Source organism: Shewanella sp. QJM3NY_23 (assembly GCF_056173105.1).
The window spans coordinates 1,095,760-1,557,132 of sequence record NZ_CM149657.1; the positions used below are offsets into that span (position 1 = coordinate 1,095,760).

Genomic DNA, 461,373 nt, shown 5'->3' on the forward strand with positions numbered 1-461,373 from the left:
TCATCAGGTAAAACCACATTGACCCTTGAAGTGATTGCGGCAGCGCAGCGTGATGGCAAAGTGTGTGCCTTTATCGATGCCGAGCACGCACTTGACCCGATTTATGCGCAAAAGCTAGGTGTCGATATTGATAACCTATTATGTTCTCAGCCTGATACGGGTGAGCAAGCGTTAGAGATTTGTGACGCCTTGACTCGCAGCGGCGCGGTTGATGTGATCATTGTCGACTCGGTGGCAGCGTTAACCCCTAAGGCTGAAATTGAAGGTGAGATCGGTGACTCACACATGGGCTTAGCGGCGCGTATGATGAGCCAAGCAATGCGTAAGCTTGCCGGTAACCTTAAGCAATCTAACACGCTACTTATCTTCATTAACCAAATCCGTATGAAAATTGGTGTGATGTTTGGTAACCCAGAAACCACAACAGGTGGTAACGCACTGAAGTTTTATGCCTCGGTTCGTCTTGATATTCGCCGTACTGGTGCGATTAAAGATCGTGATGAAGTTATAGGTAACGAAACTCGCGTTAAAGTGGTTAAAAACAAAATTGCTGCGCCGTTTAAGCAAGCTGAATTCCAAATCCTTTATGGCGAAGGCATTAACCGTACAGGTGAGTTAGTAGACCTAGGTGTGGCGCATAAACTGATTGAGAAAGCCGGTGCTTGGTACAGCTATAAAGGTGACAAGATTGGTCAAGGCCGTGCAAACGCAGGTAAATACCTAACAGAAAACCCAGAAATAGCCAAAGAGATTGATACCGCACTGCGTGCCATGCTGCTTGGTGGCTCAAAAGTGGCTGCTGAGCCTGCCGTTAGCGATGAAAATATCGACTTAGAAACAGGTGAAGTGTTTTAAGTATTAACTTGTTATGACAGCTTCTGCTATGCATATCGCGGTTGGGCTCCTTGCCCGCCGCGACTATTCACGCCATCAAATCAAAACTAAACTGCTACAAAAAGGCTTTGAGTTAGGCGAAATTGAGCCTGTGCTCGATCGTTGCATCGACAATGGTTTTTTAGATGATGACCGCTTTGCTGCCTTATTACTGCGTTCTCATATTAGCAAGGGCCATGGCCAAAATCGCATTCGTCAATCGATGGCACAAAAAGGGTTATCGAAAGAGGTGATTGAAAGGGCACTAAACAATAGTGATTGTGACTGGTTTGAGCTAGCAAAATCAAAAGCCAATAAAAAGTTTTCTAATAGCGGACCCATTAGCGATCAAAAAGATCGTGCTAAACGTGTACGTTATTTAATGGGGCAGGGTTATAGCTTCGACCAAATAGCCTATGCGCTAGAGGTTGACCCCGATACCTGATCACCTATTGAGATAACGAATGCTTTTAAGGTATTCATTCTCTAAGGTATCTATTGCCATAACGTATCTGAATCTTGTAAGTCGCTTAAACCCGTCGCCTCCTTTAGCCCGAAGACGCAGCATCGTTATAATTAAATTACGCCATGACATTCGGCGTCCCGACAGCAGGTTAAATGGCTTACATTCTCCTAATGTTAAGCGACTCACCCCTGCTTGCTTTAATAATCATGCTTGCTTGTTATTACCGTTTTGTGCCTTTCTTTTTGTTCGTTTATATCACTTCCTCCGTTAAACCACTGGTTGTTCACTAATAGACTGCTTATAATGCAGGGCTAACTCGAGTGTCGGTGAAGTTTCGATTTTCACCGCGAATGTAACCTAATTCAGGATGATTTCATGTATCAAACCACTGCAGCGCTGAGAAGTGCTTTCTTGGAGTTCTTCCGCAGAAATAGTCACCAGGTAGTGGACAGCAGTTCACTGGTACCTGGCAATGATCCGACCTTGTTGTTCACCAACGCAGGTATGAACCAGTTTAAAGATGTCTTTCTTGGTGAAGACAAGCGCGATTACACCAGGGCGACAACCTCACAACGCTGTGTACGTGCCGGTGGCAAGCACAACGATTTGGATAACGTAGGTTATACCGCGCGTCACCATACCTTCTTTGAAATGCTTGGTAACTTCAGCTTCGGCGATTACTTTAAGCAAGAAGCAATCACTTTCGCTTGGACCTTTCTAACGGAAGAGTTAAAGCTGCCCAAAGAACGTCTGTGCGTCACGATTTATGAAACCGATGATGAAGCCTTCGAGATCTGGAACAAAAAGATTGGTGTTGCGGCTGAAAACATTATTCGTATCGGTGATAACAAAGGCGCTGCTTACGCTTCAGATAACTTCTGGCAAATGGGCGATACCGGTCCTTGTGGTCCTTGTTCTGAAATTTTCTATGATCATGGCGAGCATATCTGGGGTGGCCGTCCTGGCACGCCAGAAGAAGACGGTGACCGCTTCATTGAAATTTGGAACATCGTATTTATGCAGTACAACCGTCAAGCTGACGGTACCATGGAGCCACTGCCTAAGCCTTCGGTAGATACTGGTATGGGCATTGAGCGTATTGCTGCCATTATGCAAGGCGTACATTCCAACTATGAAATCGATATTTTCCAAACCCTGATTAAAAAGGCCGCTGAAATTCTGAATGTTAGCGACCTTAACAATAACTCGCTAAAGGTTATTGCCGATCATATTCGCTCTTGTGCTTTCCTGATTGCCGATGGTGTGATGCCATCGAACGAAGGTCGTGGTTATGTATTGCGCCGCATTATTCGCCGTGCCGTGCGCCACGGCAATAAGCTAGGTGCTACCGAATCATTTTTCTACAAGCTAGTACCGACGCTGATTGATGTGATGGGCGATGCAGCGAAAGGCCTTAAAGAGACACAAGCCATTGTAGAAAAGTCGCTTCAAGCGGAAGAAGAGCAGTTTGCGCGTACCCTTGAGCGTGGTTTAGGCATTTTAGATAATGCCCTTAATGGGCTCGACGGCAAGGTGCTTGACGGCGAAACGGCTTTTAAACTCTATGATACTTATGGCTTCCCTGTCGATTTGACGGCTGATGTGTGCCGCGAACGTGATATTACCGTAGATGAAGCCGGTTTCGAGGCCGCGATGGCTGAGCAGCGTCGCCGCGCCCAAGCGGCAGGGCAGTTCGATGCCAATTACAACGAAGGGCTTAAAATTGATCAACATACCCACTTCTGTGGTTATAGTGATCTTAATGGCGAAGCCAAAGTGGTTGCCCTGTATCGTGATGGTCAAGCCGTGACTGAACTGTCAGTAGGTGAGGATGCGGTGATTGTGCTGGAAAGTACTCCGTTTTATGGGGAATCTGGTGGACAATGCGGTGACAAAGGCTTACTGAGTGGCGATGGCGCTGAGTTTGTTGTGAGCGACACGCAAAAGTATGGCCAAGCGGTTGGGCATGTCGGTAAACTGCAAGCCGGTACTATCCGTGTTGGCCAAGTGTTGTTGGCAGAGGTCGATAAAACATTAAGACATCGCACCGAGCTAAACCACTCTGTCACGCATCTGTTACATGCTGCGCTGCGCCAAGTGCTAGGCAGTCATGTGAGCCAAAAGGGATCGTTGGTTGATCCTGAGCGCCTGCGTTTTGACTTTTCTCATTTCGAAGCGGTAAAGCCGGCAGAACTGCAAGCGGTAGAAGATTTAGTGAATACCCAAATCCGTCGTAACCACGAGCTTAAGGCTGAGGTGATGGATATTGAACAAGCTAAAGCACAAGGTGCGATGGCCTTGTTTGGTGAAAAATATGACTCTCAGGTACGTGTTGTGACCATGGGCGATTTTTCTATCGAACTTTGTGGTGGTACTCACGTTGGACGTACGGGCGATATTGGCCTGTTTAAGATCACCTCTGAAAGTGGTATTGCAGCTGGTATTCGCCGTATTGAGGCGGTAACGGGTGCAGCTGCAATGGCATATGTGCGTGAGCAACAGTCTCAGCTTGAACTGGCTGCTAGCTTGCTTAAAAGCGACAGTGCTTCCGTGGTGGCCAAGCTTAAGGCGCAACTTGATAAAACCAAGCAGCTTGAAAAAGAGTTGTCACAACTTAAAGACAAGTTAGCGGCAGCAACCAGTGCCGATCTCGCTGGAGAAGCCATCGACCTTGGCGGTATCAAGGTATTGGTTAAAAAGCTTGAAGGTGTTGATGCTGGCGCACTACGTGGCTTGCAAGATGAACTTAAGCAGAAATTACAATCGGGCATCGTAGTGCTTGGTATTGCTGGTGACGAGAAAGTTAATCTGATCGTGGGCGTGACTAAAGACTTAACCGCCAAAGTGAAGGCTGGCGAACTGGTCGGTATGATAGCTCCTCAGGTTGGCGGTAAGGGCGGTGGTCGCCCTGATATGGCTCAAGCCGGTGGCAGCGAACCTGCTAAGCTCGACAGCGCCTTGGCGTCTGTACTGCCTTGGTTAACTGAACGTCTAGGGTAAGTTTCATTATTGAATAACCCCTATTGAATAAAAAAGCGCTCATTGAGCGCTTTTTTTATCTCTTCGGCGCCTACATGGAGGTGGCTTACCTCCAATGCGTGGCTAATGAGGTGTGCTTAAGTTGGTTTTGTCATTGTTGATTATGTTTAGGGTTGAAAAATTGAACACTTGACCTGATATTAATGATTGTTGGACTCTGACAAGTGCTTGGGCAAGTGTTTGGCGTTGATGAGCATCGGCCAGCAATTGCAGGAGAAAAACGACAGAGGGCTGCCTATTGCACCATGACAAGATAGCAAGGGTATGAGGCCGTGATGACGGGGTAAGTTGCAAGAGGGTTGCACTGCGAGTTGATCTTGTCTTTGAGCTTTTAGATATGCGGCGTTGTCTATGCCGATATTTTTCTACAAAACGGTAGTAAAAAAAGCAATCCTACGCTAGGGAAAGCATACAAATAACCTAGTCAGGAAAATTTAAATCAATAAAGGTGCAATTAGCAGGGGTTTTTTGACAGAACACTATTAATTTGTACTAAGCTGACCGTATAATAAAGGTTATAACGGATTAGTGCCGTATAAGCAGAATTAGAACCAAAGGAGCAAAAACATGCTGATATTGACTCGTCGTGTTGGTGAAACACTGATGATTGGTGATGAAGTTACTGTCACCGTTTTGGGCGTAAAGGGTAATCAAGTTCGTATCGGTGTTAATGCACCGAAAGAAGTATCTGTTCACCGTGAAGAGATCTATCAGCGTATTCAGTCTGAAAAATCAGGTAACTCTTCAGACGGCGGTAACTTTTAAGCAAAACGCTTAATAAAGTCGACAACGATAAGAGTCAGCATATTGCTGACTTTTTTGTTTTAAGTCGCTAGCTTTTTAAGCGTAATGGCGATATTGCAGACACCTATTACCCATTAAAGCAATGAACTGCTTAAAAACAGTCCAAACAAATTTAGTTTCATAGAAATGGTTTGACTTATTTTCGGCAAACAGTAATATGTGCGCCAAGAAAACGGAGAGGTGGCCGAGTGGCCGAAGGCGCTCCCCTGCTAAGGGAGTATGGGCTTTAAATCCCATCGAGGGTTCGAATCCCTCCTTCTCCGCCATTTCTTAACTGTAAAAAAACGATGCGCGTGTAGCTCAGCTGGATAGAGTACCTGGCTACGAACCAGGCGGTCGGAGGTTCGAATCCTCCCACGCGCACCATTTACAGTAAAATAAGTTATAGAGATAAGATGCGCGTGTAGCTCAGCTGGATAGAGTACCTGGCTACGAACCAGGCGGTCGGAGGTTCGAATCCTCCCACGCGCACCATCTATAATTTATCGGGATATAAAATTTTATTTTTGCGCGTGTAGCTCAGCTGGATAGAGTACCTGGCTACGAACCAGGCGGTCGGAGGTTCGAATCCTCCCACGCGCACCATATTCAAAATAAATTTGACGGTCAATTCCGTCTTTTTTATGTTTTACGTAAAGTTTTGCGCGTGTAGCTCAGCTGGATAGAGTACCTGGCTACGAACCAGGCGGTCGGAGGTTCGAATCCTCCCACGCGCACCATTTTATGCGGAGAGGTGGCCGAGTGGCCGAAGGCGCTCCCCTGCTAAGGGAGTATGGGCTTTAAATCCCATCGAGGGTTCGAATCCCTCCTTCTCCGCCATTATTAAAACCCGTACTCGTTGCGGGTTTTTTTATGCCTGTTTTTCACCGTATACTTTTCTTACCCAAGTTACTTACCTAATGTTATTTGCTCAAGTGACTTACCTAAGTTATTTACTCAAGTTGTCCTCAGGCCTGATAGCTCCGCCTTTATAGCATTACACCTCCTTACACTGCATGATGACTGCACAATCGTCACCACTCAATCGTTTTATCTCAGTGAGTCTGCATAGTCGGTTTAACTCGATAGCCTACTCGATAATTTAGCCGAATCCATAGCTTAGTCGTAGCGATAGTTAAACGGCGTTAGTTAATGCCATCTGCCGATGTTGCTTGTCACCTTGAACTAACGCTCTTTAACATGCCGTGCAGACATGAGCCTCTATGCCTTGCCACTATTGATTGAATACTTTTGCATAATCGGTTAATTGACTTGTGTTAATGACGTCTATTTTTATCGAAATGACCCGGCTTTTTTAATTTATAGCTGTTTCAGCTAACTTTTTTGTCATATCTGCATATTTATCGATTTTAAATTATCGAATTATCAGCTTGAGTCAGATAGTTTTAATAACTTTGGTATGACCAATTTACATGTCGCTCGCATTTTTGTTATAGATTGGTTATGGTTCTTCTGTATTTGAAACATTTTTGGTGATGCTAAATAACCACCTCGCGCTTTGAGGTGATTTTTTTTGCTTAAAAAATGAATAAGTAATATGTCGCTAGTGTTTTTCTGCATCTACAGAGATTAAGGTTATTCGAAGAGGACAATATGGATTCTATTGCTCAACAAATGAATGATGCATTGATGATTATGGTGTTGGGAATGGGGCTGGTGTTTGTGTTCCTGTCGATGCTTATCTTAGCGATAAGCCTAGTGGCATGGAAATTTGGACCAGAGCAATCAACTACCGCCTGTACTGATTGGGATAGCGATATTCCTGAATCTTCGCAGTCTATCGAGCCTAAATTGGTTGCAGCAATCACTGCGGCGATTCATCAATATCGCGCCAACGCATAATAAAAGTAGGGAGTTTTTATGAGCAAGCCACTTGCATTAACCGATGTTGCCTTACGTGATGCACATCAATCTATTCTTGCCACTCGTCTTCGACTCGAAGATATGCTTCCTATTGCGCCACTGCTAGATAAAATTGGCTTTTGGTCGCTGGAATCTTGGGGCGGTGCCACATTTGATGCCTGTATTCGTTACTTAGGGGAAGATCCTTGGGAGCGCATTAGAGCATTAAAAAAAGCGATGCCAAATACGCCGCAGCAGATGTTACTGCGCGGACAAAACTTGTTGGGCTATCGTCATTATGCCGACGATCTGGTTCAGCGCTTTGTCGAACGTGCCCATGACAATGGTGTCGATGTGTTTCGGGTGTTTGATGCCATGAACGATGTGCGTAATCTTGAAACGGCAATCAAGTCTGTGGTCGAGGTGGGCGGCCATGCCCAAGGCACTATCTCTTACACCACAAGCCCAGTACATACCTTGTCGACCTGGGTCGATATGGCTAAACGCCTTGAGGATATGGGTTGTCACTCGCTGTGCATTAAAGATATGGCTGGTTTACTTAAGCCATATGAAGCTTATGATCTCATCAGTCAGCTTAAAGCCCAAACCAACTTAATTGTGTCACTGCATTGTCACGCCACCACAGGCCTCAGCACCGCCACCTACCAAAAGGCGATTGAAGCAGGTATCGATGTGCTCGATACCGCTATCTCATCGATGAGCCAAACCTATGGTCACAGTGCGACAGAAACCTTAGTCGCTATGGTTGAAGGCACCGATAGGGCAACGGGATATGATATGGCGTTGCTCGAAGAGATTGCCGCCTATTTCCGCGAGGTAAGAAAAAAATACGCCGCATTTGAAGGTGAACTCAAGGGGATTGACTCACGCATTCTACGTGCCCAGGTACCAGGTGGCATGTTAACCAATATGGAAAACCAATTGCGCGAACAAGGCGCCGCCGACAAATTAGACTTAGTGCTTGAGGAAATCCCGAAAGTTCGCCAAGATCTCGGCTATTTACCCTTGGTCACGCCCACATCACAAATTGTGGGTAGCCAAGCGGTGATCAATGTATTGACTGGGCAGCGCTATAAGTCGTTGACCAAAGAAACTGAAGGGGTGCTTAAGGGCGAATACGGTGCAACTCCTGCGCCTGTTAACCAAGCGCTTCAACAACGTGTACTTGCTGGCGCAGAGGCTATCACATGTCGCCCTGCCGACTTACTGGCGCCAGAGCTAGACAAGCTGCGCAGCGAGTTATCGACTAAGGCTGAGGCTGAAGGGACATTATTAGCTGCAGAGCTCGACGATGATGTACTCACTTACGCCTTGTTTCCACAAATTGGCCTTAAGTTCCTTAATAATCGCAATAACCCTGACGCATTTGAGCCAACGCCTCAAGCACCTAAGGTGCAAGTGGCAAGTGAAGCGGCTATGACATCGCCAGAGGTGAGTGATAAGCGTGGACCAGAGACCTATACGGTAAATGTTCAAGGTCAAAGTTTTGTAGTTGAAGTGGCCCCAGGTGGTGATATTAGCCAAATAGTGCCTAATGAGAATGTGGTGCCCTTTACGGCACCAACAACCAGCCCAAGCGTTGATGCCGATGCAGCGAAAGCAGCGATGAGTGCACCGCTGTCGGGGAATATCTTTAAGGTTAATGTGGCCTTGGGGGATGCCGTCAAAGCGGGCGATGTGGTGATAATTCTTGAAGCCATGAAGATGGAAACGGAGATCCGCGCAGAATCCGACGGCGTGATCTGTCAGGTTTGGGTAAAAGAAGGTGACTCTGTTGCCGTTGGCAATCAATTGCTTGCCATAGCTTAGGAGTTAGCATGGAAGGATTACTGGCCTTTTGGGCCGAATCAGGTATCGCCAATGTTACTGCCGGGCAATTACTGATGATGGCCGTGGGTGGGTTATTGCTGTATTTAGCCATTGCTCGCGGCTTTGAGCCGTTGTTGTTATTACCTATTGGTTTTGGTGCCGTATTGGCTAATATTCCTAATGGTGGGTTTACCGACGAGGGCGGCTTACTTTATTTTGCCTACCATGTGGGTATTGAAACTGGGGTATTTCCCTTACTTATCTTTATGGGGGTAGGGGCGCTGACCGATTTTGGTGCCTTGATTGCTAACCCTAAGATGCTACTGCTTGGTGCTGCGGCGCAGTTTGGTATTTTTGCCACCTTAATTGGTGCCATCGGCCTTAACTTAGTGCCCGGTTTTGAGTTTAGCATGCAAGATGCGGCCGCGATTGCCATTATTGGCGGGGCCGATGGCCCTACGGCAATCTTCTTAGCGTCTAAGTTAGCGCCAGATTTGCTTGGGGCTATTGCGGTTGCGGCCTACTCTTATATGGCATTGGTACCCATTATTCAGCCGCCGATCATGAAGTTACTCACAACCGAGTCTGAACGTCAAATCAAGATGGAGCAACTGCGTGAGGTCAGCAAGAAAGAGAAGATCTTTTTTCCGCTGATGGTGCTGGGGTTAACTATCTTGTTTTTACCTGCGGCAACGCCACTCGTGGGCATGTTTTGCTTAGGTAACTTGATGCGCGAATCTGGTGTGGTCGATAGGCTATCTAATACAGCTCAAAATGAGCTCATCAATATTGTCACCATCTTTTTAGGGCTAGCCGTTGGCTCTAAGCTCTCTGCCGATAAATTTTTGCAGCTAGAAACTTTGGGCATATTGGTACTCGGCGCCGTCGCATTTGCCATTGGTACCGCGACAGGGGTATTGATGGCAAAGTTAATGAGTAAGTTATCGGGCGGGAAGATTAACCCTCTGATTGGTGCGGCTGGTGTCTCGGCGGTACCTATGGCAGCGCGAGTGGTCAATAAAGTTGGCCTCGAAGCGAACCAACAAAACTTCTTATTGATGCATGCGATGGGGCCAAATGTGGCGGGGGTGCTTGGCTCGGCGGTCGCGGCAGGTGTGTTACTGGCCGTGCTTGGCTGATAGTGTAAGCGCAGGCAGTGATAAAGATAATGCGGTCTACTGAGTTCAGTAGGCCGTTTTTTTATATCTGCCAAATGATTGTTTTGTCATTGATATAGCCAATGTTAGCGATTGCTTAGTCAAGCTAATGCTTAATCAGTTGATGCAGATCAACAAGTCTCTATCTGAACTGTAGTCTGATAACGTTGATATGCATCACAAGTATTGTGATTGTTTGAACTGAGTGAGGATGACTATGATGGAATTACAAGCTAACTGCAATACGGATCTGTGTGTGAATGGCAAATGGTTTCACTATGATCATGGCGAGCGTTCAGTTTTCATGTTAAACGGTGGCTGCCCCTTAACGTTCGAACTTGATTCGTTACCGACAACCGAAGAAGAACTTGAGGCTCACCTTAACATTATCTCTGATCAATTTTGATGATATAGCAGTGATAGCAAAAGGTTATCACTGCTAAACCACTTACTGCTTACCACAACATTTTTTGTATTTTTGACCGCTGCCGCAAAGACAGGGATCGTTGCGCTGTGGTTTTTTCTCCACAGTGGCGGTTTGGGGTTTATTTAAAATCCCCATCAAGGCGCTAATATCTTCAGCCACTTCAGGCTTGATTTCGATGTTGGCGACCAGTTGATGTTCATCGGCTAACGCCTTCACTTCTGCATACCTTGCTTCGCTATTGACGATAAGTGCTAGCGGAAACGCTTCACTGCCAGGTTTCGCGACTCGCTTAGTGTTATAGCCATAACTTTCATGTTTTGGCTTAGGCGTTTTACGGCCTTTAAAGAAAAACTTATCAGACATAGAATTTCCAGAGTATTGCCTTCACGGCGTCAAAAGGGCCGCTATCTTACCAGAACTTGCGATGAGCACTAGCGCCTTTGGCAAATTAATATCTCAGATTTTGATCGGCGGTTAACCAGAGTATAAAGCCCAAAGATAAGATCACCGTCATACTGATCGCGATGATATAGATAAAGCCTTTTTTGCCCTGTTTTAACGGCACGCCAGTTAAATGCAGAAACAGGGTCCAAAATAGGCATAACACAATAGGAAGTAAAAACAGACGAGCCATAAATATCCTAAAAGTAAGCGCAAATATTGCCCAAGTATAATACGCTTTGCGTGCTATCCACATCATTATGTGAATATTTTCCATCGGTGCATGCAAGGGACTTAGGTTTTATAAATATCAGCAGCGCGGCAAGATAGCCATCATTAAGCGTTAACATAGCTAGGGGGAGAGGATTTTCTCGCGTGTAATTATTGCGCATTATAGCCTTAGTCACATAGCTGCGAGCCCCTTGAGATATTGGTTTAAGTTAGCCATCGGAAGAGTATTTACCTCGTTAAGGCTAGGCTCATTAAGGCTAAAATCAGTTTAGGTATAGCTAATGCCAAGGCATAAAAAAACCGCATCAGCGGTTTTTTATGGGGTAGCTTGAGGTTAACGGGCGATTGCCCTTAACTCGCCGTGCTAACAGTGGGCTCTTCGTTGCTATAAAACTGCGCTTCGTCGAGCTGACCTTCCGATTTACCCACCACGACAGCCGTCATCATGTCACCTGTGACATTGGTTGCGGTGCGGATCATATCGATAACGCGGTCAATGGCGGCAATAAAGGCGATACCTTCAAGTGGCAGCCCCACAACCCCAAGAGTGACCGACAGCATCACCATGGCGCTACCCGGTACGCCAGCGGTGCCAACAGAGGCAACAGTGGCCGTAACGGCAATCAACATGTAATCGGTCATATCCAGCGGAATACCGTAGATCTGCGCGATAAATATGGCAGCAATAGCAGGATAGATACCACCACAGCCATCCATATTCATGGTCGCGCCAAGCGGTAGCACAAAGGCGCCATATTTTTTTGATACGCCCATGGACTCTGTCGCGCGGGTACTGGCGGGTAATGTGCCAAAGCTTGATGCAGTAGTAAAGGCTACTAGCTGGGCAGGCATCGCTTTACGGAAAAATTGCACAGGGCTTAACTTAGCGGCAAATTTAACTAATCCGCCGTAAATAAATAGAATGTGAATGGCGGCAGCAATGTAGATAGCAGCAATAAACTTACCTAACGGCAGTAGCATCGATAGCCCATACTCGCCCACAACCCAAGCCATTAGGCCAAATACACCAATAGGAGTTAGCTGCAGTACCATACGGGTGAGTTGAAACATCACCTCGGCGCCAGCTTCAATAGTGCGCTTTAATGGCTCTGCCTTTTCACCCACCTTATTGATAGCGATACCAATCAAGGCTGCAAAAACAATAATTTGTAGCACCTTACCTTCGGCAAGAGAGGCGAACGGATTGACGGGCACCATATCGAGCAGTACTTGAGCAAAACCAGGTACATTACGCTCACGCACCTCTGTTGTCGCTAGCTCGAGCGTGCCACCCATATCAATTAAACTGCCTATGGTTAAACCAATAAGCGAGGCGATCGTGCCGGTAAACATAAACATCAAAAGGGTTTTAAAGCTCAGACGTTTAAGGCTGACACCGCTCCCTAACGACGTGATACTGACCACAATGGCGCAGAACACCAGTGGCGCGACCAACATTTTAATGGCAGCAATGAACAAGTCACCTAAAGGCTTTAATTGCGTCGCTTGCTCGCCTAATACTAAGCCAAAGGTGATCCCTAAAATAAAACCAGCCAGCACCTTTTGCCAAAAGGGGATCTGTTTAATCGTTTGCCACATGGGATAATTTCCAATTTAATGTTGTGTTGAGGATGGAGCCGTAGAGTCGGGAAGAGCGCTTGTTTTAGCGCAAGTCATCGAGGCTGCTCAACATATTATTTTATTAGGCGTCATTCTATAGACCCTTGGCCTTGCTTACAAAATTGATTTTGTTATAACTTATTGTCATTAAAAAGAATGTTTTAATATTTTTAAGTTTTAACCTTGACGTAACATGGCCAGACACAGGATGTTGTACATAAAAAATTACTTTTTTTCATTAGGTAAGCCAATATGACCGAGTTATGGTTGATGTTTAGTGCGGCATTTATTGCTGCAACCTTGTTACCAGGCGGATCGGAAGTTTTATTGGTGGCGCTAATCGATAACACGCCTGAGAAGTGGTTACCTTTGGTCGGCGTGGCGACATTAGGTAATGGATTAGGCTCCATCACGAGTTATTACTTGGGCACATTGGGTCGCTTTGCCACGACGCCCGAAGCGATGGCGCAAGGACGATACCGACACAGTATCGGCTTACTTAAGCGTTATGGCTATTGGAGTCTATTACTGGCTTGGATGCCACTCATTGGCGATCTACTATGCCTATTGGCAGGCTGGTTGAAGCTGCCAGTAGTGAAGTCGAGTATCATGATTTTTATTGGAAAAGGGATACGTTATCTGCTGGTTGCAGCGTTAACGCTACATTGGTTGTAAGGCGCAGGCCTACGAGCTAACACAGGAGTAAAAATTAATGAAGAAATGGATATTAGCTGCCGCGATTTCGGCAGCGTTGACCGCTTGCTCTGCGTCGAATGTATCGACCAGTTTGCCGCAAGGGGTTTCGTTAGTGGAAACGGTCACCACCACAGAGTCAGGTGTGGGTATTCCCTACAAAAAATATCAGCTGGCCAATGGCTTGACCGTCATATTACATCAAGATAAATCAGATCCTTTGGTGCATGTCGATGTGACGTACCATGTAGGCTCATCTCGCGAGCTTCCTGGACGCTCAGGTTTTGCCCATCTATTTGAACATATGATGTTTCAAGGATCAGAGAACGTTGCCGACGAGCAACATTTTAAAGCGGTTACCGAAGCGGGCGGTACGTTAAATGGCACTACCAATACCGATCGTACTAACTATTTTGAGACTGTGCCCAGCAATCAATTAGAAAAAATGTTGTGGCTTGAGTCCGATCGCATGGGATACTTTTTGCCCGCCTTAACCGAAGAGAAATTTGAAGTACAACGCGAGACGGTCAAAAATGAGCGTGCGCAGCGTATTGATAACCAACCTTATGGCCGTATGGGCGAGCGTTTTAACCAAGCGCTGTATCCTGCAGGGCACCCTTATTCATGGCCCGTTATCGGTTGGCCTGAAGATTTAAACCGCGCCGATGTGACCGATGTTAAACATTTCTTCCAGCGCTGGTACGGCCCCAATAATGCCACCTTGACCATAGGTGGTGATTTCGACGAAGCGCAAACATTGGCGTGGGTGAATAAATATTTTGGCGAGATCCCGCGTGGCCCAGAAGTGACCGCTGCACCTAAGCCGTTGGTGACACTCGATAAGACGCGTTATATCTCGATGGAAGATAGGGTGCATTTACCCCTATTAAGAATTGCGTTTCCAACGGTTTACGCCAGCCATCAAGACGAGGCAGCGCTCGATCTGCTGTCCAATATTATTGGTGGTGGCCCAACCTCGTTAGTCTATAAAAACCTCGTTAAAGACGGCTATGCAGTGCAAGCTGGTGTCAGTCATCCTTGTCAGGAACTGGCATGTCAGTTTTCTATTTACGCCTTAGCCAACCCTGCTCGTGGTGGTGAACTGAGCGATATTGAAGCGCGGGTACTTGAGTCGATTGCCGAATTTGAGCAACGTGGCGTGACCGATGACGATCTACAAAAAGCTAAAGTGCAATTTGAAGCCAACACCATCTTTGGTTTACAGAGTGTTAAAGGCAAAGTATCGACTCTGGCGTTAAATCAAACCTTTTTCGGTAATCCCGATATGATAGCGTACGATTTAACCCGCTACGCCAACGTCACTAAAGAGGATGTGATGCGGGTGTTTAACACCTACATTAAAAACAAGCCTATGGTAGTGATGAGTGTCGTGCCTGAAGGGCAAACCCAGCTAATTGCCCATGAAGATAACTATGTTGCGCCAGCGCCACAGGTTGCCGAGGAAGCGGTAACCGGTCTTGAGATTGTTGAAGCCGTTGCGCCATCGTTTGATCGCAGCATCATGCCAACGCCTCAGGCCGCGCCGATGATCACTGTGCCCGTGTTATGGACCGATACACTCAGTAACGGCATTGACGTGATGGCCACCACCAGTACCGAAACCCCCACCGTTGAATTGATGATCTACTTAAATGGCGGGCACCGTTTGGTGGATGTTAAGCAAGCCGGATTAGCCAGCTTAACCGCATCAGTGCTTAATGAGTCGAGCCAATTGCGCAGCACAGAAGAGCTGGCGCAGGCGTTAGAAATGCTAGGCAGCACGGTTAGTTTTGGTGCTAGCACCTATCAAAGCTACGTTAAGGTATCGGCGCTGACGTCACATATCGACGAAACCTTGGCCATAGTTCAAGAAAAGCTCTTTAAACCGGGCTTTAACAGTGCCGATTTCGAGCGTGTTAAGCAGCAACATTTGCAAAGTCTGCAACATATGCAGTCGGATCCTAACTATATCGCTAACAGTGGTTTTGATGCTTTGCTCTTTGGCGATAACACCCCCCTTGGGATCAGCACCGAAGGCACCATTGCCAGTGTCTCAGCGCTCACCCTTGATGATGTAAAAGGATTTTACCAGCAGCAGTACCGTGCCGGTAACGCGCAAATCGTGGCCGTGAGCAATTTAAAGCAGCCACAACTGCTCAGCAAATTACAAGGGTTATCGAGCTGGCAAGGTGAGTCGAGTAGATTACCTGCCTTAGCGGCAATGCCGACACTTGAGGCGGGGACTGTCTATATTGTCGACAAACCGGGAGCGGCGCAGTCGGTGATTAAGATAGGGCAGCGGGCGATGCCGTTTGACGCCACAGGCGAGTATTTCAAATCTTACTTGATGAACTACCCCTTAGGCGGCGCCTTTAACAGTCGTATAAACCTTAACTTACGCGAAGATAAAGGCTACACCTATGGTGCAAGAAGTTACTTTTCTGGTGGCAGTGAGCAAGGGCTATTCCAAGCTACGGCCAGCGTTCGTAGCGATGTAACCGCTCAGGCTCTAGTTGAGTTTGCCAAGGAGATTAACCGCTATCAAGCCAGTGGCATGACAGATCAAGAGTTAGCCTTTATGCGTAACTCAGTCTCGCAAAGTCAGGCGCTCGATTATGAGACGCCTTACCAGAAAGCGGGCTTTATGCGCCGGATCCAGCGCTTTAACCTCGACCCTAATTTTACTCAGACTCAGGCTGATATTATTAGAAATATTCCTAAAGAGGAGCTAAATAACTTGGCGAGCGCTAAACTTCAGCTGGCTGAAATGATAGTATTGATTGTGGGTGATAAAGCCAATATTGAAGCCGACATTAAAGCCTTGGGTTATCCAGTGCGTGCTTTAGCGTTGTAATTTGATATTTTTACCCCAATATTAACGATGCGGTGATGCTTGATTTAGCTCACCGCTTTATTTTTTTTACTTGCCACTAAGCTCGTTCGAGTACTGTTTTTTTTTGGCGAGTGAAATTTATCACGCGTTTTGTAGGTCTAGCCTGCAAATGATCATGTTGAAGCAATAAGAGACACAGATATTGAACTCTTTCACTGAAGTTATTGGCCTGCTTAACGATGAGCAGGGACGAGATGCGCTAACAGGTATGGTACGTGGCATTGAGCGAGAAGCACTGCGCATCGAGCCTTCGGGACATCTAGCAACGGACAAGCATCCAGATAGTTTAGGTGCCGCGCTAACAAACTCTCGTATCACCACTGATTACAGTGAGTCATTGTTAGAATTTATTACTCCAGTGCATCAAAATATCGACGACCTACTGACCGACTTAACGCAGACGCATGCCTTTACTGTACGCAATATTGGTCAGCAACAGCTGTGGCCTGTGAGCATGCCTTGTTATGTGGGTGATGTTGCCGATATTCCCATTGCCGATTACGGCAGTTCAAATGTGGGTCAACTCAAGCGTTTGTATCGTAAAGGGTTAACCTATCGATATGGCGCCCTAATGCAAATTATTTCTGGGGTGCACTTTAACTTTTCGGTGTCGCAAGCCTTGTGGGACCGCCTTTATGAGGCGTCAGATAAACAGCTTAGCCGCGATGAGTTTATCTCAGAGTCCTATTTTGGCCTGATCCGTAATTACCGCCGTCAAGTGTGGGTGTTACCTTATCTGTTTGGCGCATCCCCCGCCTTATGTAGCTCTTTTATTAAAGATCAGCCAACGGCTCACCCGTTTGAAAAGCTGGGTAAGGGCACCTTGTATTTACCTTATGCGACATCATTGCGCATGAGTGATTTGGGCTACACCAATAAAGAACAAGAGCGTTTAAATATTAGCTATAACTCACTGGCTGAATATTTAACCGGCATACAAGCGGCGATTAAGATGCCCTCGGCGAAGTTTGAGGCAATAGGCGTTAAGGTTGATGGTGAATATCGCCAGCTTAATGCCAATGTGCTGCAAATTGAAAATGAGTTTTACTCACCCATACGGGCTAAACGAGTGACTCAAGAGGGTGAGAAACCGTCAGAAGCCTTAGCGCGCGCTGGCGTCGAGTATATTGAAGTCAGAGCTCTTGATGTTAACCCGTTCTCATCTGTGGGGATTGATGCACAGCAGATCCGTTTCTTAGATCTATTTTTATTGCATTGTTTACTCAGTCCCTCGCCGAAATCGACGCCAGCAGAAGAGGCGGAGATCAGTCAAAATCTGAATGCAGTGATCCTTGAAGGGCGTAAACCCGGCTTAATGTTAAGCCGTCATGGTCAGCCGATTGCGATGCAAGGCTGGTTACACCAACTGTTTGATGAGTTAAGCAGTGTAGCCAAATTGCTTGATGGGGGAGAGCAAGGCGATTATCAAACCACATTAGCCCATTGGCTTGCGGCTGTTGATGATCCATCAAAAACCTTGTCTGGCCAAATTTTAACTGAGTTGGTATCGACGCAGCGAGATCACAGTTATTGGGTGAAAGATTTGGCGCAAACCTATTATCAAGAGTTAATGGACTACCCATTGGCTGCCGATGTTGAGCAAGCTTATCGACAAGCGGCGAGCGATTCACTGCAGGCTCAAGCGCAATTAGAGGCGCAATCTACTGTGAGTTTCGAGCAGTATTTAAGTGACTATTTTGCTGAGCCCAAGGTAGAGACTGTCTAATGAGAATAGGCGCACTATTATTTCCCCTAGTACTGCTATTATCAGCCTGTGCCTCTGGGCCAGATAATAGCGCGCAGTGCGGCACGGTTTCCGGTTACCTAGTGCCCGATAGAGAAGATGAACTCTATCGGGTTGTGGTGACTCACCTTAACGGCAAGGCTGTCATTTCAAAACCCAATTATCAGCTAGCACCGGGCGTTAATGAGTTCACTGTGGCGGAGCTTATCGATTCGCCGCAGTTAAAAGTGAAGTTGGCTGCGAGAGGAACTAAGACATTGACCATAGATGTTAAACCGAATCGTCGTTATCATTTAGCTGCGCGCTTTAATCAAGACAAAGTCTATCGCGGCTTAGACAGCGACTATTGGCAGCCGATAGTATGGTCAGAAGATGCCCATCAATGTGCATTTTTATCAACCAAGTAAGTTGGGTTAATTCACTCTACCTTATTCCAAGTTCAGCTTATTTACATTGATTCAATTTAACAACAATGTGAAACTATAACGCTGATTAAATGATAGTTTTGGTACTCCCAATGATGAAGTTTCTTGCCCCTGTACTCAGCGGCCTACTGGTATTATTGCTCAGTGGATGTGCGACCTCTCCGCCAAGAGATCCCGAAAATTTGTGTGCGATTTATCAAGAGCATCGAGATTGGTATAAAGCGGCAGTTAACACCCGTGAAAAGTGGGGCGTCCCCGTGCATGTGCCGCTGGCAATGATGTACCAAGAGAGTTCGTTTAGACACAATGCCGCGCCGCCAATGGAGTACTTTTTAGGCTTTATTCCTATCGGCCGAGCCAGTGATGCTTACGGTTATGCACAAGCTAAAACCATGACTTGGGACGACTATGTCAGAGAAACAGGCAATAGTTGGTCTAGTCGTAGTGATTTTGATGATGCGATGGATTTTATGGGGTGGTTTATCTACAAAACCCATAAAATTAATGGCGTGTCTAAATGGGATGCGCGTAATCAATACCTCAATTACCATGAGGGGTGGGGCGGTTATAAACGTAAAACCTATCGGCATAAAGCTTGGTTAGTCAAGGTGGCCGATAAGGTTGATGCCAGGGCTAAACGTTATGCAGCCCAATACCGTAGTTGCCAAGAAGATCTTGACTCCTCTTGGCTGTGGCGCCTGTTCTTTGGTTAGCCTTGATACAGTTAAATCCGCTACCAGCCTCGAGAATATCGGGGCTTTTTCTTATCTATCAAAAAGCGAGTACAGCGGCGATGTTTCAATATAGAAGCCGCTTATCATTGGCTTGCAATCAAAGTCATGTTGAAGATGGTGCAATTAATCCCTTTGTTAACCTTGCATCTAGTTAAACAATATTTGGCTAACTTATCGTTATGCAGCCCCTGTTATCAGAGGGTAAAAATGACTATAATGCGCCCAAAATAATAGCTCTACCCTACAAAAAGGATAAAACATGACTAAGCCATTTGTTGCTGTATTAATGGGGTCTGATTCAGATTTGCCCACCATGCAAGCCACCTTGGATGTCCTCAAGACTTTCGGTATTCGCTTTGAAGCTAAAGTAACCTCTGCGCATCGCACGCCAGCAGCGACTCACGCCTATGTGACCGACGCCGAAGCCCGTGGTTGTAAAGTCTTTATCTGCGCCGCAGGCCTTGCTGCCCATCTTGCCGGCGCAGTGGCTGGAATCACCACTCGCCCAGTGATTGGCGTACCCGTTGACTGTGGCCCGCTTCAAGGCCATGACGCCCTATTATCAACCGTGATGATGCCAGGCGGCGTGCCTGTTGCAACTGTCGCGATTGGCAGCGCAGGCGCGAAAAACGCCGGTTATTTAGCGGCGCAAATGTTGGCAGTGGGTGATGACGAATTGGCGTTGGCGGTAAAACAAGAACGTGCTAAGTCGGCAGAAGCTGTGCAAGCTAAAGACGCCAAACTACAGGAAAAATTGGCGAATCTATAATTACGCTTGTCGCTATCAAGGTGCCGTTTACCTATTACCTTGATGGCGAATAAGAGTGACTAACTTATCGATTAATTAATGCCGCCAAGGTTAACCTTGGCGGCATTTTTTATACTGTTTTTTTACAATGAGTTTTTACACTGCTTTTTACATTAGTTATAGATGATTTATTGCAAAGCTTTTATGACTCACTAACCCTTTTGGTGTCCGGCTACGTGAATATCAATAGGCGCTTGTAATCTGAGTCTCTTAATCTAGACAAAAAGGTGCACTCAGTGCAGACTTTAAAACAATATTTAGCCAGATAAACGATTAGGGAGCAGATATTGGACAAGGTGTCTGAAGCTGCCAAGGCCGCTGAAACGGATCACAGATTAATGCAAGAGTTTGCTAATGGGGATCCGCGCGCATTTGAACTCCTCTATCAAAAATATAAAGGCGGGTTATATCGCTATTTTATAAGACAAATTGGTGACAAGCAGCTGGCTGAAGATCTGTATCAAGAAACATGGGCGCGGGTGATTAAAGCCGCTGCGGGTTATGAGCTCCGCGCCAAATTTACCACTTGGCTGTACCGTATTGCCCATAATTTGTTAATTGATCATGTGCGGGCGCTTAAACCAGTTGAGCTTTTTAGTGATGCGGCTGTTGAGGGGGAACCGATAGACGATGCGCTGCCTTGTATGCAGTACGCTCCCGAGCAACTGACGGTGCAGGGGCAAAAAGCCACTATCTTAAAAGAGTGTATTGCATTGCTGCCTCACGTTCAAAAAGAGGCGTTTTTGCTCAGTATGGAGATGGGGTTCACCGCCGCTGTGATTGCCGAGGTTGCGGGCGCAGGGCTAGAGGCGATAAAAAGCCGGCTGCGCTATGCGACTCAGTCGTTAAAACAGTGCGTCGAAGGTAAATGGCAGGAACAACACCATGACACAAAATAGCCAAGATGACAGCGTCGATCAGGCATTGCAACAGCTGTATCGCTCACAGGCAACCGAGCAACCTAGCGAGGCGTTAGACAGCCACATTTTAGCCATGGCGCAAGCATCCCAAATCCATGCGCCTAAGCAGGTGAGTTTCTGGCGCCAATATCGCTGGTCCCTCTCCTCGGCGGCGTCTGTGTTATTAGTCGCGAGTATATTGCTGCTCAATCCGACCAGCCAAGATCCATTGATAATGGAGCCATTTACTATTGCGCCACAAGCGCTAGACAGCCAAGCAGTGCACGCACCTCGGATGATGAACGCGCCAATGGCTGCCCCTGAAAATGGTGAGCCTGATATTGCAGATCCTACTGCTGGTGATTCAAATGTTGGCGAGTCTACAGTTAGCGACGCTAGCGTGAAGCCAGCTTCTACTGTGAATGACTCAAGCGAAACGCCCGCCCGACCCCATAAAGCCGAGGTGAGCATTGAAAGTACACCGATATTGCAAGGCAAGAGTGTTGCTTCTTCCCCTGCGAGTCTCGATAGCAAGGCTGACGCTAGCAACGTAAAGGATAGCGAGCCTAGCGCTGTAGCAGCCAGTGCTGCGGAGACCCTCGAGGCACAACCGCCTGTCACATTAAAGGGGCAAGCCAAAGCCGTGATATCCGATAAACAAGCGCTTAATCACTTACAACAGCTTGTGAGTACTGAGCAATGGTCTGAAGCGGTGATCTTGTTGCAGCGCATTAACCAGCAACGCCCACAATTAGCCGATAAGACGCACCCGTTACATCAAAGGTGGCGTGACTTAACCCAACAGATCGATACTCATAGCCAACCTTAGGCTGAATGCTGGTGGGTTATCGGCAGGAATAATGCTCACAGTCCGCAGGGGCTGTAGTTAACTCCATTGGACACATTTGCTAATAATTCTTTGATGATAAATTACTGCCTGGATCGATAAAGTTTGTTACCTTGTTAGCCTCATAAAAACGAGATAAAACAAATAAATGAGCCGAATATGAAATTGAGTCATCTCTTTGCCTCTTGCGTGCTTGCATTAGGCACCTTACACACGACCCCGCTTATCGCTGCCTCCGATGCAGCCTCGAACTTGGTTAATCAGGGCTACTATCGCGCCCCAGCCTTAAAAGATAATACCTTGGTATTTACCGCCGAAGGCGATTTGTGGACTCAGCACTTAAACGATCCTCAAGCTCGCCGTCTCACCAGCTTGCCAGCAGAAGAACTGGGCGCCGCTATCTCTAAAGATGGTCAATGGGTTGCTTATGTTGCCAATTATGATGGTGCCAGTGAGGTGTACATTATTCCTATTCAGGGCGGTGTAGCCAAGCGGGTCAGTTTTGAGAATAGCCGAGTGCGAGTGCAAGGCTGGACCGCCGATGGCCAGGTGCTTTACGCCACCGACAATGCGTTTGGTCCGGCTAATTACTGGGTCCTTAAAAGTGTCGATCCTGTCAGCTTAACCACTAAAGATCTGCCGTTAGCCGATGCGATTGAAGGGGTTATCGATGATGCGGGAACGACCTTGTATTTCACCCGTTTTGGTCTGCAAACTACAGGCGATAATGCCAAGGTGTATCGTGGCGGCGCCAAAGGTGAGCTGTGGCGCTATACCTTAGGCAGTCAAGATGAAGCAGTCAAGCTAACAGGGACTCATAAAGGCTCGGTGCGTCAACCTATGTTGTGGCAAGAGCGGCTGTATTTTGTCAGTGATGCCAGTGGTAACGATAATATCTGGTCGATGGCCCTAAACGGCAATGACGAACGTCAGCACACACAGTTTAGTGACTGGCAAGTGCGCGGTGCCCGTATGGATAATGGCCGTATTGTGTTCCAACAAGGGGCGGACATTCAGTTGTATGATATTGCCGCTAACCAGGTGCAATCCCTCGATATACGGCTGACATCTGATTTTCCACAGCGACGTGAACATTGGGTTACGCAGCCGATGAAGTTTGCCACCGATACCCAGTTATCGCCTGCAGGCGACAAAGTGGTGGTCACTGCGCGAAGCCATGTGGCAATAGCTGGCACGGATGGTTCGCGCTTAGTCGAGTTGGCGTTACCGGGTGATCATCGCGTGCGTCACGGGATCATGAGCCCTGATGGCCAATGGGTGTACGGTATTAGCGATGCCTCTGGAGAGCAGGAAATTTGGCGCTTTGCCGCCGATGGCAGTCGTCAAGCGAAGCAATTGACTACCAACGGCCATACTTTACGCATGGGGTTGCATTTATCACCCGATGGGCGCTATATCGCCCATGACGACTACGATGGCAATCTGTGGCTGCTCGACATAGAAACGGGCAGCAACAATAAGATCATTACTCAAGGCCAGGGATTGGGGCCATATCGTGATGTTGTGTGGTCAAATGACAGTCGCTTTATGGCCATCACCAAAGAGGAACAAGGTCAATTACGACCGCAAATCGTGCTGTATTCATTGAAAAAAAAGAAAGCACAGGCTCTGACTAGCGATAAATATGAATCCTTCTCCCCAGCCTTTAGTGACGACGGACAGTGGTTATATTTCATCTCTAATCGTGCATTTAAAGCGACTCCTACCTCGCCGTGGGGCGATCGTAACATGGGCCCTATGTTCGATAACCGCAGCCAGTTGTTTGCCGTGGCGTTAAGCGAAGATGCACAGTTCCCCTTTAGTAAACCCACAGAGCTAACATCTCAGCCTGATGACGAACAAGACGATGACATAAAAACGCGTGTCGACTGGCAGGGATTGGCGCAACGTTTATGGCAAGTCCCGGTTGAATCTGGCAACTACAGTCAGTTGCAGGTCACTGAAAAGGGCTTATATGTGCTGTCTCACTCGGCGATACCCGACTCAGCCCCTTCGCTTAAGTGGATTAAATTTGACCCCATTAAGCCTAAAATCGACACCTTTGACGATGATGTCGCCAGCTATAGCTTATCAGCCGATGACAGTAAGCTGTTTATCCGTCGGCACAGTAACGCTGGGCAAGAGATGCTGATCCTCGATACCGCCGAGAAGCTACCAACAGATATTAGCCGCGCTAAAGTACGTACCGATCAGTGGCAACTGGCGATTTCACCGCCGCAAGAATGGCAGCAGATGTTTGAAGATGCATGGTTAATGCACCGCGATTCCTTTTTTGACAAAAACATGCGCGGTCTCGATTGGCAAGCAACGAAAACCAAATATCAACCATTGTTGTCAAGACTCACCGACCGCCATGAACTTAACGATCTCTTTAAGCAGATGATGGGCGAACTAGACTCGTTACATTCGCAAGTTTATGGTGGCGATCTGCCCGTTGACGCTAAGCAGCCCAAGGCGGCCAATTTGGGGGCACGTTTGGAGCAAACTGAGCATGGAGTTCGTATTAGTCATATTTATCAAAATGATGCCGAGTTACCTAGCCATGCTTCGCCTTTAGGCCGTATAGAGGTTGACGCCGCAGTTGGTGATATCATCAGCGCCATTAATGGTAGACCCGTCAACACGGTGGCCGATGTCGCCAAGGCTTTACGCAATCAAGTCAATAAGCAGGTTTTACTCACGCTAAAGCGTAATAAAAACAGCATTAAAACCGTGGTTGAGCCCATTGATAATCGTACTAATGCCAAATTACGCTATTTAGATTGGGTGAATCATAATAGCCAGAAGGTGAAAGATAACAGCCAAGGTGATATCGGCTACCTGCACCTTTATGCCATGGGCTCTGGAGATATCGCCAGTTTTGCACGCGAATTTTATGCCAACATCGACAAACAGGGATTAATTATCGATGTGCGTCGTAATCGTGGCGGTAACATTGACAGCTGGATCATCGAAAAACTGCTGCGCCGCGCTTGGATGTTCTGGCAGCCTACCCAAGGCACTCCCAATAGCAATATGCAACAAGCCTTCCGAGGTCACATTGTGGTATTGACTGATCAACTGACCTATTCAGACGGTGAAACCTTCTCTGCGGGTATCAAGGCGTTGGGCATTGCGCCATTGATCGGCAAGCAAACTGCTGGTGCTGGGGTGTGGTTATCGGGGCGTAATTCGTTGACCGATAAGGGCATGGCACGTGTTGCTGAGTATCCGCAATATGCCATGGATGGTCGCTGGATTGTGGAAGGCCGGGGTATTAGTCCAGATATAGAGGTCGATAACTTACCGCTTGCGACATTTAATGGCCATGATGCCCAGCTTGAAAAAGCCATTAGCTATTTAAAGGCGCAATTAGTGGATCAAGCCGTTTCTCCTTTAAAAGCACAACCTATGCCGGCTAGCGGTTTTGCTGATGATGTGAGTTTGCTGCAATAGATGAGCTCGCGTTAGCGCGTTGATAAATCACATCAGTGTGATGATATTTTAGGGGGGGATTCGCCAAGTTGTTCCCAGGTGGATTGCCCCCGTTTTTATGGCCTTGATAAATGTAGCTATAGTGATAGCTCAGTGCTGAGACTTTAACCTAACAGGCTAAAGATTTATTTATGGCCACTAGGTTTGGAACCTGATATTTGCAACGTGAATATGGTTGAGCATAAAGGGTTAGATTAATTTTTGTTTAGTTTTATCCGTTTATGAGTGATATAGCTGCTTTATCATCAATATCTAAACAAACAGGCTTGCTTTTAAATGGTAACGGCGTTACATATGAAGTAGGGCAATGAATGGATATCTACTGGTTTTTGACCCATGATTAATTGAGGTCAAATTGAAAAAAAACGCATCAGCGACTTGTTTTTCAGCTAGCTGCCCCAAGTTCATTATTGAAGTCATTTTTAAAAGGAAAACCTATGAAAATAAATCTTTCAGGTCACCACGTTGATATTACCGATTCGATCAAAGAACATGTGAATCAAAAGTTTTCCAAAATCGCGACACATTTTCCGACGCTAATTTCACTCGATGTCATTATTTCCAAAGAACATGGCGAGTATCAAGCCGAACTTAGAACAAATTACGAAGGTAGCCGAATCTCAGCTTCAGGTAGTGGTGAAGTGATGTATCCGGCTATAGCGACTGCGGCCAAGAAACTTGATGCAGCGCTCAAGCATAGAAAAGGGCTACTCAAGGCCGATCTGCATGAAAAACCAGTCAGCACCACGCCAGAAATCGCCCATGAAATCATCCAAGAGATGAAACTGGTATAAGCTTTATTGATAACGAAAACCACCTTAACGGGTGGTTTTTTGTTGCTAGCCCACACTAAATATCCCCAGTTACATTCATTAACCGATTAGATTTTCCATGCTCGAAAGCAAAGTGAAACCACTATGCTTTTCTGCATAGTATGGACTCCGAGCACGTCATAACTTATCTATGATATCGTCAACGCGCTAAGATAGTGGCCTATTTTAGTGGTTCACGGCAAACTCTATTGCACAAGTTTGGTAATGGCTTAGGCAGAGATGCTTAGCTAATAAAATATTCTCAGACTTAATGACATCGTTGAGTAAGTACCCTCTCGCGTGAAGCACTTTTATTTTAAATTGAAATAGGGTCAAAAGCGTATGTTGGAGAGACTGAATAAAGTGGGTTCTTAGCTAATACAACGGGGTTAAAACGTCTTTCAAAGCACTAGAGAGTGGGTATATCAAATTGTAGCAACGAGATGAGCTAAATGATTAATAAATGGAGGTGGGTGTGCTCAGTGCTGGGGCTTACACTGAGCACGTGAGTGTTATTTGGCTAGCCACTCAGTAATGGCTTGGTTAAACTTTTCTGGGGCTTCAGTCATGATCCAATGGCGCGTATCGAAGGCGATAACTTCGTTACCTTCAGTGGCAGCCATTTTTTTCGCCCAAGGTTCAGAGTGGAACATACCTGGTTTGTTTTTACCGTATAAAAACAGCAGCGGGCATTTAATCTCTAAGGGTAAATGGCCTAAAGGTTTACCCGTTAAGGTGCGGCTCCACTTCCAGTAATATGAGTAGGTCATCGAAGCGCTGATCAGTTGTTGATCGCCCGGTGCATGGAGCCATGTGGCCATTTTACGCGTCATGGAATCACCCAAGCCGCCACCGATTTTCCAAGCGGTCGCTAACCACATCTGGTAAGCAAACATAAAGGCTTTCACCTTAGCGCTCAGTTGGTGATCTGCAGAACCTGCATCGCCAATGTCTACGCCAATGATCTTTTCTACTTTTTCTTGATGGCGCATATAAAACTGGTAGCCAAAAAAGCATCCCCAATCATGGAGCATGAGCACCACTTTTTGATTGGGACTGACGGCTGTGATAACCGCATCAATAAGGTCAACAATCTGCTCTAAAGTATATAAGGTGCGTGATTGGCTGTTTTCATAGCCAGGTAGACTGAATCTAACACAGCGATAGTTCGATTGCAGCACTTCTACTTGGGGATCCCAGAGCCGATAGGTGTCAGGCCAACCGTGAAGCATGACGATGGTCTGTTCTCCTTGGCCTTGTACATGAACTTGGGTCCCGTTTACATCAATTATTTCAACCATTGCGACTCCAGGTATATCGTGAAATGATTAGAGTATATACTCTATTTTTACAATAAGACCTATTCAATAAACTGTCTAGCAAATGTTAATGCGTGAGATCAAAGTTTTTGATTTTTTGTTGTTCAATCGTAAGGGAGCGTATTGGTAAGCAGTTGGATATGTAGTGGTATAAAAGTGCAGCTAAAACGCTTGATAACGTCTAGATTAGCGGTAAACGACCATAGCGGTGATAGGCAGTATTGTCAGCCCTAAACTCTTTGCTGTAACCATTAAACAGCAAAAGATCCTAGTGATTAGCATACCTACTGAACTAAATGTCGCACCTATGCGTATTCTCACCATGAATAAAGTTAATCCAAAAAAATTACTGCATAGTAAATGGACTAAAGTGGCCCCCATTAACCGTGAAAAGCACTTTACCATTGCGGAAGTCGAGTTTGATGAACAGCGCAATATCACCCTGTGCATTATCGAGGCGGTGATAAGTCATAAGCAATACCCCATAAATTGGCGTGAATTAAAAGACAAAGCGGTGTGGCGACTCGGTTGGTGTTGACTAGGCGTGCCAGTTAACCGCTTTTTTCGATAAGGATAATCTCTATTTTGGCACAAGAATTGTGCGCAATTAATTTGTGTGCTTTTTATTTTGCTGTTATAAATAGCTTAATCAATTGCGCACAACTTAGTTGTCGTAGATGTTGAAGCGGCAGTTATTTGGCCGTAAGCCAATGGGTTGTGCATTGATAATAATTTTATTCAAGGAGAACACGATGAAAACCTTATATCAAACCAGTGCCACAGCGAGTGCAGGACGAAATGGCCATGTCGCCACCGATGATGGAAAACTAGCACTCATGCTTAGCTATCCAAAAGAGATGGGCGGCAGTGGCGAAGCCACAAACCCAGAGCAACTGTTTGCCGCAGGTTATAGTGCCTGTTTCTCAAATGCCATATTACACGTTGCCCGCGAAGCTAAAATCGATTTAACGCAAGCGCCGGTGACGGCTAATGTTGGGATTGGTGCGCGTGCAGAGGGCGGATTTGCCTTAAGCGTAGCGTTGAGCGTAATGCTAGATTTACCACAAGAACAAGCGGTTAAATTAGTCGCCACGGCTCATCAGGTTTGCCCATACTCGAATGCGATACGTAACAATATCGATGTGAGTTTGCAAGTTAATGGTCAGCAGTTGTAATGCCTTGGCTATTTCTATTATTGATGGAGAATCATGTTGAATAATATGGCCCCTATATTTGTCACCATCGGCAGGGTACTACTTGCACTCTATTTCTTGTTACCTGGGGTGATGAAATTCATCAGCTGGGATATGCATGTAGCGCTGATGCAAAAGCACAATATGGTGATGATACCTGTGTTATTAGCCGCGGCGGGGGTGTTCCAAATTACTGCGGCATTAGCGTTAATCTTAAATCGTTACACCGGATTGGTTTCACTGTTATTGGCTGGTTTGGTTATCGTGATTAACTTTAGTTTGCATGACTTTTGGAATTTCAGCGGGGTAGAAGGTGCGCACGAGATGCAAAACTTCGTTAAAAACCTTGGGATCTTGGCTGGCTTGTTGGTGTTAGCAGGGGGTTCAAATCAAACTGCCGACTCACAAAGAGTAAACGCTTAAGCTTGCGAATATGGTGCGCGATAATATCGCCAAAGCGTAGCGTATCAGCCATTGCGTTTGGGTTGACATGATGAAGCCTGAATAAGGTTAATCGTGTCGCCCCTTGTTTTATATATTGCTTATTTTGTTGGCTTTATTGTAAAAGTAACACCTTAATTAGGCTTATTGGCTAAGCTGCCATTATCGGTCACTTTTTATCTCATCGCCCTTTCATCATCTGCACAGCATTAGTGAATGTAAAACCTAGATTGTATTTAGCTTAAAGTGAAGTAGTTTTTATTAATATTCAAAGATTTATTTACTTTTCTATTGATTGTTTTGTGTGTCACCTCTCATTTGTAGATTTCCTTTTTATCAATAAATACTTTTAAAACAAAAGGTTAGTCATACTGCGGCAATGTGTCGCATTATCTGGCGAAAAGTTGCTGTTTACACTAACGTCATCGATAACCTACTGAGATATCAACGTGACGAATTCGGCTTTATTTGGGGCGCCATTCGCTCTTTTCCTTTGTTCTACTTCTGTTGTCATGGCGGCTAACGTCGATGAAACTATTGTCATTGTAGGCAGTCGTAGCGCTGCGGCGATTTCAGAGATAGGTGGTAGCGTGACACGTATCGATGAACAGACGATGAAAAAGCATATGGCGAACAATCTACAAGATGCGATACAGGCCGAACCCGGCGTTTATATGGCTGGGATAGGTAAATTTGGCCTGGGTAGCTTTAATATCCGAGGCATGCAAGATGATCGCGTTAAAATCATGATAGACGGAGTCGAGCAGCCGCTTTTTTTTAAAGCGGGTAGTGGTTCGCCGCACACCAGTGTGATTAATCAGTATGCCAATAATATTGAACTCGATACCTTAACTGCCATCGAGATCAATAAAAATGCCGCATCCAGTTTATACGGCAGTGACGCTATTGGTGGGGCGGTGATGCTACGCACTAAAAACCCTGATGATCTGCTACAGGGAAATGAGCGGCGGATACAGTGGCGGATACAGTGGCGAAAACCACGGCATAAAAACCACATGGGAGTCTGCTTACGATGCAAGCGGCTGGCAAGGGATGGCAATTTATACGCTACGTGATAGCCAAGAAACCCTCACCCATAAGGATGGGATCGATGTCGTGGGTGTAACAAGAGGGCGGGCCGATCCTGCCGATTACTTAAGCCACAATCTATTGTTAAAAGGCATTGCACAGCTAGATGAGCAGCAACTAAGTTTAACCGTTGAAATGTTCAAGCTTGATGGCGAGAGCGAACTACTGTCGATGGAAGGTTATCGAGTCGAAGGTCGCCGCGGTGCGCCAGATACCGTATACAGTCAAAATAGCCTAGACAGCCAGCAACAACGATTACGGTTAACCGCCAGTCATGAGTGGCAAGCCGATATGGCTTGGTTTGATAGCAGTCAGTTGCAGCTTAGCTGGCAGCAAGCGCACACGGATAACGATAACTACCGCACTAAAAATACCGATTGCTTGCAAGGGTGCGTACTGGTGCGTAACCGAAAAGACAATAATCTGCAATTGCACAGTCAGTTTGATAAGTTCTTGAGCTATTCGACAATGACTCAGCAATTGAGCTATGGATTATCGGTTGTGCGCAGTGAGTTTAATACCTTCTATGAAGATATTGAGCTGCAAAGTGGGTTACACAGTGACAGCACCACGCTAATGCCCAATGCGACATCTTTACGTACAGGCCTCTTTTTTAAACAGCGCCTGAATATCGACAGCCTGCCTTTGCACTGGGATTTCGGCGTACGGTTTGATGATCACCAAGCTGAGCCCGATGGCGATTTAGCGTCCCATCATAGTAATGCCGTGACCTTCAATACTGGTGTGGTATATCGGGTTAATTATGCTTTGTCGACCTATGCCACAGTAAATAGTGGTTATCGAGCCCCATCTTTATACGATCTCTATTATCAGCTCGAACTTCCTCACGTTATTTTAGACGCCAATCCCAATTTAGATGCGGAATACAGTGTGAATTATGAACTCGGATTGCGTTACTTCTCGTCAAGGCTCAGTGCCGAGTTAGCCTTATTTAACAATGATTTTCGTGACTTTATCGATACAGTTGTCGATGACAGTGCGTACCCTTCCCATCAGCAATATCAAAATGTTGGCCGCGCTAAAATACAAGGCATTGAACTGAAAGCCGAGTTAGCCTTAGAGCCACTTTTACCGGGCAGCTATCTGAGTATGGGGCTGGCCTGGGCCGATGGCGAAAACCTCAGTACCCAACGGCCGCTCGACAGTGTGGCTCCCTTTAATGCCAGCATGACCTTAGGGTTCGACAGTGATTCGAGCGAGTGGGGCGCATTGCTCTTTGCTAAATATGCCGACCATAAAGCTGCTGACGATTGGAGTTTGCCAGACAATTTAACAGCACCAGCGTATTTGACCCTCGATTTACAGGGATATTGGCAAGTCTCAACACAATGTCGGCTGCAGTTGGGGCTCAATAATCTGACGGATGAACAATATTGGTTATTTGGAAACGTTGCAGGGCTTAAAGCCGATGCGCAACTCAATATTGATCGTTACAGCCAACCGGGTCGCCACATTAACGCCACCGTTAACTATCGTTTTTAAGGCGTTAAGATGAAAAGATGTGCAAACCGTTTCGGCTTAACCCTAGTGCAGTGGTTGGTTGTGGTGTTGTTTTTAGTCACGTTAATGTCGGGTTGGTTGCTGCCCGAACGCAGTGAACTGTGGATTAAGAGTCTATTTTGGGGATTTTTCTGGCCACTCCTTACGGTGTCGAGCCTGCTGTTGTTCGGCTCAATGTTTTGCAGTATTTGTCCGCTAGGTACGCTCGGGCGCACTCTGAGTAAGCGCTATGGCCAGCGGCGACTACCGCGTTGGTTGCAACATGGTGCCATTAGCTTAACCGTGTTGGTCGGTGGTTACTGGCTGGTGGATGCGGCAACTGTGGGGTTTACTCGCTTGCCGCTTATCGCCACCTTACTCGCGTTTAGTAGCCTGCTCCTTATGTGTATTGGTCAGTCTCTCTATTATCGTCATGCGCCCTTTTGCCGCAGCATCTGCCCTTTTACCATAATAAATCAGTGTTTTAGCCATTTAAGTCGCTTAGGCTTAACGGCGAATGCACAGGCATGCCAAGGATGTAGTACGGCGCAATGTAGCCGAGTATGCCCTAAACAGTTAACGGTGCATAAGGCCTATATTGAGCCCATTAGCGACTGCCACCTATGTTTGCAGTGTTATAGTCAGTGCCAGCAGCTCACATTGGCATGGTTACCTAGGCACAAAGCAAAGCCACAACCGAGTTTACAACCACAGAATAAGAGCAGCAGAGGGGGATTTTATGTGCTGGCTTACCTCATATTAGCGGCGTTAGTTGTGGTGCAAAGTCAGCTGAAACATCGCTGGGATAACAGTGTCTTGCATGCTGATTTGCCCTGGAATCGCTTTGCTGAGTGGCTTAACCAGTTATTGACGTTACCCGCTTGGTTTCAAAGCGCCTCTTTAGTCATTATGTTGTTCGCTATCGCGCTCACCCTGTGCTGGATGGCGGCAATGGCCGCCTTTGCCAGTAGGGTTAATCGTCAGGCTCCGATTCAATTTATGCCGGCTATGGTGGCGGTGAATACCCCGATGATTTTATGTTTACTGCTTTCCCATGGATTGCTGTCATTTATGGTGCGTGGAGCGCCGCAATTATGGCGTGGTTTTGGTCAGTTGACGGGCTTGATGTTACCCGAGTGGAGTTGGAATATTGCTCGAGGTGCACCAGCATTAAGTTTGCTTGGGCTCATTTTGTGGGCAGGCATCGCTTGGACAAGCCTATTGGCTTGGCGCTGGGCACGGCAATGGTCACTGCCTTTTTGGCAACGCACAGTGCTGTTTCTTTGTGCTAATGGCTTAGTCTGGTTGTTTCTGGGGTTGCGACTAGGTGGCATGCTAGTGGCGGTTCAAGCTGAGAGTTGCCACTGATGGGAGTGCAATTAAAAAATAACGAATATGGGGAGTGCTAGATGACGATTAATATTAAGGTGCAAAAGGTTAGGGAAGGGCTAGTTAAGCATCTAAGCTATCGCTGCGATCATAGACATAGTTTCTTGGTATTCGACCACACAATTACGACCCTGCAGCTTAGCTTGATACATGGCGATATCAGCTCGTTTCATCATGGGGTCAAGACTTAAATCAGTGTCGATATTCGTTGTCACACCAAAGCTGGCGGTTATCACTAAATCACTATAATGAGGTTTAGTATTAATGGCTTCTATCGCTGCACGGCATTGCTCTGCCATATTTAACGCAACATCAGCATCATCATCAGGAAGAAATAGCGCAAACTCTTCTCCACCCATACGCACAAACAGATCGCGGCTCTTCAGCAATGGGCGGACAACTTGGGCCACATGCTTTAAGGCCCAGTCTCCGGTTCCATGACCAAGAGTGTCATTGATGGCTTTAAAGTTATCGAGATCAAACATCACCACGCTAAACTTTCCCTGACGGGCTACCACATCGATAAATAAGTTTTCAGCGAGATCTTGTCCAGTTCCTCGATTAAATATACCGGTTAGCTGGTCGAGTTCTGAGACACGTTTGTATTTTCGTTTTTGTAAAAACATGGTAGCGCCGAAAATAATAAAAAACACCGAACACCCCAGTGCAACTAAGAGTGCCATGCTTTCTTTATAGCGTTGTAGTTCGATCACTTTTTGCTGTGCTGTGTACAAGGCTCTATCTTGATTTAGCATTTTGATTTCACGTGTTTTTTCTACATTATCAAATTTGGCTAATTGATAGGCGTAAGCCTTAGCTTTGGTTTCATTATGTAAATTTTCACTGATCTCTTGGTAGCGATTCAAATAATCATACGCTAACTCAAACTCACCACTTTGTTGCGATAATGCAGCCAACACTTTGTAAGCATCTTTTTGATATTGCAGATTTATGCCATTGTTAGGCGTTGCAATCACAAGATCAGCATAATATTGAGCCTGCTGTGATTGGCCTAAATGGTGATGGGCGACGGCCAGCAATGAATGAATGTGATTAATTTCTACCTGATATTGAAAAGGTTTATAAGCTTGCAGTGCCTGCTCTAAAAAGCGAATACTTGGCTCAATATTACCCCGCTTAAGCTCTACATCACCTAAGCCCTTGATTGACATAGCTTCAATCATAATAAAGTTATTATCACGACAGTAATTCATGCTGTCATTGAACTGCACATAAGCACTATCAAGCTGATCTTTTTTCAACTTAGCCACCGCTATATATAACAAGCCGTAACAGTGGTTTTTGGGATCTTGACGGTTATTAAGACGTAACGCCTGATTCGCATAGGTTTCTATCTCTTCCCACGCCTCCATTTCAAGGAACAATGCTGCAAGCCGTAAATAAGAACTGACTTTTAACTGTACATCATTTAATGACTCAATACGGCTAAGGTTGGTCTCCATAACTTCAAGGGCTTGTGAAAAAGCGTTTAAACCAATAAATGCGGTCGCCTTGTACAGATAAATCGACGTCAGCATAGTGTCGGAGGGAAATAACGCCTCCGCTTGATTTAGCATCGACAGCGCGCGGTGATAATCGGATTGATAAATATGGTATACACTATTCAATACCCAGAAACGGGCTTGTTGCTGCGGTGAAAGCTCAGTTAATTGGGGCTCAATCTGCAGCTGTATTTTTTCAAAATCGGCGGGCCTTGACGCAACGGCAGTTTCAAGTGCATCAAGTGAGGTATCAATATTTTGTATATCGTTGGCGACCACGGCCTGTGATAAGACCATGGTTAGCACAACAAGAAATACACTATGGCATTTCAATTTATTTTTTATCTTTAGGTACATACACTATTTGATATACAACGCTCTGTTTACTCGGTCCAATCAGCTTGTCAATTCTTGCTTTATCGCCAGACAGAATGGCCTCTATCGCTTCATCATCTAAGCCATTGGCTTTCATCACCCCTTCAGGGTCGCGCTGATAAGCCTCTAGCAACGCAGCGTCAGATCCTAATTTTTCAAAAAACTCATTGATTTTTGCCATCTATTTACTCTCCATTTTTATTATTTAATTCAACATATTCCGTTAGGTTTTTTCATATCACCCTAAGTCTGCGGCAGTAATACCCAATTTAGCCAATACCGCATGATTCACGCTTAACGCTTTCGCGGGGGGGATCAACAAGGTCGTTATAGGGCTTAATGCTGCACTGGGTAAGTCTTGCAATCTCAAATAGTCTTTACGGGCTGTTTGTATGGGTAAGTTAGGGGCTTCGTATAACACCACTTCATGCTCAAGTGGGTACCACTGACTCAACTGCTCAACCAACACTTGTAGCCTATCGGCGCTGGTATGAAATTGGGTCATGGTATGTTCACCAGCAATACCTATTTGCCAAAGCAGCAGATACGCCGTTGGATCGGGAGTATGGCAATAAAACATAAATTGACTCGCCTCAAAGCTCTGATGACCTGAATCACCTGGGTCAATGCCCATATCAGCCCATAAACACGCCTCTGCCGAAATTCCCGGCTCCATCTTGGCATAAAACCCTTGTTGCCGCGCACTGGCAATAGCCATATGTGATACGCAAGCAAACACTCCTGGGTGGCCATAGAGCGCACACACCACCTTTTTATTGGCGCGCACTTCATCAATAATTGCATTAACCATTTGCTGATAACTGTCACGACGATTTTTGACTTCATCGCCTTGGGCGTAAAAACGTTGCAACGAACGTACATCATCATTAAGGGACTCAAGCCAAGATTGTGCAAAATGATCTGGCACTAACGAAAACACCACATCTGCCTGTTCAATACGACTTTGACTCATCACGCTAATCTGTCCGGCTAGATTAAGCCCTGTTCCAACACACACTAAACTGCCCACACTTGTATTAGACTTCATTACCCTATCAATCCCATTATGACGCTAATCACTTACTTTCAGATTCAGTGACGATACCGAATATGTCTCTTTGTCGTTGGCCCAAGGCTTAACTAACGCTAACAAATTACCAGATCAACATTTACGACTTAACTTACCACAATTATTAACATTGCAAATACTTGTTAATGACCTAGTTGAGTAAAAGCGTAAACATACAATCCGCTTTATCCAAACTCAGGGCATCGCCATCACCAACAAACTTTATGCTTCTCTAATCCGTTTGTATTCACCGGTATCGGTTATCGGTTATCTGTAATAGTTAGACTATCAAGGTGTTAATCCTCTGGTTAGTCACATCCATGCTAAGTTTGAGATGAAATAATAACGTAATGGCTCATTGCTCTAGGATCACCTATCTCTATAACCCGAGTTAAGGTTGCTGAAGTGGATTATTCAACAGAGATAAGAAACTTATTGGTTTAATCCATGTCAGACTGAGCATTCGACTCAAGCTATATACGATAGTCTATTTTAGCTCAACAGCCTGTTTTAACTGCATGCGTCTCATCTGATTAAATAACGATAGCGCTTGTCAGCATGGTAATAGCTTGGGTATTATGGCTAGCAGATTTTTAGGGAAGTAGCGCATTTCAATGACAATAAAAAAACACAGCATTACTCTATTCGGCGTTGCCGCATTATCACTTTCACTCAGTGCATGCAGTGTTTTTGACTGGCTGATTTACAAACCTGATGTGCCTCAAGGCAACTATATGGAAACTCAGCAAGTTGAAAAACTCCGTATCGAGATGACCAAAGAACAAGTGGAGTACATTTTAGGACGTCCAGTACTGCGCGATAGTTTCGCAGACGATACTTGGTACTATGTTTACCATTATAAAAGTGGTCGTGACGCCAGCATCATACACAAAGAGTTAGTGCTGCATTTTGAGCAAGATAAACTGACTCAAGTGGTTGGTGATTATGAATTATCACCGGAGTTTGCTACGCCACTGGATCAAAGTTCTTTACCTGAAATAAAATCTTTGGTCAGTGAACAAGGTGACTTGGTACCGCTAAACCCGGAACAACGTCCAGACACTAAGCCATTGGTTGAAGAGAAAAAAACACAAGAGCTGAATAAACAGCAAGAATTTGAATAGCGCAGTTAAGCTCATTTAACTAAGTTCATTTAGCAATGAGTGGCGCTTACTTCAATATAAAAGGTTCTTAACGCACAAGCATAAGAACCTTTTTTATTGCCATCAACTTAACGAATTTGGCTAGCTTACCCGACCACCAGTAATTTTATTGGCGCGCCCCTCATCTTTGGCTTTCTCAGCGCGCTTACGGCGCACATCTTTAGGGTCGGCAATTAACGGACGATAAATTTCTACCCGCTGCCCAGGCTCTAGTACCTCATCATGCTTAACCGCACGGCTAAAAATACCTAGCTTTATGTTTTCAAGATCGATCTCAGGAAAAAAGCGGCATATATCACTCTGTTTAACCGCTTCAATACAGGTAGTGCCAGGCGCCACCGTTACCGTAATACGCTTCTGTTGTGTCGGCAGTGCATAGATCACTTCAACCGCAAAATTCTCTTGTTCTATCATCGCGACTCAACTCCCTTCAGTAAACTAAGATTGATAAACGACTTTGGCTCGGCTCGTAAAAGCCGTGACCATAGATGACATAAGCTCTTTAAACACCTTGCCAAATGCCATATCAACCATGGGATTAGAAAACTCAAAATTGAGCTCAAAATCGACCTTACAGGCATCTTCGGTTAATGGCGTAAATACCCAGCAGCCGTTTAAATGTTTAAATGGACCATTTTCTAACGCTAATTCAATACGCTCACCGGGGATAACCTGATTTCGAGTGGTAAAGGTTTTACTGATCCCCGCCTTGGAAACATCGACCGAGGCGACCATGGTCTGACCGTCAAATTCAAGGACTTTGCCACCAACGCAGCCAGGTAGAAACTCTTTGTAAGACTCAACATCATTTACTAGCTCATACATCTGCATCGCACTAAAACGCACTAATACACTGCGGGAAATCTTGGCCATATGCTTGCTTTACCTAACACCATCGGGCTGACAAATAAAAATCTGACCGCAATTTTAACACGACCAGCCTTAAGGATCACCTATGCTACACCGCCCAAAGGAGAACAAAAATCCATCACCAAATTCACTAAACCCAACAAAAAACAGAAATAATGTGTTCAGCCAATTCCAAATTAAATTGCCGCGCGTATAATAGCGGTCTATGGCTAAGAAAAACGCAAAAAACTCAAAAAACCCATCAGCGACGATTGCACGCAATAAGCGCGCGACTTTCGATTATAAATTTGAAGAAAAATTTGAAGCTGGTTTGTCCTTAATGGGCTGGGAAGTAAAGTCGATTCGAGTCGGTAAAGTAAACCTGTCCGAGAGCTATGTGTTCTTGCGTAATGGTGAGGCTTATCTGTTCGGTTGTACCATTACCCCACTTAATACAGCATCAACCCATGTCGTATGCGATCCGATGCGCGACAGAAAGCTGTTGCTTAATCGTAAAGAGCTGGACAAACTTCAGGGGTTGGTCGACCGTCAAGGTTATTCCATTGTGCCTATCTCTATGTATTGGCGCAAAGGCGCCTGGGTAAAAATTGAGATTGGCCTAGGTAAAGGCAAGAAAGAACACGATAAGCGCGATGATACTAAAGAGCGCGAGTGGAAGATTGAAAAATCTCGTACGATGAAAAAAGCCGTTCAACAGTAATCCTAGATAATCTACTGTTTAATAGATAATCTACTGTTTAAATAGGTAAAACGTACAGATAAACAACAATCGATTGTAAGCGCTGGATTAATCCTTGGTAATAGAGGCATTCACGGTTACAATCAAATTGTACTGGGGGCGATTCTGGATTCGACAAGATTCACGAAACCCTAGGAGCATGCCGAGGGGCGGTTGGCCTCGTAAAAAGCCGCACAGTTATAGTTGCAAACGACGATAACTACGCTCTAGCAGCTTAGGCTAGCTAGCCATCTTGCTCACGTTTCTCAAATGGGCAGAGTAATAAGATGGTCACCTTTACATTTGATAGCGAGGGAACCACGTTCAGGGGTGAACCGCGAAACAGTACTGAACTCGCCAATTGCAATCCTGTCTTTCGGAGTGTACTTGGTTAACCAAAAGAGAGACTAAGCATGTAGCGCCGAGGATGTAGGCTTTTTGGACGCGGGTTCGAGCCCCGCCGCCTCCACCAACAAAACCAAGGTTAGCAATAACCTTCAAAAGGCCGCTAAACCCCTACCAGACGGGTTTAGCGGCTTTTTTGTATCTGGTTAAAACCGATTATTCTCTGATGATGAATTTAGCCTGTTAAGTTGAAGTGGCGACAGCGAGAAAAAGTGGCGACACGTTTACAGCTGGTTTAGCGTCTATTTTTCATTTCATTTTTATTTCTGCCTAACTAACTGTTTTAAATCATTTCGATCATTCCCCATAATTACTACGTCGCGCATGAAAACATCACGTAAACGAGACAAAACCCAGCAACTATGCGGCTTTGATGATTTCGCACGCTTTCACAGCGCCTGTATGGAACTGTAAAACACTGAAAAATTTTCAGATCTTCGATCGCATAAAAGCCCTAGGTGTGGCGCTGGCTACGCCTATGAACTGCAATAATCTAAAACTGAAAAAAATTAAGGTATAAAGCCCGCAGGAGGGTGAGGAAGAGTGCGGATTTCGTGGCGCAGGTTCGAGCCCCAGATCATTACAAATACAAGGTTAGCAATAACCTTCAAAGGTTGCTAAACACTGAGAAGAGCGGCTTAGCGGCTTTTTATGCCTGGACTCGGCACTTTGAACAGAAAAACTGAATACTAGATTTGGCTATTGAACTGTATATAGCTTTTTCAGGTAGTGTTCATAATTCTGTGTCATTTCAGTAAACTGTACAAAAACAGGAATGACACATGACTCAACCTTTTAACTTTGAACAAGCCCTTAAAGATCTTCAAGCCGGTAAAAGCCTCACAGGCAAAGACAGTATTCTTGGCCCATTGATTAAACAACTTACCGAAGCTGCCTTGCAAGCCGAACTTGAGCAGCATTTGGCCCAGGATGAACAGCCTAATCGCAAGAATGGTAAGATGGCTAAAACGATTAAGCATCCCTCTGGCAGCTTTGAGTTAGACACACCTCGCGATAGAAATGGCTCTTTTGAGCCTCAGTTGATTAAAAAGAATCAAACCACGCTCACCGATGAAATCGATCGCAAAGTGCTGTCGATGTTCAGCATGGGGATGAGCTACCGTGACATCAATCAGCACGTCGAAGAAATGTACGGCATTAATGTCTCTAACGCGACCATTAACGCTATCACAGACAAACTCATTCCTGAACTTAAGGCTTGGCAACAGCGCCCACTAGACAGCCATTATCCGATTGTCTGGCTCGATGCGATACATTACAAAGTCAAAGAGGACGGGCGTTATATCAGCAAGGCGGTGTACACCCTACTAGCCCTTAATATGCAAGGTAAAAAAGAAATACTCGGCCTGCATTTATCTGAAAATGAAGGGGCTAATTACTGGTTATCTGTGCTGACCGATCTTAATAATCGCGGTGTAAAAGATATCCTTATCGCCTGTGTTGATGGTCTGACAGGGTTTCCTGAAGCCATCGCCAGTATCTTCCCCAACACAGAGACGCAGCTGTGCGTTATTCATCAAATACGCAACTCAATGAAGTATGTCGCCTCGAAAAATCAGAAAGCGTTCATGGCCGATTTAAAGTGTGTTTATCGCGCTGTGAGCAAGGAAGCGGCGGAGTTAGCGTTAGATGAGCTGGAGGTTAAATGGGGGGATGCTTACCCATTAGTTATCAAATCATGGCGCCGAAAGTGGCAAAATTTATCGCACTACTTTAAGTATCCAGAGCACATCAGAAAAGTGATTTACACCACCAATGCGGTGGAAGCAGTTCATCGTCAATTTAGGAAATTAACCAAAACTAAAGGCGCTTTTCCTAATGAAAATAGCTTGTTGAAGCTACTTTATACTGGCATATTGAACGCATCGAATAAATGGACAATGCCCATTCACAATTGGAGCCTTTGTTTATCTCAATTAGCGATTTATTTTGAAGGACGTTTAGACAGCGTGCTAGAGATTTAAACTTAGCCTGACACAGAATTTTGAACGGCCTCCTTTTTCATGTGACTATGATTCTATCTACAAATCACCATGCTAATTTATTTGTCGAGTTTGGCAATTTTTTCAATGATTTTTACTAACTTTCTGTTTAAAAGCTAAGTTGTTAATGGTTAAGGTTTACAACCACTTTAAATCTGCAGTTAATTTACCTCTATATTCACTCTTTGATGTTTGCTCTTTGCTGATGTTCTTTCTGCTTGTGAGGCTCTCAGCTTAAAGTCAGAGTCTGCTCTATGTGTATTTTCCTCATATCATCTGGAGGTGCTTGTATCTGGTTAATTTAACAATGGCTTACTCATTAACAAAATATGTATCAAAGTCGTTTTTTTATAAAAAAATTGCCGGTTAACCAATGTTTTTTGTGATGTTGATCGACAAACGTTGCCGTTATGTTGCGCAGCTCTCGTTGAACGGTATTTTACCTTTACGTAAACGTAATTTTGAAACAGTTGTTTGATTTTGGGTTGAAGGTGTTTTCTATTATAAGTTTGATTTTAAAGTCTTTTTAAGGATTACCCATAAGGTTAATCAAAACATACTTAATCGTCTGTAGCTTTGATTGAAGTTTGTTACCGTGTATTTTTATTGTTACGGAGGGTAATTTAATTACGTTATTAATTTCATTGATGGCTGGTTGGTCAAATTGTCGGACAACTTAAGTTAGCATTAAGTGATATTTAATATTTTATGTCAAAAATACAATTTTTTCAGTTGTTTATATTGTTCTGTTTGTTTGGTAATACCAATTTTAAGGTGGTAAAAGCAGCTCTTGTTGTTAATTTTATGTTTGAGTTAACTGTTGCAAATACAACATTTTGTTAGTAGGTTTTGTTCAAAAGGTACATGTGAAACCTCTTCACTAATGATTATCGCGTCACTATTACTATTAGTCGCGTCGCTGTGGTTTAGTTGATGAGTTGTTAATAGTGTTACGCCGTACCTTCGAAACAAACTGCCGCCAATATCGAGTCTCAGCAGGCAGAACTAAATGAACTAGAGCTTACTAAATATAAATACATTAAGACGCTATGCACTCGGGAGATATCAGGATGACTGAACCAGTATTAAATAAAGACCACACGGACACATCCATTCGCATTACGGGTGAAAGTGTTGAAGGACAAGAGATTGTACTCAATGAAGGTGCGCTAAGTTTACTCGAGGTGTTATGTCATGAGTTTGCCGATGAAGTGCCTACGTTGTTGGCTGCTCGCAAAGCTAAGCAAGCGCTGATCGATGGTGGCAGTTTGCCTGACTTTTTACCAGAAACGCGCGCCATCAGAGATGGTGACTGGCAAATTCGTGGTATTCCAGACGATTTAACTGACCGCCGGGTTGAGATCACTGGGCCGGTTGATCGCAAAATGATTATCAATGCCCTGAATGCTAACGTTAAAGTGTTTATGGCCGATTTTGAGGATTCACTGGCACCCAGTTGGTCTAAGGTGATTGAAGGTCAAATTAATTTACGTGATGCGGTGCGCGGTGAGATTGAGTTTACCGCTCCGGAAACGGGTAAGCATTATGCCTTAAAAGACGATCCTGCTGTGTTGGTGTGCCGGGTACGTGGTCTTCACCTTATTGAAAAACATGTTGAGTTTAACGGTAAGCCTATTCCTGGTTCGCTATTCGATTTTTGTCTCTATTTTTACCATAACTACCATCAACTATTGGCAAAAGGCAGTGGCCCTTATTTTTACATTCCTAAGCTTGAAAGCCATGTTGAAGCGCGCTGGTGGGCCAAGGTATTTGCCTTTGTTGAAGAGCGTTTTTGTTTAACACCGGGCACCATCAAATGTACCTGTTTGATTGAAACTCTCCCTGCTGTGTTTGAAATGGAGGAGATCCTTTATGAGCTGCGCTCAAATATTGTAGCGCTTAACTGTGGTCGTTGGGATTATATCTTTAGCTATATTAAAACCCTTAAAAATTATCCTGATCGTGTATTACCTGACAGACAAGCCGTCACCATGGATAAGCCATTTTTGAGTGCTTATTCTCGACTCTTGATTAAAACATGTCATAAGCGTGGTGCATTAGCCATGGGCGGAATGGCAGCATTTATTCCTGCTAAAGATCCAGCGCAAAATGAAGCGGTATTGACCAAAGTTCGTGGCGATAAAGAGCTTGAAGCGCGCAACGGTCACGACGGTACTTGGGTAGCGCATCCTGGCCTTGCCGATACGGCTATGAGTATTTTTAACGAATATATTGGTGAAGATCATGTCAACCAATTGCATATCACTCGCGATGTGGATGCCCCGATTTTAGCCCGAGATCTGCTATTACCCTGTGACGGTGAGCGAACCGAAGCCGGTATGCGCCTCAATATCCGCATTGCCCTGCAATATATCGAAGCTTGGATCAACGGTAACGGTTGTGTGCCGATTTACGGCTTGATGGAAGATGCGGCGACCGCTGAGATCTCTCGAACCTCTATTTGGCAGTGGATCCAACATAAGCAGAAATTGTCAAACGGTAAGCTGGTGACTAAGGATTTATTTAAAGAGATGCTCGTTGAGGAGCTAGCCAACGTCAAGCTTGAAGTCGGGCCAGATAGGTTTACCCGAGGTAGTTACACCCAAGCGGCAGTGCTGCTAGAGCAGATCACCACTTCTGATGAACTGGTCGACTTCCTAACACTACCAGGTTATGAAATTTTAACGCAGACTGACTAGTTTTGCAGATCTAACTTATTAATTTAATTTGAATAAATGGGGTAAATGGGTTACCCCGAAATCGCAATATTTAGCGCCTTTATAACTAAGCAGTATTGATTGGCACTGAATCCTAACATACAGATGGAGATGATTATGACTAAGGCAACTACACAGATTTCACGTCAAGAACAGATTGATGCGATAAAAAAGGACTGGGCTGAAAATCCTCGCTGGGAAGGCGTTCGTCGTCCTTACACGGCGGAAGAAGTAGTCGCCTTACGCGGATCGATTGTGCCAGAAAATACCCTTGCAACTCGTGGTGCAGCCAAGCTATGGGAATTGGTTAACGGCGGCGCGAAAAAAGGTTATGTTAACTCGTTAGGCGCTTTAACGGGCGGTCAGGCTGTGCAACAAGCTAAAGCCGGTATCGAAGCCATTTACCTTTCAGGTTGGCAGGTCGCGGCCGATGCCAACCTTGCGGGCACCATGTATCCAGATCAGTCGTTATACCCAGCGAACTCAGTGCCAGCGGTGGTACAACGTATCAATAACTCGTTCCGTCGTGCTGACCAAATCCAGTGGAGCAACGAAGTTAACCCTGAAGATGAAGGTTATACCGATTACTTCCTACCGATTGTTGCCGATGCTGAAGCCGGTTTCGGTGGTGTTTTGAATGCTTACGAGCTGATGAAAAATATGATTGACGCGGGTGCGGCCGGCGTTCACTTTGAAGATCAGCTTGCGTCAGTAAAGAAATGCGGCCACATGGGCGGTAAAGTATTAGTTCCAACTCAAGAAGCGGTACAGAAGCTGGTTTCTGCACGTCTAGCGGCCGATGTGAGTGGCGTTGAAACGCTTGTTATTGCACGTACCGATGCTAATGCTGCTGATCTGCTGACCTCTGATTGCGACCCATACGATGCTGATTTTGTCACCGGTGAGCGTACATCTGAAGGCTTCTACCGCGTGAATGCAGGTATCGAGCAAGCGATTTCACGTGGTCTGGCTTACGCACCTTATGCCGATCTTATCTGGTGTGAAACCGCTAAGCCCGATCTAGAAGAAGCACGTCGTTTTGCTGAAGCAATCCATGCGCAATACCCAGATCAGTTGCTTGCTTATAACTGCTCACCTTCATTTAACTGGAAGAAAAACTTGGATGACGCCACTATCGCACGCTTCCAGCAAGCGTTGTCAGATATGGGCTATAAGTACCAGTTCATCACCTTAGCCGGTATTCATAACATGTGGTACAACATGTTCGATCTTGCATATGACTACGCTCGTGGCGAAGGCATGAAGCACTATGTTGAAAAAGTACAAGAAGTGGAATTTGCCGCGGCGAAGAAAGGTTATACCTTCGTGGCGCATCAGCAAGAAGTGGGTACTGGTTATTTCGATAAAGTGACTAATGTTATCCAAGGCGGTCAATCTTCAGTGACTGCACTGACAGGCTCTACCGAAGAAGATCAGTTCTAAGGGTTACCTTTTCGACTTGCTGTAGTTTACAGCGGTTGTTCCTCGCACTGTGTCCTACGTGCAGTGCGAGGTTTTTATTATCATACAATTTGGATAGATAATTTAGCGTGTTTTGGCGGCCTACCTTGAGTCGCCTTTTTTATTGCCTCAATTTCTCCTTAAAATCCTCTGACCGCGTTTACTTTTTACTCATACTGGTTTTGGAACAATAATCTGTCGGCTGAGTCAGCACTGCATACAGGTTTTAACATGGGGAGGCGACATTAATGATGCCTTCACTCGCTAGCGGCTAAGTTGTGAAGCCTGTGGTTACACATCCACCCAATGTCGCCAAGTAAAACGGTAAAACTGTGATGTAATGCAAAAGTATAAAGTCATGCTTACATGTGTCTGTTATGTTAATATTTTTTGGGTCTATACTTATGACTACTTAGCGTTGGTTGTGACGCTGTGACCATATTTCATTTCTTCTAGAGTCGAGTAACCATTGAAGGCTGTTAATCCAGGTAAAGGCACCGATTATTGGGCCAAACGCATCAGTGAACAAGAGATGCCAGCGCTGTCATCTATGGTCAAATCGTTAGAGACACTGGCCAAAGATGATACCTCCTCCTTGGCCATTTTAGGTCGTAGTGTGATGCATGATAATGCGCTAACCTCGCGCATATTAAGGGTCGCGAACAGTGCGATATACAATAAGGGCATCTCCCATGTCACTACGATCAGCCGCGCAGCTGTGGTATTAGGTTTCGATACTATACGTAATATCTGTATCACCGCTAAACTCCTTAGTAGCCTATTAGATAACAAGGGCTTATCTGAGCCTGTATACCAACGTCTGTTGAGCTTAATGGCGCGCGCTTTTCAGGCGGCAATGTTGGCAAAAATGATGCTTATTGAGCACGATGAAGAGTTACAAGAAGAGGTGTTTGTTGCTGCATTGCTCTATCATCTTGGCGAAAGTGCCTTTTGGAGTATGGGCGGTGAGATCACCGAGCGGCTCGACGCCGACTTAACTCTCGCCGAGCCTGCATTGCAAAGCGGCCTAGTACGCGAGCATTTAGGCACCTCTTTTAACCAATTGTCGATAGGTATAGCAAGAAGTTGGGGCTTAGGTGATGTATTGGTAAAGTCTTTATCTCAACCCGATGACCGTATGCCAGAGATCAGGGCTATTTTTTTAGCTAATAAGATCAGTGAGCAGATGCAAGCTAATCCTATCGACATGATCATGCTTAATAAGCGGATAAAGCAGGCGGCGGATATGTTAGCTATCGATATAGATGAATTTAAAAATCGTATGCTTAGCTGTAGTGAGGCCACCCAAAAGTTAGCCGAAAGTTATGGCGCTCAAGTGTTAGTGGATTATTTACCTAGTACTAAAGGGTTGGCATTGCCGATGGATCAGGCTGCTGCAATGAACTCGTTACGTCAACCGAATGTCGCCGTACAAATGAATAAGCTCCGCCAATTAACCGACTGCGCCATGAGCCGAGCTAACTTTAATGAGGTCATTGGCATTACCTTGGAGGGGATGTTAATGGGTATAGGGCTTGACCGATGTAGTGTCATGTTGTTGTCGCCAAATCGCAAACGCTTGCAACCGCGCATTGTGTTGGGTGATAACGCCGAGTCGATGAAGCATGATTTGCTTATTGAGCTGCTGCCGCGTAAAAGTGTCTTTTCTGACTGTATTGATAGTAAATTGTCGCTGTTTATCGATAATCCTTACGCGGATAAGTGGCGTTTGCATATTACGAGCGAACTGATTAAGCATACCTCGGCTACGGGGTTTATGTTGGCTCCAGTGATCATCGACAATAAAGTGATTGGTATTTTGTATGCGGATCGCCACAGCTCGGATAGGCCAATTATTCAAGATGACTTTGAGCGTTTTACCCACTTTGCGCAACTTACCAATGTGTGTTTGTCTATGTCATTAGGTCATTAACGTTATTAAGACTGAGCCCCGGCTAATGCCAGTTGACGGGATCGAGCTTAAAAAAGTGGCTCATCTGCTGATATAGTGCTGGATGTTGTTGATAAAATTGCTCTGGCTGCTCAAAAAATGTTTCAGTGACGACAGCAAAAAACTCCGCCGGGTTGGTCGCACCGTAATAGTTAAACAGTGAGGGTAGCCGATGTTCAGCTTGATATTGTAAGGTTGCATATTCTTTACGCATCACCTCAGACCACGTGGCGTAATCTCGGGGTGAGGCTAAAATAGGCGCGCCGTTGGAGTGACCATCCTCTTGGTCTAGCTGGTGGGCAAATTCATGGATAACCACATTATGGCCATTATTAGGCTGAGCGGCATCGTCTTTCGCGGTATTCCATGACAGAACCACCTTGCCAAATTCCCATGACTCTCCCGACAATACGTTTTGCCTATCCCATACTACGCCGTCGGTATTACGCTGTGAGTTGTTGACGATAAAGAGGTTAGGGTAGACCAATATCTGTTTCAATTTGGGATAGTAGTCTGTATTTCTGTTGAGCAAGAGCAGGCACGCTTGTGCCGCAATAGTGACCCTGATCTCGTCATCAATAACGATACCTTGGCAGCCAATAAATTGTTTTTCGGCAATAAAAATTTTGATGTGTTGTTTAAGTTGTAACTGTAAGTCACTCGGTAAAGCGCGAAAATAGGGCATACGTCGTTTAATTATGGTGCGCCAATGGCTAGGAAAAGGTTGAGCCTTAATTTTGTGTCGTTTAAACCTGATATATGCTGGCTTGAGCAAAATATAGCTAATGGCTGCGCCGCTAAGCAAGGCTATGAGAAAAATCGCCAGCATTTCAATCTCCTTCATTCGATATGATTAATATTTGGGCGCGCTATCGGTTTTCAAGGGCGATGTGGATTGTCTCTGGTTGTGTGCAATAAGCTGCCTTGAGTATCCGTGCCCATATCAAAGGCATTACAAGTGCTTGTCACTACAACCTTGTCATTGAACTGTCGTCCGTAAAATTGGACGTCTTGCCTGGTTTGAATTGTGGTTTGGGTAAGCCTTGTTTAATAAGGGTTAGCGGTAGGCTTGCTTATATGGGATGGCAATCAACACAATAAAATGGCTGAAACAAAAAAAGCTGGCAGCGTGGATGAACTATTTGGGAAAGTTCGCTGCCAGAAAAGGTCGGAAGAAACGGAGTGCTTACTGTCTTTGTAAAGTCTATTGTGTCGTATTCAAACGCGAGTTTTGAGTCTCAGCTACAGTTGTTTAACTGACATTTTAAGTTAATCGACACTCATTGATTGCTCTTTTTGTCGACGTTCGATGTTACTAAGTGAGTAATGATGTTCAATCAAAAAGCGGATCAACTTTGATTTAGCCATATCACAACCATTGGCTAATTCAGCCAGATGGGCGATAGCGGACTCGCTCAAGGTAAAGGTCGCCTTTCGGTAGGGCGCGACGTTTTTATTACGCTGCGCCACAGTCGCACTAGAGGATAACGTCAGTGGCTGATGTACGCCGTTAAAGCCAGTTTCAAGTGCAATGACTTGTGCCATGGTGCGGGTTTGCTCGGGGCGTCCACTGGCGTAATGGTTAGCATCATCAATAAAGTCATTGATTAATGCATCTAACGAAACCTGTTTAGCCTGTCGCTGACTATCGTTTTGTTCACACCGCGTAGAGTTTTTCTTGAGATCGGCCAGTCCCATAGTTACCTCTTAACTTATCCATCTGTTTTTCGGCGAGACGATTGCGTATTTCTGTGGCATTCGCAGCTTGTAACATTTCACAGGCAATACGGCGGATCTCGTCGGCGGCTTTACCTTTAGGTTCCGTCTCCATTACCGATAACCCAGACTCTTCACTGTCATCATAAATATTACGGCTGTAAGTGATCGCATCGAGTACATTGATATCGTAAGTTTTGCAGACCTCTTTGGCTTCGATAATGCGATTAGCTTGATTAGGAAGGCTAGGGCATTGAGTGATAACAAAGGAAGCGCGCATGTTAGGGTTAATCATCATACAGGTGGCGACGATATCATCCATATGGCTTACGGTTTTTAGGTCGCGGCGTTTAGGTCTGAGCGGCATCAATACATGGGAGGCCACAGACATACTCGCTCGAAGGGCTAAGTTATCTTGTCCGCCACAATCAACAATAACGTAATCATAATGTTGTTCGAGGCTAAGTAAGTCGTTGCGAATTTTGCCGTACAGTTGTACACAGTTAATACTGGCTAAATCGCTATTGTTATTACGCGCTTGGATCCAGTCAGATGTGGTGCGCTGGGGATCGCAGTCAACCATGATAACCGAGGCGCTGCATTCTACTGTTAGAAATACTGCTACGTTTTGGGCCAGACAACTCTTGCCACTGCCACCTTTTTCACCGCCAACTAAAATGATCATCTCGTTCCTCTCGACTGCTAATGATTGCCGATGTTATTGATTTATTCAGACCGCAAGCTCCTGTGTTTAACACTTGTGGAACCGATCTTGTTAGTTAATTTAGGGGGTTAAGTGTTATCAGTCAACAGTATGAATTTTGACACTTTTTTTGATAATGACACCCGCCATTATATTGACCTAAATGAGTAAATGGCAAAAAGTTGGCACTGATGGTTGATGTGATGAAATATTTAATTATATGTTTATTAACAATTGGTTATGTTTTTTATATGACTGGAGGGTGTCGATAATTGTAACCCGACGGCTTGGGTTAATACTCAGATGAATGATTGATATGTTAAATAGTTTTGAAATTCTGGTTTTAAATTCGAATTTAATATATACCTTATGGAATAAAGCTGAGCAGATCTATGCCTGTTATATGTAAGTGTGTAATGTCAGGCTAGGCAGAGATCACACTTTATGTTCCAATAGCCATACTTCTGAATGTCCCGATGAGTACCTATTAATGGATGACAAGCTGCTACTTGAAGCTATCAATCAAACCATGCCGTTTGGCAAATATGCTGGACGTAAGCTACTGCAGTTACCTGAACCTTATTTAGTCTGGTTTCACAGCAAAGGATTTCCTGAGGGTAAGCTAGGTCAGCAGCTGGCTTTAATGTATGAGATTAAACTTAATGGGCTAGAGGGAATGTTAGCTCCGCTATTAGTTCCCAAACAGTAAAGCTGATGGTGGGGAATGAGAGCTTGCTCTAAAACTTTAGTATTGCTAGGCAATTTCTCTGTATTGGCTAAAGATTTATCACCTAAGCCATGCTTTAATGCAAAGGTGATCTTAAATTAGATAAGGAAATATGATGATAGCTAAATTAGTACGTTTGGTTGCAGTCGCTACCCTGGCTTTGGGGATTTCAAGCGCATGGGCGGCGGGTATCGTACATGAAGGTAAAGTGGTCGATACCATGAATGCCGGTGGTTACACCTATGTACAGATTAAACAAGCCGATAAAACCTTTTGGGCTGCAGGCCCTCAGGTCGAATTAACCAAAGGTGATGTCGTTGTAGTGCAAGAGCAGATGTGGATGAATGATTTCACTAGCAAAACACTGAATCGCACTTTTGATGAATTACTATTTGTTGGCCGTATCGATAAAAAATAACCCGTCTGCTTACGATTCTTTAATAGCACCGATATGTCATTATCGGTGCTATTTTTTTGCCTCGATTTAATGCAAACTAGCGTCACTTTAAGCCTACCTTAACTATCAACTATCCATGTACAGTGTGATCCCTTATCAGGCTGGATATGCCTTGCAAGTCAGCCGACTTTACCACAGTGCGGTGCAACAGATTGCAGAGTGCCATTACAGCGCGGCGCAAAAACAGGCTTGGTCAGCGGCACCGAGATCGGCCTACCATTGGCACAAGCGACTGACGCGGACAGCCGCCTGGTTAATGGTTGATACTGAGCAGTATGTGGGTGAACACTGGCTATGCGTTGGGTTTATTAATGTTGAAACCCATTTTCATAGCCGTGGTTATATCGACAGCTTATATGTGCTGCCTGAATATCAAGGGAAGGGACTTGCAAAGACGCTGTATCAAACCGTTGAGCAATGGGCGTTGCAAATTGGCGTTAACCGTTTGAGTGTCGATGCATCTAGACTGTCACACGGCCTATTTATCTCCCAAGGCTTTAACTTGCATCACAAGCGTTATCAAGAGAAGTGTGGCCAAGTATTCCAAGCCTTTTATCTGTCGAAAACGCTGTCGTGATCTCGTATTAAGCTAAGGCTTAAGGCCGTAAATGGCTGGTGTATTCCACTTGCGGCGTTAATAATCCGTTCAACCCTTGCTCGCGCTCCATAAAGCGGATAAACGCGCTAGGCAGGGTTAACTCCTCCAAAGGGTGTTGCCACTGTGCTTCAAGCAGAGGGTGGTAGCCCTCTTTACCCGAGGCGGTGTAGGTCGATGATACCCCATAGTAATAGCCATCGAGGCTTACTGGATACCACAGCTTCTGCTCATGATGGATCCTTAACACCTCAAGAGTGAGGATCCGCTCGCCAATGGGGCGGCGACCATCATAGCAATAGCGCAAGCCGTATGTGTAAGGGAAACTACCGGCCCCAGTACCAGAAATACTGTTATTGGTTGCCGAGTTAATCGCCGACTCTATGGTCTGATACAAAAACCTCCCCTGAATTCGGTATTGCACTAGCGGCAAGGCGAAGGGCAATAAACGACCCAATACGTCGGCCATGGTTACTGGCCCTTTATTTAGCGATTGACGCACGCCGCCTGCGTTGTGCAGCGCAAAATCGAGTTCAGTGTGCAGACGTTTGGTTTCATGATAAATACTTTTACATACCCAAGGGGCGATCTCACTGCCGTGGGGAAGCGCTTTACTGGGTAAGCGAGTATGGACTAAATTTCTGGGGATAAAGCCGAGCACTTGATGTTCGAGCTCGGTGATCGCTGGGCGGTATTGTTGCTGAATCACCTTGTGGATCTCATCGTTTTGCTCATCCCACAATACGTGAGGATGGGTATCGAGTTGTTGCCACAGCTGCTGATAAACTTCTGGACTGACTTGCTCTTCTGATTCGATGATCAAGTGTTTATCGAGCATAAAATAGTTACTGCCATCAAGGGCGATAACTTCACCTTGGGCATTAAATTCGATATCACACAGCCCTAGCGTTTCGGCGTATTTACCGGCATGCAAAATAGGCGTGCTATTGACGCGCTCGCCATAGGGGAGGGCGTTAATGCCTAGCTTGGCAAAGTCACCTTGCAGGGTATGCGAGTGCCCACCCACAATAAGGCTGATGCCATCAACTGACGCCGCCAGCTGTTTGTCCATATCCCAACCCAAATGGCTTAGCACAATAATGTGCTTTATCCCTTGGCGGTGTAATGCATTAACCGTGTTACGTGTAGTGTCGATGGCGTTGGCAAACAGCGTGTCGTCATCGGGGCGCGCGATCAGTTTCATTTGATCTAGGGTGATGCCCATGATCGCCATTTGCGTATCACCGAGGGGTTTGAGTATTGTTTTGGCGATACTTTCTTGATGGATATAGTCAAATAGGCGTGGATGATTTCTCAGCGGCGCCTCTTTATTGGCCTCTTCTTGGCTCAGATCCATGTTGCCCGCTAATAGCGGGAAGTCGATAGCGTCGAGAAAGTCTTTTACTGGGCCGTTGCCCGCATCAATTTCATGATTACCCAGTACCATAGCATCAGGGCTCAGCCGTCTTAATAGGTCGGCATTGGCCACACCTTTAAATTGATTAAAATAAAGGGTGCCCTGAAAGCTGTCGCCGCCATGGAGAAATAAGAAGGATTGCTGCGAGACTTGTGCCTGCTTACGCGCGCGTTCAACGTGATAGCCAATGCGCGCATAACCGCCACTGTGACTATACACCTCGTACTGTTGTTGCTGTTCGGTGAGGATAAATTGCACCCGTGAAGGGTCAAAATGTGAATGGGTATCGTTAATGTGCGCAAGCTTTAGGGTATATCTTATTGTCATGTAGGCCTCTTGTTTCAGAGAGGGATTATAACGCACCAGACTAAAATGAAAAAGGGAAGCCGAAGCTTCCCTTTATAATGCTGTGCAGGGTTAAAGCAGAGTGTGGACTCTGCTCTAATGCCTATAACGCTTATTTGATAAGGAGATCTTGTTGTTTATCGTCACCAATATGGTCGTTGCTGCCATCCTCATCGAAGGCGCCTTCATCTGAAATGCGAATACCTTTATGGGTCATTCGACGTTTCCATAATTTACGCGCCAGTTGCTGCATGTCGGTGACAGGATCGTTGCTGTCAACGATTTCAAGCCCCAGCAGCGATTCGATAATGTCTTCTAAGGTCACCAAACCTTGGTTGCTGCCGTATTCATCGACGACCATGGCAATTTTGGTGCTGCGCTTAATCATCAATTCAAATAACGGCAATATTTTTGCTGTTTCAGGTACGATAAGCAAGTTACGCTTAAGCGCCGAAATCGGGGCTTCGGGCGTATTGCGCTCAGACAGCAATATCGCGTTACGGTTGATGTAACCTATGATGTTATCGCGATCATCTTCGAAAATAGGGATGCGAGTGAACGGACTTTTTTGATGTCTTTTAGCAAAGTCTTGTTGGGTCATATTGCCGTCCAAGCTGAACATCACCGTTCTGGGCGTCATGATCGCAGTAACAGGCATCTCTTTAACCGATAACATCTGGGTTAAAATTTTGGATTCTTGCTCATCGAGCTCACCTGATTCATGACCAATTTTGGCCATAGCACTTAACTCTTGGCGGATGTAAGAGCCGTCATCACCTTTACCCATTAACTGAGTCACTTGTTGCGACATCCAGATTAAAGGTTTGGTAATACGTTCCATCCAGACTAAGGCCAGCGATACGCTAGGGGCTAGTCTGCGCCAATAGTTTGCGCCTAATGTTTTCGGAATAATTTCTGAAAAGAACAGAATTAAGAAAGTCAGTACACCAGAAAATATACCTAACATTTCATCGCCAAAGACTTTTGCCGCTTGTGCGCCAGCCACCGCTGCACCGACAGTATGTGCTATGGTGTTAAGCGTTAGAATCGACACCAGTGGCGACTCAACGTTAGCCTTTTGCTGACTTAAACGATCAGCTGCTGCAGGGTTAGTCTCTTTCAAATTAGCAATGTAGCTAGGTGTGACAGATAATAGTACTGCTTCAAATACGCTACAGAGAAACGAGACTCCAATAGCGACCAAGATAATCACAATAAGGGTTATCATAGTGGGGTTAAAATAACTCCGAGTAACAAGCCAATATTAGCTCAGCGGCAATAATATCATAGTCTATTTCGTTGCTGGCTAAAATTTGCTGGTGTCTGTATAATTCGCCGCCCTGTGGCAGGTATTTGGTGTTGAGGTTAGTCAAAATGAGTGAGAAAAAGATCAATTTATTGGATCTTGACCGTAAAGGGTTAAGAGCATTGTTTTCCGAGATGGGTGAAAAGCCGTTTCGTGCCGATCAATTGATGAAGTGGATTTATCATTTTGGCGTGAGTGATTTCGAAGAGATGACCAACATCAACAAGGTACTGCGTGGCAAGCTTGCCGAGCGCTGTGAAATTGTTGCTCCTGAGATCTCTAACTACCAAAAATCTGCTGACGGCACCATCAAGTTTGCCATCAACGTAGGTAACGGCCAAGAAGTGGAAACGGTTTATATTCCTGAAGAAGACCGTGCCACCTTGTGTGTATCATCGCAAGTGGGTTGTGCGCTAGAGTGCACCTTCTGCTCAACGGCGCAGCAAGGGTTTAATCGTAACTTGACTGTGTCAGAAATTGTCGGCCAAGTCTGGCGTGTATGTCATTTTCTAGGTTTTCAGAAAGAGACCGGCGAGCGTCCGATTTCAAACGTAGTGATGATGGGAATGGGAGAGCCACTGCTTAACCTGAAAAACGTCATGCCAGCTATCGATATCATGCTTGATGATTTTGGCTTTAGTTTATCTAAGCGCCGCGTCACGGTATCTACCTCTGGTGTGGTACCCGCATTAGATATTCTTGGCGATAACTTAGATGTGGCGCTGGCGGTCAGTATTCATGCGCCTAACGATGAACTACGTGATGTGCTTGTTCCCGTTAATAAAAAGTATCCTTTGGAAGACTTTTTAGCGGCTATTCGCCGTTACTTAGCCAAGTCAAACGCCAACCGTGGCCGAGTGACGGTTGAGTACGTGATGCTTGATCACATTAATGACAGCACAGAGCAAGCCCATGAATTGGCTCAATTGATGAAGGACACACCGTGTAAAATCAATTTGATCCCATTTAATCCGTATCCAGGTTCGCCTTATGGTCGCTCGTCAAATTCACGTATCGACAGATTCTCTAAGGTGTTGATGGAATATGGCTTGACTGTTATTGTGCGTAAGACTCGCGGCGATGATATTGATGCGGCTTGTGGGCAGTTAGCCGGTGATATTCGAGACAGAACTAAACGTTTAGCGAAAAAACGCATGCAAGATAGTCAGATTTCAGTCACAATAAACTAACTTATTGTATCTGCTAATAGTATAGGCTTGCGAATCATGCTCAAAAAGCCAAAAATGGTGTTGTTGATTAGCCTGACATCCTTAATGATGTCAGGTTGTGTAACCGAACGAACCTACAGCGGCACCGATGTGCCCGTTACTGAGCGCGCCTTTGATAATGTCTCCGCTGCGCGTCAGCGAGTTCAGCTGGGGTTGACCTATCTACAAAAGGGCAACAGCGAGCAAGCCAAGTATAACCTTGATAAGGCATTAGAATTCGCTCCCAATCTCGAAGATGTCCACGTGGCGCTCGCCTACTACTATCAGGCCGTTGGTGAAATTGAACTGACCGAAAAAGCCTATCGTCAGGCGATTAATGCTAGCGATGCTACGGGAGACTCGATGAATAATTTCGGCGTCTTCTTATGTCAGCAGAAAAAGTATGACCAAGCTGAACAAATGTTCCTTAAAGCGGTCAAAATGCCCAAATATACCCGTTCTGCAGCCAGCTATGAAAATTTAGGGATCTGCAGCCGTGAGTCGGGTGATTTAAAAAAAGCACAACGTTACTTTGGTATGGCGCTTAATTACGATCCTCGCCGTGCAACTTCATTATTAGAACTGAGTGAAATAGATTTTGAGCTCGGTCACTATCAAGCGGCCAAAGATGGGCTAGCTCGTTATCATCGAGTTGTACCTGAGTCCGCTCAAAGTTTAGCGTTGGGAATTAAAATAGAGCAAGGCCTCAACAATACGGAAGCGGTGAAGAAGTTTGGTATTTTATTACTGGCTAAATTTCCCAGCTCCGATGAGGCTAAGCAGTATCGAGAAAGTATGTACTAATGACAGATGATAAAATCGATATGCTCAATGGCGATGACGATAATACTACTCATCCGGCCCCAAAACTTGGCGAGCTGCTCAAGCAGGCGCGAGAAAAGCAGGGCTTAACTGTGGCACAAGTAGCAGACTTATTGCACTTACGGCCGACCATTGTCAGTGATATTGAAGCCGACAATTTTGATAATATCGCTTCAGTAACCTACGCCAAGGGTTACATAAAAAACTATGCCCGTATCGTTGGTTTAAACAAGCAGGAACTTGACGAGGCATTGGCGCATCATTTTCCGGTGATCAATGCGCCTACTATGCAGAGTTTTTCACGAAAAACTACCCGTCAAGCCAGAGATGGTCGTCTGATGATGGTCACTTACTTTATTATTTTTGCCTTATTGGCGTTACTCGTGCTCTGGTGGGTACAAAAGTCAGATATAGCCGCGGTTGATCTGTCGCAGTTAACTGCAGAAGAGGTCGCTGATATATCCCTTGATGCATCGGTGAGCCCCGCAGGAACGCTGTTCGATGCAGGTCAACAATTGATTAAAGCTGACGAAATAGCAGAAGATGTGGTGACCGCTGAAGAGCACAGCGCTCCAAGTTCCAGTGGTGCTCAATCTATGGCATCTGAGACTAATGATTCTGGAACTGCGGTAACAGAGACTGAACGTGAGCCTGCCAGTGAGACCACTATCGATAACGCCGCTCCAATTGTCCAAACCCCAGATAGCAGCTCAAACAGCCAAGGTGCTTCAACTGCGTCGGCGGTGGCGATGAACTTAAGCGATGATTGCTGGATTAAGGTCACCGATTCACAAGGCAAAATCTTAGTTAACGGCTTAAAGAAGGCTGGCAGTCAGTTGAATGTCTTTGGGCAGGAGCCGTTTAAGGTTATATTAGGGGCGCCGCAATCGCTTACTTTGAGTATCAATGGCAAAAACATCGATTTGGCCAAATTCCCTAAGGGTCGAGTAGCGAGATTGACATTAACTAGCTCAGCCAATCTTTGACGTAGAAGAGTAAAATAAGATGTACAACGAGTCTCCAATCATTAGACGCCCATCGACACGTATTTATGTGGGTGATGTTCCTATCGGTGATGGCGCACCTATTGCTGTGCAATCGATGACCAATACTCGCACTACCGATGTTGACGCTACCGTGGCTCAAATTCGAGCCTTAGAAAAAGTCGGTGCCGATCTGGTACGTGTTTCTGTGCCCACCATGGATGCTGCCGAAGCCTTCAAGCTGATTAAACAGCAGACCAATATCCCGCTTATCGCCGACATTCATTTTGATTATCGTATCGCCCTTAAAGTGGCCGAATACGGTGTTGACTGCTTGCGTATCAACCCTGGCAATATAGGTAACGAAGAGCGTATTCGCAGTGTGGTTGAATGTGCTAGAGACAAAAATATTCCTATTCGCATTGGTGTTAATGGCGGTTCATTAGAGAAAGATCTAATGGACAAGTACAAAGAGCCGACACCAGAGGCGCTGCTTGAGTCTGCCATGCGGCATGTGGATATTCTTGATCGCCTTAACTTCGATCAGTTTAAAGTCAGCGTTAAGGCGTCCGATGTGTTTTTAGCCGTCGAGTCCTACCGTTTACTGGCTAAGCAGATTAAGCAACCACTGCATCTTGGTATCACCGAAGCTGGTGGCGCCCGCGCAGGCTCGGTAAAATCTGCCGTTGGTTTAGGCATGTTACTGGCTGAAGGCATAGGTGATACCCTGCGTATTTCGCTAGCAGCCGATCCTATTGAGGAGATTAAAGTTGGCTTTGATATTTTAAAGTCGCTGCGTATTCGCTCTCGTGGGATTAACTTTATCGCCTGCCCATCCTGTTCTCGCCAAGAGTTCGATGTGATTGCTACCGTTAACGCTCTCGAGCAACGCCTCGAAGATGTGGTTACCCCAATGGATGTGTCAATTATTGGATGCGTGGTCAATGGACCCGGTGAGGCGCTAGTATCAGATATCGGTCTGACAGGTGGCCATCGTAAGAGTGGCTATTATGCCGATGGTGTGCGTCAAAAAGAGCGTTTCGATAATGAACATATTGTCGATCAGCTCGAAGCGAAAATACGCGCTAAAGTGGCGGCAGTTAATGCCCGCATTCCGGCGAGCGATATCAGCAAGTAACCCCATTTTTTGGTGTCACAGTCGCGGTAATGTCCGCCACTGTGGCATAGCTCACTGGCGCTAGTCGCCAGTTTTGCGTTTATGCATGATGCGCCTATAATGCGAGGCGTTTTTTTATTTTTACAGCTAATTTCGGACGAGTTGAACAGTGGCCAAACAGATCCAAGCGATACGCGGAATGAACGACATTCTGCCAACCCAAAGCCCTTTATGGCAAAAACTAGAAGCAGTGTTACGCGATACCGTGGCTGCCTATGGATATAGCGAAATTCGAACGCCAATTGTTGAAAGTACCGATCTTTTCAAACGTTCTATCGGCGAAGTGACTGATATTGTTGAAAAAGAGATGTATACCTTTGCCGATCGCAATGGTGACTATTTAACGTTGCGGCCAGAAGGCACTGCGTCAACTGTACGCGCGGGTAACGAGCATGGTTTGCTGTATAACCAAGAGCAACGTTTATGGTACATGGGGCCCATGTTTCGTCATGAACGTCCGCAAAAAGGACGTTACCGCCAGTTCAACCAGTTTGGTGTCGAAGTTTACGGCATAGGCTCTGCCGATGTTGACGCCGAAGTGTTAATGATGTCGGCGCGTCTATGGCAAAAACTGGGCATTAGCCAGCATGTAAAGCTTGAGCTTAACACCCTTGGCGATCCGGCTGAACGTGCGGTATATCGCGATGCACTTATTGCCTTTCTTGAGCAATACAAAGAGCAACTGGATGAAGATAGCCAGCGCCGTATGTACACCAATCCACTGCGGGTACTGGACACTAAAAACCCTGAGGTACAAGCCTTACTGGTTAACGCGCCAGAATTGATGGATTACCTAGGTGAAGAGACCAAAGCGCATTTTTCACATTTATGTGAACTACTTGACGCTGTTGGTATCCAATACACGATTAACCCTCGCTTAGTCCGTGGTTTAGATTATTATAATCGCACGGTATTTGAGTGGGTTACAGACAGTCTCGGCGCCCAAGGTACCGTACTTGCTGGTGGTCGTTATGATGGTCTTGTTGGCCAGTTAGGTGGCAAAGACACGCCTGCTGTTGGGTTTGCAATGGGGCTTGAGCGTATCATCTTGATGCTAGAAACCCTTGAGCTAACTGACGATGTACGTGGTCCAGTTGATGTGTATGTCACGGCGATGGGTGATAATTGCCGCGTTGAAGCCATTAAGATTGCCCAACAACTACGCGATATCCCAGGGCTTAAAGTGATGAGCCATTGTGGTGGCGGTAACTTTAAAAAACAGATGAAGCGCGCCGATAAAAGCGGAGCGACAGTGGCTATCTTGATTGGCGAGAATGAACTGGCGAATGAACAAGTGGCCGTCAAATATCTGCGTGAAGATAAAGAACAACAATTAGTTGCACGTGATGCGTTAGCAACTTACATTGCAGAACTCATTTAAGGGGAAGTTGAACGTGGAAATTTATAGCACAGAAGAACAACAAGTCGATGCTATCAAACAGTTTTGGAAAGATTATGGTAGCTCTATTGTTATCGGTGCCGTTGTCGGTCTAGGTGGCCTATATGGTTGGAACTACTATTCAGATTATCAAGTGGCGCAGTCACAAGCCGCCTCTGAAGCGTTTCAAACCGTTACCGCATCGGCTACCTCAGATACTAGTATGTTAGCCGCAGCAGAAAGTTTTGCAAAGGCGCATGAAGGACAAACAGGCTACCAAGCCTTGCTAGATCTTATTGTGGCTAAGGCTGCGGTTGAAGCGGGCGATTTAGATAAAGCCGAGCAGTCGCTAAAGCAAGTCGTTGCGACTCAAGCTGACGAAGGCTTAGTGGCAGTTGCCACTATGCGCCTTGCCCGTGTGCAGGCTGAACAAGGTCAATTTGCCACGGCTATCGCGACACTAGAGCAAGTGTCAGCGCCTGCGTTTGCGGTACAACGTGACGAGCTAAAAGGTGACTTTTTAGTGCGTCAGGGCGAAGCCGATAAGGCTAAGAGTGCCTATCAGTCAGCCATCGATAATGGCGGCACCACTACTAGCCCAGCGCTTCAGATGAAGCTTGATAACCTGAACAAGGCATAAGGATGCTGCCCATGAAGTCTTGGTGCAAAACGTTACTCGCTTGCGGTTTGAGCATTAGCATGCTGACCGCTTGCTCTTCAAATGATGTCGAAGAGGAACCCGTTAGTCCACTGCCAGAAATCGAGGCTAGCGTATTTCCAGAAGTAAGCTGGAGTACCAATATCGGTAGTGGTGTGGGCGATTACTATTCAGATCTTCGTCCAGCGGTTCGTTACGGTAAGTTGTATGCAGTTGATCGTTATGGGCAAATTTCAGCCTTTGATGAAGCTACTGGTGAAACCGTATGGACTGTCGATATCAGCGCCTCATTTCGAGATCGCCCATTAGCGAAAAATGATGGTGCCCGTTTAGCCGCTGGCGTTACTGCTGCCAGAAACAAAGTTTTTGTTGGCGGTGAAAGCGGTTTCTTTGCTGCCCTTGACGCCGAAACTGGTGAGATTGTTTGGGATGTGGTTGCAGGTGGCGAGTTATTATCAGCCCCCACAGTTGGTGAAGATGTGGTGGTTGTTAACACCAGTTCAGGCACCCTCGAGGCATACAATGTCGATGATGGTAAGCTGTTATGGGTGTACAAAAGCAAACTGCCCACATTAACACTGCGTGGCACCGGCTCGGCCACCTATGAGGCCGGTGGTTTCTTTGTGGGAACCGCCGATGGCAAGATTGCCGTGGTCATTAAAAACAATGGTCAAGCCGCATGGGAACAAGCCATTTATACCCCAAAAGGGGGTAATGAATTTACCCGCATGGCTGACGTTGACATGAAACCACTGATCAGTGGTGAAAACCTGTATGCCGTCAGCTTTAACGGTAATTTAGTCTCGATGGAACTACGCAGTGGTCGTATCGTATGGAGCCGTAAATACTCCAGTTTTAATGAGCTAGACTCCGCAGGGTTAAATCTTTATTTGGTCGATGATCATAGCCGTATTTACGCAGTCGATAAACGCAATGGGTTGGAAAACTGGAGTAACAGTGAGCTGACCAATCGTGATTTGACCTCGCCAGCGGTATACCAAGATTATATCGTCGTGGGTGATTATGAAGGTTACTTACACTTTATCGATCGCACCAGTGGTAAAATAGTCGGCCGTGTTGAAGTGGATAGTTCAGGTTTATTTAGCCAGCCGCTAGTAATAGATGATAAAATCTATCTACAGACGCGTAATGGCAAGGTTGCTAGAATAACGCTTCCATAAGGCGAGCTTTACAGTTTATGAAGCCCCTGGACGTTAGTTCTGGGGGTTTTTTATTTTAGATGTTTAAAAATGTGTAGATTAGAGGCAAGAAAATGATTCCAGTTGTGGCCCTTGTTGGCCGACCAAACGTAGGTAAGTCGACCCTGTTCAATCGTCTTACGCGCACCAGAGATGCCTTGGTAGCAGACTACCCTGGACTGACTCGGGATCGTAAGTACGGCCGTGCTCACCTGTCTGGTTACGAGTTTATCGTGGTCGACACTGGTGGTATCGACGGCACCGAAGAGGGTATTGAAACCCGCATGGCAGAGCAGTCATTAGCGGCGATTGAAGAAGCCGATGTGGTACTGTTTCTAACCGATGCACGCGCTGGTTTAACCGCCGCCGATCAGGTGATTGCAGAGCATTTACGTCGCCGCCAAAAAACCACTTTTGTGGTGGCCAATAAAGTCGATGGTATAGATGCCGACTCAGCCTGTGCTGAGTTTTGGGCGCTTGGCTTAGGCGAAGTTTACCAAATGGCTGCCTCACAGGGGCGCGGCGTCACCAACATGATTGAGTACGCACTTGCTCCCTATGCAGAAGCGATGGGACTAACCCGCGACACGGATGAAGAAGCGCCTGAAGATGAGCGTGAATACACCGAAGAAGAAGCGGAAGCCGAGCAAAAACGCCTGCAGGATTTACCCATTAAGCTAGCGATTATCGGTAAACCTAACGTCGGTAAGTCAACGCTAACCAACCGTATTTTGGGCGAAGAGCGCGTTGTGGTTTATGACGAGCCAGGCACCACGCGCGACAGTATCTATATTCCGTTAGAGCGCGACGGTCAAGAATATGTGATCATCGACACCGCAGGTGTGCGTCGTCGCAGTAAGGTGCATGAAACCGTCGAGAAGTTCTCGGTTATTAAAACCTTGAAAGCGGTTGAAGATGCCAACGTGGTATTACTGATTGTGGACGCCCGCGAAGGTATTGCCGAGCAAGACTTAGGGCTATTGGGTTTTGCGTTAAACGCAGGGCGAGCGCTGGTTATCGCGGTAAACAAATGGGATGGTATCGACCAGGAAGTAAAAGATAGGGTTAAAAGCGAGCTTGACCGTCGCCTTGGCTTTATCGATTTTGCTCGTATTCACTTTATCTCGGCGCTGCATGGTACAGGTGTTGGTCATCTATTTGAATCGGTACAAGAAGCTTATGAGAGTGCAACGCGCCGCGTCAGTACCTCAATGTTGACTCGTATCATGCAGATGGCGCAAGACGATCACCAGCCACCACTGGTTAACGGTCGCCGCGTTAAGCTTAAATATGCGCACGCTGGTGGTTACAACCCACCTATTGTGGTTATTCACGGTAACCAGGTGAAGAAGTTACCAGACTCATACAAACGCTTTATGATGAACTACTTCCGTCGTTCGCTTAAAGTGATGGGCACGCCAATTCAGGTGCGTTTCCAAGAGGGCGGTAACCCGTTTGAAGGTATGAACAGTAAGAAACTCACTGTTAGCCAAGAGCGTCGCCGTAAGCGTATGATGACGCATATTAAAGACAGTAAGAAGTAGTCTCATCACTTAGATTAACTTCACTTAAGGCCAGCGATTATCGCTGGCCTTTTTGTCGGTTGTTTTAACGTTAACCCTCATTAAAAGCAATGATTTGTAGCCCTCCAGCTGCTCGGATACTCTGTTAGTTTTTAGTCATAAGGTTTGCTAAAGCCGCTAGAGTCGATTGCAGATATTGATAATAAACGCATGGGGTGAGTCGTCATCAATTGTGCTGTTTGATGTGAGGTAGCAATTAACGATATAAAGTGAACGATACGAATTCTGCTTGGTTGTTTGCCATCTCTAATTGATTGGCGAAAAGCTGTGTTTGACCACACCGAAAAAATATAACAAATATAGGTAGGCTAGGCGCAGCTTAGTTCAACTAATTGTTCAAGCAAGAAATTCAGTGTCAGGTCTTTCTTTTTGCCACTGGCAAAGTGCAAGACCTGCTACCATCAATTTTCTTCACTATGGGATGTTTTTCTTAAGAAAATAACCCTGAAGACAAATAGCGATCCCCTCTATCACAAACAATGGCAACGACAACAGACCCTGGATTATTTTTCGCTATCTCAATAGCAGCAAAAACGGCCCCTCCAGAGCTCACTCCTGCACTAATCCCTTCTTTTTGAGCCAATGCACGGGCGGTATTTTCCGCCGATTTTTGGTCAATATCCATGACGTGATCAATAGTTGAATCATCATAAATACCCGGTAGGTATTCTTTAGGCCAGCGGCGAATGCCCGGAATGGCACTACCCTCTGATGGTTGTAGCCCAACAATACAAATGTCTGGATTTTGAGATTTAAGATAACGAGATACACCAACTATGGTCCCCGTTGTTCCCATGCTTGATACAAAATGGGTGATCTTGCCTAGACTTTGTTGCCAGATTTCAGGGCCGGTAGAGTGAAAATGTGCATCAGGATTATCTGAGTTATTAAATTGATCCAGTACAATGCCTTTACCTTCGCGTTGCATTTGCAATGCTAAGTCACGCGCACCTTCCATTCCTTGTTCTTTAGTGACGAGAATGAGTTCTGCACCGTAGGCTTGCATTGAATCTTTACGTTCTTGGGTGGCGTTATCCGGCATGATCAAAATCATCTTATAGCCTTTGATCGCTGCCGCCATTGCCAATGCAATCCCCGTGTTGCCACTGGTGGCTTCAATAAGCGTATCACTTGGTTTAATCGTGCCTCTAATTTCAGCCTGAATAATCATATTAAGCGCTGGGCGATCTTTAACTGAACCAGCAGGGTTATTCCCTTCAAGCTTAACGAGTACTGTACTTTGGCTACCTGCAGCAAGTCGTTGCAGTCTGACTAAAGGCGTTTGACCGACGTAAGATTCAATGGTTCGAAATTCAGACACTTGCATCCCTCTGCACTGGTATATATTCAGTCATTATTATGTGTTTCGCAGCGACAGTAACACAAGGCTAATTGACAATAAGTATATAATGTATTGTTTGTTGTTATTCTAAATAGTTCTATTTATAACCTTTGATATAATCAAATGATACACATACTCTTGTGACAAAGCATGTCATCTAGGCAAGTGAATTAGGAGTATGAATATAATGAAACGATTGAAGTCAGCGTTTGCAGCCTTGTTAATTGCAGGTTCATTTAATGCATCAGCAGCTACAGAGCAAACTATTCTGAACTCTTCTTACGATATTGCTCGTGAACTGTTCGCAACCTATAACCCGATTTTTGCGAAGCATTGGCAAGAGAAGACAGGTAATAAAATTGAGATTAAACAATCTCACGGTGGCTCTTCTGCTCAAGCTCGTTCAATTCTACAAGGGTTGTCTGCAGATGTAGTCACGTTTAATCAAATTACCGACGTACAGGTATTGCACGATAAAGGCAAACTGATCCCCGCTGACTGGCAAAGCAAATTACCCAATGCGAGCTCTCCTTATTACTCAACCACTGCATTTTTGGTTCGTAAAGGTAACCCTAACAATATTCAGGATTGGGGTGATTTAGCGCGTGAAGGCGTGGCTTCAGTATTCCCTAACCCGAAAACATCAGGTAATGCTCGCTACACATATTTAGCTGCCCTTGGTTACGCACAGAAAACGTTCGGTAAGGACAATGAAGCCAAACAAGATGAGTTCCTAAAGCAGATGCTGGCTAATGTAGCCGTGTTTGATACCGGCGGCCGTGGTGCGACGACGTCATTTGTTGAACGTAAGATTGGCGATGTTCTCATCACATTTGAATCTGAAGTGAACAATATTCGTAAACAGTATGGCGAAGATAACTACGAAGTGGTTGTGCCGAAAACGTCTATCCTAGCAGAGTTTCCTGTCGCTGTTGTTGAGCGTAACGCAAAACGTAACGGTACGACAGAAGTGGCAACAGAGTACCTTTCTTACCTATACAGCGCAGAAGCTCAACGTATGTTGGCGGGCTTTAACTACCGTATCCATGATGAAAAAGTAAAAGCTGAGTTTGCAGACCGCTTCCCGGAAGTAGAGCTACTCACCGTTGAAGAAATTGTTGGCGGCTGGGATAACGCAATGAAAACGCAATTTGCCAATGGCGCTAAGCTAGACCAATTGCAACGTCGTTAATTTCATTATCTAAGATATTGTTACCCCTCGCTTTGGGGGTAACAACCCACTTTTGACTAGTAATTTGAGGGTTTATGAGCGGATCTCACGCAGTTTCTCGCCCAAAACATCAACGTGTACTTCCTGGTTTTGCCATCAGTTTGGGGGTTTCTCTGCTGTTCATCAGCTTGATCCTCCTACTGCCGGCAACGGGGCTTGTGATGCAAACCAAGGGAATGTCACTTAGCGAGTATTGGTACGTCATTTCTGACCCTCGCCTTGTCGCAAGTTATAAAGTCACCGTTGGCTCGGCATTTGCGGCTTCTTTGTTTAATGGTGTTTTCGGATTATTACTTGCTTGGATTCTGGTTCGATACCAATTTCCCGGTAAGCGTATTTTAGATGCCTTGGTTGATTTGCCATTTGCGCTACCAACGGCGGTTGCGGGTATTACGCTAGCAACGCTTTATTCGAGCACTGGTTGGCTTGGAAGCCTGTTAGAAAATATCGGTATTAAAGTGGCTTACACGCCATTAGGCATTATCGTTGCCATGGCATTTACTAGCATTCCCTTCGTGGTTCGCACCGTACAACCTGTATTAGAAGAAATCTCTCAAGAGGAAGAAGAAGCTGGGATGACGTTAGGCGCATCTGACTGGGCGGTATTCTGGCGAGTCATTATGCCTTCATTACGCCCGGCGTTATTGGTTGGTGTCGCCCTGTCATTTACCCGAAGCTTAGGCGAATTTGGCGCTGTTATTTTTATTGCCGGGAACATGCCTTATGTGAGTGAAATAACCTCATTAATGATATTTGTTCGCTTGCAGGAGTTTGATTTCCCAGCGGCAAGTGCGATTGCTTCAGTGGTTCTTTTAACCTCACTGTCTTTGCTTCTGATCATTAACTTATGGCAAGGCGCTTATTTACGCCGAATTCACGGTAAGTAAGGGGATATGATGTCGACACCGTCACGGGTTGGTGAGCAGCCGTTAGTCAAATGGAGCTTAATTTCATTAGCATTGTTTTTTGTCGCGATTCTTTTGATTATTCCGCTATTAAGTATTTTTCAGCAAGCTTTCGCGAGTGGGCTCGCCACTTATTTTAACAACTTGAGCGAACCCGATACCCTGCATGCGATTGGGCTCACTCTTATTGTGGCATTGCTGACAGTACCGATTAATTTAGTTTTCGGGGTAATGCTTGCGTGGGCTGTGACTCGGTTTGAGTTTATTGGCCGTAAATTTTTGATCACTTTAATTGATATCCCCTTTGCTGTATCACCTGTTGTTGCTGGCCTTTTGTATCTGCTGTTGTATGGAAGCAATGGCTGGATAGGGGAGTGGTTATATGAACATGATCTACAAGTCATGTTTGCTTGGCCTGGTATCGTGTTAGTTACGGTATTTGTGACTTGTCCGTTTGTGGCGCGAGAACTTATTCCACTGATGCAGCAGCAAGGTCGCTCTGATGAAGAAGCCGCCGTTATCCTTGGCGCTTCATGGTGGCAACTGTTTCGCCGCGTAACCCTGCCAAATATCAAATGGGCTTTGATTTACGGCGTCATTTTAACTAATGCTCGAGCTGTGGGTGAGTTTGGCGCCGTTGCTGTTGTGTCTGGAAATATCCGAGGTGAAACCAATACCTTACCCTTGCATGTTCAGTTGTTGTATGAAGATTATCAATCTGAAGCAGCCTTTGCTAGCGCATCATTATTGGCGTTTATCGCCTTATTAACCCTGATTTTGAAAGCCTTTGTTGAATGGCGACAAGAACGAAATCATATCAATGAACAAGATCAACAAGGTGAATTATGAGTATCCGTTTAGATAATATTTCCAAGCAATTTGGTAAATTTCAAGCGCTTTCACCGCTTTCTTTAGATATCAATAATGGCGAAATGATAGGTCTGTTGGGCCCTTCAGGCTCAGGTAAAACCACGCTATTACGTATTATTGCTGGATTAGAGAATGCCAATACGGGGACCATTCACTTCGGTGATCATGACGTGACTAATGTTCATGTGCGCGAGCGTCGTGTGGGATTTGTATTTCAAAACTATGCATTATTTCGTCACATGACGGTGGCGGATAATGTCGCGTTTGGGCTACAAGTGATGGAGCGTTCATTGCGTCCCAACCCCGCTGAAATTAGTAAACGTGTTAAACAATTATTAGAGATAGTACAACTTGGTCATCTTGCGGAGCGTTATCCAGAACAGCTTTCTGGTGGTCAAAAACAACGTATCGCGTTAGCTCGTGCTTTGGCAACTAAACCAGAAGTATTATTGCTCGATGAGCCATTTGGCGCATTGGATGCAAAAGTGCGTAAAGATTTGCGCCGTTGGCTGCGTAATCTGCATGATGAATTAGGCTTTACCAGCGTATTTGTGACTCACGATCAGGATGAAGCATTAGAGCTTTCTGACCGCGTGGTTGTGATGAGTAACGGAAAAATAGAGCAGGTGGATTCTCCTGTAGAGCTTTATGCGCACCCTAATAGCCGCTTTGTGTTTGATTTTTTTGGTAACGTCAATCAATTTAAGGCCAATTGGAATAATAAACATTGGCAAAATGGCAACGCCTTTATTCTGCCTCCGGTGGCTGAAACGACTCAAAAAAATGGCTATCTCTATGTTCGTAGCCATGAATTGAGTTTATCTAAAAAAGCCAATAGCCAAGCTTCACTGCCTTGTAAGGTGGTTGCAATTAATCCTGTGGGCGCTGAAGTTCGGGTTGAGTTATCACCTATTGGCTGGGATACAACCGAATTATGGGAAGCGAAATTGACTCATCAAGTTTTAAATGAGCAATCATTTAGCCGTGGCGATGAGGTTTATGCTACTCCTCAAGTTGGGTATTTTTTTGCCGATGGTGTGGAGGGCGAACCCGTCATTTTACGCTGGCCATTTCTTGCTCCAGGCCACTTGATGTTTGATATTTAGGCTTCACTACTGATAAGAAAAATCACCTTACCTTATAACAATACGTAGGCAAGCGTATCCGTCACGTAGTGAGTGAATAAAGCCCACACTAAAATGGCAGCGATTACTTAGGTACGTTGCCATTTTTAAAATGAAATTTGCCCCACTCCTCGTTATGACAGGAATTTTTCACAATAAATTCGGTATCACTTGGCAAGTTAACAATGGAGTTAATGTCTCGTACAGTTTGTTGATACTGTTATAATGTAATTTGATGCATGTTAAGCGGCTTTGCGTGAAAGCGAGAACGCAACTCTAGATGCTACCTACCTGACAGGCTGGTAAGTGTGGAGCTACACTTGCCTTTTAGTCTTGCTTTCTCTATGTGTAACCAGTTGTTTTATAAGCTCTTTACTTTATCAGCTTAATTGATTTAACTCATCGCGCTCAGACCTTTCCTAGGTGATATCTTGTTACAAGGCTTAGTGTTTTTCTTGTCTCTTTTAAAACAGACTTGTGCCAACCCCAAGTGACTTTGCTACATCAGCAACACTATAACCTTGCTCTGGTACCATCAAGACGGCTTCACCTGTAAATGTCTGAAATAACTCTTATGTGTTATTTCAGACTCATATCGACCCATCAAAATACCTGTAAGACATACCGCAAGCCATTGCACAGGTTAAAGGTGAACGTGAAGGTCAGTGATATCGTCAACTACACCACAGTCGAGTGTACTTCACCATCAATAAGCTTAGTGGTTAGCCTATCGCCAGCATTCACATCGGCCACCTTGTGCACCACGCCTCCTTTTGCATCAAGGGTAATACTGTAGCCGCGGCTTAACGTGGCCAGTGGGCTGACGGTCTCAAGCTGATGGGCGGCATAGGCGAGTGCTTTATTGGCATCACTAAGCTGAGTGCGCAGTGCTTTATTGAGCTTTTGGTTGAGATAATTCAAGCGGCTCTGCTCTAGCTGTAAGCGGTTGCGGGGCGACTGCTGGGCCAAACGGTGGGCCAACCCTTGGCTGTGCATTGTGAAGCTTGTGAGCCTGGCATTGATAGCTGATTCGAGTCTTAGCTGCATCTCATCGAAACGTTGTTCATATTGCTGCAAGCGGCGCTTAGGATCTTGGCGATGTAACTTGTGTTCTAACTGGCTAAAGCGTTGTTGCTGGGTTAAGCGGTAATGTTGCCAGCCTTGGCGCAGACGATTCATGGCGACGTTGAGTTTGTCGCTTTTACTTATGGCATCATTTGACAGTAACTCTGCGGCCGCTGACGGGGTCGGTGCACGTAGGTCGGCAACATAGTCGCTAATGGTGGTGTCGACCTCATGACCCACGGCAGAGACGATGGGCAGGGCACTATTGTAGATGGTATGGGCCAAGGCTTCGCTGTTAAAACACCAGAGATCTTCTAATGAGCCGCCGCCACGAGTCAACAGTAGGACATCGACCTCATTACGATCGTTGGCCTGCATAATGGCATGGCACAGTGACTTGTCGGCGTGTTCACCTTGTACGGCACTGGGGTAGATGATCACCTCAATGGAAGGATCGCGGCGCTTTAGCACATGCAGCACGTCCCTTATGGCAGCGCCCGTCGGTGAGGTGATAACCCCAATGCGCTGAATGTGGCTGGGGAGGGGGCGTTTGGTATCTGCGGCAAATAGCCCTTCGCCAGCCAGTTTCATTTTTAACGCTTCATACTGCTGGGCTAACAAGCCATCGCCGGCTGGTAGCATAGATTCGATAATAAGTTGGTAGTCGCCTCTAGGCTCGTAAACGCTAATGGAGCCTTTGACCAACACTTGTTGGCCATTGGCTGGCCGAAAGGTGACGCTGCGATTTTTCCCCTTGAACATCGCCGAGCGGATCTGGGCCTGATTGTCTTTTAAGGTTAAATACCAATGGCCTGAGCTGGGGGCTGAAAAGTTAGATATTTCGGCTTCGAGCCATATTTTACCTAGCTCACCTTCGAGAAGTTGCCGCACTTCACCGTTGAGGCGTGAAACAGTGTAAACATTATTTTTCGGCATTTTCATGGGCATTTTCATTCTAAAGCGACTTTTTTGCTATTTTCCCATTTACCAAGGTCAAGATGCAAGGTATAATCTCGCCGCAATATTTTACCTCTTATTTAACCCTCGTGGGGAGATGTTGCCATGCTACGTTTAAAAAAAGAAGCGCTAACCTTTGATGATGTTTTATTGGTGCCAGCGCACTCTACTGTACTCCCTAATACCGCCATTCTAAAAACTCGCTTAACTCAAAAAATTGAACTCAATGTGCCGATTGTCTCTGCAGCCATGGATACCGTGACTGAAGCGCGTCTTGCGATTGCGATGGCGCAAGAGGGCGGTTTGGGCTTTATTCATAAAAATATGAGTATCGAGCAGCAAGCCGAGCAAGTTCGTCAAGTTAAGATTTATGAGGCTGGTATCGTTCAGCAACCTGTGACGGTTACGCCAACTACAACACTTGAGCAACTTAAAGTGTTAACCGAAAAGAACGGTTTTGCGGGTTATCCTGTGGTGAATGATGCGCACGAATTAGTGGGTATTATTACTGGTCGTGACGTTCGCTTTATCACAGATTGGAGCCGCACCGTTGATAAGGTGATGACCCCTAAAGATCGCTTGGTGACTGTCCCTGAAGGCACTAAGCTCGATGAAGTCCAAAAACTGATGCATGCTCACCGCGTTGAGAAAGTGTTAGTGGTCGATAGTGAATTTAGACTGAAAGGCCTTATCACAGTTAAAGATTTCCAAAAAGCCGAGCGTAAACCCAATGCCTGTAAGGATGAGTTTGGTCGTTTACGTGTGGGCGCAGCGGTAGGTGCAGGCCCAGGTAATGAGGAGCGTGTCGATGCGCTGGTTAAAGCTGGTATTGATGTGCTATTGATTGACTCATCTCATGGTCATTCAGAAGGGGTTTTACAGCGTATTCGTGATACCCGAGCCAAATACCCTGAGCTGCAAATTGTCGGTGGTAATGTGGCGACAGCCGAAGGTGCATTGGCCTTGGTTGATGCCGGTGTTAACGCCGTTAAAGTCGGTATTGGCCCAGGTTCTATCTGCACCACACGCATCGTAACAGGTGTTGGTGTGCCGCAAATTACTGCCGTGTCTGACGCCGCTGCTGCCGTTAAACATTTAGATATTCCTGTGATCGCCGATGGTGGTATTCGTTTCTCTGGCGATTTAGCCAAAGCCTTAGCCGCTGGCGCATCATGCATCATGGCCGGCTCTATGTTTGCCGGTACCGAAGAAGCGCCGGGTGAAACCGAACTTTATAATGGCCGTGCGTACAAATCATACCGTGGAATGGGCTCTCTTGGCGCCATGACCCAAGGTTCATCAGATCGTTATTTCCAAAGTGATAACGCCGCTGACAAGCTGGTACCCGAGGGGATCGAAGGTCGCGTACCTTACAAAGGTAAGCTCAAAGAGATCATCCATCAGCACATGGGTGGCCTGCGTTCATGCATGGGCTTAACCGGTTGTCCAACCATTAAAGACCTCAGCGAAAAAGCCGAATTTGTTAAAGTGACTTCAGCAGGTATGGGCGAGTCCCATGTACACGATGTGACCATCAGCAAAGAAGCGCCTAACTACCGTAGCGGTTCATAAAAAATGGTATTCAGGCAGGGCATGATTATGTCCTGCCGGTGATTCATTTGATCTGCCGAGATGTTTTTCGGCCAAGCGATAAATTTAAAAGATAATAAGGTAAACCATGAGCAATATTCATGATCATAAGATCCTCATTTTAGATTTTGGATCTCAGTACACCCAATTGATTGCCCGCCGTATTCGTGAGATAGGTGTTTACTGTGAGCTTTGGGCTTGGGATGTGTCTGAGGCACAAATCAAAGAGTTTGCCCCTAACGGTATTATCCTGGCGGGTGGCCCAGAAAGTGTCACCGAAGCTAACTCACCACGAGCGCCTGAATATGTGTTTAATGCCGGAGTGCCAGTATTAGGTATTTGCTATGGCATGCAAACCATGTCTGAGCAGCTGGGCGGTAAAGTGATTAAAGGCATAGGCGAAGGTGAATTTGGTTATGCCCAAATCGAGGTACAAAACCCATCTAACCTCTTTAAGAGCATCGAAGATGCAGTGAGCGATACTGGTAAGGCTCTGCTGGATGTTTGGATGAGTCATGGTGACAAAGTGTCTGAAATCCCTGAGGGTTTTGTCACAGTCGCTAAAACCGATACCTGTCCATTTGCAGCCATGGCGAATGAGGACAAGCAATTTTATGGGGTGCAGTTCCACCCTGAAGTGACGCACACTCGTCAAGGTAAGCGCATGCTAGAGCATTTCGCGCTGGAGATTTGTCAGTGTGAAGCCAACTGGAAACCGTCATCAATTATTGAAGACGCCGTTGAGCGCTTAAAGCAGCAGATTGGCGACGACGAAGTGATCTTAGGTCTCTCTGGCGGTGTTGACTCGTCTGTTGTGGCGATGTTGCTGCACCGCGCAATTGGCAAAAAGTTGACCTGTGTATTTGTGGATAATGGCCTATTGCGTTTGAACGAAGCTGAACAAGTACTCGAGATGTTTGGCGACCACTTCGGACTCAATATCGTGCATGTCGATGCTGAAAACCGTTTCCTTGACGCCCTTGCCAGCGAAGCTGAGCCAGAAGCTAAGCGTAAAATTATCGGTAAAGTGTTTGTCGATATTTTCGATGAAGAGTCTAAAAAATGCGCTAACGCTAAGTGGTTAGCACAAGGCACCATCTATCCTGATGTGATTGAATCAGCCGGTAGTGCAACCGGTAAGGCGCACGTGATCAAGTCGCACCATAACGTTGGCGGATTGCCTGATGATATGGAGCTAGGCTTAGTTGAACCGCTACGTGAGCTGTTTAAAGATGAAGTACGTAAGATTGGTCTCGAATTAGGCCTACCTTACAACATGTTGTATCGTCATCCGTTCCCAGGCCCAGGTCTTGGTGTACGTGTACTGGGCGAAGTGAAAAAAGAGTACTGTGACCTGTTGCGCCGCGCCGATGCGATTTTCATCGAAGAGTTGCATAAAGCCGACCTATACAACAAAGTCAGCCAAGCCTTTACCGTATTCTTACCGGTACGCTCTGTAGGCGTTATGGGTGATGGTCGTAAATATGATTGGGTGGTATCGCTGCGTGCGGTTGAGACTATCGACTTTATGACAGCACATTGGGCGCACTTACCTTATGATTTCTTAGGTCGCGTATCAAACCGCATCATCAACGAAATCGACGGTATTTCTCGTGTGGTTTACGATATTTCTGGTAAGCCACCTGCGACGATTGAGTGGGAATAATCTCCTAGCACTCAACTAAACAGAGGGGCATAGCAATATGCCCCTTTTTTATGAGCGCCGACTGGTCAATCAATATTGGTGTGGCTAGCCATCGTCGGCGATCACCTAGTTGATTATCTAGCGTATCGATTAGGAATTTATGTCAATGTGATGGCGATTAACGTGAGTTAATTGGCTTGCAGATAATAAGCTGCAACCATCATGTGTCACTTTGGGATAAACTATTGGCATTGGGCTGTGTTTGGGGAGAACGTCACTTGTCTCAGATAGTGAAAAACGAGCAACAAGAGCAAGATATTCAGTTTATGCGCCATGCGCTGGCGTTAGCCGCAAAGGCCGAAGCGGCGGGTGAGGTGCCTGTGGGGGCGGTGTTGGTGAAAGAGGGCAAGATCCTTGCCGAAGGGTTTAATCTTAATATCGGCCAACATGACGCCAGCGCCCATGCAGAAATGCTGTGTATTCGCGCTGCGGGTCAGGTGGTTGAAAATTATCGTCTGCTCGATACTACTTTGTATGTGACGTTAGAGCCTTGTGCCATGTGCGCCGCGGCGATGGTGCATGCTAGGGTGTCGCGTGTGGTATTTGGCGCGGCCGATCCTAAAACAGGGGCGGCAGGTAGCGTGTTGGATCTACTGCGTTTTAGTGCATTTAATCATCAGTTAGAGGTCACCTCTGGGGTGCTAGCCGATGAATGTGCGACCCAGCTGAGTGCTTTTTTTCGTCGTCGCAGACAAGAGAAAAAGGCGATAAAGCAGGCTTTAAAACAACAAGGGCTTACTGAGTAAGCCCTTGTTGGTGTTAATCGATACTGGTTTCGCTGTTTTGTCTGATAAAAGTAAAAAACTTCTTTTGACGATTGAGCGTTTTTTGATGTTTAACTTTTATCTGTGCTCGACGTCGAGACGTTAAGTTATTTAAAGATTTTCTTTTCATCGTTAAGCTCCTTTTGATGCTGATCGCAGCCTTTGCTGCCGATGATGACACGCTTTTGTGACAGCATAATGACCCTTACTTATTGCGCTGGAGCGGCACCTAAGCTTGGGGTTGTCTCGGGCTCTGTTTCGACCTCGGTCTTGTCGGCTGTCTGCTGAAGATTATCCTCAAAGCTATCTTGGAGTTGCTGGTTCTGATTGTCTATCCACACCAACGTATCATAGTAACGACGGATATTATCAACATAATGGACAGCCTCGCTACCGCGAGCATAACCATAGCGTGTCTGCTTATAATATTTGCGTTTTTGCAACAAGGGAAGCACTTGTTTCACATCGCGCCACGCACTGGGATTGAGCCCCATTGACTCGGCTAATTTACGCGCATCTTCCACATGCCCATAGCCAATATTATAAGAGGCGAGGGCAAACCACATACGTTGATTTTCCGGTATAGACTCAGGGAGTCGCTCCAGAATATCGTTAAGGTATTTAGCGCCGCCTTTAATGCTTTGCTCTGGATCTAAGCGGTTGCTGATCCCTACCTGTTTAGCCGTCGGCAAGGTGAGCATCATTAACCCGCGCACGCCTGTGGGGGAGCGAGCATTAGGATTCCAGTGCGACTCTTGGTAAGCCGTTGCCGCCAGTTTACGCCAATCGATATTGCCAGCGTATTGTTGAAATTGCTTTTGGTACTTAGGCAATTTAGTGTCGATGGCGCGTAAAAAAGCGCGGGTATCGACATAATCGAATCGTTTGACGTGCGCAAAATATTTTTCATTTAAATGATCTAGGGTGCCAAGGCGCTGTTGTTCATGCCAAAAGCTCAGCAGCTGGCTCATTAGCTGATCACTATTATTGGCTGGCAGCAGCCAGACGACGGCTTGCTCTTCCCGCAGCACAGGGCCTGATCTGAGCTCTGGCATATAGCGGCGGTTGATCTCGAACGTTGTCGAGTCGGCAATCGTGTAGCGAATTTCATCGCGAGCTATCATCGCCAACAGCTCTTCGCTGTCTTTATCGTTATGTTGATTCCATACCAACTCGGGGTAGAGTTTTTGTAAGTTGGCTAAGGTTTCAATAAACGATGAATCGGCAATCACATTGATATTGTCATCAAGCTGACTGATATCCGCCGGGTACCTTTCCCCTTGTTTAAACACCAAGACTTGATTGACGTAATAAAGGGGCGGCCCGATCCTAAATAGCTCGCGGCGCTGCTGAGTATCGGTCAAACCGGCCGCTATCAGGTCAACCTCGCCTTGTTGCAATGCACTATAAAGTTCGGCAATGGTTGCGTAAGGTCGCATATTAAGGGTTAAGCCTAAATGCTCGGCAAAGCGCTCAGCCATCTCGTAGTCAAAGCCTGCGGTGCCTTGGCCCGTGGTCACATAGACCTGCGCGCCATAAAGGGTGCCAACATTGAGTTGGGTTTTCACTTCCACTGGCGTTGGCACTTTTGTTGCGTCCACAGCGCTTGGCTGACAGGCAGTCAGTAATAGCAAGCAGCTAAGAATCAACAAAAGATGTCGCATTAATGTCCCCCGTGAATCTAGTTGTCTGTCATAAGGCCACCGCTAGAACCTGTTTATGGTTTGAGATGGCATGTCATCAATTTGCAATGGGTTGAGTACCCGGTCAAATCTTGTGAAGCGCTGTGATGTCAGTGTGATAGTGCCTAATGAATAAACCCACTGCGGGTCACTGAGCAATAAGCCTATTGAGAAGCACCCTCAATTGCCCTTGTTACTGCGTAATTACTGGTATAACAACGTTGCAATACGCGGTAATCATATGTTTGAAAGCGAACTGGGGCCTAATTGTATCATAATGATATAAAACTCAATAATAGCCAGATTTTTACTGTTATATGACTGAGTAATAAATCAATTTTAGTCGACTCTCTAATAGTGGCGCATTATTTTACTGCTGGCATTTTGCTCCGTTACATCCCCCTAATTATGGTGATATTTTGTATTTTCAAGTCAGTTTTTTTATCACGTAATGCTGTTTTCGCATTACGGGGCTAATAAACTGAATGAAACAAGCTTTTGACGCTATAAGCCTGATGATTTGTGCACTGTATTTCCCTATAATAGCGCCAGATCTGACCCTGCAATTATAATTAATAAGGTGAAAAGACGTGATGGAGATCATCCGCGGAGCCCCTGCATTATCAGCGTTTAGAGTTCAAAAATTAATGGAAGCCTGTGATAACGCAGCGTTGCCCATTAACAATATCTACGCCGAGTTTGTACATTTAGCCGATTTAACCGCTACGCTAGATGCTAGCGAAACCCAACAGCTAGCCAAGTTATTAACCTATGGACCCGCTATCGAAGCACACGCTCCACAAGGTACCCTCTACTTTGTTACTCCCCGTCCCGGCACCATCTCTCCATGGTCATCAAAAGCCACAGACATCGCACACAATTGTGGTTTACACAAAGTTAAACGTTTAGAGCGTGGCATTGCCTATTACGTTCAAGGCGATAACCTTAACGATGAGCAGCAAAAGCAGTTAAACCAACTATTACATGACCGCATGGTCGAAGTGATGCTGACTGATTTTGAGCAAGCTGCTAGCTTGTTTGCCCGCACTGCGCCAGCCAAAGTCACCAGTGTGAATATTCTCGGTGAAGGCAAACGCGCGCTCGAGCAAGCCAATATCGAGCTAGGGCTTGCGTTAGCGGCAGATGAGATAGATTACTTAGTCGATAACTTTGTCCGTCTTAACCGTAATCCAAATGACGTTGAGCTGATGATGTTTGCACAGGCAAACTCTGAGCACTGCCGACATAAAATCTTTAATGCCGATTGGACAATCGACGGCGAAGTTCAGCCTAAATCGCTGTTCAAAATGATTAAAAACACCTTCGAAAAGACGCCTGATCATGTGTTGTCCGCGTATAAAGATAACGCCGCAGTGATGGAAGGTTCGGTGGCTGGGCGTTTCTTCCCTGAGCAAAATGGGGTGTACGCCTACCATACAGAACCTATGCATGTGTTGATGAAGGTGGAAACCCACAATCACCCCACGGCGATTAGTCCATATCCCGGGGCGGCAACCGGTTCGGGCGGTGAAATTCGTGACGAAGGTGCCACTGGCCGGGGCTCTAAGCCTAAAGCAGGATTAACTGGCTTTAGTGTCTCTAACCTTAAGATCCCAGGTTTCGTGCAACCTTGGGAAGGTGATTATGGTAAGCCGGATCGCATCGTCACTGCGCTCGATATCATGACCGAAGGCCCATTAGGTGGCGCGGCCTTCAATAACGAATTCGGTCGCCCAGCATTAGTGGGTTACTTCCGTACGTACGAGCAGCAAGTCTCTAGCCATAATGGTGTTGAGGTGCGTGGTTACCATAAGCCCATTATGCTGGCGGGTGGTTTGGGTAATATCCGCGAAGAACATGTACAAAAAGGTGAAATCACCGTTGGCGCCAAGCTGATTGTGTTAGGTGGCCCAGCGATGAATATCGGTTTGGGCGGCGGCGCGGCATCATCTATGGCCTCGGGTCAGTCTAGCGAAGACTTAGACTTTGCTTCTGTGCAGCGTGAAAACCCAGAGATGGAGCGTCGTTGCCAAGAGGTGATCGATCGCTGCTGGCAGATGGGTGATGACAATCCGATTCAGTTTATTCACGATGTCGGCGCTGGTGGTTTATCTAACGCTTTCCCTGAGCTAGTTAACGATGGTGAGCGCGGCGGTAAATTTGAACTGCGTAATGTGCCATCTGATGAACCCGGCATGAGCCCATTAGAGATCTGGTGCAACGAGTCGCAAGAGCGTTATGTGATGTCAGTCGCGCCCGAAAATCTAGCTGTATTTACCGCGATTTGTGAGCGTGAACGCGCGCCATTTGCCGTGGTCGGTGAGGCGACACAGGAGCGGCATTTATCGCTGTCTGACAGCCACTTTGACAATATGCCTATCGACTTACCTTTAGATGTATTGCTAGGTAAAGCGCCTAAAATGAGCCGCGATGTGGTATCACAAAAAGCGCAGTCTCCAGCGTTAGATCAGGGCGCTATCGATTTGAAAGAGGCGGTGCAACGTGTACTACGTTTACCCACAGTGGCGGAAAAAACCTTCCTTATTACCATTGGCGACCGCACTGTTACTGGCTTGGTTAATCGCGATCAGATGGTGGGTCCTTGGCAGGTGCCCGTGGCTGATTGTGCGGTGACCGCGTCGAGTTTCGACACTTACGCCGGTGAAGCCATGTCGATTGGTGAGCGCACGCCGCTGGCCTTATTAGACTTTGGCGCTTCGGCTCGCATGGCCGTTGCCGAGTCTATTATGAACATTGCCGGTACCGATATTGGCTCGTTCAAGCGCATTAAACTGTCGGCTAACTGGATGTCGGCTGCCGGTCATCCTGGTGAAGATGCAGGCCTTTACGAAGCGGTTAAGGCCGTGGGGGAGCAGCTGTGTCCAGAGCTTGATTTAACCATTCCGGTCGGCAAAGACTCTATGTCGATGAAGACCGCTTGGCAAGATGATGGCGTCGATAAAGCGGTAACCTCGCCGATGTCACTGGTGATCACCGCCTTTGGTGTTGTACAAGATATTCGTAACACGGTAACGCCTGAGCTGCGCAGCGATAAAGGCGAGACCGAGTTACTGCTGGTGGATTTGAGTGCCGGAAACCAGCGTCTGGGTGGATCTTGTTTAGCGCAAGTCTATAGCCAGCTTGGTGATGTGGCGCCGGATCTCAATGATGCTGCGCTGCTGCGTGGTTTCTTCGAAGTGACCCAAAAACTGGTTGCAGAAAAAGCGATTATTGCCTATCACGACCGCAGTGACGGTGGTTTATTGACGACCTTAGTCGAGATGGCGTTTGCGGGTAATACTGGGCTTGAGGTTAATCTTGAAGCCTTGAGCGGAACCCATGTTGAGCGCTTGTTTAACGAAGAGCTGGGCGCCGTTATTCAAGTGAGTGCATCTGATGCCAGTGCTATTAAGGCGCAGTATCAGGCCGCTGGCGTGGCGTGTGTCAGCGTTGCTAAACCAGTGGCTGGTGATGATATTGTTATTTGTGACGGCGCGAGTGAAGTATTACGTGAGTCGCGCACCGAGCTGAGAACCATCTGGGCTGAAACCACCTATCGCATGCAAGCTTTACGTGATAACCCAGAATGCGCTCTAGAAGAGTTCGAGCTTAAGCAAGTGGCCGATGCTCCGGGTTTGACCGTGGATCTGACCTTTAATCCAAGCGAAGATATTGCAGCACCTTATATTCTTAAAGGCGCTGCGCCTAAGATGGCGATTTTGCGCGAGCAGGGCGTTAACTCACACCTAGAGATGGCGGCCGCGTTTGATAGAGCCGGTTTCGAAAGCCGTGATGTGCATATGTCGGATATCTTGTCTGGTCGAATTAGCCTTGAAGAGTTCCAAGGCCTAGCGGCTTGTGGTGGCTTCTCATACGGCGACGTATTGGGCGCGGGTGAAGGTTGGGCTAAATCGATATTGTTTAATGCCCGCGCGCGCGAGCAGTTTAGCCGCTTCTTTGAGCGCCAAGATAGCTTTGCACTTGGCGTCTGTAACGGTTGTCAGATGTTATCTAACTTAAAAGATATTATCCCGGGCACTGAGCACTGGCCACACTTCGTACGTAACCGTTCTGAGCGCTTTGAAGCCCGCTTTAGCTTGGTTGAAGTGCAGCAGAGCCCGTCGTTGTTCTTTGAGGGAATGCAAGGATCGCGTATGCCGATCGCGGTATCCCATGGAGAAGGTCGCGCCGAGTTTGCGTCGCCAGCGGCCCTAGCTGCTGCAGAAGCTTCGGGCACCATCGCCCTGCGTTTTGTTGATGGCCATGGGCAGATAGCCACTCAGTATCCAGAAAACCCCAATGGTTCACCGAACGCTTTAACAGGGATCTGTAGCACTGATGGCCGCGTAACTATCATGATGCCACACCCTGAGCGTGTGTTTAGAACCGTGGCAAATTCATGGCATCCTGATGAATGGGGCGAAGATAGCCCTTGGATGAGAATGTTTAGAAATGCCAGAGCTAAATTAGGTTAACATGAACTGTTAGTACTTGTTTAGCGACAAAAAAGGCCTCGAAATTTCGAGGCCTTTTTTATTGGTCATTACTGTGAAGCATAAATAGTATTTAATACAAAGTGTTACAGTTTAGTATTTATATCACCTTGTGCTAAATAGCGATAAAGGCTTATCTATACGCCATTTTTATCTTTATATACTTAAACTTAGGGTTATGCGGCATTTTTTAAACCGCAGCGATTAACTTTTAGCAAGTATATCAGCAAATGCTAAACTATAATGTGACTATGGCAAATTAGGCTCTAGATATGAAAACGCCACCACCCCGTTACCGAGATGATGGCGGTTTCGCGCTAGCAAAACTCTAACTAAAGCTCTTGCTAAACAGCGTCTTAACGAGCATTAGCTTGATATAATTCAACAAAAATACGCTTATAGCTGTTTACTAAACGGTCAAATAAGCTTTTCATTTTGATATCTCTACATAGTGGTTGATGGTATGAGTGGAGCCGAACACCACTGGGCGACTTCAGCGGATGGCCTTATAGGCTCCTCTACTGGGCGGTATGGTAACCAGACGTCTTATTTTGGACAAACGATTAAAATTAAGATTTATCATTAGTAAATATAATGATTTAAATTCACAGGTGATTACTTGTTGAGCTGTCAATGGTTTTATGCTTTTGTTTTTACTTGTATTTATTTTGATTTGTTTGTTTTTTATGGTTAGTGATAATAATGGTTTATTTGTTAAGTTTTGTTAAATGTCCTTTTTGTGGAGATATACATGCTTAGGGGTTATAAGTATTGTCTTTTATCAATTGTCGCAACCACCTATCATGTTTTGTTTGTTTTGGCAATCACCTTGGCGGGTGAAGTGTGTCGTCTGCCGCAAAACCCATTATTGCTGGCATGATTGATTGATTTGAATCAATTCTCAGTGGTATAAAATACCCACGGTATACTTGCCGAGCCCTGTTGTAAGTTTCTGAAAAAATTACTTTTAATTATTTCGCTGTTGATTTTTAGGGGTTAGAGATCACAAAGCTTACCGTTTCGTGGGGTGTGTCTCGTTTTTATGTGGGGGACGCCTTTTGAAGCACTGTTTTACTCAATTTGACTGAAAAGTAAATATTTGGCGGTTTAGTATATGGCGACATATACGGATCACTTTGAACAATAAAGTTCTTAAAAAATGCATTTTACGGTGGATGGGGATCTCATCGTAATAATGTTCGCACCACCTAAGGAGTCACTGATGATTGTTGAAGAGGTTGTTGAGCTCTCGCGCTTGCAGTTCGCGCTGACAGCTATGTATCACTTCCTGTTTGTTCCTTTGACCTTGGGGTTAGCGTTCTTGCTAGCCATTATGGAATCACTTTATGTGATGACCGATAAGCAGATCTATAAAGATATGACCAAGTTCTGGGGTAAGCTATTTGGTATTAACTTTGCTCTCGGTGTGACCACCGGGTTGGCGATGGAGTTCCAATTTGGAACTAACTGGTCGTATTACTCACATTATGTGGGTGATATTTTTGGTGCACCGCTGGCGATTGAAGGGTTGATGGCGTTCTTCCTCGAATCGACTTTAGTCGGGATGTTCTTCTTTGGTTGGGATCGTTTCAGTAAGCGCCAACACTTAACCGTTACCTGGTTAGTGGCGCTGGGCTCAAACATGTCAGCCTTGTGGATCCTAGTGGCTAATGGTTGGATGCAAAACCCCGTCGGTAGCGTATTTAACTACGAAACCATGCGTATGGAGATGACCAGCTTTGCTGAGGTGGTATTTAACCCCGTTGCGCAGGTGAAGTTTGTGCATACAGTGGCGTCAGGTTATGTAGCGGGCGCGATGTTTGTTTTAGCTATCAGTGCTTACTACATCTTGAAAAAGCGTGACCTGCCTTTTGCTCGTCGTTCATTCGCGATTGCAGCCAGTTTTGGTATGGCCTCTATCTTGTCGGTTATCGTATTAGGCGACGAATCGGGTTATAAGGTCGGCGAAGTACAGCGAGTTAAATTAGCCGCGATTGAAGCAGAATGGCACACTGAGCCAGCTCCTGCGGCATTTACCGCTGTGGGTTTCCCAAATCAAGAAACCATGCACACCGATTATGCCATTAAAATCCCTTATGCGATGGGCATTATTGCAACTCGCTCTCTGGATGAAGAGGTGACTGGTATTCGTGACTTGATTGCCGAACACGAAGTGCGTATTCGTAACGGTATGAAAGCCTACGCGATGCTAACAGAGTTGCGTGCGGGTAACGAAACTCCTGAGCTGCGAGCCGCTTTTGAAGAGGCTAAAGTGGACTTAGGCTATGGCTTACTGCTTAAGCGTTACACGGACAATGTGGTTGATGCTACCGAAGAGCAAATTCAAGCTGCGGCGAAAGATTCTATCCCATCGGTCGCGCCGATGTTTTGGAGCTTCCGCGTGATGGTCGGTCTTGGTGTGATCATGTTGTTTGTGTTCGCTGCCGCTTTCTGGCAAAGCACACGTCACCAAATCGAAGAGAAACCATGGGTACTTAAAGCTGCGCTATACAGCTTACCATTGCCTTGGATCGCGATTGAGTGTGGTTGGTTTGTCGCCGAGTACGGTCGCCAACCTTGGACCATTTCTGAGGTCTTGCCTACCTTCATGTCGGCATCGAGCCTGAATGTAAGCGATCTGTGGTTCAGTATCATTTCAATTACCTTGTTCTATTCAGTGTTGTTGGTTATCGAGCTGTTCTTAATGATTAAGTTTGCTCGTAAAGGCCCTAGCAGCCTGAAAACAGGTCGTTATCACTTTGAACAGCTAGATGCTTAAGCCGGAGATCTGATTATGTTTGATTATGAGATATTAAGATTTATCTGGTGGGCACTGATTGGTGTGCTATTCATCGGATTTGCCGTCACCGACGGTTTCGATATGGGAGTGGGGGCATTGCTGCCTATCATCGGTAAAGATGATACCGATCGCCGTATCATGATTAACTCGATTGCCCCTCACTGGGATGGTAACCAAGTATGGTTAATCACCGCAGGTGGTGCGCTATTTGCTGCTTGGCCTATGGTGTACGCGGTATCTTTCTCTGGCTTTTATGTGGCGATGATGTTGGTGCTGTTTGCCCTGTTTATGCGCCCAGTGGGTTTCGATTATCGCTCGAAAATTGAAGATCCAAGATGGCGTAAGAGCTGGGACTGGGCATTGTTTGCCGGTGGTTTTGTTCCGCCGCTGATCATTGGTGTGGCATTTGGTAACTTGTTACAAGGTGTGCCGTTTAACTTTGATGAGTTCCTACGTGCAACTTATCATGGTGGCTTGTTTGGGCTGCTGAATCCATTTGGTTTGTTAGCTGGTCTGGTGAGTGTGGCGATGATCATGATGCAAGGTGCTGCTTGGTTACAGATGAAGACAGAAGGTGAGCTTCGCGTTCGTGCTGCGAAAGCCACTCAAGTGTTTGCTCTGTTATTGGCTGTGCTGTTTACCCTCGCTGGTGTTTGGTTAGCCAATGGGATTGACGGTTATGTGATCACATCTGCGCTTGATACTCACGGCGTGTCAAACCCAACCTTAAAAACGGTTGCCGTTGAAGCCGGTGCCTGGTTAGCAAACTATGACAAGTACCCTGTGACTATGCTGTTCCCGATTTTGGGCATTGCAATGCCACTACTGGCCTTGCTAGCGAGTCGTTTTAACCGCTCAGGTTTTGCGTTCTTGTTCAGCTCTGTTGCAGTGGCGATGATTATTTTGACCTGTGGCGCAGCTATGTTCCCATTTGTGATGCCATCATCACTTGAGCCTAACGTGAGCTTAACTATGTGGGATGCGACAGCCAGTCATATGACATTAACCGTGATGACATGGGCAGCCGCTATCTTTGTACCGATAGTACTCAGCTACACCATTTGGACTTACTTGAAGATGTTTGGCCGCTTAAGCCGCAGCTACATCGAAGATAACAAGACGTCACTTTACTAAGGAGCCGACACTATGTGGTACTTTGCTTGGATTTTAGGCATTTTGCTGGCGTGTTCTTTCGGTATTATCAACGCCTTGTGGTTAGAAAATACTGAAAACATGGACAGAGACGCAGATAAACAAGATTAATCTCGTCGCTAAGATAAGCGTCGCTGCCTAAATATGGCTGGTCGCGTTATCTCTAAACCCCGTACTTTACTTTGGTAGATACGGGGTTTTTTATTGCCATTGGCATGGTGAATCGTTTGATATCGCAACTTAGTTATTCAACGACTCAGCTATTCAACGACTCAGCTATTCAATTACTCAGGTCATTCTGCGCAGCAAGGATTGAGCCATCGAAGGATTGAGCCTGCTTATTGCTTATTGATAAGCAGACAGCGGCGCTATGTTACAAAGAGCGGTTAAGGCGGTCGTCACAGGCTGAAAACGAAAAGGGCTAATATTGCCATTGCCTAGGGGATTGACCACTAGGCGCAGCATAAGGGCTTTGTCTGTGCATATTGGGTGAGTCGGTGCTGCGAATATCGACGTCTATCACTGTGCCTCTCATGGTGTCTATTTAGGAGCCTGTTTCGATGTGATCCGAGTCGCGCGGTATATCACTCAGCGTGAGCACAGCTTTACAGGTGAGGTGATTGGTCTTTGGCTCGCAGGCCGGTGTAGCAAGTAATTAAGTGGTGATTCAAGCTGAAGTGATAGCAATGTGCGCCACAGTGAAGCACGCTTATTTGACTACGGGCTGAGTCTTGAGGTTTTAGGCGAGCTCGTTTGGCTAGGTCGTTGATTTGGGCCATTATATCAGAGCCACCAGGCCATTGAGTTTGTAGATGGCCTGGTGGTTTTTTTGGGGTTATTTAAAGATGCTGATCTTCTGTTTTATCTCATGGGCGAGAGTCGATAAACCTTCGGCGGCATCAAGGGTTTCATTGGCGCGCAGTTCACCCTCGCGAGCCAGCTCTGTGATTTGATGCAAGTTACGGGTTATCTCATCGGCCACTGCGCTTTGTTGCTCTGTTGCACTGGCAATGCTGCTTGAGGTGATGGCTAGCTCACCGATACTGGTGGTGATTTGATTAAGCTGCGATGCAACTTCTTGGCCTTGATTGGCGGACTCTGTGCCCAATTGTTGGCTTTGCCCCATTTGCTGGGCAGTAACCTTGACCTGTGATTGTAGTTGAGCAATGGTCTGACTAATTTCAGAAATTGAAGACTGAGTGCGCTGGGCTAAGGTGCGAACTTCATCGGCGACCACGGCAAACCCGCGTCCTTGTTCTCCCGCGCGGGCGGCTTCAATGGCGGCATTGAGTGCCAACAGGTTGGTCTGTTCAGCGATACTGTTGATCACTTCGGTCACTTTACTAATCGCTTCACTTTCTTTACTGACGTTTTCGACACTGATGTGACTCGTATTGAGTTGCTCGCTTAAGGTGTTTAATCCTTGCACGACCATACCTAACTGTTGATGGCCATCACGCGATGCACTGTCAACTTGCTGACTGCGATTGGCTCCTTCACCAGCATGGCTGGCCACATCCCGGATAGAGGTCGACATCTCTTCAATAGCGGTAGCAATTTGATCGGTTTGCGCCATCAATGCTTGTGACTCTTCACCGTTGAGTCGAGCGGTTTCTTGGGCCGTTTCAGCTTGGGTTTCTAAGGTATTAACCGAGGATTGCAGTGCATCAATTAAGGTTCTGAGGCTAGTCGCCATTTGGTGCGCGCTGATGGTAATTTTATCGACCTCGTTATCACTGTCGCTTGATACCGTCGCAAATTGTTGTGATAAGTCGCCTTCACCCAGTTGGGTGAGTTGGTATTGCAGCACGCCTAATGGCTTAAGGGTTTTAAACAGCACTAAAGAGAGGAGCAGGGTAATAAACAGAATACCGAACAATGCTACTGCCGCATTGATAGCCAATAAAGTTAGGCTTTCTTCATTTAGCTCGCGCATTTTGGTTTGACCCAGTAGGGTCCATTGCCAGCCCGGGATATTGAGTGAATAAGCATACATGGCTTCATTTTGGCTATTGAGATACTCACGCTCACCTTTATCTTGCTTGGCTTGCTCAAGACTTATGCCGTCTAAAATGCTGTCAGTCAGCGTGGTGCCAGCCGTTTGATGTGGTTGGGCGATAATCGTGTTATCGTTATTACGCAGTAGGGTGAAGTAGCCTGACTCTTCCAGCTTGAGTTGGTTCATCGACTGTTGTAGTTCAGTAAGCGAGTCAGTGATATCGAAACCGATATACAGGATACCGATGACATCGCCCGCAGGCCCAGTTATCGGGCGATAAACCGTCATGTAATCCTTACCAAACAGCTTGGCGTAACCTTCAAACTCTTCGCCCTTGATCAGCGCAGCGTAGCCTGGGTGCTTGGTGCCCAGATAGGTGCCTAATGCGCGTTGACCATTGGCTTTTTTCAATGAGGTTGAAATACGGATAAAGTCATCGCCATCACGCACAAATACCGTTGCAGTGCCGCCCGTTAGACTAGAAAACCGATCCACTTTACTCTTTGAGGCGTTAATTTGCTCACGCTCGTGGGCTAATGCTGGCGTAGGCGTCCCCAATACATTGACAATTTTGTCGGGTTTATAAAATTGTCCCGGATACATGGTGCGCAAGATATCGGCGTTGCGACGAGCTAATGATAATAAACTGTGGTACTGCAGCTCGATAAGGTCGGCGGTGCTGTTCATTTGCGCCTTCATGGCGCTAACACCTTTTTGTTCGAGCACATTACTGGCAGTGATATAAGAGACACTGCTAATAATACTAAATACGATTATGGTGAGTATAAAGGCGAGCACACCTATCTGTTTTGCGACCGGCCAATGTTTGTAATTCATCCGTCTATCCATGCTTGTTTATTATTGTTTGCTAAATATATAGAAATGTTATCGGCAATGTTTTGATATAGGTCTAATTCAACTTAATAATTAAAAATTAGATGGTTACATCATAGCGCATATCTGTTGGGCAATCTTTATTATGTGTTATTGACCTACACCAAGGGGCATTAGCCTTGGCGCAGGGGAGCGTTGTGTAAGGTGTGATGATTTCGCTCACTTATACGGCTAACTTATGCAGCTAACTTAAGTGGCTATCGTAAACGCTGGCTCTGGATGCTAAGTTACTGCATTGCCTTTTGTGTTGCTGGGGCGTTTTATCATAAGCAACTGATACATGGTCGGTACCCACACTAATGATAATAGGGTGGTTAATAAGGTGCCACCGGCAATAGCAATCGCAAATGGGGGCCAAAAGCCGCCGCCGGCAATAATCAAGGGAATAAAGCCGCCTATGGTGGTAATGGTGGTTGAACCGATATGGCGGCCACAACTACTGACCACCTTGATGATGTCGCCCACGCTTTCATGGCGCTTATTGGGCATATCTTCTAGCTCAGCCAAAATCACAATGGCCGCATTAATGGCCAGTCCCATAAGGCCTAAGAGGCCGATGATCACCGTAAAACCAAACGGATAACCAAATAGATAGACCGCCAGTAATCCCAACCCCGCCGACTGGGCAGCGCTAAATAAGATGATGGCGGTAAGCCTAAATGAATTAAATGACAGTACCACGGTGGCCAGTAGTAGGGTGATCACCAAGAGGATACTCGACAACAGATTACCTACCGCTTCATTACGTTTGGCGCTTTCGCCGCCAACCTCAATCCGATAGCCTGCCGGCAATGGCAGCTGCGTAATGCGCCCCAGTGCTTGATTAAGCACTGTTTGCGGTAATACGCCGCTGACTAAATAGGCTTCGATACTGTTGACGCGCTGACCGTCACGTCGGGTAATCGCGCCTAGACTAACATCAATGCGACTGGTCGACAGCGCCGAGAGGGCGATGCCAGTGCCACTGTGAGACAGCAAGGTGATTTCGGCTAACTTGTTTGGCTGCTCACGGGTGGTTTGCTGGCTGCGCACTCTTATGGGCAGAGATTCGGTTTGTTCTAGTATGCTGCCGCCCACGATGCCCGAGGTGGCCATTTCAATTTGCTGGGCGATGTCGGTAAGCGTCAACCCACTCATCATGCTGGCATCTTCATCGATTTGAAACCACACCTTAGGCGCGCCAGCACTGAGCGTGGCGCGTGTGTGGATCACATGCTCTGTGGTGATAAGTACCTTGCGCACCGCATCACCCATTTCACGTAAGGTATCAAGGTTTGGGCCGAAAATTCTTAGCTCAACGGGCGCGTTAAACGGCGGACCTTGCTCGAGCTTTCTAACGATCACTTGCGCCTCTGGAAAGGCATTATCCAGTTGCTGCTGAAACGCAGAGATCAAGCGATTAGCCGTCGCGAAATCGGCCACTTTGACCATAGCCTGGGCATAGTTACTGGCCCCTTGTTGACGTTGCAGCAAGTTATAGTAGAAGGAGGGCGCGTTGGTGCCAATCATCCAATCGAGACGCTGGATCTCGCCGCCTGCGCGTAGGGCTGTATCAATCTGTTTCACCACTGAGTGAGTGTGCTCAATACTCGATTGTGGTGGGAGGTAAACCTCGATTTGAAACATATCGCGATCCGAGGGAGGAAAAAACTGCTCAGTCATCTGCCCGGCCGCCATGAACCCTGAGATCGGTAAAATGCCGATGATGATCGCCGCCCATAATGGTCGCTGCAGTGCATGTTGCAAAGTGAAAGTGAATGCGCGGCTAAGGGCTGGAAAATCAATGCCCTTTTGATACCACTTGTTGGCGCTTGCCGTAGAGCCAAAACGACCCGCTAATCCGGCAATCAAGGTGTGGGATATTAAATAGGAACCCAGCAGGGCAAACATCACAGAAATGGCAATGCCGCCGACAAACTCACCCGCCGCGCCAGGCATTAACACAATTGGTGCGAAGGCCAGCATAGTGGTGATGGTGGAGCCAGCCAGTGGCAGCCATAGGTGTTTTAAAGTATCGCCCACGGCGGTGAGCCTATTAAGGCCTTGCTGGCGACGCTGCGCGATAGCATCGACAATCACAATGGCGTTATCCACCATGATCCCCAGCGCCACGACTAATCCAGTGACAGACATTTGGTGAATAGGTAAGCCAACGTATTTCATGCAGGCGAGGGTAAACAGGGCGGTGAGCGGTAAGGACAAGGAGACGATCACCGCATTACGAAGCCCCAAGGTCAGCATCAACACCACTAAGATGATGATAAAACCTAATAGCAAACTGCCGATTAAGTCACTGAGCCGCTCTGTGGTGTAGCCCTCTTGATCGAACAGCCATTGAATTTCAACGTTAGCTGATAACTCAGTCTGCATCTGCTCAACCACAAGGTGTACTTGTTGTAACCACAGATCGACTCGGGTGGTATTAAGCATGCGAGCTGCCACCATTACCCCTTGTTGCTGCTCTATTAAGGCGATGCTGCTTTGGGGCGTTTTGGCTTGGCGGCTGATGTGAGCAACTTCGGCTAAGCGAATAATCTGGCCGTTAGCATCCACTTTTAACGGCACCTGTTTTATCCGCGTGACCGAGTCGAGTTCGCCGGACACTTCGACTAGGGCGCGAAAACTGGCGTTATTAATTTCGCCAGCAGACACTTTGGCGTCGGCGTTCGTTAAAATCTGGGCGATAGCCCCCGGACTCAGCCCGAGTTGATTAACCTTATGGCCATCGAGTTGCACCAAAATTTCTTCGGTAGGTGCGCCATAAAGCTTGACGAAATCTGTGCCACTAATTAAGCGTAATTTATTCTGTAACTCTTTGGCATACCTATGGATAATGTCGAGTCTAGGGGCGGTATCGCCTTGCCATACTAGACCTAAAATGGCGGTGTTTGCGTAGCCTAATTGATCGTCAAAGCGCGGGTTTTGCGCACTGGCAGGCAGCTGACTGTTAGCATCGCTGAGCAGATCGCGCGCGCGCGACCACACGGGTTCGGTATCGATGACATTGTCTTTGAGTTCAAGTTGGATAACCGAGATCCCAGGCCGAGAAGTCGATTGAATTAATTTAAGTTCTTCCAATCGACGTAGCTGATTTTCAAGTACTTCGGTCACCAAGGCTTCGACGCGCTCTGCCGACGCACCAGGGTATGGCGTGACGATAGAGGCGAAGCGGTTGGTGATGTTGGGATCTTCCATGCGTGGCAGGCTGCTAATGGCACCTAACCCGGCCACTATCAGCAGTGCGATCACCAAACTGGCTAGGCGGCCATTTTCGACAATAGTTTTGATCATCATCTACCTCGCCGCAGGGGCAGAATGACCTGTAACGATTTCACCGACGACAAGCTTATGTAGCCCAGTGGTGACATAGCGTTCACCATGCTTGAGCGCGCCGGTGACGAAGGCGTGTTCGCCGCGAGTGTAGAGGATATCAACGTCTCGGCGTTCGATACGGTAGTGCTCTTGGGGCTCAGGCATTAACACATAGAGGTTCCACAGGCCTCGCAGGCCGTCGGTCAGTGAGGTGAGCGGCACCCAAAATCCTGGCTGTTGAATCGTTTTTTCATAATACAGATATGCCAGCTCACCATTTAATGCTTGTGCGTCACTGGGCAGGGTAAAGCGCACCGCTACGGTGCGGGTCACAGGATTGACCTCGGCGCTGATCCCTGCGATTTTGGCGGTGTAACGCTGTTGATTTACCGATAAAGGTAGCGACTGGCCTGCTTGTAGTGTTTGGGCAATATTGACCGGAACACCAATAATGGCCTGTGGGTTACCTTGTTCTACAAGGGTAAATAGCGGAGAACCTACGGCGACAACTTCACCTAAGTTATTATTTCTATTTGCAATGATGCCATCAAATGGCGCTAAAAGCGTGGATTTGCTGATACGCAGTTTGTTGGCTTCGATTGCGGCGATTAAGCGTTGTCTGCCCGCCTGTAAGCTATTGAGTTGCCCTTTGAGTTCATCAAGTTGTTGTTCTGAAGCATAACCCTGTTGTTTAAGAGCCAAACTGCGCTCTAGGGTATTTTTAGCCAATTGCAGATCGGCGCTGTTTTGTGCCAAATTGGCTTCAAATTCACGCTTTTCAGCCTCTAATAATGCAGTATCAAGCCGGGCTAATACTTGCCCCGCAGTGACTCGATCGCCACTATCCACCGCCAGTTGCTCAATTTTCCCGGCGAGCTCAAAGCCAATGCCTGTGGTGTTGCCAGCGCGAATAGTACCGGTAAATTGTTGCTCAAACTGATAGCTTGGGACTAATTCCAATTGGCTGGTTGCTACTGTTGGCACGCTCTGCACGATTGCGTTGGACTCACTGGGTTGCTGACACGCGCTACTGGTGACGGCTAACGCTAAAATGAGCAGTATGGTCGTTGACGCTGTGGCGCTAAATCGTTGCATTATTAAGAGGGTATCCGTGGGTGGTTAATGTTTGGTGGTTATTATGTTAATTAATTGGTAGTCTAATTTGCAAAGACTAGACTGTCTAGTCTAGTCTAGTAATAAGTAAGAATAGTTAAGTATTCAATTGATTAATCTGTTCAATATTCTTTGGAGAATGAATGGCGCATTTATCGGTCAGTCGTAGTGAACAAAAACGTGAGCAAATATTAACAGCCGCCATTGAGCTGTTCTGTGGGCAAGGATTTCCTCATACGAGTATGGATGAGGTGGCTAAAAAAGCCGGGGTGTCGAAACAAACGGTTTACGCCCATTTTGGCAGCAAAGATGAGCTCTTTGTGGCGGCGATAGAGTCTAAATGTGTGGTACATCAAGTTACTGATCAGCTGTTTATTTCGCCAGAGTACCCGGAGCGGACTTTACTGCAATTTGGGCATTATTTCAGTGATATGGTGGTCTCTTCCGAAGCCATTGATGTGTTTAAAGCCTGCGTGGCACAAGCCGATACCCATCCAGATATTTCAACTTTGTATTTTAATGCCGGTCCTGAACATCTTATTGGCTTGTTAGAGCATTATTTTATTGAGGTGCAGCGTCTTGGCCATTATCAGTTTGGCGACGTTCGCGGCGCCGCTGTGCGTTTATGCCTTATGTTATTTGGTGAAATGCGCCTAAAGTTAGAGTTGGGATTGGCAGTGGAGGATATCGCGCCCCATCGCACGCGATACATAAAAGAGACGGTTGAGATGTTTTTACGAGGTTATCGCAGCGAAATTTGAGTGTCATTGAAGCATGGTGAATAAACATCGCGGGAAAATAGACGATTTAAGTTGAGCTATAATCTTGGCGCAGCTGATCGGTTTGTAGCACTGATACGTACTGATAACGCTTTGCTTGCAGGCCACTTTATTACACCAAAGAGAGTCCCTGAAGTTGATTAATGGCGCTGAGTCGTGGGTGTCACAAGTTGTGTTATAGATGCTGTAAAAAAGTAATAATCTCAATAATATGGCGTGATAGTAAGCAGTAGTGCGCTCAATAACCGTAATAGCCACAGTGTAATTCTTTAAGCTATTGCATTTCGTTTTTGTTGCGGTGAACATTGCCGTGATCGATAACGATCATCCATTATTTTTATATTGCTGCGATGGAGTTAGCATGATTTTTTATAACAACAGCCGTTTTTCTCGCCTATCGACCTCCTTACTATTTGGTGCGGTTGCCACCCTGGGGGCTAGCGCGTCTGCTGTGGCCAAACCTTACTCGCCGCTGACTTTGAGTGTATCTCGTATTGCGACCTCAGATGCCGACGTGAATAACTCGGGCTACGAGTTACAGCGAGATACCTGGTTATTTGGTGTTAAGAGCGATATACCACTGAATAAGCAGTGGTCTCTCAGTTTAAATGCCAACTATGACAAGTTAGATTTTGATTGGTCTGGCAGAGGAGCTGGATTAATGGGGGGGCAACTGTCCCCTTGGTCATCAGTTGACCGTTACAGTGCCGGTGTGGGGCTGAGTTTTCGGCCTAATCAGCGCTGGATGTTCCTGTTTGCGCCTAAGATCCAATACGCTTACACAGATGATGCCTCGCGATCAAATGCACAAAGCTATGGTGTGGTCGCCTCAGGCATGTACCGATTCAATAATGGCAATATGTTGGGGCTTGGCGTAGCCTATTTAAACGATATTTCAGAGGTTAGAACCGTGCCTTATCTGGCGGTTAACTGGCAAATTAGTGACAGACTCAAGCTGGGCAATCCATTTTCGGCTGGTTTTAGTGGCCCAGCAGGTTTGGAGCTGAGTTATAAGCTGTCTGATGATATCGATGTGGGTGTTGGCGCATCGAAGCGTACTCAACGATTTTTAGTTAAAGATGATAACGTGGCCGTCGAAATCGACGAGTGGGCAAGCTTTGTGCGTGCAGGATGGGCGGTGAATGAGTCATTTTCACTCAATGGCTATTTAGGTTATTACTTTAATGGCGAAATGGAGCTGAGCGAACCCAATAATACCGATACCCTAGATAATCAACTCGCTATGGCGTTTGCAGCGCAATATAAGTTCTAATATACGCTCTTCATATCAACGCAAGTTTGCGCTCAATATCTGAGTGAAATTTTAATGCGAGTTAGGCCAGGTCATTAAGGGCCCCAAAGAGAGTCTTAAATTAATGAATAAGCCCAGCCAATAATGCTGGGCTTATTGTTTGTTAGGCTGTGTGATGTGTTGCATAAGAGCTCGTGATTCATATCAATAAGTAACGTTAATAAGCACCAACAACTCGAATCAACAACTAATAGCAATAATTCGCTCTACTCCAAATGATAGCGCCAGATGGTGATGAGCGTTTATGTTAGCCCCGTCCCAATTGTTGGTACCTTATTGTCCCAGCATTGCCGCCTTTAAGCTGCTTTGTGCTGGTGAGTCCCCAAGCCAAATATTAAGTAAGGCTTGTCTAAAGTCTTCGCCTTGAATGTTTGCCTGTAATTGGTTGTTTTTATAGGCACTGACGCCAACGTCCTGAGTGGTCTCAAAGGTAAACTGATCACCCTCAACTATAGGCTCATTAAATAAGGCCATAAAAGTGTCAATGTGTTGCTTAATTGGGGCAACATGGCCTTGGGTGGCATCGTCAAACCCGGTGATAATGGCATCGCTCATTTTGTCAGAGGTGATCATCCCAGAGGTGATATTAAGCCGGATCACAGCCTTGGGGGCGTTGATAATGGCCTCAACGTCACTGCTTGGCTGCTGAAGGTAAAGACTGCCTACATACAAGTCCATAAAGAATTTACTGCGCACGCCAGCGCCATTGAGTTGCAAGGTGTTGTCAGCTAATTTAATCGTTTCAGCCACTTCGACATCGGCGATCGTTTTGGCATTTGCCAGACAGGTCATTAGTAAAGGCAGCAATAGGGTTAAGGTGGTAATGGGTTTCATCGTCGGTCTCATTTTTAGTTATTGGTTTGAGTCATGGTTGCCGTGATGGCGATGATGGGGCGAGGGCTAACCTCGCTGACCCACTTGGTATTGGCCACTTTGATGAAATATCGCCGCTTGTTTTTTCTTCGGAGAGATCAGTAGTGGGCCGTCATCAAAAAACAGGAAACACTTCCAGTTGCGTACAAAAACATCCCACCGAGTTTCAATAACTTGATATTTTTCATAGCAAAAGTAGATTGGCGTGTCATTTTCCCAGTCAAAATGATGGTGTAATATTTCGGGCAGTTCGGCCGCTTCGCTGTCCCATGCGCTTTGCCAATGGTCGGTTTCAAGCCAAGCATCGGCTTTTGCTGCCCAGTCACCCTTGGTAAATTGCTCGGCGCGACTGCTCTTGTTACTTATCCATTTATTCCACACCTCCATTGATGATTTTTGATCAAGGGGCTTAATGAATGCCTTGTCATCATCACTGACAGGAAGATCTTTGTGATTGAAGATCCATTTACGTTGGTATTGATCGAGTGGAATATAAGTATGTGCCACAGAGCCTCGCTATCGAAATTGGGTGAGATATGCAAAGGCGTATTATACGGTTTGAATGCGAGCAAGGGAAAGGGCACCAGCGGATAAATCTTTGCACTGATGCCCTAGGGCCTGTTGATCTTTGCTGGTCATTTCTACTGCGTTCTCAGCTTTTTATGTAGAATAACTACACCACAAAGCTTCTGCCTTGTATAAATACCCAACAATTCGCTGCAAAAATAACCTCGAAAGATCAACAGGCCCTATCGCTTAATCGCCGAGCTGCTGGATATAGCTTATCGCGGCTTGGTTTTCTTCATCTAGGCTTAAGACGTTTTCAAAACAGGCGCGTGCGCCATCGATTTGGCCGACATTGGCGAGAAAAATCCCCAGTTTTAACATTACCGGAATATCTTGCGGATATTTATCGAGGTAATCCAAGTAAGTGGCTAACGCGTCTTGGGCATTGTCGTTTAAGTATAAGGCCTGAGCATATTGCGGCAGATATTCGTCGCTATAGGTAATAATTTTGGCATATTGCGCCAGCGCCAGCGGCAGGCGGTTAAGCTTTAAAGCCAGTAGGATTATCTGCTTTAACTCTGCTTCTTGTCGCTGTTCGATGGGGGTTGCCAGCACGGCATCGAGCGCCAGCTCTAGCTGGTTTTCGAGCCGATATTGATAACTTTTGGCTAAGTTATGCAGACGGGTAATATCAAGATCACTGTCGACATAAGGGGCGGTGTACTGCACCATTTTTGTGATGCCCAGCAGGTGTTTGTAATGCAGCAGAGCATGCAGTTTTTTAAAGGCATTGTTGAGTTGTGGTACAGCAGGCTCATCGCTGGGATCGATAAACGCCTTGACCATAAATTGGTCATGGTATTGCTGTCGGGTTTTTGCCAGTTCGCTTTGCTGAGCAGTTGTTAATTGTGCGTATTGCTGCGGATGTTGCTGTTGCCAAATAAGGGCGCGTCCCCACTGTGCATCGATATCCCAGCGCTCACATAAGGCGTGAATATCCACTTCATCTTGATGCTCTGCAAGGCGTGAACTTACCCGCGCGATAGCCTCATCAACTAATCGACTTAATGCGATCGTGATGTCGCTAAAAGCTTGATAGTAAAGACGGGTATTGTCAGTCACATCTTGCTGTGACCAGTCATCGACTTTTTTGGTGGATAAAAAGTGGCTAAATTCATAATAACCATAAAATTTAACCAGCTTTGCTAGGCCAGAGTAGTTAGCGTTGATGCTGCTTTCGATATTGTCGAGCTTGCTAGCTAATGCGCCTATGCGCTCAGGATACTGATGCGCCGCTTCTATTTGGTCGACCAATTGCAGTGCGTCTTGATTGTAGTCATTTAACTGCGCCAGTTGTTCGCTAGTGGCTTTTAAGGCGTCGAGCGTGCTGCCAAGTAACTGACATTTCTTGTCGATACTCAATAGATGCTGGGCTGGGGCCAGCAGCGCGCGTTGCTTGGCGCTGATCTCTGCTAAGGTGATGTCATGGGCATTGACCTGTTCAACCCCGTTAACCTTGGCGGCATCAGGTGACAGATTGATATAGCGTGCCCCGGGGTACGCCTCGATTGCTGCTGCCAGTGATTGTATGGCGTACATTAGCTGTATAGGAGTTTCCGCCATTTCACCACAATTGGTTTCAACCCACTCGTACATAATCCCCATGTCCGGTCCAAGGCTTGCGCCATAGGTGCCAGCGGTGTGGGTGATACCCGATTGCGAATGGCAAAAATCGACGCCGCACAACAAAATTTGGCTAAACCCCATCTCCCGTGCAATTTCGATAGCGCTATTGGTGACTGTGGGGCCGACGGACTCGATATTGTTGTTATCGTGGTCATTGTTCCAAGGTAAACGAGAGCCGGTATAGAGCGCGGCGCCGCGCCATTGACCGATAATTTGCGGGGTCACATGGTAGGAATAGACGAGCAACGTATCGTGCTCCAGTGACATCAACTCTTTATTGACATCAAAACTTATCGATTGTGGGTCGACCGAGACAATGATGTCAGGTTTTATCTCCAGTTTGGCTAATTTGCCTACAATGCGTGAGGCGGCAATGATCACCAGTCGGTCGGCGTTGGCTTTTATCCAGTCAATATTGTTATCGAGGGAGGGCCCACCGCCTAATACGATGCAGGTTTTATCATTAAATTGGCCACGCAGTACTGAGGCGGGTTGCAGGTTTTCGGCTAAATTGGTTAGCTGAGTCTGGATAAACAGCTTCTGATTAAAGGCCGTGCCTAAGCTAAAGGATTCATGCTCAATCATTTTCTCGATTTCAGCATTGATCTCACTGTAGGGCTCTAAATAATTGCCATCGACGGCAATTGAGCGATGAATGGCGTACTTACCTTTGACTAAAAACACATTATTGCGGATATCGGCAATGGTCTCTTTAAGCTCATCAAATGAGATCACGCTTATCTCATCAGCGAGGTGCTCAGGGATGTCGATAGACAACATGGAGAGCACTTCTGGCAGCTCAACAAAAATAAACTTAGCCCCATCGGCAAGTGGATGCTCCATGACATAATTGGCCAGCAGCCCAGAATCGAGGCCGATGATGATATGTAAGGTATCGGGTTTAGATAAGGCCTGTTTGAAGCGCTCGTTATACAATGAAGTGGAGTCAATTTTTTCAAATGTATTGCGATTGATGCTGGGCAGGTAATATTCGCCAAAGCGGCTGACAGCAAAGCTTCTGGAGATTTCTGGTGGATTATCTAACATGATGTCCTCATTCGTCGGTTCGAATTGTGCTTGACCAGTGATGAGCATAGCCTACCTGCTAATGCTGCGGATTCAAATGGGTTTCCTATCTTTACTGGCGAAATTTACTGGCGAATTCGCTGTTAATCGCTACTAGCGACTTACAGTTGGCATGCTTACTTTGCCATGGTTGGTTATCTGCCTTGCTTCACGTTTGACTCCAGCATTGGGGGAGACTGTTAATGCTATCAACTGGATTGTGAGTTGCTATCAAGTGCTATTTACTGTCTTTGATATACCAAAGTGAGATGTTTGTCACAAAAGTGGCGAAGTGTAGGCCAGAGCATTGCATGGATGACGGCTTATTGTCGCTTGTATTCACCTTGCTTGGTGTCACGGTATTTTATTCATAGGGTAAAAAGTGATTAGCTGGCTGCAGGTGAGTCGATAAATCGTACAATATGAGTAATGTGCTGCACAACAAGGGCAAATATAGTTAGACAATTAAGATTAAGTTACTAAAATTAAATGCGTTTATAAGTTTACTTTTTTGTCTGGCTCTATCTATGAGTCTGCCTGTTGTTCGGTTATCGCGATGGGCGGTATGTGTTATGCAGCAGCTTATATTTTTAGTGTGAACTCCATTATATTGGGTATCAGATTTCGCTACATTCATTTTAATTTTAGTCGTGCTGTTTAAAGCAGCTATTTGGAGACTATATGTTTAACAATAAATCCATCCTCATAACTGGCGGCACTGGCTCATTCGGTCAAAAATACACCAAGACAATTTTAGCGCGTTATAAACCTAAGCGGTTGATTATTCTCTCTCGTGACGAGTTAAAACAGTATGAGATGCAGCAGGTCTATAACGATCCTTGCATGCGCTATTTTCTTGGCGATGTGCGCGATGGCGATCGTCTTATGCAAGCGTTTAATGACGTCGACTTTGTTATTCATGCCGCGGCAATTAAGCAGGTTCCTGCAGCCGAATATAATCCCATGGAATGCATCAAGACCAATATTTACGGCGCTGAAAACGTAATTAAGGCGGCTATCGCGAATAAAGTTAAGCGCGTGATAGCCTTATCTACCGATAAAGCGGCTAATCCCATAAACCTTTATGGCGCCACTAAACTGGCGTCGGATAAACTGTTTGTTGCAGCGAATAACATAGTAGGCGCAGGGGAAACCCGATTTTCTGCTGTGCGTTATGGCAATGTGGTGGGTTCGCGTGGCTCAGTTGTGCCTTTTTTCCAACAGTTAATCAATAATGGCGCGACCTCGCTGCCTATTACTCACCCCGACATGACCCGCTTTTGGATAACCTTGCAAGATGGCGTCGATTTTGTGCTTAAGAACTTTGCTCGCATGCAAGGGGGAGAGATTTTTGTCCCTAAAATTCCCTCGGTGAGAATTACCGATTTGGCCGAGGCCTATGGCCCAGGGCTAGAGCATGAGATTGTGGGGATTCGCCCTGGTGAGAAGATGCACGAAATCATGTGCCCAGCCGACGATTCACACCACACCATCGAATTTGACGATCATTTTGTGATAACACCGAGCATCTCCTTCTTTGGTCGTGAGCATGATTACACTGCCAATAACTTGGGCGAGAAAGGGCATGCGGTACAGCAGGGGTACGAATATCACTCTGGCAATAATCCGCACTTCTTGTCGGCAGATGAGATTAAACATTTTGATAAGGAAGCGTCTGCCTCATGATCCCTTATGGTAAACAACACATTAACCAAGATGATATTGATGCTGTTGTTGAGGTATTAAAGTCAGATTACCTTACTCAAGGGCCTAAAGTGCCCGCTTTTGAACAAGCTATCTGTGACTACACTGGGGCACAATACGCGGTGGCCGTTAACAGTGCCACCTCAGCATTACATGTCGCGTGTTTAGCGCTGGGAGTTGCAGCAGGCGATTATGTCTGGACATCGCCAATTACCTTTGTCGCTTCGGCTAATTGCGCCCTTTATTGTGGTGCCAAGGTCGATTTTGTCGATGTAGATGCTACTACTGGTAATATGTGTCCTAAGGCGCTTCAGGCTAAGCTTGAAGTGGCTAAAGCTCAAGGATGTTTACCTAAAGTGGTGATCCCTGTGCATTTATGCGGGCATAGCTGTGATATGGCTGCGATTGCGGCACTGGCCAGTGAATACGGTTTTTACGTGATTGAAGATGCTTCTCACGGTATTGGCGGTAGTCATCAGGGCAATAAGCTCGGCAGTTGTTGCTATAGCGATATTAGCGTATTTAGTTTTCATCCGGTGAAGATCATCACCAGTGCCGAAGGTGGCGTGGCAACCACCAATAATGCCGATTTAGCGGCTAAAATGGGGCTGTATCGCAGTCATGGCATTACCAAAGATCCCCACAAAATGCAGCGCCCAGATGAAGGCGATTGGTACTACGAACAACACGCGTTAGGGTTTAACTACCGCATGACCGAGATGCAGGCCGCATTAGGTTTGAGTCAGATGGCACGTTTAAATGAGTTTGTTGCTGCACGTAATCAGTTGGCGACCCAGTACCATCAGGCTTTTGTTGATCTTAATCTGCAATGGGTGACTCCGCTTGAAAACAGTCACAGTGCCTATCATCTGATGGTCGCGTTGCTGCCGGAAACCTTAGATAGAAAAGCGATATTTAATGCCATGAGAGATGCAGACATTTGTGTCCACGTTCATTATTTTCCTGTGCATCTGCAGCCTTACTATCAAGATCTTGGCTTTGCCGAGCATGATTTCCCTCATGCTGAGTATTTTTATCGGCATTGTTTATCCTTGCCTTTATTTCCTGATTTAACTATCGAGCAGGTAGATTATATTTGTTATACCTTAAAGGAGTTGCTTAATTGAATATTGCTATAATACCTGCTCGAGGCGGAAGTAAGAGAATTCCCAGAAAAAATATTCGCCATTTTTGTGGCAAGCCTATCATTGCTTACTCCATTGAAGCTGCGTTAAAAAGTGGCTGTTTCGATCGTGTGATCGTTTCGACCGACTGTGAAGAAATAGCACTAATCGCAGAAAGTTATGGAGCTCATGTTCCATTTCTTAGGCCTGCAGAGTTATCTGATGATTTAGCAAGTACTAGGGGGGTAGTAAATCATGCTATCAACTGGGTTACTGACAACTTAATAAATCCGGAATACGTTTGCTGTCTCTATGCTACGGCCCCTTTTATAACCGTGGAGACCTTGCAGCAAAGTTATAAACAATTGCAGGAAGCTGGGAAAAATTTTTGTTTTACAATAACCAGTTTTCCTTTCCCAATCCAACGAGCTCTTTATATGGATGATAATGATAATGGTAATGTCCAAATGTTTTTTCCTGAGCATAGGCAAAGCCGCTCTCAAGATTTAACTGAGGCATATCATGATGCAGGCCAATTTTACTGGGGACGCTCAGAAGCTTTTCTCTCGGGCAAGACGATGTATTCAGAGCATTCTACGGCTTACATTTTGCCTAGGTATCAAGTGCAGGATATTGATACCGAAGAAGATTGGATTTTTGCCGAGTATTTATTTAAGTCGGGGCTATGATGAGTCAAGTAGTAATCCGTACAGATAGTGGTCACCATATCGGCACAGGTCATCTTATGCGTTGCTTAAGCTTAGCGAGGGAACTTAATCTAATAGGTATTCAAGTAACATTTTGTTGTCGAAACCATCAGGGAGACATGTCTACTTTTGCAGCCCAGCAATATCAGGTCTTAATGCTGCCTGAACCTCGAAAATATACTTCAATGCATGGCAGTTACCCTCATAGTCATTGGCTTGGAACCTCAGAGGTAGAAGATGCAGATGAAACGATTAACGCTCTGAAACTAGAAAAAATATCACCAGATTGGATCGTAGTTGATCATTTTTCTCTGGGGGCTGATTGGGAGAGAACGGTTGCCGATACTACCGGGGCAAATATTGTCGCTATCGATGGCCTATGTGATCGGCCCCATAAATGCGAGGTGTTAATTGCTCCGACTTTGGCCCCAAAGCTCCAAAGCAATAACCAAGGAAAAGTACTAGTTGGTCCATGGTACCTGCCTTTGCGACCAGAGTTTAAACGCGACAAACCTAATCTAAGAAAACAACTCAAGACAGTTTTAGTATGCTTTGGTGGTACAGACAAAGACGATATTACGGGTAGAGTCTGTAAATTATTACAACGAGATAATTTACGAAAAGCATTGCAACGAATCATCGTTGTTGTAGGAAAGTCTTACCCTCATATCGATGAACTCACTAAAACCTGTCAACGATACCCAGACTTCTTTCAATTAGAGATACAGTCTTCCCAAATTGCAGAGCTAATGTTAAAGGCCGATTTGGCTATTGGTGGCGGCGGCACTATGTCTTGGGAGCGATGTGCTATGGCACTACCTGCTTTATGCTGAACCATAGCGGAGAATCAACAGACTCCTAATCGAACGTTGGCAGAATTAGGAGCGATTATCAACATGGGTGAAGTCTCTGAAACCTTAGAGCAAAACCTAAATACGACTCTGATCGATTTAATCGATCATCCGAGAATATTACAAAAACTCTCATCTAATGCTAGGCAAGTTATGGCAGGGTGGGAAAATAAAATGACTTGGATTCAACTGCTAAAAATAAAACAGGAAAGCTAAAATGAAGCCACAACGAGTTGTCATTATAGGGGGAGCTGGCAATGGTATGGTTCTTGCACAAATTATCCTAGATATGCAGAGAGCTGGCGAATCGATAATTTTAGAGGGCTTCTTAAATGATCATGCTGAACAAGGTGAAATGTTAGGGCACTGGCCAGTATTGGGCCAAACATCTCAATGGAATACTTTAGATGATGACATTAAATTTATTTTTGCATTATTGAGTGTGGGTAAAATGCGTTCACGTGTGGAGCTATTGAAGTCACTGATGATACCTATCGAGCGAATGGCTAAACTTATTCACCCTAGTGCAATGATAGGTTTTAACACCCAGATTGGTGCTGGAAGTGTGATCTTTTCGCATGTATCACTGCAGCCAGGAGTTAAGGTTGGAGAAAATACACTTGTCAGAGCCGGAGCTAATTTAGGGCACGATGTTCAAATAGGAGATTTTGTCGATATTGGTCCCAACGTTTGCCTATGTGGTTATGCTAAAGTTGCTAAGGGTGTTCATATCGCAGCTAATTCTGTTATCCGTGATGGTTTGATCCTTGGAAGCTATGCAGTCATTGGTGCTGGTGCTGTTTTACTCAGGGATGCTGCAACAAATACGACCTGGTTGGGTAACCCTGCACGCCGAATAAATTAGTTTACAGGAGAGGTTATGTTTAAATTTAAAGGTAATCGGAATTACCTTCACGGTACAGATTTTTATCATTTTTCAATTGAATTTGCTGAAAAATCACTTCCGCTAAACACTCAACTTACCCAACTGAGTTTTCGGAAGTTTGCCCATACTCAGTGCACTCTGCATTTAGATAATCCGATGTCTAAAGCTGTTGTTGCTACAGGGAGTTTCAGTCAAAAAGATGGCACAAAAACCCCCTTTTGGTGGGTGGCCGATGATAGTCCTGTGAAAGAGTGCTATGAATTTGATGAGGATGCGTTAGTTGGCGAAGCACAAATCACGCTTAAACCAGCCTCCATTAAAATATTAATAAAAACAAATAAATACACATGCATAGAAGTGCTTGTTGCTTTGACGAAGAAGTTACATAACACTATTGCTCCACCTATTATTGGAAAATGGTTTTTTGGGCAACTCAATCTTAAGCAAAACCTGCCGTTAGAATATAAGCAAGCAGAAATAAGATTAAAGTCGTTACTCCATGGAAAGTTCTCAGTTTCTGAGATCTGGCTAGATGACGTTAATATTGGTCAATTGCGCTTCATTATAGGTGAACAGTAATGCAAATCGGAATCAAGGCTGTAGCTGGATATCTTCCTGAAAATGCAATAGATAATCTGGATTTAGGTGCTAAATTTGGAGAGCCTCCCGAGTTTGTTGAAACCAAATTGGGGGGGCTGCAATTACCTAGAAAATCTTCTGAACAAGAATGCTCAGATCTATGTTGTGCTGCAATCAATCAACTAATTAAGCAACAACCTGAACTGAACTTAGATGCCATTGAAGCCTTAATTGTGGTTACCCAAAATGGAGATGGTGAAGGCTTACCTCACACCGCTGCAATCGTGCAAAAAAAAGTTGGGTTTTCTAAGAATATCGCTGCTTTTGATGTCTCATTAGGGTGTTCAGGCTATGTGTACGGCTTATATATTATCAAAGGTCTAATGCAAGCTGTTGGCATGAAACAGGCATTACTAGTAACAGCTGACCCTTACTCTAAAGTTATCGATTCCAGTGATCGAATCACCTCAATGTTATTTGGTGATGCAGCTACCGCAACTTGGGTTGGGTACGAGCCGGTATACAAACTTGGACCAGTAAAGTTTGGCACCGATGGTAATGGCGCCGAATTCTTACATGTCAAGGATGGTATTTTATCTATGAATGGACGCCAAGTATTCAACTTTGCTTCTGTTAATGTGCCAAAGTATATTAATGAGTTATTAGTATTTTCGGATACAAAAGACTCCGAAGTTGACGCATATATTATTCATCAGGGAAGTGCAGCAATTGTGGATGCCGTCGCTCGACGTTTTCCTGAACGGGATCGCTTTATTAAAGATCTTCAAGACACTGGTAATACTGTCTCATCTTCCATTCCACTACTACTTGAAAAATACGCTATGGATAGTCAATGGCAAAAAGTCATACTAAGTGGATTTGGGGTTGGTTTTTCTTGGGCCAACGCATTAATTTATAAATAAGAGGTCAACATGGTTAATTTAGACATAATTAAAAATGCATTAGAAGAATCTGGAGCAGTTGATACTGCCGAACTGACGCCGGATATAACTTTTGAATCTGCTGGATTAGATAGCTTAGATATGTTCAACCTATTTGTTGAGTTAGAGCAAATAACAGGTCATCAGATTCCTGATGATAAAGTTGATGAACTTAATACTCCTGCCGCTGTTATTAACTACTTTTCAATCTTAAAATGACTCATTGGTTACCAAATAAAACCTTTGTGATTGCCGAGCTTTCCGCCAATCACAATAGAAGTTTAATCCATGCTCTTGAGACCATTCGAGCCATTGCTGAAACCGGTGCAGATGCGGTGAAAGTGCAAACCTATAAGCCCCAATCACTTTGCTTAAATATAGATAACGGTTATTTTGGAAAACGTAAAGCAGGTTTGTGGAAAGGACGAACATTATGGAGTTTGTTTGAAGAAGCTGCTTTACCATATGAATGGCACCGTCCTCTTCAACAACTCACTCATGAGCTAGGAATGCAATTTTTTTCTAGTCCATTCGATCTAGATGGCGTTGATTTTTTAGAAAACCTCGATATTCCTTTTTATAAAATTGCCTCTTTTGAGATAAACCATCTTCCTCTTATCGAAAAAGCTGCAAGCACTGGTAAACCAGTTATTATATCGACAGGTGTTGCTGATGACAAAGATATTAATTTAGCATTAGACACCTGTTTCAAAGTTAATAATCACCAAGTGGCTTTACTAAAGTGTACCTCTCAATATCCAGCTAGCTTGTCTGATGCTAATCTCACGATGATCACTGATATGCAAAACAGATTTAACGTTCCAATTGGCGTTTCAGACCATACTATAGGTGCTTTTGTGCCAACTGTTGCGGTGAGTTTAGGAGCTCGAATTGTTGAAAAACATTTTACTCTAAATCGGGCTTTGGGTGGACCTGATTCTGCTTTCTCAATGGAACCTGACGAATTTAGTGACATGGTAAAACAAATCCGACTAGTAGAATCAAGTTTAGGTAAAGTGAATTATTCTGTTTCAACAGTTGATGCGATGAGAAGACGTTCCATATTTTTTTGTCGTGATCTTGCTAAAGGGGACATTATTCAAGAAGGAGATGTTAAAATACTTCGTAACGGTAGTGGTTTAGCCCCCATGCTTATGCCACAGTTAATCGGAAGTGTTCTAGTTAAAGGGGTAAACTGTGGAGAGCCTGTAAGGAGTGAGGACATTTTGGGAATGAAATGATATATGGTTATGACGTTGTAAGAAAATCCCGATAATAGATTGTTGGGTACGTAAATATTACCGCAGAGGGTGTCGAGTTAATATTTTCATCTTGGAATATTATATCTTTCTATTGTAGTTGTTCAGAGTAGAACTGACAGTTACCTGTTTTTCGAAGGTATCTGTCAGCTTAGACTTGAACTAAGATTTATTCGCCCAAAACAGTTTTCCATCAAGTAGAAAATATATAAAGTTATAGCGGTGACTTTAACAGTAAGGGCAAGTCATATTCGAGGCTGTCAGCCAAAGCAAGCCAGTCGTGGCGCTCCTGCGCCGCCAGCATCTCACGAAATAACTCAACCACAGTTACGGCATTTTGTAACTCAGGCAAGATGGGTTTAAGCAGGTCGATGCACTGAGCAAAGTCATGTGAGCCATCGGCTTCATGGCCTAAGCGAAACTTATGCGCAGCCGTAATCAGCATTTGGATAAGGGCGTCAGTTGCAGTACTTTTCATTACTTACACTCCTGATATTGGGCGCCATCAATGGCGGCACCATCTAAACTTGCATTATAAAAAGTCACCTCAGGTTTAGTGAGAATATAATGTTCAAGGGCAAGCAAATAGCCGCGAAAATTCAGATCGGTTGCTACTTTTTCGCCATGTCCGTTCATCACCCAATGTTGCTTGGCATTGGCGATAGAAGGGCCTAATTTACCGTCTTGCCAAAAGGCGTGGGTCTTATTATGCGGATAACTAAAATCACAACCAAATAAGGTTATCGATTGGCTGTTTAAATGTACGGCTAAATCGATGGCCGGATGGATGACGCTACCATTGGCAAATAGGCGCAGTTTAGGACATTGCTGGTGGAACTCATCATAGATTTTACTGTGCGAGTAGGCTGCAAAACGTTGCCCTGGCCACCACTGTAACACTGCTTGCTGTGACTTGGGGAAGTAGACCAGTTTCACGTTATCAGGCACGTTATCGGGTAAAAATTCACGCGTGACATTTTGATCTATGCTCACGACGATATCGGGAACAATCTGTTCATTGAGTAAGGCTTTTAATGCGGTGTCGACGCTAATCATCAATGGCCGAGTCGCTTCTGGTAATGCTCGTTGCGCCCTAAGGTAAGCGTAATGCTGCTCAAGCGTGGGGCCAGTGGCGATGACCAAGGTTTGATTAGGTTCATATTGCAAGCTTAAAGTGGCGGCATCGGCATCTTGTTGCATGGTCGCAAGATTATCCCGCATGCGCTGCTGAAGCTCAGCGTCATCATTGCCATGGCTTCTGTTGGCAAAATCAAGGTTATTGTTAAATACCAACAAGTCACGCAACCTAGCATTGTCATCGCTGCTCAATAAGAGTTCGGGCGTGACGGTAATGTAGTGGGGCGGTAGTCGGTGTTGTTGAAGCTGGTGCATAAGCGTTAGGCGCGGATCGCTCAACCATTCGCGCTGATCGGTATAAGTCAGTAATAAGGCAAACAGGCTGACATTGAGCAGGCCAATACGAATGCTTTTTATATTGGGGTGCTGCACTAGGACGGCGGGGACATCTCCCATGCCGACACCATAAACCGTGAGGTCATTGCAGTTTGCTGGCAGTTGTTTAATCAACAGCTGCGCTTCGGCGATACGGTTATGCCGACTGCTCAATTGAATACCATTGACACTGATGGTTTGTTCATTGCCATTAACGAGACAAGCATCGAAGTGTTCAATGTTTGCCGCATGTAAGGCTGAAGCGAGCAGAGGCCAACGCTTATTAATGATCTCGAGGTTAGCAGTAAACAGCTCAGTCATTGACGCTATCCTTTATAGGGTTGAGGTAAATAGGAATAATGGAGATAAGTTGATGTTTATTGCGCAGCGTTGACGACAAAGCTGACTTTGGCTACCAGCATTATTTATCATGCGACTATTACGCTACTTTCACGCCGTAATACGCAGTTACTTTCATGGGGCTAAAGTACCTTAAAAACGCCTCAAAATCCATGATAAAGCGGATAGCGAGTCAGTCAAAAATCACATTAAATGCGCTTGGCACCCTAACCACAAGTGTGAGGATTTAAACTTAGACATTGGGCTTAAAAATGATCATGGCCGCAAGGATTGGTATAGCACTAATTAAATAAGATTAAATCGATTAAATCGAAGGCTAAGCCGTGAGTGTTAACCTATTCACCTAGCTACGCAGGGGCACTAAACCATTGTTAACCTAGAGGGATGTAGGATGTATTAGGATGTTGGCGGTTAGTGATGGTTATTTTACCTATGCATAAGATAACCATTTTAGTGGCTATCTTATGGTCTCCCCACAGGAGAGCTTTAGCGAGATTAACGAAAATTGATGGTTTTTAATCATTCTTTATTATTCAATATCTTAAGTTGTCTTTTGGTGTTTTTGACATTAACAGAAATTACTGTAAATTGGTTAAAATTAATCCCTATGGCGGCACAGGGGCGGCACCAGATTTACAGGTAAGTCATTATGAACACTGAAATACCTTTCACAAAACGTAGTTTAGAACAGCTAAAAACACCCCAAAAACGGTATAGAATCCACGATATTGGCCTTAGAGACTCAATTAAAGGGTTATTTTTAGATGTTTTGCCGTCTGGAAAAACTATTTTTCGCTTTCGCCGCAAGCGCTTAGGTCGAGACGTCACAATTACTATAGGGCACTTCCCAACAATTACAATAGAAAACGCCCGTAAACTCGCCGCAAAACACGCATCAGAATTGGCCGAAGGTCAGAACCCCAATGAGGTGAAACGCCAGCAGAAGCTGGATGCAGAGCTTGAGCGTGCGCTTTCAATGTCGGTGCAGCAATTGTTTGACGTTTTTGAAGTGGAATTTGAGTTAAAGATAAAATCGGGCGAGCGGCGTCAAAAATCCTTACAAGATATTCGCGCCACATGGCGAACCCATCTACAAACACGAATCGGCCATTTGCCTATCGATAAGCTCACTGAGCAAGAAGCCAGCAACCTGTTAAAACTGATTTTAACTAAACGCTCTGTGTCAGTGCGCAATAAGTGTTTAACCTTGCTTAAGTCGATGTTTGCCGAACAGCAAACTAATCCCTTTGCCAAAATCAAAAAACTGGCCGATACCAAACGTGAACGCATTTTGAGTCAGTTGGAAGTTAAAAACTTGCTTGAGGCGCTCAACAGTGAAGAAGCCATTTACCGTGATGTGGTCATGACGCTACTGCTAACTGGTCAACGTAAGAGCTGCGTGTTCAGTATGGAGTGGAAGGAGATCGAGCATCAGCGTGGTATCTGGCTTATCCCCACCACTAAGATGAAAGTAAAAAAGCCTCATGCGGTGCCATTAACCAAAGAGGTGATGGAGATTCTTGAGCGCCGAAGTAGTGAGGCTAAGCGAGGTGAGAAATATGTTTTTCCTGCAAGCAAAAGCCTGTCAGGTCACATCACTGAAAAGTCGGGCAAGGGCAGTTTCTGGTGGCGCATCACCGAACGGGCTGGCTTGCGGAGTGAGAAAAAAGGCGAGAGCGTTACCATTCATGATCTGCGCCGAACCATAGCCAGTTGGAGCGTGATGCGCGGCGGAAACATCCAAACCACCAGTAAACTTTTAGGGCATAGTGATATCAGTATCACTGCTAGCACCTATGCTCATCTTGATATTGAGCAGGTAAGGGCGCAGCTTGGCATCACCACGGCGCAATTGCTAGGGACTGATTTAAAAGAATCCAAGGTGGATAGGTTGCTGAGGGAAATAGAACAGCTCTCGCCTAATGAAAGACAAGAGCTTTTACAAAAGATACTAACTTGATGGAAAATCTATCAAAGCCTAATTTCGACGGAAGCGGGTTGTCCAAATTTATCCGTAAAATAATTTTGTAGGGTATCCTTAGCTAATTTAGCATCTTCGTTAAGTTGGCCAAAACGCATACCTAATTTTTTATCAGTAGTTACACTAAAGCCGCCTTCGATTACAAGAAATAATTCACTAACTTCCTTCGATGCCAAAACTTCCTTTAATTCGTTCATGGTTGGCTTGGTTGATATAAGAAATGTTGGATTTATCCCGTGCTGCTTAGACGACTTAAGTATTTCGAGACCACCTAAATCTTGAATGACGTTTGGGTAAATAAACCGTTCTTCCAGCAGAAATGTTATGCAGGGAACTCCTATCTTCAAATCTTCAAGATCATTGAATAAAAGTGGGCTATTTAAATTATCTGATAATGCTGAATAGTCACTAAGAAATGGAGTTACGAATTTATGATTATTCACTGCACAAAGCTCAAAATGTTTGGCTAGTTTTACAATAAAATCGTTTTGATTTACTAATTTAAATTGGTGCTTAGACTGGAGTTCTGTAACTAACCTGTTGACAGATTCATTAGATAAATCAAAATCTAATGGTAATGAACAAAGCAATCCATTTGCAGTATTAAAACCTTGCATGATTGCGAGTAACTCTTTACAGCGACTGTTTTTGATTGAACATCTACGACGTTCTGCTAAAAGCATATACTGTAAACATTTAGACAGGGCGTTAAACTGAGATTTATCTAAAATTTTCATACTAATCCTTAAATCGTCATTAATTCTGTTTATCCCAGTTACTTGCAGAATATATTTTGACTGAAAAAGGAGTGTCAAAAACTTCAAATTAAAGTGATTGTTGAATAGAGCTGGGACTCAGGGCTCATTACCCCACGCACCTCTCATAGAAATACGTTGAGCTCAGAATATTGAATAATTTCATTTCCGTCAAGATTTTAAATTTACTTTATTTAAAATTAACAAATCTTGACCGGAGTGCCTGCGATAATGTCACTATTCACGATTTAAGGCGAACCATTGCAACTTGGAGCGTGATGCGTGGGGAAGTATTCTATTTCTTGATGTAAACCACCAATAAGCTACTAGGTCATAGTCAACTGCCGTTAGGCAGAGATCTAAGCATGAGTCAGTATTACCGCCAGCACTTATGCCCACTTAGATGTTGAGCAGGTGAGGGCTGAGCTTGGTATCACCACAGCTCAGTTGCTAGGGCCTGATTTAAAAGAATCCAAGGTGGATAGATTGGAGAAGGAGATAGGAGAACTCTCGCCGGATGAGCGGCGAGAGTTGATGGGAAGAATTTAAAAGCCTCATTCAGGTGCGCGTAGGCGTCACCTGTAATGACTAGTATTGTTTTAGACTGGTTGTACAGTGTGCGTGCAATACGGATGGTCGGGTATTTTAACTTCCTTGCTCCAGTTACCGTCTCGGTACGCACTTGTTAAACGAGTTAGCATATCAGAAGCACTTTGTCTACTACCTGCGAGTAATCTTGAACAATTAGAATCTGAACCTTCAGAGGAGCTATGGTCAATAAAGCACTCTGTACCACCAGAATCAACGATTTCAGTAAGCACAGCTTGATTATAGAAGCGACTAATACTTGTTCTTATAAGCCTTTCAGCCCATCGGTGCGGGAACACTTGGTTATTATGCTCATATGGGCTGTAATGCCTTGGTAACCTGAACTCTACATCAGAGATTGCTTGAGATAGGTCGATTGATCCATTGAAATAATTTGTAAGAATATCTTTGAGGTTCTCAAGCCTGCCTTCTCCTTCCATGACTTTACCCGGTACAGGCTCATCTTGGATTAAATCAAGAATTCTAGCTTTAAGCGCATCATTATTATTTACACTTTGCGTAATTTCACTGAACTCACTTGCATACAACATACTTGTCATTCTCCTTGTGGTGAATTATGAAACTGATGAAACCTAACTTCTTGCTATAGCGCTGATAACACGGTTCTATTTAAGATATGATGCTTCTATATTTGAAATGTAAACTGCATGTGTGCCTTCAAAATCTCGAAAGTTCTTTATCGACTCAATAGATGAAGATGCTGCTTCTTTGCTCGTTGCCGTCGAAAAATCAACAGGATTTGGTTCAATAATGGACTTAATATAGCTGTCAGAAAAGCACCTTGCTTCAGATGAAAATGGATCAATTACAATATCAAAGACTCGATTTAGGCTTCCAGTCAGAACGTTCTTGGAACGACCATCTTTGAACATTTCCAGATCGAAAGTCACGTCACGTATCGTTGAAAATGTATTATTTTCAACTTTTACGAATATAGGTGCGGAAAGTGGACACCTATTATTAGCGCCATCTCGTTCAATGGTTGCCGTAACTACCACACCATAAAAAGAAATAAGACCTAATGTTATAACCGTCGAGGCGATGATCAACCAAATAACTTTCTTCATTATATTTACCAGTTTGTTAAACAAAGAGCACCAATACACCATATTGGATAAAGCGTTATAACGCCCGAATTTTCGGCTGGTTGGAGCGCAGCGGTAAACCAGTCCGACGGCATGCGCTTGTTCGAAACATTTCTAGACACCAATAAGAGCATCGCATTCATCAATAACATACTGAGGAACAGTTTGATATTTTGCTGGGTTAAGCTGGTAAATATAGTCGTTTTCAATATGAAACGACTGGTTTATAAATTTTTGGATTGTGCTTGCTGCAATATCGTCTTCTGTGCCGTCAAAAATTATTCTGTATAAATGAAGCTTTTCGTAGTTATTAGTTGACTCTCTATAAAGACGTTTCATTGCCTCATCGTTCTTAATCATCTCAACTAGAGTTGAGTAATTAAATTCAGGAATATGAGCTGTTATTTCCGTGTTAGCTTCAGTTACTTCATCGTTGGACATATGTCTTTCTGATATCTCACCATCATCTTGAACTGTAAAAATCAAAGGTATATCTCTTTTATGGAATATATTTGAAAGCAACTGGTACGCCATACCTTTAACATTCATTACTTCATATGTACGTCGTAAGTAAACCAGTTTTTCAATTACGTTTTCAGAAGCTCGAATATTCTGTGTGTTAATATCCATAAACGTTTGAATATCTGACTTCCTCACTTCAATCTCGTTAAGTAGCCCTAGCCTATTTTCAATAAAAGAAGCTGAAGGCTGATCAAATCTTACACCATGATGAAATATCATATCGACAATTGGCTCAAAGTCATGACTAAGAAGCAGGACTGTTTTACCTCTGAAATTACCACTAAAATTCCGCTCTCGACAAAAAAGCATCTCAATAATTGCGTATTTCTTGTTTTTATCGAAGGAAGATATAGGGTCGTCCAGTACTATTAAATCAGGGGCAGCTTTCACTGCGTCAAACATAAACAATACTAAAGCAAACGCATTACACTCCCCATAACTCAATCTATTACGAACCTCTGTCACTTCGCTATCATTCAGCTCGGTATGCAGCAATTTCAAACGATGATGCCCACTTTCATCCTCTTGTAGATCAACCTCATACTTGTAGCCAGCATTTTTTAAGAAGGAGTTAATACTGGATTTATTCTCTGTAACTAGCTGTTGAATATGTCTCTTTTGAATTGCTATCTTCCCTTGCAGTATCCCTGCCTTTCCAGTTAATTCATTTATAGACGTATTAACTTGATCGATTTTTCCAAGTATTTTTTCTGACTGCAAATGTCCATATAGATTTGGTTCGATCAAGTATGTTTTTAATTGAACAACTACAGTATCTACATCTTTAAATGAAATAAATCCTATATTTTTTAGCTCATTAAACTTAGAGCTCAATCGGTCTGATTGGTCTTTAACTTCTTTCAGAAATGCAATTTGCTCTTCATTATATCCATCTATAGTGCTTATGAACTTATTTATAATTTCTTTAGTTTCCTCAGTAAAGTAATCTTCAAGTCTTTTAAAAACGCTAATTATTTTATTTAAATTTTGAATAGAATTAGAGTTGTAAACTTCGCCAACTCTCTTAATGGTGTCCTTAACCTCCACGACCTCATTGATGCAGTAGGGGCAATTATCTGTTCTATCTACAAACTGATTCCCTTCAATCTGCCACTTAACCCACTTAACATTATCTTCAGCTTGAATAAAATCTTTATACAGCTCTAAACCTTCAGGAATATTATTAACCTTATTTCCATCTTTGAATGCTTTTGCCAAGGCACTAGCGCCGTGAATCCCTTTTCTTGTTGACCTGCCAAAACTATCACTCAATTCCTTAAAATCATTGATAAGGTTTTCAATATCAGGATCATCTGAAAAGTGGCTTTTTATTTCTGAAACAAGCCCTTCAATTTCCCCCATTACTGTTTCATAGTTCTCATCACGAATAAGTATGTCGAAGCTCCCTTTTAATAGCTCATCTGGTTGATATACGAATTCATTAATGTAAGACTCATCAAAGACTTTTACACTTTGGAATTCCTCACACCCAGTGATGCTCGGCGTTACCTCTTCGTTCCCTATGGCTTTAAAGGGCGTAAGCTCATTAATTTCACTAGTCCCAGCATTCCTATCTTTAATAGTTTTACAAATAGCCCTTGCTAGCGTACTTTTTCCAGTCCCATTTATTGCATACTTTATATTAAGGCGACCTTGAGCTAGGCTGACCTTCCCATAATCAATGTTATTGCAGTTATGAATTTCAATTTCCAAAGCTAACTCCTTGCTTGAATTTGAGAGGGCTTCTAATATTTTAATAGTGAAACCTTACAAGGTAGCTTACCTTGCAAGCTTGACCTACCTTCCAAGAAAGGAGGTGTTTTATGTATCAGCGAAGCAAAAAATATCTGCAACAAGTTGCTAGATTAGCAAGTATTAGAGCGGCTAAAGAATGTAAGCGGCTCTAATGTCAATTCATTTCATTACCCTTTAACGTGCTTCCGAATCGTGTAGAGGGTTAGAGGCTATTTGGTTCCAGCTAAGCGATAGAAACTGCTCAATCGCTTATCTTTCAGACACGCTACCGCCCTTGGATTGTGGGTATCAGCTTCCCTGCTGTTTAGTAACTTTTGATTTTGTTGAAGTTATTTATGGTACCTGAACGTAACATAAGACTTATTTAACGTCATTTAGAAAGTTGCTTTAGTAACAAAAAGTTGCATTTAATCAAATTCTTATATGCTTTACTTGTCGCTATAATGTATTTCGTTTGCTAGATAAATCAATGTCGTTTACTTCAATGTTGCACATGTTGAGTCCCTTTGTTTGGCTACTTCGGGATCATTATCCTGCATTGCTCTAAGAATGAGTTGATTACATTCTTTTTCTTTAAGCTGTTGTACGGTCTTTTGCATTGGTTTACCTATGGTGGCAATCATGGGTTTGTAGTTCAGTGACGCATTGCAGTACATTCTTGACAAGCTGCGGCCTTTTGAGTTGAGTTTTTTTGTTACCGATAATTGTTCACATAGATCGGTGAACATGGCTTTGGCTTGCTGGGTGCACTTGGAATAGGACGTAGCTTGCTGCTGAACGTCGGCACAGACGCTTTCTTGCTTGACCTGCCATAGAAAGTGCTGGAATCGAATGTCGGTGCCTTTGTAATTGAGCATTTGTGCTGTGACGGTAGTGTTTGCCGCATCAACATAGGCGTTGGTGATGTTATTGCTCACCATCTCCAGATAGGCTGCAAATAGCTGTGACAATGGATCCATTACTCGTCCTTAAGTAGCTGTTGTGTATCACTAATAGACTTGATACTACTCTTTTCTCTGACTGATTAATAGTCAGTGCTGGTTAAAATATCTTGAGTATTTCTTTATAAAATTGACCAATATCAATTCAATGGTAAATCGGGTGGTTGGTTCAGTATCTGGTCGCGGTTTGACTCATGTACCTTGTTGATAGGTCGATTTCATTTAATCTCCTTTTTCCCGCTGACCGATTATCTTCTGGCATCAGATTGATAGTCACGAGGTTTGGTATCGTATCTGACTCGGTGACGAGGGTGGTACAGTTATTGACAGAACTCCAAGTTAACGGCTTTGGCTTAGTTGTCATTGAAATCGTCCAGCTGTGTACGCGAGTGATGATCTCAACACCTAAACAGACAATGCCTTTGAGTTGCTTGATGAGTGCATCTCCGTAGCGATTGGTTTTTAGCTCTAGTCGATCATGTTTAATATCTGCTGTTGCTTTATATTGATTTTCGGAACTTTCGGGAGCTGATTCCGATACTAATTCCGGAAATACGGCAATCGAATCCGGGATTGGATTCCCGGATTCCGGCAATGTAATCCCGGAATTTTCAGGGTGATTCCCGCAATTTCGGGATTCTTGCTGGATGGTTTCAGGATTTTGCTTGCTTTTTGCGCTAAGGGAGTTGGCGTTGCCATAAAGTGGCCTAATGAGTTGATCGACTCTTTTGCAGAATACTCCGCCCATTAGCTCAGTGTAACGGTTCCAGTTGGAGCTATCTGCGGCCTGTCGTATTTCCTCTACCCAATCTAAGCTTTGGTCTGTGATTTTGCTTAAGCGCCTTAGTTCACGCCATTGAGTGACACCCACACCACCAATTTGTTGGAATTGGCGAATACCCCAGCAAGACGCCCATACTTTGATACGAACTGCCGATGAAGTTGCTTCTTTGCCGTATGAGTCGTGGTCTATGCCTTTACCGTCAATATTTTTAGATACGTACTTCACCACATAGCCAGTGGCTGAGCCTTTGTCGGGATTAATATATTCGACCTTAAAGCGCCTCTGCTTTGCGCCTTGCTCGTCGCCATCTTCCTCTAGGCAATATTGCTCGAAGGTGTCGACTAAGGCTTGTTGCTGCTCCGTTGGAATAAACAGTAATAGATGCCAATGGGGTGTGCCGTCATGGTGCGGTTCAGCAATGCGGAAACCGAACGGGGTGATCTTGTCACGGTTGAGTGAAGCCCTAATACGCTGAAAGGTACGATTTAAGTATTCTTGCGCGTCAAGTGGTGTCGCGCCGTTCCAGTTAGGGTTTTCATCACCTGATTTAGAATAGCTGCGGTGATACTTCGACGGTGTTGTCATGGTGAGGAATAGAGCGGAATAGCCCATCTGTTTGGCATAGTCTTCAAAGCCACGGATGCGAACCATTAACTCTGCTTTGCGTATGGCAGGATTTGATACGTTGAGCTGTGATAGTTCAGCAAGACTCATGCTGTAATCAAGCTCATTGGTGGCTATGGTGTTTTCTAATAACTCTTGGTTGTTTTGCCATTGAGTTTTGAAGTTATTGACCGTGATATTACTAGCGTAAATTCCACGATGTTTGTTCACTTGGTTTAACAGGCGAGAGATCGTTTCTATTTGTTTGTTATGTTGACGTCTTAGCTTTGGTTTCCACCAAGAAGGATCAAATGCTCTGGACAATACTCCCCATACTTTTTTCTGCTCGTTTTCAGATAATGTGCCTGCTTTTAGGTTTGTGATTATCTTGTCAGTTAGCTTTGTTGGGGTGATTTGATAACACTCCAAATAGCGAATGACACAATTGTACTTTTCAATAAGACAATTGCTATTGAGATTTTTGACAAGAGTTATACAACGGCGAGCGTGGCGTTTTGCTTGAATAGCATGATCTCGGTCGTTAGTGTTGATGCTGTAAAATGAATGGTCTTTACCTAAAATGTTTGCGATTGCCTTAGTTGTTTCCCTTACATAGATGTTCGCATCTCTTCGTTTAGCAAATTTGCTGTACTTATCCATTATTGCATCACTAAATAATGAGGGGATGCCATCAAGCCGCCCCTTAAGCCATTGCTTATCATGTTCATGGACGTTAGGCATGGTGGCTCTCCTTGCTAGGCGCTTTATCGCCGCTTTGCTCTGCGTGGGCTGTCAGCCAATTAAGCCCACGTTGGTTAAGGCTGCAACGTAACCAACGCATTCCCGTTATGTAATGGACACTCTCACCGATAAAACCTAGTGCCTTTAGTTTAAAAAGGGTGCGCTTTTGAAAATGCCCGTGATAGCTTTCAAAGCCCGTCATTTTGCAAAGGTCAGGGCAGATCTCAATACAGACATCGATGTTATTGCCCTGAGCTAACCATTGGATGAACTCAACTTGCTCGTTAGTGAAGGCGGCCATTACTTGCCTCCTTCAGTATTAGCGATTGTTTCATGTTCAGGTGCTGGCAGTTTTGATGGTTTCTGTGCTGTTAGCTGCGGTGTCGACTGCCCGTTATGTAACGAAGCCTTGGTTACAGGTTTGATTTCATCCGTTCCGTTAACGAGTTCATGTTTCGTTAACGGGTACATAGATGAATCAAGCGCGCAGTTTTCGGCCTGTGTACCCGTTAACGGGTACAAGGGCGATAATTGCTCTGTGGTACCCGTTAACGGGCTGGAGCCGATTGAGGCTTTGAGCATTGTGGTAGTCGCATTAAGCATTCCACACAGATGAGATAAAAAGCAAATGATGACGATAGCGCCGAATTTAAGCAGTGTGTTCATAAACCCTCCCGTTGATAAAGTTCTCAACATCGCTTTGGCGGTACATTACACGACGACCAACTTTGATAAAGCTAAGAGGGTAGCGGCCAGTACAGCGCCATACAGATAGGGTGCCTATAGTGATGCCAAGAAACTCGGCAACTTGAGAGGGGGTAAGTAGTGTATTCATGTTAACTCCGATTAGTGTGTGTCTTTCGGAGTTAACAATATGATCAGACGATTAGTGTGTATGTACATTCAAGCTGCTTGAAAATACATTAAGCTGCTTGAGTGTATATTTAGGGGGGATTAAAGCTTGTTAACTGGTTCTTTTTTGAAAGCGTTTAGTCGATCTAAACCAGTCTACAACCGTCCTGTGACCGTTAATAACACTGTTAAATTGAAAACCATGCTTTTTACCAAGTTCGACGATTTGCGGGTATAAACCTTCAGCAGCTTTCGTGTAATTAGAATATTCATTAGTAGCCAAAAACAGTGCAATAGCATCTTTAGCTGTTTGTTGAGAGCCTTGCTGTGTCTTTTTACCGCCTCTTTTCCCTGCCTTCTTTGAGTGTTCAATTGCCCCTTGTACTTTGAGCACATTTTCCCGAATCCGCACAGCATAAGAATCTTGATGCGAAATTAGCTCCTTTATTAAATATTCAGCTAATAAGTTAGCTTGTTGAGGTAGCCCTGCAAACTGACATGAAAGAATGCCTTTGAAAAGCTCAAACAACTTGGTTGTTAGTTGTTCTGACATGCGCTGTGTCAGTATTGATTTAAGTGGCTGGACTCTTTCGTTGAACAGTTCTGATGTATTCGGTAAAAACAGGTCGGCGATTTCAATCAGTGAATTGGCATGAGCTATTGCTATAGCTTTATCTGGTTTATATATGCCTTCCATCATTTCTAAGAAAATTTTAATTAGATTGCCCCAACTCTCACTGCGTGCTTTATGGAGTTCATCTAATAAATTTAAGCTGTGAGGGTGCTTCGCGAATGCTTTGACTATATCTTCCTCTGAACTATTTCCTTCAGCAATGGCTTCAAGTTGGTGGACACTCACTATAAAGTTAGTAAAGCTCTCAACGGTTTCTTTAACATTGCTAGTTATTTGTTCTGAATCAAGATCAGGGTTTTCTTTATCGTTTAGAGGAATAATAGAGCTAAGAAGCCATGCCCTTATTTTTTGTCTGTCTGTAGGAATATCTAGATCAAAATCTTCCATGACTGAGTAGTTTCTTTCCTGTTTTTGAATAAGACAAAACTATTAGAAATGGAGTGAAAAGTCTACAACTGAGGTTAACTGAGTAAAACAGGCGTTATTCAACTAATACCAAGAGAATGTATAACAAAAAGTGCTAAAAAAGGCCTGTTCTATGGCGGCACAGGGGCGGCACCAGATTTTGTTAAAATCGTAAGCGATTGAATTTTATAAGTAAAAGGTCTATCTGGTCTCCCCACAGGGACTCGAACCCCGATCGATCGCTTAGGAGGCGACTGCTCTATCCTGTTGAGCTATAGGGAGACGCTGTTGATTATACTGTTTTTCATCTCGATGAAAAGGCTTTAGATTTAGTTGCTTAATTAGTGGTCGCTTGTCCGCTAAATTTTAATCGCAATGTCATTTACTTGTATATTTAGCGTCCCATTTTTTGGCTCGAGCAAGGCTGTTGCACTTTGCTGCGTGACTTGATCTATGGTGACCGTTGCGCGAGTTTCCCCGGCAATTGGGCGCATGTTGTCGAGCCTATCGGGTAAGTTTTGTTGCAATACAATTTGAAAACGGTCGCCCACTTTTATACCGTTATTACGCCCCAGATTGATGATCACCCGTCTGTCTTGTTTAGACACAATTTGTCCGAGTAGTGGCCTGCAGTTAAGCACTTTATCGATATCTGCACTGGCTTGTGCTAATACGGCATCAATATTTTGGCCATAGCTGGAATGCCAAAAGCGGGCGCTATTTGCCGGCACTGTGGCTTGTCGCTCAAACTCCCATGGGGCAGATGAATGATATAGCTCGCTCCAAACTTGCTCACCACTGATGCCATGATACAGCGATAGCTTTAGATAAAATTGCCGTTGCGGATAGTTATTCCAAAGACCTAGTAATCCGCCTTCAACGGGATCGGTGGAGATATCGACGATTGCTGGCAGTAGGATATATTGACTGTCGGTGATGTCGCTTAGCCAACTGGGCAAACGGTAGCCTCGAACATCGACTAACGATTGCTCAACATCGAGGCGTTCGTTGGCGTGAACGTTGGCAAGGCTGGCATTGCTGCGCTGCTGAATGATGTTTCCCAAGCGTTCTGATAGTGCCTGTTCAAATTGACCGATATTGCCGTATCTGAGCTGCGCACGATCGGCAATCGATGCCTGTGGCACTAAAATGGCGGCTTTTAATGGTTCCACTTGGCACTGTTGCTCTGCGCCATCGATAACATCGGCTCTTAATGTCACTGTGATTTGTTGGTTTTCGATGCGCTCACTGAGCAGTTCGACTCGCGCAATGTTGGCTTGGTTCGACATAGAAAACTGGCTTTGTACCAGTTGACCGTTTTGCGTCTGTTGCTGGCTGGTAAATTGGCCACCCGATTGTAAGGTGATAACACTTAAGGCTTGTTGTATGGCTTCTTCGCGTGCCTGATTAACATTGTTGTTGAGCACGTTGGCCTCGCCATGTGCTTCAATCCACTGTGCTGACACATTAAGGTGGGTTAAACCGAGCAATAGCAAGGATATGGTTAGCCGATTCATGTAAAAGTCTCTTTCAATAATAACAATGCGAAGCGTTACAACCTGCGGCACTAACTGCCAAAATGATGACAGTATTAGCGGTTGTTGGGCGATATTAGCCTGATGGCATCATAGTAAGCAATATACATGCCTGTATGTACTTTGTGGCACTATTGCTTGCTTAATGGGGTTAAAGCTTGACGTGTTGAGGCCGATAAAGAGGCCGCGGGTAAACCATTGTGGCTATTGCTATGACCTTGGCGTTGATTATTGTCTTATCGCGCTCGCAGCGATTGGTGATGCCCGAGATACTTAGTATGCCATATAAGCAATTAGGTTAGCACTTAGCTATTGGCTCATAATTTGCATTTTAAATTTATGCCAGTCGAACCCGCCGCGAATTTGTCGTGTGACATAGCGATAGTCAAAGTTATCGTCTGCGTCAGTATCGACCGGGTTGTGATGTTAATGCATCAGCGCCGTCAACGGTTAAATAGTTAGCGGTTAACTTAAATGGGCGGCGACCAAGCCTTGCGTTTATATTGAAACGGCATTTTATATGTGCATTTTTTCCGGCTAAGCCTTGCTTAGCGTTATACAGGACAGAGCAATGCGTACAGCGATATTTTTGTCATCTTTATTGCTATTGGGGGGATGTGCGAGCAATGAGTCTGCTGCGCCGTCATTGGCAAGCGGCAATACTTTGCCTGCTCAATCGGCAGTGCTACACCTAAGCCAACAATTGGCCAATGAACTGGTCAGGCAAAACGATCAACTCACGCCTAAGCATCCGTTATTGGTGACAACGCCAGTGTTGTTAGACAGTTTAAGTGGCACTAATCCCTTGGGGTTACAATTACAGCAAGGTTTAATTGCTGCTATGCATGATCATCAATTTAATTTGGTCGATCTCAATGTGGCACAAAGTGTGCGCGTGACCGACAGTGGTGATTTTATATTGAGTCGTGATTGGCGTAAGCTTGCGGACGATTTGCCCGTTGAGCATGTTTTGGTGTCGACCATGAATCTGTCGCTTGATGAGCTTGTGGTCAATAGTCGCATTGTGAATGTAACCAATAATCGTGTGGTATCAGTTGCTTCGGCGAGTGTCACCTTGGCTGAATTGCCTGGTTATCTTAGGGCGTCTGAGCGGGTGGAGTCTAAGCAAGGCTTGTTGATCCGTCACAGCATGCAGGGGCAGGGTAACATGCAAATGGTAGGAGAGATGCAATGAGAATCTGGTTAATGGCAATACTGCTGACACTAAGTGGCTGCGCTTCCCAAGATAGATATATTCAGTGGGAAACAGAAGCGCCTGAGCAGTTTCCTAAGTTAACCGCTATCGGCTACGCCCCCTTAGCGACACAACCGGCCAAAGAGCAGTCGCAACGGGTATTAATGGCGATGCAAGCATCCAAAATCGCGGCTTATCGTGAGTTAGCTGAGCAGGTATACGGCCAGCAGTTATCTGCGTCGAGCCAAGTCAGGGATTGGATGTTGTCTGATGATAATATTCAAGCTTCGGTGACCGGGGTGATACGCGGCGCCAGAGTGGTTAAGAGTTACCCGGCGGGTGAGCATTATGTGACTGAGCTGGAACTTGATTTTTCTCAAGTGTGGGCCTTGTACCAACAGCAAAATCGTCCACAAAAAGTGAAGCAAGTGACTTATTTTTAATAAAGTATCCTTATTAACATTGCTTGTGTTTTACTGAATAACTTTATGTATTGCGCATTATTAAAGCCTCTATTTAAGAGGCTTTTTTTGTGCCTTTTGTCAGCGCTTCCAGCATAGGAAACGCATCAAGCTGGTGAGATAGGCGCTGATATAACTCAGCATTATAGAGTGCTGTCGTTAATCAAATAGAGCGCTGTAGTGCATAAAAAGAGCCAAGCAAAAGTTGCTATGAGATAGTGATAAGAAAACAGTAGTCAGAGATATTGCGCATAGGGTCGAGGACTAATTAGACACTCATTATCGGACCTTATGCCCACAACTAGTGTCAGCTGTAACATCAGCGTAAAAAGAATCCGCTTAGGCCTTAAGATTATTGCCTAAGGTCGAAATTGTTGAGGTTTTACCTTTACCATCGTAGGTAAGGCTGGATGCGTTTCGACTGGCTTGTAAGGCTTGGGAGAAGCGATTAATACTGGCCATGCTGTGTTCTATTAAAGTGGCATTTTGCGCGTTAAGCGTCTTACATTGGGCTAACACTTGTTTGGTAATTTCGACTAATTTTTGTAGCTTAGGATCGCTACTGAGTTTATTGCTGTCAGGGTGCTCTGATAATCGTACATCGACCGCTTTGATCTCATCTAACAACTTAGCTTTATCTGTCGCTAGGTTTAGCAACTCATCGGCACTTTGTGCGATAAGCGCCACTTTCTCTGCTTCGATAAGGCGTTTTAAGTCGTTTAATAACGTATGTTGATTGGCGATGATGTCGATTATTGAGTTCATAACAGCTTAATTAAGATCCTTTAGTTCATTTTCAAACTGCGCAATATTACTGGCCAGTTTGTCGGCATCAATTTTGTAGCGACCTTCAGCAATAGCCGCTTTGATCTGTTCGACTTTTTTAGTGTCGATTTCAGGCAAGCTGTTCAATTTTGCTTGGGCACTTTGCAGTTGTTGCGCCTGAGGTGTTATTGATACCGAGTCACTTTTTACGGTTTTAGCCGTAGTGGTTTCGGGCGATACGGCCTCATTTTTTGCCGATGATTTATCGGTTGTCGGCGTTGCGACTCGATTGTTAGTGCTTGTATTTACATGCTTTACGTCTATAGCCATAATAGGTTCCAACGTTACTTTAGTGAGATCAACATAACTGTATATCGGCGTTCACTGTTAAAGCTTTAGTAGAATTTTGTAGTGATCAATAAAAAAATGCCCATCGATTGGGCCACGTGGTACTACATTCTAACCTCAACCGCGCCGACCCCAATAACGTTTGCATCTACCATTTTCTGTGAGTTACTGTTTCTAACCTGAATTCTATCGCCTAAGTTACCATCACGTAAGGCCTCACCGATAGTTTTTATCTCAAAATTGGCCGTGCGGGCAAAAATAGACACCATGTCGCCTTTGCATACAAAGCAAAGGTTACTGCTAAACAGGGTTTGATTGGCGGCAATTCTACGTTTTACTCGGGTACCTGTGACCTGTGCGGGATCATCAAATTGTTGGCCACGTAAATTACTCTGCTCGACATAGGCGAGCGTCACCTGCTCTGCGTCAATTAGATCGCCTGGCCCCAAGGTTTGTGTGGCCACAACCACAGGGTAAAGAATGTCGACTCTTACCGATATGTAAATTTGCCAAGGGTATTGTAGCTCTGGGGTTTCGCAACTGACTTTAACTGTGTTATTACGGCCTATTGCGCGATCGCTGGCGACCTCAACGCTTAGCGCTGAACTGCAAACAGGTGGGGTAACCCTAGTGTCTAAACTTTGCGGCGTAATATTGACTTTGGCGTCACTAGGGGCTTCAATTTTATTTTCAATTGCCGCTATAGCTAATCGTGATATCGTCGATAAAGAGGGTACGCTAGGCTCATCCGCGCCGAAACTTGGGGAAGAGAAGAGTAAAGCGATGAAAAAGTACACAGTATTTACTTTCATAATGATTAGACTAGCTTGAACGGCCAGATTGCACCTATACTTCGTTGTGGCCCGTACCTTTAGACATTTTTTTCATAGAAATTAGTGTCATAAATTTGACGAGTTTGGGCCTGGTTATCATTCAAATTTATTAAAGCAATTAGCATGCCTATACTTATAGTTACTATGGGTGGGGAAGCATTGACAAGGCAAAGGCATTATGTCGAGTATTCTTGATTCAGTAAATAAACGCACCCAACTCGTGGGGCAAAACCGCCTAGAACTGTTACTGTTCAAATTAAACGGTCGGCAACGATTTGGCATTAACGTATTTAAAGTTAAAGAGGTGCTGCAGTGCCCTCCATTAACCGCGTTACCAAAGCTAAATCCTGTGGTTAGAGGTGTCGCCCATATTCGTGGCAAGACGATCTCTGTGATTGATTTAAGTGCAGCGACGGGTGGTCGCCCGATTGAAAACACCGACGAGTGTTTCATTATCATTTCTGAATATAATCGCAGCGTACAGGGGTTCTTAGTTAAATCTGTTGAGCGCATCATCAACATGAACTGGGAAGCTATTATGCCACCGCCACAGGGTGCGGGGCGTTATTCTTATTTAACTGCGGTTACCGAGATTGAAGGTGAGCTGGTTGAGATCCTTGATGTTGAAAAAATCCTCGATGAGATCTCACCGGTTAAGACGCAGATCAGCCAAGAAGTGGATGATAAGCTGACCATTGATAGAGATCGCCATTATCATATTATGGTGATTGATGATTCAACTGTTGCCCGTAAACAAATTATTAGGGCGCTTGAGTCATTAAACCTACAAATCGATACCGCTAAAGATGGCCGAGATGCACTTAACCAATTGGTGGCGATGGCGGCCAATATGGATAATGTGGCTCATGAGATCCCATTAATTATTTCTGATATCGAGATGCCAGAGATGGATGGCTACACCTTAACGGCAGAGATTAGGGACAATCCTAAGCTTAAAGATATTAAGGTGGTGCTTCATACTTCACTCAGTGGCGTGTTTAATCAGGCGATGGTCGAAAAAGTTGGCGCCAATGATTTTATTGCTAAGTTTAATCCAGATGAACTCGCGGCCGCGGTGAATAAGCACCTTAGCTTGTAAATTGAGCGTCGTCATACAAGCACCTAACTTTGAATAGTTTATGCTTGTCTCAGTGAGTTCGCTAATGTATAACGCTTGGCTGTTTAATGCTTGCTATAGTAGTGTATGTTGTAGCCTGTTTTACTTTTATAAGATTGGGATATCTAGGTGCCGAATAAATCACTTGCTGAAGCTGAGTACAACCAATTTAGATTATTTCTGGAGCAACACAGCGGGATCGTGCTGGGTGAAAATAAGCAGTATTTAGTTCGTAGTCGCTTGGCGCCATTAATGGGGAAATATAACCTTCCTTCATTATCAGAGGTGGTCAAACATTCAATGAAGCCGACGGAGCGGCAGTTAAGGGCTGAGGTTATCGATGCGATGACCACTAACGAAACCTTATGGTTTAGGGATCGTTATCCGTTTGAGCTGCTCGCAAATAACTTATTGCCTGAGTACACTCGTTTAGGGCGTCCACTCAAAATATGGTCGGCGGCGTGCTCCTCAGGGCAAGAACCTTATTCGTTAGCCATGACCATTTTAGAATATCAGCAGCGTAAACCAGGGGCATTACCGGGTAGCGCATCGATATTGGCCACCGATTTATCGCCATCTATGTTAGACAGGTGTAAAGCGGCGCAATATGATAATTTGGCGCTGGCTCGGGGCTTATCAGATGAGCGTAAACGGCAGTTTTTTGCTCCAACCACACCAGGCTCTATGGTCGTCAAAGACAATGTAAAACGTTTGGTGAATTTCAGAGCCCATAATTTGCTTGAAAGTTATACCTTACTGGGTAAATTTGACATTATATTTTGCCGCAATGTACTCATCTACTTTGCACCTGAGGCAAAGGCCAAAATATTGCGGCAATTTGCTGCCGCTTTGAACCCCAAAGGGATCTTATTTCTTGGCGCTTCGGAGTCGATTGCCGGATTAACCGAAGAGTTTGAGATGGTGCGCTGTAATCCTGGCATCTATTATCAAAAGCGTGGTTAGTCTTTACTACCTGATTTAGTTAAAATGCCAGCAATAAGCTGGCATTTTTTATCTTTATGGTTTTTTATTAACCACTCCCATCCTCTTCCCCCTTGTTTGGCATAACAATTGCTTTGTTGTTGATATCTGTATGAGGAGGCAATTTTATGGCGATTAGTTTTGATAAAGCATTAGGTGTGCATCAATTCACCTTGGGTGTGCGTTCAACGCGTGCGCAGGTGATTTCATCTAACATTGCCAATGCCGATACCCCTCATTATAAAGCCAAAGATCTCGATTTCGACAAGGCACTGCAAGCTGCTCGCAGTCGGCAAGGTGGTTTAGCCATGAGCCGCAGTGACGAACGTCATTTCGATTTAGCGGCTTTAAGTCAGCAACATGTGAGTTATCGCGTGCCAAATCAGCCCGATACAGGTGATGGTAATACCGTCGATATTCAGCAAGAGCAATCTGAGTTTATGCAAAACGCCTTAGAGTATCAGATGTCGTTAGGGTTTCTTGACAGTAAATTTGCTGGGCTGAAAAAAGCACTTAAAGGAAATTAATGATGAGCTTATTTAATATCTTTGATGTTTCTGGATCGGGTATGTCGGCGCAATCTATCCGCCTTAATACCACGGCAAGTAACATTGCCAATGCCGATTCAGTTTCCAGTAGCATCGACCAGACTTACCGTGCTCGTCATCCTGTATTTGAAGCGGAAATGGCCAAAGCGAGTCATCAACAACAAACCTCACAGTCGGTTAAAGTGGCGGGCATTGTTGAAAGTGATAAGCCGCTGCAGAAAGAATATTCTCCTGATCACCCGTTGGCCGATGCCGACGGTTTTATTTACAAACCCAATGTGAATGTGATGGAGGAGATGGCGAACATGATCTCTGCATCGCGTTCGTACCAAATGAACGTACAAGTTGCTGAAGCGGCCAAGTCTATGCTGCAACAGACTTTGCGAATCGGCAAATCTTAGGAGGTAATTAGTGAGCCTCATTAATCCGTTAAGCAGTCAGTCTCCCCTGAGCAGTGAAAAGCAAAGTGGGCAGATCACACCGCAAGCAAACAGCAGAACGAGTGCCATCACCGAATCTACGGGAAATCCGTTTCTAGATGGTATTCGCTTACCTGAGGAGTCATCGATTCCTGAGGCAAATAATCAACAGTTGACGCAAGATGATTTTTTCTCTTTATTGAGTCAACAGTTGTCGATGCAAGATCCATTTAAGCCTGTGGATAACGATCAGATGATCGCGCAGATGGCTTCATTTTCGACCGTCGATGGGATCAGCAAGCTCAATGAGGAGATAGTCAACCTTAATGCTGTGATGACCTCGAGTCAGGCACTACAAGCCTCAGGGCTCGTTGGGCAGAAAGTGCTTATTCCGTCAGATACTGGCCATATTTCTGCTGAAGATCCGCAATTAAAAGGGATCATCAGTACGCCAGAGGCTATCGATGACATTACTGTGCGCATCGAAGATGAAAAAGGTCAGTTAATCAAAACCTTTACCGTCGATGGCAGTGCAGGCGGCAATATTGATGTCAGCTGGGATGGGCTAGATAAAAATGGCGAGCCGGTGGCGAGTGGTAATTACTCGATTAAAGCTTCTGGCAAAGTGGATGGTAAAAGCGAAGACCTAGCGGTATCGACCTACGCTCATGTGACTAGCGTCTCATTAGGTACAGCCAGTACCGGCGCAATTTTAAACCTTAGGGGCATAGGGGGTATCAAGATTGGTGATGTACTCGCCGTCTCTGAAACCTAGATAAAGCTTACGTTAGGGCATAACGTCCACGACAACGAATAGAATTTTTAATGAGGTGATTTATGTCATTTAACATTGCATTGAGCGGTATCTCAGCAGCCCAAAAAGATCTTAATACCACGGCTAACAATATTGCCAACGTCAATACGGTTGGTTTTAAAGAGTCTCGCGCCGAATTTGCCGACGTGTACGCCAACTCCATTTTTGCTAACAGTAAAACCACAGTCGGTGGCGGTGTGACCACATCGCAAGTCGCGCAGCAGTTCCATCAAGGTAGTATGCAATTTACCAGCAACGCCCTTGATATGGCGATTAATGGCGGTGGTTTTTTTGTGACGTCATCTGAAGTGGGCTCACAAGATATGTCTTTTACCCGCGCAGGTGCATTTAAAGTTGATGGTAATAATTACCTAGTAAACTCATCGGGTCACTTCTTACAGACATTTCCAGTCGATAAAGACGGTAACTCAACATCAGTGAGTTTAACCACCACCAAACCGGTGCAAATTCCGGACACGGCAGGTCAGCCACAGAAAACCAATGATGTGGGCATTCAGATGAACCTTAATGCCGCTGAAGACACTCTCGATCCGGCGAATTTCGATCCTACTAAGCCTGAGACCTTTAATAATTCAACATCTGTGACCATATATGACTCATTAGGTGAGCCACAAATTTTAACCACCTACTTTGTGCGCCCACCTGAAGCGGCGCACAATGGCGAGAGTAACTGGGTGGCGTTTTATGCCGTCGATGGCAAGCAGGTCGATATTGCAGGTCCTGTAGGTACTTATGGGCGTGATACCACAGGTGATGGCGTTGCCGACGCTACTGGTAACGCAGAAAGTGCCAGTGGTTGGAAAGGCTCTGTATTGTCCTTTAACGATACTGGCACTTATACTGGCAGCGATCCTGCCGTAATACAGACCGAAACGCTTGGTGTCGGCGGGGCTAATGTATTAGGCCCTGGTACCGATGGCACGCAAACCCTGACACTTAATTTTAATAATCCGACGCAATATTCATCGGCTTTTGAGGTGACAGAGCTGAGCCAAGATGGTACCACCGTTGGCCGTTTAACCAATGTTGAAGTGGGTGCCGATGGTCTGATCAATGCCAGTTACAGTAACGGCTCTACGGTAGCGTTAGCTCGCGTGGCGTTGGCACGTTTTTCAAATGAGCAAGGCTTAACGCAAGTGGGTAATACGTCGTGGAAGGCCAGTTTAGATTCAGGCCCAGCGTTAGCCGGTGAGGCTAATAGCGGTACCTTTGGTGGTATTCGCTCGTCAGCACTGGAACAATCCAACGTTGATTTGACCACCGAGCTGGTTGATTTGATCTCTGCGCAGCGTAACTTCCAGGCTAACTCGCGTACCTTAGAGGTCAATAATACGTTGCAACAAACGGTACTCCAGATCCGTTAATGGTTGACTTAAGTGTGTTGCCGCAACGGCAACACACTGCCGCTTTTCGTTGAACTCCTCCTCTTTTCGTATTATTTACCTTCGCATCCCATTGATCTTCCATTTTCATTAATTTTCGCTATTGGCACGATGCTTGCTTTGTACTGTGATAAGACAGTTTTAGTTGAAACATTGACGGAGCAGCAAGTGGATAAATTACTTTATGTCGCCATGAGTGGCGCCAAGCAGAATATGAATTCGCTGGCGGTACGTGCGAACAACCTTGCTAATGCCAATACCGATGGTTTTAAGTCAGACTTAGAACAATCTCGCTCTATGCAAGCCTTTGGTGAAGGTTTGCCGACACGGGTGTTTTCGATGACAGAAAGCCCATCGGCTAACTTTGCCAGCGGACCGCTAAAAACCACAGGCCGCGATCTGGATGTTGCCGTCAAAGGCGATGGTTGGATTGCCGTGCAGAGTGCCGACGGTGGCGAAGCCTATACCCGCTCAGGCAGCTTAAGCATAGATAACACCGGCTTGCTGCGAAACGACCGTGGTAATCCCATTATGGGGGATGCCGGTCCCATCGTATTACCTCTGCCTATCGAAAAAATAGAAATTGCCCAAGATGGCATTATTTCGGTGCGCCCTTTAGGGGCGACAGCGGAAGTGATTGAAGAGGTTGGCCGGATCAAGCTCGTTAACCCAGGTAACCAAAATTTAATGCGCGGAGAAGATGGCCTGTTCCGTCAAATCTCTGGCGAAGTCGCACCTGCCAATGCGCAGGTGTTTGTAGAGAGTGGCGCCGTTGAGGGCAGCAATGTGAATGCTGTCGATGAAATGGTGTCGTTAATCGATTTGCAGCGTCAGTTTGAGATGCAGGTCAAGATGATGAAAACGGCCGAAGAGATGGATCAAGCCTCTTCGACATTAATGCGCATTAGTTAGGAGATAGATTATGCATCCCGCGTTATGGATCAGTAAAACAGGCTTAGATGCTCAGCAAACCGATATTTCGGTTATCTCTAACAACGTGGCTAATGCGAGCACCATTGGCTACAAGAAAAGCCGCGCCGTATTTGAAGACTTGCTTTATCAAACGGTTAACCAAGCTGGTGGCATCAGTGCCTCTAACACCAAATTGCCCAATGGCCTGAATATCGGTGCGGGTACCAAAGTGGTGGCGACGCAAAAGATGTTCACCCAAGGCAACATGTTAACCACGGATAACTCACTCGATTTAATGATTGAAGGCCCAGGCTTTTTTGAAGTGCAGATGCCAGATGGCACCGCGGCCTACACGCGTAATGGCCAGTTCACCTTAGATGATACTGGTCAAATAGTTACCCCTGGCTCAGGTTATGTGTTGCAGCCGGCGATCACCATTCCTGATGACGCCACCAGTATCACAGTGTCGGCAGAAGGGGAGGTCTCGGTAAAAACCCCGGGTGCGGCCGAAAACCAAGTGGTGGGCCAGTTAGCCATGTCCGACTTTATTAACCCAAGTGGGTTAGATCCTATGGGGCAAAACCTCTACACCGAAACTGGCGCGAGCGGTGCACCGATTCAAGGAACGGCCTCTTTAGATGGCATGGGCGCGATTCGTCAAGGTGCATTGGAGACCTCTAACGTGAATGTAACCGAAGAGCTGGTTAACTTGATTGAGAGTCAGCGAATTTACGAGATGAACTCCAAAGTGATCTCAGCCGTCGATCAGATGTTGTCTTACGTTAACCAGAATTTGTAGAGGCTTAATATGACTAAGTATCTCATGCTGGTGGCAGCCATCGCCTTAGCGGGGTGTAGCTCGACTAGCAATAATAAGCCGATTGCTGATGACCCTTATTATGCGCCCGTTTACCCAGAAGCTCCGCTAACCAAGGTGGCGGCAACGGGATCTATGTATCAAGACAGTCAGGCATCGGGATTGTATTCCGATATCAAGGCGTTAAAAGTGGGCGACATCATCACGGTGATTTTGGAAGAGTCGACCCAAGCGTCAAAGAGCGCTAATAATGAGATTAAAAAAGGCTCAGATCTTAGTCTTGACCCCATTTATGCTGGTGGCGGCAATGTCACCATCAAAGGCGTACCTATCGATTTACGTTATAAAGACAGCTTTAACACCAAACGAGAGTCAGACGCCGATCAGAGCAATAGCCTGTCAGGCAGTATCTCGGCCAATGTGATGCAGGTGCTCAATAATGGCAACCTAGTGATCCGCGGTGAGAAATGGATCACCATCAATAACGGTGATGAATTTGTGCGGGTGACCGGCATTGTACGTTCGCAAGATATTCGTCCCGACAACACTATTGACTCGCAGCGCGTTGCTAATGCGCGCATTCAATACAGTGGGACAGGCACCTTTGCCGATGCACAAAAAGTGGGTTGGTTAGGGAAATTTTTCATGAGTGATTGGTGGCCTTTTTAGGAAGTAATATCATGAAAGTTAAAATTATTTTACTTTGTGCTCTGACCCTGTTTTCTTCAATAAGCTTTGCCCAGCGCATTAAAGACATTGCCAATGTGCAAGGGGTGAGAAATAACCAACTCATTGGTTATGGTCTTGTCGTGGGTTTGCCCGGTACAGGTGAAAAGACCCGTTATACCGAGCAGACATTTAAAACCATGCTGAAAAATTTCGGTATCAATCTACCGGATAACTTTAGACCCAAGATTAAAAACGTCGCGGTGGTTGCTGTGCACGCCAATATGCCGCCCTTTATTAAACCGGGGCAAACCTTAGATGTTACGGTATCGAGCTTAGGTGAAGCCAAAAGCCTACGCGGCGGCACCTTAATACAAACCTTTCTAAAAGGGGTCGATGGTAATGTTTACGCCATCGCTCAAGGCAGTATGGTGGTCAGTGGCTTTAGTGCCGAAGGGCTCGATGGTTCAAAAGTCATCCAAAATACTCCTACCGTGGGTCGTATTCCCAACGGCGCGATTGTTGAGCGCACGGTAGCGACGCCATTTTCAACTGGCGATCACCTGACGTTTAACTTACGCCGCGCTGATTTCTCAACGGCTAAACGCTTAGCCGATGCCATTAATGGTTTGCTTGGCCCAGGTATGGCCCGAGCGCTTGATGCCGCTTCTGTGCAAGTGAGTGCACCGCGTGATGTATCGCAAAGGGTGTCATTTTTAGCCACGCTGGAAAATATCGACGTTGAGCCCGCATCTGAGTCGGCCAAGGTTATCGTTAATTCTCGTACTGGCACCATAGTTGTGGGAGCTGATGTGCGTTTGCTGCCAGCGGCAGTCACCCACGGTGGTTTGACGGTCACTATTGCTGAGGCGACCCAAGTGTCACAGCCCAACCCCTTAGCGGGTGGCGATACTGTGGTAACCAGTAACAGCACTATCGATGTGTCTGAAGAAGATAACCGTATGTTTTTGTTTAATCCAGGTACCACCCTCGATGAACTCGTTAGGGCGGTTAATTTGGTTGGCGCGGCGCCATCGGATGTTCTGGCAATTCTCGAAGCGTTAAAAGTGGCAGGCGCTTTGCATGGAGAGCTTATCATCATCTAATTTTTGTCGGGTTGACTATGGAAAAGCTGTCACATTCATCGCACTTTATGGACATCGGGGGGCTAGACTCCCTGCGTGCCAAAGCACAAAAAGATGATAAGTCAGCTCTTAAGGAAGTGGCGCAGCAATTTGAGGGGATCTTCGTGCAAATGCTGATGCAGAGCATGCGCGACGCCAATGCTGTGTTTGAGTCCGACAGCCCGATGAACAGCCAATACACTAAGTTTTACGAGCAGATGCACGATCAGCAGATGTCGGTTAATCTCTCCGACAAAGGCATGTTAGGCCTAGCCGACTTGATGGTGCAGCAGCTCGATCCTACGGCCACTGCCTTTACCCCAGCGTCAGTGTTACGTGGCGGCATGCAGCAGCCTACCTCATCTAGCGTCAATATGACGGCGCAGCATTTAAGCCAATCTAAGGTTTCAGCGACTCAAACTCCCTCTTTACCTGAGGCGATCGACGAGGTTGTCAGCGGCAAAGTGTTGCCATCGGCCGCGCCCATAAATGGTTTCAGTAGCCGTGAAGAGTTTGTTAGCGCGTTATATCCCCATGCTAAGGCCGCAGCACAATCCCTTGGCACCACGCCAGAGGTGCTCATTGCCCAGTCGGCGCTCGAAACTGGTTGGGGACAAAAAATGGTGCGCACCACACAGGGTGAGCCCAGTCATAACCTATTTAATATTAAGGCCGATAAGCGCTGGCAAGGCGACAAAGCGGGCGTGAGCACCTTGGAGTTTGAACAAGGTGTGGCGGTTAAGCAACGGGCCGATTTTCGCGTATATGACGGCATAAAGCAGAGTTTCGATGATTTTGTGTCATTTATCTCTGAAGGGCCACGTTATCAAGCGGCCATGGAGAAGGCGGCCGATCCTGCTGCGTTTGTACAAGCCCTGCAAGATGCCGGTTATGCAACCGATCCACATTACGCCGACAAAGTGATCAAGGTGATGCAATCGGTAACCAAAGGGCTGGGTTCAGCCATATCGGGAGTAACACCATGAGTCAAATTACCATCGCCCGCCCTGTAGGAGGGATTCTTTAATGTCATTGGACTTACTTAATATTGCTCGTACGGGCGTGCTGGCATCGCAGTCACAATTGGCGATAACCAGTAATAACATCGCTAATGCCAACACTCAAGGCTATCACCGTCAAGTGGCTGAGCAGTCGAGCCTCGAGTCGCAGCGCTTAGGCAATAACTTTTTTGGTGCGGGTACCTATGTGAGTGACGTTAAGCGTATTTATAACGATTACGCTGCGCGCGAACTGCGTATTGGGCAAACGGCGGTGAGTCAGGCGCAGACCACGCAGATCAAAATGGGCGAGCTTGACCAACTATTTTCGCAGATCGGCAAATCGGTGCCGCAAGGTTTAAATGACCTGTTTGCTGGGCTAAACAGCTTGAGCGATCTTCCCGATGATTTAGGCATTCGAGGTGGTGTACTTGGGAATGCCGAGCAACTGGCTAATGCATTAAACCAGATGAACTCTCACCTTAATGGTCAAATGCAGCAGACTAACGATCAAATCGTGGCGATCACCGACAGAATTAATGCTATCGGCAAGGAGCTTGGGCATATCAACCAAGAGCTGATGAAGTCTCAAGGGGCCGACATGCAGCTGCTTGATCAGCAAGATGCCTTAATCCAAGAGCTGAGCGAGTACGCCGCAGTCAATGTGATCCCACTGGAATCAGGAGCCAAAAGTATCATGCTTGGCGGCGCCGCCATGTTGGTGTCTGGCGAGGTGTCGATGCAAGTGGGCTCGACAACGGGCGACCCATTTGGTGGTGAGCTGCGGATCACCGCATCGGTTGGCGACCAAAGTCTGGTGCTCGATCCCGCAAAAATGGGCGGAAGCTTAGGCGCCTTATTTCAATTTAGGGATGACACCTTGATCCCTGCCCAAATGGAGATGGGACAGCTGGCGGTAGGCATCGCCGATAGCTTTAACCAAGCTCAGGGCCAAGGATTTGACTTAAATGGCAATGTGGGCGGAAACCTCTTTTTAGATATCAACGATCCTAAGATGTCGATGGGCCGCGTAGGCGCCTACGGCAATAACACGGGCGATGCCACCCTTAAGGTCAATATCGATGATGTTGGGGCGCTCTCTGGTGGTAACTATCAGTTAAGTTTTACTGCGCCTGCAACCTATGAGCTTAAAGATAACGACAGTGGCGTTGTCACACCATTGGTGCTTAACGGTAACGAGCTCACTGGTGGTGACGGCTTTAGTATTCAAATAGCCGCTGGCACCTTGGCCTCGGGCGATCAGTTTGAGATCAGGCCCACAGCGGGGGCGACTGCTGGTATAGATGTGGTGATGAGCGACCCTAAAGGCATTGCCGCTGCGGGTCCGAGTATCAATGCCGATGCGGCCAATACGGGTAGCACGAGCCTCACATTAAACAGTATGGATCCTAGCCAAGCCAATTTTCCTGGCGTAGGCGGTGAAATCACCTTTGAAATAGACACCATCACCAATAGCTATCAAGCCTTTGATGCAACAGGTACATCTTTAGGTGTGGGGATGTTTACGCCACCTAATATTGACGCCTTTGGAATGAATTTCGATGTGCAAAGCAGTACCGCCGAGGCTGGTCAGCGCTTTACCTTCGATCTCAATTTTGCCGAAGGTAATAACAACAATGCCCTTGCGATGGCCAAATTAAACGAAGCCAAATTGATGCAGGGCGGTAGCGCCACCTTAAGTGATGTATATGAGTCGACTAAGTTAGCCGTGGGCGGCAAAGCTAAATCGGCCGAGGTGGCATTAGGTTCGGCCGAGGCGGTTTACGCACAGGCCTATAGCCGAGTGCAAAGCGAATCTGGGGTGAACCTCGATGAAGAGGCCGCCAATTTAATGCGTTTTCAACAGTCTTATCAGGCATCAGCGCGGATCATGACCACGGCCGCTGAAATTTTTGACACTTTATTTAGTTCGGTGAGATAGGAGTAAATCAGATGCGCATCTCAACGGCACAGATGTTTAACCAAAGTATTACCAGTGTGTTAGACAGGCAATCATCGACCAGTAAAATCTTAGAGCAACTGTCAAGCGGTAAGCGAGTCAATACCGCAGGTGACGATCCAGTTGCCGCTATTGGTATCGATAACCTTAACCAACAAAATGCCTTAGTCGATCAGTTTATGAAAAATATCGACTATGCCAACAACCGTTTGTCATTGACCGAAAGCAAGCTTGGCAGCGCCGAGACATTGACGGCTTCGGTTAGAGAACAAGTGTTGCGTGCAGCAAATGGCGGTTTAGAAGATTCCGAGCGGCAAATGATTGCCGTCGAACTGCGCACAACCTTGGAAGAGTTAGTTGCGATTGCCAATACCCAAGATGAATCGGGCAATTATCTATTTGGTGGCTTCGAAACGGGTAAGCAGCCATTTAGTTTCGATGCCGCAGGCAATGTGGTTTATAACGGCGATAGCGGCGTGCGTGATGCGGTCGTCGCATCGGGCGTCACCTTAGGCACAAATATTCCGGGCGATCAGGCATTTATGAATGCGCCATCAGGATTAGGCGATTTCAGTGTCAATTATTTGGCAACACAAGTTGGTGATTTTAGTGTTAACAGCGCCAGTATTACCGATCCTGCAGCTTATGTTGAAGACAGTTACACCTTTACCATGGTGGGCGGCGATTTAGAGGTAAGAGACTCAAGCGCTGCGTTGGTGACCACGGTATCGCCGTTCGACCCATCTACCCCTGTAAGTGTTAATGGTATTGAGGTTTCTCTCTCGGACATGCCTGAAAACGGCGACAGTTTTACCATAAATCCTCAAAGTGAAGTCAGTATTTTCGACACCATCAATCAAGCCATTTCCTTGATAGAAGATCCCAATAAAATAAATACGCCGCAAGGAAGATCAGAGTTGGCACAGGTATTGAATGATATCGATAGTGGTGTAAATCAAATCAGTACTGCCCGAGGTCAATCGGGCACTCATTTGAAAAGTCTAGAGAGTCACAGTTCGGCCCATGTTGAAGAGCAATTAGTCAACAATTCGGCGTTATCGATGCTCGAAGATTTAGATTACGCCTCTGCTATTACAGAGCTCGAAAAACAGCAATTAGCGTTAAATGCGGTGTCGAGTGTGTTTAGCAAAGTCGGGTCGACGACACTATTTGACTATATCTAACGAGGCTTATCTCGATAGATGTTAACTCAGGATTTTTTAGCCAAGCTCAGCGTCTTGGCAGTGCAACCAAGAAGAGGAAAACACAATGGCTATTACAGTAAATACTAACGTTACATCAATGAAGGCGCAGAAAAACCTCAATACCTCATCTCAGGGGTTGGCAACGTCAATGGAACGTTTGTCTAGTGGTTTGCGGATCAATAGCGCTAAAGATGATGCGGCAGGTCTAGCCATCTCGAACCGATTAAATTCGCAGGTCCGTGGCTTAGAAGTGGGTATGCGTAATGCCAATGATGCCATCTCTATCGCACAAATTGCCGAAGGCGCGATGCAAGAGCAAACTAACATGCTACAGCGGATGCGTGATTTGACCATCCAGTCTGAAAACGGTGCTAACAGCACCGACGATTTGCTTGCACTAAAAGCAGAGATGGATCAGCTGGCCGATGAAATTAATGAGATTGGTAATAATACCGCCTTTGGTAACACTAAACTGTTAAGCGGTGGCTTTGCTGCAGGTAAAACCTTCCAAGTGGGTCATCAAGATGGCGAAGATATTACTATTTCAGTGGGCAAAACCGATAAAGTCAGTCTATCAGTAGGTGCCTTAGCTAATGCTTCAGCAGGTGATCGTAAGACGTCGTTAGAGAAGATTGATGCAGCCATTAACACTATCGATACCCAGCGCGCTAAATTAGGTGCGGTGCAAAACCGTCTAGCACATAACATCAGTAACAGTGCCAATACTCAAGCGAATGTCGCCGATGCTAAGAGTCGTATTGTGGATGTGGATTTCGCCAAAGAGACCGCCACTATGACCAAGAACCAGGTACTACAACAAACGGGTTCAGCCATGTTAGCCCAAGCCAACCAGTTGCCACAGGTGGCCTTGTCACTGTTAGGCTAATGGTCACCAATAAGATAGATATGGGTAACGTTGAGCCGCACAATGCGGCTCAATTTTAGTGCGTTCACCGGTGTGAACCTGGCATTTAAAGTAATAAATTCAATCATTTAATCTAAATTTGTGTTTTTTTTGAAAAAAAGCTAAAGATTAAAATCCTCGTGCCGTTACATTTACTGTAACCAATTAGCTCCGCCTGGCTTAAATCAGACAGGCAAGTGATTAAGTCAGGCATAGTAGAGGAAACGATAATGGCTATTACAGTAAATACAAACGTTACATCGATGAAAGCTCAAAAGAACTTGAATCAGTCTAGTGGTAACCTAGCGACCTCTATGGAGCGTCTATCAAGTGGTTTGCGTATTAACAGTGCAAAAGACGATGCCGCCGGTCTGGCCATCTCTAACCGTCTAGATTCTCAGGTTCGTGGTCTTGAAGTGGGTATGCGTAACGCTAACGATGCGATCTCAATTGCCCAGATTGCCGAAGGCGCAATGCAAGAACAGACCAACATGCTGCAACGTATGCGTGACTTGACCATACAAGCAGAAAACGGTGCCAACAGTGATGACGATTTAACAGCGTTACAATCAGAAATAGATGCCCTAGTTACTGAGATTGATGAGATTGGTAAAAATACCGCCTTTGGTAATACTAAGTTAATGAGTGGTGGTTTCGCTGGTGGTAAATCGTTCCAAGTGGGGCACCAAGATGGTGAAGATATCGTCCTTTCTGTGGCAAAAACGGATAGGACAACCTTGACAATTAGCGCGTTAAAAAACACAACACCAGCTGAACGTAAAGATTCACTTGATAAAATTGATGCTGCGATTAAAACCATCGATGGCCAGCGCGCCAACTTAGGTGCGGTGCAAAACCGTCTGTCGTACAACATCAGTAACAGCGCTAACACGCAGGCTAACGTTTCAGATGCTAAGAGTCGTATTGTGGATGTGGATTTCGCCAAAGAAACCTCAGCAATGACTAAAAACCAGGTACTACAGCAAACGGGTTCAGCCATGTTAGCGCAAGCTAACCAGTTGCCACAGGTTGCACTATCGTTACTATAACGAGCCAAGGTTAAGCATTGATACGATAAGGGAGGTTCGGCAACGAGCCTCCCTTTCGTGGTTTTAAGCAACACGGTGAAACGAGGGTTATTGTTATGGACATCAATATGGTTAACTCAGCTACTCTTGCTCCGACTAAAGTGGATGTAGATCATGCGGCGACGAAACCTAGTCAGCAGGATGTTGAATTAGATACTCGCTCTGCTATTAACGCGGTGGAAGCAGCAGAAGAGGTGCCCGCAGCACAAGCTGAACCAGAGCAATTGCAAGGTGTTGTCGATGAGCTGTCTGATATGATGTCGCTGATGCGAAAAGGATTAGCATTTAAAATCGATGAAGGTTCTGGCACGAATGTTGTAAGCGTTATGGATATAGATTCTGGCGATATCATTCGTCAAATTCCTAATGAAGAAGCTCTAGAATTGGCGCAAAAATTGTCGGAAGTGACAGGTTTACTAATGAAAACTGAAGTTTAAGGCTTTAGAACATCATAATTAAGTTGAGGTATTTATGGCATTAACAGCAACGGGAATTGGCTCTGGACTCGATATCAACACGATTGTCGGCGTACTCGTTGATGCCGAAAAAGTGCCTAAAGAAGCGATCTTTAATAAGAAAGAAGATGCGCTTGAAGCGCAGGTTTCTGCCATTGGTACTTTAAAGAGTGCTTTGTCTAAGTTTCAAGATGCCTTAGAAAAACTTAAAGATGGTAATAGTCTAAACCAACGCCAAGTTAGTACCGGTGAGAGCAATTATTTTACGGCTAGCGCCGATAAAAATGCCCAGTCGGGTAGTTATAATATTGTGGTTGAGCAACTTGCCCAGCGCCATAAGGTTGCCGGGGGCTTTACCGCCGATCCTAAAGCCGCGGTTGGTGAAGGTAGCTTAGATTTTACGGTAAATGGCAACTCCTTTAGCGTTGATGTCGCGGCGGGTGATTCGCTCGATGCGATAGCCGCCAGTATTAACAATGCCGACGATAACGTCGGTGTCACAGCGACCATAGTCACCACAGATGGTGGTAGCCGCTTAGTGATAAGCTCTGACACCGAAGGTTCTGACAGTAATGTCACCGTTGCGGCTAACGATACTAGCGGGACTGGGCTTAATGATATGTTTGGCACAGGTAATTTGACCGAAGTACAAGCGGCCAAAGAAGCGATTGTGTATATCGATGGGCAAAAGTTACAGTCGCAAACCAATGAAATTAGCAATGCGATTTCAGGCGTGACTTTAAATTTAACCGATGCCGATCTGAATAAGACTTCAGTACTCAAAATTGAGCTTGATGAAGAGGCCGTTAAAGAGAATGTGCAGGGTTTTGTTGATGCCTATAACGGTTTGATTGACACGATAGAAAAGCTTTCCTCCTACGACGCGAAAGAGAAGAAAGCCGCGGCCATGCAAGGGGATTCAATGATCCGCTCTATCGAGTCGCAAATGCGCAATATGATTTCGACCCGTGTCGATACTGGCGGTGGCGACAGTATTGCACTTTACGATATCGGAATTGAAGCCGATCGCTATGGTAAGTTATCTGTCAATAGTACCAAGCTGGATAAAGTCATTAATGAAGATATGGACAGTATCGAGAACCTGTTTGCCACCAAAGACACAGGTCTTGCAACGCGCTTAGATACCATGGTCGAAGGTTATGTTAAAACCAGCGGGTTACTTGACTCACGCAATAATACTCTAACAGCAGATCAGCAACGTTTAGAAGATCAGCGCGAAGCTTTCAATATGAAGATGGAGCAGCTGCAAGCTCGGTTATTTAAACAGTTCAATGCCATGGATTTAGTGGTGGGTAATTTAACTTCCCAAGGTAATGGCGTTATTAGCGCATTAAATTCTCTGCCAGGTGTGGTCAAGGCATCTGGTTAATTGTAAGGTTATTTAGATTTGCAATCACTAAATACACTAAATACTCAGTTGGCTGCTGTATTGAGTCAATTAGAGGCTATTACAGCCGAAGATGAAAAAGCTGATGAGTTGGTATCAAATTTGCTAGATTTGGTTAATCAGCGTCAACTTTTGCTCAATGAATTGCTTGAGTCTCCTAAAGAGGAAGATAGACAAGTACTGCAGACGCAATTAACGCTCACGAATCAGTTTACTGCTCGTGCGGTACCATTGTTAAAACATCGACAAGAGCTGCTGCATTTAGGGCGAAAGAGCCAGAAGCAGCTTAATGTGTATAAGTCTATAGGTTTAGAGTAGGTAGGTATTTATGAGAACGTCACTGAAATCATATCGTAAGGTATCAGTAGAGAGCGAAATTTCGGTCGCTTCTCCCCATCGTATTATTCAATTGATGTTTGAGGGGGCGCTGCAACGTTTAGCACAAAGCCGTTATGCGATTGAAAATAATGATATTGCCAATAAAGGGATCTTTATTGGTAAAGCCATTGGTATTATTACTGGCCTAAACAATAGTTTGAATATGGAAGCTGGCGGTGATATCGCCAATAATCTTAGCGAACTCTATGATTTTATGCTGCGTAAAATATCGGAAGCCAACATCAATAATGATGTGCAAGCCATTGATGATGTTAGTGAGATACTCAGAACCATTAAAGAAGGTTGGGATGCTATTCCGCAAAAAGACCATCATATAGTGTCACACAGTGATGCGTAATTGCGTGGTTCGTAAAGCCTTGAGTGCGCCGTAATTCTGTCAGGTGTCAAGCCTTTGACATCTCGCGCTTGAATCGTAGATAAATTGTTCTAGAATCAGATGAGTTTGTCATAAAGTGAATCTGATACTTGCTAATACGTTGCTGATAATACACTATTCCTTAATGGTAGTTAGTTTATTTAAAGTCAGTAGTAACTGCATTATCTCGTTTTCTAAGCTACTAACACTAATAATTAATGCGAACAACACTGAGCGCTTTTACGGCCTTCTTAAATGATGCAAACAGATCAACGAATTCTACTTGTCGGTAATGAGTCAGAGCGAACTAATCGCTTATCTTGTGTTTTTGAGTTTCTTGGTGAACAAGTTGAACAGCTTGGCGTTGATGAACTTGAAGCCCGAGTTTCCAATACCCGTTTTCGGGCATTAGTGCTAGCTCAAGAGGCTCAATCTAAAGAGCTGTTAAAGACGATTGCCACTGCAATTCCTTGGCAGCCGATATTGGTATTAGGCCAAACCGACAACCTTAGCACATCTAATATTCTTGGATGTATCGAAGAACCCCTTAACTACCCGCAGCTCACTGAGTTGTTACATTTTTGCCAAGTTTTTGTTCAGGCTAAACGCCCTGAGGTGCCAACCAGTGGTAATCAAACCAAGCTATTTCGTAGCTTAGTTGGACGCAGTGAAGGTATTGCTCAAGTTCGTCATCTGATAAATCAAGTGGCGGGTTCTGATGCCACGGTACTCGTACTGGGGCAATCCGGCACAGGTAAAGAGGTGGTAGCGCGAAATATTCACTATATTTCAGAGCGTCGTGATGGCCCCTTTATTCCTGTCAATTGTGGTGCAATTCCTGCTGAATTGTTAGAAAGTGAACTCTTTGGCCATGAAAAAGGCTCTTTTACAGGTGCGATCAGTGCCCGTAAGGGGCGATTTGAATTAGCTGAAGGGGGAACGCTATTCCTCGATGAAATTGGTGATATGCCGCTGCAGATGCAGGTAAAACTGCTGCGTGTATTGCAAGAAAAAGTCTTTGAACGCGTCGGTGGTAGTAAGGCGCTTAAGACCGACGTGCGGGTGATTGCCGCGACTCATCGTGAGCTTGAAACCATGATTGCCGATGGGGAGTTCCGAGAGGATCTCTTCTACCGCTTAAACGTGTTTCCCGTTGAGATGCCAGCACTACGTGAGCGTAAAGACGATATACCCCTGTTACTGCAAGAGCTTGTGAGTCGAGTCTATAACGAGGGCCGTGGTAAGGTACGTTTTACCCAGCGTGCCATCGAATCACTTAAAGAGCATAGCTGGTCAGGTAATGTCAGAGAACTGTCTAACCTAGTCGAACGTTTAACTATTCTCTATCCTGGTGGCCTAGTCGATGTGAACGACTTGCCATTGAAGTATCGTCATATTGATGTGCCAGAATATCAAGTTGAAATCAGCGAAGAAGAGTTAGAGCGTGATGCCTTGGCGTCTATCTTTAGCGATGAAGTGGTGGTGGATATGCCTGAGAGCCGCTTCCCCAGTGAATTACCACCTGAAGGGGTCAACCTGAAAGATCTCTTGGCTGAACTTGAGATTGATATGATCCGCCAAGCATTAGAACAGCAAGATAATGTGGTCGCCAGAGCCGCAGAAATGCTGGGTATTCGCCGCACCACCTTAGTTGAAAAAATGCGTAAATATGGCATGAGTAAAGACTAACTCCCCCCGTTTACTGGTTTATAAGGGCACTCATCATAGTGCCCTTTTTTATTGGCATAATATCTGCATTGACTCCGTTAGCAGCATTTTATTGACGGAGTGACTATGTCCGCTACGCCCAAATTACACTTTACTGAGTTTGACTCTGTGCCACCTATGATGGCCAACAGCGTCGCTAATGATGCGATGTCTAGCACCATGGAACATATTCTCCAAGCGATGCCATCGGGTGTAGTGATCATTAATGGCGACGGTATTGTTACCGAGGCTAATCCGGTTGCGGTGCAGTTACTTGGGCAGCCACTAGCGGGTATGCGTTGGCTGCAGATCATTAACCGCGCCTTTGCGCCGCAGCATGATGATGGCCATGAAGTCTCATTAAAAAATGGTCGTCGAGTTAAGCTGGCAATAACCCCCTTGACGCCAGAGGCTGGGCAGCTCATTGTGCTGACAGATCTTACCGAAACCCGCTTGCTGCAAAAGAATTTATCCCACCTGCAGCGTTTATCTGCCTTAGGTAAAATGGTGGCAAGCTTAGCGCATCAAGTGAGAACGCCCTTATCGGCCGCTTTGCTGTATGCCTCTAATCTTGGCAGTCCTAAATTAACCACAGATTCCCGCCAGCGTTTTCAATCAAAGCTTATCGACCGGCTTAATGAGTTATCGCAGCAGGTCGATGATATGTTGCTCATGGCTAAAGGGCGTCAACAAGAGTTGACCGATGCAACTACCATGGCCGAAGTGGTCGATATTGTGCTGGCCAATTGTGAGCCGATCGCGGCGCGCAAAGAGTGTAGCTTGCATGTTGATATGGCCTCAACACAGACCTTTATGGCCAATCGCGCCGCATTGAGTTCTGCCATTAATAATTTAGTGATTAACAGCGTTGAGGCCGGAGCCACACATATCTGGATTAAGGCGCAAGATAATGCGCAGCAGATCCTGTTTGAAGTAGTTGATAACGGTAAAGGGATGGATAAATCCATGCAGCAACAGGTATTAGAACCATTTTTTACCACCAAGTCTCAAGGTACAGGTTTAGGTTTGGCCGTGGTACAAACCGTGGTGGCAAACCATCATGGCCAATTACAGCTCAATTGTATACGTGGTCAAGGGTGCCGAGCCTCATTCGCCTTACCCGCGATGGTCGAACAGGACGTGGAGGTGACCCATGGCTGAAGCTCATATCTTATTGGTTGAAGATGACGTTTCTCTGCGTGAGGCTTTGGTTGATACCTTACTGTTAGCCCAGTATGAATGTGTCGATGTTGGCTCTGCAGAAGAGGCGATAGTGGCGTTAAAAGAACATCAGTTTGACATGGTGATCAGTGACGTGCAGATGGACGGCATCGGCGGCTTAGGGTTACTCAATTATTTACAGCAGCATTACAGTCAGCTGCCCCTTTTATTGATGACAGCCTTTGCAACCATAGATAATGCGGTGAGCGCTATTAAATTGGGTGCGGTTGATTATTTAGCTAAACCCTTCGCGCCAGAGGTGTTGTTAAACCAGGTGTCACGCTATTTAAAACCTAAATTAATCGAAAATCAGCCAATTGTGGCCGATGACAAAAGCCTAGCATTATTGGCTTTGGCGCAAAAGGTGGCTCATTCAGACGCCTCGGTGATGATCATGGGGCCAAGTGGTTCGGGCAAAGAAGTATTAGCCCGCTATATTCATCAGCACAGTACCCGCACCGAAGGCCCTTTTGTGGCAATTAACTGTGCGGCGATCCCTGAAAATATGCTTGAGGCGACCCTGTTCGGTTATGAAAAGGGCGCATTTACTGGCGCTTATCAGGCCTGTCCAGGGAAATTTGAACAGGCGCAGGGTGGTACCTTGTTGCTTGATGAGATTTCCGAAATGGATTTAGGCCTACAGGCCAAGCTATTACGGGTATTGCAAGAGCGAGAGGTCGAGCGTTTAGGTGGCCGCAAAACCATTAAGTTAGATGTGCGGGTTTTGGCGACATCCAACCGTGATTTAAAAGCCATCGCCGCCAGTGGTGAGTTCCGTGAAGATCTCTATTACCGGATTAACGTGTTTCCGCTGACGTGGCCAGCATTGTATCAACGCCCCGCGGATATTTTACCGCTGGCAAAACATTTAGTGCAGCGTCATGCCAAGTCGGCCGGATTAGCATATGTGCCACAATTAGATGAGTCGGCATCGCGGCGATTATTAACCCATCGCTGGCCGGGTAACGTACGCGAGCTGGATAACGTGATACAGCGAGCCCTGATCTTACAGTCGGGCGATACCATCATGGGAGGCGATATTATTATCGACAACCAAGATATCGGTATCGACAGTGCCCCGCAATTTGGCGAGTCAAAAAGCGCCGAGCTAGATGGCCTAGGCGATGAGCTCAAAGCGCAAGAGCATGTGATCATCCTCGAGACATTGTCCCAGTGTAACGGCAGTCGTAAGTTAGTGGCCGAAAAGCTGGGGATCAGTGCCCGTACACTGCGCTATAAGATGGCTAAGATGCGCGATTTAGGCATTCAACTGCCGGCGTAATTGCCCCTTATAGAAGGCACAACATAGGCTATGCCCATAAGCGCAGCACCAGAAGCTATCTTCTTATGCTGCGTTTTTATTTCTGCTATTTACCGCCCGCGGTTCACAGCTTATTTGCGTGGTCAATTCTAGACTTATGCTTGACTTAATTGTCACCTCTAGGAGGTTATTTAAGCAATTCGCTGGCTTAAAGTGCTATCGGTTGACCATTTTGGCAATAATATTGCATTGCCCTTGCTAACAGAAATTTTTCGTCAATAATACGACGACTAAGAGGTTAGTATGCAGATTGGTGCCAATTCATTATTGCAGGAGATGCAATCGCTTAGCGGTGAAATTAAGCCTAGCGGGATCACTCCTAACATAACTCAGCAAGTCGCTAACACCAGTGGCAGTGACTTTGGTCAACTCCTCTCACAAGCGGTCGGCACAGTGAACTCGTTACAGGGTCACTCATCGTCGATGCAAACACGTCTCGATATGGGCGATACCCGGGTGACTTTATCTGACACGGTTATTGCGCGCGAAAAAGCCAGCGTCGCATTTGAAGCTACAGTGCAGGTGCGTAACAAACTTGTCGAAGCGTACAAAGAGATCATGAGCATGCCGGTATAGTGGGCAGCTTTTCTGATCAGGCATTTCTTAATAAAAAACACAGCAGGTATCTATAGTGAGCACAGATATGGTAGTGGGAACAAACTCTACTGCAGACGACATGTTAGCCGGTGGAGTCCAAGAAGAGCACAAACCCAGTGGTGGTGCTTTTGGCGGCGTCGACATGCTACGTCAAGTGACCATGATCTTAGCGCTGGCGATCTGTTTAGCCTTAGCTGTGTTTGTCATGTTGTGGGCGCAAGAGCCTGAATATCGCCCGCTGGGTAAAATGGACACCGAGGAGATGGTGCAAGTCCTCGATGTGCTAGATAAAAATAAAGTTGACTACCAAATTGATGTCGATGTGTTAAAAGTGCCTGAGGATCAATATCAAGAAGTTAAAATGATGCTCAGCCGCGCCGGTATTGACAACTCGGCTGCGAAAGATGATTACCTGTCTCAGGACAGTGGCTTCGGTGTCAGTCAACGTATGGAGCAAGCGCGTTTAAAACACAGCCAAGAGCAAAACCTCGCCCGTACCATAGAAGAACTCAATAGCGTCAGCCGCGCTAAAGTGATTTTGGCTATCCCTAAAGAAAATGTTTTTGCTAGAAATCGTTCAACCCCCACCGCGACTGTAGTTATCAGCACTCGCCGAGGCGGATTAGGCCAAGAAGAGATTGACTCGATTGTCGATATCGTCGCCTCTGCGGTACACGGCCTTGAGCCCACACGTGTCACGGTTACAGACTCTAATGGCCGCTTACTCAACTCGGGCAGTCAAGACGCTGTATCGGCGCGGGCCAGGCGAGAGCAAGAGCTAGTACAACAAAAAGAGTCAGAATATCGCAACAAGATTGAGTCGATATTGATGCCTATTCTCGGCCCAGAAAACTTTACCGCTCAGGTCGATGTGAATATGGACTTTACTGCCGTAGAGCAGACCGCGAAACGCTTTAATCCTGACTTGCCTGCCATGCGCAGTGAAATGACTGTTGAAAACCAATCGGTGGGCTCGACCACTGGCGGCATTCCTGGCGCCCTGACGAACCAACCGCCGATGGAGTCGAACATTCCTGAAAACGCGCTGGATAACCAACAAGAGCGTACTGCTCCGGGCTCGAGTCATAAAGAAGCCACCCGCAACTATGAACTCGACACCACCATTAGCCATACCCGCCAGCAAATTGGCGTGGTCAGACGCGTCAGTGTATCGGTCGCCATTGACTTTAAAACCGGTCCTGCTGGCGCCGATGGGCAAGTGCAGCGTGTGGCGCGCACAGAGCAAGAGTTGGCCAATATTCGTCGGTTACTCGAAGGCGCCGTGGGCTTTAATACTCAGCGTGGTGACATGATTGAACTGGTTACGGTTCCCTTTATGGATCAGTTGATTGAAGAGGCACCTGCGCTAGAAATGTGGGAGCAACCCTGGTTTTGGCGCGCGGTTAAGCTAGTGATGGGCGGACTTATCATTCTGGCCTTGATCCTCTTTGTCGTGCGGCCTATGTTAAAACGGCTTATCTACCCCGATGCCGATAAGATGCCTGATGATCCTATGCTAGGGGGAGAGCTTGCAGAAATTGAAGATCAGTACGCCGCCGATACCTTGGGCATGTTAAACCGACCCGATGCCGAATACAGTTATGCTGATGATGGTTCAATTTTGATACCGGATCTGCATAAAGACGATGATATGATTAAGGCCATCCGTGCCCTAGTGGCGAACGAACCGGAACTGTCCACCCAAGTAGTCAAAGGTTGGTTACAAGAAAATGAGTAATGATAAAGATATTGCAATCAAAGGTAATGCCGTCGAGTTCAATGTTGATGATCTGAGCGGCATCGAGAAAACGGCGATTTTATTACTCAGTTTGAGTGAAGCAGATGCTGCCTCCATTTTAAAACACTTAGAGCCTAAGCAGGTGCAAAAAGTCGGTATGTCGATGGCAGCCATGAAAGACTTCGGCCAAAGTAAAGTGATTGGGGTGCACAAGCTGTTTTTAGAAGAGGTGCAGAAATACTCTTCTATTGGCTTTAACAGTGAAGAGTTTGTGCGTAAAGCCTTGACTGCCGCCTTAGGTGAAGACAAAGCCGGCAACCTGATTGAACAGATCATTATGGGCGGCGGTGCGCGCGGGCTTGAGTCATTAAAATGGATGGACGCCAGACAGGTAGCCACCATTATTCAAAATGAACATCCACAGATCCAAACCATTGTCTTATCGTATCTTGAGCCAGATCAAGCGGCGGAAATTTTTGCTCAAGCACCTGAAAATACTCGTTTAGATTTGATGATGCGTATTGCTAACCTAGAAGAGGTTCAACCTGCAGCGCTGCAAGAGCTTAATGACATCATGGAGAAACAGTTTGCAGGCCAGGGCGGCGCGCAAGCGGCCAAGATGGGCGGACTCAAAGCGGCGGCCAGCATCATGAACTACCTCGATACCGGGGTTGAAAGTCAGTTGATGGAAACCCTGCGTGAATCTGATGAAGAGTTAGCCCAGCAGATCCAAGACTTGATGTTTGTGTTTGAAAACCTCTCCGATGTTGATGATATTGGTATTCAAACCCTACTGCGTGAAGTGCAGCAAGATGTGTTGATGAAAGCCCTTAAAGGCGCTGACGATCAACTTAAAGATAAAATATTACGCAATATGTCCAAACGTGCAGCTGAAATTCTTAACGATGATTTGGAAGCCATGGGGCCTATTCGCATCAGCGAAGTGGAGATGGCGCAAAAAGAAATTTTGTCTATTGCCCGTCGTTTAAGTGATGCTGGCGAGATCATTCTCGGCGGTGGCGGTGGCGATGAGTTCCTATAATGAGTAACGCCGACGATCGCTCAACGCCTAAAGATAAGGCTGACTTTAGTCACTGGCAATTGCCTGACGTGACAGTGGTCGATACCACGGCTAAAGAAAATCTCTTTGGCCGCACAACTCCGGTAAAAGAGGCGGTAGAAGTCGAACAGCATGTGTTGCCGCCGACGCTTGCCGAAATCGAAACTATCCGCGCGGAAGCCGAAACCGAAGGTTTTGAACAAGGCCAGCAACAAGGCTATCAAGAGGGCTTAGAAAAAGGCCGCCTCAGCGGGTTAGAACAAGGCCATCAAGAAGGCTTCAGCCAAGGCGAAGAGCAAGGTTACCAGCATGGCTTGACTCAGGCGCAGCAACAAGTTCAGCAATTTGAAGCCTTAATGCAGCAATTGGTGGCACCTTTATCGCTACTCGATACCGAAATTGAGCAATCTCTGGTAAACCTCAGCATGACCTTGGCTAAGGCGGTGATAGGCCATGAGCTGCAGGTGCATCCTGAGCATGTCTTGGCCGCCCTTCGCCAAGGTATTGACGCCCTTCCGCTAAAAGAACAAGGCGTCAATGTGCGTTTGCACCCAGAAGACGTCACCTTGGTTGAGCAGTTATATGGCAGTGCCCAACTGCAAAAAAATCGCTGGGAGATAGAGTCCGATCCGTCACTGCGCCGCTGCGAGTGCATCATCAGTAATGATAGAAGCCGTGTCGATATGGGACTTGAAAGCCGCATTAAGGCGGTATTTGAAAACTTAGTCCACAGCGAAAGTCACTTAGAGCAACAGAAGCTGCAACAACAGCAGGCGTTGGCTAAGCAGGCGAGTGAGGCGGTGAGTCAGGTATCTGCACCCGAAGTACAATCCACCTCAGAGGCGGATGCTGCGACGCCCCATGATGATAAGCGTGATAACCAAGGTCAACAAGATGCAGACGCGACAACACCAACTGCTGAATAAATTCAAACAGCATAACCATAACGTCAATCCGTTTATGCCCGACGCCAGTGGTCAATTGGTTCGAGTGGTGGGCTTGACGTTGGAAGCTACCGGCTGCCGTGCATCGGTAGGCAGTTTGTGCAGTATTGCGACCATGGCCGGTGACCTTATTGCCGAAGTGGTCGGTTTTGACGATAAACTACTGTATTTAATGCCTGTTGAAGAGCTCAGAGGTGTGATGCCCGGCGCTAAAGTTACGCCATTGGGTGCGCAGGCAGGGCTTAATGTGGGCCTGTCCTTACTGGGGCGAGTGCTCGATGGCAACGGCGTGCCACTCGATGGCTTAGGCCATCTGCATACTGACCAAAAAGCACCGCGTCATGCCGCGCCCATTAATCCATTGGCACGGCGGGCGATCACCGAGCCGCTCGATGTTGGCGTACGCGCCATCAATGCGATGCTGACGGTCGGCAAGGGTCAACGTATGGGGCTGTTTGCCGGCTCTGGCGTCGGTAAAAGTGTGCTGCTGGGGATGATGACCCGTGGCACTACCGCCGATATCATCGTCGTGGGCTTGGTTGGCGAGCGTGGCCGTGAGGTGAAAGAGTTTATCGAAGAGATCTTAGGTGAAGAGGGGCGAGCCCGCTCTGTGGTGGTGGCCGCTCCGGCCGATACCTCGCCGTTAATGCGGCTGCGCGCCTGTGAAACATCGACCCGGATCGCCGAGTATTTTCGTGATTTGGGCTATAACGTCTTACTGTTAATGGACAGTCTGACTCGTTACGCGCAGGCGCAACGTGAAATTGCACTGGCCGTCGGTGAGCCGCCTGCCACCAAGGGTTATCCGCCCTCGGTGTTTGCCAAGTTACCTAAGTTAGTGGAGCGCGCCGGCAATGGTGGCGTGGGACAAGGTTCGATCACTGCGTTTTATACAGTATTAACCGAAGGTGATGACTTACAAGATCCTATCGCCGACTCGGCGCGAGCGATCCTCGATGGGCATATTGTGCTGTCACGTGCCTTGGCTGATTCGGGCCATTACCCTGCTATCGATGTCGAGGCATCCATTAGCCGTGTTGCGCCTATGGTGATCAGTGAAGCCCACTTAGAAGCCACTCGCCGAGTAAAACAGATGTATTCCTTGTATCAGCAAAATCGCGACTTGATCTCGATTGGTGCTTATACCCAAGGCAGCGATCCCCGTATCGATAACGCCATTCGCCTGCAACCGGCAATGAACGCCTTTTTACGTCAAACGATGAAAGAGTCGCTTAGCTTTGACAGTTGTGCCTTGATGTTAGGTCAATTGAGTGCCCAATGTCAGGGGTAGCGGCTATTGTGAAATAAATAGATGCCCTTGAGTTTGATGATTTAGAGGATGTGATGGCAAAACATGATCCACTCGATACCGTGCTTAAATTGGCGCTCGACGCCGAAGAACAAGCGTCACTGCAACTGCGCTCTGCGCAGATGGTGCTGCAAAAATGCCAGCAGCAACTAAGCGCATTACAGCAATACCGTCTTGATTACATGAAACAGATGGAGCAGCAACAGGGGCAGGTGATAAGTGCAAGTAATTATCATCAGTTTCATCAGTTTATCCGTCAAATAGATGAGGCGATCACCAAACAGCATTTTGCGGTGAACGAGTCTGATAAGCAGCGTCAAATTGGCCAGCAAGTGTGGCAAGTCAAACAGCAAAAGCGTAAAGCGGTGGAGCTGCTGCTTGAGCGCAAGGCGCATAAGCGGCAACTTGCCGAATTAAAACAAGAACAAAAGATGATTGATGAGTTTGCCTCTCAGCAATTTTTTCGAAAACCGCAGCGTTAAGCCCTCTGTCACCGCAACATTGCTCTTCATTAAAAATAATCATCAAATATGGCAACTACTTAACAGTTGGCGCTTTATTTGCATTATTTATCAAAATACGAATACCTTATCGGCAGTACGGCCGATTAATTGACACTTTAATCTGGCGCCAGCGCCGCGTGTTACGCGTAAAAGTGTTGGAGGATTTATGCCACAAATGAATAGCGTGCTGTTATCTAAAGCGGATAGCTCGGGTGATAAGTTGGGTTTGCAACCTAATAAATCTAGTGCTAACAGCTCGAAAAATAACGACTTTTCAACGGCGTTAGTGCAAGCTTCAATTGATAATCGTCCAAGCCATAAACCCGACGCATCTTCTGAAGCTGATAAGGTCGTGCGCGACAATCAACAGGGCGTATTAGCGGATGAGCAACAACAAGAGCATAGTGACATTGCCAATGTGTTGGCGCAAATTAACTGGGCGACGCAGTTAGCGGAAAACCAGGAGCTTGCCGAGGGCGGCGCGCAATTGCCACCCGATGCAGAATTAGGCACAGAGCTGACAGGCGAGACGAGTACCGACGAGCTGTTAGCCAGCCTAACCCAATCCCAGCTCGAGGGGCTTGAGAGCCAAACAGGCTTGAGTCAGGCACAACTAGCGCAATTGCCACCGCAAATAATGGCGGGGTTAATCGAGGGCGCGCAGCAGGGCAACAGTACTGCTTTTAATGCCTTAATCGAGCAGGCCAACACGTTTTTAGCCGCGCAAGGTGTGGGTAACCAAGGTCTCGGGGCTAACAGTCTTGGGGCTAAGATGGGCGGCGACGATGCTAAATCGATTTTGGGTGGATCTCAATCTGACGTAACTCCAGAGCTTAAACCTGACGCTGCGGGCCAAATAACCGCTAAAGTGCAAGCTCAAGCGGATGCTAATGCGGCCAATGAGCTTAAAAATGCTAAGTTAATGGTCACTATGGCGGCAGAGGCTGATATGGCCGACAATGGCATAAACGAGTTAAAACCCACATCATCGACCATAACATCGACTCCTTTTGCGCGAGCCGAGGCACCAGCCCAGTATCAAGTCTCCATTCGACCCCAAGGTGAGCCTGCCCAGCAGATGCAAGAGATGATTCAAAAGTTCTCCCCCGTCATGCGTCAACAATTGATCGCTATGGTCAGCCAAGGGGTGCAACACGCAGAGATCCGGCTCGACCCGCCAGAGCTTGGGCAGATGATGGTGCGTATTCAAGTACAGGGCGATCAGACCCAAGTGCAGTTTCAGGTGATGCAACATCAAACCAAAGATCTGGTCGAGCAGGCGATCCCACGCTTACGTGAGATGCTGGCCGAACAAGGAATGCAGCTGACAGACAGTAATGTGTCCCAAGGCGGTGGCGGTCGAGAGCAAGGTGAAGCCGATGGCTCTGGCCATCCAAATGGCACCTCATCATCAGATATGGATGAAATATCAACAGATGACAGCTTATTGGCCGCGAATAATGCAACAAGTTACCGCTCAGGTATAGATTATTACGCATAAGCAGGTAACCTATAGGGTTATTGATTACTCCACCTGGTGTAGGCGCTTAAAAAGTGGCGTGTGATAGGAAAAAACATGGCAGAAGAAGAATCGTTACAACTGGAAGAGAATGCGCCGCTCAAAAGCAAAGAAAAGCTGATTATTTTTGCCTCTGTAGGGCTTGTCGTCCTCCTTGGGGTGGCCGTGGTGTTATGGTTGTTATTGGGCTCGAGTGACGCATCCGATAGCGAAGTATCAGAAGAGGCGCCTGTAGAGCAAGCGGCATCGGTTAATAGTGGTGAAGCGTTTTATGTCGGCATGCCTCGGCCGTTTCTGTTCAATCTGCCAGGGCAAAACCGCGCGCGTATTGTCGAGATAAAAGTGCAGTTAATGGTGCGAGGGGCTGACGATGATGTGTTACTGAAGAAACACATTCCATTAATCGAAGATGCGCTATTAACGACTTTCAGTAGTGCCAATGTACAAAAGTTAAGTTCGTTAGCCGGTAAAGATGAGTTACGACAGATGGCGCTGCTGAATGTGCAAAACACATTACGACCAGTAACAGGACGCAAAGTGGTCGAACGGGTACTCTTTACTGGGTTTGTAATGCAGTGATGCTAGCGGCAACCTTGATTAACCAGGTAGGGCGATATTGTGAGTGATCTATTAAGCCAAGACGAAATTGATGCGTTATTACACGGTGTCGATGACGTTGATGAAGATGAGGCAAGTGATAACGAGCTAGATGCGCGGTCCTATGACTTTTCTTCTCAAGATCGTATTGTCCGTGGCCGGATGCCGACCCTTGAGATCGTTAACGAACGTTTTGCCCGCCATTTACGCATCAGTATGTTCAACATGATGCGCCGCGCGGCAGAAGTGTCGATTAATGGCGTGCAGATGCTCAAGTTTGGCGAATACGTGCATACCTTATTTGTGCCCACTAGCCTTAATATGGTGCGTTTTAGCCCGTTAAAAGGCACTGCATTGATCACCATGGAAGCCCGTTTGGTGTTTATCTTGGTCGACAACTTCTTTGGCGGTGACGGCCGATTTCATGCCAAGATTGAGGGGCGAGAATTTACCCCCACCGAACGGCGTATCGTGCAACTGCTGCTTAAAATCATCTTCGAAGATTATAAAGAAGCTTGGGCCCCTGTGATGGATGTAGAGTTTGATTATCTGGACTCTGAAGTGAATCCCGCGATGGCCAATATTGTTAGTCCTACCGAAGTGGTGGTAGTGAGTTCGTTTCATATCGAAGTCGACGGGGGCGGTGGCGATTTTCACATTACCATGCCTTACTCGATGATAGAGCCGATTCGTGAACTGCTCGATGCAGGTGTGCAAAGTGATACCCAAGACACAGATATGCGCTGGTCGCAGGCGTTAAAAGATGAAATCATGGATGTCAAAGTGGGCATCGATGCCACCATAGTTGAAAAAGAGATGTCATTGAAGAGCGTACTGAGCTTAAAGGCGGGCGATATTATCCCGGTTGAAATGCCAGAACACATAGTGATGCGGGTCGAAGACTTACCCACTTATCGCTGTAAACTCGGACGTTCAAGAGAGAATTTAGCCTTACATATCCGGGAAAAAATCCCACGGCCCGAGACGGCGAAAAGCGAATTACAGCTGGTCACCAAAAAAGGCAAGGCAAGAGAAATTGGCAATATTTAGGTAATCCGAGTTTAGGTTAGTTAACCATTATTTGAGTTTTAAAGGTAAAAAGTGATGAGCACACAAGATACAGGTGATGATTGGGCTGCAGCAATGGCCGAGCAAGCGATTGAAGAGGCTCAAGCGGTTGAATTAGACGAATTAGCTGATAGTTCTCAACCGTTAACCGAAGAGGAAGCGGCCAAACTCGATACTATTATGGATATTCCGGTGACCATCTCTATGGAAGTGGGTCGCAGTTTTATTAATATTCGTAATTTACTGCAGCTGAACCAAGGCTCGGTAGTGGAGTTAGATCGTGTCGCCGGCGAGCCGTTAGATGTTATGGTTAATGGTACTCTTGTGGCCCACGGCGAAGTGGTTGTGGTCAATGATAAATTTGGTATTCGATTGACTGACGTCATAAGCCAAACCGAACGCATTAAAAAGCTTAAGTGAGGCAAGGTTAATGGGAATGTCATTATCGATGCCAATGATGGCTAGTGCAATAACCACGTCTGCGGCAGAGGTCACCGCAGAGCGAGAGCCAGCGTTAACCACCATGGCGAATATGCTCGGTGGACTTATTGTCGTTATCGCACTGATTTTTTTATTGGCCTATGTGGTGAAGCGACTCAAGTTAGTGCCTACTAGCCATGGCGTGCTTAAGACCGTGGCGGTCACGCCGCTAGGGCAAAAAGAGAAAATGGTCTTGGTGGAAGTCGAAGGGCAGCAATATTTACTTGGTGTGACCAGCCATCAGGTGACCTTGATCGATAAACTCGAGACCCCTGTGACAGTATCACAAGACTCGTTTGCCAGCCGTTTACGTCAAGCTAAATCATCGCAATCATGAAACGGATTATTCTCTTAGTCAGCTTAATGAGCGCCTTATTGCTGCCCCAGTTAGCGTGGGCGCAAGACGGTATTTTACCAGCAGTAACGGTCACGACAGGAGCCGACGGTGCCACGCAATATTCTGTCACCATGCAGATATTGTTGTTGATGACAGCGCTGAGCTTTTTGCCCGCAATGGTGATAATGCTGACCTCTTTTACGCGCATTATCGTGGTGTTATCGATACTACGCCAAGCGATTGGTCTGCAGCAAACCCCGTCAAATCAGGTACTGATTGGCATGAGTCTGTTTATGACCTTCTTCATTATGGCGCCAGTATTTGACAAGATTTATGCCAATGCCGTGCAGCCCTACATGGATGAAACCCTGACCATAGAGCAGGCGTTTGAGACGGGTAAAGCGCCACTGAAAACCTTTATGCTGTCACAAACTCGCCTGACCGATCTGCAAACCTTTGTCGAGATCTCGGGTTATCAAAACATTGACACCCCAGAAGATGCTCCTATGAGCGTGCTGATCCCTGCGTTTATAACCAGTGAGTTAAAAACCGCCTTTCAGATTGGCTTTATGTTATTTGTGCCATTCTTAGTACTCGACTTAGTGGTGGCCAGTATCTTGATGGCCATGGGTATGATGATGTTGTCGCCGATGATTGTATCGCTGCCTTTTAAAATCATGCTGTTTGTATTGGTTGATGGTTGGAGCTTAGTGATGGGTACCCTAGCCAATAGTTTTGGGATTTAGGAGCCGCTATGTCACCCGAAGCCCTGATTGATATCTTTCGCGAAGCCTTGGCCGTTATCGTTACCATAGTGTCGATGATCATTGTGCCAGGCTTGGTGGTCGGGTTAGTGGTGGCGGTATTCCAAGCGGCGACATCGATAAACGAGCAGACTTTAAGCTTTTTGCCTAGACTGCTAACGACCTTGTTAGCGCTGATGTTTCTAGGACATCTGTTAGTGCAAACCATGATGGAATTCTTTTTTGAAATGGTTGATATGATCCCCATGGTCGTTGGCTAAGTATGACGGTTTACTGCGCCAGGCTAGCTAACGTCAATCGATTCAATACGCTCATGTTACGTGCGCTGGTCGGCTAAGTGTTGAGGCGAATATGGAAATATTGATGTCCACCATAATGGAGACCATTTCCGCCTACATGTGGCCACTTTATCGGGTGTCGAGCATGTTGATGGTGATGGCCGTTTTTGGCGCTAATACCACTTCTGTGCGGATCCGGCTTTTGTTGTCTGTGGCAATAACCTTTGCCATTGCGCCTATGCTCCCCGTTAATACGGATGTGGACCTGTTTTCGTTGGCGGCGGTATTTGTTACCGCGCAGCAGATAGTGATCGGGGTCGCGATGGGATTTGTGACCCTATTGATCATGCAGACTTTCGTGTTAACAGGCCAGATTATTGGTATGCAAACCAGCTTAGGTTTCGCTTCTATGGTCGACCCTGGCTCTGGCCAGCAAACACCTGTGATTGGTAACTTTTTTCTGTTGCTGACCACGATGATCTTTCTTGCCGTCGATGGCCACCTCCTGATGATCCGTATGTTGGTTGCCAGTTTTGACACCATTCCCGTATCTAACCAAGGTATTTCAATTGCCAGTTATCGCCAATTAGCCGAATGGGGCAGTTATATGTTTGGCGCTGCATTGACTATGTCTATTTCGGCGATTGTGGCGTTGTTATTGATTAACTTATCTTTTGGGGTCATGACCCGCGCCTCACCTCAACTCAATATTTTTGCTGTTGGCTTCCCTGTCACCATGGTGAGTGGGCTGGTGATTTTGTGGCTCACCTTAACGCCCATTATGGCGCACTTCGATGAAGTCTGGCGCTCAGCGCAGCTATTGCTGTGTGATGTGGTGCAGTTACAGTGCCGCGCTGATGGGAGTTTCTAATGGCTGAAAATGATTCTAGCCAAGAAAAAACCGAGGAAGCCACCTCCAGAAAGCGCCAACAGGCGCGTGATAAAGGCCAGGTTGCCCGCTCAAAGGAGTTAGGCACCTCTGCGGTGCTCATGTCGGCGGCATTTGGGTTTGTCATAGTGGGCCCTGACTTAGGCGTGGCGCTCATCAATGTAATGAAAAAGCTGTTCACTATGGATCGCGCGGCCATTTTCGATACCAATAGTATGTACAACGTGTGGGAGCTGGTGCTGCGTGAGTTGGCCATGCCAATGGCGATTTTTATCGTGTTTTTGGCTGTGGTGGCCTTTTTGGGCAACATAGTTGTCGGGGGGATCACCTTTTCTGTGAAAGCCTTTATGCCCAAAGCGAGTAAAATGAGCCCTGTTAGCGGCTTTAAACGTATGTTTGGTGTGCAAGCGTTAGTGGAATTAACCAAGGGAATTGCAAAGTTTTCTGTGGTCGCTATGATGGCGTACTTTTTACTGTATTACTATTTCGTCGATATCTTGACCCTGTCACAAGGGCACCTGCCGGGAAATGTTTATAATGCGTTAGATCTGCTGATATGGATGTTTATTATTTTATGTTCATCGACAGTGATCATTGTCGCTATTGACGTGCCGTTTCAAATTTGGAACCACAGCAAACAGCTGCGCATGACTAAGCAAGAGATCAAAGACGAATACAAAGATACCGAAGGGCAGCCCGAAGTTAAGGGGCGGGTGCGGCAGATGCAGCGCGAGATGGCGCAGCGTCGCATGATGACCGAGGTCCCTAATGCCGACGTGATAGTGGTCAACCCAGATCACTATGCGGTGGCGATTAAATATGATGTCACCAAGGCCGCAGTGCCCTATGTACTGGCTAAAGGGGTTGATGAGGTTGCCTTTAAGATACGTGAAATTGCCAGAGAGCACGAGGTGGCTATCGTATCTGCTCCACCGCTGGCACGGGCGATTTATCATACGACTAAGATAGAGCAAGAGATCCCTGAAGGGCTCTTCACCGCAGTTGCTCAGGTATTGGCCTATGTCTTTCAGTTGAAGCAATATCAACAAAAAGGCGGTAAGCGGCCCACACCCGTGCCGTTAAATCAGCCTATTCCCGATGAGCTGAAATATTAGCGTCGTGTTCGCTGTCGTTAGGTGACTGCAAGTAGGTTGGCGCGCTTTTTGCTGTTAACCGTTCAGATGTCAAAGTTCAGGCGCTAAAATTGATGGATTTGAAAGCAACATTAGGTCAACTAAAACAGGTTAAACCGGCAAACTTTAAGGGCATAGGTACGCCTGTACTCGTGCTCGCAGCCTTGGCGATGATCATCTTGCCGATGCCGCCATTCTTACTCGATATCCTATTTTCGTTCAATATTGCCTTAGCCTTGGTGGTACTTTTAGTGGCCATCTACTCTGACCGCCCCCTCGACTTTGCAGCCTTTCCAACGGTATTGCTGGTCGCTACTTTGCTGCGACTGGCGCTGAACGTGGCATCGACACGTATTGTATTGCTCGAAGGCCATAATGGTGGTGATGCCGCCGGTAAAGTGATTGAAGCGTTCGGTTCTGTGGTGATTGGCGGTAACTATGCCGTTGGTTTGGTTGTGTTTCTTATCTTGATTATTATCAACTTCGCCGTGGTCACCAAAGGTGCTGGGCGTATTTCTGAAGTGAGCGCCCGTTTTACCCTCGATGCGATGCCAGGTAAACAGATGGCTATCGATGCCGATTTAAACGCTGGGGTGTTAAACCAAGATCAGGCGCGCTTACGCCGCGCAGAAGTCACTAAAGAAGCCGACTTTTATGGCGCAATGGATGGTGCGTCAAAATTTGTAAAAGGTGATGCAATTGCCGGCATCATGATTTTGGTGATCAACATTCTGGGCGGCTTTGTTATTGGTATGGTGCAGCACGGCCTTGATTTCTCCTCAGCTGTAGAAATTTATACCTTGCTGACAATTGGTGATGGTTTGGTAGCGCAGATCCCAGGTTTGTTATTGTCGATTGCCGCCGCGTTAATGGTGACTCGTCAAAATGAGTCGGGTGACATGGGTCAAATGGTGATGGGGCAGATGTTTGACAGCCCTAAATCCCTAGGTATTGCCGCTGCGGTATTGTTAATCATGGGGATTGTGCCCGGCATGCCGCATTTTGCTTTTCTCAGCTTTGGTTTGCTGACTGCCGGTGGTGCCTATTATATTCATCATAAAAAAAATCTCGATCGTCAAAGAGCACTGGAGCTGGCTAAAACCTCCCCGAGTCCCGCTGGCGACAATAAGCCTAAAGAGTTGAGTTGGGATGATGTGCAACATGTCGATACCATAGGGTTAGAGGTGGGCTATCGATTAATCCCCTTGGTCGATAAGGGCCAAGGTGGTGAATTACTCAACCGTATCAAAGGAGTGCGTAAGAAGCTGTCACAAGAATTAGGTTTCTTGGTGCCGGCAGTGCATATCCGTGACAATTTAGATCTGTCGCCCAACACCTACCGCATCTCCTTGATGGGCGTGGCATCGGGCGAGGCTGAAATTCGTCATGACTGTGAGCTTGCGATTAACCCAGGCCAAGTGTATGGCAAGCTCGATGGGGTTGAAACCACGGATCCAGCCTTTGGGCTTGAAGCGGTGTGGATAGCCCCCGAGCTTAGAGAGCACGCACAAACGTTAGGTTATACCGTGGTTGACGCTGCAACAGTGGTTGCTACGCATCTTAGTCAATTGCTCACCAATAACGCTTCTAAGTTGTTAGGTTATGAAGAAGTACAGCAGTTAATGGATATGCTGGCTAAGCATTCACCTAAGTTAGTTAATGGTTTTATTCCGGATGTCATGCCGCTGGGCACTGTAGTAAAAGTGATGCAAAACTTGCTTAACGAGGGCGTGTCTATTCGGGATTTGAAAACCATAGTACAAACCCTGTTAGAATATGGGCCCAAGAGTAATGACACTGAGGTGTTGACCGCTGCAGTGCGTATCGCCTTAAAGCGCATGATCATTCAAGAGATCAGTGGCCCAGAGCCAGAAATTCCTGTCATTACTTTGGCGCCAGAGTTGGAACAGATGTTGCATCAGTCAATGCAAGCAACAGGAGGCGATGGGCCGAATATCGAACCTAGCCTGGCTGAGCGGATGCAGAAATCGCTTATCGATGCATCGCAACGTCAAGAGATGGTGGGAGAACCCGCTATTTTGTTGACCTCAGGAATGTTACGTTCGACGCTGTCTAGATTCGTTAAACATACGATTCCAAATCTACGGGTGATCTCCTATCAAGAAGTGCCCGATGAAAAACAAATACGTATCGTATCAGCGGTCGGCCAGTAGAGGGTATTTAGGTGAAAATTAAACGTTTTTTAGCAAAAGATATGCGCTCAGCTTTGGCCCAAGTGAAAGAGACCTTAGGTTCTGATGCGGTGATCATGTCTAATAAAAAAGTCACCGGTGGCATAGAGATTGTCGCCGCTGTCGATTATGACGAGCCCAAGAAGACCCCAAGTCCAGCCACGGTGAATTTGGCGCCGTCGAGCTTACTGGATCTTGCCGATGAAAAAGTCTCCATTGGCCGCCAACCCATCAAGACCGAGTCAAAAAAACAACCTGCACCCGCTGCCGATTCATTGCAAGCCCTGCTTGAGCGTCAACAAAGTCGTGTCAATCAGCAGATTGGTCGCACCAATGAAGAGTTAGAGATGCCTGAATGGGCTAAAGGGTTACAAGCGCCTAACAGCGACCCCAAGCCTGCACGCGCAGAGGCCAGCCAACACCATTTTGGTCAAAAACGTGATAAACCGGCACCTGCAAGTGCTGAACTTGATTCAATGCGAGAAGAGTTAGCATCACTGCGTAACCTATTGACTCATCAAGTGACTTCGCTACTAAGCGAGCAAAAGAGTCGCCAGGATCCTGTCGGTGCCATGCTTGAGAGTCGTTTATTGGCCGCGGAGTTTTCGGCCGAAGTGGCAGCCAAACTGTCTGGGTTGAGTGAACATTATCCGCCAGCTGAATTAGTCAAAACTCTGCCGAGAAGTTTAGCCAACATGCTCGACAATCAAGGTGATGATATTGTACGCCAAGGTGGCGTGGTCGCTTTTGTGGGGCCAACCGGTGTCGGAAAAACCACCAGTGTTGCAAAAATAGCCGCTCGATTTGCTGCACACCATGGTTCAGATCAAGTTGCATTGATAACAACCGATCATTATCGCATTGGAGCCTTTGAGCAGCTGGCAACCTATGGCAAAATAATGGGGTGTCCAGTAAAGCAGGCTCATGATCTTAATGAGTTGGAACAAATTTTATATCAGCTGCGCAATCGCAAGCTAGTATTGATAGATACAGCTGGCATGGGACAGCGAGATATACGCTTATTCCAGCAACTTGACAATTTAACGGCAAATAGCAGATTACCTATACGCAGTTATCTGGTACTGTCGTCAACGAGTCAAAGAAGAGTACTAGAAGATGCGGTGAAGCAGTTCGCTAGAATCCCATTATCGGGTGTAGTATTAACCAAACTGGACGAGTCGGTCGCCTTAGCACCAGCCTTGAGCGTATTGATCCAAAGTGGTTTACCATTAAGTTATGTCACTGATGGCCAACGAGTTCCAGAAGATATGCAGGTTGCAGATACACTCGCGTTAGCACACAAGGCGCTTTCAGTATTAGATAAGAAAGAGCAACCTGTACAACAAACTGAAAGGTCACATCAACAGGCCTATGCATTTGAGTAAAACAATGAGTCGGGATCAAGCAAGCGGTTTACGAATGATGAATCAACCAAATAACGAAAAAGTAAAAGTAATTGCAGTGAGCGGGGGTAAGGGTGGCGTGGGTAAAACCAGTGTCTCTATCAATACCGCGGTTTCGCTCGCTGAAAAGGGCAAGCGTGTCTTAGTGCTCGATGCCGACTTGGGCTTAGCGAACGTCGATGTGATGTTAGGCCTAAGGGCTGAACGTAATTTATCCCATGTGCTGTCAGGCGATGCCGATCTTGATGATGTGATTGTTAGAGGCCCTAAGGGCATAGGCATTATTCCCGCTACGTCGGGCTCACAGTCGATGGTTGAGCTATCTCCAGCCCAGCATGCCGGGCTTATTCGCGCCTTTAGCGAAATGCGTACTCAATTTGATATTTTAATTGTCGATACCGCCGCCGGTATTTCTGACATGGTGCTGAGCTTTTCACGGGCATCACAAGATGTACTCATAGTGGTATGTGATGAGCCAACGTCGATTACCGATGCCTACGCCTTGATTAAGATTCTAAGCCGCGAGCACGGTGTGTTCCGCTTTAAAATTGTAGCCAATATGGTCAGAAGTCTGCGTGAAGGGATGGAACTGTTTGCTAAATTAAGTAAAGTTACCGATCGCTTTCTTGATGTGGCCCTTGAACTTGTGGCCACGATTCCATTCGATGAAAACCTGCGTAAATCAGTACGTAAACAAAAGCTTATCGTCGAGGCATTTCCTAAATCACCTGCATCAATCGCCTATCATGGGCTAGCGAATAAAATCCTCAGCTGGCCTATTCCTCAGCAACCGGGTGGTCACTTAGAGTTTTTTGTTGAACGATTAGTACAACGTAACGACCAGCAAGAGGAACGCACGAGTGAGTAAAGCGGCCGCGTATACCTGTTTAGATAATAAAGCGTCTATCGTTGAACAGTATGCGCCGCTGGTAAAAAGGATTGCCCACCATTTATTAGCCCGTTTGCCAGCATCTGTTCAATTGGATGATTTATTACAAGCAGGTATGATGGGTCTGCTTGAAGCATCGTCAAATTTCGATGGCAGCAAAGGCGCCAAATTTGAAACCTTTGCGGGGATTCGAATTAGGGGCTCGATGCTCGATGAGATAAGGCGTGGCGATTGGGTACCGCGTTCGGTACATCGTAATCAACGCCGGGTTGCACAAGTGATTGACGAGCTCGAACAGGAGTTGGGCCGTGACGCTAAAGATAACGAAATTGCCGACCGATTAGACATGACATTGGATGAATATCATCACATTCTTAACGATGTGTCTGTCGGAAAAGTAATTGGTATTGAAGATCTCGGCGTTTCGGTCGATATAGTAAGGCAGGAAGACGATCACCAAGACGATGCGTTCCATGCATTAGCCGAAACTCAGTTTCATGAAGCCTTGGTTGACGCGATCAAATTATTACCAGAAAGAGATAGTTTAGTTTTGTCATTATATTATGACGAAGCATTAAATTTAAAAGAGATTGGTGCCGTGCTGGACGTTAGTGAGTCGAGAGTGAGCCAGATATTAAGTCAGGCCATGTTGAGATTAAAAGCTAAGTTAACGCATTGGACCCAAACATAACGATTACATGAGCAACATAAAAATAGCTCCGCGGAGGAAACCTTGGACAAGAATATGAAGATTCTCGTCGTTGACGACTTTTCAACAATGAGGCGTATCATCAAGAACTTGTTAAGAGACTTGGGTTTTAACAACACTCAGGAAGCAGATGACGGTTCAACGGCATTGCCTATGCTACAGAAAGGCGATTTTGATTTTGTCGTAACCGACTGGAATATGCCTGGTATGCAAGGGATTGACCTATTAAAGGCCATTCGCGCAGATGACAATCTTAAGCACCTACCGGTGTTAATGGTGACAGCGGAAGCAAAAAGGGAGCAGATCATTGCAGCGGCGCAAGCTGGTGTAAACGGTTATGTTGTTAAGCCTTTTACCGCAGCAACATTAAAAGAGAAGTTAGACAAAATTTTTGAACGACTCAGTTAATTAAGGTTGAGCTATGCAGGCAAATACTTTAGGGCTGATCACGTTAGCACAAGCAAGACAACTTGTTGAATTGCTTGAGGCTAATGAACAGGATAAAGCTGACAATATCGTAAGAGATATTGCGAGTCCGATTCAAAAAGAGTTATTTGATGAAGTTGGCAGGTTAACCCGTCAACTTCATAGTGCCATTGTCGATTTTCAGGTTGATGACCGTTTGGTTGAATTGACCAACAGTGAAATTCCAGATGCTAAAGAGCGCTTAAGTTATGTCATCGAGATGACAGAGCAAGCGGCCAATAAAACCATGGATGCGGTTGAAGAGTCATTACCTCTTGCCGATGCGCTGACCACCAATATTAAAGCGGTTAAACCAACGTGGGATCGCTTAATGAAGCGAGACATCCAGCTGCATGAGTTTAAAGCCTTATGTCACGATGTGCAGCAGTTTATCGACCGCAGTGAGTCTGATTCAACTCGTTTGAAAGAGCTGTTGAACAATATCTTGTTAGCTCAAGATTTCCAAGATCTTACCGGGCAGATGATCCGCCGAGTGATTGAGTTAGTCCGTGAAGTCGAAAACAATTTGGTGTCCATGTTGACCATGTTTGGTGAACAACCAGCCTCGAGTCAGACACTTAAATCAACCAAGAGTGTCGAAGCCGAAGGTCCGATTATGAACGCAGAACTGCGTGATGATGTGGTAACCGGGCAAGATGAAGTGGATGACTTACTGTCGAGTCTAGGTTTCTAAGTAGGAGTCATATTAATGTCGTTTGATGTTGATGAAGAGATACTGCAGGACTTTTTGATAGAGGCGGGAGAAATACTCGAACTGTTATCTGAACAGCTGGTCATGTTGGAAAATAATCCAGATGATACCGAACTGCTCAATGCCATTTTTCGTGGATTTCATACCGTTAAAGGCGGAGCGGGCTTTTTAAGTCTCACTCCCATGGTCGATGTCTGTCATGAAGCAGAAAATACCTTTGATTTGTTGCGTACTGGCAAACGAAGCGTTACTGCTGAGCTTATGGATATTATTTTACAGGCTGTCGATGCGATTAACTCGATGTTTGCCGAGACGAAAGCCGGACAAACTCAAAGTCCTGCCGATGAAACTCTATTGGCTAACCTGAAACTGTTAAGTTCTGGCGGTATGCTGGCGTCTGAAGTGGCATTGTCTGCCGATACGCCAGTGGCAACGATTGTCGACGATGTATCCGATGCCCAAAGCGACGAAGGCGCCACGCTGTTTGAGCCGCTTGATTCGAGCGAGCAAACAACCACGACGAATATTGCTGGTAACAACGATGGCGATGCCAGTATCGATGAAATCAACGAATCTGAATTCGAAGCCTTGCTTGATGCTCTTCATGGTTCTGGTAAGGGCCCATCCGCGACAGAATCTGCTTCTGACGACATAAATAGTGCTAGTGACGATATCACCGATGATGAGTTTGAATCGCTGCTCGACGAATTGCACGGCGCTGGTAGCTTCAAGCCTCCAGTGGCGCCAATTGCTAATGAGCCTGAGCCGCCTGCTTCAGCAGTCGATGCCGACGAGATTAGCGACGATGAATTTGAAAAGTTACTCGACGAATTACATGGCTCTGGTGCAGGTCCTGGTGTTTCTTCTGTAGCAGCTCCTGCTGCAAAAGCGGTTGAACCGCCTAAACCCGCAGCACCTGCGCCGACTCAGAGCCCCGCTAAAGCCGTGGTCAAAGAAAAAGCCCCATTAGCCAAAGCGCCAGCAGCGAATACGCCACAGGCAGAAACCACAGTGCGGGTTGATACCGCCAGACTCGATGAGATCATGAACATGGTCGGTGAGTTGGTGTTGGTGCGTAATCGTTTACTGAGCCTTGGCATTTCTCGTGATGACGAGGATATGTCGAAAGCTTTGGCTAACTTAGACTTGGTGACTGCCGATCTGCAAGGCGCGGTCATGAAAACCCGTATGCAGCCGATCAAAAAAGTATTTGGTCGCTTTCCTCGCGTGGTTCGAGATTTAGCCAGAACGCTTAATAAAGAGATCGATCTTCGCATGATAGGCGAAGACACAGATCTGGATAAAAACTTAGTTGAGGCACTGGCAGACCCATTAGTCCACTTGGTGCGTAACTCTGTTGACCATGGTATTGAGATGCCAGATGAGCGTGAAGCCAATGGCAAAACGCGTACCGGCACCATTACCTTGTCAGCCAGTCAAGAGGGGGATCATATCCTGCTCAAGATTGAAGATGATGGCGCTGGGATGGATCCCGATAAGCTCAAGCAAATCGCTATCAGTCGTGGCGTGCTCGATGAAGATGCCGCAGCCCGCATGACAGATTCAGAAGCATATAATCTGATTTTTGCACCAGGTTTCTCAACTAAGGTTGAGATCTCTGATATTTCAGGGCGTGGTGTGGGGATGGACGTTGTTAAGACTCGTATCACCCAGCTTAACGGTACTGTGCATATTAATTCGCTTAAAGGTAAAGGCACTTGTTTAGAGATTAAAGTTCCTCTTACCTTAGCGATTATGCCGACGCTGATGGTTGAAGTCGCTAAACAAGTGTTTGCCTTACCGTTATCGAGCGTCAATGAAATTTTCCATCTTGATTTGACTAAAACCAATGTTGTAGATGGACAGTTAACCGTGATCGTTCGTGAAAAGGCGGTGCCACTATTTTATCTGGAAAATTGGCTTAACAGGAAAATGAGCGGCTTTAAACATGGTGATAAAAAGCATGGCCATGTGGTAATTGTTCAGTTGGGTACGATACAGATAGGTTTTGTGGTTGACTCCTTGATCGGTCAAGAAGAAGTGGTAATCAAGCCACTAGGGACCTTGCTTCATGGAACGCCAGGAATGGCGGGTGCGACGATCACCTCTGATGGTGGTATTGCACTGATTTTAGACGTTCCAGGATTATTGAAGCATTACGCTAAAAATAAGCAGTAAACCTTGGTAATACAGTCTGATGACAGCTAAGCGTGACACCGTAACTGGGTCGCGCTTTATTACTAACAGACGTTTGCTGTCGATAGGAAATTGAATGGCCATTAAAGTATTAGTTGTCGATGATTCGAGCTTTTTTCGTCGAAGAGTCAGTGAGATCGTAAGCAAAGACCCTGATTTAGAAGTCATAGGTACCGCTGTTAATGGTGCTGAAGCGGTTAAACTGGCCGAACAGCTTAAGCCTCAAGTGATCACCATGGATATCGAGATGCCTGTAATGGATGGCATCACGGCCGTGCGTCAGATCATGGCTAAGTGTCCGACACCTATCTTGATGTTTTCCTCTTTGACTCACGACGGTGCTCAAGCCACGTTAGATGCATTAGAAGCCGGTGCGCTCGACTTTCTTCCAAAACGTTTTGAAGATATCGCCACTAATAAAGACGACGCCATCCTATTGCTACAGCAGCGAATAAAAGCCTTGGGCCGACGTCGAATTTACCGACCCATTGCCCCACGTCCTGCACCTGTGAGCCCTTCTACTAGACCGAATATGGCTGGCTCCACGGCGAGTCGAGAAGTGGTACAACCGGTAAGACCTTCACTGCGTAGCCAAACTCCGCATCGCGCTAGTGGTAAAAAATACAAGATATTGCTTATTGGTACATCAACCGGTGGCCCGGTGGCTTTGCAGCGCATTTTAACTAAATTACCCGCGAGTTATCCGCATCCCATTTTACTGGTACAGCACATGCCCGCGGCATTTACCCCAGCCTTTGCTGCTCGCTTAAATGGCCTCTGTGCTATTAATGTTAAAGAGGCTGAAAATGGTGATCAGCTGCGCGCAGGTTGTGCTTATTTAGCCCCTGGCGGCATGCAAATGATGCTTGAGCGCAGTGGCGCTTATGGTCGCATTAAAATTATCGCTGGTAGTGCCGATATGAATTACAAACCCTGTGTCGATATTACGTTTGCTTCGGCCTCAAAGTTAGTGGGTGGCGATGCGCTCGCCGTAATCCTCACAGGTATGGGCGCCGATGGACGAGAGGGGGCGCGAATGCTGAAAAATATGGGGGCGACTATTTGGGCGCAAGATGAAGCCAGCTGTGTCGTATACGGTATGCCACAAGCGGTAACCGCAGCGGGGATATCGAGTAAGTCCTTAGCCCTTGATGATATGGCAGAAGCTATTTTGACCGAGAGCACTCGTGGCTAAGCAACAACACAGTACCACAATCTTGTTGTGGTTATTTTTATTGACCATGAGCACTGTGGTTACAGGGGCGCTGTATTTCGATATGCGCCACAAGAATAGCTTGTTAGAAGCCCAAATTGCTGAGCTTGAAAATAGCCAAGTGCTACTCATGGTGCCCGAAGAGCAGGCGCAACCTCTAGCCGATTGGATGGCCGCGAATCCCAAGGTGACGCAGTCAATTATCCAGCAAGCTAAACCTGGCTCACAAGTGCGGGTGGAAATGGGGGCTTCTGGGCTGCAGTCACCAGTGGATAATGGCTTTAATGCATCGACTGTGCTGTTACCTAATACGACAGCAGCACATCGGTCTGAAAATAGCGACGGCGTTATCAAAACGCAAGCCGATGAGCTGTCAGAAGGTAAAGATGGTGTTAAGGTGATCACCTTGCCCCATGGTGGCATTAGAGTGACTACGCGTGATGATAATTAAGTCAGTAAACTAGCCAACGCTGGACAATATAAAGGGGTTTTTGTTGAAGATCTGGACCATAGCAAACCAAAAGGGTGGTGTCGGTAAAACGACAACGGTAGTAAGCCTTGCCGGTGCGTTAGCAAAGCGTGGGCAGCGTGTGCTGATGGTCGATACCGATCCTCATGCATCGCTGGGCTACTATCTGGGTATCGACTCTGAAGTGGTTTCTGCGTCTTTATACGATCTGTTTTTAAATCATAATGCCCTAACTAAAGCGCAGGTATCTAGCCATGTAGTGTCCACTAAAGTCGAGGGTATAAGCTTACTACCAGCAACCATGGCATTGGCCACATTAGATCGCTCTTTAGGTCATCAAGAAGGTATGGGGCTTATCTTAAAAAAATTATTAGCTTTAGTTGCCAACGATTACGATACGGTATTAATCGATTGTCCGCCGATCCTCGGTGTATTGATGGTCAATGCATTGGCTGCAAGTGAGCATATATTGGTGCCTGTACAAACTGAATTTTTAGCGATAAAAGGCCTCGATAGAATGGTGAAAACCATGATTTTAATGGGGCGTTCGAAAAAGATAACTTATAGCTACACTGTTATTCCGACTATGTATGATCGACGTACTAAAGCGTCCTCATCGGCGCTACAACAGCTAGAAACCGATTACGGTGCAGCGTTATGGCCAGATGTCATTCCAATTGATACCAAATTCAGGGACGCGAGCTTAGCTCATCTTCCAGCATCACACTACGCGGCTCACTCTCGTGGAGTAAAAGCCTATGACCGCTTATTAGATTATCTGTTCAGCAAGGAGTTTGCGCATGTCAAACTCAACTGATGATGCGGTATTAGACTATTTTGCATTATTATTAGCGGACGATGTGAGCGATAGCCGCGAAGTCAACGAGGCCAGCAATAAGCAGGTAACCAACGAATCCGATAAGTTAACAAGCTTTGTTGATCTATCTACTTCTTCGCCGCAGGTGAAACCGGCCTTAACGCAGCCGAAAACGACCGCAACGGTTGCGTTTGCTAGTCAAAAAGTGAATAAAAAATCATTAGCACAATTGCTAGCTCCGGTTGCTGAAGCTCATCGGATCGATATCGAGACTCAGCTTGCGACAGCACAGGCCGAGATTAAGGTTAGTCCGAAAACATTCGCTCATAATGCCGCGACTGAGCCTAAGGTGCAGTTAAGTACCCAACCTAAGACCAAGCTTGCTGAAGATGTCGCCCCCATAGCAACTAAAAAACCATCGGTGGTTGCGCCGCAAATCAAAGAAAAGCTAGAAATTTCAGCTAGTATTAAGTTGGACAGCCAACAAGATAAAGAGATTCAGCAAGTTGTTGTGCCACAAACGCAAACTGGCGCAACTCCACCGGGGATAACTGAGTCGTTAATCGACACCTTAGATGAACAATTTCAGGTGTTATTTTTTAAAGTGGCTGGTTTAACCCTTGCCGTTCCGTTAGTGAGTTTAGGTGGCATAGTCAAAATTGAACGGGTTAACCATATTATGGGGAGACCTAATTGGTATCATGGCGTCCAAGCGCACCGGGGCTCACAGCTCAACGTGGTTGATACCTGTGCCTGGGTGATGCCCGAAAAATACGATGACAAGCTAGCGCAATCGGTTAATTACCAATATATTGTGTTGCTAGAGAACAGTAACTGGGGGTTGGCGTGCGAATCGCTGGTCAACTCGGTTAAAATTTTAAAATCGGAAGTTAACTGGCGTACCAAAGCGGGTAAACGCCCATGGTTAGCTGGCGTAGTGAAAGAGCAGATGTGCGGCATATTACATGTGCAAGCATTGATTGAATTATTGAATTTAGGATTAAGTAGTCAGGACTCTATTGACTGAGGTTTATATGGCAGATGTAAGAAACGTCGCGGCAGTGGCTGCAAGTAAAGATGATGAAGTGTTGCAGTGGGTTACTTTCCGTTTAGACAATGAAACCTACGGCATTAATGTGATGCAGGTTCAAGAAGTACTGCGCTATACCGAAATTGCTCCCGTACCAGGTGCGCCGCATTATGTATTGGGTATCATTAACTTACGCGGTAATGTGGTTACTGTTATCGATACGCGTTCACGCTTTGGCTTGGCTTCATCTGATGTAGATGACTCTACCCGTATCGTGATCATTGAAGCTGAGAAGCAAGTGATTGGTATTTTGGTCGATAGCGTTGCTGAAGTGGTCTATCTGAGAGCTTCTGATATCGACAACGCGCCGAATGTGGGCACTGAAGAAAGTGCTAAGTTTATTCAAGGTGTCAGTAATCGAGATAATGAACTGCTGATCTTAGTTGACTTAGATAAGCTATTATCCGATGAAGAGTGGATGGAACTCACTCAATTATAATAGATTAATCTATTCAGAGTATTACTCTGCTTGTGTAAAAGCCATCGCGAATACCGATGGCTTTTTAGTATAATGACAACATCCATAGCATGATTGTGGTTTTACGATCCTTGTGTATCAGTTACATCAATAAATGGAGTGGGACCAGATATGATAGCCGATGAAATCTTAATCGCGGCATTGCTCTATGTAGTTGCTTGTTTAGGGTTAGTGTTATATCAGCAAAAACAAACAGCTAAATTACGCTCCAAAGTAGAAGCGCTGACGTTATTAGTTAAGGAAAGTGATCGCCAGCGCGAAGCGGTTAAACGCGAGTTGCAAGAGTTGCGTAGCGGCACCATAGGTGTTGGCCGCCGGATGTTAGAACTGGAAAAACGACTCGCAAAGCAGGACGCTAGAATTGATGAAACCAGCCAACAAGATCCTCAAGCACGGCTCTATTCTAGAGCGATGAAGATGGTATCGTTGGGCGCTGGCGTTGAGGAGCTAGTGGCAGAGTGTGAATTGCCTAAAGCTGAAGCTGAATTGCTTCTTAGGTTACATGGTAAAGGCTAGTTCAAAATGTGCTGGTACAAGGTGCCAGCCATATTTTTTGCGGCTATCATTTAGGCAGAGCTATGTTGTCGAGCTTAGTTTTCAAATGTAATACTTTTCGCGCAATATTAAAGCTAGATATGGTTCATGGTAGAGCTAGGCAAGGATAGAGCCGCTTAGTTTAAACAAAAAAGTCGCATCACGTATCAATGCCAGCAATAAGTGCAATCGCAGCATAAGTGCATTGAAAGCCTTTCCCAAAAGCAGGGCTTCTTGATAATTTTACAGTGTTGCAACTTCTTGAGGGAGCTTGAGGGAGTTATCATTCTCTACCTTGTCATATCGTCAATAATTCAACTCACTGATACGTATCACTGAACCTCAAATCGCCAATACCTCAAACCTCCAATACCTCAAACCTCCAATAGCTCAAATTGCCAATACGCGGTGGGAAATAGCATCAAGGTTTAACGGATCTTAAGCTTCCTGGATGATTTTATGGTGCATGTTATCCCAGCGCTCGGGAAATTTACCGTCTAACATATAGGCAAAAGCGATTAACTCGGCAATAAGCAGGTAAAGCTCCTTTGGAATTTCTTCACCAATCTCAAGTTTTTGTAAAAAATTACTCAGGTCGGGGTTTTGATGAATATAAATGCCAGACTCTTTCGCTAAGGCGATGATCTCTGCTGCCACTAAATCACTGCCTTTGGCGGTGATTTTCGGGCTCGAGACACCATCATAGCTTAATGCAACCGCTTGGGTTGATGCAGGTGTATTGTTCTCTTTGGTCGACATAATGAGCTTTACCTATGCTTTAATTTTGACTAAGTAGTGTTCACCTGGTAACAGGCTGGCAGGCACCTGGCTTTGCTGGGTGACAATATTAACGCTTTGCATACCGATACTGGACAACTTTTGCTGAAGTGATTCAAGGCGGAGATTAATCGTAGTGAGCAGTGGCTTGCTATCTGCGGTAAAACTCAGATTAAGTTGCTGTTGTTTGATATCAGCATTGATTAAGAGGCTGCCACTGGATAAGTTAAATTTAAGCTGTAAACGCCATTTATCATGTTTATCTGAATCTTGTGTGGTTTGTTCAAAGTGGCCTTCTAGCTCCTCTTGCTTATTGTCTAAGGTGTAAGGTAAGGCAAAATACCAGTTAATGCCTTGGTTGTTATCACTGCTGGCTTGTTGATACAAGGAGAGCCCAGATAACAGCTTACCCATTGATTCTCCTGCCCCGGCTTTATCTAATAATCTTAGTAATGCTGAGCTTACGCCAATTTGTCGCTGCAATTGTTGGAGATATTTATTGGCGTCGACCTGAGTATTTTGCTGCAGGTTACGACCTAACAATAACTGGAAGAGCACCGCGATAGTGCCACTATGGCTGCTATTACCCAAAGTGTGATTGGGTATTGGTGGGGTTATCCCAGCTAATGTATCAATGAGTTCTCGTTGCACCAGGCTTGGTACGGCGAGATCGGCTAATGGACGCGGAAAGGCAAGCGCTAATTGTTGCTTAACTAAGCTGAGTAGGGATTGCTCATTCGTTATTTTTACTGTGTCAGCATTGCGGCTGGCTTCACTACCTGCCATTTGCTGCATGGCTTGGGTTAATCCTCGGTGAAAAGGAGGCGATGCTGCTTGTCCCAAGGTGTTGACTGTTTGGCGATTGGTGTCATTCACTTGTAATGCGAGTGATTTTGGATTGAGCATCAATTGGTTAATGCTGTTTAGCATTGGTGCTACTCGATTGGCATCGGTGAATGAGGTGCCAATGTTTGCTGCCATTTGATACAGGTTTGTCTTGATAAGTGCATTACTTGGCGCCCTGATGGGACCTAAAAGTTGACCCATACCAGCATCTGGACGCTGCACCGTTAAATATCCCTCTGCCAATCTGTCTGGAATTTTTAGTCCCGAAAATGCGGTTTGTAAGCTGGCAATTTGTGATTGAGGCACAGCAAGCTTTGCAAGTTGCTGACTCAGCTGACTGTAAGTGCTGGTCAGTGAGGGGAGGGTGAGCAGTTGTTGGTTGGTTAAGTCTTGTTTTGGTACTTGATTTAATACTACAGGAAGTAATGTAACTGCTATTTGATCAAGTTTGGCTGTTAAACTTAATTGTAATTGTCCGTTTTCCATGATGATAGCTGCGCTATAGGTGCCTGAGGGTAAGTTGCTATTGCCAGAGGTAAAGGCGAGTACACTTGCCAAGCTAACCATACCCGCTACCACTTTGGCCTCACCAAGGGGGTAGCCTTGTACTCTTGTCGCTAACTGAGTTAGCTGTGCAATATTGACTCGATTCCCCTTAATGTAAGCCTGCAAAGGTGCGGGGATTGGTTCGTTATAGGTATTACCCAGTAATTGTAATGTCGCGCTTAAATTGGCTGATGCCGGGGTTGAGGACGCAAGCTGAGTAACCACAACTTGTTGCGTGTCAATCCTACTTAGTACTTGGCGATCAACACGGCGAGAATAATCGATGCGATAATCATGTTTATTAAGTTTTATTGAATCGCCTTCACTGGCGCGTTTGATCTCAACCGGAATGAGTACCTCTGCTTTACTGCCACTTGGCGTGCCGGGTTTCTGTGTCGCTGAGCCCGTGGTTACAGGCGTTGTAATGCTATTTTGACTCAAGAGGCAGCCCCAAATGGTGAAGTGTTTAAAGACATTTTACAAATTTCAATTTGACCTAGTCATTTTGCTGAGTATCCTTAGCGGTCTGAAAGGAAAACCAAACTGTGTAGTCTAGTATTACCTATATCGTCATAAGTGCAGATGACTTTAGTTATAGGTAATACTGTATAGGAATCCGAGTTATATGAAGTATAAATGGAGTGCGTTGAGCCTGCTATTGCTTGGGGCGCCGTTGGCAGCCCAAACGCCACAAGAAGATGAAGTCAGTGCTAAGGAAAGCGCCACAGAAGTGTCTATTATTTATAATGATGACAGAGATCCTTTCGAGAGCTTTAACCGTGCTATGTGGGATTTTAACTATCTTTACTTAGACAGATATTTATACCGTCCTGTTGCCCACGGCTATAATGATTACTTGCCGCGTCCGGTTAAAACCGGGGTTAATAACTTTGTTCAGAATTTTGAAGAGCCAAGTTCTTTGGTTAACAATGCCTTACAAGGTAAGTGGGGCTGGGCAGCTAATGCTGGTGGTCGCTTTACTATTAACACTACATTGGGCTTGCTTGGGATAGTTGATGTGGCCGACATGATGGGACTACCACGTAAGCAAGATGAGTTTAGTGAGGTATTAGGCTATTACGGCGTGCCAAACGGTCCCTATTTTATGGCGCCTTTTTTAGGGCCTTATGTGACACGTGAGTTAGCGTCTGATTGGGTTGATGGGCTCTATTTCCCATTATCAGAACTCACCATGTGGCAGTCACTGGCTAAATGGGGCTTAAAAAACTTGCATCGACGCGCTTCGGCAATCGATCAAGAGCGCTTAGTGGATAACGCATTAGACCCGTATGCTTTTGTTAAAGAAGCTTATTTCCAACATTTAGACTATAAAGTATATGACGGTGATGTACCTGTCTCGACCGATGATGATGAGTTGCTCGATGAATATATGAAAGAGTTAGATTAGCGAATCACTCGCCCCTTGATTAACTAATCACGCTTAAGGGGTGAGTTTTATTGCTTATTCTCATGTACAAAGATGTACTAGGTTAGTTAGCTTTGTCGCTGTGCAAAGCATGGGGAAGCTCAATGGCGTTAGAAGATCTAGTGATATTGTTGGTTGAAGATGATCCGGTATTTCGCAGTGTAGTCGCCGCCTTTCTCTCGAGCCGAGGAGCCACTGTTGTCGAGGCCGATGATGGTCGTCAGGGATTAGAGCGTTTTAGCCAAGCTGATTTTGATATCGTATTAGCAGATTTAAGTATGCCGATCCTTGGTGGTTTAGACATGCTAAAACAGATGGTTAGGCGTAAGCCTAATACCTTATCAATTGTTATCTCGGGTAATCAGGTGATGGCCGATGTTGTCGAAGCGCTGCGGATCGGCGCTAGCGATTATCTCGTGAAGCCTGTCAACGATCTGTTTTTAATTGAAAATGCCATTCACCAATGTATCGACGGCCCGGGTCAACAAGATGTGAAGCTTGATGACCTAGAAGAACTGTCCTATCAAGAGTTACAAGAGCACCTAAATCTACTTGAGCAAAACGCCGAAGCAGCAAAAAGTGTGCAACAGCAACTCTTTCCCCCATCAGCAATCGACTATCCCAAAGCTACCATCGACTATAGTTTATTCAAAAATGACGATGTTAGTGCTTACTTTATCGATAGTGCCAATGTGGGTGAGCAGTATCAAATTATGTATATGGCTCATTTTCATCCGCAGGATAATCGTTCAGCTTTTGCCAGTGTGTTACTTAAAAGTTTTGTGAACCAAAAACTGAAGCTCTTTCGCAATGGCAATAGCCAAACGGTTATCGAGCCGTTTAATATGCTCAGCTATCTCAATGACAGGATAAGCAAGTCTGGCTTGGATATTTATGTCGACCTTATCTATGTGGTCGTGGAGTTAACCCATTACCGAGCATCGATTGCTCAAGCTGGTAAAGGGCTGCGATGTTATATCCGCAATGATGAGGGGTTATTACCACTAGCGATGCCTGACGCCCTGCAGTTGGGGATTTTTGAGTGGGGGCAGCCTAGCACCCAGTTTAGAGATTTATTGCCAGCAGAGCGTTTGTGTATTGTCTCAAGTGTTAGCGAACATAAAGCCATGCTGTTGGCTAATCATTTTGTTGGTTTAACCTATGAAACCACAATTGCGCCAGGTGGTTATGTACAGATGAGCTTTTAATTTGCTTAAGTTAAGCCGACACTCATCAGCTGACATCACATTTTATCGATAAAAAAACGCCTTACTATGTCTAGTAAGGCGTTTTAGTTATCTTTTATCTTTTATCTTTTATCTTTTAACTGTTATCGCTTCATGTTCAGCCGTCACTGCAATTTCAGCTTCTAGCGCTTCTTCTTCAGTCTTAGGTTTATCTTCAGCACCATGCATCCAGTCGACAAGTTTGTCTGCCATAAAGTAAAGGATAACCGCAGAAATAGCTGCTGTGATGGCAATGCCAGCAAAGATAGACATAGCGTTAGCCAGCTGTTCTTCTACCGAGCCACCAGGACCAATTAAGGAGCCGACTAGACCACCAATTTTATTCGCAGCAGCAATAAACAGGAACCATGCTCCCATCATGAGTGATGCAATACGCAGCGGTGCCAGTTTAGTCACCATAGATAGGCCAATAGGCGATAAACACAGCTCGCCCATAGTATGGAAGAAATAAGCGCCCACTAACCACCACATGCTTGATTTAGCGTTAGCATCGCCACCCATCTCAAGTACGGCACCAATCATAAATAGGAAACCGATGGCCAGTAAGGTTAAACCAAGGGCAAACTTAACCGGTGAATTGGGTTCTTTTTTACCTAAATGAATCCAAATAGAAGCCACAACAGGAGCAAAGACCACAATAAATATAGCGTTAAGTGATTGGAACCACGTAGTAGGCACTTCAAATGAGCCAATCATACGATTGGTAAAATCATTAGTGAACAAGTTCATTAGGCCACCGGCCTGTTCGAAACCGGCCCAGAATATGATGGTAAACAAACCCATAACCATGATCACTTTAATACGATCGCGTTCGACTTTGGTTAAGGGCTCTTTACGTATCTCGCCTCTGGCTTCTGCATTTTGCTTTTCTAATTTAGCAGCGGGGACAGTACCAATATCGCCTAATAGTTTTTGTGCGAACAAAAACTGAATAATGAGCGATATCACCATGCCGACACCGGCGCAGAAGAAGCCAGCTTGCCAGTTATTAACAAACACTTCCTGTCCATCGATAACTTGAGTGTAACCAAAAGTAGTGTAAGCCCAGGCAACGATAAATCCTGAAAGTGCAGCGCCTAAGTTGATACCCATGTAGAAGATAGTAAATGCGCCGTCACGACGATGATCACCTTCTTCGTATAAATCACCAACCATGGTTGAAATGTTGGGTTTAAACAGGCCATTACCAAAAATTAGCGTACCAAGACCGATATAAAATACAGTAGTCTCTAAACCTGGCATCCAGCTGTGAGGTGCGGCGAGTACAAACTGGCCAATGGCCATCAGTGCACCACCAATATAAATAGCCTTTCGTTGACCTAAAATATTATCGGCTAACCAACCACCAAGCAGTGGCGTTAAGTAAACTAAACCTGTAAAGGTACCATATAAGGAGAGTGCATCGGCTTGGGTCCAGCCTAATCCATGTCCACCTTGTGATTGAACTGCGTCGACCAGGTATAACACCAAAATCGCACGCATTGCGTAATAACTAAACCGTTCCCATAACTCTGTTGTAAATAACAGGAACAGCCCTTTAGGATGCCCGAGCATCGTACCTTGAGGTTTTGCTGCGCTCATGTAAGTTTTCCCCACCTTCGCTTGTGATTGCCTACATAACAAAATCTATGTAGAAAAATTTGTTGTTGTTAATATTATCAATGTCTTAACAACCGACATTTACTTGAGTTTATCTGATTTTAAACTAAAGAAATCATTCAAGTTTTTAGTTGTCTATCTGTTGCAGACTTTTGTTATTTATTAATATCTAACGTGTTAAATTGTTTTAAACCCACCTTATATACCCTTTTAAGCCCCTAAAAGTCAATTTGATCAACTTAAACGGATAGTTATTAACCACAGCAGAATCCTGCATTTGCTGTGACATTTGTGTGATTATTGTTGTAAATCAATAATGGTTAAAGTGGCTTATTGAAAGGGGGAAATGGCGTTTTCAAATAGGGAGAGTATTTGCTATGATTTGGCCGTGAATAGGATGTCACCGCTATTACCCTGTAGTCTTCGTATTACGAGTTAATCTTTGCGCCTTACTGCTGTTTTGTTTGAATAGCTGTTAGGTCTAAGTGGTACCTATTGTTGTTTTTATTACTAAAGTTAGGCGCTTAGAGAGAATTTATGAAGGCTTGGTATCTGTTGTATTGCAAACCCCGTGGCGAAACTCGAGCGCAAGCTAATTTAAAACTGCAGCAGATTGAGACTTATCTCCCCACATTACCAGAACAAATTACCAAAGCGGGTAAAACGACCGTTAAGCACATTCCGTTATTTCCTTGTTATCTGTTTATCCATTTTGACCCTACTGTCACTAGCGTAAGCCGTATTCACTCTACTCGTGGTGTCGCGCGCATTGTTGGTTGTAAAGAATTAATGACAGCGATTGATGACAGCATTATTCATGGAATTAAGATGCGGGAACACAAATTATTCAATGCGCTTAATTTTACTAACGACCCACTACAAGAAGTACAAGATGAATTGGTCGAAGGTGATAAAGTGAAATTTATCGAAGGTCCGTTTATCGATCTCGAGGGCATTTTTGCCGAAAAAAGTGGTGATAAACGCTGTCATATTCTGTTTGACATAATGGGCCAACAAAAGCGAGTTACCGTACCTAAAAGTAGCGTAAAAGCAATTGATGAATCGTGAGTTTTTACTACTAAAAGTTCAAACTTCAGTTTTGACGTTATCTTGATAAATTGCGAGTGATTACCAATCACATGTACGCTAAAAACCAAAATCCATGTAAGACATTTGCCATTGTTTATGCTTGCAATAGACGATTAAATCTTAGAGTACTGATTCGCTGTTTATCTTTTGTTTTTACACCAGTTCCACATTAAATCATTGATTTTAAAGGTGTGGAGTTTATTTTTTATCCCGATAATATGAATTAAAATGTAACTATTTTATTGTTCAAGGGGACAGACCAGTGATATCTCATTAAATAATGTAGATTTTTTGGTATCAAGTTGCCATTTTCAGTATTTAGTTCTACGGGTGACGTATTAATAAGCAGTACTTATACGGTTATTCCAGTACAATGTGTCGCGGCTTTAGCCTTGACTAGTTACATAGTAAAGTAAAGGCTTGTTAATAAGATAGTATTTTTGTAAGGCTTGCTTGTTGGGTGGCTATAAGCTGTTGGGCTATTAAATAGGCGGCGTCATCTGGTCAGACAAAAGCGGTTTACAAGTACAAGTTTATAAGTATAAAAAGTAGCGTAATACAAATAATTAATTCGCATAGCGAAGGGCAATTTGGGGGCCGTAACCCATGGGCGGTAGCGTGTCTGCAGTGTTTTACTTTACAATCAACGCTTAAATTTGAATGTAGGTTATGTCACTGTTTAGGTTGATAAAAGTGTAGCGTTTGCTATACCTTAAGTGCCCTAGTTTAGAGCCATCAATGACACTGCATGTGGCAAAAATCCACTTATATTATTGGTAACCTGCTGCACTAATGAGCTTAGTGCTTAGTCACTAATTGTTAGTCCTTCTTTAACTTAGGCGTGTTTGCGGTAATGTTTTTGTAGTTCCTTGTCAACAAAAATTAGGCCTTATACTGTTATAACTACTTAATTTTAAAAACTTATTATGAGCTGCAGTTATTAGGTTAGCTCACAAGTCTCTACTCACAAAATATTCAATTAGCTTTTGTCCACAGTTCGGGAATCACCTCTCGACATTCAGCTTTATTCAATGGAGATTATCGGTGTTACAACAAACCAAAAAAGTCATAATAACGGCAGTTGCAGCCCTAATGTTGATGGCAACTCAAGTTCATGCGATCACACCATCCCCTGAGATGATAGAGCAATTTAAAACGTTACCTAAAGCTGAGCAGGAACGCATCGCCAAGCAGTATGGTATTGATCCCTCAATGCTATCTGGATTATCAGGGAACAGTGTTTCGCAATCAAAATTTGAAAATCCACAACTGGTCGATCCCCGTGGCGGCAAAGAGCTAGAATGGTCAGAGCAACAATTTGCGCAGGACGATAAAAAACAGCGTGATGAAGAGGAGACTAAGCCAGAATTAACACGTTTTGGTTACGAATTATTTGAAGGTGAGCCAACAACCTTTGCCCCAGTCTCTGATGTACCAGTCCCGAGTGAATATTTAGTTGGCCCAGGTGACACCATTAAGGTGCAACTGTTCGGTAAGGAAAACAAAGAATACGATTTAACCATTAACCGTGATGGCAATATCCAGTTTCCTGAACTCGGGCCAATCTCTGTGGCTGGTTTAAGTTTTGCCCAGTTACGTGAATCATTACATCAGCGTATCGCTAAGCAGATGATAGGGATTGAGTCTAATATCACCATGGGTGAACTGCGTTCTATTCGTATCTTTATTGCTGGTGATGCATATAAACCAGGCTCTTACACAGTGTCGAGTTTATCTACCGTTACCCAAGCTTTGTTTGTCGCTGGCGGTGTAAACGAGATTGGATCGCTGCGTAACATTCAAGTAAAGCGTAACGGTAAGCTGGTTGGCAAAATGGATTTATACGATCTATTGATGCGTGGTGATGCCTCTGGTGATGTGAGTTTACGTTCGGGTGATGTGGTGTTCATTCCTGCCGTAGGCGGTTTAGTCAGTATTGACGGTGAAGTCAGACGTCCCGCCATTTATGAGCTAAAAGAAAATGAAACCATTGCCGATGTGGTTGCCATGGCGGCCGGATTAAAGCCTGGTGCTTATCCTAAAAGCAGCAGTGTTGAGCGCTTTAATGCCACGGGTTTACGAGCTATGGTCAACGTTGACCTGACCACCCAGGCGGGTAAAAACATTAAAGCCAAAGCTGGTGATTTTATTCGTGTAAAAAATGCATCTAGTCAGTTTGAAGATACCATTACCCTTGTGGGTGCAGCCGTTCGTCCGGGTAAATACCAATGGTATGAAGGCATCACCATTAGTGATGTATTGCCTTCTATTTGGGGCGACTTGTCCATTTCTGCAGATTTAAATTACGCCATTGTCATACGCGAAGTTAATCGTTATGGCGATATCAAGGTATTGCAATTTTCACCCAGTAAGGCGATTGCCGATAAGGCCGTTGGCCAAGATCTGGTATTGCAGACACGCGATAAAGTGATGCTGTTTAATTACAGTGACGAAATTCAAAATCGTTACGATCTCAATAAATTAGTAAAAGAGCGAGTATTAAAGGTCACGTCACTTAACGACGATAGCTTACTTGGTAACGATCTGTTTAAAGCTGGCTTTGCTCAACTTGAAAAGGCGCAATTATCTTATCGTAGTGAAATCGGTGGTGTGGTTGTTGCTAAGGAAGCACCTGATGATGCAGAGCTTTTAATCAAAGGTGAAGTCAACAAGATGTTGGCAAATCTGTTTGATGATGATGAGCTTATTCAATTAAGCGGTGTGATGAATCGTAACGAACTGTTATACCCTGTTATCACTAAGTTGGCAGCTCAAGGTGGTTTGGATAACGGCGCCCAAGTTGTAGCGATTAACGGTAAGGTACGTCACCCTGGTATTTACCCATTATCACAAAGTGGAAAAGTCAGTGATCTTGTTAATGCGGCAGGTGGCTTAACGGAAGGCGCTTATACTGTCCGCTCTGAAATTACCAGTACTGTTACTATCAATGGCTCATCTGAGGTGCGTCATCATACGATTAATTTAGACGCTGCTTTAGGCGGCAGTGAAGTGGATAATAGAACTTTACAGTCTCGTGATATTTTAACTGTATTGACAACGCCAGAGTGGCAAGAAAATAAGTCGGTTGAGATTCGTGGTGAAGTTAAGTTCCCTGGTGTGTACAACATCCGCCGAGGTGAAACATTAGCCGATGTTGTCACACGTGCAGGTGGTTTCACTCAATATGCTTATTTAAATTCAGCAGTATTTGTGCGTGAGTCAGTGCGTCAGCAAGAGCAACTTGAAATTAAAAAGCTTGCAGATCAATTACGTCGTGATATTGCGACCCGTGGTGTATCTAAAGACGGTAATGTCGTGAACTATAGCGACGCTCAGATGATGCTAGCAGATCTTGAAAATATTAAAGCCGTTGGTCGTTTGGTTGTCGATTTGTCTGCAATATCTGTGGGTATAACGCAGGCCGACATTCAATTAGAAGATCAAGATATTTTATATGTGCCATCGACGAAACAAACCATCTCTGTTATGGGCGAAGTGCAGCACGCAGCAACCCATAGATTTAAAGAAGGCTTAACGCTAGACCAGTATCTAGCTATGTCTGGCGGCACAAGAGAGCGCGCCGATGATGGTCGTACTTATGTGATTAAGGCCGATGGGTCGGTGATGATGCCTAGCCGCTCAATGTGGTTTAGCAGTGCAGAACAACTCAGTCCTGGTGATACCATCATTGTTCCACTCGATACTGAGTACAAAGATAACCTCACGTTGTGGAGTCAGATCACAGGTATTATTTACAATACCGCGGTCGCCATTTCCGCAATATCAGGCATATAAACATATTAAAGAGTTAACGAGCCTCAATATTTGGGGCCGTTAATAATGCTTCATTAAGCAACATTATTAATCAGGTTGTTTTATTTGAGCAGCACTAATCATAAATATTAAAACTAAGAAGATAATGAATACACAAATAAAGCATTACGATAAGGACCAAGAGTTTGCAGCAATGCCTGCAGATGATGAAATCGATCTTCGAGAACTCTTTGCCGTGATCTGGCAAGGAAAGTGGTTGATTATTGCTATTACTAGCATTTTTGCTATCGCCTCTGTCATTTTTGCTATTTTGCAACCCAATATCTATAAATCAGAAGCTTTATTAGCCCCTGCGAGTGAAGAGCAAAGCGCTGGGTTAGGTGGTCTAGCATCACAATTTGGTGGCCTTGCCAGTATTGCGGGTATTAATCTCGGCGGTGGTGGAGACGTCGATAAGACGCAAATGGCGATCGAGGTGATGAAATCTCGTCAATTTACTTCAAATTTTATCAGTAAACACAATGTATTAGCCGACCTTATGGCAGCTGATAGCTGGAACCTTAATGACAATACAATTAATTATGATGCTGATTTGTATGATGTGAAAAGCAATAAATGGGTTCGAGAGGTCAAAGCGCCATATAAACCTGAGCCATCGATGCAAGAAGCCTATAAAGAGTTCAGTAAAATCGTTAGTGTTAATGCAGCTAAAGATACAGGCATGGTTACCGTATCTGTAGACCATGTTTCGCCAGCGGTTGCACAGCAATGGGTCACTTGGCTTGTTGAAGATATTAACAAAGAAATGAAAGAGCGGGATGTCGCAGAGGCTTTACGCAGCAGCGAATTTTTAACTCAGCAGATCGCACAAACCAATGTCGCTGATATTCGAACGATCCTATATAAATTGATTGAAGATCAAGCAAAAACCATCATGTTCGCCGAAGTACGCGATGAATATGTATTTAAAACAATTGATCCTGCAATTGTCCCAGAAGAAAAAGCCAAGCCTAAACGTGGATTGATCTCTATTTTGGGTACCGTATTAGGTGGAATGTTAGGAATTATGTTTGTGTTTATTAAGTATTTCGTTAGAAAAGATAGCTAAAAATAAACAACTTAATAAGTTAAAAAATATCATTCGGTTTTTAATGTAAAAGTTAAACTTAAGTATTGAAAGGTAGTTGTTATACTTTATTGAAGTTAATGACGCTCGTAGGAAATAATATTTTTAACTTGTTTTTTGATGTTAAAGCCATGTAGGGAAGTTTCGCATGCTTATGAGTTTTTACAAATGATTTGTATTAAAAGTAATTGTTTTTTAGCAGAAGGTCCTTTATGGCATCAATATAGGCAATCTTGGTGCTGGGTTGATATTTTAAATAAAAAGCTATTCGAGTTGTCACATGAAAATATTGGACATTCAGATCCTATTGTTCATGACATTCCATTTATGGGAAGTGCACTTGGTGTATCGGGTGATTCATCATTAGTCATTGTAAGTGATAAGTGTTTACTCAAATATGACTTATCAACCAAGCAGGTTTATAAAGTTAAAAATTTTGATTTTCCAGAAGATTTTAGAACAAATGATGGTAACGTATTAAAAGATGGTAAGTTTTGGTTCGGAATAATGGAAAAGAAACCATCTGGAACAAATGGTAAAGTATATTCAATTGATAGTGATTTAGAAATAGTAGAACAGATTTCAGGTATTGGAATTCCGAATACCATAAATTTTAATCTAAACAAGTTGATTGTTAGTGATTCTATTATTAATGAAACCTATGTTTATAAATACAATGACGGCCAATTCCAAAGGGAATCTATATTTATTGACCTAAAAGGTACAGGGGCAACTCCTGATGGTGGAGCAATAGATATAGATGGTAACTTGTGGGTTGCTTTGTGGGGCGGACACAAAGTCGTATGTGTAAATAGATATGGCAAGATTATTTCTGAAATTAATCTACCTGTTCCACAGCCCAGCAGTTGTTGTTTTGGTGGGCCTGAGAATAAACATTTATTAATAACATCGGCCCGAGAAGGGATGTCTGATATTGATTTAGAATCATACCCATTATCAGGAAGTGTATTTATAGTTGAAGTTAATGTTAAGGGGGATTCTAAAAATGAGTTTATATGGGCAGAATAAAATGCTGGCGAGTATCGTCATTCGAACATTAAACGAAGAGCGTTATTTGGAAGAGTTGCTAACAGCTGTTTCTGCTCAAAAATCTGACCAAGTAGAAAAAGAAATTGTAATAATAGATTCGGGCTCTACTGATAACACTATTGAAATCGCTAAGCGATATGGTGCTCGTATTACACATATCGAAAAATCTGAGTTTACTTTTGGAAGATCATTAAATATGGGGTGTGAATTTGCAAATGGACATTTCCTTGTATTTATTAGTGGACATTGTATACCCGCATCGGATAAGTGGTTAGAGGAATTGTGTAAGCCTTTTATTGAAGGTAAAGCTCAATATTCATATGGTCGGCAAATTGGTAGAGATTCTACGAAGTTTTCTGAACAATGCCATTTTAATAAGTGGTTTCCTTCATATAATAAAATTCCGCAAGAAGGTTATTTTTGTAATAACGCAAATGCAGCTGTTACACGTGAAGCTTGGTTAAAATATCAGTTTTGCGAAAAATTAACAGGTCTCGAAGATATGCATTTTGCGAAGCAATTAGTTGATGATGGTGGTACTGTTTCATATGTTGCGACAGCACCTGTTTATCATATTCATGATGAAACTTGGAAACAAGTTAGAACTCGTTATGAGCGTGAAGCATATGCACTAAAAGAGATTATGCCTGACGTTCATTTTTCTTTTGGCGATTTTATGCGTTATTTCATTTCTGGTGTAATGAGTGATTGCGGTGCTGCGGTACGTGATAAAATGTTTTTAACAAACGTCAAAGATATATTTTTATTTAGATTTAATCATTACTGGGGAACTTACCTTGGTAATCACGAAGTTCGTAAATTATCAAAGCAGAAAAAGTTAAATTATTTCTATCCAAAAGATTTGGAAAAAGGAAAGTATCATGACAAACAAAAAACTAGTAGCCTTACTCCCAATGAAGGCAAACAGCGAGCGAGTAAAGGGTAAAAACTTTAGAGATTTGGCTGGAAAACCGTTATTCAAATGGATTTTGGATTCTCTCCTTGCTGTTGATGAAATAGATCTTGTTGTTATTAACACTGATGCCAGGAATATTCTAGAAGAGAATGGTCTAGTTGAATCAGACCGAGTGTTAATTCGGGATCGTAAACCTGAATTATGTGGTGATATGGTAAGTATGAATTTGATACTTGCTGATGATATACAGGAAGTTGCATCTGAACGTTATGTTATGACTCATACGACTAATCCGTTGATTTCAAAGGAAACTATCAAGGCGGGATTGGAACGGTTCATAGCTAATCCGGAAAAAGATTCCCTTTTTACTGTCAATAAAATCCAAACACGGTTCTATCGTGAAGATTGTACTGCAGTGAACCATGACCCGGATAATCTTATTCGTACGCAGGATTTAGAACCGTGGTATGAAGAGAATTCTTGTTTGTTTTACTTCACACGTGATTCTTTTACTAAGACTAATGCACGTATAGGTAAATCACCTTTGATGATGGTGACACCTCCATTAGAGTCTTTAGACATTGATGAGCCACACGATTGGGATATGGTCGCTGCTTTAGCACATTACAGCACTAAATAGGAATAGAAAATGAAAGTTCTGGTTACTTGTCCCCCGATGTTGGGGATGTTTGAAGAGTTTGTTGAACCTGCACGTGAACTTGGTATTGAATTAGTTGCAGCTAAAACGACACAAGTGTTGAGCGAAAATGAGTTAATAGAGTTGTTACCTAATTATGATGGTTGGATTATCGGGGATGATCCAGCGACAAAAAAAGTATTCGAAGCTGGTATAAAAGGTAATTTGAAGGCCGCGGTTAAGTGGGGAATTGGTGTCGATAATGTTGATTTTAAAGCATGTGAGGACCTCGGTATACCTATTATAAATACCCCTAATATGTTTGGGGGAGAGGTTGCTGATATCGGAATGTCATTATTACTTGCAGTTGCCCGTCAAACTCATTTTATCGATAGAGAAGTGCGAAATAATAAGTGGCCTAAACCCGCTGGAATGAGTGTTTCTGGGAAGAGAGTCGGTGTTGTTGGTTTTGGTGATATTGGCGAATCTCTTGTTAAACGGCTCAGTGGATTTGATGTGAATACCACTGTTTATGATCCAGGTGTAGATGGTGATAAAGGATATGATTTTGTCACCAGAAAAGTATTCCCAGAAGGCATCGAAGAACTAGATTTTTTAATTCTTACTTGTGCACTCAATAAGCATAATTTTCATATGATAAATTCAAATATAATAGCTAAAATGAAGCCTGGAGTTATGGTTGTCAATGTTGCACGTGGCCCCCTAATCGACGAAAATGCCCTTATTGAAGCACTTCAACGTGGTCATGTAGCCGCTGCTGGCCTAGACGTTTTTGAAGTTGAACCATTACCCTCTAACTCACCACTTAGAGAAATGCCACAATGTGTTTTTGGTTCACATAATGGTAGCAACACTAAAGAAGGTGTTAGAAGAGCTACATTTAAAGCAATTGCTCACATTGCGGATTTTTTGAATAGCAGACATTAAAATTTATTAAAACGTCCAGAGTAAACTCCAATGGCATTTATAAAGAATGAAAAAAAATGGGCCTTAATTACCGGAGCATTAGGTGGTGTAGGTAAGGCATTAATTACTGAGTTTGTTGGAAATGGATATAAAGTTGTTGCAACAGATATAGTTGTAAATAATAAACCAATCGATGACGTCATATACTTGCCTTTAGATTTAAATAAATTCGTTTTAGATGAATTATATGCCATGGAGTTTTTCTCTAATGTCACAAAATTTACAGGTGATAATGGAATCAATTGTTTAATTAACAATGCAGCAATACAGATACTCGCTAATTCAAAAGAGTTAACTAGAGAACAGTGGAGTACAAGTTTTAACGTTAATGTTACAGCTCCATTCTTTTTATCTCAGATGTTTATTGATGACTTAACTAAGAATCAAGGCAGTATAGTTAATATTAGTAGTATCCATGCCACGCAAACTAAAAAAGAGTTTGTTGCTTATGCTACCTCGAAGGCTGCTCTTAGTGCTATGACTCGTAATATGGTATTAGACTTAGGAAGTGAAATTAGGGTTAATGCAATAGAGCCTGCAGCTATTGCGACGGACATGCTTAAGGCAGGCTTTAATGATAAGCCAAGAGAATATGAAAGATTAAAATCGTTTCATCCTCTAGGGCGTGTTGGAACACCTGATGAAGTCGCAAAGCTTGCTTATTTCCTTTGTTCGGATAACGCAGGTTTTATACAAGGAGCTTGTATAAGTGCAAGTGGTGGAATTAAAAGTTGTTTGAGTGATCCATTGTGAATTATATAAAAAAAATATTTAATAGGATAATTATTTTTATTTGTAATGTTGTATATAAGGTTTTCTCCTTCAGAACTGTAAAGCGAAATAAAATCCTACTATATACCGACTCGAGAGGAACCGAAATAGATAGTGCTTTAAAGCAACGGAATCCATTTTATTCATATATTAATCGGCTTGGTGATTCGTATGTGCATTATCAATTTTGCCCGCATAAATATACGAGTATTCTTGACTTCTTAGAGTTTTATGATCGAATTGGTGAGGAATACCAATATGTAATATTGCATTGCGGTATAGTGGATTTCGCACCTAGGCCGCTATCCTCGTATAACGAAATGTTAAATATGAAAATGGACTATATACGTAGGAAAGGATGGTTAAGTTACTTTAAAGAAAGGGACGACTACTTAAGTGAATATAACTCTGAGCCTACAATTCAATTTATTTCTTCAGATTTTTTAATTAAAGAAATTATTCCTATTTTGCAACAAATTAATGGTCTGTTATATGTTGGAGTGAATCCAGTTTTAGATGATTGGGATGGGAACTACTGGAGGAAAAGACCTGATAGTATCAATAAGCAGCTTATACAAGATGGCCTAATGTGTGAGAATTTGAGTTTATATGTAAGTTTATCAGGATGGAGTGAAGAAGAAATTAAGAGATATACTGTAGATAATGTACATTATAATCAATCTGGCCTCAGGAAAATTGGTGAAGATGTGTTCAATGTTTTGGGTATAGCTAAATAAATTAGTCATTCTATTAGTAAATTACAAATTTTATTTTTATAAATGATTATAGGCTTGTGTGAGGTGACTTATTTTTATAAAAATATTCAAATATGGTTTAAGTGAAGGTCTAGCAAAGTTAATTCCATTTTTAACTGTTTTTGTATTCGCTCATCATTTTTCCAGTGAAACAGTTGGCCAATTAACTTTGTTAATTGTAACTGTCGAGGTTTTATCTATCATTACGATGAATAACACTCCTGCAGTTACTAGGATAGACTTTTTTAAGCTGCCAACAGATACTTTAACACATCAATTGAATGTTCAATTTGTTAACTCCGTTATTATGACGTGTGCATTATTTGTAGTATGTGTTCCGTTCTTAATCTATAACAACACACCTCTCTATTTTTATATATTACTATTTTTTCCATTGCTGCGAACTTATAATATGACTTGCTTATCTTTACTGCAATGTGAAAAGAAAGCTAATATATATTTTCTTGGTCAGTTAGTTTTTTCAATTAGTTACTTAATTGTATTCGGTTTGCTGTATAAAGAGGGAGTTTTATCTTGGGTTATAGCATTTTTTACAGCTATTATTTTTCAGTTCATTTACTTGAACAATAACGTTAAATGTATATCCTTAACTAAACTAAAAAAGCCTAAGATAGATGTCAATATCAGTGTGGCAATTAAAGGTTTTTCTTTTATGCCACAAGCAATAGGTTGGTGGTTAAAAAGTGGTTCGGAACGATATCTTATAGCGTTGTTTCTTGGTGTAGCTGTTTTAGGTCAGTACGCCTTGTCACTTCAGATTGCTGGAATAGTGGTCTTGATAGTGACAGCTGTTAATTTAGCAATAGTCCCTGAGGTTAACAGGTATTTATCGCGTAATATAAAATCAGATATTAATAAAGTTGACAAAATCTACATGTCAACATTTTGTTTTTTATTGCTGTCAATATTTATTATATGGTTTTTGGGGTATAATTATTTTTCAATATATTATCCTGATTATGACTTATCTAGAGATATCTTATGGCTAGTTTGTATTTCTACAGTATTTCAATCGTTTTCAATGATCTTGATGAATGAACTTTATTTTCGTGGTAAAGCAATGCTAGTCGCAAAGCTTGTTATTTACAGTTTTTCTGCTCAGGCTGTACTGCAGTTTTTTATTCTAAAATCTATAAATGACTTAAACTATGTGATATATACAAATATTATATTTTCATTAGTATTGTTTTATTTAGTTGTTCACTATCTTAGGTTGTTTAGATCTTTACGATAGTTTGTTGGTAAACGTTATGTTTGCCTTATAAATTTATCTTTAATTGTACATAATGTGATATCACATTACTTACTGTTTATTTAATTCTTTAAGAGGTTCAGTTAGTGTCAGTTGCTAAAAAGTTGATAGGTTTAATAAAGATGACTGTTGGAAAGGATAATGTTCCATACCAATTTGTTGAGGAGCCTTTTTTATATGGACTTCCAGATACTAAAAAAATTAGAAGTTTAAGGAATAAATATAAAGGCAAACGGTGCTTTATTATTGGAAATGGACCATCATTGAATGATGTTGATTTCTCCCTTTTAAAGGACGAATATACATTTGGCGTTAATAGTATATTTCTAATGACAGATAAAAACAATTTTAAGCCATCATTTTACGTGGTTGAAGATAAAGCTGTTATGTCTGAAAATATTGAAAGAATTAATTCCTATGATGTGGAGTATAAATTTTTTCCTGTAAATTATAAACCACAAGTTAAGAATAGAAAAAATTGTTTGTTTTTTAGAATGAATGCTGGGTATTACAGAGAGAATACACCGCAATATGGTATTCCGAGGTTTTCAGCTGATCCGTCTCTAAGATTGTATTGTGGTCAATCTGTAACAATGATAAATTTACAGCTCGCATATTATATGGGGTTCAGTGAGGTTTATTTAATCGGTATGGACTTTAGCTACTCTATTCCAGAATCTGCTATTGTTAATGGGAAAGATATTTTATCAACTGAAAACGATATTAATCATTTTCATCCTGATTATTTTGGTAAAGGTAAAACTTGGCATGATCCTCAGTTAGATAAAGTTCTTAAAAGCTATAAAATGATGAAGCTTATGTATGAGTTAGATGACAGGGTTATCTATAACGCAACTAGCGGTGGAAAGTTAGAGTTATTCGATAGGGTTCAATTTAATTCATTATTTAAAAATCATGGATAACAGGGTTGTATTTAATAAGTTAGGTTATATGCATTTTGCTATAGCCTTTCTTTTAGTGCTATATTCACCATTACTTCTTTTTATTTACTGCCTGCTATCTTTGTTCATGATTGGGGTGTCCAATTGTAAAAAAAATGTTGCTAATTATTTTTTTTTCGGGAACGCATTTTTTTGTATTTTAGCCATAGGTGTTTCCTCTGCTAGTCAGCCTGTTTTTTTGTTTACAGAGCAAGATTTTACGACTTATTATAATAACTATTTAGCTTTTTTACAGTATGGCTTTTCTACTGACTTTTTTATTTTTGCTAAAGGTTTTGAAATTGCTTTACCTTTGCTTAATTACCTGATTTCTATAATAGTTGATGGCCCTTATCCTCATATTTATAAATTAATTCATGGTGTTTTGCAAAGTGTTCTATTGGTTATACTTGTTTATAGAATATCTAAATACCTAAATTTAGATATTAATAAATCTTGTTTGTTATTGGCATTTTTGTTTTTATTTTTTAAATATCCATCAACTCTTAATCATTTACGGCAAGGATATGCATCTTTATTTTTGCTTATTGCCATATTCTCTGGTGGTAATGTTGTAAAGTATATTTGCCTAACTGTTGCAATTTTGTTTCATTCATCTTCATTGGTTATATTTTTTATAATTAAATTTTTGCTTTTAGAGAATAAAACGAACAGGCTTAAGGCATTTTGTCTGTTATCTTTTATCTCAGGTGTGTCAATTTATTTATTTCTAAATCAATTGACATCTTTCTTAATTAACTCAGAGAATAAACTTCTTGCTAAATTAGTCTGGGGGTTTTCAAAGTCACAAGATATATCAAGTGTTGTTGAAAATTTAAAGTTTGTAATTACATCTTCGATTTATATATTTCCATTACTTCTATTTGGCGTGTGCTTCTATTTTAAGCACGGTAAATTCAGCCGTTTCTTCTGGAATAACTTTGCTATATTTAGTGTTTTGGTTTCATTTTGTTATTTACCATCTATACCAATTAGAACTTTATCATCTATTCTTCTTATTATGATGGGGTATGTTTATTTTGTCAGCTTGTCTGGTCAGTTAAAGAAATATAACATATTGATGTTAGCTCTTTTGGTAGTGTTTGTTTTTACCGTCAGGTGGTCAAGTTCTCCTTTACTTTTTTATAATTATTCGTTTGCCGGTTATAAGCCAATGTATTATTTAGATGAGTTAATGAAAAAAAGTGGTGAAGTTGATAGAAATAAATTGCCTTTTCAAGAAGATTTAACTATAGATAATCCGAATGGGATTTTTAATGACTAATAAAAAAGTTTTTTTAATGTGTGACAGTTTGCTTGGTGGGGGCGCGGAAAAAGTTGCCTCTGATACTTTTTTATTATTAAGGAACAGTGGTTCGTTCGATGTAGTAACGTGTTCTACTGATAGTGATTCTCGCTATAGTTTACGTGATGTATCTAAAAGTTATTTTTTTTCAAAGATTTTTTGTTTTTTCAATTTCATTAAGGTTTATAAATACCTTTGTGATTGTAGGCCTGACATAATACATATACATAATTTTATATCTAAATTAAGTCCATCAGTTATTTTTGCTGTATTTTTTTATAAGTTAAGAAATGAGGTTAGAGTTGTTCATACTTTGCATGATCATCATTTAATCTGTCCTAATTCTTCTTTTTATAATGAAAACCTTAAAGTTCGATGTACTAAGTGTATTGGTAAATCTAAATTTCATATATTATTTTTTAAGTGTTTCAAAGGCAGTGTTTTAAAGTCATTTGTCAAATTGTTGAGGTATTATCTTCAACGTGCATTTTTAAATTTAACTGTTGACGCTTATATTTCTCCCAGTAAATTTATTATTGATGCTTCAGTAAAGGATGGTGTTGGCAAAAATAAGTTTAATTTGGTTTATAATCCGATTGATTTAGATTATTTTAAAGATGTAAAAAAGGTAAATACACTTTATGTCGATGACTTTTTAAATGTTATTTTTTTAGGTAGGTTAGTTGAAATTAAAGGTCTTGAAACTGTTCTAGATGCTTTGTCAGTTAAAGGGGTTGAAAAAATTCGGCTTCATGTATTTGGAAGTGGTGCTTATGAACAGTATTTAAAATTAAAATCTAAATTAATTAATGATAGTAACGAAGTTATTTTTTATGGTAGGCAAAATTCCGAAGTGATTAAGATTACTGCTAATAATTGTAATGTACTTGTTTTGCCATCAGTGGTTTTTGAAAATGCTCCATTAGTTATATTAGAAGGAATAATGCTTGGTTTATACCCAGTAGTTTCCAATGTTGGTGGTATGAAGGAATCTGTTGATTATTTAGATTGTGGTGAAACATTTAATGTAGGAAATGTTTCTAATTTTGTCGATGTTATCCAGAATGTTAGGCTTTCATTAATTGATAACGATCATATAGATAGAATTAATAGTGCAAGGAAAAAAGTTCGCTTAATTAGTTCGCCTGCTAATCATCTTAAAAGTCTCATCTCTGTTTATGGTATTGGTTAATTATGAATATAGTTTTTTTTGACATTGTCCCTACGAATATTATCAGGTTTTTTAATAAGTTGGTTTTTAAACTGAGAGCTGATGTCGATGGGGTGAAATTCTTTTTTTTGTTCGAACATGATGATGGTAAGAGTTATTCTGATGTTCGTAATGAATATCCATTTGCAGATGATATAGTTTATAGTCAATGGAAAGATGTAAGTTGGTTTGAAAATTATTTTTTGAAAAACGAAATTAATATACTTTTCATTAATGGTCAGCGAATAGCTGATGATAGAGTCGTTTTAGCAGCTAAAAATGTAGGTGTTAAAACTTTTATGCTTCAGCATGGTATGTATATTCCTTTTCTAAAGCGAGACTTGAAATTTTTTAGTTCTAAGATTGTAAAGTCATTTAGTTACTTATACTATGCATTTGTTATATCAAGGTATGATAATCGAGGTATAACAACTGTATGGAAATATTTTAATAGTTACGTCTTAGGTGGTAATCAAGTTGATCTTAAAATAGATCGACATAACTTAAATGTTGATACAGCGTTTGTATACTCTGATTTTTGGAAAGATTTTCACGAAAAACAATTTGGGTATGAAAAATCTCAGCAGATTATAGTCGGTACTCCTGATTTAGATGAACTAGATATCATTTTTTCTCAAGTCGAACTAAAACGTACTGTATGCTATATAGCCCAGACTTTGGTTGAAGATGGTAGGCTAAGTCATAAGTTACAACTTAAATTTTTCAAAAAACTAGTTGATATTACTAATGCATTAAATTTAAAGTTAATAGTCAAACTACATCCAAGAAGTAATATCAATTGGTATAATTATGCCTCAGATTTTAATCATGTTTCTTTTTCTGAAGAACAATTGCCTAAAACTGAATATTATATCGGTCATTATTCAACACTACTTGCCAAAGCCATGTCGCTTCCCGATTCCATTGTTGTAATCTATGAGTATCCCAATCATAAAACACCTAATTATTTTGTTGGTAGTGCTGATTTTCTAGTTAAGAGTGAAGAGTCCCTATTACCAGCTTTCTCATCACAACCGGATAAGATACGTAATTCGATTGACTACTACTTCTCTTCCGTTGCAAAATCAGAAGATGTAATATCAAATTTTTTAAGTAAAATTAGTTTTAAACTATAGTTAGTTTATTAGGTTTATACTTAGTGTATGACTTTGATTTTTTAGCGCGGTAGTTATTTTTCACTTTGTTTTTTGCAAGTTCATTCGTCGAAAGCTTGCATTATTAAGGAATCGAAATGAGTGGTTTTTTTTCTATAGTAATTGCTTTTTTTACAACTTGTTTTTCCATATTAATTCTTAAGCCGCTGGCTAAACAATATGGGTTGGTAGATTTACCTAATGAAAGGAAATTACATACAGGTGAGGTTCCACTTATTGGCGGTCTAGCTATTTATATTAGCGTATTATTTGGAGCTGTTTTGTTTTTTGATAATGATCAGGTTTTAAATCTATATCTTATATCTTCTGCTTTTATTATATTTTTAGGTATACTTGATGATAAATATGATTTATCTGTAAGATTAAGACTTTTTGCCCAGATTATTATTTCGTCTATTATGGTTTTTGGGGCTGATTTATATATTGAGAACCTAGGGGGGATATTCTATTTTTTCGATTTGCATCTTGGTTTTTTTGGTGTTTTATTTACGGTGGTGGCAGTAATCGGTTCTATAAATGCATTTAATATGGTAGATGGTATTGATGGTCTTGCTGGTACGTTAAGCGTGGTGACCTTCTCTTCATTAGGTTACTTATTATTTCAAGCTTCTATTGATTGGTACCTTCTTCCTTTACTATATGTATCTGCTCTTCTTGCTTATTTAATGTTTAATTTGAAGTGGCCTATTTCCAACTTACAAAAAGTATTTATGGGGGATGCAGGTAGTATGTTGATCGGTCTAACTGTTGTATGGTTATTGGTTATCGGAACTGCTGATGATTCAAGAGCTTTTTCCTCTGTTACTGCCTTATATTTAATCGCAATACCATTAATGGATATGGCTGCAATTATGTTTAGACGGATAAAAAAAGGTGCATCTCCTTTTAAGCCAGATCGCGATCATTTACATCATATTTTCGAGCGTGCAGGTTACTCTAGAAAACAGACATTAGTACGTATCTCTCTAGCGGCTTCTTGTATTGCTTTCTTGGGCATTCTAGGCGAAGTTTATCATATTCCTGAATGGATTATGTTCGTCGGTTTTTTAGTTTTATTTTATTGTTATAATTGGGCGTTAAGTAATGTTTGGAAAATATTAACTTGGATTAGGCTCTAAGGTTGTAATATGTCATTAGTTTTATAGTCGTTTTAAGGAATGAGATGAAAGTTGTTATCCCCGTTGCTGGTCTTGGTACTCGTATGCTGCCTGCCACTAAAGCCATCCCTAAAGAGATGTTACCGCTTGTTGATAAGCCGCTTATTCAATATATCGTCAATGAATGTGTGGCAGCAGGTGTTAAAGAGATTGTGCTGGTTACTCATGCCAGTAAAAATGCTATCGAAAACCATTTTGATACCTCCTATGAGCTTGAATCTACGCTAGAGAAGCGTGTAAAGCGTCAATTACTTGATGAAGTACAATCTATCTGCCCTAAAGATGTGACCATTATGCATGTGCGTCAAGGTGAGGCTAAAGGCCTTGGTCATGCGGTGTTATGTGCTAAACCTTGTATTGGTAACAACCCGTTTGCAGTGGTTCTCCCTGATGTGATTTTGGATGAGTATAGTGCTGACCAAAAAACTGAAAACTTGGCTGCGATGATAGCGCGTTATAAAGCCACATTAGCCAGCCAAATTATGGTTGCGCCAGTGCCTGAGGACGAAGTTAACAAGTATGGTATTGCAGACTGCAATGGCGCTGATATTGCCCCTGGTGACGCTGCAAAAATTAAGGCAATGGTTGAAAAGCCTGCAGTTGATGAAGCCCCGTCTAATCTTGCTGTTGTAGGTCGTTATGTACTGTCAGAAAAAATTTGGGAACTACTCGCTAGAACCCCTGCGGGTGCTGGCGATGAAATACAGCTCACCGATGCAATCGACATGCTGATTGAATCGGACACTGTCGAAGCCTTCAATATGACGGGTAAGTCTCACGATTGCGGTGATAAACTCGGTTACATGACTGCCTTTGTTGAATACGGTTTGCGCGATGCTAAATTAGGTAATGGTTTTAAACAGCAGGTTAGCGCATTGCTGGACGGTATTTGAATCTTTTAGTTTGGCGTTACGCTAATACACAGAACCTTATTTAGGCCTTGAGTTACGCTCAAGGCCTTTTTATTTTTTTACTCATCAACAGCACGTTAGTAAGCAATCTGGAAAAATAACTGGCACAGCACGCTAGTTTTTGTTCTGTGGAGCATTTTACTTTTTTGAGGGGTGGTTTATTACAATAGTAGTGCACGCTCAATTATTAAGCGTCTATTAAGTGTATTGTTATTGTTTAATACACAAACTTGGCTAGCGATGCGAGAATAGTCAGCATTACTCAAATGTTTCGATTCATAATGCTCTTTCTGATGTAAATCTCGTTAGAGCATTGATATTGATTTAAGTAAAACTTTACCTTAATGGGCTGTAAGGAAGTACGTAAATGAAATTTTTAATTACTGGGGGGGCGGGTTTTATTGGCTCTGCAGTTATTCGGCATATTTTAAAAAATACTGATAACTCAGTAGTTAATGTCGACTGTTTAACTTATGCTGGTAACTTAGAATCCCTAAGTGATATTGATCAAGACGAGCGCTATGCATTTGAACTCGTTAATATTTGTGATCGCGCCGAGCTTGAACGAGTTTTTACCGAACATAAGCCGGATGCAGTTATGCACCTCGCGGCTGAATCTCATGTTGACCGTTCAATCACAGGGCCTGCTGCTTTTATTCAGACAAATATTGTCGGTACCTTTACTTTGCTCGAAGTAGCACGAGCATATTGGCAACAGTTACCAGATACGGCCAAGCAAGTTTTCCGTTTTCATCATATCTCGACCGACGAAGTATATGGCGATCTAGAGGGCACCGATGACCTATTTATCGAAACCACGCCTTATCAACCTTCAAGTCCTTATTCAGCGTCTAAAGCCTCTAGCGACCACCTTGTACGTGCTTGGACAAGAACCTATGGTTTTCCGGCGATTGTGACTAATTGTTCTAATAATTATGGTCCTTATCATTTTCCTGAAAAACTCATCCCATTGATGATCCTCAATGCCTTAGAGGGCAAGCCGTTACCGGTTTATGGTGATGGTATGCAAATTCGAGATTGGCTCTATGTCGAAGATCATGCTCGTGCACTCTATAAAGTGGTTACAGAGGGGGGTGTGGGTGAAACCTATAATATTGGCGGTCACAATGAGAAGGCCAATATTGAGGTGGTTAATACCATTTGCAGTTTACTTGAAGAATTAGTCCCCCATAAGCCTCAAGGTGTAGCTTTGTATGCTGATTTAATTACTAAGGTCGCAGACCGTCCAGGCCATGATGTTCGCTATGCTATAGACGCGTCGAAGATCGAACGCGAGCTTGGCTGGACACCGCAAGAGACGTTTGAGTCGGGCATGCGTAAAACCGTTGAGTGGTATTTAGCCAATAAACAATGGTGGTCGCGAGTGCTAGACGGCTCATATTCGGGTGAGCGTTTGGGGTCGTTAACAGGAGCGGTTAAATGAAAGGCATAGTATTAGCCGGTGGTTCAGGCACGCGTTTATATCCACTGACGCGTGGCGTCTCTAAACAATTACTGCCCATTTATGATAAACCCATGGTGTTTTATCCTATTTCAATCCTCATGTTGGCCGGTATTCGCGAGATATTAATCATCTCGACACCAGAAGATTGTGATAGCTTTAAGCGCTTATTGGGTGATGGGGCTGACTTTGGCGTCCAGTTTGAGTATGCCGTACAACCTAGCCCTGATGGACTGGCGCAAGCGTTTATAATAGGTGAAGACTTTATTGGCGATGACTCGGTGTGTTTAGTGTTAGGTGACAATGTTTTCTATGGACAGTCCTTTTCTAAAACGTTGCAGAGTGCGGCAAAACGTGACGTTGGAGCCACAGTATTTGGCTATCAAGTGAAAGATCCTGAGCGCTTTGGTGTGGTTGAGTTTGATGATGATATGAAAGCGGTGTCGATTGAAGAGAAGCCCCTCAATCCCAAATCTAACTATGCCGTGACAGGCCTGTATTTCTTTGATAATCGCGTGATCGATATGGCAAAACAGGTTATGCCCTCTGAGCGCGGAGAACTTGAAATTACCGCTATCAATGAGATGTATCTTAACGATGGCTCACTCAATGTTGAGTTACTCGGTCGTGGATTTGCTTGGCTTGATACCGGGACTCACGAAAGCCTGCATGAAGCCTCTTCCTTTGTGCAAACCATTGAGAATGTACAGGGGCTTAAAGTGGCGTGTTTAGAAGAGATAGCTTGGCGTAATGGCTGGCTGACGAGTGAGCAGGTGTTAAACATTGCTAAGCCTATGATGAAAAATGAATATGGCCAATATCTTACTCGGCTCGTTACAGAGAAAAACAGGTAATTTTATAGATGAAAATACTGGTTACTGGCTGTAATGGCCAAGTCGGTCGCAGTTTAACAAGGTTGCTTGCTCAACGTGACGATGTGGTGGTGATTGCTGCCGATAGAGATACCTTAGATATTACCGATAACAGCGCGGTAGAGGCGTTTGTATTGGCTAATGTACCCGATATTATTATTAATGCCGCGGCGTACACCGCGGTCGATAAAGCGGAAGATGAGGTTGAGTTAGCGTTTGCCATCAATAGTGATGGCCCTAAGTTTTTAGCGTTAGCTGCACAACAGATAGGTGCGGCGTTATTGCATATTTCCACCGACTATGTGTTTGCTGGTGATAAACAGGGGCTTTATCAAGAAAGTGACAGCCCAGCCCCGCAAAGTGTTTATGGCAAGAGTAAACTTGCTGGCGAGCGTGCCGTCATGCAGTCGTGTGATAAACATATCATTATGAGAACCGCTTGGGTGTTTAGCGAGCATGGTAATAACTTTGTCAAAACCATGCTTCGCCTAGCCGACATACACGACAGTTTGAGGATAGTGGGCGATCAGTTTGGCGGCCCAACGTATGCCGGCGATATTGCCAGTGCCCTGATCATCATCGCCGATGCGATTGCTACGCAAGAGCAGGTTGAATATGGTGTTTATCATTATTCAGGTTTACCGCATGTGAGTTGGTATGAGTTTGCCGACGCTATATTTGATATTGCGGTTAATGAGTCGGCTATCTCTAACAAGCCCAACTTAACTTCGATCCCCACTCAAGAATACCCCACACCGGCTAAGCGCCCAGCCAATTCAATGTTAGATACGGCTAAAATTGCCCAGCACTTCGGTATCGAGGCGAGCGACTGGAAACAGGCGCTTAATACCAATATACACGCATATAAAGGTTGATAGTTACGTTATGAAGGTTATTGATACAGCGATCCCAGATGTAAAAATTATTGAGCCGACGGTATTTGGTGATGAACGTGGTTTCTTTATGGAAACTTGGCATCAACAGAAATTTGAGCAGCTAGTCACAGGTCAACCTACCACTTTTGTGCAAGATAACCATTCTAAATCTAAAAAAGGGATTTTGCGTGGTCTGCATTACCAAACTGAAAATACTCAAGGAAAGTTAGTACGTGTCGTATCAGGTGAGGTGTTCGATGTCGCGGTTGATATTCGTAAAGGTTCACCAACGTTTGGCCAATGGGTAGGTGAATACTTATCGGCTGACAATAAACGTCAATTATGGGTACCCGAAGGATTTGCTCACGGTTTTTATGTCACCAGTGACGAGGCGGAGTTTGTCTATAAATGCACTAACTTCTATCATCCTGAGAGTGAAATTTCGATCGCCTGGAATGATGCTGACATTGGCATAGCGTGGCCTATGAGTGCTGAATCACCCATACTCTCGAATAAAGATTCGACAGCAATCAGCCTGCAAGCATACATCAAAGCGCATTGTTAATCGGGTAAGCAATATGAGCTAGAGCAGCTTATAGGAATGACAGTCATCATAGCTAATCGTTTAAAGGTGAGTTTTAGGTGGGTGTCATTAGTTATGTTTTTTTGCGTTATGTTATGAAGTTAACTTTCGAGTTTCAGCCATTTTCTACATTCAAATGACAAGTCTTATGGCTTAACTTTAAGTTATCTATCCTTTTGTTTTAATTGTTTCTTGGTCTTTTAATGAATAAAAAAGTTGTTGTATTAATCTTATCTACTACTCACTCTGTTTTTAATGAATTCAAAGTCGCAATTCGAAACACATGGATGCAAGATCTGAAGGAGGCGGGTGTACCTTGCTTTTTCTACGAGGGCGGGGCAGATAGTGCACATTTAGATAAGGATACAATTAAGCTTCCGTGTCCCGATACCTTACCTCACAGCGCCGAAAAATTACGTCTTGCGCTGCAGTTTGTCCATCAAGAACTGGGCGAAACTCAAATCCTCTACCGAACGAATCTCTCTTCCTTTATTGATGTGCCTGTCTTTTTATCGGTACTGGATAACATACGAGAGCCTGAAACTGCTTATCTAGGCTTAACGAGTAAAGCCAATCTTATTTCTGAGTATTTTTATGCTAATCAGACGCTTAAAAATATTGTGAGCAGTACGGGTCTACGAAATAACGTTTATATTTGCAGTGGTGCAGGGGTATTTGTTGGTCAAAAGCATATTCACTCCATCATGAATACTCATAGATACGACAGATATGTTGATGATGTGATGGTGCGTTTGTGTGTTGGTTATAATCCCGACCGCACAGCACATGTTGATCGCTTCGATTTTGTCTCAAAAAAAGATCCCCGCTGCAGCCAAGCCGTTTATGACGAAAGAGTGAACAATGGTTTGTTTCATTATCGTTTTAAAACAGATAACCGCGTTATCGATGCCTTAATGCTGCAGTTTTTTGCCGATCCCAAATTAAGGCAAAAAATGTGTATTAACGCTGAGATCACGGCGTAATCGCAGGGGGGCGGTTTGTGCAGAGACTTACACATTAAAAACCATGACTGCACAGAGATTGCATGATAGGTCTTTAAGGTTACATAGAGAAAGTGTGCTTAACATAGTAGACTGGATGCCAACTTTTTGATTCAGGAAATGAGACTTATCATGAAATTTCTTGTTGATGTTCATGCGCATACCATCGCCTCCACTCACGCCTATAGCACCATACATGATTACCTTAGCGTGGCTAAAGAGAAGGGCATTAAGCTGTTTGCCATTACCGATCATGGCCCGGATATGGCTGATGCACCGCACTTTTGGCACTTTGTGAATATGCGCGTGTTACCTAGGATGGTTGACGGTATTGGTGTGCTGCGCGGCATCGAAGCCAACATCAAAAATGAACTCGGCGAAATTGATTTTTTTGGTGAATATTTACAAGCGTTAGATATCGTACTGGCAGGTTTTCATGAGCCCGTTTTCCCACCTTCGACTAAAGAGGCTCACACCAGGGCACTGCTCAACACGATTGAAAGTGGTCATGTCGACATTATTAGTCATCCTGGCAATCCAGCTTATCCCATTGATATTAAGCGTGTCGCTGCGGCCGCTGCGGCAAATAACGTGGCGCTGGAGATCAATAACTCCTCTTTTTTGACATCTAGAAAAGGCAGTGTAAATAACTGCACAGAGATTGCCAGAGCCGTCAAAGATGCAGGAGGACTACTGGTGATGGGCTCTGACTCCCATGTCGCTTTTGACTTGGCAGGTTTTGATAAGGCGATTGAGATTATTGAGGCGGTGGCGTTTCCTATGGAGCGCTTACTCAACCGTAGTCCAGAAGCCTTGTTGCATTTTCTTTCTACAAGAGGCCATACCTCGCTCGATGAATTCGCTGATTTAATCGAATGATATCTCTATCTCGCGTCTTAACTCCTTGTTAAGTCGTGACCTCGTTTGCTTCCCTTAAAATGGTGCAGGCTTGGGGATTCAAACGCTATGATGGCTATCGGGTGGCGATGATGCTTTTATCGCTGCTTGTCGCGAGTTTGTGAGCGTTAACATCAACAGAAATAGGCTGAATTTTAGCATGTGCTATGGCAGTGTGGTTCATGTCAGCTGATGATTTTACCCATTAAGAATGGCCCTCTCTGATTTATTTAACGTTAATGACAATCTCTTTGTTAAACCCAACCCTCTAGTGCAACCAGAGGGCTGAGAGTGTCAAGTCAGTACTACAACTTAAGTAATACTTTTACATCTGCCGATACGGCGGCTTCGTCAATATAACCGATCGCATTAGGCGTGCTCTTGATTGAGTTCAGCATCGCCGCACTGTCATTAGCGACTGTCGGTGCAGAAGCTTTGCCTGTAAAAACTAAGCGAGACCAGTTAGATTGCAATTGTGCATCACTACGTCCTGTCGTTTTTTCATGAAACTCGGTGCGCTCTGCAGCACCTTCTGGCAGTTCAAACAGCTGGGCGGTTTCACCGTTTGCCAGCTTTTGCCCTTTACCTAAATAAAGCTGTTTTAGCTCTGAAGCTGCAATAGTATCAACACCTTGTGCGTTACCAATAACCACAACAGCTGCATTCACAGAGAAGCACATACCTAATGTCAGTAGACCAATAATTGATTTTTTCATTGTGTTTTCTCCTTAAAATACAAAGTCTAATGATGCTGAATACACAAAGGTATCTTCATTGGTTATTTGATATTTATCATCAAGGTTTCCAGCTAAACCACCGTTGGTGCCATTGAAGTCGGCGTAAGTTGTATCAAGCTTCATTGCTATGTTTTGCGCGAAATCCCAACGTAAACCTAGCGAGAATGAGGTGCGTTCAAAAGCGACGAGTGCCTTAGGTCCAGCTTGACGCTCTTCATCGTCGGTAGTGTTGATCCAGCCTGCGGCGATATAGGGCGTTAGAGTGTCAAATTGATAGCCAAGTAAAGCGTTGGCAGATTCTACATCGTAGTAAGCACCTTCGATTTTCAGTGCCATTCCTTCAACATTAAATACGATATTGCCATTATTGTATTGAAGTCCAACTGTTGTAATTTCCGCTTCTTTCTCTGAAAGTAAAGGATTATCTATTTTTTCTGATTTGTTTTGTGCGTATGCTGAGCGGATAGTCCAGTCATCGATATTCCAGGTGGCGGCAAGACCATAGACATCATTAATACCGACGTTAATTCCGAAGTTGCCATCGCGCTTATCAACTTGGCTAACCCCCATGAAAGGCTGAAGGTGCAGTGTTGTATTGCCTATTTCAATTGGAATCAGGGCATCAACACCGGTAAAGCTGCTGATGATTAAGTGTTCATAGGTTTCCTGCGAGGGGCGCAGCATTGGGTAGGCATAGCCGACATCCAAGTAATCAGAGTACATATAAAAAGGCGTACGAATTTTACCACCGCGCACGGTTGCCACCTCTAAATCGTAACTCAGATACGCCACTTCAATGGCTGGCTCAAAATCGTAACGGCCATTAGCTACTAACTGTGTGGTGACCTTAGCTTTATCGTTCACGTTAAAGTCAAATTGTAGACCTAATAGCGTGTCTTGTTTGTAATCGATTTCATCAGTATAACCGGCATAACCCACATCATTGCTTGAAATACCAACACCAACGCTACCGAAACCACTAATATTCACATCACCTAGGGTTGCTGCAACAGAATAAGGGGCGCTTAATACGAGGGATACGAGTAGTGCTACATTACTTTTTTTCATTTACTGCTCTCTATTTTTTTGTTTAACGTAATAAATTGTTGAAGACATATTTATAGTAAATTAGGGGTGTTATACTTAAATAATAAACTTATACTTGCTCACTCAGTAATAAGCGGGCAAATTAAATGCTAAATAACTGGCTGAACTATTATTGTTGCTCACTATTTATTGTCTCTATCCATTATTATGGAGAGGTCATTGTATTTGAGACAAGCTAATATTTAGAGTGTTATTATAAATAATTTAGCAAACTTAAACTAACGGAGTACATATATTTGATTGCTCTGATGTTTATGTTATTAATTACTGTTTAATTGACTTTAAATTGTTTGGTCACATCAACTAATGCTTCTTTGACGTTTTCAATAGACTGCACCATATCATCAACGAGTTTCAAACTATTGACGGTTTGTTGCGACATGTCGCGGATATTAAGTACGTGTGACTCTATCTCTTTTGTTGTTTGACCTTGCTCTTCCGTTGCGGCGGCAATAAGAACATTGCGCTGATCGGCATTATTCATCTCTTCAGCAACACTTTTAATCGTGGTTTCAGCTTCAGTGCTCTTTACGTTGCACACTTCGGCATTGGTCAAACTATTCTTAATGGTGTTCATTGCCATATCCGCCTTGGATTGAAGCTGGTCTAACACGGTTTGAATTTCCTGAGTTGAAAATTGCGTGCGAGAGGCTAAAGTACGTACTTCGTCTGCGACCACGGCAAATCCGCGACCTTGTTCACCTGCTCGTGCAGCTTCAATGGCGGCGTTTAAGGCTAATAAGTTAGTTTGTTCAGCGATAGAGTTAATCGTTAATAAGATGGATTCAGCACTTTTGGTACTATCATTGAGTTCCGACACCACATCGGCGGTCTTTTTGACATCAGAAATCAGTTGATCTAGGGCTATTAGTGTTTGGTGCACCGTATCTGAGCCTTTTTGAGACAGTGTCATCGCGCTATTGACAGCACTAGCGGTATCTTGTGCATTGATAGAGATGTCAGCCGCGACTTGTGACATTTGCATCACGGCGCTTGCTACCTCATCAGTTGACGATAACTGCTGTTGAGAAATGTCGCGTGCAGAGCGGTTAGCGTCAAACAGGTTGCTTGAAATTGTGGTTAAGGTGTCGGTGTTGCTGATAACACTGGAAATATTACCGTGCAGCTTTGATGCAAAACTGTTGAAGTGATCAACCAGTTCTTTTAATTCATCATTTTTTTCATGTTCAAGTCTTGCGCTTAAATCGCCATCTCCAGACGAAATATCTTTCATTTTATCGGTAATTTTTTGCAGGTCTTTTTTTATGCCATTAACTAAAAAGAATGCCGCTGTGGCAACAATGAGTAAGCTAAGGATACAAGCCATTGTGACCAGTGACGTGGTATTCTCATTTTGCTTAACTAAGTCTTGAATGTTTTGAGTGAACGTCTCTTGGTTAAGATCGTAAAAGGTTTCAAAGTCCTGCTTTAGATTTTCATAATTAGTATTATTTTGTTTGGCGATAGAAGCGACTTGAGCAAAATCGGCGGAACCATCAATAATACTTTTAGCAAGGGAGTGGGCATCATTAAAGTATTGGACGACATCACTATCAAATTTGTTTATTTTATTTTCAAATTGAGGCAAATAAATTTTGAGTTCTTTTAAGTTATTAATGACAAGGGATTTAACTTCGTCATTAGTTGCTAATAACTCTTCATCACCTAGGGTGACTGCAATGTTAAATCGCTCGAATGCCTCTTTTAATAATGCAAGGTTAGTCGATGTTAGATTGAGGCTTGGGTATTTAATAGATTCAATATCTTTAACCACATTGGTATTTTGAGATAAAACAGAGGACATAATAAAAGAAAGGGAGAGTAAAAGTAGTAGTGATAAACAATTGGTTAATATTATTTTTGTTTTAATTGTGAGCGATTTCATACAGCCTCGTTTTAACAAAGGTGGACCGGTTTTTAACTTAGTGGTGTCGCTTTTTTATAAAGTTAACGTAAACGCTCTATTTTTGCAATAAAAAATCCTTTTATCATTAAAGTAATGTGACTTATACATGAAAAAAAACTTATAAGTGTTATATTTTCCGCCAGTGTTTAAGTCGGCTTAAGGTTTTTGTCTTTATTTTAATCAATTAAGGCTTCATGCTGTTAGCACGATTTAAGTGCTATTTGTTGGGTATTACTGTTGGTTGAATCCAAGTGGTTTCATATTAAGTGGTGTGGGATTATTGCTTTTACCTCGTGATGACAATAATGGTGAACATATGCGGTATTCAGTTGGCGTGGTCCAGAACCAATGTTGAAGGCCTCATAGTGTCTCGGTTCTCTAGCGTATTTAAATTAGCTCGGCGGCTTATCAATCATTTCTCTGGCCATTTTGCCGTTGTCCAAGTTTACCTCGTTAATTTTCATTACTTCTTATTTCCTTTTGGTATAAATAAATTAATATTTATAACTTCTAAAACATATTGGTGCTGTTATCATCTTCTCAATGCCATCATTTGGTGAGCCTATCGCTGTTTTTTGCTTGTGGATAAACGAGTCTGTGGATAGGTGATAACACTAATTAGCCAATTGATATTATTAATATTATACGGAAGCCGATATGTCTACAGCGCAAACTCATTTGAAACAACTCGAAGCGGAATCGATTCAGATCATGCGTGAAGTTGCCGCAGAATTTGATAACCCAGTGATGTTATATTCTGTTGGTAAAGACTCTTCAGTATTACTGCATTTAGCCCGTAAAGCCTTTTATCCCGGTAAGATCCCGTTTCCTTTAATGCACATCGATACTAACTGGAAGTTTAAAGAGATGATTGCGTTTCGTGATCTGATGGCGAAAAAGTATGGTTTCGATTTGATTGTGCATAAAAATCCACGCGGATTAGCCATGAATATCTCCCCCTTTACCCACGGCAGTGCTAAGCATACCGATATCATGAAAACCGAGGGATTAAAGCAGGCACTTGATATGCATGGCTTTGATGCCGCCTTTGGCGGTGCCCGTCGTGATGAAGAGAAATCACGTGCGAAAGAGCGAGTCTATTCGTTTCGTGACAGTAAGCATCGCTGGGATCCTAAGAATCAACGCCCCGAATTATGGAATATCTACAATGGCAAAGTCGATAAAGGCGAGAGTATTCGTGTGTTCCCCTTATCCAATTGGACTGAGTTAGATATCTGGCAATACATCTATCTTGAAGGCATTGATATACCATCTCTTTATTTAGCCGAGCCTCGCCCTGTGGTGAAGCGCGATGGCACGCTGATCATGGTTGATGATGAGCGTATGCCACTTGAGCTCGGTGAAACAGTGGCGCACAAGATGGTGCGTTTTAGAACGTTAGGCTGTTATCCACTCACCGGCGCTGTGGAGTCGAATGCGACCACCTTGCCTGAAATCATTCAAGAGATGTTGCTGTGCACCACCTCGGAGCGCCAAGGGCGAGTGATCGACAACGACTCTGCCGGCTCGATGGAAAAGAAAAAGATGGAAGGCTACTTTTAGGCCGCCGCTCCACAACCGTAAAAATGCCTTAAGTGTGCCGTTCACCTACAGAATATGAGAAAGACCATGACAACAGAACAGACGTTATTGCAAACCGATATCGAATCCTATCTTAAGCTGCATGAAAACAAAGATATGTTGCGTATCTTAACCTGTGGCAGTGTGGATGACGGTAAGTCGACCCTCATAGGTCGCCTGTTGTTTGATAGCAAGATGATTTTTGAAGATCAGATGGCGGCCATTGAAAAAGACTCTAAGCGTTTTAATACCACAGACGATGCGTTTGATCTGGCGTTGCTGGTCGATGGCTTGCAATCTGAGCGTGAGCAGGGGATCACCATTGACGTGGCCTATCGCTATTTTGCCACCGAGCAGCGTAAGTTCATCATTGCTGACACCCCAGGCCATGAGCAATACACCCGCAATATGGCGACCGGGGCCTCGACTTCGGACTTAGCCATTATTCTTATCGATGCTCGCCACGGCGTGCAGGTGCAGACGCGGCGCCACAGTTTTATTTGCTCGCAGCTTGGCATTAAACACGTGATCATCGCTATCAATAAGATGGACGCCGTGGGATACGACCAAGGTGTGTATCAAAGCATTAAAAAAGCTTACCGCGAATTTACCCAAGACTTGGCGTTTACGGATGTGCGTTTTGTGCCGATTTCGGCATTAAAAGGCGATAACGTGGTCAATGAAAGCAGCCATATGACTTGGTACCCAGGTTCTACCTTACTCAAATTGCTCAATACTGTGTCGGTTGAGCAGGATAAGAGCGACTCGTTTCGTTTCCAAGTGCAGTATGTCAATCGGCCTAATCTGGACTTTAGAGGTTTTTGCGGCACCTTGGCGTCGGGCGACATTCGCGTGGGTGACACCATCGCCGCCTTACCCTCTGGCAAAGAGAGTCGTATTAAATCGATTGTGACTTTTGACGGAGAGCTAGAAAAAGCCGTGGCGGGTCAAGCGGTAACCTTAACCCTAACCGATGAAATTGATATTAGTCGCGGCGATATGTTGGTGCGTCCACATGACAAACCCAGTTCAAGCGCACATTTTGAAGCCGATGTGGTATGGATGACCGAAGAGCCGCTGTGTGTGGATCGCGAATATGCTATTAAATTAGGCAGTAAGTCGGTATACGGCTTTGCCGATGCGATTAATTATAAGGTCGATATTAATAATTTGACCCAACATCCGGCGCAGCAGTTAGCACTTAATGAGATGGGTAATTGCCATTTTTCACTGACAGAGCCGGTGCAGTTTGATGCCTATGACGATAACCGCGATACCGGAGCGTTTATCATTATCGACCGATTAACCAATGTGACGGTCGGTGCCGGAATGATCCGCAAGGCGATTGATGCCGCTAAGGGCAACAAGCGTGCGATCTCCGAGTTTGAACTTGAGATGAATGCCTTAGTGCGTAAACACTTTCCCCATTGGGGCGTTAAAGATATATCTAAGGCTTAAGACGCGTTGTCAATATCGGCCCGCGTAGGTATTTGGCGTTACTTTACTCGTGCTGGTGGCGGCTATCGGTGTCATCGAGATGCTGCAAGGCATGCGGCTGCTTGAGGGAGATTTTTTACCCTTTGTGATGGCGGTTGCTTTTGCCGCCCGCGGCAGCTTTATCAGCCCTTATGGCTACCAAACTCATTTGATGGTTTATCATGCGGGGCGCTATCGACTAACCGATTTTGTTAACGTGGGCGCCCCAGTGAGCCTGATCTACAGCACCATAGCATTGACCACAGTGCCGCTGTTTTTGCCGTTTTAAGCAAGGCGCTAAGGGCTCGTGTGAGTAACAAAAGATAAGCGCTAAGTTAACAGTAGAAGGCTAGGTAATTGGCTGTTAAAGCCTAGAAGCTAGAAGCTAGAACTTACAACCTAACACCTAGAACTTAAAAAATAATACTTTGTCTTATTAAAGGAAAGTCGATGTCACCTTATAAAACCGTACAGAGTGAAGATAAATCCACCGATGTGGTATGGCATCAGGCTAGCGTGTCGCATCAAGACCGCGTGGCGGCCAAGGGGCATCAGGCGGCGGTATTATGGTTTACAGGCCTCAGCGGCTCAGGTAAATCAACGCTGGCTAATACGGTCGATAAGATGCTGCATGAACGAGGCGCCAGTACCTATGTGCTTGACGGTGATAATGTCCGCCACGGTCTCAATGGTGATTTAGGCTTTTCTGACCGTGACAGAGTGGAGAATATTCGTCGCATTGGTGAAGTCGCTAAGCTGTTTGTCGATGCGGGCTTATTAGTGTCGACGGCATTTATCTCGCCCTTTAGTGCTGACAGAGCCATGGTGCGCAGTTTGCTTAGCAACAAGCAATTTATTGAGGTGTTTGTTGATACCCCGCTAGAGGTCTGTGAAAGGCGCGATCCCAAAGGGTTATACAAGCAGGCGCGCGCCGGTGAGATTAAACACTTTACCGGTATCGACTCGGCTTATGAGGCGCCCAGTTCACCTCATATTCGTCTCGATACCGCGCGCCACAATGTGCACCAATGTGCTCAGCAAGTGATTGATTATTTAATCGCGCAACAGATCATCAGTGCTGGTTAGACACGGCAAATTTTATGGCATACTCATCTTATTCGCGCCACAACAGAGGTAAAGTAGCTTGACTCCCCCCTTTAATCCCACTTGGTTACCCCTGATTGTCGCCATTGCTGAGCAGGCAGGCGATGCGATTATGGCGATTTACGCACAAGAGACGTTTGCTGTCGCGGCAAAATCAGATGACAGCCCTGTGACGGCGGCCGATATGGCGAGCCACCATGTGATTGCCGATGCGCTTGCTAAATTAACTCCCGATATTCCGGTGATGTCGGAAGAGGCAGCCGATATCCCATGGGCCACGCGCCGCCAATGGTCGCAATACTGGTTGATTGATCCTCTTGATGGCACGAAAGAGTTTATCAAGCGAAATGGTGAGTTTACCGTCAACATCGCCTTTATCGACCATCATCAAGCCGTGGCGGGGGTGGTCTATGCCCCGGCATTAGCAAAGTGCTATTACGGCGCCAAAGGCCTTGGCGCTTGGTTGGCCCAGGGCGGCGAGCTGATTGATCTAGCGTCGCAGGCAGCGCCTGTGCCCAAGGTGCCTCGGGTGGTGGGAAGCCGCTCGCATGTGAGCCCTGGGCTGGCAGATTATCTCGCCTCGCTTGGGCCACATACCTTGTTAAGTATCGGTAGTTCATTGAAATTTTGCATGCTAGCCGAGGGCGCAGCAGAGATCTATCCCCGTTTAGGGTTAACCAGCGAGTGGGACACCGCAGCGGCTCAGGCGGTGCTTGAAAGCGCGGGCGGCGCGGTGATCAATCATGCTACGGGGTTACCCTTGGCTTATAACCAAAAAGAGACGATATTAAATCCCTATTTTATTGCCACTGCTAAACATTGGCCGATAAACTCATCCATTAAGTTATCCAGTGGAGTGTAAACATGTTGCGGATCGGGGTTGATTTAGGCGGCACTAAAATTGAGCTGGTGGCCTTAAATGAGCAGGGCATGGAGCAATTTCGAAAGCGAGTCGCTACGCCTGCAAATTATGCCGCGACACTCAATACCATTGTCTCGTTAGTCAATGAGGCAGAGGCGCAACTGGGGCAAACGGCCACGGTTGGGGTCGGGATCCCTGGGGTTATTTCTCCTTTTTCAGGCTTGGTTAAACATGCCAATTCGACCTGGATCAATGGCCAGCCGTTAGACCTTGACCTAAGTGAGCGCTTAGGCCGTGAGGTGAGGGTGGCTAATGATGCCAACTGCTTTGCCATTTCAGAGGCAATCGATGGCGCGGCCGCGGGTAAGGCGATGGTCTTTGGGGTGATTATTGGCACCGGGTGTGGTGCAGGGATTGCCATCAATGGCAAGATCCATGGCGGCGGTAACGGCATCGGCGGCGAGTGGGGCCATAATCCTTTACCTTGGATGACGGCGGATGAATTTAATTCCACCGCGTGTTTTTGCGGAAACAAAGATTGTATCGAAACCTTTATTTCAGGCACTGGTTTTGTGCGTGACTATAACCATAGCCTAGCTCCTCATCAGCAAGGTAGCGTGTCTAGCGCAGTTGAGGTGATGGGGTTAGTCAGCCAAGGTGATGCCCAGGCCCAGGCCTGTTTTGAGCGCTATATCGACAGACTTGCCCGCAGTTTGGCCCATGTGATCAATATTCTTGACCCAGATATCATAGTGTTAGGCGGAGGCATGTCCAATGTCAGTGCCATCTATCCTCGGCTGCCGGGCTTATTACCTCGCTATGTATTAGGCGGCGAGTGCCGCACGACAGTGGTGCAAAATTTATATGGATGTTCATCAGGCGTGCGCGGCGCCGCGTGGCTTTGGTAATAAGTGTTAGTGAATAAACCGCGCTAGCGTTTGGTATTGCATATTGCTTAAGTTAAACTTGCGCGACGCTAATATTGAGAGGCAAGGATAGCCATGTTCTGGATTAAAAAAATTATATCGCAACTGCTGATGCCAGTGCCGTTAACCATCATCTTATTGCTTATCGCGATTATGATATTAAGGCGGCGTAAACTGGTTAAGTCCCTAATGGTAAGCGCGTGCTTACTTCTGCTATTTTGTAGTAGTCAGTGGGGCAGCTATTGGCTAGCTTCATCGCTTGAGTCGCAATATGCGGTGAATAATCAAGCCATGGGAGAAGGCTGCGTGGTGATGGTGCTTGGCAGTGAGCATGATTCAACCATTAATGGCAGCGCTACTCAACAGTTGTCTGCCACCGCCTTGGCCCGTTTAACCGAAGGGGTGCGTCAATTAACATTGGGGCCCAATTGTCAGTTAGTCGTGAGTGGTTGGGGCGGAGGTGATAAGTTGCCCCAGGCTCAAGTGATGGCGCAGGCCGCGATTGAACTTGGGGTCGATGCTGCGCGTATTATTCGTTTGCCATTGGCTAAAGACACGCTCGAAGAGGCGCAGCATCTTCAGTGGGAAATTGGCGATGTGCCATTTCGCTTGGTGACATCGGCGACTCATTTGCCACGTGCAATGCAGATATTTACTCAAGCGGGAACTCAGCCACAGCCTGCACCCGCAAATTTTATTGCCCGCCGAGGTTACTGGTGGCAGTTTGATGCCAGAAATCTGCTTACCTCTCAGCAGGCCATTCATGAATATGTGGGATCACTGTGGCTTAAGATTAAATTTGCAGTGGCAGATGAGCCGCTGATTTAGCATAAATCGTTTTAATTATCAGTGGCCTTGAGGGCCTACTGAGTTGTAGTGAGAGTTATAGGTGCAAGAATCAATCGTTATTCGTGCGGTATCAAAACGCAACGGCTGGAGTTTTACCCTGATAGGCTCTATCGCGTTAGTAAGTGCGGTAGTGATGTTTATTGCATCGAGTTCGCTAATGGGGCTGGGGCTTGCCTGTTTTGTATTTGGCGCGCTTTTTACTGTGCTTGGCGCCGCGAAATTAATGCAGCCAGAGGTGAGTGTGGAACTACGTCCGCAAGGTTTGGTCTACCATCATCATCGTGGCAGTATTTATTTAGAATGGGACAACATTCAGCGTGCCGATATGCCGCGAAATATACAGGGCTTTGACAATCATGAGCTGCCTTATATCGGGATCAAACTAAAGCGATTGGCGCCGCTTATCGATGATATTCCGCCGCGTTTGGCGACCGGTTTGCTCACGGAGCAGCGGCCATTATTGATGTCATCGCTAACCTTAGATGGTGAGTTGGCGGATCTAGAGCGTTATCTTAATTCAGAATTTTCGCCTCTGACGCTAGAGGGTAAAGCCTATAAAGGCGTGCAGGCGATGTTTTCCCGCCGTTGTGAGCAGCTCAATGGCCAGTTTGGCTACCATGTTTATATTCCGGTGGATTGTTTAGATAGAGCGCCGCGCGACTTTTTAACCTTAATTAGAGACTATAAACAAGCTGCCGAGTTAGCTCAGTAGTGTGCGGGCTTTAGAGCAGTTTAGGCGCGGTGGAGTGCACTCAGCGCCTAAATTTGATACATACTGCCGTTAGTTAACCAGCTCTGCGTTAGCATGATGGGGTGAATGTTGTTCAGGTGTTTCTTGGTGCATTTGCTCATTTGACAGCAAAGCTACCTCTTCTTTTACCCGCACGCCGATAAACTGGCCACCGGAAAATATCTCCATTGAGTTACAGGCTATCTCGCCTTCTACCGTTCCGGTGCCGGTAATAATCAGCTTTTCACACTTGAGCTTGCCCTTAAACAGGCCAGAGACTTTGATCTCTTTACATCGCAGCTCGCCATTAATATAACCATCGGTTTCAATAGTGATTTTATTCAGCGCGCTGATCTTGCCTTGCAGCTCCCCACCGATCAAGGCTTCTCCAGAAAAGTGGCTTTCACCGCACACCTTAGTGCCTTGTGCAATAAAAGTCAGGCCTGCATTACTGTTTTTTCTTTTAAACATAATAGTCACTGTTGTTACGATTCTAGGTAGATACTACCCGTAAAGCCTGCCTAGTAAAACCACTAATATTTGGCGCGCCTGTCAGTTTTTTGGCAAGCATACCGCCTCTTTTGTGGTGATGGATATTGACTGGTTGGGGCAAGGCGAGACGCATGCGCCGCAGCCTGTGCAGCTATCAAGCATGATGGAAGGTTGCGGGGCGCCGCCAATCGACGGTGTAAAGTTAATCGCGCTGGCGTCACAGGCATCTTTGCAGGCTTGGCACCAGATGCCACTGTTTGCTAAGCAGCTGTTGTCTATTGAGGCTCTTAGTTGCCAAGGTTCGTGCGTAGTATCATTAAAGAGAGGTTCTTTGCAGGCACTTACGCATTTGGTGCAAAAGGTGCACTCAGCCTGACTAAAATTCACTTCAGGGAAGCCCCCGTCACCGCGAAATATAATGTCTGTTTCGCACGCCTCAATACACAGGTTACAGCGCGTACAGATATCGGTAAATTCAACATCAGTTCGGCTCCACGGTGGGCGTATCGCCTGCTGCTGGCGACGGTTAAACAGCCTACGGCGGCTCTGATTAATTGCGTTGCTCATGCTGTTAGGTCCAAAAGCTGATGATGTAGAGCGCCGAGGCGCTCTACAATGTGGGCAGGTATTGAGGATACCTAGGGTTAGTCATGGTATCCGTTTGGATTGCTCGATTGCCAGTGCCAACTGCTGTTGGCCATATCTTCGATGCTGTGCGTCGCTTGCCAGTTGAGCTCGGTTTGTGCCTTGATGGGATCGGCGTAACAAGCGGCAATATCGCCGGGTCGACGCGGCGATATTTGATATTGGATACTGTGGCCGCAGGCTTTTTCAAAGGCTTTGACCATGTCCAATACGCTATAACCTTGGCCTGTGCCTAAGTTATAGGTGACTAAGCCGCAGCCGCTATTGAGTTTCTCTAACGCTTTCAAATGGCCTAGAGCCAAGTCGACGACATGAATATAGTCACGTACCCCGGTGCCATCATGGGTGTCGTAATCATCGCCAAATACACTCAAAAATGCCCGCTTACCCACAGCAACCTGAGCGATAAAGGGCATTAAATTGTTCGGGATATCGTTAGGATCTTCCCCTATTAGCCCGCTAGCATGGGCGCCTACTGGGTTGAAATAACGCAACCGAGCAATATTCCAATTAGGATCAGAGTGATACAGATCGTTTAAGATATGTTCCACCATGAGCTTAGATTGCCCATAAGGGTTGGTTGCCCCTGTCGGAAAGTCTTCGGTGATCGGCAGTGAAGCGGGGTCGCCATAGACGGTTGCCGATGAGCTAAAGACTAACTTTTTAACATTAAAATCAGCCATCACCTCACATAACACTAATGTGCCGGTGACATTGTTTTCATAGTAACGCAGTGGTTGCGCCACCGATTCTCCGACCGCTTTTAATCCAGCAAAATGGATCACCGCCGTGATTTGGTGGTCGGTAAACACTTTTTGTAAAAACGCTTTATTGAGTACATCGCCTTGATAAAAGGTGATCTTCTTTTGGGTAATGTGTTCGACACGTGCTAAGGCTTCGACACTGGAATTAGACAGATTGTCGATAACGACAACGTCTTGATTATCATTGAGTAATTCAACAAGGGTGTGGCTGCCAATATAGCCTGCACCACCCGTTACTAAAATGGTCATTAATCATTGTCCTGTGGTAATGCTGCAACCAGCGTCTTAAGGTATTGGGTAAACTCTGGACCTATTTCTCGATGGCGCAGCGCATGTTCGACACACGCTTGCATATAACCCTGTTTGTTACCGCAATCGTGGCTTTTGCCTTTCATGTAATAGGCATTAACAGTTTGTTTTTCCATCAGCATGGCAATGGCATCAGTGAGTTGGATCTCATCGCCAGCGCCAGCGGGGGTTTTCGACAGTAACGGCCAGATCTCGCGTGGCAGAATATAGCGGCCGACCACGGCTAGGTTTGATGGTGCCTCTGTGACCTCGGGTTTCTCAACCAAGGCGCTGATGGGCTCAGATTGGCCAGGGGTTAAGGCGTGGCCATTGACATCGGCGATACCGTATTGGTCGACGCAGTGCGCTGGCACGCCCTCGACCATGATTTGTCCGGTTTCGGTGTTGTCGAACAAGTTAACCATGTCGGCGAGATTATCACGGCTTAAATTGCAGCTAAATTCATCGATGATCACATCGGGCAGCAGCACGGCAAAAGGCTCATCTCCTACCACTTTTTGTGCGCAGAGAATCGCGTGACCCAGCCCCTTTGCTTGAGACTGACGCACACTTATCACGGTTACTGCCGCTGGGCAAATAGCCTGCACCTCGGCCAATAATTGTCTTTTTACTCGGCGTTCAAGCTGAGCTTCTAGCTCAAAGCTGGAGTCAAAGTGGTTCTCAATCGAGTTTTTACTGGCATGGGTGACCAGCACAATTTCATTTATACCGGCGGCAATCGCTTCATTAACGACATATTGTATCAGCGGCCTGTCGACCACTGGCAACATCTCTTTGGGGATAGCTTTGGTTGCCGGAAGCATGCGGGTACCGAGACCCGCTACGGGGATCACTGCCTTTCGGACTTTGTGCTGTTTCATCCTATTCCTAGATGTGGGGCGATGTTGGCCTTATTCTAATAAAAAACCTTTGAAAAGCCATTTTAAACTGCAGTTAAAGGTAATTATTGTCATTTTATAGACAAATGCGACGATTTCATTACATCTGTTAGCTTATTGAAATACAGTCATTTTAATCTAGCCAACTCCATGGTTGTAAATTTTAGGTTACAGAAATGGCGTAAGTATTGGGTAATTTAAAAGTGTGATCCGGTTAACAAATCATCGGTTTTCATCAACTATGGAGATAAGCGCAGTTAAGGGTTGTATTTATCATGAGTAAAGCGACAACATATCAAGCTAAGTATCCCGACCGACATGGGCGTATCGATTACACCTCTTGCGAGCATGAAACATGGCAAGCCTTGTATCAACGTCAACAAGACAATGTGCCTAAATATGCGTGCGATGCCTATTTACACGGATTAAGTGAACTGGCCTTGCCCAGTGAGCGAATTCCGCAATTGAGTGAGATTGATACTGTCTTGAGCCGCACGACAGATTGGAAAACCGCGGCGGTGCCGGCGTTAATCTCTTTTGAGCAATTTTTTCAGTTGCTGGCTAATAAAGCGTTTCCTGTGGCGACCTTTATTCGCTCTAAAGAGGAGTTTGATTACCTGCAAGAGCCCGATATCTTTCATGAGATCTTTGGTCATTGCCCACTGTTAACTAACCCCTCATTTGCTCGTTTTTCACATCAATACGGTAAGTTAGGCCTAGCGGCTTCGAAAGAGGAGCGGGTTTTTCTAGCGCGTTTATATTGGTTTACGGTGGAATTCGGCTTAATTAGGCAGGCTGATGATCAGTTAAAAATTTATGGGGGCGGGATTTTAAGTTCGCCCGGTGAAACGCTATACGCCATGGGCGATAAGCCGTTGATCAAGCCTTTCGATCTCATTGACATACTGAGAACACCGTACCGTATCGATATTATGCAGCCGATATATTACACCATTGAATCAATAGACTATCTCGATGAAATTGTGAAGATGGATGTGATGTCGGCGGTCACTCAGGCGTGCCAACTCGGTTTACATGCGCCATTATTTGAGCCCAAAGCTAACGTCAGCTAGGCTGTGGATTAACCCTACTATCAAGATTTAAGGATGATATATGTCTGAATTAGCACAAATGAAGTGTGAAGCCTGTCAGGCCGATGCCCCTAAGGTGAGTGAGGCCGAGCTAGGAGAGTTACTCAAGATGATCCCAGATTGGGGTGTACAGGTGCGTGACGGTATTATGCAGCTGAAGCGCGTGTATAAATTTAAGAACTTTAAATTGGCCCTAGCCTTTACCAATAAGGTGGGGGAGCTCGCTGAAGCGGAGTTTCATCACCCGGGGATCTTAACCGAGTGGGGTAAGGTGACCGTTACCTGGTGGTCACATTCTATTAAGGGCTTGCATCGTAACGATTTCATTATGGCTGCCAAGACCGACCAGTTGCTCGATTAAGTTAAAAGTTATTGAGAATCAGCGTTATAAGTTTTTTATGGCGCTGTTTTATTTTATGAGTTTATTTTCCGCTGTAAACAAGTCTTGCCACTTATCGCAGAACATTCTAACGTATAGGCGTTTTATCGGCACCGACATCGCCACCCTTATTTTACCTGGGTGATGCGGGGCGGTTGCAAAGGATATTCCCAATAATAACGCAGTAATAAGAACAACAAAGGGACGATAATAGTATGCGCTTAGCGGTAAGTTGTATTGACCGTGTGGGTCTAGCAAAAGATATTTTGGTGGTGTTAGAGGGCTATGGGATTAACCTGTTTGCCATTGACGCCAGCAATCAAGGGTTTCTCTATCTCCAATTTGCTGAAGTTAAGTTTGATGTGCTCAGTGAATTACTGCCGTTAATCCGCAAGGTTGAAGGGGTCAGTGATGTGCGAACTGTCTCCTTTATGCCGTCAGAACAAGAACATTACGCGCTTAAAACCCTACTTAAAACCCTGCCCGATTCGGTGTTCTCTCTCGATGTAAAAGGGCGCATCCGCATCGTTAATGAGTCAGCATTGATGACACTGAACATGGGCGAGCATGAGGTCCTAGACGAATCGCTTAACCATTGGGTACAAGGATTTAATTTTTCCCGTTGGCTTAGCGAACCACAGGTGCTTGCGCAGGCGACACGGGTCAACATAGGTCAAAGTGAGTACCTCGCCGAGATGCTGCCGATTTACCTGCCCGATGAGCAGGATAAAAGTATTCTTGCGGGCGCCGTAGTATCACTTAAGTCTCCGGCCCGTTTAGGTAAACAGTTTAACGCGCTGCAAAATCAGACCACGGGTTTTGAAAACGTGCTTGCGGTCAGTGATAAAATGAAAGAGGTATTAGTGCAAGCCAGAAGGATGGCGCAGCTGGATGCACCTTTGTTGATCACTGGCGAAACCGGCACGGGGAAAGAGTTAATGGCGCGCGCCTGTCACGATGCCAGCATGCGTCGAGAATATCCTTTTATTGCCATTAATTGTGCAGCGATGCCTGACAGTGCGGCCGAAGAGGAGCTGTTTGGTTATGTGAGTGGCGGCGAGGTGGTCAAACGCGGCTTTTTTGAAGAAGCCAAGGGCGGTACGGTCTTTTTAGATGAAGTGGCGGAAATGTCCAAGGCGGCGCAGGTCAAGTTGCTGCGCCTACTGCAAGATGGCACTTTCCGACGCGTCGGTGGCGATGTCGAGGTACGCTCCGATGTGCGTATTATCTGCTCGACTCAGAAAAACCTTGCTGAATTGTGTCAAAGCGGCGAATTTCGCGAAGATCTCTATTACCGAATTCATGTGCTCAGCTTTCATCTGCCGAGTCTGCGCGATCGTAAGGTGGATGTGATCCCGCTCACCGAGATGTTTTTAGAGCATTATAGTCAGCAGTTATCTATTCCCATTCGCCGTATCTCGGCGCAGTGTCGTGAGCATTTGCTCAGCTATGCGTGGCCGGGCAATGTGCGTCAGTTAAAGAATGCCATTTTCCGCGCTGTTTCTATGTGGGACGGGTCGGCCGAGTTAACCGTGGAGCAACTGAAGTTGCCCTCTTATGCGGAAGGGTTTGGTTATTTTGATCACGAGTTTGAAGGTTGTTTAGATGATGCCATGAAACAGTTTGAGGCCAATATCTTGAGGCGTCTCTATCCGGCTTACCCCAGTACCCGCCAATTGGCTAAAAAGCTGGGCATGTCCCATACCGCTATCGCTAACAAACTACGCGAATATAAGATTGGTAAATCAAAAGGCGGTTGACGCCTTGTTGGTGGTGCAAGAGCGCCTAGGCTTGTAACGCAGGATTTACAACAATTAACCAGGGCAAATATAGCGTGATTTAGGTCACGCTATTTCTATCTGAGTGGGCATAGGGTATTTGTATGCTCATGCCGAATTATTAAGTACGCCAGAGAACGATGCACGGCCATTGCGGTGCCATCACCAATAAGAATATTGAGGAGTAGCTATGAAGTTAGCGAGTTACAATAATGGTCGCCGTGACGGCCAGTTAATGCTGGTCAGTAAGGATTTAACCAAAACTGTTGCCGTGCCAGCCATCGCACATACTATGCAGCAACTGCTTGATGCGTGGGATTTACTGCAGCCTCAGCTGCAAGAACTTTATGAAGCGCTCAACAGTGGCATGCTTGATAATGCTATCGATTTTGATGAAGCCAAATGTCTGTCGCCCCTGCCTCGCGCTTACCAATGGGCCGATGCCAGTGCCTATGTCAATCACGTGGAATTAGTCCGTAAAGCCCGCGGCGCCGAGATGCCAGCAAGCTTTTGGACCGATCCCTTAGTGTATCAAGGTGGCTCAGATAGCTTTATTGCACCTAAGGCCGATATTGAGCTTGCAAGTGAAGAGTGGGGCATCGATTTTGAATCAGAAGTGGCGATTATCACCGACGATGTGCCTATGGGCACTGATGTGGACTCTGCCGCTCAGCACATTAAGTTGATCATGTTGGTGAACGATGTATCACTGCGTAACTTAATTCCGGCTGAACTGGCCAAAGGCTTTGGCTTTTTCCAATCAAAACCCTCAAGCAGTTTCTCGCCAGTGGCGGTCACCCCAGATGAGCTTGGCGATAAGTGGCAAGATACTAAGGTGCATTTACCTTTAATCACCCATCTCAATAATCAACTCTTTGGTCGACCTAATTGTGGTGTGGATATGACGTTCAATTTTAGTCAGTTGATTGCCCACTTTACCAAGACGCGTCCCTTAGGGGCTGGAGCGATTATTGGCTCAGGTACTATCTCTAATTACGATCGCAGCGCTGGCTCGAGCTGCCTAGCGGAAACCCGTATGTTAGAAACCATTGCCGATGGTAAACCATCGACCGAGTTTATGCATTTTGGCGACAGGGTGCGTATTGAAATGCTTGATGAACATGAGCAATCGATATTTGGTGCTATCGATCAGCAGGTAGTGAAATACCAAGGGTAAATTGACCAGCACGTGTAATACGGGGCGACAGTAATGCGCCCCGTTTTTGTCGCCAGGGTTTTTCGGCATAGGGAGTGGAGCATGAAATTATTAGGTTATTGGCGCTCGAGCGCCGCTTATCGAGTACGCATCGCACTGAATATAAAAGGTGTCGATGTTGAGCATCAATCGATACATTTAGTTAAAGCGGGCGGTGAGCAACATCAAGCCGATTACGCCGCATTGAATCCTCAGGAGTTAGTGCCAACCTTAATTGAGGGCGATGATGAGCTGGCGTTATCACAATCGCTGGCGATAATTGAATACCTCGATGAGGTTTATCCCGAGCCACCCCTCTTGCCCCATGATGTGAAAGATAAAGCCATAGTGCGCGCCATGGCACTGGCTATCGCCTGTGAAGTCCACCCGCTTAATAATCTCAGAGTGCTGCAATATTTAAGTGGCCCGGCGGGACTTGATGAAGCGGCTAAATCGGCATGGTATCACCACTGGATCCACAGTGGTTTTAGCGCGCTTGAAACCCAATTGGCAACCTATGCCGGGCGTTACTGCTTTGGTGATACTGTCACCTTGGCGGATCTGTGTTTAATTCCTCAGGTATATAACGCCAAGCGCTTTAATGTTGCATTGAGCGCCTATCCGCATATTGAGCGCATTTATGATAATTGCCTACAACTTGATGCGTTTATTCACGCCTCCCCCGAGCTGCAAGCCGATGCGCAGTGAGATCTAATTAGGCTAACCTTAATGAGCTGATATGGCCTAATCCCCGTCTAGCCGGTATTAGCGATGGGTCATCAGAAAGTTGACAAAGGCTCGGTCAGCCAGTCCGACGGGGCGCTCTTTGTTCCAAGCAATATACAAATCTAGATAGACCGCAGGTGAAAAGGGCCGCGCCAAAATATTATCGCGCTGCTCTATCACCATCTCTAACACACTCGTGATGGCATAGCCTTGTGCCACCACCTGTTTAATCAAGTTGATCAAGTTGGTTTCAAAGGCAATGTTGGCCTCCAATCCTAACTGTTTGGCTTGAGACAGCATCCACTCTCGATGAAAGTATCCGGGTTTAAACATCACCAATTCATGTTGGAAAAATTGCGTAAGATTGATGCTGCTTTGCTCTGCCAGTGGGTGATCTTCACCTAGGGCGACCACCATTTGTTCTCTCAGTAGTAGGTGACTGTCGAAGTTGGCTTGCAGATCTTGGCCTGTGATGATGGCAATATCGACCTCTTCATTTTGCAACATGCGCAAACTGTCGCGGGTACCGCCCTCAAATAATGATAGTTTCAAATCGGGATAACGATGGCGAAAGGCCATTAAGCGCGAGGGTAAATAGTAAGAACCCAGCATGCCGGGCACCGCAATGCGCACTTCTCCCTTAGTCAGGTTCGCCATCGATTTGATGTGAGCCTCAGCCTGTTTAAGTTGTTTGATGATCAGACAAGCGTGCTGATGCAGGGCGTTACCCTCGGCGGTGAGGGTCAAACGACTGCCATCTTGGCCACGGTAATGTTTATTACGATTGATCAAGGTGACGCCTAAATCGGTTTCCAGTCGTTTGATGCTTTGACTCAGTGCCGGCTGGGCAATATTGAGTTGTTTGGCCGCCAAGGTAAAACTGCCTTTGGTGGCTAAGGCATCGAAATGTTTAAGTTGTTTGATATCCACATCATTGCTCACTGAGTTGGTTAGCTGCTAGTGTTGTCATCGCTAGGGCCGTTATAGCTTGGCTCATTATTAAAGGTCACTTGGATCTTGGTCAGTGGTACTAGAATCTTTGAATACCAAAGCACTTTTGAATTTAAGTGCTTCTGAATCTAAGCACTTCTGAATCTATGGGTTTACCACTAAGCACTCTTGGATCTAAGCGCTCTTGGAACATAGTGCTTTGGAGCTAAGCCGCCCGAGCCAAAGCGCTTGAATCTAATCTCTTGAATCTAATCTATAGCATCGACCCATTTATCACCCGTAGCCCAGTTTATGTTACTCAAGGCTATGCCAACTAAGATGATTGAGTTTAAATATGTCCATAATAAAATAATATGGACTTAATCAAAATAATCTATTTTTGTTATGTTAGGGCTAATGCTAGCCTGTGTCTATTGAGTTAATAGAGAAGTGTGTCACCCATGAGTCATCAACAACTGCAAACCCGGTTAATATGGGGGCTGTCCTTAGCCTCTGTGGTTGTGTATATCAATTTATATTTGGTGCAAGGCATGCTGCCACTCATTGCTAGTAGTTTTCATGTGTTACCCGCGCACGCCACATTACTGCTGTCGGTGACCAGCTTCTCGTTAGCCTTTTCATTGCTGTTTTATGCCACCTTGTCGGACAAAATTGGTCGCAGAAAGCCACTGTTGTGGAGTTTAGGGCTGCTAGTACTTGCCGATGTCATGTTGCTGTTCGTGACAGAGTTTAGTGATTTGATTGCACTGCGGTTGATCCAAGGGGCTCTATTGGCGGCGGTGCCCGCCATTTCGATGGCCTATTTTAAAGATATGCTCGATAAGTCGGTTTTACTGAAAGCAGGAGCGGTTTACATTGCGGCCAACAGTTTGGGCGGTATTGCTGGGCGATTACTCGGCGGTGTCATGACGCAATACCTTAATTGGCAACAATCGATGTTATTACTGATAAGCATTACCGCCCTTGGCACCTTAGTCGTGATAGGGCTGTTGCCTAATCGCGATAAAATTCGCGCCGAGCGTGGTGAGATTAAATTACGTTTTCAGCGCAGCGACGCCCAAGGATTTTGGCTACACCTTAGCGATAGCACCATGATTAAATTGTATTTACTGGGTGCTATGGCCTTTATGGTGATGGTCAATCAATTTAGTTATATTCAGCTGCACCTGATGCAAGCGCCCTTCAACTGGGGGCGTTTTGAGGTGACCTTGATTTTTCTCTGCTATTTGAGTGGCACTTATGCCTCTTTTCGCTCGGCTAAGTGGGTGAATAAATTAGGTCGCCAACCCTTATTTGTGTTGTCGACATTAATGATGTGTCTGGGGAGCATGGTGACCTTATTCGATAGTAGTGAGGCGATTGTGGTTGGCTTTATCTTGTCCAGTTTTGGTTTTTTCACTTTTCATAGTGTCTGTAATGCCTGGGTGGCCCAGCGCGCGCAGCAACATAGAGCAAAAGCCACAGCCTTGTATCTGTGCAGTTACTATCTTGGTGCGGCGATAGGTGGCCCTTATCTATTACCCTTTTGGCAGCATTGGGGCTGGAATGGTGTAGTGGGCGGCAGTTTAGTGGTGTTATTGCTGGTGGCCGTGTTGGTATTGTATTTGGCACGCGCCCAGCGGCGCGCCCCCGCATCTTTGATTGATGTGGCCGGTTAGGCGAAATACCTCGGCGGTTTATCTACAGTGACTGCCAATGCCTTATTGAATAAAGGTTTTACGATTGAGACCAAATTTTTGCATCTTGTCATACAGGGTTTTGCGCGGTAATTCGAGCTGCTGCATGGTCAATTTGATACTGCCTTTATTGACATTGAGCGCCTCCTCAATCAGCAGGCGCTCAAAAAACTCTACCCGTTGCTGTAGTGACATATTGGCATTGAGTTGATGACTTGGGGTCATCGATGTGGCAAAGGCCGCTTCGCCGCCAAGCAGGACATAGCGTTCGGCAAGGTTTCTTAACTCCCTGACATTACCCGGCCAATCATGAGAGATCAGCTGAGCGGTATTTTCTGTCGACAGTGGAATAAGTGCTTTGTGGTAACGCGCCGATGCGACACGGGCAAAGTGTAAAAATAACAGCGGAATATCTTCCCGGCGTTCACGCAGCGCAGGGATAGGTATGGTGACGAGGTTAAGGCGATACAAGAGATCTTGGCGAAACTCGCCAGTATCGCACAGGGATTTAAGGTTCACCTTAGTCGCGGCAATGATGCGAATATCTAAGACTATACTCTTGTTTGACCCCAGTCGTTCTACTTTTCTATCTTCAAGCACGCGCAGTAACTTTACTTGTAAGGCCAGCGGGGTACTTTCAATCTCATCGAGAAACAGGGTGCCACCGTTAGCGTATTCGAACTTACCTATGCGGGTTTTGTCGGCTCCAGTAAAGGCACCGGCCTCTGCGCCAAATAGTTCACTTTCGATAATGGTTTCAGGGATCGCGCCGCAATTGATGGCAACAAAATTGGCGGCGCTGCGGACACTATGATCGTGTAAGTAGCGCGCCACTAACTCCTTGCCAGTGCCAGTTTCCCCCTCGATTAAGATGTCGGCAGGCATGTCGAGTACTTGCTCGATAATATGGCGCATCTGTTTTATGCCAGGGCTGTGACCCAGTATGCGTGGCCCTGGCGTACTGTGTGATTCGAGCTCCTTTTTGAGGCTGCGATTTTCCAGTGTCAGGCTGCGTTTTTCAAGGGCGCGTTTAGCAATGTCGAGCATATGTTCGTTATTAAACGGCTTTTCAATAAAGTCGTACGCCCCTTGTTTTAGCGCCTGCACCGCCATGGCGATATCACCGTGCCCCGTGAGTAAGATAATAGGCATATCTTTATCTTGGCTTAAGAGATTCGCCATCAGTGTTAAGCCGTCGATATGTGGCATGTTTACGTCGGAGATCACCACCCCAGGCCAGTTTGGAGGCAAGGCGTTCATTAGCTGTTGTGGCTCGGTAAGGGCGAGTGCTCGATAAGATTCCAGCTCAAATAACTGGACCAATGCGCAGCCGATCAGGGGTTCATCATCGACAATAATAATGTCGTACTGTGTAAGTTCATCGGTTAGCATCATGGCGTTCCTGGTGTATATGTGGCCAAGGTAATGTTAAAAATGGCGCCGCCTTCGATGCGGTTAGCCACGTTTATTTGCCCTTGCATGGTTTCGATGATCCGCCGTGAAATAGACAAACCAAGTCCGAGCCCATGGCGAGAATTAGTGTAATAGGGGTCGAAGATTTTTTTCATTTGGCTCTCTTCAATCCCAGAACCACTATCTTCGATGCTAATGTTGACTCTATCCGTCACCATTACGCCGATAATCAACTGTTTAGGTGAACTGTGTTGCATGGCTTTAATGGCATTGCTCATTAAATTCACCAGTACCTGCTGTAGCCGGATAGGATCGCACCAAATATGGGTCTGGTTATCGGCGACATTAAGTTGCAGCTCAACCCCCTGTTTATCGACTTCTGGCTGAATAATGGTTAAGGCATCGTTGATGCACTGGGCTACGTTGGTGGCTTTCTCGTTGCCAGCACTTTTACGGGTGAAGCTTTTAAATTGCGACACGATAGCGGCCAGCCTGTCGGTTAACTCTATGATAGTGATGATATTATGCCCTACATCATCCCACTTGGCTCTGGCCAGTAAGGTTTGGGTATTCTGGGCGTAACTGCGGATAGCCGCCAAGGGCTGATTGATCTCATGATTGATACTGGCCGATAAACTGCCTATCACGGTGAGCTTAGCGGCTTGGATTAACTCATCTTGGGTCTCTTTGAGTTGTCGATGGCTGCTCTCTAAAGCCTGAGTACGTTCTTGTACTCTTTGCTCTAACTGTTCGTGTGCGTGACGCATTCGTAGGCTGTTTTTACGTCGCTCAATGGCGTACAGCAAGGCTAGGGCTATTAACAGGTATAAGGCGCCATAAAGCAGCAATAAGGGCGGCATAGCCTGATAAGTTGGTGCCATAGGGGCTAGGATATGCAATTTCCAACCAGCCTCTGCCATTACTGTTTGGCTGTCCATGTAGTCAATGGCGTTGTTATTGCTGTGGTTAATCCGGTAGATAGGGTAGCGCTTATCCGCTGGATCTGTGTATGGCGGCTCAATGGTTAATTCGTGGATAGTTCTATCGGCATAGCGGCGTGACTGCTTAATCTGCTGTTGCCGCTCGGGTGTTACCGCATTGAAAGCGGCCAGACGCCATTGTGGGGCGCTCGAGATAAAGATGATGTCATCGGGATCGCTAATGGCAAATTCATAATTGCTGGCTCTGGCCATACCGGTACCGTGCTGCTCTATCTCGGTAACATCGACCTTTACCACTATTACACCAAGAATTTCTGGTTGCACTTGCTCTGCAGATTGACGTTGTCCGCTAGCATAGATGGGGTAAGAGAAATAATAGCCGCGTTTATTTGAACTGGTGCCCACGGCAAAGTAGCGTCCGAGTTGGCCCTTTATCGCTTGTTGGAAATAGGGGCGAAAGGCAAAGTTTTGTCCGATAAACGAGTAACTTTGCTGCCAATTACTGGCGGCAATGGCATCGCCGTTGGCATTGACCAGATAGATATCGAGCGCTTCGGTGATACTCTGGATCTCTTGTAAATACTGATTTAATGCGCTGAGGGGGCCTGTGTCACCTTGTTGCTGCAGTGCGTTGACCAATAATGGATTTTTCGACAGTACGTGAGGGATGCTTTGATAACGAGATAGGGCGCCCGATAGAAAACTGACCAGCTCTTTCATCTGCGCGGCAGATTGACGTTGAGTCTGCTGGTAGCCATGATCTAAATGAAACCAATAGGCGATATTTAATACCAGCACTAGGCCTAATGCGATAATCAAAGTGACGCTGAGGTATTTTTTTGTTTTTATATTCATTGACATAAAATGCATGTCCGCATCAACAATAGTGAGTCTGGCAAGGGGAAAGCTACCGTTGCCAGACTCACTTAATTGTTAATTAAAATCAAGTTATTTAATAACCATTTAACTTATCAATATATTCAGGCAGGAATAACGAGATCTGTGGAACGTAAGTGATCAGTGCTAAGAAGAACAGCAACAATAGCAACCAAGGTAAACAGGATTGAATCACCCATCCCATGCTGCGCCCCGTGATCCCCGCGGTCACAAACAAGTTGAGCCCTACCGGCGGGGTGAGCATACCAATCTCCATATTGACCACCATGATGATGCCTAAATGGATAGGATCAATGCCCAATTGCGTCGCGATTGGGAATAAAATTGGCGCCATGATGAGCAAAATTGCCGAGGGTTCCATAAAGTTACCTGCAGCTAGCAGTAACAGGTTGACTATGATGAGGAAGCCCCAAACGGGAAGCCCCATGCCAACGATGGTTTCGGCAATTAAGTGTGGGATGCGCTCAGTGGTGAGCACGTGGGCAAATAACATCGCATTAGCGATGATAAACAGCAGCATAATACTGACTTTAGCGCCATCTCTGACCACGTGGCGGATCTCTTTGTCCACCGGGGTTTTAAGCACGGCAAGCAAGATAAAACCGATATTACGTGCACAAGCCTTTAGAAGGGACTCGCCGCGCTCTCGCCAGCTGACATTTTTTAGTGGCCCAATATCGCGATAGCCAAATACGGCAATAAAGTAAGCGTAAACACACGCTACCGCAGCAGCTTCAGTAGGGCTGGCAATACCACCATAGATAGAGCCTAATACAATAAAAATCAGCGCTAGGCCGCCCATGGCTTTGGCACTGGAAAGCGCTAATACTCTTACCCCCGGAAAGGGGCGAGAGGGGAGCTTCTTTATGCGGGCAACAATGTAGATGGCGAGCATGAGTAAAAGCCCCATCATTAATCCCGGTATTAACCCTGCCATAAACATTCTGGCTGCAGACACTTCGGTAGCGGCGGCGTAAACCAGCATGACGATGGAAGGGGGGATCAAGATGCCTAATGTCCCTGAGGTGGTAATAACGCCCGCGGCAAATTTTTCCGGATAGCCCGCGCGCACCATACCCACGATGACGATAGAGCCAATGGCGGCAACGGTTGCAGGCGATGAACCAGAGACCGCAGCAAAGAGCATACAGGCCATGACAGAGGCCATGGCTAATCCGCCACGAATATGACCAACACTGTCCATGGCAAAGTCGATGATCCGCCGCGCCACACCACCGGTTGATAAGAAGGCTGAGGAGAGAATAAAAAAGGGGATCGCCAGCAGGGTATAATGCTCAGAGGTCGACTCATACAGTTTAAGGGCGATTGAGGCCAGTGAGTCATCAGAAAACAATAAGATGGTGAGCATGCTAGAAAAACCTAGCGCAATGGCAATAGGCATACCGATGAGCATGCACAGAAACAGACTAATAAACAGGATGGCAATCGTCATTACTTATCTCCCTTGGTGCCAACATCAGGCTTATCACTGTTATTTTCAGCAAGATGCATGCTTTCCTTGGCTTCATCGGCAAAACTAAAACCATCAGTTTTATTTTGTAAAATAGCGATAGCTAATTCGATAAAACGCCATGTGAGTAATGCAAAGCCAATTAATAAGATACTTTGTGACATCCACAGTGGTACGGCGGGCTCTTCAACATCGATGCGTAAATATTCCCAGGCATTGTCTGGGTCAAGCTGGCTAATTAAAAAGTGCGGTAAGTCGATGTCTTCCATCGGTACGCCCACTTGGTACATTTTTGCAAGGTAATCCCAGCTGCCTTGTAAAAACATAGCGCAGTAAATTAAGCAGACAATGACGGCAATAATAGCGGTGACTTTACGGCCTTTTTTGGGTAGTTTTTTGACAAAGGCATCGACGCCGATGTGGGCGCCGACCTTCACACCATAAGACATACCAAATAATACAAACCAACCACACAGGGTGAGTGTCAGTTCCTGGATCCACAGAAAACCTGTGTTAAAGAAAAAGCGCGCAATCACTTCAGCGAACACCAACACCGTCATGGTGGTGATTAACGCATTGAGCACACCTTCTTCAAAATATGAAAATACACGAGATATCATCTCTGTTGCTCCTTAAATAGGAAAGAGGCCGCCAGCCGTGAGCTCGGCCTCAATACATCCCTATTAGCTTAGCGAATCGTTATTGTTGTTATTTGTTTGCAGCGACGGCGGCTTCGATAAGATCTTTACCAATTTTATCTTCAAACTGTGCCCATACTGGCTTCATGGCAGTGACCCAAGCGGCGCGTTGTTCTGGAGTCAAATAGGTAATTTCTGAGCGCTTAGAGTCGATAATGGCTTGCTTATCTTTATCGACTTTGGCCGCCGCAATCTCGTTACCATAAGCAACCGCTTCATCTAAGGCAGCTTTGATCACTTTACGCTTATCATTTGGGAGTGATGTCCAGAATTCATCAGAGGTCACCACCATGTAATCTAAAACGCCGTGATTACTCTCGGTAATATGGCTTTGCACTTCGAAAAATTTCTTCGAGTAGATATTTGACCAGGTATTTTCTTGACCATCGATAGCACGTGTTTGCAGTAGCGTGAACACTTCTGAGAAGGGTTTTTTCACCGGTATCGCATCGACTGCTTGAAATTGGGCAGCCAAAACGTCAGATGCCATAATGCGAAACTTTTTGCCGCCAGCATCTTCCGGCAAGATCAGTGGGCTACTGGCGGAAAACTGCTTCATGCCATTGTGAAGATAACCAAGCCCGACAAGGCCTTTTCGCTTCATCGAGTTTAATAATTTTTGTCCTGACTCGCTTTGTTGAAAACGATTAACCGCTTCCATATCTTGAAATAGGAAAGGTAAATCAAAAATTTGTAGTTTCTTGGTGTAACGTTCAAATTTAGACAGCGACGGTGCTACAAATTGCACATCATTGAGCAGTAATGCTGACAATTCGTTATTGTCACCAAACAGCTGTGAATTTGGGAATACGTTAACCTGATACTCGCCCCCTGTGTCAGGATTGTTGTCACCCCTTAAAATCATCCAATAATTAAATAAAGGGGGCGGTCAATGAGAGCTCAATGGCACGATATTCACCTGAACGTAAAGACGCTGTCTTAAAGAAATTATTACCTCCCCACAATATGACGGTCACGGAAGTGGCTCGCAGTGAGGGGATCTCCTACCAAACCCTGTATCATTGGCGAGATAAAGCCAAAAAAGAGGGTCGCCCTGTGCCAGGTAAAACATTAACCAGTAATGATTGGTCAGCTGAAGCTAAGTTTGCAGTTCTCATTGAAACAGCACCAATGTCAGAAACTGAAATCAGCCAATATTGCCGAGAAAAAGGCTTGTTTCGAGAACAAGTTCAGCAGTGGAAACAAGATTGTTTAGGTGGTTTTAAGACGAGTGAAGTTCAAGCTAAAACGATTAAGCAGCAAGCCAAATCAGACAAGGCAGAAATAAAATACCTGCAACGAGAATTACGTTATAAGGAGAAGGCACTCGCTGAAGCTGCGGCTTTACTGGTGCTTAGAAAAAAGCTCAATGCGCTTTGGGAGGACGACAGCGAGGAGAGTTAACGCCTTTGCCTAAGCGCATAACACTGGTGGATTTAATACAAGAAGCTTATGCCCACGGTGCGCGTCTTTACAAAGCTTGCGCTGAAGCAGAGTTAAGTAAACGGACGTATCGCCGCTGGTATCGAGCAGGAAAAGTGCAGGCAGATTTAAGGCCTACGGCAGTAAGACGGGCGCCTGCTAACAAGCTTAATGATGATGAGCAAGAGCAGATATTGGCAACCTCTAATGAGGTAAGGTTTGCAAGCCTACCTCCCTCACAAATCGTGCCGACACTGCTTGATGAGGGGGTCTATATCGCTTCAGAGTCGAGTTTTTATCGAGTGTTAAAAGCCAATGAACAATTAAATCGGCGTGGGCGAAGCCAAGGCGTAACAAAAAGAAGCAAACCAGATGCTTACGTTGCAGATGGGCCAAACAAAGTATGGTCTTGGGATATTACTTATTTAGCCTCGGTCATCAAAGGGCGCTTTTATTATCTGTATATGTTTGAGGATATTTATAGCCGTAAGATAGTGGGTTATGAAGTCCATGACCGAGAATGTGGTGAGCTAGCGGCCGAGTTAATGCAGCGCAATATGCTACGTGAGCAATGCTTCAAAAAACCGTTAGTACTGCACTCTGATAACGGTGCTCCGATGAAGTCATTGACGATGAAAGCCAAGCTTGAAGAGTTAGGTGTTACCGCTTCGTTAAGTAGACCAAGCGTAAGCAATGACAATCCTTACTCCGAAGCATTATTCAGAACCTTAAAGTATCGGCCGGAATGGCCTAGCTCTGGCTTTAAAAACATCACCGAGGCACGGGAATGGGTAGAAGAGTTTGTGACTTGGTACAATACCAAACATAAGCACAGTAAGCTCAATTTTGTATCACCGAGTGAGCGACATGCGATGCAAGATAAAGCGATTTTATCTAAGCGTAAGGAGGTACTAGAAGAGGCAAGATCAAGAAACCCTAAACGCTGGCCAAACGGTATAAGGAACTGTGACGTTATCGGTGAGGTAGTGTTGAACCCAAAAAAAGAGTCTGAAACTGAAACAAGAAATGCAGCTTAAAATTTAAGTAAAGAGTGCCAACTACCTTGAAAAACACCGCTCGCCAGGGAGTCGCTCTTCAACTAAGGCTTTAAACTTAAGAGCCATTTGGCCTTTTGGTGTGTTCTCGGCAACCACGTGAGAGAATTTAATCTCTACTGGGGCGGCAGAAACCGATAAGCTGGCGCTTAATAGGGTCACTACAGAGGTCAGCCTAAGCAGTTGCTTAAGTGAGTGTCGGGTGAAAAAGGTGTTAGATATACTCATGCTATTTTCCCTTATGTTATTAATCCTTTTGGCTTTATAGGCCATAGAGGTTGAGTTTACTGACGAACTTAATAAGGAAGTATAGGCAAGGAGTAGGCCACAAATGTTATTTATTGGTAAATACAAAGATCTCAACAGGTTGCATTTTGACAAGAGGTTAAGTGTCATTAAGAATGGGGCAAATCTCGCCGGTTAAATTTGTTTGAATGGGTGGAAAATGACCCATTAATCAACAGGCATATGGATAGCGCACTTGCAATGTAAACTCGGTCGGTTTTCGTATTCATGAATTGGTTGGCAGATCACGTAACCATGACGCGCTAAACTGAGTTGGCTCAGAGTGATATTGTCAATGGAATAATAGGCTTATGACGTGCTAGCCACTTGAGATAAAAAAAGTGAGCCTGAGGAGGGAAAGGGATCATGTAAGACCCCCTTTTTAAGCAAATGCAAAGAGATGTTAGCAAGGCTGTTACCTTATTTGCGGATTAAGCTTACTTAGGCGCAAATCATAGGGGAAACGATAGCGGGGAATAACCATCTGCGGTATTAATCATAGGAGTAAATATCTGCTTATTCTTGATGATTATCAGGTACAACTAGAATGTTATCACTGGATGATTAGACTCACTTGTTAGCTTAATTACTCTAGGCATAACCCGATTATCTCATCAATAAATAGAGTACTGATTCAACTTGGTGGAGACTAATATTGGTGGTTTGTGAGGCCGTGTAAATCAATACTAGCCAAGAAGGGTCGCCGTATTATTTTATTGGTTCAATTCGTTTCAGGATTGCATCACTAGGTAATAATTCTAAATGGCCATGAGCATCAAAATACCAGCCTGTAATAAAGCCTTTTTGCCGCATAGCGACCAAATTTTGCATGACTTCTTTAGCTTCAACCATAGCTTGCTGCTCATCACACTCATTGGTGAGTTTTAAATAGGCTGCGATACTTGCAAGCGAGGCTGACTGTGTGATTTCGGCCATAAGAACCACCAATACTCATCGGGTTTTAATCTCAATATCATTGAAGAATAGTCGAGGTGAGTCGTTTAGCAATGGTCAATTTTGGCCAAAACTTATGGCGAATAGGCTGATTAATTCTAAATAGGGGAATTGTAATGCATAAGAGGAAATATGGTGGTCGATACTGGGCTCGAACCAGTGACCCCCTCCTTGTAAGGGAGGTGCTCTCCCAGCTGAGCTAATCGACCTGGGATTTCATAATGTTTTAATTCTTTATGAGAAGAATGGTGGTCGATACTGGGCTCGAACCAGTGACCCCCTCCTTGTAAGGGAGGTGCTCTCCCAGCTGAGCTAATCGACCTGGGATTTCATAATGTTTTAATTCTCTATGAAAAGAATGGTGGTCGATACTGGGCTCGAACCAGTGACCCCCTCCTTGTAAGGGAGGTGCTCTCCCAGCTGAGCTAATCGACCTGGGATTTCATAATGTTTTAATTCTTTATGAAAAGAATGGTGGTCGATACTGGGCTCGAACCAGTGACCCCCTCCTTGTAAGGGAGGTGCTCTCCCAGCTGAGCTAATCGACCTGGGATTTCATAATGTTTTAATTCTCTATGAAAAGAATGGTGGTCGATACTGGGCTCGAACCAGTGACCCCCTCCTTGTAAGGGAGGTGCTCTCCCAGCTGAGCTAATCGACCTGGGATTTCATAATGTTTTAATTCTTTATGAAAAGAATGGTGGTCGATACTGGGCTCGAACCAGTGACCCCCTCCTTGTAAGGGAGGTGCTCTCCCAGCTGAGCTAATCGACCTCGCTGTGTGGGGCCGTATTATAGGGAGCGTTGATCGAGTGTCAACGCTTTTTTCGATAAAAACGTTAGTCCGGTTCAAATTTGTGCGGACTGCGTTAATGTTAAACAGAGAGGGGGCTTACATCAGCTTGAAGCGATTAAATATTGTCTGTTGTGTTAGGGGGTCTCATTGAATCACTGGAAGCAATTCAACTTGCTATAGATAAAGCCTTGGCTTTTAGAGGCAGCATAACCTTGTGCTACTGAGGTTCTTTATTGGGAGCCGTTACCATAGTCCAGTTTAAGGTAAGTCGAGTTAGCGTTTTTAATTGCTAGATTCGAGAGGTCATTGACCGATACTGCTCAATAATTGCTTTTTGGGTATCAAAGCGAATCTATTAGTCTGTTTCAATACTCATTAGATTAATGTCCTGTATAAAGTATAAATGCGCTTACCTTACGCTTACCTTAAATGAGTGGCTCCAATATTAATGATTAAAGGCACCAAGTGTACATTTAGTTTGTGGCAGCCTTGTGGTGGCTGTCGATGATGGCTTATCACGATGATATGATGCAGAGTATTTTCTCTTAGTGGATTTGGCTGTTAGAATAGCCCCCACATTAATAGTTCAGTCTACTCTAGACTTTCGACAATAGGTTTATGTCCCATTATGACGACTAAGACGCGTTTCGCTCCAAGTCCTACCGGCTTTTTACATGTAGGTGGTGCTCGTACTGCACTTTATTCATGGCTATATGCCCGTGCTAACCAAGGTGAATTTGTTTTACGTATCGAAGATACCGATATTGAGCGTTCAACACCTGAAGCATGCGAAGCCATATTAGAAGGCATGCAGTGGTTGGGGCTTAATTGGGATGAAGGTCCATACTACCAAACTAAGCGTTTTGACCGTTACAACGAAATTATTGCTCAGATGCTAGAGCAGGGCACTGCGTATAAGTGTTACTGCACCCGTGAACGTATTGAATCTATGCGTGAAGAGCAAGCGGCCAAGGGTGAGCAACAAAAATATGACGGCTACTGTCGTGATAAGGCGCCACGAGACACTGACGAGCCTTTTGTTATTCGTTTTAAAAACCCGACTGAAGGCAGCGTAGTCTTTGATGATCATGTTCGTGGTCGTATCGAAATCTCTAATCAGCTGCTCGATGATCTCATCATCGCACGTACTGACGGTACGCCGACTTATAACTTCTGTGTTGTGGTTGATGACTGGGATATGGGTATCACTTGTGTTGTGCGTGGTGAAGACCACATTAATAACACCCCTCGTCAAATCAACATCCTTAAAGCTTTGGGTGCACCTATCCCAGAATATGCGCATGTGGCGATGATTTTGGGCGATGATGGTGCCAAGCTATCTAAGCGCCATGGTGCAGTAGGGGTGATGCAGTATCGTGATGACGGTTTCTTACCTGAAGCATTGCTTAACTATTTAGTGCGTCTAGGCTGGTCTCATGGCGACCAAGAAGTGTTTTCTATCGATGAGATGAAGCAACTGTTTAAGCTCGAGGATATCAATAAAGCGGCTTCGGCTTTTAATACCGATAAACTTATTTGGTTAAACCAGCATTATATGAAAGAGCTTGCACCAGAATATGTAGCTAAGCATCTTGAATGGCATATGGCTGATCAAAACATCGATACCAGTAATGGTCCTGCACTCGCTGATGTGGTTACCGCGTTGGCTGAGCGAGCTAAGACCCTTAAAGAGTTAGCGGCGTCTAGTCGTTACTTCTATGAAGACTTTGCTGAGTTCGATGAAACTGCCGCTAAAAAGCATCTTCGTGGTGTGGCGCTGGAGCCATTACAACTGGTTCAGCAAAAATTAGCCGCATTACCAGAGTGGACTTTGGAAGGAATACACCAAGCGATAGAAGATACCGCGACTGAATTAGACGTTGGTATGGGTAAGGTCGGTATGCCACTGCGTGTTGCCGTAACCGGTGCGGGTATGTCACCTGCTGTTGATTTAACCTTATTCCTCGTTGGCAAGGCTCGTTGTGAGCAAAGAATCTCCAAAGCGATTGAATTTGTAGCAAATAGAATAAATTCCTAAAAAACGAGTTGACACTTTTGGGTGTGCTGCATAGAATGCGCCTCGCAGTTGGGACACAGCGTAGCAAATGCTTGCAGTGCACTCAAAGGTGATAAGTTAGGTAAGGGGCCTTAGCTCAGCTGGGAGAGCGCAACACTGGCAGTGTTGAGGTCAGCGGTTCGATCCCGCTAGGCTCCACCATCTACTTTATCAAAGCATTGTATTCTTGGTTAGCAAGAGCGCCTACAGGCATCAATGAGTATTCACTCGATACAGAGTCTAACGTATCACCTAGCATTGATGTTTAGCCTACAGACATTAATGAGTATTCACTCGGTACAGAGTATAACGTGCCAACAGTGTCCCATTCGTCTAGAGGCCTAGGACACCGCCCTTTCACGGCGGTAACAGGGGTTCGAATCCCCTATGGGATACCACTTTTTGAGTGGTTGACTGACAAGTTAACGATTCGATAGCGTTGAAGCGATAGCCTACTGGCTTTAACGAGTATTCACTCGGTACAGAGTATAACGTACCAACAGTGTCCCATTCGTCTAGAGGCCTAGGACACCGCCCTTTCACGGCGGTAACAGGGGTTCGAATCCCCTATGGGATACCACTTTTTGAGTGGTTGACTGACAAGTTGACGATTCGATAGCGTTGAAGCGATAGCCTACTGGCTTCAACGAGTATTCACTCGGTACAGAGTATAACGTACCAACAGTGTCCCATTCGTCTAGAGGCCTAGGACACCGCCCTTTCACGGCGGTAACAGGGGTTCGAATCCCCTATGGGATACCACTTTTTGAGTGGTTGACTAATAAGTTGACGATTCGATAGCGTTGAAGCGATAGCCTACTGGCTTTAACGAGTATTCACTCGGTACAGAGTATAACGTGCCAACAGTGTCCCATTCGTCTAGAGGCCTAGGACACCGCCCTTTCACGGCGGTAACAGGGGTTCGAATCCCCTATGGGATACCACTTTTTGAGTGGTTGACTGACAAGTTGACGATTCGATAGCGTTGAAGCGATAGCCTACTGGCTTTAACGAGTATTCACTCGGTACAGAGTATAACGTGCCAACAGTGTCCCATTCGTCTAGAGGCCTAGGACACCGCCCTTTCACGGCGGTAACAGGGGTTCGAATCCCCTATGGGATACCACTTTTTGAGTGGTTGACTGACAAGTTGACGATTCGATAGCGTTGAAGCGATAGCCTACTGGCTTTAACGAGTATTCACTCGGTACAGAGTATAACGTGCCAACAGTGTCCCATTCGTCTAGAGGCCTAGGACACCGCCCTTTCACGGCGGTAACAGGGGTTCGAATCCCCTATGGGATACCACTTTTTGAGTGGTTGACTGACAAGTTAACGATTCGATAGCGTTGAAGCGATAGCCTACTGGCTTCAACGAGTATTCACTCGGTACAGAGTATAACGTGCCAACAGTGTCCCATTCGTCTAGAGGCCTAGGACACCGCCCTTTCACGGCGGTAACAGGGGTTCGAATCCCCTATGGGATACCACTATTTAACCTTTTGTGTTATCTATGGTTTTCATATATAGTAACGTGAATTTGGGGCCTTAGCTCAGCTGGGAGAGCGCAACACTGGCAGTGTTGAGGTCAGCGGTTCGATCCCGCTAGGCTCCACCAAATCAACGTCTTGTACGTTGGAAGAAACCACCTTAATTGGTGGTTTTTTTTCGCCTAAATTTTTGATTCAGACTTCATGGGCCACTATGCCTTTGCCTGACTCGACTCTCTGGCTCTCCGACGTCTTGACTGATTCTCTGGCATTTTTATGTCTTCAGCTAATGTACGTGATGACACTCTCCTAATTTCAGCTAAACCCATTGGCCATATCAGCTTGTTAGCGACCAGCGCTGATCTCTGGTGCGCGTCAACTACTGATAGCTAATGAGCCTATTGAGATAGTATCTACTGAGTTCTCGTCTATTCAGATAGTGGTGATTCAGGATTCGGATAGTGGCGATTCAGATAGTGGCGATGATAACCCAAGTGCCAAGCGGTATTTCCGACTCTAGAGAGCAGACTGTGCAGGGAAGGGAAGGGTAACTCCTTAATCCTAAAGCATAAAAAAGCCTCTTTGCTGGGTATGTAGGCAAAGAGGCGGGTGTTGAGGTTAAGGTTAACGTGTAGGCTTAATCTATGCCTAAGAAACCGCCAGTTTGATGTGCCCAAAGCTGGGCGTAAATGCCGCCTTGTGCTATCAATGCTTGGTGAGTGCCTTGTTCAACAATTTTGCCTTGATCCAGTACGATAAGTCGGTCCATAGCGGCAATCGTTGACAGGCGATGAGCGATGGCGATAACGGTTTTACCTTCCATCAGCTGATATAAACTCTCCTGAATCGCCGCTTCAATTTCGGAGTCTAATGCCGATGTGGCCTCGTCGAGCAGTAAGATAGGTGCATTTTTGAGTAATACTCTTGCAATTGCGATGCGTTGGCGTTGACCACCAGAGAGTTTTACGCCGCGCTCGCCGACCTGAGCATCTAACCCATGATTACCTTCGGGATCGCTTAATTCATTAATAAAGTCATAGGCCTGTGCCTGCCTGATGGCATTGTCTAACTCCTCTTCTGTGGCATCTGGCTTACCGTAGCGAATGTTGTCACGGATGGAGCGATGCAGCAGGGAGGTGTCTTGAGTCACCATACCAATATTTGAACGCAGCGAGTCTTGTGTCACCAATCTGATGTCCTGATCGTCAATGGCAATCGTGCCTTTTTCGACATCATGAAAGCGCATTAGTAGGTTAACTAGGGTCGATTTGCCCGCACCTGAGCGCCCCACCAAGCCAACTTTTTCACCGGCTTTGATATTGAGGTTTAGCGCATCGATAACGCCGCTCTTTTCGCCATAATGAAAACTGACGTTGTCAAAATCGATTTTGCCTTCGCGCACCTCTAATTCGCTGGCTTGCTCACTGTCTTCAATGTCTGTGGGTTTGGCCAAGGTGTTCATGCCGTCGGCGACGGTACCGATATTTTCAAACAGTGAGCTAATTTCCCACATGATCCACTGGGACATGCCGTTTAAACGTAAGGATAAACTCACCGCTACAGCAATCGCGCCAATGGTGATGGCACTGTCACGCCAAAGCCAAATAGAGACGGCGGCAATGGTAAAGGCCAGCAGGTAGTTAATCACCTGCACGCTCACGTTAATACCTGTAACTAAGCGCATTTGTCTATAAACCGTGTCGAGGAAGCCTGTCATGCTCTCTTTGGCATATTGTGCTTCTTGCTGCGTATGGGAAAACAGTTTCACCGTGGCGATATTGGTATAACTATCGACAATACGTCCTGTCATAGATGAACGTGCATCAGCTTGCTCTGTCGACACTTTTTTTAGTTTTGGTAAGAAATAGATCTGCAGGCCAATATACAAGCCTAACCAGACTAACATGGGTAACATTAAGCGAAAATCGGCATCGGCGATGATCACCAACATCGACAAAAAATAAACCAAGATATACACCAGTACATCCAGTAATTTGGTGACGGTTTCACGTACGGCCAGTGACGTTTGCATCACTTTAGTGGCAATACGCCCGGCAAAGTCATTTTGATAAAAGGAAACGCTTTGTTTGAGCAGATATCGATGGGCTAACCAACGAATTGACATAGGGTAGTTACCCAGCAAGCCTTGATATACCACTAACGCATGCAGCAACACTAAGGTCGGAATGACCACCAAAACCAGCACTGACATCATCAGCAGCTTGCCACCTTGTTGTTCAAACAGGGTCGCGGGATCGTGGTTAGCCAATAAATCCACTAAATCCCCCATAAAGGCGAAGAGCGAGACTTCTAATATGGCTAAGGCGGCAGTTAAAATCGACATCAATACTAGGGGAATTTCAAACCCTTTGGTGTAATGGCGGCAAAAAGCGTAAATACCCCTTGGCGGTTGTTGGGGATCCTCATCGGGTAAGGCGTTAACCCAAGATTCAAATAACTTAAACATTAATGTCCTTATAGACTGAGAATGAGTGATAATTTTTTATGAATATCACATATTACCAGAAGCTTAATGATTAATGTCTATCAAGGGTTAACTAAAACAGATCTATTCAAGGAGGCCAGTCGATAGGCTAGGGGAATGCCAGAAAGCTTAGTGTATATCGTGTGGGGTTTTGTTTTGTGGTATTAGGTTGAGCGCCGTTTTCCGCTAGTATCAGGTTGCCGCTTGGATTAGAGTTAGCTCAATCCAACCGATGATCTCTCGGAGCTTACCTTCAATGAATTGTGATAACCGAATGACAAACGAGAGTTTTCGCCGCGCCCGGTTGTCGCGTGATCGGCGTTTTGATGGCCTTTTTTTCGTCGGGGTGTTCTCTACCAGGATCTATTGCAGGCCTATTTGCGCGGCTGTGGCAGCCAAAGAGCACTTTTATAATTCTTAATCGTGTTTGATCATTAATAATATAGTTTGATATTTTTTGGCGCTTTGGGTGAGGAAGCGGATTAAGGACTAACACATTTCTGCCCCTTTATTCGCTAAAGTAGATACTCATTCACATGCTGTTAATGTGCGTTTGCCATACTACATACTAAGAGTTATCTGAACTCAGCTCCCGACGAATTAATGCATCTCAGTGTCGTATCGAGATTATTACGCTTTTTATAATCCGTAATCTTTCCGTACAAGTTGAATGTGTTCAATGTTTGAACTATAATCTCTGTCGTTACGGAATACGTCCGTACACTGGAGGAGTTATGGCAACAGCACGTTTAGATATCCGTCTTGATGCAGAGATAAAAGCGAAAGCAGAAAAGGCATCAGCATTGCTTGGTCTGAAAAGTTTAACTGAATATGTAGTTAGGCTTATGGACGAAGATGCAACACACGTAATTGAGGAGTACGAAAGTATCGTGGTTCAAGATAGTGTCTTTGACGCATTTATGGCTGCTTGTAACAAAGCAAAAGCGCCAAATCAAGCTTTGTTGGAAGCTGCAAAATTCACAGATGAGAGCGGTATCAAGTGAGTTGGGGTAAAGAGTTCGTAGAACTTAGTAAATCATATCACGACCGCAACTCATTCGACTGTGGTGAGCAAGATCTAAATACATTTATCAAAACTCAAGCAGCAAAGCATATGGAAGCAGGTATTAGTCGAACAATGATTCTCCCTAGTGCTCAGCCATTGCTTAATCAGAAGTTTGCAATATGTGCATTTTACAGTGTTGCGCCTAGCTCAATCAGTCGAGAAACCTTACCAGCGCAACTAGCAAAGAAACTTCCTCGATACCCAATTCCAGTGTTTCTTTTAGCTCAGTTAGCTGTGCATAAGGAATTTCACGGCTCTGGGCTAGGAAAAGTCAGTTTAATCCGTGCACTGAACTACCTTTGGGAAGTTAACCACCATATGAGGGCATATGCTATTGTCGTGGACTGTCTCACTGATTCAGCACAGGCATTCTATACAAAATTTGGCTTTGAAGTATTGTGTGAACATAATGGACGCATTCGCATGTTTCTACCAATGAAAACGATAGAAAGACTTTTTAACCAATGAGTTAATAATATAGAAAATAATAATTAGCGTCGATTTTTTCTCTGGCCACCGCAAGATCCTGGCAGGCTTGATAGTATTCTTTGCTTATCGTGCGTAACTGCTCATTCAGCTTATTTTCATTTTCCTTGGCTTCGGCCTCAACACTCACCATTCGCTGTCTTACTTCATCGATAAACTGTTGATTATTCTCAATCTTAAGCTGAGCTTTGGCAACCTCTGTTCGCAGATTCTCATTAGTTTCTCGAGATTCTTTATTGTTACTGGTCAACTCTAATATTTGATTTTGTAGCTGCTCAACCACCAACGCTTTTTCATTTTCTTGTTGTTCTAGATGCCGATTTGATTGAGGTCGAGAGCCGGCTTGCGGCGCTGAGTGAGTATTTGCCCGCGATCAATAGTGGTGTTCGCATACCCGGTGTGTGGTCACCATTTGAGGCGGCGTGTCGGGCTGTGCTGGGGCAACAGGTGAGTGTGCTGCAATCGGTAACGCTATTGCAGGCATTAGTGGATCATTATGGTGAGACGGTGATGATTGAGGGGCGTCGGCTGAGACTCTTTCCCACTGCCGAAGTCATCGCTGGCGCATCGCTCGATTGTCTCAAGGTGCCCAGTGCAAGAAAGGCAGCATTAAAGGCGTTAGCACTGTTTATTCAACATCATCCCCATGCTTCAGTTGATGAGTGGTTGTCAATTAAGGGAATAGGGCCTTGGACGGTCGATTATGTGCGCCTAAGAGGCTTAAGTTTACCCGACATCTTATTAGCCAGTGATCTCGTTGTGAGGCATCAGCTGCTTGCAAATTTGTCTAAAGTTGGAAATGCTAAGCATCTTGATGACGCTGTCATTAAAGGTGAACAACAGCGATATTATTCAGCGCAAACTGAGTGTCTTAGCAGCCAAATTTCACCTTGGGGCAGTTATCTAACATTTCAATTATGGAGCCAGCAATGAGCCTAGTTTGTGTCAAACACTATCGAGCGATGTCGAAAAACGATGGTGAAGCGAGCTTTATGCCAATCGTAAAACAAACCATAACCACAGACATGGGCCATATTGTCATCGCCGCCAATCGATTTGGCCTTTCTGATTTAACCTTTAAGCCAACAGAAGCGGACAACTGGACCGCAAGAGATATCACCTTAATCGCCGCAACAGATGCAGATAAGCAGCTAGCCAATGAGCATTTACAGCAAGCCAAGAGCGAGGTAGAGCAATACTGCTTAGGCAAGCTTACAGGGTTTACCGTGCCGTTAGCCCCCGTTGGCACTGTGTTTCAGCATCAGGTTTGGCAAGCACTGTTAACCCAGCCTTACGGGAAATCATGTAGTTATAGCGATATAGCCAATGTGATTGATAATCCCAACGCGGTGAGGGCGGTGGGCAGCGCTAACGGCGCGAATCACATTGCGATTATTATCCCCTGTCATCGAATCATAGGTAAAAGCGGTACCTTAACGGGTTATGCTTATGGGCTTGCGATAAAACAGCAACTATTGACCCTAGAGCGCGGTGGTGTTGCTGGTAAATTGTAAGCTTTCTGGATGCTTTTACAGTACAATATTGGGCTATATAATATTTTGGCACCCTGTTTAGTTATGACCTCAGAAAACCGTTCCGTCACTGGCACCACCAGTCCTATCACTTTTAGCCAGCTTAATCTTAATGAAACACTGCTAGCACGCTTGCACGCGTTGGGTTACACCCAGCCCACAGCCGTGCAGCAGCAGGCTATTCCTGTAGTGCTAGCGGGGGGCGATCTCTTAGCGGGTGCCAATACTGGATCGGGTAAGACAGCCGCTTTTGCGCTGCCTTTGCTGCAAAAACTGAGCGGCCAACGTGTCAGTGGGGGGAATTATGTCAGCGCGTTAGTCTTAGTGCCCACCCGTGAGCTGGCACAGCAGGTTGCCGACAGCTTTATCAGTTATGGCGCAGGGCTGGAGCCCAAGGCGAAAGTATTAGCAGTCTATGGCGGCGTATCGGTTAATACCCAGATGCTAGCCTTACGTGGTGGCGCTGACGTATTAGTTGCGACGCCAGGGCGACTACTCGATTTAGTGTCTAGCAACGCAATAAAGCTAAGCAAGGTACAGACTTTAGTACTCGATGAAGCCGATCGCATGTTAAATCTAGGCTTTGACGACGAACTTAAGCAGATCTTAGCCCTGTTACCCAAGCGTAAGCAGACCTTGCTGTTTTCGGCGACGTTTCCTGAAGAGGTGCGCGAGCTTACCACGGCGCTATTAGATCAACCGGTTGAGATCCAGCTGCAAGATGATGAGCCGCAAACCATCCATCAACGGGTATTTACTGTCAATCGAGAGCGTAAAACCGCATTACTGGCTGAATTAATTAAGACCCATGCTTGGTCACAGGTGCTGGTATTTGCCAGTGCCAAAAATAGCTGTAATCGTGTAGCGCAGAAACTGGCTAAACAAGGTATTACGGCCGAGGTTTTTCATAGCGATAAAGCGCAAGGGACCCGAACCCGTCTGCTGGAGGCTTTTAAGCGTGCAGAAGTGACGGTACTTATCGCGACCGATATTGCCGCCCGTGGTATCGATATCGAAAAATTACCTGTGGTGATCAACTACGAACTGCCGAGAAGTCCAGCCGATTATATGCATCGTATTGGGCGCAGTGGTCGAGCAGGCGAGGCCGGTGAAGCGATTTCGCTGATAAGCCATGAAGACTATCATCACTTTTCTGTCATCGAGAAAAAGAACAAGATTCGCTTACCTAGAGAGCAATATCCAGGTTTCGAAGCCGACGAGCAAGTGCCAGAAGAACTCCTCTCTCGTATGGACAAGCCAACGGCAAAACCTGCGGGAACCGGTAAAAAAAAGCGTAAAAAGTTACCTAAGATCAATGAACAACTATGGAACAATAAGCCATAGTAAGTATTCGTTTTCTGTTAATGAGTAGATAAAAGGAAGGGTTATGCAGCACCTTTTTTGGTTGGTAGAAGGACGAATCGCGGGTCGATGTGGCCCCAATAAGGAAAACTGGGACATTAACGAGTTAAAACAAGGCGGTATCGGCGCCGTGTTATCGGTTAATGGCGGTGAGATGTGTGAGCCTGAGGTGTTTGAAGATCACGGCCTTCGTTATGCCTGTATTCCCTTTTCACGTAATGTACCGCCACAGGAAGGTGATGTCGCGGTTTGTGCCGAACAACTGCCTAAAGCGCTGGCGTTTATTAAGCAATGTGAAGCCGACGATATTGCTGTACTTATTCATTGCCGCTCAGGTAAAGATCGCACCGCGCTACTGATGGCCTATTATTTAATGAGCAATGGGGCTGCGCCGCTGCATGCGGTCAGCCAAGTGCGGGCTATTCGTGATATTGCTTTTAGTGCAGAGGGCTGGGATCAGTTCGCATTTGACGTACTATATGCTATACAAGATTGACCTCCATAGCCTATGTTAATCAGTAGGCTATTGATCTGATTATCTGACATTACGGCGGCTTATGTTGAACAAGATTTTGCTTCATTTACTGCTAGCAAGTTGTCTGCTTGCCTTAGCGGCTTGTTCATCTAGCCTACCGGAAGTGGCTAAGACGCCGAGTTATAAATTACCCATCCCAACAGAATCATCCCTCTATCAATATCTACAAAGTGAATTGGCGCAACACCCCGAACAGACGGGAGTGCTTCCGTTAGGCTCTGGTATTGATGCATTTATTGCGCGTTTAACCATAGTGCATGCAGCGAGTCGCAGTATTGATTTGCAATACTATATCTATCGCGCCGACGAGACGGGCCGTATGCTGGTATGGTATCTCATCGATGCCGCCGATAGAGGTGTTCGTATTCGATTGTTGCTCGATGATTTGACGACTAAAACCCTTGATGAAGGCTTGATGATCTTGGCCAGTCATCCCAATATTGAAGTACGCTTGTTTAATCCCAGTTACGATAGAACATTTCGTAATTTAGCCATGTTAACTGGCTTTGCTCGCCTTAATCATCGTATGCACAATAAGTCTCTAACTGTCGATAATCTCATTACCATTGTTGGTGGACGTAATATTGGCAACGAATATTTTTCAAAAAATAAAGAGGTGGATTTTGGCGATTTTGACCTACTCACCATAGGTGAGGCGGTCGATAAGGTCTCGGATCAGTTCGACTTATATTGGAACGCCTCTGTGGTGCATGATATCGGCAGTTTAACTAAGCCGGTAACGCCGAGTATGGTAGCTAAAGCGCAAGCCAATATGGCGCAGCAGCAAGCGCAATTTGAAGATGATGAATTTTTACAGCGTCTTGAGTTTAGTCAGTTATTAGATCAGATCCGTACAACGCAAATGGCATGGTTTTGGGGCGATGCAGAAGTAATTTATGATCCACCTGAAAAAGCGCTTGGGGCCCAACAAGATCAATGGTTATTGTCGAATTTGGGGCGTTTTCTCGCCCAAGCTAAGCATCAAGTACTGTTAGTTTCCCCCTACTTTGTGCCCACAAAGTCAGGCTCTGAAGCTTTAATTGCGGCGGTGAAAAACGGAATAAAAGTCACCGTTGTGACCAATAGCTTGGCCGCAACCGATGTATTGGCGGTTCATGCGGGTTATCAGCGTTATCGACAATTACTGCTGGAAAATGGGGTTAATATTTATGAGATGAAGGTGGATGTTAATCATCGGCCGACAGCGTGGAAGGGCAGTTCGCGCTCAAGTCTGCATGCAAAGACCTTTGTACTCGATACCCATGCTGTATTTGTTGGGTCATTTAATTTTGATCCTCGTTCGGCGTGGATCAATACCGAGCTGGGTCTTATTTTTAACGATGAAGTATTTGCCTCATTAATATTAGCGGGTATTGACAGTAGTTTACGTGAAAATGCTTACCGTGTTGGGCTCGAAGAGGGCGAGTTAGTTTGGTTTGATGATAGTCAGTCGACCACTTATTACAGTGAGCCCAATGCCAGTTTTTGGCGAAAACTCATGGCTGATTTAATTGGCATACTGCCGATAGAATCACAGTTATAGAGGTCAAATTATTGCAGATTGAACATCGTCAATAGTGGGTGGGTGTGGTAGTGTACGCTCATAAAAAATGGCTCATATCTAGATGTCGGTAAATTATGAAAAGTAAGGCAAGCCAATCTCAAGGCTTATTGTTGTTTAGACTGTCACACAGCCAACTGTTTGCCCTTGGCACGCTTAAGATCCGTGAATTAGTGCCCTATACCAAGCTGAGCGCGATTCCAAAATCCCATCACACCATTATTGGTGCGGCGACGGTGCGAGGCAATACCATCCCTATTATCGATATGGCAGCCGCTGTTGGCTATGCGCCTATTGGTGAAGATGAGCGTGAAAATGCCTATATCATTATTACCGATTGCCAGCGAATGGTGATGGGGTTTTTAGTGCGCTCTATCGATAAAATCATGGATTGTAATTGGCGTGATATTGAGCCACCACCATCTAATTTAGGTAAAAATGCTTATCTTACAGGCGTAACTCGGGTCGACGATAAGTTAGTGCAGTTGCTCGATGTTGAATTGCTATTGTCTAAAGTATTTCCACTGAGTCTGGCAAGCAAACGCGCTATCTTGACCGATGTACAGCGTGAGATCTTAAAGCCGCTCAACATCTTGTTAGTCGACGATTCTCTGGTGGCCCGAAAACAGCTTTCGGATGCCCTCGATAGCATCAATATTCCTTATCAGGTGACCTCCGATGGCCGTGAAGCGTTGGCGATTATGGAACGGGCACATCAAGCGGGGCATCCAGTTGATCTATTGGTCAGTGATATTGAAATGCCAGGCCTCGATGGCTATGAGCTGGCTTTTGAGGTGAAAAACACCCCAGCATTAGCCAATGCCTATATTATCTTGCATACCTCGTTATCGAGTGAAATTAGTGTTAGCCAAGCCCATCAAGTCGGGGCTAATGAAGCACTAACCAAGTTTGATGCACATGAGCTGATTGAAGCCATGTTGCGAGGTGCTGAATCCCACCGTGGGTTAAAACATTAGCGTCTTGTTATGTTTATGCTGCTAATGAGTAATATATGCAGTTAATTTAAGCCGATTGCTAGACAACGCCAGTCAGATTCTATAAAACCTCAAGGTGAAGGAAGTTTAATCTTGAATCGATTGGCGTTCTGCGCTGTTTTTCCTTTCGCACACATAGCCGCTAAGCCACAGTATTATTCGCAATAACTGCTGGTTAAATAAGATGGCTAATAAACAATACAACAAGAAAGTGATACGACGTAAGAAAGTCGAGCGTGACACGTTAAGTGTCCAAATCTAACAAATTAAAATAACAGGTCAATCAATGAATCAAAATCCGTCTTTGTTTGCTAAGTTAGCAAATGGCAGTTTAGTGCTGCAAATTGTGTTGGGTATTGTTGCAGGGGTATCGTTAGCACTGTTTTCGACATCGGCTGCGCACAGTGTCGCCTTTCTTGGCGATCTTTTTGTTGGTGCGTTAAAAGCGATTGCACCTATTTTAGTGTTTATCTTGGTTGCAGCATCGATTGCTAACCAAAAGAAAAACGCTAAAACGAACATGCGTCCTATCGTTACCTTGTATCTTTTTGGTACGTTTGCCGCGGCGATCACCGCGGTAACCTTAAGTTTTATGTTTCCAACGACATTGGTGTTGGCAACCGGGGCTGAAGGTGCTAATCCACCCGAAGGTATTGCTGAGGTGATAAATACCTTAATGTTTAAGCTGGTGGATAACCCGGTTAATGCACTAATGACAGGTAATTATATTGGCATTTTAGCCTGGGGTGTGGGCTTAGGTTTAGCCTTACATCATGCCAGTGAAACCACCAAAACCGTGTTTGCCGATATCAGTCATGGTGTATCACAAATGGTACGTTTTATTATTCGCCTTGCTCCTATCGGTATTTTTGGTCTAGTGGCCAATACGTTTGCGGCGACAGGTTTTGAAGCGCTAGCCGGTTATGCTCAGTTACTTGCTGTGCTGCTTGGCTCAATGCTCATTATTGCACTAGTGGTTAACCCGCTTATTGTCTGGTTTAAAATTAGACGTAATCCATATCCATTAGTATTTACCTGTTTACGTGAAAGTGGTGTTACAGCATTTTTCACTCGTTCAAGCGCAGCGAATATTCCGGTGAATATGGCTTTATGTGAAAAGCTTGATCTGCATGAAGATACCTATTCAGTCTCTATTCCACTGGGCGCGACCATTAATATGGGCGGCGCGGCGATCACTATCACTGTGTTAACGTTGGCGGCAGTCCATACCTTAGGTATTCAAGTCGATATCTTGACAGCGATATTACTCAGCGTCGTTGCCGCGGTATCGGCCTGTGGTGCATCGGGTGTTGCAGGTGGCTCGCTGCTGCTCATTCCACTGGCTTGTAGTCTGTTTGGCATCTCTAATGATGTCGCGATGCAAGTGGTGTCGGTTGGCTTTATTATCGGCGTTATCCAAGATTCGGCTGAAACTGCATTGAATAGTTCAACGGATGTGGTCTTTACTGCATCGGCATGTGAAGCCGCAGAGCGTACCGAACTTGCCTAGTAAGCTTAAATCGCGTCACAGTAAAAAAGAGCCTTAGGCTCTTTTTTTTTGCAACAATACAAAACTATATCATATTTTCTGTCGTCAACCAGTTAAAACGGCTTTATATCAGGCTTAGCACGAGACTATAAATGGGCAGTGTTGATGATAAGGAGACTGATCTCAATGACGCATTATTCGTATTGCAAAGGTATGAGATTGTATTAATAGTGATTCAGCTCGCATCTTTATTTTAACTGTAAGATACAATTTTAACTAAAGCATTAAAAAATAGTGTTAATTTAACTATTTATTTGCGGTATTGTTTTATGAATAACGAGGTTAAAGGATTATGGATAAAAAACGTAGAGTAATGTTGGATGAGTTTGGTAGTAATGACCTCTCAGCGTTACTCCAGATCATAGAAATGCCTGTGATTGAAAAGCGTAAACGTCTAAGTTGGCAGGAGCAAGATATGGATACCCGGCAAGTAATAGGGCAGTGGATTGATGAGCGCCCATCATTAGGGGATAAAATTACCCTCTATCGCCAAGATGGTAAGCTGTTTTTGGAAACTTGGTACACAGACGGTTGCCATAGTTTAGATGAGATGCAAGCGACTGAAATAGATGAAGGCTTAAAACTCGAAGATCTCGGCGGAAACTTGTTTGGTGAATATTTCTTATTGTCAGGCGATAATAATTTACAGTTTTGTAATAGTGCAGAGTGTTTTTATACTGCTAAGCGCATTGCGGCTTAATTTTTAGCGTCAACCCCTATGCTATAAACGCGGTGAATATCATTAGGTTCACCGCAGTAACAGACGCACCCCTAAAACGGATGCTTACTGTAAAATTGCATGTCACCTTGATGAAACGGGTGAGTAATTTTTAAATGCTCAGCATGCAAACATAAGCGGGGTGACGCGTTAATGACCGCTGCGTTACCGTAAAAGTCATCACCTAAAATCGTATGTCCTATGGCTTTCATATGTAGCCGGAGTTGATGGGTTCTGCCGGTGATTGGTTTTAACTTAACTAATGTACTGTTTTCTCTGCGTGCTAACACCTCAAAATAGGTGGTCGCAGCTTTGCCATCTGCGGCAATCATCTGCAATGGTGGCTGAGTCGTATCGGCTTTCATGGCCAGCTCAATTTTCCCCGTATCTTGGCTCATAATACCGTCAACTTCTGCCACATAATATTTTTCAGTCATCCGGTTTTGAAATTGAGTCTTAATATTAGATTCCGCTTTTTTATTGAGTGCGAACACCATGATACCAGACGTCGCACAATCGAGGCGGTGCACCAAAATGGCGTCGGGAAATCGCTGTAATAAGCGGTTAATCGCACAGTCAAAGGTATTTTCTGCTCGGCCAGGATTAGAGAGCAAGCCTGCGGGCTTATTGAGCACAACAATATCACGGTCTTGGTAACGGATATCGAGCCACGGGATTGCTGGGGGCTGGTAATTAAAAATTTTCATTGGTTCTCCTCGGGCGCGATCCTACCAAACAACGGCCTTGCTGTGTAGTGGTAACGGGCTCTTGCTCTGTTTAGTGACACTTGCCCTAGCACTCAGTCTAGCCTTCTGTTAGCGTGATGCTCTCTGGTTAACATTTAAGGAAACTATGTTGCAGTACCTGTTACAGTCACTTCGCATTAAGCTTATTATTGGATTTTTTTTAAACATGTTTAGCGTGTTAGCACTGGCAAATCCCGTCGTGATGGCTTCTGATGAATGGTGCCCTTACATATGCAAACCGGGTCAGCAAGATAAGGGATATGTGGTTGAAGTGGTGCAGACCGCTTTTGCAGCGATGGCGCAGCCATCCGAATTTGAGATCCAGCCCTTTTCTCGAGCATTGAAAAGTGCGCAACAAAATAAAATAGATATCGTATTAGCGGTCAATAATGAACATCTTCAACGTTACCAGTTACAGGCTTCTAATCAGCCAATTGGGCAATATAGTAATGATTTTTATGTTGCAATAAATGACCAATGGCAATACGAGCGCCCACGAGATCTTTATGGTAAACAGCTTGCCATTATCCATGGGTATAGCTACGGCGAGGTATTAGATAATTTTTTACCTTTATTGACTGGCGTTTATCGCGCGTCTGGCTCATCGCCCCTGAAGATGAATTTAAAGCGCTTGACTAAAGGGCGAGTGAACGTGGTCTTGGGGAATCGTTTGGTTATTGATTACGTGGCGCAACGAGATCATCTTGATGCAGATATTCAATATGCGGGCAGTGAAGGGTTGCCGGTGACACTTTATGTTGGCTTTAGTCAGCATGCTGTGGCAAAAGGCTTACTTGAGGTATACGAGCAAGGGTTAACTAAAATCCAATCCTCGGGGCAATACCAAGAAATCTTACAACGTTATCACGTGACGCAAGCGCGTTAGATGTGATGAACATAATCACTTATAAGCTATAACATTTTTGCTGTCGTTAACATTTTAAACGATTCACCTTAGCCTCAAACTTTCCTAACAGTATGATATAGTTGGCAGTTTAATGTTAAGTTATTAACGTTTTATCATTTATAAGCAGTGGGTTTGCAACTAACAATAAGCAAAGAGGATGCTCAATAAGATGGCGCAAAAATATTCAATCGGCACACCTGGGCAGGCATGGGGTGAGGCAGAAAAGGCGTTATGGCGTCAAAATCAACAGATTAAACGTTCATATCATGATGAGGTGGTGTCTAAAATTAACGCGCTTTCTTCAGGTTTTGAGGTGCTGCAGTATGGCGAGTTAGACTATCTCGAAGGGCTATACCCCTTATTTGCCCTTAAAAGCCAGTCTTGGTCTGATGATAAACCGACTGTCTTAGTCACTGGCGGGGTTCATGGTTACGAAACCTCAGGTGTGCAAGGCGCGTTGAGATTTGCCGCCACTCAAGCGAAACAATGCGCTAAATATTTTAACCTGTTGATTGCTCCCTGCGTGAGTCCTTGGGGCTATGAAACCATTAACCGTTGGAATCCTTTAGCGATTGACCCAAATCGTTCATTTTATCCCAATAGTCCTGCTGGCGAGTCTGCGGCGTTAATGGCCTTGGTTGCGGGCTTAGGCGTCAAGCTTATGGCCCATATTGACTTGCATGAAACAACTGACACAGATAATAGTGAGTTTCGCCCCGCTTTAGCTGCAAGGGATGCTGTTGAACACACCAATTGGAATATTCCCGACGGCTTTTATCTGGTCGGCGATAGTGAAAATCCTTGTGATGAGATGCAAAAAGCGATTATTGAAGCCGTTGCTAAGGTGACGCATATTGCTCCTGCCGACGAGCAAGGTCGTTTGATTGGAGCGCCTATTAGCCAATTTGGGGTGATCAATTACCCCACTAAATCATTAGGTTTATGTACAGGTTTTAGTGATGCACGTTTTAACACCACCACTGAGGTCTACCCAGACAGTCCACAAGCCGATGCGGAAAATTGTATTTTGGCTCAAGTTGTAGCGGTAACCAGCGCACTCGATTACATTTTGAACCAGCTTAAAACAGGCCGTTAATTATCACTAAGCTAACGCTGACAAACAGCAACCCAGTGATCAAGTTGATCACTGGTGTTGCGCGTTGCATCTTTTGCTGAATAATGGGCTTTGATAATACTAATGCGATTAAGCTAAACCAGATTAATGACAATATGAACATCAATAGTGTGACAGCAACTTTGGTTTCTATGTTTACGGTGGGCGAGATTAATGTTGAAAACAGCGTGATAAAAAACACCATGGCTTTAGGATTAAGTAAGTTTGTAGACAGGCCCTGAATAAAACCTTGTCTAATCGTTAAGCTGTTGCAGATCTTACCTTTTGTAGCCAATACTGTTTTATTGCGCCAGTGAGTAATCGCGGCTCTTATTGCCCCCAGTCCCATCCAAGCTAAATAGCTAGCACCAACAAGTTGTACTGCCAAATAGATAGTGGTTGAGCTTTTGATAAGTAGGCTAACGCCTGTGAGGCTTAAAAGGGTATGTAAGGTGATTGCTACAGCTAACCCCAATGAGCAGGCTAATGCTGTCAGTCGCTGCTGTTGGGTCGCAAGTTTTACCACCAGAGCAAAATCAGGACCTGGGCTAGCTAGCGCAACGGTATGAATAACGGCCAATGATAACAACAAGTGATACTCTAATCCCATTTAAACAGACACCTTAATTTAATAATCTTAAGACATTAATGCTGCACATTTATGAATGGGAGCACCAGTTAGGTAATGCCTTATTACTGCGCTGCCATAGGTTAATCGTCAGCTGGCAGTAAATCCAGTATAAATAATCTGCTTAGAAAGTTTGAGTCGTGAAATTTATGTTGAATTAGCTCATAATGAGCACGCAAATTTCAGCTGTCAGCTAATTTAATCGGAGTCGGAATTGTGAAAGGACAGATCATTCGTGAAATGAAGGTACAACCTGTTATTGAGGTTGAGTACGAAGTACAACGACGTATTGCCTTTATCAAATCTAAGCTCAAGGAAGCCAATGCGACTAGTTTAGTGCTTGGGATCAGTGGTGGTGTCGATTCATCTCTTGCTGGGCGTCTATGTCAAATGGCTGTAGACGAACTCAACCGTGAAGGTGAGTGCGAAGGGAGTTATCAATTTATCGCAGTGAGGCTGCCCTATAAGGTGCAAAAAGATGAAGATGAAGCTCAGTTAGCTTGTCAGTTTATTCAGCCGAGTAGATTGGTTACAGTCAACATTGGCGAGGGGGTCGAAGGGATCCATCATCAAACGCTTTTGGGGCTAGAGCAAGCTGATATCATGTCTCACTCTCATGGAGATGTCGAATTTGTTAAAGGCAATGTGAAAGCCAGAATGCGTATGATTGCGCAATATGAGATAGCCGGTTTAACGGGCGGTTTAGTGGTTGGCACTGACCACAGCGCCGAAAATATTACTGGTTTTTACACTAAATGGGGCGACGGAGCCTGCGACCTAGCTCCTTTATTTGGTTTGAATAAACGCCAGGTGAGGCAATTAGCTGCAGTGTTAGGTGCCCCTGATATTTTAGTGAATAAAGTGCCAACGGCAGATCTTGAGTGTGATAAACCACAGCTCGAAGATGAAGTTGCCTTAGGGCTGACCTATGATCAAATCGATGATTTTTTAGAGGGGAAAGCGGTGGATGCTAAGGTCGAGGCACGTCTTATTGCAATCTATAAGGCGACGCAGCACAAGCGTAAACCAATTCCAACTATTTATGATTAATAAATAGCGTGATGAGATTTGGACTATGACAAAAAAGCGCCTTGGGCGCTTTTTTTGTTGCGCTTAATGATTTATTTATCCAATTTACTGCGTAAATCGGCAATAACATGGTTAGGGCACTGCCTATAATCGAGATAGGGCAGTAGATAAATCATATGCTTATCATGGTTTAGTACTTTAATTTTTGGGTTTTGGTCTAATATTGGTAGGTTGAGACTTTTTGCGCTTTGCTGACCACAGACAAAATGGTGTTGTGCATTACGCTTAAGCGCTGTAGCGCCAAACATAATATGGTTACCTTGTGTTAAGAGTTGTGGCATATGGTGACGCCAATCAGTATCGGGTGCAGTTATTTTCGCCATAATAACCAGTATTTTACGCCAGTGATTACCATTGAGACTTATCAATTGTTCAATAGCGTCTAGCTGAGTGTAGTGCCACTTACTGGGAATGATTGGCGCTGTAGGCAGGTAAAAGCAGGTATCTGCACTTGTAGAGCCAATACTGAAGATGTTGTTGGTCATTGTTTTATTTGTTAGACGTATATCTCATAGAGTCTACCGAGTCATATCGGCTATGTTAAGTGGGGTTGTGTTAAAAGGGATTAATTAGCCCGTCACGCGATTATAAAATAGGCTCAGCTCAAATGATCCGTTAAGTGGGCTGGACAAGTAAGGGATGATACATAGATGAGAATACTACTTACATCGACCAAACACCTCTTATTAGCGTTAACTTATGGCATATTGGGAACAATACTTGGACTATTAGTAGTAGGAGTGTATGTACTCAATACTCAAGCTGATCTGTCGCTATGGCACACGATAAAGCTGTCATCTCAATTTAACCAGAGCATGCAACTGACAGATTTTAAGCAGTACCTTGCCCTAGAGGATAAGTTGTTTAAAGAGGTAGACACAAAAGTATATCAGCGCACCGAACATCTTGTTCGTCAACCGCTCAACCGTTATGTACGCCATAGCCTATCCGATCCTAAACAGTGGCCACAGGATTGGAATCGCAGCTTTGAATGGCCAAATTCGACGGCACAATATGGCGTGTTATTACTGCACGGTATGTCAGATTCCCCCTATTCATTATCGCATTTTGCTAATCACTTTCGCGCTAAAGCACATGTTCTAGGGTTACGTTTACCTGGTCATGGCACATTACCTTCTGGGCTTGTTGATTTACGCTGGCAAGATATGGCGCAAGCGGTTAGTTTGGCAACGCGTCACCTAGAGCAACAGCTTAATGGTAAGCCGCTGTATGTGGTTGGTTTTTCTACTGGAGCAGCATTAGCACTCAATCATGAGTTAGAAGCGGTGTTTTTCAAGGTAGTTGGCACTCTTTACTTAAATTTTAAGCTGCATTTCTTGTTTCAGTTTCAGACTCTTTTTTTGGGTTCAACACTACCTCACCGATAACGTCACAGTTCCTTATACCGTTTGGCCAGCGTTTAGGGTTTCTTGATCTTGCCTCTTCTAGTACCTCCTTACGCTTAGATAAAATCGCTTTATCTTGCATCGCATGTCGCTCACTCGGTGATACAAAATTGAGCTTACTGTGCTTATGTTTGGTATTGTACCAAGTCACAAACTCTTCTACCCATTCCCGTGCCTCGGTGATGTTTTTAAAGCCAGAGCTAGGCCATTCCGGCCGATACTTTAAGGTTCTGAATAATGCTTCGGAGTAAGGATTGTCATTGCTTACGCTTGGTCTACTTAACGAAGCGGTAACACCTAACTCTTCAAGCTTGGCTTTCATCGTCAATGACTTCATCGGAGCACCGTTATCAGAGTGCAGTACTAACGGTTTTTTGAAGCATTGCTCACGTAGCATATTGCGCTGCATTAACTCGGCCGCTAGCTCACCACATTCTCGGTCATGGACTTCATAACCCACTATCTTACGGCTATAAATATCCTCAAACATATACAGATAATAAAAGCGCCCTTTGATGACCGAGGCTAAATAAGTAATATCCCAAGACCATACTTTGTTTGGCCCATCTGCAACGTAAGCATCTGGTTTGCTTCTTTTTGTTACGCCTTGGCTTCGCCCACGCCGATTTAATTGTTCATTGGCTTTTAACACTCGATAAAAACTCGACTCTGAAGCGATATAGACCCCCTCATCAAGCAGTGTCGGCACGATTTGTGAGGGAGGTAGGCTTGCAAACCTTACCTCATTAGAGGTTGCCAATATCTGCTCTTGCTCATCATCATTAAGCTTGTTAGCAGGCGCCCGTCTTACTGCCGTAGGCCTTAAATCTGCCTGCACTTTTCCTGCTCGATACCAGCGGCGATACGTCCGTTTACTTAACTCTGCTTCAGCGCAAGCTTTGTAAAGACGCGCACCGTGGGCATAAGCTTCTTGTATTAAATCCACCAGTGTTATGCGCTTAGGCAAAGGCGTTAACTCTCCTCGCTGTCGTCCTCCCAAAGCGCATTGAGCTTTTTTCTAAGCACCAGTAAAGCCGCAGCTTCAGCGAGTGCCTTCTCCTTATAACGTAATTCTCGTTGCAGGTATTTTATTTCTGCCTTGTCTGATTTGGCTTGCTGCTTAATCGTTTTAGCTTGAACTTCACTCGTCTTAAAACCACCTAAACAATCTTGTTTCCACTGCTGAACTTGTTCTCGAAACAAGCCTTTTTCTCGGCAATATTGGCTGATTTCAGTTTCTGACATTGGTGCTGTTTCAATGAGAACTGCAAACTTAGCTTCAGCTGACCAATCATTACTGGTTAATGTTTTACCTGGCACAGGGCGACCCTCTTTTTTGGCTTTATCTCGCCAATGATACAGGGTTTGGTAGGAGATCCCCTCACTGCGAGCCACTTCCGTGACCGTCATATTGTGGGGAGGTAATAATTTCTTTAAGACAGCGTCTTTACGTTCAGGTGAATATCGTGCCATTGAGCTCTCATTGACCGCCCCCTTTATTTAATTATTGGATGATTTTAAGGGGTGACAACAATCCTGACACAGGGGGGAAGCCTTAAATCAAGATAAACCTTCTAGTTACTCAGGGTTAATCTTTCTTTCCCCTGCCATAGGGTTATCACCTGTTGCCGCCGCAGCAAAGTGGCAATCAAGGTTGGGTCAATGGTTGGGGTTAGAGAAACTCAGTTGGAATGCGGTACAAGCTGAATATGATCCGTTTAAATATAACTCGTTTGCGGTTAATGCTGGCGATGTGGTGTATCAGGTTGCGGCGCGTAATCAAGTGTTGCTTAATCAGATGACTGAATTACAAAAAACGCAATTAACTCGTGTGCTTACCTTTCAGTCAATAGCGGACAGTACGGTATCAACGGTCGATGTCATAGCGAAATTATATCAAGGTTTACCGGCCAAAGAGCATCAGTTGTTTTTGTTTGATATTAACCGTATTGATGTCAATTTAGCTTTGGTAGTCAATGACCCAATAGATGCCATTAAGCCTTTAATTGGTTCTAGTCGATTACCATATCAGTTAAATATAGTTCAAAATCAACGGTATAAAGACAGCCTTGATCAATGGCAAACCAGCGAGCAAGTTGAAGTGGTGCGTTATCAAGATGGCGATATTTTGCATGAGCCACTGGAGGTTAGTTGGCCAAGAGCAATTTACTCTTTATCTCATGTCGCATTGCCTTTTCCGGCATCTGATGATTTGTATGGACCAATAAAAAGGGCGACTACCCAGCCGAGAGTACAAATTGGTGCCGTATCGACCAAGGGAGAGCGTGGAGTGCTCGGCGTACCAGCGTCAGAGATATTACGCCAGAAGTGGAATCCATTCTTTCCGTATATGATTGAATGTATAGATGAATATATCAGCGGGCAACAGCAACTGGCAAACAACCCTAATGCGTTAACTTCCCCGCTTAAAACCAATACTGACTCTGCAATAAGGTGATGAATTGTTACTCGTGCGTTTGAGTAATAAGTTGGCTGCAGATGACGCGATTGCGTCCCTCTTTTTTTGCTTGATAGAGATTAATATCGGCTTGCTTAAACCAACAATCTATATCGCTTTGGTAATGATTACTACTTATTACTGCGCCAATACTGATGGTCAGTTGGATACTATTTTCAGAACTTATAGGGATCAGAGCATCAAATACCTGCTGCCTAAATTCATTAAGATGTTGTTCTACTTCTTGCGGATTGCATAGGGGTAAAATAATCAGAAATTCTTCACCACCATAGCGAGAAATAAGGTCTGTATCTCGTTTAAAAAATTGCTGCATGATCTGGGGGATTACCATTGAGCATGGCCAAGTTGGTTTTATAGCTAAAGCCACTATGAGAGAAAATAAATTCACTTAAGGGCTGCTTATTGAGAGCTGGTGATGCATAGATCACAAGATTATTTTCGTCGGTGAGCACAATATTGTGCTGCGTCTCATCTGGAAGGCGTTGATAAATTTGTGCAAAGTTTGCAAGCTCTAACGAGCCTTCTATTATTCCTACCGGTTCCAGCGGGCTTTTGGTGTTATAAAGTGGTGCACTGATCGCGACAATGGGGTCGGTGCCGGATCCTCTTCCTAAAAAAATCGGTGAGGTATAGGTTAGTTGGTTGAAAAACGCCTGTTGGAAATAATGGCGGTCCACAATACTTGCAGGAGCATTATTTCGCGAGGTTTCAATGTTGATAACGGGGCTCGAAATTACGATATGTCCCTGCTCATTAGCGATAAGCATGGATATAAAATCAGGATAGTTTTTATGTAGTTTTAACAATAGCATTTGCCATTGTTCAGGATCATATTCAGAGAGACTTAACCAACGAGCGATGGTATCGACGGCGCTTACATGGGTATCGATAAATGTGTCGGTTGCCTTACCTAAATGCAGCGCGGTATCTTCGAGTTGGCGTTTAACATCTAACTGCTGATGGTTAATTGAGAGATTATTAAAGATCAATGCCGAAACCAGCAAGGCTAATGTCAATAATTGAGTAAAGGTATAAGTGAGTTGCTGATTAAAGCTCTTACGGCGTTGATTTTTGAGCTTTCCGGAAATATGAAATTGTCGTGGCAACATAATGATGATTATTGTGCCTAGCGATGTGTAGAATATGCCGTTGATCCCTTGTTTCAGTGTAATGAAAAACATATAGCTTTCAGGCATCTCTAGCACAAAGCGTACTACAATATAAAATAGCGGCATACCAACTATGAGCCAAAAAACCACATCGGCATATAGAGAATAATATTCTTTACGCCGCGCGTAACCCAGCCATATGGCTTCGAGCGGAAATAAGATGAAAGTGTGCCAACTACCCCAGGCCAGATATAAACCGCTTGCGCACATCAATGCAGTGAGCAAGGCATACCAAGGGCCTAAGAATACCGCGACAATGACAAAAAACAGGTTGCCGATAATAAGCTGTTGATTACCGAATAATGGTATTGGCACTAAATTAAGCATTAGGCCCAGCAAACCTAAAACAAATGCAAATGCCAGATGGCGCTTATTTATCAACTGCATAAATCCCTATGTGAAATTGATTTTTGTCGTCGCAGGTAAACGTTATCTTTATGTATTGGCCTAGTTTAAGTGATTTATATGATAGATTACCAACTAAAGGTCTCATTTTTATAGTAATTTATTAAATTATTGAAAATGGCTAGAGAGACGAGTGACGCCTTATAAGAAAGGGTTTTCTAAATTTGCCATCTCTTAAGTTTTATCCACTACGATTGCAAGTGCTTTGAGGGGAAACAAATCGATAGCTAAAAGGCGCGCTTACCAGGTGATGGATAGCAAGGTTACAAACTGGCATAAAAAAAGCCAGCGATTAAGCTGGCTTCTTAGAATTTGGTCGGTATGAGAGGATTCGAACCTCCGACCCCTGACACCCCATGACAGTGCGCTACCGGGCTGCGCTACATACCGATTATATCCAAAACAGAAAAACATTGGGGTCTGTTTAAGACAGGCAGAACTTTATCAAGCCAACTTGGGTTCTGCAAGTATTAAGCGTGCTAATCATGGTTAATTGCTTAGTTTATAGGCGCTAACCGCTGAGATACCCTAATGGTGATAGAATCTTCGCCCCTCGCGCATCACCTCTATCAATTCAGGAGCGCTGATTTTTTTACGTAACTGCTGGCTGTAGTCTTTGTTGTAGATGCGATATTTACCATGGCGATCGATAACGGTGATCTCATCTTCTTGGTAGATACCGAATACTTGATCATCGCCTACGTAAGTCCAGCTTGCTGAGCTTGGCTGTAGCAGGCTTTCACCTGAACTATAGTCAGAGGCCTTATTGTTACAATTCATCATCTGCGTCATTAATGTAGGTACCACACCATAATGGCTGGTGGGGTAATCGACAGTTTTCGCATACTGAGTCCCAGACCAGTTGATGATAAGCGGCACATTGACATTCACTGGCGACAGGTTTGAGCGCGGCTCATCATTATTGCTGGTAAAGACTTTGCCACTCACCCCGGTGATTAATACTAAGGTGTCATCGGGTATTTCACTTAACAGCTTAGCCAGTTGTTTATCAATGAAGTTTAATGATTGACGATATTGATTAAACAGCACTTTTTGCGCTGGCTTCAAGTCATGTTGTGGCTTTACGGTTTCAATGCCAAGAAATCCGATAGGCGTGTCATAGCTGTCTGGACTTTGTAAATTGATTAACGTAAACCAAGCGGCATTCTGCTGCTGTTGCCACTGTTTAAAGGCTTCGATAGCCCTTATATCTGCCGCCGCGATACCGCTGTCGGTGTTTTGAAGGTGGCTCTCAAAATCCTGATACATGGCTAATGGGGGGGATAACGCCATTTGCGGCGCGAAATGGGCTAAAGCATAACCTTGCTGTTTAAGTTGTTGAGTTAACACCGGCGATCGATAATTTAAGTCATTGGCACTAATGTAACTGCCTTGCAAACTATACAGTAGTGAAAACATGCCGCTACGATGTACATTTCCGCCACTGAGATGTTGTTTGAAGTAATGGTTTTGCTGTGCGTATTGATACACAAATGGCATGGTTTCTGGGTCGAGCAAATCAGCTCTAAAGCCGTCAATGGCGATAACCAACATATTGGTGTGATGGCTTGCCTGGCATTGTAGTGGCGAGATAGGGTAGTTAAGCGACGGTTGAATCTGATGTTCCGCTGCGTTTATCCTGCTTTTTTCGATGCCATGACTCTCCATAAATGAGCGCGCGGTTGCCGGGTAGGATAATGGGTAGGCATCGTCAAGTCGGGTGATCTCTTGGATGTCGGCAGCATCAGCCCAGATATGGATTAAATGACTGCTGACAAAACAACAGCCAATAAATATCACCACTTTATAACCATAATTGGATTTGCGAATGCTTTCTATCCGCTTCCAGAGGTAATTGGCGGCGATCAGCTCGAGGATGATCAGTCCCAGTGGGGTGACGATATAAGAGGTGCCTTGTAGCAGTGCATTCAGATCGGCCCAGGCGATATCAAACACAAAGGGGCTGAGGTGCAAGCCATAATCATCATAGATGATAGTGTCATAGAGTAAAATACACAGGCTAAGGGTCGCGGCTACGGCGCCTAATCCTCTAAGTATTTTGGAATAGGGCAATATCAAGGTAATAGGAAATAGCACCACCAAGTAAACGATGAATGCTAAAAAGCTAAAATGGCCTAACGTGCTGATAATTAAATAGCCCCAGCCTATCCAAGAGTCTGGTGCACCGATGGTTTCGATATAGCGGACACCAATAATCATAGCTAGGAAGCCATTAAAAAAGGCAAACCAATGCCCCCAGCTCACTAAGCGTGACACACGGTCACGGCTCATCTCTTTCTTTCGCTCGATCATAGGGATCCGCTATCAGTTGACATACAAGTTTATCTTAATTGCCTATTGTTCGACTTACTAGTTTTTTACGAATAAAAACAAGGTTATTACTGGTAAACTAGTCAAGCTAAACCTTAGCCTTTAACCGATTGTGTTAGGGCGTTAGCAAATTGCTGTGCAACCTGATCGCGCGCCTCTTTAGGCACCTTGCGCATCAGCAGATCGGTGACACAGTTACCCAACACCATCAAACTCAGATCGGTTGGGGCTTGATGTTTGTCGAGTACCGCTAGCATTTCTGCAAGAATAGACTCAACTTGTGCGTTCGAATATTTAGATTGGATAGCCATAATTAAAAAATTGTTCACTTTAATTTGAAATAGCAGCATATAATAACGGATTTCTACCATTATCACTATCGAGGCTTATGAGTATTAACGTCGAACAAGCAATTATTCACGCTATTTCCCAAGATGGCGAAGGCCAACTGAGCTGCAGATTGCGTCCACAACCGCTTTTGAACAGCCAAGCCGTAGAAACTATGCTCGAAGAGCTGCATCAAACTTATACCACCAAGGCGGGTAAAGGCTTTGGTCATTTTGGTACTCACGGTGAAGACGGAGAGGCCAACCCTAAGTTTAAAGAAGCGTTAACAGCATACCGTAATGGCGATTTAGGCTTTGTTGAGTTTTCGAGTGTGGCGGGTAAGTTACTGCAAGAAGAGCTGGCTAAATATGACTTCAGTCAAGGCGGTTTCTTGCTACTGTCTTGCTATACCCATATGACCAGTGACTACCTTTATGTGTCACTGCTTAATGCCAAGTCATCAATGACTGTGCTCGACGATATGGAACTGTCGCAAAATACCCATCTGGATTTAAATAATGTACAGCTGGCTGCCCGTATCGATTTAACCGAATGGCAAGCCGATCCTGACTCGGTTAAATATATCTCCTTTATTCGTGGTCGTGCGGGCCGCAAAGTGGCCGATTTTTTCCTCGACTTTATGGGCTGTGTCGAAGGGGTCAATACCAAGGTACAAAATAAGCAACTGATGAACGCAGTTGAAGATTTTGTCGCCAGCAGCGAACTCACTAAAGATGAGCGCCAGCAGTGTCGTGAAAAGGTGTTTGATTACTGCAGCGAGCGTTGTGATACCGGCGCCGATATTCAATTAAAAGACTTGGCCGATGAATTAGCCGATTCGGGCATGGACTCGTTTTACGATTTTGCCCAAGGTGGCGACTACGAGCTTGAAGATGAGTTTCCAGGTGATAAGCCGACACTGCGTCAACTGAAAAAGTTTTCAGGCACTGGTGGTGGCGTGACCTTAAGTTTTGATGGGCAGCACTTAGGCGAGCGAGTGATTTATGATCCTATCTCCGACTCGATTCTGATTAAAGGGGTGCCAGCTAATCTTAAGGATCAATTAGATCGACGCCTAAAGGGCGGACAATAGCCTTTCCTTGAGCTAGCCTAAAAGCCTAAGCTCACGAAATGGCTCGCAAAGGCGCCCTAAATATGGGCGCTTTTTTGTGATTACAGATAGTGTATTGGCGCGTTTTTATTGCGCAACCCATGCACCATGACTTGCTAAAATGTCACCGATAAGGTGAAATCATGACTTATGACTATATCCGTTGGCAGTTCGCCAATGGGATGAATACAGGCAGACTGTTTTTCTGCCAGGAGATTAAATGCAACTTTTTGTTAGAGATTTAACCGTTATTGACTTTTCTTACCTGTGTCCAATCCGAGGCATGGTAGGCGAAAGCTGGATCGTCGACGTATTGCTTGATGGTGGTTTAGATGAGCAAAACATGGTGCTGGACTTTGCCAAGGTGAAGCGCACTATAAAAAACACCATTGATGATGTTGCGGATCATCGCTTATTGATCCCCACCGCCTGTTCAGAGGTGCGTTGGCAGCAACAGGGCAACCGTGTATGGATGGATTTTGATAGTCTGCAAGGCGACATTCATCTTGCTTGCCCCGCACAAGCTTTCGCGCTTATTCCCACCGAAATTATTGACTTTGATAGCGTTAACACCTTCTTGCAAAAGGCCCTTGCCGAGGTGCTACCGGATAATGTTAACGGTATCGCATTAACGCTGCGCAATGAAATGCACGACACGCCGTTTTACCATTACTCCCATGGATTAAAGAAGCATGATGGTAACTGTCAACGCATCGCTCACGGTCATCGCAGCCCCATTAATGTGTTTGAAAATGGCGTTGCTGCACCGCAATGGGACGAATACTGGAGTCGTCGCTGGAAAGATATCTATTTAGGCTCGGCCGATGATATGGTCGAGGTTGATGAGCTTGATTTATCGCCACAAACCGAGGTTAACGATGAGACCCATTATGGTTTTCATTACGTGGCCCCACAGGGCGACTTCCAGTTGGCTATGCCGAAAAAACGCTGTGAAATCATCCCCCATGACACAACGGTAGAACTGCTAGCCGAGTTTATCGCCAATACTATGGTTGCCGAATCACCCGATAGCGAATTTAAAGTGATCGCTTATGAAGGTGTGGGTAAAGGGGCGATTTCGGTTAAAGGCGGCGCGGCGTAATCGCGGCTTTATCCATGGTCATCGTTGTCGTTTAAGGAGGTATATTTGAACTATTTGGCTGTATTGCTCGGCGCCATATCGCTAGGTTTTAGTGGTTTGGCAATGACGCAAGTGACCCTTAATGGCACGTTAGAGCAAGGGGCGTTAATCCGTGCTCAAACCACGCCAGGGACTTTAGTGTATCTTAACGGCAGCGAAATAAAGGTGACTCCTAAGGGGAGCTTTGTCTTTGGTTTTGAGCGGGATGCCGCGCTTTCGCAAGAGTTAACCTTAGTTTATCCCGATGGGCTTACGCAAATAAAACCGCTAACCATTCGTCAGAAACAGTACCATATCGATAGCCTGACTGGCATCGCGAAAAAAATCATGAAGCCTGATCCTAAAGCGCAAGCCAGAGCAGCTCAAGATAGCAAGCAGGTAAAGGCGGCCAGAAGTCAATTCTCAACTCAAGAGGCCTTCGCTCAAGATTTTATTTGGCCTTTAACGGGCAGAATATCGGGAGTGTATGGCAGTCAACGAGTCTATAACGGTACGCCTGGTAATCCCCATTTTGGTGTCGATGTGGCAGCGAAAACGGGGACCGTAGTAGTGGCCCCTGCCGATGGGGTGATCACTCTCGCGGTGCCAGATATGTTTTATTCGGGTGGCACGATTATCTTAGATCATGGCTATGGCGTCAGTTCAAGCTTTCTTCATCTTAGTAAGTTGTATGTGAAGTCAGGCGAGATGATTAAACAGGGGCAAGCCATTGCTGAGGTGGGGGCTACGGGCAGAGTGACGGGTCCACACCTGGATTGGCGTATCAACTGGTTCCAGATGCGGCTCGATCCTGTGACGGTTGTGCCGTCAATGGCCAGTGTATTAGCCACGGCCAATGATTCATCCAAATGATAAAAAAGCGACCCTAGGTCGAATCTCAATTTGTTTACATCATCTAGCTGGTGTTTGCCGATGAAGCATATAGCACTAAGTTGAACCCATTGTGGTTATCTCATTAAGTTAAAATCACATTAAATTAAGCTATTAGCAACCAGAACTGGCCCAGTTTGAGCTGTTCAATGTGGGCATGCTCGCTAGGAGCGTCGAACCGTTATGGACAGGTTCGACGCTAAGCCATTACTGACATTTATGAAAAATGGCGGCACATAACCTTATTTATTGAAGTTGTCAGATTTATTGAAGTGGTCAGATTTATTGAAGTGGTCAGATTTATTGAAGTTGTCAGATTTATTGAAGTTGTCAGCGAATGGACTGTCGATGATATAACATCATATTCTTTACGTTGGTATGTCAGTTCCTTATCGATAAATGCCGAGTAAGCTTTATGGTTCGGAGATAGAGCTTACGGCAAAAGCAGGCTTTATTTCGTCGAAGCGTACTATTAAATAAATACTCTTATCTAAATATTTATTGTCAGATTTTAAATTCAAAATTGTTCTTATTTTAGGACTTGCTTTTTATTGCTGTTTGTTTTTATCTTCAGAGTCTATTTTTCCTCGCTGTTAAATAGGGTTTCTGCAGTTTGTTTTTTCGTTTCCATTGTTTCGTAATGTAAACAGTGTTGGCCGTTTTTTTGGTTTTAAATTAAATTGCGTCTTTTAATAACTATTATTATATTTGTTAAATTTAATTAAGTAAGTCTGTATGGAAGTCAGATGGTTTACCGTGAGAACATATTATTATGATTTTTGGCGGCAGTAGTTTTTCACATTTGCAACCTAATTATTGAGTAAGTTAATATGGTTGTAAAATGAACGGTCAACTTGTCATAATGAGTTGCTATCACGCTAAAATACTCGAGCCCAGCAAAAATTTTCAACTAAATGCCGATATTGGTATCAATACGAATATTAGCGTTATCAATCTTTGGGTTTGACTTATAGGGTCACTGCCACAGCGCCACATTTGCGCACTGTATCTCTCATTGCTTCACTGTTGTAACCTTTGTCAAAAATAATAAAAGTACTTTGCGGCAATAGCTCAATTAGCGGCTTTGTTATCATTGACTTCTTCGCTAGTCACAATGGACTTACTCTGTAAACCATCGCTGTCGGCACTAAGGCGTCGTGCTACAGCTTGATTTTCCTCATCTGAGGTACCAGAAACTGTGCTGATGTGCTTTAACATCAATCCCATCAAGAAGTCCCTTTCCTTGCACCCATTTGTGAGCATTCACGGGTAGTGATTTCGTTGTATTTCTTTTGGGCAAAGCAAATTATTCAATTAAATTCAAACAAAAAATCTACAGACCTATATGTAGTGGTCAATTGGTTTTTATTATTTATTTTTTTAGTGAATGAAACTGTATTTGTTTATATATCAAGCGTAATAAGTGGTTTAGTTTCTAAATTTTAATTTTGTAAAATTTGTGGTTCGTCTTAATAGCCTGAAGTAAATATACTTTTTTGAACTCACATCACACTTTTTTTCTTGCCTTAAACTTACAGCTTACCTAGTATGGGATGTTGATTTATGTGGTTGATTGTAAGAAAATGTTTATTGATAATGATCTAATTGTAATTTAGCTGCAACTTAGTTACGAGAGGTTGGTGTGTTGGTTTAACACTCATATTTAAAGCATATTTGTTTTGCGTTATTTGACATGTTGATGTTAGGCGCTCAACTTCTAATATTGTTAACCTGAATATACATATCGCTTCAAAATCTCAATGGTCATTTATTAAACATTTAAGAGTGTTTTTTCGTGTATGTCGGAATTGCTTAACATTGAAAAAATACTCTTCTTCCCCAAATTAATCATACATAAATAATTATCTAATCAAATTTAGGCCCGTACTACGATGGGGCTGAAGTTTATCAAATGGAAATATATGCGATGCTTAGAAAAACAACCGTTGCAATCGCCTTAGCTTCTTTGTTTTGTGCTCATGCCGCTAACGCATTAACACTACAAGAAAGTGATAATGGAGATTATATCAGCCTGTACGGCGAAGTGGGGGTCGGTGGTCATTTTGCAACTAGTTCAAAATATAACCACGATGAGTTTTACGATACTAAGGGTTACGTAGATGACAGTTTTGCCACCATGGGAGTCAGGGGCGAGCGGAGTAACTTTATTTACCGTTTAGAGTTGGACTACCAACGCCGTAACTGGCTTGGTGGTGATGGCGAGTTTGAACTTGCGATCGACAAGATGTATGTCGGTTATGTGTTCAATGATGATCACTGGATTGAACTTGGTTTAACTGATACTGCTTTCGATGAATACGATCACTTTGGCGACTTTACGTTCAACAAGTCTGTTGAAACTGGAGAAGCTGGCGATCAAGAAAACACTGTTAAATATGAAGCCAAATTTGAACACTTAATCTACGGTGCTTCATATTCTTATGAAGGCAAACACAAAAGTGGTGCAGCCCAAGGTGATATCGTCAATGGCTATGTAGGCTGGATGTCTGATTTTGTTTCTATGGTAGTTGGTGTAGAAGCCCGCGGTGGTTCGGAAGGTATTTCAAAATATGGTGAGCAAAAACTTCTTGGCTTAGGCTTACGCGTTCATGTCATGCCACAACTCTCTATTGGCTTTAACGGCTTCATCGAAGATGAAGACTTATCTACTCGTAAAAGTGGCGATGTCCACCTTGCCTACGAAACGTTCCGTAACTATGGCGCCACCCTAAGCGGTAAATATAATCTCAATGAATCTTGGGAAATTATCGCTTCAGCCAACCATGAGCAATATGAAGACTGGGACGTCGAAAGCCCGAACTACGATTATACCGAACTTCCTGCGGAATACGGTAAAGAACGCCAATGGGCAAGCTTAGGTTTCAACTACCGTCCTGCTAGGGACATTGTGTTGTCACTTGAAGGCCGAGTTGGCGAAGCACCGGAAGCAGCATATGCCTACGCGCGCATGTACTTCTAGCTCTATTCCAGGTTAAAAAATATCGAGTTTAATATGAAGAAAAGTTTTCTGTCACTGGCTATCGCCAGTATTATCAGTTGTGGCGTTAACGCAGGCGTTAATGACCTACTGATCACCGAAATGGTGCAAAAAGATTATGGTGCCGAACTGGGCTCTATTGAGATCACCAATACCCATGCAACTGAATCATTTACCTTTACAGATGATACCGCTGCGTTCATGTGGGGTAATGGTAAATATGAAAATCAAATGCTAAAAGCAGATGGTACGCCGTTATTATCAGGAGTTACCGTTGAGCCAGGCAAGTCGGTTGTGGTACTTAATAGTGCAGCTAGCGACGAATACAAACAAACTATTACTAATAATGGCGGCACTTACATTATTGGTGAAGGTAACGGTAATTACAGCGATTTTTACTTAAGCGGTAATGATGGTTTTTACATTAAAAATGGTTCAACCGTTATCGACCGTGTTGGTGCCGCAGATAACACGAGTGTTTGGGCGCCTGACACTACCTTACGTCGTCGTAAAGATAGCGAAGGCAATGCACCAGCACCTTCTGCAAGTTTTAATGCATCGCAATGGGAAGTCATCAACCCGCTTGATATTTCAACTGTGGGTACACCAAACTTAGCTGATGCTTATGAACCATTTGTTTGCGCTAATTTAACCACCATTGCTGAAATCCAAGGTACTAACGGTCCATCTCCTTTAAAAGGTCAAAAAGTTGCTGTAGAAGGTGTGGTAACGGCTGTTGTCGGTCTACCTAACAAAGGCTTTTTCATTCGTGATCTTGTTGCTGACGGCAATCCATTAACTTCAGATGGTATTTTTGTTGAAAGTGGCAGTGCAAATAGTCAATTAGTTGGTAGTACTGTTTGTTTAGGTGGTGAAGTTGCTGAAAGCTATGGTCAAACTCAGTTAGCCACTGATGTATGGGAAGTCACTAATAGTGAATTTACCCCAACGGTTGCCACTGACATTGAAGTTCTCGAATCTGACGCGGGATCGTTTGCTTCGACACTTAATCGTTATGAAGGCATGTTGGTTAATTTGCCTGAAGATATGAATCCTCTTGAGGATGGTAATCAAGACATGCGTGTATCACGTAGTTTTAGTTTTAACTACGACAGTTACCGCAATAACATCACTTTGGCATATAAACGTCCAAATCTACAGCCAAACCAGTTAAATGTACCTGGTACGCCTGAGTCAAAAGCCGCAGCAGCACAAAATGATGATTATCGTTTAGTTGTCGAAAGTTCAACTAAAGCGGGTGATGGTGCTATCCCTTATTACCCTAATTTTAATATTGCACCACAGAACAACTACATCCGTATTGATGATAGTGTCGTTGGGATGCAAGGAGTGATCAGTTATAGTTTTGGTGATTACGCCCTAACTGTTACTAATGAGTTAAATAATACTAACTTTATCCACAACCTTCCAAGGACTGATAGTCCAGATATCGATGAAACGGTAGCAGATGATCAATTTGCTATTCGTATCGCGAGCCAAAATTTATATAACTACTTCAACTCACCATTTGGTGGTGCTCAGAATCAATTCGGCCAAAGCCGTGGCGCTGATACCTATACTGAGTTCACTCAACAAAAAGCAAAATTGGTCGAAACCATTCGTGCGCTAGATGCTGATGCTGTTGCTTTCATGGAAATTGAAAACAATGGTTATGGTCTGAAAAGTGCTATTGCTGATTTAGTCAATGAAGTAAACGTATACTACAACGACGAATATGCGAATAATGCTGACAAGCCATACTCTACAGAGAATCGCTACGTGTTTGTCGGCTTTGACCATAACGGCAACGAAATGCTTGATGAGTTAGATTCACTGGGTTCAGATGCTATTGCTACTGGTATTATCTACCGTCCAAGCAAATTAAGCATTGAGCGCACCCGTGTTGTTACTATGCCACAACAAAAAGCCCCGACTATTGTGAATGACAATAATGAGGTGATTAAAGACAATAAGGGTGAAATTTTAGAAAGTGGTCAAAACTATCATCGCGACGCGCTTGTAGTAACTTTCCTTGTGAATCAAACCGGTAAGCGTTTAACGCTAGCGGTTAACCACTTTAAGTCTAAAGGTTCGACGTGTTGGGAAGACTGGGAAGGTGTTGAGTTTGGTGACGCAACAACTTGGACTAAAGATGCGCCTGATCTTGATTTCCAAGGTGCATGTTCTGAGTTCCGTATCTCTGGTGCAGTTCGCTTAGCTGAAGAGCTTAAAACTGTTGAAGGTGATAAAATCATCTTAGGCGACCTTAACGCTTACGCTAAAGAAGATCCACTTCTAGTACTTACTGAAAACCCACGCAATAAAACTTTAATGACAGCGAGTCATACCTTTGTTGGTACTAAGCCACAGTTTAACCTTGATGGTTCTCCTGTCGCTATTACTCATAGTTATGGTTACATCGATATTATCTCTAAGGTATTTGAGAAAAATGGCAAAACTCCTTGGAGTTACTCTTTCAATGATGAAGTAGGCTCTTTAGACCATATATTGATTTCTCCATCATTAGAGCAACGCGTTATTGATGCTGCTGACTGGCATATTAATGCTGCTGAATCAAACTTGTATGATTACAACAATGAGTACAAGGGTGACTACAGTAATGAGTACAATAAATTTTATACAGAAGATCAGTTCCGCTCTTCTGATCATGATCCAGCATTAGTGACCTTAAGTTACTCACCAGGTGAAGCTGATGCTAATCGTTCAATCTATCTAACCAAGCTGCAGAAGTTGATGCAGGTTCCTTATCAGATCCCTGCCAAAGCTAATGCGTTAGCTGGTGATGTTGCGACCATTAAACTTACGCCAAAAGACGACGAAGAACAGTTAGACTTGACTCAACTAGTTGAGCCAAATGTGATCCTGACTAAAGATGGCCAAGCACTAGTAAATTTTGAAGTATTTGGTGCTCCATCTGCTGATTACAATGTCAAAGTAGCGCTTGAACGTGACGGTAAAGTCGTTGAAGGTTCTTCAGTTTCATTTGAAGTTGAAGTGGCAAGTAGAGATGGGTTGGTTCCTCAAATCGTAGAAGAGAAACATGATGATACTGGTGGCAGTACCGGACTGTTTAGCTTATTAAGCTTATTTGGTTTGTTTGTGCTACGTCGTCGTAATAGCCTATAACTTGAACATAAAGACGAGGTGTTTGCCAAAGCTACACCTCGTCTTCACATGAAAAGATATCATTATGAATAATAAAATGAATGTCGTTGCTAAAGCAGTGACCCTGCTATTAGCCACAGCGGCCACTGCCGCTCAAGCAGATTTGGTTATCACCGAATATGTAGAAGGTGGTGGAAGTAATAAAGCGATTGAAATTTCCAACCTAGGCACAAGTAGCGTTAATCTTGATGCTGACCAATATGTGTTAACTCTTTATAGCAACGGTGCAACTACACCTGGTAATACTGCAACCTTAACTGGCACCTTAGCTGCAGGTAGCAGCGTTGTTTACTACAATGCTGGTGCCACCGATGAGTTTAAAATTGGCTTTGAATCAACAGTAACCTATTTTAGTGGTGATGATGCTTTGGTTCTGACTAAAAACAATGCAGTTATTGACCGTGTTGGTAAGCTAGGTGAACGTCCTGACGGTGCTTGGACAGATCCAAACGATGCCAACTTTTCAACTAAAGATAAGACCCTAAGACGTAAATCCAACATCACTACTGGTGATACTGATGCAACAGCAAATTTCCCCGGAACTGGCAGTCAATGGCTAGTTCTAGAAAAAGACACTGCTGATGGTTTAGGTTGCCCTGGTGAAGGTGCATGCCCAATACAACCGGGTGTGTTATTGATTACTGAATACATTGAGGGTGGTGGAAACAACAAAGCGGTTGAATTATCGAATGTAGGTGGCAGTGTTATTGATCTTGATGCAGCTGAATACAAGTTATCTTTGTTTATTAACGGTGCTACAGAGCCCGGCAATACTGAAATCCTTTCTGGCTCATTAGCCGTTGGTGACAGCATTGTATTTCATAATGATGCTGCCGATGAGGCATTTAAATTTGGCACCGCTTCAACCGTTACCTATTTTAATGGCGATGACGCATTAGTGCTCTTCAAAGACGGTGTCGCTATCGACCGTTTTGGTAAAATGGGTGAAGACCCAGGCTCTGAATGGTTAGATGTCAATGATGTTAACTTTTCGACGAAAGATAAAACCCTTCGTCGTAAAGACGGTATTACAACTGGCGATATCGATGCATCCGCTGCATTCCCAGGCGATATTAACCAATGGGCAGTATTTGATAAAGATACGGCAGATGGTTTAGGTTGTTCCGGTGAAGCTGCGTGCACTCAGGCACCTGTCGACCCGGCCCCCTGTACTGGTTGTGAAACACTAACTCCAGTAGCTGACCCTAACACATTCGATACTAACACCTACTACACCAACGTGCTAAGCGGTAGTTTTGATGATCCAGAAGCGATGAAGAATGCCATTTCGGTTGCCATTGCTAACGGTCATAAACAACTGACTTACAAACAAGTGTGGACAGCTTTGACCTTTACTGATGAAGATCCAAGTAATAGCAGTAATGTGCTCGAGTTATACACTGGCCAATCAGTGTCAAAGCAAAGTAATGGTGGCAACACGACTGATTGGAACCGTGAACACGTTTGGGCTAAAAGCCACGGCTTCCCAAGTGAGTCTCAGCTAGGTTATACCGACGCGCATCATTTACGTCCGACTAATGTGAAGGTTAACTCAACACGCAGTAATTATGATTTTGATGAGTGTAGTGACACAGGTACAGAGTTAACCGATGCACCAGGTAATTATTTAGATGCAGCCAAGCGTTGTTTTGAGCCTAGAGATCTCGTTAAAGGTGATATCGCACGTATGATCATGTATATGGATACTCGTTATCAAGGTAACGATAGTAACATGCTTGATTTAGTGGCTGTCGATCGCATTACAACCGCTGATGAAGTAGCTAATAATGCGCCACTTATTGGTAAGCTATGTACTCTTTACTCTTGGCACCAGCAAGATCCTGTTGACGCTACCGATATGCAGCGTAATAACGCCGCTTATACCTATCAAGGTAACCGCAACCCATATATAGATTACCCTGAATGGGTACAACAAGTTTATGGCGATCAATGTGGTGATCCAGTAACGCCAAAGTTAGATGTTGATGTGATTATTGCTTCGCCAGAAACGGTTAATGAAGATGAAGCGTTAACGCTTGATGCTTCTGCAACCGTTTCTAAAGACGGTGCTGAACTGACCTTTAAATGGGAGCAAACTGCAGGTCCAGCGTTAGACTTTGACGCTACAAGCGCAGTGTTAATGCTAACTTCACCAGAGGTTGCCGCTGATACACAGCTGCAATTTACCTTAACGGTAAGTGATGGCGCACTAGAAACTAGCCAAGTGGTTGCTGTTAAAGTTGTAAATGTTCCATTTTCTCTTGATATCAGTTTTACTGGTAACACTAAGCTCAATGAAAATGAAAGCACAACAATTACTGCAGCGATAGCTAATGAGCCAGCAGGTTTACAATACAGCTGGAAACAAGTTGGCGGTGCACTGGCAGATTTTACTGCTGATGGCTTAGTGCTTAATGTTACAGCCCCTGAAGTATCTGTAGATCAAACGTTGGTGTTCACTCTTGTTGTGAGTGATGGCCAAGAGCAATATAGCACTAGCGTCAGCGTCAATGTGAAAAACCAGCAAGAAGAGGGTTGGGTTAAACCTGATGGTGCAGGTAGTTTTGGGACTGGACTTCTATTACTACTTCCACTTTTATGGCGTCGCCGTCAATCTTAATCTTGTGAATCTTAATTTTTTAAATCAAAGTTAAGTCACATTAAATCCAGCAGTACGAAGTTTACTTTGTACTGCTGGTTTTTTTGTTTTACTGATTATCTGCTAACTCAATACTTTGTGTGCTATTTAATATTAAATTAGCTATTTTTCATCTTGTTTGTAAATTCAAATAAGTAAATTAAGCTGGTTAATTAGTGTTGGCAATAGCAGGTAAATAATACTTAACGATAGGGATTTTTATGAAACCGTTTCTTAATCCTATTACTACCGCATTTCTATGCACTATATTGCTAATAACCGGCTGCTCTGATAATTCAACACAAGTGCAAAGTTGTAGCGAAGCTGGTGAACAATGCGTTAAATTTACTTTACTACACACCAATGATCACCATGGTCGATTTTGGTCAAATTCCAAAGGTGAGTATGGCATGGCTGCTCGAAAAACCTTGATTGACCAGATAAGAGCAGAGGTCAATGCACAAGGAGGGCAAGTATTACTACTGTCTGGTGGAGATATCAATACAGGCGTACCTGAGTCTGATTTACAAGATGCCAAACCCGACTTCATGGGAATGAATTTACTTAAATACGATGCAATGGCAGTAGGGAATCATGAGTTTGATAACCCACTTAGTGTGCTTGATGAACAGCGAAAGTGGGCTAAATTCCCTATGTTATCGGCCAATATTTATCGTGAATATGAAGGTGAATGGAAACCTTATTTTGAGCCATATAAATTATTTAATTTAGGCCATCTAACACTTGCAATCGTGGGGTTAACTACAGAACAAACCGCAGAAATAGGGAATCCTGAATATGTAAAATCATTGCGTTTTACTTCGCCGCAAACCGCGCTCAAAAACACCTTAACCATTTTGCAGCACGGGCCAAAACCCGATTTGGTTTTTGCTCTGACACACATGGGGCATTATCAAGATGGAAAGCATGGCAGTAATACCCCTGGGGATGTGTTATTAGCTAGAAGCCTAAATCGAGGGCAGCTTGATGGTATTATTGGTGGCCACTCGCAAAATCCAGTCTGTATGGCTAAATCAAATCAATACGCTGATTTTAAGCCTGGAGATGAATGTCGCCCCGACAATCAAAAAGGTACTTGGATCATGCAGGCCCATGAGTGGGGCAAGTATGTCGGTCGAGCAGATTTCGAATATTATAATGGTAAGTTGCACCTTGCTCATTATCAGCTGATACCCGTTAATTTTGACTCAGATAGCGAAACAGAAGTCGCCCGAATTTCAGCAGACCCCAAGATGCTGGAGTTATTAACGCCGTTTCAACAACAAGGTGAAGCCATACTCAATGAGGTGGTTGGCCATACAAAGGCTGAATTAGTAGGCAACCGCAAGATAGTGCGTAATCAAATAAATGCAATGGGAGTATTACTTGCCACAGCTCAAAGTAGCGGTGAGTTCAATGCAGATTTTGGCATCATAAATTCAGGTGGTATTCGTTCATCTATCGATAAAGGCCCAATTAGCTATCGAGATGTGTTATCCGTACAGCCTTTTGCAAACACCGTTAGCGTCACGAAAATGAAAGGGGCGGATCTACAGCACTATCTGGCAAGTATCGCCACTCAGACAAGAGGCTCGGGTGGATTCGCCCATTTTAGTGGTATAGATATGACGGTTGATTGCGGCCTCAAAAAAGTATCTATTAACAGCATTAATGGTAAGCCGTTTGACCCTAAGCTACATTATCGTTTTACCCTGCCTAGTTATAATGCCGCTGGCGGTAATGGATACCCAGTATTAGAACATGCCATTGACACTGGGATTGTTGATGCCGATATCTTACTCGAATATTTAAAGCTGCATGACCCTATTGATCCAACAAGTGTCGATTATCAAAGTCGAGTTCAATTTAGTGGTTCAAAAAACGCTTTGGGATGTGATGGTTAGCATGTTTCTATTGTACCTTGCTTGAGAAGCATAAGCTTAGATATGACGACTAATTACTAAGAGTCAGATTTAGTCTAAGACAGGTTTTGACCAAACAGTATCGCGACCATATGACTTGGCCTTGAGCGTGTCCTGTCAGAGGTGGCGTTATCCCAAGCGCCTAGTTGCCGTCCCCTGTGGACTTGGTTGAAAAAGTCGACGATAGGGGCGAGCGCTGAACTTAGGGTTGTGATCCCATGGTTTTGCCTGTACGTATCACGGGTATTGCTCCACAAAGAGAAATACAGTGATAGACACTCATTTAAACGATAATTTAGCGACAACCTTACCCACATGCCCAAGGCAAATGGCGGTATTCCCTCTACCGCTATTTATGTTACCTAATGGCATTCAGCGCCTGAGGATTTTTGAGCCACGCTACCTTTCTATGATAGCTGAGGCTGGAGAGCGTGGTGGGTTTGTGATTGCACGCTTTGATAACGAATTAGCATTTAATGTGCCTAATTGGGGCGCGCGGGTGGAAGTGATTGACTTTCATGCGGGCAAGGATGGCATATTAGTGGTTGATGTGAAGGCTATACACCTAGTGAGTTTAGATAACATGGCTTATAGAAACGATAACTTACTGTTAGCCGATACCTGTTATAAGCCGCATTGGGATAGATTAATCAGTGATAGCTCTTCTATGGCGCTTGGGCGCTTACTTGAGCAGCTATTTGAAGACAATGACGCTTTAGCGCAATTGTATGGAACAACTCATTTTGATCGCCTAGACTGGGTCTGTGCTCGCTTTTTAGAAATATTACCTTTATCTTTGAATGAAAAAGAGAAGTTTATTCACCCAGCAAGTTTTGAACAACTGACGGTATTTCTCTACAGCGTGATTTTTGGCAACGAAAATATTAATTGATCCATTTAGTTTTGACTCACGTAATGCACTTTATACTTCAGCAATGGTTGGTTTGAGATGCAACAAACAGTGAGCAAAAGCTACCCAAAGAGGGAGAGCAACATTATCGCCAATAATATCGAGACTCAAGTTCCGCCGGAGCTGTCTCATTGGCTTGACTCAGTTGCTATGCAACGTGATAAGCAGGCATTTACTGCACTGTTTCAGTTTTTTGCGCCTAAAATAAGACGTTTTGGCATCAAACAATTGGGTAGTGAAGCGCAAGCTAATGAGCTAGTGCAAGAAACCATGACCAATGTTTGGCGTAAGGCCCATTTGTATAATGTCGACAAGGGCGCTGCAACCACTTGGGTGTACACAGTGATGCGCAATGCATCATTTGACATGTTAAGGCGTATCAAAGCAAAAAACGAACAAAACCTTGGCGATGATATTTGGCCTATCGATCAGGCTCAAGATGAAGCACAAAGTGAAGAGTCTAACTTTGGCGACCACTTAATGGAGAAGCAGATGTTGAACTATGTCAATACTCTGCCGCCAGCGCAGCAAGCAGTGGTGAAAGGCGTTTATTATCAAGAGTTGTCTCAAGAGCAACTAGCGCAGCAGTTGGGTGTGCCAATCGGCACCGTTAAGTCGAGATTAAGGTTAGCGCTAGCCAAGCTCAAGCAGCAAATGGGAGAACAGTACAATGATTAAACATCATCCAACATCAAATGTGTTAAGCGGTTTTGTTGCTGGTGATTTACCTGCTTCTGTCGCTATCATTGTTGCCAGCCATGTCGAGCTTTGCAGTGATTGTGCTAAACATGTTCAGCAGCTCACAGAACAAGCCGCTATGCAAGCTTTTGATATAAATGAAGAAGATAGCTGGCTCAATCAGCAGGTACAGTTAACTGAAGCACAATTTATCAATCATACACCGTCCAGTGATGAGCATGGAGCGACGACTCAGCGGCAATTAACCAGTGAGACAGGGGTTGATTGGGACAGCGTCTCAATGATTGATGCCATTACTGCATCGCCTGCACAGGTAAAATCTGCAGTGGCGCAAACCGTAACAGAAATCGAAGTGGCGGGTCAGCGCATTTCACTGCCTCGAGCGATGAAATCAATCGGCCTGCGTGAATGGCAAGGACTGGGTAAATTGTCACGTGCACGATTGGCTCTCGATGACGATGAACTCAGAGCCAGTTTATTGCATATAGATAAAGGTGGTAGCGTGCCGTGCCATACTCATAAAGGGTTTGAAATCACCTTATTATTACAAGGTAGTTTCGATGATGAAATGGGGCATTACGCAGCAGGTGATTTTATTTGGCTTGATGGTGAACATACCCATCAACCAATAACGCAAGAAGGCTGTGTCTGTTTAACGGTATCTAGCAATGCCATTCACTTTACCCAAGGCATGAGCCAGCTGCTTAATCCAATAGGACGATTCATCTACTAAAGTGAGTAGAGTGAGGATGAGATAATGGACAAAAAACTTAAAATTGGTATTAGTGCTTGCGTGATGGGTGAACCTGTTCGCTACGATAGAGGCCATAAAAAATCTAATTTTTGTGTAGATCAACTCAGTGACTTTGCTGATTTTAAGCCTGTCTGTCCTGAAATGGCGATTGGTCTACCTGTGCCAAGACCAACCATTAGACAAATTATTCGTGACAATATCATCACGGTTTCGCGTCCCGATGGCAGCGGTGATGTTACTGAGCAGCTCACCGAGTTTGGTCAAAAGGCGGCAAAGCACTACGGCGATCTGGCTGGGTTTGTGTTCTGCGCTAAAAGCCCGAGTTGCGGTATGGAGCGAGTTAAAGTGTACCATCATCACGGCAAAGGTTCTGAATCAACGGGCGTAGGCTTGTTTGCTCAGCAAGTTATGCGACTTAATCCGTTATTGCCCTGCGAAGAAAATGGTCGCCTTAACGATCCGGTCATTCGCGAGAATTTCATTACCCGCATATTTACTTATCAAAAGTGGCTCGATCTTAAAGCCAGTGGGATAAGCAAACATAAGTTGATTAATTTCCATAGCGTGCACAAATACTTAGTGATGAGTCACCATGTTGAGAGCTATCGCGAGCTGGGCCGTTTGTTGGGCCGCGCGGATATCGAACTGGACGAACTCGCCGAGCGTTATATTGCTGGCTTGATGGAAGCGTTAAAGAACAAAGCTTCACGTCGAAGCCACACCAATACGCTACAACATTTGCAGGGATATTTTAAACGTGATTTAGATGAGGCGAAGCGCAAAGAACTCACCGATGAGATTGCCGCTTACCATCAAGGATTACAGCCTTTATTAGTGCCTCTGACTTTAATCAAACACTACTTGATTGAGTACCCAAATGAGTACCTGCAAGAGCAAGTGTATTTAAATCCCCATCCTAAAGAATTGCGTTTGAGGTACGGATATTGAGCTGTATCTTATGGATCCGTCGTGATTTAAGAATCCATGACAACCCCGCCTTGAGTGAAGCCATTGCTCAAGGCGTTAACACCGCCGTATTTATCTCGACGCCAAAGCAGTGGCAACAACATGATTTAGCCCCCATTAAAGCTGACTTTATACGGCGACATCTAGATGGATTTGCTCAGCAACTCGGTGCTTATGGCATCGAGTTTGTCCATTTGTCGGCCACAGATTTTGCTCATCAACAACAAGTGTTGCTGCAATTTTGTCAGGCTAAGGGCTGTGATACGGTACTAGCCAATACTGAGCCTGAAGATGATGAGGTGGTTCGCGATCGTCACATAGCCCAGTCTGGCTTACACCTTAAGTTATGGCAATGTGATACCATTTTACCCCCTGGCAGTGTGCTCAATAAACAGGGCGACATGTTTAAGGTGTTTACGCCGTTTAAAAATGCGTGGTTAAAAAGAGTGCAGCAGGTGGGGATTGAATGTGTGCCATCGCCTGCCGCCTCAACAGTATTTCCAAGCGATGCCTCTATCGTACCAGTGACGTTTGATTATCCGCAGGTCGACTCCAATGCTTGGCCGTGCAGCGATACCGTGATGGCGGAGGTGCTACCGCGATTTTGGCAATATAAGCTATTAAATTACGCCGCGACTCGCGATTTCCCCAGTATTAAAGGTACATCAGGAATATCCCCCTATTTGGCTATAGGCGCCATAAGCCCGCGTTGGCTGGCGTTGCAGTTAATTCAAGCTCAACCTGAGGTGATTTACGATCAACAGCATGGCGCTTTTACTTGGTTAAATGAGCTTATCTGGCGTGATTTTTATCGCCACCTGCTATTCCATTTCCCCAATTTAGTCAAAGGGGATAATTTTCAAACTAAATATCAGTTAGCGCAGTGGCCGGGCAGTGATGAGGCGTTTAACGCTTGGACGCAAGGTCGAACCGGTTATCCCATTGTCGATGCGGCAATGAAACAGCTGCTTCACACTGGCTGGATGCATAACCGTCTACGTATGATAGTCGCCAGTTTTTTAACCAAACATCTGCTAGTCGACTGGCACAAAGGTGAGCGTTTCTTTATGCAGCACCTTATCGATGGCGATTTCAGTGCCAATAATGGCGGTTGGCAATGGGCGGCAAGCACAGGCTGTGATGCTCAACCCTATTTTCGTATTTTTAATCCTATCACTCAGAGTCAAAAATTTGATCCCCAAGGTGAGTTCATTCGTAAGTATTTGCCAGAACTTAAAAATGTGCCCGATAAATATATTCATTTTCCCCATGAATATATCGAGAAAAATGGCGTGGTTAGCGAATATTGGCAACCGATTGTTGATCATAAACAAGCACGCTTAAGGGCCTTGGCATTCTACAAATCTTATTAGGACTTATGGATGATGGCGCAATCTTTATGGTTACAGAATTTTATAGCGGTATACACTGAGCTTTCGACCGATAATTTAGTATCGCTGGAAAAAATCTATCATCCTGATATTGAATTTGTCGACCCAATGCATCAAGTATTCGGCCTGCCGGCTCTGCTTCGCTATTTTACTGGCTTATACCAGCAGCTGCTCAGTTGTGATTTTGTGATTGAGCATGTGCTCGAAGGGGAGCGTGAGGCAGCGATTTATTGGACCATGACCTTTCGTCATAAACAGCTGCGTGGCGCTAGCCCTATTTCGGTTCAAGGCCATTCTCATCTAAAGGCGCAGGACAATAAGGTGATTTATCACCGCGACTACTTAGACGTGGGGGCGATGTTATATGAACACATTCCACTACTTGGCCGTGTCATTCGCGCCATCAAACAGCGCGCAGCTAAATAATGTCGATGCCAGCAAAGCAGGAGGATAAGATGCGTATTATGATAACGGGAGCTACTTCTGGCATTGGTCGGGCCTTAGCCGTATCTTATGCTAAGGCCGGTCATCACATTTTAGCTTGCGGCCGCAGTCAGCAAAAACTGGACGATTTGGTCAAACAATATCCCAACATCACCCCACAGTGTTTCGATTTAACTCAGTATCAGCAATATCCAGTGATTGATAAGGTCGATTGGCCGTTAGATCTATTGATTTTTAATGCAGGAGATTGCGAATACATCGACGATGCCTTGCATTTTGATGCCAAGCGGTTTGAGAGAGTTATTAACATCAATTTAATTTCAGTTGCTTACGGCTTACAGTCCTGGCTTAATTTGGTAAGGCCCGGTGGCAGGTTGGTGATGGTTAGTTCTAGCGCTGAGATGTTAGCCTTACCCCGAGCCGAAGCTTATGGCACATCAAAAGCGGCGTTAACTTATCTGGCTAAGGTGTTATCGATAGATTTGGCTCAGCATGATATTGAGGTTAGCTGTGTTCACCCCGGCTTTGTCGATACGCCATTAACCGAGCGAAACACTTTTGCCATGCCTATGTTGATGACCACAGAGCAAGCCGCCACTAAGATTATTACTGGTGTGGCTAAAGGTAAGCGTGATATTCGTTTTCCGGGATTATTTATATTTTTAATGAGATGCTTACAGTTACTGCCATTTTCCATTTGGCGCCGCTTAGCGATAAGGATAAATAAATAATGAAAAGGATCGCCGTTATTGGCTCTGGCATTTCAGGATTAACCTGTGCCTATTTGCTCGATAAGCAGTACGACGTGACTGTGTTTGAGAAAAACGATTATGTCGGTGGCCACACTGCCACGGTTGATATTACCCATCAAGATAAGCAGTATGCTATCGATACCGGTTTTATTGTATTTAACGACAGAACTTATCCCCATTTTAATCGTTTACTTGAGATGTTAGGTATTGCTGGTCAGCCTACCGAAATGAGTTTTAGCGTACATAATCGTCAAACTGGGTTTGAATATAACGGTCATGGGCTCAATTCACTGTTTGCTCAGCGCAGAAATATCTTGCGGCCTCAATTTTGGCGGCTTATCAGCCAAATTTTGAAATTCAATAAATTGTGTAAGCAAGCCTATAGTGAGCAAGCGATTGCCCCTAATTACACCTTAGGTGAGTTTTTACAACAACATGGTTTTTCTGACTTTTTTAGCCAACATTATATTTTACCTATGGGCGCCGCTATTTGGTCGACCAGTTTGGCCGAGATGAAACAATTTGAACTGAAGTTTTTTATCCAGTTTTTTTATAATCACGGCCTACTAAATATCTCTGACAGGCCCCAATGGTCAGTGGTGCCCGGTGGTTCGCGAGTTTATGTTGAGGCCATCTTGGCTGAGTTATCTAAACCGGTATTAACCGAGTCCCATATCACATCGGTGACCCGAACCCATGATGGCGTGGTGATCACCTTGGTCAATGGTGATGCCTTGGTGTTTGATGAGGTGATCTTTGCCTGTCACTCAGATCAGGCATTAGCCCTGCTGGGCGATGCTAGCGATGAAGAAAAGTCGGTATTAGGCGCCATTCCTTATAGCCGTAATGAAGTGGTGTTACATACCGACATAGCATTGTTGCCCAAAAGGCCACTGGCTTGGGCCAGCTGGAATTACATGCTTGATGACAATCTTAATCGACCTTCTTGCGTCACCTATAATATGAATATCTTGCAGGGCATTGATAGTGACAGCACTTTTTGTGTCACCCTCAATCAGAGTGACGAGATTGACCCGAGCAAAGTATTGCGTCGGTTTGTTTATCATCACCCTGTGCTTAATGATGCTAGCGTCAGAGCCCAACAACAGCGCTCACAGATCTGTGGCCAACGTGGCACCCATTTTGTTGGCGCTTATTGGTATAACGGCTTCCATGAAGATGGCGTGCGCAGCGCGCTGGATGTGACCAAACGTTTTGGCCTGACCTTATGAGCCAAGATGCCAACATAGAACACAGTGGTATTTATAAAGGAGAGGTGCGTCATCGCCGGTTTGGCGATATCACTCACGCCTTTAACTACAAGATGTATATGATGGGGCTCGATTTAGACGAACTGCCACAATTGATGCAACGCAGCAATTTGTTTGGCCAGCGTTGGTTTAATCCGATCCGCTTTTTAGAAAAAGATTATATCAAGAATGAACCTGGCAGCCTTAAGCAGCGTATTGGTGACAAAGTCAGAGCGTTAGGTGGTGATTGGAGTGATGATTGGCGAGTACTGATGTTGGCGCAATGTCGCTGCATGGGGGTCTATTTTAGTCCGATAAATTGTTACTTTTGCTATGACGAAGCGGGTGAATGTCGTTATATGCTAGCGGAAGTGAGCAACACCCCATGGCAACAGCGACACTACTATTTGCTGGCGCTGGGGCAAGAGCTGAAAGTGAAAAAAGCCTTTCATGTGTCGCCTTTTATGCAAATGGATATGACCTATCATTGGCGCATTACTCCGCCAGCAAACAAGGCGCTAGTGCATATTGAGAATCACCAGCATAGTAAAGTTTTTGATGCGACTTTGGCTTTAACCAAGCACCCAGTGACCCAAGATGAGCTCATTAAAACCTTGCTTGCAGCGCCTTCGATGACACTCAAAATGGTGCTAGGGATATATTGGCAAGCATTGAAACTATTTATTAAACGGGTGCCGTTTATTGCTCACCCGGGATCAGATGAAAAAACATAAATACGACAGTAATGACCGATTAGCGAGGTTGAAATGGAACAGCTTGTAAAACAAAATCAAACGCTTAACCCTCGTAATGCCTTAGTGAATACTGGGGCTAACCAAAAATATAGAGCGTTGATTGTCAAGCTTTTAGCGCAGCTGCAGGATGCCAGCATCGAGCTTATCGAAGGCGACAAGCATCAAATACTGGGTGATAGAGAGGCCCAGCTGAGTGCGCAAATTGTGGTGCATGACAGTAGTTTCTATAAAGATGTTATCCAAGGCGGCAGCATAGGTGCAGCAGAGGCCTATTTAGATGCCAAATGGACCAGCCCAGATTTAACCCACCTCATTCAAGTGATGGCGAGAAACCAAGCTAAGCTCGATGCTATCGAAAGTAAGATGGCTTGGGTCACCAAGGTGAAAAACCTCTTTTTACGCCGCAAAAACCTTAATACAGAACAGGGCTCTAAGCGTAACATTTTGGCCCATTATGATATTGGTAACGACCTGTATGAGCGCTTTTTAGACACGAGTATGCTCTATTCGTGTGCGGTATACAGCAGTGAAGCGACCAGCTTAAGTGCCGCTCAGCTCAATAAAATGCACACCATCTGCCAAGGGCTTGAATTACGCCCAACTGATCATGTTGTTGAAATCGGTACAGGTTGGGGTGGGCTTGCCATCTATATGGCGCAGCATTACGGTTGCAAGGTAACCACTACCACGATTTCTGATGCTCAATATGCCTTTGCCAAGCAGCGTATCGAGCAAGCGGGCTTAAGCGAGCAGGTAACCTTACTTAAGCAAGATTACCGCTTACTCGAAGGGCAATATGACAAGCTAGTCTCCATTGAAATGATTGAGGCCGTGGGCCACGAGTACCTAGGCACTTTCTTTGAAACCTGCTCAGGGTTACTCAAAGCCGATGGCAAAATGCTGATCCAAGCCATTACCATTGCCGATAGCCGTTATGATAAATACCGTAAAGGAGTTGATTTTATTCAAAAATATATCTTCCCTGGCGGCTGTTTACCTTCGGTAGCCGTGATGACATCGCATATGGCGTCGCGCACCGACTTGGTGGTGAGTGAGATAAATGATATCGGCTTACATTACGCCAGAACTCTCAATGATTGGCGCCAAGCTTTCGAGCAGCGTTGGGATGAGTTAGTTAAACTTGGCTACAGCGATGAATTTAAACGTTTGTGGTTATTCTACTTTTGTTATTGCGAAGGTGCCTTCAAAGAGCGGGTGATCAGTACGCATCATCTGGTTGCCAGAAAACCCCGTTATGTGGGACAAGCCGATGAAGCGATTTTGGATTATTAACCTACTGTTATTTCAACTATGTTGGTTTAGCGCCGCCTTGCTCGGCGACAATGCGGCGCTGGCCATGGTTTTACTTATCGCGCTGCATTTTTTACTGTCGCCCACTCGAAAAGCCGATGCTAAGTTACTCTTGTTGGTGCCAATTGGTATCGCGGTGGATAAGCTACAGCTTGAGATCGGTGGTTTTAGCACAGTCGATGTGGGCTTTCCCCTCTGGCTCGCTTTACTCTGGTGCATTTTTATCATCAGTTTTAATCACAGTTTACATTGGTTAACTCGGCAGAATAGTTGGGTTGTTGTCTTGTTTGGCGCCATTGGTGGTGCCAGCAGTTACTGGGCAGGCATCCAGTTTGGTGTATTGCAGGCCCGTTGGAATGAACTCATGCTGGTGGGTTCACTCATGCTGGTGTGGTCGCTGCTAATGCCGCTACTGATCACTGGTTATCGGTTGTTACAGCCGCCAGCGCTTGCCAATATAACGAGGTGACTTATGTTTAAATGGTTAGCTGTGATGCTACTCAGTAGCAGTGTTTATGCCTCTCCCATTAGCCAGCTTGAAAAGATTGGCGCCGGAGAGATGACCTATCTATTTTGAACCTTATATCGCGCCGAACTGTTTGCCAGTGAGCGGCCATTCTTAATAGAGGCAGGTACAGATGACAAAAAAATCAAAGCGCTGCGTATCGAATATTACAAAACCATAGATAAACAGGCATTAGTCGAGGCAACCGCAGAGCAGTGGCAACACCTAGGCTATAGCCCCGCCGATATTGCCCAATGGGTCGCGCCACTGCAGCGTATTTGGCCCAATGTGGCCCCAGGCGATAGATTAACTTTGCTGGTTAATCAAAGTGGTGAGAGTCAGTTTTATATGGCAGATCAATTAATAGGGAAAATAGATGATCCCCGCTTTGGTGAGGCTTTTTTAGCGATATGGTTGTCTAAAAATACGTCTGAGCCCAAGCTTAGGCGACAACTTCTGGGGTTAAGCCAATGAAATATTTGATGTCACTGTTATTGTTGTTACTGGTTACGGCCTGTGGTTCAGCCAGTTTAGAGGAGCATAGAGGCACTCAACCTGAATTAAAGTTAGAACAATTTTTTGATGGCAAGTTAAAGGCTTACGGCATTGTGTTAGATCGTTCGGGCAATTTATTACGTCGCTTCGAGGTCGATTTAGTCGCTAATTGGCAAGGCGCTAACGGCGAAATCAAAGAGTGGTTTGAGTTTGACGATGGTGAAAAGTCGACTCGAATTTGGCAGCTAAAGAAAGTGGCTGAGAATCAATATGAAGGTCAAGCCGGTGATGTGATTGGTATTGCCAAGGGTAGGACCCAAGGCTCGGCGTTATTTTGGCAGTATGATTTAGATATTGTAGTCGATGGCGAGACCTACCAAGTGACCCTAGATGATTGGATGTTCCTACTCGATGAGAACCGTCTATTTAACAAGACAGACATGAGCAAGTTTGGTTTTAAAGTGGGTGAAATAATTCTTTATATTGAAAAAATCTAGTTAATGACATTGATAATCGCATCGGCGATAACACGTTAGCCGATGCGTTTTTGTTGCTGATGATGCAGGGTTACCTTGCATAACCCATTAGCTCATGCGTCCAACATCATTAAGCGTTACTCTTTGGCCTCTGATGCGATAATGGTTTTAATACCATGGGCATGCACTTTGATACACAGGTTAGCGCGCTTAAAGGCGATGGTCGGATTGGCTAAGCGTTCATGCTCTCCTTGGGGGGAGCTGCATTTTACCTTGATATCTGTTGTACCTGCTAACACTGGCGCCAGAGTGGGGACAGCATTAAGTAGTTGCTGGCTGAGTTGCTCAATGTTTTGTGCTTCGCCTGGCAAAACCACCTCGATGTGCTCCCACCCTTCACAGGGATAATGCTTATTACTTGGGTACGGCAGTTCGACACAGTCGATAAGCATATCACCCAGTTGCAGTGGCGTATTAAGCGCGATGATTAATATCGGCCGGCCATTAATCATGTTGTTAGAGATAATATGGCCTTGTTGGCCAAAATAGTCTTTAAGCAGCTCGGCGCCAGTCTCTGAGTTAACACGTACGGCGACATGATCGCAAGCAAGCCCTAGGGTATCGAGTTGTAATTCTTGTAAAAACTCTTGAATACCATGGCTAAACTGCGGCCAGCTATGTTCAAGTTCGTCTAGGGTAATGTGGGGTTTTGTCATCGCATTGGACTCTTTTACTGACATAAAAAGATAGTGGTGAGTGCAGGATGAGCTATTAAAATCCTCCTGCTAGTGTCAAATGGCATTAACACCATAAACATCATAGTGCTAGTGTGTGACTAACGTTACGGCCAGATCTCTATGGGCGTTCCTGTTTCTATCGCCTGCCATAACTCATCGATTTCATGGTTTTTCAAGGCGATACAACCATCGGTCCAGTTGAGTCGCTGGGCTTCATCTGGGGTTAATGACGAATTGGGGTTCTGGCCGTGGATCATGATTTGTCCACCAGGGTCTATCCCTAAGGCGGCGGCGCGTAATCTATCTTCTTCATTGGGATATGAGATATGAATCGCACGGTAGTAGGCACTGTCGGCTTTTTTGTAGTCGAGAAGGTAGCGTCCTTCAGGGGTGCGCTGATCGCCTTCTTGAAGCTTATGTCCCGTGGGGCGATCGCCCATGGCAATCGTATAGCGTCGCAGTACTTTGCCATCGCGCATTAATTGCATACTGGCTTGTGATTTATTCACAATGACTAAATCGACTTTACCAATCTGGTCAGTACTGTGGTTAGAGCCATGAAAGCTGGCAGATTGCTGGCTCGAGGTGGCCCAAGTTGAACTAGTATTGAGCAGTAAGGCGCACAGTAAGAGCTGTTTAAAAAGTGTTTGCATGGTCATTGATTGATAAATAAAACCGCCGTTTGGGTGTTCATCATACCTTATTTTAGATTAAGCTGGATCAGTTTGTTGAACCCATTATTATGCACATATTCTCCGCTGCTGATACATATAAAAGGATGTTAATTTCTGATGAACTCCACCCCTGAGTTGTCTCGCCGCGAAAAATTACGCGATATCATTTTTGGTACCGATACTAAGGCTGGCCGCTATTTTGACTTGGTCTTAATCGTTTGTATTGTCCTTAGTGTGGCGTTGGTTTTCCTTGATACTATTGAAAGTGTTAATAGCCGCTACGGCACATGGATCCGTATTGCCGAATGGGGCTTTACTGGCATTTTCACCCTAGAGTATCTACTGCGCTTATACTGCTCGGCGAAACCTTGGCAATATGCTCGCAGTTTTTACGGGGTTGTTGACTTGTTATCTATATTACCCAGTTACTTGGCGCTATTTTTCCCTGGTGCTAACTTCACCTTAGTGATCCGAGTGCTGCGCTTGTTCCGTATCTTCCGAGTGCTTAAGCTACTGCGGTATTTAAGTGAGGGAAATGTTTTACTGCGGGCGATGATGCAATCGAGCCGTAAAGTATTCCTGTTTTTCTTTTCGGTCAGCCTGATTGTGATGGTGTTGAGTGCGGTTATGTATGTGGTTGAAGGGCCGGAAAATGGTTTCTCCTCTATGCCTCAATCCATCTATTGGACCATAGTGACCATTACGACGGTGGGCTATGGTGATATCACCCCGCAAACGCCGCTTGGTCAAGGTATTGCCGCTTTTACTATGTTGATAGGCTATTCCATTATTGCCATTCCAACGGGGATCTTAACCTCCGAGATCTCTCAAGAGGTGGTGCGTAGAAAAGATCTCCGCCGCTGTAGTAACTGTTTAAAGTCGGGCCATGAGTTAAACGCCCTATATTGTGATAAGTGCGGCAGTGAGCTTGAGACCGATCTTTAATCTGCAATATTGTCTATTTTACCCTCTATAAAGGATACACATGACTAACGCAAAGTTTGTCGAAGGCCCGATAATGCGCCACATCTTGGTGATGAGTTCCACCGCCGCTATCGGGATCTCGGCGTTATTTGTGGTCGACCTTATCGACATCTTTTTTCTCAGCTTATTGGGAGAGCAAGAGCTAGCTGCAGCAGTTGGGTACGCGGGTACCATCTCATTTTTTACTACCTCTATCGGTATCGGATTGTCCATCGCATTAGGCGCGTTAGTGTCAAGAGCCATAGGCGCCAAACAGTTTGCCCAAGCTAAGCGATTGCTGCTCAATAGCGCGGTGGTAACATTACTCGTGGCCATAGTGGTCGCTATGGTGGTGACCTATTTTATTCCCGAGCTTATTGCGTTAGTCGGTGCCAGTGGTCGCACCGCGCAGTTAGCTGCTGATTACCTATATATCTTGGTGCCTTCGATGCCACTAATTTGCCTAGCGATGGCACTTGGCGCCGCGCTGCGCGCCGTGGGGGATGCTAAGTTATCCATGATATCGACACTGGCCGGTGGTGGCGTCAACCTGATTTTTGACCCTATCTTTATCTTCTTATTTGCCATGGGAATAGAAGGTGCCGCGCTGGCGTCGGTGCTGGCGCGTGTGGCTGTTCTCATTATTGCCGCGCGCGGCGTCATGGTTAAGCACCAGTTGGTCGGCAAGTTTGATTTAACCGCCTTTAAGCAAGATCTTCGCCCCATTTTTGCTATTGCCGGGCCGGCAATGATGACCAATATTGCAACCCCTATCGGCAATGCGGTCGTTACCCGTGCTATTGCCGATTTTGGTGACAGTTATGTCGCCGCTTGGGCGGTATTAGGTAGACTCACGCCAGTGGCCTTTGGGATGATATTTGCGTTGTCCGGCGCGGTCGGCCCTATTGTGGGACAAAATTTTGGCGCGAGAGAGTTCGATAGGGTGAAAGAGATCTTAACCAAGGCGCTGCTGTTTTGCAGCGTTTATGTGATCTCGATATCGCTATTATTATTTGGACTTAAAGAACAGATCATTGTGATTTTTGCCATGCAGGGTGATAGCGCCGAACTGATCCGTTTTTTCTGTAGTTATATTGCGGTGTTCTTCGTGTTTTCCGGGGCGCTGTTTGTGGCTAATGCGTCATTTAATAATTTGGGTAAAGCCAAATACTCAACTGTGTTTAACGTGGGGAAAGCGACGCTGGGGACGATTCCATTTGTTTATTATGGTGCGCAGTGGGGTGGGGTTGAAGGGGTCTTAATTGGCCAAGTGTTGGGCGCGATTGTGTTTGGTGTCCTCGGCGTGTGGACCGCATACCGACTCGTTGATAAGGTGCAACAGCAGCAAATTCTGTTAGTGGGTTTTGAGGTAAATACCGAGTCAAGGCCTCTCGATGACGAACTGAGCCCATCGAGTCCTAATCCATTATCATCATCTTGTGCTCAAATGGCGCAGCTGAGTGAAGAGCAAGATTGCGAAGCCAGTAATCGGGTCTCAGAGCTCATTACGGGTAAACCAGTGGTTAGAGACTAGTGTGATAGAACGTTGGAGGGGGTAAGTTCAAGGCGTCCGAGTCTGAGGTGGTAAAAGACCGACGCCTAGCAAGGTGAGGCGATTAAGCTTGAGTTTCACTTTCAGTGCTGGTTGGCTCTGTAGGTTGGTCACTGGCCTGCTCGTTGTCGCTCGCTTCTGTTCCATTTTTGGTAGCATTGGCTTTGGCAGCTAATTCAGCTTGTTCACGAGCGAGCTCTTTGGCGCGATCGCCTTTAGATATATACTTCTTGATCGTAGGAGCCGTATGCTTGTTGAGACGCGCTTTAGCACGTTTTGCAGTCTTTTTGATTATCTTCTGTTTTCTGTTCATTGGCTCCACCTTAATTAACTCAAAATAGGGCTTAGCTTCGAGAGAGCGTAAACCGGGGGCGGATTTTAACTCAATCTCAAGCAGGCGGCTATAGGCAAACATTCTAATCGAGACAATTTATGACAATTAATCCTGTAAGTGAGATCACTTTTTTTGAACGCTTTGAGGCCGATATTCTCTCTGGGGCGAAAAATATTACCTTAAGAGATGAATCAGAGTCCCATTTTAAGGTTGGCCAAGTGCTGCATGTTGCGACCTTTGAAGATAACCGTTGGTTTTGCGACATTAAGGTTAATCGTGTCGAGACGGTCGCGTTTGATGCACTAAACCTTGAGCATGCAGCGCAAGAAAACATGACACTAGATGAGCTAAAGCAGGTGATAAGAGCAATATATGGCAATATTGATCAATTGTATTTAATTGGTTTTGAAGTGATTAAACGCCAATAATCCGCTGTGGTTTTGCTGCGGTTTAAAGAGGACTGCCGCTCTCCAAAGAGTAAGGAGTACAGCACTTATCTAATCGGTAAAGTCTATCGCAACGATTGATAGACTTTACTGGCCAAAAGTGGGGCTAAGGTACTATAAATAATAGACCTTTATAACTAACCTGTTGTAAAGCAGGGAAGGAGATAGTGCTCATGTCTAACAGTAAATGTCCGATGCATCATGTTGCAGGAAGTGGCACAGCAAATAAGGATTGGTGGCCAAACCAATTACGGCTTGAGATGTTGACTCAACACTCATCCAAGTCTAACCCCATGGAGGAGGGGTTCGATTATGCCAGTGAGTTTAAAAGCCTAGATCTTAAACAAGTTAAGCAAGACTTACACACCCTGATGGGAGATTCTCAAGACTGGTGGCCGGCAGATTTTGGCCACTATGGGCCGCTGTTTATTCGTATGGCATGGCATAGTGCCGGTACCTATCGAATTAGTGATGGACGCGGTGGCGGCGGCCGAGGTCAGCAGCGATTTGCGCCGTTAAATAGCTGGCCAGATAATGGTAACCTCGATAAGGCGCGCCGCCTATTGTGGCCGGTTAAACAAAAATATGGCCGTAAGATCTCATGGGCTGATTTAATGATCTTAGCGGGTAATGTGGCATTGGAGTCAATGGGGTTTGAAACCTTAGGTTTTGCCGGTGGTCGCGAAGATGTGTGGGAGCCAGAAATCCATGTCAATTGGGGCGCAGAAACCACTTGGTTGGCCGGAGACAAACGTTACTCTGGTAATCGAGAACTCGACAACCCTCTTGCTGCAGTGCAAATGGGGTTAATTTATGTCAATCCTGAAGGGCCTGATGGCAATCCCGATCCCCTTGCTGCAGCTCATGATATTCGTGAAACCTTTGCCAGAATGGCAATGAATGATGAAGAAACTGTGGCCTTGATTGCCGGTGGGCACACCTTCGGTAAAACTCATGGCGCCGGAGATGCGGCCTTAGTTGGTCCTGCGCCAGAAGAGGCCCCCATTGAGTTACAAGGACTCGGTTGGCACAATCGTTTCGGAAGCGGCAAAGGGGCCGACGCTATAACCAGTGGACTTGAAGTGACCTGGACTCAATCACCGACTCGTTGGAGCCATCACTTTTTTGAAAACCTATTCGGTTACGAATGGGAATTAACCAAGAGCCCGGCTGGCGCACACCAATGGCGCCCTATAGGTGGTGCGGGGGCTGATGAGATCCCCGATGCACACGATGCCGGTAAACGCCACGCGCCATCAATGTTGACCACTGACTTATCGTTACGCTTTGATCCGGCCTATGAGAAAATATCACGACGTTTCTTAGCCCATCCCGATGAATTTGCCCAAGCATTTGCTCGTGCTTGGTTTAAGTTGACGCATCGCGATATGGGGCCACGTGCTCGTTATTTGGGCGAAGACGTTCCATCAGCAGAGATGATTTGGCAAGATCCTATTCCTCAAGCCGATTATGAGAGCATCGATAGGCAAGATATCAGCGATTTAAAACAGGTCATTGAAGCCAGCGGACTGAAGATATCTGAGATGGTGTCAACGGCATGGGCATCGGCAGCTACGTTTCGAGGCTCAGATAAGCGGGGTGGCGCCAATGGCGCAAGAATTCAATTGGCGCCGCAAAATGGCTGGCCTGTCAATCAACCCCAACAGTTGTCGAAGGTTTTGGCAACTTATAGCCAAATTCAAGCCGACTTTAATCAGGCACAAATAGGTAAACAGGTCTCCTTGGCCGATCTTATTGTGCTAGGTGGTGGTGTCGGTATTGAACTTGCTGCGCGTCATGCTGGGCGTTCTATCAGTGTGCCCTTTACTCCAGGACGCACAGACGCCTTAGCCGAACAGACTGATATAGACTCATTTGCGGTACTCGAACCCGTTGCCGATGGGTTTAGGAATTATCTTGATGATAATCTCAAGGTACCCGCTGAGGCTTTATTAGTTGATAAAGCGCAGTTAATGGACCTAACGGCACCAGAAATGACGGTACTACTGGGTGGTATGCGAGTGTTGTCTACCAATGTGGATGGATCACCGCATGGGATGTTGACCGACAGGCCTGAAATTTTAACCAATGACTTTTTCACCAACTTGCTGAGTATGGACACCGAATGGAAACCCACATCCAGCGATGAAACCTTATTTGAAGGCTTTGATCGTGCAACGGGTGATCTTAAGTGGACAGCCACCCGAGTGGATTTAGTATTTGGTTCAAATTCAGTGCTCAGAGCCTTAGCAGAAGTTTATGGCAGCGACGATGCACAAGATAAGTTTATCGATGATTTTGTTGCGGTGTGGCATAAGGTGATGGAGCTAGATCGTTTCGATTTACGTTAGTATTTATTGTACAAAAAGTACGACTTAGACGGCTCAACTCATTTAATTTATGACGGATAACTGCTATGACAATAAGATGCCTAGTAGCATGAGCCGGCTCATGCAAGGTGCCGCTTAGTTTAAGCGGCACCTTGCATACTGACATTTTTGTTTTGGTGCAGCGGCGATAAGTCTGCAATATCTAGGGTGTTAAACGTGGGAGGCGGTGATAAAACTTTACGTTGATAATGTTAGTGATTAAGGGTGCTGTAGAGGAAGGTTAACGGATGGATTTTTTATCCAGCGCAAAGGCGCGAATATGTTAGCATGCACTTAAGTGAACCAATATGTTCACTTTCAAGTACAAGTTTGATGGCCTATCACACTTAAGCCATGATTATTTTTGTATAGTGCTCGGTGCGTTTAAACGTCGTAATTTGTCTGTATCCGCCTGAAATAGACTTCGAATTTCATGTTGTTTTCCTCGAAGTCTTTGTTAACTCAGTCGCAGAACATTCAGCCATATCGAGCACATTAAACCAGTGATTCACTGACGTAATGCGATTGATATAACACCCTATAGTAATAGTATCGATTTATCTAATTAGTAGGACAGTGATCCCCATGACAACTAAAATTATATTAGACACAGATCCCGGTATTGATGATGTAATGGCGATTCTGTTTGCCCAAGCGCATCCTGACATTGAACTTAAAGCCATCACTACGGTTTATGGCAACGTCACTATCGAAAATGCGACACATAACGCTTTATATCTTAAGCAAAAATATAAACTCCAAGCCGATATAGTGACTGGTGCGAGCAAGCCTATTGTACGTCCTCCAGTCGGCCCAACTGTGGTGGTTCATGGCGAAGGGGGGTTTGGCGATGTTAAAGTACCCGCTGAGGTAGAAGGCCAAGCGGATCCACGCCCAGCCTATCAGTACATTATCGATGCGGTTAAAGCCGAGCCTGGTGAAATAACCCTAGTGGCTATCGGTCCGTTAACGAACCTCGCGTTAGCGCTACAGGCTGACCCTACGATCGTTGATTTGGTCAAAGAAGTGGTCGTTATGGGCGGCGCCTTTGGTGAAAATGATCACCGCGGTAATGTGACGCCATTTGCCGAAGCCAATGTACATGACGATCCTCATGCAGCCGATATGGTATTTACCGCTTCATGGCCAGTAGTCGTGATTGGTTTAGATGTAACAGAGCAAAGCTTTTTCACCCGCGATTATCTTGATCAGTTACGTGACGATGCGGGTGAAGTTGGCCAGTTTATCTGGGACGTCAGCCGTTACTACTTAAAGTTTTACAGTGAAAAAGTGGGTTTAGAGGCGTGCCATGTGCATGATCCTTCGGCGATCGCCTACGTGATTAATCCTGAGCTATTTACCTTAAGAGAAGGTCCTATTCGGGTGGTTACCGACGGCGTTGCAGAAGGCATGACCATTCAGAAGTTTGATGGTCGTACTTATCTACACGATGATTGGATGGATCACGCGCCGCAAAAGGTGGGTGTTGCGGTCAATGATAGTGAATTATTAGCCTTATATCGTAGTAGTATTATTGATTATGCTGCTAGTTTAAAATAAGTCGTTAAATTTATTATCGGTCGCTTGATACTTTAAAGGGTTGACCGTTAAAAAAGCGCAGTTACTACTGCGCTTTTTTTATTACTTTTTAATGTAAATTAATAGCTAAGTTAGCGCTAGGCTGAGCCATTAAGGTTGATTGAGACCATAGCGTTTTGATGGAATACTAAGCGTTAAGCCTTGCCGCGACCAGAGAGGCGTCAGGCATGTTTGCCGCACCAAGGCGCTCAACCGCTAAGGAGGCATAGGCGTTGGCGTATTTAGCCGCATCATGTAGCGTACTGCCCTTGGCAAGCTCGGCCACTAACGCGCCATTAAAGGCATCTCCAGCGCCAGTGGTATCTACCACCGCGCTTTTTAACACATCAACTTGGGTAAATTGGCCATTTTCATAGAGCAATACCCCATCAGCACCACGGGTGATCACCACCGAGGTGACTCCTAGAGCATGTATCGCGATAGCGGCTTGTTTAGCGCTCTCTAAATCTGAGACTTCAATACCAGTCATTAATGAGGCTTCGGTTTCATTGGGGGTTATCATATCCACCAAAGGCAGTAACTCAGGGGTTCTGTCATGGTATGGCGCGGGGTTGAGGATCACTTTAGCGCCACTCTCTTTGGCGATGCTCATTGCCAACTTGATAGCATCAAAATTGGTTTCAAGTTGGGTAAGAAACAGCTCAGCATTAATAATATGATGCTTGGCAGTTTGCACTTCATCGGCAGTTAGGGTCATATTTGCGCCTTCATTCACCGCAATCATATTTTCGCCGGCTTGCTCGCTGACATAAATGAGCGCGGTTCCTGTAGGGCTGGTGGATGACTCGACAATAATGGTGTTGTCTATGCCTGTACTGCTCAGGTGTTGGCGGGCAAATTGACTAAATTGGTCGGTACCAATTTTGGTCATAAAGGTAATGTTAGCGCCATTTTTAGCAGCAGCATAAGCTTGATTGGCACCTTTGCCACCGGCGCCAATACTGCTACTACTTGAATGCAGCGTTTCACCGGGTTGAGGGAAGCGTTCTAGGTTCGCAACGATATCGACATTGAATGAGCCAAGTACAAATACATTCTGTTTCATTTTTTTTAATCTACCTTGGGTTGAATCGAGTCCTAAGGTGTCGCTCAGCAAGTTGTGTTCTATCAGTTGTGCCAGCATGGCATCCAAGCTGTACTTTTTGATATCCACCCCTTCAGACTGACAGACGCCGCCATGAATTCGTTTTACTAGGCCGTCTTGTTCCAGTTGGACGAGATCACAGCGAACCGTTTTGGCTGTCACTGCGAGTAACCTGGAGAGTTGTTGGTTAGATAGCTGTTTATGCATGCTAAGTAGCTTGAGAATAACAGCTAGCCTTTCATTTCGACTTAGTTTGTTCATAGTAGAATATAGTTGTTCTGCTGCAGATAAGTTGTGATAAAGATGAGAGCTTAACATGTAAAACGAACGGTTTGGTTCGTTTTGGCGTTAATTTTCGTTATTGGAGCGTATTGACGCTAGGAATAAGAGCGTTTGCTAGAAGCTCAAGAGGAAAATATTGAGCCATAAAACAGGTGGCTTTATGGGGTAAATATATCGATATCTTGAGCCGTAGCGCCTTCATTACACTCACCACGGATCTCGCCTCGACCTAGTTCGATAATGCGGCTTAATTCAATATAACCCTCGCGGCAATATCCAGTCATCGCAATGGTTTTGTCGAGCCCTAATTCAATTTGCTGTGTCCAATCAGACAGATCGGGAGGTGTGTTCTTTTTTCTGCTTTGCTGGCGCTCTATTTGCCTTGTCTGCAGATACGGTCGCTCTATGGTCGGCAATGTGGCGTATTTTATTTTATAGGTGAATAGTTTAATGCCATCGCCTGTAATTTGGGTCTGAAATTTGTCTTCCACTTTGATATCAAAGTCATCAACGCTGCGCTGACTAGCGGTGCATGCGGACAGTATTAATAATCCGAATAAAACAAGCGTATTTTTTATTTGCATGATTTTTATTGTCTTTATATGCATGGTATTAAAGTATGGCTCGAGGATAACGTAAATTGGGCTGCTTAGCACCTATGGCTAAAGTCTCTGGCGAGGTAAGGTGATTAGCGCACTTAGGTGGAGGGAATACCATTAACACAGGCAGGCGCCCTATAAGTTGATGGTAAAAATCATGCGCGTTAGTCATTACTGATTAACGCGCTGGTCAATCATTATGCGAAGCGTTGGTTAAGATAGTTAATGATGTCTGAAGATTCATACATCCATTGTACTTGACCGTTTTCCTCTATGCGTAAACAGGGCACCATGGCTTTGCCGCCTTGCTTTACCAGTGTTTGTTGATGCTCGGTTTGTTTGGCATCGACAGTCGCGATATTAAGGCCTTGACGACGAATAGTACGGCGCACTTTGACACAAAATGGACACGCAGGATATTGATATAACTGAATTTGGCGAGTCTGCTCATCAATTTTGGTTTGTTCTGCTATCGGGCGCTGACGCTTCTTTGGGGCAAAAATGAAATTAAAAAACAGAATAATACGACCTAATACCCAACGAACGATAAACATTGACAACATCCTCATGTAATTTGATGGGCGTGATTTTAACCTAAGTGTGACCCGGATCAAAGTGATGATTGATCTGGCTGTGTTATCGGGGCCTTGAAATAACACTTGTTTTGGGTTTGCAGCACTTGTTGATGCGCTAATCATTAAGGCATGCCGATAATGGCGGAACAAAGGTCAACGTGACTTGATCTTAAAAGCCTAATCCCCATGTTATCTCCATGCGTTGTGGTGGAGTAAAGGCCGTTTGTTACTCAATGGCTTATGGAGTGGCTTATGGTAAGATACGCGCGGTTTTTTATGCATCAAAACAGGTTATCGACAAGTTGTCGTCACCTTGGTAGTTGGAGAGAAGAGACGTTGAATAAGAGTTTTATTACAAATTTATTGGCTGGGGCAGTGATGGCAACTGGCTACTTATTGGCTTCCCCTGTGATGCTCAATGTCGGATTATTTGCCCTGTCGGGCGCCTTAACCAACTGGCTTGCTATCCATATGCTGTTTGAAAAGGTCCCCGGTTTATACGGCAGTGGGGTGATACCCGCACGGTTTGAAGAGTTTAAAGCGGGCATTGCCCATTTGATGATGGAACAGTTTTTTACCGATGAGAATATTGATAAATTTCTGTCTCAGCAGGGTGACGGTGCATCACACATTAACTTAACCCCTATCATTGAACGCGTGGACATGACCCCCGCATTTGACGCGCTAGTGACCACGGTTGAACAGTCATCTTTGGGTGGCATGCTCGCCATGTTTGGTGGCACCGATGCCATTGAACCGTTAAAGGCACCTTTTATTGAGAAGATGAAAAGCTCACTGATAGAGATCACTCAAAGTGATGATTTTTATGCGCTACTTAAGCAAGAGATTGAGCAGCCAGACGTATTGGCCGAATTGAAAGCTAAAATCACCGCGATAGTGCATCAGCGTCTTGAAGAGTTAACCCCACAATTGGTGAAACAGATTGTTCAAGAGATGATCAAAAAACACTTAGGGTGGCTCGTTGTGTGGGGAGGGGTGTTTGGTGGTTTGATTGGTTTGGTCGCTGCCTTACTTGCCTAAGCGAGCGTGTTGGTGCCGATAAACAAAAAAGAGAGCTTAGGCTCTCTTTTTTGTTTAGTCATGAACTTGTTATCTATGCTACTGTTTTATGTGCTGCTATCGACAATATGAGGCGATTATGGACGCTCCCTTAAGCATTAATTATTTAGAAATTCCGGTATTAGCCATGGCACCCACTAAAGCGTTTTTTAGTGACGTCTTTGGGTGGCAATTTGTCGACTATGGTGACAGTTATAGCTGCTTTATTAATGCAGGCATAAACGGTGGCTTTTACTTAAGCGACCAGCATGTAGATTTAAGCCAAGGTGCGCCCTTGATTGTGATCTATTCAGCGCAACTGACCCACACATTGGCCGAGGTGGAAAGGGCGGGAGGCGTGATCTCCAAGGCGATATTTTCCTTTCCCGGCGGCCGTCGTTTTCACTTTAAGGACCCAAACGGTAACGAGTTTGCGGTATGGTCACAATAATATGCCACATTGTATCATTGAGTATTCGGCGCCATTAGCGCAGCAGTTCGATATCAACGCCTTAGTCCAAGCCGTGCATCAAGGGGCGATTAATTCAGCCTTATTTGAGTCATCGGCCATTAAGTCGCGTAGTTACGGCAGTGAGCATTCACAAATCGGCATGTTAGCCGATGGCAGTTTTATCCATCTCACTTTTCGTATCATGCCCGGACGCACTGATGCGCAAAAGCAGCATTTAACCCAGAGTGTCTATCAAGCCATGGCAAGCTTAACCGCTTCGGTCAACAGCATCACCATGGAAGTACATGACTTGGTGCCTGAGCACTATTTTAAGCGCAGCATACCTTGCGAATAAGGTTAGGATTATCGACATAAAAAAGAGACCTTAAGGTCTCTTTTTTAGTTTGCGATGTGATTACCTATCGCTTAAGCATACGCGCTTTCATGTACCGACTGCACTGCACGACCAGAAGGGTCGATGATGCCTTGTAAGCTCTCATCCCAAGCCAGTGCTTCAGGCGTCGAACAAGCCACTGACTTACCGCCAGGCACAGTTTCTGCTGCTGATGGCAGTGGGAAGTGCTCTTCAAAGAAACAACGATAGAAGTAAGCTTCCTTCGTTTCTGGCGTGTTGTAAGGGAATCTAAATTTGGCGTTAGCCAGCTGTAGATCGTCAACCTGCTGCGCCGCATGATCTTTAAGACCATCGATCCAAGAGTAACCTACCCCATCACTGAACTGCTCTTTTTGACGCCATGCCACCTCTTTAGGCAGTTTGTGCTCAAATGCCTGGCGTAAAATATGTTTCTCGATGCGGCCATCTTTTGACATTTTTGCTTCAGGGTTGATGCGCATGGCGGTATCGATAAACTCTTTATCAAGAAACGGCACGCGAGCCTCGAGCCCCCAGGCTGCCATGGCTTTGTTGGCGCGTAGGCAGTCAAAAAGGTGTAGCTTGTCCAATTTTCGTACTAGCTCTTCATGGAAGGCTTGGGCATTAGGCGCTTTATGGAAGTAAAGATAACCGCCAAATAGCTCATCGGCGCCTTCACCTGACAATACCATTTTTATGCCCATCGCTTTAATTTTACGTGCCATAAGGTACATTGGCGTGGCTGCGCGAATGGTGGTGACATCATAGGTTTCAAGGTGGTAGATCACATCTTTAATCGCATCTAAGCCATCTTGGAAGGTAAAGGTGATCTCATGATGTATGGTGCCAATGGCATCGGCCACTTTTTTAGCCGCGACGAGATCCGGCGCGCCTTCGAGCCCAACAGCAAATGAATGCAACTGTGGCCACCATGCATCGCTAGCACCATCATCTTCGATGCGGCGTTTAGCAAAGGTTTGGGTGATAGCTGAGATGATTGATGAATCTAATCCACCCGATAGCAATACGCCATAGGGCACATCAGACATCAGCTGACGCTTTACTGCAGCTTCGAGGGCGTCACGCAGCTCATCGACGCTGGCGTCGTTGTGCTCTACTGCGCTAAAAGATTGCCAATCACGCTGATAGTACTGCTCGTAACCTGCAGGGGTCAGTAAGTGGCCCGGCTTAAATTCTTCCACGGTTTTACACACAGGCATTAGTGCTTTCATTTCAGATGCGATATAGAAGTTACCTTCTGCATCATGACCCGTATAAAGCGGAATGATCCCCATATGGTCACGACCAATTAAATAGGTATCTTGGGTTTTGTCATACAGCACGAAAGCAAAAATGCCGTTTAATTTATCTAAAAATGCGCTGCCATATTCTTGATATAACGCCAAAATCACTTCGCAATCTGAGTTGGTTTGATAGCTGTACTTATCGCCTAATTCAGCTTTGAGTTCTTTGTGGTTATAGATCTCACCGTTGACGGCAAGAATCAGCGTTTCATCATCAGATAACAGTGGCTGTGCGCCATGTTCGATATCGACAATGGCTAAACGCTCATGGGCTAAAATGGCCTTATCACTGCTGTAGATCCCTGACCAATCAGGGCCACGATGGCGCAGTAGTTTGGACATCTCTAGTGCCACTTGACGCAGTGGAGTCGCATCGGACTGAATATCTAAAATGGCGAATATTGAACACATAACAAAAACTCCCAAAAACTCACTTAATCTCAATTGCCAATCACTTTGACAGCATTTTATCGATTTGCCAAACCTGTTTTTTGATAAAACGGCGGTTTTATAGGTTTTTGAGTGACTATTTGTATGGTTATTCGGGTTGTAAAATGATGATTGTTTATTTTAATGGCGATTTTTGTGGTTAATCACTATTTTGGTTGGGTTTTTGATGCCGAGATTTTGACAATCTTAAATTGACTCGCAATTTATGATGTTATGGCCAATGTTGGTGGGTAAATGAGCTATTTACATGGTGTGATGATTATCTATACAGCAAAGGCTTCAATGAGAAGCCTTTGCCAATCTAGTGAGTTGAAACATGTCAGTAAGCGCGAGTGAGTCTGTCTGTGGCCTAGGCCACTAGCATTACTGCATGCCTTGGGCTGTTATATTCTCTGGCCTTTGCGGCGTGTTGGCTGCCGGGGTTTTGGCTGGGCGTAAATGGTGAAACTCAGTGCCTGGGTAGTAACCGGGCCTGTCGTCACTATTAGCAAGAGTTTGTGCTGCCTGATAGTAGACGCCTAAATCTTGCAGCGCCCCAGAAAGATCCCAATCGGCACGGTATTCATCGCACACATTGTGATAACAGCCTTTCATCTTTTCTTTCATTGATGCACGGTAGGCTTTAGACGCTTCATCGGCCGGTTCATTACCTCCACCGGCAAAGACGGCTGGTACACCATATTGGGCGAAGCTGAAGTGATCTGAACGGAAAAAGCCACCAGATTCAGGCCGCGACTCACTTACGCTGACCCGTTGTTGATGACTGGCGGCATCGCTTAAGTAGCGCTCAAGTTCGGATTTGCCTTTACCGACAATGGTAAAGTCGCTGGTGCGGCCATAAATGTTGGTGCTATCTAAGTTAAATACCGCCACAGTGTTTGTTAAAGGGTAGAGCGGATTAGCGGCATAATAACGAGAACCAAGCAGGCCTTGCTCTTCACCTGTGGTGGCGACAAAGGTTAACGAACGCTGCAAGGGGTTGCCCTCACTCGCTTGTTTGGCAAACTGGCGGGCAATTTCCAATATGCCAGCAATGCCTGAAGCGTTATCTAAGGCGCCATTGTATATTTGGTCACCCTCTTTACTCGTATCTACGCCGATATGATCCCAGTGAGCAGTGAAGAGGATCTGCTCTGCCTTAGCCTGGCTGCCCGGAAGGGTGGCGACTACGTTATAGCTGTTAGCGTATGTGGCTTGATTGGCAAAGGCGATATCGGCAGTTTTGTCCAGTGCCACATTGATGGGCCCGCTTGCGGCGCGGTCAGTTAATGTGGCTAGGGATAAACCAGCGGCGTCAAACAGTGCCTTGGCTTTAGTTTGGGTTATCCAGCCTTCAACTTGTACGCGCTGTGCTTGAGTGGCGTTGTCTAATACTAAATCTTGTTGAGCGCCGGTCCAGCTATTTTCTACCACAGACCAGGGATAAGCCGCGGGCTGGGTATCGTGCACAATAATTGCGCCCAGTGCACCTTGGCGGCTAGCTTCTTCAAATTTATAGGTTCAGCGACCATAGTAGGTCATAGCTTTACCAGTAAATTTACCCGAATCGGGTAGGGCAAAACCAGGGTCGTTGATTAAGATCAGCGCAATTTTACCGCGCATATCGACCCCTTGATAATCGTTCCATTGGTATTCTGGTGCGTTGATACCATAGCCGACAAACACCAGTGGGGCATCATGGATATTGATCTGTTGATTATCGTGGCGACTGCTCAGCACGATATCTTGACGATAACGCATTGTAATACCCGCAAGGTTAACTTGCTGCTGTTCGCTGGCGGTATAGCTCACCATAGGTACAGATTGCAGATAACTGCCATCGTTCGCGCCAATGAGTCCAGCCGAGGCAAAGGCGTTACTGAGATAGTCCAGTGTGAGTTGCTCGCCACGCGTGGTTGGCGCTCGGCCTTCGAAGGCGTCTGATGACAGGGTTTGAATATCTTGACGAAATCGTGCTTCGTTAAACTCTGGCACGTTCACAGCAGTGCGAACCGCAGTTGAGTTTTGACTACAGGCGCTGAGTATTATCAACGCGCATGCGGGTAGGAGTAATCGCATCTAATATCCTATTTTTATTGTTATTTATGGCGCTAATCTGGGTTTTGTTAAGCGCTATTATTATGGTGTTGGCTGACGAGGGTAATGTCTGTGAAACTCAACATTATTGCCGCTGGGACATGATGGTGAAGATGGTTCACTTTAGCAAGTGAGCCATCTGATTAAAATGTTACGCTTTATGACTATAAGCGGATTGATTAGATAACGTCGATGTCACCGGCACAGTCAAAAATATGGTTAGGCCTAAAAGGCTCTTTTTCGATATCTTTGAGCTGACTGACACCGCTGGTCACTAAGATGGTTTCGAGACCTGCTTGGAACCCAGCTAAGATATCGGTGCGCATGTTATCACCGATGATAACCGTGTTTTCAGAGTGGCCATTGATGTGGTTGAGTGCACTGCGGATGATCCACGAGCTGGGTTTACCGACGCAAAAAGGTTTACGGCCGCTGATGCGTTCAATCGGTGCACATAAGGCGCCACAGGCAGGGCTATAGGCTGGGCCGTGAGTGTCTGGGTTAGTGGCAATAAAACGGGCTCCGCCAGCCACAAACTGTGCGGCTTTATGGATCATGTCCCAGTTGTATGAACGAGTTTCACCCACAATCACAAAGTCAGGATTAATGTCGGTAATGGTAAAGCCGGCTTTGTATAACTCGTGAGTTAAGGCGCCTTCACCAATGACATAGGCTTTATCACCCGATTGATGCTTAAGAAAGTCAGCGGTGGCCATGGCCGAGGTGTAAAAACAGGCTTCTGGAATATTGATGCCAGCAGCGCCGAGGCGGTTTTGCAGATCTTTACCGGTTTGTACGGGATAGTTGGTGAGGATGACTAACGGGTTGCCCTGTTCTAGGATCCGCTCAATAAAGGTATCACTTCCCGGGATAAGCTTGTTGTCATGCAGTAATACACCATCGATATCGCAAATTACATTTTTCATCTTTGCTTCCATGTGGCTAGCAGAAATTAACTCCTCTCCATCTAAAACCAATTAAGCAGTAAAAACAATACTCATAGGCCAATTCTTTAAAATGCCTAGGGCCTGTCGATCTTTGCTGGTTGAATTTTGTTCGAGACAAAAACGTTTTAATCGAGGCGAGTGGATTGCAGCCTAGTCATCTAAGCAAAATTCACTTAACAAAGAGTAAAACGTTTTTAGCCGAACCCTTAGGGCAGCGTTTGTTGGGTATTTTTACTGCGTTCTCAGCTTTTTATGTAGAATAACTACACCACAAAGCTTCTGTCTTGTATAAATACCCAGCAACTCGCTGCAAAAACAACCTTGAAAGATCAACAGGCCCTAGCAAAGAAACCCCCGCCTTTACTGTGGCAGTAATAAAAAAGAGACCCTAAGGTCTCTATTTTATTACTGGCGTTATCTATGGCTCGTTAATCGGCGGCATAGCCCATAACATCGAGCGGTTTACTGTCGAGATAGGCAGCGCCATCTTTCATGATTAGGCGGTTTTGACTAAACCATTTAACCACGAGTGGATAGATAGCATGCTCTTGCTCATGAACGCGCTCGGCAAGGGTTGTGGCGTCATCTTCTGGGTAAATAGGCACTTTGGCTTGCAAAATAACCGGCCCAGCATCGAGCTCAGGTGTGACAAAATGCACGCTGGCACCGTGCTGACTGTCACCGGCGTCGATTGCCCGCTGGTGGGTGTGTAGCCCGGTGTATTTGGGGAGTAAAGAGGGATGAATATTGATCATTCGCCCCTCAAATTGCTGTACAAATTCATCGGTTAATATCCGCATAAAGCCTGCGAGTACGATAAGATCGGGTTGATACTTATCGATAGCTTGCTTCAAGCGAACATCATAATCGCTGCGGGTTTCACCTTGGTGCGCTATCACACAACTGGTATCTATCTCACTGTGATGGGCACGCACAAGGCCATAAGCATCGGGTTTATTACTGATAACACCAACGACTTCGGCATGTACATTGTCATCACAGCCATCAATAACGGCTTGTAAATTACTGCCATTACCTGAGATTAAAACTAATACGCGACAGCACTGGGGCATTAGATGATCTCCACTTGCTCTTCGTCGCCATTGCGGCTAGCAATGTCACCGATTAGCCAAGCGTTTTCACCTTCGGCTTTTAGTAAACTTAAAGCACTGTCTACTTGATCTTGTGGCAAGGCGATAATCATGCCCACGCCACAGTTAAAGGTACGGTACATCTCAAATTCAGCGATGTTGCCATTGTCCATTAACCAGTTAAATACGGTTGGCCACTGCCAAGAATCACCTTTAACCACAGCTTTTGCAGTATCAGGGAGTACGCGTGGGATATTTTCCCAGAATCCACCGCCAGTAATGTGCGCCATGGCGTGGATATCACTTTGCTCAAGCAGCTTAAGTAGCGGCTTAACGTAAATTTTGGTCGGCTCGAGTAGGTGATCGATAAGCGGCTTACCATCAAGGTCTTGCTGCGGATCGGCTTGGCTTACTTCAAGCACCTTACGAATAAGCGAGTAACCATTTGAGTGCGGGCCGCTCGAACCTAAAGCGATAAGTGCATCTCCGGCGACCACTTTAGAGCCGTCTAGCACATCTTCTTTTTCAACTACGCCAACACAGAAGCCGGCCAGATCGTAATCTTCGCCTTCATACATGCCAGGCATTTCGGCGGTTTCACCTCCGATCAACGCACAACCTGATTGGGCACAACCTTCGGCAATACCATTGACGACAGACGTTGCTGTTGCAACATCCAGTTTGCCAGTGGCGTAGTAGTCGAGGAAGAAAAGTGGTTCTGCGCCGGCAACGATTAAATCGTTCACGCACATGGCCACTAAATCAACACCAACGCTGTCGTGTTTTTTGTAATCGATGGCCAGTCTAAGCTTGGTACCTACACCATCGGTGCCAGAAACAAGAACTGGATGTTTGTACTTAGTTGGTAGCTCGCAAAGGGCACCAAAGCCACCAAGGTTGCCCATAACTTCTGGGCGGTGGGTACGTTTTACTGCAGATTTGATATTGTCTACCAGGGCGTTGCCTGCGTCGATATCAACACCTGCGTCTTTATAGCTTAGTTGGGTAGGAGTGCTCACGGAGGATCCTCTCGGGTACATCGTTATTGGATTTTTATGCGCCGCATTCTATCAGTTTGTGGAGGCGCTCGAAAGTGATGATTTTGAATATTGAAACGGACTTAGCTCACGATTTACCGTGTTTATAAAACTTTATGTTTTCCAATTTGGACAAATCTACTAAAATCGGTGCAATTTGCTCAAAAAACACAAATATGCATCAGGAGAAAACGATGAAAGTAGTCGAAGTTAAACACCCTTTGGTCCGTCATAAAATTGGATTAATGCGTGAAGGGGATATTAGTACTAAGCGTTTTCGTGAGTTAGCAGCAGAAGTAGGAAGCTTATTAACCTATGAAGCGACCGCAGACTTTGAAACTGAGAAAGTGACCATTGACGGTTGGAATGGTTCAGTTGAAATCGATCAAATCAAAGGTAAAAAAGTCACTGTAGTGCCTATTTTACGTGCGGGTTTAGGCATGATGGATGGTGTACTTGAGCACGTACCGAGTGCGCGTATCTCTGTAGTTGGTCTTTACCGCGACGAAGAAACCTTGCAGCCAGTGACTTACTTTGAAAAGTTAGCCAGCAACATGCATGAGCGTATCGCGCTTGTGGTCGACCCTATGTTGGCAACGGGCGGGTCAATGATCGCCACTATCGACTTATTAAAAGCCCGTGGTTGCACCTCAATTAAAGCCTTGGTGTTGGTTGCCGCGCCAGAAGGTGTTGCAGCACTAGAGAAAGCCCATCCTGATATCGAGCTATTTACTGCATCTATCGATGATTGCCTCAACGAGCAAGGTTATATCTTGCCAGGTCTGGGTGATGCTGGTGATAAAATTTTCGGCACTAAATAACATGCGGACGGTGTAAACCGTTTGGCAATAAAAAATCCGATGCCATTGGTGATCGGATTTTTTTTATTTTATTGTGTGCTATCGAGTGTGCTATTGAGCCCTAATGATTGCGCGATTAGGCTTTATCTCTTCTGTCGCCAATCACCTTAGCCGGATTACCCGCCACAATTGCATAATCAGGCACATCTTTAGTGACGATACAGCCCATGCCGACCACGGCGCAGTTGCCAATCGTGACACCATCGACGATGCCGGCCTGAGCTCCTATCCATACATCTTTGCCGATAACGATGCCCTTTGAGTGGGCATTTTGCTGGTAGATGGGCATGGTGGGCGACATGCCATGATTAAAGGCGTAAATGGTGACGTTATTGGCGATGCGGGTTTGGTCGCCAATAATAATTTTGCCACGTCCACCATCGAGCGAGCAGCCGTGATTGATCGCCACCTCGCGACCTAAAATGATCGGCCCATGTAAAAAACAATCGGCGGCTATCATGCATTGGTCGCCAATAATAATATCGCGCCCGGGCTCAGCAAACAGCTGCGCCTGTGGCGCAATAAAGCAGTGCTCACCTATGCTAACGGTTTCAACCGCCATCAGGTGCTCTTGAATGGCTGCTTGCCAAGGTTGAGCCCAGCTTAAATGTTTCGGCTTAAGTGAAAAATAGAGCCAAGGCATGTAAGCGAGACGCTGTTTGTGCTGGGCTTGATAATCGATAGCGTCAGTCATGGTTAGTCATCTAAACGGATTTTTTGCGCATTGGAAGGGCGGATCGCCTCCACGTGAATAGAACCATCTATCACTCGCCATAGAATATCTAAATCGTAGAGCGCCACCTGATATTGCTTGGGATCGGCCTTGGCTTTTTTATAAGCTGGGCGTGGATCTTGGGCTAGTACTCCTTCAATAATGGCTTGCAGGTTAGGGTACTGGCTTTGCTGGTAATGGCTCAGTTGCTGCTGCACGGTATCGGTAAAATGCACCTCGGCTAACACTGGCGCATCATGTGCGATACCGCCTTGGGCATCATCAATCGCATCTGAAAAAGGGATGTAAGGCTTAATGTCTATGATAGGAGTTCCATCGAGCAGATCCATCGCTGAGATCTCAAGCATCACTTTGCCTTTTTGCTGGTGGATCCCATGCAGTTTCACTACCGATTGCCCGAGGCCGTTAGGGCGAAACGTGGATCGAGTGGCAAACACCCCTAGCTTTTCATTGCCGCCTAATCTTGGCGGTCTAACCGTGGTTTTCCAGCCTTGAGCTAAGTTTTCATGAAAGCTAAATAACAGCCAAATATGCGAGTATTGCTCTAATCCACGCACGGTATCGATATGATTAAATGGGGGCTGTAGTTCGACAAACCCCCTAGCGGCACTGACCAGTCCTGGTTGTCTTGGAATGCCGAATTTTTGTTTATAAGGGGTGTGGCAAATGGCCACCGCCTGAATTTTGCTGCTAAAAGTCATTCAACTCGCTCGGTTAACCGCAAGATAATATGAAGCTTGGCTTCATCGGTAAAGGGTAGGGAACTTAAGCCTGATTGATAAGGCTTTAGTTTACCTTGACTCCCGCCAAGGTTTTATTTGTCTGTGTTGGTTTGAGTCAGAATTGCTTGGCCTACGCACAGGGTTTGAGTTACGCAGGTTTTGCTGGGTTGGTCAAACATCACACATCGTTTAATGATCAGACCATTGGCGCCTTTATCGGCGGCGGCGTAGCGCGCTGCTGTGCGTGCAGCCCCCATGGATGCAGGCGCATCATTTGGGCGCTCTTGGCAAGATTCGCCCTCAACCATACCTTTGAGTTCATAAGGCACTGTTGGCTCAGTTCCCTCTTGATAGAGGGTGACCTCTCCCACTTTAAAATAGTCGTTAATGGCTTGGCCATCTACATTGCTATTAAAAGTGTATTCACTGGCGCAACCAGCAAGGAGTAAAGCAAATAGGGTAAGGGGGATTTTTTTCATGCTAATGGCCTGTGTATGTTGTGGCAGTAAAATGTCAGTTTATCATTCACATTGTACTGTTTAAGGTAGAAATACTACCGTTTTAGTTAAGCTTGATAAAGTTGTTGTTGGTGATTGTTTCCATCTATCTTAACCATAAGTGGAAAGATGGCTTTGAACGAGTTCGATAAGACACCTTAAAAATAACCAGCTTGATTTAACTTGGTGTATCGCCCGGATGAAATTATCGAGCTTCTGAGCGTGAAATTGGTAAGTCATGAGCTGGGCGAATAGACCATATTTGCGTTTGCGAGTGTAAAATTGACCTTGAAGCGTCGCTAGTCGTTATGCTCTTATCCTATATTGTTGCGGCCCCATTATTTGCCTAGCGTTAATAATAGTCTTAAGTTAACGATTGGCCATGATTTTATATCGGTTAGGATTCAGTTACAGCAGGCGTAAAGTGCGGTTATCGTTGCATGAAAGAGTGTAGGCAAATTATCAGTTTAAACTTTAAGGTGTAAACACTATAGTGACATTAATCGCGGCTAATCAGCAAAGCTGTGTCCATCCATTGACCATTAACACAGCCCACTAACACTGTCCCTAATTCAACGCCAAAGTGAAAGACTTTAAATAAATATAGATATTGCTTTTATGGAACTAACAAAATATTACTGATCCACTGTCATATATGCCATGCCTATGTGTAGTTTCATCGGGGGAAATCCATCAATGATTCATTTATGGGCCGCTGCCTTACTCGAGGTGATATTGATAAATCCCTGCGCTATTTAAGTGTATTAAGGCATTTGTATTGTGAATATCTTTATTTTTTATTTGTGGTCAGTCACATTTGTAGGCGCAGATCTGTCAGCATTTCCCTCATCCATCTATAGATGAGGCAATGTTAGGTATAGCAAGCTGATTATTGGACATTAGAGTGTGATGAACCGACTGGCAGTTTTAACATGATTGATATTTCGCTTTTTTCTGTGTCAATTTAACTTGGTTAGGTAATCCCCCCGAAAAATAACAGCTGTTAAAAGTAGAGTTTTCTCGTAAGTTAAACGCAGGAGGTTCTATATGAAAAAGTCGCGGTACACGGATAGTCAAATTATGACGATTTTGAAGCAAGCTGAAGCTGGTACGCCCGCACCTGAGCTTTGCCGAGAGCACGGTATGAGCAGTGCAACGTTTTATAAATGGCGTGCTAAATATGGGGGAATGGATGCATCACTCATGGCTCGGATGAAAGAGCTAGAAGATGAAAATAGGCGACTTAAAAAAATGTACGCAGAAGAGCGTCTTAAAGCTGAAATCATTCAGGAAGCTATGGCAAAAAAGTGGTAAAGCCCTGTGAGCGAAGAGAACTCGCTCAGTTTGCGGTGGCTAACCACAACATCAGTATTAGTAAGGCCTGCTCGGCTTTCTTTATCAGTGAGACATGCTTTCGTTATCAAGCAAAATTATCGGCGGAAAATACACAGATTTCAAATTGGCTAATTAAGCTGACCGAAGATGAAAGTGATTGGGGCTTCGGTCTGTGCTTCGATTATTTACGTAATGTAAAAGGCAAGCCATGGAATCATAAGCGAGTGTACCGAATTTACTGTGAGCTAGCGCTGAACCTGCGTATTCGTCCAAGACGTCGACTCAAACGAAATGCACCGGAACCACTAAAAGAGCCGATAAAACCTAACCAAGTATGGTCTGTCGACTTTATGCATGACCAGTTATCAGATGGTCGAAATTACCGATTATTTAATGTCATAGATGATTATCGGCGTGAAGCTTTAGTGATTGAACCAGGATTTTCACTTCCTGCTGTAAGGGTTATTAGAGCGCTAGAGCAGGTATTTGAGTATCGAGCTAAGCCAACAGTTATTCGCTGTGACAACGGCCCTGAGTTTATCAGTACTGAGTTTACAACGTGGGCTAAATGCCAGAATATTCGAATTGAATATATTCAACCAGGTAATCCACAACAAAACGCTTATATCGAACGACATAACAAAACAATTCGGTACAGTTGGCTCAGCAAGTACCTGTTCGAATCAATTAAAGAGGTGCAGGACTATGCAACTAAGTGGTTATGGTTTTACAATCATGAAAGACCACATAAAGCTAATAACGGCAGGCCACCACTGATGGCTGCCTAACTTCTATTTTTAATTGCAGTTAAAAATGGGAGGATTACCGTTACTTCAATCAATATCAGTACCTTTTACATTGATTTTATATGCACTTATTAGTTGTATTTCACTATTTATCATAAAGTTATGATGACTGTTATCGTTTGTCTTTAATGCTGCGATAAGCGATAAGCGATAAGCGATAAGCGATAAGCGATAAGCGATAAGCGATAAATAATAAATAACATGGGAATATTCATATTATCTTAGCGATAAAGTTGTTTGGTGAAGGCCGTTATCAATCAAGAACGGCTCAAGCATGAGGGTGTAACTGTTGCGGCGAAGCTCTGTCATTATCATGGTGGTAATTTTTAAATTTTGAGAGTCGCCATCGTTAGTAGCTATCGCTATTTTATCTTCACCATTCACAATAGGAATGCGTTGTTGGCTATATGGATTAAGTCCTAATAAATCAAGGGTATGTGGTTTATTGATGCCTGTGAGAATGTTTTGGTGCTAGATTCAACAGCCACATGGGAGCAGGACTGCTCAGACGTTCTATTCTTCCTTGGTATTGATTGAAAAGTAAAAGTACATAGATTTAGAAAAGAATAACCCTCTCGTCATCAATCCATCTTAAATTGGCTAGATAAGTTGAGTAGATGTATACAGCGATTAAATGGTGTGGGTATAAGATCTTTGCTAAAAGTGATTGCTGTAGACATCTGAACGAGGGAACTAGGGATAAAATGAATATTAGCAACGCTTAATCTGCTGAGTATACTGTTCCATATAAAAAGCAAGCCAACGCATAAACGTTGGCTTGCTGATATTGAATCACTGCTGATGATCTCGGCAATGGTTGTTCGGCGCGACTAGATAAGAAATTCTTCTAGGCTACGGCCTTTCTCTAATTCATTTTTAAATACAGTTGGCGTTCGACCTTGACCTGTCCAAGTGATGGTTTCACCATCGACTTCGATTTTATATTTAGGCGGACGTGGTGCGCGTTTTTTAGGTGCACTTTTAACAGCAACAGCGCCTAAATCATCAACCGATAAACCAACGGCTTCCATTTGAAGACGGATCTCTTCAATTTTAGCATTACGTTCAGCGATAGCAGCACTTTCTTCTTCAGCCTGCTTCTCTTTCTCGGTAATAATCTTTTCTAGTTTGCTGGCAACATCTTTTAAATCTTCTACTGATAACTCTTTTACCGCAGCTTTAAAACGACGGCCATGCGTCAATATATCTAGAAATTCGCTCATATTATTGGTGTCCCACTTAAATATAATTGTGAATAGGATTTCAGTGATAATAATAGAAACTAATACCGTCTTAATCAAACGAATTAAATAATTATTTTGCTATATATAGTCATTTTATTAATGCTGAGTCTAATTTCATTAAAATTGATGGGGAAAAGTGAACGTAATCCCTTTTATATTGACGTTTTGTTGTCATTTTTTGTTTGTAGATTTCTCGTTGCGTTCTTGTTGACGTTAACGTCAACAGCACGTAAAGTGGCTTAAGTTTGTGATAGTTTTGCTATGCACTTTTTTATTCAACATAAAAAGATGGTAAGAAGGAAGCCTTATGAAAGTATTGGTGCCAGTTAAACGCGTCGTCGATGCCAATGTGAAGGTCAGGGTGAATGCTGACAATAGCAACGTCGATACCGCAAATCTTAAAATGGCGATTAACCCATTTTGTGAAATTGCCGTAGAAGAAGCGGTTCGGTTAAAAGAAGCGGGTATTGTTACTGAAATCGTCGTGGCAACCATAGGCCCTAAGGCTGCGCAAGAACAACTGCGAACCGCCATGGCATTGGGTGCTGACCGTGGTATTCATGTAGAAACCGACGAAGCTCTCGCGCCGCTTTCCATTGCCAAGCTGCTTAATGCGATTCAGAACCAAGAGCAAGCGCAGCTTATTTTACTGGGCAAGCAATCTATTGACGGCGATAACAATCAGACCGGCCAGATGTTGGCAGCATTAACTGGCATGCCGCAAGCGACTTTTGCTTCAGAGGTGAAGGTCGAGGGTGAAACTGTGGTGGTGACTCGTGAAATCGACGGCGGATTGCAAACGCTGAAGATGCCACTGCCAGCCATCATTACGACAGATCTACGTTTGAACGAGCCTCGCTACGCTAAATTACCCAATATTATGAAAGCAAAACGTAAGCCACTGGAGACTATCACTGTCGACAGTCTTGGCGTTGAGCTAAAGCAACATCAAAGCGTGTTAAAAGTCACTCCACCTGCACAGCGCAAGGCGGGCGTGATGGTGGCTTCTGTTGAGGAGCTGGTTGAAAAGCTAAAAAATGAAGCGAAGGTGATCTAATGGCGATTCTAGTAATAGCAGAACATGATAACGCGAGTCTAAAACTAGACACGGCCAAAGTGGTGGCGTGTGCACACCAAATTGGTAGCGATGTGGATCTATTAGTCGCCGGTGAAAACTGTGCAACTGTGGTCGAGGCGGCTAAGCAATTGAGCGGTGTCCGCAGTGTATTAGTGGCAGACAATGGTGCTTATGCCCATGGCATCGCCGAAAACTTAGGGGCGTTAGTGGTCTCTATCGCCAACGATTATCAACATATTTTGGCTTCGGCCTCGAGCCTAGGTAAAGATGTGCTTCCTCGCGTGGCTGCCTTGCTTGATGTAGCACAACTGTCTGAAGTGGTTGAAGTTGTCAGTGAAGATACCTTTGTGCGGCCAATTTATGCGGGTAGCGCTATGGCAACCGTGCAGAGTTTAGATGCCATCAAAGTGATGACCGTACGCGTGAGTGCATTTGATGCCGTAAGCAATGATGGCGCAGCAGCCGAGCAAACTCTTGGTGGTGTTTTTACCAGTAATGTTGAATTTGTTTCACAAACATTGACTGAATCAGAGCGCCCAGATTTAGGCGCTGCATCGGTTGTGGTGTCGGGCGGCCGTGCAATGGGCAGTGCTGAGAATTTTGCGATATTAGAGCAGCTTGCCGATAAATTGGGTGGCGCTTTAGGGGCATCTCGTGCGGCGGTTGATGCGGGTTATGTGCCTAACGATCTACAAGTGGGGCAAACGGGTAAGATTGTTGCGCCAGATCTGTATATTGCCGTTGGGATCTCGGGCGCGATTCAACACCTGGCTGGGATGAAAGATTCTAAGGTGATTGTGGCCATTAACAAGGATCCTGAGGCGCCGATTTTCCAAGTGGCCGATTATGGTTTAGAAGCCGATCTGTTTGATGCAGTACCTAAGTTGGTGGCACTTCTTTAATAAATTGTAAGTACTTAGTGAACATCTTGGTGTTCATTTAAAACTTAGTGTGATATAGATCACGTTGGGCGGCTTTAAGGTAGCATCCTTAAAGCCGCTTGTGTTTTTATGTGCGTCACGCCTGCCGATAGTGAAATTGGTCTGGCGTCCTGAGACGTAGAGGTGCATTAAATATTAGTAGTATTCGTTAGGGTGATGCCGTACAGCGAATAGGAAAGGATTTGATGCCGAAGTGGTCGAGTTCATCAAAGCTCACTGCTGGGGCTGTCATCGAATAGAGGCAGCACTGCCATAGTGCTTTTTATCCGGAATGATAAAAAGAAGGTATACCGACAACTGGTATCACTATGGAGCGCTACTGATAGGACAGGTGTAATATCTTTTGCTATATCCCACCAGTTCAGTTGCCCTCCATTCGTAATTTAACGAAGACAATATAAAACAATGACAACTTTGAGTTACGCCGATTCGGCGCTTTCCTTGCTGCCCCCTGTGGTGGCTATTTTACTGGCGATTTTTACTCGTCGAGTATTACTTTCGCTTGGGGTGGGCATTCTACTTGGGGCGGTCTTTATCACCGATTACTCCGTAGTAGACTCAGGACAATACCTTGCCCAGCAGGTGACAGGATTATTTTGGGACGATGGCGCCCTAAATAGTTGGAATGTCTATCTTCTTGGCTTCCTTATCTTGCTAGGGATGATCACTGCATTGATCACTGTCAGCGGCGCTGCTAAGGCATTTGCCGATTGGGCTCGTCAGCATATTCGTAATAAACGAGATGCTAAGTTGCTGACCATGTTTTTAGGTTGCGTGGTTTTTATTGACGATTATTTCAATAGTTTAGTTGTCGGCAGTGTGGCAAGACCGTTAACGGATCGCTATTACATTTCGCGCAGTAAACTGGCCTATCTGCTGGATTCGACCGCAGCTCCTATCTGCGTTATCTCACCAGTGTCGAGTTGGGGCGCGTATATTATTGCGCTGATTGGCGGTATTTTAACGGCACATGGTTTTGCCGATACCGGGCATCTAAGCGTGTTTATTCAGATGATCCCGATGAATTTCTACGCCATCTTTGCGCTGTTACTCCTATTATGTGTTGCCTTTATGGGGCTCGATGTTGGCCCCATGCGCCAGCATGAGCTTAACGCCCAAAAGGGCCATCTTTATGATGAATCTAAAGGGTTACCACCAGGGGCCAATAGCGATCTGCCTGAAGCCGATTCGGGGAAAATTTCAGGATTATTTTTACCCATTACCGTACTGGTTGCCGCCACTATCTATTTTATGATCAGCAGCGGTGCCGATGCGTTAACTGCCGAAAATCTGCCATTTACCTTAATTGGCGCCTTTGAAAAGACCGATGTGGCTTCATCACTGTTTTTCGGGGCGATCATTGGCTTGGTGGCCACATTACTCTTAGTGCTCAGTCAAGGCTTAGATAAATCATTAATCCTTAAAGGGATGATTGCGGGCGCACGCTCTATGTTACCTGCTATCTATATCTTACTGTTTGCCTGGACGATTGCCGGTGTGATTGGTCAGATGGAAACGGGTAAATATATGGCCAGCCTAGCCACGGGTAATATCCCCTTTGCATTACTGCCAGCGGTATTATTTATTTTGGCCGGATTGACCGCGTTTTCAACGGGCACCAGCTGGGGCACGTTCGGCATCATGTTGCCGATTGCCGCCGATATGGCCATGGGCACCCACACCAATATGATGCTACCTATGCTGGCAGCTGTATTAGCGGGCGCGGTATTTGGCGATCACTGCTCACCGATTTCCGATACCACTATTTTGTCGTCAACAGGCGCCAATTGTCATCACATTGACCATGTATTAACTCAGTTACCTTACGCGCTTATTGTCGCCGGGATAAGCTTAGGTGGCTATGTGGTGCTAGGCTTTACCGAATCGCTGGCTGCAGGCTTAGGTGCCAGCAGTGTGCTGTTTGTGATAAGTGTAATTGTGCTTCGCTATCAAGCTGCTAAACCAACGATATAATCATGACTCGCTACGGCGAAATCAGTGATAAAAAATGCCGCTAATCATAGCGGCATTTTTATGGGCGTTGCATGAATAGCTTTAGTTTAAACCACGACGCTTAAGTAACGCTTCTGTAGTCGGTGCTTGTCCACGGAAGGCTTTGTAGGCTTCCATTGGTGGCACGCTGTTGCCCACTTCACGAATGGTTTTGCGGTACTTCATGCCAATTTCACGATTTAAGCCACCTTGGGTTTGCACGTAGGCGAACGCATCGGCCGCTAAGATCTCACTCCACATATAGGCGTAGTAACTGGCCGAGTATCCACCTGGGAAGGCATGAGCAAAATAGGTCGATTTGTAACGTGGTGGTACGGCAGCGATATTGATGCCATGTTTTTCCAGCGCTTTAGCTTCGAAACTCGCTACATCTTGTAATGGTGCGTCAGCAGGTAGCGAGTGCCATTCTAAATCTACTAATGCGGCGGCCATATACTCTAGGGTATCGAAGCCTTGATTGAAGCTGCGCGATTTAAGTAATTTTTGAAGCAGTTCATCAGGGATCACTTCACCTGTCTCATAGTGCTTAGCATAGTTAGCTAACACCTTGGGGTGGGCTGCCCAGTCTTCTTCGAAGGTCGATGGGAACTCGACAAAATCACGAGAGACCGCAGTGCCCGATAGGCTAGGGTAGGTCACCTTGGAGAACATGCCGTGAGTACCATGGCCCAATTCGTGGAACATAGTGGTCACTTCATCATAGCTCACAAAAGTGGCTTCACCCTCTGGTGCCTTTTTGATGTTCATCACGTTAACGACAACCGGCTTACTGTTGAGCAGTTTTGATTGCGCTACAAATGAGCTCATCCATGCGCCGCCACGCTTACCTTCACGGGCAAAGTAATCGCCGTAGAAAATAGCCATCGAAGTCCCATCGGCATCAAACATCTCATAGGCTTTCACATCTTCATGGTACACAGGAAGATCGGGGCGCGGCTTAAAGGTGACGCCGTAAAGCGATTCAAGTGTGAAAAATACGCCGTCAGTTAATACTCGATTGAACTCGAAATACGGCTTGATAGAGCTTTCATCAAGATTAAACTTCTCTTGACGTACCTTCTCGGCATAAAACGCCCAGTCCCATGGCGCTAGGGTAAAATCGCCACCGGTTTTATTGATCATCGCCTGAATATCGTCGGCTTCTTTTTGAGTGTTAGCGACAACAGCTGGCACCATAGAGCCAAACATTTGGTAAACCGCTTCGGGATTTTTAGCCATTTGCGGTGCTAGGCGATAGTCAGCCCAGCTCTTGTAACCTAGCAACTCAGCGCGTTCGGCGCGAAGTTGTGCGAGGCGAGCAACAAGTGAAGCGGTTTCGTTTTCACCACTCATCCCTCGAGTTGATGAGGCTTGCCATACTCGTTGGCGTAACTGACGGTTTTCAAGTTTAGCTAATACAGGTTGGCGCGTAGTATTGGTGATACTAAGCAGGTATTTGCCTTCATGGCCTTGAGCCGCTGCATCGGCTTTAGCAGCGCGAATTTCACTGTCAGACAAGCCCGCTAATTGATTGACATCATCAATAACCACCGCAATCTCTTTGGTCAGGCGCATTAGGCGCTGGCTAAATTCATTGGTCAGTGTCGATTGTTCTTCATTTAAGACGCGAATTTTTGCTTTTTGCTCATCGGTCAATTTGGCACCAGCCATCACAAAGCGTTGGTGATAAACCTCGATAAGACGCACTTCTTCATTCGTCAAACCTAAGCTATTGCGCTGTTGATAGAGGCTGTCGATACGGGCAAATAATGGCGCGTTAAGGTGGATATTATCGGAATGAGCGGCCATTTTAGGCGCCATTTCACCTTGGATTTTACGCAGTGTTGGGTTGCTATCTGTACCCGCTAAGTTATAGAACACCTTTGAAGCACGGTTCAGCAGTTCGCCACTGGTTTCTAATGCAACTATGGTGTTTTCAAATGTCGGCGCCGCGCTATTATTGGCAATCGTGAGTACTTGTTGATAATGCTCTTTGATACCTTGATCTAGTGCGGGCTGAAAATGTTCATCTTTGATGATGTTAAAATCGGGCGCTTGGTATTGCAGCGAACTGGCTTGCATTAATGGGTTTTGAGTTTGCACCGCTGCGGCAGCAGGCGCTTGAGTTTCATTGAGTGAGCAGCCTGTAAGGGCAATCGTGGCCGCGATTGACGCAGCAAGTAATGTTTTGCGCATGTGTATAAGAACCTTCAATTGTTGTCTTGTTGTTATTTAATTGTATTTAAAGTAGCAAGTTTGAATTAAAATTGTCTTAAGTAGCCTTGGGTTTACTCAGATATTTTACTCAAATTTAATAGTCAACAATATCATTAATCTGCTTTGCTAGGGAAGCGTCAGCAATGTTTTGTGGCTCACAAGTAGGTAAATTGAACCAGTTTGTAGCTGCGAACTAGGATCAATTAGTGTTAAAATCTGCGCTCAAAATAATCATAGGAATAACTCAGTTGGCGCAGCTCTATTTTTACTATTCTGCGATGAATGCAGGTAAGTCGACCTCTTTACTTCAGTCATCTTATAATTATCGCGAGCGCGGTATGCACACTTTAGTGATGACAGCGTCAATTGACGATCGCTATGGCATAGGGAAGGTGGCGTCACGTATCGGTATTGAGACTGACGCGCAAATCTTCAGTGCTAGCGATAATTTATCCGCGATGATAAAGCGCGCCCATCAACAACAACATTTACACTGTATCTTAATCGATGAATCGCAGTTTTTAAGCAAAGAACAGGTTAAGCAGTTAACCTATGTGGTTGATATTTTAGATATTCCAGTGTTGTGCTACGGGCTTAAAACCGATTTCCAGGGTGAGCTTTTTAGTGGTAGCCAGTACCTGCTTGCTTGGGCCGATAAACTGGTCGAGCTAAAGACCATCTGTCACTGCGGTCGAAAAGCCAACATGGTGGTGAGACTCGACGGTGAAGGTAAGCCGATGAAAGAGGGTGAGCAAGTGGCGATTGGTGGTAATGAGAGTTACGAGTCAGTCTGTCGTAAACATTTTCGTGAGTTTTTGTGGGACTAAACTATTACGTTTAGTGTGATTTAAATTAAGTGCGATTAAGTTAAGAGCTTAAATGGTGATGTTTTAGCTATTAGCATTATGCCAAGCTTATAACCTCATTTAACCTCATTGTGTTATTCCCCGTTAAGGCTGCGTTGATACGCGGCCTTTTTTGTTGGTGACCCTTCGTGCAGGTGATCGACTTAGCTGGTTAATTCATTGCCGCTATTGCTCGCGCATATAAGGGGGACTTTCAATTTTCTTTTTATTGATGTGATTAGTGACTGCAGCACTTGAGCAATATGTTTTCAATCGGTAATCGCTTAGTTTAATTTTTGTGCTGGCTAGATGAGATCTCGCTCTTAAAACCATGGTTTGTAACATTATTGATACGTAAAAATTGCGCTAGATCAAAAGGCTCTTTCTTGCTTAGCCTCAGAATCCAGTTATTCAAACTCTTAATAACTAATTGATAGCTAATGCGCAATAACCAACCAGTGACCGATAAAGAGGTGCTGCTTACTGACGAAGATATCTTATTGTCTACGACAGATCTAAGCGGAAATATTTTACATGCTAATAACGACTTTTGTCGAATTTGTGGTTTCGAAGAAGCGGAGTTATTGCAGCAGCCGCACAATATTGTGCGCCACCCCGATATGCCCAAGCAAGCCTACGCCATGTTATGGAAAGCACTTAAAGCGCGTCGCGCTTGGATGGGGATAGTTAAAAACCGTTGTAAAGATGGCGGGTTTTACTGGGTTAATGCTTATGTCGCACCGGTTATAGAGAATGGTCAGGTTAAAGAGTATCAATCGGTTCGCCGCCGCGCAGACAAAGCGCAGATTGAGCGAGCAAAAGCGATTTATCAGAGTTTGAATAAGGATGAATCGCGCCATGAGCTCGACAGCGCAACGTTCAATTTTACCACTAAAATTAAGTTGTTTGCAGTGATACTGATGCTGCTGAGTTTAGCCTGTTGCGTCTATTCGCCCTGGTTAGCATTAGCGATGATATTGCCTATGTGGTTTGGGTTGCAGCGGATCATGCGGCCACTGAGTGAGCTTAATGAACGCGCCCTGTCGATATGCGATGATGGTCCGGCAAGGCATATCTTTACTGGACGTAACGATGAGATAGGCAATATCTTATTCGCCATGGACTCTCTGACCGCTGAGGTAGCCGGAGCTGTGGGGCGAATGGCTGATACATCATCAGCCATTGCACAAGATAGCTCAGAGCTACTGGACTCCATCACTGCTGCAGCGCAAAGGGCAGACAGCCAGAGTCAACAAACGGCGCAAGCCGCTGCGGCCGTTGAGGAGATGACGGCAAGTTTTAGTGAGTTAGGTCAACAAATTAAACAAGTGGCCGTTGATGTTGAAGGTAGCCAAGCCACGGTGGCACAAGGCTATGCGCAGTTAGATGCGGTGATCAATGCAATCAATGGACTCAATCAAGAGGTAGGCAACTTTGCTGACGTGGTACAAGAGATTGAACACGATAGCGTGGCTATCAATGAAGTCCTTGATGTAATAAGTAATATCGCAGAGCAAACCAATTTACTTGCGCTGAATGCGGCTATCGAAGCAGCGAGGGCGGGTGAGTCGGGCAGAGGCTTTGCGGTAGTGGCCGATGAGGTACGAAAACTCTCATCGCGAACCAGCGATTCTACCAGTCAAATAGATGAAATTGTTAATAAATTCCAACAAAGTGCCGCCAATGCCGCACGCACTTTAACCGCAGGGCAGAGTCAAGCGACTCGCGCCGTTGAATTGGTAAAGCAGGCGGAAACGGTATTTGCTGGATTAGTCTCAACCATGCAGCGCATCAATGGCATGACAGAACATAGTGCCAATGCGATGAAGGAGCAGGGGATTGCGGCCACAGAGATAAGTGACTCGTTACAAACCATCAGTGAGTTGGCCAGCGAAGGGTATGAACAATCCCAAGCCGATCGCAAACTGGGGCAAAGTACTTCGCACAAAGCGTTAGAATCGCAGCAGCTCGCCAGACAGTTTTGGACTCAAGCAATACAAAGCGCTAATCGCTAAGTCGTTTTAACAAAAAACCACCCTAGAATCGGTATCCTTGGGTGGTTTTTGCGGTTTATCTCGCGTTCAAGCAATGAGCCAGCACTCGGGTTATCTCTTATTTAACATGGAATACTCTCACCATGTGATAGTGCTAACAAGCGGCATGAGCTTAAAGCACCATTTCAGGCACATGCTCAGGCACGATTAGTTTACCCGCCGTTTTCTCAATGATCTCTTCGACACTGACTCCAGGTGCGCGCTCAAGCAGATGGAACGCACCATCTTTAATCTCGACAAAAGCTAAATCGGTCAATACCCGTTTAATGCAGCCATAACCGGTGAGCGGTAGCTCGCATTTGGGCAGTAGCTTTGAGTTACCGTATTTGTCGGCGTGCATCATGGTGACGATAATATTGTCGGCGCCAGCCACTAAATCCATGGCGCCGCCCATGCCTTTTATCAGTTTGCCAGGGATCATCCAAGATGCGATTGAGCCATTCACATCGACTTCAAACGCACCTAGTACGGTTAAATCTACATGGCCGCCGCGGATCATCGCAAAACTCTCTGCCGACGAGAAAAAAGATGCGCCGGGGACTGCCGTTACCGTTTGTTTGCCCGCATTGATCAGATCGGCATCTATGGTCTCTTCCGTTGGGAATTCGCCCATGCCAAGCAGCCCATTTTCCGATTGCAGCATCACTTCAATGCCATCGGGAATATAGTTAGCGACTAAGGTGGGAATACCAATGCCTAAATTGACGTAAAAGCCATCTTGCAGTTCTTGGGAAACACGTTGTGCTAGTTGTTCTCTTGATAACGCCATGGTGTTTCCTCCTATTTAGTGGCTACTTTAACGGTACGTTGTTCGATACGTTTCTCGAACGTGCCTTGAATCACGCGATCGACATAGATACCTGGAGTATGGATATGATCAGGATCTAGCTCCCCGGGCTCAACGATATGCTCGGCTTCCACCACGGTGATTTTGCCCGCGGTGGCCATCATAGGGTTGAAGTTAGCGGCGGTTTTACGGAATACCAAGTTACCCATGGTATCGGCTTTCCACGCGCGGACTAAGGCAAAATCAGCTTTCAGCGCTGGCTCTAATACATAGTGACGGCCATCGATTTCGCGTGTTTCTTTACCTTCAGCGACGGGAGTGCCATAACCTGTGGCGGTAAAGAAGGCGGGAATACCGGCGCCGCCCGCGCGGATTTTTTCCGCTAACGTGCCTTGTGGCGTCAAAATCACATTGAGTTCACCAGAGAGCATCTGCTGCTCAAAAGTGGCGTTTTCACCCACATATGAGGCGATCATTGTGCTGATCTGACGGCTCTTTAACAGCAGCCCCAAGCCAAAATCATCGACGCCAGCGTTGTTGGAAATCGCAGTGAGTCCTGTCGTGCCCATTTTGACCATTTGGGCAATGAGCCCTTCAGGAATGCCACACAAGCCAAAGCCACCCACCATAACGGTCATGTTGTCTTCAAGGCCATCTAATGCTGCTTCGTAGCTGTCAACCAGCTTATTGAGTCCTGCCATTATTATCTCCTGTGAGAGGCGCTAGGCTCGGCGCCTAGCACCTTTTATTTTAGTCGCGCCTATGGGTTATTCGGTCAGCGCAAGCGCCACTTTAGAGCCGTTTGGTCGGCCAAGTGCTTGGCTAATTGTGTTGCCCGCCTCAATTAAACGCGGTAAATCAACGCCTGTTTCTATGCCTAAACCATGTAGCATGTAAACCAGATCCTCTGTCGCCAAATTACCCGATGCGCCTTTGGCATAAGGGCAACCACCCAGACCTGCGACCGAGCTGTCGATGACGCTCACCCCGGTTTCTAAACAGGCGAGAATATTAGCCAGTGCTTGACCATAGGTGTCATGAAAATGCAGCGCAAGTTTATCTACGGGGACTTTCTGGGCGACCGCCTCGATCATTTTACGGGCGTTAACGGGCGTGCCAACACCGATAGTGTCGCCGAGTGAGATCTCATAGCAGCCCATGTTGTAAAGACGTTCTGCCACGCGAGCCACTTCGCTCACGGCTATCTCACCTTCATAGGGGCAGCCTAAAACACAAGATACATAACCACGCACGGCGATGTTTTTGGCTTTAGCCGCCTCTATCACTGGGATAAAGCGCTCGATAGACTCCTCAATTGAACAGTTGATATTACGCTGGCTGAAGCTTTGAGAGGCTGCGCCAAAGATGGCCACTTCATCTGCGCCAGCGTCAAGCGCACGTTCCAGCCCTTTTAAATTGGGCGTAAGCGCGCTGTAGACCACGCCGCTGCGTTTACTGAGTTGCTTAAAAATGTCCGCCGAATCGGCCATCTGTGGTACCCATTTAGGTGACACAAAACTGCCCGCTTCGATGCGTTTTAGACCAGCCATGCCTAATTGGTCGATAAGGATAAGCTTGTCAGCCGTAGTGACTGCTTGCTCGTTTTGCAGGCCGTCGCGGGCGCCAACCTCAAAAAGGCTTACCTTGCTTGGGTATCTGCCAAGGCTAGTGGACATGATTAAGCCTCCTCACTAGCGCTGACATCGGCAAGCACTGCGCCATCACTGACCAGCTCGCCAGGCTCAAAGAAGAAGGCGGTAACTGTGCCATTAAACGGTGCTTCGATGGTGTATTCCATCTTCATCGCTTCCATCACCATTAAGCCTTGGCCTTGTTCAACTTCATCGCCTACTGCAACAAGATGGGTCACGATAGTGCCATTCATAGGCGCTTTAAGTTTATCTTCGCTGCTGCCTTGCTCTTCAAAAATTTCAGTCTGAATCGCGCGGTAATGATAGCTGCCTGAGGGTAAAAACAGCGTAAAATCATCACCTTCTCGGCTAACGGGGATCTTGCTCTTATGACCGTTAATCTCCGCATGCAGCAGATCTTGTTTTAGCTCACCGCTGAGCGTCAGTGTTTGATCGTTAAAATTGAGATAGTAGCTGTCACCCACTTGGCTGAGGGTTAAGTGCTGTATTTGATGTTGGTCGTCCAGCAGGGTGAGTTGATGAACGCCGCTGCGGTTAAGCCTAAAGCCACTCACTTGGCCCCAAGGCGAGTAGGGATCATTGCTATTGGTGGCGGTCAGTTTTGCCTGCTCTTTTTGCGCGCAAAGGTGGTATAGCGCGGCAAAGGCGAGGGCACTATTTTGCTCTTTGCTATTGTCAGCATCTAAATTCGTACCAATTAAGGTGTCGCCGTAACGCTCAATAAAGTCGGTGCTAAAATCGGCGTCGCTAAAGGCGTGATGCTCAGCGATATTGGCTAAGAACTCGATGTTATGTTTCAGGCCGCTGATTTGATATGACTCGAGGGCGTGCACTAAGCGTTGTAGTGCCCGTGGGCGTGACTCGTCCCATACGATCAGTTTGGCGATCATCGGATCGTAAAAGTTACTGATCACATCGTTTTCGCGAATGCCTGAGTCGATACGCACATAGCGGTTTTGCTCGGGTTCTCGCAGGAAGTTCAGTTTACCGCTGGCGGGTAAAAACGCATTTTGCGGATCTTCGGCGTAAATTCGCACTTCAAATGAATGTCCGTGAATACGCACTTCATCTTGGCTCAGTGGTAATTCGCTGCCACTGGCAACCATCAGCTGCCATTTTACTAAGTCTTGGCCTGTGACCATCTCAGTGACAGGATGCTCAACCTGTAGACGCGTATTCATCTCCATAAAGTAGAAGCTGCTCGCCTCATCGGTCGCGTGGGTATCGAGCAGAAACTCGACCGTACCGGCGCCGACATAATCAATCGCTTTTGCGGCAGCGACTGCGGCCTCACCCATGGCGCGGCGAAGGCTGTCGGTTAGACCGGGTGCTGGAGCTTCCTCAACCACCTTTTGGTGACGACGTTGAATAGAGCAGTCACGGTCGGAGAGATAGATACAGTTGCCTTGGGTGTCGGCAAACACTTGCACTTCAACATGGCGCGGCTGTCTTAGGTAACGTTCAATCAATAATTTATCGTTACCAAAAGACGATGCCGCTTCTCGGCGAGCCGAGTTAATCGCATCCAGTGCTTCTTTTTCAGACTCAACAATACGCATTCCTTTACCGCCACCGCCATAGGCCGCTTTGATAAGTTGCGGAAAGCCTATCTCTTTCGAGGCTTGAAGTAAGCTTGCATCGCTTTGATCGTCACCATGGTAACCCGGTACTAAGGGGACATTGGCTTGTTGCATGATGTTTTTGGCGGCGCTTTTGCTGCCCATGGCATCGATGGCGTCGGCGCCTGGGCCAACAAAGGTGATGCCTGCTTGTTCACACTGGCGAGCAAAGTCGGCATTTTCAGACAGAAAACCGTAACCCGGATGGATAGCCTGAGCGCCACTGCGCTTAGCGATATCGAGGATCAACTCGCCTTTAAGGTATGACTCACTCGGCGCGCTGCCACCTAAATAGAAAGACTCATCGGCCATTGCCACATGACGCGCGTCTTTATCGGCATCGGAATAGAGGGCAACAGTTTTAACCCCCATGGCATTGGCAGTCTTGATGATGCGACAAGCAATTTCGCCGCGGTTAGCAATCAGTAGTTTAGTAAACATAATTAGCGTACTCCGGGCTTGGCTTAGCAATAGGGTGTTGAGTTAGAACTGTTTTCATATCGCTTTCCAATCTGGGCTACGTTTATCGAAAAAGGCATTGAGTCCCTCTTGACCTTCGTCTGATACACGAATGCGGGCGATGCGCTCGCTGGTGTAGCGCAATGTATCGTCATCGATAACGCCATCTTCTAAGCGAGACAATAAGGTTTTGACCCATGCCATGCCTTGAGGACTATTGCTTAGGAGTGCTGTGATAATCGGCGCGGCTGCAGCATCGAGATTATCAGCTATCTCATGGATAACATTGAGCTTTAATGCCGTTTGGGCACTAAAGCGCTCGGCGGTTAACATATAGCGGCGCGAGGCGCGTTGCCCCATGGCGCGCACCACATATGGGCTTATCACCGCAGGAATGAGCCCGAGCTTGACTTCGCTTAAGCAAAAGCTGGCGTGCTCATTGGCGATAGCGATGTCGCTTGCGCAGATAAGGCCGAGCGCACCGCCAAAGGCGGCGCCTTGTACCAGCGCAATGGTCGGTTTAGGAAATTTATCTAATGTATGCATCAAGGTGGCTAGCTCATTGGCATCGGCCAGGTTTTGCTCAAAATCCATCTTAGCTTGTTTGCGCATCCAGTTAAGATCGGCGCCCGCGCTAAAGTTTTTACCATTGGCCTTGAGCACTAACACTTGGCAGTCATCATTGCTGGCAAAATGGTTTAGCGCTGCGATCATCTCGCGAATCATCACCTCATCGAAGGCGTTATGTTTATCGGCGCGGTTAAGCACCATCTCGCCGACGCCATGGTTTAAGGCGCAGCTGAGATATTGAAACCCTGTGTCTAACTTATTGTTTAAATGAATGTCTAGTGCTGTCTTGTCGGTCATGTTTGCATCCTTTGCCTACGTTGAGAAATCGAAGTTAATGGCCGCTTACATGCGGAACACACCAAACTTGGTTTCTTGAACCGGGGCATTTAAGGCGGCTGACAAGGCTAAGCCGACAACATCGCGTGTTTGCGCAGGATCGATAATGCCATCATCCCAGAGGCGAGCACTGGCATGGTAAGGGTGACCCTCTTTGTCATATTGCTCGACGATTGGCGCGCGAAATGCCGCTTCATCCTCACTCGACCACTCAACTCCTTTACGAGCGAGTCCATCACGACGAACCGTGGCCAATACGCCAGCCGCTTGTTCGCCACCCATCACAGAGATGCGCGCATTTGGCCACATCCACATCATAGTAGGTTCAAAGGCTCGGCCACACATGCCGTAGTTACCCGCGCCGTAGCTGCCGCCAATAATTACCGTAAATTTAGGCACATTAGCACAAGATACGGCAGTCACCATTTTGGCGCCGTGTTTGGCTATGCCTTCATGCTCATACTTTTTACCCACCATAAAGCCGGTGATATTTTGCAAGAACAGCAGCGGTATTTTGCGCTGGCAACAGAGCTCAATAAAATGAGCGCCTTTTTGCGCCGACTCGGAAAACAAGATGCCGTTGTTAGCCACAATACCCACGGGGTAGCCATGAATGCGGGCAAAGCCGCACACGAGCGTCGCGCCATAGTTGGCTTTGAATTCATCGAAATCAGAGTCATCGACGATACGGGCAATCACCTCTTTGACATCGAACGGCTTTTTAAGATCGGTGCCGACAATGCCGTAGAGCTCATTAATATCAAACTTAGGTGGTGTGGCTGGGCTTAATAAGCTTTCAATCTGTTTGTTGTGATTGAGGCGCGTGACGGCTTTGCGGGCAAGCTCGAGGGCGTGCTCATCGTTTTGCGCCAAATGATCCGCAACGCCAGAAATTTTGGTGTGCACTTCGGCGCCGCCAAGCTCTTCGGCCGAGACCTCTTCACCGGTTGCCGCCTTAACTAATGGCGGGCCAGCCAAAAAGATGGTGCCTTGCTCTTTAACGATAATGGACTCATCGGCCATGGCTGGTACGTAAGCGCCACCTGCGGTGCATAAGCCCATGACCACCGCAATTTGAGGAATGCCTAATGCTGACATTTGTGCTTGGTTATAGAAGATACGCCCAAAATGATCGCGGTCCGGGAACACTTCATCTTGGCGTGGTAGGTTAGCGCCACCCGAATCGACCAAATAGATGCAGGGTAGATGGCAACGCTTAGCAATATCTTGCGCTCGTAGATGCTTTTTAACGGTCAGCGGATAGTAAGTGCCGCCTTTAACCGTGGCATCGTTGGCTATCACCATACATTCGACGCCGCTGACTCTGCCAATGCCGGCGATGATGCCTGCTGCGGGCACCACATCGTCATACACCTCATAGGCGGCAAATTGCGATATTTCTAGAAAAGGCGAGCCAGAGTCGAGCAGTTTCTCGACGCGTTGGCGAGGCGATAACTTGCCGCGAGCAAGATGACGCTCCATAGCGACAGCACCGCCACCTTGTTCAATTTCAGCGAGTTTGAGTTTGAGATCGGCGACGACACTCGCCATCTGTTGCTGTTTGGTTTTGAACTCATCGCTGCGGGGATTGATTCGACTACTCAGTTGCGTCACGTCAATGTTCCTTTTGTAAACTGTGATGGTATCTGATGAGGCATTAGCCCTCATCAAAGGCCGAGAAGTGGCTCGGCCATCGATAAGCGATTAACTATTTAGATTCGTTAAACAGTTCTCGGCCAATCAGCATGCGGCGAATTTCCGAGGTGCCTGCGCCAATCTCATATAGCTTGGCATCACGCAGTAAGCGGCCTGTCGCGTACTCGTTGACGTAACCGTTGCCGCCGAGCAGTTGAATGGCATCGAGCGCCATTTTGGTGGCAAGTTCCGCCGAGTAGAGAATCGCGCCAGCGGCATCTTTGCGGGTGGTTTCACCACGGTCGCAAGATTTAGCAACGTTATAGATATAAGATTTTGCCGCGTTCATGCCGGTATACATGTCGGCTAATTTGCCCTGAACCAACTGGAACTGACCGATAGATTGACCAAACTGCTCACGCTCGTGGATGTAGGGCACCACAATATCCATGCAGGCAGTCATAATGCCAAGTGGGCCGCCAGACAGGACTACTCGCTCGTAATCTAGGCCGCTCATCAGCACTTTTACGCCGTTATTGAGGCCGCCTAAGATGTTCTCTTCTGGGACTTCACAATCTTCAAATACCAATTCACAGGTGTTTGAGCCGCGCATGCCGAGCTTGTCGAGTTTTTGTGCCTGACTAAAGCCTTTAGAGCCACGCTCGACGATAAACGCCGTGATCCCGTGTGGGCCCTTATCTAGGTCAGTTTTAGCGTAAATCACGTAAGTGTGGGCGTCAGGCCCATTGGTGATCCACATCTTGTTGCCATTGAGGATATAACGATCGCCCTCTTTGCGCGCATGCAGTTTCATTGAAACTACATCGGAGCCCGCATTGGGCTCACTCATGGCTAAGGCGCCAATATGCTCGCCGCTCACCAGCTTAGGCAGATATTTAGCCCTTTGCTCGGCGTTGCCGTTGCGATTAATTTGGTTAACGCACAGGTTAGAGTGCGCGCCGTAGCTCAGGCCAATAGACGCCGATGCACGCGAAATCTCTTCCATCGCTACCACATGCGCTAGGTAGCCCATGTCGGCGCCGCCGTACTCTTCAGGCACAGTAACGCCTAACAAGCCCATGTCACCGAGTACGGGCCAGAGCTCATTAGGGAAGGCATTTTCCGCATCAACCTTAGCGGCGATAGGGGCGATTTCATTGGCGGCGAAACTGTGTACTGCATCACGCAGCATGTCGACATCTTCACCGAGACCAAAATTGAGAGAGGAGTAGAGTTGAGTCATTGTTATATCCTACAGGTCTGATTTTTATAATTATTATATTTTTTAGTATTGGTTTTTTTTCGTAATCTTTTATTGCTTATCAACGGCTTGTGTTAATTGGGTATGGTGTATGCGTCCAAGGTTATTGTTGTTGCAGCTCTAGTGCTGCGCGGCATTGTTGTTCGGCAGAATTGAGCTCCATCAATACCACCTTGATGTCGTCCATCTGCTGCTGCAGTGCTGACTTTTTCTCTTCGACGAGATCGAGCATGGTGTGTAGCTGGGTGCTGCTATTTTTGTCGGCGTCATAAAGCTCGAATAAACGGCGGGTTTCGGCTAGAGAAAAGCCGAGGCGCTTACCGCGTAAAATCAGTTTTAGACGCACTCTATCTTTGAGGCCATAGATACGGGTTTGCCCACGGCGCTTAGGCTTTAGCAACCCTTGATCTTCATAAAAGCGGATACTACGGGTAGTAATATCGAACTCTTTTGACAGATCGCTAATAGAATAAGTTGTCTGTGTGGTGTGTTTGTCGCTCATCAAAAAATACCATAACAATTAACATTGCTAGAACGATATATGAAGTTTACGTAAAGGTAAAGATTTTAGGCGGTAAAATGTACGTATCACGTATAAGTAAACTATTAAGCCTTTTGGTAACAGGTGGTTAGATTGTTTAGCGGATGCCCATTATGCAAAGGTCTAATGGGCAAAGGCGTGTCGTGTCTCATAATGCTATCAACTGGCCCTCGTTGTATCACGAGGCAAAACACAGAGTGAGCGGCAACCGATATGGGCGATAGCCCATGTCATTCGGGGAGAGGCAAATGAAGGCGTTACATAACCAATTACACCAACAATCTATTGAGCAGCCAGACGCATTTTGGGCGGATGCTGCCGCTGCGCTTGACTGGGATAAACCCTTTGACAAGGTACTAGATGACAGTCAAGCGCCTATGTATCGCTGGTTTAGCGGTGGCGAAATTAATACCTGTTATAACGCCGTTGACCGCCATGTGGAGGCGGGGCGCGGCGAGCAAGTGGCGATTCAATATGTCAGTCCGATAACCGATATTGAATATGGTGTTACTTATGCTGAACTGCAAGCTCAGGTGAGCCGTCTGGCAGGGTATATGGCAAGCCAAGGGGTGAGTAAAGGCGATAGAGTGATCATCTATATGCCGATGATCCCAGAAACGGCCTATGCCATGTTGGCTTGTGCGCGACTCGGTGCAATCCATTCGGTGGTGTTTGGTGGTTTTGCGGCCAATGAGCTGGCGACGCGTATTAATGATGCTAAGCCGAAAATGATCTTATCGGCATCTTGTGGTATCGAACCTTCGGGCGTGGTGGCATATAAACCCTTACTCGATGATGCCCTGAATCAAGCGACCCATCATGTGAACCAATGCCTTATTCTCAATCGTCACCAACTGCATGCGGATTTAGTTGATGGCCGTGATGTGGATTGGCAATCTGCTATGGTCGATGCGCCTAATATTGGTTGTCAGCCTGTGGAGGCGACCGATCCCTTATATGTGCTTTATACCTCTGGCACCACTGGTCAACCTAAAGGTGTGGTGCGTGACAACGGCGGCCATGCGGTGGCGCTGGCGTGGTCGATGAAAAATATTTACGACATACATACCGGCGATGTGTTTTGGGCGGCATCGGATGTCGGTTGGGTGGTGGGGCACTCCTACATAGTGTATGGGCCACTGTTAGCCGGAGCTACCACCTTGTTGTTTGAGGGCAAGCCTGTCGGCACGCCGGACCCCGGTATTTTCTGGCGAACTATTGCTAAATATCAGGTGAAGAGCTTCTTTACTGCACCGACCGCGATTCGTGCCATTAAGCGCGACGATCCTGATGGCGATTTTATAAAAGATGTTGATTTAAGTTGTCTACAAACGGTGTTTTTAGCGGGTGAACGCTGCGATCCCGATACCTTACATTGGGCCGAGCACAAGCTGAACAAACCGGTTATCGATCATTGGTGGCAAACCGAGACTGGCTGGCCAGTAGCCGCCAACATGATGGGCACTGCACCTGTACCCGTTAAGGCGGGCTCCCCTGCATTAGCGGTGCCGGGTTATGACGTGCAAGTGGTTGATGAGATGGGCGAGCGCGTTGCGGCTAATCAAACGGGTAATGTGGTGATAAAGCTGCCACTGCCACCCGGCACCTTGGCGACACTATGGCAAAATGAGGCGCGATATAAAGAAAGTTACTTGTCTATGTACCCAGGTTTCTATCTCACTGGTGATGCGGGTTATATGGATGAAGAGGGATACTTGTATATTATGAGTCGTATCGACGACATCATTAATGTCGCCGGCCACCGTTTATCGACCGGCCGTTTTGAAGAGGTGTTATGTCAGCATGAAGCCGTGGCTGAAGCGGCGGTGATCGGTGTTGACGATAAGCTTAAAGGGCAGGTGCCGCTGGGGTTGGTGGTGCTTAAAAAAGGCTGCACCTTAAGTGATGAGCAGCTGCATAAAGAACTGACAGCCCTTGTGCGCGAGCAGATTGGCCCTGTGGCCGCGTTTAGGTTAGTCAGTGCCGTGCCTAAATTACCTAAGACACGCTCGGGTAAGATTTTACGCGGTACTATGCGTAAAATTGCCGATAATCAGACCTTTAATATGCCAGCGACCATTGAAGATCCTTATACATTAGAGCTAGTGCGTAATGTATTAACCCGGATGGGCTATGCCGATGCCCATGTGTAAGGCTCGCGATTAAGCTTGTATGAAAAGGGCCTTCTGGCCCTTTTCATTTTAAGTCATACTGCTATCATTTCAGCGTTACTCATTACTAAGCTGCTCACGACTTATATGTCATCTCAAACGCAATGCCTTAGGTGTAGGCGATGTGAGTTTGGCTACATTGCATTTATTTACAAAAGCCAAGTGTGATGAAAATCGTTAGGGCTTACACTTAACTGAAACTGCCTGCCGCTGCACGCCATCACAGCATGCTATCGCAGTAGCCAATCACTGTACTTTATTCAGCCTGTCGTCGCCGTGAAAAAGAACATTTGCTTGGAGCAACTGTCAATGCATTGCCGCTAATAAAGTCTTGTTAACGGCTAAATTACATTCGTCATTTGACCTTTTTTTTACTTTCGTAAGCATAACATGCTGATTATTGTCTCTCAGTATGGAAGCCAGTTATGGCCTTATTGACTAAACCTTTACTTGCAAGTGTTAACGAGTTCTCAAATGCGAACGAAAAACCGGGTGCAGTAGACAGCCCTAATGGCGGAGCTATTGCGCTGACGCCTGCGCGGCTTATCTTATTAGTGTCGTGTTATTTTTTTCTGGTGCTTAATGTGGCCTTGTTGGTCAAGCTCTTTGGCATACTAGAAGGGTTGAGTGACGTTAACCTAGGGTTTGTGTTAAGCATTCCGCTGTTTTTTATTGCAGCCTTTAATGGGATTTTTAGCCTGTTGACCGTGTTTCGGTGTGAAAAATGGTTGTTGGTACCTCTGATCATTATCTCGTCGCTACTGAGCTATGCCATGTATAACTACGGCACCATTGTCGATCGCGACATGCTGGTCAATGTGATGCAAACTAACTCAGGTGAAGCCAAATCTTATTTCACGCTCAGCGCTTTATTATGGTTTGTGTTTACCGGGTTGTTGCCTGCAGTGCTAATTGTGAAATTGCCTATTCGGCGCAGCACCATTTGGCGTGAGTTGGCGATGAAGTTGGTCTCTATTGTGATCTCTTTGTTGGTGATTTTGGCGATTGCAGCTCTTTACTATAAAGACTATGCCTCTGTGGGCCGCAATAACCATTACCTTAATAAGATGATCATTCCCACTCATTTTAGCCATAGCCTTTATGGTTATCTTAAATCAACCTATTTTACCCTTCCTAAGCCGTATCAAATGTTAGGTGAAGACGCCACATTAACCGCTAAGTCTTCGGCGAGTCGTAAACAGGTCATGGTGTTGATGGTCGGTGAGACGGCACGTGCGGCTAATTTTCAACATGGTGGTTATGAGCGTGACACCAATGCATTTACTAAGCCGTTAGGTATCACCTATTTTCAGGATGTCTCTTCCTGTGGTACGGCGACGGCCATTTCGGTGCCTTGTATGTTCTCGCGTCAATCTCGGCAGGAATTTTCAGGTAGCGACGCCGAAAACCAAGATAACTTAATGGATATCATCCACAGGGCGGGGATCAATACTGTGTGGTTAGAAAATGACGGCGGTTGTAAAGGGGTTTGCGCTCGTATTCAGACGGTAGAGTTTAAACCTGATGCAAATAATCCCGTGTGTGATGGCGACTATTGTCAGGATCAGGTGTTATTAGAAGGGTTGCAGGAGCAGCTCAACAAGCTCGATGCGCAGCAGAGCGTGATAGTGCTGCATATGGTGGGCAGTCATGGTCCCACTTACTACAAACGTTATCCTCAAGCATTTGCGCATTTTCAACCCGATTGTCAGCGCAGTGACATTCAAAACTGCGATGCAAGGCAGTTAAATAATACCTATGACAATACCTTGTATTATTCTGATTACATTATTGCTCAGGTAATTGAGCAATTACGTCAACGTCAAGATTTGGATACTGGCTTACTGTATGTGTCTGATCATGGTGAGTCGCTCGGGGAGTCGGGCATGTACTTGCATGGGATGCCCTATGCGCTGGCGACGACAGAACAAACCCATGTCCCTATGCTGACCTGGTTTTCAGACACCTTTGCCGCCGATAAACAGCTAGATGAAAGCTGTTTAACTAGGCTGGCTCAGCAAGAGGGATATTCTCATGACAATCTGTTTGACTCCATGTTGGGTTTACTGGATGTATCGACCCAGGTTTATCGACCCCAGCTGGATATTTTTAATGTTTGTCGTCAGGATAAAGCCTTATCGTCAATCTCGTTAGCGGCAAAGTAGATGGTGGCTTGGGTGCCGCTGTTCTCTGGGGATGATAAGATGAGTCGCCAGCCTTGATGTTCACAAATCCGCTCTATAATTGCCAACCCCAAGCCATAGCCTGCGGGGTTGGCCACATTAACGCCGCGTTCTCGCGCCTTGATTTGTAGCTCGTCGCTCATGCCGCTGCCAGTATCAGATACGCGCAGGTAATGTGCAGTGATGGTGACTGTAATGCCGCCGCTAGCTGTGTGCTGTATGGCATTACGCAATAGATTATTTAACACGGCAACCATCATGTTAGCGGGTTGAGGCGGGGCTTGTTCGACCACCTCTAAAGTTAACTGCAAGCCTTGGTTATCGGCCAGTGGCTGCCAATGGGCTAATTGGGCGGCTGCGAGTTTGGCTAATGGGCTGAGCTCGTTATTACCCGACAGTGAATCTGGCGTGCGCGATAACTGTAAAAAGAGCTCAGTCTGCTGTTGCATTTGCCCAAGCGCCCCGTCTATACGTTGTAATTGGCGGGCTATGGCGGGGGGGACTTCACTTTCAGCCAGCATATCTAGTGCGCCTCGGATCACCATCATAGGTGTGCGTAATTCATGGCTGGCGTTGGCGGCAAATTGCTGCTCTCGCAGTAAGAGCTCGTTCACTTGCAATACATAATGATCGAAACTGCGTGCCAGTTGGCCGGTTTCATCATTGGGGTAATGTAGTTCGAGTCGATTGCCCGTTTGTTGCGGCAGGTTGGCCACCTCGCTTGCCAGTTGCGATACTGGCTGTAAGATCTGTCGGCTTAAATGTCGAGATAAACCAAAGCCGAGCATCCACACCAGTAAGACGCCAAAGCTGACCCCTATAAACACCAACAGCTCATAACGTTCAAATTCACTTTGATCCTGCACTAACACATGTTTCCAACCAAGCTCATTACGTACGAATAAGTTATAGGCCTTGTTGGGGAGCAGTATTTCATGTCCGCCTTGGGGATAATCCCGAAAGGCTTCGGGTAACAGGTTTTGATCGTTTTTGGGCAGTTTGTAGTAAACCGTATCGGTCATAGGTAACACCAGCGGCTCCGTAACGCCCTGATGATGACTAATGAGATCGGTGAGGTCGCTCTGCAAATGGTTATAAAATAGTGTGTCTTCAAACCAGAATACCAGCAATAGCATACCAGCTGCTGCTAACGTGCTAATCGAGACTATCACCAAATTAAGTGCCAGTTGCAGCCGAGATTTAATGGTTAGCCGCATCGGTATCCTCCTTGGCGGCTAAGCAATAACCTTGACCATGTACGGTATGCAGTAATGGGTAAGCAAAAGATTTATCAATTTGATTACGCAGTAAATAAATATGCGATTTTAGGGTGTTCGAGTCAGGTGGGTCATCGGCCCATAACTGATTAGTTAAGGTGTCGCGACTGACGACATGTGGCGAATGGCGCATTAATATTTCTAGTATTTTTAAGCATTTAGGATTTAGCTTGAAGATGTGACCATTGCGACTGGCTTGAAGGCGGTCGAGATCCAGTGTCAATTCGTCTACTTGAAGCTGGCGTACCTGTTGTTTTTGAGTGCGTTTCAGTACTGCCTGAATACGCGACCATAATTCGGGTAAGGCAAAGGGTTTAACTAAATAATCATCGGCTCCGGCATCAAAACCGTGCAGTTTGTCGTCTAGTGTGTCACGGGCGGTGAGCATCACTATGGGTAACATGTTTTGTTCTGCGCGTAATTGCTGACACAAGGTTAAGCCATCTAGCCCTGGCAGGGATAAATCCAGCACCAATAGATCGTATTCTTGCTGTCTTATCTGATTAAGCGCGGCAGTGCCATTATAAAATGCATCAACCACACAGTGTTTCAGTGTTAAGTAATCCACTATATTGACTAAAATATCGGGATTGTCTTCTACTACAAGTATCCGCATATGTACTTCTCAGTGAGTGGCAGAGCGAGCCGTGACAGTGTTAGGGATATCGGGTTTGGGGTAACGCTGTCGCTTTTAGGGCAATGCCCATTGTTGACTGCCAACCGTAAAATGGTAACGATGAGATGATTGCAGCCTAAGTGGCAATGAGTCTATAAAGTTACTCCATTATGTCAACTGCTTAGTCGAAATGAGATCAAGTGATATTGTGCTTATTATCTGGCGTGATCCCCTGCACGGTAGCACAGTGAGCTAAAGGCGGTGGGAGAGAGTGTGATCTGTAAGCATAAATCGATATCTTTATCTGCGTATGTCAAAAAGCGCAACGGGGTACCACTTGGCGCGTCAGGTTCGATGCGCAATATGTTGCAACGTTCATTGGGGGCAGGCGGCTTTCATCTCTTTTGGCACTATTGGAATCCGATATGGGGCTATTACTTATCTCGATACGTGATGAAGCCTTTAAGCCAATTTATCCCCAAAGGATTGGCTTCGGTTGTGACGTTTAGCGTCAGTGGTACACTGCATGATGTAGCCGTTATGTTGGTCACGTGGCAGTTGATTTTCTTTTTTACCCCATGGTTTACATTGATGGGGATTATAGTGATAGTGTCTAAGCAGTTTAAATTGTCATACGCCAGTTATCATTGGATGGTTAGGGCTTGTTTTAACATGGTATTTGTTGGCGGCAGTCTACTGCTTGTCCGTTGGGGTCAACACATTGCGTCGAGTTAACTGTCTTTACACGCGAGTCAGTTTTTATGTGTTGTCGCCAATATCGAAGGTTGAAAATAAAGGATACAGATTCATGATGATCAATAAAGTCATTGGTATTGCGCTTATTCTTGTTGGCGTCGCGTTGGCAGTGTGGGGTTATAACATTTATGATTCGGCAAGCTCGCAGATCAGCCGAGCGTTCAGCGGCGATACCCCACTAGAAGCGTGGGCAGGTATGGTGGGCGGCGGGTTATGCGTCTTTGTCGGATTATTAAAGGTAAAATAATCCCTGACAGCTGGTAGATTAAAGCCTGTTTTAGGCCCTGTTTTAGGCTTTGTTGTCTGATAACCAAAACTCAAAAAGCCGACTTTTAACTAGTCGGCTTTTTAGTTTACGACTTTTTATTCAGCCGTTTAAGCGAGTTTAACCACCATCTTACCGCGGTTTTTACCTTCGAACAGGCCGATAAATGCCGCAGGGGCTTGCTCGATACCTTCATAGATAGTTTGCTCGGCTTTCACTTGGCCATTAGCTAACCATTGACCCATCTGCTGGGTAAACTCTGGATAATGTTCCCAGTGCTCAAATACGATAAAGCCCTGAATTTTTAGCTTTTTCATAATAATATAAGCAAGGTTACTCGGCCCAGGTGTTGGCGCGGTATCATTGTACTGGGCAATCATGCCACACACGGCGATACGGCCATGATCGTTCATATTATCCAGCGCTGCGGCTAAGTGCTCACCACCGACATTTTCAAAATACACATCGACACCTTGAGGCGCAGCGGCGCGCAGTGCGGCGCTTAAGTCGGTTGTGGTTTTGTAATTAATCACCTGCTCAACGCCCATGGCTTTGAGGCTCGCGGCTTTTTCGTCAGATCCCACAGAGGCGACTACTTTGGCCCCCATTAACAAACCGAGTTGACAAGCCACGCTACCCACAGCGCCAGAAGCGGCCGATACAAACAGGGTTTCACCTGCTTTGAGCTCGGCGATACGGTTTAAACCTGTCCATGCTGTCATGCCTGGCATGCCTAACACGCCAAGAAAGTGAGACTCACATAAGGGAGTTTCAGGTAAAACAGTGTGATCGCTGCCGTCGGTGACATAGTGAGTACGCCAACCATTCATGCTGCTCACTTTGCTGCCAACAGGGAAGTCGGCGTGCTTTGACGCTATGACTTCGCCGATGGCACCACCTTCAAGCACTTCGCCTAAGGCGAACGGTGCGATATAACTTTCTCTGTCAATCATGCGGCCGCGCATGTATGGGTCAACTGACATCCACAGGTTTTTGACTAAAAACTGACCTTGCTGTAACTCAGGTAGGGTGACTTGAGTTAAGGCGAAATTGGCTGCCGTTGGCATACCCTCTGGGCGAGATTGGAGTAAAATGTGTTGTGCTTGCATGAAAATCCTCATTTTGCTTTGTGCGCTAACTAATTGTGGTAAACTCTACTCTCAAAGCCTGAGTAATGCAAATGCTTTGCGCGCAAACTAAATATCGGTGTTAACAGAAACCCATATAAAGTTTGCTATTGTAGGCATGCATTTATACCGTTTTATGGGTATAGAATACCTAAAATGAATGGGTTGAGTTTTTCTGGCGCATTTTGATCCTCCATTTTTATAATTACTTTTTCAGTGAATAACGAGTTTAAGGGCAACCCAGTGGCGAGCAAATCAGTGACAAGCACATCAGATAACCTATCCCCTAACGCTGCTGAGAACACTGCAATGGCAACGACCTCAACAGTGAAACCTGCATTGTCAGATAATGTCTGTTTTGCCTTATATACTGCCGCGAACGCCCTAGTGCGGGCCTATCGCCCACTGCTAGAACAGTGTGATTTAACTTATCCTCAATACTTAGTAATGCAAGCATTGTGGTTACACGATGGCGCCAGTTTGACGGATCTTTCTCAATCGACACGCCTCGATTTAGGCACCTTGACCCCCATAGTTAAGCGTCTTGAAGGTAAGGGATTGGTGGCGCGGACGATCGACAGTCGCGACGAGCGTAAAAAAGTGATTAATGTGACATTAGCGGGCGCGGCGTTGAAACAAGCTGCCTTGGCGTTAACGCAGCAATTATTGGATAAGGTGAGCATTTCAGGTGCCAAGCTCGATGAAATGCGCGATCTGTGCCTCACATTGACGGCGGAGCTCAATCAGTAACGGGCACGCTGGCGATTTACTGAAATACAGTGTTTTCTTCAGCGGCCAGTGATATTGGATAATACCTAGTCATTAAGTTACTCATTTTTGTATAATCATTATCAATTTATTGCTTGCTTAATATGAGCAATCGGCTTGTTAGTGTTTTCCTCTTTTTGGCCTGAGATGTGATTTAAATCGCGTGAACACCATCATTGGCAGGCCTCTTTCATCGCTTTTTTTGTGGGACACATGTAATGCAAAATCATTCAGAACTGCTCGATATTGGCATGATAGGCTTAGGTGTGATGGGAAAAAACCTCGCACTTAATATTGCCGACAACCACTATCGTGTGGCTGCGTTCGATCTAGATAATGACAAAGTTAATGGCTTACTGGCACAAGAACAACAAGAGCGCTTAGCCGGCCAGCCTCAGCGTATTAAAGGCTGTAATAATCTTTCTGAAATGTTATCCAATCTCACTAAACCCCGTATTGTGGTGTTATCTGTACCTGCCGGGGAGCCTGTCGATGGCGTCTGCGGTGCCCTGATTGATGCGGGCATTGAAGCCGATGATATTGTCATTGATACCGGTAACAGCCTATGGACCGATACCGTCGCCCGTGAAGCCCATTATGCGGGTCAATTTATCTTTTTTAGCTGCGCTGTGTCGGGTGGTGAAATGGGTGCACGTTTTGGTCCATCATTGATGCCTAGTGGTGATATCAATGCCTGGGAGCATATTAAACCCATTTGGCAAGCGATAGCCGCTAAAGTGGATGCGGCAACGGGCTTACCGATTGAACGACAAGAGCCAGGTAACCCGGTGACAGAGGGAGAGCCCTGTACCACCTATATTGGCCCTGCTGGCGCAGGGCATTATGTCAAAATGGTACATAACGGTATCGAATATGCCGATATGCAGCTGATCTGTGAAGCTTATCAGTTGCTGTCAGATACCTGTGGCATGAGTGCCTTAGAGGTGAGTGAGGTTTTTTCGCGTTGGAACCAAGGCAGCCTCAATAGCTATTTGATGGAGATAAGTGCCGAGGTGCTGGCTCAGGTCGATCCTTTAACAGACAAGCCATTAGTGGAGATGATCCTCGATAAAGCAGGACAAAAGGGCACCGGCTTGTGGACCGCGGTAAGCAGTTTACAGGTGGGTACTCCCGCGCCAACTATTGCAGAAGCTGTTTATGCCCGCGCAATGAGCACTCAAAAAACACAGCGTCAACAATTAAGCCAGTGCCTAGCGGGGCCAAGCAAGGCTGCGCTTATCGGCAGTGAGCGGACGACGTTTATCGAACAGTTAGAAAACGCCTTATATTGCGCCAAGATTGCTTGTTATGCCCAAGGGTTTCAGTTGATGGCGATGATGGCTACCGAGAGAGGTTGGCAATTGGACTTTGCCGAAATTGCTAAGATATGGCGCGCTGGCTGTATTATTCGTGCTAAGTTTTTACAGTCGATCAGTGAGGCTTATCAAGCCGCGCAAACACAAGGGGTGGAACTGAGCAACTTGTTGATGGCCGAGAGCTTTAGTGCAGCATTGTCAACCAAGCAGCTCGATTGGCGCAGGGCGGTGGCCCAAGCCGTGTTAAGCGGTGTGCCTGTACCCTGTATCGGCTCGGCATTGGCATATTATGACAGTTATCGTTGTGACACCTTGCCTGCTAACCTATTACAAGGTCAACGTGACTTCTTCGGTGCCCATAGTTTTGAGCGAGTTGATACTCCAGTAGGGGAAAAATATCACCTTAATTGGAGCCACAAGCCACGTACGTTAGTGAAGTTATAGCCAATAGTTATGACATCTAACCGTTGAGATATGGATAAGCAAAAGGCCACGGGTTCCCCTGTGGCCTTTGCCGTTGTGATAGCGCTGATACGATTATCTATCCGCCGCAAGTGCCGCTGGCGTAACAGCTGGGTTTACGTGGGCAGGTTGAGCCCCGCGAGCAGATCAATCTGGCTTCGTTGTCTATGCCGCGCTCAATCCAATTGATGTTAAGTATTCTCGCCACGCGCTTAATATCCGTTTTAATGCTGGTGGGCAGGTGAGCTGAGCCGCCGTTATCGACACAGACCTGTTTCAGCTCATGGGCGATAGCTTGTGCATCGCCGCCCTGAGCTTCGATGGCGGGGTTGAGGTCAATACCGGCGCATAGCACATGGGGCGTGCCAGCCAGATCGTTAACCCTAATCGATTCACAGCAGTAAATTTTTGGCTCTTGAGCCACATCTAAAATCGAGATCTGTGCCGAAGACCCCGTCGAAGTGGCATTGATCATTCTAAATACCGCCCAGTGCTGGCAGGGATCTTCAACTTGGCGCATATTGCCCCAAGGTAGCGGAATACCATTGCCTCGGTAGACGGCTTTGAGTTTTCCTGGTGAGTAGGCATCAAAATAGTGCCAATGGCTATAAGGTGACACGGCCGTCATGCGGCGCATCGCCACCGAAGCCGACACTCCAACACGTTTAGCCACATCAATTTCGTAACCGTGTCTGTCGAGCAATTGCCTAAAGGGCACTTTGGGACAGAGCAGGGCGCCAGCAAAAAAACTCGACTCAAAATCACGCCAAGCATGCAAAATATCTTGTGCATCGACAGTGGAGGATTGCGGCGCGGTAAAGCTGTCTTCACTTAGGCTAGTGCCGTGGCTTCGACCCGCGACCATAATGCTTTTTAAGCCATCTTTGTTGTGTAAAACACAATGGCCTATGTGGACGGCTAAATCGTATTTGAGTCGATTAGTGTGATTGTTGAGTAATTTGTTGAGGCACAGCTTATTGGGCATTTCAAAATAAGAGGTGATGATGTGCTGATCGCTAGCGCCCGCTTCAAGGCGGATTTGTTTAGGGGCGCGAGTAAACCATTTTACTGTTAATCCCAACTTGGCGACAATTTCCAGCAGATCATCTAGGCTGAGCGGCATGCGTTTTAAGCCCACTTCTTCAGCGGCGCGCTCAAGATCAGGAAAGTGATTTTGGTGATGTTCCTGATGAGCGCGAATTAACAGGTGGGCAAATTGGCGGCCGCTGATGCCGGTTTGTGACAACATCTCAGGGATGGCAATTTGTAAAATTTCATTGGAAAACAAAAAGCTTGGTTCTAACGCCATACCACTGATACCGCCGCGAGAACCTTTAACTGGGGTGATGGCTTGTTGCTCGGGCGCATCGTCAAGAAACCAGTCGACCTCTTTTTGAAACACCGCCGCTATCACAGCTAACATGCCGGCGCTAGGCACACGTTTGCCTCGTTCTATCATCGACAGATAGGAGACCGAGGGCGCCGAATCGGCATCCACACGGATACAGCGGGCGGACAAATCTTCCATAGTAAGGTTGTTACGTTTTCTGAGGTTCCGGATTTTGGTTCCTAAAAAATGCGACTTTCTCATTAAGCTTGTGTTGTTTTTCATTTTGTAAAATTCACATTGTGAAATTTCTATTGTGAAATTGTAAAGAAAAAAAGACTAGACTACAAATCAAGCAATCGAGAAAAGTGTAATTGCAGTGTATTTCGGCAAAGTCGATACCCATTAGTCAGTCAGCTTTGAGATGCCCCAAACGCGATAAACGTGCCAAATTATATACGAGGATGAAGCTATGAATATTCACACACAGCAATCTAATCTTATCGACCACAGTATTTACAACTTCATCAAGCAGGTAATGCCTATGACACATGCAAACGCAAACACCGCCTTAGAGCAGCACAGCGACAGTGAAGCGACAGCCTATGCCAAGCAAGTGCTGGATCAACACTTTCCGTTGAGTAATGGGTCGCATCAGGATGTATGCAGTTATGTGATTTATTATAAGCAGTTATTGGCATTCTTTGCCGACGGTAGTCAAAGTGGGTTGGCAGAACCTAAACAGTTTGTCGCGTTAACAGGGCATAAATGTGAGCCGACGTCATTAGTACTGAAAAACAATGGCTTTCACGTTGAAGTGTCAATCAATCGTCGTGGTGAATATGGCTGTAATGACTTAGCAGGGATTGACGATGTGCAAGTTGAAGCGACATTAATGACCATAGTTAACAGTCAACAGGCGCCATCACAGCGCAGTTGGACGAGTTTAGTTAGCGGACAGGCGGGAAGTCGCAATAAGCAATTCACCTCGAAAGATGGTACCGAATACGAGGTGTAAAGAGTGATAATTTGGGGTTATCGCTAAATTTATCTACCGAATAATATTAATAAGGCCAGTGAACTCACTGGCCTTATTAATGTGTTGTGACTTGTATACTGTAGCGGTGTCATATCAACTTTGGTGGATCATACCAAGCTAAACGCTAAGCCTAGACTGAATAATGCACTAAAAATAATCGTTAATTTGGCCGTTTTGCCCAATAAGGGGTTTAAGGCTTCTCCGGATGTTTGGCTAAATTCACTGTTGAGTTTACGCGCCAAAATCAGCGATAGACCGCCCAATAGCACTGGTAAACCAGGTAATAAACCCAGAAAAAAACCGCCGATAATCAGCGCAAAAGGCAGATAAACCAATGCTTGGTAGAGCACCCGCGCTTGACCTTCACCAATTTTGACCGCCAAGGTTAATTTACCCGCTTTAGCATCGGTTGGAATATCTCGGGTGTTATTCACTAACATGATGGCCGCATTAAACAGGCCTATGGCACTGCCAAGCAACCAGGCTGCGGTGTTGGTTGTGCCAGCCTGCAGATAGAAGCTACCCACGACAGCCACTAAACCAAAAAAGATAAACGCCGCCACTTCACCCAATGCATGAGACGCCAATGGATAGGGACCGCCGCTATAACCGAGGGCTCCTAAAATTGACAAGACCGCTAATAGCGCGATGGGCCAGCCACCATGATAAATGAGTATTGAGCCAACCATTAAAGCCAGAGCCAGACAGACTAACATGGCATTGCGCACTTTTTCTGGCGCCAGTAAGCCGCTCTGTGTTACCCGTACTGGGCCTAAGCGTTCATGGGTGTCGATACCGCTTTTAAAGTCAAAGTAGTCGTTAGCTAAGTTAACTGCCACTTGCAGTAAAACCCCACATAACATGGAGATAGCGGCGATGAACCAGCTGAATTGTGCTAGGTTGATCGCTAAAATGTTGCCTACTAATAAAGGGCCAATAGCTGCAGGAAGAGTGCGTGGGCGTGTCGCCAGGATCCAAGGATTCATTGTCGTGTTAGTACTTATTTAGCCGAATAGGGGTGGGAGCGATACTCGCTCGAGACTGTCAATCAATAGCATAGCAAAAAACAATGACGCCTTGCAGTGCTTGCATTAGCGTTATGTGAACTGCTTCGTTCTATTTTTATCAAAAACGGCCATTATCATTTTATTTGTCGGGCAAATAACTTTGTTGTTATTAATTTGTAAAATTAAATCGTCAAACTTTGAACGAGCGCACAATGCCTTGCCGATCCTGACTCATATTTGTCGGTGGCCTCAAAGAATATCACCATCATATATGCTGTCATAGGACTCTAGTGTAAGGTCGGTTAATGGCCAAATTAACTATTATCTAATTAATTAATATAAGATTATTTAGTTGCAATAGTTTGATGTAGGGAAGCATCAACAAGGCAATGACATAAGGAAAATGGCTAATGCGTTTTGATGAACAGGTGGCAGTTATCACTGGAGCCGGAGCGGGCTTAGGGCGAGCTTATGCCATTGCCCTTGCTGAGCGAGGTGCGCATGTCGCGCTTATTGATGCTGGTATTGCCGATCCTAAAGCTGTGCTTACTCAAGACACTGGCCTAGTCAAAACAGCGCAAACCTTAACTGAGCTAGGCGCGCAGACCTTGAGCTTTAAGCTAGATGTGCGTGATAGTGTGGGTTTAAATGATGCGGTTAAGGCAATTCTTGCTCGCTGGGGCCATATTGATATTGTCATTAATAATGCCAGTATTCATCGTCCCTGTGCGTTTGAGGATCTTTCTTATGCCCAGTGGCAGCAACAACTCGACATCGATGTCAATGGCAGTTTTATGCTAACCAAGTTAGTGTGGCCTGAAATGAAACGCCAAGGTTATGGGCGCATACTCATGAGCTGTGGTGCCAGCGCCTTATATGGCGATCGACATGAAAGCTGTTTTTCCACCAGTAAGATGGCATTAATTGGCTTAGTTAATAGCCTGGCGATTGAAGGTATTGATAGCAATATCTGTGTTAATTCGATTACCCCCCACGCATTGACCCAAATGACCGAACATCATTTGTCACCATTAGTTAAGCCACTATTTTCGACCTCATCGGTGAATGCGGTCATGTTATTTTTAACGTCGACTTTAGCGCCCACTGGGCAGCATTTGTTGGTCGCTGCAGGTAGTGTGAGTCACGGCAAGTTTACCGAATCTCAACACATGCGCATTACCGATGCTGAGTGCAATCCAAATGTTATACATGCCCATTGGCATGAGCTTAAGCAAGCGCGTCCTTATCGAGTTCATCCCAGTGGCGAAGCTCAGGTCACTGCATGGGCTAAAAGAAGTGCAGGTGAGCATCATATTGTGATTGAGTAATTGACCGCGTAATTAAAAGCCTTCCGCTCCTGCTAGCCCCTAGTCATACGAACGTCTTCTAAGGTAAGCTTGTCGTCTAATTTAGGTAGATATTGTCGGTAAGGTGTAATGAGTCAAGTATTAGATGATCTGTTATCGCTGCTGTCGCTTGAGCAGATAGAGGTTGGCCTTTATCGAGGCCAGAGCCAAGATTTAGGCTTCGGTCACGTATTTGGTGGACAAGTGATGGGCCAAGCCTTAAGCGCGGCGGCGCAAACCGTTGACCCTTTAAGGCAAGTTCATTCATTTCACTCTTATTTCTTACGCGCCGGCGATGAAAAACAGCCAATAGTGTACGATGTCGAAGTGGTTCGTGACGGTGGCAGCTTTAGTGCGCGAAAAGTGAAAGCAATTCAAAAAGGGCGGCCGATTTTTTACATGACCTGCTCGTTTCAAGCTCATGAGCAAGGTTTTGAACACCAGAGCCAGATGCCAAATGTGCCCGGACCTGAAGGATTAATGAACCAGCAAGAACTGGCGATGACACTGCGCGACAAAGTCCCAGCGCGTGTGCTTGAAAAGTTTATGGCCGATTCCCCGCTAGAGATGCGTTTAGTGAACCCCAGCAGCCCGGTAGCGCCAGCGGCATCAGATCCTAAGCGTTATGTGTGGATCCGCGCCAACGGCAGTGTGCCCAATGATCTGTCGGTGCATGAATATCTACTGGCCTATGCTTCGGATTTTAATTTTTTGGTCACTGCAGCGCAGCCCCATGGGGTGTCATTTTTAACCCCAGGTATGCGTATGGCCACGATAGATCATGCCATGTGGTTTCACCGTCCTTTAGATTTAAGTCAGTGGTTGCTTTACAGCATCGATAGCCCAAATGCGTCGGGTGGTCGAGGGTTTGTCAGAGGTGAGTTTTACAGTGAAGATGGCACCTTAGTGGCATCTGCCACCCAAGAAGGTTTAATTCGTTTAACGCAGCGATGAGCTTTAATGGAATAAGTTGCGGCGAGCAAACCTGAGTGTATGTGGCTTTAGTGGCGTAGTTTGAGATAGTTTTTGGTGAGTTAATGGGATGCACATGATGAAAGTTAAAGTAAAAGGGTTTATTACGCTGTTTTGTTTATTGTTGCTTAGTGCTTGCGTTACTGTTCAGCCCGAGCCGCCTGTGATTGTTAATGGGGCAGCAGGTTATTTAGAGCGTATAGCCTTACCTCAAGGCAGTGCTATTACCATTGCTGTTATCGATCTTGATACACCTGGGGTTATTGTGGCGCAGAAATCGTTTAATATTGCGAAGGTGCCAGTGCCATTTAAATTCACCTTTGCCGCAGAGACTATCGACAGCAGCATTAATTATGGGGTCGTTGCGATGATCCGCTATAACGGTATGGTGATTTTTCAAACGTACGATAAGTTTCCGGTGATCAATAATGGTAAATACACAACGGAAGTGATTATGAAGCCTGTTAGTGGTCGTTAAGTCACGCTAGGCGTGTAGCCTGAACATACAATTTAAGTCAAAAGGAGCTTCGGCTCCTTTTTCATGTGTGCTGTTAAAGGGGGATATCAGCCTTTATTAAAATAGAGGCATCGTGGCTTATCTCTGCGCTTTGGGTATTTGTTCTCATCTTCTCTTCTCTTCTTTTCTCGTATCGATTATGACTCAGCAGGGTATAGCACTTGTTAAATAAAAGTGGGTTTAACTTTGTGGCGCTAAGTGCTCCTAAGTAAGCTCAGTAAGATGTGACTTAGCCATTAATTTGACTTAAGTCACTTATTAGAAAGGGGCATTATCAATATTAGTTTTCTTGGTGTGATCCGCGTCACCGATATGCGCCTGCAATGGTGGCGTTATTTGTTTTGTTGATATAGATCAATATGTAGCAAAGGGGGAGCTGGCAGGATGGCTGCAAATGTAAGCAAATTGCTAATAACAATCTCAATACACAATTGTATTAATGGAGTAGTATGATGAAAAAATCTCTCGTTTCAGGTCTTGTCGCTGCCACCCTACTCGCTGGCGGATTTAGCGCTGCGGTTTCAGCTCACCAAGCTGGTGATATTATTGTTCGCGCTGGTGCGGTGATGGTTGCACCAAATGAATCTAGTCAAGATGTGGCAGGTTTTGGCGAATTCAAAGTAGATGATAACACTCAGTTAGGCCTAAACTTTGGTTACATGCTAACCGATAATATTGGGGTTGAGTTGTTAGCGGCAACACCATTTAGTCACGATGTTTCTTTAGATGGTGTCGGCAAAATTGCAGAGACTAAACATCTTCCACCAACTTTAGTCGCACAGTACTATTTTGGTTCGGCTCAATCAAAGTTACGTCCATATATTGGTGCAGGTGTTAACTTTACTAATTTCTTCGACAATGATTTTACCAATGATTTGGATGGTGCTTTGACTGATCTAAGCATCAGTAACTCATGGGGCTTAGCAGCTCAGGTAGGTCTTGATTATCAAGTGAATAAAAACTGGCTGGTAAACGCCTCTGTTTGGTATGCACAAATTAGCACTGATGTTAAATTCAATCTAGGTGATGCTCCTGTGACGATTGAAACAGATATCGACCCATGGGTTTATATGGTCAGTGTGGGTTACACTTTCTAAGCGCCATTAATACTGGTGTATCTTAGTTAGCGAAAAGGCAGCCAAGTGGCTGCCTTTTTCGTATCTTAAGTCTTAAGTTTGGTAGTTTAAATGTAGTCGCTAAGTTTGTAGTAGCTAAGTTATGGCATCAAGGTCACAACACCATAGCGGCAATCCAGCCGAAGATCAGCAACGGAATATTATAGTGGATGAAGGTTGGGATCACGCTGTCGCGAATATGGTCGTGTTGACCGTCGGCATTAAGACCCGCAGTCGGGCCTAGGGTTGAGTCTGAGGCTGGTGAACCTGCATCGCCCAATGCTGCAGCTGTGCCGACTAGTGCAATCGTTGCGGCAACCGAAAAACCAAAGCTCATGGCCAGTGGCACATAAATCGTGGCGATGATAGGGATGGTTGAAAATGATGAACCAATGCCCATGGTGATCAACAAGCCAACCACTAACATTAAGAAAGCCGCTAACGCCTTATTATCGCCAATCAGGTAAGAGAGTGATTCAACTAAGGTACTGACATCACCAGTCTCTTTGACCACCGCGGCGAACCCAGCAGCCGATATCATGATAAAGCCTATGTTGGCCATCATGCGCACGCCTTGATTAAAGATATCTTGGTCGGCAACATGCTTAAGCGCCCCTGAAAAACTGAAGATGATAAAGCCAACAAGTGCGCCAAAAATCATCGAGCCAGTGTAGAGTTGCACCAGTAGTGTGGCCAATATGGCGCTAAGGGCAATCAAAATATTGCGGCGATTAATGTTGGCTTCTGGCTCGGCAACTAACGCTGTTGCTTGTTGATATTCACGAGGCTTACGGTAGCTAATAAATGTGGCGACTAACAGGCCGACAATCATCCCAAGCGCGGGTATCAACATAGCCGTTGGGATCTGTTCGCGCACGGCATCAAGATTATTGCTATTAAGGTTAGACAGCAAAATATCGTTGAGGAAGATGCCGCCAAAGCCAATGGGTAAGATCATATAAGTGGTGACCAAACCAAAGGTGAGTACACACGCTACTAAACGGCGATCTAGACGTAATTTAGACATGACATGTAGCAATGGCGGGATCAATATGGGAATAAAGGCGATATGGATAGGCAAAATATTTTGCGAAGAAACGGCCATTGCCAATAGGGCAAGCAGCAGTAACCAGCGCACGCGATTGATGTTACGACTATTTTGTTCTTTACCCAGCTGGGCTATCACTTTTGTTGAAATTAACGTCGTTAGACCCGAGTGAGAAAGGGCGACGGCAAATGCGCCTAATAAGGCATAGCTGAGTGCGATTTGAGCACCACCACCGAGTCCGGTATTAAATGCATCGACCGTATGCTGTAAATCCATGCCACCCACTAAGCCTGCTACGAGCGCACTGATGGTGAGCGCGATAACGACGTGAACTCTTGCAAGGCTGAGCCCCAGCATCAAGCAAACTGCAATAACAACTGCATTCATATATTTTTCTGGCTTATTGTGGTTTGAGAGGGGGCTATTTTCGACCGCAAGCGTGCTATTTGTCCAGCCGAACGGCATTTTATCTGTAAAAAAAGCACAGATGTAACGTAACTGTATCTAGCTTTACTGCATAAGTGTGAACCCTTGGTGGGCAGTGGTGTTGAGCTCGAACAGTTATTGGGCAACTAAAATCAAATTGTTCAAAAAAAGTGACAATGATCCCAAATAGCTTGTGTCCCGCTGTCGACTGCCTATAATGCTTTTTAGTTCATAGTTATAAAGCTTTTTTCAATCCATAGATGGAGATATAAAATGAGTGTATTAGTAGGCCGTCCGGCTCCTGATTTTACTGCTGCAGCGGTTCTTGGTAATGGCGAAATCGTAGATAGCTTTAACCTAAGCGAAGCGATCAAAGGTAAGACAGCTGTAGTATTCTTCTACCCACTTGATTTCACTTTCGTTTGTCCATCTGAACTGATCGCTTTCGATCACCGTATGGATGAGTTCAAGAAGCGTGGCGTAGAAGTTATCGGTGTTTCTATCGATTCTCAGTTTACTCACAATGCATGGCGTAACACCCCAGTTGACAAAGGTGGTATTGGTCAAGTTCAATACACACTTGTTGCCGACGTTAAGCACGAAATCTGTAAAGCATATGATGTTGAGCATCCAGAAGCTGGTGTGGCTTTCCGTGGTTCTTTCCTTATCGACAAAGAAGGCCAAGTTCGTCACCAAGTGGTTAATGACCTTCCACTAGGTCGTAACGTAGACGAAATGATCCGTATGGTTGACGCGCTTCAGTTCCATGAAGAGCACGGTGATGTTTGTCCTGCTGGTTGGGAAAAAGGTGACAAAGGTATGGACGCAAGCCCAGAAGGCGTTGCTTCTTACCTGACCGACAACGCTGACTCGCTATAATCTTGGGATAATAGTGTAAGTCAAAAAAGCCGCGTTGATCGCGGCTTTTGTGTATTTGAAATACCCGTTATGTACGTTTAGTTGGTTAAGGACCAACACTTTACGTAGTGTAAAAATATATTCAAGGAGTGATAAATGAACCCGATGGAGTTTGATATTCCTGAAAAGGATAAACTTCCCTTTAGTCAGTATTACAAGCGCAATATTGTCCCCAAATGCGCGGCCTATGAAAAGAAGCGCATAGAGGCTGTCAAGCAATACAACGAGCGAGCAAAAATCGCTAAACCGTTAGGCAAATTAGTCATGCCTATGTTTCTCGCCGGATTTGGCGCGATGTTTTATAGCTTAGCAGTGCTCGATGACAGCCAACTTTTTACTATAAGTTTCATTTCTACCATAGTGCTATTCTTAATCATCGCTGGTGTTTTCTATTGGGCCTATGGCGAAGCAACTAAGTTAAGCAGGGATATTTTTGCCAAGATTTACCCCATACTCATTGGTTATTTTGGTAAGGAATTTAAACTCAATCCGCCAAATTTGCCAGAGCTAGAAACTTACAAAGATTACGGCATCTTACCTAAATATGATCGCGGCTATTTTCAAGACTCCTTCAAAGGAAGGCATAAAGGTGTGAATTTTGTGCTGCGCGAGCTAGGGCTAGATATCAAAAATGGCACTAATAATGACAATCAAACTCAATATAAAAATATTTTCACAGGTATATTGATTGAATTTGATATCTCTAAACGTTTTTCTGGTATTACCCTGGTTAGCAAAGACAGAGGTATGTTAGGTAATAAACTGGACGCATTTAAAAAGGATTTATCGCGGGTTAGGCTCGAAGATGTGCGCTTTGAACGGGAGTTTGAAGTTTATAGTAGCGATCAGGTTGAAGCACGTTACTTGCTTAATACGGCGACAATGGAGCGGTTACTCTCATTAGCACGTTTTTATAATTCTGAACTGGAAGCTTGCTTTAAAGATGGTAAGTTGTTGATTAAAATAGCGAGTACTCATAATTATTTTCAGTCTAATTTAGATATTCAAAAAGAACTAAGCTTTCAAGATGATATTGAACAACTGTTTAAAGAGCTGGGAGAAGTATTCGCACTGATTGAGACGCTGAAGCTAGAGCAACGAATAGGACTGTAGAACGCCGTTTTAACGGATTAATTACGAAGAGGGGATGCAGCGCAATAGCGCTGCATCCCCTTCGCGTATAACCTTGTCATTGGACGTGTTATCGGTTAACCGTAATTGGCTGAATTAACCTATTTTGACGCTGATGAATCTGCTTGTATTTCATTTGGTTTATCACTAGGTTGCCCATTGGCGTTTTCTGTAGCGCTAAGGGGCCAACCGCCTAATGCTTTCCATTTATTGACTATATGGCAAAAAAGCTCAGCAGTACGCTCAGTGTCATACAGTGCTGAATGTGCTTCTTTATTATCAAAATCAATCCCAGCGATAGCACAAGCCCTAGCGAGTACGGTATGCCCAAGTGCAAGCCCTGACAGCGCTGCGGTATCAAAAGTGGCAAAGGGATGAAACGGTGTGCGTTTTAATCCATTACGTTCAATCGCTTTAGTCACAAAGCCATGATCAAAGGCGGCATTGTGAGCGACTATGATGCTACGGTGGCAGCCGGATGCTTTTTGTGCTTTCTTTACCTCTTTAAATATTTCTAAAAAGGCTTCTTTTTCTGATACTGCACCGCGCAATGGGTTAGATGGATCAATACCGTTAAATGCCAAAGCTTCAGGTTCAAGATTGGCTCCTTCGAACGGCTCAATATGATAATGCAAAGTTTTATCTAGCATTAACTCACCCTGCTCATCCATTTTTAGCATAGTAACTGCAATTTCAAGCAACGCATCGGTCTGGGCATTAAACCCAGCTGTTTCTACATCGATAACCACAGGGAAATAGCCCCGAAAACGGTGGTTGAGTTTATTAGCGTCGCACATATCGCTCATCAAATTATCCAAATAATTAGTCAGTGGCTATTATGAAGTATCTGGCCAGAGCTTGTCATGTTTGATCGGTCAATATATAAGCTAAAGGAATAGTAAAACACGCCGATAGGATTAAGTAACGCAATGAATGAGAGTGATTGTCTATGTTTGCTAGGGTGCTGTTGATTTTAACATTATGGTTGAGCTTGGGGATGTCACTGACAGCTCATGGCGAATTGCGCCATTATGTGGCATCCCTAGAACAGTCACAGTGGCGAATTAGTGATAACACGCCGATAGTTTGTCGACTCGAACATGAAATCCCTTCATACGGTAAGGCCGTATTTACGAGCCATGCTGGTAAGCATCATGATTTGAATTTCACACTGGATATGTGGGTTAAACCAGATGAGGTCACGCACGCAACACTGATGAGTATGGCCCCTGCATGGCGCCCTGGCGTGTTGTCGAAACCGATAACCGATCTCACCTATCAAAAGTACTTTAGCGGTGAAGTGCCTAAGCATGCGGCTTGGTCAATGTTGAATGAATTAGAGCGCGGCATGCAGCCCACATTTTATTATGCCGATTGGTATAATCGTTCCAGTAAAGTGGCAGTAGGCCTTTCAGCTGCCAATTTTGCGCGTAAATATACCGATTTTCGCGCATGTTTAGCCAATCTATTACCTTACAGTTTTGAAGATATCGCTTTCACTGTATTAACCTATGAGTTTGGTGGTAATGAGTTAACTAGGTACTCTAAGGCGCAAATTGCTAAAGTGCAGCAATATCTGTCTTACGATCCTGAGGTAGAGTTAGTACTTATCGATGCCTATACCGATAGCTATGGTGGCCGCTCTATCAACGCCAAGGTATCAGAAACACGGGCTAATTCAGTTAAAGATCTGTTTTTATCGGCAGGTATACCACAAGATCGTATTCATACTGAAGGCCATGGTGAGCGTCGTCATGTGGCATCTAATGACACTATTGAAGAACGTGCGCGTAACCGCCGGGTAGTGATAAGGTTGAGTAAGCCACTATAGATGTAGCGTCTGATATTCAGATAAGCCCAGCTAATGCTGGGTTTTTTATTGCCACAAATTTGTGTAGGCATTATTACAGGCAGAAAATACAGGTAAAAAAAAGCCCACTTAATATAGTTAAGTGGGCCGCAAATAATAAATTGCAATCAACAAATTGAAGGAAGGAAGTCAAGCATAAGAACCAGGGAAAAACTCACGTGAATCACCACACAAGTTTAGAGTTCTTGTTTTCAAATCTACATGGGGTAGACACTTCCTGAAAACGAGGCGAATTATAGGATTAGCCTTTCAAAGCAGCAAGCGAGAAAAATTGCTAGTTTAAATTAGTATTTCTAATGCTTGGCCGCGGTTAATTTTTGCTGAATGCACTAATTTTGTTAGTATTCGATTGATTAAGCATAATCAGTGCATAATTTTACGTTTTGCAATGCTTGTTCATGTTAGTTTTTTATTAACAATCCGCAGTGGTAGCACTGTTGTTGATTATCTTAATATTATTGCGCTGTTTGATTTTACTTGTATAGTACGTGGTTATGAGCTTTTGCTCACAATTTTTATGATAAATAATAACTAGATATCCAGGATGGCAACAGATGAGTCTTAAAACGATTTTATCAAAGCAACACCTTTTGGTAGCGGGGTTTGGGCTGATGCTCATCGGCTGTCAGTATAATGCATCTCAAACTGATGACACGCTAACAACGGCTTCGCCTCAAGGCGTGGTCGAGACCCTTCATGGCGTTCAAGTGGCCGATCCCTATCGTTATCTTGAAGAAGACACTGAAGCAACCCAAGCTTGGGTGAAACAACAGCAACAGGCCGGTCATGATTATCTGGCTCAACTCGAAAATAAACAGGCTATTGTCGAGCGTATTACTGAGCTGTGGAATTATGAAAAAGTGACCGCACCCGCTGAGCATGGCGATTACACCTTCTATTATCGCAACGATGGCCTACAGGCGCAGTCGGTGTTGTATGTTAAAGATAAACAAGGCCAAGAAAAGGTTGCCCTCGATCCTAATGGGTTTTCAACCGATGGTACCGTGGCATTAAGTGGTGTGTCTGTTAGTGGTGATGGTAAAACGATTGCCTATGGTGTGTCCAAATCAGGTTCGGATTGGCAACAGTGGCAATTTATTGATGTGATTAGTGGTAAAAAATTAGTTGATGAGCTCAATTGGATTAAATTTTCTAGTGCACAGTGGGGTAAAGATAACCAAGGAGTGTACTACTCTCGCTATGATGCACCAGCGGGCGGTAACTTACTTGCCGATGTAAACTTTAACCAAAAAGTCTACTACCACAAACTGGGCACAGATCAATCTCAAGATGTGTTGATTTATGATCGCCCACAGAATAAAGATTGGGGCTTTGGTGCCGAAGTCTCGGAGCAGGGCGATTATCTGTTGATCTCAATTTCTCAAGGTACCGACAGTCGCAATCGTTTCTTCTATAAGTCGTTAACCGAACACAATGCCCCTGTGGTTGAATTAATTGTTGAGCTTGAAGCCGAATACAGCTTCTTGGGTAATGATAAGTCAGTCTTTTATTTTAAGACCGATTTAGATGCGCCAAATGGCAAAGTGATTGCGATTGATGTTAATCGCCCAGCTAAAGCCAATTGGAAGACGGTGATTGCTGAATCAAGCGATCCTATCGCGAGCGTGGCCATTATTAATGACCACTTGGTTGTCAGCTACCTGCATGATGTATTAGGTCAACTATCTATTTTCAGCATGGATGGCGTTAAACGCCAAGATGTAGATTTACCCGGTAAAGGTAAAATTGCTGGCCCTTATGGTAAGCGTAACAAAGACTATTTCTATTACACTTTTAATAGTTATGTGCAGCCACAGACCACTTACAAGTTTGATTTTAAAACGGGTCAATCTAGCCTGTACGCTAAACCCAAAGTCTCATTTAATCCAGATGACTATGTGTCAGAACAAGTGTTTTACAGCAGTAAAGATGGCACCCGAGTCCCTATGATGGTCTCTTATAAGAAGGGATTAACACTTGATGGTAATAACCCAACCTTATTGTATGCCTATGGTGGGTTTGCCATTTCGTTAACCCCGCGCTTTAGTTCAGCCAATATTGCGTGGATGGATATGGGCGGTATTTATGCTGTGCCTAATCTTCGTGGTGGTGCCGAATACGGTGAAAGCTGGCATCAAGCGGGCATGTTTGATAAGAAACAAAATGTGTTTGACGATTACTATGCAGCAGCGCAGTACCTCATCGACAACCATTACACTAACAGCAGTAAATTAGGCGCTTATGGTCGCAGTAACGGTGGCTTGTTGATGGGAGCAGCATTAACTCAACGCCCTGATCTGTTTGCCGCTGTGCTACCTGCAGTCGGCGTATTAGATATGCTGAGATTCCACAAGTTTACTATCGGTTGGGCGTGAGCCAGTGAATATGGTTCTGCCGATGTGGCTGAGCAGTTCCCTGCGCTACTTGCTTATTCGCCTTACCATAATATTACAGAGCGTGAATATCCGGCTACCATGGTAATGACAGCCGATCATGACGATCGCGTCGTGCCACTGCATAGCTTCAAATTTGGTGCGTTGCTGCAAGATCGTCAAACTGGCGATGCGCCGATCATCATGCGTATCGAATCGAAAGCCGGTCACGGTGCGGGCAAGCCAACGGCCATGAAGATTGATGAATTTGCTGATATCTACAGTTTTCTATGGCACAGTTTTGGTTTAACCGTGCCAGCTAAGATTGGTGGTTAACTGACTAACCATTAACTCAGTATTAAAAGGGAAGTGAATAACTTCCCTTTTTTATTAACAAAATTTTATGAAGTAACTGCTCACTGTTCGTGCCTGAACCATTCACAATTGTCCACGCTGTAGGTATAGTAGGCCTCTATTTTAGCTAATGTTTGGCAATCATTATTTATGTTTCGTTGGCCAATTTCTGTTTATTACGAAGATACCGATGCTGGAGGAGTGGTTTATCACTCAAACTACCTCAACTTTTTCGAGCGCGCTCGCACTGAGTGGCTTAAAAAAATCGGCGTGAAACAGACTCAATTACTCGCTGAAGATATTGCTTTTGTTGTTAAAAAGGCGGAATTAGACTTTAAGGTAGCCGCTCGTTTTGAGCAGGAACTTGTGGTCGAAACGGAAGTGATTGAGTTGAAAAAGGCCTCCTTGGTATTTCGTCAACAACTGCTTGATGCATCAGGTAAGTTATACTGCGAAGGTCATATTCTGGTTGCCTGCATTGCCTTGTCACGTATGAGACCAAGAGCGATTCCGCAAAACATTGTTCAGGAGTTTAAGAGTGGAAGCTGATATTTCCTTTATCGGGCTGTTTTTACAAGCCAGTTTATTAGTTAAGTTTGTTATGTTGACGCTGTTAGCGTTATCGGTGATTTCCTGGGCAGTGATTATTCAACGTCGACGTTTACTGGCTTCGGCTAGGCAACACGCGCTTAAATTTGAAGACAAGTTTTGGTCTGGTGTCGATTTAAATAAACTCTATAAAGAGCTGTCTGCTCGCCAAGACAACAATAGTGGTTTAGAGGCGCTATTTTATAGTGGTTTTAAAGAGTATGCTCGGCTGAATAACCTTAATGGCAAAGTGCCCAGTGCCGTGATGGATGGCAGTTATCGTGCCATGCGTGTGGCATTGTCGCGCGAACTTGAAAAGCTAGAGACCCACTTACCCTTATTAGCCACCATAGGTTCAACCAGTCCCTATATTGGTTTGTTTGGTACTGTATGGGGAATCATGAACTCCTTTATCGCCCTGGGTGCGGTTGAAAACGCGACGCTTGCTATGGTTGCGCCAGGGATTGCCGAGGCCTTGATTGCGACCGCAATGGGCCTGTTTGCCGCGATTCCTGCGGTTATTGCGTACAACCGCTTTTCGACTCAGGTGGATAAAATAGAGATGTCGTACGCTAACTTTATGGAAGAGTTTTCCAGTATTTTGCACCGTCAAGCTTATAGCGAGAAGGAAGAGATCTAATGCAACAAGGTTATCAGCGTAAACGACGCCGACCTGTCGCTGAGATCAACGTTGTCCCTTATATCGACGTGATGTTGGTCTTGTTGATTATTTTTATGGTCACGGCCCCCATTGTTACCCAAGGGGTAAAAGTTGACTTACCACAAGGGCAAGCCGAAACCCTGCCCGCAGACAGCAAGCCACCTGTGGTTGCATCTATTGACGCCAATGGCGATTACTACCTCGATGTGGGTAGTAGCAGCACCAAGGAAGTATTAGATCTCGAAGAGGTGGCGACTCGGGTTGCTGCCATTATTTTGCTCGAACCTGAGCGCCCTGTTGTGGTCAAAGCCGATAGGCATATTCCTTATGAAAAAGTGATTCAATTGATGGTGTCGTTGCAAAAAGCGGGTGTGCCATCAGTGGGTTTGATGACAGATTCGCCTGAGGAGTAGTGGGTGACAGCTAAATCAGATTTTACTTTACCGCTTGTTATTTCCGCCAGTATCCACATTGGCGTGATCATCGTTGTGGCGATGGGCGTTGATTTTGATGAGAAACCTAAAGTTATGCCCCAGGCTAGCGCACCAGCAGTGCAAGCTGTGGTGGTTGATCAGCAAAAAGTGAACCAACAAGTGCAAAAAATAAAGGCTGAGCAGCAGGCTGCTGAGCGCAAAGAGAAGGCGCGTCAAGATGAATTAGAGCGCCGCGCCAGAGAAGCCACCCAAGCGCGAGAGCGTGAGCTGGCCAAAATTAAGCAGCTAGAAAAAGAGCGTAAACAAAAAGAGATTGAAACTCAAAACGCAGCGGCCGCGGCCAAAGCGGCTAAGTTAAAAGAGCAGCAAGAAAAAGAGAAAGCCGCGCAAGCAGAAGCACAGCGTAAACAGAAAGAAGCAGAGCGCAAAACCGCTGAAGAAGCGGCAGCTAAGGCTGAAGCTAAGCGTAAACAGGAAGAGGCCGCTGCCAAAAAGGCGGCAGAAGAACGTAAGCGCAAAGAGGAAGCCGAGCGTAAACGTAAAGCCGAAGAACAAGCACGTTTAGAGCAAGAGCGCATGATGCAAGAAGCCTTAGCGGCCGAGCAAGCGGCATTATCGCAAACTCGTAATAAGCAGATCACAACTGAGGTGCAGCGTTATACTTCGATGATCCGTGCGACCATTCAGCGTAACTTAGTGGTGGATGAGTCGATGCGAGGTAAAAGCTGTCGTATCTTTATTCGCTTAGCAAAGGATGGGTTTGTTACCGGTAATGAAATTTTATCGGGTGATCCTGTGGTTTGCCGTGCTACGAAAGCAGCCATTAATAAGGCTGGGCGCTTACCTGTATCGCCTGAAGCTGACGTGTATAACAAGTTAAAAGAGATTAATTTAACCGTTCAACCGGAATTTAATTAAAGGGGCTTCATGAAGATTTTGACAAAATGGCTTATTTTAGGGCTGCTGATCTGCACAGCACCTGTTAAGGCTGCGCTGGATATAGTGATCACCGAAGGGGTTGATGCCGCGCGTCCTATCGCAGTGGTGCCGTTTGTTTGGCAAGGTACGACACCCATGCCTTCACAAATATCGGATGTGGTGATGTCGGATCTGACTCGCAGTGGCACATTTAAACCCTTGGATGAACTTGGCCTGCCTCAGCGTAACATCAGTTCTGCGGCAAATTTTAATGCCAAGCTTTGGTCTAATGTTGGTGCAGAAGCTGTAGTGCTGGGCTCAGTAAAACCTTACGGGGTAGATCAATATTTAGTCAATTTTGAGCTCATCGATCTGGTTAAAGCCCAAATGCAGTCAGGCGGCCCTTCATCGGCAGCCGACTACGTGATCGACAGCCGTGAAACAGTGATAAGCGCAGCTCAGTTTAGACAATATGGCCACCGTATTAGCGATATCGTCTATGAAAAACTGACCGGGATCCGTGGGGCGTTTTTAACGCGTATCGCCTACGTGGTGGTTGATCATCAAGATAAATCACCCTACAAGCTAATGATTGCCGATTATGATGGATACAACGAACAGATGTTACTGCGCTCACCTGAGCCATTAATGTCGCCTTCATGGTCTCCTGACGGACGCAAGCTAGCTTATGTCAGCTTTGAAAATAAGAAAGCAGAAGTGTTTGTGCAAGACATTTATACTCAGTCGCGCATTAAGGTGACGAGCTTCTCTGGAATTAATGGCGCGCCCTCGTTTTCGCCCGACGGCAAAAAGTTAGCGGTTACCTTGTCAAAAGATGGTCAGCCGGAAATTTATGTGGTTGATATCGCGACTAAAGCGATTAAACGTATTACCAATCATTATGCTATCGATACAGAAGCGTCATGGACGCCAGATGGGCAGTCGTTAATTTTCACCTCTGAACGAGGCGGGCGTCCACAGATCTATCAAGTGACACTGGCTTCGGGTAAAGTTTCAAGGTTAACTTTTGAAGGTGAATGGAATTTAGGTGGTTCTATTTCTCCAGATGGTCGCAGCATGGTGTTTGTTAACCGTACTAACGGTAAGTTTAATATTGCTCGAATGGATTTAGAAACGCGCTTTATGCAAGTACTGACTTCAACGCGTTTAGATGAGTCACCCAGCGTTGCACCAAATGGCACTATGGTCATTTACGGTACAACCTATCAAGGACAACAAGTTTTAGCGGCGGTCTCTATGGATGGCCGGTTTAAGGCAAGACTGCCAGTCGGTCAAGGGGAAGTAAAATCTCCTGCTTGGTCACCTTTTTTATAATATCAATCTCGAAAAAAGATTAAGGATGTAAAATGAATTTTAATAAGCTTTTTAAGGCTATGTTGGTTGCAGTTCCCGTTATGGCAATGAGTGCGTGTAGTACCACATCTGAATCAGAAACAGATGCAAGTAGCTCAATGGGCGGTAATAACGGTAGCGAAATGACAGCTGGTGGTGTTGAAACCGGCGGTGTGGCACCCATTTTAACTCCTGAAGAGCAGCAACGTCTTAAGTATCAAGAGTTGCGTAAAGAGCACATCATCTATTTCGATTTTGATAGAAGCTCGGTTTCTTCAGAGTTTTCTGAGGTGCTTAATGCCCACGGCGAATACTTAGTTGAACATCCAAATGTGCGCGTTATGATTGAAGGCCATGCCGATGAGCGTGGTACGCCTGAGTATAACATCGCCCTAGGTGAGCGCCGCGCTAAAGCGGTTGCTAAGTACTTACAAAGCATGGGTGTTTCACCAAGTCAAATGAGTATTGTGAGTTACGGTGAAGAGAAGCCACTTGATTTTTCTCGTACCGATGCTGGATTTGGCAAAAACCGTCGTGCGGTATTAGTTTACTAATAACTGCTATTAACAGGGATACATATGAAACATGCCGTACTAACCGCGGCAATTCTGATGAGTGTTGGTGTGGCGGTTGCCGCACCAGCACCGGTTGAAGATATTGCTGGTGGTGCTTCTAATGATAGGGTGGCTCGTTTAGAGCGTATGCTCAAGGCAAAACAGGCTGCCGAGTTTGAAATGCAGCAACGACTCGATACCTTGCAACAAGAAGTATTAGATTTACGTGGGTTGACTGAACAACAAAACTATCAAATAAATCAGATACTACAGCGTCAACGTCAGCTTTATGATGATATAGCAAAGCTTAGCAGTGCTAAATCGGTGGCAAATACTGCCACTCCTGTAGCCTCTGAAACCTCTGAAACCACATCATCATTAGGCGAAACGGCCAGCTATGAGCAAGCGGTTAATTTGGTGCTTAAGCAGCGTCAATATGATGAAGCAATCCCTGCATTTAGAAATTTTATAAAGCAGTATCCGAGCTCAACGTACGCGGCTAACGCGAATTATTGGCTCGGACAACTTTTATATAATAAAGGTGAATTTGCTGAGGCGACTCAAGCATTTGATACCGTAGTTAAACAGTTTAAAGATTCAAATAAGCGTGGTGATAGTCTGGTTAAGCTAGGGATGATTGCACAAAAGCAGTCTGACAATGCAACAGCCAAGCGTTACTATCAGCAAGTGATCAATGAATATGCTAATAGTGCAGCAGCAAGAATCGCTACGCAGCAGCTGGCGGGTCTTTAATCTCTATTTAACTAAAAAACATACCCTTAGTTTGTTTTTCATGCAAACGAAAAGAAATGAGAAATTTGCACTTGCATGAGAAGATGAAAAAGGTATTATAGGCGCCCTCAAAGCGGCATAGTCGCAAGGGCGCTAAATCAATAAGATTTAGTTGTGAAAATGGGTCATTTGCTTAGTCGCTATGTTTATAGCAAAAGGCAGTTGGCTGTTAACCATTGATGAAGGTTAATCCACATTATCATCACTCAGATGGGTCGTTAGCTCAGTCGGTAGAGCAGTTGGCTTTTAACCAATTGGTCGAAGGTTCGAATCCTTCACGACCCACCACTTTCTCTGCAAGTGGCTAAACAAGTAGGCAATAAGATGGGTCATTCGCTTAGTCGCTATGTTTATAGCAAAAGGCAGTTGGCTGTTAACCATTGATGACGGTTAATCCACATTATCATCACTCAGATGGGTCGTTAGCTCAGTCGGTAGAGCAGTTGGCTTTTAACCAATTGGTCGAAGGTTCGAATCCTTCACGACCCACCACTTTCTCTGCAAGTGGCTAAACAAGTAGGCAATAAGATGGGTCATTCACCTAGTCGCTATGTTTATAGCAAAAGGCAGTTGGCTGTTAACCATTGATGTCGGTTAATTCACATTATCATCACTCAGATGGGTCGTTAGCTCAGTCGGTAGAGCAGTTGGCTTTTAACCAATTGGTCGAAGGTTCGAATCCTTCACGACCCACCACTTTCTCTGCAAGTGGCTAAACAAGTAGGCAATAAGATGGGTCATTCGCTTAGTCGCTATGTTTATAGCAAAAGGCAGTTGGCTGTTAACCATTGATGACGGTTAATTCACATTATCATCACTCAGATGGGTCGTTAGCTCAGTCGGTAGAGCAGTTGGCTTTTAACCAATTGGTCGAAGGTTCGAATCCTTCACGACCCACCACTTTCTCTGCAAGTGGCTAAACAAGTAGGCACTCAGATGGGTCGTTAGCTCAGTCGGTAGAGCAGTTGGCTTTTAACCAATTGGTCGAAGGTTCGAATCCTTCACGACCCACCACTTTCTCTGCAAGTGGCTAAACAAGTAGGCAATAAGATGGGTCATTGGCTTAGTCGCTATGTTTATAGCAAAAGGCAGTTGGCTGTTAACCATTGATGTCGGTTAATTCACATTATCATCACTCAGATGGGTCGTTAGCTCAGTCGGTAGAGCAGTTGGCTTTTAACCAATTGGTCGAAGGTTCGAATCCTTCACGACCCACCACTTTCTCTACAAGTGGCTAAACAAGTAGGCAATAAGATGGGTCGTTAGCTCAGTCGGTAGAGCAGTTGGCTTTTAACCAATTGGTCGAAGGTTCGAATCCTTCACGACCCACCACTTTCTCTACAAGTGGCTAAACAAGTAGGCAATAAGATGGGTCGTTAGCTCAGTCGGTAGAGCAGTTGGCTTTTAACCAATTGGTCGAAGGTTCGAATCCTTCACGACCCACCACTTTCTTACAGTGGCTAAACAGTGAGATGGAACAAAAGTTGTTAGCTCAGTCGATGCAGTTAATGCAAAGAGGCAGTTGGCTTTACTTTTTACTCCACATTGGTCGAAAGTTCGAATACTTCACGACCCACCACTTTCAATGCAAGCAAGCATTCCTTAGTCTCATTTTATATTTATCTCCTAAATCACTATTGTTTACTAAGCATTATTCTTTAAGTTTATGCATCAGGTGATTATCTGTAACTCATTGAAATAAAACTCTATATATTTATACCCTTGTGGTAAACGCCTCTTCCATATTTCGATAAAATACATTCATATATCAATTCATCAATATGTAATATAGTCATGTGCTTCGGTGTTTTTCAAGGTAGTTGGCACTCTTTACTTAAATTTTAAGCTGCATTTCTTGTTTCAGTTTCAGACTCTTTTTTTGGGTTCAACACTACCTCACCGATAACGTCACAGTTCCTTATACCGTTTGGCCAGCGTTTAGGGTTTCTTGATCTTGCCTCTTCTAGTACCTCCTTACGCTTAGATAAAATCGCTTTATCTTGCATCGCATGTCGCTCACTCGGTGATACAAAATTGAGCTTACTGTGCTTATGTTTGGTATTGTACCAAGTCACAAACTCTTCTACCCATTCCCGTGCCTCGGTGATGTTTTTAAAGCCAGAGCTAGGCCATTCCGGCCGATACTTTAAGGTTCTGAATAATGCTTCGGAGTAAGGATTGTCATTGCTTACGCTTGGTCTACTTAACGAAGCGGTAACACCTAACTCTTCAAGCTTGGCTTTCATCGTCAATGACTTCATCGGAGCACCGTTATCAGAGTGCAGTACTAACGGTTTTTTGAAGCATTGCTCACGTAGCATATTGCGCTGCATTAACTCGGCCGCTAGCTCACCACATTCTCGGTCATGGACTTCATAACCCACTATCTTACGGCTATAAATATCCTCAAACATATACAGATAATAAAAGCGCCCTTTGATGACCGAGGCTAAATAAGTAATATCCCAAGACCATACTTTGTTTGGCCCATCTGCAACGTAAGCATCTGGTTTGCTTCTTTTTGTTACGCCTTGGCTTCGCCCACGCCGATTTAATTGTTCATTGGCTTTTAACACTCGATAAAAACTCGACTCTGAAGCGATATAGACCCCCTCATCAAGCAGTGTCGGCACGATTTGTGAGGGAGGTAGGCTTGCAAACCTTACCTCATTAGAGGTTGCCAATATCTGCTCTTGCTCATCATCATTAAGCTTGTTAGCAGGCGCCCGTCTTACTGCCGTAGGCCTTAAATCTGCCTGCACTTTTCCTGCTCGATACCAGCGGCGATACGTCCGTTTACTTAACTCTGCTTCAGCGCAAGCTTTGTAAAGACGCGCACCGTGGGCATAAGCTTCTTGTATTAAATCCACCAGTGTTATGCGCTTAGGCAAAGGCGTTAACTCTCCTCGCTGTCGTCCTCCCAAAGCGCATTGAGCTTTTTTCTAAGCACCAGTAAAGCCGCAGCTTCAGCGAGTGCCTTCTCCTTATAACGTAATTCTCGTTGCAGGTATTTTATTTCTGCCTTGTCTGATTTGGCTTGCTGCTTAATCGTTTTAGCTTGAACTTCACTCGTCTTAAAACCACCTAAACAATCTTGTTTCCACTGCTGAACTTGTTCTCGAAACAAGCCTTTTTCTCGGCAATATTGGCTGATTTCAGTTTCTGACATTGGTGCTGTTTCAATGAGAACTGCAAACTTAGCTTCAGCTGACCAATCATTACTGGTTAATGTTTTACCTGGCACAGGGCGACCCTCTTTTTTGGCTTTATCTCGCCAATGATACAGGGTTTGGTAGGAGATCCCCTCACTGCGAGCCACTTCCGTGACCGTCATATTGTGGGGAGGTAATAATTTCTTTAAGACAGCGTCTTTACGTTCAGGTGAATATCGTGCCATTGAGCTCTCATTGACCGCCCCCTTTATTTAATTATTGGATGATTTTAAGGGGTGACAACAATCCTGACACAGGGGGGCTTTTTGATGTCACTAGAGCGATACTTTTATAAGCTTATGGACTTTAAGGGCTGGCTTAAGCTTCTACGCAGGAATATGTTTGATTTTGATCGTGCATTTGTCTGCAGCTTAAAAGCTGAATTAAATAAAAAGGAGGCCTAAGCCTCCTTTTTATTGCTTAATCGATAAAGGATTATCGATTAGTCATAGATAATTACAGTAATTTATTATCACGCACGTACTGTTCAAATTCAGTGCAGCCACCGATATGAACCTGATCAACAAAGATCTGCGGCACGGTTTCAACTGGTTTTCCAACGGTTTTTTCAAGATCGGCTTTGCTGATCCCTTCTGCATGAATATCTACATACTTGAATTTAAAATCATCACGAGCTTCAACAAGTTGCTCTGATAACTGAACGGCTCTAACGCAGTATGGACAGCCTGGACGGCCAAAAATTACAACAAACATATAAGCTCCTGAAAAAATAATTCGAGACTTTATACCATAGCTGCGAGTCGATTGCATATTCTGTATTAGGCAAAGCGTTTTTCGGTGTGAAATCGTCCTTGGTAGTCGAAAAATAGCTCCAGTAAGTCCCAGCCTTTTTTGCCTTTTTTGAGCAGTAATAGATCTGGCGCTCTAAAGGTGTCTCTGGCAGCAATAACCTGCTCAATGGTGGTGAACTTAGGTGGCTTACAACCCGGTGTACGCGTATGTTGGTGCACAAATATGGCGTAAAAAGCCCTAATTTGTGCGGGAGTGTCGAACTTGAAATCGCAATTAAAGTCATTGCCGTCAATATCGAGGTAACGCACCCTGAGCTTATTGTTGTGCGACTCTAATAGCATCTCTTGGCAGCGAAAAAGGTGGTGATGCTTTTGTTGTAACACCTCTTTTAAGCGTTTATCAGGATCCACCAACATGTGATCGCAGTGTTGGCAGATTTTGGCTGCAATATCGTTCTCTTCGCCGCAGTTAGGACAAGATTTTGACCGAAAACGAAAATCACATTGCACCTTGCCTTGTTCAGTATCGATTACGGCTTGGCATCGACGACCAAAATGCTCAACTAAATCACCATCATCGTCGACTAAGCCCCAGAAGATATTGGCAAAGTGGCACACAGGGCAGTGCACCTGTACAGGGACGCTTTTGCTGTTGGGTTTGACTTGACCAACCTCAGGAAAAAAGAGGTCGAAACCGTTAGCGGCATAGTCAATCACCAAGCAATCTGTTTTCCCCTCACAAATTCGCAGTCCACGCCCAACCATTTGCTGAAATAAGCTCACCGATGCGGTAGGCCGTAAAATGGCAATGAGATCAACATGGGGGGCGTCAAAGCCTGTGGTAAGCACCGCAACATTAACTAAGTATTTTAACTGCCGCTGTTTGAAGTGCTCGATGATCCTATCGCGATCTTGTGCAGTTGTAGCTGCCGTGATGAGCCCCGCGGGTTCATCTGCTAACAATGTCATTATCTCCTTGGCATGCCTAATCGTTGCAGCGAAAATAATGGTGCCTTGCTTGTGTTGTGATAACTGCATTATCTGAGTCACGATAGCTTGAGTCGCTCGCCCTGATACATTTAATAAGGCATTGACCTCTTTTTCACGGTACTCACCACTGTCGCTGGCTTGGAGCCCGCTAAAGTCATATTGAGCAGATAAACCATCAAACAGTTTTGGGGGGGTTAAAAAGCCTTGTTTGATTAGCGGCCGCATTGGCAGTTCAAAAATACACTGCTCAAAAGCGGGCTTATCATCATTTCCCATTTTACCGTGATAATGGTGACGATAGATCCAGCCAGAGTCGAGCCGATAGGGTGTCGCGGTTAGGCCTAACAGTTTCAGTTGAGCATTTTGTGCTCTTAGGTGGGTTAGCAACTGCTGATATTGGCTATCTTTGTCGGCAGTAACACGGTGACATTCGTCGATGATCACCAGTGAATAGGGCTCATTAAACTGCGCCGGATTTTTCACGGCAGATTGAATGCTGGCGACAACGGTCTTATTGGCAGTCGACTTTTGTTTTAATCCGGCCGAGTAGATGCTGGCCTCTTGGGTTAGCAAGCCCACTTTCTCGGCATTTTGGGCCACTAACTCTTTAACATGGGTGAGGATAAGAACGCGCCCGCGAGCAATGCGCGCTAGCTCGGCTATTACAATACTTTTGCCTGCACCTGTTGGGAGGACTAATACCGCAGTGTCTTGGCTGCGCTTAAAATGGCTCACCGCGGCGTCGACGGCTTGCTGTTGATAATCTCGTAATTTCACGCTGTGCTTATGTCGCTATCGCTGAGGCTACAAAGCCAACAGGATAGCAATGTGCCAAGGTTGAGTCGACCCGCGACGTTCTATAGCTGATAAAAAAGCCCCTCAAGGAGGGGCTAGTTAGGTCAATCATGACTTAGCGTGAAATGGGCCATAGCTGATAACTAAGCTATGGTTACTCACTGCGATTTAAGCGGCTTTCAATCAAGGTATCGATAACCGCAGGATCGGCCAAGGTGGATGAATCACCTAAGTTAGTCACTTCGTTAGCCGCAATTTTACGTAAGAAGCGGCGCATGATCTTACCCGAACGTGTCTTAGGTAAGCCGTCAGCCCATTGAATTAAGTCTGGGGTGGCTAAGGCGCCAATTTCTTTACGAACCCACTGACGTAAGGCTTGGCGTAACTCTTCACTGGGCGCTGAGCCTTTAGTGAGCGTCACATAGGCATAAATACCTTGGCCTTTAATATCATGCGGGTAACCTACCACTGCGGCTTCGGCGACTGACTCATGGGCCACGAGCGCACTCTCGACTTCCGCTGTGCCCAATCGATGACCCGATACGTTGATCACATCATCGACACGACCTGTTATCCAATAGTAACCATCTTCATCACGGCGGGCACCGTCGCCGGTAAAGTACATGCCGCGGAACGTTTTAAAATAGGTCAAGGCAAAGCGATCGTGATCACCATAGACAGTACGCATCTGTCCTGGCCATGAATCAAGTATCACTAAGTTACCTTCGGCAGCGCCGTCGATAATATTACCCATGTTATCCACTAGCGCAGGCTGCACGCCGAAAAATGGTCGGGTTGCTGAACCTGGTTTAGTATCGGTCGCGCCCGGCAGCGGGCTGATCAAGATGCCGCCGGTTTCGGTTTGCCACCAAGTGTCAACAATAGGGCAGCGCTCATGACCAATGACTTCATGGTACCAGCGCCATGCCTCTGGGTTAATCGGCTCACCCACAGATCCCATAATGCGCAGTGAGCTGCCATCAAATGCGGCAAATTGCTCTTTACCTTCGGCCATCAAGGCACGAATTAGCGTCGGCGCGGTGTAAAGAATATTGACCTTATGGCGGTCAATCATCTCACCTAGTCGAGCAGGGCTTGGGTAGTTTGGTATCCCTTCATGGATAAGCACAGTGGCGCCGTTAGCTAACGGACCGTAGACCATATAGGAGTGACCGGTGATCCAGCCCACATCGGCTGTACACCAATAGACTTCACCGTCTTTATAGTCAAATATATACTCGTGTGTCATCGAAGCATATACCATGTACCCACCAGTGGTATGTAACACACCTTTTGGGTTACCAGTAGAGCCTGAGGTGTAGAGTAAAAACAGGGGATCTTCAGCGCCCATCTCTTCAGGAAGGCAATGCTCTGACGCCGTTTCCATTACCGATTGCCATTTTATATCTCGGCCTTCAACCCAATTAATGTCACTGCCAGTGCGCTCATAGACAATCACTTTTTCGACGCAGGTTACATCAGGATGAGACAGGGCTTCATCTATGTTGGCCTTAAGTGGAATGGCTCGTCCGCCGCGAAGTCCTTCATCGGCGGTGACAATCACTTTGGATTTACCATCAATGACACGTGATGCGATTGAGTCGGGCGAGAACCCGCCAAATACCACAGAGTGCACCGCACCGATACGCGCACAGGCCAGCATGACCACTGCCGCTTCTGGCACCATAGGCATATAAACAGTGACCACATCGCCACGACGCACGCCTTGGCCGCGCAGTGCGTTAGCAAATTTACACACTTCTTTATGGAGTTCGCCATAGGTTAATTGGCGTTGGTCGGCGGCGTCATCACCTTCCCAGATGATGGCCACTTTATCGGCATTTTGCGCTAGATGGCGGTCAAGGCAGTTGGCTGATGCGTTTAATGTGCCGTCATAAAACCAGTTAATTGACAGGTTATGATCGTCAAAAGAGGTTTTCTTAATTTTAGTGTATGGCTTTATCCAATCGATACGTTGACCATGCTCTCTCCAAAAACCTTCAGGATTAACTACTGATTCCTGATACATTTTTTTATATTGTTCTTCGTTAATGTTGGCGTGGTTAGCGATTTCGCTTGGAACTTTGTAGAGAGACTGGTTGCTCATCTGACTTCCTTTAGTATCTTATTGTGCGTGGGCAAAGTATGGATTGCTTCGGCACTTTCACTCCATTAGACCTTGGTCTAGTAAAAAAATATCCTTTAATTTTAATCTGTTGTGATTATATTCTCGCCATATTTACGCTAGTATTTGCTGCAGAATAATTAAAAGAACTGGAAAATCGATGAATCTGACCCTAATTGTCGGTGTTATCGCCATTTTATACGTGTCATTGCTGTTTTTATTGGCTTGGGCGGCAGAGCGTTGGTTTGGTCGTATCACCAAAAAAATGCAGAACTGGATTTACGGCCTCAGCCTGGGGGTCTATTGTTCGTCATGGAGTTTTTTGGGCACTGTGGGCCAGGCCGCGCAAGATATGTGGTCTTTCCTGCCTATTTTTTTAGGGCCAATCTTGGTGTTTACCTTAGGCTTTGGCCTATTGCGTAAAATGGTGATTGTCTCCAAGGCGCAAAATATTACCTCAGTGGCCGATTTTATTGCCGCCCGTTATGGCAAGTCACAAACCATTGCCGCTATCGTCACCCTGATTGCCTTGTTCGGCATCATGCCCTATATCGCGCTGCAGTTAAAAGCGATGGTGTTTAGCTTAAACCTGTTTCAACCCGAGGATGCACCTTATAATGGCGCCGGGGTGTCGTTAATTGTCACCGCGCTGTTGGCCATTTTTGCCATTTTATTTGGCACCCGTAAGCTGGACGCTACCGAACATAACCCTGGGCTCATGGTGGCAATTGCCTTTGAGTCGCTGGTTAAACTTGGCGCCTTTTTGTTAGTGGGGGTGGTGATAAGTTTCGGTTTTTTTGATGGTTTTACCGATATTTGGCAACAAGCTAAAACGGCCGATTTGATCAATCATCCTAACCTGCGTATCGAGCAGATGATGCCGCAGCTCTTGGTTGGGATGGCGGCATTTTTATGTATGCCGCGCCAATTTCACGTGATGATGGTTGAATGTGCCGATGAAAAAACCTTGCTCAAAGCGCGGTGGTTGTTTCCATTATATTTAGTGTTATTTGGCCTGTTTGTAGGGCCGCTGGCGTTGGCTGGCAAGTTAGTGTTGGGCGACAGTGTCTCTGCCGATACTTATGTGATTAATTTACCATTGGTGCTCGATCAACCGGTTGTCGCAGTCATTGCCCTATTAGGCACCTTATCGGCGGCTACCGGTATGCTAATTGTGGCGGTGGTGACCATCAGCGTGATGGTCAGTAACGAATGGCTCGTGCCGCTATTATTGCGTTCGGGTAAAATTCGACAAAAAAACTTCAGTCAATTTTCCCAGTTTTTACTCAATGCACGGCGTATCGCCATCATCTTTATCTTGTTGCTCGGCTATTTTAGTTTTTTAGCCTTAATGGACAGTGACTCATTATCGGCGCTTGGCATGTTGTCCTTTGGCGCCTTTGCTCAGCTCGGTCCTGCGCTGATTGGGGGGATGTATTGGAAGCACGGTAATCGCAGCGGGGTTTACTTGGGCTTAATCGTCGGCTTTGGCCTGTGGTGCTATATTTTGCTGCAAGGTATGGGCGGGGTTGATGGGGTCTTTAGTGGCGACTTTACCCTGCTCGAATCGATTAATCCAAATGTCCGCGATGTTCTGACCGCCTTACTGGCCAACTTAGCTTGTTATGTGCTTGGCTCTATCTGGTTTAGGGCCGGCGTCGCTGAGCGTATTCAGGCCAGTGCATTTGTGACTCCCGGTCAACTTAAAAATAGCACGGGGCGCAAAGCGTCTCCTATCTCACAGCAAGACTTACTGATTTTAGCCAGTCGTTTTGTCAGTCCCACTCGTGCGTATGAGAGTTTTTCACGCTTTTCTGAAACGGCGGTGCGCAGCGACAGTTGGCATAAGGTCGCCTCTCCCGAGTTAATTGCCCATACCGAGCATATGTTAGCGGGCGTCTTGGGCGGCTCGAGTGCTTCATTGGTGATGGATTCGGTGCTGCAAGGGCGTGACTTGGCCCTTGATGAGGTGTTTAATCTCGTCGATGAAGCCTCGTCAAAAATCATCTTAAGCCAAGATATGTTACGCGGCGCCATCGAACATGCCTATGAAGGGATGAGTGTGGTTGATAAAGAGCTTAATTTAGTGGCATGGAACTACAAATATGCCGAGTTGTATGACTACCCCGAAGACTTTTTACAGCAAGGTATGCCAATCGCCGATGTGGTGCGCTTTAATGCCGAGCGAGGTTTTTGCGGCGAGGGCGATATTGAGTCGCAAGTGGCAAAACGGGTACAACATATGCGCAATGGGACAGCGCATGTGTCTGAGCGTGAACGCAAAGATGGCAAAGTCATTAAAATTCAGGGCAACCCTATGCCCAGCGGCGGCTTTGTCATGACTTTTACCGATATTACCCAATATCGGGCGCAGGCCAAGGCGCTGCAAGAGGTGAACGAAACGCTCGAAGCCCGGGTCAACGAGCGAACCTACGAGCTGGCAATGCTTAATAGCCAATTGCTTGAGGCCAAGGCGCAAGAGGAAAACGCCAATGCATCGAAAAGCCGCTTTTTGGCGGCGGTGGGCCATGATCTCATGCAGCCATTAAATGCGGCGCGCTTGTTTACCGCTTCGCTAGCTCAGTATCCTAATTTGGATCATGAGGGACGCACCACACTGTCACATGTTAATAGCTCGCTTAAAATAGCGGGTGAGTTGCTTACCGATCTACTGGATATCTCCAAGTTGGATTCGGGCATGGTTGATGTCAAGTTACGCGATTTTTCGGTGTCTGAATTACTCGAAGGTTTAGCGGTGGAGTTTGACGCCATGGCCAAAGATTATTCGATACAGTTTGCCATGGTGCCCAGTAGTGTCACCATTCATTCAGATTTGAGCCTGTTACGTCGTGTGTTACAAAACTTTTTAACCAATGCTTACCGTTACGCTAAGGGGAATCGCGTGTTGTTTGGTTGTCGTCATCGACCTGGCGGGCTCGAAATACAAGTGATCGATACCGGTTGCGGTATTAACGACAATGAGCTGAGTGAAATTTTTAAAGAATTTAAACGACTCGATAATCCTCAGAGCAACAGCGTCAGTGGTTTAGGGCTAGGGCTGGCGATTGCCGATAGAATTGCGCGAGTGCTCGAACATGATATCAAGGTGGTATCGACATTGGGCCAAGGCTCAATGTTTTCGATAACCGTGCCGTTAGGTGATGCCAGCCATGTGGCCGCCCCTAAACGTTCTAATTTAATCATGCAGCCATTAGCTGGGGTCAAAGTGCTGTGTATCGATAACGAAGAGGCGATTTTAGCTGGGCTAGAAAGTTTACTGAGTCGTTGGCAATGTGAAGTCATTTGCGCCAGCGATCTGGCTGATGCCCGGATTAAGCTGGGTCTCAAGGGGGTCGCCCCGGATATCGTCTTAGCGGATTATCATCTAGATAACGACCAAAATGGGGTCGATGCCATGGATGGGATCCGCGCCTTGTATGGTGAGCACTTGCCGGGGATTTTGATCACCGCCAATACTCGCAAAGAGATCGTTGACGACGTGCGTCTGCGTGGCTATCACTACATGGCGAAGATGATAAAACCCGCAGCGCTGCGAGCGCTGATCTCGAGTTTAGTCAAATAAATAGTTCATATTTAGGAGCCTCGTTTGAATCACGTAATATGTGATGGCAAGTCCATCATCCCTAGTAAGATTGTTTGTGTAGGTCGTAATTATGCCGAGCATATCGCCGAACTTAATAATGAGGTTCCCGAGCAGATGGTGTTATTTGTTAAACCCAATTCGGCTATATCCTCAGTGCTGAGGAGTTATCACCAAGAGCCGCTGCACTATGAAGCCGAACTCTGTTTTATGGTGGTAGCTGGCCGTTTTTCCGCCGTGGGGCTGGGGCTTGATCTCACTAAAAGGCAATTACAAAGTGAATTAAAAGCAAAAGGCTTACCTTGGGAGCGTGCTAAGGGATTCGATGGCTCGGCGCTATTTAGCGAGTTCGTGAGTATTGCCCAAGATAGCCAGCAACTAGCCTTTACCCTGCATGTGGATGGGACTCTGCGTCAACAAGGTGATATTGGTTTGATGATCCATAAACCCGATATTATCTATCGTGAAATCAGCGAGTTTATGACCCTCAATGATGGCGATATTGTGATGACAGGTACGCCAAAAGGGGTTGGGGTGATTAACGCTGAAGAGGTGTTCACGCTACAGCTGCAATACGAAGGCTGTACCAGTATTGAGTGTCGTTGGCAGGCTCAATAGCCTTTTTAGTTTCAGCCTTAGCAAAATGATTTTATAGACTCTTATCTTAGATAACGCATCTCATTTTAACGATGCGTTTGATTCATTTCTTTGTTGTTGACCCGTGTTTGAACTTCTATATACTCAAATAACACACACCTTTGTAAAAAATATAAAACAAAGCTTTAGCCGAGCAACTTAGGGAGCCTTCATGTCATTACCGCGCTGCAATTCCTATTATAACGCCACCATAAACCAAGAAACCGATTATCAATCATTACAAGGCGAGCTTGATGTTGATGTCGTCATTATTGGTGGCGGTTTTACTGGCGTTGCCACTGCCGTTGAGTTGTCGGAGCAAGGCTACAAAGTCGCCATTGTTGAGGCAAATAAAATCGGTTGGGGCGCAACTGGACGTAATGGCGGCCAGGTCACTGGCAGTCTATCTGGCGACGCGGCGATGACGAAGCAACTGCGTAATCAAATCGGCAGTGAAGCGGAGGATTTCGTGTGGAATCTGCGCTGGCGCGGTCATGAGATCATCAAAAACCGTGTGGCAAAATACAATATCCATTGCGATCTAAAACTGGGTCATCTGCATACCGCCTATAAACCTGCTCATATGAGCGAGATGCAGGCGACCTTTGATGAAGGTGTGCGCCGCGGCATGGGCGATGAGCTTAAACTGTTATCAAAAGCCGATATTCCCGAGTACCTCGATACGCCGCTGTATCATGGGGGCTTACTTAATAAGCGCAATATGCATCTGCACTCAGTTAATTTGTGTATTGGTGAGGCGAGGGCGGCCGAGGCCAATGGCGCGCTGATCTTTGAGCACTCAGCTGTGCTGGATATTATTGACGGCGATCGGCCCGTGGTGAAAACCGCACAAGGGCAAATTACAGCCAATAGTGTGGTACTCGCGGGTAATGCTTACCATAAATTGGCGCGTAAAAAATTAAGTGGCTTGTTGTTTCCAGCCTCCTTAGGTAACTGCGCCACGGTTAAGCTTGATCCTGCACTTGCTAAGCAACTAAACCCCCATGACTTAGCCGTGTATGACAGCCGTTTTGTACTCGACTATTACCGCATGACTGCCGATAATCGCTTAATGTTTGGTGGTGGTACCAATTATTCTGGCCGCGATTCAAAAGATGTGGCGGCAGAGCTTCGCCCGGCGCTCGAGCGCACCTTCCCGCAGCTTAAGGGGATTGACATCGAGTTTGATTGGACCGGTATGGCGGGTATTGTGGTCAACCGTATTCCGCAGCTAGGTAAAGTGTCTAACAATGTATTTTACTGCCAAGGGTATTCTGGTCACGGCGTGGCGACCTCGCACATCATGGGTGAGATAATGGCTGCAGCCGTAATTGGTCAACACAAAGAGTTTGATCTATTTGCCAACATGAAACAGATCCGTTTGCCCGTCGGCGAGTGGTTGGGTAATCAAGGCATGGCAATCGGCATGCTTTACTATCGCATGATGGAGAATTTCCGCTAGCGAACTCTGTAGCTTGGTGGAGTCGCGTGAGGGGGAGTTTTTTAGACAAAAATGAGACAACCTTTTCGCTGCGGTCTACATTGGTTAGTTTTTTAAATTCGATGATTTCAGCGTTAATAAGCGTTTTTTTAAAGTGCTTTCAGCAAAAGTGCTTTCAGCAGGTGCAGTGCATGGATAATGGAATGGACCCTGCTCGTGAGGGTATTTTTGAGGCTCGTTGACTTTTTTGTTCCTTGGTCGTTCTGCAACGCATCTGAGCTTTGAGGGGGAGAGGGAATGCCATAAATGTCGAGCACATGTTTGGCCATGCCGTCAAAGGTCACCGACGCACCTACGCTGAGTTATCATTCTCTTCGATTTGGTCTTAGACGGTTTTGGAAAAATAAGCTAGCAAGGCTGGTATTCTACCAATGCTTACCCTGACGTCACTAATTCACTTCTTTTTCACTGTCGAAGATCATGTAAGCACTTTTCGTAGGCATCTTTATCGATTTCGCCGTTTGCATATCGCCGCTTAAGCAACTCTTCAGCGGAGACGTCTTTATTGTCAGCTGTTTGAGACGATTTTCTCCAGATTGCCCAAATAAGTATAGCGATAATCACTATACCAGCCCACCAGAACCACATCGCGCCCATATGCCCAGCTCCGTTCCAGTCATACATATCAAACCACTCCTGTTATTACCTGAAAGTTCAGCGCCAGTATAAGTCCTTTGCGTTTACTGCAGATCAGTCTGCGCAGACTGATGTTCCATCATCTGTTGCATTATCATTTGCATCATTTTCATGCGCTCCTGCATGCTTTCCTGACGATGTTCCATGGTTTGAATGCGTTGGCAAGGAATATCGTTTTGTTGACAGGGGGTACGTTCTTGATTTTCCTGCATCCTTTGGTGGACCACCTTGCTCTGTGCTTCGCCCATCATCATGCCATGAGCATCGTCCGTTTCGCCCATCATCATGCCCTCACGCATGCTTTGCATGTGCTGTTGCATCAACATTTTGCGCTTTTCGGGCTCTTTGGTGGCTTTGACCTCTTTAATTTGCAACTGCATTTTTTCCATTTGCCGATACATGGGATTTACCGTCGTTGGTTCGTTCTGGGCAGCCAGAATTGGTGAAGCGAACATCATGAGAATTGCAAGCGTTAGAATATAAGTAATAGTTTTCATTTCGTTCCTCAGCTTATTACGCTAGGACGTGCAAATATGTGGATACCTCGCCTTAACTTGCTGCAACATACGGTCGATGCGCAGGGTTTAAAAGCATGCCACGAACATTGCTGTTCTCCATAGAGTAATATTTATTCAAAAAGATAATTATCCGTATCGATGCAGCGCGCGTCTGTGCGTCAGCACACTTAGTGTCCTGTTCGCATCCCCCTTGATTTCGTCGTTACGAGAATGGTGTGCTTGCGCCAAATCTGAAGATGAGGAAGCCAATTATTCCTAAGCGCTGAAATGCTCTGCAGCAAAAACACGCTGAGGGAAGCAGAGTTTCTACCAGTTTTAGGTATTTAAAGGGGGAGTTCTAAATCATGACTTCATTTTTCTCGATAATTTACTGCTGGTGTGGTGCATAGAGGCACCAATCTCGTGATCAATTGGTCAGTTATGTTCCCAACTTCACACTAACATTCCCCATATGCGTATAGGTCAGATATGCAGGAACAACCTATTATGCAGGCATTTCAGGGGGGGGGGGCGCTACGCGTTAAAAAGCGCTTGCATACTTCCCCGTAGGACAGGTGGTTCAAAGCCATGAGGGGGCGCCTTCAAACACACTTAGCAACTACCCATTTAGCTCAAAGTTAATTTATTAAAATGTATGAAGCTGCTATTCAAGCTGACCCATTAGGGGAGTTGCTCTGCCAAAAAATCTACCATTAACCGCACTTTAGGCGAAAGGTGGCGGTTTTGTGGATAGAGCGCCCATACGCCTTCGTTGGGCTCTTGGTAGGCGGTTAACAGTGGTATTAGGGTGCCAGCCTCGATATCTTGGCTGATGTAATAGTTGGGAAGTTGTGCTACGCCTATTCCCTTAAGCGCGGCATCACGCAGGCCGTGGCCTGTATTGCATCGTAACCTGCCATTAATCTTTATCTGTCTCTCTCTACCTTGGTCGATAAAACGCCAGTAATCATAGTTGCCGATTAAACAGTTGTGCTGACTCAACTCCGACAGGCTATGAGGCTCGCCATAGCGTTTGAGGTAAGCTGGAGAGGCGCAAACAAAGTTTTTTCGCTGACTGATACGTTTGGCCATTAAACTTGAGTCGGCCAACTTGCCGATACGAATGGCTAAATCTATCCCCGCATCGATTAAGTTAACCTGGCGATTGGTCAGTTCGACATCCATCTCGACACTGGGGTAGTTGAGCATAAAGTCATTGACGATAGGCAGAATATATTTTTCACCGTAAGCAACTGGAGCGGTCAGTTTAAGGCAACCTTGAGGCGTGCCTTTTAAGCTGCTTAGTGCGCGTTCGGCTTCATCTAATCCGTCGAGTACTTGACGGCAATGTTGATAGTAGAGCATCCCTTCTTCGGTGAGTGACACTTTACGGGTTGTGCGGTACAGCAATTTGGTGTCGAGTCTGTGTTCGATGGCGCTGATCTGCCTGCTGACTTGGGCGGTAGAGATCCCTAGGCGCTTAGCTGCGGCGGTAAAGCTTTCGGTTTCGGCCACGGCGACAAATTCGCTGACCCCTTCCCAAGGTTGCATTATTACTGTCTCGTAAAAATCATTTGTTGATTTGCTAGATTATCATTGCTCAAGAAATAAATACAATGGTTGCCATTGTAAGGCCAGTTATAAATTGGTTCGATTGTCATACCCGTTGCGAAGAAAGCGACTAAATTGTATGTGGCGCATCCACATCATCCAAGGGAGTTATTACTATGTCAGATAAGTTTATTAAGTCGAAAGCGGCCATTGCTTGGGGACCGGGTCAACCTTTGTCAGTTGAAGAGGTGGATGTGATGTTACCTAAGGCGGGCGAAGTCTTAGTTAAGATTGTGGCGACTGGCGTGTGTCATACCGATGCATTTACGCTATCGGGGGATGATCCTGAAGGAGTATTTCCGGCGATTTTAGGCCATGAAGGTGGCGGCGTCGTTGAGATGGTTGGCGAAGGTGTCACCAGCGTTAAAGTGGGCGACCATGTTATTCCGCTTTATACCCCTGAGTGTGGTGAGTGTAAGTTTTGTAAGTCGGGCAAAACCAACCTGTGTCAAAAAATCCGTGAAACCCAAGGTAAAGGCTTAATGCCAGATGGCACCACGCGTTTTTATAAAGATGGCGAGCCTATTTTCCATTATATGGGGTGTTCTACTTTCTCTGAATATACCGTATTACCAGAGATCTCATTGGCTAAAGTGAACCCTGAAGCGCCGCTCGAAGAGGTGTGTTTACTCGGCTGTGGTGTGACAACCGGTATGGGCGCAGTGCTTAACACTGCCAAAGTAGAGCCGGGTGCGAGCGTGGCGATTTTTGGTATTGGTGGCATAGGTTTGTCGGCGATTATCGGCGCAACCATGGCTGGCGCTTCACGTATTATCGCTATCGATATTAATGACAGTAAGTTTGAGTTGGCGCGTCAACTGGGCGCGACAGATTGCATTAATCCTAAGGAATATGACAAGCCTATCCAAGAGGTAATTGTTGAGCTAACCGATGGCGGCGTTGATTACTCCTTTGAGTGTATCGGTAATGTCGATGTGATGCGCTCAGCGTTAGAGTGTTGCCATAAAGGCTGGGGCGAATCTGTCATTATTGGCGTTGCTGGTGCAGGGCAAGAGATTTCGACTCGTCCGTTCCAATTAGTGACCGGCCGTGTATGGCGTGGCAGCGCGTTTGGCGGTGTTAAAGGACGCTCTGAACTACCAGAAATCGTTGAAAAATATCTACGTGGTGAGTTCAAGTTAAGTGACTTTATTACTCACACCATGCCACTTGAAGAGATTAACAATGCCTTTGATTTGATGCATGAAGGTAAGAGTATCCGCTCTGTGGTGCATTTCGATAAATAGTGGCAAAGCATAGACTGAATCGCCACTGATTTCCTAGACACCTTTTAGTTAGATAAACTAGCGAAAAAGAGGTGTTCATGAACAATAAACGTTACCCCGAAAAATTCAAAATCGAAGCGGTTAAACAAGTTACTGTTGCCGGTCATTCCGTTGCTGACGTTGCTCAGCGTTTAGGGACTACCACTCATAGTCTTTATGCTTGGATTAAACGCTACGGCCCTGACTCTGAGGAGCACCAGCAGAAGTCTGCAGAGTCTGCTGAGATCAAACGATTACAGAAAGAGCTTAAACGAGTTACTGAAGAACGTGACTTGTTAAAAAAAGCCGCGGCGTACTTCGCAAGCCACCCCGAGTAAGATACGCCTTTATCCGAGAGCATCACCACAGCCATTCTGTGCGGCAACTTTGTCAGCTGTTTGATGTTCATCCAAGTGGGTATTACGCGTGGAGAAGCTGCAACAAATCGAATCGGCAACGCGATAATGAACGGCTCACAGGTCAACTCAAACAGTGTTGGCTAGAATCGGGTGGTGTTTATGGGTACCGTAAACTCCATCGGGATCTACGTGACCTTGGTGAACAGTGTGGTATTAATCGTGTACATCGTCTGATGAAACAAGCGGGACTGCGAGCACAAGTTGGTTATCGTAAACCTAGAGCTCCTGGCGGTGATCAACATGTGGTGACACCAAATCGCTTAGAGCGGCAATTTAACCCACTAGCGCCCAATAAAGCCTGGGTAACGGATATTACGTACATCAAAACACATGAAGGTTGGCTCTATCTTGGCGCGGTGATGGACTTGTTTTCACGTCGCATCATTGGTTGGTCAATGGGTAGTCGGATCACCAAAGAGCTTGCGTTAGATGCCTTACTGATGGCGGTGTGGCGTCGTAAGCCAGATGAAAGAGTCTTAGTGCATTCAGATCAAGGAAGCCAGTACACGAGTCATGATTGGAGTGAATTTCTGAGTGCTCATGGTTTGGAAGGTAGCATGAGTCGTCGAGGCAACTGCCATGATAATGCAGTGGCGGAGAGCTTTTTTCAACTACTGAAACGAGAACGGATTAAGCGAAAAATCTATGCTACAAGGGATGATGCTAAGATGGATATATTTAATTATATTGAGATGTTTTACAACCCGAAACGACAACATAGTTCCAATAATGGGCTATCACCGTTAGAGTATGAACGTCAATATTTTAATGAGGCTAAAAGTCGTCTAGTGAAGTAGTGGCGATTCAGACGGATTAGCAAAAACCTATTAGCAAAAACCAACTAGCATCAATCTACTGTGTAGCGCAGGTGAGCGCTTTTGCCTGCGCCGCACAGGGTGAGGATAAATGATGACCATAGAAAATATTAGCAGTAATAAAAGTTTTGAGGGTTGGCATAAACAGTATAAACATCAATCCTCTAGCCTTAATTGCACGATGCGTTTTGCGATTTACTTGCCGCCTCAGGCCAGCGAACAAAAAGTGCCAGTACTTTATTGGCTATCTGGCTTGACCTGCACTGATGAAAACTTCATGCAAAAGGCAGGCGCAATGCGCATGGCTGCAGAGCTTGGGGTGGCGATTGTCGCGCCAGATACCAGCCCTCGGGGCGTTGGGGTTGCCGATGCTCCCGATGGCAGTTATGACTTAGGCCTAGGGGCAGGGTTTTACCTTAATGCCACGCAAGCGCCGTGGAAGTCGCATTATCAGATGTATGATTATGTGGTTAATGAATTACCTGAGTTAATCGAGCAGCATTTTCCGGTTAATACCAAACGCGCGATTGCGGGTCACTCAATGGGCGGGCATGGTGCGTTAACGATTGGTTTGCGTAACCCAGAGCGCTATCAGTCAATTTCAGCATTTAGTCCGATAGTGAATCCCATTAATTGTCCATGGGGACAAAAGGCTTTTGAGCACTATTTGGGGAAAAATCGCGATGAGTGGTTGCAGTATGATGCGTGTGAACTGCTTAAAAATGCCACGGCAAGGTTACCGATTCTGGTCGATCAAGGGACTAGCGATAGCTTCCTTGATGAGCAATTAAAACCGCAGGCGCTAATCGATGTGGCCAGTGCCAAGCAGTATCCGTTAACCTTACACATGCAAGCTGGCTATGATCATAGCTATTACTTTATCGCGAGCTTTATTGAGGCGCACTTGAAGTTTCATTTTAAGCACTTGACGGCTTAATCTGTGTGGTTTAAGCCTGTCACCATAGCACTTAAATCTAAGTTATTTGCTTAAGGTTTTTACAAGACAGTTTGCAAGCCTATCGAGTCGATAAGCAAATAAGCCGAACATCTGTTCGGCTTAGTTGTTGAATTGGTATAGTGTTATTAGCCAAGAGCGATGAATCGACACTACTTCACAGGTTCACAGGTTCACAGGGCGGCTATTAAGCTCAGACAGAGAGTGAGAACAGCGATTTAGGCCAGTGCTGCTTGATATGGATAGTAAACCAAGGGTCAACATCAGCGCTCGTTTCACCGCTGCTTTGTTACACTATATCTCGACGCGGTCCATCTCCAGCTGTTGCAATGAAATCACCGCTTGGGTGCGATTTCTGACCCCGAGTTTTCTAAAAATGGCGGTGGCATGCGCTTTAATGGTCGCTTCAGATACCCCTAAATCATAGGCAATTTGCTTATTTAACAGCCCTTCGGCAAACATCTGCAATACCTTATATTGCTGCGGTGTTAAGTCGGCCAGTTTGGCAGCCATTTGATCGGTCGCATCTTCATTAATTTGCTGCAGTTCAATATTGTCGGGCAGCCATATATCCCCATACAACACTGTGGTAAGGGCTTCAGCTAGGGTTTCCATAGAGGCTGATTTAGGAATAAATCCTGCGCTACCGTAATGCACTGCGCGGCTAATCGTCATGGCATCTTCATGGGCTGAAATCACCACTACGGGCAGCTCTGGGAAGTGAGTGCGCAGATGGATTAGGGTGGAGTAACCATGGGAGCCTGGCATTTGTAAGTCCAGCAATACAATGTCGTAGGCTCTAGTACTCGTTTCTAATAGCTTTTGTAAGGCGTCAGCACTGTCGGCTTCAAACCAATTGGTTTGCGTAAAGGCGCCACTCAATGCTTGTCGCAAGGCATTACGAAATAGAGGGTGATCATCGGCGATGATAATGTTCAAATTTTCTAGCTTCATTGCTTTTTGATTATCTTTGTTGCATTTGAAGGTGAATTCAATGTAACAGATAACCTGCGTATTATTCTATGGATTTTATGCCGATAATGTTGATTTTTTGTTTAATTATTCTATTTGCAAGACTTTTGTCTAGTATTATGTGGCAGTATTAATGCCAAAATAGGGGCAAAATATGATAGAGGTGCTAATTATTTACACCTCTATAGGCTATTATCGTTTAAGTGTGCGGCGGCCAAACTTGGGTAGGTTTTCTGTCATCATCGACCGCAACGAACGTAAATACGCCACGAATCGCGTGCTCACGCAAATCTTGATACATATCTTCGACGAAAATATTCACTTCCACCTTTAATGAGGTGTTACCCACATGGATCACCTTGGCAATGATTTCGGCTAAGGTGCCAGCGGGGATCGCTTTGTTAAAGTCGATTCTGTCAGAGCTGACCGTGACCAGAGGTTTACGGCAAAAACGCGTCGCCGCAATAAATGCAGTTTCATCCATCCACGCCAAAGCTTCGCCACCAAAAAGGGTGTTGTGATGGTTGGTGATTGACGGAAAAATCGCTTTGATGACTCGGGCTTCAGATTGTTCAATTCGAGCTAACATCGCCTCAGAATAAGGCGATTGAGTGTGAGTTAGGGGCATACGGCAACCTTGAGGTTATGCAGAAAAAATCCACTGTCACGTAATCGAGTTACGTGGCGAGTGGTTGTTGGTGTTTAAGTTCATCCAATGAAGATAAAAAGGCTTCATGCTTGAAGCCTTTATCGGGGTAAAACTGGGGCATTCTTGTTAAGAAGTAGGGTGATTAGGCACCCGCTAATTTGTTCATCCGTGCACGGGCCGCTTTTGCTAGGTCGCGTAGCAACTGCTCGGAGTCTTGCCAGTTAAGGCACGCATCTGTAATGCTTTTGCCATAACTCAGCGGCTGGCCTGGGATCACTTTTTGGCTGCCTTCCTCAATAAAGCTTTCAGCCATAATGCCGGCAATGGCGGTAGAGCCTTGCTCCAGTTGCGCGATAATGTCTTTGGCAACAACTAATTGTTGTAAATGTTGCTTTTGACTGTTGCCGTGGCTGAAGTCAATAACCATACGGTGCGATAACCCAACGCTCGCCAGCTGCTTAGCTGCGGCATTAACGTCCTCGGCATGGTAGTTTGGCTGCTTACCACCGCGTAAAATGATGTGTCCAAATGGATTACCACTAGTACGGTATACCGCCATGGCGCCATCTTTATCGGGTGAATAGAAGATATGTGGCTCTTTTGCGGCGCGCACCGCGTCGATTGCGATATTGATGTTACCGTCAGTACCGTTTTTAAAGCCGACAGGGCAAGAGAGTGCCGAGGCCATTTCGCGATGGATTTGGCTTTCGGTGGTGCGAGCCCCCACAGCGCCCCAAGTGATAAGGTCGGCTATGTATTGGCCGTTAACCATATCAAGGAATTCGGTCGCAATAGGTAACTTGAGTTCCGTTATCTGTTGCAATAGATGTCGTGCTAAGCGAAGCCCTTTATTGGCATTAAAGCTACCGTCGAGATCGGGGTCTGAAATTAACCCTTTCCAACCGACTGTGGTGCGCGGTTTTTCAAAATAAACGCGCATAAGGATGCACAGATCATCTTTTAACTCTTGATGCATTACGGCGAGACGTTTAGCGTAGTCGATCGCGGCATCAGTATCGTGAATAGAGCAAGGACCGATGATCACCAGCAGTCGCTGATCTTCACCGGTGAGAATCGCTTCGACTTCACGTCGTTGTTGTACAAGGTAGTCGGCAGCGTCTTGAGTCAGCGGATATTCAGATGCGAGTTTAGCAGGTGAAATGGCTTTACATAATAATGTGGTGCGTAGTTCGTCTGTTTTAGTGGTCATTCAATATACCGAGCGTTTGTCTTGGCATTTCGCCGTATTGTCTCGGATTATAACTAATAGTTGCAGGCTGCACAGTGCCTAAATCATGAAAATATTCGCTAATTGTCGGCAAGTGTGCAGCGCAATTGACAAAATCGCCCATTTTTACGGGGTTAAATCCTGCTTGATGGCGTTGATTTAAAACATATGTCGTTCCAGTCCGGTGAGCTCTAAGATCTTAGTCGCAATCTCTTCGACCGAATGATTCGTGGTGTTAACAAAGGGGATGCGCTCACGTTTGTACATCATCTCTACCTCTTTTACTTCGATACGGCATTGCCTGAGTGAAGAGTAGCGACTATTTTCCATACGGCTTTGGCGGATCTCATGTAGACGCACCGGATCTATGGTTAGACCAAATAGTTTGTGCTTATTCTTTTTGAGGATCTCTGGCAGCTTAAGGTTATCCATATCATCTTCAATAAATGGGTAGTTAGCGGCCTTGATACCAAACTGCATCGACAGATAAAGGCTACTGGGTGTTTTACCGCAACGCGATACCCCGAGTAAAACAATGTCGGCTTTGTCGATATGTTTTAGGGTTTGGCCGTCATCGTTTTCCATGGCGAAATTAATGGCGTCGATGCGCGCTTCATAACTGTGGTTGGCTTTACCGTGAGTGCGATGCAGCACAGGGCTTGCCTTGATACCTAACTGTTCTTCGAGTGGGGCGACGAAGGTATTCAAAAAATCATAATCGATACATTCGCTACTGTAGATGATGTCACGAATTTCAGCTTTGACGATAGAATGGAATACTAATGGTCGTTCGCCTGTTGTAATAAAACAATCATTTATTTGCTTCTTAACCGCCTGTGCTTTTTGAACCGTCTCCACAAACGGAATTGTAAGTGCTTCAAACTCCATTGGAAATTGCGACAAAACCGCATGGCCAAACACTTCGGCTGTGATCGCCGTCCCATCTGAGATATAAAAGACTTTACGTGACATTCTGACCTCTTGTAGTAATAAAATTACAAATAAAATTATACATTTACGCTGCTTGCTGTGGAGTGTAAACTGCCGCTGCCCTCGTGTGAAAGGGCCACACTGAAATAAACTTGCGGAGATAGAACTGTGCAGCAATATGTACTCTGGTATCAAGAATTAGGCATGGGTGATGTCAACAAGGTTGGCGGTAAAAACGCCTCACTTGGAGAGATGATCAGCAATCTAGCAAATGCAGGTGTTCAAGTGCCTGGTGGCTTTGCGACCACCTCTTTTGCGTTCAATGAATTTCTTGAACAAAGCGGACTTAACCAGAAGATATACGACACTCTAGATTCTCTAGATGTAGATGACGTGAATGCACTCGCTACAGCCGGTGCACAGATCAGACAGTGGGTTATCGACACCCCATTCCATAGCGAATTTGAGCAGGTTGTACGTGAATCGTACGACAAGCTTTCCTCAGAAACCAAAGACGCGTCTTTCGCCGTTCGCTCTTCAGCGACAGCCGAAGATATGCCAGATGCTTCATTTGCCGGCCAGCAAGAGACTTTCCTTAATGTTAAGGGATATGAATCAGTACTGGTAGCGATTAAGCACGTTTTTGCTTCACTGTTTAACGACCGAGCTATCTCATACCGTGTACATCAAGGTTACGATCATAAAGGCGTAGCACTTTCAGCCGGTGTACAGCGTATGGTTCGCTCCGATACTGCTGCATCAGGTGTGATGTTTACCATGGATACCGAGTCGGGTAACAATGATGTGGTATTTATTACATCATCATTTGGCCTAGGTGAAATGGTCGTACAAGGTGCGGTGAACCCAGATGAGTTTTACGTACACAAGCCAAGTTTAACTGCCGGTCACAAGGCGGTTGTTCGTCGTAATATCGGCAGCAAGCTTATTCAGATGGTTTACTCTGATGACTTAAGTCACGGTAAGCAAGTTAAGATTGAAGATGTGGCTGCTGATAAGCGTCGTCAATTCTCTATCAATGACGAAGAAGTGATGGAACTAGCTAAGCAAGCCATGGTCATCGAGCAGCACTACGGTCGTCCAATGGATATCGAGTGGGCTAAAGATGGTAACGACGGCAAACTTTATATCGTTCAGGCGCGTCCTGAAACTGTGCGTTCACGCGAAGATGTGCAGCTCATTGAGCGCTACCATCTTAAAACCCATGGTGATGTGATTGGTGAAGGTCGTGCCATTGGCCATAAGATTGGTAATGGTATTGCTAAGGTACTGTCTTCTATTGAAGATATGGACCAAATCCAAGAAGGCGACGTGTTGGTTACCGACATGACAGATCCTGATTGGGAACCTATCATGAAGCGCGCAAGTGCTATTGTTACTAACCGTGGTGGTCGTACTTGCCATGCGGCGATTATCGCCCGTGAACTTGGCGTTCCAGCGGTAGTGGGTTGTGGCGACATCACCGACAAGATTAAGCATGGTCAAGAGGTTACAGTCTCTTGTGCTGAAGGCGATACCGGCTTTATTTATCAAGGTATTCAAGACTTCGAAGTGATGTCATCACGCGTCGATTCTATGCCTGAACTGCCAATGAAGATCATGATGAACGTGGGTAACCCTGATAGAGCATTCGACTTTGCTCGTTTGCCTAATGAAGGTGTGGGTCTTGCGCGTCTTGAGTTTATCATCAACCGTATGATTGGTATTCACCCGAAAGCCTTGCTTGAGTTCAACGACCAAAGTGCTGAGCTGCAACAAGAGATCCACGAGATGATCGCAGGTTATGAATCACCTGTTGAATATTATGTGGCACGTCTGGTTGAAGGTATTGCGACTATTGCATCGGCTTTCCATCCGAAGAAAGTGATTGTACGTATGTCAGACTTTAAGTCTAACGAGTACGCAAACTTAGTCGGTGGTGACCGTTACGAGCCAGAAGAAGAGAACCCAATGTTGGGCTTCCGCGGTGCAAGCCGTTATATCTCTGAGTCGTTCCGTGACTGTTTCGCCCTCGAGTGTGAAGCCATTAAGCGTGTGCGCGGTGAGATGGGTCTGACTAACGTTGAGATCATGATCCCATTCGTACGTACCCTTGAAGAAGCGGCGCAAGTGATTGAGCTACTGAAAGAGCAGGGCCTTGAGCGCGGTAAAGATGGTCTACGTGTCATCATGATGTGTGAGTTACCTTCTAATGCCTTGCTGGCCGATCAGTTCCTTGAGTACTTCGATGGTTTCTCAATTGGCTCTAACGATTTAACTCAGTTAACCCTAGGTCTTGACCGAGATTCAGGCATCATCAGCCATCTGTTTGATGAGCGTAATCCAGCGGTCAAAGCCTTGCTGGCTATGGCAATTAAGTCGGCTAAAGCCAAAGGCGCTTATGTGGGGATTTGTGGTCAAGGACCATCAGATCACGCAGACTTTGCTGCATGGCTAGTTGAACAGGGCATAGATACCGTATCACTAAACCCAGATACCGTTATCGACACTTGGTTATACCTAGGTGAAGCTCACGCTTAATTATTCTTAAAATAGAATAAGCTAATTGAAAAAAGCCGCTTTTTAGCGGCTTTTTTTGTTTATAATGGCAGCACTATTTAACGACGACAAAGCAGAAACCAGCATGCTACCTAAGTTATCTCATCAACAAACGCTAGAGCCCGTATATTGCGATTTTCTCGATGCGTTAGCCGAAAGCGGTTTTACTGGCGATATTGATAAGCGTTACAGCGCGCGACTCGCTCAGGCTACAGATAACTCTGTCTACCAATTTTTGCCCCAAGCGGTGCTCTATCCACGCAATCAAACCGACGTGCGTATCGCATTAAAGTTGGCCACTAAGCCTACTTTTACCAAGGTGGTGTTCAGTGCCCGTGGCGGCGGAACAGGCACGAATGGTCAGTCATTAACCCATGGTTTAATTCTAGACTTATCGCGATATATGAACCGAGTGCTCGAAGTGAATGCCGAGCAAGGCTGGGTGAGAGTTGAGGCGGGTGTGGTAAAAGATGCGCTAAATGATGCGCTGCGTCCCCATGGTTATTTTTTCAGCCCCGATCTTTCAACCTCAAATCGCGCTACTTTGGGCGGTATGATCAATACCGATGCATCAGGTGCTGGCTCGCTGGTTTATGGTAAAACCTCTGATCATGTATTGGCGCTTTCAAGCGTGCTATATGATGGTAGCGTGTTGGACACAGGCCCATTGACTTACGCTCAACTGCAGGCACTTGAGCAAGAGGGATCCCCTGATTTAGGCCAAGTGCTGCAACGTGATATTGCTAAGATGACCCGCGATCATCGTGCTGAAGTGGAGGCGCGTTTTCCCAAGCTTAATCGTTTTTTAACCGGTTATGATTTAAAAAATGTCTGGAATGACGCCCTAGATGAGTTCAACTTATCGCGCATCTTGACCGGCTCAGAAGGGACGCTGGCTGTGGTAACCGAAGCTAAATTGGATATCACGCCGCTACCGACTACCCGCATGATGGTCAATATTAAATATGATTCGTTTCAATCGGCGTTGCGTCATGCTCCCGACTTAGTCAAAGCCAATGCCACAGTGGTTGAAACGGTCGACTCAAAAGTTCTTAACTTAGCTAAGCAAGACATTATCTGGCATTCGGTTTCATCATTAATCGACGATATTCCAGGTAAGATTATCGACGGCCTAAACATGGTGGAATTTGCTGGTGAAACCGATGAGGTCGAGCATAAAGTGAACTTGCTATGTGAGATGCTCGATACTCAGATAGCTCAGCAAAAAGATGGCTTGTTAGGTTATCAAGTGACGGCAGACAAAGGGTCCATCAACACCATTTATGCCATGCGCAAGAAAGCCGTTGGTTTGCTTGGAGCCACCAAAGGCAGTCGTAAGCCTATCGCCTTCGCCGAAGATACCGCGGTGCCGCCAGAAAAACTCGCCGATTACATTATGGAGTTTAGGGCGCTGCTTGACAGCCACCAGCTGCAATATGGCATGTTCGGTCATGTGGATGCTGGGGTGCTGCATGTGCGTCCTGCGCTTGATATGTGCGACCCCAATGACGAGCGCTTACTGAGAACCGTGTCTGATGAAGTGGCCGCGCTTACCCTTAAGTATGGCGGCTTGATGTGGGGCGAACATGGTAAAGGGGTGCGCGGTGAATATGGTCCAGCGGTATTTGGCGAGACTTTGTTTGGTCTGCTAGAGGATGTGAAGGGCTTATTCGATCCACTCAATAAGCTTAATCCCGGTAAGCTGGTGGCGCCTAAAAACAGTGAACCGCTGCGATACAATGTCGACAGTGCAAAACGTGGGGCGTTCGACAGGCAAATTCCAGTGACCACACGGGAAGCTTTTCCTGATGTGATGAACTGTAACGGTAATGGCTTGTGTTTTAATTACAGTGTCTATTCGCCTATGTGCCCTTCATTTAAAGTCACGGGTGATCGCGTGCAATCGCCCAAAGGTCGCGCAGGACTGATGCGTGAATGGCTGCGACTATTAGAAGCTGAGGGCGTCGATGTCGAAGCCTTAGCTAAAGCCAAGCCGCTAGGCTGGCTACAGCGCACTCAAAACACGTTAAAGATAGACAAAGAATATGATTATTCTCATGAAGTGATGGAATCATTAAAAGGCTGTTTAGCCTGTAAGGCTTGCTCCTCTCAGTGCCCCGTCAAAGTCGATGTGCCCAAGTTTCGAGCGCAATTTTTCAATATTTATTATCAGCGTTATCTGCGTCCTGCTAAGGATTATTTAGTCGCTGGGATAGAAGACTCTCTGCCGCTAATGGCAATGATGCCAAGAGTCACCAACGCCGTATCGCAACACCCGGTTAGCCAATGGGTGATTAAAAAGTCCCTTGGCTATGTCGATGCGCCTGCGTTATCCGTCCCCACTTTGAAGCAAAAATTAGAGAATCACAGCTGCCGAGGCTATGATCTAGAGGCGCTGCAGCAGATCCCTCAAGATGAGCGCAGCCGTTATGTGCTGGTGGTACAAGACCCTTTTAACAGTTTTTACGAAGCCGATACCGTTTATCACTTAGTGAAACTTATCGAGAAACTCGGATTTAAACCGATATTATTACCTTTTAAGCCTAATGGTAAGCCAATACATATAAAGGGCTTTTTGGATAAGTTTGCTAAAACGGCGCAATCGAGTGCTGATTTCTTAAATGACATTTTTGCACTGGGGATGCCGATGATTGGTGTCGATCCGGCGATGGTGCTCTGTTATCGGGATGAATATAAAGAGGTGCTCGGTGATAACCGCGGCGATTTCAATGTGCAACTGGTCAATGAGTGGTTACTGGATATTGTCCAGACGATCCCTCAGTTGGAGCCGGCCGATAAGGTGTTTACCTGGTTTAGTCACTGCACCGAATCGACCGCTAAACCCAATACCGGCAATGAATGGCAGGCGATTTTTAAACGCTTTGGCGCCACACTTAATACCGTTAATTTAGGCTGTTGTGGCATGGCTGGGACTTATGGCCATGAAAGCGAAAATCACACCCGCTCTAAAGCCTTATTTGATATGTCTTGGGACGGCGCCATTAAACAGTTACCGCCAGAGCAAGTGCTGGTTTCTGGTTATTCCTGTCGTAGCCAAGTGAAACGGTTTGGTGGCTTTAAACCTAAACATCCGCTGCAGGCCTTATTAACCTTGCTTAGTCATGAGTGATATTTAGTCATGAGTGATATTAATGCAGCGGATAGCCAATTGCACCAGCTGACTCAGGGCGTGAGCTTGTGCGATGAAACACCGCTGTTTTTTATCAATGCCCAAGGTGAGTGGTTTTATCAGCAAGGCTTATTACCAGATAAGTTTAGTCGTTTATTTAGCAGCATCTTACAGCGGATTGATGGCGATTATTTTTTAATAACGCCGGTGGAAAAAGTGCGTGTCGAGGTTGAGGCTTATCCACTACTGATTGTTGATTATCAAGAGATTGAGGCGGGTCGACTGCAAGTCACCACCTCGATAGATACCCATTTTATGCTCGACAGTCGCCATTGCTTTGAGATCCAAGCACAAGATATCTTCGTATTACTCCCCAAAGGCTTATCGGCAAAACTGGGACGGGCTTGTTATTACCGCTTTATTGAACAGTTTCTAGTCGATGATACTGAGTTAGGTTAAAGAACCTGCTCTATGCAAGCTAGCTAAGTGATTATTTGATAACGCGAATGGTTTTACTTACTTATTTAGTTGTGCCTAAAGCTAGTTTCTTTAAAGCCAAGTGGTAGTATTAATAAAAGACTGTTGAGGTGGGAGGTGCTGATTGAAACATTATGAAAGTTTGGGATACTTGGTATCTCACCTTAATATCAGTCTACAAAAGGCGCTCGATGAGCGGCTTAAACGCTATGATTTAGAGATCAAACTCTGGCCGGTACTGTTTGCCTTATGGCAAGAAGAGGGTATCACTCAGACTGAGCTGTCAAAACGCTGTGATGTTGCCAATTACACCATGACTCGACTGCTCGATCAGCTGCAGGTACAAGGCTTAATCACCCGCCATCAAGAAGCCGATAATCGCCGTGCGTTTCAAATATTTCTTACCGACAGTGCTAAAGCATTAGAACAAGATTTAACGCGTGAAGCTGAATGGATAAATGAGCGCTTCTTAGCTAATTTAAGTGAGGCAGAGTCGGCACAGTTTATTCATTTATTGAATAAAATTAACCATCTTCCACAAGAGCGCACTTAAAAGCGAACAACTCTTGTTTACGTCTATTTACCTATTAATTCATCGAGGATAATGGTTATGCGTACCAAATTGCCGCTTATTGTCTTGTCGGTTATTGTTATGTCAGGCTGCTCGGTTAGTACCAACAGCAATATGTCAGCACCTCAGCCAATGCAAGATGCACAACCGCAGGTATCTGATATCTCTATTTCTACAGCCTACGCCAAGTCATTCTCTCTGGCTAATGGCTATAGCTTGGTGGTCGCCGAAGGTGCGTTAGAGCCTCGCTCTATTGGCAGTGTTAATGTTGCCTTGTACCGCAACCTTGAGGTAGGAGATTTTGTCACCTCAGTCTCATTTGCCCGAGATGGCAGTGTGCTTAATTCACTCTTGATTGAAGATGGCCGTCAGCAACAAAAACTGGCGGTGACCATGGTAACTGCTGGCAGTGGTGATTACCAAACACGCCAGTATGTGTGTGTGAATGGTGAACAGTTATCATTGTGCTAAATCGCTGGCTGATTCGACATACAGAATCAGCCATCATAAACCAATTGTTTACCATCAATTATTAACTACGGCGTTGTCGTTAAATCGCGGTGGGTTTTATTGAATAACTTGGCCTGTAAATTTAATTTATCCATTTAGTGTGCCCATTCAGAGCAAATCAAGAGTGTACGCCTTATACCAGCAGTAACATCCCTAGACTACAAACGGCACTGAAAAATACCAGACCGTGCAGCAGTTGTCGACTTTGTAGCAAGTTCTGTTTTCCTTGCTTGATACTGGTGATGAGTCGATTGTGTTTGTAGATGCGGCAGATCATCTGCTCGCTATTTGGGTCAATAAAAAGTTGAAACTTACAGGGTTTGCCATCGTGTAATTTGATTTGGTGTTCGCTTTTGGGGCCAAAATTAAGTTTGCGAGACACACGTTTACCGTTAACAAATACCTGTTCAAGACCACACCAATCGCTGGCCTGTAACTCCACTACATCTTGAGTAAAGTCGTATTTGAAACTGATCATAGTGGTCTCCCGACACTAATAATGAGCTTCTAATTCAAGCAGAGGAATATGACATTTTCCAGTACGCTAATATGAATATTCGGTGGATAAAGCTTATCTCTTTGCTGGCAAACATAAATTTTGTGCAATGGTATTTTGGCTAAGTGAATGTCATGAGAGAGGGGGATTTCAATCTCAAAAACCATGTAAGCGCAATTGCAGCTATTAAGGTGGGGGGCATAAATGCTAAAAAAAGCCACCGACATGAGCGGTGGCTTAATGACAATACTATTGTGGTCTTACTCAGATGAGTAAGAGGTTAGCATAAGGCTAGCTAACGTTATTACCATTGATAATCGCGCGCGCCAGTTCGTCAGCCACGTCTGCGGTGGTACGATTTTGCGCATCAGATAACTCAAATACCTTAAGTAGGGTGTTGTAAATCTCTTCCACTTTAGCGGTCGACTGTACCTGATCGTAATCTTTCTCAAACGATACGTTGATGATGCCACCTGCGTTAATGACATAATCAGGTGCGTAGAGAATACCTAACTCTTTCAACTTCTCGCCATGGCGCGCTTCTGCAAGTTGGTTATTGGCACAACCGGCAACGATGCTGGCTTTTAACAACGGGATAGTGGTGTCGTTAATGGTTGCACCAAGTGCACATGGGGCATAAACATCGACATCTTGGTGATAGATATCTTGCGGAGCCACAACCGTTGCACCAAATTCAGTGGCCACTTTATCTAATGATGACTGATGAATGTCGGTAACGATAAGCTCAGCGCCTTCTTGATGCAGGTGACGACACAGGTAATAGCCAACGTGTCCAACGCCTTGTACTGCAATTTTAAGCCCTTTAAGGCTGTCGATACCACGTTGATGCTTAACCGCAGCTTTAATGCCTAAATAGGTGCCTAGCGCCGTGTGAGGCGATGGATCGCCACTTTGACCTTCTAGGCCAGCCACAAAAGGCGTTTCCTGATGGGCAATCATAATATCAGCCGTCGATACACCGACATCTTCAGCCGAGTAGTATTTGCCGCCTAAGCTGTGAACACAACGACCAAAGGCTCTGAAAAGGGCTTCACGGTTTTCCATTTTTGGATCGGCGATGATAACCGCTTTACCGCCACCCATGGCTAATCCTGCCAATGCATTTTTATAAGTCATACCGCGTGATAGACGCAAAACGTCAGTTAGGGCTTCATCGTCTGACTCATAATTCCACATCCTACAGCCACCGACAGCAGGGCCCAGATTAGTGTTATGAATTGCAATAATGGCGCGTAAGCCACTTTCTTTGTCATGACAAAATACGACCTGTTCATGATCGTCAAATGAGATATGATTGAATACTGCCACTTTAGGTGTTCTCCACTTGGGAATTAAAACGCCGAGCTGCAAAAATAGGCGACTTCGACGGCTTGTTATATTTATTGCAGAACGATAACATTTAGCGATACTCTCAACAAAGCAAAGATGTGTAATTATCGTGATATAGTTGGCAATTTAGCTTTCCACCTTACGTTAACGTAAGCTTGGTGGTTATTTTGTCATCAAAATGACGATAATGACTGACAACATTTTTGGTTATCGCTTATGGCTATAGGTTTTAGCCCGTAGGTGTAGATAGTCGATGCGCGGATAATGACGCCATAATTATAACAACAATAGGAAGCAGTATGACGGAACAAGCAGTCGATCAAACTCAACCTTTGAGTGACCAAGAGCGAGAAGCGCTTACTCAGCAATGGATCAGGGAACATTTTCAAAAAGCCAACCGTTTTTTAGCCGAAAAAGGGGTGATACCCAGTAAGGTGATTGCCGCAGAAAGTCGCTATTTAGCGCCTTATTTAGCGGTGTGGAAGATGGAATCTAAGCAACCTAAGCCACAAACTTTTTGGGTTATGTCAGGCGATTTACCATCAGATTATGTGGATGTGAAGGTGGCGGCATCTGCGCGTGATGCGATTCGGCACTTTTCAATGATATGGCAGTTAAAAGCCGAAAACTTGAAAAATTCAGGTGCGACAAAAGATCCAACTCAAGCTAAGTTTGCTCAGCTATTGATCTCCCGTGCTGAGAGTCTGTATCAGATCCATAATGATGAAAAGTTATGGCAAGGTGCATAGCGTTTTAAACGCCAAGCGATAAAAAGCCGTTTACCTTAATAAAGGGAAACGGCTTTTTTGTAGCGAGCATATCGGGCCTTATTCGTGCCGACTAGGCGAGATAAGCGTAACCCTGATCCAGTAACCAGATAAAATAATCGGCTACAGCAGCTTGCTTACATAAGGCTAATGCGGTGTCACTATCAAAGCTAAACTGGTTGGCTAGGTCATCAAGGGTGCTAAGTTCGATGTTATCGAATCGATAGATCTCACCATTAATGAATAACCTTGCCTGGCTATCATCTTCTACACGGATCACTTTTAGCCCACCGATGCGCTGGATCTCAGCGCCATCTTGTAAGGCTTCGATCAGCTCATCACTAGTGTGCTGGCCATCGGGTTCACATATATCCAATTCAAAGCGATTTTGGCTCAGCAGCTGTCCTAGTACTTGTTGATAATGCTCTGGTTGGGCTAAGAGTTCGGTTAACAGTGCCAGCATTTGAGTTTGTTGTGCTGCGGGCAATAATCCTGGGCTGTTAGGCTCTTGGTTCGAGGTAAAGCGTTTATTACCACTATTGGTGTCGATAAGATGATCGGCAATACCACTGATTAACTCTTGCTGGCTTGGGGCACGAAAACCGATAGAGTAACTCAGTGCGGTTTCAAGCGTTTCTCCACGATGCGGAAAACCAGGTGGAATATAGAGCATATCTCCCGCTTCGAGAACCACATCAATCATGGGCTCAAAATCATCGATAAGTGCCGTATGAGTATCGCCACCTCTGGGGGAATAAGTGCCTTGCGGGCCCACTTTCCAGCGACGCTTGCCTTCGCCCTGCAATAAGAACACATCATAATTATCAATATGTGGGCCAACGCCACCACCTGGGGTGGCAAATGACACCATTAAGTCATCAAAGCGCCAGTCTGGAATGAATCGAAATGCCTCGACTAACGGCTGTGCGTCTGGATACCAATGGTTAACCGCTTGTACTAACAACTGCCAGTTATCTTCGCCAAAGGGGGCGTAATCTTCGATAGGGCCTTGGATGATTTCCCAATTATCGGGTTTAGTTAAAATAATACGAGAGGCAATCTCCTCTTCACAGGCCAGTCCAGCCAGCTCATCAGCCGAAATAGGATCGTTAAAATCTTTAAAGGCAGCTTTAATCACTAATGGTTGTTTCTGCCAGTAGTGGTTAAGAAAATCTTGCAGGTCGAAATTGAGAGTATACATGGCGTGATAACCTTAGTTAGAGTCAAAAAAGCCTATTCAATAACAGTGCAGTATAGCGACTATTTGGCATCGAAAGGGCTTAAAACAATAAAGGCGGTAAGCATTAGCCTACCGCCTTTATAAACGCTAATGTTAGTCGCTTACTTTAGTTCGTCGACAAAGGCTTCGGCGCGGCCAATGTAGTTAGCTGGCGTCATTTTTTTCAGCTCAACTTTAACTTCTGCTGGTAGCTCGAGATTATCGATAAATTGTGCAAGCTGCTCGCCATCGATACGTTTACCACGGGTTAGCTCTTTGAGCTTTTCATATGGCTTTTCGATACCGTAGCGACGCATCACGGTTTGTACTGGCTCTGCTAGTACTTCCCAGTTTTGATTAAGCTCGTCACGCAGGTGCGTTTCGTTAACTTCAAGCTTGCTGATCCCTTTTAAGGTTGCTTGGTAAGCAATCAGCGCATGCGCCATGCCGACACCTAGGTTACGCAGAACCGTAGAGTCCGTCAGATCACGTTGCCATCTTGATACCGGTAGTTTTGCTGCTAAGTGCTGCATAATTGCATTAGCAATACCTAAGTTACCCTCTGAGTTTTCAAAGTCGATAGGGTTAACTTTATGCGGCATGGTTGATGAACCAATTTCGCCAGCAATGGTTTTTTGCTTAAAGTGACCTAAGGCAATGTAACCCCAAATGTCGCGGTCAAAGTCAATCAGTACCGTGTTGAAACGTGCAACAGCATCGAACAGTTCAGCGATATAATCGTGTGGCTCAATCTGGGTGGTGTATGGGTTCCAGTTAAGGCCAAGGCTGGTCACAAAGCGCTGTGACAGCGTGTGCCAATCCACTTCGGGGTAAGCCGATAGGTGGGCGTTATAGTTACCCACAGCACCATTGATTTTACCCATGATCTCAACAGCTTGAATTTGTTTAAGTTGGCGTTCAAGACGTACGGCAACGTTAGCCATCTCTTTACCCAGAGTCGAAGGTGACGCAGGTTGACCGTGGGTACGTGACATCAATGGGACTGAGCGATATTCAGTTGCTAGCTTTTTGATGCTATCAACGATTTGCTGACAGTATGGTACAAGCACCTGCTCGCGAGCATCGGTTAACATTAAACCATGAGACAGATTGTTAATATCTTCAGAGGTACAGGCAAAGTGTACAAACTCATCGATAGCGACTAATTCGGCGTTATCGGCGATTTTCTCTTTGATAAAGTACTCAACCGCTTTGACGTCATGGTTGGTGGTGGCTTCAATGGCCTTGACACGCAGGGCGTCCTCTTCACTGAAGTTATCTTTGATTTGATCGAGCAGTGCTAATGCCGCTTCGCTAAAAGGTGGAACTTCTTCAATTTCTGGACAGCTAGAAAGCAGCTTTAGCCAGTTTATTTCGACTTGAACACGGTATTTGGTCAGGCCGTACTCGCTGAAAATCCCTCGTAATGAGGCGGTTTTACTACCATAACGACCGTCTACCGGAGAGATAGCAGTTAGTGCGGAAAGTTCCATTAGAAGCTCCTTTAATGAACTTAGCTTATTATTTATAGGGTGAGGCTTTTCTTTGCTGTATCAACTATTGCTTTACGTGAGAAGACAAGGTGTCTGCGCTTGCCTCCTAGTTGGCGCCATAATACTGCGCTGCGAATGGCGGCGAGCAGCAGGGCACGAATTTTTTGCTGAACGAGTGGCTGTTTCAGAAACTCAGGATTGCCGGAGATCTGAATTTTTGGCCCCAAATCACTGATAATATCGCTATAAATACCGGCAAAGTTACCAATCACTTGATCGTCTGTTATCGAGAAGTGGTGTAGCTGGCGGTGCACCTGATTAATGCGCTCAGCCAGCATGCCCATGGCATTCGATGAGCGTGCCAGTTTGCGCTCAAGGGCCAAAATTCCGATTAAATAACGGGTGATCTCGACATCTTTTTGCTTGTCATCACCCAGTTGATTGAGGATCAACTGATAGCCTTGGTCGAGAGCCACTTTATCGGCATAGACCTCGCTAGTGCTGTCAGGATTCGTGACCAAAATACTATTAAGGCTGGCCGCGATGGCGTCATTGTCTGCTTGACCATGGCGAGCCACTCGCTGAACTAGCGAAATGGCTTGCAAAATGCCGGCAAAAGCCATGGTCCGATCGAAAATAGGCTCACTCACGTTTTACTCTCTTATTAACGAATCTATGATACCGCCGCCGAGGCAGACTTCACCGTCATAAAATACGGCCGACTGTCCCGGGGTAACTGCGGCAACGGGTTCATCAAAAATCACTTTAATGCGATCTTCACCTTCATAGGTGAGGGTGCAAGCTACGTCGCGCTGACGATAGCGGGTTTTGACGGTGATCTTGGCACCATCTTGTGGGCCTTTTCTGTCAACCCAATGCAGCTGATCGGCATAGAAGCCAACCGACATCAATCTTGGGTGTTGACCGCCTTGACCGACAATTAACACATTACGCTCGAGATCTTTATCAACCACATACCAAGGGGCGTCGCCACTGTTTTTCATGCCGCCAATGCCCAAGCCTTTACGCTGGCCTAAGGTGTGGTACATCAAGCCTTGGTGCTCGCCAATCACTTCACCTTCAGCTGTCTCGATTTTACCGGGCTGTGCAGGTAGGAAGGTTTGCAAGAAGTCGGTAAATTTGCGCTCGCCGATAAAGCAGATACCAGTGCTGTCTTTTTTATCATGGGTGATAAGCCCCATCTCTTTAGCTATTTCGCGTACTTCACTTTTTTGCAGTTCACCGACTGGGAACAGCGAGCGAGCAATTTGCTCATGGCTTAAGGTATAGAGGAAGTAGCTTTGATCTTTATTGCTGTCGACACCACGTAGCATTTGGCTTTGGCCAGAGGCATCGCTGCGGCGCACATAATGGCCCATGGCGATATAGTCGGCGTCTAAAATTTCATCGGCGAATTCTAAAAACGCTTTGAATTTAATCTCTTTATTGCACATGATATCTGGGTTTGGAGTACGGCCAGCCTTGTATTCGGCTAAAAAGTACTCAAATACATTGTCCCAGTATTCTGCGGCAAAGTTGACCGTATGCAGGGTGATGCCCAGCTTATCGCATACAGCTTGTGCATCTTTTAGGTCATCGGCGGCGGCGCAATACTCGTCGGTATCGTCCTCTTCCCAGTTTTTCATAAACAGGCCTTCAACTTGATAGCCCTGTTTAAGCAGCAAATAAGCTGAAACAGATGAATCAACACCACCAGACATGCCGACGATGACTTTTTTTGCGTTTGGATTGGGTTCGATTAGTGCCATAGATCCTAAAAACCGTTTAAAAATAGTGTTGCTACGGCGCCACAGTTAATGCAGCTCTGCTGCCGAGTGTCGTTGCGCTCAACTGCATCTTGATAAATAACAGATCAGGAGCCACCAACGCACGCTTAACGCCGTATATGCGGGGGCATATTCTATCACGCATTATGCGTGGTAGCTAACTAGAGAAACTGACAATTAACCACGTCAGTCGAAAATTGTTTTCCCTGTAGCTGATCTTCAATACATTGGAGTACTAATGGGCTACGCAGCTGGTGACTAAGGGCTTGGATCTCTGCGAGGCTAAGCCATAAGGCGCGGTTGATGGCGCTATCTTGTGGATGTGGCGTACGTTGGCTATCGAGTTGGCAGAAATAAGTAAAACGCAGGAAGGCGAGTTCAGGATTTGCCTGCAATTGATAAACCCCAATTAAAGATTGCGGGGTAATACTGAGCCCGGTTTCTTCTTGTACCTCTCGTTGGCAAGCTTCGAGCAGGCTTTCATGAGCTTCAAGGTGGCCAGCCGGTTGGTTGTAACGCAGCTGGCCATCGATAGACTCTTCGACCATCAAATACTTATCCTTGCACTTTATGATGCAGGCAACGGTGACATTAGGTTTATAGCGATGCATTGCAGTCCTTTAGTGGCTATCAACAGACTTAGGTTTAGGTTTGTGGCAGTATTTTATATTCACCGTTAGCAATCCCATCTAGGCTCCATTGGCCTATTTTATAACGAATTAATCTGAGTGTCGGGAAGCCTACATGGGCAGTCATGCGCCTGACTTGCCGATTACGCCCCTCGCAGATCTCAATGCTGAGCCAGGTCGTCGGGATGTTTTGCCGCTCTCTAATGGGGGGATGCCGAGGCCAGACATCAGGCGCAGTCATAACCTCTACCTTAGCGGGTAGGGTTAAGCCATCTTTTAATTCCACCCCTTGACGCAGTGCTTGTAATGCCTCTGCGGTAGGGGCGCCTTCTACTTGCACCCAATAGGTTTTGTAAGTTTGCTTTTTAGGCTCGGTGATGCTCGCCTGCAGTTGGCCGTCATTGGTCAGTAGCAATAGCCCTTCACTGTCTCTATCTAATCGACCTGCGGCGTAAACCTCTTTTATGGGAATAAAATCTTTGAGGGTTTGGCGGCCTTGCTCATCTGTAAACTGGCACAATACGTCAAATGGCTTATTAAACAGTACGATAACTGGGTTTTCTGCCCGCGGCTTACTGGTTTTTTTTGCTCTTTTAAATTTTGAGGTAGCCGCTGTTTTACCCGTTGCCATCTGGGTTGGCGATGGCGCGGATTGGCCGCGACGAGAATAAGGTTTGGCTTTTACTGGCTTTGATGAACTCACAAGGAAAACTTCTGGCGTAGTGTATTCGATTCGTGACATTGTACTGTGCATTCGCCATTAGTGGAATTTGAATATTGTGGTGAATGATTTATGATGTCGGCCATTAAAATGTGATCGATAGCAAAACGTAGGTGCTTTTTGAGAGGTTGGCGCGAGTGGTGTTGCATTGACTCGGCTTGCTGCGAAAGCCCATGCTCCATTGGGGTTTAAGCGGTTAAGTTGATTGACTCCTCCACCTAGGTTATCTGTGTATTCCTGACGAGTTTGACTCTCGTCATATGAGAAAAAATAGAAAAATAGAACAGTCACTTGATTCATTAACGCTTTATTTTACCAAAACGTAGGACACAAAATGAACGACAATCCAACGATTATCTATACCGAGACCGATGAAGCCCCGGCGTTAGCCACCTTATCTCTACTACCTATTATCAAAAACTTTACCGCTGCGGCGGGTGTCGGTGTTGAAACCCGTGATATATCATTATCTGGCCGTATCATTGCTAATTTTCCTGATTATTTGACGCCTGAGCAACAGATACCCGATGCATTAGCAGAGTTGGGTGAATTAGCCACTAAGCCTGAAGCCAATATCATTAAATTGCCTAACATCAGTGCCTCGATCCCGCAGTTAAAAGCCTGTATCAAAGAGCTACAAGATAAAGGCTACGCTTTACCTAATTATCCTGATGAACCTAAAAATGACACCGAAGTTGAAATCAAAACCCGCTACGACAAGATTAAGGGTAGTGCCGTAAACCCTGTGCTACGTGAAGGCAATTCAGATCGCCGCGCACCCACATCAGTTAAAAATTATGCCAAGAAAAATCCTCATTCAATGGGCGCATGGAGCCGTGACTCTAAGTCACACGTTGCTCATATGGGGGGGGGCGATTTTTATGGTACAGAACAATCAGTGACCCTTGAAGCTGCCACTTCTGTGGATATCGTGTTTGAAGGTGCCGATGGCTCGCACAAGGTTCTTAAGTCAGGTTTAGCGTTACAGGCCGGTGAAGTGGTTGATGCGTCAACCATGAACAAGAAAGCACTGGTAACTTACCTTGAACGTGAAATTGAGGCGGCAAAAGAAGAGGACGTACTTCTATCTTTGCACCTTAAAGCCACCATGATGAAAGTGTCTGATCCGATTTTATTCGGTCATGCCGTCAAGGTTTACTACAAAGAGCTGTTTGCTAAATACGGTGAGCTGTTTGAAGAGATTGGGGTTGATGTGAATAACGGTTTTGGTGATGTGTATGCCAAAATCGCGACACTCCCAGCTGAAAAACAAGCTGAAATAGAGGCAGATATTGCCGCAATTTATGCCCAGCGTCCAGCATTGGCTATGGTTGATTCTGATCGTGGTATCACTAACTTACATGTGCCAAGTGATGTGATTATCGATGCCTCTATGCCTGCCGCTATTCGTTCATCAGGCCAAATGTGGGGCCCCGATGGCAAGCTTAAAGATACCAAGGCGCTGATCCCAGATCGTTGTTACGCTGGTGTATATCAAGAAACCATTCAGTTTTGTAAAGAACATGGCGCATTCGATCCTACCACTATGGGCAGTGTCCCGAATGTTGGCTTGATGGCTCAAAAAGCTGAAGAGTATGGTAGCCACGATAAAACTTTCGAAATCCAAGCTGATGGTGTGGTTAAGGTGGTTGATACCGACGGTCATGTATTACTGGCGCACACAGTTGAAGCTGGTGATGTGTGGAGAATGTGTCAGGTTAAAGATGCGCCTATTCGCGATTGGGTGAAACTGGCTGTTAATCGTGCCCGTTTATCAGCGACGCCAGCGGTATTTTGGTTGGACGCAGAGCGTGCCCATGATGCGCAGCTTATTGCTAAGGTGAGCAAATATCTTGCAGAGCATGATACCGATGGGCTTGAGATCCACATTATGTCGCCGGTTGAAGCGACCCGTTTTTCACTCAAACGTATTAAAGCTGGCCTAGATACCATCTCGGTGACGGGTAACGTACTGCGTGATTACCTCACCGATCTGTTCCCCATTTTAGAACTTGGCACCAGTGCTAAAATGTTGTCTATCGTACCGTTAATGAGCGGCGGTGGACTGTTTGAAACGGGCGCGGGTGGTAGTGCACCTAAGCATGTGCAACAGGTCGAAAAAGAGGGTCATCTGCGCTGGGATTCATTAGGCGAGTTTTTGGCATTAGCTGCATCATTAGAGCACTTAAGCCAGAACTACAATAACCCTAAGGCGCAAGTGTTAGCCGATGCACTCGATATTGCTATCGGTCAATTCTTAGATGAAAATCGCTCGCCTTCACGCCGTGTTGGTGAGTTAGATAACCGTGGCAGCCATTTCTATCTTGCGCTGTATTGGGCTAAGGCGTTAGCAACTCAAGATAACGATGCTGAAATTAAGGCTTACTTTACTCCATTGGCTCAAGCATTAAGCGACAATGAAGCTAAAATTGTTGCCGAGTTAAATGCGGCTCAAGGCGCGCCAGTGGATTTAGGCGGCTATTACCGCTTAGATGCGGCCAAAGCCGAGGCCGCTATGCGCCCAAGTGCGACTTTAAATAGTTTATTAAGCTAAGACGGTCACAGTGGTGATCGAAGGGTAGCCTGTCGGCTTCCCTTTTTGTCGCCCAAATTGGCCAATAAAAAAGGCAGGATATTCCTGCCTTTTTTGTTTTTATCAACCGCTTATTTAGTCGGTGATATCGCCGATGCGTGCATCCCTTTTGGCCCTTGTTCGACCTCGAATTGGACTGGTTGGCCTGCTTTTAGAGTTCGATAGCCTTCCATTTCGATGGTAGAATAGTGTGCGAAAACGTCTTCACCACCAGCTTCAGGGCAGATAAACCCGAATCCTTTGGCGTTGTTGAACCATTTAACAGTTCCGTTTGCCATACTTCCACTTCCTTCTGTTGTTTACTGACCAGTAAGATAGTAAAACTAATGATGCGGGGAGAATTCACCGCTCAATGAACAGAATGTAACCAGTAAAAGCGGATGTCAAGGTTAAATTAACAATAAAGCAACAATTGGCTAAAAAACTGCGATCAACTGGGTTATTGGTCGGATGACTGTTAAGGTGATTGAAAGTAAAATATCAACATTTGGTAGAAGCCAAAACTAGAGGCTAATATTTAAAGATGGGTAAAGCAGGAAATATCGAACACATTGAAGAGCGTGTCGAAGCTGAGATCAAACCGCCTTCAATGTATAAAGTGATTTTAAATAATGATGATTACACCCCAATGGATTTTGTGATTGAGGTATTACAACTCTTTTTTAGAAAAAACGAACAAGAAGCCACAGATATCATGTTAGCGATACATCATCAAGGTAAGGGAATATGTGGCATTTTTCCGTTTGGTATTGCAGAAACTAAGGTTGCACAAGTAAATCAGTTTGCAAGACAAAACCAACATCCGTTACTGTGTTCATTAGAGAAAGCCTGAATCTCGAAGTGTGTGATTAATTTAGGGGGTGCTTATGCTAAATAAAGATCTTGAGGTGACACTGAACTTGGCGTTTCAACAAGCCAGAGACGCACGTCACGAGTATATGACCGTAGAGCATCTGCTACTGGCTTTAATCGATAATCCGGCTGCACAAGAGGCTTTACTGGCCTGTGGCGCCAACCTCGATAAACTCAGAGAAGAGGTGTCTAGCTTCATTGAACAAACCACGCCGGTCATCTCCGATCCTGCAGATGAGCGAGAAACTCAACCTACACTCGGTTTTCAACGCGTACTGCAACGTGCGGTGTTTCATGTGCAATCATCTGGTCGCAATGAAGTCACAGGTGCCAATGTGCTGGTGGCCATCTTTAGTGAGCAAGAGTCACAAGCCGTTTATCTACTGCGCAACAGCGAAGTTACCCGCTTAGATGTGGTTAATTACATCTCTCATGGAGTGGGTAGAGATGATATGGGCAGCGCACAAGAACCTGAGCAGGCTGAAGAACACGCGGAGGCTGAAGAGCGCAGTAAGTTAACGCAATTTACCGCCAACCTTAACGAAGAAGCACGCAAAGGTAATATCGATCCGCTGATTGGGCGTACCGAAGAGATAGAACGTTCGATTCAGATTTTATGTCGTCGCCGCAAAAACAACCCGTTATTGGTCGGCGAGGCAGGCGTAGGTAAAACGGCGATAGCTGAAGGGTTAGCCTACCGTATCGTCAATAAGCAGGTGCCTGAGGTGATGGCTAATGCGACGGTATACTCGCTCGATTTAGGCGCGCTGCTGGCGGGTACAAAATATCGAGGCGATTTCGAGAAGCGATTTAAAGGGTTACTAAAAGAGCTGACGCAAGATGAACATGCGATTTTGTTTATCGATGAAATTCATACCATCATAGGTGCCGGCGCTGCATCAGGCGGCGTGATGGATGCCTCTAACTTACTTAAACCTCTACTCTCGAGCGGTAACTTACGCTGCATGGGATCAACCACGTTTCAAGAATATCAGAGTATTTTTGAGAAAGATCGCGCGCTGGCCAGACGTTTCCAAAAAGTGGATATTAATGAGCCTTCAGTGGCAGAAACCACTAAGATTTTGCAAGGGCTTAAGTCTAAATATGAAGAGCATCATGGGGTGCGCTATACCTTAGCGGCGCTGAGTGTGGCGGCGCGTTTGTCTGATAAGCACATTAACGACAGGCACCTACCCGATAAAGCCATTGATGTGATCGATGAAGCGGGCGCCAGAATGGCGATGTTGCCTGCCAGCAAACGTAAAAAAACCATAGGTCAAAGTGAGATTGAGGCGATTATCGCTAAAATTGCACGTATTCCAGAGAAATCCGTATCGGCCACAGACAAGGATATGCTCAAGAACCTTGAACGCAACCTGAAGATGGTGGTGTTTGGTCAAGACAAGGCCATTGAAGCCCTGAGTGCTGCTATCCGCCTGTCTCGAAGTGGCCTTAGCGGCGAAGGCAAACCAGTTGGTAGCTTCTTATTTGCCGGCCCGACGGGGGTGGGCAAAACCGAGGTGACCAGTCAACTCGCGGCATGTTTAGGGCTTAACTTAGTGCGCTTTGATATGTCTGAATACATGGAAAGCCACACAGTGTCGCGCCTCATCGGTGCGCCTCCAGGGTACGTGGGCTATGATCAAGGCGGCTTGTTAACTGATGCTGTGATTAAAAACCCTCACTGCGTAGTTTTGCTTGATGAGATAGAAAAAGCACATCCTGATGTGTATAACTTGCTGTTACAGGTGATGGATCACGGCACCCTAACCGATAATAATGGCCGCAAAGCCGACTTTAGGCATGTGACCTTGGTGATGACCACTAACGCCGGTGTGCAGGAGACGGTGCGTAAATCCATTGGCTTTAAGCAACAAGATCATAGTCAAGATGCACTGTCAGAAATCAACCGGGTGTTCTCGCCTGAGTTTAGAAACCGCTTAGATGAGATTATTTGGTTTAATCATTTAGACATGACGGTTATCGCTAAAGTGGTTGATAAGTTCTTGGTCGAACTGCAAGCCCAGTTAGACGACAAAGCTGTCACACTGGAAGTGAGCGATGAAGCCAGAACCTTGCTCGCTGAAAAAGGCTATGATAAATCGATGGGGGCTCGCCCAATGGCGCGTGTCGTTACAGAGCTGATCAAGCGGCCACTTGCCGATGAAATCTTATTCGGCCAGCTAGAGAAGGGCGGTACTGCTCGCGTGGATGTTGATGGTGATAAGTTGACTATCAAGGTTGAGCGACTTGAAAAAGTGACACACTAAAGTGGATTAACCATCCATTAAAAAAGGCTGCAATTGCAGCCTTTTTGCTATCTATCGTTCGGTAAAATATGCATAGATAATGCAGAGTCCACTGACTTTAGTTGTGTAAAAACTACAATATGAAACTAAATCTAGTAAACCAAAAAACCGGCTTTGCCGGCTTTTAATAACTCGTTAGCTAACTTTAGCGTGAACGGAAGACGATGCGCCCTTTGCTCAAATCATAAGGGGTCAGCTGAACTGTGACCTTGTCACCCGTAAGAATACGAATGTAGTTTTTACGCATTTTGCCTGAGATATGGGCCGTTACTACGTGACCATTCTCTAGCTCTACTCGAAACATTGTATTTGGCAAGGTTTCAAGAATAGTGCCCTGCATTTCAATGTTGTCTTCTTTCGCCATTAATCAGTTATCCTGTTAGCCTTCAAATATTAAAAACGGGCGTATCATGCCGCAAAATCCGCCTGCTGTAAAGAGGTGCTTCGTTATCCAAGTAAATAACGACGGGTCAATATCTTACTATGTTGTATGACAAGATCCACTTTGTTGCCAACCCGTTGGGGTCAATATCTCGTAGGGTTGGTAAGCTTTTTTATAATTCATCTTACGCGACTCATCTATTTGATAACCTAAATAGACAAACTCTTTATTCATTAACTTAGCCATGCGGCATTGGATTAAGATCATCAAGGCCCCCATTGAACGTTTATCTTCCATTGGAGAGAAAAAACTGTAAATTGCCGATAAGCTGTTGGGCAGGAGATCGGTAACCGCTACGCCGATAAGCTTGCGCTCATGTCGCACTTCAATCAATAGCGGCTGATGCCAAACGCAATGAATAAAATGGTGATATTGCTCCCTCGATGGCGGGTACATAGGGCCGTCACTGTGCCGCTGCGCTATGTAATCGTGATATAGCTGGTAGTGTTCGTCAGTGGTATTGGTGACGATTGTCCAACTGAGATCGCGGTTATTTTTTAAGGTACGTTTTTGCCGTCTCGACAGGCTAAACTGCTTAACTGGAATGCGAATTGGCATGCAGGCTGAGCAATGAGGGCAGTGGGGTTTATACAAAGTATCGCCGCTACGGCGAAATCCCAGTCCAAGTAGTTGCTCAAATAGATCGATATTAAAGCGATCTTCTTGCAGCACCATTAATTGCTCTTGCCGCTCAGGTAAATAACTGCAAGCAAATGTATTGGTCAGGCCAACTTGAATCGTATCGGATTTAGAGGTCAAGGTGCACCTGTCTCGGTTGCCAAGTAAGTGGGTCGACTTCAGCATCCCGAAAGCGTGTTAACAAGTTGATAAAATCACTGCGTTTGAGAGCTTTAGCACCAAGTGACATCAAGTGAGGGTTGACCACTTGGGCATCGATTAGCTTAAATTGGTGGGCTAAAAGGTGTTGATGTAACATCATCATGGCCGCCTTTGAAGCATTGCTCTGCAGATGAAACATCGACTCGCCACAAAAGACTTGGCCGATAGCCAAGCCATACAAGCCGCCGATCAAGCAGCCTTTATCCCAGACCTCAATTGAATGAGCTTTACCTTGAGTATGTAAGCGAGTATAGGCCTGCTGTATGTCTGAGGTGATCCAGGTGCCTTCATTTTCTACTCGGGTTTGAGCGCAGTAATGTATCACTTGCTTAAATGCGAGGTTGACGCTGAACTGCCAGTCACGCTTTTTTATATCACGAATTAAGCGTCGGCTGACTTTTATGCTGCCGGGTACAAATACTGCGCGAGGATCGGGTGACCACCATAAAATAGGATCATTTTCGTTAAACCAAGGAAAAATCCCTTCATAATAGGCATTGAGTAATCGCTGCGGCTGCAGATCGCCACCTATGGCTAATAGGCCATTAGGGTCTGTCAATGCGTGCTCTGGCGAGGGGAACTTGACGAGTTCATGATTTAAATAGGACAGTGAGTTCACAATTGAGTAAAATTAAGTAAGCGTCTCTCTATAAGTTAGCGGAAAAACAGTTATGTTGAAACCTCAGTTGAACTTCTTTCGTATAGTTTGTTTAGCATTGTTCACTTTGTCTCCTGTTGTGCTATCGCCTTGCGCTAATGCGGGCTACGAACGCAATCAAGCTGTGCCAGTAGAGAAAGTGGTTTATGGCCATGTTGCATCGGTGCGTAACATCACTCAAACCGAGTTGATTAGTGACAGAAATCGAGGATGGAAGACCTTTGGCGGGGCCTTACTGGGTGGCGTTGTTGGGCATCAGTTCGGTGGTGGTTCGGGCCAAGATGTTGCTACTGTTCTCGGCGCGTTAATCGGTGCCGGAGTCGGTAATCGTTATCAGCGCGATGATTACCAACAGCTCAAATTGGTTGAGCTGATGATCACCTTCGAAGATGGCGAGCAGGTGATGGTGTTGCAAGATTTTGATCCCGGTATGGTGTTTAATGTCGATGATGAAGTGCGAGTTGTCTATTTACAGGGCGGCGTGAGAGTCGATATTGCCCAGTAAGTTGGTTAAAGCTTGGCAACAAAAAAGGAGCTCAAGGCTCCTTTTTTGTGTTTATGATGGCGAGTTGCTGGTCGCGGTAAACAACTAAAACCCGCGTGGCAATTGGCCTTTACCGGCTAACTTAGCACGCCATAGTGCTTTTGGGGTCATACCATTAGCTGCACTGTTAGACGCTGCGTTTGCTGTTTTAGCTGGCGCTGTCTTTTTGGCAACGGTTTTGGTTTTTTCTTTTTTAACAGCAGCTTGCACCGGAGTGTTGTCGCCTTGCTCTGCTAGCATTGCTTCAAGCTCGCTAAAACGAAGAGATTTTCCGCCATCGATCTTATACCAGCTTCCTTTTTGCTCAATAGAAACCGCATGACCTTGCGTTTTGCTTAGCGCAGATTCCAGCGCGCTAATCACCTCTTCTTTAGTCAACTTTGACATAGTCTTAACCTATTTTTTAATGTGTAATTGAAGGTTTGCGGTAATTTTATCGTTTAAACGGTTAAAAAGTCCAATTTTCACCAAGATTCGGCTGATTTCTATGAACTGCGGCGCAGATATGGCTAAACTAAGCGCAATAATGGCAGGCGAAATCTGCTAAGTCGAATGCCCAAATAGTGGGCTCACCAGACTTTGAGTATCCATATATTCCATTGATGAGGAGTTTGAATGACGCGCTTAGAACTGACGCGATACCTTAATGAATTTTTGCAGGTATCCAATTATAAAGATTATGCGCCAAATGGCTTACAGGTAGAAGGTAAGGCACAGATCAACACCATAGTGACTGGCGTGACGGCGTGCCAAGCCTTGATCGATCGCGCCATAGAACTTAATGCCGATGCCATATTGGTTCACCACGGTTTTTTCTGGAAAGGCGAGAGCGAGGTGATAACGGGCATGAAATATCGACGCATTAAGGCATTGATAAAAAATGATATCAATTTATACGGATATCACTTACCACTTGATGGCCATCCCATGCTGGGGAATAACGCCGAATTAGGCAGGGCGCTGGGCATTGTCGATGCAGAGTCGATTGAGGGCGTTGCCCAAGGTTTAGTCTGGCAGGGGCGTTTGGATAATCCGATGTCGGTTAATGACTTTTCTACCTTGCTTGGCGGTGTATTACAGCGTCAGCCATTACATCTGGGGGATAAGGATAAACCCATTCATCATGTAGCGTGGTGCAGTGGTGGTGCTCAGGATTATATCGATATTGCTGCAGAGCAGGGAATGGATGCCTTTATTAGTGGCGAAGTGTCTGAGCGTACGTATCATAGCGCGCAAGAACTTGGGATCCACTATTTTGCCGCGGGCCATCATGCCACTGAACGTTTTGGTATTAAAGCCTTGGGCGAGCATTTGGCCAGTGAGTTTGAGCTAACTCATCATTTTGTGGATATCACCAATCCAGTGTAGTTTTACTCGTGCTGCAAATTATCGCGGTTGCAAGTTAGCCTTGTTGCAAGAGTTTCAGTCACAAAAAAGGCCGCTAAGCGGCCTTTTTATTATGTGTTTATGAGTGTAGCTAGGACAGACAGTGGATTTACTTCACTCGCATGCCAGGTTGTGCGCCTTCGTGAGGCTCTAAGATCCATAAATCTTTTTTACCTGGACCTGCCGCTAGCACCATGCCTTCAGACATCCCAAAGCGCATCTTACGCGGTGCTAAGTTAGCCACCATTACGGTCAGTTTACCTTCAAGATCTTCGGGGGCATAAGCTGATTTAATGCCAGCGAACACTTGCTTGGTTTCGCCGCCCAAATCAAGTTGCAGCTTGAGTAACTTGTTGGCTTCGGGAACATGTTCCGCTTTGGCGATACGGGCGATACGCAAATCAAGCTTAGCAAAATCGTCGAAGCTTATCTCTTCGCTAATCGGGTCGAGCTCTAGCTGACTCTTAGGCGCTTCAGTCACCTGCAAATTTTCGGTCGATGCTTCGATGATCGCTTCGATATCTTTCATCTCAACACGTTGCATTAGCGCCTTAAACGGAGCAATTTCATGCCCAGAGAGGTCACGGCCTAGGTCATCCCATGTCAGCGTGAGCTGCAAGAAGCCTTCAACATCCTTTGCCAGTTGCGGTAACACGGGTTTTAGATAGGTCACTAGGATGCGGAACAGGTTCAATGCATTGCTACAAACCTGATGCGCTTCTTGCTGTTTATCGTCTTGCTTGATCAGTTGCCAAGGGGCTGCATCGGCGACATAGCCATTGGCGATGTCTGCCAGCGCCATGATTTCGCGCATCGCTTTGCCAAATTCACGGGTTTCGTAGAACTGGGCAATGGTTTCTTGCTTAGCCAAGAAGAGCTCAGTGAGTGATTGATCTTCCACTTGGGCTAATTTGCCGTCAAAACGTTTACTAATGAAGCCTGCGGTGCGCGATGCCAAGTTGACTAACTTACCCACGAGATCGGAGTTCACCCGCTGGGCGAAATCTTCTAGGTTAAGGTCTAAATCATCAATCCGGCTGCTGAGCTTCGCGGCATAGTAATAACGTAGGTATTCAGGGTTCAAGTTGTCTAAATAGGTGCGCGCCTTAATAAAGGTGCCCTTTGATTTAGACATTTTGGCGCCATTGACTGTGACATAACCATGAGCATAGACGCTGTTAGGTTTACGGTAACCAGCACCTTCTAACATCGCTGGCCAAAATAGGCTGTGGAAGTAGACAATATCTTTACCGATAAAGTGATACACCTCTGCGGTAGAGTCTTTAGCCCAGAAATCATCAAAGTTAAGGTCGTCACGTTTGTCACACAGGTTTTTAAATGAACCCATATAGCCGATAGGCGCATCTAGCCACACGTAGAAAAACTTACCTGGCGCATCGGGGATCTCGAAACCAAAGTAGGGGGCATCACGGCTGATATCCCACTGTTGCAGACCTTGGTCGAACCATTCACCAAGCTTGTTGGCCATCTCTTGTTGTAGAGAACCTGAGCGAGTCCACTCTTTTAACATCTCTTCAAATGCTGGCAGGTCAAAAAAGAAGTGCTCACTGTCTTTCATTACTGGGGTCGCACCCGATACCGCCGATTTAGGGTCGATTAAATCGGTCGGGCTATAAGTAGCACCACAGCTGTCGCAGTTATCACCGTATTGATCGACAGATTTACATTTAGGGCAAGTGCCTTTCACAAAACGGTCGGGTAGGAACATCGATTTTTCAGGATCGAAAAGCTGCGAAATAGTGCGCGACTTGATGTAACCCCCATCGCGCAGTTTAAGGTAAATATCGCTGGCTAATGCGCGGTTTTCATCGCTATGTGTGCTGTGAAAATTATCAAATGCGATATTAAAGTCGGCAAAATCTTGCTCATGCTCTTTTTGCACCTGAGCAATCATCTCTTCAGGGGCGATCCCTAACTGCTGCGCCTTCAACATAATCGGAGTGCCGTGGGCATCATCGGCACAAATATAGTGACATTCGTGACCACGCAGCTTTTGGAAGCGGGCCCAAATATCGGTTTGAATATATTCCAGCATGTGGCCTAAATGGATAGGTCCGTTAGCGTACGGAAGTGCGCTGGTCACGAGAATTTTACGTTGTGAAGTTGCCATCTTGTCTCAAAATCAGTAAGTGCCCAAAAGAATGGCATAGATACTAACCGATCATCACCTAAGTTTCACCAAAAGCTGCTTTAACTGAGCTAAATCTATCCGAATATTGTCAAATTTTCTGGTACACTTAGCCAAATTAATTTTAGGGGGTAGTCGTTTTGTCTTCAGCTTCTCATCATTATCATCTTAGCGATGATCTTCTCGCGCCAGTATTGGCCATTTTAGATGCATATCAAGATCCCAATTTACAGCAAGGTTTAGTTACCGCTGGGTGTGTGACCAAACTTGACATCGAAGGCAAGCGCCTGCTGTTAGGCTTGTGTTACCCCTATCCGTGTCAGAGTCAGTATCGCGATACGGTCATGGCCATTACCAATAAGTTAGCGGTACTCGATGCCATCGATGAAGTAGAATGTGAAATCGATTTCCAACCTGCAACGATTGCATCTGGTGCTGTCGAGCCATTGCCAAACGTTAAGCAAGTCATTGCCGTTGCCTCAGGTAAAGGCGGTGTCGGTAAATCAACTACGGCCGTTAACCTCGCATTGGCACTTGCTGCCGAAGGCGCCAAAGTCGGTATTCTCGATGCCGATATTTACGGCCCATCCATCCCAATTATGCTGGGGGTGCCCGATTTTAATCCGGTATCACCCGATGGCAAGATGATGACGGCGGCTAGCGCCCATGGCATCGCAGCTCAATCAATAGGGTTTATGTTAGGCGGCGATGAAGCCGCAGTGTGGCGTGGGCCTATGGCTGCTGGCGCATTAGCCCAGCTGCTCAATGAAACCTTATGGCCTGAGCTTGATTATCTGGTGATTGATATGCCACCAGGCACCGGTGATATTCAATTGACCTTGTCGCAAAAAGTGCCTGTGAGCGGCGCGGTTATCGTGACAACGCCACAAGATATTGCGCTTGCCGATGCGAAAAAAGGCGTCAACATGTTCCAAAAGGTCAATATTCCAGTATTGGGTATTGTGGAGAACATGAGCTTTCATTTGTGCAGTGAGTGTGGCCATAAAGAGCATCCTTTTGGGCAAGATGGCGGCGCTAAAATGGCGCAGCGTTACAATGTGCCATTGCTGGGCCAGTTACCGCTTAAACTCAATATTCGTGAAGATGTTGATAATGGTGTGCCGACTGTGGTGGCCGATAGTGAAGGACCCGTGGCGCAGCTGTACCTAGCGATTGCCCGTAAAGTGGGCGCGCAGCTTGCGTTAACCCAAACGCAAAGTGTTGTTTCAATTTCAATTTCAGATGATGAGTAAGGTTTAAAAGCATGAATTCGCAATGTGTCATTATTGGTATCGCTGGTGCGTCAGCGTCGGGTAAAAGCCTAATCGCTAAGACCATTTATGAAGAGCTATGCCGTGATTTAGGCACAGATCAGATAGGTGTAATAGCTGAAGATGCCTATTACAAAGACCAAAGTCACCTGTCGATGGATCAGCGAATATTAACTAATTATGACCATCCCAAGGCGCTCGATCACCCTTTATTGTGTGAACACCTTGAAGCGCTTAAAAATGGTCAAGCGGTTGATATTCCTAAATACAGTTATACCGAACACACGCGCATGGCTGAAACCACTACCATGACGCCTAAAAAGGTGATTATTCTTGAAGGTATATTGCTGTTAACCGATCCCGCATTGCGTGAAAAAATGGATGCCAGTGTGTTTATGGACACCCCGCTCGATATCTGCTTCATGCGCCGTTTAAGCCGTGATGTTGCAGAGCGGGGGCGCACGATGGAATCTGTGATGCAACAATACACTCAAACGGTTAGGCCGATGTTTTTGCAATTTATTGATCCGTCGAAGCAATACGCTGATATTATTGTGCCTCGAGGCGGTAAAAATCGTATCGCCACCGATATATTGAAAACCAGAATCCAACACCTGTTAGTAAAATAATAAGATGAATTTAGGAGTGACGTTGAAATGCGTTTGACGGATTTAGAGATTGAAGCTTGCTTAGATGATGGCTCGATTGTGATTGAACCGCGTCCCGATGCTGATGCCATTAGTGGTGTGAGCGTCGATGTTAAGCTTGGTGATCAGTTTCGCGTATTTCAAGATCATACCGCTCCTTTTATTGACCTTAGTGGCCCAAGTGCCGAAATGCAGGCGGCGCTCGATAGTGTGATGAGTGATAAAATTGTGATCCCAGAAGGAGGCGCATTTTTCCTTCACCCGGGAGAACTTGCATTAGCTATCACTCATGAAATCGTCACCTTGCCGTCTGATATTGTTGGTTGGTTGGATGGTCGCTCTTCATTAGCGCGATTGGGGTTAATGGTGCACGTGACAGCGCATCGTATCGATCCTGGTTGGCAAGGTAAGATAGTGCTTGAATTTTACAACAGTGGAAAACTACCTTTGGCATTGCGTCCAATGATGACTATTGGCGCGCTAAACTTTGAGCGGCTTAGCTCACCAGTGGCGCGTCCTTATAATAAGCGGGCCAGTGCTAAATACCGAGATCAGCAAGACACTGTCGCTAGCCGGATCAGTCAGGACCAATAATGTCTGCATTATTATGGGTCAATGGCGTTCGCCAAGATACCGTATCTGCTGTTGATAGAGGCCTCGCCTATGGTGATGGCCTTTTTGCTACGATGCGCTGTTCAAAAGGACGCGTACTGTTTTTAGATGCGCACCTAGGCCGCGCAGTACAAACCAGTCAACGAATTGGTATGCCTTGGCAAGCGTCTGCGCAACTTATTGGTTTATTAAGTTCAATTGCGATAGAGCAACAGCAAGAGTTAGGTACCGATTTTTGCATTAAACTTTTGCTCAGCCGCGGCGTGGGCGGACGAGGTTATCAGCTACCTGAACATGTGTCGGTCACAGAGGTGGTATCGGTGCACCCGATGCCAGGTCACTATCGTCACTGGCAGATGAGCGGCATTGCGCTGCAGACCAGCCCTATGCGCCTAGGCGGGCAAACTCGTTTAGCGGGAATGAAGCACCTTAATCGTTTAGAGCAAGTCTTGATTAAAGCCCAAGTGTTAGACAAGGGCTTTGATGATTGGTTGGTGCTCGACACTCAAGAGCAAGTGATTGAGTCTTCGATGGCGAATCTGTTTCTAATCAAAGATAAACAGGTAGTGACGCCAAGTATGCACCTAGCGGGCGTTGCCGGTGTGATGCGAGAACAGCTGATTTACTGGTTTATTGAGGCGGGGTTTAATGTTGCGATTAGACCTGTTATCCCGAGTGAATTAAGTCAGTTTGATCATGTGTTACTGTCCAATAGCCTGTTTGGTGTGGTTGGGGTCAATCGTATCGAACAGTGCCGCTTTGCCCCCAGTGCCTTGCCCCTTCAAATAAACCAAGCCCTCACATTATCATTATGAAAAAAATCATTAGTAGAGTGATGATTGCACTCTTTGCGTTACTCACCTTAGCATCGGTTGGCCTCTATTGGGGTTACCAGTCGTTGATGAGTTACAGTCAAACGCCGCTGACGCTGACATCCGCTCAAGAATTTGAGCTCAAGCGAGGCACGTCTTTTATTCAAATGGCACAAGTCTTAGAGCAGCGCGGCGTCATACAAGACAGTTGGAAGCTGAGAGTATTGGCCAAGGTTCGCCCTGATTTAACCCAGATCCGCGCAGGGTTATATGAGCTAACGCCGCAGGATAACGTCATTAGCCTGCTGGAAAAATTAACCCAAGGGCGCGAAAAGGTCTTTAGTGTCACTCTAGTTGAAGGGCTCACCATAAAAGAGTGGCGCGCAATTTTGATGCAATTACCCAAAGTGCAATGGCAAGACGGAATATTTAATCGGGTGTTGATTGAGCATGGCGATATGTCGGGCCAACCCGAGGGGAAATTTTATCCCGATACCTACCACTATGTCGCTGGCGATGACATAAAGGAGATTATCGAACAAAGCTACCTTAAAATGCAGCAAGAGCTGCAACAGGCATGGCAAGGAAGAGACACTCGGATCCCGTTAACGTCGCCTTATGAATTATTGATTATGGCGTCGATTATTGAAAAAGAGACGGGTAAAGCCAGTGAGCGCACTTTAATATCGGCCGTCTTTACTAATCGACTGCGTAAAAATATGCGCTTGCAAACCGACCCTACCGTTATTTACGGCATGGGTGACAGGTTTAATGGCAATATTACTCGCAAAGACTTACGTGAACGAACGCCGTATAACACATACCGAATTAATGGCTTAACCCCAACGCCTATCGCGGCGCCAAGTGGCGCATCGCTTTACGCCGCAGCTCATCCAGCCGATGTAGATTACCTCTACTTTGTGTCGAAAAACGATGGCAGCCATATCTTTTCTAAAACATTAGCCGAACATAATCGGGCTGTAGATAAATACCAGAGAAATCGATGAACAATACCCATGCAAAATTTATTGTTATTGAAGGATTAGAGGGAGCCGGTAAGTCCAGTGCTATCGCTTTAGTCAGAGACTTTATTGCGCAGCATACCGGAACCATTCCAGTCTGTACTCGTGAGCCCGGCGGTACGCCGCTGGCTGAGCGTATTCGCGACCTCGTTAAAGTGGCGGACCCTAGTGATCCTTTATGCGATGAGGCTGAGTGTTTATTGATTTACGCCGCGAGGGCTCAGCTGATTGCCAATGTCATCAAGCCGGCTTTAGCTAATGGGCAGTGGGTATTAGGCGACAGGCATAATCTGTCCTCTTTAGCATACCAAGGAGGAGGGCGAGGATTAATGCCGTTAGTCTCTTCGGTAAGTGAAGCCACCTTAAAGGGCTTTAAACCCGATTTGACTATTTATCTGGATATCGATCCTGTGCAGGGGTTACAACGAGCCGCAGACCGTGGCGCGTTGGATAGGATAGAACAACAAGCGGTGAGCTTTTTTGAGCGCGCCAGATATACCTATTTATCGCTCGCAGAGCAAGATGATGCCATTGTGATTGTCGATGCCAGTCAACCCATGGCAAAGGTCCATAGCGATATTGTGGCTGTACTGCAGCAGCAAGGTTGGTAATGATGGTGAACATTCCTTGGCTCACGCCTGTGATAGCCCAGTTTAGTCAGCAATTAACGACGGGGTTGCAAGGTCACGCGTATTTAGTGGGGATGCATCAAGGATACGGGGGCGTCGAGTTAGCCCTAGCGTTAGCGCACACCGCGCTTTGTCAGCAACCGAGTTCACAGGGACCCTGCGGTCATTGCAAGCCCTGTCAACTGACACTCGCCGGAAATCATCCAGACCTTTACCAAATAGAAGCGGATGGCAACCAGATTAAGGTGGATCAGATAAGAGACTTATGTCATCGCCTGACATCAACTGCGCAGCAAGGCGGTAAACGTGTAGCCGTGATTAAACATTGCGAGCGCCTCAATGTTGCCGCTGCCAACGCACTACTAAAGACCCTCGAAGAACCTGGTCAGCAAACTTTGCTGTTATTACAAAGCGATACGCCGAGTCGCTTGATGGCGACCATAAGTAGTCGTTGTCAACGCTTGCATTTTAAGTTGCCTACAGCGCAAGAGGTTCAAGCATGGTTGTCTCAGCAATATGAACTGAGCGGTGATGTCATCTGGTGCTTGCCTGTCATGGGCGGACCAATTGAGTTGTTAGCGGCGTTGCAATCACAACGGTTTACCGAGTTACTGCAACTGCGCAAAGACTGGATACAAAGTTTGTCGTCCGGTCACCTGTGTGCTAATTTTACTAATATAGAACAAAAGCAAGTTTCTGATGCGCTTAAGGTTTTATATCTAGTCTTAAGGCAAAAGTTGGTTAAACAGAAAAATGCAGACGCGCTGGTAAACCTTAAAATAACCCGTTTAGCGGCTCAGGTGATGGCTACGTATCATGAACTTAACATGATGCCCAATGTGAATTTTATGGCAATTTTTCAATCGTTTATTTTAGAGTATCAATCACTAACACAAGAGCAATAATTATGGTCGACCTCGTGGTTAATTTTGATACTTTACACCAATTGTACCGAGCTTATATGCCGTTTATTCAGCCTGCAGGCTTGTTTGTCGCCACGACAGAGAGCCACTATTTAGGCCAAGAGTTGTCTATTGCTTACCAACTTCCAGGATCGACGACTAAGCTGGAGTTTCAAGGTATTGTGGTGTGGATTAACCCTTTAGGAGCCTCTGGTGGAAGGCCTGCTGGTATTGGGGTGAAAATCATCTCAGACGCCTCGACCCATAAGCATCATATTGAGAACCTACTCGCCCGAGAACTCTCCTCGAGTGATTTGACCTGCACCATGTAGCTCGGTATCCTTTGCGTCCTTTTTGTTGTTTATTTGGATTATAAGCGTGCTCATCGATTCTCATTGTCATCTCGATCGCCTCAAGGCTGCTCCCGATCAAGCCTCTTTGCAACATATTATCGCGCAGGCTAAAGCGCGTGGCGTTGAATACTTTTTGTGTGTCAATGTGCGCCAACAAGGTTTCACCCAGATGCAAGCCAAAATGGCCAATTTTGAGCAAATATTCTTGTCGGCAGGGGTGCACCCTTTAGATGTAAAAGAGGGGCTCGATACTGCTCAGTTGTATGATTATATTAACGACCCTAAGGTTGTGGCGATTGGTGAAACAGGGCTAGATTATTTTTACGCCGATGACACTAAAGCGCTGCAGTTATCATGCTTTGAACAACAAATTGCGCTGGCGGTTGAAGTGGATAAACCGCTGATTGTGCATACTCGCGATGCCAGAGAAGATACTATCGCCTTACTGAAAGCAGGCCATGCCGATAAGGTCGGTGGGGTATTACATTGTTTTACTGAAAATTGGGAGATGGCCAAGGCGGCCATCGATTTAGGCTTTTATATTTCTGTATCCGGCATAGTGACGTTTAAAAATGCCGGTGATTTACGGACGGTTATTCGCAAAGTCCCTAAAGATCGTTTATTAGTTGAGACCGATGCCCCTTATTTGGCGCCAGTGCCTCATCGTGGGCAAGAAAATCAACCCGCTTATGTTCGTGATGTGGCCGAATTTGTGGCTGAACTTCGAGGCGAATCTTTTGAGGAGTTAGCCGATTATACAACGACCAACTTCTTCAATTTATTTAAAGATGCCGCCAAATTAGCCAAGCGCTAGTCGTACTAACATTAACACTGAATCGTAATTGGGAGCCAAAGACCCTTAGACAACCTCTCAATACCTTGTTTCAATGTGCTGACTTATGGCTTATGGCTTATGGCTTATGGCTTATGGCTTATGGCTTATGGCTGTGATGGGTTGTGTTAGTGATTGTGTCATAACACTTTTGGTTTGGGAGTATGGGTGTTGAGCTGATGACAATCATCACAGGCTATTTCAAATAACAGATAAAAAAAGACCCAAAACTATTCCAATTGTTCTGGGTCTAGGGGAATGGCTCTTTGCAGAGCCGTGCGCTACTGTTTGAGATGGTCTCTAAATACTCTCAGGCTTTTAGTGTAGTCAAGGCTGAGCATGCTGCCGAGTTTGTCTATATTAAGCGTTAGTTTAATTGTAACTAAATGTTACGAGGTGGCCAGCGTCGCAAGTCGACATCCTCATGCTTAACCTTTTGGTGCCTGCTCAGTGCTCAATGATGGACAAATTTTATCTTTGACCAAGTCCCGCGGTAAGCTGTTTTTCAATTTATTGCCAAGATGTTTAACGAGACCTAAATTGGCCTGATGATAGCTGACGAGTTGCTCACCTTGTGGTGTGGTTTTGGTGGGTAACATAATGTCTCGCCCCATAAGATAACTGCTGGCTTGGCTTTCATCTAAGGGGATACTCTTATGGGCATTAGCTAATGCCACTATGGCTTCATGACGAACCTTAAAGCCTTTTTTGAGTGCATCTGCCAACTTTAAACCGATGCGCTGAAAGCGGATCTTGCCAATAAGTGGCATGATATTGCGCGGGAATAACCAATATTCATTGTCACGCTGCATCACAATGCCATGTTCAGACAGGTTAATGTCGAACGTCGATTGAAAGTAATCTTCAAGGGCCTTAAGGGATTTATTAGTGGCATGCGTAAACGGAAAGTTCTTTTGCGCTTTAGGCTGCTCAACTGCGCGTTCAATATCGGCAATTTTGTTGATCTTGGCGATAAAGAAGCCTTCGCTGTCATAAATCTGTGGCCAAACATGTAAAAAACCCTCTTCAGTACACGCCTTATGCGCATCAGGAAACAGGTTGGCGAGTGATTCAAATTGTACTGCGTCGGGGTAACGCTGCTGCAGATGTAAACACACCTGCTGATTTTCGGTGCGATTGAGTGTACAGGTCGAATAGACAAGTGACCCACCAGTTTTTAATGCCAAAAAAGCGGATTCGATTAGATCAACCTGAGTGTTAGCTATGGCTTCAATCTCGGCAAAATCCCAATGTTTTAAGGCCTCGGGATCTTTTCGGACCGTGCCTTCACCGCTGCATGGCGCGTCGAGTAAAATGGCATCGAATGTGTCATAGAGGTATTCGCCAAATACCCGCGCATCAAAATGGGTGAGGGCAGTATTTTTTACGCCCATGCGTAATACATTGGCGTGCAGTACTTTTACTCGGCTCGATGAGTATTCATTGGCAACCAGTAGGCCTTGATTTTGCATCATGGCGGCAAGCTGGGTCGTTTTAGATCCTGGGGCTGAGGCCATATCCAACAAGGTTAAGTCTTGAGGGGCATCAATGGGCGTTGGAAATAACGCATGGGGAGGCAACATAGAACTGGCTTCTTGAATATAAAATAGCCCCTGAATATGCTCGATGGTATTGCCCAATTGCACATCGTCATTCACAGTGATCCAAAAGCCGGTATCGCACCAAGGGATAGGTTCAAACTGCCAGCCTTTAGGCTGCATTAAGGCGACAAAGTGACTCGCCAATATTTTTAAGGTATTAACCCGAATCGATGGTCTTAATGGCTTATCGCTGTAGGCGATAAAATCTTCCATCGATAGATGTTCGGGCATATCTTTAGCTATGCTATTGATAAAATTTTGATTTAGTTGAACCATAAGAAAGAAAAAGCAGATATTGTTGTTAGGCAGTATATCACATCGCTAGTTAGGCCTTAGTTAAACCTAGGTCAAAAAGGAGTTTTTGTGCTTAATCGCATCTGGTTTGTTTTCTTTGCTACCTCGTTACTGGCGATCATCATCGGGTTATTTCAAGGGGATTGGCATCTGTTATCAGATGCGGTTGATGCGTTGTTTGCCAGTGCTAAATTAGCGGCGGAAATTGCATTAGGATTAATTGGGGTGTTATCTCTCTGGATGGGCTTGATGCGTGTGGGAGAAAAGGCGGGGGTTGTGGCTGCGCTCTCCTCATTATTCGAGCCATTATTACGGCGCTTTATGCCAGAGGTGCCTAAGGGGCATCCGGCTTTCGGCAGTGTGACAATGAACCTGACTGCTAATGTATTAGGGCTGGATAACGCTGCGACCCCACTGGGTCTCAAAGCGATGCAAGATCTGCAAACACTTAATCCTGATAAAGCGGTAGCGACCAATGCTCAGATCCTGTTTTTAGTGCTTAATACCTCCTCGGTCACCTTGGTGCCTGTAACGGTCTTTCTGTATCGGGCGCAGCAAGGGGCAGCGGCTCCTGCAGATATCTTTTTACCTATATTATTAGCGACCTGCGCTTCCACCTTAGTCGGGGTATTAGTGGTGGCTTGTTTTCAGCGTATTTCGTTACTTAATAGTGTAATTTTGGGTTACGGTGCATTGTTTTTCGCCATGATCTCAGCGTTGGTATTTTATCTTGGTAGCTTAAGTGTCACCGCGATTGGTGAGCTTTCGACAGGGCTAGGCAACGGCATCTTATTATTATTGATTTTCAGCTTTATTATCATTGCTGGTCTGCGTAAGGTCGCGGTGTATGATGAATTTGTCGCTGGCGCGAAAGAGGGGTTTGAACAATCTATCAAACTCATTCCTTACCTGCTGGCGATGTTGTTAGCGATTGCCTTGTTAAGGGCATCAGGGGCGCTGGATTATTTACTCAGTTTGATTGCCGCCCTAGTGCATCTATTTAATGGCGATACTCGATTTATCGATGCCTTACCTACGGCGATAATGAAGCCCTTTAGCGGTTCAGGCGCACGCGCCATGATGTTAGAAACCATGCAGCACCATGGCGTAGACTCTTTTGCAGGGCGGCTTGCAGCGATTCTGCAAGGCAGTACTGAGACGACTTTCTATGTATTAGCGGTATATTTTGGTGCTGTTGGTATCCGCAATGGACGCCATGCATTAGTGTGTGGCTTGACTGCCGATATTGCTGGGATCTGTGCGGCGATTTGGGTTTGTTATCATTTTTATGGCTGAGCATTAGCTAGATATTGATGTAAGCGTGTGTTCAATGAGCTAGCTTAGAGACGCTACCTAGTAATATTAGCGGACCTCAGTCTGTGGTGCTTGAGTGACGAGTTGATGTGTTGTTAAAAATGGTAGCTAACTGAAAGCATGGGGCCGATAAAGCTGTAGTAAAGGTTGTAATTAGCGACCTTGAGATCTGATTGGGTCACATTACTGTCGAAATCTACATCGACTTTATAGTAATTAAATGCCGCGGTCATGTGCCAATTGTCGGTGATCTTCGCTTCTAATCCGGCACGAATATCCACAAGGCTACCTTTGATATCATCGAGTTCGATATAAAAATATTGCGCGTGAGCATTGAGTTTAAACCCTGGAATAAACTCATAGTCGGCATATAAGCCTATATCAGGCAATGGAGCGGTCACTTCTTCATCTACATAGCGAGGATTGGCAGCACTGCATTGTTGTACGCTATCGCCCTTAAGACAGACGCCAATATCCCCATTGAACGCGGTTTTGATGAACATGGTATGAACACCAAGGGAGAGACCAAAGTTGTAGTTATTGCCTTGATAAAAGTTATAGCCATAACCGATTCGTGCAATATCAATGTTGAGTGTGGTTTCTAGGTTAGCACCGGCTTGCACATTATAAATTTGGTCGTCCAATGTCACTTGAAACGGAACGGTAAGCTTTTTGACTTCGGCATTACGATGTAACTGTTTCCAATCGGCGTAAATGCGGTGTTTGGCATTGAAATGATACTGTATTTCAAAAAAAGGCAGGAACTGAGACTCATCTAAATTAAGATCTTCTTCAAAATCAAGCTTAAAGTTATTGCCTAATAGAGGGTCAGTGACATCCATAGTTGAATTGGAATTAGAATAAAAGCCACCAATTCGGATTACGGTTTTCTTCTGCTCCATTTTTGATGGCACTGTGATCTGGGAGTCTCCTTCACTCGCTAAAGCAGAGGTACTGAGAACGGCCAACGCCAATAATGGTAAGAGTTTGTAAGCCAAAGAATGCCCCGTTAAATCATACTTATTATAAGTCACTGATTGTATTGTGTTAGCCTTTAATATGTGCTAACAAGTTTAGCAGGTTACCGTATTTGTTAAATGATTTGTATCAAAAAATGTGTAGAACAGCTGTTTTTTCTGCAATATGCGATAACGGTGGATGATCGCCATTGGCGCTCACCCACCTGCTGTAACAAAGGCGTTAGCCTCGTTGCTTCTTGCATTGGGGCCATATGATAGCGAGCAGAGCAACACTTAATATGATTGGTTTTAAGTTACAGATTTGTTTTTATTAATTAATAAAGTAATGGCCAGATGATCATCAGCCAAGTGATACCACACAATAATAGGCTGAAAAATACTGCTGCAGAGGCTATATCTTTTGCTTGACCACTTAAGGGGTGGATCTCATCGCCGATACGATCGACTACAGCTTCAATGGCTGAATTTAACAGCTCGACAATTAACACAATAAACAGTGTCATAATGAGTAAGATGCGTTCAACTGTCGATACATCGAGTACGATGGCAATCGGGAGCATAAATAACGCAAGCACGAGTTCCTGTCTAAAAGCCGCTTCACAGCGCCACGCAAGTTTTAGCCCTTGGATTGAAAAGCCCGTAGCTCTAAAAACCCGTTTTATGCCGTGATTATTTTCTGGTTTCATAATATTCCATTGTAAAAAACTGAGCTTGGCTCAGTACAGATTATATAAGGTGAGCGAATTACGACTATTTTATGCAACATCTATTGTTTTAGATAACGTTAATTGCAAATAAGATTCAGCTAAAATTCAAATTATGGTTAATTAAGATGTCATTAATTAAATGACTTAACCAAAATGATGTAACCCAAAGTAATTGTTTTAAAAAGTCATTGTGTTCAAATCACTACATTAAGAACCCATTTTAGTGGAGCTGATATTGACATTATCTAGCGCGTGTTAAACACGACAATAATGCTTATCTATGCTGGATACATTTAACTTACCTCCGTTAGTCTACACTTATTGTTATTTGTTCGAAGTATTGGACCATCACCCGCTCAAGGAGGAGCTTATGGTGTTTTCTTTATATCGTTTGATTTTATGCGGCGTATTATTTGGGCCTTACTTATTTGCAGCAAGTGTTTACGCTGAGCCAACCTCTCTTCAAGCTCAACCTAACATTGAACAGCAGTTACAGCATGCAGGAGCTATCACGGCGCAAGTTGCTATATCAGAGTACTTAGTGAGTGAAAAGTTCGATGGCGTTCGGGGTTTTTGGTCTGGAAGTGCCATGTATAGTCGTAGCGGTCGGCCGATCAATCTTCCCACGTGGTTTACTGACGGGTTTCCTGATGAGCCCTTAGACGGTGAGCTATGGATTGGACACGGTCGGTTCGATGAGATTTCAGCACTCGTTCGTCAAAGTGATCCCGATGAATCAGACTGGCGCAAGGTTAAGTTTATGGTCTTTGATGTGCCGCAGTTAGCGCTACCATTTGCTATGCGTTATGGTTATGCACAGGAGCAATTTGCTGATATTTCTCCATATTTAGTCGTTATAGTGCAGCTGCAATTTACTAACGCCTTGGCGTTAGATGATCACCTGAGTCAGGTGATAAAAGCGGGCGGTGAAGGCTTGATGCTTCATCGAAAATCAGCTTTATATCATCAAGGTCGTAATCACGATCTGGTTAAACTGAAACGCTATGAAGACGCAGAGGCTGAAGTGGTCGGTTACCATCAAGGCAAAGGTAAATATCTCGGGATGCTTGGGGCATTAGAAGTCGAAACACCCAGCGGCATACGATTTAAATTGGGTTCCGGCTTAAGCGACGCCGAACGGCAAAATCCTCCGCCATTAGGGACCGTAGTGACCTATAAATTTTATGGATTAACCAGTAATGGCGTGCCTCGATTTGCCAGCTTTATGCGTGTTAGGCCTAGCCAATAGGTTATTTAATTAACAAGGCCACATCCCCTCACTTTTGCTGGAATGTGGCATTTGATATAGACCGGTAAAATAAGGTATAGATTATTACATATGGTCCAAATGAGTCGTGCCAAATAGGTTACGTTTAGCGCTTACATGGCTAGGTTCACACCTTAAATTGATTCACCATCAGCTTTAGTTGCTCAGATAGCTGAGCGATTTCGATGGTTGACCCTTTAGTCTGATTGGCTGATACGGCATTTTCTTCTGCGATATGTTTAACATTTAACACGTTTTGATTGATCTCTTCTGCCACTGAGCTTTGCTGCTCTGATGCACTGGCGATCTGAATATTCATGTCGTTAATAACTCTAATCGCTTGAGTAATGACGGCTAAAGCGTTGCCGGTTTTGTTGGCTTGTTCTACGCTGAGTGCGGCTTGCTCTTTACCTTGCTGCATCACGAGTACGGTGCTTTGGGTGCCTGCTTGCAATTGCTCAATGATATTTTGAATTTCTTGCGTTGAAAGTTGTGTGCGCTGCGCCAGAGTTCGCACTTCATCGGCAACCACTGCAAACCCTCGACCTTGTTCTCCTGCTCGAGCGGCTTCAATTGCGGCATTAAGTGCCAGTAGGTTGGTTTGGTCGGCTATGCCGCGGATGACGTCTAATATTTTTACAATATTGTCGGTTTCAACTACAACACCCCCCAGTTTTTCAGATGACTCATTGACCCTATCGGCGAGGGTACTGATAGCTATGATGGTTTTCTCTACTTCATCACGACTGATATTTGCTTGGCTATCGGCCCGATTAGCGGCATCAGCGGCTTTTGCAGCATTTTGGGCGACATCATTAACAGTGGTCGTCATCTCATTCATGGCGGTGGCGACAGAGTCAGTTTCACGCTGTTGCTGTATCACCCCAAGACTCGATTGTTCGGTGACGACAGCCAGCTCTTCTGACGCGGTAGCCAATTCAACACTGGCTGATGAGATTGTGGTCACCATATTACGTAAGTTACTTGCGGTTTCCTGTATCGAGTCTATCAATATGCCTGTTTCATCTTTACTGTGACTCTGGATTTCAATAGTTAAATCTCCCTGTGCTAATTGGCGCGCAGCTGTGACCGCTTGGCTAATCGGGCGGGTTATCGAGACGGTAAGCACATACGCTGCCACACTGCCTAAGACTACGGCTGCCAATGACAATAGTAAGGTGAGGCGAATACTGTTACTGGTGCTATTTTTTACTTCGGCACCTAAGCGTTGCATGTCTGCTATGACTGATTGTTTAGTACTTTCGGCATGGTTAGCGACTAAAGGGCCAATACGATCTAAGGTATTGCTAATCAAATCGTTGCGGGTGTCAATTAACTGATGGATCTGCTTTAAACCTTCGATATAAGTGTGTTGGGCTTGAATGAATGATGTTAGCTGCGTTTGTTGCTCAGCTTGATTTAAATAGGGCTTAAGCTTTGTTGTATTTAAGCTTAAATTTTTCCCCATTGTATCTAGGGCTGCCTTATAGTCTGCTTCACTATTTGACTCCAGAAATTTAGAGGCCAATAAACGCCCGAATAAGAGTGTCTTTTGCGTTTGCGCGGCGTAAAAAACCACGTCGGCTTCATTATTAACATAGGCAGATTCAATGATTTGCTCAATCATTAGGCGCATGGTTTCGCCTGGTGGTAAAATATTTTTTGCTAAGACCTGATCTCGCTTTGACATTAAATTAACCACTTTGGTAAAGGTGTTTTGGTAGGTAAGGAGTTCTGCGTCGATCTTGGTAATATAATTGGCGCGCTGGGGGTGTTGGATTTCGGCTTTGGCCGTTGCCAGTAACTGGTTGAGTTTAACTAAGTACTCTTGGTATTCAGTCAGATCTTTGTTGTTGTGATCTATTATGTAATCTTTAACATTCATCCTCACCATTAACATGGTGGTTTGTAGATCGCTCACGGCGTTGGTATTTTGATTTAAGCCGCGGTAATGAGTGATCCCGTCGTTGGCTTTATTGAGCGAGACAATTCCTACTATGAGTACTAACGACAGTAACGTTAGTACAATAAAGAAACTCGCACCTATTTTTACTGCTAACCGCAAATTTTTAAACATCACTTATCCAGCTATTCAGCATATCAATAATTTTGATGCGTGTTATAAATGATTTTGTATTTAGTATCAACATGTTACATTGTGATATTAATCCACAAAAAAGTTATGGGAATACGTGTTTGTTGGATAAACGAACACAATAATGATGTGACAAACTCTATTTAGCGGTTTGATTGGCTTGATTTGATTGCTATTTAACCAGTGAGGTGTGTCAGATAATAAATATTATTGATATCAGATGGTTGTGATAAAAATATCTTGATAGGCTCAATGCGGGTCGTTATATCCGCATTGAGCACTTAGCGACTAGCTATGGCGAATACCTGAGCGCTTGAGTCGTTCAGCTTCTAGTTTTTGTTGTTTAAGCGCCTCTTTTTCGGCCAAAATGCGCGCGACTTCGGCCTTTTCTGCTTCAGCCATCGCGGGGGTTTCTAGTGATAATTGACCTATCTTACCTGAGCGAAATTCATGTAATAACAGTTCAGAGGCTTTGTGCAGATCGATACGTCCGCCGGGTCTGAGTGCGCCACGTTTACGACCAATGGCTTCAAGCAGGCCAATATCATCCTTAGGGAGCTCTTTTAGTTTATAGCGCTCAGCTATGGCCTCTGGGTAAGCCGTTAAAAAATACTCGGCGGCGAACATGGCGACATCTTCATATTCCATTGCAGTATCTTTAATCGCACCTGTGACGGCTAAGCGATAGCTGCTGGCTTCATTGTCCACTTTTGGCCATAAAATACCGGGTGTGTCAGACAGCACAATACCGTTTTTAAGGTTGATGCGTTGTTGTCTTTTAGTCACTGCGGGTTCATTACCGGTTTTAGCTATGACTCTACCAGCCAAAATATTGATAATAGTAGATTTCCCAACGTTAGGAATACCCATGATCATGGTGCGAATATCTTTTTCTGTGGTATCTCGACTGGGTACCAGCTTACGGCACAGATCAGGAACTTTGCGTACTTGTGCGGCTTGTAAGGTGGTGATCGCCATGGCTTTCACGCCTTGTTCCTGCTCTAAGTGTTCGATCCATAACTGTGTGGTAGCAGGATCGGCGAGATCGGATTTATTGAGTAATTTTATGCATGGCTTATCACCGCGCAGTGTTTTTACCATGGGGTTTTCACTGCTAAAGGGGATGCGAGCATCGAGCACCTCGATCACGAGATCGATTTGAGGCATGACCTCTTCAATCTCTTTACGCGCCTTGTGCATGTGACCGGGATACCACTGAATTGCCATGTTTATACTCTACTTACTAACAGATGTTGAGGGTAATTTTACCTTGATATGGTATAAAAATCACAAATAAAAAGCGTCAATAGACGCTTTTATAGGCTGAGGTGACTAGATAACGCCGAGTTCACGTAAACGTTCCATCAGATAACTGTCTGCAGTGTAACGGTCAGAGAGCACCACTTCTGGTTTAGGGTGTAAGAACAGGGGGAGCGAGATACGCGATCGATTACGATCCATTCCTTCTGGGTTAATCACTCGATGAGTTGTCGAGGGGAAGTAACCGCCCGAAGCTTCTTGTAGCATATCGCCAATATTGATGATGATGTTGCCAAAGTCACTGGGGACATCTAACCATTCACCTGTTTTGGTTTGTACTTGTAAACCGGGTTCACTCGCGGCGGGTAACACAGTCAATAAGTTAATATCTTCATGCGCTGCAGCTCGTATAGCGCCCATCTCTTCACCGCCTGACATTGGCGGATAATGCAAAATCCGCAGTAGTGTTTTATGGCTATCTTCTATCATCTTAGGAAGCGCAATAGAGTAGTTGATCGCCACTTCTGCTGGTGTGTGCGCTTCTACCCAACTGAGTAACTCGGCTGCTAGGCTATTGGCTTGTTGATAATAGGCGAGAATATTGTCTCTAAGCGAGTCAGGAATGCGTCCCCAAGGGTAAACATGGTAATACTCTTTGATGTCTTTAACGTTATGACCCTTAGCGGTTTCAGAGATGCTGGCCGGGAAGAAGCCGTCATGGGTTTCTGCTTTAAACAGGAAGTCCTGTTTTTCATCGCTGTTAAAGAAGGCTTGCCACTGACTATAGATGGTTTCAACCAGTGTTTTGTCGATAGTGTGGTTGGATAATACGCCAAAGCCGGTATCGCGCAGCGATTGGACAAAACGCTCAGCGCTATCGGGTGCTTGATAATCGATTGTTTCTAATTTCATATTTTGTTTTCTTGTTAGTAAACCCCGGCGAGAGTTTACCGTTGTCGCTGCTGTTGGGCAAATTAAGTGTGATGTTAATCACTTTCATATTGTTCTGTTACCTAAGGTGCTTCGTATTGATAGCTAACCTTAGGTTGAGCCGTTCACTGGTAGTATTAATGCAGTAGGATCATTGCCTATAGTGTAATATCAGACTTAATCAGTCGGTCTTTAATCTGTTATCGTGTGTTAGCAGTATCGGCATCTTGGCGGCGCCATTTCGCCGTAAAAAGAGAATCAATAGAGAGTAGTTATCTATGCGTGAATTAACCGAGTTCGAGCAGTATGTTATTGAAGGCAAGGGCACTGAGCAGCCTTTTAGTGGTGAATATAACCATCATGATGCCTTAGGTGTTTATCATTGTAAGCGGTGTGATGCGCCTTTATATCGCAGTGAGCATAAATTTAATGCCCATTGTGGTTGGCCTGCGTTTGATGATGAGATCCCAGGTGCAGTTAAACGTTTAGCCGATGCCGACGGTCAGCGTACTGAAATTGTATGTCAGCAGTGTGACGCGCACTTAGGCCATGTGTTTGAAGGCGAATATTTAACAGAGAAAAATACTCGTCATTGTGTTAATTCAGTATCTATGGTGTTTAAACCGGTAACCGCAGCTCCTGTTACTAACAAGCATCAATGGGCTACCTTAGGTGGTGGCTGTTTCTGGTGTTTAGAGGCCATTTTTGCTCAGCTTGACGGGGTGATATCGGTACAATCTGGTTATAGCGGTGGCGATGAACACAGTGCCAATTATAAACAGGTGTGCAGTGGTACGACTGGCCATGCAGAGGTAGTGCATATTGAGTTTGATGCAGAGCAAATTAGCTTTGCTGAATTACTCGATGTATTTTTTAATAGTCACGACCCCACCACGTTAAATCGTCAGGGCAATGATGTTGGGACACAGTATCGTTCGGTCATTTTTGCTCATGATGAAGCACAAATAAATACCGCATCAGCCCTGATAGCCAAGCTTACTGAAGCCCAGCTATTTGATGCGCCGATAGTGACCGAATTAGTGGCGTTTCAACATTTTTATCCGGCGGAAGCTTATCATAAGGATTATTTTGCCAACAATGGTGAGCAACCTTATTGCCAGTTGGTGGTTAAACCTAAGGTGGATAAGTTTAAGACGCGCTTTGCCGATAAAATTAAGCAAAGTTAGCCACGAAAAGGTAGCCACGATGAGTCGCTCTTAAGTACTCATAATAGGCAAGCAATAAAAAAGGCGCAGATGCGCCTTTTTTATTTAGATGTCTTACTTAATACTTAATGCACAACTTAACACCTTGAGCGCCTGTGAGTGGGGCACCTTATGAGTCGAGTTTATCATCGGCAATCTTGTAGTGCGGATCTTCGATAAAGTTAACCTCAACCAGATCGCCCGCTTTGTGCAGCAGTTGTTTACAATCTTGGCTTAAGTGACGTAAATGCAGCTTTTTACCACTGCTCACGTAACGTTCGGCTAAAGTATCGATTGCACCTAACGCGGAGTGATCGCATACCCGTGAGTTTTGGAAGTCAACGATAACATCTTGTGGATCAGATTTAGCATCAAACAGTTCTAAGAAGTGAGCTACCGAACCAAAGAAGAGCGGACCATTGAGCTTGTACACTTTCCAGCCGTTAGCATCTTGGCTCACATCCACGTTGATGTGCTTTGCATGTTCCCAAGCAAATACCAAGGCGGACACAATCACGCCAACAAACACCGCAAACGCAAGATCGGTAAACACGGTGACGACGGTAACTAAGATGATCACGAAAGCATCGTGCTTAGGCACTTTACGCATTACCTTAAAGCTTGCCCATTCAAAAGTACCTAGAACAACCATAAACATCACACCAACTAGCGCCGCCAGAGGGATCATTTCGATTAAAGATGAGCCAAATAAGATAAAGGCCAAGAGTGCCACAGCCGCTGTGATACCCGAGAGACGACCACGCCCGCCAGAGTTGATATTAATCATCGACTGGCCAATCATGGCACAACCGCCCATGGCACCAAAGAAGCCGCTGGTCATATTACCAATGCCTTGACCAATACACTCTTTATTACCTTTGCCACGAGTGCCAGTCATTTCGTCAATCACCGTTAGGGTTAACAGTGACTCGATTAAGCCGACCGCAGCAAGAATAAAGGAGTAGGGCAAAATAATGTATAAGGTTTCTAAGTTAAAGGCCACTTCAGGGATGGCAAATGTTGGCAGCGAGCCAGCTATGGTGGCATTGTCATCACCACTCATAGACTTTAAGAAGTCTAATACGTTGCGGGTATCAAGATCGAAATAGACCACCAAGGCTGTTACTGTGAGGATAGCCGCCAGAGAAGAGGGGATGGCATTTGTCAGCTTAGGCAAAAACTGAATAATCGCCATTGTTAATGCCACCAATCCTAACATCAGCAGGAGTTGATCTTGCGGTAACCAAGTCAGTACGCCATTGGCATCAGGGGCCTTGAATTGGCCAAGTTGTGCCAGAAAAATCACAATCGCAAGGCCGTTGACGAAACCAATCATTACAGGGTAAGGCACGATGCGAATAAATTTCCCTAATTTGAGCAGGCCACAGCTAATCTGGATAAGTCCAGCGAGCACAACGGCTGCAAATAGGTACTGAATACCGTGTTCGGCTACAAGTGCGACCATTACGACGGCCATGGCGCCAGTTGCACCTGAAATCATTCCTGGGCGTCCACCAATCAATGCGGTGACCAGTCCCATGATAAAGGCTGCATAAAGACCAACCATGGGCTCTACACCTGCAACGAATGCAAATGCGACAGCTTCTGGTACTAAGGCTAACGCAACGGTTAACCCTGAAAGTAAATCAGCTCTATGGCTAGCGGTTTTGTGACGAATAAGATCGAACATTTAGCCTCTGTTATTAAATGATAGGTTGATGGGAATTGCGGTCGCGCATACTAGCAAAATTTTGACCGCAATAAAATAAAAAGCCATGCTGCTCAGCATGGCTTTTTAAGTTCGATAATGACTATCCCTTAAGGGCGGGCCATATCCGAATTGGCACTGTTACCATGCGTCGTCGGCTCTGTCGTTGCTTCTTTTGTTGAAGCCTCATATTGACGCCCTGTAGGAATATCAACATTGGGACGAGCCTCTACCGTTGGTTTGGTCATGGTTGAATTGACCATGGTGCCAAAGCGGCTGGCAGGTTTAGCCGCCGTTTTAGCCTTTGCCACAGGTGCTGCTGGTGCCGAAGTTTGAGGTGTCGCAGCTGATACTGCTGGAGCCTCAATCTTAGCTGGCTTGGCCATTGGTGCAGAAACCGACTTAGGTGCAGCTTGCGCCGAATCCGTAGCGGTATCCACATCTGCAGACACTTCAACGTTTGCTACTGGCTCTACTGTAGTTACTGGTTCTACCGTTGCTTCAATAGGTTTAGCGATATCCTCTTGGGTCGCTGCTTGCGCGTTAGCCGCCGGTACAACGTCAGCTTTATCAGCTTTAACATTATCAGCAACATTGTCAGCCTTGACACTGTCGGCAGTGGTTTTCGCTGAAGTGCTCGATGCGCTTGATGACGAAGTGACACGGCCTTTAGGTTTAGAGGCTGGTTTTTCTGCTTTAGCGTCAAGGCTCTCTGAAGCATCAGAGTTAGCGTCCACAGCAGGCTGAGTCTCTTGGGCTACAGTATTATCTGACGCAGGTGCGTTAGCTTCAGTCGTTTTGACTTCGGCAGTTTCAGCGTGAACCGTAACTTTCGCTGGTGCTTCATCTGACGGCGCTGTTTCAGCAGAGGCTTGCTGAGCAGGCTCGGCGTTGTTCACATAGTCAGTGTTGACAGATTGAGCCATATCATTATCAAGGATTGGCGCGGTTTCAACATCATTTGGGATAAACGCGGGCTGACCATTGTCTGAACGGCCTTCTTGGTCGCCATCTTCGTCACGACGACGACGTTGGCCTGCTGCTCTCAGATGACGAGGACTACGACGACTGCGACGTTGACCATCACGTGGCTCACGTTTGTTATCGGCATCTGCGTCATTGTTGTCGGCTGAGTTGTCATCATTATTGACCTGAGCTTGATCTTGGCTTGCCGTTTCATTATCACTTTGAGCCTGCTCTTGCTTAGGTTGAGTCTCGTTAGCCGAGTCAGCGTTTTGCGCTGGCTTTGATTCAACAGCCTTTGAGGGTTCAGCATCAGCTTCAACAGTCTTTGATTCAACAGCGCTAGATTCCGAAGCATTAGCTGCGGTATCGGCCGCTTTATCTTGCTTTGGCTTAGCTTTACGTGGTTGACGCTTTGGACGGGCGTTTTGCTCATCTTGTGGCGTTGCTGCATCAGCTTGTTTGGTATCAGGCTTAGGCTCAACCTCGACATCTTGAGTTTGTGCTTGCAATGCTAACGCTGCTTCATCAGCTTGTTGCTGCTCGGTCTGAACACGGACTTTACGGCGCATGTTACGACGTTGACGACGCTCTCTTGCTGCTTCCTGTTTAGGTTGCTGTTCTTGGTCAGTGCTAACCTCTTCAGCGGCCTTTTGTGGGCTGCGTGTTTTGGTATCGTCACGTTTAACACGCTTGTTGTCATTACGCGCTTTAGTTGGGCGAGCATCAGTGGCATCGGCCTTAGGCGAACGCGTGCGCTTGTTATCAGTCTCTTTGTTGTCGCTGTCATCACGATTTTTGCGGGTATCATTACGACGTGTGTTACGACGACCATTTCCACGGCTTTGCGTATTGCGACGAGGCTGCTCTTTAGTTTCTTTCTCTTCTTTGCTTGGTTCACTGGCACTGAAGAGGTTACTGATAGCAGCAACCAACTTTGACAATAAACCTGGCTTTTTAACGTCAGCAACTTTTTGTACAGGTTGTTGTACTGGTGTCTCTGTTTTTGGCTCTTGCGTAGGCGCTGCGTAGCCTTTTAGTGCAGGCTCTGGTGATGCTGCACGTTCAAGTTTACGTGGCTCGTAAAGCTTAGACTCTTGCTTTTCAAGTAGTTTGTAGCTTGATTCGCTAATTTGGTCATCTTTACGGTGACGCGAAACACGATAATCAGGCGTAGTCATGTTTGGATCTGGGATCACATACACTTCGACGTTGTGACGCTGCTCGGTGATGCGGATTGCCTTGCGTTTTTCATTGAGTAGAAACGCTGCAACATCAACAGGTACCACGGCTTCAATTTGCGAGGTGTTTTCTTTGATAGCCTCTTCTTCCATCAGACGCAAAATAGACAGCGCTAATGATTCAGTTCCGCGAATCGTACCTTGACCATGACAACGTGGGCATAAGTGTGCAGCCGACTCTTCCAGTGACGGACGCAGGCGCTGACGCGACATTTCCATCAAACCAAAGCGCGAAATACGGCCTAATTGTACGCGGGCTCTGTCGTGGTGAACGGCATCGCGCATTCTGTTTTCAACTTCACGTTGATGTCTGACTGGGGTCATATCGATGAAATCAATCACCACCAGACCACCTAGGTCGCGCAAACGTAATTGGCGTGCAATTTCGTCGGCGGCTTCAAGGTTGGTGTTCAGTGCTGTCTCTTCTATATCACCGCCTTTAGTGGCACGGGCAGAGTTAATATCGATTGACGTTAATGCTTCGGTCGGGTCAATAACAATTGAACCACCAGATGGCAGACGCACTTCACGTTGGAAAGCCGATTCAATTTGAGTTTCAATTTGGAAGTGAGTAAACAGCGGCACTTCGGCATCATAGTGCTTAATACGGTCGACAAAGTCTGGGCGAACGAGTGCAACGTGCTGTTTAGCTTGCTCGTAAATGCGCGGATGGTCGATAAGGACTTCGCCCACATCACGGCGTAAGTAATCGCGGATAGCACGCACGATAACGTTACTTTCTTGATGAATAAGGAATGGCGCTGGACGTGTTTTAGCCGCTTCTTCGATAGCGGTCCAGTGATGCTGTAAGACTTTTAAGTCCCACTTTAATTCAGCGGAATCTTTACCAACACCGGCAGTACGGACAATAAGGCCCATGCCTTGTGGCACTTCAAGCTCTGACATCGCCGCTTTTAATTCGGTACGCTCATCACCTTCGATACGACGAGAAATACCGCCAGCGCGAGGATTGTTTGGCATCAGGACCAAATAAGAGCCAGCCAAGCTGATAAAGGTCGTTAATGCTGCACCTTTATTACCGCGCTCTTCTTTATCGATTTGAACTATGACTTCTTGACCTTCTTTCACCACTTCTTTGATGTTAGGGCGGCCTTGGAACGAGTAACCGTTAGGGAAATATTCGCGCGCAATTTCTTTCAGTGGCAAGAAGCCATGGCGATCGGCGCCATAGTCCACAAATGCGGCTTCTAGAGAGGGTTCTACGCGGGTAATTTTACCTTTGTAAATGTTGGCTTTTTTCTGTTCGTGACCAGGGCTTTCGATATCTAGGTCATACAGTTGTTGCCCATCAACTAGGGCAACGCGCAACTCTTCAGATTGAGTCGCATTAATTAACATCCGTTTCATGATGACGTATTTCTTCTTAAAATAGGGTCATCAAACTCGCTAGTTTCGATGCATTACGGGCCCAGATTTGATGAGTGAAGCCTCGCGGCTTGGTTCTGGGCTAAGGTGCGCATTGTCTGTAAAACGCAATCACTGCGTGTCGCAACCTATTTATGGCTTATTTTTTAATATTACTAAAAACAAGGAATTCGTTGTAAAACGTCAACCAACCCCATAAATTCTATGTACTTTCCTGTAATGCCAAAATCGATAAGCGTCAGTCTGATGACGAGTTAGAATTAAACTTCGAATTTGGAGCGCTATTTGCTGGAGAAACCTCTTTGAAATGTGGCATAGATACTGGGTTTAGTCGTTCAAACGCGTTTTCTCGGTTTATTTTTGATGCAACGACTTGTAAATCAATGATTTGCTACTCAGTAGTAATGTCTTTTACTCTCCGCTTTTCGCGCATGCTTTGGGGGAAGAATGAACACTTTATTCATCATTTAACCCCATTGGCGTGGCAAATATAGCAACAAACCAGAAATTCAGCAAATGGAAAGGCATAAAAGTTGTTAGTTGTGTACAATAAGCGGCTTGAACGAGAGCAAGGCGTAGTATGAATAATCAACAACCTCTAAATAATGTCGAATTGGTTACTATAGATGAAGATCATTTAGGTCAACGAATCGACAATTTTCTTGTGACTAAACTCAAGGGCGTCCCTAAAAGCATGATCTATCGTATCGTGCGTAAAGGCGAGGTGCGGGTAAACAAGAAACGGATTAAACCTGAGTATAAATTACAAGATGGCGACATTGTTCGCATCCCGCCTGTTCGGGTGTCGGCCAGTGACGACAAGCCCGCTCCGAGCGCTAAGTTGACCAAGGTTTCGCAACTTGAAGCGCGCATCGTATTTGAAGACAACTGGCTTATTGTGCTTAATAAGCCTGCTGGCATTGCGGTACATGGTGGCAGTGGCGTCGATTTTGGTGTTATTGAAGCGATGCGCTCACTCAGACCACAACAAAAATTTCTTGAATTAGTGCATCGGTTAGATAAAGACACCTCGGGTGTTCTGCTGATTGCCAAGAAACGCAGTGCGCTTAAACATCTGCATGATCAATTGCGTTATAAAAAAATGCAGAAAGATTACTATGCACTGGTGCGTGGTGAGTGGCAGAGCCATGATAAAGTCGTTAACGCGCCACTATTAAAACTGACCCTAAAATCAGGTGAGCGAATTGTGCGAGTCAATCCAGAGGGGAAAGCCTCTGAGACGCGCTTTAAAATAAAGCAGCGTTATAAAGGGGCAACGTTAGTGCAGGCAAGTCCAGTTACTGGTCGAACTCACCAAATTCGGGTGCATTGCCAATATGCGGGCCATCCTATTGCGTGTGACGATAAGTACAGTGAGCAGAATTTTGATGATTCGATGCGAGCACTAGGGCTTAACCGTTTATTCTTGCATGCAGCGCAGCTTAAATTTATTCATCCGAGTACGGAAGAGGTTATGCAGGTCAAGGCGCCATTAGATAAGGCGTTAGAACAGCTATTATCGAAATTGGAAAAAGTATGAAACGATATGAATTAGTCATATTCGACTGGGACGGTACGCTAATGGACTCGGTCGGTAAAATTGTGGCATGTATGCAGCAAACGGCAAAAGAGTTGAGCTTATTGGTGCCTACTGAGGCGGCCGTGCGCGATATTATCGGTTTGTCGATGGATGAAGCGTTAAATGTATTGCACCCCAGTGCCTGTCATCAGACACGCCACAATATGATTAATGTTTATCGTGAACAATATTTGCAGCTTAACCAAACACCAAGCCCTGTCTTCGATGGGGCAGAGGAGTTACTGTTATCCTTAAAGGCATCGGGTCATCAGTTGGCTGTAGCAACTGGCAAAGCCCGAGCTGGATTAAACCGAGTTTTGCATGAGACCGGATTTAACCAGCACTTTGTTGCGAGTCGCTGCGCCGATGAAGCCCACAGTAAACCGCATCCACAAATGTTGCAGCAATTATTACAACAATTGACGGTGGCGCCAGAAAAGGCGGTGATGATTGGTGATTCTATTCATGATCTCAATATGGCCCGTAATGCTGGAATGGATGCCATTGGTGTGAGCTATGGTGCCCATAGTGCAGAGCGATTAAGTGCAGCCTTACCTGTGGCTATTGTCTCATCAACCCCAGATCTATTTGCCGCGATCACAGCTCAGCGCTAATTACCCCTCCTGCTGTATTTTTGCATCTGGTTGTGGTGTTTTTGCATAGTTAGCGTGTATGCACGCTGACTATGCAAATTTGCGATGCCGCTTTCTCATAAATAACAACTCACTCATACATAAAAACTATTGCATTTAAGGTCACAATCTCACATAACATCACTATCTGATGTCTGATCACAGTCGTGATGATTCAGGCTAAAGGCTAAAGGCTAAAGGCTAAAGGCTAAAGGCTAAAAGTCTAAGCAGATGTTGTTGAGTCGTTTTTACTTAACCTCAGATCGGTTTAACGTAACACTGAAATCACGTTGAATTCTGCTGATGTAATATTGAGTTGTGGCTTATTCTCTTTGAGTTGATAAGCCACTAAACCTCCTATCACATTAAGCATGAAACCATGTACGCTGCGGTGCCGCGTATGCTCTATTTGTGAGATGTTTTTTAGCTGGTCATTGATTGTTTCGATAATAAATCGTCTAGAAAGCATGGCTCTATCCCATAATGATAAAGCCTTTGCTTTCATGTTTTTACGCACGTTATTAACGATAGTTACCCCACGTTCTAATAGGTCGCCTGCTAACGCTTTGCCGATATACCCCTTATCAGCATAGAGTTTATCCATTGATTCAACGACCATACCTTTTACGGGTTTCGTGTCATGCACATTCGCAGGTGTTATTTTGGCTGCAACGATGCCACCTCGATGGTTCACAATAAGATGAAGTTTAAAACCATAGAACCAGCCCATCGTGCCTTTTCCTCGGCTGGCGAGACCTGCTAGCGTTTTATGCCTTGGAATTCGTAAATTATGACAAACCTTAATGCTCGTTGAGTCAACGAACTCGATGCCTGTCGGTTCGCTTTTTAAAGAGGAAAAATAACTGCACATTGGAATGACTGCACTCGGCATGACTTCAAGAAATCGAGTGTAGCTGAGTAAGTTTGGAAAATCAGATTTGTAGAAACGAGCCAGATATCCTGTGTAAAAATTCTTGAAGTCACGATGATTAGACATATGGAAGGCGATGATAATTGTCATAATTTCACTCATCGTCATTCTGCCTGCGCGCTTACGCTTGCGAGTTCCATCGGTTAGGCACTGTTGTTCCCATTGAGGAATAAAAGCATTACAAAAATCATCGACATCACAAAATACATCCACTAAATTATTCATATGCCCTCTGCGTGATTGATTAATCTTGGTCGAGAGATCTGATCACAAAGAGGGCTATTAGTTCAATTTCTTATCCCGAGTTCAGGTTACTTAGGATCTTCAACCTATATTCCTTTGCTTGTATTGCTGGGTGCCTATAGGGACGAAAGTCAATCATTGCCTCTGCCGTATCAACTATACATTGGCGTGCTCATCAATGAGCTTATAGAATATTGAGCTTAGGTTTGCTCGTATAACTATGCTTAATCACGTTATAAGGCATGTTTAACCCGAGATTAACTTAGCGTCGGCTGGCGGGGTTAGGATATCGATGCCTTGATTGAGCAGCATCTCAGTGAGCGCGATAAGCGGTAGCCCCACTAAAGTATTGGGGTCGCGCCCTTCAAGGCGAGTAAACAAGGCAATACCGAATCCCTCGCATTTAAAGCTACCCGCACAATTAAGTGGCTGCTCTTTTGCTATGTAATAGCGTATCTGCGCTTCTGTCAGTACTCTAAAGTGGACGATAAAGGGCTCGCATCGTACCTCGACACTGTCACTAACCACATTGTAGAGCGCAACAGCAGTATAAAAGGTAACGCTTTTACCTGAGACGTTCATCAGTTGCGTTACGGCGTTTTCTTGGGTTAAAGGTTTACCTACGATTTGTCCATTAACGACTGCTACCTGATCTGAGCCAATAATTAGCCCTGAAGATTGACCTTTAGCCCCAGCTTTTGCCTTGGCGACGGCCAGACGTGTCACCAAATCAGGGGCCGTTTCATTGATTTTGGGGGTTTCATCCACATCGGGCGCACAAGTATCAAAAGTAATACATAATTTTTCCAGCAGTGATTTACGGTAGCTAGAGGTCGATGCTAAAACAATGAGCGGTGTCATTAATAGGCCTTTGTTAAGATATTTCAAGATAAGATAATGGCATACAATCGCACTGACAATGACTGGCAGGCACATTAGTTAATGCCTCATTGTGTCATATTGTGCGACTACCGACTAAAATCTATCAGTATTCGACTAAAATTAGTGAATGAATGCTTCTATTTTAAGCGTGCGGGGCTTGAGTATCACTGAGCGCTTGGGTAGAATTTTGCCTCCAATAAATTTTGATTTATTCATGAGTTTTTAAGAATAACTATCTTGAATGATGAAGGTAGTGAATTTTCCTTTGACTAAGAGTAATTCAAACTATAATATGCGCGCCTTATGCAAACAGTAAAGATACCGGTTTCAATTGATCCAAACCGCGCGGCGGCAAGCAAGCTTTCTTATGAAGGCATGATTCCTGGTGTGCAGTTAAAACGGTTAAATGAATTATGTGCCGGCGACTGTTCCGATGTGGCAGTGTCGCTTGAATGTGGCGTAGATATACAGGGGATAGTCTACCTGAAAGGGAAGGCTGTGACGGAGCTCACTCTGAATTGTCAACGTTGCATGACACTATTTACCACAGAGGTTACGGTCGACTTTTGTTTTAGCCCTTGTGGGTCTGAGGCAGAAATCGATGAGCTCCCGGATGCGTATGACCCTATTGAGTGCAATGAGATAGGTGAAGTTCGTCTGCATCAATTGATTGAAGATGAATTGATCGTAGCTATGCCTCTGATCCCTATGCATGTTGACGAAAGTTGCAGCCAAGGCGATCAAGATATAGTAGTAGGCGAGATTGAACCCGCTCAACTGGAGCGTCCAAATCCGTTTGCAGTGTTAGAAAAACTGAAGAGCAAGTAATCTAGGAGACAGGTCAAATGGCTGTACAACAGAATAAAAAATCTCGTTCAAAGCGCGGTATGCGCCGTTCACACGATTCATTGAGCACTGCTCAATTGTCAGTGGACGCTACGAGTGGTGAACTACACCGTCGTCACAATGTGACAGCAGACGGTTTCTACCGTGGTCAAAAGGTTATCAACAAGTAATTTGTTGATAATTATATGACTGATCTGACGCTTGCGTTAGATGCGATGGGGGGCGATTTTGGCCCCTGCATCACAGTGCCTGCAACCCTGCAGGCACTTCGCTTATACCCCTTCCTAAATGTCATTATGGTTGGCGATAGATCGCAAATAGAGCCTCTATTACGCCAATGTGAATCGTCATTACTGTCACGAATTGAAATTATTCATACCACTGAAGTGGTGAAAATGTGCGATCGCCCTGTACATGCTTTGCGTAATTGTAAGCAAAGTTCAATGCGCCTCGCCATAGAATTAGTTCGCGATAACAAGGCTCAAGCCTGTATCAGTGCCGGTAATACCGGCGCGTTAATGGCAATTTCTAAAGTGTTACTGAAAACCTTACCCGGCATCGATAGGCCTGCTTTAGTCAGTTGCCTGCCTGCCGTTAATCAAAAACCGGTTTACTTACTCGACTTAGGGGCAAATGTGTCATGTTGCTCTGAAACCTTATTTCAGTTTGCGGTGATGGGCTCGGTATTATGTGAAGCGGTCGATAAGAACCCTTCCCCTAAAGTGGCTTTGCTCAATGTCGGGATTGAAGAGATAAAGGGTAACGATCAAGTTCAGCAAGCTGGGCAGTTATTGCAACAGAGTCCACAAATTAATTACACCGGCTTTATTGAAGGTGATGATATCTATTTAGGTAATGTTGATGTCATCGTTTGTGATGGGTTTGTCGGTAATATCACGCTTAAAACCTCCGAGGGCATAGCAAGGCTCCTCGTGCATCAGTTAAAGAAAGGATTAACTCAAGGCTTTTTTGTACGATTAATGGCCAAGTTAATCGCTCCGCGCATCAATAGTGTTTTAAATCAGATGAACCCCGACCACTATAACGGGGCAAGTCTGATAGGATTGCGCGGAATTGTAGTAAAAAGTCATGGAAGCGCGGATGAGTCTGCCTATTTGCAAGCAATTAGTTTGGCTGTAACCGAAGCGCAACGTCGACTCCCCAAGATGATTGAAGAACGTCTTGAGTCGATCCTTTTAGACATAAATAACTGATATCTCCTTATGCATACAAAAATTCTCGGAACTGGTAGTTATTTGCCAGCGCAAGTCCGTAGCAATCACGATCTGGAAAAAATGGTGGAAACCAGTGACCAGTGGATTGTTGAACGTACCGGTATCTCAGAGCGCAGAATAGCGGCCAAAGATGAATCTGTATCGACCATGGGTTATCAAGCGGCAGTTAAAGCGCTTGAAATGGCTGGTATAGCAGCAAGTGAGTTAGACATGATAGTGTGTGGCACCACCAGTGCCAGTAATGCTTTTCCTGCCGCCGCATGTGAGATACAGGCTTTACTCGGTGTTCACACCATTCCCGCATTTGATGTCGCTGCCGCTTGTTCAGGTTTTGTCTACGCTTTATCGGTTGCAGATCAGTTTGTTAAAACTGGTGCGGCTAAAAAAGTGTTAGTCATCGGTGCCGATGTGTTATCACGTCTGTGCCAACCTGAAGATCGCTCAACGATTATTTTATTTGGTGATGGTGCTGGCGCGGCTGTGATAGGTGCCTCAGATACACCGGGTATCTTATCGACTCATATCTATGCCGATGGTCGTCAAGGTGACCTGCTTAAATGTTCATTCCCACCGCGATCGGGTGAAAGTTCTGAAGCGGTAGGTTACATGACAATGAAAGGCAATGATGTCTTTAAAGTTGCCGTCACGCAGTTGTCGCATGTGGTCACAGAAACATTACGTATTAATCAAATTGATAAAGCTGATATCGACTGGTTAGTTCCTCATCAAGCTAATTTCCGCATTATAAAAGCGACCGCTAAAAAACTCGATATGAGTTTAGATAAAGTGGTGTTAACTCTAGCAAAACATGGTAACACTTCAGCGGCTTCCGTGCCGATTGCACTGGATGAAGCGGTGCGTGATGGTCGTATTCAACGTGGCCAGCTATTGTTGCTAGAAGCTTTTGGTGCCGGATTTGCTTGGGGCAGTGCGCTAGTTCGCTTTTAGTATTGTTGTTGACAATATATAGATTGAGTAAAGGTATATAAAATGGAAAAGATTGCTTATGTTTTTCCTGGACAGGGGTCTCAGGCCGTAGGAATGCTGGCCGATTTAGCCGCTGAGCATGATGTTATCGGGCAAACTTTCGCTGAGGCGAGTCAGGTATTAGGTTATGACTTATGGCAACTTGTTCAAGAGGGACCAGTTGAAACTCTTAACCAAACCGATAAAACCCAGCCAGCATTGCTAACGGCAAGTGTTGCCATTTGGCGTGCGATAGCATTAACCAATGCACCTAAGCCTGCTATGCTGGCAGGTCACAGCCTAGGTGAATATTCAGCTTTAGTCTGCGCTGGTGTGATGAGCTTTACCGATGCGGTAAAACTGGTTGAACTTCGTGGACAACTGATGCAACAAGCCGTTCCAGCTGGAACCGGTGCTATGTATGCCATTATAGGTTTAGATAATGAGGCTATCCAAACGGCTTGTGATGAAGCTGCCCAAGGTGCCGTTGTTAGCCCTGTTAACTATAATAGTCCTGGTCAAGTGGTTATTGCTGGTGAAAAGGCTGCGGTTGAACGTGCCGCAGCGGCATGTAAAGCGGCTGGTGCTAAAATGGCAGTGGCACTGCCTGTGAGTGTGCCTTCGCATTGCGAGTTAATGAAGCCTGCAGCTGACAAGTTAGCCGAAGCCTTAGCGGGCATTGAATTTAACGCACCTGTCATTGATGTAATCAATAATGTCGATGTTGCCGCGCCGCAAGCCGCTGACGCCATCAAAGATGCCTTAGTGCGTCAGCTTTATTGCCCAGTAAGATGGTCTGAAACGATAGACGCTATGGCTGGCGCTGGCGTAACACAATTGGTTGAAGTGGGTCCAGGTAAAGTATTAACCGGTCTTGCGAAAAGAATTAATCGATCACTGAGTGCTAAAGTGGCTAACGATCCTGCCACCGTTGCTGCGCTGAGTGAATAAAGGAGTCATTAATGAGTTTTACTATTGATTTAACTGGCAAGGTTGCCTTGGTCACAGGGGCTAGCCGTGGTATTGGCCGCGCAGTGGCTGAAACGTTAGTACAAGCTGGTGCCACCGTTATTGGCACAGCTACCAGCGAGCGTGGTGCGGCAGCTATCCAAGACTATCTTGGGGACAAGGGGTTTGGTTTAGTATTAAATGTGACCGACAGTGAGTCAGTGGCTCAATTGTTTACCTCGATCAAAGAAAAAGCTGGCGATGTTGATATTCTTGTCAATAATGCAGGTATCACACGTGATAATTTGTTAATGCGCATGAAAGAAGATGAGTGGCTCGATATTATTGATACCAATCTGACATCTGTTTATCGCACTTCTAAGCAGGTGATGCGTTCTATGATGAAAAAACGTCAGGGTCGTATTATTAACATTGGCTCAGTTGTCGGTACAATGGGTAATGCAGGTCAAACTAACTACTGCGCAGCTAAAGCAGGATTGATCGGATTTACAAAATCGTTAGCCAGAGAGGTTGCATCTCGTCAAATAACAGTGAATGCTATAGCACCTGGATTTATTCAGACTGATATGACAGATGAGCTGACTGAAGAGCAGCAAAAAGGTATCATGTCACAAGTTCCGATGGAAAGATTAGGGCAACCGCAAGAAATTGCGAATGCTGTACTATTTTTAGCCTCGGATTCAGCTGCTTACATTACGGGGGAAACTCTACATGTAAACGGCGGCATGTACATGGTGTAATCGTCAGTTAAAACAACTGGCTGATTTTGATTGAATTTGGGCGTAAATTTGCGTAGGTTTCGTGGTTAGACCACAAAAGTTAAGCTTGCATTGTGTGCCAAATTGAATAAACTACTCGCAATCTTACGCAAGTGCGTAATTTGAATAGGAAAGAAACTAATGAGCAACATCGAAGAACGTGTAAAGAAAATCATTATCGAGCAACTGGGCGTTAAAGAAGAAGACGTTAAACCAGCAGCATCTTTCGTTGACGACCTAGGTGCAGATTCTCTGGACACCGTTGAGTTGGTAATGGCTCTAGAAGAAGAGTTTGACACTGAGATCCCTGATGAAGAAGCTGAAAAGATCACTACTGTTCAAGCAGCGATCGATTACGTTTCTAAGAATCAGTAATACTGAATTCTAGAAAACAGGCGGCATTTATGCCGCCTGTTTTTGTTTTCGGCTTATGAACATGCTCAGCACCGTCCGTGTGCAGAGGCAACTCTGGCCCCTCAATGTGCTATAACGTTAGTAAGCCCTATCATTTTATTGCCCCTTGGGGCATATCATCATTACTTTAGTCAAAAGGTGAAAACGTGTCTAAACGTCGTGTAGTCGTAACAGGTCTTGGTCTCGTCACTCCTGTAGGCAATACCGTAGAGACGTCCTGGAAAGCATTAGTTGCAGGACAGAGCGGTATCGCGCCAATCACAAAATTTGATGCATCTGAATTTTCGACCCGTTTTAGTGGGTCGGTAAAAGATTTTGATGTTGAGCAATACCTGCCCAAAAAAGAAGCGCGTAAGATGGATCTGTTTATTCAGTATGGTATGGCTGCGGGTATCCAAGCCATAGAAGATGCTGGATTAAACATGGAGCAAGAAGATCCAACTCGTGTTGGTACCGCTATTGGTGCTGGTATGGGCGGCATGCCACTGATAGAGGCGGGTCACTCTGCGTTATTAAAAGGCGGCCCTCGTAAGATTTCGCCCTTTTTTGTGCCTAGCACCATTATCAATATGATAGCCGGTCATCTGTCGATCAAATATGGTATGACTGGACCTAACTTTGCGGTAACGACTGCCTGCACCACTGGTGTACATAATATCGGTTTTGCTGCCCGCACCATTGCCTATGGCGATGCTGACGTGATGGTTGCTGGCGGGGCAGAAGATGTAACTTGTCCGTTAGCGGTAGGCGGTTTTGCTTCAGCCAAAGCACTTTCGACTCGAAATGATGATCCAACAGCGGCTAGTCGTCCATGGGACAAAGATCGTGATGGTTTTGTCATCGGTGACGGTGCTGGTGTGATGGTGTTAGAGGAATATGAGCGAGCTAAAGCGCGCGGTGCCACTATTTACGGTGAGTTGGTCGGTTTCGGTATGAGCGGCGACGCCTTCCATATGACTTCGCCGCCAGCCGATGGCGCAGGTGCTGCTGCAGCTATGGTTAACGCGATCAACGATGCCGGTATTGATAAGACGCAAGTGGGTTATATTAATGCCCATGGCACGTCGACCCCAGCTGGTGATAAAGCCGAAGTTGCAGCGGTTAAATCAGTATTTGAGCAGCATGCTTATGAGCTATTGGTGAGTTCAACTAAGTCTATGACAGGCCATCTTTTAGGTGCAGCTGGTGCGGTTGAGGCGATTATAACCCTATTGGCGCTGCGTGATCAGATAGTGCCACCAACCCTTAACTTGGATAATCCTGATGAGGGATGCGATTTGGACTTCGTAGCCCATAAAGCCCGCCAACATCAGTTTGAGTACGCACTATGTAACTCATTTGGATTTGGTGGCACGAACGGCTCGTTATTGTTTAAACGCGGTGAATAAACCTTCTTGTCTTATAAAAGCACCTTAGGGTGCTTTTTTTATGGGTGATTAACATTAGATGATAGGTGGATTAAGCTTAATTCATCTCTATTGGCAAGTGGCCTATATCAGCAGATAATTCGGCTCTATTTATGTTACTGCTATGATTAGGAACCTATCGTGCTCAATCTATTCGTTGTGCCTTTAATGCCGTTAGTTGGCGCTTTGACTGCGAATTTAAGTACTATGATCCGTGGCGAAAGCGCAATAAAACTCAGTATAGGGATGAAGACGTTTGTCTGCGCCGCGACGGCATTTGCTTCTGTGTGGTTTGCGCTGTTAGTCACGGCGATTTATACCGGTGGCGATACCAATACGCTTGCCGGGGTTGAGGTGTTATTGCTGTTTATGAGTGGGCTGATAGCCTATTCGGTGTTGAAACTTGAGCGCTTTATTACCGCTTCGGTTCAACTATGGCTATTTCGCCTCGCATTACCGTTAATCGTCTTTGCCTGTTTGTTGGTGATGATGTTCGGTTAACATTACAGCGTAAATCGTCAATCTTAGATATTCGATTTAGTCTATTTGCAGTACACTTTAGCTAGGTGATCTTATAGAGTTAAATTACATGGCTGGAACAGAAAGAAACATCACATTACGATTTTTAGCCGAGCCGGCCGATGTCAATTTTGGGGGGAAAGTTCACGGTGGCGCCGTGATGAAGTGGATCGATTTAGCGGCCTATGCCTGTGCAGCAGGTTGGAGTGGTAAGTATTGTATTACCGTTTATGCTGGCGGGATCCGCTTTGTCAAACCTATCCATGTGGGCAATATTGTCGAAGTTAGCGCCAAAGTGGTTTATACCGGACGTACGTCTATGCATTTAGGTATTGATGTCAAGGCAGGCGACCCTAAGCATGCCGAGCGTTATTTGACGACCCATTGCGTGGTGATCATGGTCGCAGTAGATGATGAAGGCCAGCCGACAGAGGTACCTGAATGGATACCTCAGACAGATGGTGATAAAGAGATGCGTGAGTCTGCGATTCGATTAATGGATATGCGTAAAAAAATTGGGGCAGAGATGGCGGCGCATCTAAAGCCTTAATCGATTGAAATAAAGGTGCCAATGGGCACCTTTTTTATGCTCAGCTATTCATCATGGCCACACTCTACAGCTAAAAATCTAATGTGACTCTCATCAGTACCGTTTGGAATATAGACCTTATTCCTCGTTATTTCCCTTCATTTAATTGCTAATTGTCACTAAGCGTGAACATGGCCGAATGCATTAACCTTATCACTTTCATCTACTAATAAATCTTTAACGCTCTGACAGACTTCTTTGTGCTTGTTTTGCTATTACTACGAACACGGCACACAAGCCATCATTGCGACAGTCGGTTATATGATGCATATTGAGATTCGTTTGGGATCAATTTTTATGGTTACACAGGTGTATTAATTTCTTTTTAAAAGGCTCTTTTTAAAAGACTCTTTTTTAAAGGTACAATGTTTGCTGTACCCACAATTTAAGCCGTTTTTTCGACGGTAAAAACATCAATTACAAAGATAGGACTACAAATGGCAAAGGTCGCATTTTTAGGGTTAGGCGTCATGGGTTACCCAATGGCGGGGCATCTGGTGAAACAGGGGCATGAGGTAACAGTGTATAATCGCACTACAGCAAAGGCGTTAGCTTGGGCAGCAGAGTTCGGTGGACAATACCAAGCAACCCCATTCGATGCTGCTAAAGGACAAGATTTTGTCTTTGTTTGTGTTGGTAATGATGATGACTTGCGTGCAGTGATCTTAGGTGAGCAGGGGGCATTGGCGGCGATGCTGCCTGGTAGCGTCTTAGTTGACCATACCACAGCCTCTGCTGACGTTGCGCGTGAGATTGGCGCAGCAGCGAAAGCTAAAGATGTTGGTTTTATCGACGCGCCGGTTTCTGGTGGTCAAGCGGGCGCTGAAAATGGCGTATTGACTGTGATGGTTGGTGGCGCACAAACCACATTTGATGCCGCCAAGCCAGTGATGCAAGCCTATGCTCGTTGTGCGGAGCGGCTAGGTGAGGTGGGTAGTGGTCAACTGACTAAAATGGTTAACCAAATCTGTATCGCCGGTGTAGTGCAAGGACTTGCTGAAGGACTACACTTTGCGCGAAGTGCAGGACTTGATGGCGAAAAAGTGGTTGAGGTGATAAGTAAAGGCGCGGCGCAGTCTTGGCAAATGGAAAATCGTTATCAGACCATGTGGCAAGGTGAATATAATTTAGGCTTTGCTGTTGATTGGATGCGTAAAGATTTGGGCATTGCATTAGATGAGGCCAGACGCAATGGCTCGCAGCTGCCTTTAACCGCCTTGGTTGATCAATTTTATTGTGACGTGCAGGCCAGTGGTGGCGAGCGCTGGGATACCTCTAGCTTGTTATCGCGTTTAGAACGACACCGTAAATAATCGTGTCAGGCTGCAGTGATCTGCTGACATAGTCGGTTAGCCACTTAGGTGAGCACATAGAAAAGGACTGCAATGCAGTCCTTTTTGCTATTGGGTTCGATAAAGGTGTTTATTGACTTGGATCGAGCACGATATGTTCAAGTTCAACTGGCGCAGAGGCATGTAAGGCATCCATAGAGGCTCCGACCAAAGAGATTTTTCCCTGACCGGACTCGACCAATACTGCACGCTTTATCTCACTAAAGTCACGGTTGTGACGTACCATGGCTGATAATGCCATCTGCATCGGTAGCATAGACGGGTTAAAGGCGGCGTTTTCGGCGTAACGCCCGCAGAAGGTTTGCCCATCTCGGGTTTCGAGCACTACAGCGGCATAGCTGCCAGTGTAAGGGGCATAACTTAAGCTCGCATGATCTAAGGCTTCAATCACCATAGGATCTGTACTATCTAGCGCAAGTTCATGTTGCTGCTTAGACAACAATGGCTGAGTAACATTAAGATCGCTTGGGCCAAACGCGTAAGGTAAATAATGTGACAGTGGTTGAGTGACCTGATTTGGTAGGTGGATTTTGATTTGCTGGCCCGCAACTAATTCATTCATAAACTGGCGACAATGTCCGCAAGGTGACTCGTTGACTATGATATCTTCGATGACGCTCTCGCCACTTAACCAAGCATGGCTAATGGCGCTTTGCTCGGCGTGGACACTGTGAAAAAGGGCTTCGCCCTCTAGTTCAATATTTCCCCCCATGTAAATGTCGCCGCTTTTCCCCTTGGCAATGGCGCCGACATAAAATTCACTAATGGGAGGTTTTGCAAGCGCAGCAGCCACAGGCAACAGTGCTAAGAGCAGTTCATTAACGGGTAATTGAGTCGCTTTGACTAAATCAGCAATTTGTTGTGCATCGATATGACCGGCAAAGTCATCATTTAAAATGGGCACTAACTTATCAGCCAAGGTTGACGGTAGCTGAGCTATGCAGTGAATAAATCTATCTTGCATGAGCTTTTTCCTTAATGGTTAGGCGATTGATAAATCATTTTAGTAATTAAGTTACTGAGTAAATGCGATCAGGGTCGCATTTACTCTGCTTGTTAACTATAGGTTGCTAAGATAATGACATAAGGCTTGAAGTAATTTCTGCTTTTCTTCATCACCTGCAGTATCGTTGAGCAGAGTTTCCAGTTTTATCATGTAATCGGGATCATTGAGGCGCTGCTGACAAAATTCACGCCAGCGGTATTGCTCAGAGTCATCTAGCGTCTCTGGGTAGTTGCGTGCGCGATAGCGAAAGAGCATCTCTTTAAGGCGAGGATCATCAAAATTGAGCTCGAGCGCGGCCAGATTGTGGGGCTGGGTATGACGAATGATCTCCATCTTATTCTTATCGGCGCTACTGAAAAAACCACCGCTATACAGTTGTAGATCGGGGTCGGTTATCTCGTTTTCATGGTCAGTATCGAAAACGGCCACCAGTTTTTCTCTGATCTCAGGATGTTGCCTTAAACGTTTGTATTGCTCTCTGGCAAACATTTTATCTATATCTAACCGCTGGGCATTGTCATCGGTCAGGGTTTTTGCTGGCGCAATAAACGGGCATTTATTGATGTGAACCTGTTTTAATCCAATAGGAAGTTCATCTGGTGCTAAATCTGCGCGCGGCGTATACATACGTTGTTTTATCTGTTCAACATCGAGCTCGATAAGGGGGGTCACATCCATGGTCAAATTGACACAAATAATCGCGTTTTTGTTAGTATTGTGATGGGCAACTGGCGCAATGAGAGTGGTGCAGCCATGTAACGCGCTGATTTTTGAGCTGACATGCAGCAAAGGTTGCATATTGAGTACATCGATATGTTTAGCCACCTCAGCCTTTTTGCGTAGCCCAAAGTAAAACTCAAATAGCTTAGGCTGAGCCTGTTTAATCAGTTTAGCCATGGCAATGGTGGCGTATACATCTGACATCGCATCATGTGCTTTTTCATGACTGAGATTATTAGCTTGTGTAAGATGTTCGAGTTTAAAACTGGGGCTGCCATCATCTTTTGTTGGCCAATTGATGCCTTCAGGGCGAAGTGCATAGCAGGCCCTGACCAGATCGATAATGTCCCAACGAGAATTACCTTGTTGCCATTCCCTAGCGTAGGGGTCAAAAAAGTTACGATAAAAACCATAACGGCTGACTTCGTCATCGAATCTAATGGAGTTGTAACCTGCTACACAGGTGTTGGGCACCGAAAATAGCTCATGTATTTTAGCCATAAACTCGGCTTCAGGCACTCCTTTCATGTTCGCCAGTTGCGGCGTTATTCCTGTGATCAAAATCGCTTCTGGAGACGGTAAATAATCACTGGCGACTTTACAATAAAAGGTAACAGGTTCTGAAATGATATTGAGATCTAAATCAGTACGGATCCCAGCAAATTGTGACGGTCTATCCTTCGCAGGATTAGCGCCAAATGTTTCATAATCGTGCCAAAAAATAGTTGCTGAATGAGTCGATGACATAGAAAAAACTACAGAGTGAATATTGTTGTCTATCATAGCATCGACACACTGTTTAGTGCCATTGTAAGCCGATATTTATCGCTACCAGATTGAATTTAGGCCACTTTAGAATTAGCAGAAATGTTTCATCGAAGGTACAATAATCCTCTATCTATACTATCTATAGGGAATATCATGTTTGAATCGTTATTTACTCAACCGCAGTCAATCCACATTTCGACCGCTTCACGTCTGGTGTTAACCCTAAAAGAAAATGTGAGTGAGCATTGCCTTTTACAGACAATGGATGGCCATATTGCTGAATTTGTTGTGGTTGATGATTCTGGATTAGCGAGTGGATTAATTGCACGTCTGCATCCCTTATTGCAACTTAACCTAGCACCGTTCGATGATATTCCCGCGCCACATTTAACACCTTCGTTGCTGCGTGGGCTTGGTCAAGGTGTTCGCTTATTTACGGGACTAGGCTATTCACTCTCGTTATGTATCAGTTTACTCCGTCAAGGATTGATAATTTACATTGAGCCAGAAGGGGCACAATTTCGTTTTTCGACTGACTCTGGTAACAAATGGCAGCTGATCGAACTCGAAAAGGATCTTCGTTTATTTGGCGGCCCTAGCGCTTTAACACGTGCACAGACGATTCTTGCCCAGCCGTTTGATTTTGAAACGAGTGAACAAGGTTTATTATTAGCACTTAGTGAGCTCGATATGGTGCGTCGAGAGTTGACGCGCTTTACCAGCGATAATGGTATTGAATCTCAAAGTACCATTATCGATATGGTGGCAAATCTCGATAGGCAATTGCACCGCCGCCAGCAATTGATTGCCAGACATTATCAGCAATCGGCTGAGCGAACTAATTGGCATTATGCCGCTAATCAGGTGCAACCCTCAGACTTATTACAGCGTAAACTAGCATCTTACCAGTTGCTTGCAACGCCAGAACTTAACGCCATGGTCGAACAAATTTTAGTTGACGATAACGACGATTAATTATCGATAACGACAAGTGATAACCCTATTTGATTTTTGACTGTTTTAAATCCTATTTTTAAGCTTCTCTTTTGGACATAACACAATGAACTACCGTTGCCCAATTTGTCAGCAACCTTTAAGCCTTAAGCAAACGACTTGGAGTTGCTCGAATAACCATAGATTCGATTGCGCCAAAGAGGGATATGTAAATTTATTGCCCGTACAGAAAAAACGCTCGAAAGATCCTGGTGATAACAAAGAGATGATGTTTGCTCGTCGCGAGTTTCTTAATAAAGGTTATTATCAAGCCATGAGCGATAGAGTTAATCAGCTCGCGGCAGAATATGCTGCTCAGGCAACATCAGGATTGGATATTGGTTGTGGTGAGGGGTATTACTCACACCGCTTACACCAGGTGATGTCGCAGCGTGGAGCATTTACCTTAAATGGCGTGGATATTTCTAAATCGGCGTTAAAGTACGCGGCAAAACGTTACCCCGATATCAATTTTTGTGTCGCCAGCAGTTTTGAGATGCCTTTTGAAAATGAGCGTTTTGATCTGATGCTACGCATTTATGCGCCGTCACTTGATGCTGAGCTCAGACGGGTAGCTAAAAGTGGTGCGACGTTAATTACTGTGTCGGCTGGACCGCAACATCACTTTGCTCTTAAAGAATTAATTTATGATAATCCTCGGCCACACCCAGATATTATCAGCCAAATTGCGGGTTTTACCCATCTCTATAGTGAACGGGTAGAGCAGAGATTGCAGTTAAGTGATAGTGACGATATTCAACATTTTTTGACCATGACGCCTTATAGTTGGAAGTTGACTACAGAACAAAAACAGGTACTGATGAACCAATCTTTTAGTTGTGAGCTCGATTTCAAAGTGGAAGTTTTCCGCGCCAACTAGATTGTTAGTTATTGTTTAAGTTATTAATTTTTGTCTCTAGAGGGAAATGGATTTTTTTGATGCTCATTCTTAAGCATGATTTCTAACAACTGACAGAAATTAAAGTAAAAAAACTAGATTTACTATGCCTAATGGCTGTTGACATATAGCCAGAATGATTTATAGTAGTTGCAGCTTGAAAGTTGGGCTTAACTTTATGTGTTTAATACGACCTGTTCGTCCTGTTTACCATAAGTAATACCGGCATTTTCCAGCTCTACTGCCGTTAAGGCTTTATTTTATTTAGTTACAGGATTTATATCATGTCTCAAGTTACTGGTGTTGTTAAATGGTTCAACTCTGACAAAGGTTTTGGATTTATCGAGCAAGAGTCTGGTCCAGATGTTTTCGTACATTTCCGTGCGATAAACTCTGACGGTTTCAAAACTCTTGACGAAGGTCAGAAAGTACAGTTCACCGTTACTCAAGGCCAAAAAGGTCCACAAGCTGAGAACGTAACAGTTCTTTAAGCTGAATTTTAGTAGCATATAGCTACTGAACAGAATCGTAAGAGCTGCTATTTATAGCGGCTCTTTTTTTGCTTAGCGTTTCCCTTTTCATCATCTATCTGCCATCCTCTCCACTCGCTTGACACTTTTACATTAAACAAACACAAGCAACCAGAACAAGCCGCATTATTATAATAACTGAGCATTTTATACCAATCGAATTAATTAACTGACCTGATTAATCCAGTTGGTGCCAGCCAGCCCCATTCATAATAACGACAGCATGTCGCCCTGAAGGAGTTGTTTGAGAGATTAATGACAAGACTCAATCATGACTTCTTTGTTACTACATGGCGTGATTAGTGCTTTAGTTTTACCGTTGCTGGGACAGGCTGCGCCGAACCGGTAGGCATATTCGAATTCAAGCTACCGTGCGATCTCTGTTCTAGATTTACCTTCAATAAAATGGCAGATGTAAAGATAGCGAACTTTAATACGACCGCGTTTTTCCTTTTTTGCTAAGTGCTCTAATTCAGCTATAGACATATGAATACCTATTGTTAATGGAGTGTCAATTAGATCATATATTGACTTCAATTGGTATTACCGGGTAAGCGCTGAATGAACTCTGATAAAAAAGCCAGCGCATTAGCGCTGGCTTGTTAGATACAGTAATCGACTTACTCGTTAGAGAACAGTTTGTCTTCTAAGGTTCTACCGCGTTGTAATGTACGATATGTCCAACCTTGGGATGAAAACAGTTTAAACAACTGGCTTTCTAGCTCAAAATCTTGCATTAAGTTGTACTGAATAACAAATTCGTTGTGTTGATTGCTCTTGATACTGTTAACTTGTGGCCAGTGTGACAACTGAGTCATTAGCGCCTCAGAGTCGCACTCTTGCATTGTTAACGTTAGGTAGTGTGCTGCTTGATTGTCTTTAATCGATACTGACTGATTTAAGGTGCCTTTATCAAGGTAGAGCACTTTATCGCACAGCTTTTCCAGTTCATCTAGATTATGAGAGCTGATCACAAAGGTAGTTTGATGTGATTGGTTTCGTACTAGCTCTCTAATGGCTTTGGCATTGGCAGGATCGAGTCCTGCGGTGGGTTCATCGAGTAACACTAATTGAGGTGAACCAATCAAGGCTTGTGCGATGGAAACCCGTTTACTCATGCCATGGCTGAGTGCCAAGGGCTTATGTTTGGCTATCTCATTGAGAGCCACAAGGTTAAGTACGCGTTCACATTCAACTAAGGCTGCTTGTTTATTAAAGCCTTGTAATTGTGCGAATAAGGCCAGTTGTGCTTCTATCGTCAAATTAGGATCTAAGCGTGCGTCTTGCGGTAATGCGGCAACTTTTCCGAGTAGTGCTTTACTGCCGGGACGATGACCTAAAATGTGTATCTCACCTTGGGTGGGACTTATATAGCCACACAATAATGAAAAAAGTGTAGTTTTGCCCGCGCCATTGTGGCCTACCAATGCCACAGCCTGCCCAGCTTCAAGCTCAAAACTCACTTGATCTAATGCGCGTTTGTGACCGTAAGATTTACCAACGTTGTGACAGTTAATAAGGCTCATAATGCGATCCTCGCCATGTAAGTTCTTCCTAATATCAATAGTACCGCTGCTTGAACTAGCGGAATGGATGCAATAGGCAGGCTGCTAACCCCATGGGTATTGATCATCATCGACAGCTGTGCACCAGGAGCGAGCCATTGCAGTAGGTTGCTCAGTCCAGGTAGGTAATAATCCACAATATTGTTAATAATACTGATACCTGCCAGCAGGAGTACGGCATAAATGGTGGCCTGACGTGCAGAGTTAGCGTAGAGCGATAAAATCGCCATTAAGGCGGTATAGGGGAGCAGCACTATCATGATATTAATAAACACAAAGAGACTTGAGCCTAGAGCAGGTAATATGGCACTGATATCGCGGTAGGCGACGAGTAACAAAGTCGCAAATAAGGTCAGTAACAGTAGAAGCGCTTGGATCAACAAGTAGCCAGTAAAACGGCCAAAAAATAGCGTATCCCGACTGGTGCGCAAGGTTAAAAAGCGAAAAGTACCTCTCGCCCTGTCGGAGGCAAATTGGTCTGCGCTGACTAAAATACTAAATAGAGGAAACAAATATAAGGCGGCAACCCACACAATTGCCATTTCAGGGACTTGCCAAGTAAACAGTTCGCTGACTGAATCTTCACCAAATAGAGCAGTAATAAATTGTTTAAATTCAGTTGAAAACAGGTACACAGAAGCTTCTTTTACTGGATACCACAAAATCAGTAACCAAACGAA

Annotated in this window: 409 protein-coding genes, 31 tRNA genes, 1 other RNA gene, 7 pseudogenes and 1 riboswitch (2 of these 449 cut by a window edge); of the genes and pseudogenes, 299 read left to right on the plus strand and 149 right to left on the minus strand. The window is 45.2% G+C overall.

Annotation, left to right across the window (positions count from 1 at the left end):
* From recA to AC0VXX_RS05040, 14 genes are all read left to right on the plus strand, one after another.
* Positions 1-855, plus strand: the 3' portion of a protein-coding gene (gene recA, locus AC0VXX_RS04975; RefSeq protein ID WP_475516183.1) for a recombinase RecA. It extends 207 nt beyond the left edge of the window; the window shows 855 of its 1,062 coding nt (coding positions 208-1,062); its start codon lies beyond the left edge, outside the window; its stop codon occupies positions 853-855.
* Positions 856-868: 13 nt separating this feature from the next.
* The gene (gene recX / locus AC0VXX_RS04980) at positions 869-1,318 is read left to right on the plus strand and encodes a recombination regulator RecX (protein WP_475516184.1); all 450 of its coding nucleotides are present in this window, start codon (positions 869-871) and stop codon (positions 1,316-1,318) included.
* A gap of 396 nt (positions 1,319-1,714) precedes the next feature.
* On the plus strand, positions 1,715-4,339 hold the full coding sequence (gene alaS / locus AC0VXX_RS04985) for an alanine--tRNA ligase (RefSeq protein ID WP_475516185.1): 2,625 nt from the start codon (positions 1,715-1,717) through the stop codon (positions 4,337-4,339).
* Between the two features lie 606 nt (positions 4,340-4,945).
* On the plus strand, positions 4,946-5,143 hold the full coding sequence (csrA, locus tag AC0VXX_RS04990) for a carbon storage regulator CsrA (RefSeq protein ID WP_110456474.1): 198 nt from the start codon (positions 4,946-4,948) through the stop codon (positions 5,141-5,143).
* A 213-nt stretch (positions 5,144-5,356) separates the two neighbouring features.
* Positions 5,357-5,448 (plus strand) — tRNA-Ser (locus tag AC0VXX_RS04995).
* Positions 5,449-5,471: 23 nt separating this feature from the next.
* Positions 5,472-5,548, plus strand: a tRNA-Arg gene (locus AC0VXX_RS05000).
* 31 nt (positions 5,549-5,579) lie between these two features.
* Positions 5,580-5,656: transfer RNA gene (locus tag AC0VXX_RS05005), tRNA-Arg, on the plus strand.
* 34 nt (positions 5,657-5,690) lie between these two features.
* A tRNA-Arg gene (locus AC0VXX_RS05010) sits at positions 5,691-5,767 on the plus strand.
* 57 nt (positions 5,768-5,824) lie between these two features.
* Positions 5,825-5,901: transfer RNA gene (locus tag AC0VXX_RS05015), tRNA-Arg, on the plus strand.
* Between the two features lie 8 nt (positions 5,902-5,909).
* A tRNA-Ser gene (locus AC0VXX_RS05020) sits at positions 5,910-6,001 on the plus strand.
* Positions 6,002-6,775: 774 nt separating this feature from the next.
* Positions 6,776-7,024 carry an OadG family protein gene (locus AC0VXX_RS05025; protein WP_475516186.1) on the plus strand — a complete coding sequence of 83 codons (249 nt, stop codon included), beginning with the start codon at positions 6,776-6,778 and terminating at the stop codon, positions 7,022-7,024.
* An 18-nt stretch (positions 7,025-7,042) separates the two neighbouring features.
* The gene (gene oadA / locus AC0VXX_RS05030; protein WP_475516187.1) at positions 7,043-8,854 is read left to right on the plus strand and encodes a sodium-extruding oxaloacetate decarboxylase subunit alpha; all 1,812 of its coding nucleotides are present in this window, start codon (positions 7,043-7,045) and stop codon (positions 8,852-8,854) included.
* A gap of 8 nt (positions 8,855-8,862) precedes the next feature.
* On the plus strand, positions 8,863-9,993 hold the full coding sequence (locus AC0VXX_RS05035; protein ID WP_475516188.1) for a sodium ion-translocating decarboxylase subunit beta: 1,131 nt from the start codon (positions 8,863-8,865) through the stop codon (positions 9,991-9,993).
* 235 nt (positions 9,994-10,228) lie between these two features.
* A complete protein-coding gene (locus AC0VXX_RS05040; protein WP_475516189.1) occupies positions 10,229-10,417 on the plus strand; it encodes a hypothetical protein in 189 nt (62 codons plus the stop codon).
* Positions 10,418-10,459: 42 nt separating this feature from the next.
* On the opposite strand, the gene AC0VXX_RS05045 is transcribed toward AC0VXX_RS05040, so the two are convergent.
* From AC0VXX_RS05045 to AC0VXX_RS05055, 3 genes are all read right to left on the minus strand, one after another.
* The gene (locus AC0VXX_RS05045) at positions 10,460-10,801 is read right to left on the minus strand and encodes a PBPRA1643 family SWIM/SEC-C metal-binding motif protein (protein ID WP_475516190.1); all 342 of its coding nucleotides are present in this window, start codon (positions 10,799-10,801) and stop codon (positions 10,460-10,462) included.
* Positions 10,802-10,886: 85 nt separating this feature from the next.
* The gene (locus tag AC0VXX_RS05050; RefSeq protein ID WP_110456469.1) at positions 10,887-11,072 is read right to left on the minus strand and encodes a hypothetical protein; all 186 of its coding nucleotides are present in this window, start codon (positions 11,070-11,072) and stop codon (positions 10,887-10,889) included.
* Positions 11,073-11,461: 389 nt separating this feature from the next.
* Positions 11,462-12,709, minus strand: a complete 1,248-nt coding sequence (locus tag AC0VXX_RS05055; RefSeq protein WP_475516191.1) for a dicarboxylate/amino acid:cation symporter — start codon at positions 12,707-12,709, stop codon at positions 11,462-11,464.
* Between the two features lie 273 nt (positions 12,710-12,982).
* On the opposite strand from AC0VXX_RS05055, the gene AC0VXX_RS05060 reads away from it, so the two are divergent.
* The 10 genes from AC0VXX_RS05060 to hpf all read left to right on the plus strand — a co-directional run bounded on the left by AC0VXX_RS05060 (position 12,983) and on the right by hpf (position 26,062).
* Positions 12,983-13,405: a YqaA family protein gene (locus tag AC0VXX_RS05060; protein WP_475516192.1), complete on the plus strand. Its 423-nt coding sequence runs from the start codon at positions 12,983-12,985 to the stop codon at positions 13,403-13,405.
* Between the two features lie 37 nt (positions 13,406-13,442).
* Positions 13,443-16,277: a M16 family metallopeptidase gene (locus AC0VXX_RS05065; protein WP_475516193.1), complete on the plus strand. Its 2,835-nt coding sequence runs from the start codon at positions 13,443-13,445 to the stop codon at positions 16,275-16,277.
* 181 nt (positions 16,278-16,458) lie between these two features.
* The gene (gene gshA / locus AC0VXX_RS05070) at positions 16,459-18,042 is read left to right on the plus strand and encodes a glutamate--cysteine ligase (RefSeq protein ID WP_475516194.1); all 1,584 of its coding nucleotides are present in this window, start codon (positions 16,459-16,461) and stop codon (positions 18,040-18,042) included.
* Positions 18,042-18,467, plus strand: coding sequence for a hypothetical protein (locus AC0VXX_RS05075; protein ID WP_475516195.1), 426 nt, complete (start codon positions 18,042-18,044; stop codon positions 18,465-18,467). Before gshA ends, AC0VXX_RS05075 begins: the two co-directional genes overlap by 1 nt.
* 113 nt (positions 18,468-18,580) lie before the next feature.
* Positions 18,581-19,198: a transglycosylase SLT domain-containing protein gene (locus tag AC0VXX_RS05080; RefSeq protein ID WP_475516938.1), complete on the plus strand. Its 618-nt coding sequence runs from the start codon at positions 18,581-18,583 to the stop codon at positions 19,196-19,198.
* 280 nt (positions 19,199-19,478) lie between these two features.
* Positions 19,479-19,988 (plus strand): 5-(carboxyamino)imidazole ribonucleotide mutase, encoded by a 510-nt coding sequence (purE, locus tag AC0VXX_RS05085; RefSeq protein ID WP_475516196.1) that lies wholly within the window; start codon positions 19,479-19,481, stop codon positions 19,986-19,988.
* A gap of 377 nt (positions 19,989-20,365) precedes the next feature.
* Entirely contained in the window at positions 20,366-20,926 is a 561-nt protein-coding gene (locus AC0VXX_RS05090) for a sigma-70 family RNA polymerase sigma factor (protein WP_475516939.1), read from the plus strand.
* Positions 20,913-21,755, plus strand: coding sequence for a hypothetical protein (locus tag AC0VXX_RS05095; protein ID WP_475516197.1), 843 nt, complete (start codon positions 20,913-20,915; stop codon positions 21,753-21,755). The genes AC0VXX_RS05090 and AC0VXX_RS05095 overlap by 14 nt, the downstream gene beginning before the upstream one ends.
* 177 nt (positions 21,756-21,932) lie before the next feature.
* Positions 21,933-25,229: a S41 family peptidase gene (locus AC0VXX_RS05100; RefSeq protein ID WP_475516198.1), complete on the plus strand. Its 3,297-nt coding sequence runs from the start codon at positions 21,933-21,935 to the stop codon at positions 25,227-25,229.
* Between the two features lie 476 nt (positions 25,230-25,705).
* Positions 25,706-26,062 (plus strand): ribosome hibernation-promoting factor, HPF/YfiA family, encoded by a 357-nt coding sequence (hpf, locus tag AC0VXX_RS05105; RefSeq protein WP_475516199.1) that lies wholly within the window; start codon positions 25,706-25,708, stop codon positions 26,060-26,062.
* 530 nt (positions 26,063-26,592) lie between these two features.
* On the opposite strand, the gene AC0VXX_RS05110 is transcribed toward hpf, so the two are convergent.
* Positions 26,593-27,381, minus strand: a complete 789-nt coding sequence (locus AC0VXX_RS05110) for an alpha/beta fold hydrolase (RefSeq protein WP_475516200.1) — start codon at positions 27,379-27,381, stop codon at positions 26,593-26,595.
* A 340-nt stretch (positions 27,382-27,721) separates the two neighbouring features.
* Here AC0VXX_RS05110 and AC0VXX_RS05115 point away from each other — a divergent pair, with 340 nt between their 5' ends.
* The 6 genes from AC0VXX_RS05115 to AC0VXX_RS05140 all read left to right on the plus strand — a co-directional run bounded on the left by AC0VXX_RS05115 (position 27,722) and on the right by AC0VXX_RS05140 (position 32,990).
* Entirely contained in the window at positions 27,722-27,937 is a 216-nt protein-coding gene (locus AC0VXX_RS05115) for a TIGR02450 family Trp-rich protein (RefSeq protein ID WP_475516940.1), read from the plus strand.
* Positions 27,938-28,151: 214 nt separating this feature from the next.
* Positions 28,152-28,574, plus strand: coding sequence for an organic hydroperoxide reductase Ohr (ohr, locus tag AC0VXX_RS05120; RefSeq protein ID WP_475516201.1), 423 nt, complete (start codon positions 28,152-28,154; stop codon positions 28,572-28,574).
* A 33-nt stretch (positions 28,575-28,607) separates the two neighbouring features.
* A complete protein-coding gene (locus AC0VXX_RS05125) occupies positions 28,608-29,015 on the plus strand; it encodes a DoxX family protein (RefSeq protein WP_475516202.1) in 408 nt (135 codons plus the stop codon).
* A gap of 467 nt (positions 29,016-29,482) precedes the next feature.
* Positions 29,483-30,109, plus strand: a complete 627-nt coding sequence (locus AC0VXX_RS05130) for a TonB-dependent receptor plug domain-containing protein (RefSeq protein ID WP_475516203.1) — start codon at positions 29,483-29,485, stop codon at positions 30,107-30,109.
* On the plus strand, positions 30,087-31,625 hold the full coding sequence (locus AC0VXX_RS05135; RefSeq protein ID WP_475516204.1) for a TonB-dependent receptor domain-containing protein: 1,539 nt from the start codon (positions 30,087-30,089) through the stop codon (positions 31,623-31,625). Before AC0VXX_RS05130 ends, AC0VXX_RS05135 begins: the two co-directional genes overlap by 23 nt.
* Positions 31,626-31,634: 9 nt before the next feature.
* Entirely contained in the window at positions 31,635-32,990 is a 1,356-nt protein-coding gene (locus AC0VXX_RS05140; RefSeq protein ID WP_475516205.1) for a 4Fe-4S binding protein, read from the plus strand.
* Between the two features lie 92 nt (positions 32,991-33,082).
* Here AC0VXX_RS05140 and AC0VXX_RS05145 read toward each other — a convergent pair whose 3' ends face one another.
* The 3 genes from AC0VXX_RS05145 to AC0VXX_RS05155 are packed head-to-tail and all read right to left on the minus strand — an operon-like array spanning position 33,083 to position 35,918.
* Positions 33,083-34,810 carry a diguanylate cyclase gene (locus AC0VXX_RS05145; RefSeq protein WP_475516206.1) on the minus strand — a complete coding sequence of 576 codons (1,728 nt, stop codon included), beginning with the start codon at positions 34,808-34,810 and terminating at the stop codon, positions 33,083-33,085.
* A 37-nt stretch (positions 34,811-34,847) separates the two neighbouring features.
* Positions 34,848-35,069, minus strand: coding sequence for an RNA-binding protein (locus tag AC0VXX_RS05150; RefSeq protein ID WP_475516207.1), 222 nt, complete (start codon positions 35,067-35,069; stop codon positions 34,848-34,850).
* A gap of 57 nt (positions 35,070-35,126) precedes the next feature.
* Positions 35,127-35,918 (minus strand): SAM-dependent methyltransferase, encoded by a 792-nt coding sequence (locus AC0VXX_RS05155; RefSeq protein WP_475516941.1) that lies wholly within the window; start codon positions 35,916-35,918, stop codon positions 35,127-35,129.
* A 653-nt stretch (positions 35,919-36,571) separates the two neighbouring features.
* Between AC0VXX_RS05155 and AC0VXX_RS05160 the strand changes: the two genes are divergently transcribed.
* Positions 36,572-37,081, plus strand: coding sequence for an outer membrane protein assembly factor BamE (locus AC0VXX_RS05160; RefSeq protein ID WP_475516208.1), 510 nt, complete (start codon positions 36,572-36,574; stop codon positions 37,079-37,081).
* 120 nt (positions 37,082-37,201) lie between these two features.
* On the opposite strand, the gene AC0VXX_RS05165 is transcribed toward AC0VXX_RS05160, so the two are convergent.
* Together AC0VXX_RS05165 and AC0VXX_RS05170 are read right to left on the minus strand one after the other, a co-directional pair.
* Entirely contained in the window at positions 37,202-37,534 is a 333-nt protein-coding gene (locus AC0VXX_RS05165; protein ID WP_475516209.1) for an RnfH family protein, read from the minus strand.
* A gap of 24 nt (positions 37,535-37,558) precedes the next feature.
* Positions 37,559-37,993 carry a type II toxin-antitoxin system RatA family toxin gene (locus AC0VXX_RS05170; protein ID WP_475516210.1) on the minus strand — a complete coding sequence of 145 codons (435 nt, stop codon included), beginning with the start codon at positions 37,991-37,993 and terminating at the stop codon, positions 37,559-37,561.
* 202 nt (positions 37,994-38,195) lie between these two features.
* Between AC0VXX_RS05170 and smpB the strand changes: the two genes are divergently transcribed.
* From smpB to AC0VXX_RS05200, 6 genes are all read left to right on the plus strand, one after another.
* Complete coding sequence (gene smpB, locus AC0VXX_RS05175; protein WP_475516211.1) at positions 38,196-38,690, plus strand: SsrA-binding protein SmpB; 495 nt, start codon at positions 38,196-38,198, stop codon at positions 38,688-38,690.
* A 134-nt stretch (positions 38,691-38,824) separates the two neighbouring features.
* Positions 38,825-39,180, plus strand: a transfer-messenger RNA (tmRNA) gene (gene ssrA, locus AC0VXX_RS05180).
* A 715-nt stretch (positions 39,181-39,895) separates the two neighbouring features.
* Positions 39,896-41,098 carry an IS256 family transposase gene (locus AC0VXX_RS05185; protein WP_475514612.1) on the plus strand — a complete coding sequence of 401 codons (1,203 nt, stop codon included), beginning with the start codon at positions 39,896-39,898 and terminating at the stop codon, positions 41,096-41,098.
* A 1,088-nt stretch (positions 41,099-42,186) separates the two neighbouring features.
* Positions 42,187-43,815 carry a malate synthase A gene (gene aceB / locus AC0VXX_RS05190; protein ID WP_475516212.1) on the plus strand — a complete coding sequence of 543 codons (1,629 nt, stop codon included), beginning with the start codon at positions 42,187-42,189 and terminating at the stop codon, positions 43,813-43,815.
* Between the two features lie 135 nt (positions 43,816-43,950).
* The gene (gene aceA, locus AC0VXX_RS05195) at positions 43,951-45,276 is read left to right on the plus strand and encodes an isocitrate lyase (protein ID WP_475516213.1); all 1,326 of its coding nucleotides are present in this window, start codon (positions 43,951-43,953) and stop codon (positions 45,274-45,276) included.
* A gap of 487 nt (positions 45,277-45,763) precedes the next feature.
* Positions 45,764-47,227 carry an HDOD domain-containing protein gene (locus tag AC0VXX_RS05200; RefSeq protein WP_475516214.1) on the plus strand — a complete coding sequence of 488 codons (1,464 nt, stop codon included), beginning with the start codon at positions 45,764-45,766 and terminating at the stop codon, positions 47,225-47,227.
* Between the two features lie 22 nt (positions 47,228-47,249).
* Here the strand turns inward: AC0VXX_RS05200 and AC0VXX_RS05205 are convergent, their stop codons facing one another.
* From AC0VXX_RS05205 to AC0VXX_RS05215, 3 genes are all read right to left on the minus strand, one after another.
* Positions 47,250-48,074 carry a M90 family metallopeptidase gene (locus AC0VXX_RS05205; protein ID WP_475516215.1) on the minus strand — a complete coding sequence of 275 codons (825 nt, stop codon included), beginning with the start codon at positions 48,072-48,074 and terminating at the stop codon, positions 47,250-47,252.
* Positions 48,075-48,514: 440 nt separating this feature from the next.
* A complete protein-coding gene (locus tag AC0VXX_RS05210) occupies positions 48,515-48,943 on the minus strand; it encodes a CopG family transcriptional regulator (RefSeq protein WP_475516216.1) in 429 nt (142 codons plus the stop codon).
* A complete protein-coding gene (locus AC0VXX_RS05215) occupies positions 48,903-49,646 on the minus strand; it encodes an AAA family ATPase (protein WP_475516217.1) in 744 nt (247 codons plus the stop codon). Before AC0VXX_RS05215 ends, AC0VXX_RS05210 begins: the two co-directional genes overlap by 41 nt.
* A 508-nt stretch (positions 49,647-50,154) precedes the next feature.
* Between AC0VXX_RS05215 and AC0VXX_RS05220 the strand changes: the two genes are divergently transcribed.
* From AC0VXX_RS05220 to AC0VXX_RS05230, 3 genes are all read left to right on the plus strand, one after another.
* Entirely contained in the window at positions 50,155-50,373 is a 219-nt protein-coding gene (locus AC0VXX_RS05220) for a DUF3820 family protein (protein ID WP_475516218.1), read from the plus strand.
* Positions 50,374-50,506: 133 nt separating this feature from the next.
* Positions 50,507-50,809 (plus strand): NrfJ, encoded by a 303-nt coding sequence (locus AC0VXX_RS05225; RefSeq protein WP_475516942.1) that lies wholly within the window; start codon positions 50,507-50,509, stop codon positions 50,807-50,809.
* A gap of 115 nt (positions 50,810-50,924) precedes the next feature.
* The gene (locus tag AC0VXX_RS05230) at positions 50,925-51,425 is read left to right on the plus strand and encodes a GNAT family N-acetyltransferase (protein WP_475516219.1); all 501 of its coding nucleotides are present in this window, start codon (positions 50,925-50,927) and stop codon (positions 51,423-51,425) included.
* Between the two features lie 19 nt (positions 51,426-51,444).
* Here AC0VXX_RS05230 and AC0VXX_RS05235 read toward each other — a convergent pair whose 3' ends face one another.
* The gene (locus AC0VXX_RS05235) at positions 51,445-53,187 is read right to left on the minus strand and encodes a bifunctional metallophosphatase/5'-nucleotidase (protein WP_475516220.1); all 1,743 of its coding nucleotides are present in this window, start codon (positions 53,185-53,187) and stop codon (positions 51,445-51,447) included.
* Positions 53,188-53,317: 130 nt separating this feature from the next.
* Complete coding sequence (locus AC0VXX_RS05240) at positions 53,318-54,433, minus strand: CNNM domain-containing protein (RefSeq protein ID WP_475516221.1); 1,116 nt, start codon at positions 54,431-54,433, stop codon at positions 53,318-53,320.
* A gap of 146 nt (positions 54,434-54,579) precedes the next feature.
* Between AC0VXX_RS05240 and rlmN the strand changes: the two genes are divergently transcribed.
* The 8 genes from rlmN to der all read left to right on the plus strand — a co-directional run bounded on the left by rlmN (position 54,580) and on the right by der (position 63,480).
* Complete coding sequence (rlmN, locus tag AC0VXX_RS05245) at positions 54,580-55,701, plus strand: dual-specificity RNA methyltransferase RlmN (RefSeq protein WP_475516222.1); 1,122 nt, start codon at positions 54,580-54,582, stop codon at positions 55,699-55,701.
* A 36-nt stretch (positions 55,702-55,737) separates the two neighbouring features.
* A complete protein-coding gene (gene pilW / locus AC0VXX_RS05250; protein WP_475516223.1) occupies positions 55,738-56,523 on the plus strand; it encodes a type IV pilus biogenesis/stability protein PilW in 786 nt (261 codons plus the stop codon).
* Positions 56,523-57,527, plus strand: coding sequence for a cytoskeleton protein RodZ (rodZ, locus tag AC0VXX_RS05255; RefSeq protein ID WP_475516224.1), 1,005 nt, complete (start codon positions 56,523-56,525; stop codon positions 57,525-57,527). The genes pilW and rodZ overlap by 1 nt, the downstream gene beginning before the upstream one ends.
* A gap of 19 nt (positions 57,528-57,546) precedes the next feature.
* Positions 57,547-58,662: a flavodoxin-dependent (E)-4-hydroxy-3-methylbut-2-enyl-diphosphate synthase gene (gene ispG / locus AC0VXX_RS05260; protein ID WP_475516225.1), complete on the plus strand. Its 1,116-nt coding sequence runs from the start codon at positions 57,547-57,549 to the stop codon at positions 58,660-58,662.
* Between the two features lie 148 nt (positions 58,663-58,810).
* Positions 58,811-60,082 carry a histidine--tRNA ligase gene (gene hisS / locus AC0VXX_RS05265; protein WP_475516226.1) on the plus strand — a complete coding sequence of 424 codons (1,272 nt, stop codon included), beginning with the start codon at positions 58,811-58,813 and terminating at the stop codon, positions 60,080-60,082.
* Between the two features lie 13 nt (positions 60,083-60,095).
* The gene (locus tag AC0VXX_RS05270; protein WP_475516227.1) at positions 60,096-60,719 is read left to right on the plus strand and encodes a YfgM family protein; all 624 of its coding nucleotides are present in this window, start codon (positions 60,096-60,098) and stop codon (positions 60,717-60,719) included.
* Positions 60,720-60,730: 11 nt separating this feature from the next.
* The gene (gene bamB / locus AC0VXX_RS05275; protein WP_475516228.1) at positions 60,731-61,918 is read left to right on the plus strand and encodes an outer membrane protein assembly factor BamB; all 1,188 of its coding nucleotides are present in this window, start codon (positions 60,731-60,733) and stop codon (positions 61,916-61,918) included.
* Between the two features lie 92 nt (positions 61,919-62,010).
* Positions 62,011-63,480 carry a ribosome biogenesis GTPase Der gene (gene der / locus AC0VXX_RS05280; RefSeq protein ID WP_110456433.1) on the plus strand — a complete coding sequence of 490 codons (1,470 nt, stop codon included), beginning with the start codon at positions 62,011-62,013 and terminating at the stop codon, positions 63,478-63,480.
* Positions 63,481-63,949: 469 nt separating this feature from the next.
* On the opposite strand, the gene cysM is transcribed toward der, so the two are convergent.
* Entirely contained in the window at positions 63,950-64,840 is an 891-nt protein-coding gene (cysM, locus tag AC0VXX_RS05285; RefSeq protein ID WP_475516229.1) for a cysteine synthase CysM, read from the minus strand.
* A 208-nt stretch (positions 64,841-65,048) separates the two neighbouring features.
* On the opposite strand from cysM, the gene cysP reads away from it, so the two are divergent.
* From cysP to AC0VXX_RS05305, 4 genes are all read left to right on the plus strand, one after another.
* Complete coding sequence (gene cysP, locus AC0VXX_RS05290; RefSeq protein WP_475516230.1) at positions 65,049-66,053, plus strand: thiosulfate ABC transporter substrate-binding protein CysP; 1,005 nt, start codon at positions 65,049-65,051, stop codon at positions 66,051-66,053.
* Positions 66,054-66,127: 74 nt separating this feature from the next.
* On the plus strand, positions 66,128-66,979 hold the full coding sequence (gene cysT, locus AC0VXX_RS05295) for a sulfate/thiosulfate ABC transporter permease CysT (RefSeq protein WP_475516231.1): 852 nt from the start codon (positions 66,128-66,130) through the stop codon (positions 66,977-66,979).
* Positions 66,980-66,985: 6 nt separating this feature from the next.
* Complete coding sequence (cysW, locus tag AC0VXX_RS05300; protein WP_475516232.1) at positions 66,986-67,846, plus strand: sulfate ABC transporter permease subunit CysW; 861 nt, start codon at positions 66,986-66,988, stop codon at positions 67,844-67,846.
* Positions 67,843-68,973 (plus strand): sulfate/molybdate ABC transporter ATP-binding protein, encoded by a 1,131-nt coding sequence (locus AC0VXX_RS05305; protein WP_475516233.1) that lies wholly within the window; start codon positions 67,843-67,845, stop codon positions 68,971-68,973. Before cysW ends, AC0VXX_RS05305 begins: the two co-directional genes overlap by 4 nt.
* Before the next feature lie 488 nt (positions 68,974-69,461).
* Here the strand turns inward: AC0VXX_RS05305 and AC0VXX_RS05310 are convergent.
* Positions 69,462-69,595, minus strand: a pseudogene (locus tag AC0VXX_RS05310) (transposase); the annotation flags it as partial.
* A gap of 74 nt (positions 69,596-69,669) precedes the next feature.
* On the minus strand, positions 69,670-70,998 hold the full coding sequence (xseA, locus tag AC0VXX_RS05315; RefSeq protein WP_475516234.1) for an exodeoxyribonuclease VII large subunit: 1,329 nt from the start codon (positions 70,996-70,998) through the stop codon (positions 69,670-69,672).
* A 120-nt stretch (positions 70,999-71,118) separates the two neighbouring features.
* Between xseA and guaB the strand changes: the two genes are divergently transcribed.
* The 3 genes from guaB (at position 71,119) to tadA (ending at position 75,054) form a co-directional block, all read left to right on the plus strand.
* A complete protein-coding gene (guaB, locus tag AC0VXX_RS05320; RefSeq protein WP_475516235.1) occupies positions 71,119-72,585 on the plus strand; it encodes an IMP dehydrogenase in 1,467 nt (488 codons plus the stop codon).
* A gap of 106 nt (positions 72,586-72,691) precedes the next feature.
* Positions 72,692-74,269: a glutamine-hydrolyzing GMP synthase gene (gene guaA / locus AC0VXX_RS05325; RefSeq protein ID WP_475516236.1), complete on the plus strand. Its 1,578-nt coding sequence runs from the start codon at positions 72,692-72,694 to the stop codon at positions 74,267-74,269.
* 257 nt (positions 74,270-74,526) lie between these two features.
* The gene (gene tadA, locus AC0VXX_RS05330; protein WP_475516237.1) at positions 74,527-75,054 is read left to right on the plus strand and encodes a tRNA adenosine(34) deaminase TadA; all 528 of its coding nucleotides are present in this window, start codon (positions 74,527-74,529) and stop codon (positions 75,052-75,054) included.
* 13 nt (positions 75,055-75,067) lie between these two features.
* On the opposite strand, the gene AC0VXX_RS05335 is transcribed toward tadA, so the two are convergent.
* Together AC0VXX_RS05335 and mltF are read right to left on the minus strand one after the other, a co-directional pair.
* Positions 75,068-75,202 carry a hypothetical protein gene (locus tag AC0VXX_RS05335; RefSeq protein ID WP_475516238.1) on the minus strand — a complete coding sequence of 45 codons (135 nt, stop codon included), beginning with the start codon at positions 75,200-75,202 and terminating at the stop codon, positions 75,068-75,070.
* A 79-nt stretch (positions 75,203-75,281) separates the two neighbouring features.
* On the minus strand, positions 75,282-76,736 hold the full coding sequence (gene mltF / locus AC0VXX_RS05340; protein WP_475516239.1) for a membrane-bound lytic murein transglycosylase MltF: 1,455 nt from the start codon (positions 76,734-76,736) through the stop codon (positions 75,282-75,284).
* Positions 76,737-77,347: 611 nt separating this feature from the next.
* On the opposite strand from mltF, the gene purL reads away from it, so the two are divergent.
* From purL to cydX, 4 genes are all read left to right on the plus strand, one after another.
* Positions 77,348-81,229, plus strand: a complete 3,882-nt coding sequence (gene purL, locus AC0VXX_RS05345) for a phosphoribosylformylglycinamidine synthase (RefSeq protein ID WP_475516943.1) — start codon at positions 77,348-77,350, stop codon at positions 81,227-81,229.
* Positions 81,230-82,469: 1,240 nt separating this feature from the next.
* On the plus strand, positions 82,470-84,026 hold the full coding sequence (locus tag AC0VXX_RS05350; protein ID WP_475516240.1) for a cytochrome ubiquinol oxidase subunit I: 1,557 nt from the start codon (positions 82,470-82,472) through the stop codon (positions 84,024-84,026).
* Positions 84,027-84,041: 15 nt separating this feature from the next.
* The gene (gene cydB / locus AC0VXX_RS05355; protein ID WP_475516241.1) at positions 84,042-85,181 is read left to right on the plus strand and encodes a cytochrome d ubiquinol oxidase subunit II; all 1,140 of its coding nucleotides are present in this window, start codon (positions 84,042-84,044) and stop codon (positions 85,179-85,181) included.
* Positions 85,182-85,193: 12 nt separating this feature from the next.
* Positions 85,194-85,310, plus strand: coding sequence for a cytochrome bd-I oxidase subunit CydX (cydX, locus tag AC0VXX_RS05360; RefSeq protein WP_110456419.1), 117 nt, complete (start codon positions 85,194-85,196; stop codon positions 85,308-85,310).
* Positions 85,311-86,034: 724 nt separating this feature from the next.
* On the opposite strand, the gene AC0VXX_RS05365 is transcribed toward cydX, so the two are convergent.
* The 3 genes from AC0VXX_RS05365 to AC0VXX_RS05375 form a co-directional block, all read right to left on the minus strand.
* On the minus strand, positions 86,035-88,035 hold the full coding sequence (locus tag AC0VXX_RS05365; RefSeq protein WP_475516242.1) for a methyl-accepting chemotaxis protein: 2,001 nt from the start codon (positions 88,033-88,035) through the stop codon (positions 86,035-86,037).
* Between the two features lie 279 nt (positions 88,036-88,314).
* Positions 88,315-91,383 carry an efflux RND transporter permease subunit gene (locus tag AC0VXX_RS05370; protein WP_475516944.1) on the minus strand — a complete coding sequence of 1,023 codons (3,069 nt, stop codon included), beginning with the start codon at positions 91,381-91,383 and terminating at the stop codon, positions 88,315-88,317.
* Between the two features lie 3 nt (positions 91,384-91,386).
* Positions 91,387-92,499 (minus strand): efflux RND transporter periplasmic adaptor subunit, encoded by a 1,113-nt coding sequence (locus tag AC0VXX_RS05375; protein WP_475516243.1) that lies wholly within the window; start codon positions 92,497-92,499, stop codon positions 91,387-91,389.
* A 161-nt stretch (positions 92,500-92,660) separates the two neighbouring features.
* Between AC0VXX_RS05375 and AC0VXX_RS05380 the strand changes: the two genes are divergently transcribed.
* Positions 92,661-93,278 (plus strand): TetR/AcrR family transcriptional regulator, encoded by a 618-nt coding sequence (locus AC0VXX_RS05380; protein ID WP_475516244.1) that lies wholly within the window; start codon positions 92,661-92,663, stop codon positions 93,276-93,278.
* A gap of 379 nt (positions 93,279-93,657) precedes the next feature.
* Positions 93,658-94,569 (plus strand): DUF6268 family outer membrane beta-barrel protein, encoded by a 912-nt coding sequence (locus AC0VXX_RS05385; RefSeq protein ID WP_475516245.1) that lies wholly within the window; start codon positions 93,658-93,660, stop codon positions 94,567-94,569.
* A gap of 312 nt (positions 94,570-94,881) precedes the next feature.
* On the opposite strand, the gene AC0VXX_RS05390 is transcribed toward AC0VXX_RS05385, so the two are convergent.
* The 3 genes from AC0VXX_RS05390 to AC0VXX_RS05400 all read right to left on the minus strand — a co-directional run bounded on the left by AC0VXX_RS05390 (position 94,882) and on the right by AC0VXX_RS05400 (position 98,721).
* Entirely contained in the window at positions 94,882-95,442 is a 561-nt protein-coding gene (locus AC0VXX_RS05390; protein WP_475516246.1) for a chalcone isomerase family protein, read from the minus strand.
* A gap of 66 nt (positions 95,443-95,508) precedes the next feature.
* Positions 95,509-95,988: a DUF2947 domain-containing protein gene (locus AC0VXX_RS05395; RefSeq protein WP_475516247.1), complete on the minus strand. Its 480-nt coding sequence runs from the start codon at positions 95,986-95,988 to the stop codon at positions 95,509-95,511.
* Between the two features lie 249 nt (positions 95,989-96,237).
* Positions 96,238-98,721, minus strand: a complete 2,484-nt coding sequence (locus AC0VXX_RS05400; RefSeq protein ID WP_475516248.1) for a motility associated factor glycosyltransferase family protein — start codon at positions 98,719-98,721, stop codon at positions 96,238-96,240.
* A gap of 699 nt (positions 98,722-99,420) precedes the next feature.
* Here AC0VXX_RS05400 and pseB point away from each other — a divergent pair.
* From pseB to pseI, 10 genes are all read left to right on the plus strand, one after another.
* Entirely contained in the window at positions 99,421-100,425 is a 1,005-nt protein-coding gene (pseB, locus tag AC0VXX_RS05405; protein WP_475516249.1) for a UDP-N-acetylglucosamine 4,6-dehydratase (inverting), read from the plus strand.
* Complete coding sequence (gene pseC, locus AC0VXX_RS05410) at positions 100,422-101,570, plus strand: UDP-4-amino-4,6-dideoxy-N-acetyl-beta-L-altrosamine transaminase (RefSeq protein WP_475516250.1); 1,149 nt, start codon at positions 100,422-100,424, stop codon at positions 101,568-101,570. Before pseB ends, pseC begins: the two co-directional genes overlap by 4 nt.
* Positions 101,567-102,256 (plus strand): pseudaminic acid cytidylyltransferase, encoded by a 690-nt coding sequence (pseF, locus tag AC0VXX_RS05415; protein WP_475516251.1) that lies wholly within the window; start codon positions 101,567-101,569, stop codon positions 102,254-102,256. The genes pseC and pseF overlap by 4 nt, the downstream gene beginning before the upstream one ends.
* Positions 102,256-103,107, plus strand: coding sequence for a UDP-2,4-diacetamido-2,4,6-trideoxy-beta-L-altropyranose hydrolase (pseG, locus tag AC0VXX_RS05420; protein WP_475516945.1), 852 nt, complete (start codon positions 102,256-102,258; stop codon positions 103,105-103,107). The genes pseF and pseG overlap by 1 nt, the downstream gene beginning before the upstream one ends.
* Before the next feature lie 63 nt (positions 103,108-103,170).
* Positions 103,171-103,341: a hypothetical protein gene (locus AC0VXX_RS05425; RefSeq protein ID WP_475516252.1), complete on the plus strand. Its 171-nt coding sequence runs from the start codon at positions 103,171-103,173 to the stop codon at positions 103,339-103,341.
* A 1-nt stretch (position 103,342) separates the two neighbouring features.
* Positions 103,343-103,990 carry an acetyltransferase gene (locus AC0VXX_RS05430; protein WP_475516253.1) on the plus strand — a complete coding sequence of 216 codons (648 nt, stop codon included), beginning with the start codon at positions 103,343-103,345 and terminating at the stop codon, positions 103,988-103,990.
* Positions 103,991-104,005: 15 nt separating this feature from the next.
* A complete protein-coding gene (locus AC0VXX_RS05435) occupies positions 104,006-104,590 on the plus strand; it encodes a hypothetical protein (RefSeq protein WP_475516254.1) in 585 nt (194 codons plus the stop codon).
* Positions 104,590-105,513: a ketoacyl-ACP synthase III gene (locus AC0VXX_RS05440; RefSeq protein WP_475516255.1), complete on the plus strand. Its 924-nt coding sequence runs from the start codon at positions 104,590-104,592 to the stop codon at positions 105,511-105,513. Before AC0VXX_RS05435 ends, AC0VXX_RS05440 begins: the two co-directional genes overlap by 1 nt.
* 9 nt (positions 105,514-105,522) lie before the next feature.
* Entirely contained in the window at positions 105,523-105,750 is a 228-nt protein-coding gene (locus tag AC0VXX_RS05445) for an acyl carrier protein (protein WP_475516256.1), read from the plus strand.
* A complete protein-coding gene (gene pseI / locus AC0VXX_RS05450; RefSeq protein ID WP_475516257.1) occupies positions 105,747-106,772 on the plus strand; it encodes a pseudaminic acid synthase in 1,026 nt (341 codons plus the stop codon). Before AC0VXX_RS05445 ends, pseI begins: the two co-directional genes overlap by 4 nt.
* Before the next feature lie 232 nt (positions 106,773-107,004).
* Here pseI and AC0VXX_RS05455 read toward each other — a convergent pair whose 3' ends face one another.
* Together AC0VXX_RS05455 and AC0VXX_RS05460 are read right to left on the minus strand one after the other, a co-directional pair.
* The gene (locus AC0VXX_RS05455; RefSeq protein WP_475516258.1) at positions 107,005-107,268 is read right to left on the minus strand and encodes a hypothetical protein; all 264 of its coding nucleotides are present in this window, start codon (positions 107,266-107,268) and stop codon (positions 107,005-107,007) included.
* Complete coding sequence (locus tag AC0VXX_RS05460) at positions 107,268-108,563, minus strand: motility associated factor glycosyltransferase family protein (RefSeq protein WP_475516259.1); 1,296 nt, start codon at positions 108,561-108,563, stop codon at positions 107,268-107,270. The genes AC0VXX_RS05455 and AC0VXX_RS05460 overlap by 1 nt, the downstream gene beginning before the upstream one ends.
* A gap of 688 nt (positions 108,564-109,251) precedes the next feature.
* Here AC0VXX_RS05460 and AC0VXX_RS05465 point away from each other — a divergent pair.
* The gene (locus AC0VXX_RS05465; RefSeq protein WP_475516260.1) at positions 109,252-110,562 is read left to right on the plus strand and encodes a tyrosine-type recombinase/integrase; all 1,311 of its coding nucleotides are present in this window, start codon (positions 109,252-109,254) and stop codon (positions 110,560-110,562) included.
* A gap of 11 nt (positions 110,563-110,573) precedes the next feature.
* Here the strand turns inward: AC0VXX_RS05465 and AC0VXX_RS05470 are convergent, their stop codons facing one another.
* The 12 genes from AC0VXX_RS05470 to AC0VXX_RS05525 all read right to left on the minus strand — a co-directional run bounded on the left by AC0VXX_RS05470 (position 110,574) and on the right by AC0VXX_RS05525 (position 121,786).
* Positions 110,574-111,320: a hypothetical protein gene (locus tag AC0VXX_RS05470; protein ID WP_475516261.1), complete on the minus strand. Its 747-nt coding sequence runs from the start codon at positions 111,318-111,320 to the stop codon at positions 110,574-110,576.
* Between the two features lie 617 nt (positions 111,321-111,937).
* Positions 111,938-112,477 carry a hypothetical protein gene (locus AC0VXX_RS05475; RefSeq protein ID WP_475516262.1) on the minus strand — a complete coding sequence of 180 codons (540 nt, stop codon included), beginning with the start codon at positions 112,475-112,477 and terminating at the stop codon, positions 111,938-111,940.
* Positions 112,478-112,552: 75 nt separating this feature from the next.
* Positions 112,553-113,014 (minus strand): hypothetical protein, encoded by a 462-nt coding sequence (locus tag AC0VXX_RS05480; RefSeq protein ID WP_475516263.1) that lies wholly within the window; start codon positions 113,012-113,014, stop codon positions 112,553-112,555.
* A 132-nt stretch (positions 113,015-113,146) separates the two neighbouring features.
* A complete protein-coding gene (locus tag AC0VXX_RS05485; protein ID WP_475516264.1) occupies positions 113,147-115,267 on the minus strand; it encodes a hypothetical protein in 2,121 nt (706 codons plus the stop codon).
* Positions 115,268-115,785: 518 nt separating this feature from the next.
* On the minus strand, positions 115,786-116,268 hold the full coding sequence (locus tag AC0VXX_RS05490) for a hypothetical protein (RefSeq protein ID WP_475516265.1): 483 nt from the start codon (positions 116,266-116,268) through the stop codon (positions 115,786-115,788).
* Positions 116,269-116,419: 151 nt separating this feature from the next.
* A complete protein-coding gene (locus AC0VXX_RS05495) occupies positions 116,420-118,378 on the minus strand; it encodes a replication endonuclease (protein WP_475516266.1) in 1,959 nt (652 codons plus the stop codon).
* The gene (locus AC0VXX_RS05500) at positions 118,371-118,679 is read right to left on the minus strand and encodes a hypothetical protein (protein ID WP_475516267.1); all 309 of its coding nucleotides are present in this window, start codon (positions 118,677-118,679) and stop codon (positions 118,371-118,373) included. The genes AC0VXX_RS05495 and AC0VXX_RS05500 overlap by 8 nt, the downstream gene beginning before the upstream one ends.
* Positions 118,679-119,044 (minus strand): hypothetical protein, encoded by a 366-nt coding sequence (locus tag AC0VXX_RS05505; protein WP_475516268.1) that lies wholly within the window; start codon positions 119,042-119,044, stop codon positions 118,679-118,681. Before AC0VXX_RS05505 ends, AC0VXX_RS05500 begins: the two co-directional genes overlap by 1 nt.
* Positions 119,028-119,213 carry a helix-turn-helix domain-containing protein gene (locus tag AC0VXX_RS05510; RefSeq protein WP_394229094.1) on the minus strand — a complete coding sequence of 62 codons (186 nt, stop codon included), beginning with the start codon at positions 119,211-119,213 and terminating at the stop codon, positions 119,028-119,030. Before AC0VXX_RS05510 ends, AC0VXX_RS05505 begins: the two co-directional genes overlap by 17 nt.
* 129 nt (positions 119,214-119,342) lie before the next feature.
* A complete protein-coding gene (locus AC0VXX_RS05515; protein WP_475516269.1) occupies positions 119,343-120,251 on the minus strand; it encodes a hypothetical protein in 909 nt (302 codons plus the stop codon).
* Positions 120,252-120,475: 224 nt separating this feature from the next.
* Positions 120,476-120,551: transfer RNA gene (locus AC0VXX_RS05520), tRNA-Arg, on the minus strand.
* Between the two features lie 77 nt (positions 120,552-120,628).
* Positions 120,629-121,786 (minus strand): flagellar assembly protein T N-terminal domain-containing protein, encoded by a 1,158-nt coding sequence (locus AC0VXX_RS05525; RefSeq protein ID WP_475516270.1) that lies wholly within the window; start codon positions 121,784-121,786, stop codon positions 120,629-120,631.
* A gap of 589 nt (positions 121,787-122,375) precedes the next feature.
* Here AC0VXX_RS05525 and AC0VXX_RS05530 point away from each other — a divergent pair.
* Entirely contained in the window at positions 122,376-122,999 is a 624-nt protein-coding gene (locus tag AC0VXX_RS05530) for a FlgO family outer membrane protein (protein ID WP_475516271.1), read from the plus strand.
* Positions 122,996-123,442 carry an LPP20 family lipoprotein gene (locus AC0VXX_RS05535; protein WP_475516272.1) on the plus strand — a complete coding sequence of 149 codons (447 nt, stop codon included), beginning with the start codon at positions 122,996-122,998 and terminating at the stop codon, positions 123,440-123,442. Before AC0VXX_RS05530 ends, AC0VXX_RS05535 begins: the two co-directional genes overlap by 4 nt.
* 357 nt (positions 123,443-123,799) lie before the next feature.
* Here the strand turns inward: AC0VXX_RS05535 and AC0VXX_RS05540 are convergent, their stop codons facing one another.
* The 3 genes from AC0VXX_RS05540 to flgA form a co-directional block, all read right to left on the minus strand.
* Positions 123,800-124,225: a flagella synthesis protein FlgN gene (locus AC0VXX_RS05540; RefSeq protein ID WP_475516273.1), complete on the minus strand. Its 426-nt coding sequence runs from the start codon at positions 124,223-124,225 to the stop codon at positions 123,800-123,802.
* Between the two features lie 6 nt (positions 124,226-124,231).
* Positions 124,232-124,555, minus strand: coding sequence for a flagellar biosynthesis anti-sigma factor FlgM (flgM, locus tag AC0VXX_RS05545; protein WP_475516274.1), 324 nt, complete (start codon positions 124,553-124,555; stop codon positions 124,232-124,234).
* Positions 124,556-124,677: 122 nt separating this feature from the next.
* Positions 124,678-125,385: a flagellar basal body P-ring formation chaperone FlgA gene (gene flgA / locus AC0VXX_RS05550; RefSeq protein WP_475516275.1), complete on the minus strand. Its 708-nt coding sequence runs from the start codon at positions 125,383-125,385 to the stop codon at positions 124,678-124,680.
* 199 nt (positions 125,386-125,584) lie between these two features.
* Between flgA and AC0VXX_RS05555 the strand changes: the two genes are divergently transcribed.
* The 50 genes from AC0VXX_RS05555 (at position 125,585) to AC0VXX_RS05800 (ending at position 173,593) form a co-directional block, all read left to right on the plus strand.
* On the plus strand, positions 125,585-126,505 hold the full coding sequence (locus AC0VXX_RS05555) for a chemotaxis protein CheV (RefSeq protein WP_475516276.1): 921 nt from the start codon (positions 125,585-125,587) through the stop codon (positions 126,503-126,505).
* Between the two features lie 147 nt (positions 126,506-126,652).
* Positions 126,653-127,486, plus strand: coding sequence for a CheR family methyltransferase (locus tag AC0VXX_RS05560; protein ID WP_475516277.1), 834 nt, complete (start codon positions 126,653-126,655; stop codon positions 127,484-127,486).
* 146 nt (positions 127,487-127,632) lie between these two features.
* Positions 127,633-128,031, plus strand: coding sequence for a flagellar basal body rod protein FlgB (gene flgB, locus AC0VXX_RS05565; protein ID WP_110456391.1), 399 nt, complete (start codon positions 127,633-127,635; stop codon positions 128,029-128,031).
* A 2-nt stretch (positions 128,032-128,033) separates the two neighbouring features.
* Entirely contained in the window at positions 128,034-128,453 is a 420-nt protein-coding gene (gene flgC / locus AC0VXX_RS05570) for a flagellar basal body rod protein FlgC (RefSeq protein ID WP_110456390.1), read from the plus strand.
* A gap of 10 nt (positions 128,454-128,463) precedes the next feature.
* A complete protein-coding gene (gene flgD, locus AC0VXX_RS05575; RefSeq protein WP_475516278.1) occupies positions 128,464-129,246 on the plus strand; it encodes a flagellar hook assembly protein FlgD in 783 nt (260 codons plus the stop codon).
* Positions 129,247-129,308: 62 nt separating this feature from the next.
* Complete coding sequence (gene flgE, locus AC0VXX_RS05580) at positions 129,309-130,670, plus strand: flagellar hook protein FlgE (protein WP_475516279.1); 1,362 nt, start codon at positions 129,309-129,311, stop codon at positions 130,668-130,670.
* A gap of 186 nt (positions 130,671-130,856) precedes the next feature.
* Positions 130,857-131,600 (plus strand): flagellar basal-body rod protein FlgF, encoded by a 744-nt coding sequence (gene flgF, locus AC0VXX_RS05585; RefSeq protein WP_475516280.1) that lies wholly within the window; start codon positions 130,857-130,859, stop codon positions 131,598-131,600.
* Between the two features lie 10 nt (positions 131,601-131,610).
* Positions 131,611-132,399 (plus strand): flagellar basal-body rod protein FlgG, encoded by a 789-nt coding sequence (flgG, locus tag AC0VXX_RS05590; RefSeq protein WP_110456386.1) that lies wholly within the window; start codon positions 131,611-131,613, stop codon positions 132,397-132,399.
* A 9-nt stretch (positions 132,400-132,408) separates the two neighbouring features.
* A complete protein-coding gene (flgH, locus tag AC0VXX_RS05595; protein WP_475516281.1) occupies positions 132,409-133,086 on the plus strand; it encodes a flagellar basal body L-ring protein FlgH in 678 nt (225 codons plus the stop codon).
* A gap of 11 nt (positions 133,087-133,097) precedes the next feature.
* On the plus strand, positions 133,098-134,189 hold the full coding sequence (locus AC0VXX_RS05600; RefSeq protein WP_475516282.1) for a flagellar basal body P-ring protein FlgI: 1,092 nt from the start codon (positions 133,098-133,100) through the stop codon (positions 134,187-134,189).
* A gap of 17 nt (positions 134,190-134,206) precedes the next feature.
* On the plus strand, positions 134,207-135,193 hold the full coding sequence (gene flgJ, locus AC0VXX_RS05605) for a flagellar assembly peptidoglycan hydrolase FlgJ (RefSeq protein ID WP_475516283.1): 987 nt from the start codon (positions 134,207-134,209) through the stop codon (positions 135,191-135,193).
* A 40-nt stretch (positions 135,194-135,233) separates the two neighbouring features.
* Positions 135,234-137,147: a flagellar hook-associated protein FlgK gene (flgK, locus tag AC0VXX_RS05610; RefSeq protein ID WP_475516284.1), complete on the plus strand. Its 1,914-nt coding sequence runs from the start codon at positions 135,234-135,236 to the stop codon at positions 137,145-137,147.
* A gap of 11 nt (positions 137,148-137,158) precedes the next feature.
* A complete protein-coding gene (flgL, locus tag AC0VXX_RS05615; RefSeq protein ID WP_475516285.1) occupies positions 137,159-138,349 on the plus strand; it encodes a flagellar hook-associated protein FlgL in 1,191 nt (396 codons plus the stop codon).
* A gap of 85 nt (positions 138,350-138,434) precedes the next feature.
* The gene (locus AC0VXX_RS05620; RefSeq protein ID WP_475516286.1) at positions 138,435-139,256 is read left to right on the plus strand and encodes a flagellin N-terminal helical domain-containing protein; all 822 of its coding nucleotides are present in this window, start codon (positions 138,435-138,437) and stop codon (positions 139,254-139,256) included.
* A gap of 248 nt (positions 139,257-139,504) precedes the next feature.
* Complete coding sequence (locus AC0VXX_RS05625; RefSeq protein ID WP_475516287.1) at positions 139,505-140,323, plus strand: flagellin N-terminal helical domain-containing protein; 819 nt, start codon at positions 139,505-139,507, stop codon at positions 140,321-140,323.
* 95 nt (positions 140,324-140,418) lie between these two features.
* Positions 140,419-140,799 (plus strand): flagellar protein FlaG, encoded by a 381-nt coding sequence (locus AC0VXX_RS05630; protein ID WP_475516288.1) that lies wholly within the window; start codon positions 140,419-140,421, stop codon positions 140,797-140,799.
* A gap of 34 nt (positions 140,800-140,833) precedes the next feature.
* Complete coding sequence (gene fliD, locus AC0VXX_RS05635; protein ID WP_475516289.1) at positions 140,834-142,207, plus strand: flagellar filament capping protein FliD; 1,374 nt, start codon at positions 140,834-140,836, stop codon at positions 142,205-142,207.
* An 18-nt stretch (positions 142,208-142,225) separates the two neighbouring features.
* Entirely contained in the window at positions 142,226-142,543 is a 318-nt protein-coding gene (locus tag AC0VXX_RS05640) for a hypothetical protein (RefSeq protein WP_475516290.1), read from the plus strand.
* Between the two features lie 10 nt (positions 142,544-142,553).
* Positions 142,554-142,961 (plus strand): flagellar export chaperone FliS, encoded by a 408-nt coding sequence (gene fliS / locus AC0VXX_RS05645; RefSeq protein ID WP_475516291.1) that lies wholly within the window; start codon positions 142,554-142,556, stop codon positions 142,959-142,961.
* Positions 142,962-143,234: 273 nt separating this feature from the next.
* On the plus strand, positions 143,235-144,668 hold the full coding sequence (locus AC0VXX_RS05650) for a sigma-54 dependent transcriptional regulator (RefSeq protein WP_475516292.1): 1,434 nt from the start codon (positions 143,235-143,237) through the stop codon (positions 144,666-144,668).
* A gap of 105 nt (positions 144,669-144,773) precedes the next feature.
* Positions 144,774-145,847: a sensor histidine kinase gene (locus AC0VXX_RS05655; protein WP_475516293.1), complete on the plus strand. Its 1,074-nt coding sequence runs from the start codon at positions 144,774-144,776 to the stop codon at positions 145,845-145,847.
* On the plus strand, positions 145,840-147,189 hold the full coding sequence (locus AC0VXX_RS05660; protein ID WP_475516294.1) for a sigma-54-dependent transcriptional regulator: 1,350 nt from the start codon (positions 145,840-145,842) through the stop codon (positions 147,187-147,189). The genes AC0VXX_RS05655 and AC0VXX_RS05660 overlap by 8 nt, the downstream gene beginning before the upstream one ends.
* 282 nt (positions 147,190-147,471) lie before the next feature.
* Positions 147,472-147,804, plus strand: a complete 333-nt coding sequence (gene fliE / locus AC0VXX_RS05665; RefSeq protein WP_110456371.1) for a flagellar hook-basal body complex protein FliE — start codon at positions 147,472-147,474, stop codon at positions 147,802-147,804.
* Between the two features lie 67 nt (positions 147,805-147,871).
* Positions 147,872-149,563 carry a flagellar basal-body MS-ring/collar protein FliF gene (fliF, locus tag AC0VXX_RS05670; protein ID WP_475516946.1) on the plus strand — a complete coding sequence of 564 codons (1,692 nt, stop codon included), beginning with the start codon at positions 147,872-147,874 and terminating at the stop codon, positions 149,561-149,563.
* The gene (gene fliG, locus AC0VXX_RS05675) at positions 149,556-150,605 is read left to right on the plus strand and encodes a flagellar motor switch protein FliG (protein WP_475516295.1); all 1,050 of its coding nucleotides are present in this window, start codon (positions 149,556-149,558) and stop codon (positions 150,603-150,605) included. Before fliF ends, fliG begins: the two co-directional genes overlap by 8 nt.
* Positions 150,605-151,549, plus strand: coding sequence for a flagellar assembly protein FliH (gene fliH, locus AC0VXX_RS05680; RefSeq protein WP_475516296.1), 945 nt, complete (start codon positions 150,605-150,607; stop codon positions 151,547-151,549). The genes fliG and fliH overlap by 1 nt, the downstream gene beginning before the upstream one ends.
* Entirely contained in the window at positions 151,518-152,858 is a 1,341-nt protein-coding gene (fliI, locus tag AC0VXX_RS05685) for a flagellar protein export ATPase FliI (protein ID WP_475516297.1), read from the plus strand. The genes fliH and fliI overlap by 32 nt, the downstream gene beginning before the upstream one ends.
* 53 nt (positions 152,859-152,911) lie before the next feature.
* Positions 152,912-153,358 carry a flagellar export protein FliJ gene (fliJ, locus tag AC0VXX_RS05690; protein ID WP_475516298.1) on the plus strand — a complete coding sequence of 149 codons (447 nt, stop codon included), beginning with the start codon at positions 152,912-152,914 and terminating at the stop codon, positions 153,356-153,358.
* 187 nt (positions 153,359-153,545) lie between these two features.
* A complete protein-coding gene (locus tag AC0VXX_RS05695) occupies positions 153,546-154,880 on the plus strand; it encodes a flagellar hook-length control protein FliK (protein WP_475516299.1) in 1,335 nt (444 codons plus the stop codon).
* 75 nt (positions 154,881-154,955) lie between these two features.
* Positions 154,956-155,477 (plus strand): flagellar basal body-associated protein FliL, encoded by a 522-nt coding sequence (fliL, locus tag AC0VXX_RS05700; RefSeq protein WP_475516300.1) that lies wholly within the window; start codon positions 154,956-154,958, stop codon positions 155,475-155,477.
* Between the two features lie 39 nt (positions 155,478-155,516).
* Positions 155,517-156,545 (plus strand): flagellar motor switch protein FliM, encoded by a 1,029-nt coding sequence (gene fliM / locus AC0VXX_RS05705; RefSeq protein WP_475516301.1) that lies wholly within the window; start codon positions 155,517-155,519, stop codon positions 156,543-156,545.
* A 54-nt stretch (positions 156,546-156,599) separates the two neighbouring features.
* On the plus strand, positions 156,600-156,983 hold the full coding sequence (gene fliN, locus AC0VXX_RS05710) for a flagellar motor switch protein FliN (protein ID WP_475516302.1): 384 nt from the start codon (positions 156,600-156,602) through the stop codon (positions 156,981-156,983).
* Between the two features lie 16 nt (positions 156,984-156,999).
* The gene (gene fliO, locus AC0VXX_RS05715; RefSeq protein WP_475516947.1) at positions 157,000-157,380 is read left to right on the plus strand and encodes a flagellar biosynthetic protein FliO; all 381 of its coding nucleotides are present in this window, start codon (positions 157,000-157,002) and stop codon (positions 157,378-157,380) included.
* Positions 157,381-157,406: 26 nt separating this feature from the next.
* Positions 157,407-158,126, plus strand: coding sequence for a flagellar type III secretion system pore protein FliP (gene fliP / locus AC0VXX_RS05720; protein ID WP_475516948.1), 720 nt, complete (start codon positions 157,407-157,409; stop codon positions 158,124-158,126).
* An 8-nt stretch (positions 158,127-158,134) separates the two neighbouring features.
* Positions 158,135-158,404 (plus strand): flagellar biosynthesis protein FliQ, encoded by a 270-nt coding sequence (gene fliQ, locus AC0VXX_RS05725; protein ID WP_110456360.1) that lies wholly within the window; start codon positions 158,135-158,137, stop codon positions 158,402-158,404.
* Between the two features lie 91 nt (positions 158,405-158,495).
* Positions 158,496-159,293, plus strand: a complete 798-nt coding sequence (fliR, locus tag AC0VXX_RS05730; protein WP_475516303.1) for a flagellar biosynthetic protein FliR — start codon at positions 158,496-158,498, stop codon at positions 159,291-159,293.
* Positions 159,293-160,426, plus strand: a complete 1,134-nt coding sequence (flhB, locus tag AC0VXX_RS05735) for a flagellar biosynthesis protein FlhB (RefSeq protein ID WP_475516304.1) — start codon at positions 159,293-159,295, stop codon at positions 160,424-160,426. Before fliR ends, flhB begins: the two co-directional genes overlap by 1 nt.
* Before the next feature lie 92 nt (positions 160,427-160,518).
* Positions 160,519-162,618, plus strand: coding sequence for a flagellar biosynthesis protein FlhA (flhA, locus tag AC0VXX_RS05740; protein ID WP_475516305.1), 2,100 nt, complete (start codon positions 160,519-160,521; stop codon positions 162,616-162,618).
* An 11-nt stretch (positions 162,619-162,629) separates the two neighbouring features.
* The gene (gene flhF, locus AC0VXX_RS05745) at positions 162,630-164,021 is read left to right on the plus strand and encodes a flagellar biosynthesis protein FlhF (protein WP_475516306.1); all 1,392 of its coding nucleotides are present in this window, start codon (positions 162,630-162,632) and stop codon (positions 164,019-164,021) included.
* Positions 164,022-164,025: 4 nt separating this feature from the next.
* Positions 164,026-164,907, plus strand: a complete 882-nt coding sequence (locus AC0VXX_RS05750; RefSeq protein ID WP_475516307.1) for a MinD/ParA family protein — start codon at positions 164,026-164,028, stop codon at positions 164,905-164,907.
* Positions 164,900-165,619: an RNA polymerase sigma factor FliA gene (locus tag AC0VXX_RS05755; RefSeq protein WP_475516308.1), complete on the plus strand. Its 720-nt coding sequence runs from the start codon at positions 164,900-164,902 to the stop codon at positions 165,617-165,619. Before AC0VXX_RS05750 ends, AC0VXX_RS05755 begins: the two co-directional genes overlap by 8 nt.
* A gap of 42 nt (positions 165,620-165,661) precedes the next feature.
* Positions 165,662-166,045: a chemotaxis response regulator CheY gene (gene cheY / locus AC0VXX_RS05760; RefSeq protein ID WP_119977497.1), complete on the plus strand. Its 384-nt coding sequence runs from the start codon at positions 165,662-165,664 to the stop codon at positions 166,043-166,045.
* Between the two features lie 13 nt (positions 166,046-166,058).
* Entirely contained in the window at positions 166,059-166,796 is a 738-nt protein-coding gene (locus tag AC0VXX_RS05765) for a protein phosphatase CheZ (protein WP_475516309.1), read from the plus strand.
* Between the two features lie 15 nt (positions 166,797-166,811).
* Entirely contained in the window at positions 166,812-168,992 is a 2,181-nt protein-coding gene (locus AC0VXX_RS05770) for a chemotaxis protein CheA (protein WP_475516310.1), read from the plus strand.
* Positions 168,993-169,086: 94 nt separating this feature from the next.
* Positions 169,087-170,205 carry a protein-glutamate methylesterase/protein-glutamine glutaminase gene (locus tag AC0VXX_RS05775; RefSeq protein ID WP_475516311.1) on the plus strand — a complete coding sequence of 373 codons (1,119 nt, stop codon included), beginning with the start codon at positions 169,087-169,089 and terminating at the stop codon, positions 170,203-170,205.
* Entirely contained in the window at positions 170,198-170,674 is a 477-nt protein-coding gene (locus AC0VXX_RS05780) for a membrane anchored protein in chemotaxis locus (RefSeq protein WP_475516312.1), read from the plus strand. Before AC0VXX_RS05775 ends, AC0VXX_RS05780 begins: the two co-directional genes overlap by 8 nt.
* A gap of 43 nt (positions 170,675-170,717) precedes the next feature.
* Positions 170,718-171,509 (plus strand): ParA family protein, encoded by a 792-nt coding sequence (locus tag AC0VXX_RS05785; RefSeq protein ID WP_475516313.1) that lies wholly within the window; start codon positions 170,718-170,720, stop codon positions 171,507-171,509.
* Entirely contained in the window at positions 171,493-172,536 is a 1,044-nt protein-coding gene (locus AC0VXX_RS05790; protein WP_475516314.1) for a chemotaxis protein CheW, read from the plus strand. The genes AC0VXX_RS05785 and AC0VXX_RS05790 overlap by 17 nt, the downstream gene beginning before the upstream one ends.
* A 7-nt stretch (positions 172,537-172,543) precedes the next feature.
* Complete coding sequence (locus AC0VXX_RS05795) at positions 172,544-173,038, plus strand: chemotaxis protein CheW (RefSeq protein ID WP_110456347.1); 495 nt, start codon at positions 172,544-172,546, stop codon at positions 173,036-173,038.
* 153 nt (positions 173,039-173,191) lie between these two features.
* A complete protein-coding gene (locus AC0VXX_RS05800; protein WP_204165101.1) occupies positions 173,192-173,593 on the plus strand; it encodes a DUF2802 domain-containing protein in 402 nt (133 codons plus the stop codon).
* Positions 173,594-174,049: 456 nt separating this feature from the next.
* Here AC0VXX_RS05800 and AC0VXX_RS05805 read toward each other — a convergent pair whose 3' ends face one another.
* Both AC0VXX_RS05805 and AC0VXX_RS05810 read right to left on the minus strand, forming a co-directional pair.
* Positions 174,050-174,370: an EscU/YscU/HrcU family type III secretion system export apparatus switch protein gene (locus tag AC0VXX_RS05805; RefSeq protein ID WP_475516315.1), complete on the minus strand. Its 321-nt coding sequence runs from the start codon at positions 174,368-174,370 to the stop codon at positions 174,050-174,052.
* Between the two features lie 12 nt (positions 174,371-174,382).
* Positions 174,383-176,221, minus strand: a complete 1,839-nt coding sequence (locus AC0VXX_RS05810) for a hypothetical protein (RefSeq protein ID WP_475516316.1) — start codon at positions 176,219-176,221, stop codon at positions 174,383-174,385.
* A 184-nt stretch (positions 176,222-176,405) separates the two neighbouring features.
* Here AC0VXX_RS05810 and AC0VXX_RS05815 point away from each other — a divergent pair, with 184 nt between their 5' ends.
* Positions 176,406-177,188 (plus strand): MlaA family lipoprotein, encoded by a 783-nt coding sequence (locus AC0VXX_RS05815; RefSeq protein WP_475516317.1) that lies wholly within the window; start codon positions 176,406-176,408, stop codon positions 177,186-177,188.
* A 122-nt stretch (positions 177,189-177,310) separates the two neighbouring features.
* Positions 177,311-178,414, plus strand: coding sequence for a response regulator (locus AC0VXX_RS05820; RefSeq protein WP_475516318.1), 1,104 nt, complete (start codon positions 177,311-177,313; stop codon positions 178,412-178,414).
* A 108-nt stretch (positions 178,415-178,522) separates the two neighbouring features.
* Here AC0VXX_RS05820 and AC0VXX_RS05825 read toward each other — a convergent pair whose 3' ends face one another.
* Entirely contained in the window at positions 178,523-180,034 is a 1,512-nt protein-coding gene (locus tag AC0VXX_RS05825) for a peptide MFS transporter (RefSeq protein ID WP_475516319.1), read from the minus strand.
* Between the two features lie 555 nt (positions 180,035-180,589).
* Here AC0VXX_RS05825 and rfaH point away from each other — a divergent pair.
* The 22 genes from rfaH (at position 180,590) to AC0VXX_RS05935 (ending at position 204,802) form a co-directional block, all read left to right on the plus strand.
* Positions 180,590-181,120: a transcription/translation regulatory transformer protein RfaH gene (gene rfaH, locus AC0VXX_RS05830; protein ID WP_475516320.1), complete on the plus strand. Its 531-nt coding sequence runs from the start codon at positions 180,590-180,592 to the stop codon at positions 181,118-181,120.
* Between the two features lie 1,065 nt (positions 181,121-182,185).
* Complete coding sequence (locus tag AC0VXX_RS05835) at positions 182,186-184,936, plus strand: SLBB domain-containing protein (RefSeq protein WP_475516321.1); 2,751 nt, start codon at positions 182,186-182,188, stop codon at positions 184,934-184,936.
* A gap of 124 nt (positions 184,937-185,060) precedes the next feature.
* The gene (locus AC0VXX_RS05840) at positions 185,061-186,023 is read left to right on the plus strand and encodes a Wzz/FepE/Etk N-terminal domain-containing protein (RefSeq protein WP_475516322.1); all 963 of its coding nucleotides are present in this window, start codon (positions 185,061-185,063) and stop codon (positions 186,021-186,023) included.
* 186 nt (positions 186,024-186,209) lie between these two features.
* Entirely contained in the window at positions 186,210-187,070 is an 861-nt protein-coding gene (locus AC0VXX_RS05845; RefSeq protein WP_475516323.1) for an SMP-30/gluconolactonase/LRE family protein, read from the plus strand.
* Positions 187,048-188,037: a glycosyltransferase family 2 protein gene (locus AC0VXX_RS05850; RefSeq protein ID WP_475516324.1), complete on the plus strand. Its 990-nt coding sequence runs from the start codon at positions 187,048-187,050 to the stop codon at positions 188,035-188,037. Before AC0VXX_RS05845 ends, AC0VXX_RS05850 begins: the two co-directional genes overlap by 23 nt.
* A complete protein-coding gene (locus tag AC0VXX_RS05855; protein WP_475516325.1) occupies positions 187,973-188,647 on the plus strand; it encodes an acylneuraminate cytidylyltransferase family protein in 675 nt (224 codons plus the stop codon). The genes AC0VXX_RS05850 and AC0VXX_RS05855 overlap by 65 nt, the downstream gene beginning before the upstream one ends.
* Before the next feature lie 9 nt (positions 188,648-188,656).
* Positions 188,657-189,592 carry a phosphoglycerate dehydrogenase gene (locus AC0VXX_RS05860; RefSeq protein ID WP_475516326.1) on the plus strand — a complete coding sequence of 312 codons (936 nt, stop codon included), beginning with the start codon at positions 188,657-188,659 and terminating at the stop codon, positions 189,590-189,592.
* Positions 189,593-189,622: 30 nt separating this feature from the next.
* Positions 189,623-190,384, plus strand: a complete 762-nt coding sequence (locus AC0VXX_RS05865; protein ID WP_475516327.1) for an SDR family NAD(P)-dependent oxidoreductase — start codon at positions 189,623-189,625, stop codon at positions 190,382-190,384.
* Between the two features lie 347 nt (positions 190,385-190,731).
* The gene (locus AC0VXX_RS05870) at positions 190,732-191,139 is read left to right on the plus strand and encodes a hypothetical protein (protein WP_475516328.1); all 408 of its coding nucleotides are present in this window, start codon (positions 190,732-190,734) and stop codon (positions 191,137-191,139) included.
* Between the two features lie 430 nt (positions 191,140-191,569).
* The gene (locus AC0VXX_RS05875) at positions 191,570-192,412 is read left to right on the plus strand and encodes a lipopolysaccharide biosynthesis protein (RefSeq protein WP_475516329.1); all 843 of its coding nucleotides are present in this window, start codon (positions 191,570-191,572) and stop codon (positions 192,410-192,412) included.
* A gap of 104 nt (positions 192,413-192,516) precedes the next feature.
* Positions 192,517-193,353, plus strand: a complete 837-nt coding sequence (locus AC0VXX_RS05880) for a 6-hydroxymethylpterin diphosphokinase MptE-like protein (protein ID WP_475516330.1) — start codon at positions 192,517-192,519, stop codon at positions 193,351-193,353.
* A gap of 115 nt (positions 193,354-193,468) precedes the next feature.
* A complete protein-coding gene (locus AC0VXX_RS05885; protein ID WP_475516331.1) occupies positions 193,469-194,656 on the plus strand; it encodes an EpsG family protein in 1,188 nt (395 codons plus the stop codon).
* The gene (locus AC0VXX_RS05890) at positions 194,649-195,869 is read left to right on the plus strand and encodes a glycosyltransferase (protein WP_475516332.1); all 1,221 of its coding nucleotides are present in this window, start codon (positions 194,649-194,651) and stop codon (positions 195,867-195,869) included. The genes AC0VXX_RS05885 and AC0VXX_RS05890 overlap by 8 nt, the downstream gene beginning before the upstream one ends.
* A 2-nt stretch (positions 195,870-195,871) precedes the next feature.
* The gene (locus tag AC0VXX_RS05895; RefSeq protein WP_475516333.1) at positions 195,872-197,023 is read left to right on the plus strand and encodes a hypothetical protein; all 1,152 of its coding nucleotides are present in this window, start codon (positions 195,872-195,874) and stop codon (positions 197,021-197,023) included.
* Positions 197,024-197,139: 116 nt separating this feature from the next.
* The gene (gene wecA / locus AC0VXX_RS05900) at positions 197,140-198,180 is read left to right on the plus strand and encodes a UDP-N-acetylglucosamine--undecaprenyl-phosphate N-acetylglucosaminephosphotransferase (RefSeq protein ID WP_475516334.1); all 1,041 of its coding nucleotides are present in this window, start codon (positions 197,140-197,142) and stop codon (positions 198,178-198,180) included.
* Between the two features lie 44 nt (positions 198,181-198,224).
* Positions 198,225-199,112, plus strand: a complete 888-nt coding sequence (gene galU, locus AC0VXX_RS05905; protein WP_475516335.1) for a UTP--glucose-1-phosphate uridylyltransferase GalU — start codon at positions 198,225-198,227, stop codon at positions 199,110-199,112.
* A 385-nt stretch (positions 199,113-199,497) separates the two neighbouring features.
* Positions 199,498-200,574, plus strand: a complete 1,077-nt coding sequence (gene rfbB / locus AC0VXX_RS05910) for a dTDP-glucose 4,6-dehydratase (protein WP_475516336.1) — start codon at positions 199,498-199,500, stop codon at positions 200,572-200,574.
* Complete coding sequence (gene rfbA / locus AC0VXX_RS05915; RefSeq protein ID WP_475516337.1) at positions 200,571-201,446, plus strand: glucose-1-phosphate thymidylyltransferase RfbA; 876 nt, start codon at positions 200,571-200,573, stop codon at positions 201,444-201,446. Before rfbB ends, rfbA begins: the two co-directional genes overlap by 4 nt.
* A gap of 8 nt (positions 201,447-201,454) precedes the next feature.
* Positions 201,455-202,339 carry a dTDP-4-dehydrorhamnose reductase gene (rfbD, locus tag AC0VXX_RS05920; protein WP_475516338.1) on the plus strand — a complete coding sequence of 295 codons (885 nt, stop codon included), beginning with the start codon at positions 201,455-201,457 and terminating at the stop codon, positions 202,337-202,339.
* Between the two features lie 10 nt (positions 202,340-202,349).
* Positions 202,350-202,904 (plus strand): dTDP-4-dehydrorhamnose 3,5-epimerase, encoded by a 555-nt coding sequence (gene rfbC, locus AC0VXX_RS05925; RefSeq protein ID WP_475516339.1) that lies wholly within the window; start codon positions 202,350-202,352, stop codon positions 202,902-202,904.
* A 221-nt stretch (positions 202,905-203,125) separates the two neighbouring features.
* On the plus strand, positions 203,126-203,905 hold the full coding sequence (locus AC0VXX_RS05930; RefSeq protein ID WP_475516340.1) for a hypothetical protein: 780 nt from the start codon (positions 203,126-203,128) through the stop codon (positions 203,903-203,905).
* A gap of 150 nt (positions 203,906-204,055) precedes the next feature.
* Entirely contained in the window at positions 204,056-204,802 is a 747-nt protein-coding gene (locus tag AC0VXX_RS05935) for a PHP domain-containing protein (protein ID WP_475516341.1), read from the plus strand.
* A gap of 323 nt (positions 204,803-205,125) precedes the next feature.
* On the opposite strand, the gene AC0VXX_RS05940 is transcribed toward AC0VXX_RS05935, so the two are convergent.
* The 3 genes from AC0VXX_RS05940 to AC0VXX_RS05950 all read right to left on the minus strand — a co-directional run bounded on the left by AC0VXX_RS05940 (position 205,126) and on the right by AC0VXX_RS05950 (position 208,549).
* Entirely contained in the window at positions 205,126-205,536 is a 411-nt protein-coding gene (locus AC0VXX_RS05940; RefSeq protein WP_475516342.1) for a phosphate ABC transporter substrate-binding protein, read from the minus strand.
* Positions 205,537-205,548: 12 nt separating this feature from the next.
* A complete protein-coding gene (locus tag AC0VXX_RS05945; protein WP_475516343.1) occupies positions 205,549-206,625 on the minus strand; it encodes a hypothetical protein in 1,077 nt (358 codons plus the stop codon).
* A gap of 310 nt (positions 206,626-206,935) precedes the next feature.
* A complete protein-coding gene (locus AC0VXX_RS05950; protein ID WP_475516344.1) occupies positions 206,936-208,549 on the minus strand; it encodes a methyl-accepting chemotaxis protein in 1,614 nt (537 codons plus the stop codon).
* A gap of 678 nt (positions 208,550-209,227) precedes the next feature.
* Here AC0VXX_RS05950 and cysD point away from each other — a divergent pair.
* The 8 genes and pseudogenes from cysD (at position 209,228) to AC0VXX_RS05990 (ending at position 216,080) form a co-directional block, all read left to right on the plus strand.
* Positions 209,228-210,133, plus strand: a complete 906-nt coding sequence (cysD, locus tag AC0VXX_RS05955; protein WP_475516345.1) for a sulfate adenylyltransferase subunit CysD — start codon at positions 209,228-209,230, stop codon at positions 210,131-210,133.
* Between the two features lie 66 nt (positions 210,134-210,199).
* On the plus strand, positions 210,200-211,609 hold the full coding sequence (cysN, locus tag AC0VXX_RS05960) for a sulfate adenylyltransferase subunit CysN (protein WP_475516346.1): 1,410 nt from the start codon (positions 210,200-210,202) through the stop codon (positions 211,607-211,609).
* Between the two features lie 109 nt (positions 211,610-211,718).
* Positions 211,719-211,916 (plus strand): annotated as a pseudogene (locus tag AC0VXX_RS05965) (SLC13 family permease); the annotation flags it as partial.
* Between the two features lie 161 nt (positions 211,917-212,077).
* Positions 212,078-212,713: an adenylyl-sulfate kinase gene (cysC, locus tag AC0VXX_RS05970; protein ID WP_475516347.1), complete on the plus strand. Its 636-nt coding sequence runs from the start codon at positions 212,078-212,080 to the stop codon at positions 212,711-212,713.
* A gap of 58 nt (positions 212,714-212,771) precedes the next feature.
* Complete coding sequence (gene cysQ, locus AC0VXX_RS05975) at positions 212,772-213,593, plus strand: 3'(2'),5'-bisphosphate nucleotidase CysQ (protein ID WP_475516348.1); 822 nt, start codon at positions 212,772-212,774, stop codon at positions 213,591-213,593.
* Positions 213,594-213,595: 2 nt separating this feature from the next.
* Positions 213,596-214,501, plus strand: coding sequence for a fructokinase (gene mak / locus AC0VXX_RS05980; protein WP_475516349.1), 906 nt, complete (start codon positions 213,596-213,598; stop codon positions 214,499-214,501).
* 93 nt (positions 214,502-214,594) lie between these two features.
* The gene (locus AC0VXX_RS05985; protein ID WP_475516350.1) at positions 214,595-215,347 is read left to right on the plus strand and encodes a YdcF family protein; all 753 of its coding nucleotides are present in this window, start codon (positions 214,595-214,597) and stop codon (positions 215,345-215,347) included.
* Positions 215,348-215,408: 61 nt separating this feature from the next.
* Entirely contained in the window at positions 215,409-216,080 is a 672-nt protein-coding gene (locus AC0VXX_RS05990; protein WP_475516351.1) for a DUF2982 domain-containing protein, read from the plus strand.
* A gap of 69 nt (positions 216,081-216,149) precedes the next feature.
* Here AC0VXX_RS05990 and AC0VXX_RS05995 read toward each other — a convergent pair whose 3' ends face one another.
* The 4 genes from AC0VXX_RS05995 to galU (AC0VXX_RS06010) form a co-directional block, all read right to left on the minus strand.
* Entirely contained in the window at positions 216,150-216,569 is a 420-nt protein-coding gene (locus AC0VXX_RS05995) for a bactofilin family protein (protein ID WP_475516352.1), read from the minus strand.
* Positions 216,570-216,650: 81 nt separating this feature from the next.
* Positions 216,651-217,157 carry a ferredoxin-type protein NapF gene (gene napF / locus AC0VXX_RS06000; protein ID WP_475516353.1) on the minus strand — a complete coding sequence of 169 codons (507 nt, stop codon included), beginning with the start codon at positions 217,155-217,157 and terminating at the stop codon, positions 216,651-216,653.
* A gap of 77 nt (positions 217,158-217,234) precedes the next feature.
* Positions 217,235-218,248 carry a UDP-glucose 4-epimerase GalE gene (gene galE / locus AC0VXX_RS06005; protein WP_475516354.1) on the minus strand — a complete coding sequence of 338 codons (1,014 nt, stop codon included), beginning with the start codon at positions 218,246-218,248 and terminating at the stop codon, positions 217,235-217,237.
* Positions 218,248-219,168 (minus strand): UTP--glucose-1-phosphate uridylyltransferase GalU, encoded by a 921-nt coding sequence (gene galU / locus AC0VXX_RS06010; protein WP_475516355.1) that lies wholly within the window; start codon positions 219,166-219,168, stop codon positions 218,248-218,250. Before galU (AC0VXX_RS06010) ends, galE begins: the two co-directional genes overlap by 1 nt.
* 293 nt (positions 219,169-219,461) lie before the next feature.
* On the opposite strand from galU (AC0VXX_RS06010), the gene phhA reads away from it, so the two are divergent.
* The 5 genes from phhA (at position 219,462) to maiA (ending at position 224,337) form a co-directional block, all read left to right on the plus strand.
* Positions 219,462-220,259 carry a phenylalanine 4-monooxygenase gene (phhA, locus tag AC0VXX_RS06015; RefSeq protein ID WP_475516356.1) on the plus strand — a complete coding sequence of 266 codons (798 nt, stop codon included), beginning with the start codon at positions 219,462-219,464 and terminating at the stop codon, positions 220,257-220,259.
* Between the two features lie 40 nt (positions 220,260-220,299).
* The gene (locus AC0VXX_RS06020; RefSeq protein WP_475516357.1) at positions 220,300-220,638 is read left to right on the plus strand and encodes a 4a-hydroxytetrahydrobiopterin dehydratase; all 339 of its coding nucleotides are present in this window, start codon (positions 220,300-220,302) and stop codon (positions 220,636-220,638) included.
* A gap of 233 nt (positions 220,639-220,871) precedes the next feature.
* The gene (tyrR, locus tag AC0VXX_RS06025; protein WP_475516358.1) at positions 220,872-222,416 is read left to right on the plus strand and encodes a transcriptional regulator TyrR; all 1,545 of its coding nucleotides are present in this window, start codon (positions 220,872-220,874) and stop codon (positions 222,414-222,416) included.
* Between the two features lie 208 nt (positions 222,417-222,624).
* Positions 222,625-223,611: a fumarylacetoacetate hydrolase family protein gene (locus AC0VXX_RS06030; RefSeq protein ID WP_475516359.1), complete on the plus strand. Its 987-nt coding sequence runs from the start codon at positions 222,625-222,627 to the stop codon at positions 223,609-223,611.
* An 81-nt stretch (positions 223,612-223,692) separates the two neighbouring features.
* Positions 223,693-224,337 carry a maleylacetoacetate isomerase gene (gene maiA / locus AC0VXX_RS06035; protein WP_475516360.1) on the plus strand — a complete coding sequence of 215 codons (645 nt, stop codon included), beginning with the start codon at positions 223,693-223,695 and terminating at the stop codon, positions 224,335-224,337.
* A gap of 57 nt (positions 224,338-224,394) precedes the next feature.
* Here the strand turns inward: maiA and AC0VXX_RS06040 are convergent, their stop codons facing one another.
* Positions 224,395-225,285, minus strand: a complete 891-nt coding sequence (locus AC0VXX_RS06040; protein WP_475516361.1) for a LysR family transcriptional regulator — start codon at positions 225,283-225,285, stop codon at positions 224,395-224,397.
* 461 nt (positions 225,286-225,746) lie between these two features.
* Between AC0VXX_RS06040 and AC0VXX_RS06045 the strand changes: the two genes are divergently transcribed.
* On the plus strand, positions 225,747-226,964 hold the full coding sequence (locus AC0VXX_RS06045) for an MFS transporter (RefSeq protein WP_475516362.1): 1,218 nt from the start codon (positions 225,747-225,749) through the stop codon (positions 226,962-226,964).
* 42 nt (positions 226,965-227,006) lie between these two features.
* On the opposite strand, the gene AC0VXX_RS06050 is transcribed toward AC0VXX_RS06045, so the two are convergent.
* From AC0VXX_RS06050 to AC0VXX_RS06070, 5 genes and pseudogenes are all read right to left on the minus strand, one after another.
* Positions 227,007-228,377: a sigma-54-dependent transcriptional regulator gene (locus AC0VXX_RS06050; protein WP_475516363.1), complete on the minus strand. Its 1,371-nt coding sequence runs from the start codon at positions 228,375-228,377 to the stop codon at positions 227,007-227,009.
* Complete coding sequence (locus tag AC0VXX_RS06055) at positions 228,374-230,197, minus strand: ATP-binding protein (protein WP_475516364.1); 1,824 nt, start codon at positions 230,195-230,197, stop codon at positions 228,374-228,376. The genes AC0VXX_RS06050 and AC0VXX_RS06055 overlap by 4 nt, the downstream gene beginning before the upstream one ends.
* 91 nt (positions 230,198-230,288) lie before the next feature.
* Positions 230,289-231,686 carry a TRAP transporter large permease gene (locus AC0VXX_RS06060; protein WP_475516365.1) on the minus strand — a complete coding sequence of 466 codons (1,398 nt, stop codon included), beginning with the start codon at positions 231,684-231,686 and terminating at the stop codon, positions 230,289-230,291.
* Positions 231,686-232,324 (minus strand): TRAP transporter small permease, encoded by a 639-nt coding sequence (locus AC0VXX_RS06065; protein WP_475516366.1) that lies wholly within the window; start codon positions 232,322-232,324, stop codon positions 231,686-231,688. The genes AC0VXX_RS06060 and AC0VXX_RS06065 overlap by 1 nt, the downstream gene beginning before the upstream one ends.
* Positions 232,325-232,412: 88 nt before the next feature.
* A pseudogene (locus AC0VXX_RS06070) lies at positions 232,413-233,231 on the minus strand (DctP family TRAP transporter solute-binding subunit); the annotation flags it as partial.
* 74 nt (positions 233,232-233,305) lie between these two features.
* Here AC0VXX_RS06070 and AC0VXX_RS06075 point away from each other — a divergent pair.
* Positions 233,306-234,861, plus strand: a protein-coding gene (locus tag AC0VXX_RS06075) for an IS3 family transposase (RefSeq protein ID WP_475514037.1) whose coding sequence is annotated in 2 segments (ribosomal slippage) — positions 233,306-233,759 and positions 233,759-234,861 — 1,557 coding nt in all. Because the reading frame shifts where the segments join, the coding sequence is not laid out codon by codon here.
* A gap of 39 nt (positions 234,862-234,900) precedes the next feature.
* Here AC0VXX_RS06075 and AC0VXX_RS06080 read toward each other — a convergent pair.
* The 8 genes and pseudogenes from AC0VXX_RS06080 to AC0VXX_RS06115 form a co-directional block, all read right to left on the minus strand.
* A pseudogene (locus tag AC0VXX_RS06080) lies at positions 234,901-235,107 on the minus strand (C4-dicarboxylate ABC transporter); the annotation flags it as partial.
* A 765-nt stretch (positions 235,108-235,872) separates the two neighbouring features.
* Positions 235,873-236,100, minus strand: coding sequence for a hypothetical protein (locus tag AC0VXX_RS06085; protein ID WP_475516367.1), 228 nt, complete (start codon positions 236,098-236,100; stop codon positions 235,873-235,875).
* Between the two features lie 151 nt (positions 236,101-236,251).
* Positions 236,252-236,327, minus strand: a tRNA-Val gene (locus AC0VXX_RS06090).
* A gap of 37 nt (positions 236,328-236,364) precedes the next feature.
* A tRNA-Val gene (locus tag AC0VXX_RS06095) sits at positions 236,365-236,440 on the minus strand.
* A 37-nt stretch (positions 236,441-236,477) separates the two neighbouring features.
* A tRNA-Val gene (locus AC0VXX_RS06100) sits at positions 236,478-236,553 on the minus strand.
* A gap of 37 nt (positions 236,554-236,590) precedes the next feature.
* A tRNA-Val gene (locus AC0VXX_RS06105) sits at positions 236,591-236,666 on the minus strand.
* A 37-nt stretch (positions 236,667-236,703) separates the two neighbouring features.
* A tRNA-Val gene (locus tag AC0VXX_RS06110) sits at positions 236,704-236,779 on the minus strand.
* Positions 236,780-236,816: 37 nt separating this feature from the next.
* A tRNA-Val gene (locus AC0VXX_RS06115) sits at positions 236,817-236,892 on the minus strand.
* Positions 236,893-237,542: 650 nt separating this feature from the next.
* On the opposite strand from AC0VXX_RS06115, the gene gltX reads away from it, so the two are divergent.
* The 10 genes from gltX (at position 237,543) to AC0VXX_RS06165 (ending at position 240,588) form a co-directional block, all read left to right on the plus strand.
* On the plus strand, positions 237,543-238,952 hold the full coding sequence (gene gltX / locus AC0VXX_RS06120) for a glutamate--tRNA ligase (protein ID WP_475516368.1): 1,410 nt from the start codon (positions 237,543-237,545) through the stop codon (positions 238,950-238,952).
* A gap of 104 nt (positions 238,953-239,056) precedes the next feature.
* A tRNA-Ala gene (locus AC0VXX_RS06125) sits at positions 239,057-239,132 on the plus strand.
* A gap of 160 nt (positions 239,133-239,292) precedes the next feature.
* Positions 239,293-239,368, plus strand: a tRNA-Glu gene (locus tag AC0VXX_RS06130).
* A gap of 106 nt (positions 239,369-239,474) precedes the next feature.
* Positions 239,475-239,550, plus strand: a tRNA-Glu gene (locus AC0VXX_RS06135).
* Positions 239,551-239,656: 106 nt separating this feature from the next.
* Positions 239,657-239,732, plus strand: a tRNA-Glu gene (locus AC0VXX_RS06140).
* A 106-nt stretch (positions 239,733-239,838) separates the two neighbouring features.
* A tRNA-Glu gene (locus AC0VXX_RS06145) sits at positions 239,839-239,914 on the plus strand.
* Positions 239,915-240,020: 106 nt separating this feature from the next.
* Positions 240,021-240,096, plus strand: a tRNA-Glu gene (locus AC0VXX_RS06150).
* Between the two features lie 106 nt (positions 240,097-240,202).
* Positions 240,203-240,278: transfer RNA gene (locus tag AC0VXX_RS06155), tRNA-Glu, on the plus strand.
* Positions 240,279-240,384: 106 nt separating this feature from the next.
* A tRNA-Glu gene (locus AC0VXX_RS06160) sits at positions 240,385-240,460 on the plus strand.
* Positions 240,461-240,512: 52 nt separating this feature from the next.
* Positions 240,513-240,588 (plus strand) — tRNA-Ala (locus AC0VXX_RS06165).
* A gap of 509 nt (positions 240,589-241,097) precedes the next feature.
* Here the strand turns inward: AC0VXX_RS06165 and AC0VXX_RS06170 are convergent.
* On the minus strand, positions 241,098-242,927 hold the full coding sequence (locus AC0VXX_RS06170) for an ABC transporter ATP-binding protein (RefSeq protein WP_475516369.1): 1,830 nt from the start codon (positions 242,925-242,927) through the stop codon (positions 241,098-241,100).
* 292 nt (positions 242,928-243,219) lie between these two features.
* Here AC0VXX_RS06170 and AC0VXX_RS06175 point away from each other — a divergent pair, with 292 nt between their 5' ends.
* The 3 genes from AC0VXX_RS06175 to AC0VXX_RS06185 all read left to right on the plus strand — a co-directional run bounded on the left by AC0VXX_RS06175 (position 243,220) and on the right by AC0VXX_RS06185 (position 244,479).
* Positions 243,220-243,366: an Ada metal-binding domain-containing protein gene (locus AC0VXX_RS06175; protein WP_475516949.1), complete on the plus strand. Its 147-nt coding sequence runs from the start codon at positions 243,220-243,222 to the stop codon at positions 243,364-243,366.
* 313 nt (positions 243,367-243,679) lie between these two features.
* On the plus strand, positions 243,680-243,949 hold the full coding sequence (locus AC0VXX_RS06180; protein ID WP_475516370.1) for a type II toxin-antitoxin system TacA family antitoxin: 270 nt from the start codon (positions 243,680-243,682) through the stop codon (positions 243,947-243,949).
* Positions 243,946-244,479 carry a GNAT family N-acetyltransferase gene (locus AC0VXX_RS06185; protein WP_475516371.1) on the plus strand — a complete coding sequence of 178 codons (534 nt, stop codon included), beginning with the start codon at positions 243,946-243,948 and terminating at the stop codon, positions 244,477-244,479. The genes AC0VXX_RS06180 and AC0VXX_RS06185 overlap by 4 nt, the downstream gene beginning before the upstream one ends.
* 1 nt (position 244,480) lies before the next feature.
* Here the strand turns inward: AC0VXX_RS06185 and AC0VXX_RS06190 are convergent, their stop codons facing one another.
* The gene (locus AC0VXX_RS06190) at positions 244,481-244,780 is read right to left on the minus strand and encodes a hypothetical protein (RefSeq protein WP_475516372.1); all 300 of its coding nucleotides are present in this window, start codon (positions 244,778-244,780) and stop codon (positions 244,481-244,483) included.
* Positions 244,781-244,818: 38 nt separating this feature from the next.
* On the opposite strand from AC0VXX_RS06190, the gene AC0VXX_RS06195 reads away from it, so the two are divergent.
* The 8 genes from AC0VXX_RS06195 (at position 244,819) to AC0VXX_RS06230 (ending at position 252,731) form a co-directional block, all read left to right on the plus strand.
* Positions 244,819-245,430 (plus strand): DNA-3-methyladenine glycosylase family protein, encoded by a 612-nt coding sequence (locus AC0VXX_RS06195; RefSeq protein ID WP_475516373.1) that lies wholly within the window; start codon positions 244,819-244,821, stop codon positions 245,428-245,430.
* On the plus strand, positions 245,427-246,011 hold the full coding sequence (locus AC0VXX_RS06200; protein ID WP_475516374.1) for a methylated-DNA--[protein]-cysteine S-methyltransferase: 585 nt from the start codon (positions 245,427-245,429) through the stop codon (positions 246,009-246,011). The genes AC0VXX_RS06195 and AC0VXX_RS06200 overlap by 4 nt, the downstream gene beginning before the upstream one ends.
* Before the next feature lie 63 nt (positions 246,012-246,074).
* Complete coding sequence (locus AC0VXX_RS06205; protein ID WP_475516375.1) at positions 246,075-247,373, plus strand: DEAD/DEAH box helicase; 1,299 nt, start codon at positions 246,075-246,077, stop codon at positions 247,371-247,373.
* 43 nt (positions 247,374-247,416) lie between these two features.
* Complete coding sequence (locus AC0VXX_RS06210; protein WP_475516376.1) at positions 247,417-247,887, plus strand: phosphatase domain-containing protein; 471 nt, start codon at positions 247,417-247,419, stop codon at positions 247,885-247,887.
* A 61-nt stretch (positions 247,888-247,948) separates the two neighbouring features.
* Entirely contained in the window at positions 247,949-249,469 is a 1,521-nt protein-coding gene (locus AC0VXX_RS06215) for a phospholipase D family protein (RefSeq protein ID WP_475516377.1), read from the plus strand.
* Between the two features lie 95 nt (positions 249,470-249,564).
* Entirely contained in the window at positions 249,565-250,464 is a 900-nt protein-coding gene (locus AC0VXX_RS06220; RefSeq protein ID WP_475516378.1) for a chemotaxis protein CheV, read from the plus strand.
* A 304-nt stretch (positions 250,465-250,768) separates the two neighbouring features.
* Positions 250,769-251,992, plus strand: a complete 1,224-nt coding sequence (sstT, locus tag AC0VXX_RS06225; protein WP_475516379.1) for a serine/threonine transporter SstT — start codon at positions 250,769-250,771, stop codon at positions 251,990-251,992.
* Between the two features lie 331 nt (positions 251,993-252,323).
* On the plus strand, positions 252,324-252,731 hold the full coding sequence (locus AC0VXX_RS06230; RefSeq protein WP_475516380.1) for a hypothetical protein: 408 nt from the start codon (positions 252,324-252,326) through the stop codon (positions 252,729-252,731).
* Between the two features lie 71 nt (positions 252,732-252,802).
* Here the strand turns inward: AC0VXX_RS06230 and AC0VXX_RS06235 are convergent, their stop codons facing one another.
* Positions 252,803-253,456 (minus strand): RluA family pseudouridine synthase, encoded by a 654-nt coding sequence (locus AC0VXX_RS06235; RefSeq protein ID WP_475516381.1) that lies wholly within the window; start codon positions 253,454-253,456, stop codon positions 252,803-252,805.
* A gap of 205 nt (positions 253,457-253,661) precedes the next feature.
* Between AC0VXX_RS06235 and AC0VXX_RS06240 the strand changes: the two genes are divergently transcribed.
* Together AC0VXX_RS06240 and AC0VXX_RS06245 are read left to right on the plus strand one after the other, a co-directional pair.
* Positions 253,662-254,381 (plus strand): substrate-binding periplasmic protein, encoded by a 720-nt coding sequence (locus AC0VXX_RS06240; RefSeq protein ID WP_475516382.1) that lies wholly within the window; start codon positions 253,662-253,664, stop codon positions 254,379-254,381.
* Between the two features lie 190 nt (positions 254,382-254,571).
* On the plus strand, positions 254,572-255,498 hold the full coding sequence (locus AC0VXX_RS06245) for a M14 family metallopeptidase (protein WP_475516383.1): 927 nt from the start codon (positions 254,572-254,574) through the stop codon (positions 255,496-255,498).
* Here the strand turns inward: AC0VXX_RS06245 and AC0VXX_RS06250 are convergent.
* Positions 255,482-256,126 carry a LysE family translocator gene (locus tag AC0VXX_RS06250; protein ID WP_475516384.1) on the minus strand — a complete coding sequence of 215 codons (645 nt, stop codon included), beginning with the start codon at positions 256,124-256,126 and terminating at the stop codon, positions 255,482-255,484. The genes AC0VXX_RS06245 and AC0VXX_RS06250 overlap by 17 nt on opposite strands.
* Positions 256,127-256,360: 234 nt before the next feature.
* Here AC0VXX_RS06250 and nadE point away from each other — a divergent pair, with 234 nt between their 5' ends.
* Entirely contained in the window at positions 256,361-257,194 is an 834-nt protein-coding gene (gene nadE, locus AC0VXX_RS06255; RefSeq protein ID WP_475516385.1) for an ammonia-dependent NAD(+) synthetase, read from the plus strand.
* Between the two features lie 71 nt (positions 257,195-257,265).
* On the opposite strand, the gene AC0VXX_RS06260 is transcribed toward nadE, so the two are convergent.
* Positions 257,266-257,718, minus strand: coding sequence for a DUF6942 family protein (locus AC0VXX_RS06260; protein ID WP_475516386.1), 453 nt, complete (start codon positions 257,716-257,718; stop codon positions 257,266-257,268).
* Positions 257,719-257,883: 165 nt separating this feature from the next.
* Here AC0VXX_RS06260 and AC0VXX_RS06265 point away from each other — a divergent pair, with 165 nt between their 5' ends.
* The gene (locus AC0VXX_RS06265) at positions 257,884-258,621 is read left to right on the plus strand and encodes an alpha/beta hydrolase (protein WP_475516387.1); all 738 of its coding nucleotides are present in this window, start codon (positions 257,884-257,886) and stop codon (positions 258,619-258,621) included.
* Here the strand turns inward: AC0VXX_RS06265 and AC0VXX_RS06270 are convergent.
* Positions 258,557-260,112, minus strand: a protein-coding gene (locus tag AC0VXX_RS06270) for an IS3 family transposase (RefSeq protein WP_475514037.1) whose coding sequence is annotated in 2 segments (ribosomal slippage) — positions 258,557-259,659 and positions 259,659-260,112 — 1,557 coding nt in all. Because the reading frame shifts where the segments join, the coding sequence is not laid out codon by codon here. The two genes, AC0VXX_RS06265 and AC0VXX_RS06270, sit on opposite strands and share 65 nt — an antisense overlap.
* A gap of 181 nt (positions 260,113-260,293) precedes the next feature.
* On the opposite strand from AC0VXX_RS06270, the gene AC0VXX_RS06275 reads away from it, so the two are divergent.
* The gene (locus AC0VXX_RS06275) at positions 260,294-261,097 is read left to right on the plus strand and encodes a hypothetical protein (RefSeq protein WP_475516388.1); all 804 of its coding nucleotides are present in this window, start codon (positions 260,294-260,296) and stop codon (positions 261,095-261,097) included.
* A 7-nt stretch (positions 261,098-261,104) separates the two neighbouring features.
* On the opposite strand, the gene AC0VXX_RS06280 is transcribed toward AC0VXX_RS06275, so the two are convergent.
* From AC0VXX_RS06280 to AC0VXX_RS06300, 5 genes are all read right to left on the minus strand, one after another.
* Positions 261,105-261,431 carry a GGDEF domain-containing protein gene (locus AC0VXX_RS06280; RefSeq protein ID WP_475516389.1) on the minus strand — a complete coding sequence of 109 codons (327 nt, stop codon included), beginning with the start codon at positions 261,429-261,431 and terminating at the stop codon, positions 261,105-261,107.
* Positions 261,415-262,674 carry a PDC sensor domain-containing protein gene (locus AC0VXX_RS06285; RefSeq protein WP_475516390.1) on the minus strand — a complete coding sequence of 420 codons (1,260 nt, stop codon included), beginning with the start codon at positions 262,672-262,674 and terminating at the stop codon, positions 261,415-261,417. The genes AC0VXX_RS06280 and AC0VXX_RS06285 overlap by 17 nt, the downstream gene beginning before the upstream one ends.
* A 331-nt stretch (positions 262,675-263,005) precedes the next feature.
* Positions 263,006-263,082, minus strand: a tRNA-Pro gene (locus AC0VXX_RS06290).
* Positions 263,083-263,220: 138 nt separating this feature from the next.
* Positions 263,221-265,005, minus strand: a complete 1,785-nt coding sequence (locus AC0VXX_RS06295) for a DUF3413 domain-containing protein (RefSeq protein WP_475516391.1) — start codon at positions 265,003-265,005, stop codon at positions 263,221-263,223.
* A 113-nt stretch (positions 265,006-265,118) separates the two neighbouring features.
* Entirely contained in the window at positions 265,119-265,334 is a 216-nt protein-coding gene (locus AC0VXX_RS06300; protein ID WP_110456785.1) for a YejL family protein, read from the minus strand.
* A gap of 77 nt (positions 265,335-265,411) precedes the next feature.
* Here AC0VXX_RS06300 and yejK point away from each other — a divergent pair, with 77 nt between their 5' ends.
* From yejK to AC0VXX_RS06315, 3 genes are all read left to right on the plus strand, one after another.
* Entirely contained in the window at positions 265,412-266,443 is a 1,032-nt protein-coding gene (gene yejK / locus AC0VXX_RS06305) for a nucleoid-associated protein YejK (protein ID WP_475516392.1), read from the plus strand.
* A 238-nt stretch (positions 266,444-266,681) separates the two neighbouring features.
* Positions 266,682-267,563, plus strand: coding sequence for a 6-carboxytetrahydropterin synthase (locus tag AC0VXX_RS06310; RefSeq protein ID WP_475516393.1), 882 nt, complete (start codon positions 266,682-266,684; stop codon positions 267,561-267,563).
* Between the two features lie 102 nt (positions 267,564-267,665).
* Positions 267,666-268,454 (plus strand): M23 family metallopeptidase, encoded by a 789-nt coding sequence (locus tag AC0VXX_RS06315; RefSeq protein ID WP_475516950.1) that lies wholly within the window; start codon positions 267,666-267,668, stop codon positions 268,452-268,454.
* A 1,089-nt stretch (positions 268,455-269,543) separates the two neighbouring features.
* Here the strand turns inward: AC0VXX_RS06315 and AC0VXX_RS06320 are convergent.
* Positions 269,544-269,699 (minus strand): hypothetical protein, encoded by a 156-nt coding sequence (locus tag AC0VXX_RS06320; RefSeq protein WP_475516394.1) that lies wholly within the window; start codon positions 269,697-269,699, stop codon positions 269,544-269,546.
* Between the two features lie 685 nt (positions 269,700-270,384).
* Here AC0VXX_RS06320 and AC0VXX_RS06325 point away from each other — a divergent pair.
* The 17 genes from AC0VXX_RS06325 to AC0VXX_RS06405 all read left to right on the plus strand — a co-directional run bounded on the left by AC0VXX_RS06325 (position 270,385) and on the right by AC0VXX_RS06405 (position 289,945).
* On the plus strand, positions 270,385-271,452 hold the full coding sequence (locus tag AC0VXX_RS06325; RefSeq protein ID WP_475516395.1) for a porin: 1,068 nt from the start codon (positions 270,385-270,387) through the stop codon (positions 271,450-271,452).
* 33 nt (positions 271,453-271,485) lie between these two features.
* Positions 271,486-274,617, plus strand: a complete 3,132-nt coding sequence (locus tag AC0VXX_RS06330; protein WP_475516396.1) for an ExeM/NucH family extracellular endonuclease — start codon at positions 271,486-271,488, stop codon at positions 274,615-274,617.
* Positions 274,618-274,681: 64 nt separating this feature from the next.
* Positions 274,682-277,276, plus strand: coding sequence for an endonuclease (locus tag AC0VXX_RS06335; protein ID WP_475516397.1), 2,595 nt, complete (start codon positions 274,682-274,684; stop codon positions 277,274-277,276).
* A gap of 239 nt (positions 277,277-277,515) precedes the next feature.
* Complete coding sequence (gene ushA / locus AC0VXX_RS06340; protein WP_475516398.1) at positions 277,516-279,198, plus strand: bifunctional UDP-sugar hydrolase/5'-nucleotidase UshA; 1,683 nt, start codon at positions 277,516-277,518, stop codon at positions 279,196-279,198.
* 286 nt (positions 279,199-279,484) lie between these two features.
* Positions 279,485-280,108, plus strand: a complete 624-nt coding sequence (locus tag AC0VXX_RS06345) for an LON peptidase substrate-binding domain-containing protein (protein WP_475516399.1) — start codon at positions 279,485-279,487, stop codon at positions 280,106-280,108.
* A gap of 57 nt (positions 280,109-280,165) precedes the next feature.
* Positions 280,166-280,804 carry a sigma-70 family RNA polymerase sigma factor gene (locus AC0VXX_RS06350; protein WP_475516400.1) on the plus strand — a complete coding sequence of 213 codons (639 nt, stop codon included), beginning with the start codon at positions 280,166-280,168 and terminating at the stop codon, positions 280,802-280,804.
* A complete protein-coding gene (locus tag AC0VXX_RS06355; protein WP_475516401.1) occupies positions 280,797-281,558 on the plus strand; it encodes a ChrR family anti-sigma-E factor in 762 nt (253 codons plus the stop codon). Before AC0VXX_RS06350 ends, AC0VXX_RS06355 begins: the two co-directional genes overlap by 8 nt.
* 24 nt (positions 281,559-281,582) lie before the next feature.
* Positions 281,583-282,527, plus strand: coding sequence for a YbgA family protein (locus tag AC0VXX_RS06360; RefSeq protein WP_475516402.1), 945 nt, complete (start codon positions 281,583-281,585; stop codon positions 282,525-282,527).
* Positions 282,524-283,918, plus strand: a complete 1,395-nt coding sequence (gene phrB / locus AC0VXX_RS06365; protein ID WP_475516403.1) for a deoxyribodipyrimidine photo-lyase — start codon at positions 282,524-282,526, stop codon at positions 283,916-283,918. Before AC0VXX_RS06360 ends, phrB begins: the two co-directional genes overlap by 4 nt.
* A 9-nt stretch (positions 283,919-283,927) precedes the next feature.
* A complete protein-coding gene (locus tag AC0VXX_RS06370) occupies positions 283,928-284,362 on the plus strand; it encodes a nuclear transport factor 2 family protein (protein ID WP_475516404.1) in 435 nt (144 codons plus the stop codon).
* Positions 284,363-284,391: 29 nt separating this feature from the next.
* On the plus strand, positions 284,392-285,111 hold the full coding sequence (locus AC0VXX_RS06375) for an SDR family NAD(P)-dependent oxidoreductase (RefSeq protein ID WP_475516405.1): 720 nt from the start codon (positions 284,392-284,394) through the stop codon (positions 285,109-285,111).
* Positions 285,111-286,364, plus strand: coding sequence for an NAD(P)/FAD-dependent oxidoreductase (locus tag AC0VXX_RS06380; protein WP_475516406.1), 1,254 nt, complete (start codon positions 285,111-285,113; stop codon positions 286,362-286,364). The genes AC0VXX_RS06375 and AC0VXX_RS06380 overlap by 1 nt, the downstream gene beginning before the upstream one ends.
* A complete protein-coding gene (locus tag AC0VXX_RS06385) occupies positions 286,361-287,116 on the plus strand; it encodes a DUF1365 domain-containing protein (RefSeq protein WP_475516407.1) in 756 nt (251 codons plus the stop codon). The genes AC0VXX_RS06380 and AC0VXX_RS06385 overlap by 4 nt, the downstream gene beginning before the upstream one ends.
* 33 nt (positions 287,117-287,149) lie before the next feature.
* On the plus strand, positions 287,150-288,430 hold the full coding sequence (locus AC0VXX_RS06390; protein WP_475516408.1) for a class I SAM-dependent methyltransferase: 1,281 nt from the start codon (positions 287,150-287,152) through the stop codon (positions 288,428-288,430).
* Positions 288,408-288,917: a DUF2878 domain-containing protein gene (locus AC0VXX_RS06395; protein WP_475516409.1), complete on the plus strand. Its 510-nt coding sequence runs from the start codon at positions 288,408-288,410 to the stop codon at positions 288,915-288,917. Before AC0VXX_RS06390 ends, AC0VXX_RS06395 begins: the two co-directional genes overlap by 23 nt.
* Before the next feature lie 153 nt (positions 288,918-289,070).
* A complete protein-coding gene (locus AC0VXX_RS06400; RefSeq protein WP_475516951.1) occupies positions 289,071-289,427 on the plus strand; it encodes a chalcone isomerase family protein in 357 nt (118 codons plus the stop codon).
* On the plus strand, positions 289,424-289,945 hold the full coding sequence (locus AC0VXX_RS06405) for a DUF3833 domain-containing protein (protein ID WP_475516410.1): 522 nt from the start codon (positions 289,424-289,426) through the stop codon (positions 289,943-289,945). Before AC0VXX_RS06400 ends, AC0VXX_RS06405 begins: the two co-directional genes overlap by 4 nt.
* A gap of 116 nt (positions 289,946-290,061) precedes the next feature.
* Here AC0VXX_RS06405 and AC0VXX_RS06410 read toward each other — a convergent pair whose 3' ends face one another.
* Positions 290,062-290,640 (minus strand): VOC family protein, encoded by a 579-nt coding sequence (locus AC0VXX_RS06410; RefSeq protein WP_475516411.1) that lies wholly within the window; start codon positions 290,638-290,640, stop codon positions 290,062-290,064.
* A 125-nt stretch (positions 290,641-290,765) separates the two neighbouring features.
* Entirely contained in the window at positions 290,766-291,314 is a 549-nt protein-coding gene (locus tag AC0VXX_RS06415) for a L,D-transpeptidase family protein (protein WP_475516412.1), read from the minus strand.
* 138 nt (positions 291,315-291,452) lie between these two features.
* Here AC0VXX_RS06415 and AC0VXX_RS06420 point away from each other — a divergent pair, with 138 nt between their 5' ends.
* Entirely contained in the window at positions 291,453-292,280 is an 828-nt protein-coding gene (locus AC0VXX_RS06420; RefSeq protein ID WP_475516413.1) for an ion transporter, read from the plus strand.
* A 40-nt stretch (positions 292,281-292,320) separates the two neighbouring features.
* A complete protein-coding gene (locus AC0VXX_RS06425; RefSeq protein ID WP_475516414.1) occupies positions 292,321-293,832 on the plus strand; it encodes an MATE family efflux transporter in 1,512 nt (503 codons plus the stop codon).
* An 82-nt stretch (positions 293,833-293,914) separates the two neighbouring features.
* Here the strand turns inward: AC0VXX_RS06425 and AC0VXX_RS06430 are convergent, their stop codons facing one another.
* Positions 293,915-294,163: a DUF2986 domain-containing protein gene (locus tag AC0VXX_RS06430; protein WP_475516415.1), complete on the minus strand. Its 249-nt coding sequence runs from the start codon at positions 294,161-294,163 to the stop codon at positions 293,915-293,917.
* 119 nt (positions 294,164-294,282) lie between these two features.
* Here AC0VXX_RS06430 and yqfB point away from each other — a divergent pair, with 119 nt between their 5' ends.
* The 3 genes from yqfB (at position 294,283) to AC0VXX_RS06445 (ending at position 298,559) form a co-directional block, all read left to right on the plus strand.
* The gene (gene yqfB / locus AC0VXX_RS06435) at positions 294,283-294,612 is read left to right on the plus strand and encodes a N(4)-acetylcytidine aminohydrolase (protein ID WP_475516416.1); all 330 of its coding nucleotides are present in this window, start codon (positions 294,283-294,285) and stop codon (positions 294,610-294,612) included.
* A gap of 191 nt (positions 294,613-294,803) precedes the next feature.
* Positions 294,804-296,981 carry a catalase/peroxidase HPI gene (gene katG / locus AC0VXX_RS06440; RefSeq protein WP_475516417.1) on the plus strand — a complete coding sequence of 726 codons (2,178 nt, stop codon included), beginning with the start codon at positions 294,804-294,806 and terminating at the stop codon, positions 296,979-296,981.
* Positions 296,982-297,584: 603 nt separating this feature from the next.
* Positions 297,585-298,559, plus strand: a complete 975-nt coding sequence (locus AC0VXX_RS06445) for a nucleoside hydrolase (protein ID WP_475516418.1) — start codon at positions 297,585-297,587, stop codon at positions 298,557-298,559.
* A gap of 166 nt (positions 298,560-298,725) precedes the next feature.
* On the opposite strand, the gene rbsK is transcribed toward AC0VXX_RS06445, so the two are convergent.
* The 3 genes from rbsK to AC0VXX_RS06460 all read right to left on the minus strand — a co-directional run bounded on the left by rbsK (position 298,726) and on the right by AC0VXX_RS06460 (position 301,117).
* A complete protein-coding gene (gene rbsK / locus AC0VXX_RS06450; RefSeq protein ID WP_475516419.1) occupies positions 298,726-299,889 on the minus strand; it encodes a ribokinase in 1,164 nt (387 codons plus the stop codon).
* 233 nt (positions 299,890-300,122) lie between these two features.
* On the minus strand, positions 300,123-300,548 hold the full coding sequence (locus AC0VXX_RS06455; protein ID WP_475516420.1) for a hypothetical protein: 426 nt from the start codon (positions 300,546-300,548) through the stop codon (positions 300,123-300,125).
* A gap of 212 nt (positions 300,549-300,760) precedes the next feature.
* Positions 300,761-301,117 carry a glutathione S-transferase N-terminal domain-containing protein gene (locus AC0VXX_RS06460; RefSeq protein WP_475516421.1) on the minus strand — a complete coding sequence of 119 codons (357 nt, stop codon included), beginning with the start codon at positions 301,115-301,117 and terminating at the stop codon, positions 300,761-300,763.
* A gap of 357 nt (positions 301,118-301,474) precedes the next feature.
* Between AC0VXX_RS06460 and AC0VXX_RS06465 the strand changes: the two genes are divergently transcribed.
* From AC0VXX_RS06465 to AC0VXX_RS06475, 3 genes are all read left to right on the plus strand, one after another.
* A complete protein-coding gene (locus tag AC0VXX_RS06465; protein WP_475516422.1) occupies positions 301,475-302,179 on the plus strand; it encodes a DUF445 domain-containing protein in 705 nt (234 codons plus the stop codon).
* A 118-nt stretch (positions 302,180-302,297) separates the two neighbouring features.
* A complete protein-coding gene (locus AC0VXX_RS06470) occupies positions 302,298-302,648 on the plus strand; it encodes a VOC family protein (protein ID WP_475516423.1) in 351 nt (116 codons plus the stop codon).
* A 1-nt stretch (position 302,649) separates the two neighbouring features.
* Positions 302,650-303,003 (plus strand): 5-carboxymethyl-2-hydroxymuconate Delta-isomerase, encoded by a 354-nt coding sequence (locus tag AC0VXX_RS06475; protein WP_475516424.1) that lies wholly within the window; start codon positions 302,650-302,652, stop codon positions 303,001-303,003.
* Between the two features lie 71 nt (positions 303,004-303,074).
* Here AC0VXX_RS06475 and asnB read toward each other — a convergent pair whose 3' ends face one another.
* The 5 genes and pseudogenes from asnB to purM form a co-directional block, all read right to left on the minus strand.
* The gene (gene asnB, locus AC0VXX_RS06480) at positions 303,075-304,736 is read right to left on the minus strand and encodes an asparagine synthase B (protein ID WP_475516425.1); all 1,662 of its coding nucleotides are present in this window, start codon (positions 304,734-304,736) and stop codon (positions 303,075-303,077) included.
* 402 nt (positions 304,737-305,138) lie between these two features.
* A pseudogene (locus AC0VXX_RS06485) lies at positions 305,139-306,833 on the minus strand (M28 family metallopeptidase).
* Positions 306,834-307,030: 197 nt separating this feature from the next.
* Entirely contained in the window at positions 307,031-307,777 is a 747-nt protein-coding gene (locus tag AC0VXX_RS06490; RefSeq protein ID WP_475516426.1) for an HAD-IIA family hydrolase, read from the minus strand.
* Positions 307,778-308,226: 449 nt separating this feature from the next.
* Positions 308,227-308,871: a phosphoribosylglycinamide formyltransferase gene (gene purN / locus AC0VXX_RS06495; protein WP_475516427.1), complete on the minus strand. Its 645-nt coding sequence runs from the start codon at positions 308,869-308,871 to the stop codon at positions 308,227-308,229.
* A complete protein-coding gene (gene purM, locus AC0VXX_RS06500; protein ID WP_475516428.1) occupies positions 308,871-309,908 on the minus strand; it encodes a phosphoribosylformylglycinamidine cyclo-ligase in 1,038 nt (345 codons plus the stop codon). Before purM ends, purN begins: the two co-directional genes overlap by 1 nt.
* A gap of 212 nt (positions 309,909-310,120) precedes the next feature.
* On the opposite strand from purM, the gene upp reads away from it, so the two are divergent.
* On the plus strand, positions 310,121-310,747 hold the full coding sequence (upp, locus tag AC0VXX_RS06505) for a uracil phosphoribosyltransferase (protein ID WP_475516429.1): 627 nt from the start codon (positions 310,121-310,123) through the stop codon (positions 310,745-310,747).
* 115 nt (positions 310,748-310,862) lie between these two features.
* On the opposite strand, the gene AC0VXX_RS06510 is transcribed toward upp, so the two are convergent.
* The 3 genes from AC0VXX_RS06510 to rcsF form a co-directional block, all read right to left on the minus strand.
* Positions 310,863-311,480 carry an acyltransferase gene (locus AC0VXX_RS06510; protein WP_475516430.1) on the minus strand — a complete coding sequence of 206 codons (618 nt, stop codon included), beginning with the start codon at positions 311,478-311,480 and terminating at the stop codon, positions 310,863-310,865.
* Between the two features lie 2 nt (positions 311,481-311,482).
* Positions 311,483-312,220: a tRNA (N6-threonylcarbamoyladenosine(37)-N6)-methyltransferase TrmO gene (gene tsaA / locus AC0VXX_RS06515; RefSeq protein ID WP_475516431.1), complete on the minus strand. Its 738-nt coding sequence runs from the start codon at positions 312,218-312,220 to the stop codon at positions 311,483-311,485.
* Between the two features lie 113 nt (positions 312,221-312,333).
* Entirely contained in the window at positions 312,334-312,720 is a 387-nt protein-coding gene (gene rcsF, locus AC0VXX_RS06520; RefSeq protein ID WP_475516432.1) for an Rcs stress response system protein RcsF, read from the minus strand.
* Positions 312,721-313,785: 1,065 nt separating this feature from the next.
* Here rcsF and AC0VXX_RS06525 point away from each other — a divergent pair.
* Positions 313,786-314,861 (plus strand): IS3 family transposase gene (locus AC0VXX_RS06525; RefSeq protein ID WP_475514310.1). Its coding sequence is split into 2 segments (ribosomal slippage): positions 313,786-314,038 and positions 314,038-314,861, totalling 1,077 coding nucleotides; the frame shifts between segments, so codons are not numbered across the junction.
* 848 nt (positions 314,862-315,709) lie between these two features.
* On the opposite strand, the gene AC0VXX_RS06530 is transcribed toward AC0VXX_RS06525, so the two are convergent.
* Complete coding sequence (locus tag AC0VXX_RS06530; RefSeq protein ID WP_475516433.1) at positions 315,710-316,102, minus strand: H-NS histone family protein; 393 nt, start codon at positions 316,100-316,102, stop codon at positions 315,710-315,712.
* A gap of 328 nt (positions 316,103-316,430) precedes the next feature.
* On the opposite strand from AC0VXX_RS06530, the gene AC0VXX_RS06535 reads away from it, so the two are divergent.
* The 3 genes from AC0VXX_RS06535 (at position 316,431) to AC0VXX_RS06545 (ending at position 320,116) form a co-directional block, all read left to right on the plus strand.
* Positions 316,431-317,180, plus strand: coding sequence for an electron transfer flavoprotein subunit beta/FixA family protein (locus tag AC0VXX_RS06535; protein WP_475516434.1), 750 nt, complete (start codon positions 316,431-316,433; stop codon positions 317,178-317,180).
* Positions 317,180-318,103 (plus strand): electron transfer flavoprotein subunit alpha/FixB family protein, encoded by a 924-nt coding sequence (locus tag AC0VXX_RS06540; protein ID WP_475516435.1) that lies wholly within the window; start codon positions 317,180-317,182, stop codon positions 318,101-318,103. Before AC0VXX_RS06535 ends, AC0VXX_RS06540 begins: the two co-directional genes overlap by 1 nt.
* A gap of 149 nt (positions 318,104-318,252) precedes the next feature.
* A riboswitch (Lysine riboswitch) is annotated at positions 318,253-318,469 on the plus strand.
* A gap of 78 nt (positions 318,470-318,547) precedes the next feature.
* Complete coding sequence (locus tag AC0VXX_RS06545) at positions 318,548-320,116, plus strand: Na+/H+ antiporter NhaC family protein (protein ID WP_475516436.1); 1,569 nt, start codon at positions 318,548-318,550, stop codon at positions 320,114-320,116.
* A gap of 81 nt (positions 320,117-320,197) precedes the next feature.
* Here AC0VXX_RS06545 and AC0VXX_RS06550 read toward each other — a convergent pair whose 3' ends face one another.
* On the minus strand, positions 320,198-322,330 hold the full coding sequence (locus AC0VXX_RS06550; RefSeq protein ID WP_475516437.1) for a M3 family metallopeptidase: 2,133 nt from the start codon (positions 322,328-322,330) through the stop codon (positions 320,198-320,200).
* A 269-nt stretch (positions 322,331-322,599) separates the two neighbouring features.
* Here AC0VXX_RS06550 and AC0VXX_RS06555 point away from each other — a divergent pair, with 269 nt between their 5' ends.
* Together AC0VXX_RS06555 and AC0VXX_RS06560 are read left to right on the plus strand one after the other, a co-directional pair.
* A complete protein-coding gene (locus tag AC0VXX_RS06555) occupies positions 322,600-323,178 on the plus strand; it encodes a thymidine kinase (RefSeq protein ID WP_475516952.1) in 579 nt (192 codons plus the stop codon).
* Between the two features lie 458 nt (positions 323,179-323,636).
* On the plus strand, positions 323,637-325,211 hold the full coding sequence (locus AC0VXX_RS06560; RefSeq protein WP_475516438.1) for a methyl-accepting chemotaxis protein: 1,575 nt from the start codon (positions 323,637-323,639) through the stop codon (positions 325,209-325,211).
* A gap of 151 nt (positions 325,212-325,362) precedes the next feature.
* On the opposite strand, the gene AC0VXX_RS06565 is transcribed toward AC0VXX_RS06560, so the two are convergent.
* The 8 genes from AC0VXX_RS06565 to AC0VXX_RS06600 form a co-directional block, all read right to left on the minus strand.
* Positions 325,363-326,019 (minus strand): 3-oxoacid CoA-transferase subunit B, encoded by a 657-nt coding sequence (locus AC0VXX_RS06565; RefSeq protein WP_475516439.1) that lies wholly within the window; start codon positions 326,017-326,019, stop codon positions 325,363-325,365.
* 11 nt (positions 326,020-326,030) lie between these two features.
* Positions 326,031-326,738, minus strand: a complete 708-nt coding sequence (locus AC0VXX_RS06570) for a CoA transferase subunit A (protein ID WP_475516440.1) — start codon at positions 326,736-326,738, stop codon at positions 326,031-326,033.
* A 66-nt stretch (positions 326,739-326,804) separates the two neighbouring features.
* Positions 326,805-327,713 (minus strand): hydroxymethylglutaryl-CoA lyase, encoded by a 909-nt coding sequence (locus tag AC0VXX_RS06575; RefSeq protein ID WP_475516441.1) that lies wholly within the window; start codon positions 327,711-327,713, stop codon positions 326,805-326,807.
* 2 nt (positions 327,714-327,715) lie between these two features.
* Positions 327,716-329,749: an acetyl/propionyl/methylcrotonyl-CoA carboxylase subunit alpha gene (locus AC0VXX_RS06580; protein ID WP_475516442.1), complete on the minus strand. Its 2,034-nt coding sequence runs from the start codon at positions 329,747-329,749 to the stop codon at positions 327,716-327,718.
* 54 nt (positions 329,750-329,803) lie between these two features.
* On the minus strand, positions 329,804-330,634 hold the full coding sequence (locus tag AC0VXX_RS06585; RefSeq protein WP_475516443.1) for an enoyl-CoA hydratase-related protein: 831 nt from the start codon (positions 330,632-330,634) through the stop codon (positions 329,804-329,806).
* Between the two features lie 45 nt (positions 330,635-330,679).
* Positions 330,680-332,287, minus strand: coding sequence for a carboxyl transferase domain-containing protein (locus AC0VXX_RS06590; RefSeq protein WP_475516444.1), 1,608 nt, complete (start codon positions 332,285-332,287; stop codon positions 330,680-330,682).
* A 94-nt stretch (positions 332,288-332,381) separates the two neighbouring features.
* On the minus strand, positions 332,382-333,551 hold the full coding sequence (locus AC0VXX_RS06595; protein ID WP_475516445.1) for an isovaleryl-CoA dehydrogenase: 1,170 nt from the start codon (positions 333,549-333,551) through the stop codon (positions 332,382-332,384).
* Positions 333,552-333,672: 121 nt separating this feature from the next.
* Positions 333,673-334,071: a MerR family transcriptional regulator gene (locus AC0VXX_RS06600; protein WP_475516446.1), complete on the minus strand. Its 399-nt coding sequence runs from the start codon at positions 334,069-334,071 to the stop codon at positions 333,673-333,675.
* Positions 334,072-334,358: 287 nt separating this feature from the next.
* Here AC0VXX_RS06600 and AC0VXX_RS06605 point away from each other — a divergent pair, with 287 nt between their 5' ends.
* Together AC0VXX_RS06605 and AC0VXX_RS06610 are read left to right on the plus strand one after the other, a co-directional pair.
* A complete protein-coding gene (locus AC0VXX_RS06605; protein ID WP_475516447.1) occupies positions 334,359-336,263 on the plus strand; it encodes a propionyl-CoA synthetase in 1,905 nt (634 codons plus the stop codon).
* Between the two features lie 443 nt (positions 336,264-336,706).
* Complete coding sequence (locus AC0VXX_RS06610) at positions 336,707-338,446, plus strand: phosphoethanolamine transferase (protein ID WP_475516448.1); 1,740 nt, start codon at positions 336,707-336,709, stop codon at positions 338,444-338,446.
* Here AC0VXX_RS06610 and AC0VXX_RS06615 read toward each other — a convergent pair.
* Both AC0VXX_RS06615 and AC0VXX_RS06620 read right to left on the minus strand, forming a co-directional pair.
* Positions 338,404-339,681, minus strand: coding sequence for a sensor histidine kinase (locus AC0VXX_RS06615; RefSeq protein WP_475516449.1), 1,278 nt, complete (start codon positions 339,679-339,681; stop codon positions 338,404-338,406). The two genes, AC0VXX_RS06610 and AC0VXX_RS06615, sit on opposite strands and share 43 nt — an antisense overlap.
* Positions 339,665-340,357 carry a response regulator transcription factor gene (locus AC0VXX_RS06620; RefSeq protein WP_475516450.1) on the minus strand — a complete coding sequence of 231 codons (693 nt, stop codon included), beginning with the start codon at positions 340,355-340,357 and terminating at the stop codon, positions 339,665-339,667. Before AC0VXX_RS06620 ends, AC0VXX_RS06615 begins: the two co-directional genes overlap by 17 nt.
* Positions 340,358-340,630: 273 nt before the next feature.
* Between AC0VXX_RS06620 and AC0VXX_RS06625 the strand changes: the two genes are divergently transcribed.
* Together AC0VXX_RS06625 and AC0VXX_RS06630 are read left to right on the plus strand one after the other, a co-directional pair.
* Positions 340,631-341,092, plus strand: a complete 462-nt coding sequence (locus AC0VXX_RS06625; protein WP_475516451.1) for an acyltransferase — start codon at positions 340,631-340,633, stop codon at positions 341,090-341,092.
* A 76-nt stretch (positions 341,093-341,168) separates the two neighbouring features.
* Positions 341,169-341,360, plus strand: coding sequence for a DUF3185 family protein (locus tag AC0VXX_RS06630; protein ID WP_475516953.1), 192 nt, complete (start codon positions 341,169-341,171; stop codon positions 341,358-341,360).
* A 128-nt stretch (positions 341,361-341,488) separates the two neighbouring features.
* Here AC0VXX_RS06630 and AC0VXX_RS06635 read toward each other — a convergent pair whose 3' ends face one another.
* Complete coding sequence (locus AC0VXX_RS06635) at positions 341,489-342,487, minus strand: NADP-dependent oxidoreductase (RefSeq protein ID WP_475516452.1); 999 nt, start codon at positions 342,485-342,487, stop codon at positions 341,489-341,491.
* 327 nt (positions 342,488-342,814) lie between these two features.
* On the opposite strand from AC0VXX_RS06635, the gene AC0VXX_RS06640 reads away from it, so the two are divergent.
* Together AC0VXX_RS06640 and gndA are read left to right on the plus strand one after the other, a co-directional pair.
* On the plus strand, positions 342,815-343,255 hold the full coding sequence (locus AC0VXX_RS06640; RefSeq protein WP_475516453.1) for a MarR family winged helix-turn-helix transcriptional regulator: 441 nt from the start codon (positions 342,815-342,817) through the stop codon (positions 343,253-343,255).
* Between the two features lie 236 nt (positions 343,256-343,491).
* Positions 343,492-345,033 (plus strand): NADP-dependent phosphogluconate dehydrogenase, encoded by a 1,542-nt coding sequence (gene gndA / locus AC0VXX_RS06645; protein ID WP_475516454.1) that lies wholly within the window; start codon positions 343,492-343,494, stop codon positions 345,031-345,033.
* 97 nt (positions 345,034-345,130) lie between these two features.
* Here gndA and AC0VXX_RS06650 read toward each other — a convergent pair whose 3' ends face one another.
* A complete protein-coding gene (locus tag AC0VXX_RS06650) occupies positions 345,131-346,663 on the minus strand; it encodes a DUF3612 domain-containing protein (protein ID WP_475516455.1) in 1,533 nt (510 codons plus the stop codon).
* A 187-nt stretch (positions 346,664-346,850) separates the two neighbouring features.
* On the opposite strand from AC0VXX_RS06650, the gene AC0VXX_RS06655 reads away from it, so the two are divergent.
* A complete protein-coding gene (locus AC0VXX_RS06655; RefSeq protein ID WP_475516456.1) occupies positions 346,851-347,396 on the plus strand; it encodes an aldolase/citrate lyase/malate synthase family protein in 546 nt (181 codons plus the stop codon).
* A 128-nt stretch (positions 347,397-347,524) separates the two neighbouring features.
* On the opposite strand, the gene AC0VXX_RS06660 is transcribed toward AC0VXX_RS06655, so the two are convergent.
* On the minus strand, positions 347,525-348,403 hold the full coding sequence (locus tag AC0VXX_RS06660) for a 1,4-dihydroxy-2-naphthoate polyprenyltransferase (protein WP_475516457.1): 879 nt from the start codon (positions 348,401-348,403) through the stop codon (positions 347,525-347,527).
* A gap of 431 nt (positions 348,404-348,834) precedes the next feature.
* Here AC0VXX_RS06660 and AC0VXX_RS06665 point away from each other — a divergent pair, with 431 nt between their 5' ends.
* From AC0VXX_RS06665 to ompW, 4 genes are all read left to right on the plus strand, one after another.
* Positions 348,835-349,752: an SDR family NAD(P)-dependent oxidoreductase gene (locus AC0VXX_RS06665; protein WP_475516458.1), complete on the plus strand. Its 918-nt coding sequence runs from the start codon at positions 348,835-348,837 to the stop codon at positions 349,750-349,752.
* A 108-nt stretch (positions 349,753-349,860) separates the two neighbouring features.
* A complete protein-coding gene (gene tesB, locus AC0VXX_RS06670; RefSeq protein WP_475516459.1) occupies positions 349,861-350,724 on the plus strand; it encodes an acyl-CoA thioesterase II in 864 nt (287 codons plus the stop codon).
* A gap of 97 nt (positions 350,725-350,821) precedes the next feature.
* Positions 350,822-351,220 carry a YbaY family lipoprotein gene (locus AC0VXX_RS06675; protein ID WP_475516954.1) on the plus strand — a complete coding sequence of 133 codons (399 nt, stop codon included), beginning with the start codon at positions 350,822-350,824 and terminating at the stop codon, positions 351,218-351,220.
* 488 nt (positions 351,221-351,708) lie between these two features.
* Complete coding sequence (gene ompW, locus AC0VXX_RS06680; RefSeq protein ID WP_475516460.1) at positions 351,709-352,356, plus strand: outer membrane protein OmpW; 648 nt, start codon at positions 351,709-351,711, stop codon at positions 352,354-352,356.
* Between the two features lie 133 nt (positions 352,357-352,489).
* On the opposite strand, the gene AC0VXX_RS06685 is transcribed toward ompW, so the two are convergent.
* The gene (locus AC0VXX_RS06685; RefSeq protein ID WP_475516461.1) at positions 352,490-353,809 is read right to left on the minus strand and encodes a Na+/H+ antiporter family protein; all 1,320 of its coding nucleotides are present in this window, start codon (positions 353,807-353,809) and stop codon (positions 352,490-352,492) included.
* A gap of 312 nt (positions 353,810-354,121) precedes the next feature.
* Here AC0VXX_RS06685 and AC0VXX_RS06690 point away from each other — a divergent pair, with 312 nt between their 5' ends.
* The gene (locus AC0VXX_RS06690) at positions 354,122-354,727 is read left to right on the plus strand and encodes a peroxiredoxin (protein WP_110456216.1); all 606 of its coding nucleotides are present in this window, start codon (positions 354,122-354,124) and stop codon (positions 354,725-354,727) included.
* A gap of 144 nt (positions 354,728-354,871) precedes the next feature.
* On the plus strand, positions 354,872-355,879 hold the full coding sequence (locus AC0VXX_RS06695; RefSeq protein ID WP_475516462.1) for a DUF3137 domain-containing protein: 1,008 nt from the start codon (positions 354,872-354,874) through the stop codon (positions 355,877-355,879).
* A gap of 119 nt (positions 355,880-355,998) precedes the next feature.
* Here the strand turns inward: AC0VXX_RS06695 and rnt are convergent, their stop codons facing one another.
* A complete protein-coding gene (gene rnt, locus AC0VXX_RS06700; protein ID WP_475516463.1) occupies positions 355,999-356,703 on the minus strand; it encodes a ribonuclease T in 705 nt (234 codons plus the stop codon).
* Positions 356,704-356,894: 191 nt separating this feature from the next.
* Here rnt and AC0VXX_RS06705 point away from each other — a divergent pair, with 191 nt between their 5' ends.
* From AC0VXX_RS06705 to AC0VXX_RS06785, 17 genes and pseudogenes are all read left to right on the plus strand, one after another.
* Positions 356,895-357,728, plus strand: a complete 834-nt coding sequence (locus AC0VXX_RS06705; RefSeq protein WP_475516464.1) for a flagellar protein MotY — start codon at positions 356,895-356,897, stop codon at positions 357,726-357,728.
* A 650-nt stretch (positions 357,729-358,378) separates the two neighbouring features.
* Positions 358,379-360,475, plus strand: a pseudogene (locus AC0VXX_RS06710) (prolyl oligopeptidase family serine peptidase).
* Between the two features lie 168 nt (positions 360,476-360,643).
* Positions 360,644-361,042, plus strand: a complete 399-nt coding sequence (gene ybgC, locus AC0VXX_RS06715) for a tol-pal system-associated acyl-CoA thioesterase (protein ID WP_475516465.1) — start codon at positions 360,644-360,646, stop codon at positions 361,040-361,042.
* Positions 361,032-361,721, plus strand: a complete 690-nt coding sequence (tolQ, locus tag AC0VXX_RS06720) for a protein TolQ (protein WP_110456210.1) — start codon at positions 361,032-361,034, stop codon at positions 361,719-361,721. Before ybgC ends, tolQ begins: the two co-directional genes overlap by 11 nt.
* The gene (gene tolR / locus AC0VXX_RS06725) at positions 361,721-362,155 is read left to right on the plus strand and encodes a protein TolR (protein ID WP_475516466.1); all 435 of its coding nucleotides are present in this window, start codon (positions 361,721-361,723) and stop codon (positions 362,153-362,155) included. The genes tolQ and tolR overlap by 1 nt, the downstream gene beginning before the upstream one ends.
* 3 nt (positions 362,156-362,158) lie before the next feature.
* Positions 362,159-363,094, plus strand: a complete 936-nt coding sequence (tolA, locus tag AC0VXX_RS06730) for a cell envelope integrity protein TolA (RefSeq protein WP_475516467.1) — start codon at positions 362,159-362,161, stop codon at positions 363,092-363,094.
* A 9-nt stretch (positions 363,095-363,103) separates the two neighbouring features.
* On the plus strand, positions 363,104-364,429 hold the full coding sequence (gene tolB, locus AC0VXX_RS06735; protein ID WP_475516468.1) for a Tol-Pal system beta propeller repeat protein TolB: 1,326 nt from the start codon (positions 363,104-363,106) through the stop codon (positions 364,427-364,429).
* Positions 364,430-364,461: 32 nt separating this feature from the next.
* Positions 364,462-365,001 (plus strand): peptidoglycan-associated lipoprotein Pal, encoded by a 540-nt coding sequence (pal, locus tag AC0VXX_RS06740; protein ID WP_475516469.1) that lies wholly within the window; start codon positions 364,462-364,464, stop codon positions 364,999-365,001.
* Between the two features lie 24 nt (positions 365,002-365,025).
* Positions 365,026-365,754, plus strand: a complete 729-nt coding sequence (ybgF, locus tag AC0VXX_RS06745; protein ID WP_475516470.1) for a tol-pal system protein YbgF — start codon at positions 365,026-365,028, stop codon at positions 365,752-365,754.
* Between the two features lie 251 nt (positions 365,755-366,005).
* Positions 366,006-366,081, plus strand: a tRNA-Lys gene (locus AC0VXX_RS06750).
* Between the two features lie 128 nt (positions 366,082-366,209).
* Positions 366,210-366,285: transfer RNA gene (locus tag AC0VXX_RS06755), tRNA-Lys, on the plus strand.
* A 128-nt stretch (positions 366,286-366,413) separates the two neighbouring features.
* Positions 366,414-366,489 (plus strand) — tRNA-Lys (locus AC0VXX_RS06760).
* A gap of 128 nt (positions 366,490-366,617) precedes the next feature.
* Positions 366,618-366,693, plus strand: a tRNA-Lys gene (locus tag AC0VXX_RS06765).
* 38 nt (positions 366,694-366,731) lie between these two features.
* A tRNA-Lys gene (locus AC0VXX_RS06770) sits at positions 366,732-366,807 on the plus strand.
* A 128-nt stretch (positions 366,808-366,935) separates the two neighbouring features.
* A tRNA-Lys gene (locus tag AC0VXX_RS06775) sits at positions 366,936-367,011 on the plus strand.
* A gap of 38 nt (positions 367,012-367,049) precedes the next feature.
* Positions 367,050-367,125 (plus strand) — tRNA-Lys (locus AC0VXX_RS06780).
* A gap of 38 nt (positions 367,126-367,163) precedes the next feature.
* Positions 367,164-367,239, plus strand: a tRNA-Lys gene (locus AC0VXX_RS06785).
* Positions 367,240-367,634: 395 nt separating this feature from the next.
* On the opposite strand, the gene AC0VXX_RS06790 is transcribed toward AC0VXX_RS06785, so the two are convergent.
* The 4 genes from AC0VXX_RS06790 to acs form a co-directional block, all read right to left on the minus strand.
* A protein-coding gene (locus AC0VXX_RS06790; protein ID WP_475514037.1) for an IS3 family transposase occupies positions 367,635-369,190 on the minus strand; the annotation gives its coding sequence in 2 pieces (ribosomal slippage) (positions 367,635-368,737 and positions 368,737-369,190; 1,557 coding nt in all).
* A 271-nt stretch (positions 369,191-369,461) separates the two neighbouring features.
* Complete coding sequence (locus AC0VXX_RS06795) at positions 369,462-369,719, minus strand: GrxA family glutaredoxin (protein ID WP_475516471.1); 258 nt, start codon at positions 369,717-369,719, stop codon at positions 369,462-369,464.
* 65 nt (positions 369,720-369,784) lie between these two features.
* Positions 369,785-371,524, minus strand: coding sequence for a DNA repair helicase RadD (radD, locus tag AC0VXX_RS06800; protein WP_475516472.1), 1,740 nt, complete (start codon positions 371,522-371,524; stop codon positions 369,785-369,787).
* Positions 371,525-371,696: 172 nt separating this feature from the next.
* The gene (gene acs, locus AC0VXX_RS06805) at positions 371,697-373,649 is read right to left on the minus strand and encodes an acetate--CoA ligase (RefSeq protein WP_475516473.1); all 1,953 of its coding nucleotides are present in this window, start codon (positions 373,647-373,649) and stop codon (positions 371,697-371,699) included.
* 178 nt (positions 373,650-373,827) lie between these two features.
* Here acs and AC0VXX_RS06810 point away from each other — a divergent pair, with 178 nt between their 5' ends.
* From AC0VXX_RS06810 to AC0VXX_RS06820, 3 genes are all read left to right on the plus strand, one after another.
* Positions 373,828-377,250 carry a hybrid sensor histidine kinase/response regulator gene (locus AC0VXX_RS06810; RefSeq protein WP_475516474.1) on the plus strand — a complete coding sequence of 1,141 codons (3,423 nt, stop codon included), beginning with the start codon at positions 373,828-373,830 and terminating at the stop codon, positions 377,248-377,250.
* Between the two features lie 24 nt (positions 377,251-377,274).
* Positions 377,275-377,886, plus strand: coding sequence for a fumarylacetoacetate hydrolase family protein (locus AC0VXX_RS06815; protein WP_475516475.1), 612 nt, complete (start codon positions 377,275-377,277; stop codon positions 377,884-377,886).
* 190 nt (positions 377,887-378,076) lie between these two features.
* Entirely contained in the window at positions 378,077-379,366 is a 1,290-nt protein-coding gene (locus AC0VXX_RS06820) for an NAD(P)/FAD-dependent oxidoreductase (protein ID WP_475516476.1), read from the plus strand.
* Between the two features lie 128 nt (positions 379,367-379,494).
* On the opposite strand, the gene AC0VXX_RS06825 is transcribed toward AC0VXX_RS06820, so the two are convergent.
* From AC0VXX_RS06825 to AC0VXX_RS06835, 3 genes are all read right to left on the minus strand, one after another.
* Positions 379,495-379,689 (minus strand): hypothetical protein, encoded by a 195-nt coding sequence (locus AC0VXX_RS06825; RefSeq protein ID WP_475516477.1) that lies wholly within the window; start codon positions 379,687-379,689, stop codon positions 379,495-379,497.
* A 396-nt stretch (positions 379,690-380,085) separates the two neighbouring features.
* A complete protein-coding gene (locus AC0VXX_RS06830; RefSeq protein ID WP_475516478.1) occupies positions 380,086-380,538 on the minus strand; it encodes a hypothetical protein in 453 nt (150 codons plus the stop codon).
* 681 nt (positions 380,539-381,219) lie between these two features.
* Positions 381,220-382,089, minus strand: a complete 870-nt coding sequence (locus AC0VXX_RS06835) for a LysR family transcriptional regulator (RefSeq protein WP_475516479.1) — start codon at positions 382,087-382,089, stop codon at positions 381,220-381,222.
* Between the two features lie 176 nt (positions 382,090-382,265).
* Between AC0VXX_RS06835 and AC0VXX_RS06840 the strand changes: the two genes are divergently transcribed.
* The 3 genes from AC0VXX_RS06840 (at position 382,266) to fghA (ending at position 385,585) form a co-directional block, all read left to right on the plus strand.
* Positions 382,266-383,396, plus strand: coding sequence for an S-(hydroxymethyl)glutathione dehydrogenase/class III alcohol dehydrogenase (locus AC0VXX_RS06840; protein WP_475516480.1), 1,131 nt, complete (start codon positions 382,266-382,268; stop codon positions 383,394-383,396).
* Positions 383,397-383,473: 77 nt separating this feature from the next.
* Positions 383,474-384,630 (plus strand): IS3 family transposase gene (locus tag AC0VXX_RS06845; protein ID WP_475515219.1). Its coding sequence is split into 2 segments (ribosomal slippage): positions 383,474-383,711 and positions 383,711-384,630, totalling 1,158 coding nucleotides; the frame shifts between segments, so codons are not numbered across the junction.
* A 112-nt stretch (positions 384,631-384,742) separates the two neighbouring features.
* Positions 384,743-385,585: an S-formylglutathione hydrolase gene (gene fghA / locus AC0VXX_RS06850; protein ID WP_475516955.1), complete on the plus strand. Its 843-nt coding sequence runs from the start codon at positions 384,743-384,745 to the stop codon at positions 385,583-385,585.
* 312 nt (positions 385,586-385,897) lie between these two features.
* On the opposite strand, the gene AC0VXX_RS06855 is transcribed toward fghA, so the two are convergent.
* From AC0VXX_RS06855 to ppsR, 4 genes are all read right to left on the minus strand, one after another.
* Entirely contained in the window at positions 385,898-386,557 is a 660-nt protein-coding gene (locus AC0VXX_RS06855; protein WP_475516481.1) for a response regulator transcription factor, read from the minus strand.
* 217 nt (positions 386,558-386,774) lie between these two features.
* Complete coding sequence (locus tag AC0VXX_RS06860) at positions 386,775-387,203, minus strand: acyl-CoA thioesterase (protein WP_110456191.1); 429 nt, start codon at positions 387,201-387,203, stop codon at positions 386,775-386,777.
* A gap of 163 nt (positions 387,204-387,366) precedes the next feature.
* Entirely contained in the window at positions 387,367-388,434 is a 1,068-nt protein-coding gene (locus AC0VXX_RS06865; RefSeq protein WP_475516482.1) for a 3-deoxy-7-phosphoheptulonate synthase, read from the minus strand.
* A 177-nt stretch (positions 388,435-388,611) separates the two neighbouring features.
* A complete protein-coding gene (ppsR, locus tag AC0VXX_RS06870; RefSeq protein WP_475516483.1) occupies positions 388,612-389,424 on the minus strand; it encodes a posphoenolpyruvate synthetase regulatory kinase/phosphorylase PpsR in 813 nt (270 codons plus the stop codon).
* Between the two features lie 126 nt (positions 389,425-389,550).
* Here ppsR and ppsA point away from each other — a divergent pair, with 126 nt between their 5' ends.
* From ppsA to AC0VXX_RS06895, 5 genes are all read left to right on the plus strand, one after another.
* On the plus strand, positions 389,551-391,920 hold the full coding sequence (gene ppsA, locus AC0VXX_RS06875) for a phosphoenolpyruvate synthase (protein WP_475516484.1): 2,370 nt from the start codon (positions 389,551-389,553) through the stop codon (positions 391,918-391,920).
* Positions 391,921-392,023: 103 nt separating this feature from the next.
* Positions 392,024-395,068 carry a D-2-hydroxyglutarate dehydrogenase YdiJ gene (ydiJ, locus tag AC0VXX_RS06880; protein ID WP_475516956.1) on the plus strand — a complete coding sequence of 1,015 codons (3,045 nt, stop codon included), beginning with the start codon at positions 392,024-392,026 and terminating at the stop codon, positions 395,066-395,068.
* 9 nt (positions 395,069-395,077) lie between these two features.
* The gene (locus AC0VXX_RS06885) at positions 395,078-395,527 is read left to right on the plus strand and encodes a DUF1285 domain-containing protein (RefSeq protein ID WP_475516485.1); all 450 of its coding nucleotides are present in this window, start codon (positions 395,078-395,080) and stop codon (positions 395,525-395,527) included.
* 142 nt (positions 395,528-395,669) lie between these two features.
* Positions 395,670-396,098 carry a MarR family winged helix-turn-helix transcriptional regulator gene (locus AC0VXX_RS06890; RefSeq protein WP_475516486.1) on the plus strand — a complete coding sequence of 143 codons (429 nt, stop codon included), beginning with the start codon at positions 395,670-395,672 and terminating at the stop codon, positions 396,096-396,098.
* A 57-nt stretch (positions 396,099-396,155) separates the two neighbouring features.
* The gene (locus tag AC0VXX_RS06895; RefSeq protein ID WP_475516487.1) at positions 396,156-396,587 is read left to right on the plus strand and encodes a PliI family lysozyme inhibitor of I-type lysozyme; all 432 of its coding nucleotides are present in this window, start codon (positions 396,156-396,158) and stop codon (positions 396,585-396,587) included.
* Positions 396,588-396,759: 172 nt separating this feature from the next.
* Here AC0VXX_RS06895 and AC0VXX_RS06900 read toward each other — a convergent pair whose 3' ends face one another.
* Both AC0VXX_RS06900 and AC0VXX_RS06905 read right to left on the minus strand, forming a co-directional pair.
* Complete coding sequence (locus tag AC0VXX_RS06900; protein ID WP_475516488.1) at positions 396,760-397,104, minus strand: hypothetical protein; 345 nt, start codon at positions 397,102-397,104, stop codon at positions 396,760-396,762.
* Positions 397,105-397,413: 309 nt separating this feature from the next.
* The gene (locus AC0VXX_RS06905) at positions 397,414-398,451 is read right to left on the minus strand and encodes a Glu/Leu/Phe/Val dehydrogenase dimerization domain-containing protein (RefSeq protein ID WP_475516489.1); all 1,038 of its coding nucleotides are present in this window, start codon (positions 398,449-398,451) and stop codon (positions 397,414-397,416) included.
* 320 nt (positions 398,452-398,771) lie between these two features.
* Here AC0VXX_RS06905 and AC0VXX_RS06910 point away from each other — a divergent pair, with 320 nt between their 5' ends.
* A complete protein-coding gene (locus tag AC0VXX_RS06910; protein WP_475516490.1) occupies positions 398,772-399,221 on the plus strand; it encodes a DUF4826 family protein in 450 nt (149 codons plus the stop codon).
* 91 nt (positions 399,222-399,312) lie between these two features.
* Here AC0VXX_RS06910 and AC0VXX_RS06915 read toward each other — a convergent pair whose 3' ends face one another.
* The 6 genes from AC0VXX_RS06915 to AC0VXX_RS06940 form a co-directional block, all read right to left on the minus strand.
* Entirely contained in the window at positions 399,313-400,440 is a 1,128-nt protein-coding gene (locus tag AC0VXX_RS06915) for a ribosomal protein uL16 3-hydroxylase (protein WP_475516491.1), read from the minus strand.
* 140 nt (positions 400,441-400,580) lie between these two features.
* Positions 400,581-401,951 carry an adenylosuccinate lyase gene (gene purB / locus AC0VXX_RS06920; RefSeq protein ID WP_475516492.1) on the minus strand — a complete coding sequence of 457 codons (1,371 nt, stop codon included), beginning with the start codon at positions 401,949-401,951 and terminating at the stop codon, positions 400,581-400,583.
* A gap of 32 nt (positions 401,952-401,983) precedes the next feature.
* Entirely contained in the window at positions 401,984-402,601 is a 618-nt protein-coding gene (hflD, locus tag AC0VXX_RS06925) for a high frequency lysogenization protein HflD (protein WP_475516493.1), read from the minus strand.
* 3 nt (positions 402,602-402,604) lie between these two features.
* Entirely contained in the window at positions 402,605-403,720 is a 1,116-nt protein-coding gene (gene mnmA / locus AC0VXX_RS06930) for a tRNA 2-thiouridine(34) synthase MnmA (RefSeq protein WP_475516494.1), read from the minus strand.
* A 179-nt stretch (positions 403,721-403,899) separates the two neighbouring features.
* On the minus strand, positions 403,900-404,349 hold the full coding sequence (locus AC0VXX_RS06935) for an NUDIX hydrolase (protein WP_475516495.1): 450 nt from the start codon (positions 404,347-404,349) through the stop codon (positions 403,900-403,902).
* Positions 404,350-404,383: 34 nt separating this feature from the next.
* Complete coding sequence (locus AC0VXX_RS06940; RefSeq protein ID WP_475516496.1) at positions 404,384-405,109, minus strand: rRNA large subunit pseudouridine synthase E; 726 nt, start codon at positions 405,107-405,109, stop codon at positions 404,384-404,386.
* A 313-nt stretch (positions 405,110-405,422) separates the two neighbouring features.
* Between AC0VXX_RS06940 and AC0VXX_RS06945 the strand changes: the two genes are divergently transcribed.
* Positions 405,423-407,642, plus strand: coding sequence for an NADP-dependent isocitrate dehydrogenase (locus AC0VXX_RS06945; protein ID WP_475516497.1), 2,220 nt, complete (start codon positions 405,423-405,425; stop codon positions 407,640-407,642).
* A 110-nt stretch (positions 407,643-407,752) separates the two neighbouring features.
* On the opposite strand, the gene cspD is transcribed toward AC0VXX_RS06945, so the two are convergent.
* Entirely contained in the window at positions 407,753-407,959 is a 207-nt protein-coding gene (cspD, locus tag AC0VXX_RS06950) for a cold shock domain-containing protein CspD (RefSeq protein ID WP_028764803.1), read from the minus strand.
* Positions 407,960-408,204: 245 nt separating this feature from the next.
* On the opposite strand from cspD, the gene clpS reads away from it, so the two are divergent.
* On the plus strand, positions 408,205-408,513 hold the full coding sequence (gene clpS, locus AC0VXX_RS06955) for an ATP-dependent Clp protease adapter ClpS (RefSeq protein WP_475516498.1): 309 nt from the start codon (positions 408,205-408,207) through the stop codon (positions 408,511-408,513).
* Positions 408,514-408,547: 34 nt separating this feature from the next.
* Positions 408,548-410,803 (plus strand): ATP-dependent Clp protease ATP-binding subunit ClpA, encoded by a 2,256-nt coding sequence (gene clpA / locus AC0VXX_RS06960; protein WP_475516499.1) that lies wholly within the window; start codon positions 408,548-408,550, stop codon positions 410,801-410,803.
* A 184-nt stretch (positions 410,804-410,987) separates the two neighbouring features.
* Here clpA and infA read toward each other — a convergent pair whose 3' ends face one another.
* The 3 genes from infA to aat form a co-directional block, all read right to left on the minus strand.
* The gene (infA, locus tag AC0VXX_RS06965) at positions 410,988-411,206 is read right to left on the minus strand and encodes a translation initiation factor IF-1 (protein ID WP_005500725.1); all 219 of its coding nucleotides are present in this window, start codon (positions 411,204-411,206) and stop codon (positions 410,988-410,990) included.
* A 117-nt stretch (positions 411,207-411,323) separates the two neighbouring features.
* Entirely contained in the window at positions 411,324-412,043 is a 720-nt protein-coding gene (locus AC0VXX_RS06970; protein ID WP_475516500.1) for an arginyltransferase, read from the minus strand.
* A complete protein-coding gene (gene aat, locus AC0VXX_RS06975; RefSeq protein ID WP_475516501.1) occupies positions 412,033-412,743 on the minus strand; it encodes a leucyl/phenylalanyl-tRNA--protein transferase in 711 nt (236 codons plus the stop codon). Before aat ends, AC0VXX_RS06970 begins: the two co-directional genes overlap by 11 nt.
* Positions 412,744-412,795: 52 nt before the next feature.
* On the opposite strand from aat, the gene AC0VXX_RS06980 reads away from it, so the two are divergent.
* Complete coding sequence (locus tag AC0VXX_RS06980) at positions 412,796-413,287, plus strand: outer membrane lipoprotein (RefSeq protein WP_475516502.1); 492 nt, start codon at positions 412,796-412,798, stop codon at positions 413,285-413,287.
* An 84-nt stretch (positions 413,288-413,371) separates the two neighbouring features.
* Here the strand turns inward: AC0VXX_RS06980 and AC0VXX_RS06985 are convergent, their stop codons facing one another.
* Entirely contained in the window at positions 413,372-413,713 is a 342-nt protein-coding gene (locus AC0VXX_RS06985; protein WP_475516503.1) for a hypothetical protein, read from the minus strand.
* Positions 413,714-413,941: 228 nt separating this feature from the next.
* On the opposite strand from AC0VXX_RS06985, the gene AC0VXX_RS06990 reads away from it, so the two are divergent.
* Positions 413,942-414,694, plus strand: coding sequence for a Nif3-like dinuclear metal center hexameric protein (locus AC0VXX_RS06990; protein ID WP_475516504.1), 753 nt, complete (start codon positions 413,942-413,944; stop codon positions 414,692-414,694).
* 127 nt (positions 414,695-414,821) lie between these two features.
* Here the strand turns inward: AC0VXX_RS06990 and metG are convergent, their stop codons facing one another.
* Entirely contained in the window at positions 414,822-416,843 is a 2,022-nt protein-coding gene (gene metG, locus AC0VXX_RS06995) for a methionine--tRNA ligase (RefSeq protein WP_475516505.1), read from the minus strand.
* Positions 416,844-417,001: 158 nt separating this feature from the next.
* On the opposite strand from metG, the gene apbC reads away from it, so the two are divergent.
* From apbC to AC0VXX_RS07040, 9 genes are read left to right on the plus strand one after another with little or no spacing between them, the layout of a single operon-like run.
* Positions 417,002-418,114, plus strand: a complete 1,113-nt coding sequence (apbC, locus tag AC0VXX_RS07000; RefSeq protein WP_475516506.1) for an iron-sulfur cluster carrier protein ApbC — start codon at positions 417,002-417,004, stop codon at positions 418,112-418,114.
* Between the two features lie 11 nt (positions 418,115-418,125).
* Positions 418,126-418,761 (plus strand): uridine kinase, encoded by a 636-nt coding sequence (udk, locus tag AC0VXX_RS07005; protein ID WP_110456166.1) that lies wholly within the window; start codon positions 418,126-418,128, stop codon positions 418,759-418,761.
* A 27-nt stretch (positions 418,762-418,788) separates the two neighbouring features.
* Complete coding sequence (gene dcd, locus AC0VXX_RS07010; RefSeq protein WP_475516507.1) at positions 418,789-419,373, plus strand: dCTP deaminase; 585 nt, start codon at positions 418,789-418,791, stop codon at positions 419,371-419,373.
* On the plus strand, positions 419,373-420,206 hold the full coding sequence (gene pabC, locus AC0VXX_RS07015) for an aminodeoxychorismate lyase (RefSeq protein WP_475516508.1): 834 nt from the start codon (positions 419,373-419,375) through the stop codon (positions 420,204-420,206). The genes dcd and pabC overlap by 1 nt, the downstream gene beginning before the upstream one ends.
* Entirely contained in the window at positions 420,203-421,210 is a 1,008-nt protein-coding gene (mltG, locus tag AC0VXX_RS07020; RefSeq protein WP_475516509.1) for an endolytic transglycosylase MltG, read from the plus strand. The genes pabC and mltG overlap by 4 nt, the downstream gene beginning before the upstream one ends.
* On the plus strand, positions 421,207-421,836 hold the full coding sequence (tmk, locus tag AC0VXX_RS07025; RefSeq protein WP_475516510.1) for a dTMP kinase: 630 nt from the start codon (positions 421,207-421,209) through the stop codon (positions 421,834-421,836). Before mltG ends, tmk begins: the two co-directional genes overlap by 4 nt.
* Positions 421,837-421,838: 2 nt before the next feature.
* On the plus strand, positions 421,839-422,759 hold the full coding sequence (gene holB / locus AC0VXX_RS07030) for a DNA polymerase III subunit delta' (protein WP_475516957.1): 921 nt from the start codon (positions 421,839-421,841) through the stop codon (positions 422,757-422,759).
* Between the two features lie 2 nt (positions 422,760-422,761).
* Positions 422,762-423,088, plus strand: a complete 327-nt coding sequence (locus AC0VXX_RS07035; protein WP_475516511.1) for a PilZ domain-containing protein — start codon at positions 422,762-422,764, stop codon at positions 423,086-423,088.
* 46 nt (positions 423,089-423,134) lie between these two features.
* Positions 423,135-423,923, plus strand: a complete 789-nt coding sequence (locus tag AC0VXX_RS07040) for a TatD family hydrolase (RefSeq protein ID WP_475516512.1) — start codon at positions 423,135-423,137, stop codon at positions 423,921-423,923.
* Between the two features lie 446 nt (positions 423,924-424,369).
* Here AC0VXX_RS07040 and rsmF read toward each other — a convergent pair whose 3' ends face one another.
* Positions 424,370-425,818, minus strand: coding sequence for a 16S rRNA (cytosine(1407)-C(5))-methyltransferase RsmF (gene rsmF, locus AC0VXX_RS07045; RefSeq protein ID WP_475516513.1), 1,449 nt, complete (start codon positions 425,816-425,818; stop codon positions 424,370-424,372).
* Positions 425,819-425,905: 87 nt separating this feature from the next.
* Here rsmF and AC0VXX_RS07050 point away from each other — a divergent pair, with 87 nt between their 5' ends.
* A complete protein-coding gene (locus AC0VXX_RS07050; protein WP_475516514.1) occupies positions 425,906-427,132 on the plus strand; it encodes a nucleoside recognition domain-containing protein in 1,227 nt (408 codons plus the stop codon).
* A 113-nt stretch (positions 427,133-427,245) separates the two neighbouring features.
* On the opposite strand, the gene AC0VXX_RS07055 is transcribed toward AC0VXX_RS07050, so the two are convergent.
* Together AC0VXX_RS07055 and AC0VXX_RS07060 are read right to left on the minus strand one after the other, a co-directional pair.
* Positions 427,246-428,148: a DUF481 domain-containing protein gene (locus AC0VXX_RS07055; RefSeq protein ID WP_475516515.1), complete on the minus strand. Its 903-nt coding sequence runs from the start codon at positions 428,146-428,148 to the stop codon at positions 427,246-427,248.
* A gap of 296 nt (positions 428,149-428,444) precedes the next feature.
* Positions 428,445-428,816, minus strand: a complete 372-nt coding sequence (locus AC0VXX_RS07060; protein WP_475516516.1) for a diacylglycerol kinase — start codon at positions 428,814-428,816, stop codon at positions 428,445-428,447.
* A 391-nt stretch (positions 428,817-429,207) separates the two neighbouring features.
* Between AC0VXX_RS07060 and AC0VXX_RS07065 the strand changes: the two genes are divergently transcribed.
* A complete protein-coding gene (locus tag AC0VXX_RS07065) occupies positions 429,208-430,086 on the plus strand; it encodes a DNA ligase (RefSeq protein ID WP_475516517.1) in 879 nt (292 codons plus the stop codon).
* Between the two features lie 145 nt (positions 430,087-430,231).
* Here the strand turns inward: AC0VXX_RS07065 and AC0VXX_RS07070 are convergent, their stop codons facing one another.
* The 3 genes from AC0VXX_RS07070 to AC0VXX_RS07080 form a co-directional block, all read right to left on the minus strand.
* Entirely contained in the window at positions 430,232-432,181 is a 1,950-nt protein-coding gene (locus AC0VXX_RS07070; protein ID WP_475516518.1) for a HAMP domain-containing methyl-accepting chemotaxis protein, read from the minus strand.
* 306 nt (positions 432,182-432,487) lie between these two features.
* Positions 432,488-433,426: a ribosome biogenesis GTPase YlqF gene (ylqF, locus tag AC0VXX_RS07075; protein WP_475516519.1), complete on the minus strand. Its 939-nt coding sequence runs from the start codon at positions 433,424-433,426 to the stop codon at positions 432,488-432,490.
* A 105-nt stretch (positions 433,427-433,531) separates the two neighbouring features.
* Positions 433,532-434,371, minus strand: a complete 840-nt coding sequence (locus AC0VXX_RS07080; protein WP_475516520.1) for an isopenicillin N synthase family dioxygenase — start codon at positions 434,369-434,371, stop codon at positions 433,532-433,534.
* Between the two features lie 296 nt (positions 434,372-434,667).
* Between AC0VXX_RS07080 and AC0VXX_RS07085 the strand changes: the two genes are divergently transcribed.
* Positions 434,668-435,576, plus strand: coding sequence for a bifunctional methionine sulfoxide reductase B/A protein (locus AC0VXX_RS07085; protein ID WP_475516521.1), 909 nt, complete (start codon positions 434,668-434,670; stop codon positions 435,574-435,576).
* 148 nt (positions 435,577-435,724) lie between these two features.
* Here AC0VXX_RS07085 and AC0VXX_RS07090 read toward each other — a convergent pair whose 3' ends face one another.
* Both AC0VXX_RS07090 and rne read right to left on the minus strand, forming a co-directional pair.
* Complete coding sequence (locus AC0VXX_RS07090; protein WP_475516522.1) at positions 435,725-437,284, minus strand: SulP family inorganic anion transporter; 1,560 nt, start codon at positions 437,282-437,284, stop codon at positions 435,725-435,727.
* Positions 437,285-437,412: 128 nt separating this feature from the next.
* Positions 437,413-440,874 carry a ribonuclease E gene (gene rne / locus AC0VXX_RS07095; RefSeq protein ID WP_475516523.1) on the minus strand — a complete coding sequence of 1,154 codons (3,462 nt, stop codon included), beginning with the start codon at positions 440,872-440,874 and terminating at the stop codon, positions 437,413-437,415.
* Between the two features lie 598 nt (positions 440,875-441,472).
* Here rne and rluC point away from each other — a divergent pair.
* Complete coding sequence (gene rluC / locus AC0VXX_RS07100; protein ID WP_475516524.1) at positions 441,473-442,432, plus strand: 23S rRNA pseudouridine(955/2504/2580) synthase RluC; 960 nt, start codon at positions 441,473-441,475, stop codon at positions 442,430-442,432.
* Positions 442,429-443,085 carry an HAD-IA family hydrolase gene (locus tag AC0VXX_RS07105; protein ID WP_475516525.1) on the plus strand — a complete coding sequence of 219 codons (657 nt, stop codon included), beginning with the start codon at positions 442,429-442,431 and terminating at the stop codon, positions 443,083-443,085. Before rluC ends, AC0VXX_RS07105 begins: the two co-directional genes overlap by 4 nt.
* A 286-nt stretch (positions 443,086-443,371) precedes the next feature.
* Here AC0VXX_RS07105 and AC0VXX_RS07110 read toward each other — a convergent pair whose 3' ends face one another.
* Positions 443,372-444,259, minus strand: a complete 888-nt coding sequence (locus AC0VXX_RS07110; protein ID WP_475514697.1) for an IS982 family transposase — start codon at positions 444,257-444,259, stop codon at positions 443,372-443,374.
* A gap of 264 nt (positions 444,260-444,523) precedes the next feature.
* The gene (locus tag AC0VXX_RS07115) at positions 444,524-445,138 is read right to left on the minus strand and encodes a Maf family protein (protein ID WP_475516526.1); all 615 of its coding nucleotides are present in this window, start codon (positions 445,136-445,138) and stop codon (positions 444,524-444,526) included.
* A gap of 324 nt (positions 445,139-445,462) precedes the next feature.
* Between AC0VXX_RS07115 and yceD the strand changes: the two genes are divergently transcribed.
* The 11 genes from yceD to AC0VXX_RS07170 all read left to right on the plus strand — a co-directional run bounded on the left by yceD (position 445,463) and on the right by AC0VXX_RS07170 (position 454,174).
* Positions 445,463-445,987 (plus strand): 23S rRNA accumulation protein YceD, encoded by a 525-nt coding sequence (yceD, locus tag AC0VXX_RS07120; RefSeq protein WP_475516527.1) that lies wholly within the window; start codon positions 445,463-445,465, stop codon positions 445,985-445,987.
* Between the two features lie 17 nt (positions 445,988-446,004).
* Positions 446,005-446,175 carry a 50S ribosomal protein L32 gene (gene rpmF / locus AC0VXX_RS07125; RefSeq protein ID WP_020913118.1) on the plus strand — a complete coding sequence of 57 codons (171 nt, stop codon included), beginning with the start codon at positions 446,005-446,007 and terminating at the stop codon, positions 446,173-446,175.
* Positions 446,176-446,190: 15 nt separating this feature from the next.
* Entirely contained in the window at positions 446,191-447,219 is a 1,029-nt protein-coding gene (gene plsX / locus AC0VXX_RS07130) for a phosphate acyltransferase PlsX (RefSeq protein WP_110456144.1), read from the plus strand.
* Positions 447,220-447,228: 9 nt separating this feature from the next.
* The gene (locus AC0VXX_RS07135; RefSeq protein ID WP_475516528.1) at positions 447,229-448,188 is read left to right on the plus strand and encodes a beta-ketoacyl-ACP synthase III; all 960 of its coding nucleotides are present in this window, start codon (positions 447,229-447,231) and stop codon (positions 448,186-448,188) included.
* Positions 448,189-448,230: 42 nt separating this feature from the next.
* The gene (gene fabD, locus AC0VXX_RS07140) at positions 448,231-449,157 is read left to right on the plus strand and encodes an ACP S-malonyltransferase (RefSeq protein ID WP_475516529.1); all 927 of its coding nucleotides are present in this window, start codon (positions 448,231-448,233) and stop codon (positions 449,155-449,157) included.
* An 11-nt stretch (positions 449,158-449,168) separates the two neighbouring features.
* Positions 449,169-449,915 (plus strand): 3-oxoacyl-ACP reductase FabG, encoded by a 747-nt coding sequence (gene fabG / locus AC0VXX_RS07145; protein WP_110456141.1) that lies wholly within the window; start codon positions 449,169-449,171, stop codon positions 449,913-449,915.
* Positions 449,916-450,074: 159 nt separating this feature from the next.
* Positions 450,075-450,308, plus strand: a complete 234-nt coding sequence (gene acpP / locus AC0VXX_RS07150; protein WP_011865403.1) for an acyl carrier protein — start codon at positions 450,075-450,077, stop codon at positions 450,306-450,308.
* 185 nt (positions 450,309-450,493) lie between these two features.
* Positions 450,494-451,735: a beta-ketoacyl-ACP synthase II gene (fabF, locus tag AC0VXX_RS07155; protein WP_475516530.1), complete on the plus strand. Its 1,242-nt coding sequence runs from the start codon at positions 450,494-450,496 to the stop codon at positions 451,733-451,735.
* A gap of 159 nt (positions 451,736-451,894) precedes the next feature.
* Positions 451,895-452,254 carry a hypothetical protein gene (locus AC0VXX_RS07160; protein ID WP_475516531.1) on the plus strand — a complete coding sequence of 120 codons (360 nt, stop codon included), beginning with the start codon at positions 451,895-451,897 and terminating at the stop codon, positions 452,252-452,254.
* A gap of 88 nt (positions 452,255-452,342) precedes the next feature.
* Complete coding sequence (locus AC0VXX_RS07165) at positions 452,343-452,822, plus strand: acyl-CoA thioesterase (RefSeq protein WP_475516532.1); 480 nt, start codon at positions 452,343-452,345, stop codon at positions 452,820-452,822.
* Between the two features lie 476 nt (positions 452,823-453,298).
* A complete protein-coding gene (locus tag AC0VXX_RS07170; protein ID WP_475516533.1) occupies positions 453,299-454,174 on the plus strand; it encodes an NAD(P)-dependent oxidoreductase in 876 nt (291 codons plus the stop codon).
* 109 nt (positions 454,175-454,283) lie between these two features.
* Here the strand turns inward: AC0VXX_RS07170 and cdd are convergent, their stop codons facing one another.
* Entirely contained in the window at positions 454,284-455,177 is an 894-nt protein-coding gene (gene cdd / locus AC0VXX_RS07175) for a cytidine deaminase (protein WP_475516534.1), read from the minus strand.
* Between the two features lie 96 nt (positions 455,178-455,273).
* Positions 455,274-456,686, minus strand: a complete 1,413-nt coding sequence (sbcB, locus tag AC0VXX_RS07180) for an exodeoxyribonuclease I (protein ID WP_475516958.1) — start codon at positions 456,684-456,686, stop codon at positions 455,274-455,276.
* Between the two features lie 174 nt (positions 456,687-456,860).
* On the opposite strand from sbcB, the gene AC0VXX_RS07185 reads away from it, so the two are divergent.
* The 3 genes from AC0VXX_RS07185 (at position 456,861) to AC0VXX_RS07195 (ending at position 459,089) form a co-directional block, all read left to right on the plus strand.
* Positions 456,861-457,682: a hypothetical protein gene (locus tag AC0VXX_RS07185; RefSeq protein ID WP_475516535.1), complete on the plus strand. Its 822-nt coding sequence runs from the start codon at positions 456,861-456,863 to the stop codon at positions 457,680-457,682.
* Between the two features lie 85 nt (positions 457,683-457,767).
* A complete protein-coding gene (gene rlmA, locus AC0VXX_RS07190) occupies positions 457,768-458,580 on the plus strand; it encodes a 23S rRNA (guanine(745)-N(1))-methyltransferase (RefSeq protein WP_475516536.1) in 813 nt (270 codons plus the stop codon).
* A 302-nt stretch (positions 458,581-458,882) separates the two neighbouring features.
* Positions 458,883-459,089 (plus strand): cold-shock protein, encoded by a 207-nt coding sequence (locus AC0VXX_RS07195; RefSeq protein ID WP_028764848.1) that lies wholly within the window; start codon positions 458,883-458,885, stop codon positions 459,087-459,089.
* Between the two features lie 220 nt (positions 459,090-459,309).
* Here the strand turns inward: AC0VXX_RS07195 and AC0VXX_RS07200 are convergent.
* From AC0VXX_RS07200 to AC0VXX_RS07210, 3 genes and pseudogenes are all read right to left on the minus strand, one after another.
* Positions 459,310-459,491 (minus strand): annotated as a pseudogene (locus AC0VXX_RS07200) (IS630 family transposase); the annotation flags it as partial.
* A 257-nt stretch (positions 459,492-459,748) separates the two neighbouring features.
* The gene (locus tag AC0VXX_RS07205; RefSeq protein WP_475516537.1) at positions 459,749-460,654 is read right to left on the minus strand and encodes an ABC transporter ATP-binding protein; all 906 of its coding nucleotides are present in this window, start codon (positions 460,652-460,654) and stop codon (positions 459,749-459,751) included.
* On the minus strand, positions 460,651-461,373 hold the 3' portion of the coding sequence (locus tag AC0VXX_RS07210) for an ABC transporter permease subunit (RefSeq protein WP_475516538.1). The gene runs 114 nt beyond the window's last position; only the last 723 of its 837 coding nucleotides appear in the window; the start codon falls outside the window, past its right edge; it ends in the stop codon at positions 460,651-460,653. Before AC0VXX_RS07210 ends, AC0VXX_RS07205 begins: the two co-directional genes overlap by 4 nt.

Excerpts from the sequence above, each read along its gene's own strand:
- recX (WP_475516184.1), top strand. The coding sequence starts at position 869 with ATGACAGCTTCTGCTATGCATATCGCGGTTGGGCTCCTTGCCCGCCGC.
- alaS (WP_475516185.1), top strand. The coding sequence starts at position 1,715 with ATGTATCAAACCACTGCAGCGCTGAGAAGTGCTTTCTTGGAGTTCTTC.
- csrA (WP_110456474.1), top strand. The coding sequence starts at position 4,946 with ATGCTGATATTGACTCGTCGTGTTGGTGAAACACTGATGATTGGTGAT.
- AC0VXX_RS05025 (WP_475516186.1), top strand. The coding sequence starts at position 6,776 with ATGGATTCTATTGCTCAACAAATGAATGATGCATTGATGATTATGGTG.
- oadA (WP_475516187.1), top strand. The coding sequence starts at position 7,043 with ATGAGCAAGCCACTTGCATTAACCGATGTTGCCTTACGTGATGCACAT.
- AC0VXX_RS05035 (WP_475516188.1), top strand. The coding sequence starts at position 8,863 with ATGGAAGGATTACTGGCCTTTTGGGCCGAATCAGGTATCGCCAATGTT.
- AC0VXX_RS05040 (WP_475516189.1), top strand. The coding sequence starts at position 10,229 with ATGATGGAATTACAAGCTAACTGCAATACGGATCTGTGTGTGAATGGC.
- AC0VXX_RS05045 (WP_475516190.1), bottom strand. The coding sequence starts at position 10,801 with ATGTCTGATAAGTTTTTCTTTAAAGGCCGTAAAACGCCTAAGCCAAAA.
- AC0VXX_RS05050 (WP_110456469.1), bottom strand. The coding sequence starts at position 11,072 with ATGGCTCGTCTGTTTTTACTTCCTATTGTGTTATGCCTATTTTGGACC.
- AC0VXX_RS05055 (WP_475516191.1), bottom strand. The coding sequence starts at position 12,709 with ATGTGGCAAACGATTAAACAGATCCCCTTTTGGCAAAAGGTGCTGGCT.
- AC0VXX_RS05060 (WP_475516192.1), top strand. The coding sequence starts at position 12,983 with ATGACCGAGTTATGGTTGATGTTTAGTGCGGCATTTATTGCTGCAACC.
- AC0VXX_RS05065 (WP_475516193.1), top strand. The coding sequence starts at position 13,443 with ATGAAGAAATGGATATTAGCTGCCGCGATTTCGGCAGCGTTGACCGCT.
- AC0VXX_RS05075 (WP_475516195.1), top strand. The coding sequence starts at position 18,042 with ATGAGAATAGGCGCACTATTATTTCCCCTAGTACTGCTATTATCAGCC.
- AC0VXX_RS05080 (WP_475516938.1), top strand. The coding sequence starts at position 18,581 with ATGAAGTTTCTTGCCCCTGTACTCAGCGGCCTACTGGTATTATTGCTC.
- purE (WP_475516196.1), top strand. The coding sequence starts at position 19,479 with ATGACTAAGCCATTTGTTGCTGTATTAATGGGGTCTGATTCAGATTTG.
- AC0VXX_RS05090 (WP_475516939.1), top strand. The coding sequence starts at position 20,366 with ATGCAAGAGTTTGCTAATGGGGATCCGCGCGCATTTGAACTCCTCTAT.
- AC0VXX_RS05095 (WP_475516197.1), top strand. The coding sequence starts at position 20,913 with ATGACACAAAATAGCCAAGATGACAGCGTCGATCAGGCATTGCAACAG.
- AC0VXX_RS05100 (WP_475516198.1), top strand. The coding sequence starts at position 21,933 with ATGAAATTGAGTCATCTCTTTGCCTCTTGCGTGCTTGCATTAGGCACC.
- hpf (WP_475516199.1), top strand. The coding sequence starts at position 25,706 with ATGAAAATAAATCTTTCAGGTCACCACGTTGATATTACCGATTCGATC.
- AC0VXX_RS05110 (WP_475516200.1), bottom strand. The coding sequence starts at position 27,381 with ATGGTTGAAATAATTGATGTAAACGGGACCCAAGTTCATGTACAAGGC.
- AC0VXX_RS05115 (WP_475516940.1), top strand. The coding sequence starts at position 27,722 with ATGAATAAAGTTAATCCAAAAAAATTACTGCATAGTAAATGGACTAAA.
- ohr (WP_475516201.1), top strand. The coding sequence starts at position 28,152 with ATGAAAACCTTATATCAAACCAGTGCCACAGCGAGTGCAGGACGAAAT.
- AC0VXX_RS05125 (WP_475516202.1), top strand. The coding sequence starts at position 28,608 with ATGTTGAATAATATGGCCCCTATATTTGTCACCATCGGCAGGGTACTA.
- AC0VXX_RS05135 (WP_475516204.1), top strand. The coding sequence starts at position 30,087 with ATGGCAATTTATACGCTACGTGATAGCCAAGAAACCCTCACCCATAAG.
- AC0VXX_RS05140 (WP_475516205.1), top strand. The coding sequence starts at position 31,635 with ATGAAAAGATGTGCAAACCGTTTCGGCTTAACCCTAGTGCAGTGGTTG.
- AC0VXX_RS05145 (WP_475516206.1), bottom strand. The coding sequence starts at position 34,810 with ATGGTCTTATCACAGGCCGTGGTCGCCAACGATATACAAAATATTGAT.
- AC0VXX_RS05150 (WP_475516207.1), bottom strand. The coding sequence starts at position 35,069 with ATGGCAAAAATCAATGAGTTTTTTGAAAAATTAGGATCTGACGCTGCG.
- AC0VXX_RS05160 (WP_475516208.1), top strand. The coding sequence starts at position 36,572 with ATGACAATAAAAAAACACAGCATTACTCTATTCGGCGTTGCCGCATTA.
- AC0VXX_RS05165 (WP_475516209.1), bottom strand. The coding sequence starts at position 37,534 with ATGATAGAACAAGAGAATTTTGCGGTTGAAGTGATCTATGCACTGCCG.
- AC0VXX_RS05170 (WP_475516210.1), bottom strand. The coding sequence starts at position 37,993 with ATGGCCAAGATTTCCCGCAGTGTATTAGTGCGTTTTAGTGCGATGCAG.
- smpB (WP_475516211.1), top strand. The coding sequence starts at position 38,196 with ATGGCTAAGAAAAACGCAAAAAACTCAAAAAACCCATCAGCGACGATT.
- AC0VXX_RS05185 (WP_475514612.1), top strand. The coding sequence starts at position 39,896 with ATGACTCAACCTTTTAACTTTGAACAAGCCCTTAAAGATCTTCAAGCC.
- aceB (WP_475516212.1), top strand. The coding sequence starts at position 42,187 with ATGACTGAACCAGTATTAAATAAAGACCACACGGACACATCCATTCGC.
- aceA (WP_475516213.1), top strand. The coding sequence starts at position 43,951 with ATGACTAAGGCAACTACACAGATTTCACGTCAAGAACAGATTGATGCG.
- AC0VXX_RS05205 (WP_475516215.1), bottom strand. The coding sequence starts at position 48,074 with ATGCTGGCGATTTTTCTCATAGCCTTGCTTAGCGGCGCAGCCATTAGC.
- AC0VXX_RS05210 (WP_475516216.1), bottom strand. The coding sequence starts at position 48,943 with ATGGGACTGGCCGATCTCAAGAAAAACTCTACGCGGTGTGAACAAAAC.
- AC0VXX_RS05215 (WP_475516217.1), bottom strand. The coding sequence starts at position 49,646 with ATGATCATTTTAGTTGGCGGTGAAAAAGGTGGCAGTGGCAAGAGTTGT.
- AC0VXX_RS05220 (WP_475516218.1), top strand. The coding sequence starts at position 50,155 with ATGGATGACAAGCTGCTACTTGAAGCTATCAATCAAACCATGCCGTTT.
- AC0VXX_RS05225 (WP_475516942.1), top strand. The coding sequence starts at position 50,507 with ATGATAGCTAAATTAGTACGTTTGGTTGCAGTCGCTACCCTGGCTTTG.
- AC0VXX_RS05230 (WP_475516219.1), top strand. The coding sequence starts at position 50,925 with ATGTACAGTGTGATCCCTTATCAGGCTGGATATGCCTTGCAAGTCAGC.
- AC0VXX_RS05235 (WP_475516220.1), bottom strand. The coding sequence starts at position 53,187 with ATGACAATAAGATATACCCTAAAGCTTGCGCACATTAACGATACCCAT.
- AC0VXX_RS05240 (WP_475516221.1), bottom strand. The coding sequence starts at position 54,433 with ATGATAACCCTTATTGTGATTATCTTGGTCGCTATTGGAGTCTCGTTT.
- rlmN (WP_475516222.1), top strand. The coding sequence starts at position 54,580 with ATGAGTGAGAAAAAGATCAATTTATTGGATCTTGACCGTAAAGGGTTA.
- pilW (WP_475516223.1), top strand. The coding sequence starts at position 55,738 with ATGCTCAAAAAGCCAAAAATGGTGTTGTTGATTAGCCTGACATCCTTA.
- rodZ (WP_475516224.1), top strand. The coding sequence starts at position 56,523 with ATGACAGATGATAAAATCGATATGCTCAATGGCGATGACGATAATACT.
- ispG (WP_475516225.1), top strand. The coding sequence starts at position 57,547 with ATGTACAACGAGTCTCCAATCATTAGACGCCCATCGACACGTATTTAT.
- bamB (WP_475516228.1), top strand. The coding sequence starts at position 60,731 with ATGAAGTCTTGGTGCAAAACGTTACTCGCTTGCGGTTTGAGCATTAGC.
- der (WP_110456433.1), top strand. The coding sequence starts at position 62,011 with ATGATTCCAGTTGTGGCCCTTGTTGGCCGACCAAACGTAGGTAAGTCG.
- cysP (WP_475516230.1), top strand. The coding sequence starts at position 65,049 with ATGAAACGATTGAAGTCAGCGTTTGCAGCCTTGTTAATTGCAGGTTCA.
- cysT (WP_475516231.1), top strand. The coding sequence starts at position 66,128 with ATGAGCGGATCTCACGCAGTTTCTCGCCCAAAACATCAACGTGTACTT.
- cysW (WP_475516232.1), top strand. The coding sequence starts at position 66,986 with ATGATGTCGACACCGTCACGGGTTGGTGAGCAGCCGTTAGTCAAATGG.
- AC0VXX_RS05305 (WP_475516233.1), top strand. The coding sequence starts at position 67,843 with ATGAGTATCCGTTTAGATAATATTTCCAAGCAATTTGGTAAATTTCAA.
- xseA (WP_475516234.1), bottom strand. The coding sequence starts at position 70,998 with ATGAAAATGCCGAAAAATAATGTTTACACTGTTTCACGCCTCAACGGT.
- guaB (WP_475516235.1), top strand. The coding sequence starts at position 71,119 with ATGCTACGTTTAAAAAAAGAAGCGCTAACCTTTGATGATGTTTTATTG.
- guaA (WP_475516236.1), top strand. The coding sequence starts at position 72,692 with ATGAGCAATATTCATGATCATAAGATCCTCATTTTAGATTTTGGATCT.
- AC0VXX_RS05335 (WP_475516238.1), bottom strand. The coding sequence starts at position 75,202 with ATGAAAAGAAAATCTTTAAATAACTTAACGTCTCGACGTCGAGCACAG.
- mltF (WP_475516239.1), bottom strand. The coding sequence starts at position 76,736 with ATGCGACATCTTTTGTTGATTCTTAGCTGCTTGCTATTACTGACTGCC.
- purL (WP_475516943.1), top strand. The coding sequence starts at position 77,348 with ATGGAGATCATCCGCGGAGCCCCTGCATTATCAGCGTTTAGAGTTCAA.
- AC0VXX_RS05350 (WP_475516240.1), top strand. The coding sequence starts at position 82,470 with ATGATTGTTGAAGAGGTTGTTGAGCTCTCGCGCTTGCAGTTCGCGCTG.
- cydB (WP_475516241.1), top strand. The coding sequence starts at position 84,042 with ATGTTTGATTATGAGATATTAAGATTTATCTGGTGGGCACTGATTGGT.
- cydX (WP_110456419.1), top strand. The coding sequence starts at position 85,194 with ATGTGGTACTTTGCTTGGATTTTAGGCATTTTGCTGGCGTGTTCTTTC.
- AC0VXX_RS05365 (WP_475516242.1), bottom strand. The coding sequence starts at position 88,035 with ATGAATTACAAACATTGGCCGGTCGCAAAACAGATAGGTGTGCTCGCC.
- AC0VXX_RS05370 (WP_475516944.1), bottom strand. The coding sequence starts at position 91,383 with ATGATCAAAACTATTGTCGAAAATGGCCGCCTAGCCAGTTTGGTGATC.
- AC0VXX_RS05375 (WP_475516243.1), bottom strand. The coding sequence starts at position 92,499 with ATGCAACGATTTAGCGCCACAGCGTCAACGACCATACTGCTCATTTTA.
- AC0VXX_RS05380 (WP_475516244.1), top strand. The coding sequence starts at position 92,661 with ATGGCGCATTTATCGGTCAGTCGTAGTGAACAAAAACGTGAGCAAATA.
- AC0VXX_RS05385 (WP_475516245.1), top strand. The coding sequence starts at position 93,658 with ATGATTTTTTATAACAACAGCCGTTTTTCTCGCCTATCGACCTCCTTA.
- AC0VXX_RS05390 (WP_475516246.1), bottom strand. The coding sequence starts at position 95,442 with ATGAAACCCATTACCACCTTAACCCTATTGCTGCCTTTACTAATGACC.
- AC0VXX_RS05400 (WP_475516248.1), bottom strand. The coding sequence starts at position 98,721 with ATGTTAGATAATCCACCAGAAATCTCCAGAAGCTTTGCTGTCAGCCGC.
- pseB (WP_475516249.1), top strand. The coding sequence starts at position 99,421 with ATGTTTAACAATAAATCCATCCTCATAACTGGCGGCACTGGCTCATTC.
- pseC (WP_475516250.1), top strand. The coding sequence starts at position 100,422 with ATGATCCCTTATGGTAAACAACACATTAACCAAGATGATATTGATGCT.
- pseG (WP_475516945.1), top strand. The coding sequence starts at position 102,256 with ATGAGTCAAGTAGTAATCCGTACAGATAGTGGTCACCATATCGGCACA.
- AC0VXX_RS05425 (WP_475516252.1), top strand. The coding sequence starts at position 103,171 with ATGGGTGAAGTCTCTGAAACCTTAGAGCAAAACCTAAATACGACTCTG.
- AC0VXX_RS05430 (WP_475516253.1), top strand. The coding sequence starts at position 103,343 with ATGAAGCCACAACGAGTTGTCATTATAGGGGGAGCTGGCAATGGTATG.
- AC0VXX_RS05435 (WP_475516254.1), top strand. The coding sequence starts at position 104,006 with ATGTTTAAATTTAAAGGTAATCGGAATTACCTTCACGGTACAGATTTT.
- AC0VXX_RS05440 (WP_475516255.1), top strand. The coding sequence starts at position 104,590 with ATGCAAATCGGAATCAAGGCTGTAGCTGGATATCTTCCTGAAAATGCA.
- AC0VXX_RS05445 (WP_475516256.1), top strand. The coding sequence starts at position 105,523 with ATGGTTAATTTAGACATAATTAAAAATGCATTAGAAGAATCTGGAGCA.
- pseI (WP_475516257.1), top strand. The coding sequence starts at position 105,747 with ATGACTCATTGGTTACCAAATAAAACCTTTGTGATTGCCGAGCTTTCC.
- AC0VXX_RS05455 (WP_475516258.1), bottom strand. The coding sequence starts at position 107,268 with ATGAAAAGTACTGCAACTGACGCCCTTATCCAAATGCTGATTACGGCT.
- AC0VXX_RS05460 (WP_475516259.1), bottom strand. The coding sequence starts at position 108,563 with ATGACTGAGCTGTTTACTGCTAACCTCGAGATCATTAATAAGCGTTGG.
- AC0VXX_RS05465 (WP_475516260.1), top strand. The coding sequence starts at position 109,252 with ATGAACACTGAAATACCTTTCACAAAACGTAGTTTAGAACAGCTAAAA.
- AC0VXX_RS05470 (WP_475516261.1), bottom strand. The coding sequence starts at position 111,320 with ATGAAAATTTTAGATAAATCTCAGTTTAACGCCCTGTCTAAATGTTTA.
- AC0VXX_RS05475 (WP_475516262.1), bottom strand. The coding sequence starts at position 112,477 with ATGTTGTATGCAAGTGAGTTCAGTGAAATTACGCAAAGTGTAAATAAT.
- AC0VXX_RS05480 (WP_475516263.1), bottom strand. The coding sequence starts at position 113,014 with ATGAAGAAAGTTATTTGGTTGATCATCGCCTCGACGGTTATAACATTA.
- AC0VXX_RS05490 (WP_475516265.1), bottom strand. The coding sequence starts at position 116,268 with ATGGATCCATTGTCACAGCTATTTGCAGCCTATCTGGAGATGGTGAGC.
- AC0VXX_RS05495 (WP_475516266.1), bottom strand. The coding sequence starts at position 118,378 with ATGCCTAACGTCCATGAACATGATAAGCAATGGCTTAAGGGGCGGCTT.
- AC0VXX_RS05500 (WP_475516267.1), bottom strand. The coding sequence starts at position 118,679 with ATGGCCGCCTTCACTAACGAGCAAGTTGAGTTCATCCAATGGTTAGCT.
- AC0VXX_RS05505 (WP_475516268.1), bottom strand. The coding sequence starts at position 119,044 with ATGAACACACTGCTTAAATTCGGCGCTATCGTCATCATTTGCTTTTTA.
- AC0VXX_RS05510 (WP_394229094.1), bottom strand. The coding sequence starts at position 119,213 with ATGAATACACTACTTACCCCCTCTCAAGTTGCCGAGTTTCTTGGCATC.
- AC0VXX_RS05515 (WP_475516269.1), bottom strand. The coding sequence starts at position 120,251 with ATGGAAGATTTTGATCTAGATATTCCTACAGACAGACAAAAAATAAGG.
- AC0VXX_RS05525 (WP_475516270.1), bottom strand. The coding sequence starts at position 121,786 with ATGAATCGGCTAACCATATCCTTGCTATTGCTCGGTTTAACCCACCTT.
- AC0VXX_RS05530 (WP_475516271.1), top strand. The coding sequence starts at position 122,376 with ATGCGTACAGCGATATTTTTGTCATCTTTATTGCTATTGGGGGGATGT.
- AC0VXX_RS05535 (WP_475516272.1), top strand. The coding sequence starts at position 122,996 with ATGAGAATCTGGTTAATGGCAATACTGCTGACACTAAGTGGCTGCGCT.
- AC0VXX_RS05540 (WP_475516273.1), bottom strand. The coding sequence starts at position 124,225 with ATGAACTCAATAATCGACATCATCGCCAATCAACATACGTTATTAAAC.
- flgM (WP_475516274.1), bottom strand. The coding sequence starts at position 124,555 with ATGGCTATAGACGTAAAGCATGTAAATACAAGCACTAACAATCGAGTC.
- flgA (WP_475516275.1), bottom strand. The coding sequence starts at position 125,385 with ATGAAAGTAAATACTGTGTACTTTTTCATCGCTTTACTCTTCTCTTCC.
- AC0VXX_RS05555 (WP_475516276.1), top strand. The coding sequence starts at position 125,585 with ATGTCGAGTATTCTTGATTCAGTAAATAAACGCACCCAACTCGTGGGG.
- flgB (WP_110456391.1), top strand. The coding sequence starts at position 127,633 with ATGGCGATTAGTTTTGATAAAGCATTAGGTGTGCATCAATTCACCTTG.
- flgC (WP_110456390.1), top strand. The coding sequence starts at position 128,034 with ATGAGCTTATTTAATATCTTTGATGTTTCTGGATCGGGTATGTCGGCG.
- flgE (WP_475516279.1), top strand. The coding sequence starts at position 129,309 with ATGTCATTTAACATTGCATTGAGCGGTATCTCAGCAGCCCAAAAAGAT.
- flgG (WP_110456386.1), top strand. The coding sequence starts at position 131,611 with ATGCATCCCGCGTTATGGATCAGTAAAACAGGCTTAGATGCTCAGCAA.
- flgH (WP_475516281.1), top strand. The coding sequence starts at position 132,409 with ATGACTAAGTATCTCATGCTGGTGGCAGCCATCGCCTTAGCGGGGTGT.
- AC0VXX_RS05600 (WP_475516282.1), top strand. The coding sequence starts at position 133,098 with ATGAAAGTTAAAATTATTTTACTTTGTGCTCTGACCCTGTTTTCTTCA.
- flgJ (WP_475516283.1), top strand. The coding sequence starts at position 134,207 with ATGGAAAAGCTGTCACATTCATCGCACTTTATGGACATCGGGGGGCTA.
- flgK (WP_475516284.1), top strand. The coding sequence starts at position 135,234 with ATGTCATTGGACTTACTTAATATTGCTCGTACGGGCGTGCTGGCATCG.
- flgL (WP_475516285.1), top strand. The coding sequence starts at position 137,159 with ATGCGCATCTCAACGGCACAGATGTTTAACCAAAGTATTACCAGTGTG.
- AC0VXX_RS05620 (WP_475516286.1), top strand. The coding sequence starts at position 138,435 with ATGGCTATTACAGTAAATACTAACGTTACATCAATGAAGGCGCAGAAA.
- AC0VXX_RS05625 (WP_475516287.1), top strand. The coding sequence starts at position 139,505 with ATGGCTATTACAGTAAATACAAACGTTACATCGATGAAAGCTCAAAAG.
- AC0VXX_RS05630 (WP_475516288.1), top strand. The coding sequence starts at position 140,419 with ATGGACATCAATATGGTTAACTCAGCTACTCTTGCTCCGACTAAAGTG.
- fliD (WP_475516289.1), top strand. The coding sequence starts at position 140,834 with ATGGCATTAACAGCAACGGGAATTGGCTCTGGACTCGATATCAACACG.
- fliS (WP_475516291.1), top strand. The coding sequence starts at position 142,554 with ATGAGAACGTCACTGAAATCATATCGTAAGGTATCAGTAGAGAGCGAA.
- AC0VXX_RS05650 (WP_475516292.1), top strand. The coding sequence starts at position 143,235 with ATGATGCAAACAGATCAACGAATTCTACTTGTCGGTAATGAGTCAGAG.
- AC0VXX_RS05655 (WP_475516293.1), top strand. The coding sequence starts at position 144,774 with ATGTCCGCTACGCCCAAATTACACTTTACTGAGTTTGACTCTGTGCCA.
- AC0VXX_RS05660 (WP_475516294.1), top strand. The coding sequence starts at position 145,840 with ATGGCTGAAGCTCATATCTTATTGGTTGAAGATGACGTTTCTCTGCGT.
- fliE (WP_110456371.1), top strand. The coding sequence starts at position 147,472 with ATGCAGATTGGTGCCAATTCATTATTGCAGGAGATGCAATCGCTTAGC.
- fliF (WP_475516946.1), top strand. The coding sequence starts at position 147,872 with ATGGTAGTGGGAACAAACTCTACTGCAGACGACATGTTAGCCGGTGGA.
- fliG (WP_475516295.1), top strand. The coding sequence starts at position 149,556 with ATGAGTAATGATAAAGATATTGCAATCAAAGGTAATGCCGTCGAGTTC.
- fliH (WP_475516296.1), top strand. The coding sequence starts at position 150,605 with ATGAGTAACGCCGACGATCGCTCAACGCCTAAAGATAAGGCTGACTTT.
- fliI (WP_475516297.1), top strand. The coding sequence starts at position 151,518 with ATGCAGACGCGACAACACCAACTGCTGAATAAATTCAAACAGCATAAC.
- fliJ (WP_475516298.1), top strand. The coding sequence starts at position 152,912 with ATGGCAAAACATGATCCACTCGATACCGTGCTTAAATTGGCGCTCGAC.
- AC0VXX_RS05695 (WP_475516299.1), top strand. The coding sequence starts at position 153,546 with ATGCCACAAATGAATAGCGTGCTGTTATCTAAAGCGGATAGCTCGGGT.
- fliL (WP_475516300.1), top strand. The coding sequence starts at position 154,956 with ATGGCAGAAGAAGAATCGTTACAACTGGAAGAGAATGCGCCGCTCAAA.
- fliN (WP_475516302.1), top strand. The coding sequence starts at position 156,600 with ATGAGCACACAAGATACAGGTGATGATTGGGCTGCAGCAATGGCCGAG.
- fliO (WP_475516947.1), top strand. The coding sequence starts at position 157,000 with ATGTCATTATCGATGCCAATGATGGCTAGTGCAATAACCACGTCTGCG.
- fliP (WP_475516948.1), top strand. The coding sequence starts at position 157,407 with ATGAGCGCCTTATTGCTGCCCCAGTTAGCGTGGGCGCAAGACGGTATT.
- fliQ (WP_110456360.1), top strand. The coding sequence starts at position 158,135 with ATGTCACCCGAAGCCCTGATTGATATCTTTCGCGAAGCCTTGGCCGTT.
- fliR (WP_475516303.1), top strand. The coding sequence starts at position 158,496 with ATGGAAATATTGATGTCCACCATAATGGAGACCATTTCCGCCTACATG.
- flhB (WP_475516304.1), top strand. The coding sequence starts at position 159,293 with ATGGCTGAAAATGATTCTAGCCAAGAAAAAACCGAGGAAGCCACCTCC.
- flhA (WP_475516305.1), top strand. The coding sequence starts at position 160,519 with ATGGATTTGAAAGCAACATTAGGTCAACTAAAACAGGTTAAACCGGCA.
- AC0VXX_RS05750 (WP_475516307.1), top strand. The coding sequence starts at position 164,026 with ATGAGTCGGGATCAAGCAAGCGGTTTACGAATGATGAATCAACCAAAT.
- AC0VXX_RS05765 (WP_475516309.1), top strand. The coding sequence starts at position 166,059 with ATGCAGGCAAATACTTTAGGGCTGATCACGTTAGCACAAGCAAGACAA.
- AC0VXX_RS05770 (WP_475516310.1), top strand. The coding sequence starts at position 166,812 with ATGTCGTTTGATGTTGATGAAGAGATACTGCAGGACTTTTTGATAGAG.
- AC0VXX_RS05775 (WP_475516311.1), top strand. The coding sequence starts at position 169,087 with ATGGCCATTAAAGTATTAGTTGTCGATGATTCGAGCTTTTTTCGTCGA.
- AC0VXX_RS05790 (WP_475516314.1), top strand. The coding sequence starts at position 171,493 with ATGTCAAACTCAACTGATGATGCGGTATTAGACTATTTTGCATTATTA.
- AC0VXX_RS05795 (WP_110456347.1), top strand. The coding sequence starts at position 172,544 with ATGGCAGATGTAAGAAACGTCGCGGCAGTGGCTGCAAGTAAAGATGAT.
- AC0VXX_RS05805 (WP_475516315.1), bottom strand. The coding sequence starts at position 174,370 with ATGTCGACCAAAGAGAACAATACACCTGCATCAACCCAAGCGGTTGCA.
- AC0VXX_RS05815 (WP_475516317.1), top strand. The coding sequence starts at position 176,406 with ATGAAGTATAAATGGAGTGCGTTGAGCCTGCTATTGCTTGGGGCGCCG.
- AC0VXX_RS05820 (WP_475516318.1), top strand. The coding sequence starts at position 177,311 with ATGGCGTTAGAAGATCTAGTGATATTGTTGGTTGAAGATGATCCGGTA.
- AC0VXX_RS05825 (WP_475516319.1), bottom strand. The coding sequence starts at position 180,034 with ATGAGCGCAGCAAAACCTCAAGGTACGATGCTCGGGCATCCTAAAGGG.
- rfaH (WP_475516320.1), top strand. The coding sequence starts at position 180,590 with ATGAAGGCTTGGTATCTGTTGTATTGCAAACCCCGTGGCGAAACTCGA.
- AC0VXX_RS05840 (WP_475516322.1), top strand. The coding sequence starts at position 185,061 with ATGAATACACAAATAAAGCATTACGATAAGGACCAAGAGTTTGCAGCA.
- AC0VXX_RS05845 (WP_475516323.1), top strand. The coding sequence starts at position 186,210 with ATGATTTGTATTAAAAGTAATTGTTTTTTAGCAGAAGGTCCTTTATGG.
- AC0VXX_RS05850 (WP_475516324.1), top strand. The coding sequence starts at position 187,048 with ATGAGTTTATATGGGCAGAATAAAATGCTGGCGAGTATCGTCATTCGA.
- AC0VXX_RS05855 (WP_475516325.1), top strand. The coding sequence starts at position 187,973 with ATGACAAACAAAAAACTAGTAGCCTTACTCCCAATGAAGGCAAACAGC.
- AC0VXX_RS05860 (WP_475516326.1), top strand. The coding sequence starts at position 188,657 with ATGAAAGTTCTGGTTACTTGTCCCCCGATGTTGGGGATGTTTGAAGAG.
- AC0VXX_RS05865 (WP_475516327.1), top strand. The coding sequence starts at position 189,623 with ATGGCATTTATAAAGAATGAAAAAAAATGGGCCTTAATTACCGGAGCA.
- AC0VXX_RS05870 (WP_475516328.1), top strand. The coding sequence starts at position 190,732 with ATGAAAATGGACTATATACGTAGGAAAGGATGGTTAAGTTACTTTAAA.
- AC0VXX_RS05875 (WP_475516329.1), top strand. The coding sequence starts at position 191,570 with ATGACTTGCTTATCTTTACTGCAATGTGAAAAGAAAGCTAATATATAT.
- AC0VXX_RS05890 (WP_475516332.1), top strand. The coding sequence starts at position 194,649 with ATGACTAATAAAAAAGTTTTTTTAATGTGTGACAGTTTGCTTGGTGGG.
- AC0VXX_RS05895 (WP_475516333.1), top strand. The coding sequence starts at position 195,872 with ATGAATATAGTTTTTTTTGACATTGTCCCTACGAATATTATCAGGTTT.
- wecA (WP_475516334.1), top strand. The coding sequence starts at position 197,140 with ATGAGTGGTTTTTTTTCTATAGTAATTGCTTTTTTTACAACTTGTTTT.
- galU (WP_475516335.1), top strand. The coding sequence starts at position 198,225 with ATGAAAGTTGTTATCCCCGTTGCTGGTCTTGGTACTCGTATGCTGCCT.
- rfbB (WP_475516336.1), top strand. The coding sequence starts at position 199,498 with ATGAAATTTTTAATTACTGGGGGGGCGGGTTTTATTGGCTCTGCAGTT.
- rfbA (WP_475516337.1), top strand. The coding sequence starts at position 200,571 with ATGAAAGGCATAGTATTAGCCGGTGGTTCAGGCACGCGTTTATATCCA.
- rfbD (WP_475516338.1), top strand. The coding sequence starts at position 201,455 with ATGAAAATACTGGTTACTGGCTGTAATGGCCAAGTCGGTCGCAGTTTA.
- rfbC (WP_475516339.1), top strand. The coding sequence starts at position 202,350 with ATGAAGGTTATTGATACAGCGATCCCAGATGTAAAAATTATTGAGCCG.
- AC0VXX_RS05930 (WP_475516340.1), top strand. The coding sequence starts at position 203,126 with ATGAATAAAAAAGTTGTTGTATTAATCTTATCTACTACTCACTCTGTT.
- AC0VXX_RS05935 (WP_475516341.1), top strand. The coding sequence starts at position 204,056 with ATGAAATTTCTTGTTGATGTTCATGCGCATACCATCGCCTCCACTCAC.
- AC0VXX_RS05940 (WP_475516342.1), bottom strand. The coding sequence starts at position 205,536 with ATGAAAAAATCAATTATTGGTCTACTGACATTAGGTATGTGCTTCTCT.
- AC0VXX_RS05945 (WP_475516343.1), bottom strand. The coding sequence starts at position 206,625 with ATGAAAAAAAGTAATGTAGCACTACTCGTATCCCTCGTATTAAGCGCC.
- AC0VXX_RS05950 (WP_475516344.1), bottom strand. The coding sequence starts at position 208,549 with ATGAAATCGCTCACAATTAAAACAAAAATAATATTAACCAATTGTTTA.
- cysD (WP_475516345.1), top strand. The coding sequence starts at position 209,228 with ATGTCTACAGCGCAAACTCATTTGAAACAACTCGAAGCGGAATCGATT.
- cysN (WP_475516346.1), top strand. The coding sequence starts at position 210,200 with ATGACAACAGAACAGACGTTATTGCAAACCGATATCGAATCCTATCTT.
- cysC (WP_475516347.1), top strand. The coding sequence starts at position 212,078 with ATGTCACCTTATAAAACCGTACAGAGTGAAGATAAATCCACCGATGTG.
- mak (WP_475516349.1), top strand. The coding sequence starts at position 213,596 with ATGTTGCGGATCGGGGTTGATTTAGGCGGCACTAAAATTGAGCTGGTG.
- AC0VXX_RS05985 (WP_475516350.1), top strand. The coding sequence starts at position 214,595 with ATGTTCTGGATTAAAAAAATTATATCGCAACTGCTGATGCCAGTGCCG.
- AC0VXX_RS05995 (WP_475516352.1), bottom strand. The coding sequence starts at position 216,569 with ATGTTTAAAAGAAAAAACAGTAATGCAGGCCTGACTTTTATTGCACAA.
- napF (WP_475516353.1), bottom strand. The coding sequence starts at position 217,157 with ATGAGCAACGCAATTAATCAGAGCCGCCGTAGGCTGTTTAACCGTCGC.
- galE (WP_475516354.1), bottom strand. The coding sequence starts at position 218,248 with ATGACCATTTTAGTAACGGGTGGTGCAGGCTATATTGGCAGCCACACC.
- galU (WP_475516355.1), bottom strand. The coding sequence starts at position 219,168 with ATGAAACAGCACAAAGTCCGAAAGGCAGTGATCCCCGTAGCGGGTCTC.
- phhA (WP_475516356.1), top strand. The coding sequence starts at position 219,462 with ATGAGTAAAGCGACAACATATCAAGCTAAGTATCCCGACCGACATGGG.
- AC0VXX_RS06020 (WP_475516357.1), top strand. The coding sequence starts at position 220,300 with ATGTCTGAATTAGCACAAATGAAGTGTGAAGCCTGTCAGGCCGATGCC.
- tyrR (WP_475516358.1), top strand. The coding sequence starts at position 220,872 with ATGCGCTTAGCGGTAAGTTGTATTGACCGTGTGGGTCTAGCAAAAGAT.
- AC0VXX_RS06030 (WP_475516359.1), top strand. The coding sequence starts at position 222,625 with ATGAAGTTAGCGAGTTACAATAATGGTCGCCGTGACGGCCAGTTAATG.
- maiA (WP_475516360.1), top strand. The coding sequence starts at position 223,693 with ATGAAATTATTAGGTTATTGGCGCTCGAGCGCCGCTTATCGAGTACGC.
- AC0VXX_RS06045 (WP_475516362.1), top strand. The coding sequence starts at position 225,747 with ATGAGTCATCAACAACTGCAAACCCGGTTAATATGGGGGCTGTCCTTA.
- AC0VXX_RS06050 (WP_475516363.1), bottom strand. The coding sequence starts at position 228,377 with ATGATGCTAACCGATGAACTTACACAGTACGACATTATTATTGTCGAT.
- AC0VXX_RS06055 (WP_475516364.1), bottom strand. The coding sequence starts at position 230,197 with ATGTCAATGAATATAAAAACAAAAAAATACCTCAGCGTCACTTTGATT.
- AC0VXX_RS06060 (WP_475516365.1), bottom strand. The coding sequence starts at position 231,686 with ATGACGATTGCCATCCTGTTTATTAGTCTGTTTCTGTGCATGCTCATC.
- AC0VXX_RS06065 (WP_475516366.1), bottom strand. The coding sequence starts at position 232,324 with ATGATATCTCGTGTATTTTCATATTTTGAAGAAGGTGTGCTCAATGCG.
- AC0VXX_RS06085 (WP_475516367.1), bottom strand. The coding sequence starts at position 236,100 with ATGGCCGAAATCACACAGTCAGCCTCGCTTGCAAGTATCGCAGCCTAT.
- gltX (WP_475516368.1), top strand. The coding sequence starts at position 237,543 with ATGACGACTAAGACGCGTTTCGCTCCAAGTCCTACCGGCTTTTTACAT.
- AC0VXX_RS06170 (WP_475516369.1), bottom strand. The coding sequence starts at position 242,927 with ATGTTTAAGTTATTTGAATCTTGGGTTAACGCCTTACCCGATGAGGAT.
- AC0VXX_RS06175 (WP_475516949.1), top strand. The coding sequence starts at position 243,220 with ATGACAAACGAGAGTTTTCGCCGCGCCCGGTTGTCGCGTGATCGGCGT.
- AC0VXX_RS06180 (WP_475516370.1), top strand. The coding sequence starts at position 243,680 with ATGGCAACAGCACGTTTAGATATCCGTCTTGATGCAGAGATAAAAGCG.
- AC0VXX_RS06200 (WP_475516374.1), top strand. The coding sequence starts at position 245,427 with ATGAGCCTAGTTTGTGTCAAACACTATCGAGCGATGTCGAAAAACGAT.
- AC0VXX_RS06205 (WP_475516375.1), top strand. The coding sequence starts at position 246,075 with ATGACCTCAGAAAACCGTTCCGTCACTGGCACCACCAGTCCTATCACT.
- AC0VXX_RS06210 (WP_475516376.1), top strand. The coding sequence starts at position 247,417 with ATGCAGCACCTTTTTTGGTTGGTAGAAGGACGAATCGCGGGTCGATGT.
- AC0VXX_RS06215 (WP_475516377.1), top strand. The coding sequence starts at position 247,949 with ATGTTGAACAAGATTTTGCTTCATTTACTGCTAGCAAGTTGTCTGCTT.
- AC0VXX_RS06220 (WP_475516378.1), top strand. The coding sequence starts at position 249,565 with ATGAAAAGTAAGGCAAGCCAATCTCAAGGCTTATTGTTGTTTAGACTG.
- sstT (WP_475516379.1), top strand. The coding sequence starts at position 250,769 with ATGAATCAAAATCCGTCTTTGTTTGCTAAGTTAGCAAATGGCAGTTTA.
- AC0VXX_RS06230 (WP_475516380.1), top strand. The coding sequence starts at position 252,324 with ATGGATAAAAAACGTAGAGTAATGTTGGATGAGTTTGGTAGTAATGAC.
- AC0VXX_RS06235 (WP_475516381.1), bottom strand. The coding sequence starts at position 253,456 with ATGAAAATTTTTAATTACCAGCCCCCAGCAATCCCGTGGCTCGATATC.
- AC0VXX_RS06240 (WP_475516382.1), top strand. The coding sequence starts at position 253,662 with ATGTTTAGCGTGTTAGCACTGGCAAATCCCGTCGTGATGGCTTCTGAT.
- AC0VXX_RS06245 (WP_475516383.1), top strand. The coding sequence starts at position 254,572 with ATGGCGCAAAAATATTCAATCGGCACACCTGGGCAGGCATGGGGTGAG.
- AC0VXX_RS06250 (WP_475516384.1), bottom strand. The coding sequence starts at position 256,126 with ATGGGATTAGAGTATCACTTGTTGTTATCATTGGCCGTTATTCATACC.
- AC0VXX_RS06260 (WP_475516386.1), bottom strand. The coding sequence starts at position 257,718 with ATGACCAACAACATCTTCAGTATTGGCTCTACAAGTGCAGATACCTGC.
- AC0VXX_RS06265 (WP_475516387.1), top strand. The coding sequence starts at position 257,884 with ATGAGAATACTACTTACATCGACCAAACACCTCTTATTAGCGTTAACT.
- AC0VXX_RS06280 (WP_475516389.1), bottom strand. The coding sequence starts at position 261,431 with ATGCAGCAATTTTTTAAACGAGATACAGACCTTATTTCTCGCTATGGT.
- AC0VXX_RS06285 (WP_475516390.1), bottom strand. The coding sequence starts at position 262,674 with ATGCAGTTGATAAATAAGCGCCATCTGGCATTTGCATTTGTTTTAGGT.
- AC0VXX_RS06295 (WP_475516391.1), bottom strand. The coding sequence starts at position 265,005 with ATGATCGAGCGAAAGAAAGAGATGAGCCGTGACCGTGTGTCACGCTTA.
- AC0VXX_RS06300 (WP_110456785.1), bottom strand. The coding sequence starts at position 265,334 with ATGGCTATCCAATCTAAATATTCGAACGCACAAGTTGAGTCTATTCTT.
- yejK (WP_475516392.1), top strand. The coding sequence starts at position 265,412 with ATGAGTATTAACGTCGAACAAGCAATTATTCACGCTATTTCCCAAGAT.
- AC0VXX_RS06310 (WP_475516393.1), top strand. The coding sequence starts at position 266,682 with ATGCAACTTTTTGTTAGAGATTTAACCGTTATTGACTTTTCTTACCTG.
- AC0VXX_RS06315 (WP_475516950.1), top strand. The coding sequence starts at position 267,666 with ATGACGCAAGTGACCCTTAATGGCACGTTAGAGCAAGGGGCGTTAATC.
- AC0VXX_RS06320 (WP_475516394.1), bottom strand. The coding sequence starts at position 269,699 with ATGGGATTGATGTTAAAGCACATCAGCACAGTTTCTGGTACCTCAGAT.
- AC0VXX_RS06325 (WP_475516395.1), top strand. The coding sequence starts at position 270,385 with ATGGAAATATATGCGATGCTTAGAAAAACAACCGTTGCAATCGCCTTA.
- AC0VXX_RS06330 (WP_475516396.1), top strand. The coding sequence starts at position 271,486 with ATGAAGAAAAGTTTTCTGTCACTGGCTATCGCCAGTATTATCAGTTGT.
- AC0VXX_RS06335 (WP_475516397.1), top strand. The coding sequence starts at position 274,682 with ATGAATAATAAAATGAATGTCGTTGCTAAAGCAGTGACCCTGCTATTA.
- ushA (WP_475516398.1), top strand. The coding sequence starts at position 277,516 with ATGAAACCGTTTCTTAATCCTATTACTACCGCATTTCTATGCACTATA.
- AC0VXX_RS06350 (WP_475516400.1), top strand. The coding sequence starts at position 280,166 with ATGCAACAAACAGTGAGCAAAAGCTACCCAAAGAGGGAGAGCAACATT.
- AC0VXX_RS06355 (WP_475516401.1), top strand. The coding sequence starts at position 280,797 with ATGATTAAACATCATCCAACATCAAATGTGTTAAGCGGTTTTGTTGCT.
- AC0VXX_RS06360 (WP_475516402.1), top strand. The coding sequence starts at position 281,583 with ATGGACAAAAAACTTAAAATTGGTATTAGTGCTTGCGTGATGGGTGAA.
- AC0VXX_RS06370 (WP_475516404.1), top strand. The coding sequence starts at position 283,928 with ATGATGGCGCAATCTTTATGGTTACAGAATTTTATAGCGGTATACACT.
- AC0VXX_RS06375 (WP_475516405.1), top strand. The coding sequence starts at position 284,392 with ATGCGTATTATGATAACGGGAGCTACTTCTGGCATTGGTCGGGCCTTA.
- AC0VXX_RS06380 (WP_475516406.1), top strand. The coding sequence starts at position 285,111 with ATGAAAAGGATCGCCGTTATTGGCTCTGGCATTTCAGGATTAACCTGT.
- AC0VXX_RS06385 (WP_475516407.1), top strand. The coding sequence starts at position 286,361 with ATGAGCCAAGATGCCAACATAGAACACAGTGGTATTTATAAAGGAGAG.
- AC0VXX_RS06390 (WP_475516408.1), top strand. The coding sequence starts at position 287,150 with ATGGAACAGCTTGTAAAACAAAATCAAACGCTTAACCCTCGTAATGCC.
- AC0VXX_RS06395 (WP_475516409.1), top strand. The coding sequence starts at position 288,408 with ATGAAGCGATTTTGGATTATTAACCTACTGTTATTTCAACTATGTTGG.
- AC0VXX_RS06405 (WP_475516410.1), top strand. The coding sequence starts at position 289,424 with ATGAAATATTTGATGTCACTGTTATTGTTGTTACTGGTTACGGCCTGT.
- AC0VXX_RS06410 (WP_475516411.1), bottom strand. The coding sequence starts at position 290,640 with ATGACAAAACCCCACATTACCCTAGACGAACTTGAACATAGCTGGCCG.
- AC0VXX_RS06415 (WP_475516412.1), bottom strand. The coding sequence starts at position 291,314 with ATGCAAACACTTTTTAAACAGCTCTTACTGTGCGCCTTACTGCTCAAT.
- AC0VXX_RS06420 (WP_475516413.1), top strand. The coding sequence starts at position 291,453 with ATGAACTCCACCCCTGAGTTGTCTCGCCGCGAAAAATTACGCGATATC.
- AC0VXX_RS06425 (WP_475516414.1), top strand. The coding sequence starts at position 292,321 with ATGACTAACGCAAAGTTTGTCGAAGGCCCGATAATGCGCCACATCTTG.
- AC0VXX_RS06430 (WP_475516415.1), bottom strand. The coding sequence starts at position 294,163 with ATGAACAGAAAACAGAAGATAATCAAAAAGACTGCAAAACGTGCTAAA.
- yqfB (WP_475516416.1), top strand. The coding sequence starts at position 294,283 with ATGACAATTAATCCTGTAAGTGAGATCACTTTTTTTGAACGCTTTGAG.
- katG (WP_475516417.1), top strand. The coding sequence starts at position 294,804 with ATGTCTAACAGTAAATGTCCGATGCATCATGTTGCAGGAAGTGGCACA.
- AC0VXX_RS06445 (WP_475516418.1), top strand. The coding sequence starts at position 297,585 with ATGACAACTAAAATTATATTAGACACAGATCCCGGTATTGATGATGTA.
- rbsK (WP_475516419.1), bottom strand. The coding sequence starts at position 299,889 with ATGCATAAACAGCTATCTAACCAACAACTCTCCAGGTTACTCGCAGTG.
- AC0VXX_RS06455 (WP_475516420.1), bottom strand. The coding sequence starts at position 300,548 with ATGCAAATAAAAAATACGCTTGTTTTATTCGGATTATTAATACTGTCC.
- AC0VXX_RS06460 (WP_475516421.1), bottom strand. The coding sequence starts at position 301,117 with ATGTTTATCGTTCGTTGGGTATTAGGTCGTATTATTCTGTTTTTTAAT.
- AC0VXX_RS06470 (WP_475516423.1), top strand. The coding sequence starts at position 302,298 with ATGGACGCTCCCTTAAGCATTAATTATTTAGAAATTCCGGTATTAGCC.
- AC0VXX_RS06475 (WP_475516424.1), top strand. The coding sequence starts at position 302,650 with ATGCCACATTGTATCATTGAGTATTCGGCGCCATTAGCGCAGCAGTTC.
- asnB (WP_475516425.1), bottom strand. The coding sequence starts at position 304,736 with ATGTGTTCAATATTCGCCATTTTAGATATTCAGTCCGATGCGACTCCA.
- AC0VXX_RS06490 (WP_475516426.1), bottom strand. The coding sequence starts at position 307,777 with ATGAAAAATGTAATTTGCGATATCGATGGTGTATTACTGCATGACAAC.
- purN (WP_475516427.1), bottom strand. The coding sequence starts at position 308,871 with ATGCCCCAGTGCTGTCGCGTATTAGTTTTAATCTCAGGTAATGGCAGT.
- upp (WP_475516429.1), top strand. The coding sequence starts at position 310,121 with ATGAAAGTAGTCGAAGTTAAACACCCTTTGGTCCGTCATAAAATTGGA.
- AC0VXX_RS06510 (WP_475516430.1), bottom strand. The coding sequence starts at position 311,480 with ATGACTGACGCTATCGATTATCAAGCCCAGCACAAACAGCGTCTCGCT.
- tsaA (WP_475516431.1), bottom strand. The coding sequence starts at position 312,220 with ATGACTTTTAGCAGCAAAATTCAGGCGGTGGCCATTTGCCACACCCCT.
- rcsF (WP_475516432.1), bottom strand. The coding sequence starts at position 312,720 with ATGAAAAAAATCCCCCTTACCCTATTTGCTTTACTCCTTGCTGGTTGC.
- AC0VXX_RS06530 (WP_475516433.1), bottom strand. The coding sequence starts at position 316,102 with ATGAGCGAATTTCTAGATATATTGACGCATGGCCGTCGTTTTAAAGCT.
- AC0VXX_RS06535 (WP_475516434.1), top strand. The coding sequence starts at position 316,431 with ATGAAAGTATTGGTGCCAGTTAAACGCGTCGTCGATGCCAATGTGAAG.
- AC0VXX_RS06540 (WP_475516435.1), top strand. The coding sequence starts at position 317,180 with ATGGCGATTCTAGTAATAGCAGAACATGATAACGCGAGTCTAAAACTA.
- AC0VXX_RS06545 (WP_475516436.1), top strand. The coding sequence starts at position 318,548 with ATGACAACTTTGAGTTACGCCGATTCGGCGCTTTCCTTGCTGCCCCCT.
- AC0VXX_RS06550 (WP_475516437.1), bottom strand. The coding sequence starts at position 322,330 with ATGCGCAAAACATTACTTGCTGCGTCAATCGCGGCCACGATTGCCCTT.
- AC0VXX_RS06560 (WP_475516438.1), top strand. The coding sequence starts at position 323,637 with ATGCGCAATAACCAACCAGTGACCGATAAAGAGGTGCTGCTTACTGAC.
- AC0VXX_RS06565 (WP_475516439.1), bottom strand. The coding sequence starts at position 326,019 with ATGGCGTTATCAAGAGAACAACTAGCACAACGTGTTTCCCAAGAACTG.
- AC0VXX_RS06570 (WP_475516440.1), bottom strand. The coding sequence starts at position 326,738 with ATGGCAGGACTCAATAAGCTGGTTGACAGCTACGAAGCAGCATTAGAT.
- AC0VXX_RS06575 (WP_475516441.1), bottom strand. The coding sequence starts at position 327,713 with ATGTCCACTAGCCTTGGCAGATACCCAAGCAAGGTAAGCCTTTTTGAG.
- AC0VXX_RS06580 (WP_475516442.1), bottom strand. The coding sequence starts at position 329,749 with ATGTTTACTAAACTACTGATTGCTAACCGCGGCGAAATTGCTTGTCGC.
- AC0VXX_RS06585 (WP_475516443.1), bottom strand. The coding sequence starts at position 330,634 with ATGACCGACAAGACAGCACTAGACATTCATTTAAACAATAAGTTAGAC.
- AC0VXX_RS06595 (WP_475516445.1), bottom strand. The coding sequence starts at position 333,551 with ATGACTCAACTCTACTCCTCTCTCAATTTTGGTCTCGGTGAAGATGTC.
- AC0VXX_RS06600 (WP_475516446.1), bottom strand. The coding sequence starts at position 334,071 with ATGAGCGACAAACACACCACACAGACAACTTATTCTATTAGCGATCTG.
- AC0VXX_RS06605 (WP_475516447.1), top strand. The coding sequence starts at position 334,359 with ATGAAGGCGTTACATAACCAATTACACCAACAATCTATTGAGCAGCCA.
- AC0VXX_RS06610 (WP_475516448.1), top strand. The coding sequence starts at position 336,707 with ATGGCCTTATTGACTAAACCTTTACTTGCAAGTGTTAACGAGTTCTCA.
- AC0VXX_RS06615 (WP_475516449.1), bottom strand. The coding sequence starts at position 339,681 with ATGCGGCTAACCATTAAATCTCGGCTGCAACTGGCACTTAATTTGGTG.
- AC0VXX_RS06620 (WP_475516450.1), bottom strand. The coding sequence starts at position 340,357 with ATGCGGATACTTGTAGTAGAAGACAATCCCGATATTTTAGTCAATATA.
- AC0VXX_RS06630 (WP_475516953.1), top strand. The coding sequence starts at position 341,169 with ATGATCAATAAAGTCATTGGTATTGCGCTTATTCTTGTTGGCGTCGCG.
- AC0VXX_RS06635 (WP_475516452.1), bottom strand. The coding sequence starts at position 342,487 with ATGCAAGCACAACACATTTTACTCCAATCTCGCCCAGAGGGTATGCCA.
- AC0VXX_RS06640 (WP_475516453.1), top strand. The coding sequence starts at position 342,815 with ATGGCAACGACCTCAACAGTGAAACCTGCATTGTCAGATAATGTCTGT.
- gndA (WP_475516454.1), top strand. The coding sequence starts at position 343,492 with ATGCAAAATCATTCAGAACTGCTCGATATTGGCATGATAGGCTTAGGT.
- AC0VXX_RS06650 (WP_475516455.1), bottom strand. The coding sequence starts at position 346,663 with ATGAAAAACAACACAAGCTTAATGAGAAAGTCGCATTTTTTAGGAACC.
- AC0VXX_RS06655 (WP_475516456.1), top strand. The coding sequence starts at position 346,851 with ATGAATATTCACACACAGCAATCTAATCTTATCGACCACAGTATTTAC.
- AC0VXX_RS06660 (WP_475516457.1), bottom strand. The coding sequence starts at position 348,403 with ATGAATCCTTGGATCCTGGCGACACGCCCACGCACTCTTCCTGCAGCT.
- AC0VXX_RS06665 (WP_475516458.1), top strand. The coding sequence starts at position 348,835 with ATGCGTTTTGATGAACAGGTGGCAGTTATCACTGGAGCCGGAGCGGGC.
- tesB (WP_475516459.1), top strand. The coding sequence starts at position 349,861 with ATGAGTCAAGTATTAGATGATCTGTTATCGCTGCTGTCGCTTGAGCAG.
- AC0VXX_RS06675 (WP_475516954.1), top strand. The coding sequence starts at position 350,822 with ATGAAAGTTAAAGTAAAAGGGTTTATTACGCTGTTTTGTTTATTGTTG.
- ompW (WP_475516460.1), top strand. The coding sequence starts at position 351,709 with ATGATGAAAAAATCTCTCGTTTCAGGTCTTGTCGCTGCCACCCTACTC.
- AC0VXX_RS06685 (WP_475516461.1), bottom strand. The coding sequence starts at position 353,809 with ATGAATGCAGTTGTTATTGCAGTTTGCTTGATGCTGGGGCTCAGCCTT.
- AC0VXX_RS06690 (WP_110456216.1), top strand. The coding sequence starts at position 354,122 with ATGAGTGTATTAGTAGGCCGTCCGGCTCCTGATTTTACTGCTGCAGCG.
- AC0VXX_RS06695 (WP_475516462.1), top strand. The coding sequence starts at position 354,872 with ATGGAGTTTGATATTCCTGAAAAGGATAAACTTCCCTTTAGTCAGTAT.
- rnt (WP_475516463.1), bottom strand. The coding sequence starts at position 356,703 with ATGAGCGATATGTGCGACGCTAATAAACTCAACCACCGTTTTCGGGGC.
- AC0VXX_RS06705 (WP_475516464.1), top strand. The coding sequence starts at position 356,895 with ATGTCACTGACAGCTCATGGCGAATTGCGCCATTATGTGGCATCCCTA.
- ybgC (WP_475516465.1), top strand. The coding sequence starts at position 360,644 with ATGTTTCGTTGGCCAATTTCTGTTTATTACGAAGATACCGATGCTGGA.
- tolR (WP_475516466.1), top strand. The coding sequence starts at position 361,721 with ATGCAACAAGGTTATCAGCGTAAACGACGCCGACCTGTCGCTGAGATC.
- tolB (WP_475516468.1), top strand. The coding sequence starts at position 363,104 with ATGAAGATTTTGACAAAATGGCTTATTTTAGGGCTGCTGATCTGCACA.
- pal (WP_475516469.1), top strand. The coding sequence starts at position 364,462 with ATGAATTTTAATAAGCTTTTTAAGGCTATGTTGGTTGCAGTTCCCGTT.
- ybgF (WP_475516470.1), top strand. The coding sequence starts at position 365,026 with ATGAAACATGCCGTACTAACCGCGGCAATTCTGATGAGTGTTGGTGTG.
- AC0VXX_RS06795 (WP_475516471.1), bottom strand. The coding sequence starts at position 369,719 with ATGTTTGTTGTAATTTTTGGCCGTCCAGGCTGTCCATACTGCGTTAGA.
- acs (WP_475516473.1), bottom strand. The coding sequence starts at position 373,649 with ATGAGCAACCAGTCTCTCTACAAAGTTCCAAGCGAAATCGCTAACCAC.
- AC0VXX_RS06810 (WP_475516474.1), top strand. The coding sequence starts at position 373,828 with ATGAATCTGACCCTAATTGTCGGTGTTATCGCCATTTTATACGTGTCA.
- AC0VXX_RS06820 (WP_475516476.1), top strand. The coding sequence starts at position 378,077 with ATGTCATTACCGCGCTGCAATTCCTATTATAACGCCACCATAAACCAA.
- AC0VXX_RS06830 (WP_475516478.1), bottom strand. The coding sequence starts at position 380,538 with ATGAAAACTATTACTTATATTCTAACGCTTGCAATTCTCATGATGTTC.
- AC0VXX_RS06835 (WP_475516479.1), bottom strand. The coding sequence starts at position 382,089 with ATGCAACCTTGGGAAGGGGTCAGCGAATTTGTCGCCGTGGCCGAAACC.
- AC0VXX_RS06840 (WP_475516480.1), top strand. The coding sequence starts at position 382,266 with ATGTCAGATAAGTTTATTAAGTCGAAAGCGGCCATTGCTTGGGGACCG.
- fghA (WP_475516955.1), top strand. The coding sequence starts at position 384,743 with ATGACCATAGAAAATATTAGCAGTAATAAAAGTTTTGAGGGTTGGCAT.
- AC0VXX_RS06855 (WP_475516481.1), bottom strand. The coding sequence starts at position 386,557 with ATGAAGCTAGAAAATTTGAACATTATCATCGCCGATGATCACCCTCTA.
- AC0VXX_RS06860 (WP_110456191.1), bottom strand. The coding sequence starts at position 387,203 with ATGCCCCTAACTCACACTCAATCGCCTTATTCTGAGGCGATGTTAGCT.
- AC0VXX_RS06865 (WP_475516482.1), bottom strand. The coding sequence starts at position 388,434 with ATGACCACTAAAACAGACGAACTACGCACCACATTATTATGTAAAGCC.
- ppsR (WP_475516483.1), bottom strand. The coding sequence starts at position 389,424 with ATGTCACGTAAAGTCTTTTATATCTCAGATGGGACGGCGATCACAGCC.
- ydiJ (WP_475516956.1), top strand. The coding sequence starts at position 392,024 with ATGCTACCTAAGTTATCTCATCAACAAACGCTAGAGCCCGTATATTGC.
- AC0VXX_RS06885 (WP_475516485.1), top strand. The coding sequence starts at position 395,078 with ATGAGTGATATTAATGCAGCGGATAGCCAATTGCACCAGCTGACTCAG.
- AC0VXX_RS06895 (WP_475516487.1), top strand. The coding sequence starts at position 396,156 with ATGCGTACCAAATTGCCGCTTATTGTCTTGTCGGTTATTGTTATGTCA.
- AC0VXX_RS06900 (WP_475516488.1), bottom strand. The coding sequence starts at position 397,104 with ATGATCAGTTTCAAATACGACTTTACTCAAGATGTAGTGGAGTTACAG.
- AC0VXX_RS06910 (WP_475516490.1), top strand. The coding sequence starts at position 398,772 with ATGACGGAACAAGCAGTCGATCAAACTCAACCTTTGAGTGACCAAGAG.
- AC0VXX_RS06915 (WP_475516491.1), bottom strand. The coding sequence starts at position 400,440 with ATGTATACTCTCAATTTCGACCTGCAAGATTTTCTTAACCACTACTGG.
- purB (WP_475516492.1), bottom strand. The coding sequence starts at position 401,951 with ATGGAACTTTCCGCACTAACTGCTATCTCTCCGGTAGACGGTCGTTAT.
- mnmA (WP_475516494.1), bottom strand. The coding sequence starts at position 403,720 with ATGGCACTAATCGAACCCAATCCAAACGCAAAAAAAGTCATCGTCGGC.
- AC0VXX_RS06935 (WP_475516495.1), bottom strand. The coding sequence starts at position 404,349 with ATGCATCGCTATAAACCTAATGTCACCGTTGCCTGCATCATAAAGTGC.
- AC0VXX_RS06940 (WP_475516496.1), bottom strand. The coding sequence starts at position 405,109 with ATGTCACGAATCGAATACACTACGCCAGAAGTTTTCCTTGTGAGTTCA.
- AC0VXX_RS06945 (WP_475516497.1), top strand. The coding sequence starts at position 405,423 with ATGAACGACAATCCAACGATTATCTATACCGAGACCGATGAAGCCCCG.
- cspD (WP_028764803.1), bottom strand. The coding sequence starts at position 407,959 with ATGGCAAACGGAACTGTTAAATGGTTCAACAACGCCAAAGGATTCGGG.
- clpS (WP_475516498.1), top strand. The coding sequence starts at position 408,205 with ATGGGTAAAGCAGGAAATATCGAACACATTGAAGAGCGTGTCGAAGCT.
- clpA (WP_475516499.1), top strand. The coding sequence starts at position 408,548 with ATGCTAAATAAAGATCTTGAGGTGACACTGAACTTGGCGTTTCAACAA.
- infA (WP_005500725.1), bottom strand. The coding sequence starts at position 411,206 with ATGGCGAAAGAAGACAACATTGAAATGCAGGGCACTATTCTTGAAACC.
- AC0VXX_RS06980 (WP_475516502.1), top strand. The coding sequence starts at position 412,796 with ATGTTGAAACCTCAGTTGAACTTCTTTCGTATAGTTTGTTTAGCATTG.
- AC0VXX_RS06985 (WP_475516503.1), bottom strand. The coding sequence starts at position 413,713 with ATGTCAAAGTTGACTAAAGAAGAGGTGATTAGCGCGCTGGAATCTGCG.
- AC0VXX_RS06990 (WP_475516504.1), top strand. The coding sequence starts at position 413,942 with ATGACGCGCTTAGAACTGACGCGATACCTTAATGAATTTTTGCAGGTA.
- metG (WP_475516505.1), bottom strand. The coding sequence starts at position 416,843 with ATGGCAACTTCACAACGTAAAATTCTCGTGACCAGCGCACTTCCGTAC.
- udk (WP_110456166.1), top strand. The coding sequence starts at position 418,126 with ATGAATTCGCAATGTGTCATTATTGGTATCGCTGGTGCGTCAGCGTCG.
- dcd (WP_475516507.1), top strand. The coding sequence starts at position 418,789 with ATGCGTTTGACGGATTTAGAGATTGAAGCTTGCTTAGATGATGGCTCG.
- pabC (WP_475516508.1), top strand. The coding sequence starts at position 419,373 with ATGTCTGCATTATTATGGGTCAATGGCGTTCGCCAAGATACCGTATCT.
- mltG (WP_475516509.1), top strand. The coding sequence starts at position 420,203 with ATGAAAAAAATCATTAGTAGAGTGATGATTGCACTCTTTGCGTTACTC.
- tmk (WP_475516510.1), top strand. The coding sequence starts at position 421,207 with ATGAACAATACCCATGCAAAATTTATTGTTATTGAAGGATTAGAGGGA.
- holB (WP_475516957.1), top strand. The coding sequence starts at position 421,839 with ATGGTGAACATTCCTTGGCTCACGCCTGTGATAGCCCAGTTTAGTCAG.
- AC0VXX_RS07035 (WP_475516511.1), top strand. The coding sequence starts at position 422,762 with ATGGTCGACCTCGTGGTTAATTTTGATACTTTACACCAATTGTACCGA.
- rsmF (WP_475516513.1), bottom strand. The coding sequence starts at position 425,818 with ATGGTTCAACTAAATCAAAATTTTATCAATAGCATAGCTAAAGATATG.
- AC0VXX_RS07060 (WP_475516516.1), bottom strand. The coding sequence starts at position 428,816 with ATGAAACCAGAAAATAATCACGGCATAAAACGGGTTTTTAGAGCTACG.
- AC0VXX_RS07065 (WP_475516517.1), top strand. The coding sequence starts at position 429,208 with ATGGTGTTTTCTTTATATCGTTTGATTTTATGCGGCGTATTATTTGGG.
- AC0VXX_RS07070 (WP_475516518.1), bottom strand. The coding sequence starts at position 432,181 with ATGTTTAAAAATTTGCGGTTAGCAGTAAAAATAGGTGCGAGTTTCTTT.
- ylqF (WP_475516519.1), bottom strand. The coding sequence starts at position 433,426 with ATGGCAATTCAGTGGTATCCCGGTCACATGCACAAGGCGCGTAAAGAG.
- AC0VXX_RS07080 (WP_475516520.1), bottom strand. The coding sequence starts at position 434,371 with ATGAAATTAGAAACAATCGATTATCAAGCACCCGATAGCGCTGAGCGT.
- AC0VXX_RS07085 (WP_475516521.1), top strand. The coding sequence starts at position 434,668 with ATGCGTGAATTAACCGAGTTCGAGCAGTATGTTATTGAAGGCAAGGGC.
- AC0VXX_RS07090 (WP_475516522.1), bottom strand. The coding sequence starts at position 437,284 with ATGTTCGATCTTATTCGTCACAAAACCGCTAGCCATAGAGCTGATTTA.
- rne (WP_475516523.1), bottom strand. The coding sequence starts at position 440,874 with ATGAAACGGATGTTAATTAATGCGACTCAATCTGAAGAGTTGCGCGTT.
- rluC (WP_475516524.1), top strand. The coding sequence starts at position 441,473 with ATGAATAATCAACAACCTCTAAATAATGTCGAATTGGTTACTATAGAT.
- AC0VXX_RS07105 (WP_475516525.1), top strand. The coding sequence starts at position 442,429 with ATGAAACGATATGAATTAGTCATATTCGACTGGGACGGTACGCTAATG.
- AC0VXX_RS07110 (WP_475514697.1), bottom strand. The coding sequence starts at position 444,259 with ATGAATAATTTAGTGGATGTATTTTGTGATGTCGATGATTTTTGTAAT.
- AC0VXX_RS07115 (WP_475516526.1), bottom strand. The coding sequence starts at position 445,138 with ATGACACCGCTCATTGTTTTAGCATCGACCTCTAGCTACCGTAAATCA.
- yceD (WP_475516527.1), top strand. The coding sequence starts at position 445,463 with ATGCAAACAGTAAAGATACCGGTTTCAATTGATCCAAACCGCGCGGCG.
- rpmF (WP_020913118.1), top strand. The coding sequence starts at position 446,005 with ATGGCTGTACAACAGAATAAAAAATCTCGTTCAAAGCGCGGTATGCGC.
- plsX (WP_110456144.1), top strand. The coding sequence starts at position 446,191 with ATGACTGATCTGACGCTTGCGTTAGATGCGATGGGGGGCGATTTTGGC.
- AC0VXX_RS07135 (WP_475516528.1), top strand. The coding sequence starts at position 447,229 with ATGCATACAAAAATTCTCGGAACTGGTAGTTATTTGCCAGCGCAAGTC.
- fabD (WP_475516529.1), top strand. The coding sequence starts at position 448,231 with ATGGAAAAGATTGCTTATGTTTTTCCTGGACAGGGGTCTCAGGCCGTA.
- fabG (WP_110456141.1), top strand. The coding sequence starts at position 449,169 with ATGAGTTTTACTATTGATTTAACTGGCAAGGTTGCCTTGGTCACAGGG.
- acpP (WP_011865403.1), top strand. The coding sequence starts at position 450,075 with ATGAGCAACATCGAAGAACGTGTAAAGAAAATCATTATCGAGCAACTG.
- AC0VXX_RS07165 (WP_475516532.1), top strand. The coding sequence starts at position 452,343 with ATGGCTGGAACAGAAAGAAACATCACATTACGATTTTTAGCCGAGCCG.
- AC0VXX_RS07170 (WP_475516533.1), top strand. The coding sequence starts at position 453,299 with ATGGCAAAGGTCGCATTTTTAGGGTTAGGCGTCATGGGTTACCCAATG.
- cdd (WP_475516534.1), bottom strand. The coding sequence starts at position 455,177 with ATGCAAGATAGATTTATTCACTGCATAGCTCAGCTACCGTCAACCTTG.
- sbcB (WP_475516958.1), bottom strand. The coding sequence starts at position 456,686 with ATGTCATCGACTCATTCAGCAACTATTTTTTGGCACGATTATGAAACA.
- AC0VXX_RS07185 (WP_475516535.1), top strand. The coding sequence starts at position 456,861 with ATGTTTGAATCGTTATTTACTCAACCGCAGTCAATCCACATTTCGACC.
- rlmA (WP_475516536.1), top strand. The coding sequence starts at position 457,768 with ATGAACTACCGTTGCCCAATTTGTCAGCAACCTTTAAGCCTTAAGCAA.
- AC0VXX_RS07195 (WP_028764848.1), top strand. The coding sequence starts at position 458,883 with ATGTCTCAAGTTACTGGTGTTGTTAAATGGTTCAACTCTGACAAAGGT.
- AC0VXX_RS07205 (WP_475516537.1), bottom strand. The coding sequence starts at position 460,654 with ATGAGCCTTATTAACTGTCACAACGTTGGTAAATCTTACGGTCACAAA.